413 protein-coding genes, 4 pseudogenes and 2 riboswitches (2 of these 419 only partly in view) are annotated in these 455,491 nt (G+C 71.7%); of the genes and pseudogenes, 224 read left to right on the plus strand and 193 right to left on the minus strand.

Going from position 1 to position 455,491, the window contains the following annotated elements:
- The 3 genes from CP983_RS36945 to pdxR form a co-directional block, all read right to left on the minus strand.
- A protein-coding gene (locus CP983_RS36945) for an SWIM zinc finger family protein (protein WP_150504436.1) crosses the window boundary here: on the minus strand, positions 1-422 show its 5' portion. 988 nt of this gene lie to the left of the window's left edge; 422 of the gene's 1,410 nt are visible here — the first part of the coding sequence; it begins with the start codon at positions 420-422; the stop codon falls past the left edge of the window.
- Between the two features lie 152 nt (positions 423-574).
- Complete coding sequence (locus CP983_RS36950) at positions 575-2,149, minus strand: alkaline phosphatase D family protein (protein ID WP_150504438.1); 1,575 nt, start codon at positions 2,147-2,149, stop codon at positions 575-577.
- 192 nt (positions 2,150-2,341) lie between these two features.
- Complete coding sequence (pdxR, locus tag CP983_RS36955) at positions 2,342-3,949, minus strand: MocR-like pyridoxine biosynthesis transcription factor PdxR (RefSeq protein WP_229914854.1); 1,608 nt, start codon at positions 3,947-3,949, stop codon at positions 2,342-2,344.
- A 47-nt stretch (positions 3,950-3,996) separates the two neighbouring features.
- Here pdxR and CP983_RS36960 point away from each other — a divergent pair, with 47 nt between their 5' ends.
- From CP983_RS36960 to CP983_RS37005, 10 genes are all read left to right on the plus strand, one after another.
- A complete protein-coding gene (locus CP983_RS36960; RefSeq protein ID WP_150504440.1) occupies positions 3,997-4,914 on the plus strand; it encodes a DMT family transporter in 918 nt (305 codons plus the stop codon).
- 64 nt (positions 4,915-4,978) lie between these two features.
- Positions 4,979-5,473, plus strand: a complete 495-nt coding sequence (locus CP983_RS36965) for a DUF4260 domain-containing protein (protein WP_150504442.1) — start codon at positions 4,979-4,981, stop codon at positions 5,471-5,473.
- On the plus strand, positions 5,457-6,419 hold the full coding sequence (locus CP983_RS36970; RefSeq protein ID WP_107912119.1) for a bifunctional lysylphosphatidylglycerol flippase/synthetase MprF: 963 nt from the start codon (positions 5,457-5,459) through the stop codon (positions 6,417-6,419). Before CP983_RS36965 ends, CP983_RS36970 begins: the two co-directional genes overlap by 17 nt.
- A gap of 153 nt (positions 6,420-6,572) precedes the next feature.
- On the plus strand, positions 6,573-7,712 hold the full coding sequence (locus CP983_RS36975; protein WP_150504444.1) for an acyl-CoA dehydrogenase family protein: 1,140 nt from the start codon (positions 6,573-6,575) through the stop codon (positions 7,710-7,712).
- A gap of 72 nt (positions 7,713-7,784) precedes the next feature.
- Positions 7,785-8,912 (plus strand): SDR family oxidoreductase, encoded by a 1,128-nt coding sequence (locus CP983_RS36980; RefSeq protein ID WP_150507078.1) that lies wholly within the window; start codon positions 7,785-7,787, stop codon positions 8,910-8,912.
- The gene (locus CP983_RS36985) at positions 8,909-10,252 is read left to right on the plus strand and encodes an aspartate aminotransferase family protein (RefSeq protein ID WP_150504446.1); all 1,344 of its coding nucleotides are present in this window, start codon (positions 8,909-8,911) and stop codon (positions 10,250-10,252) included. Before CP983_RS36980 ends, CP983_RS36985 begins: the two co-directional genes overlap by 4 nt.
- Before the next feature lie 35 nt (positions 10,253-10,287).
- On the plus strand, positions 10,288-10,752 hold the full coding sequence (locus tag CP983_RS36990; protein ID WP_150504448.1) for a type II toxin-antitoxin system RatA family toxin: 465 nt from the start codon (positions 10,288-10,290) through the stop codon (positions 10,750-10,752).
- Positions 10,724-11,287, plus strand: coding sequence for a flavin reductase family protein (locus tag CP983_RS36995; RefSeq protein WP_150504450.1), 564 nt, complete (start codon positions 10,724-10,726; stop codon positions 11,285-11,287). Before CP983_RS36990 ends, CP983_RS36995 begins: the two co-directional genes overlap by 29 nt.
- On the plus strand, positions 11,284-12,606 hold the full coding sequence (locus tag CP983_RS37000) for an NAD(P)/FAD-dependent oxidoreductase (protein ID WP_150504452.1): 1,323 nt from the start codon (positions 11,284-11,286) through the stop codon (positions 12,604-12,606). The genes CP983_RS36995 and CP983_RS37000 overlap by 4 nt, the downstream gene beginning before the upstream one ends.
- 43 nt (positions 12,607-12,649) lie before the next feature.
- The gene (locus CP983_RS37005) at positions 12,650-13,894 is read left to right on the plus strand and encodes a wax ester/triacylglycerol synthase domain-containing protein (protein WP_150504454.1); all 1,245 of its coding nucleotides are present in this window, start codon (positions 12,650-12,652) and stop codon (positions 13,892-13,894) included.
- 66 nt (positions 13,895-13,960) lie between these two features.
- On the opposite strand, the gene CP983_RS37010 is transcribed toward CP983_RS37005, so the two are convergent.
- The 6 genes from CP983_RS37010 to CP983_RS37035 all read right to left on the minus strand — a co-directional run bounded on the left by CP983_RS37010 (position 13,961) and on the right by CP983_RS37035 (position 20,400).
- Positions 13,961-14,851, minus strand: coding sequence for an SAM-dependent methyltransferase (locus CP983_RS37010; RefSeq protein ID WP_150504456.1), 891 nt, complete (start codon positions 14,849-14,851; stop codon positions 13,961-13,963).
- A gap of 63 nt (positions 14,852-14,914) precedes the next feature.
- Complete coding sequence (locus CP983_RS37015) at positions 14,915-16,459, minus strand: ABC1 kinase family protein (RefSeq protein ID WP_150504458.1); 1,545 nt, start codon at positions 16,457-16,459, stop codon at positions 14,915-14,917.
- Positions 16,460-16,567: 108 nt separating this feature from the next.
- Entirely contained in the window at positions 16,568-17,200 is a 633-nt protein-coding gene (locus tag CP983_RS37020) for a hypothetical protein (RefSeq protein WP_229914852.1), read from the minus strand.
- Between the two features lie 22 nt (positions 17,201-17,222).
- A complete protein-coding gene (locus CP983_RS37025; protein WP_229914851.1) occupies positions 17,223-17,672 on the minus strand; it encodes an RNA polymerase sigma factor in 450 nt (149 codons plus the stop codon).
- Positions 17,673-17,905: 233 nt separating this feature from the next.
- Positions 17,906-19,666: an NAD(P)/FAD-dependent oxidoreductase gene (locus CP983_RS37030; RefSeq protein ID WP_150504459.1), complete on the minus strand. Its 1,761-nt coding sequence runs from the start codon at positions 19,664-19,666 to the stop codon at positions 17,906-17,908.
- Positions 19,667-19,722: 56 nt separating this feature from the next.
- Positions 19,723-20,400, minus strand: a complete 678-nt coding sequence (locus CP983_RS37035; RefSeq protein ID WP_229914850.1) for a hypothetical protein — start codon at positions 20,398-20,400, stop codon at positions 19,723-19,725.
- A gap of 220 nt (positions 20,401-20,620) precedes the next feature.
- Here CP983_RS37035 and CP983_RS37040 point away from each other — a divergent pair, with 220 nt between their 5' ends.
- From CP983_RS37040 to CP983_RS37050, 3 genes are all read left to right on the plus strand, one after another.
- Complete coding sequence (locus tag CP983_RS37040; protein WP_229914849.1) at positions 20,621-22,003, plus strand: cation:proton antiporter domain-containing protein; 1,383 nt, start codon at positions 20,621-20,623, stop codon at positions 22,001-22,003.
- A 98-nt stretch (positions 22,004-22,101) separates the two neighbouring features.
- Entirely contained in the window at positions 22,102-22,638 is a 537-nt protein-coding gene (locus CP983_RS37045) for an SRPBCC family protein (RefSeq protein WP_150507084.1), read from the plus strand.
- A gap of 46 nt (positions 22,639-22,684) precedes the next feature.
- The gene (locus CP983_RS37050) at positions 22,685-23,554 is read left to right on the plus strand and encodes an alpha/beta fold hydrolase (protein WP_150504461.1); all 870 of its coding nucleotides are present in this window, start codon (positions 22,685-22,687) and stop codon (positions 23,552-23,554) included.
- A gap of 13 nt (positions 23,555-23,567) precedes the next feature.
- On the opposite strand, the gene CP983_RS37055 is transcribed toward CP983_RS37050, so the two are convergent.
- Entirely contained in the window at positions 23,568-24,398 is an 831-nt protein-coding gene (locus tag CP983_RS37055) for an alpha/beta fold hydrolase (RefSeq protein ID WP_150504463.1), read from the minus strand.
- A gap of 146 nt (positions 24,399-24,544) precedes the next feature.
- Between CP983_RS37055 and CP983_RS37060 the strand changes: the two genes are divergently transcribed.
- Both CP983_RS37060 and CP983_RS37065 read left to right on the plus strand, forming a co-directional pair.
- Positions 24,545-25,429: an RNA polymerase sigma-70 factor gene (locus CP983_RS37060; RefSeq protein ID WP_150504465.1), complete on the plus strand. Its 885-nt coding sequence runs from the start codon at positions 24,545-24,547 to the stop codon at positions 25,427-25,429.
- A gap of 248 nt (positions 25,430-25,677) precedes the next feature.
- A complete protein-coding gene (locus tag CP983_RS37065) occupies positions 25,678-26,439 on the plus strand; it encodes a GntR family transcriptional regulator (protein WP_125526707.1) in 762 nt (253 codons plus the stop codon).
- A gap of 106 nt (positions 26,440-26,545) precedes the next feature.
- On the opposite strand, the gene CP983_RS37070 is transcribed toward CP983_RS37065, so the two are convergent.
- The 3 genes from CP983_RS37070 to CP983_RS37080 all read right to left on the minus strand — a co-directional run bounded on the left by CP983_RS37070 (position 26,546) and on the right by CP983_RS37080 (position 29,662).
- Positions 26,546-27,703 (minus strand): ROK family protein, encoded by a 1,158-nt coding sequence (locus CP983_RS37070; RefSeq protein ID WP_030967028.1) that lies wholly within the window; start codon positions 27,701-27,703, stop codon positions 26,546-26,548.
- Positions 27,704-27,815: 112 nt separating this feature from the next.
- Complete coding sequence (locus tag CP983_RS37075) at positions 27,816-28,478, minus strand: response regulator transcription factor (RefSeq protein ID WP_150504467.1); 663 nt, start codon at positions 28,476-28,478, stop codon at positions 27,816-27,818.
- Between the two features lie 14 nt (positions 28,479-28,492).
- Positions 28,493-29,662 carry a sensor histidine kinase gene (locus CP983_RS37080; RefSeq protein ID WP_150504469.1) on the minus strand — a complete coding sequence of 390 codons (1,170 nt, stop codon included), beginning with the start codon at positions 29,660-29,662 and terminating at the stop codon, positions 28,493-28,495.
- Between the two features lie 108 nt (positions 29,663-29,770).
- Here CP983_RS37080 and CP983_RS37085 point away from each other — a divergent pair, with 108 nt between their 5' ends.
- The 3 genes from CP983_RS37085 to CP983_RS37095 are packed head-to-tail and all read left to right on the plus strand — an operon-like array spanning position 29,771 to position 31,889.
- A complete protein-coding gene (locus CP983_RS37085; RefSeq protein ID WP_150504470.1) occupies positions 29,771-30,691 on the plus strand; it encodes an ABC transporter ATP-binding protein in 921 nt (306 codons plus the stop codon).
- Positions 30,692-30,693: 2 nt separating this feature from the next.
- Positions 30,694-31,419 (plus strand): ABC transporter permease, encoded by a 726-nt coding sequence (locus CP983_RS37090; protein ID WP_150504472.1) that lies wholly within the window; start codon positions 30,694-30,696, stop codon positions 31,417-31,419.
- A 41-nt stretch (positions 31,420-31,460) separates the two neighbouring features.
- Positions 31,461-31,889: a hypothetical protein gene (locus tag CP983_RS37095; protein WP_125526702.1), complete on the plus strand. Its 429-nt coding sequence runs from the start codon at positions 31,461-31,463 to the stop codon at positions 31,887-31,889.
- A gap of 30 nt (positions 31,890-31,919) precedes the next feature.
- Here CP983_RS37095 and mug read toward each other — a convergent pair whose 3' ends face one another.
- Both mug and purB read right to left on the minus strand, forming a co-directional pair.
- Positions 31,920-32,468 carry a G/U mismatch-specific DNA glycosylase gene (gene mug / locus CP983_RS37100; RefSeq protein ID WP_150504474.1) on the minus strand — a complete coding sequence of 183 codons (549 nt, stop codon included), beginning with the start codon at positions 32,466-32,468 and terminating at the stop codon, positions 31,920-31,922.
- 13 nt (positions 32,469-32,481) lie between these two features.
- Positions 32,482-33,924 carry an adenylosuccinate lyase gene (gene purB / locus CP983_RS37105; protein ID WP_150504476.1) on the minus strand — a complete coding sequence of 481 codons (1,443 nt, stop codon included), beginning with the start codon at positions 33,922-33,924 and terminating at the stop codon, positions 32,482-32,484.
- 314 nt (positions 33,925-34,238) lie between these two features.
- On the opposite strand from purB, the gene CP983_RS37110 reads away from it, so the two are divergent.
- Positions 34,239-35,294: a hypothetical protein gene (locus CP983_RS37110; RefSeq protein ID WP_150504478.1), complete on the plus strand. Its 1,056-nt coding sequence runs from the start codon at positions 34,239-34,241 to the stop codon at positions 35,292-35,294.
- Positions 35,295-35,376: 82 nt separating this feature from the next.
- Here CP983_RS37110 and CP983_RS37115 read toward each other — a convergent pair whose 3' ends face one another.
- The 7 genes from CP983_RS37115 to CP983_RS37145 form a co-directional block, all read right to left on the minus strand.
- Positions 35,377-36,159: an SGNH/GDSL hydrolase family protein gene (locus CP983_RS37115; RefSeq protein WP_150504480.1), complete on the minus strand. Its 783-nt coding sequence runs from the start codon at positions 36,157-36,159 to the stop codon at positions 35,377-35,379.
- 81 nt (positions 36,160-36,240) lie between these two features.
- Positions 36,241-37,254, minus strand: coding sequence for a hemolysin family protein (locus CP983_RS37120; protein ID WP_107912100.1), 1,014 nt, complete (start codon positions 37,252-37,254; stop codon positions 36,241-36,243).
- Complete coding sequence (locus CP983_RS37125; protein WP_150504482.1) at positions 37,251-38,591, minus strand: hemolysin family protein; 1,341 nt, start codon at positions 38,589-38,591, stop codon at positions 37,251-37,253. The genes CP983_RS37120 and CP983_RS37125 overlap by 4 nt, the downstream gene beginning before the upstream one ends.
- A 143-nt stretch (positions 38,592-38,734) precedes the next feature.
- A complete protein-coding gene (locus CP983_RS37130; protein ID WP_107912098.1) occupies positions 38,735-39,160 on the minus strand; it encodes a GNAT family N-acetyltransferase in 426 nt (141 codons plus the stop codon).
- 56 nt (positions 39,161-39,216) lie between these two features.
- Positions 39,217-40,122 (minus strand): LLM class F420-dependent oxidoreductase, encoded by a 906-nt coding sequence (locus CP983_RS37135; protein ID WP_150504483.1) that lies wholly within the window; start codon positions 40,120-40,122, stop codon positions 39,217-39,219.
- 46 nt (positions 40,123-40,168) lie between these two features.
- Positions 40,169-42,742, minus strand: coding sequence for an ABC transporter permease (locus tag CP983_RS37140; RefSeq protein ID WP_150504485.1), 2,574 nt, complete (start codon positions 42,740-42,742; stop codon positions 40,169-40,171).
- A 3-nt stretch (positions 42,743-42,745) separates the two neighbouring features.
- Positions 42,746-43,570, minus strand: a complete 825-nt coding sequence (locus CP983_RS37145) for an ABC transporter ATP-binding protein (protein ID WP_150504487.1) — start codon at positions 43,568-43,570, stop codon at positions 42,746-42,748.
- A gap of 199 nt (positions 43,571-43,769) precedes the next feature.
- On the opposite strand from CP983_RS37145, the gene CP983_RS37150 reads away from it, so the two are divergent.
- Complete coding sequence (locus CP983_RS37150) at positions 43,770-44,045, plus strand: toxin-antitoxin system HicB family antitoxin (protein ID WP_150504489.1); 276 nt, start codon at positions 43,770-43,772, stop codon at positions 44,043-44,045.
- 4 nt (positions 44,046-44,049) lie between these two features.
- Positions 44,050-44,424: a fic family toxin-antitoxin system, toxin component gene (locus CP983_RS37155; RefSeq protein ID WP_150504490.1), complete on the plus strand. Its 375-nt coding sequence runs from the start codon at positions 44,050-44,052 to the stop codon at positions 44,422-44,424.
- Here the strand turns inward: CP983_RS37155 and CP983_RS37160 are convergent, their stop codons facing one another.
- Positions 44,425-45,111, minus strand: a complete 687-nt coding sequence (locus CP983_RS37160; protein WP_150504492.1) for a class I SAM-dependent methyltransferase — start codon at positions 45,109-45,111, stop codon at positions 44,425-44,427.
- A gap of 102 nt (positions 45,112-45,213) precedes the next feature.
- A complete protein-coding gene (locus tag CP983_RS37165) occupies positions 45,214-45,900 on the minus strand; it encodes an esterase/lipase family protein (protein ID WP_150504494.1) in 687 nt (228 codons plus the stop codon).
- A gap of 115 nt (positions 45,901-46,015) precedes the next feature.
- On the opposite strand from CP983_RS37165, the gene CP983_RS44180 reads away from it, so the two are divergent.
- Positions 46,016-48,544, plus strand: coding sequence for a helix-turn-helix transcriptional regulator (locus CP983_RS44180; protein WP_167537812.1), 2,529 nt, complete (start codon positions 46,016-46,018; stop codon positions 48,542-48,544).
- On the opposite strand, the gene CP983_RS37180 is transcribed toward CP983_RS44180, so the two are convergent.
- The 4 genes from CP983_RS37180 to bioB are packed head-to-tail and all read right to left on the minus strand — an operon-like array spanning position 48,541 to position 52,373.
- Positions 48,541-49,101: a hypothetical protein gene (locus CP983_RS37180; RefSeq protein ID WP_150504496.1), complete on the minus strand. Its 561-nt coding sequence runs from the start codon at positions 49,099-49,101 to the stop codon at positions 48,541-48,543. The two genes, CP983_RS44180 and CP983_RS37180, sit on opposite strands and share 4 nt — an antisense overlap.
- 36 nt (positions 49,102-49,137) lie before the next feature.
- Positions 49,138-49,854, minus strand: coding sequence for a dethiobiotin synthase (gene bioD / locus CP983_RS37185; RefSeq protein ID WP_150504498.1), 717 nt, complete (start codon positions 49,852-49,854; stop codon positions 49,138-49,140).
- 1 nt (position 49,855) lies between these two features.
- Positions 49,856-51,154: an adenosylmethionine--8-amino-7-oxononanoate transaminase gene (locus CP983_RS37190; protein WP_150504500.1), complete on the minus strand. Its 1,299-nt coding sequence runs from the start codon at positions 51,152-51,154 to the stop codon at positions 49,856-49,858.
- Positions 51,147-52,373 (minus strand): biotin synthase BioB, encoded by a 1,227-nt coding sequence (gene bioB, locus CP983_RS37195; protein WP_150504501.1) that lies wholly within the window; start codon positions 52,371-52,373, stop codon positions 51,147-51,149. Before bioB ends, CP983_RS37190 begins: the two co-directional genes overlap by 8 nt.
- Positions 52,374-52,546: 173 nt before the next feature.
- On the opposite strand from bioB, the gene CP983_RS37200 reads away from it, so the two are divergent.
- On the plus strand, positions 52,547-53,674 hold the full coding sequence (locus tag CP983_RS37200; RefSeq protein WP_107912079.1) for an 8-amino-7-oxononanoate synthase: 1,128 nt from the start codon (positions 52,547-52,549) through the stop codon (positions 53,672-53,674).
- Positions 53,675-53,754: 80 nt separating this feature from the next.
- Here the strand turns inward: CP983_RS37200 and CP983_RS37205 are convergent, their stop codons facing one another.
- Together CP983_RS37205 and CP983_RS37210 are read right to left on the minus strand one after the other, a co-directional pair.
- Positions 53,755-53,982, minus strand: a complete 228-nt coding sequence (locus CP983_RS37205) for a DUF397 domain-containing protein (RefSeq protein ID WP_107912077.1) — start codon at positions 53,980-53,982, stop codon at positions 53,755-53,757.
- A 9-nt stretch (positions 53,983-53,991) separates the two neighbouring features.
- Complete coding sequence (locus tag CP983_RS37210) at positions 53,992-54,861, minus strand: helix-turn-helix domain-containing protein (protein ID WP_125528067.1); 870 nt, start codon at positions 54,859-54,861, stop codon at positions 53,992-53,994.
- A gap of 213 nt (positions 54,862-55,074) precedes the next feature.
- Between CP983_RS37210 and CP983_RS37215 the strand changes: the two genes are divergently transcribed.
- Positions 55,075-55,533 (plus strand): ATP-binding protein, encoded by a 459-nt coding sequence (locus CP983_RS37215; protein ID WP_107912075.1) that lies wholly within the window; start codon positions 55,075-55,077, stop codon positions 55,531-55,533.
- Between the two features lie 4 nt (positions 55,534-55,537).
- Here the strand turns inward: CP983_RS37215 and CP983_RS37220 are convergent, their stop codons facing one another.
- The gene (locus tag CP983_RS37220; RefSeq protein WP_150504503.1) at positions 55,538-56,461 is read right to left on the minus strand and encodes a LysR family transcriptional regulator; all 924 of its coding nucleotides are present in this window, start codon (positions 56,459-56,461) and stop codon (positions 55,538-55,540) included.
- A gap of 108 nt (positions 56,462-56,569) precedes the next feature.
- Here CP983_RS37220 and CP983_RS37225 point away from each other — a divergent pair, with 108 nt between their 5' ends.
- Positions 56,570-57,184, plus strand: a complete 615-nt coding sequence (locus CP983_RS37225; protein WP_150504505.1) for a LysE family translocator — start codon at positions 56,570-56,572, stop codon at positions 57,182-57,184.
- Between the two features lie 53 nt (positions 57,185-57,237).
- Here the strand turns inward: CP983_RS37225 and CP983_RS37230 are convergent, their stop codons facing one another.
- The 3 genes from CP983_RS37230 to CP983_RS37240 all read right to left on the minus strand — a co-directional run bounded on the left by CP983_RS37230 (position 57,238) and on the right by CP983_RS37240 (position 59,218).
- Positions 57,238-57,711 (minus strand): C40 family peptidase, encoded by a 474-nt coding sequence (locus CP983_RS37230; RefSeq protein WP_030956805.1) that lies wholly within the window; start codon positions 57,709-57,711, stop codon positions 57,238-57,240.
- A gap of 3 nt (positions 57,712-57,714) precedes the next feature.
- Positions 57,715-57,847, minus strand: a riboswitch (cyclic di-AMP (ydaO/yuaA leader).
- 419 nt (positions 57,848-58,266) lie between these two features.
- A complete protein-coding gene (locus CP983_RS37235) occupies positions 58,267-58,575 on the minus strand; it encodes a hypothetical protein (protein WP_107912070.1) in 309 nt (102 codons plus the stop codon).
- 7 nt (positions 58,576-58,582) lie between these two features.
- A complete protein-coding gene (locus tag CP983_RS37240; RefSeq protein ID WP_107912068.1) occupies positions 58,583-59,218 on the minus strand; it encodes an ATP-dependent Clp protease proteolytic subunit in 636 nt (211 codons plus the stop codon).
- Positions 59,219-59,287: 69 nt separating this feature from the next.
- Here CP983_RS37240 and CP983_RS37245 point away from each other — a divergent pair, with 69 nt between their 5' ends.
- Complete coding sequence (locus tag CP983_RS37245) at positions 59,288-59,575, plus strand: type II toxin-antitoxin system Phd/YefM family antitoxin (RefSeq protein WP_107912066.1); 288 nt, start codon at positions 59,288-59,290, stop codon at positions 59,573-59,575.
- 113 nt (positions 59,576-59,688) lie between these two features.
- Here CP983_RS37245 and CP983_RS37250 read toward each other — a convergent pair whose 3' ends face one another.
- Positions 59,689-60,705 carry an ABC transporter permease gene (locus CP983_RS37250; protein WP_150504507.1) on the minus strand — a complete coding sequence of 339 codons (1,017 nt, stop codon included), beginning with the start codon at positions 60,703-60,705 and terminating at the stop codon, positions 59,689-59,691.
- 111 nt (positions 60,706-60,816) lie between these two features.
- On the opposite strand from CP983_RS37250, the gene CP983_RS37255 reads away from it, so the two are divergent.
- The 7 genes from CP983_RS37255 (at position 60,817) to CP983_RS37285 (ending at position 66,209) form a co-directional block, all read left to right on the plus strand.
- Positions 60,817-61,464, plus strand: a complete 648-nt coding sequence (locus tag CP983_RS37255) for a TetR/AcrR family transcriptional regulator (protein ID WP_150504509.1) — start codon at positions 60,817-60,819, stop codon at positions 61,462-61,464.
- A 113-nt stretch (positions 61,465-61,577) separates the two neighbouring features.
- Complete coding sequence (locus CP983_RS37260; RefSeq protein ID WP_010988499.1) at positions 61,578-61,880, plus strand: urease subunit gamma; 303 nt, start codon at positions 61,578-61,580, stop codon at positions 61,878-61,880.
- A gap of 10 nt (positions 61,881-61,890) precedes the next feature.
- Positions 61,891-62,202: an urease subunit beta gene (locus tag CP983_RS37265; RefSeq protein ID WP_107912060.1), complete on the plus strand. Its 312-nt coding sequence runs from the start codon at positions 61,891-61,893 to the stop codon at positions 62,200-62,202.
- On the plus strand, positions 62,195-63,916 hold the full coding sequence (locus CP983_RS37270; protein WP_125528074.1) for an urease subunit alpha: 1,722 nt from the start codon (positions 62,195-62,197) through the stop codon (positions 63,914-63,916). Before CP983_RS37265 ends, CP983_RS37270 begins: the two co-directional genes overlap by 8 nt.
- 14 nt (positions 63,917-63,930) lie before the next feature.
- A complete protein-coding gene (locus tag CP983_RS37275) occupies positions 63,931-64,605 on the plus strand; it encodes an urease accessory protein UreF (protein WP_150504511.1) in 675 nt (224 codons plus the stop codon).
- A 165-nt stretch (positions 64,606-64,770) separates the two neighbouring features.
- Complete coding sequence (gene ureG / locus CP983_RS37280; protein WP_150504513.1) at positions 64,771-65,448, plus strand: urease accessory protein UreG; 678 nt, start codon at positions 64,771-64,773, stop codon at positions 65,446-65,448.
- Positions 65,445-66,209 carry an urease accessory protein UreD gene (locus CP983_RS37285; RefSeq protein WP_150504515.1) on the plus strand — a complete coding sequence of 255 codons (765 nt, stop codon included), beginning with the start codon at positions 65,445-65,447 and terminating at the stop codon, positions 66,207-66,209. The genes ureG and CP983_RS37285 overlap by 4 nt, the downstream gene beginning before the upstream one ends.
- Positions 66,210-66,233: 24 nt before the next feature.
- Here the strand turns inward: CP983_RS37285 and CP983_RS37290 are convergent, their stop codons facing one another.
- The 6 genes from CP983_RS37290 to CP983_RS37315 all read right to left on the minus strand — a co-directional run bounded on the left by CP983_RS37290 (position 66,234) and on the right by CP983_RS37315 (position 73,924).
- Complete coding sequence (locus CP983_RS37290; RefSeq protein ID WP_150504517.1) at positions 66,234-66,971, minus strand: lysophospholipid acyltransferase family protein; 738 nt, start codon at positions 66,969-66,971, stop codon at positions 66,234-66,236.
- A gap of 322 nt (positions 66,972-67,293) precedes the next feature.
- Complete coding sequence (locus CP983_RS37295) at positions 67,294-68,520, minus strand: PP2C family protein-serine/threonine phosphatase (RefSeq protein WP_150504518.1); 1,227 nt, start codon at positions 68,518-68,520, stop codon at positions 67,294-67,296.
- 64 nt (positions 68,521-68,584) lie between these two features.
- On the minus strand, positions 68,585-71,071 hold the full coding sequence (locus tag CP983_RS37300) for a SpoIIE family protein phosphatase (protein WP_150504520.1): 2,487 nt from the start codon (positions 71,069-71,071) through the stop codon (positions 68,585-68,587).
- A 178-nt stretch (positions 71,072-71,249) separates the two neighbouring features.
- Positions 71,250-72,467, minus strand: a complete 1,218-nt coding sequence (gene rocD / locus CP983_RS37305; protein WP_150504523.1) for an ornithine--oxo-acid transaminase — start codon at positions 72,465-72,467, stop codon at positions 71,250-71,252.
- A complete protein-coding gene (gene ddaH, locus CP983_RS37310; protein ID WP_107912046.1) occupies positions 72,464-73,276 on the minus strand; it encodes a dimethylargininase in 813 nt (270 codons plus the stop codon). Before ddaH ends, rocD begins: the two co-directional genes overlap by 4 nt.
- A 123-nt stretch (positions 73,277-73,399) precedes the next feature.
- Complete coding sequence (locus CP983_RS37315; protein ID WP_107912044.1) at positions 73,400-73,924, minus strand: Lrp/AsnC family transcriptional regulator; 525 nt, start codon at positions 73,922-73,924, stop codon at positions 73,400-73,402.
- An 88-nt stretch (positions 73,925-74,012) separates the two neighbouring features.
- On the opposite strand from CP983_RS37315, the gene CP983_RS37320 reads away from it, so the two are divergent.
- The 4 genes from CP983_RS37320 to CP983_RS37335 all read left to right on the plus strand — a co-directional run bounded on the left by CP983_RS37320 (position 74,013) and on the right by CP983_RS37335 (position 78,202).
- Positions 74,013-74,762 (plus strand): LytR/AlgR family response regulator transcription factor, encoded by a 750-nt coding sequence (locus CP983_RS37320; protein WP_150504525.1) that lies wholly within the window; start codon positions 74,013-74,015, stop codon positions 74,760-74,762.
- Positions 74,763-74,764: 2 nt separating this feature from the next.
- Complete coding sequence (locus tag CP983_RS37325) at positions 74,765-75,127, plus strand: hypothetical protein (protein ID WP_093745170.1); 363 nt, start codon at positions 74,765-74,767, stop codon at positions 75,125-75,127.
- Between the two features lie 119 nt (positions 75,128-75,246).
- Entirely contained in the window at positions 75,247-76,959 is a 1,713-nt protein-coding gene (locus tag CP983_RS37330) for a sodium/solute symporter (RefSeq protein WP_150504527.1), read from the plus strand.
- A 37-nt stretch (positions 76,960-76,996) separates the two neighbouring features.
- On the plus strand, positions 76,997-78,202 hold the full coding sequence (locus tag CP983_RS37335) for a sensor histidine kinase (protein ID WP_107912041.1): 1,206 nt from the start codon (positions 76,997-76,999) through the stop codon (positions 78,200-78,202).
- Positions 78,203-78,205: 3 nt separating this feature from the next.
- Here CP983_RS37335 and CP983_RS37340 read toward each other — a convergent pair whose 3' ends face one another.
- From CP983_RS37340 to CP983_RS37370, 7 genes are all read right to left on the minus strand, one after another.
- Entirely contained in the window at positions 78,206-78,376 is a 171-nt protein-coding gene (locus CP983_RS37340; RefSeq protein ID WP_030960607.1) for a membrane protein, read from the minus strand.
- 12 nt (positions 78,377-78,388) lie between these two features.
- Positions 78,389-80,362 carry a serine/threonine-protein kinase gene (locus tag CP983_RS37345; RefSeq protein ID WP_150504529.1) on the minus strand — a complete coding sequence of 658 codons (1,974 nt, stop codon included), beginning with the start codon at positions 80,360-80,362 and terminating at the stop codon, positions 78,389-78,391.
- A 42-nt stretch (positions 80,363-80,404) separates the two neighbouring features.
- A complete protein-coding gene (locus CP983_RS37350; RefSeq protein WP_308436547.1) occupies positions 80,405-81,865 on the minus strand; it encodes a PASTA domain-containing protein in 1,461 nt (486 codons plus the stop codon).
- A gap of 130 nt (positions 81,866-81,995) precedes the next feature.
- Entirely contained in the window at positions 81,996-82,946 is a 951-nt protein-coding gene (locus CP983_RS37355; RefSeq protein ID WP_107912039.1) for a cytochrome c oxidase assembly protein, read from the minus strand.
- A 101-nt stretch (positions 82,947-83,047) separates the two neighbouring features.
- Positions 83,048-84,073, minus strand: a complete 1,026-nt coding sequence (locus CP983_RS37360; protein ID WP_125524395.1) for a 6-phosphofructokinase — start codon at positions 84,071-84,073, stop codon at positions 83,048-83,050.
- Between the two features lie 169 nt (positions 84,074-84,242).
- Positions 84,243-84,971 (minus strand): type 1 glutamine amidotransferase, encoded by a 729-nt coding sequence (locus CP983_RS37365; protein WP_125524394.1) that lies wholly within the window; start codon positions 84,969-84,971, stop codon positions 84,243-84,245.
- Positions 84,972-84,994: 23 nt separating this feature from the next.
- The gene (locus CP983_RS37370; protein WP_107912035.1) at positions 84,995-86,233 is read right to left on the minus strand and encodes a MurT ligase domain-containing protein; all 1,239 of its coding nucleotides are present in this window, start codon (positions 86,231-86,233) and stop codon (positions 84,995-84,997) included.
- Positions 86,234-86,344: 111 nt separating this feature from the next.
- Between CP983_RS37370 and def the strand changes: the two genes are divergently transcribed.
- Positions 86,345-86,884, plus strand: coding sequence for a peptide deformylase (gene def, locus CP983_RS37375; RefSeq protein WP_150504533.1), 540 nt, complete (start codon positions 86,345-86,347; stop codon positions 86,882-86,884).
- A gap of 70 nt (positions 86,885-86,954) precedes the next feature.
- On the opposite strand, the gene CP983_RS37380 is transcribed toward def, so the two are convergent.
- Positions 86,955-87,599, minus strand: a complete 645-nt coding sequence (locus CP983_RS37380) for a TetR/AcrR family transcriptional regulator (RefSeq protein WP_107912033.1) — start codon at positions 87,597-87,599, stop codon at positions 86,955-86,957.
- A 185-nt stretch (positions 87,600-87,784) separates the two neighbouring features.
- Here CP983_RS37380 and CP983_RS37385 point away from each other — a divergent pair, with 185 nt between their 5' ends.
- On the plus strand, positions 87,785-89,011 hold the full coding sequence (locus tag CP983_RS37385; protein ID WP_150504535.1) for an acyl-CoA dehydrogenase family protein: 1,227 nt from the start codon (positions 87,785-87,787) through the stop codon (positions 89,009-89,011).
- 109 nt (positions 89,012-89,120) lie between these two features.
- Positions 89,121-89,726: a thiaminase II/PqqC family protein gene (locus tag CP983_RS37390; RefSeq protein ID WP_150504537.1), complete on the plus strand. Its 606-nt coding sequence runs from the start codon at positions 89,121-89,123 to the stop codon at positions 89,724-89,726.
- Here the strand turns inward: CP983_RS37390 and CP983_RS37395 are convergent.
- The 5 genes from CP983_RS37395 to CP983_RS37415 form a co-directional block, all read right to left on the minus strand.
- A complete protein-coding gene (locus CP983_RS37395) occupies positions 89,716-89,952 on the minus strand; it encodes a DUF6213 family protein (protein WP_030967216.1) in 237 nt (78 codons plus the stop codon). The two genes, CP983_RS37390 and CP983_RS37395, sit on opposite strands and share 11 nt — an antisense overlap.
- Positions 89,953-89,977: 25 nt before the next feature.
- Positions 89,978-91,372, minus strand: a complete 1,395-nt coding sequence (locus tag CP983_RS37400; protein ID WP_150504539.1) for an NADP-dependent succinic semialdehyde dehydrogenase — start codon at positions 91,370-91,372, stop codon at positions 89,978-89,980.
- Positions 91,373-91,448: 76 nt separating this feature from the next.
- A complete protein-coding gene (locus CP983_RS37405; protein WP_107912027.1) occupies positions 91,449-91,907 on the minus strand; it encodes an NUDIX hydrolase in 459 nt (152 codons plus the stop codon).
- Positions 91,904-93,442, minus strand: a complete 1,539-nt coding sequence (locus tag CP983_RS37410; protein WP_150504541.1) for an ATP-dependent DNA ligase — start codon at positions 93,440-93,442, stop codon at positions 91,904-91,906. The genes CP983_RS37405 and CP983_RS37410 overlap by 4 nt, the downstream gene beginning before the upstream one ends.
- 101 nt (positions 93,443-93,543) lie before the next feature.
- On the minus strand, positions 93,544-94,479 hold the full coding sequence (locus tag CP983_RS37415; protein ID WP_150504543.1) for an NAD(P)/FAD-dependent oxidoreductase: 936 nt from the start codon (positions 94,477-94,479) through the stop codon (positions 93,544-93,546).
- Positions 94,480-94,555: 76 nt separating this feature from the next.
- On the opposite strand from CP983_RS37415, the gene CP983_RS37420 reads away from it, so the two are divergent.
- The 6 genes from CP983_RS37420 to CP983_RS37445 all read left to right on the plus strand — a co-directional run bounded on the left by CP983_RS37420 (position 94,556) and on the right by CP983_RS37445 (position 99,832).
- On the plus strand, positions 94,556-95,128 hold the full coding sequence (locus tag CP983_RS37420; RefSeq protein WP_107912025.1) for a helix-turn-helix domain-containing protein: 573 nt from the start codon (positions 94,556-94,558) through the stop codon (positions 95,126-95,128).
- Between the two features lie 104 nt (positions 95,129-95,232).
- A complete protein-coding gene (locus CP983_RS37425; RefSeq protein ID WP_150504545.1) occupies positions 95,233-96,210 on the plus strand; it encodes an NADPH:quinone oxidoreductase family protein in 978 nt (325 codons plus the stop codon).
- Positions 96,207-97,388: an acyl-CoA dehydrogenase family protein gene (locus tag CP983_RS37430; protein WP_150504547.1), complete on the plus strand. Its 1,182-nt coding sequence runs from the start codon at positions 96,207-96,209 to the stop codon at positions 97,386-97,388. Before CP983_RS37425 ends, CP983_RS37430 begins: the two co-directional genes overlap by 4 nt.
- Complete coding sequence (locus CP983_RS37435) at positions 97,385-98,461, plus strand: acyl-CoA dehydrogenase family protein (RefSeq protein ID WP_150504549.1); 1,077 nt, start codon at positions 97,385-97,387, stop codon at positions 98,459-98,461. Before CP983_RS37430 ends, CP983_RS37435 begins: the two co-directional genes overlap by 4 nt.
- Before the next feature lie 186 nt (positions 98,462-98,647).
- Positions 98,648-99,511 (plus strand): phosphatidylinositol-specific phospholipase C/glycerophosphodiester phosphodiesterase family protein, encoded by an 864-nt coding sequence (locus CP983_RS37440; RefSeq protein ID WP_150504551.1) that lies wholly within the window; start codon positions 98,648-98,650, stop codon positions 99,509-99,511.
- Between the two features lie 126 nt (positions 99,512-99,637).
- A complete protein-coding gene (locus CP983_RS37445; RefSeq protein ID WP_107912016.1) occupies positions 99,638-99,832 on the plus strand; it encodes a hypothetical protein in 195 nt (64 codons plus the stop codon).
- Between the two features lie 16 nt (positions 99,833-99,848).
- Here the strand turns inward: CP983_RS37445 and CP983_RS37450 are convergent, their stop codons facing one another.
- Both CP983_RS37450 and CP983_RS37455 read right to left on the minus strand, forming a co-directional pair.
- Positions 99,849-101,087: a phosphodiester glycosidase family protein gene (locus CP983_RS37450; RefSeq protein ID WP_150504553.1), complete on the minus strand. Its 1,239-nt coding sequence runs from the start codon at positions 101,085-101,087 to the stop codon at positions 99,849-99,851.
- A 76-nt stretch (positions 101,088-101,163) separates the two neighbouring features.
- Complete coding sequence (locus CP983_RS37455) at positions 101,164-101,523, minus strand: DUF779 domain-containing protein (protein WP_107912012.1); 360 nt, start codon at positions 101,521-101,523, stop codon at positions 101,164-101,166.
- Between the two features lie 87 nt (positions 101,524-101,610).
- Here CP983_RS37455 and CP983_RS37460 point away from each other — a divergent pair, with 87 nt between their 5' ends.
- On the plus strand, positions 101,611-104,757 hold the full coding sequence (locus CP983_RS37460) for an ATP-binding protein (RefSeq protein ID WP_150504555.1): 3,147 nt from the start codon (positions 101,611-101,613) through the stop codon (positions 104,755-104,757).
- Between the two features lie 41 nt (positions 104,758-104,798).
- Here CP983_RS37460 and CP983_RS37465 read toward each other — a convergent pair whose 3' ends face one another.
- From CP983_RS37465 to CP983_RS37490, 6 genes are all read right to left on the minus strand, one after another.
- Positions 104,799-106,025 (minus strand): cytochrome P450, encoded by a 1,227-nt coding sequence (locus CP983_RS37465; protein ID WP_150504556.1) that lies wholly within the window; start codon positions 106,023-106,025, stop codon positions 104,799-104,801.
- A gap of 180 nt (positions 106,026-106,205) precedes the next feature.
- Positions 106,206-111,434, minus strand: a complete 5,229-nt coding sequence (locus tag CP983_RS37470; protein ID WP_150504558.1) for a family 43 glycosylhydrolase — start codon at positions 111,432-111,434, stop codon at positions 106,206-106,208.
- Positions 111,435-111,657: 223 nt separating this feature from the next.
- The gene (locus tag CP983_RS37475; RefSeq protein WP_107912269.1) at positions 111,658-112,290 is read right to left on the minus strand and encodes a DedA family protein; all 633 of its coding nucleotides are present in this window, start codon (positions 112,288-112,290) and stop codon (positions 111,658-111,660) included.
- Between the two features lie 81 nt (positions 112,291-112,371).
- Complete coding sequence (locus CP983_RS37480; protein ID WP_373309838.1) at positions 112,372-113,673, minus strand: sugar ABC transporter permease; 1,302 nt, start codon at positions 113,671-113,673, stop codon at positions 112,372-112,374.
- A complete protein-coding gene (locus CP983_RS37485; protein ID WP_167537813.1) occupies positions 113,667-114,437 on the minus strand; it encodes an ATP-binding cassette domain-containing protein in 771 nt (256 codons plus the stop codon). The genes CP983_RS37480 and CP983_RS37485 overlap by 7 nt, the downstream gene beginning before the upstream one ends.
- Positions 114,438-114,482: 45 nt before the next feature.
- A complete protein-coding gene (locus CP983_RS37490) occupies positions 114,483-115,571 on the minus strand; it encodes a substrate-binding domain-containing protein (protein WP_107912264.1) in 1,089 nt (362 codons plus the stop codon).
- 294 nt (positions 115,572-115,865) lie between these two features.
- On the opposite strand from CP983_RS37490, the gene CP983_RS37495 reads away from it, so the two are divergent.
- From CP983_RS37495 to CP983_RS44185, 3 genes are all read left to right on the plus strand, one after another.
- Positions 115,866-118,379, plus strand: a complete 2,514-nt coding sequence (locus CP983_RS37495; RefSeq protein ID WP_125524378.1) for a SpoIIE family protein phosphatase — start codon at positions 115,866-115,868, stop codon at positions 118,377-118,379.
- Between the two features lie 16 nt (positions 118,380-118,395).
- Positions 118,396-119,478 carry a substrate-binding domain-containing protein gene (locus CP983_RS37500; RefSeq protein ID WP_150504560.1) on the plus strand — a complete coding sequence of 361 codons (1,083 nt, stop codon included), beginning with the start codon at positions 118,396-118,398 and terminating at the stop codon, positions 119,476-119,478.
- A gap of 118 nt (positions 119,479-119,596) precedes the next feature.
- Positions 119,597-119,773 carry a hypothetical protein gene (locus CP983_RS44185; protein ID WP_167537814.1) on the plus strand — a complete coding sequence of 59 codons (177 nt, stop codon included), beginning with the start codon at positions 119,597-119,599 and terminating at the stop codon, positions 119,771-119,773.
- Positions 119,774-119,809: 36 nt separating this feature from the next.
- On the opposite strand, the gene CP983_RS37505 is transcribed toward CP983_RS44185, so the two are convergent.
- Together CP983_RS37505 and CP983_RS37510 are read right to left on the minus strand one after the other, a co-directional pair.
- Positions 119,810-120,748 (minus strand): LysR family transcriptional regulator, encoded by a 939-nt coding sequence (locus tag CP983_RS37505; RefSeq protein ID WP_150504562.1) that lies wholly within the window; start codon positions 120,746-120,748, stop codon positions 119,810-119,812.
- 58 nt (positions 120,749-120,806) lie between these two features.
- A complete protein-coding gene (locus tag CP983_RS37510) occupies positions 120,807-122,120 on the minus strand; it encodes an SUKH-4 family immunity protein (RefSeq protein ID WP_150504564.1) in 1,314 nt (437 codons plus the stop codon).
- A 249-nt stretch (positions 122,121-122,369) separates the two neighbouring features.
- Here CP983_RS37510 and CP983_RS37515 point away from each other — a divergent pair, with 249 nt between their 5' ends.
- The 3 genes from CP983_RS37515 (at position 122,370) to CP983_RS37525 (ending at position 128,017) form a co-directional block, all read left to right on the plus strand.
- Positions 122,370-124,706 (plus strand): glycosyl hydrolase family 95 catalytic domain-containing protein, encoded by a 2,337-nt coding sequence (locus CP983_RS37515; RefSeq protein ID WP_150504566.1) that lies wholly within the window; start codon positions 122,370-122,372, stop codon positions 124,704-124,706.
- 24 nt (positions 124,707-124,730) lie between these two features.
- Positions 124,731-126,620: a glycoside hydrolase family 97 protein gene (locus tag CP983_RS37520; protein WP_150504568.1), complete on the plus strand. Its 1,890-nt coding sequence runs from the start codon at positions 124,731-124,733 to the stop codon at positions 126,618-126,620.
- A gap of 164 nt (positions 126,621-126,784) precedes the next feature.
- Positions 126,785-128,017, plus strand: coding sequence for a glycoside hydrolase family 88 protein (locus CP983_RS37525; protein ID WP_150504570.1), 1,233 nt, complete (start codon positions 126,785-126,787; stop codon positions 128,015-128,017).
- Positions 128,018-128,048: 31 nt separating this feature from the next.
- Here the strand turns inward: CP983_RS37525 and CP983_RS37530 are convergent, their stop codons facing one another.
- Complete coding sequence (locus CP983_RS37530; RefSeq protein ID WP_150504572.1) at positions 128,049-129,326, minus strand: alginate lyase family protein; 1,278 nt, start codon at positions 129,324-129,326, stop codon at positions 128,049-128,051.
- Positions 129,327-129,495: 169 nt separating this feature from the next.
- The gene (locus CP983_RS37535; protein WP_229914847.1) at positions 129,496-129,939 is read right to left on the minus strand and encodes a TetR/AcrR family transcriptional regulator C-terminal domain-containing protein; all 444 of its coding nucleotides are present in this window, start codon (positions 129,937-129,939) and stop codon (positions 129,496-129,498) included.
- Between CP983_RS37535 and CP983_RS45120 the strand changes: the two genes are divergently transcribed.
- From CP983_RS45120 to CP983_RS37550, 3 genes are read left to right on the plus strand one after another with little or no spacing between them, the layout of a single operon-like run.
- Positions 129,876-130,325 (plus strand): aromatic-ring hydroxylase C-terminal domain-containing protein, encoded by a 450-nt coding sequence (locus CP983_RS45120; RefSeq protein ID WP_341874900.1) that lies wholly within the window; start codon positions 129,876-129,878, stop codon positions 130,323-130,325. The two genes, CP983_RS37535 and CP983_RS45120, sit on opposite strands and share 64 nt — an antisense overlap.
- Before the next feature lie 50 nt (positions 130,326-130,375).
- Positions 130,376-130,771 (plus strand): luciferase domain-containing protein, encoded by a 396-nt coding sequence (locus CP983_RS37545; protein WP_150504576.1) that lies wholly within the window; start codon positions 130,376-130,378, stop codon positions 130,769-130,771.
- A gap of 47 nt (positions 130,772-130,818) precedes the next feature.
- Positions 130,819-131,025 (plus strand): three-helix bundle dimerization domain-containing protein, encoded by a 207-nt coding sequence (locus CP983_RS37550; RefSeq protein ID WP_150504578.1) that lies wholly within the window; start codon positions 130,819-130,821, stop codon positions 131,023-131,025.
- A 27-nt stretch (positions 131,026-131,052) separates the two neighbouring features.
- On the opposite strand, the gene CP983_RS37555 is transcribed toward CP983_RS37550, so the two are convergent.
- Both CP983_RS37555 and CP983_RS37560 read right to left on the minus strand, forming a co-directional pair.
- On the minus strand, positions 131,053-131,268 hold the full coding sequence (locus tag CP983_RS37555) for a hypothetical protein (RefSeq protein ID WP_150504580.1): 216 nt from the start codon (positions 131,266-131,268) through the stop codon (positions 131,053-131,055).
- Positions 131,269-131,319: 51 nt separating this feature from the next.
- Positions 131,320-133,416: a HelD family protein gene (locus tag CP983_RS37560; RefSeq protein WP_150504582.1), complete on the minus strand. Its 2,097-nt coding sequence runs from the start codon at positions 133,414-133,416 to the stop codon at positions 131,320-131,322.
- A 241-nt stretch (positions 133,417-133,657) separates the two neighbouring features.
- Between CP983_RS37560 and CP983_RS37565 the strand changes: the two genes are divergently transcribed.
- Complete coding sequence (locus tag CP983_RS37565) at positions 133,658-134,806, plus strand: hypothetical protein (RefSeq protein ID WP_150504584.1); 1,149 nt, start codon at positions 133,658-133,660, stop codon at positions 134,804-134,806.
- Positions 134,807-134,842: 36 nt separating this feature from the next.
- On the opposite strand, the gene CP983_RS37570 is transcribed toward CP983_RS37565, so the two are convergent.
- A complete protein-coding gene (locus CP983_RS37570) occupies positions 134,843-136,387 on the minus strand; it encodes a serine/threonine-protein kinase (protein ID WP_150504585.1) in 1,545 nt (514 codons plus the stop codon).
- Complete coding sequence (locus CP983_RS37575) at positions 136,384-137,178, minus strand: serine/threonine protein kinase (RefSeq protein ID WP_150504587.1); 795 nt, start codon at positions 137,176-137,178, stop codon at positions 136,384-136,386. The genes CP983_RS37570 and CP983_RS37575 overlap by 4 nt, the downstream gene beginning before the upstream one ends.
- 382 nt (positions 137,179-137,560) lie before the next feature.
- Between CP983_RS37575 and CP983_RS37580 the strand changes: the two genes are divergently transcribed.
- On the plus strand, positions 137,561-137,860 hold the full coding sequence (locus CP983_RS37580) for a hypothetical protein (protein ID WP_229914846.1): 300 nt from the start codon (positions 137,561-137,563) through the stop codon (positions 137,858-137,860).
- Here the strand turns inward: CP983_RS37580 and CP983_RS37585 are convergent.
- Positions 137,809-138,417: a TetR/AcrR family transcriptional regulator gene (locus tag CP983_RS37585; protein ID WP_229914845.1), complete on the minus strand. Its 609-nt coding sequence runs from the start codon at positions 138,415-138,417 to the stop codon at positions 137,809-137,811. The genes CP983_RS37580 and CP983_RS37585 overlap by 52 nt on opposite strands.
- 138 nt (positions 138,418-138,555) lie before the next feature.
- Here CP983_RS37585 and CP983_RS37590 point away from each other — a divergent pair, with 138 nt between their 5' ends.
- Both CP983_RS37590 and CP983_RS37595 read left to right on the plus strand, forming a co-directional pair.
- Complete coding sequence (locus tag CP983_RS37590; protein ID WP_150504592.1) at positions 138,556-139,029, plus strand: nuclear transport factor 2 family protein; 474 nt, start codon at positions 138,556-138,558, stop codon at positions 139,027-139,029.
- Complete coding sequence (locus tag CP983_RS37595; protein ID WP_150504594.1) at positions 139,026-139,892, plus strand: NmrA family NAD(P)-binding protein; 867 nt, start codon at positions 139,026-139,028, stop codon at positions 139,890-139,892. Before CP983_RS37590 ends, CP983_RS37595 begins: the two co-directional genes overlap by 4 nt.
- Before the next feature lie 26 nt (positions 139,893-139,918).
- On the opposite strand, the gene CP983_RS37600 is transcribed toward CP983_RS37595, so the two are convergent.
- The 3 genes from CP983_RS37600 to CP983_RS37610 all read right to left on the minus strand — a co-directional run bounded on the left by CP983_RS37600 (position 139,919) and on the right by CP983_RS37610 (position 144,801).
- Positions 139,919-141,544 (minus strand): ABC-F family ATP-binding cassette domain-containing protein, encoded by a 1,626-nt coding sequence (locus CP983_RS37600; protein ID WP_150504596.1) that lies wholly within the window; start codon positions 141,542-141,544, stop codon positions 139,919-139,921.
- Positions 141,545-141,627: 83 nt separating this feature from the next.
- Complete coding sequence (locus CP983_RS37605; protein WP_150504598.1) at positions 141,628-143,262, minus strand: ABC-F family ATP-binding cassette domain-containing protein; 1,635 nt, start codon at positions 143,260-143,262, stop codon at positions 141,628-141,630.
- 309 nt (positions 143,263-143,571) lie between these two features.
- Positions 143,572-144,801 (minus strand): cytochrome P450 family protein, encoded by a 1,230-nt coding sequence (locus CP983_RS37610; protein WP_229914844.1) that lies wholly within the window; start codon positions 144,799-144,801, stop codon positions 143,572-143,574.
- 882 nt (positions 144,802-145,683) lie between these two features.
- Here CP983_RS37610 and CP983_RS45290 point away from each other — a divergent pair.
- Positions 145,684-145,926, plus strand: a complete 243-nt coding sequence (locus tag CP983_RS45290) for a LysR family transcriptional regulator (RefSeq protein WP_208852863.1) — start codon at positions 145,684-145,686, stop codon at positions 145,924-145,926.
- The gene (locus CP983_RS44520; protein ID WP_208852864.1) at positions 145,923-146,162 is read left to right on the plus strand and encodes a LysR family transcriptional regulator substrate-binding protein; all 240 of its coding nucleotides are present in this window, start codon (positions 145,923-145,925) and stop codon (positions 146,160-146,162) included. Before CP983_RS45290 ends, CP983_RS44520 begins: the two co-directional genes overlap by 4 nt.
- 509 nt (positions 146,163-146,671) lie before the next feature.
- On the opposite strand, the gene CP983_RS37620 is transcribed toward CP983_RS44520, so the two are convergent.
- A complete protein-coding gene (locus tag CP983_RS37620; RefSeq protein WP_150504601.1) occupies positions 146,672-147,565 on the minus strand; it encodes a LysR family transcriptional regulator in 894 nt (297 codons plus the stop codon).
- Positions 147,566-147,859: 294 nt separating this feature from the next.
- Here CP983_RS37620 and CP983_RS37625 point away from each other — a divergent pair, with 294 nt between their 5' ends.
- The 4 genes from CP983_RS37625 to CP983_RS37640 all read left to right on the plus strand — a co-directional run bounded on the left by CP983_RS37625 (position 147,860) and on the right by CP983_RS37640 (position 150,855).
- A complete protein-coding gene (locus CP983_RS37625) occupies positions 147,860-148,537 on the plus strand; it encodes a CatB-related O-acetyltransferase (RefSeq protein ID WP_150504603.1) in 678 nt (225 codons plus the stop codon).
- Positions 148,534-149,460 (plus strand): Vgb family protein, encoded by a 927-nt coding sequence (locus CP983_RS37630; protein ID WP_150504605.1) that lies wholly within the window; start codon positions 148,534-148,536, stop codon positions 149,458-149,460. The genes CP983_RS37625 and CP983_RS37630 overlap by 4 nt, the downstream gene beginning before the upstream one ends.
- Entirely contained in the window at positions 149,457-149,804 is a 348-nt protein-coding gene (locus CP983_RS37635) for a YciI family protein (RefSeq protein ID WP_150504607.1), read from the plus strand. Before CP983_RS37630 ends, CP983_RS37635 begins: the two co-directional genes overlap by 4 nt.
- Before the next feature lie 115 nt (positions 149,805-149,919).
- Entirely contained in the window at positions 149,920-150,855 is a 936-nt protein-coding gene (locus tag CP983_RS37640) for a GNAT family N-acetyltransferase (protein ID WP_150507092.1), read from the plus strand.
- Positions 150,856-150,929: 74 nt separating this feature from the next.
- On the opposite strand, the pseudogene CP983_RS45125 reads toward CP983_RS37640, so the two are convergent.
- From CP983_RS45125 to xylB, 8 genes and pseudogenes are all read right to left on the minus strand, one after another.
- Positions 150,930-151,001 (minus strand): annotated as a pseudogene (locus CP983_RS45125) (transposase); the annotation flags it as partial.
- A gap of 183 nt (positions 151,002-151,184) precedes the next feature.
- Complete coding sequence (gene adh / locus CP983_RS37650) at positions 151,185-152,708, minus strand: aldehyde dehydrogenase (RefSeq protein ID WP_150504609.1); 1,524 nt, start codon at positions 152,706-152,708, stop codon at positions 151,185-151,187.
- Between the two features lie 56 nt (positions 152,709-152,764).
- On the minus strand, positions 152,765-154,096 hold the full coding sequence (locus CP983_RS37655) for a GAF domain-containing protein (RefSeq protein WP_167537815.1): 1,332 nt from the start codon (positions 154,094-154,096) through the stop codon (positions 152,765-152,767).
- A gap of 200 nt (positions 154,097-154,296) precedes the next feature.
- Positions 154,297-154,896, minus strand: coding sequence for an N-acetylmuramoyl-L-alanine amidase (locus CP983_RS37660; RefSeq protein ID WP_150504611.1), 600 nt, complete (start codon positions 154,894-154,896; stop codon positions 154,297-154,299).
- Positions 154,897-154,934: 38 nt separating this feature from the next.
- Positions 154,935-155,945 carry an acetamidase/formamidase family protein gene (locus CP983_RS37665; protein WP_150504612.1) on the minus strand — a complete coding sequence of 337 codons (1,011 nt, stop codon included), beginning with the start codon at positions 155,943-155,945 and terminating at the stop codon, positions 154,935-154,937.
- Entirely contained in the window at positions 155,942-157,441 is a 1,500-nt protein-coding gene (locus CP983_RS37670; RefSeq protein WP_150504614.1) for an APC family permease, read from the minus strand. Before CP983_RS37670 ends, CP983_RS37665 begins: the two co-directional genes overlap by 4 nt.
- 299 nt (positions 157,442-157,740) lie before the next feature.
- Positions 157,741-158,949, minus strand: coding sequence for an ROK family transcriptional regulator (locus tag CP983_RS37675; protein ID WP_150504616.1), 1,209 nt, complete (start codon positions 158,947-158,949; stop codon positions 157,741-157,743).
- Between the two features lie 14 nt (positions 158,950-158,963).
- A complete protein-coding gene (gene xylB / locus CP983_RS37680) occupies positions 158,964-160,409 on the minus strand; it encodes a xylulokinase (protein WP_150504618.1) in 1,446 nt (481 codons plus the stop codon).
- Positions 160,410-160,577: 168 nt separating this feature from the next.
- Here xylB and xylA point away from each other — a divergent pair, with 168 nt between their 5' ends.
- Together xylA and CP983_RS37690 are read left to right on the plus strand one after the other, a co-directional pair.
- Positions 160,578-161,744, plus strand: a complete 1,167-nt coding sequence (gene xylA / locus CP983_RS37685; RefSeq protein ID WP_150504620.1) for a xylose isomerase — start codon at positions 160,578-160,580, stop codon at positions 161,742-161,744.
- A 421-nt stretch (positions 161,745-162,165) separates the two neighbouring features.
- A complete protein-coding gene (locus tag CP983_RS37690; RefSeq protein WP_150504622.1) occupies positions 162,166-162,438 on the plus strand; it encodes a hypothetical protein in 273 nt (90 codons plus the stop codon).
- 211 nt (positions 162,439-162,649) lie between these two features.
- On the opposite strand, the gene CP983_RS37695 is transcribed toward CP983_RS37690, so the two are convergent.
- From CP983_RS37695 to CP983_RS37705, 3 genes are all read right to left on the minus strand, one after another.
- Positions 162,650-163,996: an esterase-like activity of phytase family protein gene (locus CP983_RS37695; RefSeq protein WP_150504624.1), complete on the minus strand. Its 1,347-nt coding sequence runs from the start codon at positions 163,994-163,996 to the stop codon at positions 162,650-162,652.
- A gap of 218 nt (positions 163,997-164,214) precedes the next feature.
- Positions 164,215-165,507 carry an SWIM zinc finger family protein gene (locus CP983_RS37700; RefSeq protein ID WP_150504626.1) on the minus strand — a complete coding sequence of 431 codons (1,293 nt, stop codon included), beginning with the start codon at positions 165,505-165,507 and terminating at the stop codon, positions 164,215-164,217.
- Positions 165,504-168,365 (minus strand): DEAD/DEAH box helicase, encoded by a 2,862-nt coding sequence (locus CP983_RS37705; protein WP_150504629.1) that lies wholly within the window; start codon positions 168,363-168,365, stop codon positions 165,504-165,506. Before CP983_RS37705 ends, CP983_RS37700 begins: the two co-directional genes overlap by 4 nt.
- 336 nt (positions 168,366-168,701) lie before the next feature.
- Here CP983_RS37705 and CP983_RS37710 point away from each other — a divergent pair, with 336 nt between their 5' ends.
- Positions 168,702-168,884, plus strand: coding sequence for a hypothetical protein (locus tag CP983_RS37710; RefSeq protein ID WP_030047209.1), 183 nt, complete (start codon positions 168,702-168,704; stop codon positions 168,882-168,884).
- Between the two features lie 9 nt (positions 168,885-168,893).
- Here CP983_RS37710 and CP983_RS37715 read toward each other — a convergent pair whose 3' ends face one another.
- The 4 genes from CP983_RS37715 to CP983_RS37730 form a co-directional block, all read right to left on the minus strand.
- Positions 168,894-170,288 carry a tannase/feruloyl esterase family alpha/beta hydrolase gene (locus tag CP983_RS37715; RefSeq protein ID WP_150504631.1) on the minus strand — a complete coding sequence of 465 codons (1,395 nt, stop codon included), beginning with the start codon at positions 170,286-170,288 and terminating at the stop codon, positions 168,894-168,896.
- Between the two features lie 206 nt (positions 170,289-170,494).
- On the minus strand, positions 170,495-171,487 hold the full coding sequence (locus CP983_RS37720; RefSeq protein WP_150504633.1) for a hypothetical protein: 993 nt from the start codon (positions 171,485-171,487) through the stop codon (positions 170,495-170,497).
- Positions 171,488-171,624: 137 nt separating this feature from the next.
- The gene (locus CP983_RS37725) at positions 171,625-171,921 is read right to left on the minus strand and encodes a hypothetical protein (protein ID WP_107911935.1); all 297 of its coding nucleotides are present in this window, start codon (positions 171,919-171,921) and stop codon (positions 171,625-171,627) included.
- A gap of 200 nt (positions 171,922-172,121) precedes the next feature.
- Complete coding sequence (locus CP983_RS37730) at positions 172,122-172,646, minus strand: PadR family transcriptional regulator (RefSeq protein WP_150504635.1); 525 nt, start codon at positions 172,644-172,646, stop codon at positions 172,122-172,124.
- A 129-nt stretch (positions 172,647-172,775) separates the two neighbouring features.
- On the opposite strand from CP983_RS37730, the gene CP983_RS37735 reads away from it, so the two are divergent.
- On the plus strand, positions 172,776-173,531 hold the full coding sequence (locus CP983_RS37735; protein WP_150504636.1) for an alpha/beta fold hydrolase: 756 nt from the start codon (positions 172,776-172,778) through the stop codon (positions 173,529-173,531).
- A 45-nt stretch (positions 173,532-173,576) separates the two neighbouring features.
- Here CP983_RS37735 and CP983_RS37740 read toward each other — a convergent pair whose 3' ends face one another.
- On the minus strand, positions 173,577-174,176 hold the full coding sequence (locus tag CP983_RS37740) for a class I SAM-dependent methyltransferase (RefSeq protein ID WP_150504638.1): 600 nt from the start codon (positions 174,174-174,176) through the stop codon (positions 173,577-173,579).
- Between the two features lie 152 nt (positions 174,177-174,328).
- Here CP983_RS37740 and CP983_RS37745 point away from each other — a divergent pair, with 152 nt between their 5' ends.
- The 5 genes from CP983_RS37745 (at position 174,329) to CP983_RS37765 (ending at position 179,436) form a co-directional block, all read left to right on the plus strand.
- Positions 174,329-175,102, plus strand: a complete 774-nt coding sequence (locus CP983_RS37745; protein WP_150504640.1) for an MHYT domain-containing protein — start codon at positions 174,329-174,331, stop codon at positions 175,100-175,102.
- Positions 175,103-175,165: 63 nt separating this feature from the next.
- Complete coding sequence (locus CP983_RS37750) at positions 175,166-177,712, plus strand: sensor histidine kinase (protein WP_150504642.1); 2,547 nt, start codon at positions 175,166-175,168, stop codon at positions 177,710-177,712.
- Positions 177,709-178,146: a roadblock/LC7 domain-containing protein gene (locus CP983_RS37755; protein WP_150504644.1), complete on the plus strand. Its 438-nt coding sequence runs from the start codon at positions 177,709-177,711 to the stop codon at positions 178,144-178,146. Before CP983_RS37750 ends, CP983_RS37755 begins: the two co-directional genes overlap by 4 nt.
- A 22-nt stretch (positions 178,147-178,168) precedes the next feature.
- Entirely contained in the window at positions 178,169-178,582 is a 414-nt protein-coding gene (locus CP983_RS37760) for a DUF742 domain-containing protein (protein ID WP_125528010.1), read from the plus strand.
- 230 nt (positions 178,583-178,812) lie between these two features.
- Entirely contained in the window at positions 178,813-179,436 is a 624-nt protein-coding gene (locus CP983_RS37765; protein WP_150504646.1) for a GTP-binding protein, read from the plus strand.
- Between the two features lie 48 nt (positions 179,437-179,484).
- Here CP983_RS37765 and CP983_RS37770 read toward each other — a convergent pair whose 3' ends face one another.
- Positions 179,485-179,913 carry a PPOX class F420-dependent oxidoreductase gene (locus CP983_RS37770; RefSeq protein ID WP_107911921.1) on the minus strand — a complete coding sequence of 143 codons (429 nt, stop codon included), beginning with the start codon at positions 179,911-179,913 and terminating at the stop codon, positions 179,485-179,487.
- A 96-nt stretch (positions 179,914-180,009) separates the two neighbouring features.
- Here CP983_RS37770 and CP983_RS37775 point away from each other — a divergent pair, with 96 nt between their 5' ends.
- Together CP983_RS37775 and CP983_RS37780 are read left to right on the plus strand one after the other, a co-directional pair.
- Positions 180,010-180,423, plus strand: coding sequence for a roadblock/LC7 domain-containing protein (locus tag CP983_RS37775; protein ID WP_107911919.1), 414 nt, complete (start codon positions 180,010-180,012; stop codon positions 180,421-180,423).
- Between the two features lie 126 nt (positions 180,424-180,549).
- Positions 180,550-181,473, plus strand: a complete 924-nt coding sequence (locus tag CP983_RS37780; RefSeq protein ID WP_150504648.1) for a DUF6397 family protein — start codon at positions 180,550-180,552, stop codon at positions 181,471-181,473.
- On the opposite strand, the gene CP983_RS37785 is transcribed toward CP983_RS37780, so the two are convergent.
- Together CP983_RS37785 and CP983_RS37790 are read right to left on the minus strand one after the other, a co-directional pair.
- Positions 181,460-182,329: an acyl-CoA thioesterase gene (locus tag CP983_RS37785; protein WP_150504650.1), complete on the minus strand. Its 870-nt coding sequence runs from the start codon at positions 182,327-182,329 to the stop codon at positions 181,460-181,462. The two genes, CP983_RS37780 and CP983_RS37785, sit on opposite strands and share 14 nt — an antisense overlap.
- 19 nt (positions 182,330-182,348) lie before the next feature.
- On the minus strand, positions 182,349-184,862 hold the full coding sequence (locus tag CP983_RS37790) for a DEAD/DEAH box helicase (RefSeq protein ID WP_150504652.1): 2,514 nt from the start codon (positions 184,860-184,862) through the stop codon (positions 182,349-182,351).
- A gap of 145 nt (positions 184,863-185,007) precedes the next feature.
- On the opposite strand from CP983_RS37790, the gene CP983_RS37795 reads away from it, so the two are divergent.
- The gene (locus CP983_RS37795; protein ID WP_107911909.1) at positions 185,008-185,802 is read left to right on the plus strand and encodes a metal-dependent hydrolase; all 795 of its coding nucleotides are present in this window, start codon (positions 185,008-185,010) and stop codon (positions 185,800-185,802) included.
- Positions 185,803-185,903: 101 nt separating this feature from the next.
- Here the strand turns inward: CP983_RS37795 and CP983_RS37800 are convergent, their stop codons facing one another.
- The 4 genes from CP983_RS37800 to CP983_RS37815 form a co-directional block, all read right to left on the minus strand.
- A complete protein-coding gene (locus CP983_RS37800) occupies positions 185,904-186,164 on the minus strand; it encodes a type B 50S ribosomal protein L31 (RefSeq protein WP_030962614.1) in 261 nt (86 codons plus the stop codon).
- A 165-nt stretch (positions 186,165-186,329) separates the two neighbouring features.
- On the minus strand, positions 186,330-186,800 hold the full coding sequence (locus CP983_RS37805) for a DUF5709 domain-containing protein (protein ID WP_107911907.1): 471 nt from the start codon (positions 186,798-186,800) through the stop codon (positions 186,330-186,332).
- A 728-nt stretch (positions 186,801-187,528) separates the two neighbouring features.
- Positions 187,529-189,316: an ABC transporter ATP-binding protein gene (locus CP983_RS37810; RefSeq protein ID WP_150504654.1), complete on the minus strand. Its 1,788-nt coding sequence runs from the start codon at positions 189,314-189,316 to the stop codon at positions 187,529-187,531.
- Positions 189,313-191,163: an ABC transporter transmembrane domain-containing protein gene (locus tag CP983_RS37815; RefSeq protein WP_150504655.1), complete on the minus strand. Its 1,851-nt coding sequence runs from the start codon at positions 191,161-191,163 to the stop codon at positions 189,313-189,315. The genes CP983_RS37810 and CP983_RS37815 overlap by 4 nt, the downstream gene beginning before the upstream one ends.
- Positions 191,164-191,353: 190 nt before the next feature.
- On the opposite strand from CP983_RS37815, the gene CP983_RS37820 reads away from it, so the two are divergent.
- From CP983_RS37820 to CP983_RS37830, 3 genes are all read left to right on the plus strand, one after another.
- On the plus strand, positions 191,354-192,106 hold the full coding sequence (locus CP983_RS37820) for a L,D-transpeptidase family protein (RefSeq protein WP_150504657.1): 753 nt from the start codon (positions 191,354-191,356) through the stop codon (positions 192,104-192,106).
- A 51-nt stretch (positions 192,107-192,157) separates the two neighbouring features.
- On the plus strand, positions 192,158-193,789 hold the full coding sequence (locus CP983_RS37825) for a peptide-N4-asparagine amidase (RefSeq protein ID WP_229914842.1): 1,632 nt from the start codon (positions 192,158-192,160) through the stop codon (positions 193,787-193,789).
- 175 nt (positions 193,790-193,964) lie between these two features.
- Positions 193,965-195,332: a cation:dicarboxylate symporter family transporter gene (locus tag CP983_RS37830; protein ID WP_150504659.1), complete on the plus strand. Its 1,368-nt coding sequence runs from the start codon at positions 193,965-193,967 to the stop codon at positions 195,330-195,332.
- Positions 195,333-195,427: 95 nt separating this feature from the next.
- Here the strand turns inward: CP983_RS37830 and CP983_RS37835 are convergent, their stop codons facing one another.
- Positions 195,428-195,877, minus strand: a complete 450-nt coding sequence (locus CP983_RS37835; protein ID WP_150504661.1) for a MarR family winged helix-turn-helix transcriptional regulator — start codon at positions 195,875-195,877, stop codon at positions 195,428-195,430.
- 112 nt (positions 195,878-195,989) lie between these two features.
- On the opposite strand from CP983_RS37835, the gene CP983_RS37840 reads away from it, so the two are divergent.
- Positions 195,990-197,792 carry an ABC transporter ATP-binding protein gene (locus tag CP983_RS37840; protein WP_150504663.1) on the plus strand — a complete coding sequence of 601 codons (1,803 nt, stop codon included), beginning with the start codon at positions 195,990-195,992 and terminating at the stop codon, positions 197,790-197,792.
- A 43-nt stretch (positions 197,793-197,835) separates the two neighbouring features.
- Complete coding sequence (gene mltG, locus CP983_RS37845; RefSeq protein WP_107911891.1) at positions 197,836-198,690, plus strand: endolytic transglycosylase MltG; 855 nt, start codon at positions 197,836-197,838, stop codon at positions 198,688-198,690.
- A gap of 75 nt (positions 198,691-198,765) precedes the next feature.
- Here the strand turns inward: mltG and CP983_RS37850 are convergent, their stop codons facing one another.
- The 5 genes and pseudogenes from CP983_RS37850 to CP983_RS45295 all read right to left on the minus strand — a co-directional run bounded on the left by CP983_RS37850 (position 198,766) and on the right by CP983_RS45295 (position 201,310).
- Positions 198,766-199,851 (minus strand): NAD(P)-binding domain-containing protein, encoded by a 1,086-nt coding sequence (locus tag CP983_RS37850; protein WP_189748849.1) that lies wholly within the window; start codon positions 199,849-199,851, stop codon positions 198,766-198,768.
- A gap of 125 nt (positions 199,852-199,976) precedes the next feature.
- Positions 199,977-200,219: pseudogene (locus CP983_RS44870) on the minus strand (ABC transporter substrate-binding protein); the annotation flags it as partial.
- A gap of 53 nt (positions 200,220-200,272) precedes the next feature.
- Positions 200,273-201,046 carry an ABC transporter ATP-binding protein gene (locus CP983_RS37860; protein ID WP_150504665.1) on the minus strand — a complete coding sequence of 258 codons (774 nt, stop codon included), beginning with the start codon at positions 201,044-201,046 and terminating at the stop codon, positions 200,273-200,275.
- A pseudogene (locus CP983_RS44875) lies at positions 201,022-201,102 on the minus strand (ABC transporter permease); the annotation flags it as partial. The gene CP983_RS37860 and the pseudogene CP983_RS44875, both read right to left, overlap by 25 nt.
- 124 nt (positions 201,103-201,226) lie before the next feature.
- Positions 201,227-201,310 (minus strand): putative leader peptide, encoded by an 84-nt coding sequence (locus CP983_RS45295; protein ID WP_353957541.1) that lies wholly within the window; start codon positions 201,308-201,310, stop codon positions 201,227-201,229.
- Between the two features lie 124 nt (positions 201,311-201,434).
- Between CP983_RS45295 and CP983_RS37870 the strand changes: the two genes are divergently transcribed.
- The 4 genes from CP983_RS37870 (at position 201,435) to CP983_RS37885 (ending at position 205,163) form a co-directional block, all read left to right on the plus strand.
- Positions 201,435-201,857, plus strand: coding sequence for a secondary thiamine-phosphate synthase enzyme YjbQ (locus CP983_RS37870; RefSeq protein ID WP_107912255.1), 423 nt, complete (start codon positions 201,435-201,437; stop codon positions 201,855-201,857).
- 366 nt (positions 201,858-202,223) lie between these two features.
- Positions 202,224-203,540: an ABC transporter substrate-binding protein gene (locus CP983_RS37875; protein ID WP_150504667.1), complete on the plus strand. Its 1,317-nt coding sequence runs from the start codon at positions 202,224-202,226 to the stop codon at positions 203,538-203,540.
- Positions 203,541-204,010: 470 nt separating this feature from the next.
- Positions 204,011-204,445 (plus strand): ATP-binding protein, encoded by a 435-nt coding sequence (locus tag CP983_RS37880; RefSeq protein ID WP_167537816.1) that lies wholly within the window; start codon positions 204,011-204,013, stop codon positions 204,443-204,445.
- 91 nt (positions 204,446-204,536) lie between these two features.
- A complete protein-coding gene (locus CP983_RS37885) occupies positions 204,537-205,163 on the plus strand; it encodes a helix-turn-helix transcriptional regulator (protein WP_208852844.1) in 627 nt (208 codons plus the stop codon).
- A gap of 13 nt (positions 205,164-205,176) precedes the next feature.
- Here CP983_RS37885 and CP983_RS37890 read toward each other — a convergent pair whose 3' ends face one another.
- From CP983_RS37890 to CP983_RS37900, 3 genes are read right to left on the minus strand one after another with little or no spacing between them, the layout of a single operon-like run.
- The gene (locus CP983_RS37890; RefSeq protein WP_150504671.1) at positions 205,177-207,483 is read right to left on the minus strand and encodes an ABC transporter permease; all 2,307 of its coding nucleotides are present in this window, start codon (positions 207,481-207,483) and stop codon (positions 205,177-205,179) included.
- 3 nt (positions 207,484-207,486) lie between these two features.
- Positions 207,487-208,293, minus strand: coding sequence for an ABC transporter ATP-binding protein (locus CP983_RS37895; protein ID WP_150504674.1), 807 nt, complete (start codon positions 208,291-208,293; stop codon positions 207,487-207,489).
- Complete coding sequence (locus CP983_RS37900; protein ID WP_107911880.1) at positions 208,290-208,796, minus strand: PadR family transcriptional regulator; 507 nt, start codon at positions 208,794-208,796, stop codon at positions 208,290-208,292. Before CP983_RS37900 ends, CP983_RS37895 begins: the two co-directional genes overlap by 4 nt.
- Before the next feature lie 165 nt (positions 208,797-208,961).
- Between CP983_RS37900 and CP983_RS37905 the strand changes: the two genes are divergently transcribed.
- Entirely contained in the window at positions 208,962-210,233 is a 1,272-nt protein-coding gene (locus CP983_RS37905) for an ABC transporter substrate-binding protein (RefSeq protein WP_150504676.1), read from the plus strand.
- 63 nt (positions 210,234-210,296) lie between these two features.
- On the opposite strand, the gene CP983_RS37910 is transcribed toward CP983_RS37905, so the two are convergent.
- Entirely contained in the window at positions 210,297-210,857 is a 561-nt protein-coding gene (locus CP983_RS37910) for a hypothetical protein (protein ID WP_229914841.1), read from the minus strand.
- A 376-nt stretch (positions 210,858-211,233) separates the two neighbouring features.
- Here CP983_RS37910 and CP983_RS37915 point away from each other — a divergent pair, with 376 nt between their 5' ends.
- Positions 211,234-212,457 carry a PP2C family protein-serine/threonine phosphatase gene (locus tag CP983_RS37915; protein WP_229914840.1) on the plus strand — a complete coding sequence of 408 codons (1,224 nt, stop codon included), beginning with the start codon at positions 211,234-211,236 and terminating at the stop codon, positions 212,455-212,457.
- A gap of 10 nt (positions 212,458-212,467) precedes the next feature.
- Here the strand turns inward: CP983_RS37915 and CP983_RS37920 are convergent, their stop codons facing one another.
- Positions 212,468-212,671, minus strand: a complete 204-nt coding sequence (locus CP983_RS37920) for a hypothetical protein (protein ID WP_150504680.1) — start codon at positions 212,669-212,671, stop codon at positions 212,468-212,470.
- 92 nt (positions 212,672-212,763) lie between these two features.
- Between CP983_RS37920 and CP983_RS37925 the strand changes: the two genes are divergently transcribed.
- Positions 212,764-213,273 (plus strand): hypothetical protein, encoded by a 510-nt coding sequence (locus CP983_RS37925; RefSeq protein ID WP_150504682.1) that lies wholly within the window; start codon positions 212,764-212,766, stop codon positions 213,271-213,273.
- On the opposite strand, the gene CP983_RS37930 is transcribed toward CP983_RS37925, so the two are convergent.
- Complete coding sequence (locus tag CP983_RS37930) at positions 213,260-213,730, minus strand: hypothetical protein (protein WP_150504684.1); 471 nt, start codon at positions 213,728-213,730, stop codon at positions 213,260-213,262. The two genes, CP983_RS37925 and CP983_RS37930, sit on opposite strands and share 14 nt — an antisense overlap.
- A 256-nt stretch (positions 213,731-213,986) precedes the next feature.
- Here CP983_RS37930 and CP983_RS37935 point away from each other — a divergent pair, with 256 nt between their 5' ends.
- From CP983_RS37935 to CP983_RS37995, 13 genes are all read left to right on the plus strand, one after another.
- A complete protein-coding gene (locus CP983_RS37935) occupies positions 213,987-214,601 on the plus strand; it encodes a DUF998 domain-containing protein (RefSeq protein ID WP_150504686.1) in 615 nt (204 codons plus the stop codon).
- Between the two features lie 114 nt (positions 214,602-214,715).
- Positions 214,716-214,982 carry a hypothetical protein gene (locus CP983_RS37940; RefSeq protein WP_150504688.1) on the plus strand — a complete coding sequence of 89 codons (267 nt, stop codon included), beginning with the start codon at positions 214,716-214,718 and terminating at the stop codon, positions 214,980-214,982.
- Positions 214,982-217,348, plus strand: coding sequence for a heavy metal translocating P-type ATPase (locus tag CP983_RS37945; protein ID WP_150504690.1), 2,367 nt, complete (start codon positions 214,982-214,984; stop codon positions 217,346-217,348). The genes CP983_RS37940 and CP983_RS37945 overlap by 1 nt, the downstream gene beginning before the upstream one ends.
- The gene (locus CP983_RS37950; protein WP_150504692.1) at positions 217,345-217,887 is read left to right on the plus strand and encodes a copper chaperone PCu(A)C; all 543 of its coding nucleotides are present in this window, start codon (positions 217,345-217,347) and stop codon (positions 217,885-217,887) included. Before CP983_RS37945 ends, CP983_RS37950 begins: the two co-directional genes overlap by 4 nt.
- Before the next feature lie 157 nt (positions 217,888-218,044).
- Positions 218,045-218,734, plus strand: coding sequence for a hypothetical protein (locus tag CP983_RS37955; protein WP_150504694.1), 690 nt, complete (start codon positions 218,045-218,047; stop codon positions 218,732-218,734).
- A gap of 195 nt (positions 218,735-218,929) precedes the next feature.
- On the plus strand, positions 218,930-219,691 hold the full coding sequence (locus tag CP983_RS37960; RefSeq protein WP_189748847.1) for a sigma-70 family RNA polymerase sigma factor: 762 nt from the start codon (positions 218,930-218,932) through the stop codon (positions 219,689-219,691).
- Positions 219,692-219,805: 114 nt separating this feature from the next.
- Positions 219,806-220,867 carry an ABC transporter substrate-binding protein gene (locus CP983_RS37965; protein ID WP_150504696.1) on the plus strand — a complete coding sequence of 354 codons (1,062 nt, stop codon included), beginning with the start codon at positions 219,806-219,808 and terminating at the stop codon, positions 220,865-220,867.
- A gap of 2 nt (positions 220,868-220,869) precedes the next feature.
- Positions 220,870-221,952, plus strand: a complete 1,083-nt coding sequence (locus CP983_RS37970) for a FecCD family ABC transporter permease (RefSeq protein WP_150504698.1) — start codon at positions 220,870-220,872, stop codon at positions 221,950-221,952.
- A 19-nt stretch (positions 221,953-221,971) separates the two neighbouring features.
- Positions 221,972-222,763 (plus strand): ABC transporter ATP-binding protein, encoded by a 792-nt coding sequence (locus CP983_RS37975; RefSeq protein ID WP_150504700.1) that lies wholly within the window; start codon positions 221,972-221,974, stop codon positions 222,761-222,763.
- A 133-nt stretch (positions 222,764-222,896) separates the two neighbouring features.
- A complete protein-coding gene (locus tag CP983_RS37980; protein ID WP_229914839.1) occupies positions 222,897-224,249 on the plus strand; it encodes an MFS transporter in 1,353 nt (450 codons plus the stop codon).
- A gap of 13 nt (positions 224,250-224,262) precedes the next feature.
- Positions 224,263-226,089, plus strand: coding sequence for an asparagine synthase (glutamine-hydrolyzing) (asnB, locus tag CP983_RS37985; RefSeq protein WP_150504702.1), 1,827 nt, complete (start codon positions 224,263-224,265; stop codon positions 226,087-226,089).
- Between the two features lie 15 nt (positions 226,090-226,104).
- Positions 226,105-227,349: a cytochrome P450 family protein gene (locus CP983_RS37990; RefSeq protein WP_150504704.1), complete on the plus strand. Its 1,245-nt coding sequence runs from the start codon at positions 226,105-226,107 to the stop codon at positions 227,347-227,349.
- A gap of 100 nt (positions 227,350-227,449) precedes the next feature.
- A complete protein-coding gene (locus CP983_RS37995; protein ID WP_150504706.1) occupies positions 227,450-228,382 on the plus strand; it encodes an L-tyrosine/L-tryptophan isonitrile synthase family protein in 933 nt (310 codons plus the stop codon).
- 4 nt (positions 228,383-228,386) lie between these two features.
- Here the strand turns inward: CP983_RS37995 and CP983_RS38000 are convergent, their stop codons facing one another.
- From CP983_RS38000 to CP983_RS38010, 3 genes are read right to left on the minus strand one after another with little or no spacing between them, the layout of a single operon-like run.
- Positions 228,387-229,391, minus strand: coding sequence for an ABC transporter substrate-binding protein (locus CP983_RS38000; RefSeq protein WP_150504708.1), 1,005 nt, complete (start codon positions 229,389-229,391; stop codon positions 228,387-228,389).
- Complete coding sequence (locus tag CP983_RS38005) at positions 229,376-230,158, minus strand: ABC transporter ATP-binding protein (RefSeq protein WP_150504710.1); 783 nt, start codon at positions 230,156-230,158, stop codon at positions 229,376-229,378. The genes CP983_RS38000 and CP983_RS38005 overlap by 16 nt, the downstream gene beginning before the upstream one ends.
- Positions 230,159-230,160: 2 nt before the next feature.
- Positions 230,161-231,219 carry a FecCD family ABC transporter permease gene (locus tag CP983_RS38010; protein WP_150504712.1) on the minus strand — a complete coding sequence of 353 codons (1,059 nt, stop codon included), beginning with the start codon at positions 231,217-231,219 and terminating at the stop codon, positions 230,161-230,163.
- A 347-nt stretch (positions 231,220-231,566) separates the two neighbouring features.
- Here CP983_RS38010 and CP983_RS38015 point away from each other — a divergent pair, with 347 nt between their 5' ends.
- From CP983_RS38015 to CP983_RS38050, 8 genes are all read left to right on the plus strand, one after another.
- Positions 231,567-232,292 carry an ankyrin repeat domain-containing protein gene (locus CP983_RS38015; protein WP_150504714.1) on the plus strand — a complete coding sequence of 242 codons (726 nt, stop codon included), beginning with the start codon at positions 231,567-231,569 and terminating at the stop codon, positions 232,290-232,292.
- A 230-nt stretch (positions 232,293-232,522) separates the two neighbouring features.
- A complete protein-coding gene (locus tag CP983_RS38020; protein WP_185843948.1) occupies positions 232,523-233,920 on the plus strand; it encodes an FAD-binding oxidoreductase in 1,398 nt (465 codons plus the stop codon).
- Positions 233,921-234,033: 113 nt separating this feature from the next.
- A complete protein-coding gene (locus CP983_RS38025) occupies positions 234,034-235,449 on the plus strand; it encodes a cytochrome P450 (protein ID WP_150504716.1) in 1,416 nt (471 codons plus the stop codon).
- A 199-nt stretch (positions 235,450-235,648) separates the two neighbouring features.
- Positions 235,649-237,127: an MFS transporter gene (locus CP983_RS38030; RefSeq protein ID WP_107911843.1), complete on the plus strand. Its 1,479-nt coding sequence runs from the start codon at positions 235,649-235,651 to the stop codon at positions 237,125-237,127.
- Positions 237,128-237,188: 61 nt separating this feature from the next.
- Complete coding sequence (locus tag CP983_RS38035) at positions 237,189-238,382, plus strand: esterase-like activity of phytase family protein (RefSeq protein WP_229914838.1); 1,194 nt, start codon at positions 237,189-237,191, stop codon at positions 238,380-238,382.
- 208 nt (positions 238,383-238,590) lie between these two features.
- Positions 238,591-238,782, plus strand: a complete 192-nt coding sequence (gene tgmA / locus CP983_RS38040) for a putative ATP-grasp-modified RiPP (RefSeq protein ID WP_107911840.1) — start codon at positions 238,591-238,593, stop codon at positions 238,780-238,782.
- A 14-nt stretch (positions 238,783-238,796) separates the two neighbouring features.
- The gene (locus CP983_RS38045) at positions 238,797-239,750 is read left to right on the plus strand and encodes an MvdC/MvdD family ATP grasp protein (RefSeq protein ID WP_107911837.1); all 954 of its coding nucleotides are present in this window, start codon (positions 238,797-238,799) and stop codon (positions 239,748-239,750) included.
- A 107-nt stretch (positions 239,751-239,857) separates the two neighbouring features.
- Positions 239,858-241,084 (plus strand): cytochrome P450, encoded by a 1,227-nt coding sequence (locus CP983_RS38050; RefSeq protein WP_150504718.1) that lies wholly within the window; start codon positions 239,858-239,860, stop codon positions 241,082-241,084.
- 13 nt (positions 241,085-241,097) lie between these two features.
- Here the strand turns inward: CP983_RS38050 and CP983_RS38055 are convergent, their stop codons facing one another.
- Genes CP983_RS38055 through CP983_RS38070 form a run of 4 tightly spaced genes read right to left on the minus strand, consistent with a single transcriptional unit; the run spans position 241,098 to position 245,394 of the window.
- Positions 241,098-241,967, minus strand: coding sequence for a sugar phosphate isomerase/epimerase family protein (locus CP983_RS38055; protein ID WP_150504720.1), 870 nt, complete (start codon positions 241,965-241,967; stop codon positions 241,098-241,100).
- The gene (locus tag CP983_RS38060; RefSeq protein ID WP_150504722.1) at positions 241,964-242,980 is read right to left on the minus strand and encodes a Gfo/Idh/MocA family oxidoreductase; all 1,017 of its coding nucleotides are present in this window, start codon (positions 242,978-242,980) and stop codon (positions 241,964-241,966) included. The genes CP983_RS38055 and CP983_RS38060 overlap by 4 nt, the downstream gene beginning before the upstream one ends.
- Before the next feature lie 15 nt (positions 242,981-242,995).
- Positions 242,996-244,420 carry a sugar porter family MFS transporter gene (locus tag CP983_RS38065; protein ID WP_150504724.1) on the minus strand — a complete coding sequence of 475 codons (1,425 nt, stop codon included), beginning with the start codon at positions 244,418-244,420 and terminating at the stop codon, positions 242,996-242,998.
- An 11-nt stretch (positions 244,421-244,431) separates the two neighbouring features.
- Positions 244,432-245,394 carry a TIM barrel protein gene (locus CP983_RS38070; protein ID WP_150504726.1) on the minus strand — a complete coding sequence of 321 codons (963 nt, stop codon included), beginning with the start codon at positions 245,392-245,394 and terminating at the stop codon, positions 244,432-244,434.
- Between the two features lie 207 nt (positions 245,395-245,601).
- On the opposite strand from CP983_RS38070, the gene CP983_RS38075 reads away from it, so the two are divergent.
- Complete coding sequence (locus CP983_RS38075; protein ID WP_150507106.1) at positions 245,602-246,606, plus strand: LacI family DNA-binding transcriptional regulator; 1,005 nt, start codon at positions 245,602-245,604, stop codon at positions 246,604-246,606.
- Positions 246,607-246,672: 66 nt separating this feature from the next.
- Here CP983_RS38075 and CP983_RS38080 read toward each other — a convergent pair whose 3' ends face one another.
- From CP983_RS38080 to CP983_RS38090, 3 genes are all read right to left on the minus strand, one after another.
- Positions 246,673-247,677 (minus strand): sugar ABC transporter substrate-binding protein, encoded by a 1,005-nt coding sequence (locus CP983_RS38080; RefSeq protein ID WP_150504728.1) that lies wholly within the window; start codon positions 247,675-247,677, stop codon positions 246,673-246,675.
- Between the two features lie 310 nt (positions 247,678-247,987).
- On the minus strand, positions 247,988-249,553 hold the full coding sequence (locus tag CP983_RS38085) for a C40 family peptidase (RefSeq protein ID WP_229914837.1): 1,566 nt from the start codon (positions 249,551-249,553) through the stop codon (positions 247,988-247,990).
- An 8-nt stretch (positions 249,554-249,561) separates the two neighbouring features.
- Positions 249,562-249,735, minus strand: a riboswitch (cyclic di-AMP (ydaO/yuaA leader).
- A 142-nt stretch (positions 249,736-249,877) separates the two neighbouring features.
- Positions 249,878-250,936 carry an NAD-dependent epimerase/dehydratase family protein gene (locus CP983_RS38090; protein WP_150504730.1) on the minus strand — a complete coding sequence of 353 codons (1,059 nt, stop codon included), beginning with the start codon at positions 250,934-250,936 and terminating at the stop codon, positions 249,878-249,880.
- 615 nt (positions 250,937-251,551) lie between these two features.
- Here CP983_RS38090 and CP983_RS38095 point away from each other — a divergent pair.
- From CP983_RS38095 to paaE, 25 genes are all read left to right on the plus strand, one after another.
- On the plus strand, positions 251,552-253,417 hold the full coding sequence (locus CP983_RS38095; protein WP_150504732.1) for a phage tail sheath subtilisin-like domain-containing protein: 1,866 nt from the start codon (positions 251,552-251,554) through the stop codon (positions 253,415-253,417).
- 33 nt (positions 253,418-253,450) lie between these two features.
- Entirely contained in the window at positions 253,451-253,975 is a 525-nt protein-coding gene (locus CP983_RS38100) for a phage tail protein (RefSeq protein ID WP_004003113.1), read from the plus strand.
- 26 nt (positions 253,976-254,001) lie between these two features.
- Positions 254,002-254,730 (plus strand): T4 family baseplate hub assembly chaperone, encoded by a 729-nt coding sequence (locus CP983_RS38105; protein ID WP_125526713.1) that lies wholly within the window; start codon positions 254,002-254,004, stop codon positions 254,728-254,730.
- Positions 254,723-255,463 carry a hypothetical protein gene (locus tag CP983_RS38110; RefSeq protein WP_150504734.1) on the plus strand — a complete coding sequence of 247 codons (741 nt, stop codon included), beginning with the start codon at positions 254,723-254,725 and terminating at the stop codon, positions 255,461-255,463. Before CP983_RS38105 ends, CP983_RS38110 begins: the two co-directional genes overlap by 8 nt.
- A 33-nt stretch (positions 255,464-255,496) precedes the next feature.
- On the plus strand, positions 255,497-256,414 hold the full coding sequence (locus CP983_RS38115; RefSeq protein WP_150504736.1) for a Pvc16 family protein: 918 nt from the start codon (positions 255,497-255,499) through the stop codon (positions 256,412-256,414).
- Between the two features lie 33 nt (positions 256,415-256,447).
- A complete protein-coding gene (locus CP983_RS38120; RefSeq protein ID WP_150504738.1) occupies positions 256,448-258,433 on the plus strand; it encodes an ATP-binding protein in 1,986 nt (661 codons plus the stop codon).
- Positions 258,424-258,783, plus strand: a complete 360-nt coding sequence (locus tag CP983_RS38125; RefSeq protein WP_229914836.1) for a DUF4424 domain-containing protein — start codon at positions 258,424-258,426, stop codon at positions 258,781-258,783. Before CP983_RS38120 ends, CP983_RS38125 begins: the two co-directional genes overlap by 10 nt.
- On the plus strand, positions 258,780-265,646 hold the full coding sequence (locus CP983_RS38130; protein ID WP_150504740.1) for an eCIS core domain-containing protein: 6,867 nt from the start codon (positions 258,780-258,782) through the stop codon (positions 265,644-265,646). Before CP983_RS38125 ends, CP983_RS38130 begins: the two co-directional genes overlap by 4 nt.
- Positions 265,647-265,683: 37 nt before the next feature.
- On the plus strand, positions 265,684-266,322 hold the full coding sequence (locus CP983_RS38135) for a hypothetical protein (RefSeq protein WP_150504742.1): 639 nt from the start codon (positions 265,684-265,686) through the stop codon (positions 266,320-266,322).
- Positions 266,319-267,014 (plus strand): hypothetical protein, encoded by a 696-nt coding sequence (locus CP983_RS38140; protein ID WP_150504744.1) that lies wholly within the window; start codon positions 266,319-266,321, stop codon positions 267,012-267,014. The genes CP983_RS38135 and CP983_RS38140 overlap by 4 nt, the downstream gene beginning before the upstream one ends.
- Positions 267,015-267,024: 10 nt before the next feature.
- Positions 267,025-267,411 (plus strand): LysM peptidoglycan-binding domain-containing protein, encoded by a 387-nt coding sequence (locus tag CP983_RS38145; RefSeq protein WP_125526669.1) that lies wholly within the window; start codon positions 267,025-267,027, stop codon positions 267,409-267,411.
- Positions 267,404-268,543, plus strand: coding sequence for a hypothetical protein (locus tag CP983_RS38150; RefSeq protein WP_150504746.1), 1,140 nt, complete (start codon positions 267,404-267,406; stop codon positions 268,541-268,543). The genes CP983_RS38145 and CP983_RS38150 overlap by 8 nt, the downstream gene beginning before the upstream one ends.
- A gap of 38 nt (positions 268,544-268,581) precedes the next feature.
- A complete protein-coding gene (locus CP983_RS38155; protein ID WP_125526667.1) occupies positions 268,582-269,118 on the plus strand; it encodes a phage baseplate assembly protein V in 537 nt (178 codons plus the stop codon).
- A 22-nt stretch (positions 269,119-269,140) separates the two neighbouring features.
- Complete coding sequence (locus CP983_RS38160) at positions 269,141-269,476, plus strand: hypothetical protein (RefSeq protein ID WP_150504748.1); 336 nt, start codon at positions 269,141-269,143, stop codon at positions 269,474-269,476.
- A complete protein-coding gene (locus CP983_RS38165) occupies positions 269,473-269,865 on the plus strand; it encodes a GPW/gp25 family protein (RefSeq protein ID WP_150504750.1) in 393 nt (130 codons plus the stop codon). The genes CP983_RS38160 and CP983_RS38165 overlap by 4 nt, the downstream gene beginning before the upstream one ends.
- A complete protein-coding gene (locus tag CP983_RS38170; protein ID WP_150504752.1) occupies positions 269,862-272,966 on the plus strand; it encodes a putative baseplate assembly protein in 3,105 nt (1,034 codons plus the stop codon). The genes CP983_RS38165 and CP983_RS38170 overlap by 4 nt, the downstream gene beginning before the upstream one ends.
- Positions 272,963-276,748: a putative baseplate assembly protein gene (locus tag CP983_RS38175; protein WP_150504753.1), complete on the plus strand. Its 3,786-nt coding sequence runs from the start codon at positions 272,963-272,965 to the stop codon at positions 276,746-276,748. The genes CP983_RS38170 and CP983_RS38175 overlap by 4 nt, the downstream gene beginning before the upstream one ends.
- Positions 276,748-278,943: a hypothetical protein gene (locus CP983_RS38180; protein WP_150504755.1), complete on the plus strand. Its 2,196-nt coding sequence runs from the start codon at positions 276,748-276,750 to the stop codon at positions 278,941-278,943. The genes CP983_RS38175 and CP983_RS38180 overlap by 1 nt, the downstream gene beginning before the upstream one ends.
- A gap of 78 nt (positions 278,944-279,021) precedes the next feature.
- On the plus strand, positions 279,022-280,569 hold the full coding sequence (locus CP983_RS38185; protein WP_150504757.1) for a DUF6519 domain-containing protein: 1,548 nt from the start codon (positions 279,022-279,024) through the stop codon (positions 280,567-280,569).
- Positions 280,569-281,456 (plus strand): peptidoglycan-binding protein, encoded by an 888-nt coding sequence (locus CP983_RS38190; protein WP_107911789.1) that lies wholly within the window; start codon positions 280,569-280,571, stop codon positions 281,454-281,456. Before CP983_RS38185 ends, CP983_RS38190 begins: the two co-directional genes overlap by 1 nt.
- A gap of 155 nt (positions 281,457-281,611) precedes the next feature.
- Positions 281,612-282,580, plus strand: coding sequence for a 1,2-phenylacetyl-CoA epoxidase subunit PaaA (gene paaA, locus CP983_RS38195; protein WP_125526661.1), 969 nt, complete (start codon positions 281,612-281,614; stop codon positions 282,578-282,580).
- Positions 282,577-282,870 (plus strand): 1,2-phenylacetyl-CoA epoxidase subunit PaaB, encoded by a 294-nt coding sequence (gene paaB, locus CP983_RS38200; RefSeq protein ID WP_030957096.1) that lies wholly within the window; start codon positions 282,577-282,579, stop codon positions 282,868-282,870. Before paaA ends, paaB begins: the two co-directional genes overlap by 4 nt.
- Positions 282,871-282,880: 10 nt before the next feature.
- Complete coding sequence (gene paaC / locus CP983_RS38205) at positions 282,881-283,708, plus strand: 1,2-phenylacetyl-CoA epoxidase subunit PaaC (RefSeq protein WP_125526660.1); 828 nt, start codon at positions 282,881-282,883, stop codon at positions 283,706-283,708.
- Positions 283,702-284,211: a 1,2-phenylacetyl-CoA epoxidase subunit PaaD gene (paaD, locus tag CP983_RS38210; protein ID WP_150504759.1), complete on the plus strand. Its 510-nt coding sequence runs from the start codon at positions 283,702-283,704 to the stop codon at positions 284,209-284,211. The genes paaC and paaD overlap by 7 nt, the downstream gene beginning before the upstream one ends.
- Positions 284,212-285,327 (plus strand): 1,2-phenylacetyl-CoA epoxidase subunit PaaE, encoded by a 1,116-nt coding sequence (gene paaE / locus CP983_RS38215; RefSeq protein WP_150504761.1) that lies wholly within the window; start codon positions 284,212-284,214, stop codon positions 285,325-285,327.
- A 102-nt stretch (positions 285,328-285,429) separates the two neighbouring features.
- Here the strand turns inward: paaE and CP983_RS38220 are convergent, their stop codons facing one another.
- Positions 285,430-287,595 carry a TerD family protein gene (locus CP983_RS38220; protein ID WP_150504763.1) on the minus strand — a complete coding sequence of 722 codons (2,166 nt, stop codon included), beginning with the start codon at positions 287,593-287,595 and terminating at the stop codon, positions 285,430-285,432.
- Between the two features lie 166 nt (positions 287,596-287,761).
- Between CP983_RS38220 and CP983_RS38225 the strand changes: the two genes are divergently transcribed.
- Positions 287,762-288,724, plus strand: coding sequence for a Dyp-type peroxidase (locus CP983_RS38225; RefSeq protein ID WP_150504765.1), 963 nt, complete (start codon positions 287,762-287,764; stop codon positions 288,722-288,724).
- 24 nt (positions 288,725-288,748) lie between these two features.
- Here the strand turns inward: CP983_RS38225 and CP983_RS38230 are convergent, their stop codons facing one another.
- Positions 288,749-289,141 carry a DUF5997 family protein gene (locus CP983_RS38230; RefSeq protein ID WP_150504766.1) on the minus strand — a complete coding sequence of 131 codons (393 nt, stop codon included), beginning with the start codon at positions 289,139-289,141 and terminating at the stop codon, positions 288,749-288,751.
- Between the two features lie 71 nt (positions 289,142-289,212).
- On the opposite strand from CP983_RS38230, the gene CP983_RS38235 reads away from it, so the two are divergent.
- Positions 289,213-290,013: a LysR family substrate-binding domain-containing protein gene (locus CP983_RS38235; protein ID WP_229914835.1), complete on the plus strand. Its 801-nt coding sequence runs from the start codon at positions 289,213-289,215 to the stop codon at positions 290,011-290,013.
- A gap of 6 nt (positions 290,014-290,019) precedes the next feature.
- Here CP983_RS38235 and CP983_RS38240 read toward each other — a convergent pair whose 3' ends face one another.
- The 5 genes from CP983_RS38240 to CP983_RS38260 form a co-directional block, all read right to left on the minus strand.
- The gene (locus tag CP983_RS38240) at positions 290,020-290,349 is read right to left on the minus strand and encodes a TfoX/Sxy family protein (protein WP_150504768.1); all 330 of its coding nucleotides are present in this window, start codon (positions 290,347-290,349) and stop codon (positions 290,020-290,022) included.
- Between the two features lie 114 nt (positions 290,350-290,463).
- Entirely contained in the window at positions 290,464-293,286 is a 2,823-nt protein-coding gene (locus CP983_RS38245; RefSeq protein WP_150504770.1) for a beta-L-arabinofuranosidase domain-containing protein, read from the minus strand.
- Between the two features lie 187 nt (positions 293,287-293,473).
- Positions 293,474-294,928, minus strand: a complete 1,455-nt coding sequence (locus CP983_RS38250; protein ID WP_150504772.1) for a S8 family serine peptidase — start codon at positions 294,926-294,928, stop codon at positions 293,474-293,476.
- Positions 294,929-295,104: 176 nt separating this feature from the next.
- Positions 295,105-295,800 carry an HAD family hydrolase gene (locus CP983_RS38255; protein ID WP_150504774.1) on the minus strand — a complete coding sequence of 232 codons (696 nt, stop codon included), beginning with the start codon at positions 295,798-295,800 and terminating at the stop codon, positions 295,105-295,107.
- A 19-nt stretch (positions 295,801-295,819) separates the two neighbouring features.
- The gene (locus tag CP983_RS38260) at positions 295,820-296,299 is read right to left on the minus strand and encodes an Lrp/AsnC family transcriptional regulator (protein ID WP_107911769.1); all 480 of its coding nucleotides are present in this window, start codon (positions 296,297-296,299) and stop codon (positions 295,820-295,822) included.
- A gap of 195 nt (positions 296,300-296,494) precedes the next feature.
- On the opposite strand from CP983_RS38260, the gene CP983_RS38265 reads away from it, so the two are divergent.
- Together CP983_RS38265 and CP983_RS38270 are read left to right on the plus strand one after the other, a co-directional pair.
- Positions 296,495-297,991 carry an FUSC family protein gene (locus CP983_RS38265; protein ID WP_150504776.1) on the plus strand — a complete coding sequence of 499 codons (1,497 nt, stop codon included), beginning with the start codon at positions 296,495-296,497 and terminating at the stop codon, positions 297,989-297,991.
- A gap of 208 nt (positions 297,992-298,199) precedes the next feature.
- Positions 298,200-299,249, plus strand: a complete 1,050-nt coding sequence (locus tag CP983_RS38270; protein ID WP_150504778.1) for a lactonase family protein — start codon at positions 298,200-298,202, stop codon at positions 299,247-299,249.
- 67 nt (positions 299,250-299,316) lie between these two features.
- On the opposite strand, the gene CP983_RS38275 is transcribed toward CP983_RS38270, so the two are convergent.
- The 4 genes from CP983_RS38275 to CP983_RS38290 form a co-directional block, all read right to left on the minus strand.
- Complete coding sequence (locus CP983_RS38275; protein ID WP_093745061.1) at positions 299,317-300,240, minus strand: sirohydrochlorin chelatase; 924 nt, start codon at positions 300,238-300,240, stop codon at positions 299,317-299,319.
- Positions 300,241-300,360: 120 nt separating this feature from the next.
- On the minus strand, positions 300,361-301,338 hold the full coding sequence (locus tag CP983_RS38280) for an N-acetylglucosamine kinase (protein ID WP_150504780.1): 978 nt from the start codon (positions 301,336-301,338) through the stop codon (positions 300,361-300,363).
- The gene (locus tag CP983_RS38285; RefSeq protein ID WP_125527555.1) at positions 301,335-302,012 is read right to left on the minus strand and encodes a uracil-DNA glycosylase; all 678 of its coding nucleotides are present in this window, start codon (positions 302,010-302,012) and stop codon (positions 301,335-301,337) included. Before CP983_RS38285 ends, CP983_RS38280 begins: the two co-directional genes overlap by 4 nt.
- Before the next feature lie 73 nt (positions 302,013-302,085).
- The gene (locus CP983_RS38290) at positions 302,086-303,171 is read right to left on the minus strand and encodes a WD40/YVTN/BNR-like repeat-containing protein (RefSeq protein WP_150504782.1); all 1,086 of its coding nucleotides are present in this window, start codon (positions 303,169-303,171) and stop codon (positions 302,086-302,088) included.
- 274 nt (positions 303,172-303,445) lie between these two features.
- Between CP983_RS38290 and CP983_RS38295 the strand changes: the two genes are divergently transcribed.
- On the plus strand, positions 303,446-304,033 hold the full coding sequence (locus CP983_RS38295; protein WP_150504784.1) for an Rv1733c family protein: 588 nt from the start codon (positions 303,446-303,448) through the stop codon (positions 304,031-304,033).
- Between the two features lie 28 nt (positions 304,034-304,061).
- Here CP983_RS38295 and CP983_RS38300 read toward each other — a convergent pair whose 3' ends face one another.
- Positions 304,062-305,735: an acyl-CoA dehydrogenase family protein gene (locus CP983_RS38300; protein WP_150504786.1), complete on the minus strand. Its 1,674-nt coding sequence runs from the start codon at positions 305,733-305,735 to the stop codon at positions 304,062-304,064.
- Between the two features lie 75 nt (positions 305,736-305,810).
- Here CP983_RS38300 and CP983_RS38305 point away from each other — a divergent pair, with 75 nt between their 5' ends.
- Positions 305,811-306,566, plus strand: a complete 756-nt coding sequence (locus CP983_RS38305; protein ID WP_150504787.1) for a PaaX family transcriptional regulator C-terminal domain-containing protein — start codon at positions 305,811-305,813, stop codon at positions 306,564-306,566.
- A 117-nt stretch (positions 306,567-306,683) separates the two neighbouring features.
- Here the strand turns inward: CP983_RS38305 and CP983_RS38310 are convergent, their stop codons facing one another.
- The gene (locus tag CP983_RS38310; protein WP_150504789.1) at positions 306,684-307,466 is read right to left on the minus strand and encodes a pectate lyase; all 783 of its coding nucleotides are present in this window, start codon (positions 307,464-307,466) and stop codon (positions 306,684-306,686) included.
- A 53-nt stretch (positions 307,467-307,519) separates the two neighbouring features.
- Positions 307,520-307,651: pseudogene (locus CP983_RS38315) on the minus strand (pectate lyase family protein); the annotation flags it as partial.
- A gap of 406 nt (positions 307,652-308,057) precedes the next feature.
- Between CP983_RS38315 and CP983_RS38320 the strand changes: the two are divergent.
- Both CP983_RS38320 and CP983_RS38325 read left to right on the plus strand, forming a co-directional pair.
- Positions 308,058-309,371, plus strand: coding sequence for an extracellular catalytic domain type 1 short-chain-length polyhydroxyalkanoate depolymerase (locus CP983_RS38320; protein ID WP_150504791.1), 1,314 nt, complete (start codon positions 308,058-308,060; stop codon positions 309,369-309,371).
- A gap of 120 nt (positions 309,372-309,491) precedes the next feature.
- Positions 309,492-313,814 (plus strand): cation-translocating P-type ATPase, encoded by a 4,323-nt coding sequence (locus CP983_RS38325; RefSeq protein ID WP_150504793.1) that lies wholly within the window; start codon positions 309,492-309,494, stop codon positions 313,812-313,814.
- 37 nt (positions 313,815-313,851) lie between these two features.
- Here the strand turns inward: CP983_RS38325 and CP983_RS38330 are convergent, their stop codons facing one another.
- Positions 313,852-314,931, minus strand: a complete 1,080-nt coding sequence (locus CP983_RS38330) for an NADH:flavin oxidoreductase/NADH oxidase (protein WP_125527538.1) — start codon at positions 314,929-314,931, stop codon at positions 313,852-313,854.
- 150 nt (positions 314,932-315,081) lie between these two features.
- On the opposite strand from CP983_RS38330, the gene CP983_RS38335 reads away from it, so the two are divergent.
- Complete coding sequence (locus CP983_RS38335) at positions 315,082-315,435, plus strand: ArsR/SmtB family transcription factor (protein WP_107911748.1); 354 nt, start codon at positions 315,082-315,084, stop codon at positions 315,433-315,435.
- On the opposite strand, the gene CP983_RS38340 is transcribed toward CP983_RS38335, so the two are convergent.
- Together CP983_RS38340 and CP983_RS38345 are read right to left on the minus strand one after the other, a co-directional pair.
- Complete coding sequence (locus CP983_RS38340) at positions 315,355-316,743, minus strand: nucleobase:cation symporter-2 family protein (protein ID WP_150504795.1); 1,389 nt, start codon at positions 316,741-316,743, stop codon at positions 315,355-315,357. The two genes, CP983_RS38335 and CP983_RS38340, sit on opposite strands and share 81 nt — an antisense overlap.
- Positions 316,744-316,835: 92 nt before the next feature.
- Entirely contained in the window at positions 316,836-318,179 is a 1,344-nt protein-coding gene (locus CP983_RS38345; protein WP_150504797.1) for an FAD-dependent oxidoreductase, read from the minus strand.
- 198 nt (positions 318,180-318,377) lie between these two features.
- Here CP983_RS38345 and CP983_RS38350 point away from each other — a divergent pair, with 198 nt between their 5' ends.
- On the plus strand, positions 318,378-318,872 hold the full coding sequence (locus tag CP983_RS38350) for a DUF6214 family protein (protein WP_150507113.1): 495 nt from the start codon (positions 318,378-318,380) through the stop codon (positions 318,870-318,872).
- A gap of 27 nt (positions 318,873-318,899) precedes the next feature.
- Here CP983_RS38350 and CP983_RS38355 read toward each other — a convergent pair whose 3' ends face one another.
- A complete protein-coding gene (locus CP983_RS38355; protein WP_167537817.1) occupies positions 318,900-319,523 on the minus strand; it encodes a DUF305 domain-containing protein in 624 nt (207 codons plus the stop codon).
- 129 nt (positions 319,524-319,652) lie between these two features.
- Here CP983_RS38355 and CP983_RS38360 point away from each other — a divergent pair, with 129 nt between their 5' ends.
- Complete coding sequence (locus tag CP983_RS38360) at positions 319,653-321,149, plus strand: LVIVD repeat-containing protein (RefSeq protein ID WP_150504801.1); 1,497 nt, start codon at positions 319,653-319,655, stop codon at positions 321,147-321,149.
- On the opposite strand, the gene CP983_RS38365 is transcribed toward CP983_RS38360, so the two are convergent.
- The 5 genes from CP983_RS38365 to CP983_RS38385 form a co-directional block, all read right to left on the minus strand.
- A complete protein-coding gene (locus tag CP983_RS38365) occupies positions 321,137-321,841 on the minus strand; it encodes a TetR/AcrR family transcriptional regulator (protein WP_150504803.1) in 705 nt (234 codons plus the stop codon). The genes CP983_RS38360 and CP983_RS38365 overlap by 13 nt on opposite strands.
- Positions 321,842-322,000: 159 nt before the next feature.
- A complete protein-coding gene (locus CP983_RS38370; protein WP_150504805.1) occupies positions 322,001-322,732 on the minus strand; it encodes an HAD family hydrolase in 732 nt (243 codons plus the stop codon).
- Positions 322,733-322,865: 133 nt separating this feature from the next.
- The gene (locus CP983_RS38375; RefSeq protein ID WP_150504807.1) at positions 322,866-323,537 is read right to left on the minus strand and encodes a phosphatase PAP2 family protein; all 672 of its coding nucleotides are present in this window, start codon (positions 323,535-323,537) and stop codon (positions 322,866-322,868) included.
- Positions 323,538-323,731: 194 nt separating this feature from the next.
- Positions 323,732-324,667, minus strand: coding sequence for a M56 family metallopeptidase (locus tag CP983_RS38380; RefSeq protein WP_150504809.1), 936 nt, complete (start codon positions 324,665-324,667; stop codon positions 323,732-323,734).
- A 149-nt stretch (positions 324,668-324,816) separates the two neighbouring features.
- Complete coding sequence (locus tag CP983_RS38385) at positions 324,817-325,350, minus strand: DUF5134 domain-containing protein (protein ID WP_150504811.1); 534 nt, start codon at positions 325,348-325,350, stop codon at positions 324,817-324,819.
- A 176-nt stretch (positions 325,351-325,526) separates the two neighbouring features.
- On the opposite strand from CP983_RS38385, the gene CP983_RS38390 reads away from it, so the two are divergent.
- Positions 325,527-326,960: an FUSC family protein gene (locus tag CP983_RS38390; RefSeq protein ID WP_229914833.1), complete on the plus strand. Its 1,434-nt coding sequence runs from the start codon at positions 325,527-325,529 to the stop codon at positions 326,958-326,960.
- Positions 326,957-327,493, plus strand: a complete 537-nt coding sequence (locus CP983_RS38395) for a MarR family winged helix-turn-helix transcriptional regulator (RefSeq protein WP_030954181.1) — start codon at positions 326,957-326,959, stop codon at positions 327,491-327,493. The genes CP983_RS38390 and CP983_RS38395 overlap by 4 nt, the downstream gene beginning before the upstream one ends.
- An 8-nt stretch (positions 327,494-327,501) precedes the next feature.
- Here the strand turns inward: CP983_RS38395 and CP983_RS38400 are convergent, their stop codons facing one another.
- On the minus strand, positions 327,502-328,266 hold the full coding sequence (locus CP983_RS38400) for a VOC family protein (protein ID WP_125526564.1): 765 nt from the start codon (positions 328,264-328,266) through the stop codon (positions 327,502-327,504).
- Positions 328,267-328,372: 106 nt separating this feature from the next.
- Positions 328,373-328,765 carry a VOC family protein gene (locus tag CP983_RS38405; protein WP_150504816.1) on the minus strand — a complete coding sequence of 131 codons (393 nt, stop codon included), beginning with the start codon at positions 328,763-328,765 and terminating at the stop codon, positions 328,373-328,375.
- Positions 328,766-328,837: 72 nt separating this feature from the next.
- On the opposite strand from CP983_RS38405, the gene CP983_RS38410 reads away from it, so the two are divergent.
- Complete coding sequence (locus CP983_RS38410) at positions 328,838-329,389, plus strand: GNAT family N-acetyltransferase (RefSeq protein WP_150504818.1); 552 nt, start codon at positions 328,838-328,840, stop codon at positions 329,387-329,389.
- Positions 329,390-329,392: 3 nt separating this feature from the next.
- Here CP983_RS38410 and CP983_RS38415 read toward each other — a convergent pair whose 3' ends face one another.
- Positions 329,393-330,076 carry a glycerophosphodiester phosphodiesterase gene (locus CP983_RS38415; RefSeq protein WP_107911723.1) on the minus strand — a complete coding sequence of 228 codons (684 nt, stop codon included), beginning with the start codon at positions 330,074-330,076 and terminating at the stop codon, positions 329,393-329,395.
- Between the two features lie 392 nt (positions 330,077-330,468).
- Here CP983_RS38415 and CP983_RS38420 point away from each other — a divergent pair, with 392 nt between their 5' ends.
- Genes CP983_RS38420 through CP983_RS38430 form a run of 3 tightly spaced genes read left to right on the plus strand, consistent with a single transcriptional unit; the run spans position 330,469 to position 333,727 of the window.
- Positions 330,469-331,866 (plus strand): DUF6421 family protein, encoded by a 1,398-nt coding sequence (locus CP983_RS38420; protein ID WP_107911721.1) that lies wholly within the window; start codon positions 330,469-330,471, stop codon positions 331,864-331,866.
- A gap of 44 nt (positions 331,867-331,910) precedes the next feature.
- Positions 331,911-332,660 (plus strand): SDR family oxidoreductase, encoded by a 750-nt coding sequence (locus CP983_RS38425; RefSeq protein WP_107912231.1) that lies wholly within the window; start codon positions 331,911-331,913, stop codon positions 332,658-332,660.
- A complete protein-coding gene (locus CP983_RS38430; RefSeq protein WP_093745047.1) occupies positions 332,657-333,727 on the plus strand; it encodes a threonine aldolase family protein in 1,071 nt (356 codons plus the stop codon). Before CP983_RS38425 ends, CP983_RS38430 begins: the two co-directional genes overlap by 4 nt.
- Positions 333,728-333,740: 13 nt before the next feature.
- Here the strand turns inward: CP983_RS38430 and CP983_RS38435 are convergent, their stop codons facing one another.
- On the minus strand, positions 333,741-335,105 hold the full coding sequence (locus CP983_RS38435) for a hypothetical protein (RefSeq protein ID WP_150504820.1): 1,365 nt from the start codon (positions 335,103-335,105) through the stop codon (positions 333,741-333,743).
- 208 nt (positions 335,106-335,313) lie between these two features.
- Between CP983_RS38435 and CP983_RS38440 the strand changes: the two genes are divergently transcribed.
- Both CP983_RS38440 and CP983_RS38445 read left to right on the plus strand, forming a co-directional pair.
- On the plus strand, positions 335,314-335,886 hold the full coding sequence (locus CP983_RS38440) for a transglutaminase domain-containing protein (RefSeq protein WP_150504822.1): 573 nt from the start codon (positions 335,314-335,316) through the stop codon (positions 335,884-335,886).
- Positions 335,887-335,906: 20 nt separating this feature from the next.
- Positions 335,907-336,602: a B3/B4 domain-containing protein gene (locus CP983_RS38445; RefSeq protein ID WP_150504824.1), complete on the plus strand. Its 696-nt coding sequence runs from the start codon at positions 335,907-335,909 to the stop codon at positions 336,600-336,602.
- Positions 336,603-336,614: 12 nt separating this feature from the next.
- Here CP983_RS38445 and CP983_RS38450 read toward each other — a convergent pair whose 3' ends face one another.
- Positions 336,615-337,343 carry a lysophospholipid acyltransferase family protein gene (locus CP983_RS38450; RefSeq protein ID WP_107911712.1) on the minus strand — a complete coding sequence of 243 codons (729 nt, stop codon included), beginning with the start codon at positions 337,341-337,343 and terminating at the stop codon, positions 336,615-336,617.
- Between the two features lie 199 nt (positions 337,344-337,542).
- Positions 337,543-337,959 (minus strand): DUF4395 domain-containing protein, encoded by a 417-nt coding sequence (locus CP983_RS38455; protein WP_150504826.1) that lies wholly within the window; start codon positions 337,957-337,959, stop codon positions 337,543-337,545.
- Positions 337,960-338,036: 77 nt separating this feature from the next.
- Here CP983_RS38455 and CP983_RS38460 point away from each other — a divergent pair, with 77 nt between their 5' ends.
- The 4 genes from CP983_RS38460 to CP983_RS38475 all read left to right on the plus strand — a co-directional run bounded on the left by CP983_RS38460 (position 338,037) and on the right by CP983_RS38475 (position 341,225).
- The gene (locus tag CP983_RS38460) at positions 338,037-338,450 is read left to right on the plus strand and encodes a TlpA family protein disulfide reductase (RefSeq protein ID WP_125526577.1); all 414 of its coding nucleotides are present in this window, start codon (positions 338,037-338,039) and stop codon (positions 338,448-338,450) included.
- 220 nt (positions 338,451-338,670) lie between these two features.
- On the plus strand, positions 338,671-339,180 hold the full coding sequence (locus CP983_RS38465; RefSeq protein ID WP_150504828.1) for a flavin reductase family protein: 510 nt from the start codon (positions 338,671-338,673) through the stop codon (positions 339,178-339,180).
- A gap of 242 nt (positions 339,181-339,422) precedes the next feature.
- Entirely contained in the window at positions 339,423-340,211 is a 789-nt protein-coding gene (locus CP983_RS38470) for an electron transfer flavoprotein subunit beta/FixA family protein (RefSeq protein ID WP_030947090.1), read from the plus strand.
- Between the two features lie 51 nt (positions 340,212-340,262).
- Entirely contained in the window at positions 340,263-341,225 is a 963-nt protein-coding gene (locus CP983_RS38475; RefSeq protein ID WP_030947093.1) for an electron transfer flavoprotein subunit alpha/FixB family protein, read from the plus strand.
- A 58-nt stretch (positions 341,226-341,283) separates the two neighbouring features.
- Here CP983_RS38475 and CP983_RS38480 read toward each other — a convergent pair whose 3' ends face one another.
- The gene (locus CP983_RS38480; RefSeq protein WP_150504830.1) at positions 341,284-342,192 is read right to left on the minus strand and encodes an endonuclease/exonuclease/phosphatase family protein; all 909 of its coding nucleotides are present in this window, start codon (positions 342,190-342,192) and stop codon (positions 341,284-341,286) included.
- 206 nt (positions 342,193-342,398) lie between these two features.
- Here CP983_RS38480 and CP983_RS38485 point away from each other — a divergent pair, with 206 nt between their 5' ends.
- Entirely contained in the window at positions 342,399-343,703 is a 1,305-nt protein-coding gene (locus tag CP983_RS38485) for a DUF6986 family protein (protein ID WP_150504832.1), read from the plus strand.
- 84 nt (positions 343,704-343,787) lie between these two features.
- Entirely contained in the window at positions 343,788-345,794 is a 2,007-nt protein-coding gene (locus tag CP983_RS38490; RefSeq protein WP_150504834.1) for a serine/threonine-protein kinase, read from the plus strand.
- 2 nt (positions 345,795-345,796) lie between these two features.
- On the opposite strand, the gene CP983_RS38495 is transcribed toward CP983_RS38490, so the two are convergent.
- Together CP983_RS38495 and CP983_RS38500 are read right to left on the minus strand one after the other, a co-directional pair.
- Complete coding sequence (locus tag CP983_RS38495) at positions 345,797-346,552, minus strand: hypothetical protein (RefSeq protein ID WP_167537818.1); 756 nt, start codon at positions 346,550-346,552, stop codon at positions 345,797-345,799.
- A gap of 16 nt (positions 346,553-346,568) precedes the next feature.
- On the minus strand, positions 346,569-347,666 hold the full coding sequence (locus CP983_RS38500; RefSeq protein ID WP_167537819.1) for a LacI family DNA-binding transcriptional regulator: 1,098 nt from the start codon (positions 347,664-347,666) through the stop codon (positions 346,569-346,571).
- A 169-nt stretch (positions 347,667-347,835) separates the two neighbouring features.
- Here CP983_RS38500 and CP983_RS38505 point away from each other — a divergent pair, with 169 nt between their 5' ends.
- Positions 347,836-348,786, plus strand: coding sequence for an ROK family protein (locus CP983_RS38505; RefSeq protein WP_125526576.1), 951 nt, complete (start codon positions 347,836-347,838; stop codon positions 348,784-348,786).
- Between the two features lie 501 nt (positions 348,787-349,287).
- On the opposite strand, the gene CP983_RS38510 is transcribed toward CP983_RS38505, so the two are convergent.
- Positions 349,288-351,315, minus strand: a complete 2,028-nt coding sequence (locus CP983_RS38510) for an NPCBM/NEW2 domain-containing protein (protein WP_150504838.1) — start codon at positions 351,313-351,315, stop codon at positions 349,288-349,290.
- A 204-nt stretch (positions 351,316-351,519) separates the two neighbouring features.
- On the opposite strand from CP983_RS38510, the gene CP983_RS38515 reads away from it, so the two are divergent.
- The 3 genes from CP983_RS38515 (at position 351,520) to CP983_RS38525 (ending at position 354,068) form a co-directional block, all read left to right on the plus strand.
- On the plus strand, positions 351,520-352,506 hold the full coding sequence (locus CP983_RS38515) for a TIGR01777 family oxidoreductase (protein WP_150504840.1): 987 nt from the start codon (positions 351,520-351,522) through the stop codon (positions 352,504-352,506).
- 42 nt (positions 352,507-352,548) lie between these two features.
- The gene (locus tag CP983_RS38520; protein ID WP_107911695.1) at positions 352,549-352,878 is read left to right on the plus strand and encodes a hypothetical protein; all 330 of its coding nucleotides are present in this window, start codon (positions 352,549-352,551) and stop codon (positions 352,876-352,878) included.
- Between the two features lie 146 nt (positions 352,879-353,024).
- Complete coding sequence (locus tag CP983_RS38525; protein ID WP_150504842.1) at positions 353,025-354,068, plus strand: NUDIX hydrolase; 1,044 nt, start codon at positions 353,025-353,027, stop codon at positions 354,066-354,068.
- On the opposite strand, the gene CP983_RS38530 is transcribed toward CP983_RS38525, so the two are convergent.
- Both CP983_RS38530 and CP983_RS38535 read right to left on the minus strand, forming a co-directional pair.
- Positions 354,035-355,093 carry a protein kinase family protein gene (locus CP983_RS38530; RefSeq protein ID WP_150504844.1) on the minus strand — a complete coding sequence of 353 codons (1,059 nt, stop codon included), beginning with the start codon at positions 355,091-355,093 and terminating at the stop codon, positions 354,035-354,037. The two genes, CP983_RS38525 and CP983_RS38530, sit on opposite strands and share 34 nt — an antisense overlap.
- A 25-nt stretch (positions 355,094-355,118) precedes the next feature.
- Positions 355,119-356,474: a dipeptidase gene (locus CP983_RS38535; protein WP_125528828.1), complete on the minus strand. Its 1,356-nt coding sequence runs from the start codon at positions 356,472-356,474 to the stop codon at positions 355,119-355,121.
- 133 nt (positions 356,475-356,607) lie between these two features.
- On the opposite strand from CP983_RS38535, the gene CP983_RS38540 reads away from it, so the two are divergent.
- A complete protein-coding gene (locus CP983_RS38540; protein WP_125528827.1) occupies positions 356,608-357,864 on the plus strand; it encodes a geranylgeranyl reductase family protein in 1,257 nt (418 codons plus the stop codon).
- Positions 357,865-357,892: 28 nt separating this feature from the next.
- Here CP983_RS38540 and CP983_RS38545 read toward each other — a convergent pair whose 3' ends face one another.
- Complete coding sequence (locus CP983_RS38545; protein ID WP_150504846.1) at positions 357,893-358,342, minus strand: nitroreductase family deazaflavin-dependent oxidoreductase; 450 nt, start codon at positions 358,340-358,342, stop codon at positions 357,893-357,895.
- A 134-nt stretch (positions 358,343-358,476) separates the two neighbouring features.
- On the opposite strand from CP983_RS38545, the gene CP983_RS38550 reads away from it, so the two are divergent.
- From CP983_RS38550 to CP983_RS38560, 3 genes are all read left to right on the plus strand, one after another.
- Positions 358,477-359,169: a TetR/AcrR family transcriptional regulator gene (locus CP983_RS38550; RefSeq protein ID WP_189748843.1), complete on the plus strand. Its 693-nt coding sequence runs from the start codon at positions 358,477-358,479 to the stop codon at positions 359,167-359,169.
- A gap of 130 nt (positions 359,170-359,299) precedes the next feature.
- Positions 359,300-360,544, plus strand: a complete 1,245-nt coding sequence (locus CP983_RS38555) for a sensor histidine kinase (RefSeq protein WP_150504848.1) — start codon at positions 359,300-359,302, stop codon at positions 360,542-360,544.
- Complete coding sequence (locus CP983_RS38560) at positions 360,541-361,206, plus strand: response regulator transcription factor (protein ID WP_107911678.1); 666 nt, start codon at positions 360,541-360,543, stop codon at positions 361,204-361,206. Before CP983_RS38555 ends, CP983_RS38560 begins: the two co-directional genes overlap by 4 nt.
- Here the strand turns inward: CP983_RS38560 and CP983_RS38565 are convergent.
- Together CP983_RS38565 and CP983_RS38575 are read right to left on the minus strand one after the other, a co-directional pair.
- Positions 361,167-361,451, minus strand: coding sequence for a DUF6332 family protein (locus tag CP983_RS38565; RefSeq protein WP_107911676.1), 285 nt, complete (start codon positions 361,449-361,451; stop codon positions 361,167-361,169). The genes CP983_RS38560 and CP983_RS38565 overlap by 40 nt on opposite strands.
- A 258-nt stretch (positions 361,452-361,709) precedes the next feature.
- Complete coding sequence (locus CP983_RS38575) at positions 361,710-363,203, minus strand: MFS transporter (RefSeq protein WP_150504850.1); 1,494 nt, start codon at positions 363,201-363,203, stop codon at positions 361,710-361,712.
- 85 nt (positions 363,204-363,288) lie between these two features.
- Here CP983_RS38575 and CP983_RS38580 point away from each other — a divergent pair, with 85 nt between their 5' ends.
- Entirely contained in the window at positions 363,289-363,678 is a 390-nt protein-coding gene (locus CP983_RS38580) for a MarR family winged helix-turn-helix transcriptional regulator (RefSeq protein ID WP_167537821.1), read from the plus strand.
- A 24-nt stretch (positions 363,679-363,702) separates the two neighbouring features.
- On the opposite strand, the gene CP983_RS38585 is transcribed toward CP983_RS38580, so the two are convergent.
- Positions 363,703-364,437, minus strand: coding sequence for a maleylpyruvate isomerase family mycothiol-dependent enzyme (locus CP983_RS38585; RefSeq protein WP_150504852.1), 735 nt, complete (start codon positions 364,435-364,437; stop codon positions 363,703-363,705).
- Positions 364,438-364,586: 149 nt separating this feature from the next.
- Between CP983_RS38585 and CP983_RS38590 the strand changes: the two genes are divergently transcribed.
- Positions 364,587-365,123, plus strand: coding sequence for a DM13 domain-containing protein (locus CP983_RS38590; protein ID WP_107911667.1), 537 nt, complete (start codon positions 364,587-364,589; stop codon positions 365,121-365,123).
- Positions 365,124-365,129: 6 nt separating this feature from the next.
- Here CP983_RS38590 and CP983_RS38595 read toward each other — a convergent pair whose 3' ends face one another.
- Both CP983_RS38595 and CP983_RS38600 read right to left on the minus strand, forming a co-directional pair.
- Entirely contained in the window at positions 365,130-365,519 is a 390-nt protein-coding gene (locus CP983_RS38595) for a VOC family protein (protein ID WP_150504854.1), read from the minus strand.
- Positions 365,520-365,587: 68 nt separating this feature from the next.
- Positions 365,588-366,766 (minus strand): MFS transporter, encoded by a 1,179-nt coding sequence (locus CP983_RS38600; RefSeq protein ID WP_150504856.1) that lies wholly within the window; start codon positions 366,764-366,766, stop codon positions 365,588-365,590.
- A 220-nt stretch (positions 366,767-366,986) separates the two neighbouring features.
- On the opposite strand from CP983_RS38600, the gene CP983_RS38605 reads away from it, so the two are divergent.
- Positions 366,987-368,462 (plus strand): glutamate-cysteine ligase family protein, encoded by a 1,476-nt coding sequence (locus CP983_RS38605; protein ID WP_107911661.1) that lies wholly within the window; start codon positions 366,987-366,989, stop codon positions 368,460-368,462.
- A 12-nt stretch (positions 368,463-368,474) separates the two neighbouring features.
- On the opposite strand, the gene CP983_RS38610 is transcribed toward CP983_RS38605, so the two are convergent.
- The 3 genes from CP983_RS38610 to CP983_RS38620 all read right to left on the minus strand — a co-directional run bounded on the left by CP983_RS38610 (position 368,475) and on the right by CP983_RS38620 (position 372,035).
- Positions 368,475-369,587 carry a Gfo/Idh/MocA family protein gene (locus CP983_RS38610; protein WP_150504858.1) on the minus strand — a complete coding sequence of 371 codons (1,113 nt, stop codon included), beginning with the start codon at positions 369,585-369,587 and terminating at the stop codon, positions 368,475-368,477.
- Positions 369,557-370,267, minus strand: coding sequence for a ThuA domain-containing protein (locus CP983_RS38615; RefSeq protein WP_150504860.1), 711 nt, complete (start codon positions 370,265-370,267; stop codon positions 369,557-369,559). Before CP983_RS38615 ends, CP983_RS38610 begins: the two co-directional genes overlap by 31 nt.
- 211 nt (positions 370,268-370,478) lie before the next feature.
- Positions 370,479-372,035, minus strand: a complete 1,557-nt coding sequence (locus tag CP983_RS38620) for an acyl-CoA carboxylase subunit beta (protein WP_150504862.1) — start codon at positions 372,033-372,035, stop codon at positions 370,479-370,481.
- A gap of 172 nt (positions 372,036-372,207) precedes the next feature.
- Between CP983_RS38620 and CP983_RS38625 the strand changes: the two genes are divergently transcribed.
- From CP983_RS38625 to CP983_RS38665, 9 genes are all read left to right on the plus strand, one after another.
- The gene (locus CP983_RS38625; RefSeq protein ID WP_150504864.1) at positions 372,208-373,314 is read left to right on the plus strand and encodes an acyl-CoA synthetase family protein; all 1,107 of its coding nucleotides are present in this window, start codon (positions 372,208-372,210) and stop codon (positions 373,312-373,314) included.
- A complete protein-coding gene (locus CP983_RS38630) occupies positions 373,314-374,741 on the plus strand; it encodes an aldehyde dehydrogenase family protein (protein ID WP_150504867.1) in 1,428 nt (475 codons plus the stop codon). The genes CP983_RS38625 and CP983_RS38630 overlap by 1 nt, the downstream gene beginning before the upstream one ends.
- Positions 374,742-374,771: 30 nt before the next feature.
- Positions 374,772-375,269, plus strand: coding sequence for an FAS1-like dehydratase domain-containing protein (locus CP983_RS38635; RefSeq protein ID WP_107911649.1), 498 nt, complete (start codon positions 374,772-374,774; stop codon positions 375,267-375,269).
- A 1-nt stretch (position 375,270) separates the two neighbouring features.
- Positions 375,271-375,702: a MaoC/PaaZ C-terminal domain-containing protein gene (locus CP983_RS38640; protein WP_150504869.1), complete on the plus strand. Its 432-nt coding sequence runs from the start codon at positions 375,271-375,273 to the stop codon at positions 375,700-375,702.
- 93 nt (positions 375,703-375,795) lie between these two features.
- The gene (locus CP983_RS38645) at positions 375,796-376,059 is read left to right on the plus strand and encodes an acyl carrier protein (protein ID WP_030965519.1); all 264 of its coding nucleotides are present in this window, start codon (positions 375,796-375,798) and stop codon (positions 376,057-376,059) included.
- A 20-nt stretch (positions 376,060-376,079) separates the two neighbouring features.
- A complete protein-coding gene (locus CP983_RS38650; protein ID WP_107912226.1) occupies positions 376,080-377,333 on the plus strand; it encodes a beta-ketoacyl-[acyl-carrier-protein] synthase family protein in 1,254 nt (417 codons plus the stop codon).
- Positions 377,334-377,361: 28 nt separating this feature from the next.
- Positions 377,362-378,468, plus strand: coding sequence for a beta-ketoacyl synthase N-terminal-like domain-containing protein (locus CP983_RS38655; protein ID WP_150504871.1), 1,107 nt, complete (start codon positions 377,362-377,364; stop codon positions 378,466-378,468).
- 39 nt (positions 378,469-378,507) lie between these two features.
- Positions 378,508-379,254 carry a 3-oxoacyl-[acyl-carrier-protein] reductase gene (fabG, locus tag CP983_RS38660; RefSeq protein WP_125528551.1) on the plus strand — a complete coding sequence of 249 codons (747 nt, stop codon included), beginning with the start codon at positions 378,508-378,510 and terminating at the stop codon, positions 379,252-379,254.
- A 26-nt stretch (positions 379,255-379,280) separates the two neighbouring features.
- On the plus strand, positions 379,281-379,994 hold the full coding sequence (locus CP983_RS38665) for a 2-hydroxychromene-2-carboxylate isomerase (protein ID WP_150504873.1): 714 nt from the start codon (positions 379,281-379,283) through the stop codon (positions 379,992-379,994).
- Here CP983_RS38665 and CP983_RS38670 read toward each other — a convergent pair whose 3' ends face one another.
- The 3 genes from CP983_RS38670 to CP983_RS38680 form a co-directional block, all read right to left on the minus strand.
- Positions 379,995-380,717 carry a hypothetical protein gene (locus CP983_RS38670; protein WP_150504875.1) on the minus strand — a complete coding sequence of 241 codons (723 nt, stop codon included), beginning with the start codon at positions 380,715-380,717 and terminating at the stop codon, positions 379,995-379,997.
- 66 nt (positions 380,718-380,783) lie between these two features.
- On the minus strand, positions 380,784-382,928 hold the full coding sequence (gene pabB, locus CP983_RS38675; protein ID WP_150504877.1) for an aminodeoxychorismate synthase component I: 2,145 nt from the start codon (positions 382,926-382,928) through the stop codon (positions 380,784-380,786).
- Positions 382,929-383,013: 85 nt separating this feature from the next.
- Positions 383,014-383,925, minus strand: a complete 912-nt coding sequence (locus CP983_RS38680) for an AurF N-oxygenase family protein (protein WP_229914832.1) — start codon at positions 383,923-383,925, stop codon at positions 383,014-383,016.
- Between the two features lie 204 nt (positions 383,926-384,129).
- Between CP983_RS38680 and CP983_RS38685 the strand changes: the two genes are divergently transcribed.
- The 5 genes from CP983_RS38685 (at position 384,130) to CP983_RS38705 (ending at position 389,032) form a co-directional block, all read left to right on the plus strand.
- Entirely contained in the window at positions 384,130-385,623 is a 1,494-nt protein-coding gene (locus CP983_RS38685; RefSeq protein WP_150504879.1) for a class I adenylate-forming enzyme family protein, read from the plus strand.
- A gap of 51 nt (positions 385,624-385,674) precedes the next feature.
- A complete protein-coding gene (locus tag CP983_RS38690) occupies positions 385,675-386,925 on the plus strand; it encodes a 3-deoxy-7-phosphoheptulonate synthase (RefSeq protein ID WP_150504881.1) in 1,251 nt (416 codons plus the stop codon).
- A 407-nt stretch (positions 386,926-387,332) separates the two neighbouring features.
- Positions 387,333-387,878: a class I SAM-dependent methyltransferase gene (locus tag CP983_RS38695; protein ID WP_107911637.1), complete on the plus strand. Its 546-nt coding sequence runs from the start codon at positions 387,333-387,335 to the stop codon at positions 387,876-387,878.
- Positions 387,879-388,018: 140 nt separating this feature from the next.
- Complete coding sequence (locus CP983_RS38700; RefSeq protein ID WP_107911636.1) at positions 388,019-388,471, plus strand: MarR family winged helix-turn-helix transcriptional regulator; 453 nt, start codon at positions 388,019-388,021, stop codon at positions 388,469-388,471.
- Positions 388,472-388,669: 198 nt separating this feature from the next.
- A complete protein-coding gene (locus tag CP983_RS38705) occupies positions 388,670-389,032 on the plus strand; it encodes a nuclear transport factor 2 family protein (RefSeq protein ID WP_167537822.1) in 363 nt (120 codons plus the stop codon).
- On the opposite strand, the gene CP983_RS44880 is transcribed toward CP983_RS38705, so the two are convergent.
- Both CP983_RS44880 and CP983_RS38715 read right to left on the minus strand, forming a co-directional pair.
- Positions 388,984-389,484, minus strand: coding sequence for a helix-turn-helix transcriptional regulator (locus CP983_RS44880; RefSeq protein ID WP_229914831.1), 501 nt, complete (start codon positions 389,482-389,484; stop codon positions 388,984-388,986). The genes CP983_RS38705 and CP983_RS44880 overlap by 49 nt on opposite strands.
- A gap of 3 nt (positions 389,485-389,487) precedes the next feature.
- Entirely contained in the window at positions 389,488-389,730 is a 243-nt protein-coding gene (locus CP983_RS38715; protein ID WP_150504885.1) for a hypothetical protein, read from the minus strand.
- A gap of 256 nt (positions 389,731-389,986) precedes the next feature.
- On the opposite strand from CP983_RS38715, the gene CP983_RS38720 reads away from it, so the two are divergent.
- The 3 genes from CP983_RS38720 to lpdA all read left to right on the plus strand — a co-directional run bounded on the left by CP983_RS38720 (position 389,987) and on the right by lpdA (position 395,743).
- The gene (locus tag CP983_RS38720; RefSeq protein ID WP_150504887.1) at positions 389,987-393,148 is read left to right on the plus strand and encodes an amidohydrolase family protein; all 3,162 of its coding nucleotides are present in this window, start codon (positions 389,987-389,989) and stop codon (positions 393,146-393,148) included.
- Between the two features lie 173 nt (positions 393,149-393,321).
- Positions 393,322-394,164: an SCO2400 family protein gene (locus tag CP983_RS38725; RefSeq protein WP_150504889.1), complete on the plus strand. Its 843-nt coding sequence runs from the start codon at positions 393,322-393,324 to the stop codon at positions 394,162-394,164.
- A 166-nt stretch (positions 394,165-394,330) separates the two neighbouring features.
- A complete protein-coding gene (gene lpdA, locus CP983_RS38730) occupies positions 394,331-395,743 on the plus strand; it encodes a dihydrolipoyl dehydrogenase (RefSeq protein ID WP_107911628.1) in 1,413 nt (470 codons plus the stop codon).
- Positions 395,744-395,765: 22 nt separating this feature from the next.
- Here lpdA and CP983_RS38735 read toward each other — a convergent pair whose 3' ends face one another.
- Entirely contained in the window at positions 395,766-396,467 is a 702-nt protein-coding gene (locus tag CP983_RS38735; RefSeq protein ID WP_150504891.1) for a CPBP family intramembrane glutamic endopeptidase, read from the minus strand.
- Positions 396,468-396,550: 83 nt separating this feature from the next.
- Positions 396,551-398,491, minus strand: a complete 1,941-nt coding sequence (locus CP983_RS38740) for a glycoside hydrolase family 5 protein (RefSeq protein WP_150504893.1) — start codon at positions 398,489-398,491, stop codon at positions 396,551-396,553.
- A gap of 393 nt (positions 398,492-398,884) precedes the next feature.
- Here CP983_RS38740 and CP983_RS38745 point away from each other — a divergent pair, with 393 nt between their 5' ends.
- The 3 genes from CP983_RS38745 to CP983_RS38755 all read left to right on the plus strand — a co-directional run bounded on the left by CP983_RS38745 (position 398,885) and on the right by CP983_RS38755 (position 402,495).
- Positions 398,885-399,661 (plus strand): class I SAM-dependent methyltransferase, encoded by a 777-nt coding sequence (locus CP983_RS38745; protein ID WP_150504894.1) that lies wholly within the window; start codon positions 398,885-398,887, stop codon positions 399,659-399,661.
- Between the two features lie 154 nt (positions 399,662-399,815).
- Positions 399,816-401,879, plus strand: a complete 2,064-nt coding sequence (locus tag CP983_RS38750) for a discoidin domain-containing protein (protein WP_150504896.1) — start codon at positions 399,816-399,818, stop codon at positions 401,877-401,879.
- A gap of 19 nt (positions 401,880-401,898) precedes the next feature.
- A complete protein-coding gene (locus CP983_RS38755; RefSeq protein ID WP_030947931.1) occupies positions 401,899-402,495 on the plus strand; it encodes a TetR/AcrR family transcriptional regulator in 597 nt (198 codons plus the stop codon).
- 6 nt (positions 402,496-402,501) lie between these two features.
- Here the strand turns inward: CP983_RS38755 and CP983_RS38760 are convergent, their stop codons facing one another.
- Complete coding sequence (locus CP983_RS38760) at positions 402,502-403,605, minus strand: acyltransferase family protein (RefSeq protein ID WP_150504898.1); 1,104 nt, start codon at positions 403,603-403,605, stop codon at positions 402,502-402,504.
- A gap of 225 nt (positions 403,606-403,830) precedes the next feature.
- Here CP983_RS38760 and CP983_RS38765 point away from each other — a divergent pair, with 225 nt between their 5' ends.
- Positions 403,831-404,511: a hypothetical protein gene (locus CP983_RS38765; protein WP_150504900.1), complete on the plus strand. Its 681-nt coding sequence runs from the start codon at positions 403,831-403,833 to the stop codon at positions 404,509-404,511.
- Positions 404,512-404,629: 118 nt separating this feature from the next.
- A complete protein-coding gene (locus CP983_RS38770; protein ID WP_167537823.1) occupies positions 404,630-405,370 on the plus strand; it encodes a class F sortase in 741 nt (246 codons plus the stop codon).
- Between the two features lie 15 nt (positions 405,371-405,385).
- On the opposite strand, the gene CP983_RS38775 is transcribed toward CP983_RS38770, so the two are convergent.
- Positions 405,386-405,799, minus strand: coding sequence for a hypothetical protein (locus CP983_RS38775; RefSeq protein WP_150504902.1), 414 nt, complete (start codon positions 405,797-405,799; stop codon positions 405,386-405,388).
- A gap of 28 nt (positions 405,800-405,827) precedes the next feature.
- Entirely contained in the window at positions 405,828-406,250 is a 423-nt protein-coding gene (locus tag CP983_RS38780; RefSeq protein ID WP_107911610.1) for a hypothetical protein, read from the minus strand.
- Between the two features lie 204 nt (positions 406,251-406,454).
- Here CP983_RS38780 and htpG point away from each other — a divergent pair, with 204 nt between their 5' ends.
- Both htpG and CP983_RS38790 read left to right on the plus strand, forming a co-directional pair.
- Positions 406,455-408,365 carry a molecular chaperone HtpG gene (htpG, locus tag CP983_RS38785; protein ID WP_150504904.1) on the plus strand — a complete coding sequence of 637 codons (1,911 nt, stop codon included), beginning with the start codon at positions 406,455-406,457 and terminating at the stop codon, positions 408,363-408,365.
- 97 nt (positions 408,366-408,462) lie between these two features.
- Positions 408,463-408,873, plus strand: a complete 411-nt coding sequence (locus CP983_RS38790) for a VOC family protein (protein WP_125525211.1) — start codon at positions 408,463-408,465, stop codon at positions 408,871-408,873.
- Positions 408,874-408,888: 15 nt separating this feature from the next.
- Here CP983_RS38790 and CP983_RS38795 read toward each other — a convergent pair whose 3' ends face one another.
- Positions 408,889-409,413, minus strand: a complete 525-nt coding sequence (locus CP983_RS38795; RefSeq protein WP_150504906.1) for a hypothetical protein — start codon at positions 409,411-409,413, stop codon at positions 408,889-408,891.
- Positions 409,414-409,672: 259 nt separating this feature from the next.
- Between CP983_RS38795 and CP983_RS38800 the strand changes: the two genes are divergently transcribed.
- From CP983_RS38800 to polX, 7 genes are all read left to right on the plus strand, one after another.
- Complete coding sequence (locus tag CP983_RS38800; protein WP_150504908.1) at positions 409,673-411,184, plus strand: Y4yA family PLP-dependent enzyme; 1,512 nt, start codon at positions 409,673-409,675, stop codon at positions 411,182-411,184.
- A complete protein-coding gene (locus CP983_RS38805; RefSeq protein WP_150504910.1) occupies positions 411,181-412,503 on the plus strand; it encodes a pyridoxal-phosphate dependent enzyme in 1,323 nt (440 codons plus the stop codon). The genes CP983_RS38800 and CP983_RS38805 overlap by 4 nt, the downstream gene beginning before the upstream one ends.
- A 40-nt stretch (positions 412,504-412,543) precedes the next feature.
- On the plus strand, positions 412,544-413,725 hold the full coding sequence (locus tag CP983_RS38810; RefSeq protein WP_229914830.1) for an aminotransferase class V-fold PLP-dependent enzyme: 1,182 nt from the start codon (positions 412,544-412,546) through the stop codon (positions 413,723-413,725).
- A gap of 94 nt (positions 413,726-413,819) precedes the next feature.
- Positions 413,820-414,584: a class I SAM-dependent methyltransferase gene (locus CP983_RS38815; protein WP_150504914.1), complete on the plus strand. Its 765-nt coding sequence runs from the start codon at positions 413,820-413,822 to the stop codon at positions 414,582-414,584.
- A 171-nt stretch (positions 414,585-414,755) separates the two neighbouring features.
- The gene (locus CP983_RS38820; protein ID WP_150504916.1) at positions 414,756-415,880 is read left to right on the plus strand and encodes a GNAT family N-acetyltransferase; all 1,125 of its coding nucleotides are present in this window, start codon (positions 414,756-414,758) and stop codon (positions 415,878-415,880) included.
- A 162-nt stretch (positions 415,881-416,042) separates the two neighbouring features.
- Positions 416,043-417,284, plus strand: coding sequence for a DegT/DnrJ/EryC1/StrS family aminotransferase (locus CP983_RS38825; RefSeq protein ID WP_150504918.1), 1,242 nt, complete (start codon positions 416,043-416,045; stop codon positions 417,282-417,284).
- 64 nt (positions 417,285-417,348) lie between these two features.
- Entirely contained in the window at positions 417,349-419,085 is a 1,737-nt protein-coding gene (gene polX, locus CP983_RS38830) for a DNA polymerase/3'-5' exonuclease PolX (RefSeq protein ID WP_150504920.1), read from the plus strand.
- Positions 419,086-419,098: 13 nt separating this feature from the next.
- On the opposite strand, the gene CP983_RS38835 is transcribed toward polX, so the two are convergent.
- Entirely contained in the window at positions 419,099-420,280 is a 1,182-nt protein-coding gene (locus CP983_RS38835; protein WP_150504922.1) for a flavin-dependent monooxygenase, read from the minus strand.
- Positions 420,281-420,579: 299 nt separating this feature from the next.
- Here CP983_RS38835 and CP983_RS38840 point away from each other — a divergent pair, with 299 nt between their 5' ends.
- From CP983_RS38840 to CP983_RS38875, 8 genes are all read left to right on the plus strand, one after another.
- Complete coding sequence (locus CP983_RS38840) at positions 420,580-421,695, plus strand: Gfo/Idh/MocA family protein (RefSeq protein ID WP_150504923.1); 1,116 nt, start codon at positions 420,580-420,582, stop codon at positions 421,693-421,695.
- Complete coding sequence (locus tag CP983_RS38845) at positions 421,692-422,609, plus strand: DUF6807 domain-containing protein (RefSeq protein WP_107911588.1); 918 nt, start codon at positions 421,692-421,694, stop codon at positions 422,607-422,609. The genes CP983_RS38840 and CP983_RS38845 overlap by 4 nt, the downstream gene beginning before the upstream one ends.
- 41 nt (positions 422,610-422,650) lie before the next feature.
- Complete coding sequence (locus CP983_RS38850) at positions 422,651-423,403, plus strand: cupin domain-containing protein (protein WP_150504925.1); 753 nt, start codon at positions 422,651-422,653, stop codon at positions 423,401-423,403.
- Between the two features lie 80 nt (positions 423,404-423,483).
- Positions 423,484-424,767, plus strand: a complete 1,284-nt coding sequence (locus CP983_RS38855; protein ID WP_150504927.1) for an ABC transporter substrate-binding protein — start codon at positions 423,484-423,486, stop codon at positions 424,765-424,767.
- Complete coding sequence (locus tag CP983_RS38860) at positions 424,764-425,690, plus strand: carbohydrate ABC transporter permease (RefSeq protein WP_150504929.1); 927 nt, start codon at positions 424,764-424,766, stop codon at positions 425,688-425,690. The genes CP983_RS38855 and CP983_RS38860 overlap by 4 nt, the downstream gene beginning before the upstream one ends.
- The gene (locus CP983_RS38865) at positions 425,687-426,547 is read left to right on the plus strand and encodes a carbohydrate ABC transporter permease (RefSeq protein ID WP_107911580.1); all 861 of its coding nucleotides are present in this window, start codon (positions 425,687-425,689) and stop codon (positions 426,545-426,547) included. The genes CP983_RS38860 and CP983_RS38865 overlap by 4 nt, the downstream gene beginning before the upstream one ends.
- A 5-nt stretch (positions 426,548-426,552) precedes the next feature.
- Positions 426,553-427,143 (plus strand): hypothetical protein, encoded by a 591-nt coding sequence (locus CP983_RS38870; RefSeq protein WP_150504931.1) that lies wholly within the window; start codon positions 426,553-426,555, stop codon positions 427,141-427,143.
- 129 nt (positions 427,144-427,272) lie between these two features.
- Entirely contained in the window at positions 427,273-427,725 is a 453-nt protein-coding gene (locus CP983_RS38875) for a phospholipase (protein ID WP_125529428.1), read from the plus strand.
- A 58-nt stretch (positions 427,726-427,783) separates the two neighbouring features.
- Here CP983_RS38875 and CP983_RS38880 read toward each other — a convergent pair whose 3' ends face one another.
- Both CP983_RS38880 and CP983_RS38885 read right to left on the minus strand, forming a co-directional pair.
- On the minus strand, positions 427,784-430,039 hold the full coding sequence (locus CP983_RS38880; protein ID WP_150504933.1) for a heavy metal translocating P-type ATPase: 2,256 nt from the start codon (positions 430,037-430,039) through the stop codon (positions 427,784-427,786).
- Positions 430,040-430,103: 64 nt separating this feature from the next.
- A complete protein-coding gene (locus CP983_RS38885; RefSeq protein WP_125529764.1) occupies positions 430,104-430,319 on the minus strand; it encodes a heavy-metal-associated domain-containing protein in 216 nt (71 codons plus the stop codon).
- Positions 430,320-430,508: 189 nt separating this feature from the next.
- Between CP983_RS38885 and CP983_RS38890 the strand changes: the two genes are divergently transcribed.
- Positions 430,509-431,471, plus strand: a complete 963-nt coding sequence (locus CP983_RS38890; RefSeq protein WP_150504936.1) for a hypothetical protein — start codon at positions 430,509-430,511, stop codon at positions 431,469-431,471.
- Between the two features lie 42 nt (positions 431,472-431,513).
- Here the strand turns inward: CP983_RS38890 and CP983_RS38895 are convergent, their stop codons facing one another.
- The 3 genes from CP983_RS38895 to CP983_RS38905 form a co-directional block, all read right to left on the minus strand.
- Positions 431,514-432,161 carry an isochorismatase family protein gene (locus CP983_RS38895; RefSeq protein ID WP_150504938.1) on the minus strand — a complete coding sequence of 216 codons (648 nt, stop codon included), beginning with the start codon at positions 432,159-432,161 and terminating at the stop codon, positions 431,514-431,516.
- Positions 432,162-432,252: 91 nt separating this feature from the next.
- A complete protein-coding gene (locus CP983_RS38900; protein WP_125529767.1) occupies positions 432,253-434,088 on the minus strand; it encodes a glycoside hydrolase family 15 protein in 1,836 nt (611 codons plus the stop codon).
- Between the two features lie 94 nt (positions 434,089-434,182).
- Positions 434,183-434,962: a DeoR/GlpR family DNA-binding transcription regulator gene (locus CP983_RS38905; RefSeq protein WP_150504940.1), complete on the minus strand. Its 780-nt coding sequence runs from the start codon at positions 434,960-434,962 to the stop codon at positions 434,183-434,185.
- 171 nt (positions 434,963-435,133) lie between these two features.
- Between CP983_RS38905 and CP983_RS38910 the strand changes: the two genes are divergently transcribed.
- Positions 435,134-436,015, plus strand: a complete 882-nt coding sequence (locus tag CP983_RS38910) for an SIS domain-containing protein (protein ID WP_150504943.1) — start codon at positions 435,134-435,136, stop codon at positions 436,013-436,015.
- Positions 436,016-436,051: 36 nt separating this feature from the next.
- Positions 436,052-436,906, plus strand: a complete 855-nt coding sequence (locus tag CP983_RS38915; RefSeq protein ID WP_150504945.1) for a class II fructose-bisphosphate aldolase — start codon at positions 436,052-436,054, stop codon at positions 436,904-436,906.
- 15 nt (positions 436,907-436,921) lie between these two features.
- Here the strand turns inward: CP983_RS38915 and CP983_RS38920 are convergent, their stop codons facing one another.
- Positions 436,922-438,055 carry a methyltransferase gene (locus CP983_RS38920; RefSeq protein WP_150507121.1) on the minus strand — a complete coding sequence of 378 codons (1,134 nt, stop codon included), beginning with the start codon at positions 438,053-438,055 and terminating at the stop codon, positions 436,922-436,924.
- An 85-nt stretch (positions 438,056-438,140) separates the two neighbouring features.
- On the opposite strand from CP983_RS38920, the gene CP983_RS38925 reads away from it, so the two are divergent.
- A complete protein-coding gene (locus CP983_RS38925; RefSeq protein ID WP_150504947.1) occupies positions 438,141-438,785 on the plus strand; it encodes an alpha-ketoglutarate-dependent dioxygenase AlkB family protein in 645 nt (214 codons plus the stop codon).
- A 36-nt stretch (positions 438,786-438,821) separates the two neighbouring features.
- Positions 438,822-440,060, plus strand: coding sequence for an ROK family protein (locus CP983_RS38930; protein ID WP_125526366.1), 1,239 nt, complete (start codon positions 438,822-438,824; stop codon positions 440,058-440,060).
- On the opposite strand, the gene CP983_RS38935 is transcribed toward CP983_RS38930, so the two are convergent.
- Entirely contained in the window at positions 440,057-440,431 is a 375-nt protein-coding gene (locus CP983_RS38935) for a nuclear transport factor 2 family protein (protein ID WP_150504949.1), read from the minus strand. The genes CP983_RS38930 and CP983_RS38935 overlap by 4 nt on opposite strands.
- Positions 440,432-440,533: 102 nt before the next feature.
- Here CP983_RS38935 and CP983_RS38940 point away from each other — a divergent pair, with 102 nt between their 5' ends.
- Positions 440,534-440,983, plus strand: a complete 450-nt coding sequence (locus tag CP983_RS38940; protein WP_126897192.1) for an RpiB/LacA/LacB family sugar-phosphate isomerase — start codon at positions 440,534-440,536, stop codon at positions 440,981-440,983.
- An 8-nt stretch (positions 440,984-440,991) separates the two neighbouring features.
- Here CP983_RS38940 and CP983_RS38945 read toward each other — a convergent pair whose 3' ends face one another.
- A complete protein-coding gene (locus CP983_RS38945) occupies positions 440,992-441,675 on the minus strand; it encodes a hemerythrin domain-containing protein (protein ID WP_150504951.1) in 684 nt (227 codons plus the stop codon).
- 91 nt (positions 441,676-441,766) lie between these two features.
- Here CP983_RS38945 and CP983_RS38950 point away from each other — a divergent pair, with 91 nt between their 5' ends.
- Complete coding sequence (locus CP983_RS38950) at positions 441,767-442,213, plus strand: MarR family winged helix-turn-helix transcriptional regulator (protein ID WP_150504953.1); 447 nt, start codon at positions 441,767-441,769, stop codon at positions 442,211-442,213.
- Positions 442,214-442,234: 21 nt separating this feature from the next.
- Here CP983_RS38950 and CP983_RS38955 read toward each other — a convergent pair whose 3' ends face one another.
- From CP983_RS38955 to CP983_RS38970, 4 genes are all read right to left on the minus strand, one after another.
- The gene (locus CP983_RS38955) at positions 442,235-442,411 is read right to left on the minus strand and encodes a DUF1272 domain-containing protein (RefSeq protein ID WP_150504955.1); all 177 of its coding nucleotides are present in this window, start codon (positions 442,409-442,411) and stop codon (positions 442,235-442,237) included.
- A gap of 164 nt (positions 442,412-442,575) precedes the next feature.
- On the minus strand, positions 442,576-443,487 hold the full coding sequence (locus tag CP983_RS38960) for a phosphotriesterase family protein (RefSeq protein WP_189748840.1): 912 nt from the start codon (positions 443,485-443,487) through the stop codon (positions 442,576-442,578).
- The gene (locus CP983_RS38965) at positions 443,481-444,065 is read right to left on the minus strand and encodes a DUF4865 family protein (protein ID WP_150504958.1); all 585 of its coding nucleotides are present in this window, start codon (positions 444,063-444,065) and stop codon (positions 443,481-443,483) included. The genes CP983_RS38960 and CP983_RS38965 overlap by 7 nt, the downstream gene beginning before the upstream one ends.
- A 51-nt stretch (positions 444,066-444,116) precedes the next feature.
- Positions 444,117-444,692 carry a TetR/AcrR family transcriptional regulator gene (locus CP983_RS38970; RefSeq protein WP_229914829.1) on the minus strand — a complete coding sequence of 192 codons (576 nt, stop codon included), beginning with the start codon at positions 444,690-444,692 and terminating at the stop codon, positions 444,117-444,119.
- A gap of 207 nt (positions 444,693-444,899) precedes the next feature.
- Between CP983_RS38970 and CP983_RS38975 the strand changes: the two genes are divergently transcribed.
- Genes CP983_RS38975 through CP983_RS38985 form a run of 3 tightly spaced genes read left to right on the plus strand, consistent with a single transcriptional unit; the run spans position 444,900 to position 448,497 of the window.
- Complete coding sequence (locus CP983_RS38975; RefSeq protein ID WP_150504962.1) at positions 444,900-445,184, plus strand: SHOCT domain-containing protein; 285 nt, start codon at positions 444,900-444,902, stop codon at positions 445,182-445,184.
- Positions 445,181-445,939 carry an ABC transporter ATP-binding protein gene (locus tag CP983_RS38980; protein ID WP_125526357.1) on the plus strand — a complete coding sequence of 253 codons (759 nt, stop codon included), beginning with the start codon at positions 445,181-445,183 and terminating at the stop codon, positions 445,937-445,939. Before CP983_RS38975 ends, CP983_RS38980 begins: the two co-directional genes overlap by 4 nt.
- Entirely contained in the window at positions 445,936-448,497 is a 2,562-nt protein-coding gene (locus tag CP983_RS38985; protein ID WP_150504964.1) for an ABC transporter permease, read from the plus strand. The genes CP983_RS38980 and CP983_RS38985 overlap by 4 nt, the downstream gene beginning before the upstream one ends.
- Before the next feature lie 109 nt (positions 448,498-448,606).
- On the opposite strand, the gene CP983_RS38990 is transcribed toward CP983_RS38985, so the two are convergent.
- A complete protein-coding gene (locus CP983_RS38990) occupies positions 448,607-449,158 on the minus strand; it encodes an ATP-binding protein (RefSeq protein WP_107911539.1) in 552 nt (183 codons plus the stop codon).
- A 184-nt stretch (positions 449,159-449,342) separates the two neighbouring features.
- Positions 449,343-449,666: a hypothetical protein gene (locus CP983_RS38995; protein WP_030955556.1), complete on the minus strand. Its 324-nt coding sequence runs from the start codon at positions 449,664-449,666 to the stop codon at positions 449,343-449,345.
- Between the two features lie 341 nt (positions 449,667-450,007).
- On the opposite strand from CP983_RS38995, the gene cds1 reads away from it, so the two are divergent.
- Positions 450,008-451,132, plus strand: a complete 1,125-nt coding sequence (gene cds1 / locus CP983_RS39000; protein WP_150504966.1) for an L-cysteine desulfhydrase Cds1 — start codon at positions 450,008-450,010, stop codon at positions 451,130-451,132.
- Between the two features lie 155 nt (positions 451,133-451,287).
- On the opposite strand, the gene CP983_RS39005 is transcribed toward cds1, so the two are convergent.
- Positions 451,288-451,761 carry an SRPBCC family protein gene (locus tag CP983_RS39005; RefSeq protein WP_150504968.1) on the minus strand — a complete coding sequence of 158 codons (474 nt, stop codon included), beginning with the start codon at positions 451,759-451,761 and terminating at the stop codon, positions 451,288-451,290.
- A gap of 60 nt (positions 451,762-451,821) precedes the next feature.
- On the minus strand, positions 451,822-452,652 hold the full coding sequence (locus tag CP983_RS39010; RefSeq protein WP_030955551.1) for a DeoR/GlpR family DNA-binding transcription regulator: 831 nt from the start codon (positions 452,650-452,652) through the stop codon (positions 451,822-451,824).
- Between the two features lie 317 nt (positions 452,653-452,969).
- Here CP983_RS39010 and CP983_RS39015 point away from each other — a divergent pair, with 317 nt between their 5' ends.
- Positions 452,970-455,300 (plus strand): hypothetical protein, encoded by a 2,331-nt coding sequence (locus CP983_RS39015; RefSeq protein ID WP_229914828.1) that lies wholly within the window; start codon positions 452,970-452,972, stop codon positions 455,298-455,300.
- Between the two features lie 63 nt (positions 455,301-455,363).
- Here the strand turns inward: CP983_RS39015 and CP983_RS39020 are convergent, their stop codons facing one another.
- A protein-coding gene (locus tag CP983_RS39020) for a right-handed parallel beta-helix repeat-containing protein (protein ID WP_167537824.1) crosses the window boundary here: on the minus strand, positions 455,364-455,491 show its 3' portion. The gene runs 2,314 nt beyond the window's last position; only the last 128 of its 2,442 coding nucleotides appear in the window; its start codon lies off the right edge, out of view; it ends in the stop codon at positions 455,364-455,366.

Genomic DNA, 455,491 nt, shown 5'->3' on the forward strand with positions numbered 1-455,491 from the left:
TCGTCCGAGCCGATCCTGGACAGGGCCTCGCGCAGCGGGTTGTTGACGTCGACGTTCGTCGTGCCGTGCCCCACCTCGCCGCCGTCCAGGCCCGGCTCCAGCACGTCCAGGCGGGCGTACACCCCGCAGCAGCCGGAGAACGACTCGAAGCGCAGCCGGTCGCCGTTGCCCGTCACCACCGGGTCGAGGGAGGCCCGCAGCTGCTGCTGGTAGTACCGGGCCGCCGCCACGTCGGCCACCGCCAGCAGCGCCGCCGAGGCCACCTGAGGGGACGTCAGAAAGCCCGCGAAGAACTGCGGATGGTCCTTCACCCCCGTGGGTGTCGCACCCCGGGAGGTCTCAAGACCGAGCAGCTGTCCGCCCGCTGCGGACTCCAGCACGGAAGGTCGCCGATAGGCCACAGCCTGCAAAGATCGCGTCATGGAAAAACCGTAGAGGCGGCCACTGACAATCGGCTCTGACCTGCGAAAACGCCCTGCCGGAGGGCTGGTTGGGGGCACCCGGTTCCCGACGCACGAGTGCCGCGCACCAGGGGATGACTCAGGTGCGCGGCACTGTCATGAGCGTACGGGAACTACTGGCCGACGCGTCCCGGCTGGAGCACCTGGGTGAACAGCACCGTGCCGTCCTGCTCGCGCAGCCGCACCGTCAGCTCGCCGCTGTGTCCGTCGATGTCGACCTCGCCGAAGAACTGGTAGCCGCCGGCGGGGGAGACGTTCGAGGCGGTCGGCGCCTTCACGAACACCCGCTCCGGGCCGAAGGTGTTGTCGAGGGCGCTGGCCGGGAACGCACCCGCGTTGAGCGGGCCCGACACGAACTCCCAGAACGGCTCGAAGTCCGTGAAGGCCGCCCGCGACGGCTGGTAGTGCTGGGCGGAGGTGTGGTGGACGTCGGCCGTCAGCCACACCGTGCCGGTGATCCGCCGGTGCTTGATGAACCGCAGCAGCTCGGCGATCTGGAGCTCACGGCCGAGCGGGGCACCCGGGTCGCCCTGCGCGACGGCCTCGATGTTCGGCTTGCCGTCGCCGGTGTCCGGCACGACCAGGCCCAGCGGCATGTCGGAGGCGATCACCTTCCACACCGCCCGGGAGCGGGACAGCTCGCCCTTGAGCCACTTCAGCTGCTCGGCGCCCAGGATGCCCTGCGCGTCCGTGGTCTGGTCGTCCGTGGAGTTGGCGTTGCGGTGGGTGCGCATGTCCAGCACGAACACGTCCAGGAGCGGGCCGTAGCGGACCGTGCGGTAGACCCGGCCGTCGGGGCGGCGCAGCGTCGAGATGGGGAAGTACTCGGAGAACGCCTGCCTGGCGCGCGAGGCGAGGACGTCGACGCTCTTCTCCGTGTAGCGGGCGTCGCCGAGGATCTCGCCGGGGTACCAGTTGTTGGTCACCTCGTGGTCGTCCCACTGGATGATCGAGGGGACCTGGGCGTTGAACCGCTTCAGGTTGTCGTCGAGCAGGTTGTAGCGGAAGTTGCCGCGGAACTCGGCCAGGGTCTCGGCGACCTTGGACTTCTCCTGGGTGGTGACGTTCTGCCAGGTGCTGCCGTCGGGCAGCGCGACGGACGACGTGATCGGACCGTCGGCGTAGATGTTGTCGCCGCTGCACAGGAAGAAGTCCGGATCCAGCGCGCCCATCGCGTTGTAGATGGTGTAGCCGCCGAAGTCGGGGTTGATGCCCCAGCCCTGGCCGGCCAGGTCGCCGGACCAGAGGAACCTGATGCCGTCGCGGCGCCGTGCCGAGGCGGTGCGGAACGTCCCGGTGACCGGCTCGCCGGTGCGGCGCGGGTCGTCCGGGTCGGCCAGCAGCACGCGGTAGTGGATCTGCTCGCCGGACGGCAGGCCGCGCAGCCGGGTCGTGCCGGTGAAGTCGGTGTCGGCGCCGAGCAGCGGGCCGTGCCATCTGCGCGATGTGCGGAACGACTCGGTCGCGGACGTCTCGACGATCATCCGCGCGGGGCGGTCCGAGCGCACCCACACCAGACCCGAGTCGCAGGTCACGTCGCCCGTCTGCACGCCCCACCTCGCCTTGGGGCGGCCCGAGAGGGCGAACGCCGGTGCCGAGCCGAGTGCCGTGGGCAGGGTCAGGGCCGCCGACGCGGCGAGCGAGCCGCGCAGGACGCTGCGGCGGCCCGGGAACGGACGGTGTGACATGGAGGCCTCCAGTGGCGGGATCCGGCCAGTGTGCAGAGCCACAACTACTGGTGCGCCGCAGCGCACACGGAAACCACAAGTGAACAACTGACCGCATGGGCAGGGGAACCGACGCGGCGGCCGTGTTGAGCCCTTGCATTCCGGCCTCGTCGTCCGCGCCCCGACCGGCCGCACCACCGCGCCCTGGACCCGTCAGCCCCGACCCATCACCGCACCGGCCATCAGCCGTACGCCGTCCCGGATCCGCGCGGGCGACAGATGGGCGTACCCCAGCACCAGCCGTACGCTCCGCTGCTCGCCCCCGCGCCCGGCACGCGCGTGTGCGTAGTCCGTCAGCGGCCGCACCGCGACCCCGGCCGCGGCCACGCGCGTGAGGAACCGCTCCTCGGGGCCGTACCGCTCCGGCAGCGCGGCGATGACGTGCAGCCCCGCGGCGATGCCGGTGACCTCCGCGCCCGGGAAGTGCTCCTCCAGCGCGGCGACGAGGGTGTCGCGGCGCTCCCGGTACGCGCGCTGGCAGCGCCGCAGCTGACGGTCGTAGTCACCGCGCTCCACGAACCGGGCGAACAGCGCCTGATCCAGGGTGGGGTGGCCGAGGTCCATGGTCCGCTTGCGCTCGATGACGTCCTCCGCCAGCGCCTCCGGTACGAGCAGCCAGCCCAGCCGCAGTCCCGGCGCGAGGGACTTGCTGACCGACCCCGCGTACGCGACGCGCTCCGGGTCGAGCCCTTGGAGCGCGCCCACGGGAGCGCGGTCGTAGCGGAAGTCGCCGTCGTAGTCGTCCTCCAGGACGAACCCGTCGACGGACCGCGCCCAGTCGAGGAGTTCGGCGCGGCGGCGGGCGGAGTAGGCGATGCCGGTGGGGAACTGGTGGGCCGGCGTCGTGACGACGGACCGTACGCCCGACTCCCGCAGCGGGCCGACGGCCAGTCCCTCGTCGTCCATGGGCACCGGCACGGTCGCGACGCCCGCCGCGGCGTACAGGGAGTCGTGCTGCGGGCTGCCCGGGTTCTCCACACCGACCTCGCGCATCCCGCGCGCGTGCAGCACGAAACCGAGCACCGTCGTCGCCTGCGACACCCCGGAGACGATCACGATGCGCTCCGGGTCCGCGACCACGCCCCGGCGGCGCGCCAGCAGCTCGGCGAGCGCGGTGCGCAGCCGGGGCAGTCCGCGCGGGTCGGGGTAGCCGAGCTCGTGGTGCGGCAGCTCGGCCAGCACCCCGCGCTGCGCGGCGGCCCACGCGGCACGCGGGAACAACGACACGTCCGGCGTCCCGGGGACGAAGTCGGCCCGGGAACCCGTGGAGCGCGGCGCGAGGTCACGCGCGCGTGGCCGCGCGGCCCGGACCGCGTCGCCCACCCACGTCCCGGCACCCCGCCCGCTGCGCAGATAGCCCTCCGCCGTCAGCTGCTCGTACGCCTCGGTGATCAGCCCGCGCGACACCCCGAGGTCGGCGGCCAGATCCCGGCTCGACGGCAGCCGGGTCCCCGGCACCAACCGCCCCGAGCGCACCGCCTCCCGCAGCGCCGCCTGGAGCGAACGCCCACGCGCGCGTGCCGGCGCCGAGGCGGCCGGCAACAGCAGCTCCCAGGCGGGGGACCCGGAGCCCAGGTCCGGGGACCCGGAGTCCAGGTCCGGGTGGGCCTCCGGTGCGGTCGCGGGAGAGCCGGCGCCCAGGTCTGGCTTGGTCTCCGACGCCTTTGCGGGGGACGCGGCGCCCAGGTCCGGATCGGTCTCCGATGCCGTCGCGGGGGACCCGGAGTCCTCCAGGTCCGAATTGGTCTCCGATGCCGTCATGGAAATGGACCTTAATGCGGACCGCGGCGCTTCCTAGCGTCGCTGCCATGAACGCCACCACCACGCGCGGAGCCCTGCTCGCCGCGCTCGCCTGCGTCCTCGTCGGAGGGTCCTTCACCGCCAACAGCCTGCTCGGCGACTACCCCTACGCGGGCGGTCAGTTCCTGCGCTACGGACTCGCGTGCCTGCTGCTCCTGCCGCTCGTCGGACCGGGCGCCGGGGCCCGCGTCCGCGCTCTCACGTCCCGCGAGTGGGTCCGCCTCGCGCTCCTCGCGGCCCTCGGCATGGTCGGGTTCAACCTCGCCGTCATCGCAGCCGAACGCACCGCAGAACCGGCCGTGCCCGGCGTCTTCGTCGGCTGCGCGCCCGTCGTAGTGGCCGTTCTTGTGCCGCTGTTGGAGGGACGCAGGCCCCAACGCGTCGTCCTGAGCGGCGCGTTGTTCGTCGTGGCCGGTGCCTGCACGGTCCAGGGCTGGGGGCGCACCGACGGCACCGGCATCGCCTTCTCGGTGTGCGCGCTGGCCGGCGAGGTGGGTTTCGCCGTGCTCGCGGTGCCCGTGCTGCGGCCGCTCGGCCCGCGTCTGCTGTCCGCCACCGTGTGCGGCGTCGCGGCCGTCGAGTCCGCGGTGGCCGGGGCGGTGCTCGACGGCGGCGCCTGGCTGCGCCGACCGGATGCCACCGAGACCGCGGCCCTGCTGTGGCAGGCGGCGATCGTCACCGTCGTCGGCTTCGTGTGCTGGTACATGGGCATGCAGCGGATCGGCGCCGAACGGGCCACGCTGTTCTCCGGACTCATCCCCGTCGCCGCGGCCTGCACCGCACCCCTCGTCGGCACCGGCTCCTACGGCGTTCCGCAGGCCGTCGGCAGTGCGCTGGTCGGCGCCGGAGTCGCCCTGGGATGCCGTACGCGCCCCTCGCCCCCGCGATACGAGGGGTCGTCTCCGTTGGTGCGTAAACAGGTATGAACGCCCGCAGGGAAGGAGCCGGAAGAAGTCCGCCCTCGTATCGCACGCGCATTCCTGGAGCCCCGTGGACGCCAAGAACCGATTCGAGACCAAGACCACCTTCGCATTCTCCAGAATGGAATGGCTGGCCTTTCTGATCGTTTCGCTAGTGCTCGCTTCCCGGCACCTTTCGGAGATCCGCTGGGGCGTGTTCGTGGCGCTTTTCGCGGTGATCGACGTCATCGGCTACATCCCCGGCGCGATCGCCCACCGGCGCAGCCCGGACAAGCGCATCGCCCGCGGTTACTACGTGGCCTACAACGTGATGCACAGCCTGGTCACGGCGGGTGTCATCGCAGGTGCCTGGACCTTGTTCGCCGGGCCGGAATGGGCCCTGCTCGCCCTGCCCATCCATCTCCTGGGGGACCGGGCCCTGTTCGGGAACTCGTTCAAGCCCTTCGGTGTCGCCTTCGAACCGGAAATCCATCCCGCCTATCGCCTCTTCGAGCAGCAGTACCGGACCGCCGCCGCCGATGAGGCCCGGCATCAGGAGGAGGGCGCTCATGCCGTCCGTGCTTGACACCCTCACCGAACACAGCGACAACCCCAGTTCCTTTCTCGCCCTGAACAGCGGAAACGAATACTTCCGCGACGGGCCGGTCGACGGCGTGTGCGCCTATCGCCGCTCCGGACGCCATGTCCTGCAGTTCGGCGGTCCGTTCACCGCCCCGGAACACCGGGCGCGGCTGCTCGACTCCTTCGTGACGCACGCCGGACGGCGTCTGGTCGCCGTGCAGCTCCAGCGCGAGGACGCCGAGCTGTACGCGGGGCACGGCTTCACGGTGAACCAGATCGGAGCGTCGTACGCGGTCGACCTGGCCCGCTTCACCTTGCGCGGCTCACGGTTCGTACGGCTGCGGAACAAGATCTCGCGGGCGAGACGTGCGGGCCTCGAGGTCGCCGAGGTCGAGCCCGGCGACGACTGCGCGGAACTGGACCGGGTGGACGAGCCCTGGTTGCGGGAGAAGGGCCGGCACGTCAAGGAACTCCAGTTCCTCGTCGGCCAGCGGACCGGGCCGCTGCAACGCCACCGCCGGCTCTTCATCGGCCGTATCGCCGGCGAAGCGGTCGGCTACATCAACTACTCGCCCGTCTACGGCAGCCGCCCCGGCTGGCTGCACGACCTCAGCCGGCGCAGGCCCGATGCGCCGCCCGGTGTGATGGAGGCGCTCAACGCCACCGTCATGGAGCAGCTCGTCGCCGACGGCGCGGCCTGGCTGCACTTCGGCTTCACCCCGTTCACCGGGCTCGATCACGAACACGAAGTGCCCGGTCACAGCCGGATGTTCGCCCGGTTCGCCCGGCTGCTCGCCGAGCGCGGCAAGGCGATCTACCCCGCCGTGTCCCAGCTCGAATACAAGGAGAAGTGGGCCCCGCACGCGGTCCTTCCGGAGTACATCGCCTTCCTGGGCAGACCGCGCCTGCCCGCCGTGTGGCAGCTCCTGCGCGCCACCAACGCCGTCTGACGCCGCCCGGCCCAGCGAGCACGCCCGCAGTCCGACAGCCCGCCGCCTGCGCCGCAGTAAGCCCGAGAGCCTGCCTGTGTAGCCGCAAGCAGCAGAGCCCATCCGTGTCGCCGTCAGCCCGAAAGCACCCCCACCCCGGAGGACCGCATCCGCATGAGATTTCTCGAGCGTGAACGCACCATCCTGGCCAAGCTGCTGCCCGACCTGGACACCGCCCTGCGCGAGACGCCGCTCATGGAGCTGGAGCGGCCGGGCAGCCCCGGCATCCGGTTCTTCCGGGACAGCGGCGGGCCGGGGCTGCTGGTCCCGGAGAGCCATCAGGGCCGGGGTGCCACGGCGCTGGACGCGGTGCGCGTGCAGCGGGCCATCGGCAGCCGCTCGCCGTCGCTGGCCGTGGCGACGACGATGCACCACTTCTCCATGGCCACGCTCGTCGGTCTCGGCGACCGGGGTGAGGGACAGGGACTGGAGTGGCTGCTGATCGAGGGCGTGGCGGCCGACAACCGCATCATCGCCTCCGGTTTCGCCGAGGGCCGCCGTGGCGCCGGCATCCTGGAGCCGACGATGACCGCCGAGGTCACCGAGGACGGCGTACGCATCAGCGGCGTCAAACGGCCGTGCAGCCTGGCCCGCTCCATGGACGTGCTCACCGCAAGTGTCCTGGTGCCCCGCGAGGACGGGCAGGGCGACGAACTCGCGGTCGCCCTCGTGCCCGCCGAGAGCGAGGGCGTCACCGTCAGCGGCTTCTGGTCCAGCGCCTTCCTGGCCGGCGCGGAGAGCGACCAGGTCACGCTCAACGACGTCGTCGTTCCACCGGAGTTGCTGCTGCGGACCGCGGCCACCGCCCAAGGCGGCATCGACGAACTCCAGACGGCCGGGCTGATCTGGTTCCAGCTGCTGATGACGGGCAGCTATCTCGGCGTGGCCTCCGCCCTGGTGGAACGGGTGCTGCTGAACGACCGCATCCCCGAGCCCGAACGGGTACGGCTCTTCGTCGAGACCGAGGCGGCGGCCGCCGCGGCCGAGGGGCTGGCCCGCAGCGTCGACGACGGCGAACTCGGCGAGTCCGCGCTCGCCCGGGCGCTCTACGTCCGCTACGGCGTCCAGGACGTCATCGCCCGCGTCGCCACGCGTGCGGTCGAACTGCTCGGCGGGCTCAGCTTCATGACGTCCGACGACGTCGGCCATCTCGCCGCCTGCGCCAACGGCCTCGCCCTGCACCCGCCGTCCCGGGCCAGGATGACCGGCCCGTTCGCCGACTACCTGGCCGACCGTCCGCTCACGATCGCCTGACCGGCGCCGCCACCCACCGACCCAGTGCCGGCCGAGACCTGTTGGGGGAGCCCACCCATGCCGAGCCCACCCATGCCGCGACACCTCCCGCGTCCCACCGCCCTGCCCGCCCCGAGGACCGGCGCACGCGACCGCCCGACCTTGCTGCTCACCGGTGGCAGCGGCGTCCTCGGACGGGCCCTCATCGACGAACTCGCCGCCGACCACGACCTGCTCTGCCTGGTCCGCAACCGGCCCCTGGGCGACCCGCGGGTGCGTGAGCTGCGGGGCGACCTCCTCGCCCCACGCCTCGGCCTGACCCCGCTGGCCTGGCACGAACTCGCCCTCGAGGTCGACGTCGTCCTGCACTCCGCCGCAGAGACCAACTGGCGCATGCGGCCCGCCGACATCGAGCGGACCAACATCCACGGCACCGAGGCCGTCCTCGACCTGGCGGCCCGCGCCGACGCGCCCCTCTACCTGGTCAGCACCGCGTTCGTGGCCAGCACCCCGAGCGAGGAGGACGCGCGACGCTTCCCGGGAGCCGCCGCCTACCTCGCCTCCAAGACCATGGCCGAGCAGCTGGTCCGCAACGCCGATCTGCCCGGCGCGATCGTGCGCCCGTCCGTCGTCATGGGCGACTCCTCCAGCGGACGCATCGCCGGCCAGCAGGGTCTGACCAAGACTCTCGGCTCGATGGTCCTGGGACAGGTGCCGGTGCTGCCCGGCGCGCCGGACGCCCGCGTCGACATGGTCCCGCAGGACTACGTCACCCGGGCCGTCGGCGACCTCGTCCGCGGCGGGGTGAGCAGCGGGGAGTTCTGGCTCACGGCGGGCAAGGAGGCACCCCGGCTCAGCGAGATCGCCGACATCTGCGCGGAGTTCGCCGTCCGCCGCGGACTGCCCGCACCGCAGCGGCCCCGGCTCATCCCCGTCGAGGCGGTGCACCGGCTGCTGCTGCCCATGCTGGAGGGCACCGCCCTGCCCGAGGCCACGCGCCGCAGGTTCCAGCACTACGCCGAGCTCCTGCTGGTGTTCCAGCGCGAACTTCCCTTCGACACCTCGCTGGGCCGGCCGCACTGCGGCACCCGCCTCAGCCACGCCGGTATCCGCGCCGCGCTCGTGCGCAACCTGGAGAGCTGGGCCGACGACCGCTCCGCCCTCCTCACCCGCCACCGCTCTGCCCGCACCGTCACGACCCCGACCGAGGTGGCCTCATGACACGCTCCCCGGACACGACGGCCGTACGGGCACCGGAGGTCGCAGGGGCACAAGAGGCCACGCCGGCGACGGCGGCCGTGCCGGCACAGGCAACCGACCCGACCGACCCCGCCGACCTCCTCGACCTGTACCTCCGCCACATCGGCTCCGGCCGCGCCGTCATGGGCCGGGTCCTCGGAGGCATGGCCGAGGTGCGGTCCGAAGGCCCCTGGATCCACACCGACGACGGCCGCAGGCTCCTCGACTTCGGCGGCTACGGCGTCTTCATCCTCGGCCACCGCCACCCGGCCGTCGTGGCGGCCGTGCACCGGCAGATCGACGCCCACCCACTGGCCAGCAGGGTCTTCCTGGAACCGGTCGCCGCACGCGCCGCGCAGGCGCTGGCCGCCCACACACCGCCCGGCATGGACTACGTCCACTTCGTCAACTCCGGCGCCGAGGCCACGGAGGCCGCGCTCAAGCTGGCCCGCGCGCACGGCCGCAACGCCGTCGTCACCACCCGCAAGGGCTTCCACGGCAAGACGCTCGGCGCCCTCAGCGTCACCGCCAACGCCACCTACCAGACGCCGTTCCAGCCGCTGCTGCCCGACATCACCCAGGTCGGCTACGGGGACGCCGGCGAACTGAAGCAGGCGCTGGCCGCCCGCCGCGACCGGGCGTGCGTCATCGTCGAGCCGGTGCAGGGCGAGGGCGGCGTGCACATCCCGGACCCCGGCTACCTCACCGAAGTCGCCGCGCTGTGCCGGGAGTTCGGGGCGCTGCTCGTGGTGGACGAGATCCAGACCGGCATGGGCCGGCTGGGCACCTGGTGGGGCGTGGACGCGGAGGGCGTCCGCCCGGACATGTTGCTGGCCGGCAAGGGGCTCAGCGGCGGTGTCGTACCGGTCGCCGCGCTGGTCGCCACCGCAGAGGCGTACGCCCCCTTCAGCCGCGACCCCTACCTGCACACCTCCACCTTCGGAGCCTCCCCGATCGCCTGCGCCGCCGCCCTCGCCGCCGTCGAGACCATGGAGCGCGAGGACACCGTGGCCCGCGCGGCGACCCTCGGCGCGCGCATCCTCGCCGGGGTGCGGGACGCCTGTGCGCCGTACCGGGAGATCCTCGTCCGCGACGTGCGCGGACGCGGGCTGCTGATCGGGATCGAGTTCGCCGAGGAACGGGCCGTCGGTGAACTCCTGCTGGAACTCATCACGCGCGGCGTCCTCGTCAACCACTCCCTCAACTCCACCCGCGTGCTGCGCCTCACCCCGCCCGCCGTGGTGGCGGACGACGCGCTCGACCTGTTCTTCACGACCCTCGCCGAGGCCCTGCGCACCACGGCCGTCCGTATGGCCGGCTGATCAGGGAACCCCACCCGGGAAGGAACGGAACCCCCATGCGTCAAGTGGTCCTGCACGCGATCGCCGGCGGCTCGGAGCCGGCCGCCGTCTACCACCGCATCACCGACTTCCGCCGCTACCCCGAACTCACCGACACCGTGCGCGAGGTCCGCGTGGACGCGCTGCCTGACGGATCGGTGGTGTCGGACTGGACCGTCTCCTTCCGGGGCGGGCTGATGCGCTGGCGGGAACGCGACACGTTCGCCCCGGACACGCTCACGCTCACCTTCGAGCAGCTCAGCGGCGACTTCCAGACCTTCGAGGGGAGCTGGCGCTGCGAGCCCTGCGAGGGCGGCACGCTCGTCGTGTTCACCGCCTCCTTCGACCTCGGGATCCCGACCCTCGCGGAGATCCTCGACCCCGTCGCCGAGTCCACCCTGCGGACCAACATCGCCCGAATCCTGGCGGGCCTGGTGGGCGCGGAGGTGATCGATGAGTGCGCCGCCACCGCTCACGGCTGAGTACGCCACCTACCACGACCCCCTGCACGACGACCCCGGCCCCGGCGCCGCCCGCTGTCTAGGCCTCTACGCCAAGCTGGCCGCCGGTGTCACCGTCGTGACCGCGCGCGGCGAGGACGGGCCGCTCGGGATGACGGTGTCCGCCGTGACGTCCCTGTCGGCCCGGCCGCCGCTGCTCCTGGCCTGCCTGCGCGACGGCTCCCGCACCCTCACCGCCGTCCGGGCCCACGGAGCCTTCGCTGTGCACCTGCTGCGCGAGGAACAGCACGAACTGGCGGGCCGGTTCGCGAACCCGACGACCCCCGCCGCGGAACGGTTCGCCGGCACGGACATGCGCGAGGTCCTCGGCGTCCCGGTGATCGCGGGCGCGCTGGCCTGGTCGGTGTGCCTGGTGGTGGACGTACGCCGGTACGGCGACCACCACCTGGTCGTGGGACAGGCCGCCGCCGTGCACGTGGGCGGCGGGCGCCCGCTGCTCTGGCACGACCGCCGGTTCCGCTCGCTGCGCGACCTCGTACCGGAGGACACCGGATGACACCGTCGGCGTCCGGCACCCCTGCCTGGGAGCAGCCCGACCTGCCCGCCCGGCCTCCGCTGCACGGCACCGTCACGGCCGACGTGGCGGTGGTCGGGGCCGGTCTGGCGGGTCTCGCCTGCGCCTACCACCTGGCCGAACGCGACCCGGGCCGCGAGATCGTGGTGATCGACGCCGAGGGACCCGCCGCCGGTGCCAGCGGCCGGGGCACAGGTCTGCTGGGGCCACGCGCGGGACCCGCGATCGACCGCGCCCTACGCCGTCACGGGCCGTGGGCCGCACGCCGGATGCATCTGGCGAGCGAACGGGCCGTGAAGGAGGTCCTCGACCTGTGCGGGCGGCTCGACGTGCCGTGCGGGCTGCGCCCCGGCGCGCAGATCATGGCGACGCGCGCCCCGGCCGGCCTGGCGTCGCTCGGCCGGCAGGCCGGGGCCTACCGTGCGCTGGGCCTGGACGTCCCGGAGCTGTCCGGCGCGCAGGTACGCGCGCGCGTGGGCGTCCCGTACACCGCGGGCCTGCTGCACCGCACCGCCGCCACCCTCGACCCGGCCGCCCTCACCGGCGCCCTCGCCCGTGCCTGCGCCGCCAAGGGCGTGCGGTTCCACGGGCGCAGCCCGCTGCTGGCGGTCCGCGCGGGGGAGCGGGGCGGCTGCGAGCTGGACTTCCCGCACGGCCGCCTGCACACCGGTCGGGCGGTCCTCGCCGTCAACTCCGCCGCGCCGTCCCTCGGTCTGCCGGTCGGCACGATCATGCCGCTGGAGGTGTACGCCGTCGCCACCGCGCCCGTGAGCGACGCGGCGTACGAGGAACTCGGCGGGTTCGACGGGTACGCCGTCGTCGACGCCCTGCCGATGGCCCCGTACTTCCGGCCGCTCCCCGACGGCGGGCTCGTGGCCGGCGGCGGCACGGTCACCCTGCCCGCCGGACTCGGCGCCCCCCGGCTGCACGCGGCCCGGGAGCGGGCCTGGGCGTGGCTGGGCCGCTGGGTGCGGTCCCTGCACCCCGAGCTGGCCCATCTGCCGGTCACCCACCGCTGGTCCGGCCGCGTCGGCATGACCGGCGACGGGCTGCCGGTGGTCGGCCCCGTCCACGGCCTGCCCGGCGTCTGGTACATCGGCGGCTGCTGCGGCCACGGTCTGGCGATGTCCGTGGCCCACGGAGCCCATGTCGCCGCGGCCCTCCTGGGCGAGGCGGCCCCCGGGGACCCGCTGCCCTGGCACCGGTCCGCCGCCCCGCGCATGCCCGTGCACGGCCCCGCCCGCCCCCTCCTGCGGACCTACCTGGACGCCCTCGGCCGCTCCACGCGGCGCACCTGCTGACACCCCGCCCGCCGACACGTTCCACCGACACGGAGGTCCCGCCATGACCCGACGCCCCCTCGGCAGCGACGGCTGCCTGCCGCCGACGCTCCGGATGGGCACCGCGGACGTCGCCTACCACCTGGGCATGCGCGGCAGACCGCTGCCGCTCGCCTTCGTGTTCGGGTTCGGCGGCCGGGCACCGACCCTGGACGCGGTACGCGCGCGCGTGGCCGAACGCGCCCACCGCATCCCGTCGTTGCGCTACCGCATCGAACGGCACCGCCACGTGTTCCGGCGCGTCGACGGGATCGCCGTGGAGCGTCATGTGCACGAGGTGTGGCTGCCCGAGGACGCCGACGAGGCGGAAGCCGCGAGGCTGATGCTGACCCGGCCCATGAACACGGGCACCCGGCCGCCGTGGGACGTGTGGCTGGTGCACGGCCCGGGCGGCGGCCACAGCCTGTGCTATCGCTCCGACCACGCCGTGCAGGACGGCGTCGGCGCCGCCCACACCGTCCGGGACCTCCTCGACGACCACCCCCAGGGCGGCCCCGTGGCCCACCACGCCTCGTGGCCGACCCGCCGGGGTCTGGCCGACGCCCTCGGCGACGCAGTGGGCGGCTTCCGCGCCCCCACCGCCAAACCCGCCTTCGACGGGCCGAGCAGCGGCCGCACCACGCTGTGCCGGGCACACACCCCACTGGCCAGGCTGCGCGCCATCGGCCGCGCACACGGCGGCACCGTCAACGACGTCTACCTCGCCGCCCTCTCCCACGCCGTGCACACCTGGCACATGAAGGCGACCGGAACACCCCATCCGCCGCTGCCCGTGGCGGTCCCCATGTCGGTCCGGTCGCCGGGGGAGGAGTGCGCCCCCGGCAACCGGATGGTCACCGCCCGGCTCCTGCTGCCCTGTGACGAGCCGTCACCGCGACAGGCCCTCGCCCGGGTGATCGCGGCCACGGCCCAACTGCGCGCGAGCCGCCGCCGCGACGCCGTCCGCCTCCTGCTCGCCGCGACCCCCCGGGCCCTGGGCGCCCGCGTCGGCACCCGCATGGTCAACGGCGACGTCGTCGCCGGACCGGCCAGCAGCGTCAACTTCGGTACCGCCCTCGTCCACCAGGGGGCCGCGTCCCGCAGTGCCGCGGTCTTCGCGGGCGTCGCCGCCGGTATCCGCTGCCTGACGACCCTGACGAGCCAGCACGACACCTCCTGCCTCACGGTCGTGCACGACACCACGCTGGCCACCGCCGACGAACTCCCGGACCTGTGGCTGGCGGCCCTGCTGGAACTGGAGCGCGCCTAGCCGCCGTACGGATGCACAGCACAGGAGCCCCGGGCCGCACCGCCCGGGGCTCCTTCTTCGTGCCGGTCACTTCGTCAGCGTGCCCGTGGTCAGGAACGCGCACTTGGCCGCGGCCTCGGTCAGCAGCGGCAGATAGGGGGCGAGCCGCTGGATGACGTACGGCAGCGTGAAGAGATCGGCGACGCCGGCCTCCCAGCCCTGCTCCGCCCACCAGCCCTCGGGGTCCGCGAGCTGCCAGTGCCAGGCGATGCCGGTCGTGGACAGGGCCTCCAGGAAGGGCGCCACGAACGCGGTGGAGGCGGCCTCGGCGTTCACGCACTCCGCGCCGAACGTGCTTCCGGGCGCCGAGAGTTGCGTCATCGCGCCGACCACGGCCATCACGGCGTCCGGCCGGAGGTGGTACAGCAGTGTCTCGGCCAGCCACGCCGTGGGCCGTCGTGGATCGAAGCCCGCCGCGAGGAGGGGTTCGGCCCAGGACCCGGCCGGGTCGACGCCGACCGTGCTGCGCCGGCCGCAGGTGGGTCGGGTCCCGTCCAGCACGCGGTCCTTGAACTCCAGAAGGGCGGGCGCCTCGACCTCGAAGACGTGCACACCGGCCGGCCAGGGCAGCCGGAAGGCACGGGTGTCGAGGTCGGCGCCGAGCAGCACCACCTGGCGGCAGCCCGAGCGGGACGCGGTGACCAGGTACTCGTCGAAGAAGCGGGTGCGCACCACGGCCCAGTCGGGCAGCAGGCGTTGCAGCGGCCCGTCACCGGGCGGCCCGCCGGCGAACCGGGCCGCGTGCAGGAATTCCGCGGCCCACGGATCGAGCACGTACGGCGAGTCCCGGCCGCACTCGGCGGCATGCGCGGCGGCCGTCCAGAGCGCCACGCGCGAGAGGCCGTACGACGGTGGGACGCCCTCGGCAAAGGTGCCGTCCGGCGCCGAGCCGGGCTGCGGGCTTGCGGACTCGGGCAAGGAGAACCTCCATATGGTCAGCGGGTGCAGGGTGGGCCCGAACGGTCCGGCGGACCGCGTCGGTCAGCGGGAGTGGCGGCGGGCGAGCAGGTACGCCAGCGCGCCCAGGGCGACGAGGCCGCCGGAGGGGCGCGTCGGGCGCTGGCCGCCCATCGCGGCGGTGGTACGCGGCTCGTGGACCTGCAAAGCGAACTGGCGGTTGGCGATGTCCCCGAGCACCCCACGCATCTGCTCGGGGCTGGTGACGGCGGCGAGCAGCAGCTCCATGGAGTTGCGCGCGAACTGGTGCCGCCCCAGGAACTCGCGGCCCAGCGCGAGGAGGATCTTCGCCACCTCGCCCTGGAACACCTCCGGCAGTGTGATCTCGGGGGCGAGGCAGCGCACCGACCCGTCGAGGTTGGCGAAGGACTTGCCGAGCAGCGAGACCGCCGGCGGCGAGCCGATGCCCCGCTTGGTCGCCTTCGCGAGCACGGTCGTGAGGGACACCCCGAAGTTCAGGTCCTCCAGCGACAGATGGGACACCTTGGGCACGAAGGCCGCCATGTCGGCGGTGAACGCGGGCATGTTGGACCACGACGTCACCCGGCCCATCTCGGCCCAGTGGCGGGCGAGCCCGGCGCCGTCGTTCTGCGCCAGCGTCATGAACAGCGGCAGCAGTTGCAGACTGGTACGGCGGTCCAGGCGGCCGACCATGCCCCAGTCGATGAGCGTCGCGGGTCCCCCGGGCACGGCGAAGACGTTGCCCGCGTGCGGGTCGGCGTGGAAGACGCGGTGCACGAAGTACCCGTGGTACATGAACCGCAGCAGGTCCTTGCCGATCTCGATGCGCTCGTCGTCGCCGAAGTGGGCGCGGTCGATGTGCCGTACCGACTTCCCCGGGGCCAGCGACTGGACCAGGACCCGGGGGCTCGCGTGCAGCACCCTGGGCACCTCCAGTGTGCGGAAGGACCGCACGTACTCCCGGGCCTCGTCCATGTTGCGGGCCTCGCCGGTGAAGTCCAGCTCCGGCTCCATCGCGTCGAAGACGGAGCCGAGCATCGCCTCGACGTCGATGACCTCGTTGAAGCGGGGCGCGACCCTGGCCACGATCCGGGAGGCACGGCGCATCAGGGCCATGTCCGCGAGCACGCCCTCACGGATCCCGGGGCGCTGGATCTTGACCACGGCCGGGCGACCGCCGGGCAGGGTGACCCGGTAGACCTGGGCGAGGGAGGCGGCGCCGAGCGGGGCGACGGTGTCGATGTCGTCGAACCGCAGCTTCCAGTCGGGCCCCAGATCGCCGGCCAGTACGGGTTCGAACACCGAGAAGGGCTGGACGTCCACCTCGTCGTGCAGGTTCTGGAGCTCGTCCCGGATGGACTGCGGCACCATGTCGGGCCGGGTGGACAGGATCTGACCGAGCTTCACATAGAAGGGGCCGAGGCTCTCCAGGGCGTGCCGCACCGCCTTGGCCCGCCGTTCGTCCGCCCCCGCGCCGCCCTCGGCCGCACCCGCCTCCCCCTGTCTCGTACGTCTGCGCAGCCGCGCGGCCTGCCCGACCTCGTCGGCGACGAGGCTCCCCAGCACCTTGACCACCAGCCGCAGCCGATCCCCGACGACAGAAGCCATCGTGCGTGATCTCCTCAGGTAGAGCGGATCGCCGGACCGGTACGGCGACCGGCCCAGCGGAAGTACGTGCCGAGCCGGTCCCCGCGAGTCGTGCGGATGTGGGCGCCGTCAGGCCTTGGCCGCCTTGCCGGCCGGGGCCTGCAGCGCCTGGATGAGCTTCGGGATCAGTTCGAGGAGCTGGGCGAGCTGGGCCGGCAGCGCGAGCAGATCGCCCACGCCCTCGGCGGCGTGTCCGACACCGCCCGCCAACTGGCCGACCCCGCCCGCCAGTTGCCCGATCCCGCCGAGCGCGTTCGCGGCACCCCCGACCGCGGCCAGAGGATTGCCCGCACCCGCCACCCCCGCGAGTGCGGCGAGGGGATTGCCCGCACCTGCCGCCCCCGCGCCGCCCGCCGCTCCGGCGAGCGCGGCGAGCGGGTTGGCGGCGCCGGCCGCACCGGTGAGCGCGGCCAGCGGGTTGGCCGCTCCGGACGCTCCCGTCAGCGCCGCGAGCGGATTGCCCGCCGTGCCCGTGAGCGCCGCCAGCGGATTCGCGGCGCCGGCGAGCAGCGCGGCGGGGTTGGCGGCGCCGGCCAGGGCCGCCAGGGCGTTCACCGGGATTCCGGCCAGGGCCTCGACGGAACCGGTGGCGGACGACGACTTCTCGGGCCGGTTGAGAATGTCGTCGAAGGCCTCCTTTCCACTGTCCGCCATATTACCCATGAGGTCCTTGAGGATGTCCTGCATGTTTTTGTTGGACATGATCGAGTTTCCTTTCGGTTGGTTATCCCGTGGCGTCTTCCATGGCCTTTACACAGGCGGTTCTGAGGCGTGCCCGCCCTCTGGTGAAAGCGGCTTCGGCCGCCTTGAGGGAGATGTTGTGCATTCGGGCGAATTCCGCCGTGGAAATTCCCTCGGACCGAGCGAGTATTACTTCCTGCTCACGCCCCCTCAGCTGCCGTACCTGGTTGAGCAGCCATTTGCCGAACTCCTCGTCGCAGACGTCCTCCTCGGTCGTCCCGGGGTCGTCCAAGAAGGCCGTCCGTTGTAAGAGGCGTCTGCGTCGTTCCAGGTCGCGATAGAAATCCGTGCACAGGCGCAACGCCACGGAGGTGAGGAAGGGCCCCAGCCGGCTGCCGTCCAGGGCGGAGTGCGCGGCCGCCCGGGCCAGCGTCTCCTGCACACAGTCCTCGGCGTCCTGATGGCTCGGGAGTCGTCGTCGGACCAGCCGCATGAGGCGGTCCCGGTGCTGGGATATGTCGTCCCAGGAGCATTGGGCGGGCGAGGGGCAGGAGGAATTTCGTGCCATATGGAGTGCAGCCCGTAGTCTCTCGATCGAGCAGGGGAAATGGTGGCCCGAATCAGATTTGTGGGCCCCAATTTTTTCCTACCCGAGGCGCCGGGGCGGCAAACCGTAAATCTTTCTTGTGGAATACCCGGGAATGGCTTTCCGCGCACATACCGCTCTTATTTTCGGGAGGGAATCTCCCGGCGCGTCCAGTCGCGGTTCCAGTTGACCCACATGTCCCGCACGGTCTGCTGCACCAGGGAGGAGCCGCGCCGCACGTCGGTGGTGAGGGCCTGGACCGCCTCCTTGCCGACGAGCCGCGCACCTCCGGTGAAGTACGTCCCCCGCACGTGCTGGGGCGAGCGGAACCTGCCCCACAGCAGGATCCGCATCAGGGGCCAGAGGGTGAACACCCCGGAGGGGCAGCGGTCCTGGGGGTCCAGCGTGCCCCACACCGCCGGGCACAGCCCGCTCTCCCGCAGCAGGTCGAAGATGCGGGTGACGGCCTGATCCCTCGTCAGATCACCGCTGCCGTAGGCGAGTACGACGTCGCGGGCCTGCTCGAAGAGCTGCCCGACCCAGGGATTGTCGACGCCCTGAAGTCCCCGATAGGGCGCCGTCTCCAATGCCGTGAACGACGCCGGATCACCCGTTTTCTCGAATGCCACCGCCGCCTGGTTCTGCGCGTTCGTCCCGTACAGCGTCGTGATGGTCCACACCCGGTTCCACGCGTTCCACAACTCGAAGTCGTCGAACGAGACATAACTGCACGAGACCAGGTCGTCGTAGAACCGGAACATGCGCTTGATCCACTGCTCCAGATACCCGAACCGTGCGGTGTCGAAATCGTCCTCGCGCACCGCGTCGATGATCCGGTGGCTCAGCGCGTTGAGTGCCATCACCGTGACCGCCAGCCCGCTGGAGAACAGCGGGTCGATGAAATCGCTGGCGTGCGGGAGCAGGCACCACCGGTCGCCGACCACCGACCGTGACGAGAACTGCGTCCGGTCGGTCGACACGTACGGACGCACCGCGCGGGCGTCCTCGAACTGCCGCGCCACACTGGGGAACTTGCGGACATGGCGCCAGAACTCCTCCTCCGCGGAAACCCCTTCGGGACGCGGATGGCGGTCCAGATCGAGATTGACCCCGACGCTGCACAACTCGCTCGTACCGGCACTGTGGTTGTCGAACGGGATGACCCAGAACCAGCCGCCCTGGAAGAGATGGTGCAGCGTGCCCTGACTGAACGGGCTGGGCATCCCGTGCTGTTCGCGCGGCGGTGCGACGGTGTCGAAGGGGCGCACGTTCACCATGTGCGTGAAGATGGTGCGCGAGCGCGTCCGGTACGGCGGCTCCTGCCGCAGCCCCAGCCGCTCCGGCAGCAGCGCGCGCATACCGCCGGCGTCGACGACGTACGACGCCTGGAAGGTGCCCTTCTCCCTGGTGACCAGGGTGACGCCGTCCTCGTCGAACTTCACGTCCTCCACGACGGTGTGGGTGTGGGCGGTCGCGCCGTACGAGACGGCGACATGGAACATGTACGCGTCGACGTCCTGCCGCAGGTAGTGCGAGTCGGGCCCGAGCGGCGGCCCCCAGGTGGGGTACTGGGTGCACTCCTCGGCGCGGGTGGGCTCTCCCTCGCGGTGGTAGACGAAGCTGAAGTTGCGCTTGACCCCGCAGTTCGACGACACATGGCGGCGCAGGGCCCCGTTGGTCGCGAGGTGCTCGATCTCCGGGACGTCGTAGCGGCGGGCCAGGACCCGCAGGCCGAAGGTGGTCTCGGGGACGGTGGACTCTCCGATGGCGAACCGGGGGTGACCGCTTCCCTCCAGAAGCAGCACCCGCACGCCGTGGCGGGCGAGGATCGCCGCCAGCATCGTCCCTCCGATGCCGCCTCCGACGATGGCGACATCGAAAACACGCTGGTCGTCTTGCACGTCTTCGTCCTTTCGCGACGGGAAATACGCTGTGCCGAGCCCGTGATCGACGGCCGTCAGGCCGCCGGCGGACCCGGCAGTGCCCGGCGCAGCCCGCAGGCGGCAACGCGGGCGGAGAACGACAGGGCGAACCAGGGAGTGGGCGCGAGCGCGGCCAACCGGTCCCGCTCGCCCGGCAGTCGACGACCACCGCGTCCGGTGACGTCGAGCCAGGCCCCGAAGTGCAGCAGCCGCGCCTCCGGCCCCGCGTGCCGCGCAGGGCGGGCCCGCATGTGCTCACGGACCGCCCGGGTCAGCGCCGCGCGCCGCACGTCGTCCACCCCGTGCCCGGCCAGGAAGCGGTCGAGCAACGCGGCCGAACGGCCCGGGAATCCGCCCCGCAGCGGCGCGCCGCCCCGGGTCAGCCCGGAGTCGTGGAACGCCGTCGCGACGAACAGCCCCGCCCGGTCGTAGTGGATCCCACGGGTGCGCGCGTAGGCGTCGGCCAGCAGGAACGTACGCAGCGAGTGCAGCGCCGTGCGCGGCGGTACGAGGATGTGCAGTTCGCGCAGCGCCGCCGCCACCAGCCGGTCGCCGAGCAGCCCCGACACCGACGGCTCGGCGAGCAGGGGACGCCACGCCGGCGGTGCCGAAGCGGACGGACCGCCCTCGTCCGGACCGGGGTCCCGCACGTCGTGCGGATGCGCGGACATGTCGTGCTGGTGCGCGGAAATGCCCTGCGGGTCGGCGGACATGACGAACTCCTCTCGCATATGCGATGTGCCGGTTGCGCCTGTCTCCTCTCTTTACGCCCGGACCGGGCATCCCCCTGCCCCTGTCCCGCCATCGCCCGGACCTTGGCCGATCTTCGCCCTCGCGCCCTCGAACGAGGATGCGGCGGGCGCGAACCCGGCGAACGAGGGGCAGGGATCCCCGCACTGACCAGCCGCCACCGCGCTCGACAAGGAGCCGCCCGTGAAGGCCAGTACCGCCCACCCCTCCGAAGCCGCAGCCACCGTCGCCCCGCGCCGAATGCTCCTGGGGTACGGCGCGTTCGTCGCGATACCCGTCGGCGTGACGGCGCTCGTCCTCGCCTCGGTCGGCTACTCGGGCCCCGCGGGCCACGCGCCCGCGGACTCCGGCGCCGTACCCCTGTACCGGATCCTCGGCGTCCTCGCCCTGGTCACCGCCTGCGCCGCCTGGGCCGGAGCGATGGCCCGGCGGATCGGACAGCCGCGCGTGGTCGGGGAGATCGCCGTCGCGCTGCTGCTGGGGCCCTCGGTGTTCGGCGCGCTCCTGCCGGACGTGCAGCGCTCGGTGCTGCCGCCCGAGGTGTTCCCGTTCCTCAACACCCTCGGTCAACTCGGCGTCACCCTCTTCATGTTCACCGTGGGACGCGAACTGTCGCTGACCGCGCTGCGCCGGGACGGTCTGTCCGCATCGGCACTTATCGGCCATTCCGGCATCGCCATCCCGTTTCTGACCGGTGTGCTCGTCGCCCTGGCCCTGCCGGACACCTACCGGCCCGACGGGGTGGGCGCCGTGCCGTTCGTGCTCTTCATGGGACTGACCCTGAGCATCACGGCCGTACCCGTGCTGGCCCGGCTGCTCGCCGACGAGGGCAGGCTCAACACCCGGCTCGGCACCCTCGCGATGGCCTCGGCGAGCGTCGCCGACGTCACGGCCTGGTGCCTGCTGGCCCTCGTCCTGGCGGTCGCGAGCGGCGGTTCGCCGACGGCCGCGGCCGTGACGGTCGGCTGGGTCGTCCTCTTCGGCCTCGTCGTGTGGTGCGTCGTACGCCCGCTGCTCGTGCGCCTTCTCGGCACGCGGCGCCCCGAGGGCCCGATGGCCGCGGCCCGCACGGCCTCCATCGTCCTCGTGACCGTCCTGCTGTGCGCGCTCGCCACCGAACAGATCGGTGTGCACGCGCTGTTCGGGGCCGTGGCCGCCGGCCTCGTCATGCCGCGCACTCAGGCGGTGGAGCAGATCGCCTGGCGTGTGGAGGGGCTCACCAGCTGGATGCTGCTGCCGTCGTTCTTCATGGCCGTCGGCCTGAGCACCCGGCTCGGCGCGGTGCACGGCGCGATCGGCTGGTTGATCTGCCTTGCTCTGCTGGCCGCCGCGGCTACCTCCAAGTTCGTCGCCACGATGGTGCCCGCCCGTCTGCTGCGCTTCTCCTGGCGGGAGGCGGCGCAGCTCGGCGCGATGATGAACTGCCGCGGCCTGACCGAACTCATCATCCTCAACACCGGACTCGCGGCCGGTCTGCTCTCGCCCGCCCTGTTCGCCATGCTCGTCGTCATGGCGCTCGCCACCACCGCCATGACGGGGCCGCTGCTTCGGCTCATGGACGACTGAACCGGCGTGGGACGAGGGGACCCGCGCGCCGGGCGTGCTCTCCCGTTCCCCGTTCGGCGGAGTTGCCGCACGCGGGGACCGGGCAGCCAGACATCGTGATCACGGTTCTGAATGTGCACGAACGCTGCCTCCCCGCACCCCTGGAGGACGTCGGCGCCCTGATCGACCGCCTGGGCGGCGCGGAGGACCGGCTGTGGCCGCCCGACTGGCCACCGGTGCGCTTCGACGGGCCGCTGGCCGTCGGGGTGGCCGGCGGCCACGGTCCGGTGCGCTATGTGGTGAGCCACTATGTGCCGGGCCACTGGGTGCGCTTCCGGTTCACCGGACCGCGCGGCTTCGACGGCTTCCACGAGTTCAGCGTCGAACCCCTCGGCGACGGGCGCACGGTGCTGCGCAACACCCTCGTCGTGCGCCCGCGCGGAGTGCGCTGGCTGGGCTGGGTGCTGTTCTTCCGGCCGTTGCACGACGCGGCCTTCCGGCACGGCCTGGACTGCGCCGAGCGCTCGCTGACCGGCCAGGTGGTGTGCCCGGTGCGGTGGGGGTGGTACGTCAGCCTGCTGCGTGCCGCGAGCGCCCGCCTGATGCCCCGGTCGGCCGGCCGACGCGGATCAGGGGAGCCGCGGCCGGGACCGTAAGACCGGGAGGACGAAGGAAGGCCGCGCGCAGGAAGGACGGACCGCCGTGAGTTTCCCGCAGCCCAGGATCCCCGGCATCAATACCGACGATGTCACCACCGACGTCACCGAGGCACCGCACCGGGCGGCCGGACTCGGCCGCGCCGCCGTAGCGGGAGTCGTCGCCACCGTCGACGTGGAGGCGGGGGAGGACGACTGGGACCTGCCGCCGACCGAGGAGCATCCGCGCCCGGTGGTGCTCGTGCACGGCACGTTCGGCAACCGCGGCTACACCTGGACCGACGCCACCCCGCTGCTGCGGCGTGCGGGCCACCGCGTCTTCCGCCTCGACTACGGCCGCCATCTGCACCCGGTGCTCTTCGGGCTCGGCGACATCAGGGCGTCGGCACGGCAACTCGCCGAGTTCGTCGACGAGGTGCTGCGCCGCACCGGCGCCGCGCAGGTGGACCTCGTCGGCTTCTCGCAGGGCGGCATGATGCCCCGCTACTACCTCAACGCCCTCGGCGGCGCCCCCAAGGTGCACAACTTCGTCGGCATCGCCCCGAGCAACCACGGCGTCACCGCCCAGGGACTGATGAACCTCGCGCGTCAGATCCCGGGCGCCAGGGAACTCGTCGAGCAGGGCGCCGTGGGCACCGTCGTCCCGGCCTGGCCGCAGCTCCAGCACGACCACCCCTTCCAGCGGGAACTCGCCGACCTGGGCGAGACCGCGGAGGGCGTCCGGCACACGGTGATCGCGACGAGCCACGACGACGTCGTCACGCCGTACACCTCGTGCGCGCTCGCCGCGGCCGAGGGCCGCCACGTGAGGAACGTGGTCCTCCAGGACCTCGACCCCGAGGACAGCACCGCCCACGTCGCCATGCCCGACAACCCGACCGTGCTGAAGGCGGTCCTCGAAGCCCTGGCCGAGTGATCCCGCGGCCCGCTCAGCGGCTGCCGTCGAGCAACACCCGGGCGACCAGGGCCGGATCGTCGCTCATCGGCACATGGCCGCAGCCGGGCAGGCGCACCAGCCGGGCCCGGGGGATGATCCGCTTCGCACGGACGCCCTGCCGGGGTATCAGCAGCCGGTCCTTGCTGCCCCACGCCACGGTGACCGGGATCCCCGACACGTCATCGGTGAACTGCACCTCCCGGCCGGAGTGGAGAGTCTCGAAGAAGCCCTCCGCGCGGGCCAGTCCGACCGTCTCGGCGACCACGGACTCGGGCGAACGGCGGCCGGGGCGGGCGTAGATGGTGCTCGTCAGGGTGGCACGGCCGGCCGCGGAGCGGGACAGCCACTCGACGAGCGGCAGCGGCATGCGCTCGGCGGTCCGCCGCATCCCGGTCAGGACGGTGAAGGCGTACTGCCGCTCCAGCTGTGACCAGAACCCGGCCGGGGACAGGGCCGTCACCGAGCGCGCCAGGTTCGCGCGGCCCAGGTCCAGGGCCAGCAGACCGCCCAGCGAGTTGCCCGCGACATGCGGCCGCTCCAGCTCCAGGGCCTCGCACAGCGCCCCGAGCACGACACTCATCGACGCCAGGTCGTGCCCCAGACCGTCAGGCAGCGCGGGGGACTCACCGCACCCCGGCAGGTCCACGGCTATCACGTCACGCTCGCCCTCGAGGACGGGTATCACCGGGTCCCACACCTGACGGTGGTGGCCGATGCCGTGCAGCAGGAGCAGTGGTGCGCCGGTGCCCACGCGCGCGTAGGAGAGCGTCATGCTCTGCGGGCCGTGCGAAGTCGGGACTTTGAAGGAGACGGTGGCGGACATGCTGCTCCTCGTCGGGGCTCACGGACTGGGCGTCGTGTAGACAGCTTGTCAGCAATTGCTACCGACGGGTAGCCCCTGGCGGAGAGCCCTGCCCGCCGCGGCGATTCCGCCTGGACAGGGCCCGGCGGGTGGGCTGGGATGGTGGCGTGACCACCGGAACCGAGACCGACGTCTTCGAAGAGCACCGCCCCGTCCTGCTGGGCGTCGCTTACCGCATGCTCGGCCGCGTCGCCGACGCGGAGGACGTCGTGCAGGAGGCATGGCTGCGCTGGTCGTCCGCCGACCGGTCCGAGGTGCGCGAGCCGCGCGCCTATCTGGTGCGCGTCACCACCCGCCTCGCCATCGACCGGCTGCGCCAGGTCAAGGCGCGCGGCGAGACCTACACCGGCCCCTGGCTGCCGGAGCCGTACGTCACCGACTTCGGGGACACCGTCCCGGACACCGCCGAGCGAGCCGTCCTCGCCGACTCCGTCTCGCTCGCCGTCCTCGTCGTGCTGGAGTCGCTGTCACCGCTGGAGCGTGCGGTGTTCGTGCTCAGGGAGGCCTTCGGCTACCCGTACGGCGAGATCGCCGTCATGCTCGACCGCGGCGAGTCGGCGGTACGTCAACTCGCCGGACGCGCCCGCAAACACGTCGACGAACGACGCCCCCGGTACGAGGTCGACCCCGCCCAGCGGCGCGACCTGACCGAGCGTTTCCTCGCCGCCGCCGCGGAGGGCGACCTGGAGGGGCTCATGTCGCTGCTGGCCCCCGACGTGCGGCTGGTCGGCGACAGCGGCGGCAAGGCGAAGGCGCCGCTGCGGGTCCTGGAGACGGCGGACCACGTGGGCCGCTTCATCGTGGGCGCCGCAAGCAAGGGCGTCGACGAACTGTCCTGGCGCTTCCTGGAGATCAACGGCGGCATCGCGGTGCTGGCCCTGTCCGGCGGCAAGCCCGACTCCGTCTTCCAGCTGGACGTCGTGGACGGGCGTGTCCAGGCCGTCTACATCATGCGCAACCCCGACAAGCTGCGGTCGCTGGCCGCCCGCTAGGCCAACCAGCCCGTTCGCCCGCCGAGCCCCCGTCGATGCGACGGGGGCTTTGCCGACATGTAACAAATGCCGTTCTGTACGAACGTGCCGTGAACGTTCCCGGGCGTCCCGCACATACGCGGACATGGGATGGAGGATTGGTATTGACCAAGGGTGAGGCCCGCCCTATGGTCGCAGATAAGTGCAACAACCTTTAATAAACAAGGGCGCTAAAACGCCGCCGGGCAACGGCGATTGCGGAGGACAGGGTGGGGACCACGCAACTGGAATCGGTGCCGGAACCGAAGTACTGGCATCTGAGGACCGTGCTCAGCGAGGCACTGGACTCGGAGTTCTCCGTGGGCGAGATCCTGCCCAACGAACGCGACCTGGCGGCCCGCTTCGGCGTCGCCCGGGCCACGCTCCGCCAGGCTCTCGAACAGCTCGAACTGGAAGGCAGGCTCCAGCGCCGCCGCGGTGTCGGTACGACCGTCGCGCCGCCGCGCGTGGGCGTGGCCGTCGGCACCGAGCAGCACGCCTGGCCGGGCGCGGCAGGCGACGTCTGGCAGACCGCGGACTGCGACCTGGCCGTGCCGGCCGCCTCGGTGGCCGACGCCCTGGAGAGCGGCCGGGACGAGCCCGTGCACACCGTGCACCGCTCGCGCGTGACGCACGGTCAGCCCGTCGCCGCAGAACTGCTGTACATCCCCCAGTCGTCGGTGCCCGACCTCTCCGGCATCGACGCCCCGTCCGGTGCGGCACGCGCGCGTGCCGTGCTGCGCGAACTGCACCGGCTGGAGCTGGAGGGCCAGGACAGCGCCGTCGAGCTTGGCTCGGCCCGCGCGGACGACGCCAAGGCGCTGGACCGCCTCCCCGGGGCGCCCGTCCTCGTCGTGACGACCCGCTACATCGCCGCGGGCCGCACCGCCGCGCTCTCCGTCGCCACGTACCGCGCGGACACCTGCCGCCTGACCTTCGGCGACTCCGGCGGCGTGGAGATACACGAGGACCCGCAGCGCCGCGCGTCCTGACGACCGCACAGACCGAACACGGCCGCGCGCCCCGGATGTCGTCCGGGGCGCGCGGCCGTCGTACGGGGCCCGATCATGGAATCGACCGGAGCCGGGGCCGGGCCGGTCAGCGGCGGCCCGTCACCGTGCCCTCCACCGCGAACAGCTGCTCCTCCACATGGTCGAGGGCGAGCCGCAGGGCGCCGGTCGCGACCGCTGCCTCGCCGAGGAGGGAGAGGGCCACGTTCGGGGGGCGCAGGCAGTAGCGGGCCAGCTCGCGTCGCAGGGGCTCCAGCACGCCGTCGAGCCCGGCCGCCCAGCCGCCGACGACGACCAGCTCGGGGTCGAGGGCGAGCACGAGCGCGGCCACGTCGTGGACCAGGCGCTGGATGAAGCGGTCGACGGCTGCGAGGGCCTGCTGGTCGCCCTCGCGTGCCTGGGCGAACACCTCGGCGACGGCGTGCTCGTCCAGCGGCCGCAGGGGTTCGTCCGTGGTCGACAGCAGGGTCTCCGGCGTCGCCTCACGGCCCAGCAGATGCAGGGCGCCGATCTCACCGGCCGCCCCGCCGTACCCCCGGTGCAACTGTCCGCCGATCAGCGACCCGGCGCCCGGGCTGAGCCCGGCCAGCACCATCACCACGTCGTCGGACTCGGTCGCCGAACCCTTCCAGTGCTCGGCGACCGCCGCCGCGTTCGCGTCGTTCTCCACCAGGACCGGGCACTTGAAGGACCGGCTCAGCCGCTCACCGAGCCGCAGCCCGGTCCACTCCGGCAGCGCGGCGCCCAGCCGCACGGTGCCGTCCGCGTCCACGATGCCCGGCGTCGCGACCCCCACGGCCCGCAGCGAACCACGGGAGACACCGGCCCGCCGCAGCAGCTCGGCGACGCCCGTACGCACCCGCTCCAGCCGCTCGTCCGCCGGCGCCGTCTCGTCCACGTCCTTGGCGATGGAGCCCAGCACCCGGCCGTCGAGGTCGGCGAGGAGCGCGGCGACCCGGTGCGCGCCTATCTCCACGCCCAGCAGATGCCCCGCCTCCGCCCGGAACCGGAACCGCCGCGCGGGCCGCCCCTGACGCCGTACGACACTCTCGTCCGCCGCCTTCTCGACGACGTACCCCGCCTCGATGAGTCCCTCGACCACGCCCTCGACGGTCGGCCGGGACAGTCCGGTCACCCGGGTGATCTCCGTCAGCGTGGCGGCGTCCGTGGCACGCAGGGCGTGCAGCACCACCGCGGAGTTGATCCTTCGCAGCAGCGAGGGATCCCCGCCGGTCAGCTGCCCCAACGTCCGTCCTCCCAGCTCGTGCGCGTGTTGGGCGGATGGTACTCGCCGGTGCGGACCCCGGCGAGTGGTGGGCACCGCCTACCTGGCCCCGGCCCGCCCGCGGCCGGGTGGATCACCCCGGTGCCACGAACCCCGACTCGAACGCCGTGATCACCGCCTGCGTGCGATCGCGTGCCCCCAGTTTCGCCAGGACGGCACTCACATGCGACTTCACCGTCTCCGTCCCCACCACCAGCCGGGCGGCGATCTCCGCGTTCGACAGCCCCCGCGCCATCAGCCGCAGCACCTCGGCCTCCCGCTCGGTCAGCCGCGCCCGCTCCAGCTGGGCGCGTGCCGCCCGGTTCCCGCCGTCGTCGCCGTACTGCGCGGCCAGTTGCCGCACCGAGGCCGGGAACAGCAGCGACTCGCCCTCGGCGACCAGCCGCACCGCGTGCACGATCTCGGCCGGCCGGGCCCGCTTCAGCAGGAAGCCGTCGGCACCGGCGCGCAGCGCTTCGTTTACGTACTCGTCGTTCTCGAAGGTCGTGACGACGAGGATCTTCGGCGGCTCGTCCACCGTCCGCAGCACCGCGCGCGTGGCCTCGATCCCGTCCAGCAGCGGCATGCGCACGTCCATGGCGACGACGTCGGGCCGCAGTTGCCGCACCAGCGGAATCACCGCGGCCCCGTCGGCCGCCTCCCCGACGACCTCGATGTCGGGCTGCGCCTCCAACACGGCCCGCAGACCCGCGCGTACGAGGGGTTCGTCGTCGACGAGGAGAACGGTGACCGGCATCCGGTCAGCCTAGATCAACTCACCGGCAGCTCCACATGCACCTGCCAGTCACCCTCGGCGGGACCGGTCAGCGCGTGTCCGCCCAGCATGGCCGCCCGCTCGCGTATGCCACGCAGGCCGCTGCCCCTGCCGGGCCCGGGTATCTCGGCGGTCAGGGGATTGCGGATGTCGAGGGTGAGCGTGCCGTCCGCGACCCCGATGCGCACCCGCGCCGGCACGGAACCCCCGTGGCGCAGCACATTCGTCAGCGACTCCTGGAGGATGCGATAGCCCTCCCGGGAGACCGGCCCCGGCACGGTGTCCAACGGCCCCGTCATCTCGACGTCGACCTTGGTGCCGGAGGCCCGCGCGGACTCCAGCAGACGGTCGGCGTCCGTGAGCGTAGGACGGCTGCTGACGGGCCGCTCGGACTCCCGCAGCACGCCGAGGACCCGCTCCAGGTCCTCCAGGGCGGCCCGGCCGGTGTCCTCGATGGCGGCCAGGGCCCGGTCGGTGAAGGCCGGATCACCGGCCGCGCGGGCCGCACCCGCCTGCACGACCGCCACGGTCAGGGCATGGCCGATGGAGTCGTGCAGTTCGCGGGCGATGCGCGTGCGTTCCAGGAGCTGTTCGGTGCGTTCCTCCAGGGCGGCGAGGCGCTCGGCCGGGGACGGGCCCAGCAGGCGCAGCGCGAGCGCGGTGACGAGATGTCCCGAGGCCACGACCGTCCCCGCGAGGGCGGCCAGCGGCACGGGCACGAGCAGGACGTGCCACCAGGCGTGACCGGCGAGGACGAACAGGTCGGCATCGGTGTCGTCCCCGCCGAACGGCGCCGCGATCAAGTCCACGATGAAGAACAGCAGTTGGGCGGCGAGGGTCGTGGCCACGCAGCCGAGCACCAGTCGCGCCTCCAGCCACACGACGACTCGTCCCCGGTCGCCCCAGGAGGCGGACGGTGCGACGACGATGTCGTTGCCGCCCCGGTCGTGCCGCTGACCGGTCAGCAACAGCCTGGCCTGGAGCCCCTCCACGGTCCGCATCGCGGGCACCAGGCCCGCCGGCGCCAGCAGTGCGGCGGCCACCACCCAGGTCCACCACTCCTCCCGGACGAACAGCAGCATGGCGGGCCACACGATGGCGATGATCAGGTGCAGCAGTCGTGTGTACGTCACCGCCCGGCCGAACGGGCGCAGCAAGCGGACCATTTCGTCATCGTGCCAGCCACCACTGACAACGGACCTCCCCCGCACGGGGGAGACGATCTCCACCGGCGGGGGAGGGCCCGGACCGGCCCCCGCGGCCAGGCTGATGCCATGACCAGCATCGAGATCCAGGCACTCACCAAGGAGTACGGCACCCGGCGCGCCGTGGACGACCTCACCTGCACCGTCCTCCCCGGCCGCGTGACCGGTTTCCTCGGCCCCAACGGCGCCGGGAAGTCCACCACCATGCGACTCGTGCTCGGCCTCGACCGGCCGACCTCCGGCACCGCCACCGTCGGCGGCCGGGCCTACGCGACCCTGAACGAACCCCTGCGCCACGTGGGCGCGTTGCTGGACGCCCAGGCGGCCCACGGCTCGCGCACCGGCCGTGACCATCTGCGTGTCCTGGCGGCGAGCAACCGCATCCCGGACCGCCGGGTCGACGAGGTGCTCCAGGAGACGGGGCTGTCGTCCGTGGCCCGTCGCCGGGTGAAGACGTACTCGCTCGGCATGCGCCAGCGGCTCGGCATCGCCGGGGCGCTGCTCGGCGATCCCGAGGTCGTCATGCTCGACGAACCGTCCAACGGCCTGGACCCGGAAGGCATCATCTGGATCCGCGGCCTGCTGCGCCGCCTGGCGGAGGAGGGGCGCACGGTGCTGGTCTCCAGCCACCTCATGAACGAGACCGCGTCCTTCGCCGATCACCTGGTGGTCCTCGGCCGCGGGCGTCTCCTGGCGGACACCCCGATGCGCGAGTTCATCCACGCACGCGTGGAACCCCGTGTCCGCGTCCGCACCCCGGACGCCACCGCGCTCAGGACCGCGCTCGCCCGGCACGGGCACGACGCCGTCCAGCACGAGGACGGGCACTGGATCGTGCGCCACGCACGCGTGGACGACATCGGCCGGCTCGCCTCCGAGGCAGGCGTCCCGCTCCTCGAACTCGCCTCGGAGGAGGGCACCTTGGAACAGGCCTACCTCGATCTGACGGCCGGCGAGACCGAGTTCACCGCACAGCCCCAGGAGGCCTGATCATGGCATTCACGCCCGTACTCCATGCGGAATGGCTCAAGATCCGTACGCTGCGCTCGCTGCCGGGATCGCTGCTTGCGCTGTTCGCGGTGACCACGGCGTTCGCAGCGCTGGCCGGAGCCGACGGGAGCTCCGACCCCGACTTCGACCCCTTGTTCACCTCGTTCTTCGGGGTCCTGCCCGGCCAGATCGCCGCCGTCTCGTTCGGCGCCATGGCGGTGTCGTCGGAGTACCACGGCGGCGCCCTCCGGCTGACACTCGCCGCGGTGCCGCGGCGCGGGCGGTGGTTCGCCGCCAAGATGACGGCCATCGCGGTACCGGCCCTGCTCGTCGGACTGGTCACCGCCCTCGCGGCACTGGCCGTCGCCCGCGCGGGACTCGGCTCGGCGGCGAACGGACTCACAACTGCCCAGCAGGTGCGAGGCGTTCTCGGCTGCGGTGTCTACCTCATGCTCATGGCCCTGTTCGCGGCCGGTCTCACCGCCGTGCTCCGCAGCGGGGTCGCCACCCTGTCCGTCCTCATCCCGTTCATCCTCGTGGTGTCCTTCGTCGTCGGCGACGCCGTGGGCACCGTGGCCGACTACCTGCCCGACAAGGCCGGCCAGATCGTCCTGCACCAGACCTACGACGGCACCCTCGGACCGTGGTCGGGCCTGGCGGTGACCGCGCTCTGGACGGCTGCCGCCCTGCTGGCGGGGGTCTGGAGCGTGCGGCGCCGGGACGCCTGACGGCACGCCAATTGTCAGTGCGGCCGGGTTTACTGGACCCCATGAACATCGCGCGGCACATCGCCCTCGTCGACGAGTTGTGCTCCCGCCCGTTCACGGCGGAACACAGCACGTACGAGGGCGGCGAGAGCGGACCCGGGTACCACCTCGCCGTGTTAGAGAGCAGCCACGGCGACTGCGGGACACGGGCATCGACGGTGGAGCAGTTCGAGAAGTACCGCGACGCACTCCACGAACCGCTCGCCGCGCGGTGGGGGGAGAAGCCCCCGTGGAACGGCCAGACCACCTTGCTGCGCACCGCGGACGAGGAGATACCCGAGCCCTGGGCGTTGCTCGGCAAACGCGTCCGCGTGGCCTACGTCTGGGAAGCGGTGGGCACGGGCCGTTGGCTGGTGCTGGCTGTCGCCGACCGCGACGAGTCCGACGACGTGAAGCTCATAGCTGTGGCGACGGAAACCGACCCGCCGTGACCACCTGACCTGACCGACCGGAGCGCCCCGTCAGGTGTCGTCCGCCGCCACCCGCAGCCGCCCGTATTCCTCCGCCATCGTCGCCGCAGTCCAATGCGCGTTCAGCCCGCTCGGGTTCGGCAGGACCCACACGCGCGTGTCCCCGATCGTCCGCTCCTGGGGACCCACCTGCGCCTTGCGGTCGTCGAAAGCCGCCCGGTAGGCGGTGACCCCGACGACGGCCAGCCAACGCGGCCGCAGCCGCCCCACCTTCGTCGCGAGCAGCCGCCCGCCCTCCCGGTACTCCTGCGCGCTCAGTTCGTCGGCCCGTGCGGTCGCCCGCGCGACGACGTTCGTGATGCCGAGCCCGTACGAGAGCAACTCATCCTGCTCCGACGGCTTCAAGAGCCTCGGTGTGAAGCCGGACAGATGCAGCACCGGCCAGAAGCGGTTGCCGGGGCGGGCGAAGTGATGGCCGGTCGCGGCCGTCATCAGACCCGGGTTGATACCGCAGAACAGCACATGGAGGCCGTCCGCGACGACATCGGGGACGAGTCGGTCACGGGCGGCCGCCAGCTGCTCCTGCGTGAAGCGAGTCATACCGGGAGAGGCGTCAGAGGATGGCCCCGGGCGTGTAACCGGCGGCCTCCGGGCGCTGCTTCACGATCTCCTCGATCCGGCCGACGACCACGCCGACCTGGTCCGCCGCGGCACCCGTGAAGGACAGCTTGTCGGCCATCAGCGCGTCCAGCCCGGCACGGTCCAGCGGGATCCGCTCGTCGGCGGCCAGCTTGTCGAGCAGCTCGTTGCGCTCGGCACCCTGCTCGCGCATCGCCAGCGCGGAGGCGACGGCGTTCTCCTTGATCGCCTCGTGCGCGACCTCACGGCCGACGCCCGCGCGCACCGCGCCCATCAGCACCTTGGTGGTGGCGAGGAAGGGGAGGTAGCGGTCCAGCTCGCGGGCCACGACGGCCGGGAACGCCCCGAACTCGTCCAGCACCGTCAGGAACGTCTCCAGCAGGCCGTCCAGCGCGAAGAACGCGTCCGGCAGCGCGACCCGGCGCACCACCGAGCAGGACACGTCGCCCTCGTTCCACTGGTCGCCCGCCAGCTCGCCGGTCATCGAGGCGTAGCCGCGCAGGATGACCATGAGGCCGTTGACGCGCTCGCACGACCGCGTGTTCATCTTGTGCGGCATCGCGGAGGAGCCGACCTGGCCCGGCTTGAAGCCCTCGGTGACCAGCTCGTGCCCGGCCATCAGCCGGACCGTCTTGGCCAGCGAGGACGGCGCCGCCGCCAGCTGCACCAGCGCGGTCACGACCTCGTAGTCCAGCGAGCGCGGGTAGACCTGGCCGACCGAGGTGAACGCCTGCGAGAAGCCCAGGTGCCGGGCGATTCGGTCCTCCAGCTCGGCGAGCTTCGAGGCGTCCCCGCCCAGCAGGTCCAGCATGTCCTGTGCCGTGCCGACCGGGCCCTTGATGCCGCGCAGCGGGTAGCGGGCAAGCAGCTCCTCGACCCGGCCGTACGCCACGAGCAGCTCGTCGGCGGCGGTCGCGAACCGCTTGCCCAGCGTCGTGGCCTGCGCGGCGACGTTGTGCGAGCGGCCGGCCATGACCAGCTCGCCGTACTCGCCTGCCAGCTTGCCGAGGCGCGCCAGCACGGCCACCGTACGGTCGCGCACCAGCTCCAGCGAGAGCCGGACCTGGAGCTGCTCGACGTTCTCCGTGAGGTCGCGGGACGTCATGCCCTTGTGGACGTGCTCGTGCCCGGCGAGGTCGTTGAACTCCTCGATCCGCGCCTTCACGTCGTGCCGCGTGACCTTCTCGCGCTCGGCGATCGAGGCCAGGTCGACGGTGTCGAGGACGCGCTCGTAGTCGGCGATCGCCTCGTCCGGCACCTCGATGCCGAGGTCCTTCTGGGCCCGCAGTACGGCGAGCCAGAGCCGGCGCTCGAGCTTCACCTTCTCCTCGGGGGACCAGAGCGTGGCGAGCTCGGTGGAGGCGTAGCGTCCGGCGAGGACGTTCGGGATGCGGGGCTTGGCGGGCGCAGAAGTCACGTGTACGGAGTTTACCCGGCGTCCTGCGGGCCCCCGACGGAGCGGCCCAGGTCAGCGATGCTCCCCGTGCGGCCGTCGCCCCGGTCCGCGAGACGGACGGTATCGGCGCGGGCGATCGGGTGAATTCCCAGTACATCGACGCGTCCCGGTTTCCTGGGGCCTCCACATTTCGTTCATAGTCTGCAAGTCGTGGCGAGTTTGAGCGCGCGGCATCCCGGCTCCTCCCACGACCTAGCCGATCCCGGCATTCGACGACATCGCGTCAATGACCGGCGTCGGCTTCCCCATTTCTCCCGAGAGAAAGACGAACGACAATGCGACAGGCTCTGACCAGGGGATTGATCGCGGCCGCCGCCGCGACGAGCGCCCTGTCCCTGTACGGCACAGGCGCGTCCGCCGCCCCACTCGTGCAGGGAGCCGTGGCGAAATCCGCCGCCGCACTGCCGGGCCATTCGGATCCCTGGGACTCGGACGGGCTGAACGAGCAGCTGGACGAGAAAATCGGCAACATGCACGAGAAATTCGGCGAGGCGCAGGACCAATTCCAGGAGGTGCAGAAGAAGCTCGACAACCTGGATCTGCCTCGGCCCACCTCCAGCGAGACGTCGGGTCACGGCAACTCCGGCTACGGCACCGACGCGCCGAGCTCCGAGGGATACGGCTCCGAGAAGCCGGCCGACCACGGGTACGGCTACGGCAGCGAGAAGCCGACCGACCACGGCTATGGCTACGGCAGCGAGAAGCCCAAGGACCACGGGTACGGCTCCGAGAAGCCGAAGGACCACGGCTACGGCTCCGAGAAGCCGGCCGACCACGGGTACGGCTACGGCAGCGAGAAGCCCAAGGACCACGGGTACGGCTCCGAGAAGCCGACCGACCACGGCTATGGCTACGGCTCCGAGAAGCCCAAGGACCACGGCTACGGCAGCGAGAAGCCGAGCGACCACGGCTACGGCTCCGAGAAGCCCAAGGACCACGGCTACGGCTACGGCAGCGACAAGCCGAGCGACCACGGGTACGGGCACGACAAGCCCGGCGACCACGGTTACGGAAACGACCACGGCTACGGGGACGACCACGGCTACGGGGACGACCACGGCTACGGGGACGACCACGGCTACGGGGACGACCACGGCTACGGGGACGACCACGGCTACGGGGACGACCACGAGTGCGGCTACGGAGACGACCACGGCCACGGCTGTGACGGGCCGGACAAGAGGGGGCCGGGCAAGCCGGGCCACCCCCACATGCCCGACACGGGCATCGGAACCGAGGGCGTCATCGGCGGCATCGCCGCCAGCGGTGCGCTGCTCGTCGCCGGCACCGTCCTGTACCGGCGCAGCCGGGCCACGTCCCGTCAGTCGTAGTGCGCAGGGCGTCGGCGCACGACACGTAGCGGTCGTGCGGTCCGGCGCCCTGGGGCAGGCGTAGGCCCGGGATCCTGCGGGCCTACGCCGCCGGGCCCTCGTACGGCAGCAGTTCGGGACGCTTCGCCGGCAGTCCGTCTCCGGAGGAGCGTCCCGTCAGCCGTCGGCCTATCCAGGGCAGCAGGTACTGACGCGCGAATCGTGCGTCGGTGACCCGCCGCGTCATCCAGCCCGGCGGCACCGTGGCCGGCATCGGCGTCCGCCACTCGGTGTCCTCGGGGTCGTAGCCCAGGCGCTGCCACACGGCCTCGGCGACCCGGCGGTGGCCCTCGGCCGTCAGATGCAGCCGGTCCACGTCCCACATGCGGGGGTCGCTGAGTGAGGCGGCGCCGTAGAGGTCGACGACGACCGCGCCGTGCCGCTCGGCCAGCTCTTCGACGCAGACGAACAGCTCCTCCATGCGCGACCGGAACCGCTCCAGGACCGGGCCCTGGCGACCCGGGCTGCGCATCAGCACCAGTTGCCGGCACGCCGGGGCGAGCTTCTCGACGGCCTCTTCCAGCAGGCCGCGCACCCGCCCCATGTCGCACTTGGGGCGCAGGGTGTCGTTGAGGCCGCCGACGAGGGTGATCACATCGGCGTTCATCGCGGCCGCCACGTCGACCTGTTCCTCGACGATCTGCCCGATCAGCTTCCCGCGGACCGCGAGGTTGGCGTACCGGAAGCCGGGGGTGCGGGCGGCCATCCGGCCGGCGAGGAGGTCGGCCCAGCCTCGGTAGGAGCCGTCGGGGAGCAGGTCCGACATGCCCTCGGTGAAGGAGTCGCCGACCGCGACCAGGCTGCTGTATGTGGGGTTCGTCTGCATGGCGACAGGAATGGTATCCCGGCTCCATACCCGCCGGTCGGTCGGGCATGAGCCGGGCACACCATCCACTCGGCCCCACCGTCAGGCGCGCTGTCCGAACAGCTTCCGCAGCACGTCCTCCATGGTCACCAGGCCGGACAGGAGCCCGTCGCTGCCCAGCACGGCCGCCACATGAGTGCGGCTGCCCCGCATCGCGGTCAGCACGTCGTCCAGCGGTGTGCTCTCCCGCACCCGGGCGATCGGACGCATGTCCGCCACCTGGAACGGGACGTCCTGCTGGACGGCGTCCAGCGCGTCCTTCACATGCAGGTAGCCGACGATGCGGCGCCCGTCGTCGACGACCGGGAAGCGGGAGAACCCGGACTCGGCCGACAGCCGCTCCAGCTCCTCCGGCGTGACGCCCACGCGCGCGTAGACGACGCGTTCCAGCGGAAGGACCACGTCACGCACGGGCCTGCGGCCCAGCTCCAGGGCGTCGTGCAGCCGCTCGCGCGCACGCTCGTCGATGAGCCCGGCCTCGCCGGAGTCGCGCACCAGCCGTGCCAGTTCCGCGTCCGAGAAGGTCGCCGTGACCTCGTCCTTGGTCTCGACGCGCAGCAGCTTCAGGAGCATGTTGGCGAAGGCGTTGATCGTGAAGATCACCGGCCGTACCGCGCGGGCCAGCGTGACCAGCGGCGGTCCGAGCGCCAGGGCGCTGCGCACCGGCTCGGCCAGCGCGATGTTCTTCGGCACCATCTCGCCGAGCAACATGTGGAGGTAGGTGGCCAGCGCCAGGGCGATCGCGAAGGAGATCGCGCGTCCGGCGCTCTCCGGCACCCCGACCGCGTGGAACACCGGCTCCAGCAGGTGCTCGATCGCCGGTTCGGCGACGACACCCAGCACCAGCGTGCACAGCGTGATGCCGAGCTGTGCGGCCGCCATCAGGGCGGACACGTGCTGCAAGCCCCACAGCACGCTCTTGGCGCGCCGGTCGCCCTGCTCGGCGTACGGCTCGATCTGGGAGCGGCGCACGGAGATCAGCGCGAACTCGGCGCCCACGAAGAAGGCGTTGACGACCAGCGTCAGAAAGCCGATGAACAGCTGTACGGCGGTCATCGCCCGTCCTCCTTCTCGCTCGCGGCGGCGTCGTCCAGCGGCGCGTGCAGCAGCACCCGCGCGGCCCGGCGCCCGGCGGCGTCCACGACGTCGAGCTGCCAGCCGGCGACCTCGACGCGGTCACCCACGGCGGGGATCCGGCCCAGTTCGCTGGCGACGAGACCGGCCAGGGTCTCGTACGGCCCTTCGGGTGCCCTGAGGCCGACGCGTGCGAGCTGGTCCACCCGTGCGGAGCCGTCGGCCGAGAACAGCGCCCGGCCCAGGTCGTCGCTGCCCGCGGGGGCGAGGTCGGGTGTCTCGTGCGGGTCGTGCTCGTCGCGGACCTCGCCGACGACCTCCTCGACGATGTCCTCGAGGGTGGCGACACCGGCCGTACCGCCGTACTCGTCGATGACGACGGCCATGGTGCGCTTGCCGGACAGCCGGTCGAGGAGCCGGTCGACGGTGAGCGTCTCGGGGACCAGCAGCGGCTCGCGCATCAGCTCGGAGACGGGGACGCGGGGCCGGCGCTCGGCCGGTACCGCGAGGATGTCCTTGATGTGCGCGGTGCCCACGACCGCGTCGAGGCTGCCGCGGTAGACCGGGAACCGGGACAGCCCGGTCGCCCGGGTCGCGTTCGCCACGTCCTCGCAGGTCGCCTGGGCGTCGAGGGCGACTACCTGGACGCGCGGCGTCATCACGTTCTCCGCGGTGAGGTCGGCCAGGTTCAGGGTCCGTACGAAGAGCTCGGCGGTGTCCGCCTCCAGGGCGCCCTCCCGGGCGGAGTGCCGCGCGAGGGCGGCCAGCTCCTGGGGGCCGCGGGCAGCCGCCAGCTCCTCGGTGGGCTCCACGCCGAAGCGGCGCACGATGCGGTTCGCCGTGTTGTTCAGGTGCGTGATGAACGGGCGGAAGATCGCGCTGAACCAGCGCTGGGCGTTGCCGACCCGCTTGGCCACGGCCAGCGGGGAGGAGATCGCCCAGTTCTTGGGCACCAGCTCGCCGACGACCATCAGGACGACGGTCGACAGGGCCGTGCCGATGACCAGCGCGATCGAGCTCGCCGTCGAGCGGGAGATCCCCATCGACTCCAGCGGGCCCGCGAGCAGCGTGGCGATCGAGGGCTCAGCGAGCATGCCGACGACCAGGTTGGTGACGGTGATGCCGAGCTGTGCGCCGGAGAGCTGGAACGTCAGGTTCCGTACGGCCTTCAGGGCGCCGGCCGCGCCCCGCTCGCCGCGCTCCACGGCCCGCTCCAGCTCACCGCGCTCGACGGTGGTCAGGGAGAACTCGGCCGCGACGAAGGCACCGCAGGCGAGCGACAGCAGGATCGCCACCAGAAGGAGGAGCACTTCGGTCATCGGGTCACCTCCGTCCCATGGTCGGACAGGGTGGGGAGGATCGCTCGATGTCTGCTACTGGGAGGCTCGCCCATGGGCGGACGCTCACACCTTTCATTGGAGGACCGAAGTGGTTCACCAATAGTAAAGGATCGGCAAAGCAGTCAGTCTGTGAGCGGCTTCACCCACCGCCGCCAGTGCTCCTCGGGCGTGTACCCGGCCGCGCGCCAGGCATGATGCGCGATCTCGTTCCGCTTCAGCACCATCGCGTCGCCCCGGCGCCCGCCGAGCCGTACGAACCGCTCCTCCGCCGCTTCGAGCAGCGCCGCGCCGATGCCCCGGCGCCGCCGCTCGGGGTGCACCGCCAGCCGGTACAGATGGCACCGCCAGCCGTCGAAGCCCGCGATCACCGAGCCGACCAGCTCACCGTCCAGCTCGGCCAGGATCAGCGCCTCGGGGTCGCGGGCGACCAGCCGTTCCACGCCGTCCCGGTCGTCGCTGATGCTCGTGCCCTCGGCGGCCGTCTTCCAGAAGGCCAGCACGGCGTCGAGGTCGTCGGCCGTCGCGGCCCGTATCCGCAGATCAGTCATGCCGTGATCCCATCACGGGCGGCGGGCCGCGGCGCCGAATTCCGGCATGCGGACGGCTACTTGCCGCGCAGCCTCTCGATCACCGGCGCGAACGCCTCCATGCATGGCTCCAGCACGGTCAGGTACGAGAACCCGAACCGCTCACGCTGGGCGAGCACCTGCGCGGTGATCTGCTCCAGGGTGCCGATCAGGAGGATGGGCAGGGCCAGCGCCTCCTCGAGCGTGATCTCCGGGACCCGGTCCAGGAGGGGCTGGACCACGGCCTCACGGTCCTGCGTCACGGTCACCATCTGCAGGAGCAGGTTCAGCTCGGCCGGCTCCGCACGGTCCGCCGCGAACCCGCGGTACCGGTCCACCCGCTCGTCGAGCCGGTCGGCCGTGACGGGGATCAGCCGCCCGGTCGAGCTCTTCGGGTCCGGGTACGCGCCCCCGAACGCCGCGATGTCGGCGTGCTCGGCGGTCAGCCGCAGAACCCGGTCGCCATTGCCCCCGACCAGCAGCGGCACCCGTGGCCGCTGCGCCGGCCGGGGCTCGTACGACTCGGACCCCAGCAGCCGGTCCAGCTCCTCGACGGTGCGCCGCAGATGGTCCACGCGCTCGCCGGGGGTGCCGAAGGGCAGCCCCGCCGAGTCGTGCTCCGCCTGTACGTAGCCCGCGCCGAGCCCGAGTTCCAGCCGCCCGCCGGTCAGGGCGTCCGTCGTCGCCACCTCGCGGGCGAGCAGCGCCGGGTTCCACAGGCCCGCGTTCAGCACGAACGTGCCCAGGCGCGGCCGCTCGGTCGCCTCCGCCGCCGCGACCAGGGCCGGGAACGGCGCGGGCATGCCCAGATGGTCGGGGACCAGGATCACGTCGTAGCCGAGCTCCTCGGCCCGGCGGCACTTGGCCCGCCACTCCTCGGCAGGGGCGGAGGTCATCAGATTGACGCCGAAGCGGAACGGACGCGGGCTCACCGGATGCGACACGAACTCTCCTCACCTGCAAGGGACTTGAGTGCCTGCCGCGATTCCATCACTCGTGCGCGATGGCCGCCAGCACATTCATGCGCGATGCACGCAGCGCGGGCAGCAACGCCGCCACGACACCCACCACGGCCGAGCCGATCACCACCGCGACGATCGTGGGCCACGGGATCGCCAGCGCCGTCATGCCCTGCAACGCCAGCACCTGCTGGGTGCACACGCCCCACACCAGCCCCAGCGCGAGCCCCAGGACCGCGCCGAACACCGCGATCACCACCGACTCCAGCCGGATCATCCGGCGCAGCTGCCGCCTGGCAAGACCGATGGCCCGCAGCAGTCCGATCTCCCGGGTGCGCTCCACCACCGACAGGGCGAGCGTGTTGACGACGCCGAGCACCGCGATGATGATCGCGAGCCCGAGCAGGGCGTACACGAGGTAGAGCAGCACGGCGATCTGGTCGTGGACCAGGTCCTTGTAGTCGGCGATGTCGCGGACCTGCACCTGCGGGTACGGGTCGAGTGCCTTCTCCAGCCCGGCCCGCAGGTCGTCCGCGTTCGTGCCGGCGGCGGCGTTGACGTAGACGGCCGCGTCCTGCCCGCCCGGCGCGTACTTCTGGAGGGTGGCCAGGCCGAAGTAGATCCCGCCCTGACTGCCGAACCCGTCCGCGGACTCCTGGTCGGTGAGGGCGCCCACCGTCAGCTCGGCCGTGCGGCCGCCCTGGAACTCGACGGGGACGGTGTTGCCGACCCGCACACCGTGGTCCCCGGCGAAGTCCTTGTCCATCGCGAGGTGCCCGGCGGCGAGCGCGGCCGCGGAGTCCCCCTGGGCGTAGGTGATGTTGGCGACCTTGTCGAGCTGCGGCTCGTAGGCCGCGGCGGTCGTCTTCACACGGTCGCCGTCCGGGAGGCGTACGGCGATCGTCGCGAACTGCGAGCGCACGACGAGCCCCACGCCCTCGGTGTCGCGGATCCGCTCGGTGACCTCGCGCGGGAACGGCACGAAATTGCCGTTCTGCACAACGAAGTCGGCGCCCAGCGTCTTGTCGATCTGCTGGTCGAACGACTTGGTCATCGAGGCGCTCGCCACCGACATCCCGCCGACCAGCGCGAGGCCCACCATCAGGGCGGCCGCGGTGGCGCCGGTGCGGCGGGGATTGCGCAGGGCGTTGCGCTGGCTCATCCGGCCGATCGAGCCGAACAACGCGGGGAAGGCCCCGCCGAGCACCCGGATCACCGGCCTGACGAGCAGCGGCCCCGCGATCACGGTCGCGATCAGCGTCAGCAGCACACCCAGGCCCAGCAGGGACGCCGCCGAAGAGGTCTTCGACGCCGTCGCACAGCCGGCCAGGGCGGCCGCGCCGGCCGCCCCGATCACCGCGCCGAGGATCGCGCGCAGCCGGAGCGGCCGTCCGATCTCGGCGATCTCCGCGTCCGCGAGGGCCGCCATCGGCGAGACGCCGGCCGCGCGCCGGGCCGGGAGGTAGGCGGCCACGAAGGTGACGCCCAGGCCGACGACGTACGCGGTCACCGGCGTGCCCCAGCCGACGACCATCTCGTCCGTGCGGATGTTCATGCCCAGCAGACCCATCAGCCCGATGAGTCCGACGGCCAGTCCGATGCCGGCCGCGAGGCCCGCCGTCGAGCCGACCAGGCCCAGCAGCAGCGCCTCGGTGAGCACCGAGCGGCGCACCTGGCGCCGGTCCGCGCCCAGCGCCCGCAGCAGGCCCAGCTCACGGGTGCGCTGGGCGATCAGCATGGAGAAGGTGTTGACGATCAGGAACACGCCGACGAGGACCGCGACCCCGGCGAAGCCGAGCATCACGTACTTGATGATGTCGAGGAATCCGCCCAGTTGCTCGACGTCCGACTCGGCCTGCTCGTCGGCGGTGCGCAGTTCGTAGGCGCCGCGGTCGCCGCCGAGCGCGTCGGCCACGCGCTGCTTGAGCTCGGGGTCGCTGACGCCGTCGGCGGCGTCCAGCGTGATGCCGGTGGCGCCCTTCGGGTCGCCGATCAGCTTGCTCTGCGCGGTCGGGGTGTCGAAGAAGACCAGCGCGGCACCGGGGTTGGTGGTGGTGAACGTGACGATGCCGACGACCTCGACCGGGAAGGAGCCCTCCTGCCCGATGACCGTCAGCCGGTCGCCGATCCTTACGTCCTTGTCGTCGGCGGTGTCCGCGTCGATCATCACCTGCCCGTCGCCCTTCGGGGCGTGACCGGAGGTCAGCTCCACGGGGCTGCGCTCGGTCGGGTTCCAGGCGGTGCCGATCGTGGGGGCGCCCGTGGTCGGGCCCACCGACTCGCGGTCCTTGTCGACGACCGTGAGGCCCTCCACGTCCACGTCCGCACGGGCCGCGGCGACACCGGGGACCCTCGCGAGGCGGTCGGCGAGCGAGGCCGGCAGGGTCAGGGTCCGGCCCGAGGGGATCGTCTCGTCGAAGGTCTCCTTCGGAGTGACCGTGACGTCGGCGGCGGTCGAGGCGAAGAGCCGGTCGAAGGTACGGCTGACGGTGTCCGAGAAGATCAGGCTGCCCGCGACGAACGCCACGGAGAGGATCACCGCCAGGGCGGACAGCAGCAGCCGGCCCTTGTGCGCGAGGAAGCTCCTGAGTGTCGCCTTGAGCACCGGTCAGCCCTTCTCGGGCGGCTCTGGGGGAGGGGTCCGGTCGCCGCCTGGCGGGTTCCCGCCGGCGAACAGGCGCATCCGCTCCAGTACGGCCTCCGCCGTCGGGCGCTCCATCTCGTCCACGATCCGTCCGTCGCCCAGGAACAGCACCAGGTCGGAGTGGGCGGCGGCGCCCGGGTCGTGGGTGACCATCACGACGGTCTGCCCGAGCTGGTCGACGGCCTCGCGCAGGAAGCCGAGGACCTCGAGACCGGCCCGGGAGTCGAGGTTGCCGGTCGGCTCGTCGGCGAAGATCAGCTCCGGCCGGGAGGCGAGCGCGCGGGCGCAGGCGACGCGCTGCTGCTGGCCGCCGGAGAGCTGGGAGGGCCGGTGCCGCAGCCGGTCCCGCAGCCCGAGGGTGTCGATGACCTGGTCCAGCCACTTCTCGTCGGGCTTCTTGCCCGCGATGTCCATGGGCAGCGTGATGTTCTCGGCCGCGTTCAGGGTCGGGATGAGGTTGAACGACTGGAACATGAACCCGATCCGGTCCCGCCGCAGCCGGGTCAGCTCGCGGTCCTTCAGTCCGGTGATCTCGGTGTCGCCCAGCCAGACCTGGCCCGCCGAGACGTTGTCGAGGCCCGCGAGGCAGTGCATCAGCGTGGACTTCCCGGAGCCGGACGGGCCCATGACCGCCGTGAAGCGGCCGCGCGCGATGTCGACGTCCACCGCGTCGAGGGCCAGCACGGTCGTCTCACCCGAGCCGTACGCCTTGGTCAGGCCGCGGGCGCGGGCCGCGATCCCGTCCGCCGACGCGGGGCCCGGGACGTACTGGGCAGCTGCTGTGGACAAGACCGCCTCCTACACGGAACGGACGCAACGACACTCATCCCCGCCGAGCGTAATGTGATCCACCACACACCGGGTATCCCTCCGAGGTCCCGGTCGCTCTCCGCCCCAGGTCGGGCCCCCGATATCGGTGTAAGGGGCACCCTCTCGCCGTGCGGCGAAGCCCTTGCCGGTGCTAGCGCAACCGCGCTAGCTTCGAGGTATGGCGAAGACCCAGCTGAACGTGAGAGTGGACGAGGGCACGGCCCGCGCCGCCCGTGAGCGCGCCGTGGCCCGCGGCATGAGCGTCAACCGCTACATCGAGGAACTGGTCAAGCAGGACACCGGCGAGGTCGGCCACACGTTCGTGGAGGCCGCCGCCGACTTCATGAAGCAGTACGAGTCGGTGTTCGCCGAGGAGTTCGATGGGGGTGCCCCCGCTCGAGCGAAGCCGAGAGTGGGGGAGGACCGCGAGGGCCCGCGCGAAGGTCGCCACTGATCCGTTGAACGAACTGAACATCGACCTTGCCTGGCTGCTCATGCTCGCCGAGAAGAGGACGCCGGGGGACCCCCAGGTCACCGACTGGGGAGCCCTCGTCGCGGCCGTCGCACGCCATGATGCCCGGATATTCGACGTCCCGGTCTACGACAGCCCGCACGCCCGAGCCGCGTCCCTGCTCCAACTGCTCGTCCACGTCCCCGCGTTGGAGCGCTCCAACGCCATGTTCGCGTCCGCCGTCGCCTACGCCTACCTGGTCGCCAGCGGCCTGAAGGTGGTCACCTCGCCCGAGCAGGTGCGCGACCTGGCCCGGCTGGTGAAGAGCGGCGAGGCCACCGTGCACGACATCGCGCAGGAACTGCGCCGGTGGAGCCTGTGACTAATGGCTGACCGGCGGCCGCCACGCCGTGCCCAGGAAGCAGTACGACGAAGGGAGCGTCGGCCCGTTCTCCGGCATCATCACCTGCCGGTACGGGCCGAGTTCGAAGCCGGCCTCCCTGATCGCCGCGACCGGATCGCGCGACACATGGCAGCCGCCGCTCACCAGCGGCCACACCGTCCGGTCCAGCGCGCGCTGGGTGAGGAGCATCGCGCGCCCGCCGCCCCGGCCGTGCTCGAAAAACCGCACGACACCGCCGGGCCTGAGCACCCGCCGTACCTCACCGAGCGCACGCGGCACGTCCCGGACACTGCACATCACCAGCGACAGCACCGCCGCGTCGAAGGCCTCGCTCTTGACCGGCAGAGCCTCCGCCGCGCCCGGCACCACGTCCACCGGCACCTCGGCGCGCCGGCCGGCGTCCACCGCCAACGTGCGCAGCAGGCGCTCGGGTTCGATGGCGACCACCTCCGAGACGGAGCTCGGATAGTGGGCGAAGTTCAGACCGTTGCCGGCGCCGATCTCGATCACCCGGCCGGACAGCCCGGTCAGCAGCCGGTCGCGGATGCCGGCCATACCCATCCGGGTCTCGGCGTTGACGCTGATCCGGGCGTAGCAGCGGGCGAACAGCGGATGGTGCACGGCATCCCGTGCCACCTTGCCGGAACCGGCGGACCGCAGGGCCATGAGGACCTCCCGGGCAGGAACGACTCACCCTGATTGTCCCCACTTACCGGGCCCGCGCACCATCCGCTGTTCGCTCAGGCCGCCGACCGGGCGGCCCCGGGCTCAGCCGATGAAGTCCCGGACCTGCTCGTACACGCCGTGGTCGTTGTTCATGTCGGTGTGCGAGACGCACCCGACCTCGACGTTCGTCGCGCCGCTCAGGATCGCCGTGGTGTCGGGCGTGAGCGCGTCGTCGCAGTTCGACCAGTAGCTGGCGTACGACACGCTGCCCGGGGTCTCGTCGCCGGAGTTCAGCGAGGTCAGGAACGAGCTGCCGGTGTTCATCTCCGCGCAGGAGGTGTACAGCCACGCGCACCACGAAGCGGTGGACGTGCCGTGGTTCACGCCGGCCGTCGAGACGAAGTCGTCGACGTACGACGTCCCGCCGAGGTTCTTCAGGTAGTAGCGGGCGCTGAGCGTGCCCATCGAGTGGACGACCAGGTCGACCTTCGAGGCGCCCGTGCGGGCGAGCACGTTTCTGATCTCGGTCGCGAGCTGCTGGGCGGTGGTGACGTTCGACTGGGCCCAGTCGTATGACCAGGAGTCCAGCTCACCGGCGGCGTAACCGTCGGTCCTGAAGTAGCCGGCCCAGTCGTCCCAGCTGCTCGCCGAGCTGCTCAGGCCGTGCACGAAGACGACGGGGTTGTGGGCGGCGGCCTGCGCGGGTGTGGGGGAGAGGGAGAGTGACAGAAGGAGCGTGGTGGCCAGGGCCGTGAGACCCGTGGCGATGCGACGCGGGGTGCGCTGCATGATGCCTCCTGAAACGTGTGGGGTTGCCAGGAGTGTCGAGCCGGGTCTACGCGCGCCGCATCGGTGAAATCGCCGGTCTTTACGATTCAAGTAACCCGCCAGTAACGTCATTTGTGTGGTGACTCCGGTGAACCCCCCACCTCTTGACCGCACTTCGCCACCGCAGCGCACGGACGCGTGGCGCCAACCGGCCGCCGGCCTCACGGAGGGCGTCCGGGTGCGCGTGCTGCGTGCCGTGTACGGCGATCGGCGCGCCGCCGCCGAGCTTCTCCCGCGCCTCACCGACCGTCAGCTGACCGGCACCGACCCGCTCCCCACGGAGCCGGCCGAACTCGCCCCGGCCCTGCTGCGCGAACACCGGGCGGAGATACGCGCGTTGCCGGACGACACCCGCCTCCTGCTGCTCCTCGCCGCGGCCGACCAGTACCCGGTCTCCACCGACGCCTTCCTGCGCGCCGTCGTCGCGGCCCGTCTCGACACCCGGTGCCTGGACGCCGCCGAGGCGGCCGGGATCGCACACGCCGGAGCGGGCGGGGTGGCGTTCCGCGACGCGTGGACGCGGATCGCTGCCTACGAGACCGGCACGCCGGCCGACCGCCGCGATGTCCACCGGCTGCTGGCCCGTGTGCTGCGCGGCGAGGGCGAGACACCGTCGCGCTCCTGGCACCGGGGCGCGGGCGCGCTCGGCCCCAGCGGGCGACTGGCCGCGGAACTCTCCGCCGCGGCGGGCACGGCGGCCGACACCGGACGCCTGTCGGTGGCACGGACACTGGCGGAGCGGGCCGCGGCGCTGTGCCCCGACGCCGCCGAACAGCATCGCCTGACGGCCCGAGCCGCCGCCTACGCCTGGCGCTCCGGCGACGGTGACCGAGCCCGCCGCCTGGCGTCGAGCGCGACCGACGACGCGCTGAGCGGGGTGCTGGCCCTGCGGGCGGGAAACGCGACGGAGGCGTTCGACGCGCTGCTGATCGGGGTGAGTGCCGCGGCGCCGACGTCATCGGACCGGGGTGCCCCGCCCCTCGCCGCCCCGGCTTCGGTCGCCCCGCGCGCGGTCACTCCGAGCACGTCGCGCACCGCGACCCCGGCCGCCTCACACAGCGTGGCCCCGGCCGACCCGCGCATCACGACCCCGGCCGCCTCGCGCACCGCGGCCCCCTCCGACCCGCGCATCTTCACACCGGCCGACCCGCGCACCGCGGCCCCGGCCGCCTCGCGCACCGCGGCCCCCTCCGACCCGCGCACCTTGACCCCGGCCGACCCACGCGCCGTGACGCCGGCCATCCCGAGCGCCCGCACCTCAGTCACCCCGTCCACCATCACCCCGCCAACCCTCGCCACCCACCTCCTCGCCCGCGCCACCGAAGCCGCCATCTACACCGGTGATCTGCGCCGACTGCGTGAGGCGGCGAGAGCTGCCGGTCGGCTCGGTGTCGTGGCGCCCGGCACGCTGGGCGGGCTGGTGGCCGCGTTCGACGGGCGGTACGCGGACGCGCGTGACCTGCTGAAGTCGGCCGCAGGGCGGTGCGGGCCCGGCGGTGATCCCACCGTCCTGATCCACGCCGCGATCGCCGCCCTGCTCCTCGGCGACCACACCCGCGCGGTCACCGCGACGGTCCGCGCGGCCGCCTCCGCCCGGGCGCGGGGCACCCCGGTGACCGTGCCGCAGGCCATGGAGTTCCGGGCGTACGCCGACTTCTGGACGGGACGCCCCCGGGCCGGCGAGGCCGCCGCGGCGGACGCGCTCTGGCAGGCCCACGCCACCGGCCAGGACAACGGCGCCTGCCACCTCCAGGCCGCCCTCGCCATGTTCGCGGCGCTGACCGGGGACGCCGACGTCTGCCGTGAACGGGCGGCGACCGCACGGTCGTACGCCCTGGCGCGTGGCCTGGGCCTGCCCGCCGCCCTCGCCCAATGGGCGCTCGCGTTCCTCGACCTGAGCAGCGGCCGTTTCGCCGCCGCCGCGGCCCGGCTGCGTGCCCTCGCCGGATTCGGCCCCGGCCACGGCCACCGGGCCATCCGGCACCTGGCCACCCCGCACTACGTGGAGGCGGCCGTCCGCACCGGCGACACCCGGGTCGCCCGCGTGGCGCACGCCGACTACGAACGCTGGGCCGGCACGGTACTCAGCCCCGACGACCTGGCCCTCAGCGCCCGCTGCCGAGCCCTGCTCGCGCCCGGCGAGGAGGCCGTGGACCACTACCGCGCGGCGCTCGATCTGCACTCCCGCGGCACCCGCGACTTCGAACGCGCCCGCACGGAGCTGCTGTTCGGCAGCGCCCTGCGCCGACTGCGCCGCCGTTCGGAGGCACGCGACCGTCTGCACAGCGCGCTGGAGGCGTTCGACTCCTTCGGCGCCCCGCACTGCGCCACCCGGGCCCGCACCGAACTCCGCGCCCTCGGCACCCCGGCGGCCCCGGCCCGCACCGCCCCCGACAGCCCGACCGCCACCCTCACGGCCCAGCAACTCCTGGTCGCCCGCATGGCCGCCGACGGCGCCACCAACCGCGAGATCGCCGTCCGCCTGGCCCTCAGCCCCCGCACCATCGACCACCACCTGCGAGGCGTCTTCACCCGCCTGGGCATCCGCTCGCGCATCGAACTGGTACGCCTCCTCGCCGAGAGCGGCGAGCCCGAGTCCGGCTAGCCCTCGGAGAACGCGCGGGCGAACCCGGCGAGATTCCGCGGGCAGGCCCAGACCTCCCGAGTCATCCCGCCTGCGAACCAGTCGTCCGACTCACCGTCGGCGGACGAGCCTTCGCCGTCGTCATCGGCGCCCCGCTCCGGACGGGCCAGCGTCTCCAGCACATACCGGAGGTTGTCCAACTCGTCGTCGTCCGGCATGTCGTCGCACGGATGCTCGTCGTGCCCGCAGTCCGCCTGACCGAGAGTCCGCTCGACGGCGGCCATCGCCTTGAGCACATGCGCCTCGGCAGCCGGGTCCGGATGGGCGTAGATCACGTAGGGGCCTATGAGCACCAGCCCGAACGTCCACAGAGCCGTGTCCGGGCCGCCCGCCGCCAGGCTCGCCTCGAGACTTCTAGCGCACGCCAGGACCGTCCCTGGCGTATCGCCGAGGTGGTAGCCCTGCCGGATCTCGTCCCACTCCGTGATCAGGGCGTCCCACTCGGCGGGCGTGGCGGGCCCCGGAGCGGGAGGCGCTTCATCGTCGTGGAGGTCTTCGACCCTGTCCGTGTTCACCATGATCAGAGCATTGCACGCGGGTCTGACAACCCGGCCTCAGACCGTCACCCGCCCCCGGAACCCCTCCGCGTCCCACGTCCCGAACAGCCTCGGCGCGAGCCAACCCGGTGCCTCGGTGCGGAAGTCGGCGGGAGCCAGCGCCCCCGAGCCGGCCGGGACCGCGCCCAGCAGCGGTGCACCGGCGACCTCGGGCAGGTCCGCGACGTTGCAGCGCGACGCCAGGTCCGCTTCCTCGGGCCAGCTGCCGATCACCACGCCGAGCAGGTCAAGGCCCCGACGGCGGAGTTCACGTGCCGTCAGTTCCGTCGTGTTCAGGGTGCCCAGGCCCGCCGAGGCGACCACCAGGACCGGCGCCGCCATCAGCTCGGCCGCGTCCGCCAGGGTGCCGCCCGACTCGTCGAAGCGGACGAGGAGACCGCCCGCTCCCTCCACCAGCACCAGGTCGTGCCCGGCGGCCAGCTTGGCGGCGGCCTCCGCGATCTCGTGCGGGCGCACCGCCTCCCGGCCGGCCCGGCGGGCGGCCGTCGCCGGGGCCAACGGGTCGGGGTAGCGCGCGAGTTCGGCTGTCGTCACCGGGCCCGCGAGGCGCGCGACCTCCTGGGCGTCGCCGTCCTCGTCAGGCCGTACGCCCGTCTGCGCGGCCTTGAGCACGGCCACCGACCGGCCCGCGCCCCGCGCCGCCGCGGCGACCGCGGCGGTCGTGACCGTCTTGCCGACCTCCGTGCCCGTGCCCGTGATCACCAGTACCGGCATGTCAGCCCTCTCCCGCCGCCGCGCACACCGCGCGGGCGATCCGTGCGACGTCCGCGTCGCCCGTGACGTACGGCGGCATCGTGTAGATGAGGTCGCGGAACGGCCGCAGCCACACGCCCTCGCCCACGGCGGCCGCCGTCGCCGCCCGCATGTCCACCTCGTGGTCCAGCTGGACGACCCCGATGGCACCGAGGACGCGTACGTCCCTCACACCCGGAAGGTCCGACGCGGGCGCCAGCCCTTCCCGCAGGCCCGTCTCGATCCGCTTGACCTCGGCCTGCCAGTCCTGCCCGAGCAGCAGCTCGATCGAGGCGCAGGCCACCGCGGCCGCCAGCGGGTTGCCCATGAAGGTCGGGCCGTGGGCGAGGACCGGCACCTCGCCGCGCGAGATGCCGTCGGCCACCCGCGCGGTGCACAGCGTGGCCGCCATCGTCAGATAGCCGCCGGTCAGCGCCTTGCCCACGCACATCACGTCCGGCGTCACCGCCGCGTGGTCCGCCGCGAACAGCGCACCGGAACGGCCGAACCCGGTGGCGATCTCGTCGAACACCAGCAGCACGTCGTGCGCGTCGCACGCCTCGCGCAGCACCCGCAGATACGCGGGGGAGTGGAACCGCATCCCGCCCGCGCCCTGCACGACCGGCTCGACGATGACCGCCGCCAGTTCGTCCGCGTGCCGCTCGATCAGCGACCGCAGCTGCTCGGCGTACGACTCGTCGTACTCGGCAGGCGGCGGGTCCGCGAACACCTGGCGCTGGAGCACGCCGGTCCACAGCTCGTGCATGCCGCCCTCGGGGTCGCACACCGACATCGGCTGCCAGGTGTCCCCGTGATAGCCGCCGCGCCAGGTCAGCAGGCGCTGCTTGCCGGGACGGCCCAGCGAACGCCAGTACTGGAGGCACATCTTGACCGCGACCTCGACCGACACCGAACCGGAGTCGGCGAGGAACACATGCTCCAGACCATCCGGAGACATGTCGACAAGGAGCTTCACCAGGCGTACGGCGGGCTCGTGGGTGAGCCCGCCGAACATCACATGGCTCATCCGCGCCAGCTGCTGCTGCACGGCCTCGTTGAGCACCGGGTGGTTGTAGCCGTGGATCGCCGACCACCAGGACGACATGCCGTCGACCAGTTCACCCGAGCCGTCCGCGAGATTCAGCCGCACCCCGCTCGCCGACTCCACGACGAGCGGTTCGCTGCGGCCGGGCATGGGGCCGTACGGGTGCCACACATGCCGCCGGTCGAGTTCCAGCAGCTCGGGCACGGTCAGGCCGGGCACGGTGAGCGGGTCAGGCATTGGGCGCGAGGTCCGTTCCGGCGCCCCGGCGGCGTACGGCGACCAGGTCGGTGCGCGGCTCGCCGGCCGGAGCGGCAGCGGCGGCGGGCGTACCGCACACACCGCCCCCCTCGTGCGACCCGCACCCGGCGCCCTCGTGCGACCCGCAGCCCGCGCTGTCGTGCGAACCGCAACCGGCGGCCTCGTGCGAACCGCAGCCGCCCCCGGCCGTCTCCGTCCGGTGCTCGGGCAGCGTCACCTGGTCGGTGCCCTCCACCACGAAGCCGGCGTCGGCGATCATCTCCAGGTCGGCCTTGCCCGCCTGGCCCTCGGTCGTGAGGTAGTCACCGAGGAAGATCGAGTTGGCCAGGTTCAGGGCGAGCGGCTGCATGGTGCGCAGGTGGACCTCGCGGCCACCGGCGATGCGCACCTCGACGTCCGGGCACACGAACCGAACCATCGCCAGGATCCTGAGGCACCGCTGCGGGGTGAGGTTCCACTCCTTGGCCAGCGGGGTGCCCTCGACCGGGATCAGGAAGTTGACCGGCACCGAGTCCGGGTCCAGCTCGCGCAGCGAGTAGACGACGTCGACCAGGTCCTCGTCGCTCTCGCCCATGCCGGCGATGAGACCGGAGCACGCGGACAGCCCGGCCCCGTGCGCCTTCTGCACGGTGTCGACACGGTCGGCGTAGGTGTGCGTGGTCGTGATGTCCCCGTACGTCCCCTCGGACGTGTTGAGGTTGTGGTTGTACGCGTCGGCGCCAGCGTCGCGCAGCCGCTCCGCCTGGCCGTCGGACAGCAGGCCGAGGCAGGCGCACACCTCGACGCCCTCGTTCTGGTCCTTGATGGTCCTGATGGTCTCGGAGACCCGGTCCACGTCACGGTCGGTCGGGCCGCGCCCGGACGCCACCAGACACACCCGCTTGGCGCCACCCGCCAATCCGGCGGCGGCGGCCTGGGAGGCCTGGTCCGGCTTGAGCCAGGTGTACTTCAGGATGCCGGTGGTGGAGCCGAGGCGCTGCGAACAGTAGGAGCAGTCCTCGGGGCACAGGCCCGACTTCAGGTTGACCAGATAGTTGAGTTTCACCCGTCGGCCGAACCAGTGCCGGCGCACCTTGCCGGCCGCGGCCACCACATCGAGCAGGTCGTCGTCGGAAGTGGCGAGGACGGCCAAGGCTTCCTCGCGGGTCGGCAGCTCGCGCCGAAGCCCCTTGTCCACCAGCGTGTTCAGCAGGTCCATGGGAGCTGATCCTGACGTACGGAGGGCGTCCGAGCCAAGGTGAGTTTGCACAACCCTGTCGTTTCGATGTGTGGGTATTGCCACACCGTGGGCGGGCCGCCGTACGGCTAGGGTCTGTCCACTGCCTACAAAAGCGACGTCTGCGTACCGCTCACCAAAGCCCCGGAGGAACCATGGCGTTCGGCTGGATCGACGAGCAGGCGGAGCTGCGCCGCCGCGCCGGGCTCGTACGGACCCTGCGCCCCCGGCCCGCCGAATCACCCCTCCTCGATCTCGCGAGCAACGACTATCTGGGCCTGGCCCGCCATTCGGAGGTCACCGAGGGCGCGGCGCGCGCCTCGCGCACCTGGGGCGGCGGCGCGACCGGCTCCCGGCTCGTCACGGGGACGACGGAACTGCACGCCGAGCTGGAGCGCGAGCTGGCCGACTTCTGCGGCTTCGAGGCCGCGCTGGTCCTCTCGTCGGGCTACGCGGCCAACCTCGCCGCGGTCACCGCGCTGGCGCCGCACGGCTCGCTGATCGTGTCGGACGCCGGCAACCACGCCTCGCTCATCGACGGCTGCCGGCTGGCCCGGGGCACCACCCAGGTCGTCCCGCACTCCGAGCCGGAGGCGGTGCGCAAGGCGCTGCACACGCACGAGGGCACGGCCGTCGTCGTGTCCGACACCGTCTTCTCGGTCGACGGCGACGCGGCCCCGCTGGCCGAGTACGCCGAGGCGTGCCGGGAGCGCGGTGCAGGCCTGCTGGTCGACGACGCCCACGGCCTGGGCGTCCTGGGTGACGGCGGGCGCGGCGCGGCGCGGGCGGCGGGGCTCGCGGGGGCGGACGACGTCGTCGTCACCGTCACGCTGTCCAAGTCCCTCGGCAGTCAGGGCGGCGCCGTCCTCGGTCCCGCGCGGGTGATCGAGCACCTCGTCAACACCGCGCGGACGTTCATCTTCGACACGGGGCTCGCCCCGGCGTCCGCGGGCGCGGCCCTGGCGGCGCTCAGGTTGCTGCGCCGTGAACCGGAGCGGGCGGCGCGGGCGGGCGCGGTGGCACGTGAACTCCACGCGCGGCTGACCGCCGCGGGCCTGGAGGCGGTACGTCCGGACGCCGCGGTCGTCTCCGTGCGCGCCCCGTCCCCGGAGAAGGCCGTGCGCTGGGCGGCCGAGTGCCGTGCGGCGGGCCTCGCCGTGGGCTGTTTCCGTCCTCCCTCCGTCCCCGACGGCATCTCACGGCTGAGGCTGACCGCCCGCGCGGACCTCTCCGAGGCCGAGATCGAGCGCGCTGTTCGAGTGATCGGCGAGACACGACCATGAGTCGGCGTGACACGGCCCTGCTCGCACATCGGATGGAACTGATCAGAATCGATCAGGGTTGATCGGACCGATCAGGGTGGTCAGGACTGGAGCGCGGCCGTGAAACCCGCCCAGCTCTCGGGGGAGAAGAGCAGCGCGGGGCCGGCCGGGTCCTTGGAGTCGCGCACCGCGAGCAGCCCGGTCCAGGGACCGGAGTGCGGCCGTGCCGTCTCGACGCAGTTGTTCGCACCGGTGCTGTAGCTGCTGCGCAACCACCGTGCACCTGGCAGTTCGGTGCTGGACATGAGGTTCCGAGGCAATGCTGTCATGGTGCCTCCTTACACACCGCCACCTAGCGCGGCGATGTAATCCAACGATTCCTCGGGCGAAAGGGCGTGGATCCGAAGGGTGTTGAAGGCCTCCGTGTAGGCCTGGAGGTCTTCTTTCCGTTCGAGGTAGAGGCTACTCGTCAAGTGGTCGAGAACAACCACATCCAGATCAGAAGTGCTCGAAAATGAGAAGATAACGAAAGGGCCAGTGATGCCGACATGCTCGCCGGCCCTGAACGGCAGCACCTGAAGACGGACTTGGGGCAGCCGGGCCGCCTCCATCAGCCGGCTCAGCTGCCGCGCCATCACCTCGGGCCCGCCGATCTCCCGGCGCAGCACCGCCTCGTCCAGCACCGCGCTCAGCTTCAGCGGCGGATCCGCGCGCAGCACGTCCTGCCTGGCCAGACGCACCGCGACCAGCGCGTCGAGGCGGTCGTCGGTGTCGCCGTCGAGCCCGCCGACGGCGGCCCGGGTCACCGCCCGGGCGTACTCGGGCGTCTGGAGCAGGCCGGGCACCACCGACGTCTCCAGCGTGCGCATCGCCCTCGCCTGGGACTCCAGGCTGATGAAGTCCCGGTACGTCGGCGGCAGTACTCCGCGGTACGCGTGCCACCAGTGATGCCGGCCGCCGCCCTCGTCGGAGCCCGCCAACACCACCAGCAGCTCCCGCAGTTGGGCGTCCTCCACGCCGTAGACGTCGAGCAGTAACCGCACATCGGCCGGTTTCACCCCGCTGGCGCCGGTTTCGATCCGGCTCACCTTGGATTGATGCCAGCCCGCCAGCCGGGCCGCCTCACCGCTGGTGAGCCCCGCCCCGGTGCGTAACGCACGCAGTTCCGCGCCCAGTTTCCGGCGGCGTACCGCGGGACCGTGCTGCATGGGCTACTCCTTACTCCAACCGAGCCACCCAAATACGGTCTGCCGTCGCAGAGTTCACCGCTTCGAGCGACAGATATATGCATATCTTGGTGGATCGCCACCCGTGACGGGTGCGGTAATGGCAGTCTGGCGACGAAGCACCAGTCCGGGACCGTACTCGAACCATCCGCTCCGTGTCGGACTACGGTCCCGTGGGAAAGGGACGACGTCGCCATGGCAGATCACCTGGAAGCATCCGTCACTCTGCCGAGCGATCCCGCCTCGGTCTCCGCGGCCCGGGCCTACGTGCTCACCACCCTCGCCGAATGGGGCCTGCCACCGGACACGGAAGTGGCCGACACCATCCGCCTGATCGTCTCCGAACTCACCACCAACGCCGTACAGCACACCCTCGGCCAGTCACCCACCTTCACGGTGGACCTCGCGCTCGACCGTGACGAACACCTGCGCATCGGTGTCACCGACAGCCATCCGCGTTTCCCCAAGCGGCTGCCGGCCGCCGTGCAGCAGGACAACGGACGCGGCATGGTGATCATCCGCTGGCTGACCGCGGAATGCGGCGGCAAGCTGAGAGTGCGCCCCACCCGCGAGGGCGGCAAGACCGTCTCCATCGAACTGCCGTGGACGGTCCCCGCCGAACCGGTCGCCGCAGCGGGACCGCAGGAGTCCTGACCCTTCACGGCTGCAGCGGCTGCCCGGAGCGGGCGAACGTGCCGCGCAGCAGAGCCCGGAAGGCGTCCGCGGCGGGAGCCGCCTCGTCGCCGCGGTAGGCGACCGAGATCGTACGGCGCAACCGCCCGCCTTCCAGCGCGCGCACCCCCACCGGAGCGACCGACGTGCGCGCCACCATCTCCGGTACGACCGCGACTCCGAGCCCCGCACTGGCCAGGGCGCACACCAGCAGATACCCCGGCGTCGCCACCAGCACCGACGGCATGGCCCCCGCCTCGGTCAGCGCCGCCTCCACACCCCGCCGAGCCGGAGCGTCCGGCGCCATGCTGATCAGCGGCTGCCCGGCCAGCTCGGTCAGCGGCAGCCGCGTGGCGCCGCTGGTGAGCACATGGCCCGGCGCGGACACCAGGACCAGTTCCTCGACGAGGATCGGCTCGACGCCCACCGACGCGGGCAGCGGGGCCGGTTCCGCGGGCTCGTAGGTGTGCGTCAGCGCCAGATCGACCTCGCCCGCCGCCACCGCGGCGACACCGGCCGACGGTTCGTAGTCGGCGACCGTCAGCTCCACGTCCGGATGCGCCCGGCGGAAGGCGCTCAGGGCCGGCGGCAGCAGATGGATGCCGGCCGTCTGGAAGGTGCCGAGCCGCAGCGTGCCGCCGGACAGGCCGGTCAGCCGGGCCAGCTCGTGCCGGGCCCGGTCCAGCTCGTCGAGCACCCGCCGCGCCCGGGCCACCAGCAGCTCACCCGCACCCGTCAGCCGCGTGCCCCTGTGATGCCGTACCAGAAGGGCCGTGCCCGCCTCGCGCTCCAGCTTGGCCAGCTGCTGGGAGAGCGCGGGCGTGGTGTACCCCAGCCGTTCGGCGGCGCGGGTGATCGAGCCGGCCTCCGCGACCGCCACCAGGGCGGCGAGCCGGACCGGGTCGTACATGCGGCCCTCCCTCCGCGTCGGTCACGCATCTGCCTTAAGAAGTGCTTTAGGGATTGCCAGAATATTCGAAATACCTACTGAAGGCTTGCGGGCGGCACGCTGGGGTCCATGGACGCTCAGCTCATCGCCTTCACCGGTGTCTCCGCCGGCCTGGTCGCCATGCCCGGGGCCGACTTCACCGTCGTCGTACGCAACGCCCTCGTCTCCCGCCGGGCCGGCATCGCCTGTGCGCTCGGGATCGGCGCGGGGCTGCTGGTGCACGTGACGATGGCGGTCGTCGGCGTGGCGGCGGTCCTGGCCGCCGTACCGGCGCTGTTCCGCGCGCTCCAGCTGGTCGGCGGCGTCTATGTGCTGTACCTGGGCGTGCAGACCCTGCGGCAGCGGCCCACCGAAGTCGTTGACACGCGCGAGGAGTCCACCGCGCGGCCACTGCGACAGGGCTTCGTGACCAACGCCCTCAACCCGAAGGCGTCCCTCACGTTCCTCAGCGTGCTGCCGCAGTTCGTGCCCGCGGGCGCTCCGGCCCTGCCCCGGACACTGCTGCTGGCCATGATCGTGCTGGCCATCGCCCTGGTGTGGTTCCAGGTGGTCGCCCTGCTGGTGGACCGGCTCGGCAGATGGCTGCGCCGGCCGCGCGCCGCACGTGCGGTCACGGTCGCCACCGGCGCCGCACTGACGGCCTTCGGCGCGGCCCTGCTCGCGGGGCCGCTGCTCGCCCTGTGAGGCCCCGAGGGCGGTGACGGCGCGTCAGGGTGCCGCCACCGCCCCCGGGCAGGTCACTTGACCCGGCCGTACCAGACGCTCCTGGTCCAGATCTTCTGAAGCTTGACCACGTCCCCGGTCTTCGGGGAGTGCCAGATCTTTCCCTTCCCGGCGTAGATGCCGACGTGGTAGACGTACGACCCCGAGTGGAAGAACACCAGGTCCCCGGCCTTGCGGTTCTTGGCCGAGATGTGGCGGGTCTTGTTGTACTGCTGGGCAGCCGTGCGGGGCAGCTTCTTGCCCGCCTTCTTGAACGAATACAGCGTGAGCCCCGAGCAGTCGAACCGGTTCGGGCCCGTGGCGCCCCACCGGTACGGGGAGCCCTTCTTGGAGGCCGCGACCTGAAGTGCCTTCGACGCCGGCGTGGCTGCCTCGGCCTCGGACGTGAAGCCGGGTGCCACTATCGAGCCGCCCACTGCGGCGATGGTGAGAGCCGAAGCCGTACCGGCCCGGACCATGAGCGACGGGACACGATTGAGCGCAGTCATGCGCAACCCTTCGTCAGCCGCCTGAGAAGGATGACCTGTCGGATTCGGGCTGGCGAAGTTGCCCGGCCGCGTTGCCGCGGCTTCACCCCAAGGGTTGCTCGGATCGAACGAACGTCCGCTCCGGCGACCCGTCTTGCTCGGGTCCTCCACTCCTGCCGATCCACTCCTGTCGACCGGTCATCCGGGCGGCGGCAGGACTCGGCGTCCGCCCGGACCGCCCCGCCGCTGTGGCGGGGGCTTGTCGTCAGACAGGGATCTTGACGCACGGATGAGCGAAATACCCAACGGAATCGGGGGTTTGTGGTGTTACTCACCACTCACCCGTTCGGGTGGGTGACCCCCCGTTCGGGTGAGTGTCCAGGCACCCGAGGAGTCCCGGACCAGGGGCGGAGCGCGTGATTCCGTCTGCCGGTCATGCCTGTTGCGCAACCCTGACGGCCGCACGGAAGGAGGGCCGACTACGCCGAAAGGGGGTACGCCGTTCGGTCCGTTTCAACTCCGTTCCGGACGCCTCGGCAGTGGGCCGGGGCGCCCGGAATCCGGCTGTAGGGGTCGTCAACTGTCGGAGCGCGGGGGCACCGTGACGCGAGCCGTGCGGCGCTCGCCGTCCAGCACGCGCAACGCACGCGCCAGCGTGGGAGCGTGCAGCTCCGTCTCACCGCGCTGGTGCATCAGCGCCAGCGCGTCCCGCAGCTCGGTCGCCCTGCTCACGAGCGCCTGGGCGGCCCGCAGCCCGCGATAGGTGTCGCCGTGGTGCGCAGGGTTGATCCGGCCGAGCAGGTCCACGACGTCCAGATAACGGTCGATCAACTCGCCCTCCGCCCGCGTCAACGCGGGCAGCGGCGGCAATTCGGGTGGCAGCACCGGCCGGTCACCGCCCCGTGGGCGGAGCGAGCGTCTCCTTGCGGCTGGGGATGATCCGGTCCACCAGTCCGTACTCCAGCGCCTCTTGGGCGGTGAGGATCTTGTCCCGTTCGATGTCCTCGGCCACCTGCTCGCGGGTGCGTCCGGTGTGCCGGGCGAGCATCTCCTCCAGCCGGGCCCGCACCCGCGTCAGCTCGGCGGCCTGGATCGCCAGATCGCTGGCCTGCCCCTCGACCGGCTCGGTCAGCGCCGGCTGATGGATCACCACCCGCGCCCCCGGCAGCGCGAACCGCTTGCCCGGTGTGCCCGCCGCGAGCAGTACGGCGCCGCTCGACCCGGCCTGGCCCAGGCAGATCGTCTCCACGTCGCAGGAGACGAACTGCATCGTGTCGTAGATCGCCGACATGGCGCTGAACGAGCCGCCCGGTGAATTGATGTAGAGCGAGATGTCCTGGTCGGGGTCCTTGTGCTCCAGGTACATGAACTGGGCCATCACGTCGTTCGCCGACGTGTCGTCGACCGGTGTGCCGAGAAAGACGATCCGTTCCTCCAGCAGCTTCGAGTACGGATCCTGCGTCCTGAGGCCGGAACTGGTGCGTTCGGTGAACTCGGGCAGTACGTAGCGGGCGGACGGTCGGGTCATGGCTCACGCCTCCCTTGCCGGGGTGCCTGTAAAAAATGTACAGGACGTACATGACGTAATGTGGGGAGCATGGCCTACGAGATTCCGGTGACGCAAGCCAGGGCTGAGCTCGCCGATCTGATCAATCGCGTGGTGTACGGCGGTGAGCGCGTCGTCGTGACGCGTCACGGGAAGCCCCTTGTCGCCCTTGTCTCCGCCTCTGACCTCGAACGACTGGAAAAGCTCGGGGAGCCCGCCGACCTCGCCGAGGAGCAGGTGATCACCGCGGTCTCCAGCGTCCGCGAGGTCGCTTCCGCTCCCCGCGAACGGCAGCGCTTCGGCATCGCCGCCGAGCATCGCGGGTCGAGCCCCTCCTAGCACCGGCCGCCACCGGCCCCGGACACGACGAGACCGTGCACCCCCGTCCGCTACAGCGGGGGTGCACGGTCGGTTCGGTGTGACCGGGGCCGGTCGCCGTTCCTCGTCGGTGGTCAGCCGACGGTCGCCAGTTCGCGCTCGGGTGCCTGCTCGGTGCTCGTCGCGCGGGCCTTGAGCGCGTTCCCCAGCAGTACGGCGCCCAGGCCAAGCGCGGCCCACCAGGTCAGGGTGAGGGCCGGGCCGATCGCCGCCGAGCCGTCGAAGAAGGACACCGAGCGCAGCAGGGTCGTGCCCGCCCCCGGCGGCAGCCACTGGCCGATCGCGCCGACCGGCTCCGGCAGCATCTGCGGCGCCGAGGCCGCCCCGGAGAACGGGTTGCCGATCAGCATGATCGTGGCCGCAGTGATACCGATACCGGCGGTGCCGACCAGGGCGGCGAGACCCGCGACGGCCCCGCTCACGGCCAGTGTCGTCAGTGCGAACACGCCGGCCTCCGCCCACCAGTCGCCGGTGAGCACGCCCAGCCAGCTGTGCGCGATCGACGCCGCGACCAGGCCGATCAGGGTGGCGACACCGACCAGGGCGCCGACGGCACGGACGCCGCGCAGCCCGAGCAGGGTCACCGCCGCGCCCGCCGCCATGCCGGCCAGGGCGAGCGGCAGGACGCTGGAGGTCAGGCCCGCGCCACGCGGGTCGCTCTCCGGCGCGGGCACGACGTCGACGGTCTTCACCTGGGTGCCCTCGGCGGCGGCCTGCTGCGCCACCGCCTGCTGGAGCAGCTGGGCGACCGCCGGGCTCGCCGCCGACGCTGTCAGCAGCTCCGGGCCCTGGGGGGTCACGACGACGGCGCCGTATACGGTCCGGTCCTCGATGGCCTCGCGGGCGGCGGCCTCGTCGGCGTAGCGGTGGATGTCGAAGGCGCCCTCGTGCCGACCTAGCTGCTGCTCCACCTGTGCGGTGGCGGCGGCCGGTCCTGCGACGCCCAGCGGCAGGTCGCGCGGGGCGGTGCGGGCGGCCGGCCAGGCGAAGGCCCACAGCGCGAGGGCGGCGAGGAGCGGAACGAGGAGGACGACCGCGATCAGGCGCCGGGACTCGGCGCTCTTGTGCGGTGTAGCGGACCGGGTGGACATGGGAGCTCCCTGGATCTCTAAAAAGAAGGATCGTTCGTTTTTGCTGTGTCATCACCGTGCGCGCAAGGTCCGGTCCTTGTCAAGAAGGAATGTTCGTTTTAGTTTTGGAGCATGGCCCGCGTATCCCAGGAACACCTCGACGCCCGCCGCCGGCAGATCCTCGACGGCGCCGCGATCTGCTTCGCCCGGAACGGCTTTCACGCCACGTCCATGCAGGACGTGCTGAAGGAGGTCGACCTGTCGGCGGGGGCCGTCTACCGCTACTTCAGCGGCAAGGAGGAGCTGATCGGCGCGATCGTCGGCGAGGTGCTCGGCTCGGTCCATGAGGCCTTCGAGGAAGCGGCGCGGCAGAGCCCGCCCCCGCCGCCCGACGAGCTCGTCGCCGCCGTCCTGGGCCGGACGCTCGCCGCCCGCGAGTCCCTCGTCGTCGACGGCAGGCCCGCCTTTCCGCGGCTCGTCGTCCAGGTCTGGACGGAGACGCTGCGCAACGAGGAGCTCGCGGCCGTCCTGCGCGAGGGCTACCTCTCGGTGCGCGCGGCCTGGGGGCGGATCGTCGAGGGCTACCAGAAGGCCGGGATGATGCGCACCGACGTGGAGCCGGACCATGTGGCCCGCACGATGATCGCCGCCGTGCTGGGCTTCATCGCCCAGCAGTCCCTCTTCGGGCCCGCCCCGGTCGAGGTCCTGCGCGACGGGCTGCGCGCCCTGACGGGCATGCGGGACGACGACGCCGCGACCGGAGGATCACAGCTTGGTTAACTTGCTCGAAACGCGGTCCAACTAGCCTGCCGAACCAGCCACCAGGCACTTTTGCCCGGTGGCCGCGGCAACCGGACCCCGCACGGTCCGGAGCGAGGACTGTGAGGTGGGACGTGCAACTGACCCCGCACGAGCAAGAGAGGCTGCTCATCCACGTGGCGGCCGACGTCGCCGAGAAGCGCCGGGCCCGCGGGCTGAAGCTGAACCACCCCGAGGCGGTCGCCCTCATCACGTCGCACATCCTCGAGGGCGCCCGCGACGGCCGTACGGTCGCCGAACTCATGTCCTCCGGACGCAAGTTGCTCACCCGCGACGACGTCATGGAGGGCATCCCCGAGATGATCCACGACGTCCAGGTCGAGGCGACGTTCCCCGACGGCACCAAGCTGGTCACCGTCCACGACCCGATCGTCTGAGGGGGCCTCGATGATTCCCGGAGAGATCCTGTTCGCCGACGGGCCGATCGTCTACAACGAAGGCCGTGAGGTCACCCGGCTCACCGTCCTCAACGCCGCCGACCGGCCCGTCCAGGTCGGCTCCCACTACCACTTCGCCGAGGCCAACCCCGGCCTGGACTTCGACCGCGCGGCGGCCCGCGGCAAGCGACTGAACATCGCCGCCGGCACCGCCGTGCGCTTCGAGCCCGGCATCCCGGTCGACGTCGAACTCGTCCCGCTCACCGGCGCCCGAGTGGTGCCCGGACTGCGCGGGGAGACCGGAGGTGCCCTCGATGCCTGAGATCTCCCGCGCCGCGTACGCCGATCTGTTCGGTCCGACGACCGGTGACCGCATCCGGCTCGCCGACACCGATCTGCTCGTCGAGATCGAGGAGGACCGCTCCGGAGGTCCCGGACTCGCCGGGGACGAGGCCGTGTTCGGCGGCGGCAAGGTCATCCGCGAGTCCATGGGACAGTCGCGTGCCACGCGCGCGGAAGGCACCCCCGACACGGTCGTCACCGGTGTCGTGATCATCGACCACTGGGGCATCGTCAAGGCCGACGTCGGCATTCGCGACGGCCGGATCACCGGCATCGGCAAGGCGGGCAACCCCGACACGATGGACGGGGTGCACCCGGACCTCGTCATCGGCCCCGAGACCGAGATCATCGCCGGCAACGGACGGATCCTCACCGCCGGCGCCATAGACGCGCACGTCCACTTCATCTGCCCCCAGATCGCCGACGAGGCCCTCGCCTCCGGCATCACCACGCTCGTCGGCGGCGGCACCGGACCCGCCGAGGGCTCGAAGGCGACCACCGTGACGCCCGGCCCGTGGCATCTGGCGCGGATGCTGGAGGCGATGGAGCAACACCCCGTCAACTTCGGCCTGTTGGGCAAGGGCAACACCGTCTCCCACGAGGCGATGCTGTCCCAGATCCGCGGCGGCGCCCTCGGTCTGAAACTGCACGAGGACTGGGGCTCCACCCCGGCCGTCATCGACGCCTCGCTGACCGTCGCCGACCGGACCGGCATCCAGGTCGCGATCCACACGGACACCCTCAACGAAGCCGGCTTCGTCGGCGACACGCTCGCCGCCATCGCCGGCCGCGGCATCCACGCCTACCACACCGAGGGCGCGGGCGGCGGGCACGCGCCGGACATCATGAGCGTGGTCTCCGAACCGCACGTGCTGCCGAGCTCGACGAACCCGACCCGGCCGTTCACCGTCAACACCGCTGAGGAACACCTCGACATGCTGATGGTGTGCCACCACCTCAACGCGGCCGTGCCCGAGGACCTCGCCTTCGCCGAATCGCGGATCCGGCCGTCGACCATCGGGGCCGAGGACATACTCCACGACCTGGGCGCGATCTCGATCATCTCGTCGGACTCGCAGGCCATGGGACGCGTGGGCGAGGTCGTCATGCGGACCTGGCAGACCGCGCATGTGATGAAGGGGCGGCGCGGCGCGCTGCCGGGGGACGGACGCGCCGACAACCACCGGGTGCGGCGGTACGTGGCCAAGTACACGATCAACCCCGCGCTCGCGCAGGGCCTCGCGCGTGAGATCGGCTCCGTGGAGAGCGGCAAGCTCGCCGACCTGGTGCTGTGGGAACCGGCGTTCTTCGGTGTGAAGCCGCAGCTCGTCATCAAGGGCGGACAGATCGCCTACGCGCAGATGGGCGACGCCAACGCGTCCATCCCGACGCCGCAGCCAATCCTGCCCCGGCCGATGTTCGGCGCGATCGGACGGGCACCGGCCGCCAACTCGGTCAACTTCGTCGCCCCGCTCGCCATCGAGGACGGGCTTCCGGAGCGGCTCCGGCTCGGGAAGCGGTTCGTGGCCATCGACTCCACGCGTGGCGTCACCAAGGCCGACATGCGGCAGAACGACGCGCGGCCCGACGTACGGATCGACCCCGACAGCTTCGCCGTGCACATCGACGGGGAGCTGGTGGAGGCCACGCCCGCCGCCGAACTCCCCATGGCACAGCGGTACTTCCTCTTCTGACGGCCGGAACCGCGATGACACGAGCAGCACTTCTCGTCCTGGCCGACGGCCGCTTTCCCGCCGGGGGGCACGCGCACTCCGGCGGGGCCGAGGCAGCCGTCAAGGCGGGCCGGATCACCGGGGCCGCGAGCCTGGAGGACTTCTGCCGGGGACGGCTGCACACGGCCGGGCTCGTCGCGGCCTCGCTCGCGGCGGCGGCCGCGGCCGGGGGTGACCAGGTGGAGCTGGACGCCGCCGCCGACGCCCGTACGCCGTCGCCCGCTCTGCGACTCGCCGCGCGGAAGCTGGGACGGCAGTTGATGCGGGCCGCTCGGGCCACGTGGCCCTCGGCGGAGCTGGAGGAGTTGGCGGGGCGGTTTCCCAAGGGGGCGCATCAGCCTGTCGTGCTGGGGGTGGCCGCTCGGGCCGCGGGGCTGGGGGCCGTCGAGGCGGCGTACTGCGCGGCGTACGAGAGTGTCAGTGGGCCGGCGAGTGCGACGGTGCGGCTGCTGAGTCTCGATCCCTTCGAGGCCACGGCCGTGCTGGCCCGGTTGGCGCCGGAGATGGATCGGGTGGTGGATCGGGCCGTGGAGGCGGGGCGGGGTGTCGTCGCCGGCGGGGTCGATGCGCTGCCCGCCGCATCGGGGCCGTTGCTGGAGATCGGGGCGGAGGTGCATGCGGCTTGGGCCGTACGGCTGTTCGCGTCGTGAGTTCTTCTCGCCCCCGCCGCCCCTACCCGTCCCGTCCTGAAGGGGCTCCGCCCCTTCGACCCCGCCGGGGCTGCCGCTCCGGACCCCGCTCCGGCCGACACGGCCTCGTCCTCAATCGCCGGACGGGCTGTCATTTCCGGCCCGGCACCGAGAAAGGAACTGCCCATGCACCTCGACCACTTCCACGACGGCCCCTCCGCCGTCAGCGCTGATGCGCGCCGGCCCGACGGGTCGCGGCGGGCGTTGCGTATCGGTCTCGGTGGGCCCGTCGGGTCCGGGAAGACGGCCACCGTCGCCGCGCTCTGCCGGGCACTGCGCGAGACGCTGTCACTGGCCGTCGTCACCAATGACATCTACACCCGTGAGGACGCCGAGTTCCTGCTGCGGGAGGCCGTGCTGCCGCCCGAGCGGATCACCGCCGTGGAGACGGGAGCGTGCCCGCACACCGCGATCCGGGACGACATCTCCGCGAACCTGGAGGCCGTCGAGGACCTGGAGGACGAGGTCGGGCCCCTCGACCTGATCCTCGTCGAGTCCGGTGGCGACAACCTCACCGCCACCTTCTCCAAGGGGCTCGTCGACGCGCAGATCTTCGTGATCGACGTGGCCGGAGGGGACGACATCCCCCGCAAGGGAGGGCCCGGCGTCACCACCGCCGACCTGCTCGTCGTCAACAAGACCGACCTCGCGCCGTACGTCGGCTCCGACCTCGCGCGGATGGCGGCCGACGCCAAGGCGCAGCGCGCCGAACTCCCCGTCGTCTTCCAGTCGTTGCGGAGCGAGCCCGGAGTGACGGACGTCGCCGACTGGGTGCGGGACCGGCTCGCGGCGTGGACCGCATGACGACCGCGACCGGTGGCATACGGGCGCACGCGCGGATCGTCGCCCGGGACGACGGGCGGGGTGGTACGTCGCTGCCCGTGCTCGACGGCGACGGGCCGCTGGCACTCAGACGCACCCAGGGCAGCGGGGCCGAGGCGCGGGTGATGCTCGTGGGCGCGATGAGCGGGCCGCTCGGCGGCGACCACTTCACCGTCGAGGCCGACGTCGAGAGCGGCGCCCGGCTGAAGATCGGGTCGGCCGCCGCCACGATCGCGCTGCCGGGCCAGGGCAAGAGCGAGGCCCGCTACGACGTACGGCTGTCCGTGGCGGACGGCGGCGAACTGCACTGGCTGCCCGAGCAGTTGATCTCCGCCCGGGGCAGCGACCTGCACGTCACGACCCACGTCGACGTCGGTGCCGCCGGGCGGCTCGTGCTGCGTGAGGAGCAGGTGCTCGGGAGGGTGGGGGAGGAGCCCGGACGGCTCGGCAGCCGGATCCGGGTGCGTGTCGCGGGGCGCCTGGTGCTCGACCAGGAGCTGGCCTGCGGGCCCGGGGCGCCGGGTGGCTGGGACGGGCCCGCAGGACTCGGCGGCTGCCGGGCCGTCGGACAACTCGTCGTCGTACGGCCCGAGTTCGGTGCGAATCCGGTGGCGGCCCGGGTGCTGGGGGAGAACGCCGCGGTGCTGCCCCTCGCAGGGCCCGCCGTCCTGGTGAGCGCGGTGGCGGCCGACGCCCTGCGGCTGCGCCGGCTGCTCGACGAGGCGCTCGACGCCCTCGCCTGAGCAGCCGCTCGGCCGGCAGCCGCGTCAGCTGATGGGCAGCCTCGGGAACCTGCGCTCCTTCTCCGCCTTGGCCGCCTTTGCCGCCGCCTCTTCCTCGGCCTTGGCGACGGCCGCGTACTGATCGACGTACTCCTGCTCGGACAGCGACAGGATGGCGTACATGATCTCGTCGGTGATCGCGCGCAGGATCGCCTTCTCGTTCTCCATGCCTTCGTAGCGGGAGAAGTCGAGGGGCTTGCCGAAGCGGATCTTCACCGGGTGGATGTTGGGGATGACCTTGCCGGGCGGCTGGGCCTCGAACGTGCCGATCATCGCGCAGGGGATCACCGGGACCCCCGCCTTCAGGGCCATCACGGCGACGCCGACCTTGCCCTTGTAGAGGCGGCCGTCGTGCGAGCGGGTGCCCTCGGGGTAGATGCCGAGGAGTTCGTCCTTGCTCAGGACGCCGAGCCCTTCACGGATCGCGGCCTGGCCCGCCTCCTTGCCGGTGCGGTCGACCGGGATCTGGCCGGCGCTGCGGAAGAACGCCGCGGTGAGGCGGCCCCTGATCCCCGGGCCGGTGAAGTACTCCTTCTTCGCCAGGAAGGTGATGCGCCGCTTCAGTATCGCCGGCATCAGGAAGTGGTCGGAGAACGACAGGTGGTTGCCGGCGACGATGGCCGCGCCCGTGGCCGGCACGTGCTCAAGGCCTTCTATTCGCGGCCGGAAGACCAGTCTCAGCAGCGGTCCCAACAATACGTATTTGAGTACGTAGTAGAACAAAGGGGCGCTCCTCACTCAGGGGGATCAGCTCGGGCCGCCGCGTTCTGGCAGGTCAACCAGCGTGCCGTGGGGAGGCCAGTGTAGGCGCAGGGTTGACCGGCCGGAACCGGGCCGGTCGGGACCGATACCGACTCATTCCGACTTTCCTGACCGGGTGTCAGGCGGCCGGTGGACGGCGTCGTTTGCGGGTGGGGAGGACCGCCTGACCAGCCTGGTCTTCGGGGCCGGTGCGCGGCAACCCGATGGCCGGGTTTGGCGTGATCACGATCGCCGGGCGGCAGGTGGTCCGTTCTTGCCGGCGGCCGTCGCCGCTGTCCGCTTCTCACAGGCGCACGATGATCAAGGCCGTGTCGTCGGTCGCGCCGCCCGGTGGCAGCAGCTCCGTCAGCACGGCGTCGGCGAGGTGCTCCGGGTCGGCGGTGCGATGCCGCACGAGCGAGTCGGCGAGGCGCTCCAGCCCGGTGTCGATGTCCTCGTGACGGCGTTCCACCAGGCCGTCCGTGTACAGCGCGAGGGTGGCGCCGCTCGTGTAGGTGGTCACCGCCTGTGGTCTCGGTACGGGGTCGGGCCGGGCGTCCAGCGGCGGGTCGGTGGCCTGGTCGAGGAACTCCACCCGGCCGTCGGGATGGACCAGGACGGGAGGCGGATGGCCCGCGCTGCTGTAGGTGACGGTCCGGGCGTCGAAGTCGATGAACGTCGTGGCCACGGTGGCCGATTCGGCGCCGTCGACGACATGGGCGTAGCGCCCCAGCACGTCCAGCGCCTGCGCGGGGCCGTCGGCGACCCGGGAGGTGGCGCTCAGCGCGCTGCGCAGCTGCCCCATCACGCCGGCCGCGCCGAGGCCGTGCCCGACCACGTCGCCCACCGATACGCCGATGCGGTTGCCGCCGACCAGGTCGACCACGTCGTACCAGTCGCCGCATACGTTCAGCGCGCCGACCGCGGGCCGGTAGCGCACGGCGGCCCGGCCGGTGCGCACCTGCCGGCGCGGCGGCAGCATGGCCTCCTGGAGGGCGAGGGCCACCTCGCGCTCGCGGGCGTGGGACTGCCGCAGTCGTTCGTTGAGCTCCTGGAGCTCCCTCGCCCGCGTGTACAGCTCCGCCTCCAGCACCCGCGCCCGGCTGTTGCTGCCCGTGCCGCCGCGCAGCCGGATGAGTTCGGTGACCTCCTCCACGCGGTGCACGAGGAGTGCCACTTTCCCGTCGGGGCCGAAGACGGGCGCGTTGACCGGGCTCCAGTAGCGCTCCGACCACTCGCCGGGGGGATCCTCGACGTCGTAGCGCTGCAGCGCCATCGCGTCCCGCTCGCCGGTGGCCACCACGCGCAGCAGCGACGCGTGGAGGTTGCGCATGCCGCTGGCGGTCGTGTCGTTGGGGTTGTCGGGGAAGACATCGAAGAGGTACCGGCCCACCAGTTCCTCGCGTGGGCGTCCGGACAGGCGCTGGAAGTCCTCGTTGGCATCGACGTAGACCAGGTCGGGGGTCAGCAGCGCCACCATTCCGGGCAGGCACTGGAAGATCGCCTCGTAGTCGACAGCCCTCTCGTTCATGGCTCCCGCCTCACCACCGGAATCCGTCCAGTTCTTCACGCCATATGGCGTATCTATCGATGTACTACATCTGTGCCGATTCGTCAGGTTGGGGCGGCTGATCGGTCAGGGGCTGCTCGGCCCAGATGATCTTCCCCTCGGGGACGAACCGGGTGCCCCAGCGCTGGGTGAACTGGGACACCAGCAGCAGTCCGCGGCCCCCCTCGTCCGTGGTGCGCGGATGGCGCAGGTGCGGGGCGGTCGCGCCGCCGTCGAAGACCTCGCAGACCAGGGCGCGCTCCCTGATCAGGCGCAGCCTGATGGGTCCGGCCGCGTACCGGATCGCGTTGGTGACCAGCTCGCTGACCACCAGCTCCGTGGTGAACGCCAGCTCGTCCAGACCCCACTCCGTCAGCAGCCGGGCGGCCGTCTTACGGGCGTCGGCGACGGCCGCCGGGTCCGCGGGCAGGTCCCAGTCGGCGACCTGCTCGGTTCCGAGCACCCGGGTGCGGGCCATCAGCAGCGCCACGTCGTCGTGCGGGCGGTCCGGGACCAGCGCCTCCACCACGGTCCGGCACTGGTCGTCGAGCGAATCCGTGCGTCCTTCCAGGGCCTGGCGCAACCGCTCCCGGTCCGGCTCCACGGCCCGGTCCCCCTCCTCCCGCGCCAGCAGCCCGTCGGTGTGCAGGGCGAGCGTGCTGCCCGCCGCGAGCGCCAGCTCGACCGACTCGAACGGCGGGCCGCCGACCCCCAGCGGCGCCCCCTGCGGAAGATCCACGAACGTGACCTCGCCGTCGGGCAGCACCACGGCCGGCGCCGGATGCCCCGCGGCCGCCATCGTGCACTGCCCGTCGACCGGGTCGTAGACGACGTACAGGCACGCGGACCCCACCGACTGGGCGACCGCGGCCTCCTCGGAGCTCGCCTCGACGCCCTCCTCGTGGGCGGAGCGCGCGACCAGGTCGTCGAGGTGGGCCAGCACCTCGTCGGGCGGCAGGTCCAGCGCCGCGAGGGTCCGTACGGCGGTCCGCAGCCGGCCCATCGCCGCGGCGGCGTCGATGCCGTGCCCGGGGACCTCGCCCACCACCAGCGCGACCCGCCCGCCGGACAGCGTGATCAGGTCGTACCAGTCACCGCCGAGGCCGGTCAGCTCGTCGGCGGGGCGGTAGCAGGCGGCGACCTCCACGGCGTCCTGATCGGGCAGCCGGTGGGGGAGCAGGCTGCGCTGCAGGACCAGCGCGGCGTCCCGCTCGCGGGTGTAGCGGCGGGCGTTGTCGACGCAGACGGCCGCCCGTGAGACCAGGTCCTCCGCCAGCGTCAGGTCGTCCTCGTCGAAGGGGTCCCGGCGGCGGTGCCGGAAGAAGGTGGTGACGCCGAGGGTGACACCCCGGGCGCGTATCGGCACGATCATCACGCTCTGGAGACCCAGCTCCAGGAAGGTCGCGGGCCGGCCCCCGGACGCGTTCGTGGCCCAGTCCCTGGCGAGCGGGTCGAGTCGTGCCTGGCGCCAGGGCAGGCCCGTCGCCAGGACCCGCAGCGGCGGTGAGCCGGTGAGGTAGGTGGCCGCCTCACCCACGGCGAAGCTGGCCTCCGGCAGGTTCTCGTTCACCGACATCTGCCCGGCCCGGCGCAGTGGGACCACGGCCGTGTCGCCGGGCGGCCCGGAGGTGAGTTCGGCGCCCGCCAGCACCGGTTCCAGCAGGTCCACGGAGACGAAGTCGGCGAACGTCGGGATCGCCACGTCGGCCAGTTCCTGCGCGGTCTGCATGATGTCGAGGCTGCGGCCGATGTGCTCGCCGGCCCGGTCGAGCAGGTCGAGGCGCTGCCGGGCGCGGTGCCGCGCGCTGACGTCGACGACGGTGTAGTAGACGCCCATGGGGTGGCCCTGCTCGTCCTCGAGCCGGGTGAACGACATCATGTGCGCCGTCTCGCGGTGCGGCGCGGACCGTACGAGTCCCACGTGCTCGTAGCCGACCACCGGATCACCGGTCTCCAGCACCCGGCGCATCTGCGCCTCGATGGACCGGGAGTTCAGGCCCGGCTGGACGTTGGCCAGCCGCATCCCCAGCCGGTTGCGCGCCGGGCCGCCGCCGAACTGCTCCAGGGCGGCGTTCGACCACACGTACCGCAGATCGGTGTCCACGATCGCCATCCCGACGGGGGACCCGGCGACCATCTGCTCCAGCACCCGCCGGCTCATCGCCCACCCCGGGGCGTCGCCCATCTCGGCGACCAGCACCAGCCAGCGCGACGGGCCGGGCGCCTCCTGGGCGGAGGTCACCCGCACCATCACCTTTACCGGCTCGCCGCCCCTGCGCATCGCGGCCAGCAGTCCCGACCAGCTGCCGTCCCTGCGGCAGCGCCGCGCGAGGTCGGGCACGCGCAGGGCGTCCTCGGCCGAGAGCAGGCTCTCGGCCTTCGCGCCGACCACCTCGGCGGCGGAGTACTCCAGCAGCCTCTGCGCGTCCCTGGTCCAGCCCGTCACCCGCCCCTGGGCGTCGAGCAGCAGAGCCGCGGCGTCAGCCACGTCGAACCACTGCCGGGCAACGTCCTGCTCCTCGTATGCGCCCACGGCCGACCTCTCTGTCGCTGAGAGCGGTCTACCACCTCTTGTCCCCATCTTCACCCTTCCGCTCACGCCTGCCTCTTTGCGAGGGCCGGGAGTGTGCGGGGCGGGGGTGACGGGGCGAGGTCGGATGCCCGGCGGCCCGGCCCCCTCTCCTGGGACCGGGCCGCCGGGCAACAGCCCCTCAGCCGAGCACCTTCTCCAGGGTGTCGAGCGCCCCGGTCAGCTCCTCCGGGGTGATCGTGAGCGGGGGAGCGAGGCGGATCGTGGAGCCGTGGGTGTCCTTGACCAGCACGCCCTCGTGCATCAGCCGCCGGCTGATCTCACGGCCCGTACCGACCGCCGGGTCGACGTCGACGCCCGCCCACAGGCCACGCGCCCGGAAGCCGACGACGCCCTTGCCGAGCAGCGCCGACAGACCGCCGCGCAGCACCACGCCGAGCTCGGTGGCCCGGCGCTGGAACTCGCCCGTCTCCAGCAGCTCGACCACGGCCGTGCCGACCGCGGCGGCCAGCGGGTTCCCGCCGAACGTCGAGCCGTGCTCGCCCGGCCGCAGCACCCCGAGCACCTCGCGGCTGCCCACCACCGCCGACACCGGCACGATGCCGCCGCCCAGCGCCTTGCCCAGCAGCAGCACGTCCGGCACGACCGAATCGTGGTCGACGGCGAGCGTACGGCCCGTGCGGCCGAGGCCCGACTGGATCTCGTCCGCGATGAAGAGGCAGCCCTTGCGGGTGGTCAGCTCACGCACGCCGGCCAGATAGCCCTGGTCCGGGATGAGCACGCCCGCCTCGCCCTGGATGGGCTCCAGCAGCACCGCCGCGGTCGTCTCGTCGATCGCCGCCTCCAGCGCCGGCAGGTCGTTGTACGGCACGACCCGGAAGCCCGGCGTGAACGGGCCGAAGCCCTGCCGCGCGGTCTCGTCCGTCGAGAAGCTGACGATGGTCGTCGTACGGCCGTGGAAGTTGTCCGCCGCCACCACGATCGTCGCCTGGTCGGCCGGAACGCCCTTCACCTCGTACGCCCACTTGCGGGCCACCTTGATGCCGCTCTCCACGGCCTCGGCGCCCGTGTTCATCGGCAGCACCATGTCCTGGCCGGTCAGCGCCGCCAGCCGCTCCGCGAACCCGGCGAGCCGGTCGTTGTGGAAGGCGCGGGACGTCAGCGTCAGCCGGTCGAGCTGGGCGTGCGCCGCCTCGGTCAGCGCCGGGTGGCGGTGGCCGAAGTTCAGCGCCGAGTAGCCCGCCAGCATGTCGAGGTAGCGGCGGCCCTCCACGTCCTCCACCCAGGTGCCCTCGGCGCGGGAGACGACCACCGGGAGGGGGTGGTAGTTGTGCGCCAGGACCGGTTCCTCGGCGCGGATCAGATCGGCGGACGAACGGGTCTGCGCGGGCGCGGTCATGAGCGGATCTCCTGAGTGCAGCACTTGATGCCGCCGCCGGCCTTGCGGAACTCCGACAGGTCGACGGGGACGGGGACATAACCGCGCTCGTCCAGCCGGGCGGCCAGCGCCTCGGCCTGGGGCGCGATGAAGACGTGACGGCCGTCGGAGACGGAGTTCAGGCCGAAGGCGGAGGCGTCGTCGCGGGTGGCGAGCACCGCGTCCGGGTACAGCCGCGCGAGCACCTCACGGCTGCCCGGCGAGAAGGCCTCCGGGTAGTAGGCGATGTTGTCGTCGTCGAGGACGAACAGCGCCGTGTCCAGGTGGTAGAAGTACGGGTCCACCAGCGTCAGGCTCACGACCGGATGGCCGAAGAACTCCTGCACCTCCCGGTGGGCGTCCCGGGTGGTGCGGAAACCGGTGCCGGCGAGCACATAGCGGCCCGTCCACACCAGATCGCCCTCGCCCTCGCACACGGACTCGGGCGTGTACACGTCGAAGCCCGCCGTCTTGAACCACGTCGCGTAGTGCGTGGACTCGGGACGGCGCTCGGGCGCGTGGAAGAGGGAGCCGAAGACACGGCCGCCGACGACGACCGCCGAGTTCGCGGCGAACACCATGTCGGGCAGACCGGCGACCGGCTCCAGCGTGTCGACCTCGTGACCGTGGGCACGGTAGGCACGGATCAGCGACTGCCACTGCTCCCGGGCCAGATCGACGTCGACCTGGATGTCGGGTTGCATCCAGGGGTTGATCGCGTACTGCACGGCGAAGTGTCTGGGCTCGCAGACGAGGAAGCGCCGCCGGCGCGGCACACGGGTTTCGGGCACAGAGGGGTTCCTCCGCTTCCTACGGTGTCGATGAGGATTGACACCAAGGTAGAAAGACACGCCGACGCCCGACAAGAAACAAGAATTGCGCGTTCACGCAGGAATGCTGCGAATTTTGCGGTGTCAGCGCACGTCTGCTGCGCGGTTTGCCGGAACGCCGGCCTCCGGCGGGACGGCCTGGGTGGCGCCCGCCTCCGGACTGTCCGGGATCAGGTGCGACAGGACCATCACGCTGATCGTCTTCCGGATGAACGGCTCGACACGAATCCGCTCCAGCACCTCCTCGAAGTGCTCCACGTCCCGCGCCCGCACATGCAGCAGTGCGTCCGCGCCCCCGGTCACCGTCATCGCCGCGGTGATCTCCGGATGGTTGCGGACGACCTCCGCGAGCCGCCGCGGCGGCGCCGCGCCCTCGCAGTACACCTCGACGTACGCCTCCGTACGCCAGCCGAGCGCCGACGGCTTGACCGTGGCCGTGAAGCCGGTGATCACGCCGGTCTCGCGCAGCCGGTCCACGCGCCGTTTGACCGCCGTCGCCGACAGCCCGACGCTGGAGCCGATCTCCGCGAAACTCGTCCTGGCGTTCGCCATCAGAGCGGTGATGATCTTCCGGTCGAGTTCGTCGAAGGAGGCAGCGCCGCTGTTCATGAGGGCACTGTAAGCGGCACGGTACCCAGCGCGAACGTCCACGCAGAGCACATGTCCAGGCGTGCCCATTGCTCTTACACTCCCGTTCATGCTGCGCGCCCTGGCTGTCGACGACGAACGCCCCTCGCTGGAGGAGCTGCTCTACCTCCTGAACGCGGACCCGCGCATCGGCAGCGCGGAGGGCGCCGGCGACGCGACCGAGGCGCTGCGGCGCATCAACCGCGCCCTGGAGTCGGGACCCCACGGCCCCGAGTCGATCGACGTCGTCTTCCTCGACATCAACATGCCCGGCCTGGACGGCCTCGACCTGGCCCGTCTGCTCACCGGGCTCGCCAAGCCGCCGCTGGTCGTCTTCGTCACCGCCCACGAGGACTTCGCCGTTCAGGCCTTCGACCTCAAGGCCGTCGACTACGTACTCAAACCGGTGCGCAAGGAACGCCTCGCCGAGGCCGTCCGCCGGGCCGCCGAACTGCGCGACGCCGCCCCCCGAATACCCGTGAGCGAACCCGACCCCGACCACATCCCGGTCGAGCTGGGCGGTGTGACCCGCTTCGTCGCCGTCGAGGACATCACCCATGTCGAGGCCCAGGGCGACTACGCCCGTCTGCACACCGTCAGGGGCAGCCACCTCGTCCGCATCCCGCTGTCGACGCTGGAGGAGCGCTGGCGCTCCCGCGGATTCGTCCGCATCCACCGCCGCCACCTCGTCGCCCTGCGCCACATCGGCGAACTCCGCCTCGACGCGGGCACCGTCAGCGTCATGGTCGGCGCCGAGGAACTCCAGGTCAGCCGGCGCCACGCGCGTGAGCTGCGGGACCTGCTGATGAGGAGGCCGTAGCCGTGCCCAACCAGGACCCCGCCGAGCGCCGCGTCGTCGTCACCGGCCCGCCCCGCAGCCGCCGCCCCGCCTCCGGCTACTACCGCCCCCGCACCGAGATCGACGAGCAGACCACCCTCGGCCACACCTACGTACGGTCGCTGATGCGCACCCAGCTCCGCGCCGGCCTGACCGTGTTCGCCGTCCTCGGCCTGCTCATCGGCCCGCTGCCACTGCTGTTCGCCGCCATGCCGGACGCCCGCGGCCTGGAATGGCTGGTCCTCGGCTTCTGCCTCTACGCCCCGATGGTCCTCCTCGCCCGCTGGTACGTACGACGCGCCGAACGCAACGAACGCGACTTCGTCCGCCTCGTCGAAGACCGCTGAGCGCTCCGCTGGGAGGGCCGGGATATGTCGTCGTTCGTCTGCGGGGTCGTCGTGGCTGGTCGCGCAGTTCCCCGCGCCCCTTTCGGGTCGCTGCCGGACCGTGAACTCAAGGAGCGGCCGTGAACTCCGGCTACGCCGTCCCCGCCGTCGCCCTGGTGGTGCTGGCGACCATCCTCGTCGGTGCCTTCGGGCTGCGCATATCGCGTACCACCTCCGACTTCTACGTCGCCTCGCGCACCGTCGGCCCCCGGCTCAACGCGGCCGCCATCAGTGGTGAGTACCTCTCCGCCGCCTCCTTCCTCGGCATCGCGGGCCTCCTGCTCGTGCAGGGACCCGACATGCTCTGGTACCCGGTCGGCTACACCGCCGGATACCTCGTCCTGCTGTTGTTCGTCGCCGCCCCGCTGCGCCGCTCCGGTGCCTACACCCTGCCCGACTTCGCCGAGGCCCGGCTGTCCTCGCAGGCCGTGCGACGGCTCGCGGGCGCCTTCGTCGTCGGCACCGGCTGGCTGTATCTGCTGCCCCAACTCCAGGGCGCCGGACTGACGCTGACCGTGCTGACAGGCGCCCCCGACTCGCTCGGCGGACTGATCGTCGCGGTCGTCGTGGTCGCCATCGTCGCCGCCGGCGGCATGCGCAGCATCACCTTCGTGCAGGCCTTCCAGTACTGGCTCAAACTGACCGCGCTGCTCGTCCCCGCCCTCTTCCTGATCCTCGCCTGGCAGGGCGACGGCGCCCCCCGGCACGCCTTCGACGAACCGGCGACCTTCCGCGAACAGAGCGTCGTGCGCGTCGACGACAGCATCAAGCTGAAGCTCGACCGGCCCCTCGATGTCACCGTGAGCGGCACGATCGACGGCCGCGACCACGAGGAGCAGAAGCTTCGACTCCCCGCCGGCACCCACCACATCGAGGCCGGCACCCGGCTGACCTTCGCCAAGGGCGCCGAGGTCCCCGAACGCGACCGCAGCGCGGGCGGCGGCCTGTCCCCGTCGCAGGCCGAGAGCCGCGGCGAACGCCCGCTGTACGCCACGTACGGACTGATCCTCGCCACCTTCCTCGGCACCATGGGCCTGCCGCACGTCGTCGTCCGCTTCTACACCAGCCCGCACGGCGTCGCCGCCCGCCGCACCACCGTCGCCGTGCTCGGTCTGATCGGCGCCTTCTACCTGCTGCCGCCGGTCTACGGTGCCCTCGGCCGCCTGTACGCCCCCGAACTCACCCTCACCGGCGACGCCGACGCGGCCGCCCTGCTGCTGCCCGACCGCATGATCGGCGGCCTCGGCGGCGACCTCCTCGGCGCGCTGGTCGCGGGCGGCGCCTTCGCCGCGTTCCTGTCCACGGCGTCCGGCCTGACCATGGCCGTCGCCGGCGTGCTCACCCAGGACGTCCTGCCGACCCGCGGCGTACGCCACTTCCGGCTCGGCACGGTCCTCGCCATGGCCGTCCCGCTCGCCGCGAGCGTCCTCGTCGGCGGACTGCCGGTGGCCGACGCGGTGGGCCTCGCCTTCGCGGTGTCGGCGTCCTCGTTCTGCCCGCTGCTCGTCCTCGGCATCTGGTGGCGCCGCCTCACCCCGCCCGGCGCCGCCGCCGGAATGCTGGTCGGCGGCGGCTCCGCGCTGCTCGCCGTCGCCGCGACGATGGCCGGCTTCCCCGGCTCCGGCGCGGCCCACGCCCTGCTCGCCTGGCCCGCGCTCTGGTCGGTGCCGCTGGGCTTCCTCACGATGATCCTGGTGTCCCTGGCCACCCCCGGCCGGGTGCCGCCCGGTACGGCGGCGATCCTCGCCCGGTTCCATCTGCCGGAGGAACTGCGGGCGGAGGCGAAGGCATGAGGCACTCCATCGCCGGACGGCGCGAGGTGGTGACGGCATGAGCGGATTCCTCGCCGGTCTGTGCGTGGCGATCCTGCCGCTGCTCGCCGCCGGCTTCTGGCTCGGCCGCCGCACCGCCCGCCCGCAGAACCTCGGCGACCTCGGCACCCCCGTCGAGCACGCCACCTTCGAGACCCTGCACACCGCCTCCCTCGCCGCACCCCCGCTGCGCGCCGGACTCACCGAGGAGACCGCCCGCAAGTCCGCCCGCCGGCTCCGCTCGCTCCTCGGCACCGACGCGCTGTGCCTGACCGACCACAAGGACGTGCTGGTCTGGGACGGGGTCGGCGGCCATCACCGTACGGAGATCATGGAACTCCTCGCCGGCCCCCTGGAGTCGGGCCGCGGCGAGGCGTTCCCGCTCACCTGCGCCACCCCCGACTGCCCGGTGCGCTGGGCCGTCGTCGCCCCGCTCACCGTCGACGACCGCGTCCACGGCGCCCTGGTCGCCTGCGCGCCCCGCGAGTCGGCGGTCCTGGTGCGAGCGGCGGGCGAAGTGGCCCGCTGGGTGTCCGTGCAGCTGGAGCTGGCCGACCTCGACCAGTCCCGCACCCGGCTCATCGAGGCCGAGATCAAGGCCCTGCGCGCCCAGATCTCCCCGCACTTCATCTTCAACTCGCTCGCCGTCATCGCCAGCTTCGTGCGCACCGACCCCGAACGCGCCCGCGAACTGCTCCTGGAGTTCGCCGACTTCACCCGCTACTCCTTCCGCAGGCACGGCGACTTCACCACCCTCGCCGACGAACTCCACGCCATCGACCACTACTTGGCGCTGGTCCGGGCCCGCTTCGGCGACCGTCTCTCGGTGACCCTCCAGATCGCCCCCGAGGTGCTGCCGGTCGCCCTGCCCTTCCTCTGTCTCCAGCCGCTGGTGGAGAACGCGGTCAAGCACGGCCTGGAGGGCAAGGCCGACAAGTGCCGGATCCAGATCACCGCACAGGACGCGGGCGCCGAGGCCCTCGTCGTCATCGAGGACGACGGCGCAGGCATGGACCCCGTGCTGCTGCGCCGCATCCTCGCGGGGGAGGACAGCCCCTCGGGCGGCATCGGACTGTCGAACGTCGACGACCGGCTCCGCCAGGTCTACGGCGACGACTACGGCCTCGTCATCGAGACCGCCCCGAACGCGGGCATGAAAGTGACCGCCCGGCTGCCGAAGTACCAGCCGGGCGTGCACTCGGCGGGGCGACTCACCCGGGAGTGAGGCTCACGTCGGACGGCTGACCACCATCCCCAGCGTGATGAGCCCCAGCACCACCCACCCGAACCACAGCCAGCCATTGCTCCCGAGCGCCACCGTGTAGGCCGTCACCGCGACGAGGCCGCCGACGGTGAGCACCCCCATCGCCTTCGTAGAACCGTCCGTAGAACCGGGCATCGCAACACCCTCCTAAGGTTCGTCCCCCTCCATGGTGCCCCCGTTCTGCCTCCGAACGGTGCACACGACGAAATGGGTGCCGTTCTTCCAGGGCCCGTCGCTCGTCCAGGAACCCGCCGTATGGACGGAAGGATCGAATCCGTAGTCGCGCGGCGGCACCTCGCGGGCGCACGCCGTGTCCGATTCCGTGCGTGCCTCGGCGAGCGTGACGTCGGCGCCCAAACGGGTGAATCCGAGCACCTGCTCGTCGTGCGGCTCCGCACAGGACACCAGCCGGGCGTCCCGGTGCGAGCGGACGTCCAGACAGTCCCGGCGCTGCATGGTCGCCGTGTCCGCGAAGGCCACCCCCGGCCTGCGGTGCCCGCCCAGCGGCCCGTACACCGGCCCGTGCGCCCCCAGCACCAGACAGGCCGTGCGCCGCCCGGCCGCCTCGAACCCGGCCTCCGTCGGTACGACGGCGAGGCTGCGCACGTCCGCGAGGCGCCCGCGCAGCTCTCGCGTCCGCTCCTCGCACGCCGCCGGACCGTCCTGCCGTGCCTCGGCGGCGGAAGCGGCCTCCACGAACGCCGTCACCTGCCCGTCGGGCGCCTTCTCCCCGCAACTGGCGTCGAGGCTCAGCCGCGGCGTGCCCTGGAAGGCGGTCCTGCCGGGCCAGTCGGCGAGCACGCAGTCACCGTCCTTGAGCGACGCCCGGAGCCCCACGGAGTTCCCGTACGGCCGTCCCGTGCCGCCGGGGTCCGCTTCCTGGGACGTGGCGTACCAGACGCCGGCTCCCGCGAGCGCCAGCCCGAGCAGGCCGGCGACGACCGCGTGCGCGACGCGAGGACGGGTCCGATGTCGGTCACCGTCCCCGGGAACCAAGCCCAGCGGTCCACCGGGAGGCTGAGTCGGCGAACCGCCGGGCTTTCCGCTCACCGTGCCGGAGCCTGGGCCCGTCTGCGCGCCGGGACGTCCGGACGGGGGACCGAAGCCCTGGACACCACCCGGTCGCCCGGACACCGACGGGAACACCTGCGGGGTGCCGAACCCCGCCGGATCGGGTACGGGCCCGGGCGGCGGCGCACCGCCCCAGTGCGGCTGCGAACCGAGGTCGGTCTGCGTCCGCGCGTACGCGTCGGCCTCCGGCGTGACGATCCGTGAGAGCGCCGCCTCCGCCTCCGCGGCCGGCGTGCGCCGCGCCGGGTCCTTCTCCAGCAGCCCCCACAGGACGGGCCCCAGCGCCCCGGCCCGCCCGGCCGCCCGGGGCTCCTCCGTGACGACCGCCGTCAGCTCCGCCAGATGCGACTCGCGCTCGAAGGGACCCCGGCCCTCCACGCCGTGGTACAGCGTGCAGCCCAGCGAGAACAGATCGGTCGCCGGTGTGGGCGCCCCGCCCGTGACCCGCTCCGGCGCCAGATAGCCCGACGTGCCCACGAGCACCGACGCCAGCGTGTACCGGGTCTCACCGGCGTCCGGCTGCACCGAGATGCCGTAGTCGGTGAGCAGGATGCGTCCGTACGGCGCCCCGGTGCGGTCCGGCGCCAGCAGGATGTTCGCCGGCTTCACGTCCCGGTGCAGGACGCCCCGCGCGTGTCCGGCGGTCAGCGCGTCCAGCACGGCGAGGCCGACGCGGGCGCACTGAGCGGGCGCCAGGGGGCCGTGCCGGGCGACCAGATCACGCAGGTTCACGGCGCCCTCGACGTACTCCATGACGATCCACGGCAGGCCCTCGTGCTCCAGCACGTCGTGCACGGTCACCACATGCGGATGCCCGCGCAGCCCCGCCGCGTGCCGGGCCTCCGCACGGGCCCGGGCCACCCGTGCCTCGCGCTCGTCGGCCTCGGCCGGATCCCGGAACACGATCTCCTTGAGCGCGACCTCGCAGGCGAGTCTCCGGTCGTGGGCGAGCCAGACATGGCCCATGCCGCCGCTGCCGAGCGGGTGCAGCAGCAGATAACGGCCGGCGATGACCCGGCCCACTCCCGACGTCGGTGATCCTGAGGGCATCCGGTGACTCCAGGGTCTGCGGGTGCGCTGAGCGCGCGGTTGCTAGGCGAAGGTGCTCGCGGGGGTCGCGGGGGACAGGGCGCCGGTTCCGACGCGGCCTGTGGCGGGAGCGCCGGCCCCGGGGCGGCTTGCGACGGGGCCGCTGGTCGTCTCGGGGCGGCTTGCGGTGGGCCCGCCGGTGACGGGCGGCGGCGCGCTGCTGGTGACCGTCGGCGGCGAGCTGGTGGGCTGCGTCGGCGGGCTGGACGAGGGCGGAGGGGGCGGCGGTGCCGAGCTCGTCGTGGGGGATTTGGTCGTCGCCGGTGGCGAGGAACTGGTGGGCGGGTCGGAGGGGGGCGGCGCCGTGGAGGACGTGCCCGAGGACGGGGGCCCGCTCGTGGGGCCCGGAGCGGAGCTGCTCGGGCCGGAGCCGCTGGGGCCGGAACCGCTCGGCCCGGGACTCCCGGAGCCGGAGGACGGGCCCGAAGGCGACGAGCCCGAGGGCGCCGGAGTCGGTGTCGGATTCGAGGCCGACGGATCCCGCGTCGACGGGGACGACCCCGAGCCGCCCGAACCGCCCGGGGGAGTGGACGTCGTAGTCCCGTCCGACGACCCGCCGGAGCTCCCCCCGGCCACGCTCAGCGTCACGTACTCGCCGAACCGCAGTTCCGTCCCGGCCGGCGGATCCGACGCCGTCACCCGGGCACCGTCCGGCGGCAGCCCGCCGCCCTCGAACGCGACGGCCAGCCCCTTGCCGGCCAGCTCCCGGCTCGCCTGCCCGAAAGTGGCCCCCGCGAGGTCGGGCACCGCGCGGCGCTCGCGTGTGTCGAAGGCGGTGTCCTTCTCGCCGGTGGTGCCGACGGGACGGGTGATGCCCCGGTCCGGCTCATGGACGTCGACGAGGGCGAGCCGCTCCACTTTCCGCGTAGCGGGCCGCACGGCCACCACGGAGGATTTCTCGTAGCCCTTCCACTCCTCGTTCCGGTCGTCGAACTCGACCCTTATCCGGTTCGTGTCACCGTCGAACGGCCGCAGTGGATTTCCGCACGAGCACTTCACCGCGGGAAGTCCCTGCTCGTCGACGAGAATCGCGATTCCCGTCTGGAGCAGCGCGTTGAAGGGGGTCGCCTTTCCCTTTTTGTAGTCGTGGTTCTTCACGAGCGTGTCGTGACGCAGGAGAACCGGAGTGAGCCGATCGAGATATCCGGGAATCTCGGCCGTGGTGATGGAGAGCGCGGTCGCCCACGCCTGCGCTTTGCGGCCATTGGCGGGATCGGTGAGAAACTCCTTGAGCCGTACGACATCACAGACCGTCGGCTGCTCGGATCCCCCGTACAGACCGGGTGTGTCCCCCTGTTGGAGACCACCGGGTGCTTGCTGCGCCGTGACCTGCTCGTCGTCCCGCCCGAGCCCCTGATTCTCGTCGAAGAAAGGGGCCGGCGAGGGAACTCCCGCGGCCACGGCCTTCACCAGGAACAGCGGTGTGCCCCGATCGCACGCACCGAGCGCCAGAACGAGGACCAAAAGGACGGTGATCCTCCGAATCGCCGCTGTTCCGGACCTGTGTACGAAAACACGAAACGCCATCACCGCTCCCCCTTGCGGTTCCCCCGACGCGCTTCATGCTACTGAAAGGCGAAGCCTTTCGGTTTCGTCAGTTTCCGCGTGCGTTCAATGAGGCCAAATAGGCGTTGTACGCCTCGAGTTCCTTGTCGCCGTCGCGGTCGGCGGCCCGGTCCTTGCGCTTGGCCTGCCGCTGCTCGGAGCCGTACCACTGGAACAGCAGCGCGATCAGCACCAGCACGGACGGAACCTCACTGAACGCCCAGGCGATGCCGCCGGCCGCGTTCTGGTCGGAGAGCGCGTCGATGGCGAGGGAGCCGGGCGGGTTCTTGAACGTCTCGACCATCGGCTCGGACGCCATCATCAACGCGATGCCGAAGAACGCGTGGAACGGCATTCCCGCGAACAGCTCCAGCATCCGCATCAGATACCCGGGCCGGTGCGGACCGGGATCCACGCCGATGATCGGCCAGAAGAACACCACGCCGACGGCGAGGAAGTGGATCATCATCGCGATGTGCCCCGTCTTCGAGCCCATCAGGAAGTCGAAGATCGGCGTGAAGTACAGCGCGTAAAGGCTGGCGATGAACAGCGGAATGGTGAACGCCGGGTGCGTGATGATCCGCATGTACCGGCTGTGCAGCAGCGCCAGCAGCCATTCCCGCGGCCCCTTGCGGCCCCGCCCGGCGGGCGGCATCGCGCGCAGCGCCAGCGTGATGGGCGCACCGAGCAGAATCAGGATCGGCGACAGCATGCTGATCACCATGTGCTGCACCATGTGCACGCTGAACATGACCATTCCGTAGTCATTCAGCCCGGTGCACATCACGAGCATCACGGACAGCACTCCGGCGACATAGGAAATGGTCCGCCACACCGACCATGCGTCCCCACGCCGCCGCAGTCGCACGACCCCCCACGCGTAAAGCGCGAGCCCCACAAGACAGGCGACCAGAAAGAACGGGTCAGCGGACCAGGAAAGCCCCCGCCCCAGCGTGAACGGCGGCAGATCCATCATCATGCCGTGCCCGCCGTGATCCATCCTGCGGCTCCTGTTTCGTGGGGGTTGTGCGCCGTCTGTCCCCCACAGACTAGAACTGCCCCCGGCCGACCCAACGACCGGGGGCAGCTACAGCACGCCCCTTACAGCACGCACTCAGCCTCTTCGTACCGATCCTCCGGCACCGTCTTCAACGTCTCCACGGCCTCGGCCAACGGCACCATCACGATGTCCGTCCCCTGGAGCGCCGTCATGTGCCCGAACTCCCCCCGGTGCACGGCCTCCACCGCGTGCCACCCGAACCGGGTCGCCAGCACCCGGTCGTACGCCGTGGGCGTCCCGCCGCGCTGCACATGCCCGAGAATGACCGGCCGTGCTTCCTTGCCGAGCCGCTCCTCCAGCTCGATCGACAGCTGGCGGGCGATCCCGGCGAACCGCTCGTGGCCGTAGATGTCCTTGCCGCCCTCGTCGAACGCCATGCTCCCGGGCCGGGGCTTGGCCCCCTCCGCCGCGACGACGATCGCGAACCGCTTGCCCGCCTGGAACCGCTCGCCGACGACGCGGGTCAACTCGTCGATGTCGAAGGGCCGCTCCGGCACGACGACGGCGTGCGCGCCGGCCGCCATGCCGGAGTGCAGTGCGATCCAGCCGGTGTGCCGCCCCATGACCTCGACCACCAGCACGCGCTGGTGGGACTCGGCGGTGGTCTTGAGCCGGTCCAGAGCCTCGGTCGCCACGGTCACCGCCGTGTCGAAGCCGAAGGTGACGTCGGTGACGGCGATGTCGTTGTCGATGGTCTTGGGCACGCCCACCACGGGCAGGCCGCTGTCCGACATCAGGCGGGCCGCCTTGAGCGTGCCCTCACCGCCGATCGGGATGATCGCGTCGAGGCCGAGCTCCTCGACATGGCCCTTGGCCCGCTCCACACCGTCCCGCAGATGGGACGGCTGGACCCGGGAGGAACCGAGAATCGTGCCGCCGCGGGCGAGGATGCCGCCCACCGCGTCGAGGTCGAGCTTGAGGTAGTCGCACTCCAGGAGGCCCTTCCAGCCGTCCCGGAAGCCGATGACCTCGTCGCCGTGGTCGACGACGGCACGGTGCACGACGGACCGGATGACGGCGTTCAGGCCGGGGCAGTCGCCGCCGGACGTGAGGACACCAATGCGCATAGCCCGAAAAACCTTCTCAACGTGGGCCGGGACCGGACCACGCTGTCCGGCTCGAATCCCCGCCACCCTAGCGGCATCAGGGGGCGGGGCCGAACCGTGCGTCCGCCTGCTGGACGACCCCGCTCACCTGTGCGGACGTGCCGTCAGACGGGCTGTCGAGCGACCCGGTTCAGGCGGGCTGCTGCGCGGACGCGATGCGCTCGTTGCGCAGCGCCTCGTACCACCGGTCGTCGGTCGGCGGCAGCGCGTTCACATCGAGCGCCAGCTTCAGCAGCAGGTCCGCGATCAGCGGGTTTCGGGCGAGCACGGGGCCGTGCATGTACGTACCGAAGACGGTCTCGTTGTACGCGCCCTCCGTGCCGTCCCCCGTGCCGTTGCCGTTGCCGAGGCGGACCTGGGCGAAGGGGCGGGCGGTCGGGCCGAGGTGGGTGACGCCCTGGTGGTTCTCGAAGCCGGTCAGCGGAGGCAGGCCGAGGCGCGGGTCGATGTCGCCGAGCACGTCGCCGACGCACCGCGCGCCCTCGCCGCGCACGGACACGACGTCGATCAGCCCGAGGCCGGGCTCGCGCTGACCGAGGTCGTTGATGAACTCGTGGCCGAGGATCTGGTAGCCGGCGCAGACGGAGAACACGATGGCGCCGTTCTCCACGGCCCGGGTCAGACCGCCGTCCCGGCGCAGCCGCTCGGCCGCCAGTCGCTGCGGGCGGTCCTCACCGCCGCCGATCAGATAGATGTCGCCGGATGTCGGGATCGGCTGGTCGCTGCGCACGTCGAGGCGGGCCACGTCGAGGCCGCGCTGACGGGCACGGCGCTCCACGACGAGGACGTTGCCCTGGTCGCCGTAGGTGCTGAGCAGGTCCGGGTAGATCCAGACGACCCGCAGTTGGTTGTCGCTCACTTAAGTCCCCTGAAGTCTCGTGCTCAGTTGCCGACCCGGCGGCGCAGGTCCTGGAACGCGGTGTAGTTGGCGATGACCTCGATCCGGCCCGGCGGGCACTTCTGCACCGCCTGGTCGAGGTTCTCGCACACCTGGAACTGCTGGTTCGCGACCTCCAGGCGCACCGCGAGGTCGAGCCTGCGGTCGCCGATGACGCAGATCGGGTGCCCGGTCAGCCGCGTGTAGTCGACGTCCCACAGCCAGGAGGTGTCGGTGCCGTCGGCGCCGCGCGCGTTGACGGAGAGGATCACCGGGGTCGGCGGCGGGTCGATGAGGGAGAACGTCTCCAGCCAGCCGGCCGGGTTCTTGGCCAGCAGCAGCCGCAGGTCCCGCCCCTCGAACTGCACGACGTCATAGCGGCCTGCGACGGCCTGCACCTGGTACATGCGCTCCAGGGCGACCTGCGGCGGCACCCCGAACACGGCGGCGACGGCGGCCGAGGAGGTGGCGTTGGCCTTGTTGGCGCGCCCCGGCAGCTGGAGGTGGATCGGCCAGGCCGAGCCGTGCGGGTCCAGGACATGGTCGCCGGACAGTGCCCAGCTGGGCGTCGGACGACGGAAGCCGCACTCGCCGCAGAACCAGTCGTCGCCCGGCCGCTGCATCACACCGCCGCAGGACGGGCACGACCAGGCGTCGTCCTTCCACATCTGCCCGGCGGCGACCCAGATCACATTGGGGGACGACGACGCGGCCCACACGACCAGCGGGTCGTCCGCGTTGGCCACGATCACGGCCTTCGAACCCGTCAGCCCCTCGCGCCAGTTCTCGGCGAGCATCCGGGTCTCGGCGGCCCGGTCCAGCTGGTCGCGCGAGAGGTTGAGCAGCGCGATGCACTTGGGGTCCGTGTCCCGGGCGACGCCGGCGAGGTACTTCTCGTCGACCTCGATGACGCCGTAGCGGGCTTCCGAGCCGCCGGCGAGCGCCGAGGTGATGCCCGCGGGCATGTTGGCGCCCAGCGCGTTCGAGACGACCGGCCCGGCGGCCCGCAGGGCCTCCGCGATCAGCCGGGTCGTGGTGGTCTTGCCGTTGGTCGCCGACACCAGGACCACGTCCAGGTTCTGAGCGAGCCTGGCGAGGAGGTCGGGGTCGAGTTTGAGCGCCACCCGGCCGCCGATCACCGAACCGCTGCCGCGCCCTGCGGCGCGCGATGCCGCCGCGACCGCCTTGCCCGCGGTCACGGCGATCTTGGCCCGCGGCGTGAGCGGGTCCGAGTTGCCTGCCATCAGTTCTCGATCCTCCTTGCGTACGCGCCGCGCTTCTGCCCTACGGCAACGTGGTGGTGGTCAGCCTATCGAGATCCATTCGCACTCCCGAATCGCCGTACCCTTGCGGCCATGCGCAACGCCTCCATTCCGGGCACTCACGGACGTGTTCGGCCCCTGACCCTGCTCGGAAAGCCCGTTCTGCACACCCCTTGCGAGGAGGTCACCGACTTCGGTCCGGAACTGGCGAGGCTCGTGGACGACTTGTTCGCCACGATGTACGCCGCGCAGGGCGTGGGCCTCGCCGCCAACCAGGTGGGGGAGTCGCTGCGGGTCTTCGTCTACGACTGTCCCGACGACGAGGACGTACGACACCTCGGTCATGTGGTGAACCCCCGGCTGGTGGAGGCGGACGGTGTGGTGATCCGCGGCCCCGAGGGCTGCCTGTCCCTGCCGGGCCTGGAGGCCGGGACGGAACGGTACGACCACGCGGTGGTCGAGGGTTTCACGATGACCGGGGAGCCGGTGACGATCCACGGGACGGGTTTCTTCGCGCGCTGCCTGCAGCACGAGTGCGACCACTTGGAGGGGAAGGTGTACGCGGACCGCGTCGGCGGATGGCGCCACCGCCGCCTCATGCGCCAGGTGGCCCGGGCTGCTTGGCGCCGGTGACCGTGGTGCCGTCAGGGGCGCAGGGAACTGCGCGACCAGCCCCCACGGACCCGCAGCCGGAACGCAGGGTTCAGAACCCCGGACCGCCGATCCTGTCCCCCGCCGCGGCGAGCCGTCCCCACAACAGGTCGGCCAGGCTCCGGACCAACTCCGTCCGGGAGCAGGGCCGTTCCCCCAGCCACCAGTCCCCGGCGGCGTGCATCATGCCGACTATCCCGTGCCCCCACACCCGGGCCAGCTGCTGGCTGCCCGGCCCGAGGTCCAGCCGCTCCTCGATGACGGTCGCCAGCTCCTCGCCCATCGTGCGCAGGAGCGGCATCGAGTGCTTGCCGACGTCGAATCCCTGATCCGCCGTCTGACCGCCCTCGGTCGGATGCATCAGGAACCGGTACACCTGGGGCCGGGCCTCGATCGCGGCGAGGTAGGTGTCCAGCGTCGCCTCGACCCGCTCGCGGCGATCCGCGGGAGCGTCCAGCGCGGCCCGCAGCGAGTCCAGCAGCGCGTCCGTGTGCCGCTTGGCCAACGCGGCGTAGAGTCCGCTCTTGTCGCCGAAGTGCCGATAAAGAATCGGCTTCGTAATACCGGCCTCGGCCGCGATCGCGTTCATCGAGGCCTGGGGACCGTCGCGCAGCACCACCCTGTCGGCAGCCTCCAGCAGCTCGCGCCGACGGCGGTCGGCGGACCGTTGCTGGTCGGTCCGCTGTGTGGTGTCCATGAGCTCTCCCCACCCGTGCTTATTCGCTGACGCCTGCGCAAACTAACACTCAACCTGCCACAACCATCGAACGGGCTGACGATCCGGCGTCGCGAGTTGACTTTACCTACTGGCAAGTAACAAACTAGGGTTACCGCAAGTAACAAGCATGCGCCAAGCCATGCACGTACGCCGCTGGAGGGGACATGGCCGAGTTCACCATGGAGCTCAACGACGAACAGAAGGAGGTCCGGGACTGGCTGCACGGTTTCGCTGCCGATGTGATCCGCCCCGCGGCCGCCGAATGGGACGAGCGTGAGGAGACTCCCTGGCCGGTCATCCAGGAAGCCGCGAAGGTCGGCATCTACTCACTCGACTTCTACGCCCAGCAGTACTTCGACCAGACGGGCCTCGGCATCCCGATGGCCATGGAGGAACTGTTCTGGGGCGATGCCGGCATCGCACTGTCGATCGTCGGCACCGGTCTCGCCGCCGTAGGCGTCCTCGCCAACGGCACCGAGGAGCAGATCGGCACCTGGGTGCCCCAGATGTACGGCGACGCCAACGACGTCAAGCTCGCCGCCTTCTGCTCCTCCGAGCCCGACGCCGGCTCCGACGTGGCCTCGATGCGCACGCGTGCCGTCTACGACGAGGCCAAGGACGAGTGGGTGATCAACGGCACGAAGACCTGGGCGACCAACGGCGGCATCGCCAACGTCCACGTGGTCGTCGCGGTCGTCGACGCCGAGCTCGGCTCCAAGGGCCACGCGTCCTTCATCGTGCCGCCGAACACGCCGGGCCTCTCCCAGGGCCAGAAGTTCAAGAAGCACGGCATCCGGGCCTCGCACACCGCCGAGGTCATCCTGGACAACGTGCGTGTGTCGGGCTCCTGCCTGCTGGGCGGCAAGGCGAAGCTGGACGAGCGCCTGGCGCGGGCCCGCGAGCGGGCCAAGGCCGGCGGCGAGCGGGTGAAGAACGCGGCGATGGCCACGTTCGAGGCCTCCCGGCCGGCCGTCGGCGCGATGGCGGTCGGCACCGCCCGTGCCGCGTACGAGGTAGCCCTCGACTACGCGATGACGCGCGAGCAGTTCGGGCGCCCGATCATCGACAACCAGGGTGTGGCCTTCCAGCTGGCGGAGATGCGGACGCAGATCGACGCGGCGCGGCTGCTGGTGTGGCGGGCGTCCTGGATGGCGATCAACGGCAAGCCGTTCACGGCGGCCGAGGGGTCGATGTCGAAGCTGTTCGCGAGCGAGACGTCCAAGAAGGTTACCGCTCAGGCCATACAGATCCTGGGCGGCAACGGCTACACGCGGGAGTACCCCGTGGAGCGGATGCACCGCGACAGCGCGATCTACACGATCTTCGAAGGGACGAGCGAGATCCAGCGGCTGGTGATCGCCCGCACGTTGTCGGGTATGCCGATTCGGTAAGCGCCGTAGGGGTTCTGCGCGATGCGGTCCGCGGGTGAGTCGTGACCGGTCGCGCGGTTCCGCGCGCCCCTCGGGGCGTGGACCGCAGCCGAGTCGATGGAGGATGTCGATGACGGACAACCCGCTTGTGCCGCTGATCGCCCGGGGAGAGGCCGATCTCGGCACCCTTGGCGCGCTCGCGCTCGAACAGAGCCGGGTGATCCCGGCAGACCGTCTCGCCTTCCTCCATCTGGCCCAACGGGCCACGCCCGACGCTCCCGAGTCCGCCGCCTTCTTCACCTTCCTCGCCGAGGGCGAGGTGCTTGCGGGGGAGCGCCTCGGGGCTTTCGCGGCGGCGTGCGGTGTGACGGAGGCGCAGTCGGCCGCCTACGAACCCCTCCCGGGCTGCCAGGGATACCCCGCGTACGTGGCCTGGCTGGCCCTGAACGCCGCGCCGGCCGAGGCCGTGTTCGCGCTGACGGCCAACTTCGCGGCCTGGGGCGGCTACTGCGCGACGATCGCCGAGGCCCTGCGTACCCGCTACGGCTTCGAGGACGAGGCCTGCGCCTTCTTCGACTTCTTCGCGGAACCGTCCCCGGAACTGGACCGGCTGGCACGTGCGGCGCTGGAGGCAGGTGGACCGAACGAGCCGCGGGCCAACCGGTACGCGCGCTTGCTCCAGTCCTACGAGGACCAGTTCTGGTCGACGCTGAGCGCACTCACCCCTACGGCGTAGTCCCACTGCTGTGGGCGATGCACGCCACGTCGATCCGGTCGGCGAGCTTGGCCAGCTCGATGGTCAGCGCGGCCACCGTGTCCTCGTCGAGCCCCTCCTCCCCGGCCTCGACAAGGTGCAGCCACCGACCACCCACCGTACGCAGCAGCTTGCTCACATCGGCGGCAGCAACCTGCAAGGTCCCCCGGTCGTCGACGATCAGCGGCAGAGTAACTTCGCGATTCACACCCGGGATCGTAGCTGCGCGGCGCTCACGCACCCTGCCAAACCGTAGTGATGTTGCAGAACTCGCGGATTCCGTGCCCGGACAGCTCACGGCCGAATCCGGACCGCTTCACTCCGCCGAACGGGAACGCCGGATGGGACGCCGTCATCCCATTGACGTACACGCTCCCGGCCTCAAGGTCGCGTACGAACCGGTCGACCTCGGCCTCGTCACGGGTCCACACGTTCGAACTCAGTCCGAAGGGCGAGTCGTTCGCGATCAGCACGGCCTCGTCCAGGTCGCTCGCCCGGTACAGCGTGGCGACCGGGCCGAACGCCTCCTCGCGGTGGATCCGCATCTCGCGGGTGATGTCGGCGAGGACGGTGGGCGGGTAGTACCAGCCCGGGAGCTCGGGGCGGCGCAGCCGGTGGCCGCCGCACAGCACGGTCGCCCCGCTGCGCTCGGCGTCGTCGACCAGTTCCTCCAGGTCCGTGCGTCCCTGCTCGCTGGAGAGCGGGCCGACGTCCGTCTCGTCCAGCATCGGGTCGCCGACCACCAGCGCCTTCATGCCCTCGACGAAGCGGTCGGCGAAGGCGTCGTAGACGTCCGTGTGCACGATGAAGCGCTTGGCGGCGATGCAGGACTGCCCGTTGTTCTGCACCCGCGCGGTCACCGCGATCTGCGCGGCGCGGTCGATGTCGGCGGACGGCATGACGACGTAGGGGTCGCTGCCGCCCAGCTCCAGCACCGTCTTCTTGATCATCTCCCCGGCGGTGGAGGCGACCGCGCGGCCCGCGGGCTCGCTGCCGGTCAGCGTCGCGGCCTTCACGCGCTCGTCGCGCAGGATGTCGTCGACCTGGCCGGCGCCGATCAGCAGGGTCTGGAAGCAGCCCTCGGTGTAGCCCGCGCGGTGGAACAGGTCCTCGATGTAGAGGGCGGTCTGGGGGACGTTCGAGGAGTGCTTCAGCAGACCGACGTTGCCCGCCATCAGCGCCGGCGCCGCGAAGCGCATCACCTGCCACAGCGGGAAGTTCCACGGCATGACCGCGAGGACCGGACCGAGCGGGCGGTAGCGCACCCGTACCCGTGAGGCGCCCGAGTCCTTCACGTCGGAGTCGGCCGGTTCCTCGTCGGCGAGCAGGCCCTCGGCGCGTTCGGCGTACCAGCGCATGGCCTTGGCGCACTTCGCGGCCTCCGCGCGGGCCTGCTTGATGGGCTTGCCCATCTCGGTGGTCATGACCCGGGCGATGTCCTCCTGATCGGCGTCCAGGAGATTCGCGGCCTGGATCAGCAGGCGGCCCCGGTCTACGAAGGTCGTGGTCCGGTACGTGCGGAACGTGGCCTCGGCGAGCTGGAGCCTGCGCTCGATCTCCTCCTCGCCCATGGCCTCGTACGTCTTGAGCGTCTCGCCGTTCGCCGGGTTGACCGTCGCGATGGGCATGACCGACCTCCTGGGAGCGGGCTGTTGCTTCGACCTTCCCGCGCCGCGGTGGCTACCGCAACGCGTGTGGGGCCGCTCAGGCCGAGTGCTCCGTCAGACGGTCGAGAAACGCGGCCTGGGCCTTGACGACGACCTCGCGCGCCCGGTCGACGGGCAGCCAGCGCACCCGGTCCAGCTCGGGGAACTCCTGGGTACGGCCCGAGCGCGGCGGCCACTCCATCCGGAAGGTGCCGGGGACGACCGTCGCCGGGTCGAGGTCGGCCTCGATCGCCCAGACCGTGACGATCTTGCCGCCCGTCTGCCTGACCTCGCCGAGCGCCACGGCCTCTCCGTCCGGCGGCGGCAGCCCCAGTTCCTCCTGGAACTCGCGGCGGGCCGCGTCCCAGGCGGGCTCGTCGGGCTCGTACTCGCCCTTGGGTACCGTCCAGGCCCCCGCGTCGCGCTTGGCGAAGAACGGGCCGCCCATATGGCCGAGCAGCACCTCCAGGCCGCCGGCGGTGCGGCGGAAGAGCAGCAGGCCGGCGCTGTGCTTCACGGCCGCACCTCCGGGTGGGCGGCGAGCAGGGTCTCCACCGTGTCGGCCTCCTCCGGCCGCTTGTCCTCGCGGTAGCGGACCACGCGGGCGAAGCGCAGGGTTACGCCGGCCGGGTAGCGGGTGGAGCGCTGCAGACCGTCGTAGGCGATCTCGACGACGAGTTCCGGGCGTACGGTCACCACCCAGTCGTCGCTGCGGACGGCGAGCTCCTGGAGCCGCTCGGTCTGCCAGGCCAGCATCGCGTCGGTCATGCCCTTGAAGGTCTTGCCGAGCATGGCGAAGCCGCCGTCCGCCGTGCGCGCCCCCAGGTGCAGATTGGAGAGCTTGCCGGTCCTGCGGCCGTGGCCCCATTCGGCGGCCAGCACCACCAGGTCGAGGGTGTGCACGGGCTTGACCTTCAGCCAGGAGGCGCCGCGCCGGCCCGCGCTGTAGGGGGCGTCGAGTGCCTTGACGACCACGCCCTCGTGGCCGCGCTCCAGGGTCTCGGCGAGGAAGCCCTCGGCCCGCGTGAGGTCCTCGGGGCCGGACACCAGCGCGCGGCGTACCCGCATCGGCTCGGGGACCAGGCGGGCCAGCTCCGCGTGGCGCTCGGTGAACGGCAGGTCGAGCAGGTCGTGGCCGTCGACGGACAGGGCGTCGAAGAAGACGGGGGAGACGGGGACCTGCGCGGCCGCCGTCGCCACGTCCGCGCGGGAGCCGACGCGGCCGGCGGTCTCCTGGAAGGAGCGGGGGCGGCCGGTGTCGTCGAAGGCGATGACCTCGCCGTCCAGGATGAAGCTCTCGCCCCTCAACTCCAGTGCGGCTGAGGTCACTTCGGGCAGGCGGTCGGTGATGTCGTCGAGGGTGCGGGTGTAGAGCCGTACCGAGTCGCCGTCGCGGTGGACCTGGACGCGGATGCCGTCCAGCTTCTCCTCGACCGCGCACGCGCCGAGCTTGTCGACCGCCTCCGACACCGCGGAGGCGGTGTGCGCCAGCATCGGCAGCACCGGGCGGCCGACGGTGAGCCGGAACCGCTCCAGCGCCCCGGGCCCGTCCGCGAGCAGTGCCCGAGCCACGTCCTGGAGGGAACCGGCGAGCATCACGGCCCGCCGCACGTCCGCCGGCGGTGCCTCCGTCGCCCGGGCGAGGCCCTCCACGGCCACGGCGTCCAGGGCGCCCTGCCGTACCTCGCCGGTGATCAGCCCGAACAGGAAGCGCTGCTCGTCCTCGGTCGCGGCGCCCATCAACTCACCCACCAGCCGGGCTCTTTCGGCCTGCGAGCCGGTGCCGGAGACCTTGCCGAGTTCGGTGAGCCGGGCGTCCACCTCACGGACGGTGAGGGTCGGCTCGGCGGCCGGCGGGACCGGGCGGCTCAGCACCTTCCAGCCGATGCCGAGCCGGCCCTGCGGGAGGCGGCCCGCCAGATACGGGATGACGATCGGTACGTCGTCCGCCTCGGCGTCCCGGAAGAGCTCCGCGAGCAGAGCGATCTTCCGGGAGCGCGCCGAGGTCGCGGCGACCTCCTGGGACACACGGGCCAGCCGGGTCAGCAGCATGCAGCCATGGTGCGTCGCGCTCCGCTGAATTACACGCCGACGAACGGGTCGCTTTTCGGCTGCGGGCGCGTCGTGGCTTGTCGCGCAGTTCCCCGCGCCCCTTACAGGGGCGCGTCCAGGTCCGTCATCAGCAGCTCTCCGTTGATGAAGGCGCCCGCCCGGTAGCCGCCCGATGCCGCGTTGACGACCTGCTCCGCGAAGCCCATCGCGTTGCCGGCCGCCCAGACGCCCGGTACGGAGGTCAGGCCCGTCGGGTCGACCACCGGGTAGGAGCCGAAGGGGGTCTCCTGGAACTCGGCGCCGAGCTTCTCCAGGAGGCCGGTCTGCGGTACCGCGCGGGGTGCCGTGAAGACGACCTCGCGCGCGTGCACCGTGCCGTCCGCGAGCCGCACCCCCTTCAGCCGGTCGTCCTCGATCACCAGCTCGGCCACCTCGCCGGGGACCACCTTCACGCCGGCCGCAGCGAGCCTGCGCAGGTCGTCGTCCGAGAGGTCGGACTCGGCGACCTCGTGCAGGAAGAAGGTCACGTCCTTCGACCACTGGGACACCATGAGCGCCTGGTGCACGCTCAGCGGGGTGGTCGCGAGCACACCGAAGGCCCGGTCGCGGACCTCCCAGCCGTGGCAGTACGGGCAGTGCAGCACGTCGTTGCCGAAGCGTTCGGCGACGCCGGGGACATCGGGCAGCTCGTCCCTGAGGCCGGTGGCGACGACCAGGCGCCGGGCCCGGACGCTGCGGCCGCTCGCGAGCACCACCGTGAAGTCGCCGTCCCGGGTGACGTCGACCGCGCGGTCCCGGACCAGCTCGACGCCGTACCGTGCGATCTCCTCACGCCCCACCGCCAGGAACTCCCCGGGCGACATGCCGTCGCGGGACAGATAGCCCTGCATATGGGCGGCGGGCGCGTTGCGTGGCTCGCCGGCGTCGACGACCAGGGTCCGGCGTCGGGCGCGGCCCAGGACCAGGGCGGCGGACAGGCCGGCAGCGCCGCCTCCGACGACTACGACCTCGTAACTCTCGGTGTGCTTCTCGGTCATGGTGACCACCTCCACCACGACAGTCGCCCCGCCGCGCGGGATTGACAAATCAACTTGCCGATTCTGCAATACAGGGATGAGTACCGACGACGTTCTCGCCGAAGTGGGGCCCAGGCTCAGGAGGCTGCGCAAGGACCGGGACGTTACCCTCGCGGCGCTGTCCGAGACGACCGGCATCTCCGTGAGCACCCTGTCCCGGCTGGAGTCGGGCCTGCGCAAGCCCAGTCTGGAGCTGCTGCTGCCGATCGCGCAGGCGCACCAGGTGCCGCTGGACGAACTGGTCGGCGCCCCTCCGGTGGACGATCCGCGCGTACGCTCCAAGCCGATCGAGCAGCACGGCCGTACCTTCTGGCCGCTCACCCGGCAGCCCGGAGGGCTCCAGGCGTTCAAGATCCTGGCGCCCCCGCGCAACGAGGAGCCGGAACAGCGGACCCACGAGGGCTACGAGTGGCTGTACGTGCTCTCCGGGCGGCTGCGGCTGCTGCTGGGCGAGCACGACCTGGTGCTGGAGCCCGGGGAGGCGGCCGAGTTCGACACCCGGGTGCCGCACTGGTTCGGGTCGACGGGGGAGGGGCCGGTGGAGTGCCTCAGCCTGTTCGGGCCGCAGGGGGAGCGCATGCACGTGCGGGCGCGTCCCCGGAAGGCGTGACGGACGCGACTGTTCCCCGGCGGACTGTTCCCTGATCGGCAAGCGACCGCTTAGTATGCGAACCGACCCCGGTCAGACGAAGCAGTCCCCCGTGGAGGCCCCGCATGCAGGCATGGCAAGTGCACGAGAACGGCGAGCCGAGCGAGGTGATGCGTCTCGACGAGATCGACACGCCCACGCCCGGTGACGGCCAAGTCCTGCTGAAGGTGCGTGCCGCGAACATCAACTTCCCGGACGCGCTGCTGTGCCGGGGCCACTACCAGGTCCGGCCGCCGCTGCCGTTCACGCCGGGCGTGGAGATCTGCGGCGAGACCGAGGACGGGCGCCGCGTCATCGCCAACCCGGCGCTGCCGTACGGCGGCTTCGCCGAGTACGCCGTCGCGGACGCCGCCGCCGTCCTGCCCGCACCCGAGTCGCTGGACGACGCCGAGGCCGCCGCCCTGCACATCGGCTACCAGACCGGCTGGTTCGGCCTGCACCGCCGGGCCGGCCTGGAGGCCGGGGAGACGCTGCTCGTCCACGCTGCCGCGGGAGGGGTCGGCAGCGCGGCCGTGCAGCTCGGCAAGGCCGCCGGCGCGCGGGTCATCGGCGTCGTGGGCGGCGCCGACAAGGCGGCCGTGGCGCGGGAGCTCGGCTGCGACGTCGTCGTCGACCGGCGCTCCGAGGACGTCATCGGAGCCGTGAAGGAAGCCACCGGCGGTCGGGGCGCCGACGTCATCTACGACCCCGTCGGCGGCGAGGCCTACGACCAGTCCGCCAAGGTCGTCGCCTTCGAGGGCCGGATCGTGGTCGTCGGCTTCGCGAGCGGCCGGATCCCCAGCCCGGCGCTCAACCACGCCCTGGTGAAGAACTACTCGATCCTCGGCCTGCACTGGGGCCTGTACAACACCAAGAACCCGAAGCTGATCATGCACTGCCACGAGCAGCTCACCGAGCTGGCCGCCCGGGGCGCCATCAAGCCGCTGGTGAGCGAGCGCGTCCCGCTGGGCGGGGCGGCCGCCGCCGTGCAGCGCGTCGCCGACGGCGTCACCACGGGGCGCGTCGCCGTGATCCCGGGACTCACCGAAGGAGGAGCGGCATGACCGACGCCGCCGAACTGCGCCGACGTACGGCCGAGTTGCTGGCCGCGCATCCCCCGGCCACGACCGACCGCCTGGACTTCCTGCGCGCCCGCTTCGACGCCGGACTCGCGTGGGTGCACTACCCCGAGGGTCTCGGCGGTCTCGGCGCGCCCCGCTCCCTCCAGGCCGTCGTGGACGCCGAACTGGAGGCCGCCGGCGCCCCCGACAACGAGCCTCGGCGCATCGGCATCGGCCTCGGCATGGCCGCGCCGACGATCCTCAAGTACGGCACCGAGGAGCAGAAGCAGCGCTATCTGCGACCCCTGTGGACCGGCGAGGAGGTCTGGTGCCAGCTCTTCAGCGAGCCCGGCGCCGGGTCCGACCTCGCGGCGCTCGGCACTCGCGCCGTCCGGGAGGGCGACGACTGGGTCGTCAACGGGCAGAAGGTGTGGACGTCCAGCGCCCACATCGCCCGCTGGGCCATCCTCATCGCCCGCACCGACCCGGACGTGCCCAAGCACGCCGGCATCACCTACTTCCTGTGCGACATGACCGACCCCGGGGTCGACGTCCGGCCGCTGCGCCAGATCACCGGCGAGGCCGAGTTCAACGAGGTGTTCCTGACCGACGTCCGCATCCCGGACTCCCGGCGCCTGGGCGAGATCGGCGACGGCTGGAAGGTCGCGCAGACCACCCTCAACAACGAACGCGTCGCCATCGGCGGCATGCGGCTGCCCCGCGAGGGCGGCATGATCGGCCCGGTCGTGAAGACCTGGCGCGAGCGGCCCGAGCTGCGCACCCACGACCTCCACCAGCGGCTGCTGAAGCTGTGGGTCGAGTCCGAGGTCTCCCGCCTCACCGCCGAACGGCTCCGCCAGCAACTCGTCGCCGGCCAGCCCGGCCCCGAGGGCGCCGGCATGAAGCTCGCCTTCGCCCGGCTCAACCAGGAGATCAGCGGCCTGGAGGTCGAACTCCGCGGCGAGGAGGGCCTGTTGTACGACGACTGGACCATGCGCCGCCCGGAGCTCGTGGACTTCACCGGCCGTGACGCCGGCTACCGCTATCTGCGCTCCAAGGGCAACAGCATCGAGGGCGGGACCAGCGAGGTCCTGCTGAACATCGTCGCCGAACGCGTCCTCGGCCTGCCCGCCGAGCCGCGCACCGACAAGGACGTCGCCTGGAAGGACCTGTCCCGATGACCGATCTTCTCTACTCCGAGGAGGAAGAGGCGCTGCGGGCCGCCGTACGGGACCTGCTGAGCGACCACTGCGACGCGCCCGGTGTCATCGCGCGCACCGAGTCGGGCACCCCGCACGACCTGGCGGCGTGGAAGGCCCTCGCCGACGGCATGGGCCTGGCCGGGCTCCTGGTCCCGGAGGACCGGGGCGGCCAGGGCGCCACGCACCGCGAAGCCGCCGTCGTCCTCGAGGAGCTGGGCCGCGCGGTCGCCCCCGTGCCCTACCTGACGAGCGCCGTGGTCGCCACGGAGGCACTGCTGGCCTGCGACGCCGAGGGCGGTCTGCTCGCCGAGCTCGCCTCCGGGCGCCGCATCGGCGCCCTCACCGTCGCGCTGAACGTCGCCCCCGGCGGCGCCTACAAGGTCGTACGGCATGAGAACGGCGCCCTGCACGGGGAGTTGACGGCCATCGCGGACGCCGCCGTCGCCGATGTGCTGCTGGTGCCCGCGGACGACGGCGGGCTGTACGCGGTCGACGCCGACGCCGTGACCGTCGCCCCGCAGGCGTCCCTGGACCTGACCCGGCCCGTCGCCACGGTCACCCTGGACGGTGCGCCCGGCCGGCTGCTGGGCGACGCCGAGCCCGCCGTACGACGCGCCCTGCGCGCCGGCGCCGGACTGCTCGCCTCCGAGCAACTCGGGCTCGCCGAATGGACGTTGACCGAGACGGTCCGCTACCTGAAGGAACGCAAGCAGTTCAACCGGCCCGTCGGCGGCTTCCAGGCGATCAAGCACCGGCTCGCCCAGCTGTGGCTGGAGGTCGTCAACCTGCGCGCCGCCGCCCGCAACGCCGCCGACGCGCTCTCGACCGGCGAGGACGTCGGCGTGGCGGTCGCCGTCGCACAGGCCTACGCGGCGCCCGTCGCCGTGCACGCCGCCGAGGAGGCCCTCCAGCTGCACGCCGGCATCGGGATGACCTGGGAGCACCCGGTGCATCTGTACCTGAAGCGCGCGAAGGCCGACTCGATCGCCTACGGCACCGCAGGCGCCCACCGCGAGGCACTGGCCGAAACCATCGACCTCCCGGCCCCCTGACGTACACCTGGACAAAGCCCGCGAGAAGCCCGCCCCACCTGGGGCGGGCTTTCTTGTGCGCCCTGCGCGGACGAAGTGAACGAGGGACGGCGGTCCGGCCAACTCCCCGCAAGGGCACTGCTGTTCGGGCCGTTCGGAATCGCATACTCGCAGCGGTTCCATCCGACCCTGTCAGGGAGGCAGAGCATGGCCCTCACCACCCGTCGCAGAGCCCTCACCACCCTCGGCGCCGCCCTCGCGGGCGCGGCCGCCCTGCCCGCCACGCAGGCGCTGGCCGGCGAACGAGGGCACGGCCCGCGCCCGTTGTGGCCGGCCCACGCCCACAACGACTACGAGCACCCGCGCCCTCTCCTGGACGCCCTCGACCACCGCTTCGGCAGCCTCGAGGCCGACATCTACCTCGTGGGCGACCAGCTCCTCGTCGCCCACGACCCCGAGGACCTCGACCCCAGCCGCACCCTGGAGTCCCTCTACCTCGACCCGCTGGCCGCCCGCGTCAAGGCCAACCACGGCTCCGTGTACCGGGGACACCGCAGGCCGATCCAGCTGCTCATCGACATCAAGACCGAGGGCTCCTCGACGTACCTCGAACTCGACCGGCACCTGGCGCGCCACAAGCACCTGTTCACGACCTACGCCCACGGCCGGGTGTTCCAGGGCCCGGTGACCGCCGTCATCTCCGGCGACCGTGCCGCCCGTGCGCCGATGGAGGCGCAGAAGCTGCGCCGTGCCTTCTACGACGGCCGCCTCGCCGACCTCGGCACCTCCGCGCCCGCCTCATTCGTCCCGCTCATCAGTGACAACTGGACGCTGAACTTCACCTGGCTCGGCGTGGGCGCCTTCCCGGACGCCGAACGGCGCAAGCTGCGCGGCATCGTGCGGGCGGCGCACTCGCGCGGTCAGAAGGTCCGCTTCTGGGCCACCCCGGACGTGGCGGGCCCCGCGCGCGACGCGCTGTGGGGCGAGCTGCTCGCCGCCGGCGTCGACTTCCTCAACACCGACGACCTCGCCGGTCTGGAGGCGTTCCTCGACGCCCACCGGACGGTCTAGCGCCGCATCGCGGAACACCACTCGTTCGGCCTACAGGTCAGCCGCCCGGACGAACCCTCCGCTACGCCACACTTGCCGCCGAACGCCGTGAAACCGGGCAAGGCGGCGTGGCGGAGGAGATTGACGATGGCCATTTCCATCTCTGTGGTGCTGCTGCTGTTCATCCTGGCGGTGATCTTCGTACGCAACGGCGGGCTGAAGATCACCCATGCGCTGGTGTGCCTGCTGCTCGGCTTCTATCTGGCCAGCACGAGCATGGCGCCCACCATCAACAGCGGCCTGACGGCCACGGCGGACATCGTGAGCAGTCTCAGACCGTGACCGTCAGGGGCGCCGGTCAGAGGGCCGAGAAGACCCCGATGCCGTTGGGCACGGCGCGTTCCCTGCCGTCGGACGGGTGGTTGCGCACGGACACCGCCGCCGCTCCCGGCTCGCGCGCGACCAGCGTCGAGGAGCCGCCGCCGTCCAGGCTGAAGGCGTCCACCGAGCCCAGGTCCCGCATCACGGAAGCGACCTCCGCGATGGTCAGCCCGGTGCGGAACTCGGGCGCGCCGTCCAGCGCGAGCAGCACCAGACGCCGGCCGTGGTCCGCGATGCCCACGGCGGTGCGCACCGCCGAGGCCCGGTCGTCCAGGCCGGGCAGCGGCTGCCCGTCGTCGAGGACCGGATAGCCGCCGAGCGCGAAGAGGTACGGGATCCGGGACGACGACGCCACCAGCCGGTGCCGCACCGACACCGGCTCGCCCGTGAAGAACTTCCGCAGTTGCTGCGCGCCCGCCTCCCGGCCCACCAGCACGGTGGTGCCCGGGGCGATCGGGCCGCTCCCGGGTGAGTCGGCCGTCGACACGACCTGGCCGTGACGGACCGTCACCTCGTAGGTGTCCGTGCTGCACGGGGCCGCCCGGTCGGTGTCCGTGCCGCAGGTGGCGCGCATCCGGGAGACGCTGCCCCACTTGGACGTGAACGCCCCGATGGTGCCCACCGGCAGCGCGTACTGGTTCAGCCCGCCCAGCGGGAGGCGGCCCTCGGGAGTGCGGATGGAGCCGGACAGGCTCAGTCCGTCCATCCGGGCGCGGCGGTCCACGCCCACGCCGAACACGTCCTCGGTGCTCGTGCCGGGCGGCAGCGCGGGACCGAAGCGCTGGCCGTTCGGCACCGCCGCCTTCAGGGCCCGGCCGCTCGCGATCACCGGCCCCACGCTCGCGCCCGTCGCCTCGACGCCGGGGTGCTGGGTCTCGCTGATGTTGAAGAAGTCGCCGTTCACGCCCGCCACCGCACCCTGAGCGGTGGCCTGCTGGGAGACGGTGGCCCGCGCCGCCACCGCACCCGGGTACAGCAGATCGAGCCGGACGCGCGGATCACGGAGGTCGACGCTGAGGACGTGCGCGTGCGCCGTGCCCTTCGCCGCCGGGATGTCGAACTCCTCGTAGCCGACGCCCGGCGCGACCGGAGTGGGCTGCTGCGCGGCGCCGGCCGGTGCCGCCCCCACCAGGGCCGCACCGGCCAGCGCGCCGAGTGCTGTGATCAGCGTGAGTGCCGCTCTCGCTGATGCGAATCGTTTCTGACGAAGCGTCACACGTGCCCCCTGAGGTCTCGTCAAATGTCGCAGGACTCAGGGGAAGTGCACCAGACGGCGATGACCGGCCGGGGATCTAGGCGCCGACGACGCGAGAACGGGTGAGGAAACGCACCCCCTCGGGTGCCTCCAGCGAGAAGCCGCTGCCCCGCCCCTCGACCACGTCGACGATCAGCCGGGTGTGGCTCCACGCCTCGTACTGACTGCGTGACATCCAGAACGTCACGGGCTCCACCACTCCCTCGACGTGCAGCTCCGCGAGCAGGACGTCCGAGTTGCCGGTCCGGAACTCGCCCTCCGGGTAGCACATGGGCGCGCTGCCGTCGCAGCAGCCGCCCGACTGGTGGAACATCAGCGGGCCGTGCGTGGCGCGCAGACGGCGCAGCAGCTCGGCGGCCGCGGGGGTGAGTTCGACACGCGGGGTCTCCTCATACATGGAGCAAGGGCAGCACGGGCAACGTTGCGAGAGGGTTGCACCCTTCCGGCCACCCTTCTCACCACCCGTTCTGACTAACCTGCACGGGTGACCATCGAGTTGACGCTGCTGACGTCCGTCGCGCACCGGGGCAAGGAGATCACCGCGCCCCGGCTGCGCGGTCTGCTCGCGCTGCTGGCCGGGGAGCCGCGGGCGGGATGCGGCACCGGACGTCTCGTGGCCGGGCTGTGGCCGGACGAACAGCCGGAGAACCCGACCAAGGCGTTGCAGATCCTGGTCTCCCGGGCCCGCTCCCTGCTGGGCCGCGAGGTCATCGCCGGCACCCCCACCGGCTACCGCATCGCCCTGCGCGAGGACCAGGTCGACGCCTGGGCCGTGCAGCTGCATGTCGCCGCGAGCACGGAGAAGGCGCGGGCCGGCGACCATCACGGCGCGGTCGCGGAGGCGGAGGCGGGGCTCGCCCTGTGGGACGCCGGCCCCGCGGAGGGCGGTCCCCTCGATGACCCGGTGACGGGCCTGCGCCTCGAACTCGCCGCCGAGCACACGGCGTTGACCCGGCTGCGGGCGCTGTCGCTGGCCCGCTCCGGCCGCCGGGAGGAGGCGGTGGGGCCGCTCGGCGAGCTGGTGGACGCCCATCCGCTGGACGAGGAGCAGCTGCTGGAGCTGATGCGCTGTCAGGCGGTCACCGCCGGAGCGGCCGCCGCGCTGACGTCGTACGACGACCACCGGCGCCGTCTGCGCGACGAGCTCGGTACGGATCCGGGCCCCGCCCTGCAGGAGCTGCACCAGGAACTGCTGCGCGGGCAGGCGCCGGCCGTGCGGCGCGGGGTGCCGCACGAGCCCAATCCGCTGCTCGGGCGGGACGCCGACATCGCCGCCGTGACGCGGCTGATCCACAGCTCCCGGGTCACCTCGATCGTCGGGCCGGGCGGGCTCGGCAAGACCCGTCTCGCCGGTGCCGTCGCCCGGGAGGCCGAGCACCGGGTCGTGCACCTGGTGCCGCTCGCCGGGGTCGGCCGCGACGCGGACGTGGCCGCCGAGGTCGCCTCGGCGCTCGGCGCCGGTGAGGGCCCGCGCGAGGCCGGACCGCTCGCCGGCATCGTCGGCGCCCTCGGGCCCGGGTCCGCGCTGCTCGTCCTGGACAACTGCGAGCAGGTCGTCTCCGGTGTCGCCGACCTGGTGCGGGCCCTGGTGTCGATGACCCGGAACGTCAGCGTCCTCACCACCAGCCGCGCCCCGCTCGGACTGTCGTCCGAGGCCGTCCACCCGTTGCCCGAACTGGACGCGCGTACCACCGTCGAGCTGTTCGAACAGCGTGCCCGCGCCGCCCGGCCCGACGCCGAACTGCCCGCCGACGCCGTGGCCGACCTGTGCCGCCGCCTCGACGGACTGCCCCTCGCCACCGAGCTGGCCGCCGCCCGGGTGCGTGTGATGTCGGTCGCCGAGATCGCGCGCCGCCTCGAGGACCGGTTCGCCCTGCTGCGCGGCGGACCGCGGGACGCGCCCCGGCGGCACCGCACCCTGCACGCCGTCGTCGACTGGAGCTGGAACCTCCTCGAACCCGACGGCCGAGCAGCCCTGCGCGCCCTGTCGGTCCTCCCCGGCGGCTTCACCACCGAGGCCGCCGCACATCTCACCGGCAGCCGTGACGTGCTGGATGTGCTGGACGTCCTTGAGGACCTCGTCGACCAGTCGCTGCTCAAGGTCACCGACACCGCGCACGGCGCACGCTTCCGGATGCTGGAGACCGTGCGGGAGTTCGCCGCCGCCCATCGGGAGCAGGCCGGGGAGGAGGACCTGGTCGAGGACCGGTTCACGGGATGGGCGCGGGAGTTCGGGGTCACCCACCACGACGCGCCGTTCGGAGCGGAGCCGGTCGCCTCCTGGCAGCTCATCCGCGCCGAGCAGGACAACCTGGTCCAGGCGCTGCGGCTCGCACTCGCCCGCGACGACGCGGACACGTCCGCCGCCGTGGCCGCCGTACTCAGCGCCCTGTGGACCACCGAGGCCAACTACACGCGGCTGATGGCCCTGGCCGACGACACCGCGCCGCTGCTGGCCCGGCACCGGCCCGCGCCCGCGTACGTCGAGCCGACCCGTACCGCCCTCGCCCTGATGACCGTCACCCTCTTCCTCGCCCACGGAGCCGGTGCCGTGCGCCCGTTGGCCGGCCTGCGCAGGCTTCCCTCCGCGCCGCCCGACACCCTGGTCCGGGCCGCGTCCACCGTGCTGTGCGCGCTGCCGGAGATCCTCGCCTCCGGTGACCGCAAGCCACTGGAGGCGCTCTGCTCCGGTGACGTGCCCCTGCTCGCGGGCGTCGCCAACTGCGTGGCGAGCTATCTGTGGGAGAGCGAGCACGACCCGGAACGGGCCCTGGAGGCGGCCCGCGGGATGCTCGACGCCTTCGCGGACCGGGATGTCCCGCTGCTGCGGTACTGGCCGCAGGCCCGGATCGGTGAGCTGTGCCTGCGCATGGAGCGCGGCGCGGAGGCGATCGGCCCCATGCGGAGCGCGATGGCGGAGCTGGAGCACTTCGGCGAGGGGCAGGACCCGGTCGGACTGAGCTGGGGGCTGATGCTCGCCCACCTCCAGACCGGCGACCTCGAAGCGGCCGAGCACTGGCTGGAACACGCCCTGCGGCACCAGCCCGAGGGCATGACCCCGGACGCGTACGCGCCCGACCTGGGCGCCCGCGGCGAGATCGCCCTCGCCCGGGGCGACATCGAGACCGGCCTCGGCCTGTGGCGCCGGGCCGTCGCCCGCATGGAACGCGGGGCGAGCCCCGTCCGCGGCGGCGAACCCCTGCTGGAGGGCTGGCGGCTGGAGTTGCAGGCCGTCGCCCTGACCGCCCACGCCCGGCACGGCCGCACCGACCTCGTGGCACCCCTCGCAGGCGCGCTCCCCGAGCGTCTGACGACCCTGCTGACCCGGCCTTCGATCGCCGCGCGCCCCACGACGGCGGACCTCCCCGTCCAGGGCGCGCTGCTGCTCGCTCTCGGCACCGCCGACCTGGCCGACGGGGATCCCGTGCGCGGCGTACGGCTGATCGCGCTGGCGGACGGCTTTCGCTGCCTGCGCAACTTCCAGCCGACGATGTCCTCCGCCCGGGCCCGGCAGGACGCGGAGAACGCCGATCGGGCGGCGTACCAGGAGGCGATGGCCGAGTACGCCGCCCTGGACCCGGACGCGCTGCGCGAGGCCGCGCTCGGGCTGCTGGGGGTGCGGACCGGCTGAGGCGCCGGCCCCGCGCAGCAGGCATGCCCATGCCGGCACGCTCAGAGCCGGACCGGCAGGCTCAGCAGGTGGAAGCCGTCGCCGGGCCAGTGGCCGAAGCGGACGTCGGCCCGGTCCACGGCCAGTGCCGGCACCGGCCGTCGGACGAGCAGTTCGTCGAGGACGACGCCCGTCACGAGTCGGCCCAGCGCCGCGCCGATGCAGTAGTGCGGGCCGTGCCCGAACGCGAGATGGCCGTCGCCGCGTCCGAACTCCCGTGTGATGTCGAGCCGTTCGGGGCCGTCGAAGGCGGCGGGGTCGTGGTTGGCGCCGAACAGGGCGACCGTCACGGCCTCGCCCTTGCGCAGCGGGGAACCGGCGAACTCGAAGTCCTCGGTGGCGTACAGGGTGGCACCGATGCGCACCAGTGTGACGTACCGCAGGAGTTCGGGCACGGCGCGAGCGAGCAGCTCCGGCTCGTCGTGCAGCCGCCGTAGCTGCTCGGGGTGGTCGAGCAGGGCGAGCAGGCCGTGGGCGAGGAACAGGGCGGGCGGGGTGATGCCGGTGTTGATGAGCAGGAAGAAGACGGTCACGATCTCGTCGTCGCTCATCCCGCCGTCCGCCAGCAGGGCCGAGACCAGGTCGTCGGTGGGCTCGGCGCGCCGGCGGGCCACGAGGTCCCTGGTGTACTCCACGATGCCGGCCAGCCCCTCGGTGATCCGGCTGCCGTCGCCGTACGCGAAGTCCCGGATCCATTCGCACACCCGGTCCTGGTCGGCCGCGTCCACGCCGACCAGCTCGCAGATCACGGCTGTGCTCAACGGGTACGCGAACTCGCCCAGCAGGTCGGCCTGTTCGCGCTCGGCGAGGCCGGCGATCAGCTCACGGGCGGCTCGCTCCACGAAGGGACGCAGCGCGGAGACACGGCGAGCGGTGAAGGCGCGGGTGAGGGGGTTGCGGCGCCGGGTGTGCTCGTCGCCGTCGAACAGCGCCAGGTGCCCGGACAGGTACTGGAGGTACTCCTCCGGGAAGCCCTCGATGCCCTGGGCCAGCAACTCGGCCTGCGGGTCGGGCATGTCGGAGCCGCCGGGGACGGCGGAGCGGTCCCGGATCAGACGGGGCTCGACGAGCGCGGCCCGCGCGTCCTCGTAGCGGGTGATCAGCCGCACGGGGGTGTCCAGGCCGGGAAGGACCGCGTGCCCGAGGCCGGCGCGCGAGCGCAGGTCGGCATAGCCGCGGACGGGGTCCTCGACGAGTCCGGGGGTCAGCTGGAGGGGGGTGGCGTCCATGGCGTGTGCCTCTCTGGCTCCGGGGAGTGCGTAGGACCAGAGCGTGCGGGCGGCCGCCTTCGGCGCGGTTTCAGGGCGGTTTCAGAGGGGGGCGGGTGGCGGCTGGAGCTCTCTCTGTGTACGGCAGTGCCCTGAGCCGGGCCGAGGTGTCGGCGCCGGCTCAGGGCACGGGGAGGGCCGCTAGCGTCGGCCGTCGCCGACGGTGACGAAGCCCTTGGGACGTGCGCCGGTGAGGTTGTCGTAGACGACGTCACCGGTGTACTTCCGCCAGATCCTGATCCGGAAGGTGTCCGGGGCGTCGGTCGCGGTGACGCGGAAGCCGTAGCCGGCGCTGCCGTTCACCTTGCCGGTGCCCTGGTAGACGGCCCGCGACCCGTTGACGACGAGCCAGTCGGAGCCGGTGGAGCGGAACTTCAGCCCGGCCCGGCCGAGGTCGAAGTCGGCCTTTCCGGTCGGGACGGAGGCTCCCTTCGGGTAGGCGGCGGCGAAGGAGAAGGAGGCCATGCCGGTCAGGTCGGGCTCGGCGGGGTAGGCGCCGGCCGGCGAGGTGATCACGCCCGTCCCGAGGGCCGGGCCCGCCGAGCGGTCGAGGACGATCAGCTCGGGGAGGGTGGTGCTGTCCGAGGCACCGTCGTCGTCCTCGACCGTGATCACCGGGCGGTGGATGCCGGCCTCGGTGTAGGTGTGCGCGGCCCGGCAGGTGCCGCCGCTCACGGTGCCGTCGGCGGGTGGTGTGCCGTCCTTCCAGTCGACGCGGCAGGTGTGGGTGTCGCCTGTGCCGGGGTCGGTGAACTCCGCCGTGACCACGGTCCGCCTGCCGACGGACACCGGGGACGCCGGCCCGCTCGCGCCGGTGATCACGGGCGCGGCGTCGGTGACCTCGACCTCGGCCGAGTCACTGCTGCGGCCGCCGGTCAGCGTGACCGTGTAGGTGCCGTCGTCCGTGCAGGTGAGGGTGGTCTTCGCCGCCCCGGCGTCGGTGAACGAGCAGGGCGCGCCCTCCTCGGCCGACCACTGCGGGCTCCCCGCACCGGAGACGGTGCCGGTCAGGGCGATCCGGTCGCCCTCCCTGCCTGCCGCGTCCGGCCCGGCGTGCACGACGGTGACCGGATCGACGCTCGTGAGAGTGGGCCGGACCTTCTTGATCAGCCCGTCGGCCCCGAACTCCAGCTTGTCCACGGTCGTTTCGCGATGGGTGCCGTCACCGCCGGGGAGCGCGAAGCGGTGGTAGGCGATGTACCAGTCGTCGGTGTTCGGAACCCGGACCACCGAGTGATGGCCGGGCCCCTTGATGCCGAGCGACAGATCCTTCTCCAGGATCACGCCGTGCTTGGTCCACGGGCCGGTGGGGGAGGGGCCGGTGGCGTAGGCGACCCGGTAGTTCTCGTCGCGGGTGTCGTTCTCCGACCACATGAAGTAGTAGGTGCCCGCGCGCTTGATCACGAACGAGCCCTCGTTGTAGCCGCTCGGCGTGATGTCCTCGATGTTCGAGGTGTCGAGGGACGTCATGTCGGCGTTGAGCGGCGCGACGTAGGCGTGCCCGTTGCCCCAGTAGAGATACGACCGCCCGTCGTCGTCGGTGAAGACCGCCGGGTCGATCATCTGGCCGCTGAACTGCCCCGCCTTGAGGAGCGGTTGGCCGAGTGCGTCCTTGAACGGCCCCGTCGGCGAGTCCGACACCGCGACACCGATGTTGGCGTCGGCGCAGAAGTAGAAGTAGTACTTCCCGTCCTTCTCGGCGATCGTCGGGGCCCAGGCCCTGCTGTCCGCCCAGGACACGTCCGGACCCAGGTCGAGAATGACGCCGTGGTCCGTCCAGTGGACCAGGTCGGTGGACGAGTACGCCTTGAACCGCGTGCCGCTCCAGCCCTCGAAGCCGTCGGTCGTCGGGTACAGGTAGAAGGTGTCGCCGAAGCGGACGATGTTCGGGTCGGCGTTGAGACCCGGCAGGACCGGGCTCCTCATCATCAGCGCCGAGACCGTCCAGGTGCGCTTCGTGCCGTCGGAGCCCGTCACCTCGTACGTCACCGGCTCGCTGAAGTCCTGCACACTGCCGGAGGCGGGGTTGATCGCCGCGCCGCGGGCGAGCGTGAACTCCGGTGCGAGGGTGGTGAGATCGGTGCCCTCCCGCATCGGCAGGGTGATCCTGCCGCTCGCGTCGTCGACGAGCGCGTCGACCTTCAGCGCCGGGTGCGTCGCCCCGGCGATGCCCGCGGTGTTGCCGCTGAGCTCCATCACCTCGGCGGCGGTCAGCGCCCGGCCGTAGACGCGGAAGTCGTCGACCTCGCCGCCGAAGTACGGGTCGGCCGAATACAGCGACCTGCCGATGTAGCCGGTGTGGTCCTTGCTCGCGTCGTACAGCTCGGACGGCTTGATGGCGGTCGTCGTACGGGCCGCCTCGATGCCGTCGACGTAGAGGACCATCGCGCCCGTCGAGCCGTCGAGGGTCACGGTGACGTGCCGCCACTCGCCTGGCGTGAGCTGCGATCCGGCCGTCAGCTTCGACTCCGCCGACCAACTCGCCTTGGTGATGGCCGAGTAGAGGCTGGAGCCGCCGTTGGAAGGGGTGGCGAACAGATACCTGTCGCTGTCCGGACCGAGCCCGAACAGCCACTGGAAGTTGTCGCCGCCCTTCCACTTGGCGTACGTCGAGACGGTGACGCTGCCGGCGTCCCTCAGCACGCCGTTCGGGATCTTCACATAGGGGGAGGCCGAGTCGCCGGACATCCTGAACGAGCCGCCCTCGACGCCGGTGCCGAAGTCGGGCGTACGGACATAGGTGCCGTGGTGGCCGTGGCCGCTGGAGTCACGGGCGATGCTGCCGCCCGTCTCGTCGAAGCCGTAGTGCAGGAGCAGGTCGGCGGGGACGTCGGGGCCCGCCTCCGACACCGTGACCTCGGCCCTGACCGGGATCGCGGCGCCGTCCGGCAGGCTGCCGGTCACGGTGAAGGTGCCGGCCTGCGCGTACTTCGACGCGGGGACGTCCTCCCAGGTCACCGCGACCGGACGCCTGACGCCGTCGGCGTACGTCGCGATGACGGTGGCGGGCAGTACGGGCGCCCGGCCGATGCCGGTGCCCACCTCGACGTCCTCGACGCCCTGCACCAACCGGTCCGGCTGGTAGGCGCGCAGCAGACGGTCGTACTCGGCCTGGGTCACCGGCAGGACCGTGCCGTGGCGGGGCCTCGCCGGGAGGTCGTAGCCGGTGGACGGGGTCCAGGTGCCGGAGGCGAGGTCGGTCGTCTCGAACGGGAGGTAGCCGCGCCCGCCGAACTCGTCCAGGAACGCGTACCACTTGTCCTCGGTGTTCGACTTGAACACCAGCGGCCCCTCGGCCGCGCTCATCGCGCCCTTGCCGATGCCCTCGGCGACGGCGGTCCAGGACAGGTCCAGCAGGGAGTCGCTCTTCTCCTCGAAGATGAACTTGCTGTTGGGCGTGGAGGAGCTGTTGTTGCGCTCGTCCTTGGAGAGCCGGAAGTACGTCCCGTCGTGCCGGATCACCGTCGAGTCGATGACGGAGTAGCCGCGGTCGATCCAGACCCTGGGCTCGCTGAAGGTGTAGAAGTCACGGGTCGTCGCGTACGTCATGCGGTTGTAGGTGTCGCCCGAGTGCGCCTCGTCGTCGTACAGCTTCGACGCCCAGAAGACGACGTACTCACCGCGCTCCGCGTCGTAGAACGCCTCCGGCGCCCAGGTGTTGCCCGCGCTGTCCGGCGAGACCTTGACCAGCCGCTGGTTCGTCCAGTGGACGAGGTCGGTGGACTCCCACACCATGACGGACTTGCTGCCGGTGCGCTGTGCGGCGTCCCAGTCGCCGTTGCCGTAGATCCGCAGATCGGTGGCGATCTGGTAGAACTTGTCGCCCTCCGGGGAGCGGATGATGAACGGGTCGCGCAGGCCCTTCTCGCCGAGCGTGGATGTGAGGACCGGTTTGCCGTCGTTCAACTCCCGCCAGTGCAATGGGTCGTTGCCCTTGCTCAGGGCTGCGTAGAGCTGCTCGCCGTCGGCGGTACCCTCGCCGGTGAAGTAGCTGAACATGTACCCCTTGAGGGCCTCGCTCTTCGGCAGTTCGGGCACCTGGGCGGTGAAGGCGCGGGTCGTGCTCGCCGTGCCCTTGGTGACGGTGGCGGTCAGTTCGACGGAGGTGGCGCCTTCGCCGTGCGCGGGGCGGTGGACCAGTCCGTCGGCGGAGACGACGTCCGGCTCGGCGGAGGACCAGGTGACGGCCGTGCCGTACGCGCCGGTCGCCGGGAGGGTGAGGTTGCCGCGGACGTCGTCGAGATTGCGTACGACGAGCGACGCGGCGGCCTGTTCGGTCGCGGTCCGGTCGTCGAAGTCGGGGAGCACCGTGACGTCGAATGCTTTGGTGTCGGTCACCGAGCCCTTCCTCAGGGTCGCCGTGAGCGTGACGTGGGCCTCGGGCCGGCCGGCGGCGGGACGGGTCACCTCGCCGGTGTCGGACACGACCGCCGGGTCGTCGCTGGCCCAGTCGATGAGGGAGCCGCCTGCGGTGCCGGTCCGCGGCAGGTCCAGGTCGGCGACGACCGCGCCGGTGTCACCGAGGCTCAGCGCGGCCTTGTCGTCGGCGACGCCCTGCGTGGCGACGGGGAGGGCGAGTTGCCCGACCTCGGCGGCGCCGAGCGCGCGGTCGTAGACCCGGAAGTCGCGGATGCGGCCCTTGAAGAGCCTGTCGCCGGAGTAGACCGACCTGCCGATGTAGTTGGCGGTGGTGGTGCCGGAGCCGATGGCGCCGGGCGTGATCGTGACGGCCGTGTTCCGACCGACCTCGACGCCGTCCTCGTACAGCACGCCCGTGGTTCCGGTCTGGGTGTAGGTGAGGTGCTTCCACACCGAGCGGGTCAGATTGTGGGAGTCGGCCGGCTTCGTCGTCTGCTCGGTCGACCAGTTGCCGGACGCGATCGACGTCCGCAGGGAGTTGCCGGTGGTGAAGAGATAGCCGTTGCCGTTGCTGCCGCTGGAGTTGCCGAAGCCGTAGATGAAGTACGGCGTGCTCTGGGCGGAATCGACCATCACGTCCAGCGAGACGGAGATCGAGTCCATGCCCTTCAACACGTCGTCCGGCACCTTGAGGTAGGTGTCGGAGCCGTTGAAGGCGAGGCCCTGACCGGTGCCCGACCAGTCGGCGGCACCGCTCACCGTCGCGTCCCGGCCGTGGCCCGAGGCGTCGGCGACGGTGCTGCCGGAGGCGGCGTCGAGCTTGTACCGGAGAGCGAGACCGTCGGTGATGTCCGCGGCGCCGGCGGCCTGGACGGTGGGGACGGCGGATTCGGCGGCCTGCGCGGTGGGGGCGGGCACGGCGAGCCCCAGCACCAACGACGTGACGGTCGGCCCGGCGAGCAGGCCCGCCAGACGTCTCGCGCGGACACGGACGCGTGCGATGTACGGCATGTCGAGTTCCCTGCTGACGCATGGCGGGGCCTCGGCCGTGGGCACCTGCCGTTTCGGCTGTGTGACGTCGTGTTGCGAGAGTGTCAAACGGGGCGTGGCACAGCGTCAAGGGTTTTCGAACAATGTCCGACCAGTCGAACAAGAACTTCCGGAGAACGCGGTCGGTGAGGAAGAGCCCGTGCACAGGCGCGAGTTGGGGACGATCGGCTGCTTCGCTCCGGCGTCAGCGGTCGCGTTTCGAGCGGCGGGACTCCGTCAGTACCGGGAGCAGGGGCAGCAGGGAGAGGACGACGACCAGGGCGACCAGCGGGAGCAGGTAGGCGTCGATGCCGGGGACGGAGGCGCCGAGTGTGTAGCCGGCCAGGACCAGGGCCTGCGACCAGAGCAGGCCGCCCACGATCTGCCAGACGGTGAAGGTCCGCACGGGTACGCCGAGGGCGCCGGCCGCCGGGTGCAGGACCGTGCGCACGAGTGGGATGAAGCGGCCGATCACCAGGGCCTTGCCGTAGCCGTAGCGGGCCAGGAGTTTCTCGGCACGGGCCGCCGCGTCCCGTACCCGTCGTTTCGAGGTGCGGGCCAGCAGCGCCCGTCCGCCGTGCCGGCCCAGCAGATAGCCGATCTGGCCGCCCACCACGGCGCCGACGGCCGCACACAGCAGCACCTGCCACAGCACCAGCCGAGGCGCCTGGTCGGCGGTCGCCGCGCACAGCACGCCCGCCGGGAAGAGCAGCGTGTCACCGGGCAGGAAGAAGCCGACCACCAGCAGGCCCGACTCCGCGAGGATCACCACGAGGACCCCGAGGGCACCGAAGGTCGCCAGCACCGAGTCGCTGTCCATCGGGTTGACCGCGATCACCGCGATCACCTCCCGGCCGTCCTCGTCCCGCGCCCTGACTCCAGCATCCCGTGCGCGCGGCAGGGCTGCTCGCGCCACCGCTCATGCTCGTCCGTGCGCCTCCTGCGTGCGTCTCGACAGGGCGTCGATGACCACCGCGGCGAACAGCACCCCGCCCGTGATCATGAACTGGACGGCGGCGGGCGTGTCGGTGAGGGCCATGCCCGAGGCGATCGACTGGATCACCAGCATCCCGAGCACCGCCGACCACGTCGAACCGCGCCCGCCGAACAGGCTGGTGCCGCCGATGACGGCCGCCGCGATGGCGTTGAGCAGCAGCACGCCCGACCCCGAGGTCTGGCTCACCGAGGTGATGCGCGAGGCCAGGAACAGTCCGCCGATCGCGGCCATGGTGCCGGAGACCGCGAGTACGGCGGTCTGCACCCGCGTCACATGGAGGCTGGCGCGCCGGGCCGCCTCGACGCCGCCGCCGAGGGCGTACACCTGGCGTCCGTAGTGCGTGCGGCGCAGCACGATGTCGAGGCCGGCCACCACCACGAGGAAGATCAGCAGGGCGAGCGGCAGCCCCTGGAACCGGTTGAGCAGATAGGCGACGGCGAACGCGATCACCGCGAGCCCGCCCGCGCGCACCCCGATGATCTGGAGCGAGCGATGCGGCATGCCGGCGGCCATCCGGCGCCGCCGGTCCAGGTACGACACCAGGAAGACCAGGCCCGTGGCGAGCGCGGCGAGCCCGTAGGCGACCGCGTCGTCGGTGAAGTAGTAGTTGGTCAGCTTCGCGACGAGCCCGTTCTCGTCGAGGTTGATCGTGCCGCTGCTGCCCAGGATGTAGAGCATCAGGCCGTTCCAGGTGAGCAGCCCCGCGAGCGTGACGACGAACGCGGGCACCCGGGTTCTGGCGAACGAGTACCCCTGCACGGTGCCCGCTGCCGCGCCGGCCAGCACCCCGATGATCAGGGCGAGCCACTCGGGGACGCCGTTGTTGACGTTCAGCACGGCGAACACGGCCGCCGCGAGCCCGCTGATCGAGCCGACCGAGAGGTCGAGCTCGCCGAGCAGCAGCACGAACACGATGCCGACGGCGATCAGCCCGGTGCCGACGATGTCGACGCTGAGATTGGACAGGTTGCGCGGCGAGAGGAAGTTGGAGTTCAGGGACTGGAAGGTGATCCAGACGACCGCGAGGACGACGACGACCGGGAGCGAGCCCACTTCACCGGCCCGCAGCTTGCGCCGGGCGAAAGCGATCCAGCTCTCCACGGCCCGCCCGGCGCCGGACCCGCGGGGTGCCTTGCGGGCCTCGGCGCCGGGCGCGTCGGGCAGGGCGGACTCGTCGGTCCCGGCCTGCGGGGTGTCCGCGATGTCGTGCGTCCCTTTCACCACGCCGCCTCCTCATGGGCCGGTCGGCGGGGCGTGCTCTCGGTCGCCCCGGTGATGGAGGAGATGATCTGTTCCTGCGAGACGGTGTTCACGTCGAAGAAGCCGTTGTTGCGGCCGAGCCGCAGCACGATGGCACGGTCCGCGAGCGCCTTGACGTCGCCCATGTTGTGGCTGATCAGCAGGACGCCCACGCCCCGGTCCCGCAGCTCGTCGACCAGGTCGAGGACCTCGGTGGTCTGCTGGAGTCCCAGTGCCGCCGTCGGCTCGTCCAGCAGCAGGAGCCGTGGTTCGCCGAGCAGCGAGCGGGCGATGGCGACCGTCTGCCGCTGACCGCTGGACAGGGACACGACGGGCGCCCGCAGCTCGGGCACGCCCCTGGTCAGGCGCTCCAGCAGCTGCTGGGTGCGGCGCTCCATCTCCATCTCGTCGAGGAAGCCGTACCTGCGGATCTCCCGGCCGAGGAACAGATTGCCGACGACGTCGAGGTTCCCGCACAGCGCGAGGTCCTGGAAGACGGTGGCGATGCCCAGGTCCCGGGCGTCGTTGGGGCGCCTGATGTGGACGGGTCGGCCGTCCCAGGCGATGTCGCCCCGGTCCGCGGGCGCGACCCCCGAGATCACCTTGATCAGGGTCGACTTGCCGGCTCCGTTGTCACCCAGCAGCGCGACGACCTGGCCGGCGTGGATCTCCAGCTCGATGTCCATGAGGACCTCGACGGCGCCGTAGCGCTTGCACACGCCGTGCAGGGCCAGCAGGGGAGCGGGCACGGAACACCATCTCCTTCCCGTGGCCCGGACGGCTCCGGGCCGAGGTCAGGTCAGCCCGGCCTTTTCGCAGGCGGCGACGAGATCGGGGACGCAGATCTGCCGGACCGTGTACACGCCGCCGTTCACCAGGACGTCCTTGATGTTGCCGACGGTCACGGACACCGGGGTGAGCATCACCGCCGGAACCGTCTTGCCCTCGCTGGTGCGCACCTTGTCCTTGGCCACCCGGTCCAGGTTCTCCCCGCGGGCCGCGGCCACGGCCATCGCGGCGCCGGCGGCGGCCTCGGGCGGGAAGGGCTTGTAGACGGTCATGTACTGGTCGCCGCGGACGATGCGGCGCACTGCGGCGAGTTCGGCGTCCTGCCCCGTGACCGGGGGCAGCGGGTCCACCTTGTTCGCCTTCAGCGCCGAGATGCTGCCGGCGGCGAGGCTGTCGTTGGCGGCGTAGACCCCCTGGATGTTGCCGGCGCCGAGGGCGGCGATGGCGCCGGACATGTTCAGGTTGGCGGCCTCGGTCCGCCACTGGATGGTGTCGTACTCCTTGCCGATCTTCACCCGTCCCGACAGCACGGACAGCGCGCCCTCCTTGAACAGCACCGCGTTGGGGTCGCTGGGGTCGCCGTTCATCATCACGATCTCGGCCCCGGGCACCTCGTCGCCCATGGCCTTCAGCAGCGCCCGGCCCTGGAGACGGCCGACCTCCTGGCCGTCGAAGGAGACATGGCCCGCGATCGGGCCCTCGGAGAGGCGGTCGTAGGCGATGACGGGGATGTCGGCCTCCTCCGCCTTCCTGACCGAGGCGGCCAGGGCCCGGGAGTCCACCGCCACCAGCAGGATGGCGTCGACCCCCTCGGAGATCATGGAGTCCATCTGCTGCTGTTGCATCGCGACGTCGCCCTTGGCATTGCCGTGCTCGATCGTGCACGTGCGGCACAGTTCGTGGATCTTCCTCTCCAGGAACGGCCGGTCCTGGGTCTCCCAGCGGGCCGTGGTCGAGTCCGGCAGCAGCACGCCGATCTTGGGCCCGTTCTCCGTGCCGGAGGCGCTCTGGCCGTCCGTCCCGCAGGCGGCGAGTCCGACGGCCGTGAGGATCGCGATCATGGAGAGGGCCGCGTTGCGTATGGAGGCCTTCATACGGGGGATCTCTCTGCCGAGCATGGCGACACCTGGCCTTCTCACATGCCGACCACCTGGTCAGTCTGACACCGGGCGGGGCGATCGGCGAACGCAGCGAGGACCCCTCGGCGGGCGGCGGAGGGGGTGTCCCGGCGGCCGTGCGTGCGACGCGTCCAGGAGCGGCGAGCGAGCAGATATGTCCAGCTCATCCATATATGCGATTCTGGTGTTCGGGCGCCGAGCAGCGCTGGGAGCCGGGGTTGCCCGCGCTCCCTCGACACCTCCGGCAGGGACGGGAGGAAGGTTGCGGACATGCCTCATGACGGCCGTGCCCGGACCGGATTTCCGGTGCCGGAGGCATCCGAGGCCGGCGCCGCAGTCACCGGGTCACCGCCTACGGCGCCGCAGGCCGCCACGAGCGACCGCGCGCTGGTCTTCGCCGGAGCGGCACTGACGGGGCTCTACACGACCGGCGCGGGCGGCGACGAGCTCCAGCTGCTGGAATCGGCCGGCGGCGTCTCCCCCGAGTACCGGCTGCCGCAGCGGCTGTCCCTGTCGGGCGGCTCGGCCGCCGCACAGGCCTTCCGCGCCGACCGCCCCCTCTGGCTCAACGCCGCCGCCCTCGCCTCCTACCCCGAGGGCGCGCCCACGCCGCCGCGGGCCAGGACGGCCTCGCTCGGCGCGCTGCCCCTGGCGTCCGACGGCACACGGCTGGGCTGCCTCGTCGTGGTGGGAGCCTCGGCGGACGGATTCGACGCCGGGCAACAGCGCTTCCTGGAGCGGTACGCCGACGCCGTCGCCTGCGTGCTGCCCACCGAGGAGAGCAGGCCGCCGGGCGCGTCCCCGCTGAGCCACGCGCTGCGCGGGATGCGCGTGGGCTCGTTCGTCCTGGTGCCCGACACCGGCCTGATCGAGGCCGACGAGGCGCTCCTGGAGCTGGTCGGCATCACCCCGGACGACTTCGACGGCAAGGCCGACACCCTGCTCGCGCACGCCCTCCCCGAGGACATGTCCGCGCTGATGTCCGTCCTGGAGCCGTCCCTGCACGCCCTGGGCCGACGGGAGCTGGAGTTCCGCGTGCGCCGCCCCACCGGCGAGGTGCGCTGGCTGAGCCTGAGCTGCCGGGTGCTCGCGGGCACCGCCGACGAGCCCGGGCAACTGCTCGGCGTGGTCACGGCGACCCAGGTCAAGAGCCGCAGCGCCGACGACGTGTCCCGGATCCAGTGGCTGACGGCCGCCCTCGACGACGCCGTGACGGTCGGGGACGTCGGCCGGGTCGCGCTAACCGCCCTGCGTGAACCCCTCGGCGCGGACCGGGTGGCACTCGCCGACGTCCGCGACGACCGTCTGATGGTCACCCTGCTCGACCCGCCGGAACCCGACGCCTGGCCCGAGTTGTGGCGCGCCCAGTGGCGCTCGGAGTGGCCCGACGCGCCGGTCAGCGCCCTGCCCACCCTCCAACTGGCCCTGCGGGACGGCCGGATGGACCTGTGGCCGGCGGGCACCGCCCTCGAACCCGGCCTCGCGGGCATCGGCCCCGGCGGCCTCGCCGTCCTGCCGCTGCCGGCCAAGGGCAGCGTCGCCGGGGTGTGCGTGGTCGGCTGGGACCGGCCGCACGAGTTCATTCCCGAGGAGCGGTCCCTGCTGACCGCCACCGCCGCCCTGGTCGGACAGGCCCTCAAACGCGCGCACGCCCATGACGCCGAGCAGGAACTCGCGACGATGCTCCAGCGCAGCCTGCTGCCGAGGCGGCTGCCCGAACTGCCCGGCGGCATCGCCGTCGCCCGCTATCTGCCCGCCCGCCGCGGACTCCAGGTGGGCGGCGACTGGTACGACGTCATCGCGCTGTCCGAGGACCGGGTCGCGCTCGTCATCGGCGACGTGCAGGGGCACAGCGCCGGAGCCGCGACGATCATGGGCCAGATGCGCACCGCGGTCAGGGCGTACGCGGTGGAGGGCCACCCGCCCGACGTGGTCGTCTCCCACGCCAACCGCCTCCTCGTCGGCATGGAGACCGACCTCTTCGCCACCTGCTGCTACGTCGAACTGGACATGGAGGAGGGCACCACCCTCCTCGTCCGCGCCGGACACCTCTCACCGCTGCTGCGCCATCCCGACGGCGGCACCGAGGAGGTGCAGGTGGAGGGCGGGCCCCCGCTCGGCATCCTCGCCGACGCGGAGTTCCCGCTGACCGCCGTCGCGCTGACGCCGGGCACGGTGCTCGCCCTGGTCACCGACGGCCTGGTCGAGGCGGCCGACCTGCCCCTGGACGCCGGCATGGCACGGACCCGTGCCGCGCTCGCCGCCGCCGATCCGGTGGACCCGGCACGGATGGCCGACGCCCTGCTCGGCGACATCGGCCGGCGCGAGGACGACGTGGCGCTGCTGCTGCTGCGCTACGACGGCATGAAGACCAAGCCGATCCGGGCCGGCTGGGTGGTGTGGCGGCTGCCCGACGCCGTCATGCACGCCCGCCGCTTCACCGCGCGCACCCTGCGCCGCTGGAACGTCCAGGCGGCCGCCGACGCGGTGCTGCTCGTCGTGTCCGAACTGGTCACCAACGCCCTGGTGCACACACAGGGATCGGTACGCCTGGACCTGGTGCTGCGCGGCAACCGGGTCCGGATCAGCGTGAGCGACTCCTCGCCGCGCGCGCCCGCCAAGCCCGTGATCGTGGACTGGGAGTCGACAGGCGGCAGGGGCCTGCTGCTGGTCGAAGCCGTGTCGGACGCCAGTGGCACGGTCCCCGTGGCCGGCGGGAAGCAGGTGTGGAGCGAGATCACGGTGCCGGCGAGCGATCCCGTCGCCGCGAACGCGAGGTTGTGAACGGAGGGGAGCTGCGATGCGGACTCATGCCCTGCACGCCGTCGCGGCACTCGTCGCCGGACTGCTGGCGGTGGCCCTGGCGGGCTGCGGCGGGGACGGCGAGGCGGGCTCGGACAGCTTCACGGTGGGCCTGCTGCTGCCGAACCGGGTGACCCCCCGCTGGGAGAAGTCCGACAAACCGCTGATCGAGCAGCGGCTCAAGGAACTGTGCGACGACTGCGAGATGGTGTACGCCAACGCCGAGAACGACGCGGCGAGACAGCGCCAGCAGATGATCTCCATGATCACCAATGGGGCCGAGGTCCTGATCCTCGACCCGGCCGACAGCAAGGCGCTGCGCTCCTCGATCCTGGAGGCGGACCGCGCGGGCGTCCCGGTCATCGCCTACGACCGGCTCGCCGAAGGCCCGATCTCCGGCTTCGTCAGCTTCGACGGCGCGAAGATCGGCAGGATGCAGGGCGAGGCGCTCATGAAGGCCATGGCCGAGCGGGGCAAGGGCAAGACCGTCGTGATGATGAACGGCGACCCGAGCAGCGCCAACGCGGCGTGGTTCCGCGACGGCGCGGTGTCCGCGATGTCGGGCAAGGTCGACATCGCCAGGTCCTACGAGACCCAGGGCTGGAGCCCGGAGAGCGCCCACGCCAACATGTCGGCCGCGATCTCCTCGCTCGGGGCGGACCGTATCAGCGGCGTCCTGGCCGCCAACGACGCCATCGCCGCCGGCGTCATATCGGCCTTCAAGAAGGCCGGGGTCGAGGATCTTCCCCCGATCACCGGCCAGGACGCCGACCTGGAGGCCGTGTGGCGCATCCTCAAGGGCGAGCAGTACATGACGGTGTACAAGCCGTTCGAGAAGGAGGCCGCCGCGGCCGCCGCCATGGCCATAGCGCTGGGGCGGGGCGAGGACGTCCGCGACGTCGCGACGACGCAGGTCGACAGCCCCACCCACCAGGACATCCCGTCCATCCTGCTCACGCCGGTCCCGGTGACCGCCGACGACCTCGAACGGACCGTCCTCCACGACGGCGTGTTCACCGTGCGGCAGATCTGTCCCCCGATACTGCGCCCGGCCTGCGACCGGCTCGGCCTGACCGGCTGAGCCGGCCCCGGACCCACGGGACTCATGGCCCCCGGCGGACTCACCGGACGCGGTGACGGCTGGTCGCCGCGCCGCGTCGGGCGCAGCATGGGAGGTGAACGACCAAGGGAGGTCGGCCATGAAGACCGGAGCCTCGGACTACGACCGCTGGCTGTACTCGCACACCCCCTCGCAGGCCGAGGGCGAACGCGAGGAGCCGGCCGAGCGCACGGCCATGGAACAGCACCCGGACGTCCCCAGGACCGAGCCGTCCCAGGCCGAGGGCGAGCGAACGGACGACACCAGGCCCAGGTGACGGCCGTGCGTGACGGGAGTCGGCGCCCAGGTCCGCTCAGGCGCCGCGGCGGGCCCACGCCGGTGCCCAGGTCTCCCCGGCCGGGAGATCGTGGTGCACCGGGGTGAGGTGCTCGCGCAGTGCGGTGAGCGCCGGGTGCGGGTTGTCGGCGTGCCAGAGCAGGGAGTGCGGGTAGACCGGGGTCGGGTCGCGCAGCGGGATCAGGCGCATCTCGTAGCCGGCGGGCCAGACCAGGGGCGTCTGGGCGCCGAGAAAGGTCGCCAGCGTCGAGGAGGCCGCGATCGTGTCGATGAGCGCCTCGACGCCGAAGTTGGGGCCGGTCGCCTCGATGGTCAGCCCGAATTCGGCGGCCATCGCCTCGTAGTACGCGGTCCACTCCGTGCCCGGGACGTTGCCCGGCATCCAGATCCGGTGCCCGGCCAGCTGGGCGGGGGCCACGGCGGTCGCACCGGCGAACGGGTGGGCCGGGCCGGTGAACAGGTGCAGCGGCTCGTCGTGGACCGGGCTGATCTCGATGCCGTCGGGGATCTTCTGCCCCGGCATGGTGACGGCCCGGAAGGTCGCGTCGATGGTGCCGTCCCGCAGGGCGGCGATGGCCTCCTCGGCGCCGGGCAGGGTCACGACGTCGAGGGCGATCTCGGGCCGGGCGCGGTGGAAGTCGCGCAGCAGACCGGCGAGCGACGCCCGGCGGCCGATCACGTCGACGCGCAGGGCACGGCTGCCGGGCCGCACCGAGGCCCTCGCCCGCTCCTCGGCCTGGAGCAGGGACCGGGCGTGCGCCAGGAAAGCCTGCCCGTCGATGGTGAGCTCGGCGCCGCGCGGCGTGCGGTTCAGCAACCGCACGCCGAGCTCCCGCTCCAGGGCCGCGACGCGCTTGGACACGGCCTGCTGGGTCAGGGACAGGTCGATGGCGGCCTTCTGGAACTGACCGGCGTCCGCGACGGCGACGAAGGTGCGTACGGCGTTGAGGTCCACGCCGCCACCCTATTCGGGAGGGCGGGAGGCCCGGTTCCGGGAGCGGGCGGCCCCTGATCTAGTAGCCGTCCACGCCCACCTCGGTGATCCCGGCGTACAGCCAGCTCCACAGGATGCCGCTGGGCGCCTCGGGGTCGAACAGGCCGGGAGCCAGTTCCTCCATCTCGTCCAGGAAGACCCGCGCCACCGCGTCCTGGTCCACCTCCACCGGGTAGGGGTGCCAACAGGCGTTGCCGTAGCGGTAGATGGCCTCCAGGGCGCGGGTGAACACGTCGAGGTCGGGTGCCAGCTCGACGAGTGTGCCCTCGGTCGGGCCCTCAAGGCCGCTCCAGATGTGCACGGTCCCGGCGTGGCGGTGCAGATACAGCTCGCCGTACTCGCACGTGCCGAGGGCGATCAGATCGGCGGTGGACATCCCGTCGGGCAGGCCGTCCTCCGGCAGGTCGCCGTCGCCCTCGGCCGAGGGGAGCATGGCGGCGGCTGGCAGGGTCTCGTACTCGGCCATGCCGCAGATCCACCAGGTCGGCAGCCCGATCTCCCGCAAGTGCCGCCTGCTTGCCGGGTGTTCCAGCGCGGCGGGCAGGTCGTTCTCGGCCGGACGCAGCACGTGCCGCTCGCCGAAGGCGTCGTCGACGCGGGCCGCGGTGAGCGGACCCGTCAGGCGCCGCGTCGCGGGTGCGGGGCCCGGCGGCGGTTCCTCGGAGGACGTGGAGTCGATGCCGTTCCCGCGAGGCCAGTCCCGCAGCACGTCCGCGTCCGTCTCGACGACCGCGATCCCGTGCGGGCTCTGCACGAGGTGCCGGGTCCTGCCGCCCTCGACGGCGAACGCGACCGCCCCCTCCCAGCCCTCCGGCGCGGTCAGCGACCACTCGTACAGTGCGGGTGCGTCGAGTGCCGCGCGCGGCAGGTCCGCGTCGGACAGCGCCTGTTCGTCCTCGACCGGCACCCTCCGGCCGGTCTCCGCGTCGAGCCGCAGCGGGCCGCGCCAGTCGACCACCTCGACGAGCACCCGGCCCTCGTGCAGGCGGCGGCGCACCTGGTAGTAGTCCCCGTTCAGGCTCGGGTGGGCCGTGAACCGGTTCGCCGGACGCCACCACGCCCACACCGTCCGCCACGGCATACCCGGCTCGGCCTTCGCGATGCCCTCGGCGTACTCCTCGTGCCCGGTCGCCACGGCCGCGAAGTGCAGCCAGGAGACGAACTCGGCGGGTGCCACGTCCGCACCGCCGAAGATCGCCTCGGCCTGGAGGAACACCTCCCGACCCACATCGCCCGCGTCGGAAGTGGTGGCGACGCGGTCGCGCACCTCGGCACGGTCGGCGGTCAACAGCCGTGCGGGATCGGCAAGTACGTCGTCAAGATCGATGGACATGCGCCCATCCTGTCACCCGCCACTGACACTCCGACCTGCGTCGCAAGCCCGGCCGACCACCCGTCAATACATCGGATGAGTCAGAAACTTGGACGGCGTTCGTTGATATGGGTGCCGTGGTCAGGCTTGATAGCTGCCCGAAAACCGCCCACCCATGGTGCCGTTGAGGCCGTTGACACGTCCGACGAGCCTGCTAGGTTCCGCGATACACCCGATGTATCGATGATCCGTCAGGTTTGGAGGACAAGGATGACCTCACAGCCGGAGCAACGTTCGAAGGTGGCCCGAAGAGCCGTTCTCGGCACCGCCCTCGGCGGCGCGGCAGCAGCGGCTCTGCCCGGGGCGGCCGAGGCCCAGGAGGCCTTACGGGCGGATCCGTCCGGCGCCGACGGCTCGGTGGCCCGGGACGGCGGACGCCCGTGGAAACTCCGCAACACCATGACCGGCGACGGCGCCTGGGCCGGCTTCCTGCGCGGCCAGGACCTGCTGTGGACCAGGCTGCCCACCCGCTGGTACGAGGGCCCGTTCCTCGGTGACGGGCTGCTCGGCAGCATGGTCTACCAGGAGCCGGGGGCCAACCGGATCCGCTTCACCGTCCAGCACGGCCGGGTCCAGGACCACCGGCCCCGGTTCGGCAGCGGCTGGGGCACCTGCCGGCTGCCCGTCGGGCACCTCACGCTCGATCCCGTCGGCACCATCACCGCCGTGTACTGGCGGCTGAGCCTGTGGAACGCCGAACTCACCGGCACCGTCACCACCACCGCCGGCACGCTCACCCTCGCCGCACTCGTCCACGACGAGGTCCTGGCGGTGCGCGCGACGGCAGACGGCGGCGAACGGGTCACCTGGACCTTCCACCCCGAGGAGGCCGTCAGCCCCCGCAAGATCAGCGAGGCCCCGCCCGCCGACTACACCGCCAACCCGCCCTGGACCACCCGGACCGCCCCCGACGGCACCGAACAGGTCCTCCAACCTCTCACCGGCGGCGGCCGGACGGCGACCGCGTACCGCCGCGCCGACGACGACCTGCTGCTCTCCGTCGGACACAGCTTCCCCTCCGACACCGCCGCCGAGGCCGACTCGCTGCGCAACCTGCGGCGCGCGACGTCGTACGACGTCCTGCGGCGACGGCACACGAGCTGGTGGCACGCCTTCTACCGCAAGAGCTTCGTCTCCTTCCCCGACCAGCGGCTCCAGAGCTTCCACTGGATCCAGCTCTACAAGGTCGCCTCCGCCAGCCGCGCGGGCGGACCGGTGATGGCCACCTCCGGCCCCTGGCTGGAGCCCACACCCTGGCCCGCGGTCTGGTGGAACCTCAACGTCCAGCTGGAGTACTGGCTCATCCACGGCTCCAACCACCTGGAACTCGACGCGCTCGCCACCACCCTGCGCCAGAACCAGGAACAGCTCACCGCCAACGTGCCCGCCGCCTACCGCGCAGACAGCTCCGGAGTCGGCCGCAGCTCCGACATGTTCGCCAACCGCGGTGTGGGGCAGCCGGGTTCGGGCGCCGAGACCGGCGACCTCGCCTGGGCGCTGCACAACGTGTGGCTGTCGTACCGCCACTCCATGGACAAGGCGCTGCTGCGCGACACGGTCTACCCGGTGCTGCGCCGGGCGATCAACTACTACCTGCACTTCCTCACCCCGGGCAGTGACGGCAAGCTGCATCTGCCGAGCACCCTCTCGCCCGAGTACCCCGTCGTGCCGCCGCAGGACACCAACTACGACCTGGCGCTGATCCGCTGGGGCTGCCGGACGCTCATCGAGTCCGCCGAACTCCTCGGCATCCAGGACGTGCTGAAGCCGCGCTGGCAGGAGGTGCTGGCCAAGCTCACCCCGTACCCGGTCGACGCCAACGGCTTCATGATCGGTGCCGACACCCCGTACGCCCAGTCCCACCGGCACTACTCGCACCTGCTGATGGTGTACCCGCTGTACCTCGTCAACTGGGACCAGCCGGAGAGCCGCGAGCTGATCACGAAGTCGGTCGAGCACTGGCACTCGCTCACCGGCGCCCATCGCGGCTACAGCTACACCGGTGCCGCCTCCATCTACGCGATGACCGGCGACGGCGACACCGCGATCGGCTATCTGCGCAAGTTCTTCGACCCCACCACGCGCTATCCCTGCCAGGCCAACACCCACTACACCGAGGCCGGTCCGGTCATCGAGACACCGCTGTCCGCCTCGCAGTCCCTGCACGACATGTTCTGCCAGAGCTGGGGCGGCGTGGTCCGCGTCTTCCCGGCCGTCCCCACCGACTGGGCGGACGTCACACTGCACGACTTCCGCACCCAGGGAGCCTTCCTGGTCACCGCCGTCCGCAAGGCGGGCGAGACGCGGTTCATCCGGATCAGGAGCCTGGCCGGGGAACCGCTCCAACTCCGTCACGGCCTCGAAGGGCGGCTCACCGTCCTCCTCGACGACGGAACCCCGGCCCGCACCCGCGACCTGGGCGACGGCGTCCTCGGCATCGACCTGCCCAAGGGCCGTGAGGTCCTCGTCCACTCCGGAGCCCGCCCCGACCTGACCGTCGCGCCCGTCGCCGTCAGCGCACCGGGCCCGGCCTGGGGACTGCCGTAAAGCCACACACCTCGGAGGGTTGTCATGGCTGTCTCGATCAGAACGGCGGTCGCCGGGCTCTGCGCAGGGCTGGTGACCGCACTCCTCACCGGCGGACCCGTGCGGGCCGAACAGCACGAACGGACCTGGGACCTGTCCACGGGGGCCCACGCACCCCGCGCCCGGGTGGCCCTGGACGACACCACGGGCACGCTGAGCTTCGCGGTGTCCCGCGACGGCCGTACGGTCATCGAGCCGTCCCCCGTCGGCATCGTCACCCAACAGGCCGACCTGTCGAAGGACTTGCGCTTCCTGCACAGCAAGGACCGGATGATGGACGAGCGTTACCGCACCAGGTCCGGCAAGCGGCTCGACCGGCGGGTCCGCATGAAGGAGACCCGGCTGTCCTTCGCCACCGCCACGGGCGCCCGGCTCGACCTCGTCGTCCGTGCCTCCGCCGACGGCGTCGCCTACCGGTACGCCCTGCCCGGCGCCTCGGGCGACGTGCTCCGCGAGACCTCCGCGTTCAACCTGCCGGCGGACGCTCCCGCTTGGCTCGGCACCTACCGGGTCGACAACGAGGGCCAGTTCGTGCGGCACACCGCCGCCACCGCACCCACCGGCGAGTACTCCGACCAGGCCCTGTTCGAGACCGACGGCGGCTACACCCTGCTCGCCGAGTCCGACCTCACCGGCGCCTACTCCGGCGCCCGACTCGCTCACGACCAGGGCACCGGCACCTACCGCATCAAGCTCGCCGACGACCGGATCACCACCGACGGCCCGCTCGTCACCCCCTGGCGGGCGATGATCACCGGCGACCTCGCCACCGTCACCCGCTCCACCTTCACCGACGACCTCGCGCCCGCCTCCAGGATCCGCGACGCCTCCTGGATCGAGCCCGGCACCGTGCTGTGGACCTGGCTCGCGGGCGGCAAGGAGGCGGGCCAGAGCCTCGCCGCGCAGAAGGCGTACGTCGACTACGCGGCCGAGCGGAACTGGCCGTACGAGGCCGTCGACGCGGGCTGGTACTACAAGCCGGGCGAGTGGGAGACCGTCGACCCCGACTGGCAGACCGACAGCTGGATGCCGGAGCTCGTGCGGTACGCCCGGGCCAAGGGCGTGGGCATCGTCGTCTGGATCCACCAGCGAGAACTGGACACCCCCGAGGAGCGCGACCGGTGGCTCCCCACCCTGGAACGGTGGGGAGTCAGGGGAGTCAAGATCGACTTCATGAACTCCGAGGCGCAGCCCATGCTCCGCTGGTACGACACCGTCCTCGCGGAGACGGCCGCGCATCACCTCATGGTGGACTTCCACGGCTCCACGATCCCCAAGGGCATCCAGCGCACCTGGCCCCACGTCATGACCCTGGAGGGCGTCGCCGGAGAGGAGAAGCGCACCAACACCGCCGCCCATCTGACCACCCTGCCCTTCACCCGCAACGTCATCGGCTCCATGGACTTCACCCCCGGCGCCTTCCACCGCGTCGGGCTGCGCCCCAACTCGGACGCGGCAGAGGTCGGGCTCACCGTGGCCTACGAGTCCGGGCTCCAGATGTTCGCCGGCACCCCCGAGTCGTACGACCAACGGCCGCTGGCCCGCGCCTACTTCGACCAGGTTCCGGCGGCTTGGGACGACACCCGGCTGCTCGCGGGCCGGCCCGGCGAGGAGGCCGTGCTCGCCCGGCGCGGCGGGGACCGCTGGTTCATCGGCGGCGTGTACGCCGGGGCCGCCCGCATCGCCGAGGTGCCGCTGAGCATCGGGGCGGGGCGCTGGCTGGTCGAGACGATCGAGGACGGCCCGGACGGACTCGTGCTGCGCCGGCAGGTCCTGAGCGGCGGCGACAGGCTCGCCGTGGACGTCGTCGCGGGCGGCGGCTTCGCCTCGATCGCGTGCCGCTGGCGTCCTGGCATCACCACCTGCCACCGCTGAACGCCGGAGTCCCGGCGGGCCGTTCGCGCGACGGCCCGCCGGGGCGAAGGTGACGGCATGGCGTTCATGTGGATGAACATCACTCACGTGGGTGTACATGTCAGTGCCGGTCGTGCAAGGCTCGGTCAACTCCGTTCTCCCGTTGACCAGTTGGAGGTACCGCCATGACTGTTTCCCGGCGAACTGTGCTGGCCACGGCGGCCGGTGCCGCGGCGTTGGGGGCGTCCTCGACGCCGGCCGCGGCCGCGGACCTGACCGCCGACCGTGTGCCGGTACCGACCCTGCGCAAGTTCCAGGCCGCGGCCGACTACGCCGTCGACAAGCTCCACGCGGTCGCACCGACCGTGACCGCCTTCCCCGTCGGCACGAAGTTCGAGAAGTGGACCTACTCGCAGAACGGCGACTGGGTCGGCGGATTCTGGCCCGGCACGCTGTGGATGGCCTGGCTGCACAGCGGCGACGACGCCTTCCGTACCTGGGCGCTCGCCTCGGCGGAGAAGCTGGCCCCCCGCCAGAACGACACCGGCACGCACGACCTCGGATTCCTCTTCTACCCGTCCTGGGTCACCGCCTGGCGGCTGACGGGCGACGGCAAGTGGCGGACCGGTGCCCTGCGGGCGGCCGACTCGCTGATCCGGCGGTACAACCCGCGCGGACGCTTCATCAGAGCCTGGGGCGCCCTGAACGACACCGGGAACGCGGGCCGGGTCATCATCGACACGATGATGAACCTCGACCTGCTGGCCTTCGCGAGCAGCCAGACCGGGGACGCCAAGTATCTGGACATCGCCGTGGCGCACTCGAAGACCGCCCAGCGGGTCTTCCCGCGCGCGGACGGATCGACCCCGCACGTCTACGACTTCGACCCGGTGAGCGGCGCCGCGATCGGCCCGAACACCGTGCAGGGCTACAGCCCCACCTCGTGCTGGTCGCGGGGACAGGCGTGGGGGCTGTACGGCTTCACCACCATGTACCGCCGCACCGGGAACGCCGAGTTCCTCGCCACCGCCCGCAAGCTCGCGGACTACGCCGTGGGGGTGCTCACCCCGGACCACGTCCCGGTGTGGGACTACCGCGCCCCGCAGCAGCCGTACGACATCAAGGACGCCTCCGCCGGCGCGATCATGGCGTGCGGTCTGCTCGACCTCGCCGCGGCCACCGGCCGGCAGTCCTACCGTGACGTGGCGCTGCGGCTGCTGACCGCGCTGGCGGAGACCTGTCTGACGCGGAACTCGGCCCGTGCGGACGCCGTCGTCGCCCGGTGCACGCGCAACCGGCCGAGCGAGGACGGCGTCGAGATCTCCCTGCCGTACGCCGACTACTACCTGCTGGAGGGCATCCTGCGCGTGCTCCGGCCGCAGGACGTCGACCGGGCGATCGACCTGTCCACGGTGTGACGGCCCACGCGGGCCGACCGGCCGGCGCCGGTCAGCCCGCGATCGAGTCCAGCTGTTCCGCCGCCGGGCGCAGGTCCCACAGGTCACCGCCCGGCGGCTCCTCCAGCAGCGGTACGGCCCGCTGCGCCTGCTTGTCCCCGGCGTCGGCGGCGGCATGGACGACGTCGGTCGCCGCGAACCGGTGGAACTCCAGCTCCGGGTGCGGCCAGGCGGCGGCGCCCGTCGCGGCGGGCAGCAAATAGTCCACCGCCTTGAACAGGCTCTGTCCGTCGGGCCCCTGGTAGGCCCACAGGTTCACGCCGACGTGCCGGCCGATGGCCGCGAGCCGGGTGTAGGCGACCAGGTCGAACGTCGAGTAGTGCCAGCTCCTGGTGCGGGCCAGTTCCTGGGGCTGGCTGCCGTCGGCGGCGATCTGCGGCGCGATGCGCTTGGTCCGGGAGTCCAGCACCGTCCGGCGGGCCAGGTCCTTGTCGCCGGTCGCGTACGCGAGGGCGGCGAGCTGCATGTCGTAGAAGGTGCCGTGGTTGTTGGTGGCGGCGGCCTCCTGCTTGCCGAAGTCGCTGTTCCTGAGCCAGTCGCGGAAGTCGGTGTTCCACTTGGCCATGGCGGTGCGGTCCTTCGCACTCCAGCCCGGGGCGCCGGTCTCCAGGAGGGCGATCGCGTCGAGGACGCTCGTGTACGACTGCGAGAAGTCGATGATGCCGATGGCCCGGCCGTCGTACTTGCACGGGATGAACTGGGCGTGGTCCAGGTTCGGGTTCATGCGGGTGGCCGGGTCGAGGAACCAGGTGCGCAGCACCTGCCCCGCCTTCTGCGCGTAGCGCTTGTCGCCGGTGTAGTACCAGGCGAGGGAGAGGTCGTAGGCGGAGTCGAAGGTCTTCTCGACGTCCTGGCGGTCGGTGCCGGTGTCGACCTCGGGGTTGCGCTCGCCGTCGCGCTGCACGTACGGGCAGCCCCAGGGGTTGTCCTGGGTCGGGGTCTTGGAGGGCCACCAGTAGGGGGCCTGGCTGAGGTAGTCGTGGACGTCGCCGCCGGGGGCGGGACGGGGCTTGTCGACGACGGTCCACGGGCCCTGGTTCAGCCACTTGTCGGCGCGGGCCGTCAACGCCTGCACCGCGCGCCGGAGTCGGGGATCGCCGCGGTCGAGGCGGACCTTCGTCTGCTGGAGCCGGGCGCCGTCCAGGACGGCGGTGTGCGGGACGCGGGGCGCGTGCCGTGCCTCAGCGCCGGCCGTGGCGACGGGGACGGCGCCCGTCGTGAACGCGGCCAGGGCCACCAGCAGGACGCCCAGTCGGGGTTGTGCGCTCATGTCCGCCCTCCATGCTGTGCTCTTCACGATGTTCATGGATATGAACCAAGTTCATATTTGCGTGCGCGTTGAGCGTGAGCATGGCATGGCGGTCGGGGAGGGGAAAGGGGTGTGCGGCGGTTTGTTGGTGCGGACCTTCAGGCGGGGCCGGCTCCGACGTGTGCCGCGTTCACCGTCGGCCGAGGATCGAGTTCAGGCCGAACTCGAAGCGCTCGTCGAAGGACTCGGAGGTGAGATGTCCGAGGGTCCGGTACAGGGCGGGGTGGGTCGTCCGGGAGATCGCGGTCGCGAGGCGATCGTCCAACGACTGCTGTTCGGCCGCCTGTTCCTCCTGGGTGAGGCCGAGGGTGAAGTAGATCAGCGTCCATGCGGTCCAGGCCGCCTCGCGCTCGTTCAGCCCGTCGTCCAGGAGCGCGGCGACGAGCGTCTCCGCCAGGTGCAGGGTGTGCGGTTCGGCGGCGTAGGTGCCGACGACGAGCGCGGCTCCGTCGCGGTGGGCCAGCAGCGCCCTCCGGTAGCGACGGATCACCTCGGGGGCACGCAGGCCGGGTGAGTCGGGGAGGTCGTCGAGCGGGACCTCGCCGACGACCGCGTCCGCCATCAGCTCCAGCACGGCTCACCGGGCTAGCCGTCCACTACCCCTCGACGGATCCGGCCGCCCACCCCCTCACCGGCACCCGCGCCCCCGACCTCGCCCTCACCGGCACGGACAGGAGGCTGTTCGAGCTCCTCCGCCCCGACGCCCACCTGCTCCTCGGCCTCACGCCGGACGGCACACCGGCCAGCCCGAGGCAGGGCCTCGCCGTCCACGCCGGCCCGCTCGACCGGCCCCCGGCGGCCTGGCGGGAGCTGCGCGCCGCCCTGATCCGCCCCGACGGCCATGTCGCCTGGGCCGCCGAACGGGACGACACCGCAGAGGGGATGCATTCCGCGCAGGGTTCGCCGTGGCGGAAGATCGTCGAAACCGGATCAGGACAATCACGCGAACGGAACGGTTAAGGGATCCTCACCTTCTGGTGGCCGTGCGGTGAGGGGTGAATGATGGGCGCATGACGTTGGCCGCGCGAGCCTTCGCGCAATTGGCGACCTGGCCCGACCTCACCGAGGTGGAACCGAGCTGCGGAACCGGCCGGGCACTGGCCGCAGCCCACGGTGAGATCGCACATTTCCATTCCGACCAGGACCTCGACCTCTGCCTCACGGCGCGGGTCATCCGACGGTTCGAGGAACACCTCGAAGCCGCGACGGCGGTCCGGCTGATCCCTGGCTCGCACTGGGTGACGGTGCGCATGGAGGTCGTGGCGGACTTCGACCTGCTGATGACCTTGGTCAGCCTCGCCCTGCGCGCCCACCAGAGCCTGCCGCTCCCCGAGCAGGGGTCACGAGCCCGGTGCAATGACCGCCGTAGCGCGGTGGTCGCGCGCCAAGGTTTCGGCGCAGACTGAGATATGGGCCTCAGGGCAGGTCGTACGGGCTTTGGGCAGGGTGCACCGTGGCTGAGACAACACGCGAGGAAGACGCCATCCGCTTGGTGGCGGAACGCCTGAAGAGCGCCTTCGGCGCCACACACAGCCCGGCCGAGGTCGAGGAGGCCGTGGCGAAAGCCCACGCGACCTTCGCGGGCCGGCCGGTGCGCGAATTCGTTCCGGTACTCGTCGAGCGAAGGGCCCGGATCATCCTGCACGAATCGGCGGGCTGACCGGACCGGAGAGGTTCGGGGCCTTCGCTACCGGTCCCAGCCGTCCGGCCCGCTGCCGCGCCACTCGATCAGCTCGGACTCGCGGACCCAGTCGTCGTCCACCTCGTCCAGGCCGGCCAGGCGCAGGAACTCGACGATGTCGAGCAGGCCGTACGCCATGCCCACGAACCGGTCGTCGACACGGACCCGTCGCCCGCCGTCCTCGGCGAGTGGGTAGACGACAATCGGTTGCGCGACGGCCATGGCACAAGGGTGCGGCCGACACCGGGCGGGCGCATGCGGAGCGCCGGCCCGTCACCCGGGGCTGACGGTGATCGTGCACAGCCGCTTCGTGGCCCTGGTGAGACTCACGTAGAGGTCGCGTTCCCCGCTGCCGCGGGCCGCGACGATCTCCTCCGGGTCGACGACGACCACGCCGTCGAATTCCAGGCCGCGTGCCTGGGACGCCGGTATCAGTTGCGCCCATCGTGTGACCCCGGCGGAGCGCAGCTCGTCGGTCCGGGCGTCGGCGCAGATGACCCCGAGCAGTTCACCGGGGTGCTCCGCCGCCTGGGCCCGGAGTTCCTCGGCCAGGGTGGCGGCGACGGTGTCCGGGCGGGCAGCGAGGACGCGAGGAGCCTCGCCGTGCCGGATCGAGCGGCTCGGTGTCCGGCCGGGGGCGATCCGCGCGAGGAGGTCGCCGGTGGTCTCCAGGATCTCCTGGGTGGTGCGGTAGCCGACGGTCAGGGTGTGCAGGTCGAACCGCGGACCGAGGGCCGGACCCAGCGCCTCGGACCAGGTGCGTGCGGTCGAGGCCGGGCCCGCCTGGGCGAAATCGCCCACCAGCGTCATCGACCTCGCCGGGCACCGACGGACGATCATCCGCCACTGCATGTCGGTGATCTCCTGCGCCTCGTCCACGACGACATGCCCGTACGTCTGCCGGGGCGGGCCGTCGACCAGGCTCGCCGCCTCGTCGAGCAGCGGCACGTCCGCGTCGGACCACGGCGCGCCGGGTGCGCGCAGCAGCAGCGCCCGCTCCTCGCCCGTGAGGTGCGAGAGGTGCTCGGCCAGCGCGTCGGGGTCCGTCAGCAGCGCCCGTACGACGTCCTCGGGCACCAGCCGCGGCCAGAGAGCCTCGACGGCGAGGTCCACATGGGCATCGTCGAGAAGGCCGGCCCGGACGGCGTCCGCGTCGAACGCGTCCACCGGTGCGGCGGCCGGCGCGTCGTCGAAGCCGAGGGTGCGCAGATCGTCCGCCGCGGCACGGTCCAGATCCAGGCCGGTGGCCTCGGCGACCTCGGCGTCGATGCGCTCCAGGGCCTGCACGGCACCGCGCTCCAGGAGGTCGGTGACCGCGTCGATCAGGAGTCCCTTGAAGACCTGGCGAGCGCGATTGTGCCCCAGGCCGGTGGCCACGGCGCCGTCCCGCGCCCTCGCGACGTCCCGCTCCGGCAGCCGGACCGGCTCCTGCCCCAGCCGTACGGTGAAGTCGCCGGCCACCGCCTGCCGGCCGCGCACCAGGCGGGCCAGCGCGTCCGCCAGCACCGAACTCCCCTTCAATCGCGCCACTTCCCATGGCTCGACCGTCTGCGGCTCGATCCCGGCCAGCTCCTCGCAGGTCGCCAGGACCACGTCGTTCTCGCCGAGCGAGGGCAGCACCTGGGAGACGTAGTCGAGGAAGCGCGCGTTCGGCCCCAGCACCAGGACGCCGCGCTCGGCGATCCGCGCGAACGCGTACAGCACGTACGCCGCCCGGTGCAGGGCGACCACCGTCTTGCCGGTGCCGGGTCCGCCCTGCACCACGGTCACCCCGCGGTGCGGCGAGCGGACGATCGCGTGCTGCTCCGTCTGGAGCGTCGCGACCGCCGTGCGCATTCGCCCGGTCCGCCGCGCCTGAAGGACCTCGGCCAAGGGGTTGTCGTCCAGGACGTCGTCGGGGGTGGCGGGGGAGGCATCGAGCAGTTCGTCGCTCACCGAGCGGACCGTGCGGTCCTCCAACCGCAGGTGCCGGCGCCGGCGCAGGCCCATGGGGCGGACCGTCGTCGCCTCGTAGAAGGGCCGCGCCGCCTCCGCCCGCCAGTCGACGAGCAGCGGCAGGTCGAGGCTGTCCCCGTGCAGTCCGAGTCGGCCGATGTGCAGGGCGTTGCCCTCCGCGCCGTCGATCCGGCCGAAGACCAGCCCGGTCTCGGCCGCCTCCAGCCGGCGGACCTCCCTCGTCCAACGCTCGGCGGCGAGATCACGCTCGTACACCTCCCGCCCGCTGCCTGCGCTGTCGACCGGTGACCCGAGCACCGCCGTCAGCTCTCCGCGCGCCTCGCCCACGCGTACGTCGAGCAGGTCGTACACGGCGGTCACGTGGTCCTGCTCCGCCTTCACCTGGCGCGCGGCACCGTCGCTGAACTGCGACAACAGGGGGCCTCCTCTCGGTGCGGCTCCCCACTATGCGGTCGGACCGCCGCAAAGGTAAGTCTTGACTTACCTGTGTGCGTCAGCCGCCCAGGGCCGCCACGCGACGGCCCCCGCCGCCGTCACCCTGACATTTGTCAGGGACCGCAGACCCTCCTCTCTCCCTAGGGTGCGGGTGTCCCCACCGGCCCTCTGCCCAGCCGTCCTCCCCTGCCCTGAAAACGTCAACTGCGAAAGGCACCACATGCGCCGTCTTCTCGCTGCCGCCGTCGCGCTGCTGCTCGTCAGCGGTGCGGCTGGGTCCGCAGCCGCCGCCGCTCCCGGCGGCCGGCCCCCGAGCGCCGCCGCGTCCGTCCAGGTGCCCACCGGTGTCACCGCGGGGGCAGCCGTCTTCGACCGGCAGACCGGCACCTTCACCGAGCAGCTCAACACGAGCGCCCGCTTCAGGTCCGCCTCCGTCGTCAAGCTGCTGCTGGCGCTGGACTTCCTGTGGAACCGCGGCCCCGACTACACCGTGCCCGCCGCCGACCGGGCCCTGCTGGAGCCGATGCTGCGCAGCAGCGACGACGACGCGGCCAACCACTACTGGGAGGTGAACGGCGGGTCGGCGATCATCACCCGCATGGTCCGCAATCTCGGCCTGACCGACACGAACCCGCCGCCCGCCGGTTACGAGGGCTACTGGGGTTACGTCTCGCTCTCCGCCCGCGACACCGTGAAGATCTACCGCTACCTCCTGGACACGGCGCCAGCCCCGGTGCGCGACTTCGTCATGGGCAACCTCCGCCAGTCCACGCGATGCGCCGCGGACCACTTCGACCAGCACTTCGGCATCGCCGGGGCGTTCGAGAAGCCGTGGGCGGTGAAGCAGGGCTGGTCGGGTTCGTACGAGAAGGGCACGTGCGGGACGGGAGGCGCGGCGAGCGCGTCACACTCCGCGGCGCAGGCTCCGGCCCCGGCTCCCGCCGACGACGTGAACCTGTCCCTGCCCGCACTGCACAGCACCGGGACCGTGGGCGCCGGCGACCGGTACATAGTCGCCGTGTTCACGCTGCACCCGGCCGGCACGTCGTACGGGAAGGCGTACACGGACATCGGCAGGCTGACCCGCTCCCTGAACCTTCCGGGCGCCGCACGGCCGGCGGGGTGGTGGTACGGCACCTGGAGCGACCATGTGAACGTCCGCCGGGACCCGTCCACCCAGAACGCGCCGATGACCCAACTCCCCGCCGGTGTCGAGGTGTTGGTGGGATGCCAGAAGAGGGGGCAGAAGGTGGACGTGCCGCCGTACTCCAACGACTGGTGGGCCTATCTGCCCCAGTACGGCGGCTGGATCTCGAACATCTACATCAGCTCGCCCGACAACCGGCTGCCGGACGTCAAGGACTGCTGACCACCGCGTGCCGGTGACCGGCGCGGGGCCGCTTCCTCACCGCTCGTAGGCGGCGAGGAAGCGGAGCACCTTGTCGACGTGCGGCTTCACGCGCTCGGGCACCCCGCGCTCCTCGATGACCGTGCGATCGCTCGTGCGGTACCCGGCCGCGATCAGCGCGGGGAGTTCCTCGGCCGGCAGATGCTCCTTCTTGAACTGCTGGTCCAGCCAGCACACGTACAGGCTCATCGTGGAGATCGCGTCCGCCGGCGACCGGTAGTCCTTGTCCCCGTCGCCGTCACCGTCCACCGCCCAGGCCCGGAACACCGAAGGCGTCCACATGGCGATGCCGTACTCCTCGGCCTCCGGGCGGGCCGCGTTCACGTCGAACCCGCTCTCCGCCTTCACCATCGCGGCGAGCAGCGCGGGCGTGACCTCCGCGTCGGTGCAGCGCCGGGCGGCGTTGACGAACACGGGGCGCAGCGACTCGGGCACGTCGGAGTCCTCCGGGATCTCACCGGGGGCCACGATGGGTGTGCCGGTGACGGTGGGGGAGGCGCCGCGCTTGAGGTCCTCATCGTCGCCGCCCCCGAGCAGCGCGAACCCGACCGCGGCGGCGGCCGTGACACCGACCAGTGACAACGCTGCGATCGGCAGCCGCCGGCGTCGGCCACGCGTGCCGGAGAGCCGCTGGATCCGGGTCACGAGGCTCGCGGTGGTGTGGGGGAGCCGGGCCATGTGGTCCGGCGCCAGGCAGTCACCGATGAGCCGGCGCCAGTCGTCGTCCAGTCCGGCGTCGAGCCGCAGCGGTGCGGTGCCGCGGGCGTAGGCCTGGGCGGCGAGCGATCGGGCGCGTGCGGTGGCGCCGGGGAACGGGTGGATGCCGCCGGTGAGGACCTGGTGGGCGAGGACGCCGAACGCCCAGATGTCGGCGGTCGGCCGCACCACCGTGCCCTCGGCCCCCGTGCGCTGGGACCACCACTCGGGCGGCAGGTGGTCGAGCGTGCCGAGCGGCGGCAAGTGGGCGTGGGTGCCGTCGAGTTCGGTGGCCAGGCCGAAGTCGGCGAGCCAGACCTCCCCGTCCGCGCCCAGCAGCACATTGGCGGGCTTGAGGTCGCCGTGCACCCAGCCGGCGCCGTGCATATGGGCCAGCCCGGCGGCGACGCCGCGCAGGATCCGCACCGCCTCCGGCGCCGGAGAGCCGCTGTCGGCGGCCTCCAACACCTGGCGCAGACTGGCCTCGGCACGGTCCATGACCAGCGCGATCGCCCCGTCCAGTGAGGGCAGGTCCGGCGCCTCGACGGTGCACACGGCCCGGGTCCGCACGAGGTGCGGATGGTCCGCCTCGGCACTGAACCGCACCTCACGCGCGACCAGTTCGCCCAGCGCGGCACGCTGACCGGGGGCCAGGGCGCCGGTCGGCAGCACCTTCACCGCGGCCGACGTACCGTCGGCGACCGCGCGGGCCTCGTACACGGTGCCCCAGCCGCCCGAGCCGATGACCGCGCCCAGTTCCCAGCCGTCGATCCGGAATCCCGCCGGCAGGCGCGGAGTTCCGAGAGGACTCTGCTCGACGTCCTCCCCGGAGCCTGACGAGCTCACGCGCCGGCCTCCTGCGGGACGGTCCGCCTGCGGGACGGCAGCAGCGCGAGATGTTCCTCCCGCACCAGGCCGAAGCGCAGGGCGAGGGAGGCCAGTCGGGCACGCTTGGCGCCGGTACGGCCGTTGCCGTCCGCTCCGGGTTCGTCGCCGACGTCCAGGCGCAGCTTCGCGAAGGCCAGGTAGTCGATGTGGTAGTTGACGGCCGAGCGGGTCAGACCGCGGCAGCTCTCCAGCGGACGCAGCCGCTCCACGATGTCCCCGACGCCGGGCAGCGCGCTGTCCGACAGATCGCGCAGCCGCGGTTCGCACAGTGCCACCAGGACGAGGAAGTACTTCGCCGTGACGTCGAGCGCGTAGGGGTGCACGGTCTGCTCGCCGGCGCCGGGCGCCGACCGCTCGTCCAGATAGGCGTGCTGCGGGGCGAACACCTTGAATTCGACGGTCCCGTTCAGCGCGGGCAGGACCACCCGGGAGAACTCGAACGGCACCGGCGCACCGAGCCGGCCGGGCGCGACGGTGATGTACTCACCGGCCCCCTCCAGGTTCTCGACGACGTAGGCGGAGTCACGGCTGAAGTTCGACAGCCGCCAGTAGTCGTCGGCCGCCTCCAGCCGGCCCGCCCGCCGGGAGATGCCCGGGTCGGGCAGAACGATGGCGACACCCCCGCCGCCTGGCAGCCCCCGCCCGAAATCGGCCACGTCACCCGGCCCCATGTGCAGCAGCTCGGGCTTGCCCCCGCCCCCGATGTCCGGTCCCGACGGACCTGGCGGCTGGACAATGATCGTTTCCATGCCGGTTCTCCCCCGATGTGATCGCCGATGTTCCGCAGCCGGCTCCGGTGGCCGCCTGCCCGGCGAGTGGTGCGTGGACGGGTGCCGCAGCTCCCGTCGACGGCGGATGGTCGGTCCACCCGGGTCGCTGCGACACCGAGAGCATCACCGCTCCCAGCGGCCACCGCAACCTCCTACGCGCGTTCTGCGACCCTGGGATCATCCCTGGTCTGTTGACCTGGGGATACGCGAGAGCCTGGGATGCGGTCGAGGAAGCCCGCCGCTCCTCGCGCTCGCGGGGACCGCTCATGAACTGGCCCTGGGGCAGCGGGAGTTGCTGATTTCGGAAGCATGCGCCGACCCGCTTATGATCTTGGTCGTGATTGCGCAGAACTCTGACAAGATGCCTTCCCGCAAGCAGCGGCTCCAGGAGAAGCAGCGGCGCCAGCTGGCGGTGGTGGACACGGTGGACAAGGCCGAGGTCAAGGTCCGCAAGGCGGAGACCGAACTCGCCGTTGCCGTCGCGGAGGCCGTCCAGGTGTTCGGTGACGAGCGTGCCGCCTCCGAGGGGCTCGACATGCCGGTCGAGGCGGTTCGCCGGTTCGTCGGCATGGCGGCGAGCGAGGCGGAAGCGACGGACAACGCCGGTCCTCAGCCCCGGTCGGAGGTGTCCGGGGGAGAGGCCACGACCTTGACGGCGTAGTCGGCCAGTTGGGTCCGCAGGAGTTCGCGAGGTACGCCCTCCTCGCCGGCCAGGCGCTCGACCAGGTCGGCCCGGGTGGCCGCGAGCAGGGCGTGGGCGGTGAATCCGGGGTTCGGCAGCCCGGGGAGCTGCTCCAGGGCGGACCGGAGCAGGCGGTGCCATCCGTCGTAGTGCCCCGCCTGGTACGGGCTGCTGCTCCCGTGCTCCTCCAGGGCCAGCACGAGGCGGCGGTTGTCGAGTTTGAAGCACAGGACGGCGTCGAGCAGCGCGGGCACGCGCTCCTGTGGCGGGGTGCCGGGCCCGAGGGGCGGCGGCCCCGACTCCACGGCCTCGCGGACCGGTTCGAGCCGTGCCTCGTACAGCGCGCGCAGCAGTCCGGCGCGGTCGCCGAACGCACGGAACACGGTCCCCTTGCCGACCCCGGCCGCCGCCGCGATGTCGGCCATCGTGAGGTCCTCCGGGCTCTCGGAGCCGGCGAACAGGGCGTCGGCCGCTTCCAGAATTGCCTGCTGATTGCGGGCGGCATCCTTACGCGCTCTGCGCTCGGGCTCGGGCACGCGGTTCCTCCACTCCTTCGACGGGAAACGGCTCCGCTCCTCCGTCGGGAAACGGCTCCGATTGAAAAACGGACCCGGAGTCCGTATCGTCGGTCGAACCGGACCCGTGGTCCGCATTGTAGGAGACGGAGGATACCCATGTCCGCACCCGTATCGATCTCCCCGGCGGAGCTGTACCGCCACAGCCTGCGACTCCTGCTCGACAAGGACGTCCCCGGCTGGATCGGCCTGTGGGCCGAGGGCGGCGTCATGGAGTTCCCCTTCGCACCCCCGGGTTGGCCCCGGAGGCTGGAGGGGAGGGAGGCGATCGCCGAGTACATGCGGCCCTACCCGGACCACATCGACCTGCACGACTTCCCCGAGGCCGACCTGAGGATCCACCGGACCGACGACCCGCGGACCGTCGTGGTCGAGATGCGCGGCGTCGGCCGGCTGGTGCAGGCCGACCGCCCCTTCGACATGACGTACATCGCCGTCGTGACGGTGGAGGCGGGGCGCTTCACCTCCTACCGCGACTACTGGAACCCGCTCGCCGTCCTCGAACCCGGGGTCGACTTCGCGGGGAGCGGCCACGCTTCGGGGAGCGGCCACTCTTCTGGGAGCAGCCGATGACCGCGATCGGCGCCGGTCCCGGCATCGGCACCACGCTCGTGACAGGCGCGACCGGAACCACCGGCAGCCGCATCGCGGCACGGCTGACGGCCGCCGGTCACCCGGTCAGGGCGGCCGGCCGCAAGGCGGCACCCGTGGCCGGAGCCGAGCCGGTCCGCTTCGACTGGTACGACGCCGGCACCCATGCCGCCGCCCTCGACGGCGTCGACCGCGTCTACGTCATCCCGCCCGTCGGCGACCCCGACCCCGCTGTCGTCGTCCTGCCCTTCCTGCGCCGGGCCCGCGCGGCCGGAGTGCGGCGCGCGGTGCTGCTCAGCGCCTCGTCGATCCCGGAGGGCGGGCCGGCCGTGGGGTACGTGCACCAGGCGCTGCCGGGCATCTTCGACGAGTGGGCGGTATTGCGGCCCTCCTGGTTCATGCAGAACTTCACCGGCGACCACCTGCACGCCACGAGCATCCGTACCGAGGGCCTCATCCGCACGGCCGCCGGCACCGGCCGCGTCGGCTTCGTCGACGCCGACGACATCGCGGCCGTGGCCGTCCACGCCCTGACCGACGACCGCGCCCCCGACACCGACCTCGTCCTCACCGGACCCGAGGCGCTCTCCTACGACGACATCGCCACGGTCATCACCGAGGTCACCGGCCGCCCCGTAGCCCACCGGCAGCTGTCCTACGAGGAGATGCGCGACCGGCTCGCCGCACAGATGCCCGCGGAGTTCGCCGCGATGCTGGCGGGCATGGACCGGGCCGTCGCCGAGGGGGCGGAGGACCGCGTCACCGACTCCGTCCAACGCCTCACCGGCCGTCCGGCGGGCAGCTTCCGAGCCCTGGTGGAACGGGAGTTGCGCCTCCTGGGCTGATCCCGTCCCGCCCAGGAGGCGCCTCTTCAGGGGGCGAGCCGCAGCTCGCGGCCCTGCCAGCGGTCGCGCAGCCAGCGGTCGTGGCTGGCCACGACGATCGCGCCGGGGCCGGTTCCCAAGGCCTCCTCCAGTTCGTCGCACAGGCGCGGGGACAGATGGTTGGTGGGTTCGTCGAGCAGCAGCAACTCCGTTGGCCTGGCCACCAGTAGAGCCAGCGCGAGACGCCGGCGCTGTCCGACCGAGAGCCGGCCGACCTCCTTGTCCAGGTCCACCTCGTGCAGCAGACCGAGGGAGCCCAGCGGCACCGCCTCGGCGCGTCGAGCGCCCAACACCAGCCCGTACGTCTCCCGCACGGTCCGCTCCGGGAACTCGAAGATGCTGTCCTGGGCGAGCAGTCCCACGGTCAGCTCTTCCCGTCGCCGCATCTCGCCCTCGGGTGTCAACCGGCCGGCGAGTACGGCCAACAGGGTCGACTTGCCGGTCCCGTTGCCGCCGGTGACCAGCAGCCGGTCGGTCGCCGGGATCCGCGTACTGACCGGCGAGAGCCGACCCGGCACCCAGGCACCGGCCAGCGACACCAGAGGGCCGTCCTCCTCCTTCTCGGCTGTCGGCGTGGTGAGCCCCGTGCTCCGGAACCGCAGCGGGCTCGGCGGCTCGCCGACCTGGTCGCGTTCCAGGTCCTCCAGCCGGCGAGTGGCGTTGCGTACCCGCCGGGAGATCTGGCTCTGCACCCGGCCGGCCCGGTGGCCGTAGCCCATCTTCTCGTTGTCGCGCGGTGCCCGGTCCGGCGCGACGCGGCGCGCGGTGACCCCGGCCGACACCCGCAGCGCGACCAGTTCCTCCTGCTCCTCGGTCCAGCGCCGCTCCCAGCGCTCCCGCTCCTTGCGTTTCTCCGTCAGATAGGCCGAGTAGTTGCCGCCGTATCGGACCGGGCCGTCGATCGCGGGGTCGAGGTCGATCAGGTCCGTGCACACGGCGTCGAGGAATGCCCGGTCGTGGCTGGCCAGTACGACGACCCCGGGCAGGTCCCGGACCTGTTCCTCGACGAAGGCGGCGGCACCGTCGTCGAGGTGGTTGGTCGGCTCGTCCAGCAGGAGTGCGGAGGGCCGCCGGATCAGGAGCGCGGCCAGTGCCAGCCGGCCGCGCTGCCCGCCGGAGAGCGAGGCGAGCGTCCTGTCGTGCCCGAAGGAGCCGAGGCCGAGACCGTCGAGCACGAGCTCGGCGCGCCGGTCCGCGTCCCAGGCCTCCCGGTCCTGGGCCTGCTCGAGCCGGGCGCCGTAGGCGGCGAGCAGCTCCGTGTGCTCGGGCGCGTCCTGCGCGGTCTCCGCGAGCTGATCGGTGAGGCGGTCCAGCTCGGCGAGGTCGTCCCTCGCCTCGCGTAGCGCGTCGTCCAGTACGTCGGCGATCGTCGAGTCGGCGTCGTACGGCATCTCCTGTTGCAGAAAGCCCAGATCGGGCGGGCGGGTGACGCTGCCGGCGTCGGGTTCGTCGACTCCCGCGAGCAGGCGCAGCAGGGTCGACTTGCCGACGCCGTTCTCGCCGATGAGTCCGATACGGCGCCCGGGGGCGGCGGTCAGGGAGACGCCGTCGAGCACTCTGCGGCCGTCGAGGTTGCGGACGAGATCGTGGGCGAGCAGGGCAGGTTGAGGCATGGTTCAGGTCCGTCCAATGTGATCGGTGCTCGGCCCGCGGGGCGGCAAACCTCGGACGCGGGCCAGGTCGACACAGCGGCGGATCACATCTCGGGCGCCCCCGTCTCCGTCAGCTCGTCGTCGGCCAGCCGCAGCCACCGGCCGACCCCGATCTCGCGCAGGAACCGTTCGTCGTGGCTGACCACCACGAAGGCACCCTGATAGGAGTTCAGCGCACTCTCCAACTGGCCCGCGCTGACCAGGTCCAGGTTGTTCGTCGGTTCGTCCAGGAGCAGCAGATGCGGGGCCGGCTCCGCGCACAGCACACACGCCAGCGTGGCGCGCAGCCGCTCGCCGCCGGAGAGCACCCCGACGGGCAGATGGGCGCCCGCGCCCCGGAAGAGGAAGCGGGCGAGCAGGTTCATCCGCTCGGCCTCCGGCCGCCGCGGGGCGAAGGCAGCGAAGTTCTCGGCGACCGTACGGTCGAGGTCCAGCACGTCCAGGCGCTGCGAGAGGTAGGCGATACGGCCGTCGGCGCGCCTGATCTCGCCGCCCTCCAGGGGCAGTTCGCCGTTGAGCACCCGCAGCAGCGTGCTCTTCCCGGCGCCGTTGGGGCCGGTCAGCGCGATGCGCTCCGGGCCGCGGATCGTCAGGTCGACGCCCTCGCCGGCGAACACGTCCTTGTCGCCGAGCCGGACCCGGAGCCTTTCACCGAGGAACAGGTTCCGTCCGGCGGGCACGTGGGTGTCCGGAAGGTCGAGCGTGATGCGCTGTTCCTCACGCAACGCCCGTCCCGCCTCATCCAGCCGGGCCTTCGCCTCGCTGACCCGGCCCGCGTGCATCTGGCCGGCCCGGCCCGCGGACTCCTGCGCTCCCCGCTTCATGTTGCCCGCGAAGATGCGGGGCAGACCGGCACTCTTGAGGTTGCGGGCGGCGTTGCTCTGCCGGCGCTCCGCGCGCTCGCGCGCCTGCTGCATCTCCCGCTTCTCCCGCTTCAGCTCCTGCTCGGCGTTGCGGACGTTCTTCTCGGCGACCTCCTGCTCGGCCCACACGGCCGCCTCGTACTCGGTGAAATTGCCGCCGTAGAAGCGCAGTTCGCTCCCGTCGAGCTCGGCGATGCGGTCCATCCGGTCGAGCAGGGCACGGTCATGGCTGACCAGGATCAGGCACCCGGTGAAGTCCTCCAGCACGTCGTACAGCTTGTGACGGGCGTCGAGGTCGAGGTTGTTGGTGGGTTCGTCGAGCAGGAGTACGTCGGGTCGCTTCAGCAACTGGGCGGCCAGACCGAGGGAGACGACCTGGCCGCCGCTGAGGGTGCCGAGGCTGCGGTCCAGGGAGAGGTCGGTCAGGCCGAGGCGGTCCAGCTGGGCACGGGTGCGTTCCTCGATGTCCCAGTCGTCGCCGATGGTCGTGAAGTGCTCTTCGGCGACGTCCCCGGACTCCACGGCGTCGATGGCTCGGATGACCGGGGCCACGCCCAGGATCTCGGCGACCGTGAGATCGCCGGTCAGGGGGAGGGTCTGCGGGAGGTGACCGAGCGTGCCGGACACGGCGACCGACCCCGCGCCGGGTCGCAGTTCGCCCGCGATCAGCTGGAGCAGAGTGCTCTTGCCGGTGCCGTTGGGCGCGACGAGACCCGTACGGCCGGAGCCGACGGTGAAGGACAGATCCTGGAAGACGGGCGTGTCGTCGGGCCAGGCGAAGGACAGGGCGGAGCAGACGACGGAAGCGTCGGGCATGAAGGGTGACCTCGTGTGAAGGAGGGGCGAGCGCTCGGCGCATGGCAGGCGTGACAGCGATGGCATGCGTGATGGCTCTGCCCCGGCGGCAGACAGTGGGAGAGGGGACGACGAAGAGACCACCTCGGCGACGCGTCAGCGCATCAGCCGGTGGCCTGCCGGGTCCGGGTATCACCCGGAGATGTCGTCGTCCACCACCATGTCTGGTCTCCTCGAAGAAGGTCGAAGTCCCTGGCACTGTATACGAGGCCTCAGCTCTCCGCCTGGGGGTTGGGCGGTACGGCCGTGCCGGTCGCCCTGTGCGAGGGCTCAGGTGGCCGGACGGCCGAGTTGGACCAGGAGCTGCTGGTGGCCGTTGCTGATGAGTGAGGCCACGGGCTTCAGCTCCGTGGCGGGCACGGCGAGGCGGATGTCGGGGAAGCGCTCGAAGAGGTGTTGCAGAGCGCAGGCGACTTCCAGGCGGGCCAGCGGGGCGCCCAGGCAGAAGTGGACGCCGTGGCCGAAGGCCAGGTGGTCCTTGTCGCTGCGGGTGGCGTCGAACGTGTCGGCGTCGGCGTGCCAGTCGGGGTGGCGATTCGCGGCGGCGTAGGAGGCGAGGATGGCGTCGCCGCGGGCGATCGTCCGGCCGTCGGGCAGCGGGATGTCCGAAACGGCGAAGCGCAGGGGGAGGTGTTTGACGGCGGGTTCGTGGCGCAGGGTCTCCTCGACGACGTCGTTCCAGCCGACGGCACCGGAGCGGACGAGCCGGAGCTGGTCCGGGCGGGTCAGCAGCGTGAAGACGCTCTGGTCGATGACGTTGACCGTCGTCTCGTACCCGGCACTGATCATCAGCAGGAGCGTGTCGCGAAGCTCCTGGGGGGCGAGGCCGGTGCCGCCGTCCTCGTCGTCCCGGGCGTTGATCAGCAGCGACGTCATGTCGTCACCCGGGTCGTCACGCTTCGCGGCGATCAACTCGTCCAACTGCCCGTACAGCAGAGCGGTGTTGGCCTGGGCCTCCGCCGGGCTCAGCGTGGTGTCGAAGACACCGTCCACGACTTTGCGGAAGCCTTCGCGGCGTTCCTGCGGCACGCCCATGAGATGGCCGATCACGGCAATGGGGAGGGGGTAGGCCAGGTGCTCGCGCAGGTCCACCGTCTCGTCCTCGGGGCGCGCGGCGAGGCGGTCGATCAGCTCGATCACCATGCCTTCGACGGCCGCCTTCATGGTGGCAATGCGCCGCGCGCTGAAGGCCGGCGCGATCAGACGACGCAGCCTGCGGTGGTCCGGGCCGTATGCCGTGAACATGTTCTCCACCGCGACCCACAGCGCGAGCGGCCAGCGGGTGACGGCCTCTTGGAAGGCCGGCCAGTGGGCGCGGCCGTCCTTCGACACATCCGGGCTGGTCAGGAGGTGCTTGAGCAGGTCCGGGTCGGTCACCGCCCATGCCGTGACACCGAGGATGTCGACCTGGGTCGCCGCTCCCTCGGCACGCAGGGACAGGTGCTCGGCGTGCCGGTCGGCGCCGGTGGGGTCGAGGACGATCAGAGGCTGCTCGGGCACGGAGGGCTCCTTGGCAGGCGGGGGGACGAGCTGACCGGGGCAACAGGACGCAGGGTGTGGTGAGTTCGCGACGGATGGACCCCGACAGTCTTGCCCGCGGCACGAAGGAAGCCGCACCGGCGCGGCTGTATGGGGCTGGAAAGGTTTCACCGATGCCCTGATCCGACTCACCGGCGTCCAGGAGAGCTGCGGTTGTCGAGACGCGGGCGAGGCGACAACCGAGCGAGGACCGGGGGCAGCCCAACTGGCCTGCCCGGCCGGCGGCGCACATGGAAGGGCGTCCGACCAGGGCGGCATCGGTCCTGGTCGGACGCCCGTCGGGGGGTGCCTGGAAGAAGCCCAGCTTCTGCGGCGCGTACGACACGAGAAGGTTCTTGGTCTGCTGGTGGTACAGCGGTAACACGGCGCTGGCCTGCGGGCAAACGGCTTCCGTGGGGCTCGTAGCTCGGCATTGTGGTCCGTGAATGGCCCGGATCTTGGTCGGGGCCTCCTGCGGAAGACCCGGAAACCGGCTGCCTGCCACGGGGCACCCAACGGCCGTCCGGGGGAGAGCGCCCGCGTCGGCTGCTTCTCCGCCCGCAGTTTCGTCGGCAGGACGGCATGGAGCCGAAACCCAACGTCGACTGGGCGCCTGCCTCCTGCTCACCGGGTGTCGCATCGACAGGGCGTTGCGCATGAGCTGCCTCAGGCGCTCCACCCGCTGTGCCGCCCCGTGCCCGACCCCGGAATTCACAGCCTCCCGCCAGCAGAACTCCCGGCAACGATCCCTTCCGCAAGGCGCGTTAACCTGACGATTAACAAGATCGACGGAGGGCCGCGTGGAGATCGGAGACATCGAGATCTTCCTGACACTCGCACAGGAACTGCACTTCGGCCGGACGGCTGCACGTCACCGCGGCGCGAGTCAGCCAGGCCATCAAGAAGCAGGAAAGGCAGATCGGTGGTGCGCTCTTCGCTCGCACCAGCCATCACGTCAGCCTTACCCCGCTCGGTCAGCAGTTGCACGACGACCTGCTCCCGGTGCACCGGGGTCTTCAGCGGAGTCTGGAGCGGGCCGTGCTGGCCACGAAGGGCAAGACTGAGGTGATGCGCCTGGACAGACGTCCAGTAACGTCGAGGACCTGAGGCCCGTCCTCGACGAATTCTCATCCCGCCACCCCGGCTGCATTGTGCAGATTCGCGCCGTGGGATACAACGACCCTTTCACCGCACTGCGCCACGACACGATCGACGTCCTGCTCGCCTGGCTCCCCATCCGGGAACCGGACCTCACGGTGGGCCCGGTCGCCTACACCGAACCCGTCGCGTTGTGCGTATCCTCCGCCCACCCCCTGGCGAAGCGAGACTCCATCTCCTACTAGGACCTTGCTGACGAGACCGTCCTGACCGGCGCCGCACCCGACTACTGGCGAGAGGCGCTGATCCCCGCCCGCACCTCCAGCGGGCGGCCGATCCCCAAAGGGCCGACTGCAGTCGACGGCACGCAACTACTCGCCATCGTCGCCGGTGGGGAAGCGGTGTGCCCCGTGCACGCGCACGCCCTGCGCTACTAGGGCGGCCTGACGCCGCGTACATCCCCATCCATGACGCGCCGCTCAGCCGCTGGGCCTTGACCTGGCACACGAGCAGCGAAACGGACCAGATTCGCAACCTGGCCAAGGTCGTTGAAGAGCTCGGTCCGATGGCCCTGTGACCTCATCCGCATCCCCCCGACCAGGGCCGGGCAGGCCCCGCAAGAAGCCGGACAGCCTCGTCGCCCCCCAAGCGCTAAAGCGGGCCGCAGCCGCTCGGTCCGACGTCTGTAGCGGCGAGCGCGGCCGGGTACTTGTTCGGCAAAGGGGGACGACACCGACGCCGAAGTATCCCGTCTCTACCGCCCAGTTGCGTCCCCGCAGTCCGTCGCAGCCTCGGCGAGTGCGCGTACCAGTGGTGTCGCGCGGTCCGTGCGCCAGATCAGGGCCCACTGGACGGGCGGGGCATCGTGGAGGGGGATGTATACGACGTCAGTCTGCGCGTTGTAGCGCCGCCCCTCGTCGGGGACTGTGCAGACCGCGTCGCCCACCGCGACGAGGGCAAGGATCTCGTAGAAGGTGGAGACGGCGGGGCCGCGGCGGACGGGGCGCCCGGCCGGTGTGCGGGCCGGCAGGACGGCGGTCTCCCAGTAGGCGGGAAGGGGGCCGTTCAGGCGCGGCACGATGTGCTCGCCGAGGACCTCCATGCTCACCGACTTGTGCCGGGCGAGAGGGTGATCCGCGGCCACCATCAGGTGGAGCGGTTCCTCGCGCAGCACCACTCCGACGGTCAGGTCCGGCTCGCGGACCGGCAGCCAGGTGGTCACCGCGTCGACCTCGCCGGCCCGCAAGGCTCCGAACGGATCGCTGAAGAACACTTCCCGGAAGCGGAGTTCGGCGGACGGGTGTCGGGCCCGGAAGTGGGTCAGGACCGGGGCCATGTCGTGCATCTGTGCGCCCATGACTCCCAGCGTCAGCGTGCCGGCCGATTTGCGGGCGATGGTGGTCGCCTCCGCAATGGCTTCCTGGATGCCCTCGTATGCCGGCTTCAGCCGCTGGAGCAGCACCTCTCCGATGGGGGTCATCCGCACGTGGCGGCTGGTTCGCTCGAAGAGTTGGGCGCCGATGACGCGTTCCTGTTTCTTGATCGCTTGGCTGACACGGGCTGGGGAGACATGCAGGCGTTCGGCGCTGCGGCCGAAGTGGAGCTCCTCCGCGAGCGTCAGGAAGATCTCTATGTCCCGCAGTTCCATCGTGTCCCCGGTTCCATCCTGGTCCCCGGATTCGTGAACCTCTGGGTTAACGACCATATCAAGATCAGCCGTTGTTCCCGGGCTGCCCGGCACGCAGGCTGGGTACCGGGCCGGGAGGCCGCCTCCCGTAGGTGACATGAGCCGGCAATGAGGCTGCGGGACCGGCCCGCTCAATTCGGCCGACGGACCCGAAGGGCGTGGACCGCGCGCGGAAGGCGCGTACCTCATCGGTCATGAGGCCTCGCCTCCCGGGCTTCGCCCGCCGAGCACGAACTCCCACGGAGAGATTCCCGCGTGACATCTGACCCGAGCGCCGCCCAGGCACCTGACCCGGCCACCATCCATCCACTGCCTGCCCACGAGCGGGTCGTATTTCTCAAGCCACTGGTTGCCGGGACGAACGTCGTGGTGGGTGACTTCACCTACTACGACGACCCCGACGGGGCGACCGACTTCGCGCAGCGCAATGTGCTGTACGCCTACGGTCCGGAACGGCTGACCATCGGCAAGTACTGCGCGATCGCCACAGGCACCCGGTTCCTGATGGCGGGCGCTGACCACCCGTCGATGGGGGTGTCCACCTTTCCCTTCACCATGTTCGGCGGCGAGTGGGCCGAGCAGACCCTCGACCTCGTCACCGGCATGCCCAGCCGCGGGGACACGGTGGTCGGCAACGACGTGTGGTTCGGATACGGAGCCACTCTGATGCCGGGGGTTCGGATCGGCGACGGCGCAGTGATCGCGGCCGGAGCGATGGTCACCGCCGACGTGCCGCCGTACACCGTCGTGGGCGGGAATCCGGCCCGGACGATCAGACAGCGCTTCGACGACAGCGACATCGAACGGCTCACACGGGCCGCTTGGTGGGACTGGCCCGTCGAGCTGGTGACTGCGCACGCCCGGACCATCATGGCTGGATCCCCGCAGGACATCGAGCGCATCGCCACTGCCGAAGGTCTGGGGCAGCGGTGACGCCCCCGGCCATCGAGGAGTACGCGGTGTCCGGTCGCGACAGCGGCCCGTACGCGATCACCACAGGCCCGGACGAGGCGCTCTGGTTCACCATGGTGCACAGCGGCAGGATCGGCCGGCTCGTCCCGGGACAGGAGCCGACCAGTCATCAACTCGCCCCGGACAGCGGCCCGACGGTCATCTGCAACGGGCCGGACGGCGCGCTGTGGTTCACGGCGTACCGGGCGCACCGGGTCGGGCGGATCACGACTGCCGGCCGGGTGACCGAGTTCACGCCGCCGACCGCGGAATGCGGGCCTTTCGGCATCGCTGCAGGGCCGGACGGCGCGCTGTGGTTCACCGAGACCGCCGCCGACCGCATCGGCCGCCTCACCACGAACGGAACTGTCACGGAGTACCCGCTGCCACGCACCGGCGCGTTCCCCTCCGCCATCGCCGCGGCCGGGGACTCGATGTGGTTCACGATGAATCAGGCCAACGCCATCGGCCGTATCGGCATGGACGGTCGCATCACGGTCCACGCGCTCCCCACCGAGGCGGCCGCACCGGTGGGGATCGCCGTGGGCCCGGACGAAAGTGTCTGGTTCACCGAGATCGCGGCCGGTCAGATCGGCCGGATGGCACCCGGTGGCCGGATCACCGAGTACCCGCTGCCCGACCGTTCCGCCCGGCCGCACGCCGTCACCACCGACGCCGACGGCACGGCGTGGTTCACCGCGTGGGGCGGCAACAGCGTCGGCTCGATCACCTCGGACGGCACGGTCGCCGTCCATGACCTACCCACCCCGGCCTCCGAGCCGCACGGGATCACAGTGGGCCCGGACGGCGCTGTGTGGACGGCCCTGGAGACAGGCGCACTGGCCCGCATCGAGCCGGCCACCAGAACCACCACCGATGACACCGAACAGAGGAACGCCTCATGAAATACGCCCTCGTGATCTTCGAGACGCACGCGTCACGCGCCCGGATCCAAGCCGACCGCGACGCCTACCGGAAGGCGTACGAGACCTGGATCGGCGAACTCGCGGCAGCGGGCAAACTGGCGGGAGGTGACGCCCTCGACACCGAGCACCAGGGCCCCGTCACCGTGCGCAAGACGGCGGACGGGTCCGCAGCGGTGACCGAGGGGCCCGTGCACAGCGGCGAGGAGACCCTCGGCGGCTGGTTCGTGCTGGAAGTCGCCGACCACGCAGAGGCCATCGAGCTGGCCCGCGGCTTCCCCACCCCGGAGGCGCTCGAGATCCGCCCGATCCTCGAATCGGCCTGAGCCGCATGCGGCCCTCGCCGCCCTCTGCCCGGACACCCTGCGTGCCTGATCAGCACGACATGCCGGGTCCGGAGCGCTGTATCCCTTCGCAGGAGTTGACTTGCAACTGACATCGGTGAACTACCGGCCCCTGACCGGCCCCGAGGAGATCGATCTCTTCTGCCGGCTCTCCTACGTCCTCGACCACGAACTCAACGAGGACTTCGCCAACGGCTGCCGCCGCCCCGAGTGGGCGTGGGTGGCCCTGGACGGCGACCGTCTCCTCGCCCGGCTCGCCTGGTGGACGACCCCGGGCGGTGACGTCCCGCAGCAGTTCGACTTCTTCGACATCGACGACACGCTGCCCCGGGCCGACCGCGACGAGATAGGCCTGCGGCTGTTCGAGACGGCGACGACAACCGTCTTCTCGACGGGCGCGAAGCTGCCTGAGTACGGCCGCTTCGTCCCGCCCGATTGGCACGAGGACCCCGCGGCGCGCGAGGTGATCGAATCCCGCACGCGCGTGCTGGAGAGCACTGGAGCACGCCTGCTCGTCGAGCGGCTGCGGCTGCAGTGGACCCCGTCGTCCCTGCTCCCGGAGTCCAAAGGGCGTCTCGTATTCCGCCCGGTAGCCCACCGGGAGGACCTCCTCGCCCTGATGACCCCAGTCATGGAGGGCACCCTCGACGCCCACGGCCAGGCGGACCTGGCATCCGGACTGAGCCCGCGCGAAGCGGCGGAACGGCACTACGACGGCGAGTTCGCCAGGTTCAACAGCCCGCACGAGTGGTGGCGCATCGCCGAACTCCCCGACGGCGGCGGTCCGGTGGGCTTCGTGATCCCGGCCCGCAACAGCTATCACCCGATCATCGCGTACATCGGCGTCCTGCCCGCACACCGCGGCAACGGCTACATCGACGAGATCCTCGCCGAGGGCACCCGTATCCTGGCCGCCGAGGGCGTCGACCGCATCAGGGCATCGACAGACCTCGGCAACGTCCCCATGGCGAAGTCCTTCGCCCGCACCGGATACGTCAACTTCGAACGCTCCCTCAACCTGGTCTGGGACTGAACCCATCTGCCGCGTCTCCGGATCTCCCCCCAACGACCTCCGGAGACTTGGCAGGTGGGCGCCGACTCCGTGCAGAAAACGCCGTCCTTCTGCCACTTGGCGAAGTAGCCGTAGACGGTTTCCCAGGGCGGGAAGTCGTGCGGCATGGCCGCAGGGACACGCCCGCCGGAAGTGGTTCCGCGGGGGCGCCGATTGGCCCGCGTGTGGGCCGGGGCGGATCCACTTGCAGGTCGGATCGTGGCGCTGGGGATCGTGTTGATTGCGGAGGGCGTCCACCATGTCGGATTGCCTGGAGCGTAACGAAGCCTCCAGGCAACCGACTTTGGGCTCTAGAAGAAGCCAAGCTTCTGAGGGCTGTACGAACAGAGAATGTTCTTGGTCTGCTGGTAGTGATCCAGCATCATCTTGTGCGTCTCACGCCCGATGCCCGACCCCTTGTAGCCGCCGAACGCCGCGTGTGCCGGGTACGCGTGGTAGCAGTTCGTCCACACCCGGCCCGCCTGGATCGCGCGGCCCGCGCGGTACGCGGTGTTGATGTCCCGCGTCCACACGCCCGCCCCAAGGCCGTACAGCGTGTCGTTGGCGATCTTGATGGCGTCGTCGAAGTCGTCGAAGGACGTCACCGAGACGACCGGGCCGAAGATCTCCTCCTGGAAGATCCGCATACGGTTGTCGCCCTCGAAGATGGTCGGCTGGACGTAGTAGCCGCCCTTCAACTCGCCCTCGTGATCGATGCGTTCGCCGCCCGTGAGGACCCGGGCGCCCTCCTGCCGGCCGATGTCGAGGTAGGAGAGGATCTTCTCCAGCTGGTCGTTGGAGGCCTGCGCGCCGATCATGGTGTCCGTGTCGAGCGGATGCCCGGTCTTGATCTGCTCGGTCCGCGCGACCGCCGCCTCCATGAACTCGGCGTAGTTGCCCCGCTGCACGAGCGCCCGCGACGGGCACGTGCACACCTCGCCCTGGTTGAGCGCGAACATCGTGAAGCCTTCGAGCGCCTTGTCGCGGAAGTCGTCGTTCGCCGCCCAGACGTCGTCGAAGAAGATGTTCGGGGACTTGCCACCGAGTTCGAGGGTGACCGGGGTGATGTTCTCCGAGGCGTACTGCATGATCAACCGGCCGGTCGTGGTCTCCCCGGTGAACGCCACTTTGGCCACCCGGGGGCTCGACGCCAGCGGCTTGCCCGCCTCCACGCCGAAGCCGTTGACGATGTTGAGGACGCCCGGCGGCAGCAGGTCGGAGACCAGGCTCAGCCAGTAGTGGATGGACGCCGGCGTCTGCTCGGCCGGCTTCAGCACGACCGCGTTGCCCGCGGCCAGCGCCGGAGCGAGCTTCCACGTCGCCATCAGGATCGGGAAGTTCCACGGGATGATCTGCGCCACCACGCCCAACGGCTCGTGGAAGTGGTACGCCACCGTGTCGTCGTCGACCTCGCCGAGCGAGCCCTCCTGCGCCCTGATCGCGCCCGCGAAGTAGCGGAAGTGGTCGATGGCCAGCGGAATGTCCGCCGCCAGCGTCTCCCGCACCGGCTTGCCGTTCTCCCAGCTCTCGGCGACCGCCAGCTTCTCCAGGTTCGCCTCCATACGGTCGGCGATCTTCAGCAGGATGTCGGCCCGCGCGGTCACCGACGTCCGGCCCCACGCTGGGGCGGCCGCGTGCGCCGCGTCCAACGCCCGCTCCACGTCCTCCGCCGTGCCCCGCGCGATCTCGGTGAACGGCTGCCCGTTCACCGGCGTCGGGTTCTCGAAGTACTGCCCCCGGATCGGCGGCACGTACTCACCGCCGATGAAGTGGTCGTAGCGCGCCTGGTAGGAGACGATCGCACCCTCGGTGCCGGGCGCCGCGTAACGGGTCATTCTGCTCTGCCTCCCGAAGAAGCGCTGCCCGCCGTTGGGCAGCTCTCGGCGCGAGGCTAGGGACGGCGAGGTTGCAAGTACGTTGCGCGGGCCGGGGCTTCCGCCAGGGTCACCGCTCTGCGGTCACCGTGCCGGGCGGGCGGTGCTGTGAGCTCCGACTCCAGCGCGGCCAGCCTCGACCGCACCGCCGACGTCGGACGCACCACGGCGAGCGCCCGCCATACGTCCAGGTCGTCCTCGCCCCACGGCGCATGCGCCCAGTCCGCCAGCAGATCCGGATCGCGGCGCGCGATCAGAGCCGTACGCAGACCGTCGGCCAGTAGCCGCCTGAGCCGCACCACCGCCGGCGCCTGGGAACCGGGCAGCAGCGGGCCCGCGTACGCGGCGGCCGCGCCCGTGATCGCACCCGTCTCCAGCCGTCGCTCCACGACCGACACATCCGACTCCACCGGCACCGTCAGCCGGTACGGTCTCGACCCGAGCAGACCGGGACCGAGCAGCCGACGCAGACGCGCCAACTCGGCTCTCAGCGTCACGGGCGTCACCGACTCGTCCTCGTACAACGCGCACTGCAACTCGTCGCCCGTCAGCCCCTCCGGATGACGGGCCAGCAGCACCAGGATCTCGCTGTGCCGACGACTGAGCCTGACCCTGCGCCCACCGACGAGCAGCGTCGCCTCGTCACGGCCCAGCGCGGACAGCTCGGGCGTGTCCGCGGCGGGCAGCTGCGGCGCGAGCAGCGCCAGATGCGACTCCGCGGCACGCGCCACCGCCTGCACGAACCCCAGGCTGTGCGGATGCGCCAGCCCGTCACCACCGGTGATGTCCACCGCCCCGAGCACCCGGCCGGTCCGCGGATCGTGCACCGGCGCCGCCGCGCAGGTCCAGGGCTGCACCCTGCGGATGAAGTGCTCGGCGGCGAAGACCTGCACCGGCCGGTCCACGGCGACCGCCGTACCCGGCGCGTTCGTCCCGACCGCGCTCTCCGCCCACCTGGCACCCGGCACGAAGTTCATCCGCCCCGCCTTGCGCCGGGTCGTCGGATGGCCCTCGACCCACAGCAGCCTGCCGTGCTCGTCGCACACCGCGAGCAGATGCTCCCCGTCGGCGGCGAACGTGCCCATCAGCTCCCGGAACAGCGGCATCACCCGCGCCAGCGGATGCTCCGCGCGATACGCCCCGAGGTCGCCGTCCGCCAGCTCCACGGACGCCGTCCCGTCCGGACCGACACCGGCCCGCGCGGAGCGCCGCCACGAGTCGGCCACCACGGAACGCACCGGCGTCGGCACGGTGCCCACCTCGGTGAACGTCTCATGCGCACGGCGCAACGTCCGTACGCGCTCGGCGGGATCGGCCCCCGGTTCGAGAGCGACCCAAGGATCGGTCAAGTCGGCCTCCCCGGAAAGCAATGCGGCTGGGGACATCGTCACTCCGAGTACGCGAACGGACAACCGTTTCGACCGGGGTCACTCGAACGATGAGGGGATGCTTCCGGCGGGACGAGGCTTCCCTGAGGCTGTGCCGGTGTCGCGGTGCTGGAGGCCCAGGACCGGTGCGGGCACGGCTCGGCAGCGCCCCAAACGCGGGCTCAGGCCGAGTTGACCAGGCGTATGTAGCGCGACCAGTCCCAGTGCGGCCCGGGATCGGTGTGGTCCGTGCCCGGTACCTCGTAGTGCCCGATGATGTGCCGGCGGTCCTTCGGGATTCCGTACTTGCCGCAGATCGCCGCCGTGAGCCCGGCCGACTCCTCGTAGAGAGCGTCGGTGAAGTAGTAGGGCCGGTCCACCCAGCCCTCGTGCTCTATGCCGATGCTGCGTGTGTTGTGTTCCCAGTCGCCCGCGTGCCAGGCGATGTCGGCCTCACGGACGCACTGTGCGATGTGCCCGTCGGCCGAGCGCACCACGTAGTGGGCGGACACCTGCTTGGCCGGGTTCTGGAAGACGGACAGGGTCTTGGTGAAGGCGGTCTGCGTCACGTGGATGATCACCTGCTCGACGGGATGGGTCCTGGGGCGGTTGGCTGTCGTGTAGTTGGCGGTGCTCGCCGGCTGCCACTCGGCACCGTGATGGTCGGGTGCCGGAACCTGCGTACCGGATCGTGGGCCGGGCAGCAGGGCGTACGGGACGGCGGCGAGGGCGGTGCCCTGGAGGAAGCGGCGCCGGCTGGGGCGGGGTCGTGCGAGTTCCAAGGAGGGGTTGCCTTTCAGGGGTGAGGTCGGCCGGAAGGTCAGCGCAGGGTCGCCGCCGTCTCCCGCAGTCGCTCATGTACTCCGCGGTGCGTCTCACGACCTGGCAGCCACTGCTTGCGGATCTTGGCCACGCACGTGTAGTTGGTGTCGCACACGTTGGCCAGCGGTGACTCGACGGCCTGCGTCGCGAACTGGTACGCGTCCAGCTCACTGAACCCGTAGTCGCGCACCAGCCACTGCACCAGGTCGAGCTGCGATATCCGGAACGCGTCCTCCAGCGGCCGTGCCGACCCGGTCGACATGATGTGGGTGTCCGACTCGATGCGCGGCCAGGGTGTGGCGAGCCCCTTGAGCAGCTCGACGATCACCACCGTGTTCATCGCACACTCGACCGCGACCCCGCAGGTCTCGCCCTCTCCCTGGCGGGCGTGCCCGTCGCCGAGGCTGAGCAGCGCGCCCTCGACGTTCACCCCGAGATAGCAGGTGACACCCGCCCGCATCTCCGGGGTGTCCATGTTCCCGCCGTGCGCGTCGGGCACCAGCGCGGAGCGCACCTCCAGATTGGCGGGAGCCACCCCGACCGTGCCGTGCATCGGGTCCATCGGCAGCTCGGCCTCGATGTCACTGTCATGGGCCCGGAACAACGCCGTACGCCGGGTCCGGTCGAGCTGCCAGATCCACACGGTCTCCGGCAGCGGCGGCTGGAGCGTGGCCGTGGTGTGTGTCGAGGTGAGGGCGCCGAACAGCGGGACCGTGGTCGACGCGGCCCAGTCCCGGGCCGGCTCGATCGAGACGAAGTGCACGGCGACCGTGTCACCCGGCTCGGCGCCCTCGATGTGGAAGGGTCCCGTCTGCGGGTTGAGGTAGGGGAATTCGCATACCTCGGACACCAGGTCCTTCTCCGAGCGCACCCGCCCGCCGAAGCAGTCCTCCGTGTACAGGTCCAGGACCGTACCGGGCGCGATGCGCGCCACGGGCGGTGCTCCGCCGAACGTCCAGGCGTACTCGCCGGGCTCGGGTCGCACGGTCAGGATCCGCGGGTCGCTCATCGCTGCACAGCTCCGTTCTGGGGAAGGCCGGTGGGGGAGGGGTCGTCGTCGAGATGGACACGGGCGGTCTCGGCTATTCGCCCGGGGTGCCGCCGCATCAGCACGAGCAGCACCACGACCCCGATCGCCATCCACGCTCCGACCACGGACCCCGCGTACGACACGGGCGCGCTGAGCTCGGAGACGAAGTCGAAGACGGGCAGGCCCGCCGCGGTCAGCAGCGCCGGCACGAACGCGATGATGCCGAGAAGCGGCAGGACCAGATGCCGCACGGGCTTGAGCGCCTCGCGCCTGCGGCGCAGGAAGTAGCCGGCACAGGCGAGGTTGACCACTATGTACACGCCGATCACGACCGTGACGATCACCGTCGCCAGCAGCAGGAACGCAGTCACCGGGTCGTAGGCGAACCCCAGCCCCAGAACGGCGCCGACCGCCACCGCGGTCTGCACGGCGATTCCGGCCACGGGCGAGCGGTACTTCGGATGGAGGATCGCCAGGAAGCGGGGCAGCACGCGGATGCGGGCCAGGGCGAACGCGGTCCGCGTGGAGACGGTGGCGCACGCATTGGCATTGGCGATGGCCGAGTTGACCACGGCCAGGAACACCAGCACCCAGAACAGTCCGAACGACGCCCGCGCCACGCCTTCCCACGAGGCGGCACCGGACGCGCCGAACTCCTGGAAGCGATCAGGGCCGTAGTACACGCTCATGGCGTACGTGGTGAGCACGTAGAACAGTCCGATGGCGAGCGCCGAACCGAGCACCGCGCGGTGCATCGTGCGACGTGGGTCCCGGGTCTCCTCGGCCAGTGGTGCCGCGGCCTCGAATCCGGCGAAGGCGAGCACCGTGTAGACGGACCCGGCGAACACTCCGCTGACGCCCGCGTAGCCCTCGGCGGTGTGCGACGTCCCGAACACCGGCAGCGTGTTGTCCCCTCCCGCCTTGCCGATCAGCCAGATGGCGAACACCAGCAGGACGAGCACCTCGAAGACGCCGAGGACCGTGCCGAACCGGGCCGAGGCGCGCACCCCCAAGTACCCGGAGACACCTATGATCGCGGCTCCAGCGAGCGCCCAGGGCCACCACAGGTCCGCCGGATACGAGGACCATTCCTGGTGCAGCGTGCCGGCCGTGGTGAAGCCCAGTTGCAGTAGGAGAAGGGGTGGGACGAGAGCCTCGACGAACACATAGCCCCAGCCCACGAGAAAGCCGATCGCCGGATGCAGGCCTTGTGCCACGTAGGTGGACACCGAGCCCGCGGCCGGCAGCTCGCGCGCCAGCTCCGCGACGCACGACGCCGTGAACAGACATGCCACCAGCGCGATCAGCACCGACAGAGGCAGGCTCCCGCCCGCGAACGCCGCGCCCGACGGAATGGACGCCGCGACCGCCGCGGCCGGCGCCATCGCCGTGATGCTCTGGAACAGGACCTCGCGCAGCCCGATCGCGTCGCGCCGCAATCCCGTGGTTCCGACTTCCGTCTTTTCCCCCGACATGTGAATCCCCCTCATTCACCCCGATGCGCCCCGCGTCGTCGTGACACGACCGCTGCGCCTCGCGTGAATCACGGTACGGCGCTGGCGGGTTGGGTAGAAGAGGGCGCCGGGTTTCCGTGGACAGCCGGGGAATTGTGGATAACTCGCTCACTCACATGAGTGAACTCGCCCTGGAGTGAGGCTTGTTCGGCCGTGTCGGGTCGGGCTCGGAAGCCCGGGCGGGCCAGGCGCGCAAGCCGGATGGGCCCGAGCCTGCAAGCCCTGCAGAACCGCCCCCGTCCGTGCGCCCCACCCCGCAATCAGGCCCGCTCCGCCACCGCGACCGGATCGTCCAGCACCCCTCGCACCACAGAATGCGCAGCCCCCAGCAACGGACCCTCGGGGCCCAGCCGGGACACGGACACCGGACACGCGGGCCCCGCGGTCCGCCGGTCCAACTCGGCCTCCAGCGAAGGCAGCAACCAGGGCGCGAGCCCGGCCAGCGCACCGCCGAGCACAACGCTCTCGGGGTCCAGCAGATTGACCGCGCCGGTCAGCGCGATTCCGAGCGCCGTTCCCGCGTCCCGCAAGGCCCGCCGTACGTCCTCGTCGCCCTCCGCGGCACGCGTCGCCAGCAGCCCGACGCGGTCCTCACCGGGCTCCAGCCCGGCCGCACGCAGCACCGCCTCCTCACCGGCGTACTGCTCCAGACATCCGCGCCCCCCGCACGGGCACTCGGGCCCGTACGGCTCGACGGGCACATGGCCCAACTCGCCCGCGAAACCACGCGTTCCACGCAGCAGCCCCCCGTCCACCACGACCGCCGCACCGATGCCGATCTCCGCCGACACGTGCAGGAAGTCTCGCGGGGTGCCGTCGCCGAGCCACAGTTCGGCGAGCGCGCCGAAGTCGGCCTCGTTGCCCACGGTCAGCGGAAAGTCCGTAGGGAGCAACTCGGCCAGGTCCGTGTCGCGCCAGTCGAGGTTGGGGGCGCGGACGACCGTGCGGCTGTCGCGCGCCACCAGGCCGGGCACGGCGACCGCCAGTCCGGCGGGCCACAGCCCTTCTGGTTCGGCCTCGGCGACGACCTTGCGCACGAGCGCATCGAGCTCCTCGATCACAGGCCCGGCCGCCCGACCCCGGTTCGCGCCGTGCCGTACGGCCCTGGCACGCACCTCGCCCCGCAGATCGACCGCGCACACGGCGAGATGGTCGACGCCGATCTCCGCGCCGATGCCGGCCGGACCGTGCCCGCTGACGGCGAGCGCCGAGCCGGGACGGCCGACCCGGCCGGGCCGCTCGGGACCGAGTTCCTCCAGCAGTCCCGAGCGGATCAGTTCGTCGACGAGGGTGGACACCGCCGCACGGGTCAGTCCGATACGGGAGGCGACGGCGGCGCGGGAGAGCGGACCCTCGGCACTGACGGTGTGCATCACGCTGGCCAGATTGCGGCGACGCATGCCCTGCTGCGTGTTGGGCAGCGCGCGCCCGGCGCCGGTCGGGTGGGCCTCGTGCAGCGGTGCGGTCATGCCTCCGTCAGTCCTCAATGCGCCTCGGTGCCCCGCTCCAGCAGCGGGGCCGCGTCGGAGAGTACCCCGCTGATCCTGGCCAGCGTCGCCTCGTCCCGCTCCACGGCGTCGAGCACCGGCCCGCGCGTGGTGTTCCAGCGCCGGGCCACCGAGGCCGGGTCCTCGCCGGTCAGCAGGCCGGCCGCCTGGGCGGCGGCTCCGAGCGCGACCAGTTCCTTCGCCTCGGGGACCTGCACCGGGCGCCCCGACAGCCGTCGTACGGTCTGCTGCCAGGCCGTGCCCCGGGCGCCGCCGCCGATCAGCAGCAGCGGGGCCGAGCGGTCCGCGTCCTCGTCCAGGACAAGGTCGAGCGCGCCGAGCAGGGCGTGCACGGCACCGTCGTAGGCGGCCTGGAGGAGCTGACCGGCGGTCGTGTCGTGGCGCAGGCCGTGCAGGATGCCGGAGGCGTTCGGCAGGTTCGGTGTGCGTTCGCCGTCCAGGTAGGGCAGGAGCGTGAGGCCGGTGGTGGGTTCCACGGCCTCGCGGTCGAGGCCCAGCAGGGCCGCGAGCCGGTCGACGGCGAGCGTGCAGTTGAGGGTGCAGGCCAGCGGCAGCCAGTCGCCGTGCGCGTCGGCGAAGCCCGCCACGGTGCCGGTCGGGTCGGAGGGGCGCCGCTTCGCCACGGCGTACACCGTGCCCGACGTGCCCAGGCTCAGCACGGGCGTGCCGGGACGCAGGCCGAGGCCGAGCGCCGCGGCGGCGTTGTCACCGGTGCCGGGCGCGACGAGGGTGCCCTTGGAGAACGGCAGGTCGTGGCTGTCGCGCACGGTGCCCGCGACCTCGCCGGGCCGGACCACACGGGGCAGCATCGCCGGGTCCAGCCCCACGTGCGCCAGGATCTCCTCGTCGTACGACTCGGTCCCGGACGCCCACCAGCCCGTACCGGAGGCGTCGCCGCGGTCGGTGGTGCCCTGCCCGGTGAGGCGTTCGGTGAGGTAGTCGTGGGGGAGGCGTACGGCCTTGGTGGCGCGCACCGCGTCCGGCTCGTTCTCGGCGAGCCAGGCCCACTTCGTGACGGTGAAGGAGGCGGCCGGAACCGAGCCCGTGCGCTCGGCCCAGAACTTCGCGCCGCCCATCTCCTCCGTCAGCCGACGGGCCTGCGGCGCCGAGCGCACGTCGTTCCAGAGCAGCGCCGGGCGCACCGGCTCGTCCCGGTCGTCCAGCGTGACCAGGCCGTGCTGCTGACCGCCGATCGACACCGCGGCGGCCTCGCGCGCGGCGTCGCCGCACTGGTGCAGTGCCTCGCACAGGGCCTCCCACCACTGTCGCGGGTCGCTCTCCCGGCCGGCCCCGGAGGACACGGTGTGCGCTGCCTGGCCGCTCGCGACGACCTGCCCGGTCGAGGCGTCGACGACCAGCGCCTTGGTGGACTGGGTGGACGTGTCCACGCCGACGACGAGCGGACCCTCGGCTGCTGACATCGTGCTCTCCCTTTTCCGCGGCTCTGCGGGACGTAGCGATCGGGCGACAGGGCGTGGTGACGAAGACATCGAGTGACAAAGACATCTTGTCTCTTCCCAGAGATGCGACCGCATACTAATTTGTAAACGGCCATGACGAAATAGTCGTATGCAGCAAGGAGCCGCGGCATGAACTACCAGCCCACCCCCGAGGACAGGTTCACCTTCGGCCTGTGGACCGTCGGCTGGCAGGGACGGGATCCCTTCGGTGACGCCACCCGCCGCGCCCTCGACCCGGTCGAGACGGTCCAGCGCCTGGCGGAGCTCGGCGCCCACGGCGTCACGTTCCACGACGACGACCTGATCCCCTTCGGGTCCTCCGACACCGAGCGCGAGGCGCACATCAAGCGCTTCCGTGAGGCGCTCGACGCGACCGGCATGACCGTGCCGATGGCCACCACCAACCTCTTCACGCACCCCGTCTTCAAGGACGGCGGCTTCACCGCCAACGACCGCGACGTCCGCCGCTACGCCCTGCGCAAGACCATCCGCAACATCGACCTCGCGGCCGAGCTGGGCGCCAAGACGTACGTCGCCTGGGGCGGCCGCGAGGGCGCGGAGTCCGGCGGCGCCAAGGACGTGCGCGCGGCTCTCGACCGCATGAAGGAGGCCTTCGACCTCCTCGGCGAGTACGTCACCTCCCAGGGCTACGACCTGCGCTTCGCCATCGAGCCCAAGCCGAACGAGCCGCGCGGCGACATCCTGCTGCCCACGGTCGGCCACGCGCTGGCGTTCATCGAGCGCTTGGAGCGCCCCGAGCTGTACGGCGTCAACCCCGAGGTCGGCCACGAGCAGATGGCCGGGCTCAACTTCCCGCACGGCATCGCGCAGGCGCTGTGGGCGGACAAGCTCTTCCACATCGACCTCAACGGCCAGTCCGGCATCAAGTACGACCAGGACCTGCGCTTCGGCGCCGGCGACCTGCGTGCCGCCTTCTGGCTGGTCGACCTCCTGGAGAGCGCCGGCTACGAAGGCCCGCGCCACTTCGACTTCAAGCCGCCGCGCACCGAGGACCTCGACGGCGTGTGGGCCTCGGCCGCGGGCTGCATGCGCAACTACCTCATCCTGAAGGAGCGTGCTGCCGCCTTCCGCGCGGACCCGGAGGTCCAGGAGGCACTGACCGCCTCGCGGCTGAACGAGCTGGTGGAGCCGACGGCGGCCGACGGCCTCAAGGCGCTCCTCGACGACCGCACCGCCTTCGAGGAGTTCGACGTCGAGGCCGCCGCCGCGCGCGGGATGGCCTTCGAGCGCCTCGACCAGCTGGCGATGGACCACCTGCTGGGCGCCCGAGGCTGAGCCCACGCACACGTGGCCGTCCGCGGCTGGGACGAGATGCGTGCCCGACCGTGTGTGACCGCAGGTCGACAGACCCGGTCATACACGGTGCGGCTCGATGATCAGTTCCGGCGCGGATGCTTCGGAATCATGCGGTCCGGGGCAAGGACCGGTATTAACTCTCGCGTGGGGGTCGCGTCCTGACCCGTGCGACGGGACGCTGGTCGGTATGGCCATGCCGCCCGTACCCCCTCAGCCGCCAGGACCGCCGGGTGACACGCCGCCTTATGGCGGCGGCTTCGGACCACCACCTCCCGGCGGCTACGGCCCCCCTCCGGGAGGCGGCGGCCCGCCGTCCTACGGCGATTGGCCGCCTCCCCAACAGCCGGACGGGGGTGGCGGACCAGGCCCCCGGCGTAATCCGCTCGTCATCCTGCTCGCCGTGATCGTGGCCATCGGAGCCCTCGTGGTCGTCGTCCTGGTGGTCTCGAACAGCGACGACTCGCCGGACGACAAACCACCTGCGGGGAGCAGCACGAGCGGCTCGCCCAAGCCGTCCTTCAGCATCCCGACCGAGCTGCCCAGCAAGCTGCCGAGCGAACTGCCGACGTCACTGCCGTCGGGCTTCCCCACCGACCTCCCGAGCGGTTTCCCGAGCGACCTGCCCAGCGGACTGGAGTCGCTGCTCCCGTCACTGGCGGACGACCTGCCGTAGGGCACGAAAACGGCGGGCGGCCTGCCGTAGGGCGTGAAGGCCGGCGGACGACCTGCCGTAGAGCATGAAGGCCGGCGGGCGACCTGTCTCAGGGCATGAAACGGGGAGCGGCACACGCGTGTGCCGCTCCCCGACGGCCACGCACGCGTGCCGCTGCGAACCAGGGGAGCCTGAGCCGGCCGTCGGACGGCGGCCCCCAAGCGCCGGCCGGTCAGATGCCGTGCGGCAGCCGCACGTAGACCACGGACGTCTCGATGCCGCTGTCGACCAGCCGGCCCTGGGCGTCGAACGCGCCTGTGCCGTCCGTCATCCCGAAGTCGTTGTCGTTGATCAGGGCCAGCGTGTCGTGGTCCACGCGCGCCACGCCCTCGATCTTCCCGGGCACCCCGGCGACCTCGCCCAGGTCGACGACCAGCCGCTTGGACAGCACCGGCACGCCCGAGGCCGCCGGGTCGTCGAGCTGCTCGAGGGACGGGGACGTCGTGTCGTCGTCCCAGTCGCTGCCGAGGATGTCCGCCTTGCGGTCCAGACGCACCAGGTGGAGCCGCGCGGCCTTGTCGGTGCGCTCCTCGACCAGCAACCGGTTCCCGCCCACGGCCACGACCGACGAGATCTTCAGCTCGGAGGTGTCGTCCTCGCTCGGGTCCACCACGTTCACCGGGTCGAAGCGGTACGCGTACTCGGCGGTGACCGCCTGCTTCTTCGGCGAGAAACGCAGCAGCCGCGTGGTGAGAGACGCCTCACCGGCATCCGTGTCCGGCAGCGAGAGCGGGCTCTGCACGGCCATCACCAGGTCACCGCCCGGCAGTTGGGCGAGGCCCTCGAAGCCGCGGTTGATCTTGCGGTGCAGCAGGACGGAGGGCAGCGCCTCCACCACCCGGTAGCCCGCGCCGGTCAGGCCCAGCCCCTTGGGCACGTAGCGCGTGAGGACCTTCCCGCGCGCGGACACGTGCACGAGGGAGGGCCCGTACTCGTCGACGAGCCAGAAGGTCCCGTCGGCGGCCCGCACGATGCCCTCGGTGTCCAGGCCGTTCGGGTTGTACTTCAGAGGCGTCCGTGCGTCATAGCTGTACGGCGCCTCGTCGCGCCCTTCCTGGTTCGAAAGCCCGGTGACGGGCTTCCCGGAAGCGGTCGTGATCGGGATCGCGTCGAGCACCTTCACGGTGTCGCCGGTCACCCGGATCTTCACGATCGCCGGGTCGAAGCCGGGCACGGGGAAGGTACGGCGCTTCGTGCCGTCCACCTTGATCTGGCCGTTCGGGCCGCGGTCGGTGACCGTCCAGAACTCGCCCTTGCGGCTTGCGGGGTAGATGTCGCTGCCTATGCCGCCCAGGTCCACGCCCCGGTCGTTGTCCACGCTGCCGGGAAGCAGGCCATTGCTGAACGTGCCGAGCGGGATGTCGCCGAGCGTTGCCGTACCCACGACGTGCGCGTCGCCGTGCCTGTCCCCGGCGCCGGCGGCGGGCCCGGCGGCCACGAGCGCCGCGATCACGGCGAGGGGGACGCCTCCGGCGACGAAACGGTGGACGCGGCGCCGGTCTGTGGCGTGCGGGGACATTCGGGCCTCCTGAGGACCAAGTTCACTGACAGCGGCCAGATTTGGAGCCCGCGCGGAACGCGGTACGACCGACAGGTGAACGCGGAACGACGGACACTCGTCGAGCCGATGTCGCTGTCCGGGAGTCGAACTGGCCGCACAGGCAGCCCCGTTCGCACGGGCAGGCCGGCAGGGGGCAGCCGATGGACACGGCTGCCCCTCACCGCCACAGGCAGCCCCTACGCCTGCTCCTCGCCCGCGAGACGCACCGCGGCCAGCGCCGTGCCCGGATCCTGCGTCGGACCGCCCGCGGGCGCCCAGCGGCCCCGTTCCTTGCGGTACGGCCACCAGCGCCCGTCGCGGCCGAGACGCAGCTGCCCGGGTGCACCTACGACCGTCCACCGGTTGCCCTTCGCCCGCAGGGCCGGCCGGTCGTCCTCGTCCCAGGCCGACTCCAGCGCGGCACGCGCGCGTGCGAGCGTTTCGCCTTCCACGGTCCACTCCTCGTCGAGCACTGCCAGTGCGGCGACACCGCCGATCCGCCAGGCCCGGACGGCCGTCGCCAGCCCCTCCCGGCTGCGCCCCGAACCGTCCACCAGCCGCTCGGCCATGCCCGCGACGGGAGATCCGGCAGCGAGGCGGACCACGTCCTGGTCGAGCCTCAACTCAGTTCCGGTGAGGTGCTGTTCCGGATCGGTCCGCAGTGCCTCCGCAAGCAGACGGTGTGCTTCTACGGCCGTGCAGGCAGCCAGGAACTCCAGGGCACCCGGGTCGACACCGGGTCCGGCGGGTGTCTCGGTGTCCAGGGAGGGCGGCGTCCCCGGTTCGGCGGGTAGCTCGGGGAGCGCGGGCAACGGCGGCAGGATGTCGCCCGTGGCATAGGCCTCCGCGGCATCCACGCCCTCCGGCTCGGATCGCGCGGACGCATCGGACAGTTCGGGTCGGCTCGTGGCGGTCACGGCGCTGCGTGCCTGGAGGTCGTTCAAGAGGTCGCGCTCGCCCCGCCCGCGCATCAGCAGCAGCACGAAGGGGTCCTGGTCCAGCAGTCGCGCCACCTGGTAGCAGAGCGCTGCCGTGTGCGCGCAGTGGTCCCAGGCCTCGCACCCGCACTGGGGCTCCAGATCGCCCATGCCGGGCAGCAGTTCGATGCCGGTGGCGGCCGCGTCCTCCACCAGGTGCGGCGGCATCTCGCGGTCCAGCAGCGCCGCGACGTGCCCTGCGCGCTCCACGGCCATGTCAAGGAAGCGGTCCCACTGGTCGCTGGTCAGCTCTTCCAGCAGCACGTCGGCGCGGTGCGCCGTACGGTCACGCCCCCGCACCAGGGCCGTGATGCGTCCCGGGCGTACGGACACGGCACCGACCGCTCCGGCGCGCGCGAGCCTGCGGCCCGCCTTGAGCTGGCCCAGGTCCAGCGCCGTCTCCTCCAGCGCCTTGAGCCAGGCCTGGCCCCACCACGTCAGCGCGAATCCCTTCCCGTGCGCGGGAGGCAGCGCGGCGAACGTCCGCTCCGAGTCACCGTCGTACCGAGTCATCGCGTACCCCCTCGCAGTTCCACCAGATCGGCCAGCTCCGCGTCCGTCAGCTCTGTGAGCGCCGACTCGCCTGCCCCGAGCACCGCGTCGGCGAGCTCCCGCTTGCGGCTCAGCATGTCGGCGATGCGGTCCTCGATCGTTCCCTCGGCGATCAGCCGGTGCACCTGCACGGGCCGGGTCTGGCCGATGCGGTACGCGCGGTCGGTGGCCTGTGCCTCGACGGCGGGGTTCCACCAGCGGTCGTAGTGCACGACGTGTTCCGCGCGGGTGAGGTTCAGGCCGGTGCCCGCCGCCTTCAACGACAGCAGGAAGACGGGCACTTCGCCGTCCTGGAAGCGCCGCACCAGGTTCTCGCGTTCGGTCACGGGCGTGCCGCCGTGCAGGAACTGCGAGTTAATGCCGCGAGCTGCCAGGTGCCGTTCGATGAGGCGGCCCATCTGCACGTACTGCGTGAAGATCAACACGCTCGCCTCCTCGGCGAGGATGGTGTCGAGCAGCTCGTCCAGCAGTTCCAGCTTCCCCGAACGGTCGGCGATTCTCGGCCGCTCCTCCTTGAGGTACTGCGCGGGGTGGTTGCAGATCTGCTTCAGGCCCGTCAGGAGCTTCACGATCAGGCCGCGCCGGGCCATGCTGTCCGCTGCGGAGATCTCGGCGAGCGTCTCGCGGACCACCGCCTCGTACAGGCCTGCCTGTTCCGCGGTGAGGGACACGGCGCGGTCGGTCTCCGTCTTCGGCGGCAACTCCGGCGCGATGCCCGGGTCCGACTTGCGCCGTCGCAGCAGGAAGGGGCGTACGAGCCGCGCGAGCCGTTCCGCGGCGGCCGGGTCCTGCCCGCTCTCGACTGCATGGGCGTAGCGCGCGCGGAAGGTGCCGAGACGGCCCAGCAGACCCGGGGTCGTCCAGTCGAGGATCGCCCACAGCTCGGACAGGTTGTTCTCCACCGGGGTGCCGGTGAGCGCCACGCGTGCGCGCGCGCCGATCGAACGCAGCTCCCGCGCGGTCGAGGAGTAGGGGTTCTTCACATGCTGGGCCTCGTCCGCCACGACCATGCCCCACGGCACCTCCGCCAGCCGGCGCGCGTCCAGGCGCATCGTGCCGTACGTCGTGAGCACGAACTCCCCGTCCGCCACCGAGTCCAGGTCGCGCCGAGACCCGTGGAAGCGGCGCACGCGCGTGCCGGGTGCGAACTTCTCGATCTCGCGCTGCCAGTTCCCCATCAGGGACGTCGGGCAGACCACCAGCGTCGGGCCGGCGGACGAGTCGTCGGACTGCCGGTGCAGGTGCAGCGCGATCAGCGTGATCGTCTTGCCGAGGCCCATGTCGTCGGCGAGACAGCAGCCCAGGCCCAGGGACGTCATCCGGGCCAGCCAGCTCAGGCCGCGCCGCTGATAGTCGCGCAGCGTGGCGGCGAGTGCGGCGGGCTGGCCCACCGGCTCCTGCCCCTCGGGTTCCGCGAGGCGTTCGCGCAGCGCCGCCAGCCAGCCCGTGGGCCGTACCTCGACCTGGCGGCCGTCCACCTCGGTGGAGCCCGTCAGCGCGGCGCCGAGCGCGTCGATGGGCGTCACCTTGTGATCCTGCTGCGCGCGTGCGCGGCGCACCTCCTGCGGGTCGACCAGGACCCACTGATCGCGCAGCCGCACCACTGGACGGTTGGCCTCCGCCAGCCGGTCCAGCTCCTCCCGCGTGAGCCGCTGGTCGCCCAGTGCGAACCACCAGTTGAAGGTGAGCAGTGCGTCGGCGGACAGGAAGGACGGCGTGTCCGAGGCGAGCCTGCCCGGCGTCGACTCTTCGTCCGGCGGACCGATCACCGCGCGGGCGGTCAGTTCGCGTGCCAGCTGCTTGGGCCAGTGCACGTCGACGCCCGCTCCGGCGAGGGCCCGCGCGCCTTCCCCCAGTAGGTCGGTCACGTCTTCGTCGGCGAGTTCCACGGCGTCCGGTACGGCCGCTGACAGCAGCGGCGTCAGCGAAGCCCAGGCGCGGGCCGCGCGGCGCAGTGCCAGCAGGGCGTCCATCCGCGCGCGGGGGCCGAAGGCGCCGGACCCCGCCCACACATCGGCGGCGTCCGCGACCAGCGTCGGGTCACTCACGCTGTGCACCTGGAGCACCGCCCGGAACGACAGTGCGGCGTCCTCCAGCGTCGCCTCGGCGAGACCGGGGACCTCGAGACGCAGGGAGAGCCGTACTCCCGCGTCGTGGCCGGCCGCGACGTCGGCGGCCCACGCGCGCAGCGCGGGCGCGTGCTGCGGCTCCCGTGCCGCGTAGGCGGGCCCACCGGTGACCAGCTCGGCCGCGGGGGAGCGGGGGAGCGCGTCGGCGACCGCGTCAAGGAAGGCCCGGAGCAGCCGCTCCGGATCCGGCAGCCTGAGCGGCTCCGCGCCCTCCAGCGGCACCGCGTGCGCTTCGGGCGGCATGGCGGCGGCGAGAGCGCGGACGCGTTCCACGTCCTCAGGGCGGAGGGGACCAACGCGCCATGCGTCGTGGTCGTCCGGCGAGAGGCCCGGCAACATCAGTCCACGCGCCACGAATTGCAGGGCCAGCGCGGTGGCGGAGCCCCAGAAGACGCCCGCTCGGGGCGCCTGCGCAGAGGTACGCGCACGCGCGAGGACGGGCAGGGCGGCACGCACCGGAAGCAGAACGGCCGGCACGCTCACCAGCTCGACACCGTCCTCGCCGTCCTCACGGGGCAGGACGACGTCCAGTTCCTCGACGGATCCGGACGCGACGAGCGGAACGGCGCCGCCGTCTGCCCGCCAGAAGGCGACCCGGCCGGTGCGCGCCGGATCGCCGGGTACGAAAACTGCACTGCAACAGGCCAGTTCGGAGAGCTCGGACGATGTCGCCTCGGGAAGCCTGGGCACAGCTCTGCTGCACTCCTCAAATTTGACTACTCGGATTGGAGTGGTCGAGGGTACATCACTCGGCGGCCCACCCGGCGCCGTGACCATGTGACCTGGGTCATGCTTGTTCCGGGTGGGTATTCCCCCTGTGCGGAGTCCGGAGTGCCTACCGAGCGCGGTCTTGGACGTCGGCCGTCCGGAGAACGGGCCGTCGACCGCGTCCCGGCCGTCCCCGGACCCCGCGACCAGTAAGGGCCGCACCTCAGGGTCGTCTCAGGGTCGCGACTCGGAACTGCCGGGAGCGCGGACCCGTTTTCAGGACAGAGAGCGGCAGTGGCCGCGAAGGAGGCGACGCACATGTCGAAGAACGCGAAGATCGCCGCGGGGGGTGTGGCGGCCGGTCTCATCCTGCTGATCTGGCTGCCCTGGTGGGCCGCGCTCCTGATAGTCCTGGGAGTCCCGGCCGCCGCCTACCTCACGCTCGACCCGTCACAGCGGCGCAGGCTGCGCCGTGTCTCGCGCAAGGAGCTCGGTCGCTGAAGATGACGATCACCTGGCCGCCTGCGCGACAGGGGTGGACAGTGTGCATGAGTTGACGACATCCCCGCTCGCGGGCCTGCCCACGGTGTGGTCCGCGGGCGGGCGCGTGCCTCGCTCCACCCATGAGGCCAGCGCGTCGAACGCCGACCGGTAGCAGGGCAGGATCGGCCGGAGCCGGTCCGGGTAGGTGTCGTACAGCCCGTCGACATGCGTGCCACCCGCGATTGTGTAGTACCGGTGCAGCGGGCCGCGCCCCTTCGCGTCGATCATGCGCGCGTACACGTCCGAGTCGGCGGCCTTCGGCAGCAGCGCGTCCAGATCGCCGTGCAGCGTGATCAACGGTCGGCCGACACGCCCGGTCAGAGCGACTCGGGCCACGGCACGGTGGACGGACGCCGGGCGCGACGCGTAGTCGTACGTGGCGTCGGACGCGCACGGGGACAAGATCTGCGCCGGGGTGGTTCCGGCGGTCGGGCCGGGGCAGCCGGCGTCGTAGGCCGGGTCGAACTCCGCGCGGTAGATCTTCTGGGTGACCCCCCAGTAGGCCTGCTCGTGGTACGGCCACAGGAACTCCGAGCCGCGGGCGAAGCCGGCCCTGTACAGATCCTCGTCCCGGGCGGAGCCGAGCATCCGAGCCACCGCCGTGGGCAGGGAGGCGAGCAGGTTGGGGCCGTCCGCGGTCCACAGGGCGCCCTCCCAGTCCACCCCGCCGTCGTAGAGCTCGGGATGGTTCTCCAGCTGCCAGCGCGTCAGGTAGCCGCCGTTGGAGATACCGGTCATGTAGGTGCGACGCGGGGCGTGCCCGTAGCGCTGGGCCACCGCCTTGCGGGCGGCCCGGGTGAGCTGGGTGGTTCTCGCGTTCCACTCGGCGACCGCGTCACCGGGCCGCTTGCCGTCCCGGTAGAAATCGGCGCCGCTGTTGCCCTTGTCGGTGGCGGCGTAGGCGTAGCCCAGGGCGAGCACCTGGTCGGAGATCGCCGTGTCAGTGGCGTACTGCTTGCGGGTGCCCGGGGCGCCGGTGACGACGAGTCCGCCGTTCCAGCGGTCCGGCAGCCGGATCACGAACTGCGCGTCGTGCTGCCAGCCGTGTGTGGCGTTGAACCGAGAGGAGTCCGGGAAGTATCCGTCGATCTGGATTCCGGCAACGCCCGTCGGGTTCCGGGTGCCGCGTGCCGTCAGTGCGGCCTGGTCGGCCATGTCGGTGTAGGGGGTGCCGGCCAGTGCGGCCGTCGTCAGATCCGGGAGGCAGGCGCTTTGCTGGAGGGCCGCGCCCGGCACCCGCACCCGGTCCTGATCGGCGCAGTGCCGCTCGCCAACTGTCGTGGCCGTAGCGGGAGTCGGCCCGCTCACGGCAGCGGCCAGCAGCGTGGCGGCGACGAACGGAACAGCCCGGGACAGGCGCATGAGGGCCTCCTGGCAGAGGGGAGACGGGGCATCGGAAACAGCGGAACCGCAAAAGCTGCCTCATCGTGCGTGTCCGGCTCCGCGCCAGCCATGGGTTGGGCCCACATGGAACGCGGCTGTCAGGTGGGGTCTCGGGACAGGGGTGCTGGAGGGGGGCGACGGTGTTGGCGGGGCGAGCACGCCGGTGCGTCGCCCCGCGCATGGACTCAGAGCGGGCGTACGGCCATCTTGTCGAGCGCTTCCAGGAGCCCGGGCAGCTCCGGTCCACGGCCCACGGGCAGGACCTCGCCAGGTTCGTCGTCCAGGAGCACGAACGCGATGTCGTCCGTCCTGGCGACGAGCGACCAGCCGGGGCCGTCCGCGCGCAGGGTCCGTGCGTCGCCCGGTGCGAAGGACGACCGGACGCGGCCGAGGGGCGGCGGGGACTCGACGTAGGCGCGTGCCTCCGCGAGGACTCGCAGGATGCCGCTGTGGCCGCCCTGCCCGCTCTCGCTGGGCTCGCCCTGCTCGGCGTTCGTGGGCTGGTCGGCACCCGCGCTTGCACTCGAGTCCGACGCCACGTTCGTATCCGAGCCCTCGTCCCCGGCCTCACCGGCGTCCGCTGTCGACGCACCCTCCGCCGGCACCGACGAATCGTCGGGCTCCGACGATTCGCCCGCCCCCGACGCGCCAGCCGATGCCCCGCCCGGCGTGGCGAACTCGGTGTCGTCGATCTGCTCCCGCCAGGTCGCCCATTGCAGCGCGATCTCGTCGGCGCCAAGGCGTCGCTGGGCCGGGCCCCACACGCTCGTGTCCGGCGGGGTCAGGGCCGGACCGTCCGCGATCTCGGGCTCGGGATCGTGCGGCGGAGGCACGTTCGGCGCGGCGACGGCCACGGCCAGCGGCCAGCCGGGCAGAGCGGCGACGACCGTACGTTCGTCGGGCGACAGGTCGTACTCCATGCCGCAGTCCCAGGATGCGATGGCGACGGCGACCAGGGAGACGTCGTCGATGACGACGGTCCATCGGGCGCCGTCGCCGTCCTGGCCAAGGACCAGGCCATAGCCGTCGGCGAGCGGCGCCATGCCGAGCGCCGCGCAGGCCTCCGGATAGTCGTCGCCCAGCACGCTCGGGAACTTCGCCGGCGTCAGTAGCACCGCCGTGAGCACGTACAGCGCATCGTCCGCGGCGGCGACGGCCTCTTCGTCCGTCCCGGCCATCCCAGCCTCCCCATCGGTTCGTCCATCGGCGCGCACCCTATTCCGCCCGGAAGCCGCTTGTCACGACTCCCATGCACACCCGGAGCTGCAGTTTTCCGGCCGGACAGGGCGAAACGACCGTGATTTTGCCAACGTCGTCAGGCTGCCGGGAGCCCGAGGAGGGACCGGGCCACGGTCTGCGGTGACTCGTCGCGCTCCCGGGCGAGCGCGATGACGGCACGGCACGCCAGCTCGTTCACCCCGAACGACAGAGCCTCCGGGGACACCCAGCCGGCCGCCTCGTCGATCTGATCCTGGTCGTCCTCCGCACAGGCCGACACATAGACGGCAGCGGCCTCGAACAGATTGTGCGGGTGCCTGTCCTGGCCCGTGTCCGGTTTCGCGCGAAGGGAATGCAGGAATCCCTCCCACGACTTGCGCACCCTGCCCCACATATTGACCACCTTCCCCCTCATTGTGGTGCCAACGTAGATCGTTCATCTCATGTTATTCAACGTAGAGTTGGAGTCACGGCGGCATAAGGGGGACGACGCCGTGAAGGGCTCGCAGTGGCTCGAAAGCCGCACGCGGGCGTTCGCCTGGCGGTCACTCCGGGCTCATGCGCTCCCTCGTGCCTCTGCTGCCAGTCGCACGCTCAGCCGTCGAGTGAGGCGATCGTTTCGCGCAGCCAGGTGAGCTCGGCCCGGGACGTGGCCCGAGCGATGGTCAGAAGGCCGCGCCGGAAGGGGTCGTCCAGTTCCTCGGCGCGCAGAGGTCGGTCGCCGTCGTAGAAGAAGCTCGCGGGCTCTTCCAGGAAGGCCAGCCTGCGCCGTAGTACGGCGGACTGGGCGCCTGCGTCCTCCAGGTGGCGCAGGAACGCGAGCACCGTGAACCAGCGGTTCTCGTCGCTGATGTCGCGAGGGTCGGGTTCGGCCAGCCGACGACGCAGTTCCCGGCGGCCGTCCTCGGTCAGCGTCAGTACATGACGCGGGGCGGCCACTGAGCCGGGCTCCATGGTCCGGGCGAGCAGGCCCGCCTTCTCCAGCCGCTTGATCGCGGGGTACAGCGTGCTCTCGGCGACCGGCTTCACGTGCCCGGTCAGCGCTGCGATGCGTTTGCGCAGCTCGTAGCCGTGGAGCGGGTTGTCGTAGAGGAAGCCGAGGATGGCGAGCTCAAGCATGCCCACATTGTGGCCCGGATCCGCTGTACATCCGAGTCCGGGTACCTCGAAGCTTTCATACCTCGAATCATTTATACATCGGGTCCGATGTATATAGTCGTATGCCGACCACGACACCAAGGGGGCGCCATGAAGCAGGCCGACTTCGACCGCAAGGGCGGCTGTATCCGCTGGACGGAGTCGCCGGGAGCGGAACCTGCGCGCGTGTACGTGCACGGACTGGGCTCGGTTTCCTCCGTGTACCACGCCCACATCGCGACGAGGCCCGAACTGGCGGGCCGGCGGAGCCTGTTCGTCGACCTGCCCGGGCACGGCATCAGCGACCGGCCGGCCGACTTCGGCTACACCCTGGAGGATCACGCCGTTGCTCTGGCGGCGGCCCTGGACTCGGCAGGGGTGAGCGATGCCGAGCTGATCGCGCACAGCATGGGCGGTTCCGTGGCCATCGTGCTCGCCGGTCGCCGGCCCGACCTCGTCTCCCGGCTGGTCCTCACCGAGGCCAATCTCGATGCCTCGCCCCCGCCCGCCGCGGGGAGCGCCTGGATCACGGCCCACGGTGAGGACGACTTCGTCGACGGCGAGTACGCGCGCGTGCTGGAAGCGGTCGGCCCCCTGTGGGCGGCGACCATGCGGCTCGCCGACCCGCGCGCCCTGCACCGCAGCGCCGTCGGACTGAGGCGTGGCTCCGTGCCGATCATGCGCGACATCCTCGAAGGGCTGTCGGTGGAACGCGTCTACCTACAGGGCGAGCTCAGCGGCGAACTCCCGGGCAGGGAAGTCTTGGAGGCGGCAGGCGTACGCGTGGTGACCGTGCCCGGCGCCGGTCACAACGTCATGTTCGACAACCCCGACGCCTTCGCGGCGGCCGTCGCCGGGCAGGCGTGAGTCATTGCGCGGCCTCCGTCCCGGCCGTCGCCCAAGCCCGATCCGTCACGCTCCCCGTACGGCCAGTGCCAGAAACCGGTCGTCCTCGTCGACGTACGACGTCATGCGCCACCCCGAACCGGCCAGCAGCGGGCCGAGGTTGGGCTCGGCGCGCAGGTCCTCCGGCGTGATCTGGCGGCCCTGGCGTGCCGCGAGCGCCGCCCTGCCGATCGGGTGGAAGAGCGCGAGCGTGCCGTCGGGGCGCACCACGCGGGCCAGTTCCCGCAAGTTCTCGGCAGGGTTGGGCAGATGCGCGATGAGGCCGGCCGCGAACACCGCGTCGAGGGACTCCGACCGCACCGGCAGTGCGGCCACGTCGGCGAGCAGCAACTGTCCGTCCGCGTCGCGTCCTGCCCGTGCGGCGGCTTCCAGCATGGCCGGGGTCAGATCGGCACCCAGGACCACTCCCGAGGGCCCCACGGCGTCACGCAAGGGTGGCAGGGCGCGTCCGGTGCCGCAGCCCGCGTCGAGCACGCGAGCGCCCTCGCGCAGCCCGAGTTCGGCGACCGCGGCCGCGTAGGCGGGCCCGTCGTCGGGGAACCGGCTGTCCCAGTCGGCGGCGCGGGCGCTGAAGAACTCCTGCACATGTGTGTGGTCGTCGCTCATGCTCCGCATGATCCCTCACTGGCGCGGATGACGCCGCTGTGCGCACGTTCGAGCGTGACGCGGTCGTTCCGGTGCATCTCCGCGCCATATTCCAACAGCTTTCGAAATGCGCCCCCTTCGCGCGCCCTTGCTGGGTCTAGCGTCCCGGGGCCATGGGACACCTGGACCATGCAGCCCTCGGCTGGCTCACTCCCGTGCTGTCGTACGCGATGGCCTGCACCGGCGCCGCGCTCGGCCTGCGCTGCACCGTCCGAGCGCTCGGCGCCACCGGCCGCTCGCGCCGCAACTGGCTCGTCACTGCCGCCTCCGCCATCGGCACCGGCATCTGGACCATGCACTTCGTGGCCATGCTGGGGTTCAGCGTCAGCGGCACCGACATCCGCTACGACGTGCCGCTCACCATCCTGAGCCTGCTCGTCGCCATGCTCGTCGTCTGTGCCGGCGTCTTCGCCGTCGGCTACAGCCGGGACCGTACCCGCGCGCTCTTCCTGGGCGGGCTCACCACCGGGCTCGGCGTCGCGAGCATGCACTACCTGGGCATGGCGGCCGTACGACTCCACGGCGACGTCAGCTACGACCCGCTGCTCGTCGGGCTCTCCGTACTGATCGCCGTCGTCGCGGCGACAGCGGCTCTATGGGCTGCGCTCAACATTAAGTCGCCCGTCGCCGTCACCATCGCCTCGTTGATCATGGGCGCCGCGGTCAGCAGCATGCACTACACCGGCATGTTCGCGGTCGGCGTCGACGTCACACCGTCCGACGAGGTCCTGCCCGGGGCCACGGCGATGCAGTTCATCTTCCCCCTCGCCGTCGGCCTCGGGTCCTACCTCTTCCTGACGTCCGCCTTCGTCGCGCTGTCACCCGCGACCGGGGAGCGCGAGGCGTCCGCCTCCGCCCAACGGTCAGCCGAGAGCGCTGCCGGCTAGCCGGATCCGGGCCGGCGAGGGCCCGGGAAGCACGCCCCCGAACCACTTCAGAGCGAGGAGGCCATGCGCACACCCCGTAGGACCACCGCAGCCGGCGCCGAGACGCCGTCCACACCGCCGGTGCGCGGCCGCCGCGCCCACGCCGGACCGCCGGCCGACGAGAGGCCGGAACAGGCCCCGGCCGGACCGCAGGACGAACCGTCCGCCCCCTCCACGCACGCGCAAGGCTGGCGAATACGTCCGCGCACCGTCCGCGCCAAGATCATCTGTCTGCTGATGGTGCCCGTCGTCTCGCTGCTGGCCCTGTGGGGCTACGCCACCGTCACCACCGCGCAGGACGTCGCCTGGCTGCGCCAGTTGCAACTGGTCGACTCCGAGATCAGGGCCCCCGTCGCCGACGCCGTGACCGCCCTGCAGACCGAACGCGCGGCCGCCGTGCGCTACGCGACCGACCCGTCCACCGGACGCCGGGACGAGCTGAGGAAACGCGCGCTGGACACGGACGAGGCAGTCGCACGGCTGCGGCTCGGCAACCGCGACACCGTCGCCGACAGCGGAGAGTTCCCCGCCGGAGTGGCCGGGCGACTGGAGGTCTTCGTCAGCGGCGCCGAGCAGCTGAATGCCGTACGGAAGGCCGCGCTCGACCGCCGCTCGGGCTGGGAAGAGGTCTACGGGCGGTACACCACGACCATCTCCACCGCGTTCGCCGTCGACGGCGCGCTCACCGGCATCCAGGACGCCGAACTCGGCTCGGACGCGCGCGTGCTGCTCGAATTCGCCCGCGCGGGTGAGGCCTTGGCCCGGGAGGATGTCCTGCTGGACAGCGCACACCTCGCCGGACGCCTCGACGGAGAGAGGCTGCGGCTGTTCACCGGAGCCGTCGACACCCGCCGCACGCTCACCGAGTCCGCCGTCGCGGACCTGCGCGGCCTGGAGAGCGCGGCCTGGCAGAGCCTCGCCGCAGGCCGCGACTACGCGACCCTGGCGGCCGTCGAGGACGGTGTCCTCGGGACGGGGGCGGTCGACGCGGCGACGGACGCCGCCTGGAACAGGGCGCACGCACGCGTGCAGGGCGCGATGCGGGGGATCGAGCGGGACGCCGGGCGCGATGTCGCCGAGCGCGCCGACCCGTTCGCCCGCGGGCTGCTCACGCCGGCCGGCGCCGCCGTGCTGCTCGGCCTGGTCGCCGTGGCAGCCTCGCTCGTGATCTCCGTACGCATCGGCCGCGGCCTCGTCGTCGAGCTGGTGAGCCTGCGCAACAGCGCCCTGGAGATCGCCCGGCGCAAACTCCCCGAGGCCATGCGGAAGCTGCGCGCCGGCGAGGAGATCGACATCCGCGCCGAGGCACCGCCCGGACCGCCCGCCGAGGACGAGGCCGGGCAGGTCGGAGAGGCCCTCGGCACCGTCCACCGAGCCGCCCTCCGAGCCGCCGTGGAGCGCGCCGAGCTCGCCAGCGGCATCTCCGGGGTCTTCGTCAACCTCGCCCGCCGCAGCCAGGTGCTCGTGCACCGCCAACTCAGCCTGCTGGACAGCATGGAACGCCGCTCCGACGACCCGAACGAACTCAGCGACCTGTTCCGGCTCGACCACCTCACCACCCGTATGCGACGGCACGCCGAGAGCCTGATCATCCTCTCCGGAGCGGCACCCGGCCGGGCCTGGCGGACGCCTGTCTCCCTGACCGACGTGGTGCGCGCGGCCGTCTCCGAAGTCGAGGACTACGCGCGCGTGGAGGTACGTCAGCTCCCCGAGACCGCCGTCGTCGGCGCGGCCGTCGCCGACGTCACCCACCTGCTGGCCGAGCTCGTCGAGAACGCCGCCCAGTTCTCGCCTCCCCACACGCGCGTGCGCATCATCGGCGAGCCCGTCGGCAATGGATACGCCGTCGAGGTCGAGGACCGCGGGCTCGGCATGGGCAAGGAGACCCTCGCGGAGGCCAACCGGCGCATCGAACAGTCCGAGGCGCTCGACCTGTTCGACAGCGACCGCCTCGGCCTCTTCGTGGTCAGCAGGCTCGCAGCCCGGCACGGCATCAAGGTGCACCTGCGCACCTCGCCCTACGGCGGGACCACCGCCGTCGTCCTGCTGCCCACCGCCCTGCTGCACAGCGGCCCGGCGGAACGTTCCCCCGACGCGGCGGTGGACGCCCGGCGGCCGGCGGAACCCGAGCACGCGCGTGTGCCCGCTCCCGAGCGGCACCAGGAACCCGTCCACGCCAGCGCCGACCGGCCGGCGCTGGCGGCTTCCGCGACGGCCGGCACCGCTGCGACGGCCACGCCGGCTGAGACGGAGACCAGGAACCACACCGCACCCCCCGGAGTCACCACCTTGAGACTGCACCGGCCACCCCAGGACTCCGAAGCCTCCGACAACCTCCCGCGCCGAGTGCGCCAGGCCAACCTCGCCCCTCAGTTGCGCGGGGGACGTTCCGCGGAGCAGCAGGGCGCGACCGTCCTCGACGACGACCGGCGAACCCCCGAACTTGTCAGGGACCGCATGGTGGCCTACCGCGACGGCTGGGCTCGCGGCGGTGGCAGACAGCCCGGTCGCGGCGGCGAACCCGAAAACGCCCCGCGCGGCGACAGCAGCAGTGAAGGAGACCCCGCATGATCCAGGATCCGAGCATGAGAGCCGCGCAGCGGTCCGGCGAACTCGACTGGCTGCTGGACGACTTGGTGCTACGCGTGAGCGAGGTGCGGCACGCCGTGGTGCTGTCCAACGACGGACTCGCCGTCGGCGCGTCCACCGACCTGCGTCGCGAGGACGCCGAGCATCTCGCCGCGGTCGCCTCCGGCTTCCACAGCCTGGCCAAGGGCGCGGGCCGGCACTTCGGCGCGGGCGGAGTCCGCCAGACCATGGTGGAGATGGACGACGCCTTCCTGTTCGTCGCAGCTGCGGGCGACGGGTCGTCCATCGCCGTGCTCAGCGCCGTGACCGCCGACATCGGACTCGTGGCGTACGAGATGGCACGCCTGGTCAAGCGGGTCGGCGAGCATCTCTACACGCCTCCACGAGCCGCCGCGCGACCGCCTGCCGCGCGATGAGCCGGAAGGGCGGTCCGGCGAGATGACCGACGACACGACAGGCGCCCGGACCGAGCAGGGCAGCCAGTGGTACGACGGCGAGGCAGGGCCCCTGGTCCGCCCGTACGCCATGACGGGCGGACGCACCAGGCCCGGCCCCACCGGGGTGCGTTTCGACCTGATCGCCCTCGTCACGCTGGCCGGCACCGCGCGCGGTACCGACGACGACGCCATGCTCGGGCCGGAACACCGGACCCTCATCGAACTGTGTCGGCCCGAGACGCAGTCGGTCGCCGAACTCGCCGCGGGAGCCGACCTCCCCGTGGGCGTCGTCAGGGTGCTCCTCGGTGACCTCATGGAGCGGGGCCGTGTCACCGTCAGCCGCCCGGTACCGCCCGCGCAGCTACCCGACGAACGGATCCTGCGCGAGGTGATCGAGGGACTGCGAGCGCTGTAGACGCGATGGCAGTGCCCGACGGCGGAGATTTCGGAACGAGCCGTTCCCGTGTGACGCCACTCGTGCACCCGTACGGGCATCGAACGGGAACGAGGCGGTCACATCGGGGAAAAAGCGGTCCAACCCTGCGAGAGGCAGGCTCAGTTGTCATGATGCTGACTTCGCACAGCGACGGATCGGCTTCGCACAGCCACGTCGACCGATGCCGGTACTCCCGAGAGAAGTGATCGATGGTCTCCGAGCACTCCGAGGACTACGTGCAATCCGACGCCTCCGACGACGACACGACCGCCCTTGCGCTCAAGATACTTGTGGCCGGCGGATTCGGCGTGGGCAAGACCACCCTGGTGGGCGCGGTCAGTGAGATCAGGCCGCTGCGCACCGAGGAGATGCTCAGCCAGGCCGGTCAGCTGGTGGACGACACCGGCGGCGTGGACCGGAAGGTCACCACGACCGTCGCCATGGACTTCGGGCGCATCACCATCCGCTCAGGTCTGTCGCTGTACCTCTTCGGCACCCCGGGGCAGGACCGCTTCTGGTTCCTGTGGGACGAACTGGCGCAGGGAGCCCTAGGCGCGGTCGTCCTTGCCGACACCCGGCGCCTGGAGGACTGCTTCCCCGCCGTGGACTTCTTCGAGCACCGGCACATCCCGTTCGTCGTGGCCGTCAACTGCTTCTCGGGCGCCCGGACCTACGGCACCCACGACGTCTCACGCGCCCTCGACCTGGACCGCGGGACCCCGGTCGTGCTCTGTGACGCCCGGGACCGCGACTCGGGGAAGGAAGTGCTCATCCGACTCGTCGAGTACGCCGGGCGGATGCACACCGCCCGGCTGCTCAACTCCGTCAGCTGACCGCCTCGACACGCCTGCGGCGAGTCCCGACCGGTCCTCGCCGCGCCGTCAGTCGGCGACGTCCTGCTCCGCCAGCACCTTGTCGATCGTGACGCGGACGAGGAGTTCCCCCGGCACGCCGTTGCGGTTCCCGAACTCCTCGGCGCGCTCCTCACCCATGTAGCGCGCCCCGATGCGGCTCGCCCAGTGCCTCAGCTCGTCGAGGTCCTCGGAGACCCGGGCGCGGCCCTGGATCACCACGAAGGAGTACGGCGGCCGGTCGTCGTCCACACACAGCGCCACCCGGCCGTCCCGGACCAGATTGCGGCCCTTCACGCTCGAGCTGCCGGTGTTGAACACCAGCTCGTCGCCGTCGAGCACGAACCAGATCGGCGTCACATGCGGACTTCCGTCGGCCCGCACGGTCGACAGTTTCGCGGTGCGCGTGCCGTGCGAGACGAACGCGCGCCATTCCTCATCGGTCATCTTCTTCGCCATGCCCACATCCTCCTTGCCCGAGGGCCGGATCGTCGGGAAGGGTGGCAAAGAGATCCTCCGGTGCAGGGGGAGACATCTACACGGGGAGACCGGATCATGGCGCAGAACCAGGGCCTCGATTGGCTGCTGGAGGATCTGACGAAACGTGTCGAACATGTGCGACACGCGCTGGTGCTGTCGAACGACGGTCTGGTGACCGGTGCGAGTACGGGTCTGCGGCGCGAGGACGCCGAGCACCTCGCCGCCGTCTCGTCCGGGCTGCACAGCCTGGCCAAGGGATCGGGACGGCACTTCGGCGCGGGCAGAGTCCGTCAGACGATGGTCGAGTTCGACGACGCCGTGCTGTTCGTGACCGCGGCCGGCACCGGCAGTTGTCTGTGCGTGCTCAGCGGCGCGGAGGCCGACATCGGCCAGATCGCCTATGAGATGACCCTGCTCGTCAATCGCGTCGGCGAGCACCTGGACGTCGAATCCCGACAGCCCGAACGGGCACCGCTGAAAGACCTCTGACCTGCTGATTCGTCGTCCCCCGTGGAGTTATCCACAGGCTCGCCACGAGATCTGGCGGACGGGCTACGGTTTTGTCACGGCGAGCGCACGGAGCGTGAGCCACTGACTCCACGGGGGAGATCGACCATGTCGGGCAACACTGTCACGGCCACGCACCCGCACAACTCGGCCGCCTGCACGCTGAGCCGCGCGGCCAGGGAACTGGGCCTGAAGCGAGGGGAGCTGGAGCTCGCCGTCCAGCTCGGGATCATCCGGACCGCGCCCGATGAGGGAGGCGGAGGCCGGCGCGTCCCACGGTCCGAGATCGACCGGGTGAGTTCGGGCGACGGCTTCCCCGACTCCCTGCTGGACCGAGTGCAGATCGTCGGCACGACGGAGGGTGCGGACGTCATGGACGTCTCCGCCGGCAGGTTCACGCGCCTCGCCCGCCTGGGCCTGGTGGTGCCGGTGAAGTTCTACCTCAACCGGTATCGGGCCGTGGTCTGGCTGTATCTGGCCGAGGAGTTGAAGCGGTTCGCCGCAGACGAGAAGAACGCCTCGCTGCTGAACGACCGCCGGATGCCCGAAGGACTGCGCGGCATGCTGGACGCGGGTGTGGACCTGCGTCCGCGCAACTGGCGAGGACGCCACCGCGGCTTCCTGCTGCGCCAGGCCGACGACCCGTGGGGGAGCGCCGGTGCGCTGGCCGCCTTCCTCGATCCGGTCCAGATCGCGGAGATCGTCCCCGATCCCTATGAACGCTCGCATGTGAACCGCTTCCGCCCGGGCCCACCCGCATCCGGAACCCCGGGTTCGCCGTCCTCCCTCATCGCCGAGAGGATCATGACGGCCGACGACCCGGACGAGATCGGCCTGCTGCGGGCAGACCTGACGGAGGTTCTGGCGCATGCCCGGGCACTGCGGCCGGCACCCCGTCCCAGTGCCGAGCGGGCCACCGCGCCGACGCATCCCGAACACATCGGATCGCAGCGCCGACCCGAGGAGCCGGAACCGGCCCGCGGCCTGCTGAGCTGGCTCCGGCGCAGAACTCCTCGGACTACAACGCCCTGAACAGTCCCTCCTGGACGACGGACACCAGAAGGCGCCCCTCCAGGTCGTAGATCCGCCCGCGGGCGAGACCCCGTCCGCCGGTGGCGATCGGAGACTCCTGGTCGTACAGGAACCACTCGTCCGCACGGAACGGCCGGTGGAACCACATGGCGTGGTCCAGCGACGCGATGTCGAAGCTCCGCGGGCCCCACAGGGGTTCGACGGGGATCCGCACGGCGTCCAGGAGGGTCATGTCGCTGGCGTAGGTCAGCGCGCAGGTGTGCACTACGGGGTCGTCCCCCAGCGGCCCGACCGCGCGCATCCACACCGCACTGCGCGGCTCGGCGTCCTTGACCTCCTCCGCGGTCCAGCGCAGCCGGTCGACATAACGGATGTCGAAGGGCTGCCGCCGGGCCATCCGCTCCAACTGCTCCGGAAGCGTGCCCAGATGCTGCCGGATCTCGTCACTGACCGTCGGCAGCGACTCCGGGTCCGGGACCTTGCGGGCCGGCGGCAGCTGGTGCTCGAAGCTCCCCTGTTCAGGCTTGTGAAAGGAGGCGGTGAGATTGAAGATCGTGCGCCCCTGCTGCACGGCGGTGACCCGGCGGGTCGTGAACGACCTGCCGTCCCGCACCCGTTCCACCTGGTACACGATCGGCACGCCAGGCCGCCCAGGCCGCAGGAAGTACGCGTGCAGCGAGTGCACGGGCCGGTCGCCCTCCGTGGTGCGGGCAGCGGCGACCAGCGCCTGGCCGGCCACCTGGCCGCCGAAGACCCTTTGCAGGGACTCGTGCGGGCTGCGGCCGCGGAAGATGTTGACCTCGATCTGCTCCAGGTCGAGCAGGTCGACGAGCCTCTCGGCCGGGTTGGTCGTCATGCGCGGAAGTCTCCTGTGCTCACAGCTGGCCTACGTCGGTGACGCGGACCACGGCACGGCCCTCCCCGTCGGAAGCGGTGAGGTCGATCTCCGCGCTGATGCCCCAGTCGTGGTCGCCGTTCGGGTCGTCGAAGATCTGGCGGACCCGCCACAGACGGTTCGCCGGCTCCTCCTCGATCACCAGGAGCTTCGGACCGCGGGCGTCAGGACCGGTGCCGAGGTCCTCGTACTCGTCCCAGTACTTGTCCATCGCCTCGCCCCAGGCGTCGGCGTCCCAGCCCGCGTCGGCGTCCATCTCGCCCAGCTCCTCGACCTGGTCGAGGGCGGCGAGCTCGACACGACGGAACAAGGCGTTGCGGACGAGGACGCGGAAGGCGCGCGCGTTGGTCGTGACCGGCTTGACCTCGTCGGCCTTCTCCTGGGCCTCCTCCGCGGTCATCTCCTCCGGGTTGGCGAGCTGTTCCCACTCGTCCAGCAGGCTGGAGTCGACCTGGCGCACCATCTCGCCGAGCCACTCGATCAGGTCCTGGAGGTCCTCGGACTTGAGGTCGTCGGGGATGTTGTGATCGAGGGTCTTGTAGGCGCTGGCGAGGTAGCGCAACACGATGCCCTCGGTGCGGGCCAGCTCGTAGACGGACACCAACTCAGTGAAGGACAGCGCCCGTTCGTACATGTCCCGGATCACGGACTTCGGCGACAGCGGGTGGTCGCCGACCCAGGGGTGGCTCTTGCGGTACGTGTTGTACGCGTGGAAGAGCAGCTCCTCCAGGGGCTTCGGGTAGCTGATGTCCTGGAGGCGCTCCATGCGCTCCTCGTACTCGACGCCGTCCGCCTTCATCGCGGCGACGGCCTCGCCCTTCGCCTTGTTCAGCTGGGCGACCAGGATCTGCCGCGGGTCGTCCAGCGTGGACTCGACGACGGACACCATGTCGAGGGCGTACGACGGCGACTCCGGGTCCAGCAGCTCGAACGCGGCCAACGCGAAGGTGGACAGCGGCTGGTTGAGCGCGAAGTCCTGCTGGAGGTCGACGGTGAGACGGGCGATGCGTCCGGTCGCGTCCGGCTCGTCGAGCTTCTCCACGATGCCGCCGTCCAGCAGCGAGCGGTAGATCGCGATCGCGCGCCGGATGTGCCGCAGCTGCTGTTTGCGGGGCTCGTGGTTGTCCTCCAGCAGGTGCCGCATCGCCTCGAAGGCGTTGCCCGGCCGGGCGATGACCGACAGCAGCATGGTGTGCGTCACCCGGAAACGGGACGTCAGCGGCTCCGGCTCGGAGGCGATGAGCTTCTCGAAGGTGTTCTCCGTCCAGGCGACGAAGCCCTCTGGTGCCTTCTTGCGGACGACCTTGCGGCGCTTCTTCGGGTCGTCGCCGGCCTTGGCGAGCGCCTTCTCGTTCTCGATGACGTGCTCGGGCGCCTGCGCCACGACGAAGCCCGCCGTGTCGAAGCCCGCCCGCCCGGCGCGGCCGGCGATCTGGTGGAACTCACGGGCGCGCAGCGTGCGGACACGGTTGCCGTCGTACTTGGTCAGGGCCGTGAACAGCACTGTGCGAATGGGGACGTTGACACCCACGCCGAGCGTGTCCGTGCCGCAGATGACCTTCAGCAGACCGGCCTGCGCGAGCTTCTCCACCAGACGCCGGTACTTCGGCAGCATGCCGGCGTGATGGACACCGATGCCGTGCCGGACGTAACGGGACAGGTTGCGGCCGAACTTGGTGGTGAAGCGGAAGTTGCCGATCAGCTCGGCGATTTGCTCCTTCTCCTCGCGCGAGCACATGTTGATGCTCATCAGCGCCTGCGCCCGCTCCACGGCCTGCGCCTGCGTGAAGTGCACGATGTAGACCGGCGCCTGCTTGGTGTCCAGCAGCTCCGTCAGCGTCTCGGTGAGCGGGGTGAACCGGTACTCGTAGGAGAGCGGGACGGGGCGGGTCGCCGAGCGGACCACCGACGTCGGGCGGCCGGTGCGGCGGGTGAGGTCCTGCTCGAACATCGAGACGTCGCCGAGCGTGGCCGACATCAGGATGAACTGCGCCTGCGGCAGCTCCAGGATCGGGATCTGCCAGGCCCAGCCCCGGTCGCCCTCGGCGTAGAAGTGGAACTCGTCCATGACGACCTGGCCGACGTCCGCCTGCTTGCCGTCGCGCAGCGCGATCGACGCGAGCACCTCGGCGGTGCAGCAGATGACGGGGGCGTCGGCGTTGACCGAAGCGTCGCCGGTGAGCATGCCGACGTTCTCGGTGCCGAAGATCTTGCACAGCTCGAAGAACTTCTCCGACACGAGCGCCTTGATCGGCGCGGTGTAGAAGGTGACCTCGTCCCGGGCCAGCGCGGCAAAGTGGGCGCCCGCAGCGATCATGCTCTTGCCGGAGCCGGTCGGCGTCGACACGATCACGTTCGCGCCGGAGACCACCTCGATCAGCGCCTCCTCCTGGTGGGGATAGAGGGTGAGCCCACGCTCCTCGGCCCACGACTCGAAGGCTTCGTAGAGGGCGTCGGGGTCGGCGGTCGGCGGCAGCTGATCGATGAGGGTCACCCACCCATCTTGCCTGCCCTCCTGCCTCATCGGGGAATCGGCTGCGAGGTCGAAGATCGCGAACGCTACGCTGTGTCGCCGACGACAAGTCAGCGATCCCGGTCAACTGGACAGCGGCACACGAGGAATGGGGCGGGCAACGGCCATGATGGGACCAGCACACTCACTGTCGGGCGCCGCCGCCTGGCTCGGGGTCGGAGCGGCCGCCACCGCGGCCGGGCACGGAATGCCCTGGCCCGTGCTGCTCGCCGGCGCGCTGATCTGCGCCGGAGCCGCACTCGCCCCGGATCTCGACCACAAGGCGGCCACGATCTCGCGGTCCTTCGGTCCGGTGTCGCGCTGGCTGTGCGAGATCGTCGACAAGCTGTCGTACGCCGTCTACAAGGCGACGAAGAAGCAGGGCGATCCGCGTCGCTCCGGTGGGCATCGCACGCTCACGCACACCTGGCTGTGGGCGGTCATGATCGGCGGCGGCACCTCGGCGCTGGCGATCACCGGTGGCCGCTGGGCGGTGCTGGCGATCCTCTTCGTGCACATGGTGCTGGCGATCGAGGGTCTGCTGTGGCGGGCGGCCCGGGGTTCCAGCAGCGACGTCCTGGTCTGGCTGCTGGCGGCGACCAGCGCGTGGATCCTCGCGGGCGTGCTGGACAAGCCGGGCAACGGTTCGGACTGGCTGTTCACGGCGCCCGGCCAGGAGTATCTGTGGCTGGGGCTGCCCATCGTGCTGGGCGCGCTGGTGCACGACATCGGGGACGCGCTGACGGTGTCCGGCTGCCCGATCCTGTGGCCGATCCCGGTGGGCCGCAAGCGCTGGTACCCGCTTGGGCCGCCCAAGGTCATGCGGTTCCGGGCCGGCAGCTGGGTCGAGCTCAAGGTGCTGATGCCGGTGTTCATGCTGCTCGGCGGAGTGGGCTGCGCGGCGGCGCTCAACGTGATCTGAGCGGGCGGCGGCGTGGGCGGCACCATCGCGGTGACCCGCCCGCGCAACCGGACAGCCGCACGTCCCCGGCTTCCGGCGTGCTCACCCACCTCCCGGCAGGATCAGCCGGCTTCTCCCGTACCACCGCCGTAGCGCCGCTCGAAGGCGGCGACTCGGCCCTCGGAGTCCACCGTTCTGGCCTTGCCTGTGTAGAAGGGGTGACTCTCCGAGGAGATCTCGACGTCCACGACCGGGTAGGTCGCGCCGTCGTCCCACTCGATGGTCTGGTCGCTGGTCGCGGTGGACCGGGTCAGGAAGGCGTAGCCTGCGGCGCGGTCACGGAAGACGACCGCGTGGTAGTCGGGGTGCTTGTCCTGCTGCATGCGAGCTCCTCGGGTGGCGGGATCGGCGGGGCCGACGGCCTGGGGGCGACGGATGAAGCCGGTGGGGTTGCGGGCGAAGCCGATGGGGCGGCCACCGCGATCGCGGGGACCGCGGGACGGAGCGGGCCGGCGTCGCAGGCTCCGGTGCCACGGGTACCGCCTCCGTCAGCCGGACAGGGAGTCCTCGTCGACGATGTGCATGGCGGCCTCCTCGGCGGACGCCGCCGCGCCGTCGATGCCCACGTCCGTCGCGACGAGCGCGCTCTCGTCGTCCTCGTGGGCGCCCTCGTCGGGTGCCACGAGGCGACCGGAGCGCAGGGCGCCGACCTCGTTGTCGAGGAGTTCCCCGTCGGTGCCCTCCGCGTCACCCATGCCGTCGCCGTCGGGCGTGGCAAGGTCCGGCATCTCCTCGGCAAGGCGTTGGTCGAGGGTCTCGCCCTCGTGGCGTTCGGCGGCCGTGACACCGGAGTGCTCCACGGCCCATGGTCGGTCCGGTGGGGACCAGCCACGGTCCAGGGGGTCGTCGACGCCGTCGTTCTCCAGGGTGTCCTCCGCGTCCAGCAGCCCCGTGTCCTCACGCTGATCGGAAGCGTCGGGCTGGTAGACGTCGTCACCCCATCCCTCGGCGCTGTTCACGGGTACCTCCAGGTGGTGCGGACGGGCCTGAACCCACCGCGGCGAGCGACGGGCCGTCGCGGCGCGGGGCACAGGCCGCACCCGGCGCGAACCGAGAGGTTCCCGGGTGCTCCCCGAACCGGTGCCGCTATCCAGCCTTCCACCCCTTTTCGCCCCGGCGCAACGGCACGGGCAGAGGCGACCAGTCCGGATGCATCCGGGCTCGTTCCGTGCGGTCATGCCGGGCGGAGGCGGCGGGGCGAGGTTCGGTCCGCCGGACACGGATGCCCCGGCCTGGCGAGGGCCGACGCTGCCCAGGTCACGGGGGACGCCAGCCTCGCTACGACCGCAATCGGCCGATGCTGCCTGGTCAGGGCGGACGCTGGCCTGGTACGGCCGCAGTCGGCCGACATGGCCCTGGTCATGACCGACGTCGGCCTGGCCACGACCTCAGCCGCCCGACAGTGCCCGGGTCACGGCGGACGCCAGCCCGGCACGGCCTCAGCCGGCCGACGCGGCTCAGGTCGTGGCAGACACCGGCCTGGCCACGACCGCAGCCGGCCCCGGCAGCCGGACCCGCCGCCTCCACGCCGCCCCGGCCACAGCCCGCCACCACTCACCAGGACCCCCTGCCACCACCACCCACCAGGACCCCGGCCGCCATCACCCACCAGCACCCCCTACCGCCACCACTCACCAAGACCCCAACCGACGCCCGCCGACCCCGGCACCCCCGCCCTCACCCCCACTCACCCATGCCAGGACCGCCACAGCGCCGCGTACGCACCGTTCGCCGCGACCAGTTCCTCGTGGCTGCCCAGCTCGCTGATCCGGCCGTTCTCCACGACGGCGATGACGTCCGCGTCATGGGCGGTGTGGAGGCGGTGGGCGATGGCGACGACCGTGCGGCCGTCGAGGACGCGGGCGAGGGAGCGTTCCAGGTGGCGGGCGGCGCGTGGGTCGAGAAGGGACGTCGCTTCGTCCAGGACCAGCGTGTGCGGGTCGGCCAGCACCAGGCGGGCCAGGGCGATCTGCTGTGCCTGGGCAGGGGTGAGCGCGAAGCCGCCCGAGCCGACCTCGGTGTCGAGGCCCTCGTCGAGCGCACGCGCCCACGCGTCGGCGTCGACCGCGCCCAGTGCCGCCCACAGCTCGGCGTCGGCCGCGTCGGTGCGGGCCAGGAGCAGGTTGTCGCGCAGGGAGCCCACGAACACGTGGTGCTCCTGGTTGACCAGGGCGACATGGGAGCGGACGCGCTCGGCGGTCATCCGGGACAGTTCGGCCCCGCCGAGGGTGATCCGGCCGTCGCGGGGCGCGTAGATGCCGGCGAGCAGCCTGCCCAGCGTGGACTTGCCGGCGCCGGACGGGCCGACCAGGGCCAGCCGGGTGCCGGGCGCGACCTCCAGGGAGACCTTGCGCAGCACGTCCACGCCCTCCAGGTAGCCGAAGTGCACCCGGTCGGCGTGCACGTCACGGCCGGCGGGCGCCAGCTCGGTGTCCCCGGCGTCCGGCTCGATGTCCCGGACCCCGACCAGCCGGGCCAGCGACACCTGGGCCACCTGGAGCTCGTCGTACCAGCGCAGGATCAGGCCCACCGGGTCTACCAGCATCTGCGCGATCAGCGCGCCGGTCGTCAGCTGACCGACGCCGATCCAGCCCTGGAGGACGAAGACACCGCCGATCATGAGGACGGAGGCGAGGACGGTCACATGGGTGACGTTGATGATCGGGAAGAGCACGGACCGCAGCCAGAGCGTGTACCGCTCCCACGCGGTCCACTGCTGGACCCGCAGGTCCGACAGTTCGACCCGGCGGGCGCCGAGGCGGTGGGCCTCGACGGTGTGCCCGGCGTCCACGGTCTCGGCGAGAGCGGCGGCCACCGAGGCGTACCCGGCGGCCTCCGAGCGGTAGGCGGCGGGCGCCCGCTTGAAGTACCAGCGGCAGCCGATCACCAGCAGCGGCACGGCGAGCAGCACCGCGGCGGCGAGCGGTGGCGCGGTGATGATCAGCCCGCCCAGCAGCAGGGCCGCCCACACCACGCCGATCGCGAGCTGTGGCACGGCCTCGCGCATGGCGTTGGCCAGCCGGTCGATGTCCGTCGTGATCCGGGACAGCAGGTCGCCCGTCCCGGCGCGCTCCAGGACGCCGGGCGGCAGTCCGACCGACCGTACGAGGAAGTCCTCGCGCAGATCGGCCAGCATCCGCTCGCCGAGCATCGCCCCGCGCAGCCGCACCTGCCGTACGAACACGGCCTGTACGACGAGCGCGGCCACGAACAGGCCGACGGTGAGCTCCAGATGGAGTTCGCGTTCGGGGGCTCCGTCCGAGACCCGCTCGACCAGGCCGCCGAGCAGCCAGGGTCCCGCCATCGACGCCAGCACGGCGACCGTGTTGACGGTGACGAGCAGCAGGAAGGCGCGGCGGTGCCGTTGGAACAGCTCCACCACGTAGGCGCGTACGGTCGTGGGGGCGCCGACCGGCAGGGTGTTCGCCGTCGTCGGGGCCGCCGGGTCGAACTCCGGTGGCGCAACGCCGATCATGCCGACTCCTCGATCTCTTCCAGTTCCTTGAGTACTTCTTCGAGCGAGGACGCCTTGACCGGTTGGTCACCGGCCGGTCCGTCGCCGCGAGCGGTCTTCGTCTCCGCCGCCTCTTCCTCCGTCTCCCGGGTCACCACGGCCCGGTACCGGGGCTCGGCGTGCACCAGTTCGCGGTGCAGGCCGACCGCCGCGACCTCGCCGTCGTGGATCAGGACGACCCGGTCCGCGCGGTCCAGGAGCAGGGGCGAGGAGGTGAAGACCACGGTCGTGCGCCCGGCCCGCAGCTTGCGCACGCCGTGCGCGATGCGGGCCTCCGTGTGGGAGTCGACGGCCGAGGTCGGCTCGTCCAGGACGAGCACGCCCGGGTCCGTGATCAGCGACCGCGCGAGCGCGAGGCGCTGGCGCTGCCCGCCGGACAGCGACCGGCCGCGCTCGGTGATCCGGGCGTCCATCGGGTCTTCGGCGTCGAGCGAACCCTGGACCAGTGCGGCCAGGACGTCCTCGCACTGCGCGGCCGCGAGGGCGTCCTCGGGGCGGACGTCGCCGGACCTGGGCACGTCGAGCAGTTCGCGCAAGGTGCCGGAGAGCAGTACCGGGTCCTTGTCCTGCACGAGGACGGCCGTGCGGGCGTTGTCGAGCGGCAACTCGTCCAGCGGGACGCCGCCGAGCAGCACCGAGGTGCTTTCCTCGGAGGGGTGTCCGCCGAGCCGTTCGGCCAGCCGCCCCGCCGCGTCGGGGTCGCCGCACACCACGGCGGTGAGCCGTCCCGTGGGCGCGAGCAGTCCCGTGGCCGGGTCGTACAGATCGCCGGACGGCACCTCCGCCCCGTCGCGCGACCCGCCGGTGTCGGTGGCCCGCTCCAGCGACAGCACGCGGGCGGCGCGCCGGGCCGAGGGCCGGGAGAAGGAGTACGCCATGGCGATCTCCTCGAAGTGCCGCAGCGGGTAGGTGAGGATCATGATCGAGCTGTAGACGGTGACCAGTTCGCCGATGCTCACCTTGCCCTGGCGGGCGAGGTGGACGCCGTACCAGACCACCGCGATCAGCAGCAGGCCCGGCATCAGCACCTGGATCGCGGAGATCAGGGACCACATGCGGGCGCTGCGCACGGCTGCGTGGCGTACCTCCTGGGAGGCGCCGCGGTAGCGGTCGAGGAAGAGTTCCTCGCCGCCGATGCCGCGCAGGACGCGCAGGCCGGCGACGGTGTCGGAGGCGAGCTCGGTGGCGCGGCCCGCCTTCTCGCGCTGGACGTCGGCCCGTCGGGTGGCACGCGGCAGCAGGGGCAGTACGGCGATCGCCAGTAGCGGCAGGCCCACTGCGACGACCGTGCCCAGCTCGGGCTGGTAGACGACGAGGCCGACGCAGACGACCACGATGGTGACGGCCGCCGCGGTGAACCGGGACCAGGCCTCGACGAACCAGCCGATCTTCTCGACGTCACCCGTGGAGACGGCCACGACCTCGCCGGCCGCGACGCGCCGGGTCAGGGCCGAGCCCAGTTGCGCGGTCTTGCGGGCCAGGACCTGCTGGACGCGGGCGGCGGCCGTGATCCAGTTGGTGACGGCGGTGCGGTGCAGGAAGGTCTCGCCGATCGCGTTGCCGGCGCAGCACAGGGCGAGGAGGCCGCCCGCGAGAGCGAGCTGTTTGCCCGAACGGTCGACGACGGCCTGTACGGCGACGCCGACGCAGAACGGCAGCGCGGAGACGGAGAGGAAGTGCAACAGTCCCCAGGCCAGGGCCTTGAGCTGGCCGTCCAGCTGGTTCCTGAAGAGCCACCACAGGAATCGGGGACCTGAGCGGGCGTCCGGCACACCCGGGTCGGGGTACGGAAGGTCTTGAATCTGCATGACGTCCCAGTGGCTCGTGTCAGTGAGGGGGGAGGGATGGGGTTGATCGACGGCCGTTGCGCGGAACGGGCAGCGCACGGCGGCAGCAAACCGTGACAGGTTCGCGTCGTGGCGTCGCCGGACGCAAACGGTTTTCCAACGGGCCGCTCAGTTCCGGCCCCCACGCCGGACGCGGTGCGACCATGGACCGATGCGGAACGGCGGAACATGGCGCGCGACGGTGGCGACGGCGGCCCTCGGAACCCTGCTGGCGGCAACCCTGACGGCGTGCGGCGGCGCTCGGGACGGGGCGCGTGACGGTGCCGGCAGAGATGTCGGCAATTCGGCGCCCAGACGATCGGCCGAGACGACCGATCCGACGCGCATCCCGGGCGTCGGCGACCACTGGCAGCGACGCATCCCCGCCGACTCCCGCCAGGTCGTGGCGGTCTACGGCGACGGCGAGGACTCCGCGGACTCCACCGTCGTGCTCTACACGAAGCACGGCACCGACTGGGACCGCGTCCGCGCCTGGACCGCGCACAACGGCAAGAAGGGCTGGACCACCGACCACCGCGAGGACGACAAGCGCAGCCCCGTCGGTGTGTTCACGCTCAGCGACGCGGGCGGCGTACTGAAGGACCCCGGGGCCAGGCTGCCGTACACCAGGTCGGCGGCCTTCGCGGCGCCGCGCTGGTGGGCCAAGTCGCACTGGCACGACTTCGACTACGTCATCGCCATCGACTACAACCGCGTCAAGGGCACCCCGCCCAACGACCCCACCCGCCCCGAGGGAGACGACCGCGGTGGAAGCATCTGGCTGCACATGGATCACGGCAGTGGCACGTCGGCCTGCGTGAGTCTGTCCGAATCGGGGATGGAGTATCTGCTGCGCACGCTCGATCCGGACCTGCGTCCCGTGGTGGTGATGGGGGACAGGGCGCACCTGAAGGCCGCACGCTGACGGGGAAGGCGTCATTGCGGCGGGTGCCCGACTCCCCGTAGAACACCGCCCATGAAGAGACGGATCGTCATGTCCATGCTCGCGGGGGCAACCCTCCTGGCGAGCACCCTCCTCGGAGCGGGCCCGGCCCCGGCGGCCGAATCCGGCGGACCCGCAGCCCTAGAGACGGCCCAACCGGCCCACGTCCCCGCCGAGTTCGGCACCGACTGGCACGACCCCGTAACCGCCGCCCCGCCCGTGACCAGGCCTGCCGGAAAGTCCTGCCAAGTCACCGTCGCCGAGGCGCAGTTCCGCGACTTCACCCCGTACAAGGGCACTTACTCGCCCCCCGACGGCTGCGGCGACCGCTGGAGCAAGGTCGTGCTGCGGATGGACGGCAAGGTCAAGGGACGCCAGTACGACCGACTCGGCTATCTGCACGTCGGTGGGGTCGAGATCTTCCGTACGTCGACTCCGGAACCGTCGCCCGACGGCATCGAATGGTCCGTGGAGAAGGACGTCACGCGGTACGGCGACACCTTCCGCGGCGACCGGGACGTCGAGATGCTCATCGGGAACGTCGTCGACGACACGTACACCGGTGTCATCGACGTCAAGGTCACGCTGACGTTCTACGCAGGCCGCCCGGCCGCGAACCCCGACCGAGTCCTCACCCTCCGGGACGGCACGCTGACCACCCCGCGCAACAGCGAACGCATCGTCGCCGAGGTGTACGCCACCGGCTCCGGCGGCGGCTGCGAGGAGTTCTGGTACCTGGCGGCTCCCGACCCGGCGCCCTACTCCTGCAAGGCGGCCGGCGGACCGTACCGCGAGGTGCAGATCAGGGTCGACGGTCAACTCGCCGGAATCGCCGCGCCGTTCCCGCACGTGTGGACCGGCGGCTGGTCCAACCCCTTCCTCTGGTACGTCATGCCGGGGCCACGCGCCTTCGACGTCAAGCCGATCGAGTACGACCTCACGCCCTTCGCCGGCCTGCTCAACGACGGCCGTCCGCACCGCGTCGAGGTCTCCGTCGTCGGCGTCCCCGAGGGGCAGAGCGGCTGGAGCGCACCCGTGAACGTCCTCGTCTGGCAGGACGCCGAGCGCGCGCACGTCACCGGCAGGCTCACCGTGCACCGGGCCGGTGACCTCGCCAACTCCTCGGCGTACACGCCCGGTTCGGAACACCGGGTGGACACAAAGGGTGGTCATCGGCTGACCGTGGCCGGGTACGTCGACACCTCGCACGGCCGGGTGGCGACCACCGTGCGCCGCTCGCTCACCAACGACTCCGCGCACCGCTGGACCGACGGCGAGAACCTGGACGCCCTCGACGCCACCTGGACGGACGAGCAGTCGGTCACCGTCGACGGACGCGGGCCGGCCCAGACGACCCGTACCCGGCGGACGTACACGATGGACGGCTCGATCGCCATCGGCGCGGACGACCGGCTGCGCACCGTGCTGACCCTCGGTGACCGTGCCGCCGTCGTGACCACCCAGGACGGCCGCCGGACGCGGTGGTCGCGGGTCGACGACACCTACGCGGGCGACGCCGCCTGGACGTTGAACGTGCCGCGCGACCAACGGCACGCGGTCGGTACGACGAGCGAGCGCTATCGGGCATACGGCTCGGACGGCTGCCACGACCGTTCTCTGACGAGCGTTCAGGGGGTGCTCACCGAGGACCGAATCCGCTGCTGAGGCGGGGTGCGTGCGACGCGTCACGCGTGGCGTGATTTACGCGGATGCAACACGGCGGTCTTGTGCGGGACCAACATCACCCGCAGAGTGATCCGAACGGAATGCGCTTTCCGTATGGCAGAAGTCCCGGCCGTTCCAGGGGACTTCTGTGTGCTGCCGTCCCCAAGGAGTGCCCGTGCCGCCGTCCGTACCGTCCCTGCCGCGACGCGTCGCACGCATACTGCGTACCTCTCTCTTCGCGCAGGTCGCCTGCGCGCTCGTACTCGGAATCGTCGTCGGGAAGCTGTGGCCCGGCTTCGGCGCGGATCTCCAGCCGTTCGGCGACGGTTTCATCCGGCTCATCAAGACGATCATCTCGCCGCTGGTGTTCTGTGTGGTCGTCGTCGGCATCGCCAAGGCCGGTGACCTGAAGGCGTTCGGCCGGATCGGGCTCAAGGCCCTGATCTGGTTCGAGGTCGCGAGCACGCTCGCGCTGGTCATCGGCCTCCTCGCCGCCAACGTCGTCCAACCGGGGTCGGGGATGAACGTCGACCCCGCCACGCTGGACGCCTCGGCGGTCGACGCGAAGACCGGCGGCGGTCATCTGCCGTCGACGACGGAGTTCGTGCTGGAGGCCGTCCCCACCTCCTTCATCGGCGCCTTCGCCGAGAACTCCCTCCTCCAAGTCCTCGTCCTGGCCTGCCTGGTGGGCGCGGCGCTGCTGCATCTCGGGCCCACCAAGGTGCCGCAGGTGCTGCCCGCCATCGAACAGGCCCAGGAGATCATCTTCGCGATCGTCGGCTTCGTGATGCGGCTGGCCCCGATCGCGGTGTTCGGCGCGATGGCCGTCCTGATCGGCAACTACGGACTGGGCGTCATCGAGACCTACGGCAAGCTCATCGTCCTGTGCTACCTGGCCGCCGCCCTGTTCATCGGCCTGCTCGCCCTCGCCCTCAAGGCGGTCACCGGCCTCAGCCTGTGGAAGTTCCTGCGCTACATCCGTGAGGAGATGCTGCTCGCCCTCGGCACCGCGTCCACCGAGTCGGTCCTGCCGCGGGTGATGCAGAAGCTGCGCAAGGCCGGCGCCCGCGACGACGCCGTGGGTCTGGTGCTGCCGACGGGCTACTCCTTCAACCTCGACGGCGCCTCGCTCTACCTCTCCATCGGCACGCTGTTCATCGCCCAGGCCGTGGGCGTGGACCTGAGCCTCGGTCAGCAGATCACCGTCGTCCTGGTGCTGATGCTGACCAGCAAGGGCATGGCGGGCATCCCCGGCTCGGCCTTCCTGGCCCTGTCGGCCACCGCCTCCTCGCCGGGCGCGATCCCGGCCGGCGCCGTCGCCCTGCTGCTCGGCGTGGACCGCATCATGGACTCGATGCGCGTCGTCACCAACCTCCTCGGCAACTGCGTCGCCGTCTTCGCGGTCGCCCGCTGGGAGGGAGCGCTGGACCGGGAGCGGGCCAAGAAGGTCCTCGACGGCGAGATCCAGGTCGACCTGGAGGACGAGGAGCAAACCGAGCAGCCGCAGGAGCTCAAGAAGGAGAGGGCCGCAGAGACCGGCTGAGGTTCGCCACCTGGACGCGGTTTCGCGAAGGGCCGTGGCCGTCCCTCCCGTACTGCGGGAGGGACGGCCACGGCCCTTTCCCGCTCACGCGGCGCTCAGCACCCCCGCCCCCCACCCCCGTCGATCAAGGTGTCCAGCAGCTCTCCCAGCACCGCCCGCTGTTCCTCCGTTAGCGGCGCCAGGATCTCCTCGGCCGCCGATCGGCGTGCGCCGTGCAGCTCCCGAAGGGCCTTGCGGCCGTCCTCGGTGAGTTCGATGCGGATCACCCGGCGGTTCGTCGGGTCCGGCGCGCGGCGGACCTTTCCGCTCGCCTCCAGGCCGTCGACCAGTGTCGTCACCGCGCGGGGGACCACTTCGAGGCGTTCGGCGAGGTCGGCCATCCGGGGCGGCGAGTCGTAGTGCGCGAGGGTGCGCAGCAGGCGCGACTGGGCCGGGGTGACACCCAGGCCGCAATCATGGAGGTGCCTTTTCTGGATCCGGTGCACCCGGCGGGTGAAGCGCAGCAGCTGCTCGGCGAGCGGGCCGTCGGGATCGGGGGTGGTCATGCGGGAACAATATCAGGACCTTGTTCATTGTGAGTATAGGTAACAATGAGCTAAGCTCCGTCAGCGGCCCTGGGGGCCGTCCGTCCGCATCGCCACACCTCCGTAGGAGCCCATGCATCCCGACCACGAAACCGCCTGGACGCCATCCGCCGCGCAGCAGGAACAGCCGCGGCAGGTGCGTCGCATCCTCAGACTCTTCCGTCCCTACCGCGGCCGCCTCGCGGTCGTGGGTCTGCTCGTCGGCGCCTCGTCGCTGGTCGGCGTCGCCACGCCGTTCCTGCTCAAGGCGATCCTCGACGTCGCCATCCCCGAGGGCCGCACCGGCCTGCTCAGCCTGCTCGCGCTCGGCATGATCCTGAGCGCCGTCCTGACCAGCGTCTTCGGTGTGCTCCAGACGCTGATCTCGACGACCGTCGGCCAGCGCGTCATGCACGACCTGCGCACCGCGGTCTACGGCCGCCTCCAGCGCATGTCGCTCGCCTTCTTCACCCGCACCCGCACCGGCGAGGTCCAGTCCCGCATCGCCAACGACATCGGCGGCATGCAGGCGACCGTCACCTCCACCGCGACGTCCCTGGTCTCCAACGTGACCAGCGTGGTCGCCACGATCGTCGCGATGATCGCCCTGGACTGGCGACTGACCGTCGTCTCGCTGCTCCTGCTGCCGGTCTTCGTCTGGATCAGTCGTCGCGTCGGCAACGAACGCAAGAAGATCACCACCCAGCGCCAGAAGCAGATGGCCGCGATGGCCGCCACCGTCACCGAGTCGCTCTCCGTCAGCGGCATCCTGCTCGGCCGCACCATGGGCCGCTCCGACTCGCTGACCAAGGCCTTCGCCGACGAGTCCGAGCAGCTCGTCGACCTCGAGGTGCGGTCGAACATGGCCGGCCGCTGGCGCATGGCCGTCATCACCATGGTCATGGCCGCCATGCCCGCCTTCATCTACTGGACCGCCGGCGTGGTCCTCCAGGTCGGCGGCCCGCAGGTCTCCATCGGCACGATCGTCGCCTTCGTCTCGCTCCAGCAGGGCCTGTTCCGCCCGGCGGTCAGCCTGCTGTCCACCGGCGTCCAGATCCAGACCTCGCTCGCGCTCTTCCAGCGCATCTTCGAGTACCTCGACCTGCCCATCGACATCACCGAGCGCGAGGAGCCCGTCCACCTCGACCGCGTCAAGGGCGAGGTCCGCTTCGAGAACGTCGAGTTCGGCTACGACGGCAAGAGCGGCCCGATCCTCGACGGCATCGACGTCACCGTCCCGGCGGGCGGCAGCCTCGCGGTCGTCGGCCCGACCGGCGCCGGGAAGTCGACCCTCGGCCATCTCGTGCCGCGGCTGTACGACGTGACGGGCGGCCGGGTCACCCTCGACGGCGTGGACGTGCGCGACCTCGACTTCGACACCCTGGCCCGCGCGGTCGGCGTCGTCTCGCAGGAGACGTACCTCTTCCACGCCACGGTCGCCGACAACCTGCGCTTCGCCAAGCCCGACGCCACCGACGAGGAGCTGCACGCGGCGGCGAAGGCGGCCCAGATCCATGACCACATCGCGTCCCTGCCCGACGGCTACGACACCGTCGTCGGCGAGCGCGGCCACCGCTTCTCCGGCGGTGAGAAGCAGCGCCTGGCCATCGCCCGCACCATCCTGCGCGACCCGCCGGTGCTCATCCTCGACGAGGCGACCAGCGCTCTGGACACGCGCACCGAACACGCCGTCCAGGACGCCATCGACGCCCTGTCCGCCAACCGCACCACGGTCACCATCGCGCACCGGCTGTCCACCATCCGGGGCGCCGACCAGATCGTGGTCCTCGACGCGGGGCAGGTGGCGGAGCGGGGTACGCACGAGGAGCTGCTGGAGCGGGACGGGCGCTATGCGGCGCTGGTCAGGCGGGACGCCCAACTGGAGCCCACAGGGTGACGTTATGCCGGGTTTGTGACCATGTGCGGGATACCGTGCCCGCATGTACTTGAACACTCCGCCACGGAGCACGATTCGACTGACGCGCCGGGGACGTATGGCTCTCATCGCCGCCGGCGCCGTCGTGGCCGGCACCGCCGTGGCGGTGCCGCTGTTGGTCATGGGCGAGGAGGAGGCGGCCCGACCCACCTCGCTGGTGATCCCGGAGGGCTGGCGCGCCGGCCAGGTCTACACGGCCGTCGACAAGGCCCTCGCCCTGCCGTCCGGCACCACGAAGAAGTCCCTCGACAAGCTCGACCTGAAGCTGCCGAACGACGCCGACGGCAACCCCGAGGGCTACCTGTTCCCGGCGACGTACCCGCTGGAGAAGAACGGGAAGAGGGCGACGCCGGATTCGCTGCTGTCGGCCATGGTCGACACCGCCAACCAGAAGTTCAGCGGCGCCCCCATCGCCGCCGGCGCGCAGCGCAACGCCATGAACGTCTATCAGGCGGTCACGATCGCGAGCATCGTCCAGGCCGAGGCCGCCACCAAGGCCGACATGGCCAAGGTGGCCCGGGTCATCTTCAACCGGCTCGAACGCGGCATGCCGCTCCAGATGGACTCCACCGTCAACTACGCCCTGAAGCGCTCCACGCTCAGGACGACCGAGGCGGACACCCGGATCGAGAGCCCCTACAACTCGTACCAGCGCATGGGCCTGCCGCCCACGCCGATCGGCAGCCCGGGCGACGAGGCGATGCACGCCGCGATCAGTCCGGCAGCCGGCGACTGGCTGTACTTCGTCACGGTCAAGGCGGGCGACACCCGCTTCACGGCCGACTACACGGAACACCAGCGCAACGTCGCCGAGTTCAACGCCCGGCAGAAGAAGGCAAGCCCGAAGCCGACGGGGTGAGCCGGCGGGACATCACGCGGACACCGGCCCGGCCGCCTCACCGCCCCGCGGTCCGCCTGACCCCGCGCCCGCGCCTCACGCGGCCACCGGCTCCTCGGCCAGCAGCCGCCTGATGTCCCGTACGGCCGCACGGCCGGCCCTGTTGGCGCCGATCGTGCTGGCGGACGGGCCGTAGCCGACCAGATGGACACGTGGGTCGGCGACCGCGCGCGTCCCCTCCACCCGGATGCCGCCGCCCGGCTCGCGAAGGTGCAGCGGGGCGAGATGGTCGATGACGGCGCGGAAGCCGGTCGCCCACAGGATGACGTCGGCCTCCACGCGCTGCCCGTCGCTCCACTCCACCCCGTCCGGTGTGATCCGCTCGAACATGGGACGGCGGTCCAGGACCCCGTCCGCCAGCCCCTGCCGGACGGCGTCGTTCAGCGGCAGCCCCGTGACCGAGACCACGCTCTTCGGCGGCAGGCCCTGCCGGACCCGCTCCTCCACGAGCGCGACCGCCGCGCGGCCGATGTCCTCGGTGAAGGGGCCCTCGCGGAACACCGGCGGACGCCGGGTGACCCACGTCGTGGCCGCCGCGTGGGGCGCGATCTCCAGCAGATGCTGGGTGCCGGAGGCCCCGCCGCCCACGACCACGACCCGCCGGCCCGCGAACGCCTGCGGCCCCGGGTACTGCGCGGTGTGCAGCTGCCGCCCCCGGAACATCTCCTGGCCGGGGTAGCGCGGCACGAACGGCCGGTCCCAGGTGCCGGTCGCGTTGATCAGGGCCCGCGTGGCCCAGGTTCCCGCCGAGGTCTCGACGAGCAGCCGCCCGTCCGGGCCCTCGCGCACGGCACGCACGTCGACGGGGCGCCGCACCCGCAGGTCGAAGGTCCGCTCGTAGGCGTCGAAGTACTCCGCGATGACCTCGGAGGACGGCCGCGCGGGATCGGCGTCGGTCAGTTCCATGCCGGGCAGCGAGTGCATCCCGTGCACCTTGCCGTACGTCAGGGACGCCCACCGGAACTGCCAGGCGCCGCCCGGACCGGGGGAGTGGTCGAGGACGACGAAGTCACGGCCCGGCTCGAAACCGGTGCGCCGCAGGTGGTAGGCGCTGGACAGACCCGCCTGACCAGCGCCTATGACGACCACGCCGACCGTTTCGACCGCCTCGATGTTGTTCACGCTTCTACCAACCGCGTCGGGGGCGCGGATCTTCCCCCCGGGACTACCCGCGGGCCTGCGTGGTCGACGGCGGCAGGTCGCCGTTGTGGCGCGGGTCCACGAAGCCGCCGAATTCCACCTTGTTCCACCTGGAAGGTCAGCCCGTTGGTGATCCCGTCACCGGTCGTCAGGACCCGGCCCTGCTTCGACAGCAGCACCTGCGAGGTGTACGGGTCCCACACCGCCCACGCGTCGACCTTGAGCTGCTTCGGTCCGGTCGGCTTCGAGTCGTTCGGCACGAGGATCGCGTCGCCCCTGGACGTGCCCTTGAAGGCGGCGACCGCCGTGCTTCCCGCCGCAGGCGGTGAGCAGAAGCGTGAGGGGGAGGAGCGCGGCGAGGGCGAGGCGTCGGCGCATGGTGGTTCCGTTCCGGGAAGGGTGATCAGGCGGCTTCGGCGGCGGTGTCGACGCCGAGGCGTTCGAGGAGCCCGGCGCGCAGTTCGGCGAAGCGGGGGTCGGCGATGTCGCGGGGACGGGCGAGGTCGATGTGCTGCTCGTGCGCGATCACCCCTTCGTCCATCACGAGGACGCGGTCGGCGAGCAGCACGGCCTCCTCGACGTCGTGCGTGATGAGCAGGACCGCGCAGCCGCGCCGCTGCCACAACTCGCCGACCAGGCGCTGGGCCTTGCTACGGGTGAGCGCGTCGAGCTCGCCGAACGGCTCGTCGAGCAGCAGCAGATCCGGCTCGCGGACCAACGCCCGTGCCAGCGAAGCCCGTTGCGCCTCACCGCCGGAGAGCCTCTTGGGCCAGGCGTCCGTACGGTGGTCCAGGCCGACCTCCTGAAGCGCCCGCTCGGCGACCGCGCGGCCCGGCTTGCCCGGCAGTCCGAGCAGCACGTTGCGCCACACCTTCTTCCACGGCGTCAGCCGCGGCGCCTGGAAGGCGACGGCCTTGCGGCGCGGCACCAGTACGGTGCCCTCGATGTCACGGTCGAGACCGGCGAGGATCCGCAGCAGGGTGGACTTGCCGCAGCCACTGCGGCCGAGCAGGGCAACGAACTCGCCCGGCTGGACGTCGAGTTGGAGCCGGTCGATGACCGCGCGCCCGTCGAAGGAGCGGGTCAGACCCGACACGTGCACGGCCTGCGGAACCGCCACGGGACGGCCGGCCTCCGTGGCCTCGGGGCCCACCGGCCGGTGAACGTGGGTCGCCATTGCAGCAGCCTTTCGAGGGAGCGGACGATGAAGTCGGCGAGCAGGCCGAGGAAGGCGTCACGATCAGGGTGGTCGGCGACCGGTGAGGGGCGCCCCGGCGCCGCCGTGTCCCGCCCGGAGGTCAGGGGCGAGCGCAGGGCGGTGCCGCGGATGCGGAGGAGGTGGGGAGGAAGAAGGGCGTCAGCAGCCGCGGTGACACGCGGCGGAGGCCACCCGCAGCAGGTCGATGTGACCGCGCGTGGTGAGCAGGGCCGAACGCAACATGCCGCCGAAAGTAGCCAGATGGCGTGGTCATGGTCAACGGTGTCTCGTGAAGTGGACCTCGCGTATCGCCATCCGCCCCCGCTCCTGACGTGTGGAGTTCGCCGCATGGGCCAGGATGGAGGGCATGTCAGACGCCTTCACCACCCGAGTTCTGAACGTCGCCTCCGGCTCCTCGGAGCGGGTCGTGGATCTCACCCGCGACTGCGAGGCCTTCCTGCGGGAGGCGGCGGCGGGCCGCGACGGTCTGCTGAACGTCTTTGTGCCGCATGCGACCGCCGGTATCGCGATCATCGAGACGGGCGCGGGCAGCGACGACGACCTCCTGGCCGCCCTGCACGCCCTCCTGCCCGCCGACGACCGCTGGCAGCACCGCCACGGCAGCCCCGGCCACGGCCGCGACCACGTCCTCCCGGCCCTCGTCCCGCCGCACGCGACGTTGCCTGTCGTGGACGGACGCCTGGAGCTCGGAACCTGGCAGTCGGTGTGCCTCGTGGACACCAACAAGGACAACGCCCACCGCCAGGTCCGACTGAGCTTCCTGGGCTGAGCAAGAACGTCCTGGGTGTGGCCGCTGATTCTCCGTACCTTGCGTGTTCGAAACGGAGAAGTCGTGCGCGGTACGGATCAGTACTGCGGGCCATCCAGCGCCGAACCGCTGGCCCGCTCGCCCGCAGGCGCCGTGACCGGCCGCTGAGGACGCCGGCGATGCGGCGCTCGCGTGGCAGCCGTCCGGCAGCAGGCGCCCCTCTGCCCGAAGGTGCACGCTTTGCGCGCGCTCGTTGAGACCTTGGGAAGCCCTCCCTAGCATTCGTGCATTCCTCTGGCCGATATCCGAGACTTCGCATGCCTCGGCAGCACCACCTCACCCGGCGAGAGCGCCACTGCGCCGTTCCCGAGAAGGAAATCAACAACAATGCGTCGACAAGACCCCCTGCTCGCGAGCTGTATCGCACTCATTTTGGTTTCCGGCGTTGCATGCTCCGGACTCGCCGAGGGAGACGGTGGGAACAAAGAGCTGAGCGGTGCGCGTATCACCGTGGCCGGCGCATGGACCGGAAGTGAGCAGAAGAACTTCCAGAAGGTACTCGACGCCTTCAGCGACAAGACCGGGGCGAAGGTGACCTTCGTGTCCACGGGGAACAACGTGTCCACTGCCGTGGGCGGCATGATCGAGGACGGGGACGCACCGGACGTGGCCCTACTCCCACAGCTGGGCGTGCTCGGGCAGTTCGAACGCAACGGATGGCTGGAGCCGCTTTCGGTCCCGGCGCGGGAGGCGGTGGACGCCAACTACGCCGACGTGTGGAGAGAGTACGGCAGCGTGAACGGCACCCTGTACGGCGTGTACTACAAGGTGGCCCATAAATCGGCCGTCTGGTACAACCCGCGCGTTTTCGTCGATGCGAATGTCGGGCGGCCCGCGACATTTGCAGAAATGCTGTCCGCCGGCCAGGCCATCTCCGACTCGGGACTCGCCGCGTTCGCCATTGCCGGGCGGGACGGCTGGACCCTCACGGACTGGTTCGAAAACGTCTACCTGTCGCAAGCAGGACCTCAGAAATACGACGCCCTGGCAGCCCACGAGCTGAAATGGACCGACGCATCGGTCGTCGAGGCACTCACTTCCCTCGGCAAGCTCTTCAAGGAAGACCACCTCATCGCGGGAGGCCGGGAAGGTGCCCTCAACACCGACTTTCCCGGCTCGGTGGAGAAGGTCTTCGGAACGGAGCCGGAAGCCGGCATGGTCTTCGAGGGTGATTTCGTCGCCGGGATCGCCAAGGACCGGTTCGGTAAGGAGATCGGCCAGGACGTCCGCTTCTTCTCCTTCCCGGCCAGAGAGGGCGGAATCTTCCCCGTCATCAGTGGTGGTGACGCCGCGGTCGTCCTGAAAGGCGGCAAGAACTCGGCCGCCGGGATGAAGCTGGTCGAATATCTTGCCACCGCGGAGGCGGCCGCTGTGTGGGCGAAGCTGGGTGGTTTTCTTTCGCCTAACAAACAGCTTGACATCCACACCTATGACAACCTCGCCACTCGCGCCATGGCCGAGTCGCTGGTCGACGCTGAGGACCGGGTGCGCTTCGACATGTCCGACCAGGCCCCGGCATCCTTCGGCGGTACCAACGGCGCCAGCCAGTGGCGGATTCTGCAGAGCTTCCTGCGTGACCCTTCCGACCCCGAGAGCGCCGCCGCGGAGCTGGAGGAAGCGGCAGCCAAGGCATACCGGGACTGAATCCGGTCCCGTACGGCTTCTCCGTGATCGGTCTGGCCGTGGCTGCGGGTGTCGCCGGCAGGCAGAACGCCGGCGCACATCCCACCTCGGCCGGGCCGGGCGGCACCTTACCTACATGTTGACCTCGCCCGGCGATGATCCTTCCGTGCATTGACGCAGGTTATCTGTGAGTTTTACTGCGCAGACGCATTGACCGTACGACTGCGTGATACATAACATGTATGCATGAAGCTCCCGCACGAGACTGAGACCGCCGGCCCCTCGGGGCCCGGCGAGGGGAGCCCTTCCAGCAACTTGTGCCCGGTATCGCCGAGCAGCGCGCGCTGTCACAGGCGCATGGCATACCCGTCCGGTGGCTGAAGAGGTCAGCGAGGCATGACATGAATCCCACACAAGCCGGTGTCGCCGCACCACGCAGGTTCCGTCCGTTGCCGAGCCGCACGGCGGCACCATCCCTTGCGGTTGCCGACGTGCACGAGCCGGACACCTGCCGACGGGCGATGATGGCCCTGCCGGCGGAGGCGTGCCGAGTCCGCACCGTCCGGCATTTCGTCCTCGCCCTCCTGGCCAGCTGGGGAGTTGTCGAGCAGGACCGGGATGCCGCAGGCCTGATCGTCAGCGAGCTGGCCGGTAACGCGGCTCAGCACGGCGGCGCCGAGATGACGGTGAATGTGAGTCTGTCGGCCGAGCAGCTGTGTATCGATGTGGTCGACACCGGTCCTGCCGCACGGGTGTCCCGCCCTCGCTGCGACGACCTTGACGAAGAGCGAGGCCGCGGACTCGACATCGTCGACCATCTGTCGGAGTGGATGGATATCTGTGCCGAGCCGGACTGCTGGCGAAGCCGGGTCGGCCTCCGAGTCTGCAGGGCAGCCGCGACTGAGAGCGTCCCTCCGGCTGCGTAGCGCCAAGAAGTGCGGCGTTTTCGTCGGCATCGGCGTCGTTGCCCCGCGTGTGGCCGAGCTCTGGTGAAGAACAAGAGAAGCAGGTGCGTCTGTGACCACGCCGATACCGGTGTTCGTCCGTGCCGAAGACCCCCTCACGGCAGCGGGTTTGGAAGCGGCACTCAAAAGCCGGCCGGAGGTGACTCTCGTCGGCAAGGACAACATCACCGCATGCACGGTGGCCGTGGCCGCGGTCGAAGCTTTCTCGGACGCCACGGTGCGTGCTCTGCGGGCGGTGAGCAGCCGCGGGTGCTCTCGTATGGTGCTCGTCACCGACGGACTGGCCGAGGAACGGCTGCTGGAGGTGGCGGCAATGGGAGTGTGCGCGGTCCTCCCGCGCGCCGAGGCCACCGCGTGCCGGCTGGTTCAGCTGATCGTCGGTGCGACAGCAGGGCAAGGCTCCCTCCCCGCGGCTCTGCCGGGCCGGCTTCTCGCGCATGCGGGCCGGGTGCAACGAAAGGCCCCTTCGGCGGTCCGGGAACAGCCGACAGGTCTGTCGGAACGGGAGATGCGTGTCCTGCAACTGGTCTCCGAGGGCTACGACACACGCGAAATCGCACGCCGGCTCAGCTACTCCGAGCGCACCGTCAAGAGCGCGCTGCACGACATCACAAGCCGCTACCGGCTGAAGAACCGCTCCCAGGCCGTGGCGTATGCACTGCGCGAGGGCCTTATATGACCTGGGAAACGGGTCACATTGTGTCACTGAGGGTGTCCGCGAGACGGTGACGGACAGCGCGCACCGCGGGCAGGACCGACACGGCGACCGCACCGATCACCGCGGCCGCTGCCAGGACCACCAGCGTGATGACCGGCGGTGGCTGAGCGATGCCCGAGCCGATGCCGCTGGAAGCCCCTTGCAGATTGATGAGCCACTGGGAAGCCAGCACTCCCAGGCATGTGCCGACCACCGCGGCAGCCAAGGCGATAAAGCCGGTACCGGCCACGATGATCGAGACGATCTGCCGCGGCGTCAGCCCGATGGCCTTGAGCGCCAGGAGGTCACGGCGACGGTCCCGCACCCCGGCGGCGATGGTCGTCGACAGCTCCGCGAGGCCGATCAGCGCCAGCACCGCGACCAGGCCGGCGATCACCGGCTGCACGGAAGTGAGCTCGCCGACCGGGTTCGCGCTCTCGCGGATGTCCAACCGTCCGCCCGCGTCCTCCCCGATCCGGTCCCTGACGGCCGAGGGGTCGGCGCCCGGCTCGAGGACGAGGGCGTAGAAGTCCGGCCGGAGTGCGGGAGCATCTTCCTGCAACGTGTTCAGGGAGGTGGAGATGACCCGTCCACTGTCCTCGGGCTCGATGCCGCGACCGACGATGTGCAGGACCTGAGGGCTGCCCCCGACAGTCATACGGACCCAGTCCCCGACCTTCGCACCGAGGAGGTCGAGCAGCCCCTGCCCGGCGATGGCCTCGTCCGGGCCGTCGGGCGCCCGGCCCTCGGCCACGGCGAACGGGTAGGGAGCACCCGTGGTGCCCAGGCCCCGAAGTGTGATCGTGCCGGTCTGCCCCGGTACCAGCGCCGCGACGTCGGCGCCCGGATAGACGCCTGCCACCGCAGGATCCGCGGTGAGCAGACGCCGTAGCGATGTGTCGTCGATACCGTCGCCGCGGGCCGTCAGCGCGGCGACGATCCCGACGTCCTGGGGGTCGTTCTCGAACCGGTCGAGCGTCGTCCAGGTGCCGAGCGCGATCGTGATGAGCAAGAGGGGGACGGCCAGACGCCCCACCGCCGCACATGCGCGAAGGGGGAACTGGAAGGCGCCGCGCCAGCCGAGCACAAGGGCGGGCGGCAGGTGAAGGCCGAGCGCGCGCCGTACGGTCCCGGACATCCGCCGACTGGAGGGGACCGCGGCCCGGGCCACCGGAACCGGCGGTACGCGGCCCGCCCGCCAGGCCGCCGACGCGATCGTCGCGGTGATCAGGACGATGGCCCCGGCGACGACACCGGTGGGCACCCAGACATGCCCGGGGAGCGCCTGCCACAGCTGCACGGCCTCCCCGGCACGGCCGGGCAGACGATCTCCGAGGAATTCGGTCAGCAGCGCACCGGCGACGATGCCCAGCACGGCCAGAGCCAGGTACTCGACCAGAAACATCCGGATCACCTGCGCCGGAGTGAAACCGACCGCCTTCAGCACGGAGATGTCCCGGAGCGAGCTGAGGATTCTGGTGCCGACCGCGCCCGCCCCGGCAAGCGCTGCCGCCAGCAGTGCGCCCACGCCGAAAACGCCCAGCAGCAGTCCGAGGAGCCGGTCGCCCCCCTGCGCCTTGGCCCGCGCGTCCTGCCAGGTGGAGATGCCGGAGATCTGGTCGGAGCCGAGCTCCGTGACGGCGCGCTGGATCACGTAGTCGGTGTCCTGGGGATCCGTGAGCCGTAGCCCGATGACCTGCTCGTGCGGAGCGTTCGGTGCCATCAGGCGAAACGTGGTCGAGGACACCCACACCACTCCGGGCACCTCGCCCGGCTCGTACTGCGGCTCGGCGATGTCGGCGACACCGGCGATACGCAGTGAGTGTGCGGCTTCGTCCTTGACGCGCACGCTCACCTCGTCCCCGGGCTCGACCCAGAGGGTGCGAGCCAACGAACTCTCCAGCACGGCCTCGTCCACAGCGCCGGGAGGCAGCCAGTGGCCGGCCGTGACCAGCGGCCGGGCCACCCCCGGTGGCTCGGCGCCGACGGCTCGCACCTGTACCGCTGCCGTGCTCCCGGCCACACCGGCGGTCGCGGGTGCGGTGAGGAACGGCCCCGACACGGCCTGCACCCCGTCGAGCCGGCCGAGGACCCCGGCGTCGGCGCCGGCCTTGGTCTGAATCCATACGTGAGCGCCGGAGGACTGGGTGAAGATCCGCTGCCACGGGTTGGCCGCGTAACTGAGAAGGGCCCCGGCGAGCAGCAGGGAGACGATGATCCCGGCGGTCGCCAGCAGCAGGAAGAAGGCCTCTCCGCGGTGCCCGCGGAGATCGGCCCGTACCCAGCGCACCATGGCGCGCATCGATCAGCCCCCGATGTCCAGCGTGCCGGAGACTCCACCGGGCCGCGGTCCCTCACGGCTCAGCGTGGCGTCGTCGGTGATCCGGCCGTCGAAGAGGCTGATGACCCGGTCGGCGGCGCTCGCCATCCGGGCGTCGTGGGAGACGAGCACGATGGTCTGACCCCGCCCGTGGAAGCGGGAGAGGAGCCGTAGCACCTCCCGGGTGCCCTTGCTGTCGAGGCTGCCGCCCGGTTCGTCGGCGAGCAGCAGAGCCGGATGGTTGACCAGGGCGCGAGCGAGGGCGACGCGTTGTTGTTCACCACCGGACAGCTCACCAGGAGTGCTGTTCTCCTTGCCTTCGAGGCCGAGGTCGGACAGCAGCTCCGCGCGTGCCTTCCGAGCCTGCGAAGGCCTGTACCCGGCCAGCAGCGCCGGCAGCTCGACGTTGTCGGCCACGGTCAATTGGGAAACGAGATTGAAGAACTGGAAGACGATCCCGATGCTACGGCGGCGCAGCAGGGCCCAGCGGGCCTCGCTGTAGGTGTCGGTCCGCCGCCCCTCGATCCAGATCCGGCCCTCGTCGGGACGGTCGAGACCGCCGAGGAGATGGAGCAGCGTGGATTTACCGGCACCGGAAGGGCCGGTGATGGCCACGAACTCACCGCGCCCGACACTCAGGTCCACTCCGCGCACGGCCTTGACGGCGGTCCCCACACCCTGGTGGGTCTTGACCAGGTTCTCGGCGCGCAGGAGCGGCTCGGTTTCAGTGGCTTGCTTCCTGTCGGCGGCAGAGTCGGTCCCGCCGGACCCGGAAGGCGACTGGCGCTTCATTCCAGCTCCTCCTGACAACGCTCCAACCAGTCGAGGTCCGCCTGAAGGTGCAGCACGGCGCCGTCGATCAGCAGCTGCGCCACCCGGTTCTCCTGGTCCTCGGCCGCAGCCAGCTTCGACAGATCACGCATGGCGTTCAGGAAGTGGCGGCGCTGCTTGTTGATCAACGCGATCTGATCGACCACGCCTGATTCCGGGGCCAAGGCAATCTTCATGAAGAAATCACCCCGCACCCGGGGTTCGTCGGTGGGCTCCTCGAACCACGCGACCACCGCCTCACGCCCTGCCGGAGTCAGCTGGTAGGTCCGTTTGTTCGGACGGGTCTCCTGAGCGACGTCCTCACCCTCGATGAGACCTGACTTCTCCAGCCTGCCCAAGGTCACATAGATCTGCCCGATATTCGGCTGTGGATATGCCGCGCCGAGCAGGTCCTCCAGCGCCCGCTTGAGCTGGTAGCCGTGGGCCGGTCCATTGGCCAGGAGGGCCAGCAGAGCCAGACGCAATCTCGCCCGCCTCCCTTCCCCGACGTAAGGTCTTATTGGGCAGCCCGCCCCACTGGGGCACTGAATGATTCCGTACTCCTGTGCGTCGTCCAGTATCCCCTAAATACATAACCGTTAGACAGATCGAGTAAGGTGCAATTGCTGATCATTGCATCAGGAGGAGTCATGCGGTGGACCCGTGCCGCGGGCAGGGGGCTACTGGTGGCTGCCCTGATCGGCGCCGGTTACGCCGGCTACACGGCCACCGGGGCGGAATCTCGGCAGAACGACGGCAGAGGCCCGATGACGCTGGTCACCGGCGGGGACCTGACCGCATACCTGGACGGGGTCCTGAAGGGTTGGAACCGGGCCCACCCCCAGGAGAAAGTCACCCTCGTCGAACTGCCCGAGGCCGCCGACGAGGTCCGGGCGCAGATGTCCACCAGCCTCCGCTCCGGCAGCGACCGCTACGACGTCCTCAACATCGACGTGGCATGGAACTCGGAATTCGCCGCCGAGGGCTGGATCTCTCCCCTCAATGCCGACCGCTTCCCCATCAAGACCTTCCTCCCTCCCGTCGTGGACACCGCGACCTTCGACGGGCATCTGTACGCATTGCCGTACGTGACCAACGCCGGTCTGTTCTATTACCGCAAGGACATCCTGGATAAAGAGGGGGAGAAGCCACCGCATACCTGGGCCGAGCTGGAACGCCTCGCCAAGACACTGGCACCGAAATACGGGCTGGACGGATATGCAGGGCAATTCCTGCCCTACGAAGGCCTGACCGTGAACGCCGCCGAAGCAGTGCAGTCCCAAGGCGGTTCCATCCTGGTCGACGAAGGAAAGCGGGTGACGGTGGACTCGCCAGCTGCTCGCCGGGCCCTGGAGTTCCTTGCCGACGGAGTGCGAGAGGGCTGGATCCCCAAGGAGGCACTCACATATAAGGAAGAGGAATCCCGCAAAGCCTTCCAGGAAGGCCGACTGCTCTTCCTTCGCAACTGGCCCTACGTACACGCACTGGCCAATGGCGCGGATTCCGAGGTCGCCGGCAAGTTCGGCGTGGTGCCACTGCTCGGTACGCGGGACCACGCAGCGGGGATCCTGGGCGGCTCCAATCTCGCGATCAACGCGAACTCCCGTCACCGTGCCTCGGCGAATGACCTCCTGGCGTACCTGACCAGCGACCGGGTCCAACGGCAGGTCCTGGCCGACGGCGGCCTGCCTCCCGTGCGGGCCGACCTCTACAGTGACCCGGCGCTCATTCGGCAGTACCCCTATCTGCCCACCCTGCGCAAGGCCGTGCTTGCCGCGAAGCCGCGGCCCAAGTCCCCGCGCTACGACCAGGTGAATCTCGTGATTCAGGCCGTTGTCCACGACGTCATGGCCCAGCGGGAGACACCGGAGAGCGCCATCGCCCGGCTGAATCGGGAACTCGAGGCCATTGCCCGCCCTTGATCGGGCGAGGGGAGAGCGGCGGCACTTGAGGCACCCGGACCGCGGCGCCGAACCGGGCACCCGTCACGGCCGCGCGTGTTCCCCCGGCGCGCACTGACGCACCAACTGCGTATCCTCGACCGGCCTCTCGGCCGGAGTCGTATGGCCATGGGCGGCGGGCGCGCAGCGCCCTTGGAGGCGGGAGAGCTCGCCCGCGCAGCGTTGCAGGGCCACCTCCAGCACTTCCGGCATGTTGAGGGTGCCGGTGCCGTCCGGTGGGACGAGCCAGCGCAGGGCGCCCCAGCGGCAGTGCGGGGCGGGAGCGGCGATCCAGGTCCCGGCGCCCAGCAGCCGCACCCCCGTGCCGATCCACACGGTCTGCGGCTCCGGGGGCAGCAGGAAGCCCACATGGCGGCGCCTGGCGTCCAGCAGGCAGGGGCCGGGTTCGAGCAGCGGCAGCTCCTCCAGCAGGTCGGCGACCCGCAGCCCCAGCTGCTCCGGCACGATCAGCACGTCCCAGAACCGTCCGGCCTCCAGCAGCGCGACCCCGGTGCTGCCGTTCTGCCACTCCTGCTTGCAGGCGCCCGGGTCCTCCGACGCCGCGGCCAGCCATTCCATCGAATTCGTCCACTGCGTGAGTGCCATGAGAAGCCTCCCTGTGGTGCGCTGACGCCCGGTTGATGCCCTAGTGCACCGGGTGGCGGGTGTCGCGGCCATACGGCGGGAGCTCAATTCCCCGTATGGGGCGAGCGCCCGCGCGCCAAACAGGCAGGTAGCAGGGCGTGCGCCCCCATGCCGTCGGAGTACGCCGGAGCCGGTCGAGCGCGCCGGGACCGCCCGGCGCCGCCCGCCCCCGCCGGCTCACCCGCCCGTACGCTGTACGTGCTCGCGTCCCATGCGGCGACCCCGCGGGGCACGTGCCGGGGGCCGGGCGGTCTGTGCGTTGCCTGTGGATATTTGTCACCGTTTTAGGGTGTTTGGTGTGGCGCGCTGGTTCCAGTCGTTTCCTAGACCGCCGAGGTTGTGGCCCGCCGCGTCCGGCGGCGTACCCGAGCGGGACCTGGCCGTGCCCACCCGGCTCGCCGCGCTGCGCACCACCCTGGCCAGGATCGGCACCACGCTGGACGAGGGCAGGACCTGCGCGGAGCTGACCCGCGAGGCGGTCCGGCAGGTCGGCGGCACGGCTGCCGTGCTGTGGGTCGGCGGCGAGGCCATGGCCCGGTACGAGGCCGTCAAAGGCGACCCTTCGCTGCTGCCCGGTGTCCCGTGGGCCCTGGCCGCGGCGCGGGAGGCGAGCGCCCTGGAGGGGGCCGCGTCCGCGGTCCCGTACGCCTCCGCCGGCCGGGCCCGACCCGCGCTCTGCGTTCCCCTGGCCACCGACGGACACCCTTACGGCGGGCTGGTCTGCGCCCGCGAGCGGGCACCCTTCACCTCTGCCGAGGCCGAGCTCCTCGGCCTGCTCGCCGAACGCGCCGCCTCCCACATCCGGCACGCCCGCGAGCACGAGCGGGTCAGCGGCGTCGTCGGCAACCTCCAGCGCGCCCTGCTCGCCGAGCCCGGCCGTCCGCACCCGAACCTGGACGTCGCCACCCGCTACCTGCCCATCGGGCAGAGCGCCCTGGTCGGCGGTGACTGGTGCGAGACCGTCCGGCTGCACTTCGGGCGGACGCTGCTCGTCGTCGGCGACGTCATGGGGCACGGCCTGGAGGCTGCCGTGGACATGACGGCCTACCGCTCCTCGCTGCGCTACATCGCCTCCGCCGACCTGCCCCCGCACCGCGTGCTGCGCCAGCTCGACGACACCGCCAGCGCCGAGGCCGACCGCCGGCCGGCCACCTGTCTGATCGCCCGCGTCGACCCCAACCGGGGCCAGGTCACCCTGGCCAGCGCCGGGCACCTGCCCCCGGCGGTGATCGACGCGCAGGGCCGTACGTCACTGCTGCCGGTGCCGGTCGGGCCGCCGCTGGGCACCGGCCTCGGCGGCTACGAGCCGGCCACCTACCGGCTGGACCCGACCCAGACGCTGGTGCTCTTCACCGACGGCCTCGTCGAGCACCGGGGAGAGGACATCGACGACTCCCTGGACCGGCTGGCCGGCGTCGCCTTCGCGGCCACCGCGGGCGTCGAGGACGTCATCGACACGGTGCTCGCCCGGCTCGACGCCCGGCACGCCGAGGACGACGTCGCCGTACTCGCCGCCCAGCTGCACGACCGCGTCCCGGGCGCCGACGGTCCGGGCACCTGAGCACCGTCGCTCACCAGTCGTCGACGTCGTACTGAGTGCCCGAGACATACGGGTCGTGTCTGCGTACCGGCGGCTTGGACGGCGGTGCGGTGGGTGGCAGGCTCGCCTCCAGCAGGGCGTCGCACCACGGGCAGTCGACGGTGTCCTCGCTGCCCTCCAGCTCCATGGGGGCGGCTCCTGTCCTGTTCGAGGGCGGGCGGTGCTCTTCGGGCACGGATGACTCCATACGGGTCATGTCCTCACTCGACTGGGTGGTGGCGGAGGCGTCCGGCGTACCACCGGCGTACGCCTCGGCGTTGCTCCGGCATGGACAGCACTGATCCGACGCGGCGCGTCCTCGGCGGCGACGGCGCACCCAAGTCGTACGTCGTGCCGGTCACCGGCGTCCGGGGCCAGCCGTCGATCTACGCGGCGCTGGTCGCGGAGTGGCGCGCCAAGGGGCGCACCGTTCCCGGGCGCCGTGACATGTCGTGGGACCTTCTCGTGGCCGCGGCCGGCCATGGACAGACCGGTACCTCGTGGGCCGTCGGCCCGTGCAGCGGGCTGACCCCGGCCATCGGGGCCGGCCCGGCGTCCTACGGGCCCGCGCGGGCGGAGGGGCGCCACCCCGCGACGGCGGAGCGCGACGCCCCCGAGCCGCAGCGCGGCTCCGGCGAGGACGGGCGGGGCCCTCGTGCGGACGGGCAGCCGAGCCCGCCGCCCGAGCGGGTCCCCGCGATCGTCGTTCCCCGGGGCCTTCCCGGGCCGTTGTTCGTGTGGGAGAGCGGCGGCGGTGGCGGCCGCGTGGGCGTGGCCGATCCGCTCATGGGCGGCTGATGCCCACCGGGACGGCGAGCGCGCCGCCGGCCTCGCGCAGCGCCAGTCGTACGGCGTCCGGGTCGTGCAGGGCGCCGGTCCCGTCGGGCGGCAGCACCCACTCCATCCGCCAGCCGCCGCGATGGTAGGGCGGCGGCACGGCGACCCACGAGCCCCGGCCGGCATGGCGGACTCCGAACCCGGCCCACCCGGTGGCGCCGGCGGGCGGGATGAAGAAGCCGATTCTGCGCGCCCCGCAGTTCATCAGGACCGGGCCGGACGACCTCGGCCGCATGCGTCTGAGCAGATCCAGGGCGCCCAGGCCGAGGCGTTCGGGGACGCTCAGCACGTCCCAGAGGCGGCCGGCCTCCAACAGCACCGCGTCCGCGCCCTGATCCCACTGCCGTAGACACGACCGAGGATCCGCCGCGGCCGCCGCGAGCCACTCCACAGCCTGCTTCCCCATGGCGCGCTGCATGTCGCACTCCCCGCACTCTCGGCTCCGCCGTCCCGCTCAGGGCCCTTCATGCTGGTGGATATTTCTATGCGCCGGAAGGGGTGGCGTGGCCTGGCGTTTGCAGGTGGTTCGTACGACCGTCGCAGGGCCGTTCGGCTCGGCCGAGTCCGCGCCGACGCCCCCATGCCCACGGTGACCTGACGGCGTGTCGACCGCCGCACCGGTCGTCTGCGTGTAGTTGACGGGCCAACCGATTCGGGCGTTTTACGGTGTCTTGATGCGACTTGTGCCTAGGTGGGCGCTGCTTTCGTCGGGCTGCGCGCCTGTCGTACTCATCGGTGGGTGGCTGATCGCGGCGCGGCTGGAAGGCCCCGCCTACGACCCCGTCACCCAGACGATCAGCGTCCTGGCGGCCTACGGCGCCGCGGGATTCTGGGTGATGACCACGGCGCTCGCCGCCCTGGGTCTCTGCCATCTGGTCACCGCACTGGGGCTGCGGGCGGCCGCGCTCCCGGGACGGGTGGCGCTGGGCGCCGGGGGAGTGGCCGCGTTCGTGGTGGCCGCGCTCCCGCCGCCGAGCAGCGGAGGGTCCCTGCGCCACGGCGCGGTCGCCGGGATCGGCTTCGCCCTCCTCGCCATGTGGCCGGTGCTGGCCGCCGGTCGCCGGGGCACCGGGCCCTGGGGGCTCAGACTCGTGCCCTCCCTCGCGGCGACCCTGCTCATGCTCGTCAGTGCCGTCTGGTTCCTGTTCGAGATGCACATCGACGGCGCCGCCGGTGTCGCCGAACGCCTGGTGACCTCGATCCAGTCGCTGTGGCCGTTCGTGGTCGTCGCCTCCTGCCTCCGGTACCGCTACGGCATCGGCCGTTCAGGTGGCAGCCGTTCGAGGTGATCCGCAGTTCGAAGCGGCAGCCGTTCAAGGTGCCCGAATTGGCGGACCAGGTCCGGGAACTCCCCTTCCCCGGGGACCGACTCCTGTTGCGGTACGCACATCAGGAGGCCCGTGATGAAACAACCCCAGCAGTCCTCTCGCGGGGCGGGCGCGGTGCTGCGCGCACTCGCGCCGCCGCCCGCCCTCTGCGGGTTTCTGCTGCTGCTCGCCCTGATCTTCACGGCGTCGTACGCCGTCGGAGCCGCCTCCGGGCCCGTGGCGCCCGGCATGCACGGACCCGGGACGAGCGGCAGTGGCGGCTCCGGCCAGGAGGACACCGGCGACATGGGAGACATGGGGAGCATGGGCGGCACGGACATGCGGCACGGGAGCGGCGGCTGATGGCCACCGAACCGGCACCGCCGATGACCACCACGGACCTGACCGTCGGCGGGATGACCTGCGCGGCCTGTGTGCGGCGGGTGGAGAAGAAGCTCGCCAAGCTGGAAGGCGTGACGGCGACCGTCAATCTCGCCACCGGGCGAGCCAGGGTGAGCCATCCCCCGCACGTCCGCCCCGAGGAACTCGTGGCGACCGTCGAACAGGCCGGATACACGGCCGCCTTGCCCGAGCCGCCGAAGTCCCGCCGGCGCCCGGACGTGCCGGGAGACGGGGATGACGTGGGGCGCGGGGGCGGGCCCGGGTCCGAGTCCGAGGGCGTCCGGTCGGAACGGGAGCGGCTGCTGGTCACCGCGCTGCTCGCGGTGCCGGTGCTCGTGCTGTCGATGGTGCCCGCCTGGCAGTTCCGCAACTGGCAGTGGCTGTGCTTCGTACTGGCCGCCCCGGTCGCCCTCTGGAGCGCCTGGCCCTTCCATGTGCGGGCCCTGCGCGGGCTGCGCCACTCGACGGCGACGATGGACACGCTGGTCTCCCTCGGTGTCGTCGCGTCCTTCGCCTGGTCGGCGTACGCCCTGTTCCTCGGCGGCGCGGGCGCGCCGGGGATGCGGATGCCGTTCGGCCTGCTGCCCTCCGCCCCGGACGGAGTCGCGCACGTCTACCTCGAAGCGGCGGTCGGCGTGCCCCTGTTCGTGCTGGCCGGCCGGTTCCTGGAGGCACGGGCACGCCACGGCACCGGCGCGGCACTGCGCTCGCTGGCCCGGCTCGCCTCGAAGGAGGTGTCAGTACGGGAGGACGGCACCGAACGCCTTGTCCCCATCGAGGAGTTGACGGTCGGGCAGACCTTCGTCGTACGCCCCGGGGAGCGGGTCGCGACGGACGGCGAGGTGTCCGAGGGCAACTCCGCCGTGGACCTGTCACTCGTCACCGGGGAGAGCGACCCCGTCGAGGTCGGGCCCGGCTCACCGGTGGTGGGCGGCGCCGTCAACGCGGGCGGGATGCTGCTGGTGCGGGCAACGGCCGTGGGCGCGGACACCCAACTGGCGCGGATCACCCGCCTGGTGACGGACGCCCAGGCCGGCAAAGCGCGCGCCCAGCGGCTGGCCGACGCCGTGGCCGGGGTGTTCGTGCCCGCAGTGCTGGCGCTCGCCGTCACCGTGCTCGGATTCTGGCTCGGGGCGGGGGCCGATCCGCAGGCGGCGATCACCGCGTGTGTGGCCGTCCTGGTCGTCGCGTGCCCCTGCGCGCTGGGCCTGGCGACCCCGACCGCGCTGATGGCGGCCACCGGACGCGGCGCGCAGCTCGGCGTCCTGATCCGGGGCCCGCAGGCCCTGGAAGGGCTCCAGCACATCGACACCGTCGTCCTCGACAAGACCGGAACCCTCACCTCCGGGCACATGACGGTCGCCCGCGTCACGGCCGTCCCCGGTGGGCTCGGCGAGGACGCCGTGCTGCGGCTCGCCGGTGCCGTGGAGCAGGGCTCGGAACATCCGCTGGGCCGCGCCGTCGTCGCCCATGCCCGCAGGGCCCTGCCGGAAGGGGACGCGCTGCCCGGGGTACGGGACTTCCGCGCCGAGGCCGGCCGGGGCGTGCGCGGCCTCGTCGAGGGGCGCCCGGTCGAGGTGCTCGCGCCGGACGAGGGGTTGCCCGCGGCGCTGGCGGACGCCCTCCCGGTGGCGGAGGCCGCAGCGCATACGCCCGTCGTCGTGCACGTCGACGGGGTCGCCGAGGCGCTGATCGAGATCGGGGACGTCGTACGGCCCGGCAGCTACCGTGCCGTCGACCGGCTGCGGCGTCTCGGTGTGCACCCGGTGCTCGCCACCGGCGACCGCGAGGCCCCGGCCCGCGCCGTCGCCGCCGCCCTCGGCATCGAGGAGGTGCACGCGCGCCGCACACCCGAGGACAAGGCCGACCTCGTACGGCAACTGCGGGGCGAGGGCCGCCGGGTCGCGGTCGTCGGCGACGGCGTCAACGACGCGGCGGCGCTGGCCGGCGCAGACCTCGGTATCGCCATGGGTACCGGCACGGACGTGGCGATCGGGGCCGCCGACGTCACCCTGGTGCGTGGTGACATCGAAGCCCTCGGCGACGCGGTCCGCCTGGCCCGGCGCACCCTCGGCACGATCCGCGCCAATCTGCTGTGGGCCTTCGGCTACAACCTGGTCACCGTGCCGCTCGCCATGGTCGGCCTGCTCAACCCCATGGTCGCCGCCGTGGCCATGTCGGCGAGTTCCCTGCTGGTGGTCGGCAACAGCCTGCGGCTGCGGGCCTGGCAGCCGGCAGCGGGCCGCCGCCGTGAGCAAGCCGGAGCACGAGGCCGAGCCGGAGCACGCGGCCGAACGCCCGTCGTCGCAGGAGGACGTACCCGATGACCGTGTCCACGGCCGAACGGCCGACCGACCCCCGGGCCTCGCGCCCGACCCGCCGCCGGATCACCGAAGGCCTGCTCGCCGCGCTCGCCCCGATCGCCGCGTGCGGCGTCGCCCTGGGCGGCCTGACCACGTGGGTCGGCGCCGGCAACGCGGGCAGCCCTGCGCGGATCACGGTCACCGACGGGCGGGTCTTCCTGCCGTACGGAGACGTCCGGGACACCGCGGCGTTCTTCCGGATCGCCAACTCCGGCGGCTCGGACGACCGGCTGCTGAAGGTGACGTCGTCCGCGGTCCGCGGCGAGGCGACGCTCAGCCGGCATCGCATGGCCGGTGACAACGCGGCGTCCGCGCGGACGGTGGAATCGGCCGGCGTCCCGGCGGGCGGCAGCCTCACCATGTCCCCGTTCGGACTCGATGTCACACTGCGGGCCGATCCGGAGTGGGTGGCGGGCACATATGTGCCGTTCACACTGCACTTCGAGCAAGGTGGGCGGATCGAGGTACAGGCGAAGGTGGTCCGCCCCGGCGAGGCCGGCTGAGGGCGGCCCCACACCTTCACCTGTCGGCCGGCGTGCGTGCCCGGTTCCCTCCTGTCGATGTGTCCTGTATCACTCTTCTGGGCTTGAGTGCGGGACGGGGGTGTTGTGCGTACCCACCCGTGACGAGTGGGCCCAGGATGCGAGGATGAGGGCCGTCATGACTGCTGGGTGGGGTGTGCGCACGATACGGGCCGCGGTGTTCGCGTCCGTCTGTGTGCTGCTCGCCGCCCTCGGTCACGTCCTCATGTCGGGCTGGGCCGTCCCCTGGTGGACGCTGGCCGCCGGTGCCGTCCTGACGGGCGGCGCGGGCTGGTGCCTCGCGGGCCGCGAACGGGGGCTCCCCCTGGTCGTGTCCGTCGTGGTCGCCGCACAGGGCGGACTGCACACGACATTCGAGTTCGCGCAGTCCTCCACCACCGCGCACGACATGGGTTCCATGTCCACGCACGGGGGCTCCATGGATCCCATGTCCATGGACGCCATGAATTCCATCGGTTCCATGGGTTCCGCGGGCTCCATGTCCATGGGGCACATGGGGATGGAACACATGGACATGGGCCACGACATGGGCGTCACATCCTCGTTCGGCATGTTCGCCGCCCACACCCTCGCCGCGCTGCTGTGCGGCCTGTGGCTCGGGCATGGCGAACGCGCCGCGTTCCGCATCCTGCGGGCCGTCGCCGGCTGGCTGGCCGCCCCGCTGCGGCTCTCGCTCATCCTGCCCACGCCACCGCACCGCCCACGTCTGCGTCCGCGCCGCGGGCACTCCGACCGGGCGCCGCGGCTGCTGCCGCTCGTCCACACGATCACCTCTCGGGGTCCTCCAACAGGGATCGCTGTCAGCTGAGACAGCCGGTTCCCCGAGGCACGCGACCGTGCCTCGGGCCCCGGCCGTACCCGTCGTACGGCCGAATCCCTTGCTTCCCCGGACCCATTCGGCGCGGTGTACCCGTACGCCGCACACCGCCGTGCCCAGGCGCCCGGCGGTGACGCCGTCGTACCCGCCTCCGTGCCGGAGTCCGGACTACCGAGAAGGAACCAGGTGATCACTCCCGCTCTGCCCTCCTCACGCCCGACCCGCGTGAGGCACACGAAGGCGGACGACAAGGCGGACATCAAGGCCGGCAACACGGTGGAGACCACCGCCACCGCGGTCTCCCGCGACGAGTCGACGACCGCGTGGGCGCTGGCCGCCGGCGGCGGTGACGCGGACGCGACCGACCGTTTCGTCCGCTCGCTGCACCGCGACGTCGTGCGCTACGTGGCGCACCTGTCCGCCGATCCGCAGGCCGCCGACGACCTGGCACAGGACACGTTCCTGCGGGCGCTCGGCAGCCTGCACCGGTTCGAGGGCCGTTCCTCGGCGCGGGCCTGGCTGCTGTCCATCGCGCGCCGCGCGGTGATCGACAGCCACCGGTACGCGGCCGCCCGGCCCCGGCTGTGCGACACCGACGACTGGACGCTGGTGGCGGAACGCGCCCAGCCGACCGGGCTGCCCGGTTTCGACGACGGCATCGCGCTGCTCGACCTACTGGACGCGCTGCCCGACGAGCGCCGCGAGGCGTTCGTCCTGACCCAGATGGTGGGCCTGCCCTACGCGGAGGCCGCCGAGATGAGCGACTGCCCCGTCGGGACGGTCCGCTCGCGCGTGGCCCGCGCCCGGGCGACCCTCGTCGAGCAGCTGGCGGCGGCCGAGACCACGGTCACGGACGACGTCCCCGCCCTCACCGAAGGGCCCGTCGCGGCGCCGGCAGGGGCGGCGCCCGTCGTCGCCCTCGCCGAACCGGCCGTCGTCGCGGCCTGACCCGGAACCCGGTGTCGGTTCCCACTGCCGGGAACCGACACCGGGTTCGCCCCGACTACTGGATCGGGCGGCGGAGATCCGCCCCGTGCGACCAGTGGATCAGGGGAGTTTTCGATGCGTTCTCGTGTGGGGCGGGCCATGACGGCCGCGGTGCTCGGCGGCCTGCTGGCGACCGGCTGCGGAAGCGGGAGCGACGAGAAGGCGAGCGCCGCCGCCGGCAAGGGCGACTCCGCGGACCCGGTCACCGTCACCGACTGCGCGGGCGCCGAGACCACCTTCACCGCGACCCCGAAGCGCATCGTCACCAGCAACGCCTCCAGCCTCGAACTGCTGCTCCGGCTCGGCGCCGGGGACAAGGTGGTCGGCACCGGCTTCCCGCCGGGCAGGGGCACCCTGCCGGACGAACTCGACGCGCAGGCCCGGCAGGTGAAGGTCCTCAGCGAGACCGTGATCCCGAAGGAGAAGCTGCTCGGCTCCGGCGCCGACCTGTACATCGACACCTTCGCGTCGATGAACATGGGCGGCGGCATGGGGGACGCGCCGACCGAGGCCGAGTTCAAGGCCGCCGGCATCCAGCACATCTTCCTCAAGTCCACGGCGTGCGCGGCTCAGAGCAAGAGCCCGGTCACCGACCTGTCCGCCGTCGAGGACGACATCACCTCACTCGGCGCCGTCACCGGCACCAGCGCCCGGGCCGCGGAACTCGTCGCCGGCATGAAGCAGAAGGTGGACGCCGTCCACAAGGCGGTCGGCGGCACGCCCGAGCGGAAGCGGCCCACGTACTTCTTCTTCGACTACGACGCCGGCACCAAGCAGCCCATGGCCGTCTGCAACCGCCAGGTCGCCAACGCCGTCATCACGCTGGCCGGGGCACGCAACGTCTTCGCCGACTGCGACGGTGACTACAAGCAGGTCGGCTGGGAGGACGTGATCGCGAAGAACCCGGACTGGATCCAGCTCGCGGTGCGCGATCGGGGCAGCGAGGCCGCCAACGACAAGGCCTACGACGAGGCCCGCAGGTGGCTGGAGACGAACTCCGCGACCAAGGGCCTGAAGGCCGTCGAGAAGGGCCGGTTCCTGCGCATCGGCTCCGAGCGCACCACCATCGGCGGGGTCGCCAACGCCGAGACCGTCGAGCAGATCGCGAAGACCCTGTACCCCGGCAAGGTCGGCTGACCGTGCTCGACACCCTGGTGCGCAGGAAGAGCGCGGCGGATCCGCACGAGCGCCAACGGACGCGCGTGCCCGCCGCGCCGCTGGCAGTCACCCTGACCCTGGCGCTGCTCGCCGCCCTCACCGCCGCCGTGTCCTGGGGCTCGACGAACATCCCGGCCGGCGAGGTGTGGGGCGTCGTACTGCGGCGCCTGTCCGGCCAGGCGCCGCGCCCCGGCACCGACGACCTGATCGTGTGGCAACTCCGGGTGCCCCGCGCCCTGTTGGCGGCACTGGTCGGCGCGGGCCTCGGTCTCGTCGGCACGGCGATGCAGGCCCTCGTGCGCAACCCGCTGGCCGACCCGTACTTCCTGGGCATCTCCAACGGGGCCTCCCTCGGAGCGGTCGCCGCGATCGTGCTCGGCCTCGGCGCGGGCGGCACGCTCGGGCTCGGACTGTCGGGCGCGGCGTTCGCGGGTGCCCTCGCCACCTTCGCGCTGGTGTGGGCGGTGGCCCGGCGCCGGGGCGGATTCGCTCCGCTGCGGCTGGTGCTGGCGGGCGTGGCGATCGGGCAGTTCCTGTCGGGGTTCACCAGCTATCTGGTGCTCCAGGCGGGCGACGAGCAGCAGACCCACAGCGTCCTGTTCTGGCTCATGGGCAGTCTGAGCGGCGCGAGCTGGCCGCTGCTCGCCGCCCCCGCCGTCGCCGTACCCGTCACCCTGGTGTGGCTCCAGGCCCGTGCCCGGGGCCTGAACGCGCTGATCATGGGCGACGAGACCGCGGCCGGCCTAGGCGTCGACGCCACCCGGCTGCGCCGGGAACTGTTCACCCTCACCAGCCTGTTGACCGGCGTGCTCGTCGCCGTCTCCGGCGCCATCGCCTTCGTCGCGCTCATGGTGCCGCACGCCTGCCGCCTGATCGTCGGCGGTGACCACCGCCGCCTGCTGCCGGTCTCGGCACTGTTCGGCGCGCTGCTGCTGGTCGTCGTCGACATCGTGTGCCGCGTCGCCATGGACACCCAGGAGCTGCCCGTCGGCGTGGTCACGTCCCTCATCGGGGCACCGGCGCTGCTGTATCTGCTGGACCGGCGCCTGGGGAGCGGCAGTTGAGGATCTCGGGGAGCACGACTTGAGGATCGACATCGAGGACCTGCACGTCGCCTACGACGGCCGTACGGTCGTGGCGGGTGCCCAACTGGTCGCCGCCGAGGGCGAGATCACCGGCCTCGTCGGGCCGAACGGCAGCGGCAAGTCCACACTCCTGCGCACCGTGTACCGGCATCTGAAGCCGGCCGCCGGCCGGGTCCTGCTGTCCGGCGCCGACCTGCGCCGGCTGAGCCCGGCCGAGGCGGCCCGCCATGTCGCGGCACTCCCGCAGGAGCGGGGCGGCGACTTCGAGCTGACCGTGCGCGAGGTCGTCGCCATGGGCCGTACGCCCTACAAGCGGGCCTTCGCCGGGGAGGACACCACCGACCGGGACGTCGTCGCCCGCGCCCTCGCGGACGTCGGCATGGAGCGGCACACCGGGCGCCGCTTCACGGAACTGTCCGGCGGGGAGCGCCAACGCGTCCTGCTGGCCCGCGCCTTCGCCCAGCAGCCGGACGTCCTGGTCCTGGACGAGCCCACCAACCACCTCGACATCCGGCACCAGGTCGAACTCCTCGCCCTGCTGCGGGCGGGACGCCGGACGACCCTGGTGTCGCTGCACGACCTCAACGCCGCGGCCTCCGTCTGCGACCGGCTGCACGTCCTGCACGACGGCCGGGTGGTCGCCTCCGGCCCGCCCCGCGAGGTGCTGCGGCCGGCCTTGCTGGCCGAGGTGTTCGGCGTACGGGCGACCGTCGTCGACCATCCGCTGACCGGCGACCCGCTCATCGCCTTCGATCACCGGGCCCCCGCGGCAGACATCGGCGCGCCCTGACACCGCAGTACGAGACCGGACTCCGCATTCTTCATATTTCCGGCCAAATCCGGGAACTGGGCCCTCTGTGCCCCCGACCTCTGGAAGTGAGGCCGCCGAACGGCGGGCGGCCAGGAGAGGGAGGGGGCGCGAGGTGAGGGACCGCTGGGTTCTCGTGGCCGTCGCGGGCGCGCTGTCGTTCGTGGCCATGCTCGACATGAACATCGTCAACGTGGCGCTGGCCGACATCTCCACGGGACTGCGTGTCTCGGACGCGACGGCGCAATGGGCGGTGCTCGGCTACCAACTCCCGGTCGTCGCCCTGCTGTTGCCGGTCGGCCGCTGGCTGGACGGCGCCGGCACACGGCCCGCGCTGCTGACGGCGACTGCCGGCTTCGCGACCTGCGGCGCGCTGGCCGCCCTGGCTCCGTGGGCGGTCTGGCTGACGGCGGCCCGCATCGGGCAGGGCGTGTGCGCGGCGGTGCTGTTCGTGCTGATGCCGGTGCTGGTGATCAGGGCCGTGCGCCCCGAGGTCCGCGGTCGGGCGATGAGCGTGCCCGCGACGCTCGGCCCGCTCGGCGCCATGACGGGACCGGCGGTCGGCGGGCTGCTCGTGGACCACCTCGGCTGGCGCTGGGTCTTCCTGGTCAAGCTCCCGGTCTGCCTGCTCGCCCTTGTGCTGGCCTGGCGGGCGATGCCCGACGACGGCCCGTTGCGCGCCCCGGACCGGCGGTTCTTCGCCGACACGCTGCTCGTCGGCGGTGGGTTGGCCGCGTTGCTGCTCGCCCTCACTGCCGGAACCGGCAGTCCGCCGTGGGCTCTGCTCGCGCTCGCCTCGCTGATGCCGCTGTGGTGGTGGCTGCGCGGGCCCGGTGGCCGTCCGGTGACCGGAGTCCTGCGCGCGGCGGGGTTGTTCCGGGCGCACGGCGCGGTCCTCGCACTGGCGGCCGCGTTCGCCGCCATGCACTACGTCGTCGCCCTGCACCTCCAGCAGGACAAGGGCGTCAGCGCCACCACGACCGGCCTGACCGTGCTCGCCTTCCCGCTCGGCATGGGGCTGGCCGGACCGCTCGGCGGCCGGCTCGCGGACCGGTACGGCCTGCGGCCCCTCGCGGTCACCGGTGCCGCCCTCACCGCTGCCGGCCTCCTGCTGCTGATCCCCCTCGGCGACGACTGGTCCCCGCCGGACGTGGCCTGGCGGCTCGCGCTGGCCGGCTTCGGCATGGGGCTGAACGGCGGCCCGACACAGGCCCTGGTCATGGCCGCGGCCCCGCCGCGGCGCATCGCCACCGTCGGCTCCACGGTCCAGGTCGCCCGCAGCCTCGGCTTCACCCTCGGCCCCGCCCTCGCCACCACGGCGTGGGCCCTGGCCGGGACCGGCGACGGCGCGCGGGCCGGGCTGATCCTCGCCGCCGTGGCCGCCTGCCTCGCCGTACCCCTGCTCGCGCCGCCCGGCCGGCCCGGCGCCTCCGTGCCCGAGCAGGCCACCGACACCGTCCCGAACTGATCCAGGAGTTCCGATGTGCGGAATCACCGGCTGGGCGTCGTTCCACCACGACGCCGGCACCCAGGCCCCGGTCATCGAGGCCATGACCGCCGAGCTGTCCCCGCGCGGCCCCGACGCCGGCGGCGTGTGGCTGGGGGAGCGGGCCGCGATCGGCCACCGCCGGCTGGCCGTCATCGACCTCGAAGGCGGCGCACAGCCTATGACCGACCGGCCGCACGCTCCCACGGCCGTCCTGGGCTACAGCGGAGAGGTCTACAACCATCACGAGCTGCGCGCCGAACTCCGCGGCCGCGGACACCGGTTCCGCACCCGCAGCGACACCGAGGTCGTGCTGCGGGCCTACGAGGAATGGGGCGACGGGCTCGCCGACCACCTGGACGGCATGTTCGCGTTCGCCGTCTGGGACGAGCACGCCCAGCGGCTGCTCCTCGTCCGTGACCGGCTCGGCGTCAAACCGCTGTTCTGGGCGGCCGTCGACGGCGGTCTGGCCTTCGCCTCCGAGCCCAAGGCCCTCTTCCGGCACCCCGAGTTGCGGCCCCGGGTGGACGCGGACGGGCTCCGGGAAGCGTACAGCCTGCTGTTCAACACCGGGCCGACCGTATGGTCCGGCGTACGGGAGGTGGAGCCGGGCGGCCTGCTCGTCCTCGACCGCGACGGCATTCGCGAACGCCGCTACTGGCAGCTGGAGGCCGGCACGCACGAGGACGACCGGGACACCACCGTCGAGCGGATCGGCGAGCTGGTCGGCGCGGCCGCCCGCAATCAGCTGGAGGCCGACGTCCCGCTGTGCAGCCTGCTCTCCGGCGGCATCGACTCCACCGTCCTGACCGCCCTCCTCGCCGACGAACTCCGGCTGCGCGAGGGCCCGGACGCCCGGATCCGCTCCTACGCCGTCGACTACAGCGACCAGGCCGAGCACTTCACCGGCGACATCCTGCGCACCGGCCACGACACCCCGTACGCCGTCGAGGCGGGCGCGTTCATCGGCACCGACCACAGCACCGTCGTACTGGATCCGCGCGCCCTGCTCGACCCCGAGCACCGCAGGGCCGTCGTCGTGGCCCGCGACTCACCGATCGGCGTCGGCGACATGGACACCTCGCTGTACCTGCTGTTCGGGGAGATAAGGCGGCACTCCACCGTTGCCCTGTCCGGGGAGGCCGCCGACGAGGTCTTCGGCGGCTACCCCTGGTTCCACAACCCCAGGGCGCTCGCCGCCGACACCTTTCCCTGGCTGCTGGTCACCGGCGACGAGGCCGCCATGCCGCTCAACCCCGAACTCGGCCTGCGCATCGGCGAGTTCCGCGACGACACCTACCGCACCGCGCTGGCCGCCGTGCCCCACCTCGACGGCGAGAGCCCCGTCGAGCACCGGCAGCGCGAGATGCAGCACCTCTCACTGACCCGCTGGCTGCGCCAACTCCTGCACCGCAAGGACCGGTTGAGCATGGCCCGGGGGCTGGAGGTCCGCGTCCCGTACTGCGACCACCGGCTCGTCCAGTACGCCTTCGACGTGCCCTGGGCGCTGAAGAGCTTCGACGGCCGGGAGAAGAGCCTGCTGCGCGCCGCCGGAGCGGGACTCGCCCCCGCCTCCGTGCTGCACCGCCCCAAGAACCACTACCCGGCCACCCACCACCCCGACTACAACCGCGGACTTCAGGACCTGGCCCGTGACGCCCTGTCCGTCGAACAGGTCCGGGCCCTCGCCGACGAGTCCCGCATCAAGCCCTGCCTCGACATCCCGCCGGAACAGCTGGAGTGGGGCCACCGCCTCCGCCTCGAACGCGTCGTCGACCTCGCCCTGTGGCTGGACCACCACCGGCCCGAACTCGCCCTCTGAGGAGCGCCACCACCCATGACCGTCCAGGAACCGCAGCCGCTCACCGACCCGGTGCCGTTGATGGGCTGCCCGTACAAGGCCGACCCCTATCCGCTGTACGAGCGGATGCGGGAAGCCGGTCCCGTCCACCGGGTCCTCTTCCCCAGCGGGGTGCGGGCCTGGCTCGTCACCGGGTATGACGCCGCCCACGCCGCGCTGAACGACGACCGGCTCGGCAAGAACCACGACCGGGGCAACGACGGCTGGCGCGAGCGCGCCTCGATCATGCCCGAGCCGCAGCACTCCCAGCTCCAGGTCCATCTACTGCACCAGGACCCGCCGAAGCACACGCACATGCGGCGCCTCATCACGGACGCCTTCACACCGCGCCGCGTCGAGGCGCTGACACCGCGCCTCCAGGAGCTGGCCGACACGCTCGTCGACGCCCTCCCGGAACACGGGCCCGCCGACCTCGTCGCCGGATTCGCCGCCCACTTCCCCTTCCGAGTGCTCGCCGAAGTCATCGGCCTGCCGCAGGAGTTGGCGGGACGCTTCGACCGCGACTGGGGCAAGGTCGTCCAGCCGGTCGGGCCGGCGGACCCGGGACGGCCCCGGTACGAAGCCCGGCTGCACGGCCTCCAGAGCTATATCGCCGAGGTCGTCGCCCACAAGCGGGAGCACGGGGACGGCGATCTGCTCCGCCGCCTCGTCGCGGCCCGTGACCAGGGTGAACTGTCCCAGGAAGAGCTCGACTCGATCATCTTCCAGCTGCTGGTCGCGGGCCAGGAACCGGTCACCAACCAGATCACCACAGCCCTGATCGCCCTGTTCCGACACCCCGAACAGCTCGCCCGGCTGCGCGACGACCCCGCCCTGATGCCCCGCGCCGTCGAGGAACTCCTGCGCCACGACAGCGCCTTCGAGCTCACCACCTGGCGCTTCTTCGACCGTGACAGCGACCTGCACGGCACCGAGGTACCGGCCGGGGACTCCGTGATCGTCTCCCTGTGCGCCGCCAACCGCGACCCGCGCCGCTTCCCCGACCCCGACACCCTCGACCTCGACCGCAGCCCCAACCCCCACCTCGCCTTCGGGCACGGCATCCACTTCTGCCCCGGCGCCGCCCTCGCCCGCGCCGAACTCCGCGTCGCCCTCGGCACATTGCTGGCCCGCCTGCCCGGCCTGCACCTCGCCCTCAGGGACGAGGACCTCGACTGGATCCCTGCCGTCCTGGGCCGCGGCACGCACCGCCTGCCCGTGGGCTACGACCGACGGCTGTGACACTCCGGCCCGCCCCCTGACCCACCCACCTCGACCGACCGCGCCCGGCCGCCCGCCGAGGCGCCATCCCGCCATGCCCGCATCCCCGTGGAGGAACGACATGCCGCTGACGACCGCACCGGACACCCTCCCCCGAACCACCGCCGCGAGGATCATGGACCTGCTCCTCGCCCACCACCGCACGACGGACCCCTCCCACGCCACGGCCGAGGCGTTCCCCCATCAACTGCGCCGGATCGCCGACTTCGTCCGCGAGGACGCTCCGGTCGTCCTCACCCTGCCCGGCTTCCCCTGCAAGTCACCCAACCCGGCCAAGACCCTGGGCCACCTCCCGGACATGGGCGAACGGCTCTCCCTCGCCTTCCTCGACGCCCTGTGCGCCGGGATCGAGGAGATCCACGCACCCGGCGCGCACGTCGTCATCTGCTCCGACGGCCATGTCTTCGGCGACCTGATCCGCGTCCCCGACGAGCACATCGACGCCTACGCCGACGAACTGCGCGCCCTGATCCGGGAGTCGGACCTGCGCCGCCTCTCCGTCTTCGACCTGCGCGACGTCCTGGGCGACCTCCCGCACGACACCAAGCGCGCCCACGTCCACGACCGCTACGCCCCCACCCCGGACGCCCTGCGCGCCGAGGTCCGCACCGACGCGCAGACCCTCGCCCTGTACCGGGGCATCACCCGCTTCCTTGTCGAGGACACCACCGGGTTCACCGGCAGCCGCTCCGCCCTGCAACGCGAGTGCCGCAAACGGGCGTACGGCGTCATCCAGCGCAGCCGGGCCTGGGGCCGGCTCATCGCCGATCACCATCCACGCGCCGTACGCCTGTCGATTCACCCGCAGCCGGTGGGCGCCGCCAAGTTCGGCATCCGGCTGCTCGACGCGCCCGACGTGTGGACGACGCCCTGGCACTCCGTCGCCCTGCGCGAGGCCGACGGCGGCTGGACCCTCATGCCGCATGCCAGGGCGCGACGGCTCGGCCGGCCGGTCCACCGGGACGGCAGACCGAGCCACTTCGAGCGGGTGTGACGGCTCAGCTCCGGCCGGCCACCGTCCGCAGGTACGTGCCGAGCCGGGCGATCGCCGACGGATTGCGGGGGCTCTCGACCAGGTCGACGTAGTCCAGGACGAAGATCCGCTTGTGCCTGACGGCGGAGACGTTGCGCAGCGGCCCGTAGGAGAGCAGGAACTTCCTCTTCTGCTCGGCGCTCACATCGCCGTAGTCGCAGATCACGATGACGTCCGGGTCCCGCTCCACGACGGTCTCCCAGCCCACCGTGGTCCACGAGTCCGCGACGTCGCGCATGACGTTCGTTCCGCCGGCCTCGCTGATGATCTGCTCCGGGGCGGCGAAGCGGCCCGAGGTGAAGGGCTGGTCCTGTCCGCTGTCGTACAGGAACACCTTCGGCCGCCCGGCACCCGTCGGCGCCTTCGCCCGCACCTGGGCGACCTGCTCCTTGAAGTCGGCGATCAGCCCGGCGGCCCGCTTCTCGACGCCGAACAGCTTGCCGAGGTTGGTGAGGTCGGCGGACAGGGCGTCCAGCGGCGCCATGATGCCGCGGGAGCTCTCCGTGCGGCCGTTGCGGCAGGACTCGGTCAGCACGTACGAGGGGATGCCGAGCTTCTTCAGCGCTTCGGGCGTGAAGCCGCCCTCCTCACGGAAGCCGTAGTTCCAGCCGGCGAAGACGAGGTCGGCGCGGGCGTCGAGGACGTTCTCCTTGGTGAGCTGGTCCTTCGACAGCCACTTCACCCTCTCGTAGCCGCCCTTCCACGGCACGCCCGTCAGATCGCCCTTGTCGTCGGGCATCGCGAACCCGGCCATGCGGTCCTCCAGACCGAGCGCGAACATCAGCTCGGTGATGCCGACGTCGTTGGTGACCACCCGCTCGGGCACCTTGTCGTACGTCACCTCCCGGCCGCAGTTGGTGAGGGTGACCGCGGACGACTTCGCGTCCGCCGGCTTCTCCACCGTGGCCCCGCAGCCGGTCGCGGTGACCGTCGCGGCGAGGCAGAGGGCGGTGGCTAGGAGCTTGCGCATGTGGGTCCTTGGGGGAGGAGGTCGAACAGGAGCTGGACCGCGCCGGTCGCCGGATGCCGTACCGGATGGGCACGGACCCCGAAGACATCGGCGAGCAGATCGGGTCGCAGGACGTCGTGCGGCGGTCCCGACGCGACGATCCGGCCGCCGGCGACGACGTACAGGACGTCGCAGTGCGCGGCCGCCAGGTTCAGGTCGTGCAGCGCGGCGAGCACGGTCAGGCCGCTGGAGCGCACCAGGGACAGCACGTCCAACTGGTGCGCGATGTCGAGGTGGTTGGTGGGCTCGTCCAGGACGAGCACCTTCGGCTGCTGGGCGAGCGCCCGCGCGATGAGCACGCGCTGCTTCTCGCCGCCGGACAGGGCGAGGAATCCGCGCGCGGCCAGGTGGCCGACGCCGGTGCGCTCCATGGCGCCGGCGCAGATCTCCCTGTCGGAGGCCGCGGTGCGGCCCGGGTGCGGCAGCCGCCCCATGGCGACGACCTCGGCGACGGTGAAGTCGAACTCGGCCGACGACTCCTGAGGCAGCGCGGCCAGAGCCCGAGCGGTGTCCCGGGGCGCCATGGCGTGCACGTCGTCGCCGTCGAGCCGCACCACGCCCGCGGCCGGCCGCAGCGCCCGGTACACACAGCGCAGCAGCGTCGATTTGCCGCTGCCGTTCGGGCCGACGAGACCGACGAACGCCCCGCTGTCCACGGCGAGTCGGATGTCGTCGACCAGCCGGGCCCCGGCCGCCTCGACCGTGACGCCCTCGATGTCGAGCCGCATGGTCACCGGCCTCCGAACGCGTAGCCGCCGCGCCGCATCAGCAGCACGAACGCGGGCACCCCGACGACGGCCGTGATCACGCCGACGGGCAGTTCGGCGGGCGCGAGGAGAAGGCGGGACAGCAGGTCCGCCCACACCAGCAGCACCGCCCCGGCGAGCGGCGCCACGGCCAGCACCCGCCGGTGATCGGCGCCCACCAGCATCCGCACGACGTGCGGCACCATCAGCCCCACGAACCCGATGGCCCCGCTGACCGCGACCACGGTCCCGGTCACGGCGGCCGTGACGAGGAACAACTCTCGGCGCAGCCGGGCAGGTTGGACGCCGAGCGTGGCGGACGTCTCGTCCCCCATGGCGAGGGCGTTGAGCGACTCGGCCCGCAGCCGCAGCCACGCCCACCCGGCCGCCACGGTCACCGCCGCGAGCGGCACCTGGACCCAGGTCGCGCCGCCCAGGCTCCCGAGCAGCCACATGATCGCCGACCGGGCCGCCTCACCCCGGGCCGCGCCGAACACCATGACGGTGGTGACGGCCTCGAAGCCGTACGCCAGCGCCGTCCCGGTCAGGATCAGCCGCAGCGGGGTGAGCCCGTGCGGGGACCGGGCCATGGCGTACACCAGCGCGGTCGCCGCGAGCGCCGACGCGAAGGCCGACAGGGACAGCGCCCAGACCCCCAGACCCGCGAACACACCCAGCAGGATCACGGCGTTGGCGCCCACCGCGGCACCGGAGGAGATGCCCAGCACGAACGGATCGGCGAGCGCGTTGCGCACCATCGCCTGCACCGCGACACCGACGGCCGCGAGCCCGGCCCCGACGACCGCGCCGAGCACGACACGCGGCAGCCGGATCTCCCAGACGATGGTGTACGCGGCGGCATCCCCGGCATCCAGGGTCCCGCCGGTCAGCCCGGCCCCGAGCAGCCGGAAGACGTCCGTCCATCCGATTCCGGCGGCCCCCAGCCCCACGCCGCACACCAGCGACACGAGCAGCAGCAGCGTCAGCCCGAGGACGAGCGGTACGACGGGAGGACGGGCCGTACCGGATCCCGAAGGGGACATCCGTGGCGGACTTCGGTGCACGGGCGGGCGGTCCTTCGCCTGGGGCCGCCTGTGAACATCGAGCAGGAGCCGGCCCGGACGACCGTGCCGGTCGCGCGGGGTCCCCTCTCGCAGTCCGCGGCGAGCAGTCAACGGGTCGCACCAACCACGGGCGATCGGGCTCGCACGACGACCACGGGGGTCCACGCACACACCGTTGCGGGTCAGCGCCGGATTCTCACCGGACTTCCCCCGCGGAAGGCCCCGGGAGCGTAACAGACAGGGGCGCGGGGCCGGTGGGGCAGGGGCGGGCGCCGGGCGTTGTCAGTGCGCCGTGTTATCCAGGTGAGGATCCGGGAGGTGACCAGATGCTGATCGACACGAACGCCCCGCTGGCCCAGGCCGTCACGGAGGCCATCCGGACCGGGAACGCGGCGGCGCTTTCGGACCTGCTGACCGCGCACCCGGGCCTGGCCACGGCCCGAGTGGGCAACATGCGCACGACACGGACCCTGCTGCACATCGCCACCGACTGGCCCGGTCACCTGCCCGACGGGCCCCGGACCGTCGGCGCGCTCGTCGCCGCCGGCGCGGACGTGAACGCCCGCTTCACCGGCGCGCACCGCGAGACCCCGCTGCACTGGGCCGCCAGCTGCGACGACGTGCCCGTCCTGGACGCCCTGCTCGACCTCGGCGCGGACATCGAGGCCGACGGCGGCGTCATCGGCGACGGCACACCGCTCGCCGACGCGGTCGCCTTCGGACAGTGGAACTGCGCGCGACGCCTGCTGGAGCGCGGCGCCCGCACCACCCTGTGGCAGGCCGCGGCCCTCGGCGAAGCCGACCGCGTCGCCGCCCGCTTCATCTCCGACACCGACCGCCCCGGCGCCGAGGACGTCACCGCCGCGCTGTGGTGCGCCTGCCACGGCGGGCAGCAGGGCATCGCCGACTACCTGCTGCGACGGGGCGGTGACGTCAACTGGATCGGCTACGACCGGCTGACCGCACTGGACGCCGCCCACCGCGAGGGCCACCACACGCTTGTGACCTGGCTGCGCGAACAGGGGGCGAAGTCCGCCCAGGAGTTGGTCTGACGCCGGGTTCGGGCCGCGCCTCCGACGTGCGGGCGCCCACCGAGGGGTGAAGACTGGGACACGGCGGGGCGGTTCCGCCCTGCCGCGTATCGACACATCGGTACATCAGAACATCGATACATCGACACGAGGTGCGAACGGATCCGCGCACCACGCCCCCGCAGCCCGCCCGGACGTCAGGCGCCGTCATCCGTCCGCGGCTCAGCGTCCTGACACAGGGGAGCCCGGCCATGGGCGGCATCAACGGAACAGCACTGGAAGGTCTGCGCGAGGGGCTGCGGGGACCCGTGATCACGGCGCACGACCCGGGCTACGACGAGGCACGCGCGCTCTACAACGCCATGATCGACCGGCGTCCCGCGGCCATCGCGCAGTGCGTGGACGTCGCGGACGTACGGACCGTGATCGCCGCCGCCAGGGACACCGGCGTCGAGCTCGCGGTGCGCGGCGGCGGCCACAGCGGACCCGGTCTGTGCATGGTCGACGACGCGCTCGTCCTCGACCTGTCCACCATGCGCGGGGTACGCGTGGACCCGGCCAACGGCACCGCGCAGGTCGCCGGCGGCGCCCAGCTGGGCGACCTCGACCACGCGACCCACACCTTCGGCCTGGCCGTGCCGACCGGAATCATCTCGATGACGGGCGTCGCCGGCCTCACCCTCGGCGGCGGCCACGGCCACCTGACCCGCAGGTACGGCCTCACCATCGACAGCCTGGCGGCCGCCGACGTGGTCCTCGCCGACGGAACCTTCGTCACCGCGACCGAGGACGAGCACCCCGACCTGCTCTGGGCGCTGCGGGGCGGCGGCGGGAACTTCGGCGTCGTCACCTCGTTCACCTTCCGGCTGCACCCGGTCGACACTGTCGGCGTCGCGGCCACGGTGTGGCCGGTCGACCGCACACCCGAAGTGCTGCGCTGGTACCGGGAGTTCCTGCCCGCCGCACCGCAGGACCTCAACGGCTTCTTCACCCTGTTCACCATCCCACCGGGACCGCCGTTCCCCGAGTCGATCCACGGGCAGAAGATGTGCGGTGTCATCTGGTGCTACACCGGCGACCTGACGGACGACAGCATGGAACGGGCGATCGCCCCGGTGACCGAACCGGCGCCGCCCGCCTTCCACTTCGCCACGCCCATGCCCTACCCCGCCCTCCAGGGCATGTTCGACGAACTGATCCCGAAGGGCTACCAGTGGTACTGGCGCGGCGACTTCTTCGACGCGGTCTCCGACGCGGCGATCGACGTCCACCACAAGTACGGCGAGAACCTCCCCAGCGACCTGTCGCTGATGCACCTGTATCCCGTGGACGGCGCGGCCCACCAGCTCGGCACCGAAGACACGGCCTGGGCCTACCGGGACGCCGTCTGGTCCGCGGTGATCGCGGGCGTCGACCCGGATCCCGCCAACGCCGAGGCGATCAAGCAGTGGAGCGTCGACTACTGGACCGATCTGCACCCGTACTCGATGGGCGGCTCCTACATCAACTTCATCGGCGAGGGTGAGAGCACGGACCGCGTCCGCGCGACCTACCGCGGCCACTACGACCGGCTGGCCGCGATCAAGCACACCTACGACCCGGACAACTTCTTCCACGCCAACCAGAACATCCCGCCGGCCACCGGCTGACGTCCCCCGCCCCTTCGTTCACCCGGCAACACCGCCTGGGGTAGGGTCCCCACGGTGTTCGGCTACTCACTGGTAGGGCGCCGGTGCGGGGAGTGTCGGAGGGCGGCAGGGCGATGGAATCGCAGTTGGGCGAGGGCGCATCCGTGGGCGTCGAGGGCACGCGCCTGGAGGAGTTGGCCCCCGAACCCCTGCTGACCCGCGACTACGAGACACGCCCCTCGCTCGTCTACGAGCGGCTCAGGCAGCAGCACGGCCCCGTCGCACCGGTCGACCTGCTGGGCGTGCCCGCCTGGCTGGTCCTCGGCTACCGTGAGGCCCTGAAGGTCCTCCAGGACGACGGGGGCTGGCCCAAGGGCCTGCAGCACTGGCGGGCCCGCACCGACGGCGAAGTGCCCGCCGACTGGCCGCTCGGACCGTCCCTGGAGGTCAACCACGTACTGATCCAGGGCGGCCCCGGATACGGCTCGCTGCGCACGGCGTGGGACGCGGCGCTCAAGCCGTTCCAGGACCCGGGCCGCCCGCAGGCCAAGCGGCTCAAGGCCGCCGTCACCGCCTACGCCGACGAGCTGATCACCCTCGTCGGACAGGGCGGCGGCACCGGCGTCGCGGACCTGTCCGCGCAGTTCTCCCGGCCGCTGCCCCTGATGGTGGCCAGCCATCTGCTGGGCTTCCCCGGGTCGCAGGGCGACGACGCCCTGATGGACATGTGGCGGGTCCTGGACGCGGGGCCGGACGCCGAGCCCGCCCTGGAACGGCTGCTGGCCACCCTCGCCGAACTGGCCGCCGTGAAGCTGGAGAAGCCGGGCGACGACTTCCCCTCCCACCTGCTGGCCGCGCACCCCGGGCTCTCGCTCGACGAGCTGGCCCGTGAGCTGTTCATGCTGCTCGGCATGGTCTCCGACCACGTCGGCATCCTCATGTCCAACACCGTCGTCGACGTCATCTCGGGTGACGGCGGCGGCGTCCGGGCGAGCCTGTCGGCCGGGATGATCCGGGAGACCATGAACCGGGTCGTCATGCGCAAGCCACCGCTGGTGAACTTCGTCCCGCGCTTCGCCGCCGAGGACACCCCGCTCGGCAACTACACGATCCGCGCGGGCGATCCGGTGTGGGTGTCCGCCGCCGCCGCGCACGCCGACCCTCTGTTCGCCGACCATGTCGCGTCCGGCAGCACGATCAGCACCCGGGCGCATCTGTCCTGGGGCGCGGGCCCCCGTCAGTGCCCGGCCCGGGAGCTCGCCTCGACGGTCGCCGCCGTCGGCGTGGGCCGGCTCTTCGAGCGGTTCTCCGATCTGGAGCTCGCGCTCCCCGCCGATCAACTGCCGTGGCGCTCCTCGCCGTTCATGCGCGGCCTGCGCTCGCTGCCCGTACGGTACGAACTCGTCCCGGGGACCGCGCCCGGACGGGCCCCGGCCCTGCCGCCGGCACCGGAGCCGGAGGCTGCCGAGCCGGTGCTGCCCGACAGGTCCGCCCGGCAGCGCTCGTCGCTGTGGCGCTACCTCACGGGGCTGATCCGCTCAGGCCGCTGACCACCCCGGACCCGGCCGGGCGCACGGGCGGAACTGATCGACTGGAGGCCCGTCCGGCACCGGCGTACGGTCGAATGGTGGCGGGATCCGACCACCGAACCCCCGTCCACGGCGCGATGCGATGAGCAACCCGGAGCCGACCCCCGAAGCGCGGCCCACCCCGCAGGAGACGGAGCGGAGTGAGGGCCGCGGCAGCGGTATGGCGCTGCTGGTCATCGCCTCCTGTCAGCTGATGGTGGTGCTCGACATCACCATCGTGAACATCGCCCTGCCGGACATCCAGCGCTCCCTCGACTTCTCGACGACCAGCCTGTCCTGGGTGGTGAACGCCTACACGCTCACCTTCGGCGGACTGCTGCTGCTCGGCGGCAGGATGGGCGACATCCTCGGCAGACGACGGGTGTTCGTCTTCGGCGTCCTGCTGTTCGTCCTCGCCTCGCTGCTCGGCGGACTGTCCCAGAACTCCTGGCAACTCCTCGCCGCCCGCGCCCTCCAGGGAGTCGGCGGCGCCATCGCGTCCCCGACGTCCCTCGCCCTGATCAGCACGACGTTCCGCGAAGGACCGGAACGCAACCGGGCGTTCGGTGTGTTCGCCGCGGTCTCCGCGGGCGGCGGCGCGATCGGGCTGCTGATGGGCGGCATCCTGGTCGAGTGGCTGAACTGGCGCTGGGTGCTGTTCGTCAACGTGCCCATCGGGCTGCTCATCGTGCTCGCCACCCCGCGCTACATCCGGGAGTCCGAGCGCCACCCCGGGCACTTCGACATAGCGGGCGCGATGACCTCCACCATCGGCATGGTGCTGCTGGTGTACGGGTTCATCCGGGCCGCACAGGACGGCTGGCGGGACCCGCTCACGCTGGGCTCGTTCGGGGCCGCCGTCGTCTTCCTGATCCTCTTCGTGCTGGTCGAGCAGCGCTCCAGACAGCCGATCACACCCCTGCACATGTTCGCCGACCGCAACCGTGCGGGCACGTACGGCATCATGCTGAGCCTGGCCGCCGCGATCTTCGGCATGTTCTTCTTCCTCACGCTCTTCGTGCAGGACGTGCTGAACTTCAGCCCGCTCCAGGCCGGCCTCGCCTTCCTGCCGGTGAGCGCCGTGATCGCGGTGGGCGCGGGGCTCGCCTCCCAACTCCTGCCGAAGTACGGGCCCAAGCCGTTCATGGTGACCGGCGCGATCCTGGCCGCCGCGGGGCTCGGCTGGCTGACCCTGACCGACGTCGACTCCACCTACCTCGGCAGCATCCTCGGCCCGATGCTCGTCTTCAGCCTCGGCATGGGCATGGAGTTCGTCTCCCTGACCCTGATGGCGCTGTCCAACGTGACGGTCGCGGAGACCGGTGCCGCGTCCGGGCTGCTCAACGCCACCCAGCAGGTGGGCGGTTCCCTCGGGCTGTCCATTTTGGTCACGACGTTCGGTACGGCCAGCAACAACGAGGCCGACAAACAGATCCCGGCCTTCCTCTCCCAGGCGACCCCGGTGGAACGGCTGCGCTTCGAACGCACCGGGCAGCTCCCGGCGCAGTACGCCGACGAGATCCTCACCTCGGGCGTCTCCGCCGCTTTCATAGCGGCCGCGATCTTCACGGCGGTCGCCGCGGTGATCGCCCTGTTCGTCATCCAGGTCCGGCCCTCCGACCTGGAGCGCCTCCAGGGTGGCGGGGTGCCGCCGGCCTGAGGTTCGGACTGGACGTCTTTCGTTGGCACACCCGTCACCCGGCGCTCCTAATGTGCGCGCCATGAGAAGAATTTCGATCATGGTCAGTGCCGCGGTGCTGACCGCCGGCCTCGCCGTCCCCGCGGCGGCCCACCCGGGCGGAGCCGACTTCGGCCGCGCCACACTGACCGGCTTCGCCTCGCTGCCGGCCGAGACGTTCGTGCCGGGCAGCGAGCCGTCCGGCGCCGCCATCGGCGCGGGCCCCTTCAACGGGATCGCGGCGCCCTTCGCGCACCAGCCGGTGCAGGGCTTCAGCGGTGTCGTGAACCGGCGTGACGGCACCTTCGACGTGCTGTCGGACAACGGCTACGGCAACAAGGCCAACAGCGCCGACTTCCTGCTGCGCGTCCACCGCATCAAGCCCGACCTGCGCGGCGGCACGGTCAAGGTGCTCGGCGGCTTCAATCTGAGCGACCCTGACCGCCGTGTGCCGTTCCCGCTGACGCGGGCCGACCGGGTGTTCACCGGCGCCGACTTCGACGTCGAGTCGATCCAGCGGATGCCCGACGGCACGTACTGGATCGGCGACGAGTTCGGCCCCTGGCTGCTGCACTTCTCCGCGAAGGGCCGCCTGCTCCAGGCCCCGATCGCCCTCGACGGCGTGCGGGCCCCGGAGAACCCGTACCTGAACGGCGCCCAGCCGAACATAGCGAGCAGCAAGGGCTTCGAGGGCCTCGTGCGCTCCGTGGACGGCCGTCACCTCTACCCGCTCCTGGAGGGCACGGTGACCGGTGACACCCCCGGTGACCTGCGGTTCAGCGAGTTCGATCTGCGCCGGGGCAAGTACACCGGCAAACGCTACGTCTACCGCCTGGAGTCGACCGCGAACGCCATCGGCGACGCCATCGCCGTCGACCGGCACCGGTTCCTGGTCATTGAGCGCGACGGCGGGCAGGGCGACACGGCCAAGTTCAAGCGCATCTACCTGGCCGACACCCGCGACCGCGACGGCGACGGCCTGATGGACAAGACCCTGGTCGCCGACCTGCTGGACATCGCCAACCCCAAGGGGCTCGGCGGCTTCGGGGAGACCTTCCGCTTCCCGTTCCAGACGATCGAGGACGTGAACCTTGTCGACGACCGCACGCTCGCGGTCCTCAACGACAACAACTTCCCGTTCTCCTCGGGCCGTACGGCCGGCAAGGCCGACGACAACGAGTTCATCACCATCCGGCTCTCGGCCCCGCTGCACGCGGACAAGCGCGCCTTCCGCTGACAGCCGTGACACGGACGGACCGTTCGAGGGGGCGAGCGGTCCGGCCGCCGCGTGTGCGCCGTGGCGCCCAACTGCCGTCCATACGCCCGGAATCGCGGCGGCGCAATGTGATGACCTTCACCCCGGTGTGGCCGAAAGTGATGAATTCATTACGCAAGCAGTGCGTAAGGGACGGTAATTCAGACAACGCCACCAGTGGAGGTTTAAAGTGCAACCGTTCACCCTCAAGTACGCGTTTCCCGGCGGGATCGCTCAGGCGGTGACGCCGTACCACTTCGACCCGGCCCGGCAGCTGAACATGCTGCCCGACGGACGGCCCGCCGTCAGTGACCCGGACCTCCTGCTCGCGGTCGGCACGACGACGTCCACCGCCGGGTCCGCGACCCACTTCGACGACTGACGAACCGGCCGCGCATGACGGTTCTGATCCTGACGTCCGAGGAGGACGTGACCGCCGACATGGTGGTGGCGAGACTGTACGCGACGGGGACGCCCGTGCTGCGACTGGACCCCGCCGACCTGCCGGGCAAGGCGGTGCTGGCCGCCGACTACGCCCACGGCGACTTCGACGGTCACCTGTCGGTCAACGGGCATGTGCTCAGCATGGGCGGCCTGCGCTCCATCTGGGTGCGCAGGCCCGGCGAGCCGGCCGCACACGCCGCCAATCCCTCGCCGTGGCTGACCGCCGAGACCCGGCAGGCGCTGTACGGGATGCTCCACTCCGCCGCCGCACGGTGGATGAACCACCCCCGCAACGCCGACCAGGCCCGGCTCAAGCCCTGGCAGCTGAGGGTCGCCCACGTGAGCGGCTTCGCGGTGCCGCCGACCGTCTTCACCACGGCACCCCGCCTGGCACGGGAGTTCGTCGAGGAGCACCGGGAAGTGGTGGTGAAGTCCGCCTCGGGACCGCCGCCCGGCGAACCCGTGCTGACCCTGCCCACCACCCTCATCGGCCCGGACGCGGACTTCGCCGCCGTCGCGGCCGGGCCCGCGCTGCTCCAGCGGTATGTGCACAAGCGCGCCGACATCCGGCTCACCTGCGTCGGCAACCGGCTGTTCGCCGCGCGCAAGACGGCCGAACCCGGCCAGGTCGACGGCCGCTACGGCGAGACCGGGCACGCCTGGGAACCGGTCCCGGTCCCCGACCGCATCGGCAAGTCGGTGCACGAGTACGTCACCCTCGCCGGACTGGCGTACGCCGCCTTCGACTTCGCCGAGGACGGGGACGGCATCTGGTGGTTCCTGGAGTGCAACCAGGGCGGCCAGTTCGGCTTCGTGGAGCTGGAGACCGGGCAGCCGATCGCGGAGGAGGTCGCCCTGTGGCTGTCCCAGCGCAGGTCGGACCGCCGCGCCGGCGAAGGCCGTTGAGTGCCTGGACTACGTTGAGGAGCACCGGCCCGACGTGCGCCCGGAAGCCCGCCGTGGGCCATGGGCGCACCGGGACCGACGCACCGGCGGACCACGGGAGGAACGCGATGACCACGCGGCGGACGATCGCGCCGGAAGAACTCGACACGCTGGACCTGGCCGATCCGCGGCTGCACGCCGAGACCGACCTGTCGGCCGTGTGGCGCCACCTGCGACAGCGCCGGCCGGTCCACCTGAACCCCGCCACCGACACCGCCCCCGCCTTCTGGGTGGTGACCCGGCACGCCGATGTCACCGCCGTCTACCGCGACAGCGCCCGCTTCACCTCCGAGGGCGGCAACGTCCTGGAGACCCTGCTCGCGGGCGGCGACACCGCGGCCGGGCGCATGCTCCCCGTCACCGACGGGGACAAGCACGCCGGACTGCGCCGTGTGCTGATGTCGGCGTTCTCGCCGAGGGCGCTTGAGCCGATCGTCGCGAGTGTGCGGCGCACGGTGCAGCGGCTGCTGGAGGAGGCGCTGGACAAGGGCAGCTGCGACTTCGCCTCGGATGTGGCGGCCCGCATACCCCTCGGTGCGATCTGCGACCTGCTGGGCGTGCCCGACCGCGACCGGGCCCATGTGCTGAGCCTGACCTCCGCCGCACTGGGCTCGCACGACGCCGACAGCACACCGGCGGACGCCTGGATCGCCAGGAACGAGATTCTGCTCTACTTCGCCGAACTCGCCCGCGACCGGCGTGAGAGCGGACACTCGGACGTCATCGCCCTGCTCGCCGGCAGCGAGGTGAACGGACTGCCGCTCGACGACGACGAGATCATGCTGAACTGCTACAGCCTGATCCTCGGCGGCGACGAGACGGCCCGGCTGTCCATGGCCGGCGCCGCCCTCGCCCTGCTGGAACACCCCGGCCAGTGGCAGGCCCTCAAACGCGGCAACGCTCCCATCGGCACCGCCGTCGAGGAGATCCTGCGCTGGACGACGCCGGCACTGCACGCCGGGCGCACCGCGACCACCGACACCGAGATCGGCGGCCACCCGGTGCGGGCCGGCGACATCGTCACCGTCTGGAACGCCTCCGCCAACCATGACGAGCTGGTCTTCGACGCCCCGGGCGAACTACGGCTGGACCGCACCCCCAACAAGCACGTCACCTTCGCCCACGGCCCCCACTTCTGCCTCGGCGCCCATCTCGCCCGCGCGGAGCTCGGCGCCGTACTGGCCGGGCTGCGCGATCTCGTCGCGGAGATGGAGCGCACGGGTCCCGCGAGACCCGTCCACTCCAACTTCCTCAGCGGCTTCGGCGCCCTGCCGCTCACGCTGAAGGCCGCCTGAACCGCCGTACCGGCTACGCCGCCAGTTCCCTGCGGATGCGGTCCAGCATGAACGCCGAGGACTCCTTCGCCCGCTCCTCCCACGCGAAGACGCAGGCCGTGGCGACGCCGTCGAAGCCCAGCTCCCGCAGCGTGCCGAAGAAGGCGTCCCAGTCGACCTCGCCCTGCCCGATGTCCAGGTGCTGGTGGATCCGGGCCGTCGTGCCGGGCGGGTTGAGGATGTAGCGCAGGCCGGAGGAGCCCTTGTGGTTGAAGGAGTCCGCGATGTGCACGTGCTGGAGCCTGTCACCGGCGTAGCGCATCATCGCCGCGACGTCGGCACCGACCTCCGCGGCACCGGACAGATGGAAGGAGTGCGGGGCGCAGTAGAGGTAGTTCACCCACGGCTCGTCGATCGCCCGGACCAGGTCGACCGCAGGGGCGTTCTCCTCGCAGAAGTCGTCCGGGTGCGCCTCCAGGTTCAGAGCGATGCCCTCACGCTCGAACACCGGGAGCAGCTCCTCCAGCGAGCGCCAGAACGCGGCCTCGCTCTCGGCCGCGCGCTCGGGACGGCCGTTGAACTCGCTGTTCATGAGCGGACATCCGAGGTCGGCGGTGATCTCGATCATCCGCCTCCAATAGCGGACGGCCGCCTGCCGCTCCGTCTCGTCCGGCGAGGACCACTTGTACAACGGCAGTACGGAGGACAGCTGGACGTCGTGCGTGCGCAGGGCGTTCTTCAGCTCCGCGATCCTGGCGTCGTCGGCGCGCGGGTGCAGGAAGAACGGCATGAAGTCGTCGCGGGGTGACAACTCGATGTAGTCGTAGCCGAGTTCTGCGACGGTGCGCACCATCTCGTCGATGGGCAGCGCACGGAACATGTACGGGTCGAGGGCGATCTTCACGCGGCACCTCCGTAGAAGGCGGGACGGGGCTTGAGGTCGGTGGCGACGACGCGGCCCGAGCGAAGGGCCTCGACGGTCGCCGCGGTGATGACGGTCGCTGCGTAGCCGTCCCAGGCGGAGGGCCCAGTGGGCTCGTCGCCGGCGGCGACGGACGCGATCCACTCGCGGAACTCGGTGTCGAAGGCGTCCCGGAAGCGGCCCACCCAGTCCGTGAGGACCTCGGTGCTGTGCCGGGCGGCGGTGCGCACCCCGACGGCGGCCGGATCGGGCAGCCGGACGAGGCCCTCCTCGCCGACGGCCTCGCACTGGATGTCGTAGCCGTACCGGCAGTTGACGAAGACCTCCAGGTCGATTCGGACGCCCTTGGCGGTCTCGAACAGCATGATCTGCGGGTCCTTGAGGTGCGCGAACCGCTTGCTCGTGGAGCGCGGGGTGATCACCTGCGTGGAGACGATCTCGTCGTCCAGCAGCCAGCGCAGCACGTCGACCTCGTGCACGGCCGTGTCGAGGGCGGCCATCTCGGAGGTGTACGACTCCGGCACGGTCGGGTTGCGGTGGGCGCAGTGCACGATCAGCGGCTCGCCGATCCGGCCGGCGTCGATGACCTGCTTCATCTGCCGGTACCCGGCGTCGTAGCGGCGCATGAAGCCGACCTGCACCAGGCGCCGGCGGTGGGCGGTCTCGGCCTCGACGATCCGCAGACAGTCCTCGGCGGTGGTCGCGAGCGGCTTCTCGCAGAACACCGGCTTCCCGGCGGCGATGGCGTTCAGCACGTGCTCGGCGTGGGTCGGGCCCCAGGACGTCACCAGGACGGCGTCGACGTCGTCCGCCGCGACCACGGCCGCACCGTCCGGCAGCGCCCGGGCGCCGGCCTCGGCGGCGGCCTCCTCGGCACGGGCGGCGTCGATGTCGGTGACCGCGGTGACGCGGGCGCCGGTGACGGTGTCGGTGAGCCGCCGGATGTGCTCCTTGCCGATCCAGCCGGCGCCGATGACGCCTACACGTACAGTCATGGTTCTCTGTCCTAACTAGGAGAAGCGCGCCCGGAGTTCGGCTTCGAGGGATTCGAGCGAGCGGCCCTTCGTCTCGGGGACGTAGAGCTTCACGAAGGTGAGCGAGAACAGGCCCGCCACCACGAACAGGAAGAAGGTGTTGGAGATCCCGATGCCGGACACCAGCGACGGGAAGACCAGTCCGATCACGAAGTTGGTCAGCCACAGCACCACGGCCGCGACACCCATGCCGAAGCCGCGCATCCGCATCGGGAAGATCTCCGACAGCATCAGCCAGGTCACCGGCGAGATCGCGCCCTGCTGGAAGGCGAGGAAGGTGACGGTCATGGCGAGCACGGCGTAGGCCCGGCCGTCACCGGACGGCAGCACCAGCGAGAAGACCCCGATCAGCAACAGGGCCGCCGTGGTCCCGATCTGCCCGACCATCAGCATGGGGCGCCGGTCGACCCGGCCGAGCAGCCAGATGCCGACGAAGGTGGCCAGCACCGAGATCACGCCGTTGGCGATGTTGGCGGTCAGCGCGCTGTCGGCGGCGAACCCGGCGTCGGTGAGGATCTGGGTGCCGTAGTACATGATCGTGTTCACGCCGGTGATCTGCTGCACGATCGCGATGCCGAAGCCGATGAACATCAGCCTGCGGATCCACGGGGTGGCCTTCATGTCCTGCCAGCCGCCGAGCCGCTCCTGCTCCTCCTTGACGGCGAGCGCGGACACCTCGGCGAGCTCCGCCTCGGCGCGCTGCCGCGACCTGACCTGCCTGAGCACCTCAAGTGCTTCGCCGAAGCGGGCCCGGGAGGCGAGCCAGCGCGGGCTCTCCGGCATGACCAGCATGCCGAACCACAGCACCACGGCCGGGACGGTGGCGATGACCAGCATCCAGCGCCATACGCCGCCGGACTCGCCGCCCACCCGCGCGATGACCGCGTTTGACGTGAACGCCAGCAACTGCCCGCTGACGATCATGAGTTCGTTACGGGTGACCAGCGCGCCGCGCCGCTCGGCGGGGGAGACCTCCGCGAGATAGACCGGCACCGTCACCGAGGCGCCGCCCACCGCGAGGCCGAGCACGAACCGGGCCACGACCATGACGGCGGTCGTCGGTGCCAGCGTGCAGCCGAGCGCGCCGACGAAGAACAGCACCGCGAGGACGAGGATCGTACGGCGCCGGCCGCGCGCGTCCGACAAACGCCCGCCGGCCACGGCACCGAGGGCCGCTCCCAGCAGCAGCGAGCTGGTGACCATGCCCTCGGTGACCGCGGTCAGACCGAGGTCGTCCGTCATGTACGGCAGGGCGCCGTTGATGACGCCGGTGTCGTAGCCGAAGAGCAGTCCGCCGAAGGTGGCGATGACGGTGATGAGCCGCAGCCTGCGGGAGACCGCGGGCGGCGCGTCCTGTGTGACGGCGGCGGGAGCCTTGCCCGCGTCGTCCCTGACATCCATGGGCCGCCTCCTCACCGCTTGCCGGGTGTCTTGAGGGCGGGGCGCCGCGTCCCGGTCAGGCCGCAGCCCGCCAGGTGCTCACGCGTACCCACGGCGATGGGCAGCGGTACCTCGGGCGCGCACGGATACAGGTCCTGCTCGACGACCACGAACAACTCGGCATCCAGCAGGGCCAGTTCGCTCACGATGTCGGCGGGGTTCGGCACGCCCGCGGGCGGCGAGACGCACACGCCGCGCTTGACCGCCTCGCCGAACGACAGGTCCTCCGCCGCGACCCGGGCAAGGACGTCCGGGTCCATCTGCTTGATGTGCACGTACCCGACGCGCTCACCGAAGCGCCGGATCAGATCGACGTTGTCGCCGCCGCCGTAGGCGACGTGCCCGGTGTCCAGGCAGAGGTTCGTCCAGCGCGAGTCCGACTCGTTGAGCAGCCGTTCGATCTCCGGCTGGGTCTGGATGTGGCTGTCGGCGTGCGGGTGGACGACGAGCCGTACGTCGTAGTCGTCCAGGAGCAGCTTGCCGAGCCGGTCGGCGGCCTTGCCGAAGCCCGCCCACTGCTCGGCGGTCAGCTCCGGCGACTCGGTGAACGCGCCGGTCCTCTCGTTCCGGTACATGGGCGGGATGAGGATCAGGTGATGGGCGCCCGCCGCGGCCGTCAGCTCGGCGACCCGGCAGACGTGGGCGAGCGTCTCGTCCCATGCCTCGGGGCGGTGCAGCGCGCCGAAGGCGGTGCCGCCGGAGACCTTGAGACCGCGCGCGTCGAGTTCCTCCCGGAGCTGCAGGGGGTCGGTGGGGAGATAGCCGTACGGCCCGAGCTCCAGCCACTCGTACCCCGCCCCGGCGAGCTCGTCGAGAAAGCGGGTGTACGGGACCTGCCGGTCGTGCTCGGGGAACCACACGCCCCACGAGTCGGGGGCCGAGCCCAGGCACAGGTTGCCCGCGGTGGTGCGGAGCGAGGTTGGCGCCGTTGCCATGACAAGTCCTTCGGGGAGGGGACGTCAGGGGAGGAGTCCACGAATCTTCTGTCGCGCTCTACTAGCGCGCTCTAGTGCGAGTACGATGACCCTGGTCCAAATGTCATGTCAATAGCTTGTCGCCAGTGGATTTCCTGACCTGGCTAAGGTGAACGGCGTCGAAGGGTGGGTTCACAGGTGGATGCGGCAGGCCGTCAGCGGCCCACGATGGCGGACGTCGCCCAGAAGGCCGGCGTCTCCCGGGCGCTCGTCTCGATCGTCTTCCGGGGCCTGCCCGGCGCGGGCAGCGAGACCCGGGAGCGGGTGCTGCGCGTCGCCGACGAGATCGGCTACCGACCGGACAACGCGGCCCGGCTGCTCGCCCGTGGCCGCAGCCGCACGCTCGGCGTGATGTTCATCGTCCACCAGACCTTCCACACGGACCTCATCGCGGGCATCTACCCGGAGGCCGAACGGCTCGGCTACGACGTGCTGCTCTCCGGGACCACCCTCGGCCGCGGCGAGGACAAGGCGATCGAGGCCCTGCTCAGCCACCGCTGCGAGGGCCTGATTCTGCTCGCCCCCGACGCGGAGCCGGGCTACCTCGACGAACTCGGACACCGCGCCGCCACCGTCTCGGTCGCCCGTCGCGCACCCGGCGCCCACGTCGACTTCGTGCACAGCGCCGAGGGCAAGGGCGTACGCCAGGCCATGGATCACCTCGTGGAGCTGGGCCACCGCCGGATCGTGCACATCGACGGCGGGCGCGGCCCCGGTTCCGCCGAGCGGCGGCGCGCCTACCGGGCCGCGATGCGCCGGCACGGGCTGGAGGCCGAGCAGCGGGTCATTCCCGGCACCCACACCGAGGAGTCGGGCATCGAGACGGGCCGCACGCTGCTGGCGGAGCGCGACCGGGGGCTGCCCCTGCCGACCGCGGTCCTCGCCGGCAACGACCGTTGCGCCATGGGCCTGTTGATGTCCCTGACGCGATCCGGCGTAGAGGTCCCGCGCGACATGTCCGTCGTCGGCTACGACGACAGCCACCTGTCCCACCTGATGCCGATCGGCCTGACCACCGTCCGCCAGGACGCGGTCCTGCTGGCCGAACACGCCGTGCGCTTCGCCGTGGAGCGGCTGGAGGACCCGGAACTGAAGCCGCGGGAGGCCGTGCTGGACCCCAAGCTCGTCGTGCGCGGCACGAGCGGGCCGGCCCCGCAGGAGCCGGCCCGCTGACGAACGGCGGCGAGGCCGGCCGTGCCCGTCGCGGTCACGGCCGGCCCCGCCTGTCCCGGTACGCGCCTAGCGCGTGCCCTTCGCGGCGAACTCGGCGACCGCGTCGACGTTCTCCTTGGTGATGAAGGCGGGCCCGGTCAGCACCGGAGCGCTGCCGCCGCCGCTGAAGTTGCCGTTGGTCCGGTACAGCCACAGCGAGTCGACCGCCAAGTAGCCCTGGAGATAGGGCTGCTGGTCGACGGCGAACTCGACCTTGCCGTCCTGGACGGCCGTCACCAGCTCCTTGTTGAGGTCGAACGTGGCGACCTCGGCCTTGCTGCCCGCGTCGGACACCGACTGCACCGCGGTCAGCGCGAAGGGCGCGCCCAGCGTCACCACCTGGTCGATGGAGGAGTCCTGCTGGAGCTTGGCGGTGATCGTCGACTTCACGGACGGCATGTCGGTGCCGTTCACATAGAGGTTGTCCGTCCTGCCCTTGAACCCCTTCTTCAGACCGGCGCAGCGGGCCTCGAGGGCGACATGGCCCTGTTCCTGGATGACACACAGCGCGTGCTTGGCGCCGGTCTCGCCCAGCCGCTCGCCGAAGGCCGCGCCGGCGATGTTCTCGTCCTGGCCGAAGTACTCGAGCATGCCGAGCTCCTTCCAGTCGTCCAGGCCGGCGTTGAAGCCGACGACCGGGATGCCGGCCGCGGTGGCCTTGGCGATCACGGCCTTCATCGCGCTCGGCTTGGCCGCGGTCAGGGCGATGCCGTCGACCTTCTGGTCGATGGCGTTCTGCACGAGGTTGGCCTGGTTGCCGGCGGTCGGGTCGCTGGAGTAGACGAGCTTGACGTTGTCCTTGGCGGCGGCGGCCTCGGCGCCCTTGCGGATCAGGTCCCAGAAGGTGTCACCGGGCGCCGCGTGGGTGATCATGGCCACGGTCATCCGGGGAGTGGTGGCCTTGCCCGCCGCGGTGTCGCCGGAGCCCTCCTCGGACTCCTTCCCGCCGGAGCCGCTGGAGCATCCCGCGGCGAACAGGGCGGCTGCCAGGGCGGCGGCCGTCAGGCCGACGGCTCGGTGGTGTCTGCGCATGTCCCATGCACCTCGCTGTGCTGATCGGGGCGGGTTCTCAGGTGGGGGGAGGGTCATGGGTTCCGCCCGCCGATAAGGGTTGGAGCGCTCCACTAGCGCGCTCTAGTGGCAGGAACTATGCGGCCGTCCGCAGGTGATGTCAATGGGTTTGTCAGGACGTATCGACAAGGCCGAGGTGGCGGGGTGCGTCGGCTCTCTCGGGCGGGGGAAATCCCGGCGGCGAGTCTCGAGGGCGACACACCGCCACCCCGCCTCGACGAGACGGGGTGGCGGTGGCAGTGGCGGTGCGGTGGCCGGGGCGGCCTACGGCTCAGGCGGGCCGTATCGCGCTGTGGATCGCGGCCTCTCCGGCGTACTGGATCGACTCCTCGCGTACGAGTACTCCGGGTCCCGGGGCGTGGATCATCATGCCGTTCCCGGAGTAGATCCCGACGTGCCCGGCGTGGAAGAGGACCAGGTCGCCGAGTTCGAGCCGGGTCAGGTCGACACCCTGCCCCGCCGTCGCCTGCTCCGGGGCCGTGCGCGGGAGCGTGATGCCGGCGGCCCTCCAGGCGGCCTGGGTGAGACCCGGACCGTCGAACGCCTCGGGGCCGGTCGTGCCCCAGACACAGGGCTTGCCCACCTGGGCGCGGGCGAACTCCAGGGCCCGGATGGCGCGGGTGTCGTGCGATGCCGTCGATGTGAGGGGGGTGGTGGCGGTCGTCGCCGTGACGTCCGCCGGAGCGGGCGGTGGCGTGACCGTGAGGGTGCCGAGATACGGGTCCCTGATGGTGTCCGGGCCAGCGGTCTGCGGCGCGGCCGTGGTGACGGTGCCGAGGTACGGGTCCGTGACGGTGGCCGGTGTCGCGGCCGTGGTCAGGGTGCCGAGATAGGGGTCCGTGATGGTGGTCGTCAGGGGGTCGGTCGTCTGGGCTGCCAGTGCGGTCGCCGGCTGGGCCGTGGCGCCGGGCGGGACGGTGGTGAGGTCGGCGGCCGACTGCGCTTGCAGGGCCTGCCAGCGGTCGTCCGCGGAGGGCTGGGCCTGCGTGTTGCCCCACGTGTCGGAGGGCAGCGCCGCGATCGCCGCCGGGGCCGCGCTCTGTCCCGTGGTGTACCCGGACAGCAGCTCGCGGGCCCGGTCGAGCTTGCGCCGGTTCTGCTCCTTGGTCGTCCGCAGCGAGTCCCGCGTCTGCGGATCGGCCGCGGAGTCGACGCCCGGGACGGCTGCGGAGGCCGAGCCGGTCCCCGCCGGCAGGGCGAGGGCGGCCGGCATGACCTGGGTGGCCTGGAGATCCGCCGGAGTCGAGGGCACGGCCGGCAGAGCGGCGACGGGACCGGCGGTCAGCTCGGCGAGCGGAGCCGCCCCGGTGCCGCGACCGGACGTCAACTCCCTGGCCGGCGCGGCCGGCAGGGCCAGCGGTGCTCGACCTGTCGACTCACGTGCCGGGGAGAGGTCCTGCATCGCACGCGCGAGCCTGCGTTCGACGGGACGGTCCGGCGTCCGGTCGCGGGGCAGGGCGGCCGGCACGGTCGGACCGAGCCTTGCGCGCGCCATGTCGAACCACTGCCGGCTGACGTTGTCGAGCGCGGGGTCGCTGCGATTGCCCTCGCTCGCCCGGATCCCGCCGTTCCCCGGCCCGGGGCCCCGCTTGCGCGGCCCGGTCGACGCGGCGCGGGTGGCGTTGAAGGTTCCCGAGTCGGACTCGGCCCGGTCGTACAGGGAGGTGATCCGGCGGCTGACTTCCTCACGGCTGGGTGCCTCGTCCGAGGACGAGGGAGCGGCGCCCGCCGTCTGGCCGAGCAGCGCCACCGAGGTGAGGGCCGCCGACGCGAGTGCGGAGTTGCGCATGCCGGGCAGGCTGAGAGCCCCCGGCCGCGCGGTGCCTTCCGGCGCCATGGGCGACGTACTCCTTCCGTACTCCGCCTACCGAGTTAGCTGACGGGTTCGGGCGGTCGGTCCGGAAGGTGTGCCCTACGGCCTGTGCCCCGAAGGGCAGTCGGCCGATTCACCCCAAGTTCGGTTGGGTCCCCGGCTCCGGTGAACCTCTTTGAGCGCACCGGACTCGGCGGAGGCCGCGCGTCCCGGCGGGGTTCGCCGGAGGTCGTCGTGCGGCCTGATCCGTAACCTAGCCAACTTGTGCGCCTCCCGTGAAGGTTGAGGCGTTAAATGTCCGATACGTATTTGTGACCTGCGACGCTTATGAGGGAGCGGCGGCCCGGTTCACTTCGCGGTGCGTCGGCGCCGCCACGCTTCGTAGTGATCCAGCACCGTCTGCTCGATCGGGCGGTAGGTGATGCCCAGTTCGTTCACGCTGCGGCTGTTGTCGACGCGGAACCGGATGCCGAGGTGTTTTCGGATGTAATCCTGCGTCAGGCCGAAGGCGGGGCCGAGGATCCGTACCGGCCAGTGCGGGAGCGCGGTGCGCGGCAGCCGGACGTCGCGGGGGTGGCGGGTCCGCAGGATGCGGGACATCTCGTGGAACGACGTCATGGTCTCGGCGGCGACGATGTAGCGGCCCTCGGCGTCCGGGTTCTCGGCGGCCGCGATGTGCGCGTCGGCCACGTCACGCACGTCCGCCGTGGTGAAGCTGAAGTCCGGGGCGCCGTAGAAGAAGTAGCCCTGGAACAGCTCCTGGAGCAGGAACAGGCTGCCCGACTCGGAAGCCGGTGTCAGGGAAGGGCCCAGGATCAGGCCGGGGTTGACCGACACCAGGCGCCAGCGGGCCTGGGCCGACTCCGCGTCCCGGGCGGCGCGCTCCGCGAGCGTCTTGGCGTAGTGGTACGGGTTGTTCTCCACCGTGCTGGTGGTGTTGAAGTACCGCTCCGAGAGAACCCCGTCGTCCATCTTCAGGACGTCCGCGTAGTCGCCGAAGATCGTGCCCACGGTGGAGGTGAGCACGAGCCGCTCGACCGTGGGCGTCCGCTCGACGGCCGCCAGCACATTGCGGGTGCCGAGCAGGGCCGGATCCACCATCTCCCGGCGGCCGTCCTTGATCTTCTCCGGCATGCGGAACGGCGACGCCACATGGAACACCGTCCGGCAGCCGGTCATCGCCTCGTCGAAGGCGCCCTCGGTCAGCAGGTCCGCCTCGAACAGGGACAGCCGGCCGGGGTGCGCGTCCTGCATCTCACGCAGCGGCCGCACCTTGGTCGTCGCGGCCGTGCTGCGCACGGTGGCGTGGACGCTGTGGCCGCGCTCCAGGAGCCGGTGCACCAGATGACTGCCGACGAACCCGCTGCCGCCGGTCACCAACACGGCTGCCGAACCGTCCGAGCCCACGCCCTCACCCCTCACGTCCCGCGGTCGGGGGTCACCTTATGGCGCCCCGTCGCCGGCGCGGCAGACACGGTGCGTACCCGGTTGGGTGCGGTAAGGGGCGGTCCCCGGAGGCGAGGTTGACGGGCGGGATCGGGTCACCCCCGGAAAACCGGCCAAGGAGAGTTGTGTGCGACTCGGGGAGGTCGTACGTACGTGCGACCAGCCGAACGGCGGGAGCGAGGGGCTTCCGACGTGCGTCGGACCCCGGCGGGCGTTCCGTCGCGGGACCCGCTGTGCGGGATCTGTGAACCACCTGGCCGGGGCGCGCAGGCATGGTGTGCGGATGCCGCGAGGGCGCCTTCACCAAACCCCCTCCTGTGGTGGCCGGAAGGTGCCTTGTTCCGTCAACTTCGCACGCATCAAGGTGGATTGAGCACTTGAGCATCAGGAGTCACAAGCGCATTGCTTGGCCCGGACGGCCGACAAGTCCGGGGTCTGACGGGGGAACTGATGCGGTGTGCGCAGCCGTCGCCGTCGACCCGCGGGGGCCGATCGCGCACCCGTCCGGACTACTCCCTCTGCCACCTCTTGGTGCCTTCGTCCCGGTGCCCGAGACAGGGATAAGAAGGAGGGGGAATGCCGATGAGCGCGGTGAGCGCAGCCAGGCCGACGTATCCCGGCGTCTACGTCGAAGAGCTTCCCAGCAGCACCCGTACGATCTCGACCCTGACCACGTCCGTGACCGCCTTTGTGGGTCACACCCGACGAGGTCCGCTCAACGAGCCGGTACGCGTCACCAGCTTCACGGAGTTCGAGCGCCGCTTCGGCGGCCTCAGTGCCCAGAGCGCCGTCGGCTACGCGGTCCACCAGTTCTTCGGCAACGGCGGCACCGTGGCGGTGATCGTCCGTGTCGCCAAGGCGGGCAGCGGCAAGGCCGCCTGCGTCACCCTCAAGTCCACCGAGGGCCACAGCGAGGGCCCGGTCCTCGAAGTGCACGCCAAGGAGCCCGGCGTCTGGGGCAACGGCCTGCGCGTCGCCGTCGACCACGACACCCCGTGCCCCGACGAAACCTTCAACCTGAGGGTCTACGACGCCAAGGGCGACGCCCGCGAGAGCTTCACCGGCCTGTCCATGGACACCGGCCACGGCCGCTACGCGCAGACCGTGATCAACGCCGGCTCCAGGCTGATCCGCGTCGAGGTCGTCGGCGAGGGCCGCCCCGACCCGTCCGGCACCGTCTCCAAGCCCTTCGGCGACGAACTCCCGAACCTCGCCGTCGACCTGACGGTCAAGATCGGCGAGGTGGAGCGCGAGTTCACGCTCTACGACCCCGACTGCGACGGCGAAGCCCCGTGCAGCGTGGCCGAGTTGGCGCTGCTCCTCGAGCGCAAGCTGCGCGCCCTGCCCGACGCGCCCGGCAAGCACGCCTTCGCCGGCGCCGAGGTCACCGCCTTCGGCCGCCGTATCCAGGTCGTCGCCGGCTCCACCGACCCCGAGGACGTCGTCCGCTTCCTCGGCGAGTGCGCCAACGACCTCGGTCTGGAGGCCTCCGTCAACCCGCCGGTCTTCCCGCTGGAGGGCGGCGAGGACGGCGAGGCACCGGGACCGCGCGACCTCATCGGCTCCGAGGGCGACAAGACCGGCATCCAGGCGCTGCGCGGCGTCGCCGACGTCAACCTGCTGGCGCTGCCCGAGCTCGCGGCGTACGAGAAGACCGAGGACGCCCTCACCGTCATCTCGGCCGCCCAGCGGCTGTGCGCCGAGCGCCGGATCTTCCTGCTCGTCGACGCGCCCAGCACCTGGGTCAGCGTCGACACCGCACGCGCCGGGCTCGCCGCCTTCGACGCCGTGCGCGGCAACCACGCGGGCCTGTACTTCCCGCACCTCCAGCTCACCGACCCGCTCACGGGCAGGCTGCGGTCCTTCCCGCCGTCCGGCGCGGTCGCCGGCGTCATCGCCAGGACCGACTCCGAGCGCGGCGTGTGGAAGGCCCCGGCCGGCACCGAGGCGCGGCTCGCGGGCGTGCACTCGCTGACCGTCAACCTGACCGACCGCGAGACCGGACTGCTCAACCCGCTCGGCGTCAACTGCCTGCGGACCTTCCCGGTCAACGGCCCGGTCGTGTGGGGCGCGCGCACCCTGGAGGGTTCGGACGCCCTCGACAGCGAGTGGAAGTACGTGCCGGTGCGCAGGCTCGCACTGCACGTCGAGGAGAGCCTCCAGCGCGGCCTCCAGTGGGTCGTGTTCGAGCCCAACGACGAGAACCTGTGGCAGCAGATCCGGCTCGCCGCCTCCTCGTACCTGCACACCCTCTTCCGTCAGGGCGCCTTCAAGGGCGGCACCCCGCGTGAGGCGTACTTCGTCAAGTGCGACGGCGACACGACGACCGCCGAGGACATCGAGAACGGCATCGTCAACGTCCTCGTCGGCATCGCACCGGTCCGGCCGGCGGAGTTCGTGATCGTCAAAATCCAGCAGACGTCCGGGCAGTTCGCGCTCTAGGCGCGGGGAATCGTGGAGAACTGAAGGAATCCGATGGCTGAGTTCACGGTCAACGCGCATCGCTTCGACCCCTACAAGAACTTCAAGTTCCTGGTCCTGTGGGACGGTCGCACGGTCGCCGGCATCAGCAAGATCAGTCCGCTGAAGCGGACGACGGAAGTCGTCAAGCACCGGCACGGAGGCGACCCGTCGTCCCCGCGCAAGTCGCCGGGCCGCTCCGAGTTCGAGGGCATCACCCTGGAGCGCGGCGTCACCCACGACCCCGAGTTCGACCGCTGGGCCAACAAGGTCTGGCAGGTCGGCGCGGGCCTCGGCTCCGAGGTGTCCCTCGCGGACTTCCGCAAGGACATCGTCATCCAGGTCCTCAACGAGGCCGGCCAGGTCGCCGTCTCGCACAAGCTGTACCGGACCTGGCCGAGCGAGTACCAGGTCCTCGGCGAGCTGGACGCCAACGCCAACGCGGTGGCCATCCAGTCGCTGAAGCTCGAGTGCGAGGGCTGGGAGCGGGACTACGAGGTGCCCGAGCCCGAGGAGCCGTCGTTCCTCAACCCCGCTTGACCGGCGGGTAGTCGAGGGGGGACGAGATGGCGATCACCGGGGCGGCCGACCTGCTGGCCACCTGGGAGGCGGGCCTCGCCGAGGCACCGACGGGGCGCGCCCTGCTGCTGCACCGCACGGCACGCCCGGACGTCGACGCGACGACCCTGCCGGTACTGCCGGTGGGGGAGCGCGAGGCCGACCTGTTCACGCTGCGCCGCGCCCTGTTCGGGGAGCGGATGCAGGTGCGGCTGGGCTGCGCCGCCTGCGGCGAGGACATGGAGTTCGACCTCGACGCCGGGGAGTTCGCCCGCTCGCCGATCGGGCCGGACGACTCGATCGTGCGGGTCGAACAGGACGGCTGGGACGTCCGGTTCCGGCTGCCCGGTGTCGCCGACCTGACGGCTGCGGCCCGCTCCGCCGACCCACGTGCCGCCCTGCTCGCGCGCTGCCTCGTCTCGGCGGCCCGCGACGGGGCGGACGTGACCGCGGGTGAGCTGCCCGCCCCGGTGCAGCGCCGGATCGCCGAGGCCGTCGAGTCCGCCGATCCGGGGGCCGACGTGACGCTCAACATCGCCTGCCCCGAATGCGGGGCGGCGACCCGGGCCGAGCTGGACATCGCCTCCTACCTGTGGACCGAACTGGACGCCTGGGCAAGGGACCTGCTGCTCGACGTCCATCTGCTCGCCACGTCGTACGGCTGGAGCGAGCCGGAGATCCTGGCGCTCAGCCCGCTGCGGCGCCGCTACTACCTGGAGCTGTGTGCGGATGTCTGACGCCGACGGGGCGCCGGTGCCCGACTTCCTCGACCGGCTGATCGCCCGGCACGCCCCGGCCGCCACCGGTCCTCGCCCGGACGTGGTGCGGGTACGCCCCCGGCTGCCCGGCCCGTTCGAGCGGGTCGAGGCGGTACGGAGCACCGCGCCGGAGGAGGACGAGGGCTCCGGCCTGCTGTGGCCCGCCACCACACCGGAGGCCGCCCGACCCGGGGAGGCTCCGCGCCCGGCAGCGCCCGCGGCCCGGACGCACACGGAACGGGAGCGGACGGTCGTACACACCGAACGCACCCCGGCCGACCCGGCACCGCGGCCCGCCGCCCTGCCCGAGGTGCCGTTGCTGCGCCCCGTCGCAGCGGTCGAGCCCGGCGCCCTGTCGGCACCCGAGGCCGTGCCGCGGGCGGCGGGCCGAGGGCGCTCCGAGCGGGGCGCCACCCGGAGCGCGGCGTCCACGCCCATCCCCCCGGGCGCGGAAGCCGCCACCCCCGCCGCCGTGTCGACCCCCCTGCGGCCCAGCGCCGCTGACACGGCGGCGGCCCGGGACGCCGTACGACAGGCCGTTGCCCGGCGCCCGGGGAAGGCGCCCGAGCAGGTGGTTCAGGTACAGATCGGGCGGCTGGAGGTGACGGCAGGACCGGCACCGTCCGGCGGCGGCCGGCAGCGGACGCCCGCGCCGGGGCGCGCCGGGGCGACCGTGAGCCTGGCCGACTACCTGGCCCGGGGGCGTGAGTGACATGACGGACCGAGGAACCGAGGAACCGACTCCATGAGCAACGCACTCGCCATCGCCCATGTCACCCAGGCCCTCGCCCTGCTGCTCGCGTCCAACGTGGGCCCGGAGTTCGACGAGGCCGTGAAGGTGGAGCCGCACAAGCCGCCGACGGAACCGCCGGACTACCCCACCATCAACGTCTTCCTGTACCAGGTCACGCCCAACACCTCGATGCGCAACAACGACCTGCCGACCCGGGCGTCCGACGGCACGCTGGTGAAACGGCCAGCGGCCGCGCTGGACCTGCACTACGTCATCAGCGCGTACGGCGACGAGACGACCCTGGTCGGGCAGCGGCTGATCGGCTCCGTGGTGCGGACCCTGCACGAGATCCCGGTGCTGCCGAAGGACGTCATCGAGGAGACCGGTCATCTCCCGCACCTGGCGGGCAGCGACCTCGCGGAGGCGACCCAGCGGGTGCGCCTCACGCCGACGGTGATGGACATCGACGAGACGTCGAAGCTGTGGGGGATGCTCCACCAGACGCCGTACGCGCTGTCCGTGGTCTACCAGGCCACCCTGGTCCTCATCGACGGCCGCGAGCAGCCGGTGCCGGCCAAGCCGGTCGAGCGGCCGGAGGTACGGGTGCTGCCGTTCGGGGCGCCGGGGGCACCGGTTCCGCCCGGGGCGGGGGCCGACGACCGTACGTCGGTCGATGGCTCGGCGATCGAGGCGGCTGATGTCCAAGAGGGGCAGGCGCCCGGCAAGGCCGTCGCCAAGGCCGCGGCCAAGGGCAGGACGCCTGCGAAGACCGCCGCGTCGGCACCGGCCAAGGCCGCCGCCAGGACACCCGCGAAGGCACCGGCCAAGGCCCCTGCACGCGGGCGCAAGGCGGCCGCCACCCAGACCGGCAGATCGGGCAAGACGGGTGGCGCGGCGCCGGACGGCGGAGCCGAAGGCACCGAGAACTGACACGGCATGGGAACGACGGGGGCAGGTGAGGGCATGGGGACGAACGAGCCGGGCACGGCGGCGACTTCGCGCACGACGGGCGGCCACGACGTGGGCGCGACGCTGATCGAGGAGATCCGTCGCGTCCTCGCCCGCGTCGACGCCCACGCCCGGGCCGCCGACGCCGACGAGGCAGCCGCCCCGGAGACCACCGCCGGCCCGACGCCCCCGGCGGCACCGGGCACCGCCCCGCTCGACGCCCTCGTCACCTGCTTCGGGCTGACCTCCTTCGAACGCGACGTGATCCTCCTCGCCGCCGCCGACGAGCTGGACCCGACGACCGCCGCCCGCTGCGCCGCGGCCTGCGGTGACCCGCAGCGGGCGTACCCGACGTTCTCGCTCGCCCTGGCCGCCCTCGCCGACCCGCACTGGAGCGCGCTCACCCCCGTCGCACCGCTGCGCCGCTGGCGGATCGCGGAACTGGACGACGAGTCCCGGCTGACCACCTCCCGTCTCCGTCTGGACGAGCGGATCCTGCACTTCCTGCTGGGCTCGCCCTATCTGGACGCCCGGCTGCACGGCCGCCTGCGCCGCACCTCGGTGCCGGAGCAACTGCCGCCGTCGTACGACCTGGCCGCGAGCCGCGTCGCCGAGGGCTGGACGACCGGGGCGAGCCCCGACGCGCCGCTGCTCGTCGAGGTGACCGGCGGTGACCTGCGCAGCCGCGCCGAGATAGCCGCCGCAGCGGCCGCCCGCTCCGGGCTCGGGCTGTACGCGATGGGCGCCGAGGACATGCCCACCGACCCCGCCGAACGCGACCGGCTGGCCCGGCTCTGGCAGCGCGAGGCGATCCTGCTGCCGTCCGCGCTGCTCCTCGAGGTCGGCGACCTGGACCGCGACCAGCGGGCGGCGACGGAGGCGTTCCTCGCCGGAGCGGCCGTACCGGTCGTCGTGTCCAGCGAGGACCCACTGCGCACCGATCGCCCGCACGGCGCGCGGGTGGCGGTGCCGCGCCTCGACGACGAGGAGCAGGTGGAGCTGTGGGGCCGGGCGATGCATCCGATCGCCGACCTGGACGACGTCGAACTCCGCTCCCTGGTCGCCCAGTTCCAGCTGCCGCCGCACGTCATCAGGTCCGCCGCCGCGACCGTACGCCGCCGACTGCCCTACGAGGACCTCGACGCCGCCCAACTCGCCTGGCGGGCGGGTCTGGAGGAGGCCCGCATCGGGATGGACGAACTGGGCCGCCGTATCGAACCGGGGGCGGCCTGGGGCGACCTGGTCCTCCACGACCGGCAGACCGGCGTCCTGCGGGAGATCGTCGCCCATGTCCGCCAGCGCGCCACCGTCCACCAGGAATGGGGATTCGCCGGCACCCTGCGGCGCGGCCTCGGCGTCACGGCCCTCTTCGCGGGCGGCTCCGGCACCGGCAAGACGCTCGCCGCCGAGGTCATGGCGAAGGAACTCGGCCTCGACCTCTTCATCGTCGATCTCTCCCAGGTCGTCAGCAAGTACATCGGCGAGACCGAGAAGAACCTGCGCCGGGTCTTCGACGCCGCCGAACGCGGCGGTGCGCTGCTGCTGTTCGACGAGGCCGACGCGCTGTTCGGCAAGCGCAGCGAGGTCAAGGACAGCCACGACCGGTACGCCAACCTGGAGGTCAGCTACCTCCTGATGCGTATGGAGGCTTACCGCGGCCTCGCCATCCTCACCACCAACATGAAGAAGGCCCTCGACACGGCCTTCCTGCGCCGCATCCGCTTCGTCGTCGACTTCCCCTTCCCGGCCGAGCACGAGCGCGCCGAGATCTGGCGCCGGGTGCTGCCGTCGCAGGCGCCTGTCAAGGGCATCGACGCGGACCTGCTCGCCCAGCTCACCGTCGCGGGCGGCTCGATCCGCAACATCGCACTGTCCGGGGCGTTCCTGGCGGCCGAGGAGGGCGACCGCCTCCAGATGCGCCACATGCTGGCGGCGGCCCGCACGGAGTACCAGAAGCTGGAGCGCTCGCTTACTCCGGGGGAGGTGCGGGGATGGGTGTGAACGGGTCGCAGCGTGACGAGCCGCGGGAGATTCGAGTCGAGCCGCGGGAGATCCGCGACGAGCTGCGCGGGACCCGCGTCGAGCCGCGGGAGATCCGCGTCGAGATCGGCGAACTCGCCCTGAACGGCTTCGCCGTGGACCCGGAGCGGGTGTCGGTCGCCTTCGAACGCGAGCTGACCCGGCTGATCGAGGCCCACGGAGTCCCGCTCGCAGTGGACGGCGCCGTCGCCGTCGACGCCCTGACCGACCTCCCGCCGCTGCCCGCCGGCCTCACCGCCCGCCGCCTCGGCCAGGAACTGGCCCGCGCGGTGCACGAAGGGCTCAGCGGCCACGGGGAGGTGACCCGATGAGCTCCCAGACGCAGGACGGCCACGCCGAACAGTCCGCGGAACAGCGCCGCCGCAAGCGCAAGGAGCGCGCGGCCAAGTCCCGCACGCTGGAACCGAAGGAGATCGTCAGCGGCGCGGGCCAGCCGCTGGACCCGGGCGTACGCCGGGATCTGGAGGAACGCCTCGGCCACGACCTCAGCCGCGTACGCCTACACACTGGCCGCGATGCGGGGCAGCTGACCGAGCTGCTGGGCGCGGACGCGGTGGCCGTGGGCCAGGACGTCTTCTTCGCGGAGGGCACCTTCAAGCCGGGCACGGACGAGGGCCGCCGCCTCCTCGCCCACGAGCTCTTGCACACGGTCCAGAACCCGCACGGGCTGGGCACGTTGCGTGCGGGGCGGGAGCTGGGGGCGGTGAGTCTGCCTCAGCAGGCGATCGAGAGGGAGGCGGAGAGCGCGGCGCAGGACGTCGTCCGCGAGCCGGAGGCGGGGCCGGAGACCGCGGACGTCGAGCAGGACCAGGCGACGCCCGGGTGGCTGCGGTACGCCACGGTGGACGCGGACCGGAACCGGGCCGAGGCCATGGACCCGGCGACCCTCGTCGACCGTCTCGCCAACACGGTCATCCGGTCGCTCCGCACCGACCCGACGGACAGCGCGCAGCGCGTCCGCGCCTCCCTGGCCCCGCTCTCGGAGGAGCTTCAGGAGCGCGTACTGGATCGCCTGGAGCACCGGCTGCTCACCTTCGAGCACGACTTCGTGGTTGACCTGGTCACGGAGATCGACGAGGACGGCCAGGCGGAGAGCGAGGCCACCGCCCGACAGCGTGGCTTCCTTGCTCCGGAGGTCGAGGAGGACACCGCCGAGGACGTACAGGCGGAGCGGGAGAAGGAGCAGGAGGCTGCTCAGGAGAAGCAGCAGCGCAACGAGCGGACGGGGCCCGCTCCCGGCCCGGAGAAGCAGCCCGTGAACAGGGCCGGGAACACCGCTCCCGCCGCGGGCAGTACGCCGGAGAACGCGGGAGGCACGATCCCGCAGGGCGGTACTCCGGGCGCGGACGCCGGGAAGGCGGAGGACGACAAGGAGGCCGACCCGCGCACGGGCGGGGACGCGTCCAGCCCCAAGGGGGACGGGGAGCAGCCCACTTCGCCCGCCGCACAGTCCGAGCAGAAGCCGGCGCAGCAGGGGACCGCGGCCGGCGGCAGGACAGCAGCGCAGGCCGCCGGGAAGCAGTCCGAGAAGTCGGGTGCAGAGAAGAGCGGACAGCAGGGGCAGCAGCAGGACAAGGGGGACAAGGGGAAGCAGGGCGGCGGGAAGGACGGCGACCGGGCTGGGGCGAAGCAGGCCGAGGAGAAGGCCAAGAAGGAAGCCGGCCAGGAAGAGGCGGCGGGCCCGCGCGCCGACGCCGAGGACGAGGCCACCAAGGCCCGTGAGAGCGCCGTCGCGGCCGAGGCGGCCAAGAAGGACGAGCCGGGCCGCGACGAAGGCATCGCCTCTGGCACGGGCAAGGACGACGGCTTCCCCGGCCGTGCCGGCACGCTGGACGCGGCCCGCGCCCAGGACCAGGAGGGCGAGGAGGAACGGGAGGAGTCCTCCGGCCAAGGCGGCGGCTCCGAGGTGGAGGTCGGCGGCGGGGAGCAGAGTGCCTGGGACATCAAACTCAGGCCGGAGGACTTCCTTCCCGAGCAGGACCTCGACTTGTCGAGCGTTCCGACTTCCGAGCAGATCGACGAGTCCGCCGCGAATTCCGCCCCACCCACCCCCTCCTTCCCTGCCTCGATGCCGACCAGGGCCGACAAGGTGCAGGCCCAGCGTGAGCAGGAGGACGAGGAGGACGCCGAGCGCGAGGCGGCGGCGAAGAAGGACGACCCGGGCACCGACGACTCCCCGCCCGTGCCGGGCGCCGAGGAGAGGGCCGCGGAGCAGGGCCGCCCTACGGAGAGCGAGCTCGACCCCGAGGAGAGGTCGGAGCCCAAGCCTGCACCGGGCGTGGCTTCCAGGGACCCCAAACAGGGCGACGACCCCAAGGCGGGTCCGGTCGCCGCCGAGGCCAACACGCAGGACACCAAGGACCGTTCGAAGGAGACCGGCGGCGGAACGGCCGAGCAGGCCGCCAAGGACGAGAAGGGCACGCCGACCGCGGGCGGACCGGGCGACAAGACGTCGGGCGGCGACAAGGGCTCCGCGCAGGCCCGTTCCGACACCTCGGCCACCCAGTCCCCCTCGGACACGGTCAAGAAGGGGGCCGAGGGGGAGAAGGCGGCCTCCGAAGAGGGCGCGACGGGAGCGTCGAAGACCGAGGAGTCCCCTGGCCCGCAGGAGTCGAAGGGACCCAAGGACCAGGGCGGGAGCGGCACTTCGGACAACTACGCGTCCGGCGGGGGGACGACCGACTCCGACGGCTCGACGGACGTCGGTGCGACGTCGTCGTCCGACTCGACCTCCAGCCGGCCTTCCGGCAGCGACAACTCCGCCTCGGAGACGGCGAGTTTGGGTTCGCGTACGGAGTCCCGCTCTTCCTCTCGTGCGGAGAAGACGAGCCCAAGGGCTCAAGAACCGCGTACGGAAAAGCCGAAGGAGCAGGCACCGCAGCAGGAGAGCAAGGCGGAGACCAAGGCCGACTCCGAGGGCGGGGCCGACTCCGGCTCCCGGGCCACTCCCGCAGCAGCACGCGGCGGTGGTGGCGGCGGTGCCTCGAAGGGCGGCTCGACGGGCGGCGGGAAGAGCTCCGGAGCCAAAGGAAAGAAGGCGTCCAAGGCGGCGCCGGACCTCTCCGGCGGCTCCCCCGAGGAGGGCCTCGCCGCCGCGTCGAATCTCAAGCCGCACCAAGCCGTCGAGGCGATGGACAGCGTCGGCGGCGCCGTGGACAAGGACGTCGGCAAGGAACACAAGCAGCTGGCGTCCAAGCCGCCCGCCATGGACCGTCCCACCGGCGCCCCGAAGACCCTGCACGGCAAGCCGGACGCCGAGGAAGCGGCGCAGTACAACGAGGACAAGGCCCAGCGCGCCGAGGATGCCAAGGACGAGAAGGCCGAGGTCAAGGGCGAGAAGAAGCCGGAAGGCAAGATCGACGCCGAGGAGATGGAGGAGCCGGACTTCTTCGATCAGATCGGGATGATGGCCGGCTACGCCATCGGTGGGATCGGCGACTGGCTCGGCTTCGACGTCACGGCGGAGGACCTGGCCGCGCAGTTCGCCGGCATGCCCACCAAGGACGAGGCCATGAAGGAGGCGCAGAACGGCACTGCGCCGGGCGTCGACATGAAGGGCCAGGCCGACGACAAGACCGAGGAACAGGGCGGCAACACCGACGACAAGAGCCAGGAGGCCGCCGAGACCGGCGCCGACGACGCCGGTCGCAGGATGGGCGAGGACCAGATCTACCCGGACGCGCCGAAGGAACGGCTCGAAGGGAAGGTGCCTGCCGAACAGGGCGGCAAGTCGCGCGTCGGCGGAGGCGGTGCGGGCACCGGTGCGGTGCCGCCCGAAGCGGCCTCGGAAGTGGCCGAGCACGAGCGCAAGCCGCAGTTCAAGAAGGCTCTCAGTGACGGCCGCCAGGACATGGGCAAGGGCCGGGAGAAGAAGACCCAGGACACCCGCACGTCCCAGGAGAAGCACAAGCGGCAGGTCGACAAGGAAGTCCAGTCCAACACCCAGGAGCAGACGGGCAAGCGCGGGGGCGTACTGACGGACGTGGACAAGCAGCGCTCCGACTGGACCAAGGACCAGGACGAAGAGCTGAAGAAGCTCGGTACGAAGAGGTCGGACCGCGAGAAGAAGATCCGGGACGACGTCAAGAAGGAAGAGGAGGACACCGACAAGGACGTCGACAAGCAGAAGGAGACCAGCGACAAGGACGTCAAGGACAAGGGCAACAAGGCCGAGGAGGACGCGGAGAAGAAGAAGGACGAGAAGGTCGACGACTCCAAGGGCTGGCTGTCGAAGACGCTCGACTGGATCAAAGAGAAGTTCATCGAGCTGCGGGACAAGGTCGTCCAGATCATCAAGGACGCCCGCGAGGCGATCGTCGAGGCGCTGAAGAACTTCAAGGAGACGGTCGAGGGCTGGATCAACGCGGCCCGTGAGGGCATCGTCGCGATGATCAAGAAGTTCATCGAGGACCTGATCGAGTTCGTCGTGTCCTTGGTTGAAGCGATCATTGAAATCGGCCGCCGTATCCGCAAGTTCATCACGGACCTGATCAACGCGGCGCTCGCGTTCGTCACCAGGCTCGCGGCGGCCCTGAAGCAGATCATGAAGGATCTGCTGGAGTCCATTGCGAAGCAACTCAGCGACATCCTGAACGTCCTGAAGAAGATGCTCCTCGACGTCCTGAAGGCCTGTAAGGACGCCCTCAAGGCGGTCCTCGACTTCGCGACGAAGTTCATCGCCGCCTTCGGTGAGTTCATGATGATCCTGGTCGACATCCTCTCGGACCCCGGCGGCTGGCTCAGCGGCGCGAAGAACTCCGCGTACGACGGTGCGAAGAACCATCTCTTCAACGAGGTCAAGAGCGCCGTCAAGCAGTGGTTCAACGACAAGGTCAAGGAGATCACCGGCCTGACCGAAGCCGTCTGGAACAAGCTCATGAAGGGCGGCTGGACCATTGAGAAGATCGCCAAGGAGGTGTGGGACGCGATCGTTCCCCAACTCCCCTTCATCATCGGCGAGATCGTCATCACAAAGGTCCTGGCGAAGCTCATCCCCGGCGCCGGCTGGGGCGCGGCCATCCTGGAGGCCATCCAGGCTGCGATCGGCTCACTGGGCGAGATCCTCAAGGCCATCGGCGCGGTCATCACCTGGCTGAAGTCCGTACGCCAGGGCGGCGCGGGTGTCCTGTTCGCCAAGGCGATCGCGGCGGGCATCGTGGTCCTGCTGGAGATGGCCTACGAGTTGATCCTCAGCGGGATCGGCAAGTACGTGTCGAAGGTGGGCAAGCGGTTGAAGGGCGTGGCCGCGAACCTGGGCAAGGACAAGGGCGGCGGCACGGGCAGGGGCAAGGACGGGCAGGGCGGGGACGAGGGCGCGCCCTCGTCGACACCACCCAAGAAGCAGACGTCCACGACGCCACCCGACAAGAAGTCCCAGGAGACACCGGTCAAGCCGAAGGACCAGGCCGCCGCTCCTGGAAGGCCGAAGGACCAGCCCGGCCCTGGCAGGCCCAAGGACCAGGCCGCTCCCGGCAAGCCCAAGGACGAGGACGGCCCGGCCCAGCCGAAGGACCAGGACGCGTCGGCCAGGCCCAAGGGCACTCAACCTCTGTCCTCCAAGCCCAAGAGCCCCACGAACAGGACCGACAAGGACCACGGCAGGACCGACGCCAAGAACAACACCCCGAGCGACAAGTCCACGAAGCCGACGCCGCCCACGGCCAAGGACAAGAACGGCAAGCCGAAGAACGAGGACACGAGCGACAAGAAGGACACGCAGCCGACTCCGTCGCCGAAGCCCACCGCACCGAAGCCGGGCAAGGGCGATGGCCCGGACAGCGCGAAGAAGGACAGCACGAAGGGGAACGAGGACAAGGGGCAGGACCCCAATCGGCGCCCCGACCCCGACTCCAAGAAGGACGACTCCGACACCGGGGGCGGCAAGAAGGACAACGACGGATCCGGCACGAAAGACAAGACCGATTCGGACGGCAAGGACAGCCCCGGGAAGAAGGACGCGGACGGCCCCGGGAAGAAGGACGCGGACGGCCCCGGTAAGAAGGACACCGACGGCAAGGGCAAGAGTGACGGCGCCGCACGCCCTCGCCCCGGCAAGAAGGGCCCAGGCAGGCCCAAGTCCAAGCAGGAGAAGGACAGGAAGAAAAAGGAAGAGGAGGATTCCCAGGACGACCGGTTGCCGGCGATCGTGGCAAGGATCCGTCCTCCGCTTCGCCAGAAGATGCGACACGGCATCCCCCGCTCGACGTACCTCGCTGTCCTGAAGGCGTATCAGCTTCGCTATCGGCTCACGGGACTCAAGCCCGTCGGCGGAGACCCCTTCACCCTTATGGCATCCCTGAAATACTCGCTCCCGGTAGTCGACGGCGACTATTCGGAGCCCCGGTCCCAGCCGCATGCCTATCTTCAACCTCCCGGTGCACCGGCCAGTGGGCTGCCGGAGCCGGAAATGCCCGCGTGGACGAGCGCCAGGGCAAGCACGATCGAGGCTCAATACCTGAGCTTCAAGCGCAAACCGAAGGGGCGTGAGCCCGGCGACGCGATGCCGCCCGGCTGGGCCTACCTCACTGATCCCGCCAACAGTCATCTCTGGGGAGAGAGCGGGGCATGGGTGAGGGCCCACCTCCTCCCGGCCCGACTGGGCGGGTGGAACTCCGAGAACAACCTCGTGCCGGCTCGCCGTGGTGTGAATAAGGACCTGGAACTGAACCTGGAGAAGCTGGCCTACGACGACAGCAAGAAGGATCCTATCTGGTACGAATCCAAGGTGACCTTCGGAAACACCGGCGTCATCAGGTCGGGCCCCCACGTACCGATCAAGCACATCCCGACCCAGATAACGTCCACATACGGCATGCATGAGAAGAAGCACGGTAAATCCGGTGACCGTCGAGATCACTGGGATCGACTGGGTTTGAAAAAGTCCTACACGCTTGACATTGAGCCACCCCAGCGGGCCGAAGGGAGTCAGCTCTATATCAACACTTATGGCGACGTCCAGATGGTGAAGTACCTCGGCATATCAAAGGACTTGGCCAGGGAAATCCGGAAGCAGCGCGAGATGGAGCCCGGACGCGAATTCACGAGCCTGAGGCACTTCGAGAGCAGCATGAAAAATCGACTTGGGCAAAATTCGCAACGTCTACAGGAAGCCATCAATAAAATTAAGGCGCTTGGCTGGAAAGTGTCCTGGCTCAAGCTTCACCGGGAAAGGTAGGGATCAAATGCGTCCATATGAGCGCAGTTTGCTCCAAGTGCTCCGCGAGGTGCGCGAATCACCGTTCTGTGATGTCGTGTACGAGGAGATGGGTCCGGGTGGGACAGGGATTGATCCCACCGGTATCTTCCAGCTGATGGCGGAGGAAGGTTTTCCACTCACTGAACGGCTAAAGGAGTCTTACTTCCCATACCGTTTCATAGCGCAGCACTGGCGTGCCGCAGATCCCGAGGTATCACTTGTCGGCGACTTCTGTGTCATGAATATCGACGCCAGCAGTGAACGAAAGCTTGAGCCTTTGGAAGACTTCATTTGGTACGAAAGTGACCGAGCGCTCCTCTCTGAACTCTCGATCCTCGACAACATCGCGCGGGGTGGCAGCGGCCAACTGGCCACGATGCGGTTCCTGCCAGGCGTGTCGAGCCCGGAGATCTGGTACCTCGATAGATTCCACACCTTCGTCAAGCTCGACATGGATTACCGCGACTACCTGGACAACCTCATCATCACGAAGGGTGTCATCGGTTGGCAGTACCTGTTCGCCGATGTCTCGCTCGGCGCCGACGAATTCGGCAACACCCTGGATGATCTCAGGACCATGCTGCGCATCTTCCCGGAACAGTTCCCGGACCACGACTACGCGCCTCTGCAAGAACGCCTGGAGGCCCGCCTATGACTCGCTACGCCGACATCCCCAAACCCATCCGCTCCGGAATAGTCGTACTCAACCCCGACACCGGCACCCCCCAGCGGATCATCGTCCTGCAGTTCAACCCGGACACCCTGGAGCGCAGCGTCGCCCCCCAGTCGGCCGGCGACAGTGGTGACTCCGGAAGTGGGGGTGCCGGGAGCGGCGATCGTAATGAGGCTCTCCGGCTCAAGGGCCCCGCTCAGGAGACCTGGAAGTTCACCGCCGAGATCGACGCCACCGATCAGTTCGAAGTCGCCGCGCCCGATGGGATCCACCCGCAGCTCGCCACGCTCGAAATGCTGGTGCAGCCGACCACGGCCCAGCTCCGCGCAGCGATGAAGCTGTCGCAGAAGGGCGCGATCGAGATCAGTCCGATCGAGATGCCGCTGACGCTCTTCACCTGGGGGAGCAAGCGGGTCATGCCCGTGCGGCTCACCGAGTTGTCCGTCAATGAGTCGGCGTTCGACGTGAACCTCAACCCGATCCGCGCCTCCCTCAGCATCGGCATGAAGATCCTCACCGTCAGCGATCTCCCCGCCGGGCACCGCGGAGCGGACCTGTACATGGCGCACCTCGCGCAGAAGGAGCGGCTCGCGGCGGCCGCGCGCGGTGGCGGCCTCGGTTCGCTCGGGCTCGGCGGCGGCCTCGGAACCAACGTCGTGATCGGAAGGGGCTGAGGAGACACCCATGGCCGAGATAGAGCCCTACGAGAACGCCCTCGACGCGATACCGGGCGCCCATCCCTACCCCCGCACCAGCCGCTACCACGACGCCGAGATCGGCATCCACCGGCAGCCCGACGGGACCGAAGTGCGGTACACCAAGCGCCGCCTGCTGCCCCCGCTCGACCCGGCCGGTCCCGACAGCGATCTCAACCAGCCCCACACCGTCGGCGCCGGCGAGCGCCCCGACCTGCTCGCGCAGCGGTACTTCGGTGACCCCTCCCAGTGGTGGCAGATCGCCGACGCCAACCCCGTACTCGATCCACGCGAGTTGACCGACGAGGCGGGCCGCGTCATCGACATCCCGCTCGCCGGCGGGTTCCCGGGCGGCAGGGGAGACCGGCGTGTTTGATCTGCCCGTGGGGCAGGGCCCCGTCCACATCACGCTCCTCATGGGGCCCAAGCTCGCCCGGCCCGTCCCGGCCGAGGTGACCGAGGCCCTGCTGTCCGCCCAGATCACCGCCACCGCGGGGGAGCGCAGTGGGTTTCAGCTCGCCTTCGACCTCACCAAGAACGGGATCATCAGCCGACGGCTGCTCCCCGAAGGCTTCTTCGATCCGAAGACGCGCCTCGTCGTCACCGTCTCCGTCAAGGGCACCTCGGACGTGCTCTTCGACGGGCTCGTCGTACGGCACGAGGTCGGCGCCAGCAACCAGCCCGGCCACTCCACCCTCACCGTCACCGGCGAGGACCTCACCCTCCTCATGGACCTGGAGGAGCGCACCGCGCGGTACCCGAACCTGCCGCCCTCCGAACGTGTCCTCGCCATCCTGCGCCGCTACTCCGACTACGGCATCCGGCCCGACGTCTACACCGAGAAGGTCGCCCAACCCCCGCACCAGGACCTCCGCGTGCACTACCAGACCGGCACCGACCTGCAGTACGTCACCGAGCTCGCGCGGGCCAACGGCTACACCTTCTACCTCGAACCCGGACCGAACCCCGGCCAGTCGAGCGCCCGTTGGGGACCCGAGGTCCGCCTCGGCATCCGCCAGCACGCCCTCAACGTCAACATGGACGCCAACTCCACCGTGGACCAGCTGACGTTCGCCTACGACGGCACCGCACGCGAGGAGCCGCAGGCCCGCTGGCAGAACCCCGAGACCCGGCAGTCGGACCTGCTCCCGCAGCCGTCCATCAGCCCGCTGCGCCCGCCCCTCGGCAAGCGGCCCACCCCGGCCCTCAAACGCAGGACGCTCTCCGGCACCGCCAAGCAGCAGCGCGAGCAGGCCGAGGCCGAACTCCTCGCCCGTGCCGCCGTGTCCGCCGACGTCGTCTCCGGCTCCGGCTCGCTCGACGTCATCCGGCACGGCTACATCCTCCAGCCCCGCCAGCTCGTCGGCGTACGCGGCTCGGGACGGGCGTACGACGGCGACTACTTCGTCAAGTCCGTCACGCACAACCTCCGTCCGGGCTCGTACCAGCAGAACTTCACCCTCTCCAGGGAGGGCCTCGAAGCGCGCAGCGACTACGTCCGGCCGTAACCACCCGTAAGACACCACCGACCAGGAGCAACTCCACCATGGCGGCACCCAGCAATCGCTACCTCGGCAAGTTTCGCGGCCGGGTCGTCAGCAACGACGACCCGCTGCGCATCGGCCGTATCACCGTCGAGGTCCCGGACGTCCTCGGCAACGAGCCGTCCACCTGGGCGCTGCCCTGCCTGCCGTTCACCGGGCCGGAGTCGGGGCAGTTCGTGGTGCCGCCGCCGGGCGCGGGCGTGTGGGTGGAGTTCGAGCAGGGGGATCCGAGCTTCCCGGTGTGGACCGGGTGCTGGTACGGCGCGGCCGAGGAACTGCCGCCCGACGCGCGGCGGGAGCTCCAGGGCAACTCGCCGAACAAGCCCGTCGTCGTGCAGACGCCCCAGGCGCACAAGCTCGTCATGAACGACACCGCCGGCGCCGAGCAGGGAATCCTGCTCCAGGCCCAGGGCGGCGCATACATCCGTATCACCAGGGAGGCCGTGGTCATCTCGACCGGCGCGGGCGCCGAGATCCTGCTGCGCGGCAACGAAGTGACCATCAACGAGGGCCAGTTGACCGTGCTCTCCAAGCGATGAGAAAGACGGGGGAATCGAAGAAATGTCCGGGAGTCTGCTCGACGCCGACGCCGTGATCGGCTGTCCGCACGGCGGCCGCGTCGCGCCCGCCACCACCGCCTCCGGCGGCGTACGCCTCGCGGGCGCCGCCGTCGCCACCGCCGCCCACAGCTACGTCGTCACCGGCTGCCCGCACACCGTCGACGGCGTGCCCGCACCGTGCGTGACGGCCCGCTGGACCGCCGACGGCACCGGCGTCACCGTCGACGGCCGGCCCGTGCTGCTCGACACCTCCGCGGCCCAGTGCTTCAGCGCGGCCCTGGTGCCACAGGGCCCACCCGTACTCCAGGCCGCGCAGCGAAAGGTCACCGTCCGATGAGCCGCCACCCGAGCGGGCGCCCCCGCAGCGACATCGCGTTCCCGTTCCGCGCCGACCGCCGGGGCCGTACCGCGCACGCCACCCGCGGCGAGCACGCCCACGACCTCATCGAGCAGCTGCTGTTCACCAGCCCCGGCGAGCGCGTGATGCGGCCCGACTTCGGCTGCGGACTCCTCGACCTGGTCTTCGCCCCGACCAGCCCGGAACTCATCAGCACCCTCGAACTCTCCGTCCAGGCCTCCCTCCAGCGCTGGCTCGGCGACCTCATCGACGTGGAGGCCCTCGACGTGATCAGCGAGGACAACGTCGTCCGTGTGTATCTGTCGTACGTCGTGCGCGCCGACGGCGCCCGGCGCGACGACGTCTTCGAAGGGAGGGCCGCGGCATGACCGGGACGACCACGACCCCCTCCCGCCGGGCCAAGGTCCGCGCCGCCCAGCTCAACGGCGTCGACGCCGTCGAGGTCTCCGACGACGGCCTGCTGCTCACCGTCGGCTTCCTCGGGAAGGCCCCGCACGGCCTCGGCCCCGAGAACGTCCGCATCGACGGCGGCCGCCGCATCACCGGCATCACCGCCGTGGACGTCAGCGTGGAGCGCGAGGAGGACCCCGAGCTCGACGACCGGCTCTACGTCACCCTCGACCGCGCCGGCGACACCTCCCGCTACCGGCTCTCCCTCGTCGAGACCGACCCGTACGGACGGCCCGGGACGGAGCCGTACCGCGGCTTCGACCAGCGCTACCACAGCGCGACCTTCGCCTTCCGGCCCGACTGCCCGACCCCCTTCGACTGCAAGGAGGACGGGCACGACGCCCCGGAGTTCCCGTCCGCGCCCGTCATCGACTACACCGCCCGCGACTACGACACCATCCGCAAGCTGCTCCTCGACCGGCTCGCGCTGACCACGCCCGACTGGGTCGAGCGCAACCCCGCCGACCTGGGCGTCACCCTCGTCGAACTGCTCGCGTACACCGGTGACCAGATCAGCTACCAGCAGGACGCGGTCGCCACCGAGGCCTACCTCGACACCGCACGGCGGCGCGTCTCCGTGCGGCGGCACGTACGGCTCATCGACTACGCCATGCACGACGGCTGCACCGCCCGCGCCTACGTCGCCGTCGAGACCGCGGGCGACCACACGCTCGCCCCGGGCACCTTCCGCTTCGCCTCCGTCGACGTGCGCACCCTCGACCCGCACGACCGCCCCGAGCCGGGCACGGTCGTCGACGAGGCCGACCTCGGCGACCTCGACGAGCGCGGCTCGGTGGAGGTCTTCGAACCCGTCGTCACCGAGGACCCGCTGGAACTGCGCGCCGCGCACAACGCGATCCGGCTGTGGACCTGGGGCGGCGAGGTCTGCACCCTGCCCAAGGGCGCCACCTCCGCCACCCTGCGCGACGAGTGGGTCGACCAGGAGACCTGCCGGGACCGCCGGCTCGACCTGCGGCCGGGCGACCTGCTCGTCCTGGAGGAGGTCAAGGGGCCGCGCACCGGCACCCCGGGCGACGCCGACCCGAGCCACCGGCAGGCCGTCCGCCTCACCTCCGTCACCCCGGCCGTCGACCGCATCGAGGACCAGCCGGTCCTGGAGATCACCTGGGTCGCCGAGGACGCCCTGCGCTTCCCGCTCTGCCTCACCACGCGCGGCGGCCGCGACTGCCTGCCGGTCGAGGACGTGTCCCTCGCCCGCGGCAACGTCGTCCTCGTCGACCACGGCCGTACGCTCCACGGGCTCCCCGAGACCTTCACCGTCCCGCAGGTCCCCGCCGAGGTCGCCCCCTGCGACGGGCCCGCCTTCGGCTGCCACGACCGCGAGGAGGGCAACGCACCCGCCCGGCTCGTCAACTCCCTCACGGACAAGGCGGAGTCCGGTGACGCACTGACCGCCGACGACGTCCGCGAACTCTTCGAGGTGGTCGGCGAGGCCGCGACCAACCGCGCCGGACTCGGCCTGGAACGCGCCGGCCAGCGCCACGAACGCGTCGTGCCCGGCACGGCGTACGCCCAGGCCGCCGCCCTGCGTACGCTGCTCGCCCAGTCCGTGTACCCGGGCATCCGGCCCCGCTTCCGCCCCGTCCTCGGACGGGCGCCCGTCACACAGGCGGTGCCGTTCCCCGAGCCGGCCACCGTCGCCGCCGGACAGGCCGCGCGGATCGGCGCGATCCCGGGGCGGGTGCGGCAGCGGCTCGTCGAGCTGTGGCGCAGCGCCCGCGACCGGGACGGCCTCGCCGACGAGGAGATCGCCGAGCTCACGGTGATCTACGGACTGCGGATCCTGGAGCGCATCGAGCTGCGCCGCCATCCCGTCCGAGCCCTGCGCGAACTGCTGTTCCGCAGCGACCAGCTGCTCGACGCCAAGCTGCGCCGCATAGAGGTCCTCACGGCCCGCGCCCGCGCCGGCACCGTCCTCGACGGGCACATCGCCTGGGAGATCGCCCACAGCTGGGGTCCCTCCTACGCTGCCGGGCTGCACCCCGAGGAGCCGGTGCTGCGGGGCTCCGCGACCGCCGCGCTCGGGCAGGACCCGCGTCGCGCCCTGCCCGCCGTACGCCTGCACGCGGGCGACGACGAGACCTGGGAACCGCGCCGCGACCTGCTCGACAGCGGCCCGCGTGACCGGCACTTCGTCGGCGAACCGGAGGACGACGGCCGGCTCGCCCTGCGCTTCGGCGACGGCCGCCACGGCACCAGGCCCACTCCCGGATCACGGCTCGCCGCGCACTACCGCCTCGGCGGCGGCATCGCCGGCAACGTCGGCGCGGAGGCCATCAACCACCTGGTCGTGCAGTCCGACTGCACGCCCCCGCCCGCCGCCGTGGTCCGCAACCCGCTGCCCGCCGTCGGCGGCACGGAACCCGAACCCGTCGAGCAGGTACGCCAGTTGGCGCCGCTCGACCTGCGCCGCACCCGGCTCCGCGCGGTCACCGCCGAGGACTACGCGGCCCTCGCCGGCGCCCTGCCCGGCGTCCGGCGCGCGGCGGCGGAACTGCGCTGGACCGGCAGCGTCCAGGAGGCGCACATCGCGGTCGACGCGCAGGGCACCGGCACCCCGTCCGCCGGCCTGCTGGCGTCGGTCGAGCAGGCCCTGGAGCCGTACCGGCGCATCGGCCACGACCTGGTCGTCGGCGCCGCGCGACTCGTCCCGCTGGACATCGCGCTCACCGTCTGCGCCGCGCCCGGACACCAGCACGGGCAGATCCTGGCCGAGCTGTACCGCGTACTCGGCAGCGGAGTGCGGGGCTTCTTCCACCCGGACGCGCTGACCTTCGGCGAGCCGGTGCGGCTGAGCCGGCTGGTCGCCGTCGCGGCCGCCGTGCCCGGCGTGGAGAGCGTCCAGGTCACCCGGCTGCGCAGGCTGTTCGAACCGGACCGAGGAGAGAAGGAGGACGGCGTGCTGCGGCTCGGCCCGCTGGAGATCGCCACCTGCGACAACGACCCGGACCGGCCGGAGAACGGCCGGCTGGCGATATCCCTGGGAGGTGCGCGATGACCGGGGTCCCGATCACGGACGACTGCGGCTGCGGCGGCGCCTGCCGCGGCGGCCACGACGAGCGTCTCGCCCCGGCCCCCGTGCACAACCCGCCCGGCCGCACCGCGCTCGACTACCGCGTCGGCGAGTACGGCTCCTTCCGCGCGGCCCTGCTCGACCGGCTCGCCTCACCCGCGTACCCGGCCCTCCGGGGCCTCACCGTGCGCACCCCCGACGACCCGGCGGTCGGCCTGCTCGAAGCCACCGCCGTCCTGGGCGACCTGCTCACCTTCCACTCCGAGCGGATCGCCGACGAGGCCTACATCCGTACGGCCAACGAGCACCGCTCCCTGGTCCTGCTCGGCCGCCTCGTCGGCCACCGCCCGCGGCCCGGCGTCGCCGCCGCCACGCACCTGGCGTACACCCTGGAGCGCGACCCGCGCGCCGAGGCGCTGCCGGTGCTGATCCCGCGCGGCGCCCGCAGTCACAGCGTGCCGGCCTCGGCCGACGAGCAGTCCCTGACCTTCGAGACCAGCCGTGACCTGACGGCCCGCTGGGACTGGAACGAGCTCAAGGTCCGCCGCAGGCGGCCCTCCCTCGTCACTCCCGCGGACCTGGAGCGCCGCTCGGAGCTCTTCGTCGAGGGCACGGCCAACTCGCTCCAGACCGGTGACCAGCTGCTCTTCGTCTTCGGCGAACAGGCGGGAGGTGAGCGCAAGTTGCTGCCGGTCGCCAAGGCGCGGGTCGACCGGGAGGACGAGATCACGGCGATCTCCCTGCCGAAGTCGGCGCCGCCGACGCTGAAGGAACTCGTCGACGAGGTACGGCGCTGGACGGCCGCGCCGGTGGCACCGGGCGAGCCGGGTGATGAGCCACCGACGCCGGAGGTACCGAACCCCCGGCCGGTCAGCCGGCTGATCGAGGACTTCGAGGACCAGGTTCTCGCGCCGCTTCGGGAGGATCTGGACGGGATCAGGAGTCCTGAGCGGCTGGCTGCGCGGCTCGCGGAGCCGGTGGCGCGGCTGGGCGAGGCCCAGGTGTTGGCGGAACCGTACGCGGACGTCGCCGCCTGGTTCGAGCAGTTGGAGGCGGTGCTTGCGGAACTCGCCGAGCGCGCCTTGGAGTTGGCACCGGCACAGAGTGATTCGTCCGCGGCGCCGCGGGGGCTTGTCGCGCAGTTCCCCGCGCCCCCAAAGGATTCGCGTGCCGCTGCTTTTGAAGCACTCGGCGCCGTGCTTCCCGCCCTGCGGGCCTCCGCCCCCGCCCCACGCGGCGGAACCGGCTCCGGGCGACCCGGTACCGACACCGCCCGGCTGCTCTCCGCCCTCAACCCCTCCCTCGGCACCCTGTACCCGGCCTGGCGCACAGCCGCCGCCCCCGGCACACCCCAGCTCCTGCGCGAACTGCTCGCCATGCGGGTCACCGCCGCCCCCTTCGGCGCCACGGCCCCGCTCAAGCCCGTCCAGGACGACCGCGGGCGGGTCATCCGCACCGCCGACTGGCCGCTCACCGGTGCCGTCCTCGCGAGCATGCGCGTCGTGTACGACACGTCGGGGCGGACGCCGGTCCGTGCCGAGTTCCAGTACGTCGAGGGCAGCAGCTCCGACCAGCGTGCGGAGAACCTGCCCGTCGCCCAGCCGCTGACCTTCCCGCTCGGCTCGGGGCAGGTCGAGCTGTCCGTGCGCTCCGGTCAGGACCGCGACCTGAACTGGCTCAACCGGCGCCCCACCGACTCCCAGGACCCCGGCGTCACGGCGCGCTTCCAGTCGGGTCTGCCCCAGCGCACCTTCTTCGTGTCCCGGCCGGACGACGAGGGCCTGGTCCACGTCGGCGTCCACAACGGCACCTCCGTGCAGGTCCCGCTGCGGCCGGGCGCGAACGAGCAGATCACGCACGGCGAGTACGAGATCAGCCTCAAGTACACGGTGGGCACGACCGAGCCCAACGTCGAGGTCGTGATCGCCAGCAAGCCGGAGCCGCTCAACCGCCGAGTCCTCCAGCTGGACACGGTCCACACCGGCATCACGGTCGGCAGCTGGGTCGCGATCCAGCGCCCCGCGAAGGGCGCCCTGGACGGTATTCCCGGCGATGCGAAGCTCGCGTTCGTCACCACCCAGGTGGTCTCGGCGCGCACGGCGGCGTACTCCAACTACGGCATCACCGGGCGCGGCACCGAACTCACCCTCGCCGACCCCTGGCTGGACGAGTTCGACGTACTGCTCTCCCACATCCGCGACACCACGGTCCACGCGGCGGGCGAGCCGCTGCGCCTCGCCGACGAACCGCTCGGCGAGGACGTGCACGGCAACGAGATCGAACTCGCCGAGCTGTACGACGGGTTGCGGCCCGGCCGCACCCTCATGGTGAGCGGCGAGCGCAGCGACATCCCTGGCACGGCCGGCGTGAAGGCCACCGAGGTCGTCGTCATCGCCGCCGCGGACCCGGCCGTCGACCCGCAACTGCCCGGCGACCACGTCCACACCCGTCTCACCCTGACCGCCGACCTGGCCCACCGCTACCGCCGCGAGACGGTCAAGGTCCTCGGCAACGTCGTCGAGGCCACCCACGGCGAGAGTCGCGAGGAGGCCATCGGCAGCGGCGACTCGGACCGGGTGAACCAGACGTTCGCGCTCTGGCAGTCCCCGCTGACCTGGCTCGCCGACGACAACCCCCTCGGCGCCACACCGGTGCTGGAGATCCGCGTCGACGGCGTCCTGTGGCACGAGGTCGACAGCCTCGCCGGACGCGGCCCCGGCGAGCGGGTCTTCATCACCGGCTCCACCGCCGACGGCCGTACGACCGTGACCTTCGGCGACGGGATCAACGGTGCCCGGCTGCCCTCCGGGCACGAGAACATCCGCGCCCGCTACCGGTTCGGCACGGGCAGGGCGGCCAACGTCGCCGCCGACCGCGTCACCCAGCCCCTCACCAGGCCGCTCGGCGTCACCCAGGTGACCAATCCGCGCCCGGCGAAGGGCGGCGCGGACGCCGACGGCCCCGGCCTGACCCGCCGGACGATCCCGCTCGCCGTCTCCGCACTGGACCGGCTGGTCTCCGAGTCCGACTACGAGGACTTCGCCCGCTCCCGCGCAGGCATCGGCCGGGCCGCCGCGCGCGAACTCTTCGACGGGCGGCGGCGAGTGCTGCACGTGACCGTCGCGGGTACGGACGACGTCCCGATCGACGGCGACTCGGACACGCTGCGCGCGCTGCGCGGCGCCCTGACCGAGTACGGGGACCTGAACCTCCCCGTCCGGGTGGACGTACGTGAACTCGTGCTGTTGCTCGTCGCCGCCAAGGTGAAGGTCGCCCCCGATCACGCGTGGGAGTTCGTGGAGCCGCGACTGCGACAGGCGCTGCTCTCCCGACTCGGCTACGAGGGGCGGGAGTTGGGCAGGCCCGCCCGCCTGTCCGACGTCCTCGCGACCGCCCACTCGGTGCCCGGCGTCGACTACGTGGACGTCGACGTCTTCACCGGCGTCCCCGCGTCCGCCACGCCCGAGGAGCTGACCGGGATCCTCACCGATCCCGGCCCGCCCAGGGCATCGGTCCCGGCGCACCCGGCGACGTACGACGAGCGGACCCACACGGTCCGCGCCGCGAACGGCGAGACGCTCTCCGAGATCTGCGCCAGGTACGGCGTTCCGCTCGCCGAACTCCTGCGCCTGAACCCCGACATCACCGACACCCGGCGCCTGCCGAAGGGCCGTTCGGTGTTCGTTTTCCGAGGCATACGCCCGGCCCGGCTCGCGATGCTGTCGCCGAAGGCCGCGGACACCCTGATTCTGACGGAGGTCAAGTGATGGCCGCGCATTCAGCGGATGCCGAGTTGGAGGCCGCGGCCCCGGTGACCGCCTCCAGGGAACCCGACGGGCTCGCCGCGCTGCTGCCCCGCTGGCACCTGCTGCGCGACGCCGAGGAGGGCGAACCGCTGCGCGCGCTGCTCGCGGTGATCGCCGAGCAGCTCGACCGGGTCCGTGACGGCGTCGAGCAGGGCTACGAGGACCTGTTCGTGGAGACGGCGGCGCCCTGGGTGCTGCCGTACCTCGGCGACCTGGTCGGCTATCGCACCCTGCCCGGCTACGAGCGGGTCCTGACGGCCGGCCTGCACGAGGGTGGCCGCGCCGCCCTCGCCGAGGCGGTCGCCCCGCGCGCCGACGTGGCCGCCACCGTCGCCAACCGCCGCCGCAAGGGCACCCTGCACCTCCTGGAGGAACTCTCCGACCAGGTCACCGGCTGGCCCGCCCGCGCCGTCGAACTGTCCCGGCAGGTCGCCCACACCCAGCCGGTGAAGCTGCACGGCGACACGGGCGTCCACCGGAGCACCCGGGGCCGGCTCGTCGACCTGCGCGACAACTCCGCCCTCGACCTGGCGGGCGGCCCCTTCGGAGCCGCGGCCCGCACGGCCGACGTCCGACGCGCCGACTCCCGTCACCGGCAGGGGGGCTGGACCCCGGCGGGCGTGGCGCTGTTCGTCTGGAGGCTGAAGGCGCACTCGCTCACCCAGTCCCCGGCGTACTGCATCGACCGCGCCCGCAACCTGTACACCTTCTCGATCCTGGGCAATGACACCCCGCTGGTCACCAAGCCGTTCCCGGAGCCGTCGCCCACGCACATCGCGACCATCGACAACGTCCCGGCATTCGTCACCCGCCGCCAACTGCACGACCGGCTCACCGACTACTACGGCCCCGGCAAGAGCCTCGTCATCCGGCGCGACGGCGAGGACCAGCCCGTACCGCCGCAGGACATCGTGGTCGCCGACCTGTCCGACTGGCGCTACCGGCCCAGGCGCGGGCAGGTCGCCGTCGACCCGGAGCTCGGGCGGATCGCGTTCGGGTCGAGGTCGGCGCCCCGGCAGGGCGTGTGGGTGGACTACCACCACGCGTCCGGCGCGGACATGGGCGGCGGCGAGTACGACCGCCCCGACCGCGAGCCGCGACCCGAGGCGGACGTCTACCGGGTCGGGCCCGGACAGCAGTACCGGCAGATCATGGACGCCTACCGGGCCTGGCAGCACGACCGGCGCGCCGACCGGACCGGCCCCGACGGCATCATCGAGATCACGCACAGCGGCGCCTACCAGGAGCAGCTGGACTTCGACCTCGACCCCGGCGACCGCCTGGAGGTCCGCGCGGCCGAGGGCACCCGCCCCGTGATCCGCCTGCTCGACTGGTACAGCAACCGGCCGGACGCCCTCAACATCCGTGCCGTGTCGGAGGACTGCGCCCCGCACGAGCGGCCCCGCATCGTCCTCGACGGTCTGCTGGTCGCCGGCCGCGGCATCAACGTCACCGGCCCCATGGGCGCCGTCGTCGTACGGCACTCCACGCTCGTGCCCGGCTGGTCGCTGGAGCCCGAGTGCGATCCGCACTCGCCCGAGGAACCCAGCATCGTCCTGGAGCGCACCACCGCGTGCCTCCAGATCGAGCACAGCATCCTCGGCACCATCGAGGTCATCGGCGACGAGGTGAGCGAGGACCCCCTCGACATCCACCTGCGCGACAGCATCCTCGACGCCACCGGCCCCGGCCGCGAGGCCCTCTCGGCGCCGGACTGCCGCCACGCCCACGCGGTGCTGCACCTGCACCGCACCACGGTCATCGGCGAGATCTTCACCCACGCCGTGGAGATCGCCGAGAACTCGATCCTCACCGGCCGCCTCCACGTGGCCCGGCGCGGCATCGGCTGCATCCGATACTCGTACGTGCCGCCGGGGTCGCGCACCCCGCGCCGGTTCCGCTGCCGGCCGGACCTCGCCGGGCCCGAACAGGCCGGTCGGGTACGGCCGTTGTTCAGCTCCGAGCGCTACGGGACGCCCTGGTACGGGCTGTTGGCCGACCGGTGCGCCGAGGAGATCCGGCGCGGCTCGGACGACGGCGCCGAGATGGGCGCCTTCCACGACCTGTACCGGCCGCAGCGCGAGGACGGCCTCAGGGCGCGGCTCGCGGAGTACACCCCGGCGGGCACCGACGCCGGGATCTTCTTCGTGACGTGAGGCGGGACATGAGCCAAGACATGAGCGCCGTCGCCGTAAGCCCCACCCGCACTTTCCTGAACCAGGGGGACCCCCTTCATGCACGCTGATCTCTCCCGCCTCACGTTCCGCCCCCAGCGGCGGTACTCGGCGGTCATCGCCCAGCAGGGCCGCGTCCAGCTCGACGCCGACATCAACGAGCAGACCGCGATCCAGCTGCACCAGGCCCGCACCCTCGCCGCCGACCTGATCGGCCGGCACGGCGGACCGCGCGACGCCGCGGGCTTCAAGATTCAGTACGTCGGCGGCAAGCACGACATCGACACCCTCCACATCCAGGGCGGCCGGTACTACGTCGACGGCATCCTCCTCGACGCGACCCGCCCGGTGCCCGGCGTGCCGGTCCCTGACGAGGACGCCGAGGAGCAGGAGAGCGCGGCGCCGCCCGCGTACTGGACCTACTGGGACCAGCCCGACGGCTTCCGCGACCCGGAGAAGCCCGGCGACCGGCTGCCCTCGCCCGCGCAGACGCCGTTCCTGGTCTACCTGAGCGTGTGGGAGCGCGCCGTCTCCGCCGCCGAGGACCCCGCCCTGCGCGAGGTCGCCCTCGGCGCCGCGATGCCGGACACCGCGGCCCGCGTGAAGGTCGTCTGGCAGGTGCTGCCGCTGTCGCTGGCCGCGCTGGAGATCGAGGACGAGGACCCGTCCAAGGAGGTCGTGCGGGCCGCCTTCGACAAGTGGGCGCAGAAGCAGGCCGCGCCGAACGCGCGCCTGGCCGCCCGCAGCGAGCGGCCCGACCACGCCGACGAGGACCCCTGCCTGGTCAAGCCGGACGCCCGCTACCGCGGCCAGGAGAACCAGCTGTACCGCGTGGAGGTGCACGCGGGCGGCGAGGCCAAGGACGCCACCTTCAAGTGGTCCCGCGAGAACGGCTCGGTGGTCTTCCCCGTCGACGAACTCGACGGCACCTGGGTGCAGCTGGCCTCCCTCGGCCACGACGACAAGCTGGACCTGGACGTCGGCGACCACGTCGAACTCGTCGACACCGCCTACGCCTCCCGCCTCGAGCCCCTGCCCCTGCTGCGGGTCGAGGAGCTGGACCTGCCGGGCCGCCGCGTCCGCCTCAGCGCCGAGCCCGACCCGTCCGTCGGCCGGCTGCCGCATCTCAACCCGTTCCTGCGCCGCTGGGACCACCATGAGGGACCGCGGCGGAAGGGCCGTACGACCGCTCTGAAGGGCGGGGCCGTCCCCGTCGCGGAGGGAGAGTGGCTGCCGCTGGAGGACGGGGTCGAGGTGTACTTCGCCAAGGGTGCCGCGTACCGCACCGGCGACCACTGGATCATCCCCGCCCGCACCGCCACCGGCGGCGTCGAGTGGCCCGCGGACGCGGCCCGGCGTCCGCTGCTCCAGGGGCCCTCCGGCATCGTGCGCGGCTTCGCGCCGCTCGCGCTGGTCAAGGGCGAGGGCGGCACCGTGGACCTGCGCCTGGCCTTCAACCCGCTGGCGAGCAGTGTTCCGGCGGCGGACGAGGCGACGCTCGCGGCCGAGGAACAGGCCCGCCGCGAGGAGCAGCTGGCGGAGGACCCGTCCGGCGGGAGGTCGCAGACGACTGCGGATGCCGAGGCCGCGGCGGAAGGAGACGAGTGATGGCGAAGCCCCTGAGCGCGTCCAAGCTGGTGGAGATCCTGCGCAAGGAGGGCCTCACGGTCCACGAGGTCCGCAGCTGGCGCACCCACAACCGCAACAGCAAGGGCCCCTGGGGCCCGGTGAACGGCGTGATGATCCACCACACCGTCACCAAGGGCACCGAGAACTCGGTGAGCATCTGCTACAACGGCTATTCCGGCCTGCCCGGCCCGCTGTGCCACGGCGTCATCGACAAGCAGGGCCACATCCACCTCGTCGGCAACGGCCGCGCCAACCACGCCGGCCTCGGCGACAGCGACGTCCTGCGCGCGGTGATCAACGAGTCGAAGCTGCCGCACGACAACGAGGCCGACACCGACGGCAACGCCCACTTCTACGGCTTCGAGTGCGTCAACCTCGGCGACGGCAAGGACCCCTGGCCCGAGGTGCAGAAGGAGGCCATCGAGAAGGTCTCCGCCGCGATCTGCCGCCACCACGGCTGGAGCGAGCGCTCGGTGATCGGGCACAAGGAGTGGCAGCCCGGCAAGCAGGACCCGCGCGGCTTCACCATGGACGGCATGCGCAAACGGATCGCGCAGCGCCTCAAGGGCGGGGGAGGGGGAGCGCCCGAGCCGGACCCCAAGCCCGCTCCCAAGCCCAGGCTGGAGCCCTTCCCGGGCAGCGGCTTCTTCCACATCGGGCAGAAGTCCCCGATCATCACCGCGATGGGCCGCCGCCTGGTCGCCGAGGGCTGCGGCCGCTACGAGGAGGGTCCGGGCCCGGAGTGGACCGAGGCCGACCGCCGCTCCTACACCGCCTGGCAGCACAAGCTCGGCTTCAAGGGCAAGGACGCGGACGGCATCCCCGGCAAGGTCAGCTGGGACCGGCTGAAGGTGCCCAACGTGTGACGGTCGCGCGCGTGCGCCGAAACGGCCCAGGTACCCCACGGGGGTGTCCTGGGCCGTTCTCGCGCGCTTGAAGGCCTCTCGAAGGCTCTTGCTCCTGTGGCGGAAACACGTCACACTGAATACCGAACGAATGGTCGGTTGGGAAGCGGGAATCGATGACGACTTCACACTCCGCCGAGGCGCCTGCCGAGGAGCCGCTCCAGGAGCACTTCGACGCGACGATCTCGCGTGACCAGCGGATCGAGCCGCGCGACTGGATGCCGGAGGGCTACCGCAAGACGCTGATCCGGCAGATCGCGCAGCACGCCCACTCGGAGATCATCGGCATGCAGCCCGAGGGCGAGTGGATCACCCGCGCCCCGTCGCTGCGCCGCAAGGCCATCCTGTTCGCCAAGGTCCAGGACGAGGCCGGGCACGGGCTGTACCTGTACTCGGCGGCGGAGACCCTGGGCGCGGACCGCGCCGACCTGACCGACCGGCTGATCGAGGGCCGCCAGAAGTACTCGTCGATCTTCAACTACCCGACCATGAGCTTCGCCGACGTCGGAGTGATCGGCTGGTTCGTGGACGGCGCCGCGATCTGCAACCAGGTGCCGCTGTGCCGCAGCTCCTACGGGCCGTACGCACGCGCGATGGTGCGGGTCTGCAAGGAGGAGTCGTTCCACCAGCGGCAGGGCTACGAGCTGCTGATGACGATGATGCGCGGCACCGAGGCCCAGCGCGAGATGGTGCAGGACGCCGTGAACCGCTGGTGGTGGCCCTCGCTGATGATGTTCGGGCCGCCCGACGAGAACTCACCCAACTCGGCGCAGTCGATGGCCTGGAAGATCAAGCGGCACAGCAACGACGAGCTGCGTCAGCGCTTCGTCGACATGACGGTCCCGCAGGCCGAGAAGCTCGGCGTCACCCTGCCCGATGCGGAGCTGCGCTGGAACGCCGAGCGCGGCCACCACGACTTCGGCACCCCCGACTGGTCGGAGCTGATGCGGGTCATCAAGGGCGACGGACCGTGCAACGCCCAGCGGATGGAACGGCGCAGGAGCGCCCACGAAGAGGGCGCCTGGGTGCGGGAGGCGGCCACCGCCCACGCCGCCAAGCGCGTGGAGAAGGGAGCGGCGGCATGAGCGCCGACAAGAAGGACTGGCCGCTGTACGAGGTGTTCGTACGGGGCAAGCGCGGGCTGAACCACGTCCACGTGGGCTCGCTGCACGCCGCCGACGACCGCATGGCGCTCACCCACGCCCGTGACCTGTACACCCGCCGCAACGAGGGCGTCAGCATCTGGGTCGTGCGCTCCGAGCACATCGCCGCCTCCACGCGCGACGAGAAGGACCCCTTCTTCGCGCCCAGCGCCGACAAGGTCTACCGTCACCCGACGTTCTACGACATCCCCGACGACGTCCCCCACATCTGAAGGAGAGGGCATGAGTGACGACCACGTCTACATGACCCTCGCCGAGGGACACGAGGACGACACCCGCTGGGCCTACGGCACCGGCTTCGAGGACCCGCTGCACGGCGTGGACACCACCGTCCCCGAGGGCATCGACGCCGCCCAGCTGGCCGCCGTCTGCGTCGCGCTGGCCGACGACGCGCTGGTGTCGGCCCAGCGCCTCGCCGAGTGGATCACCCGCGCCCCCGAGCTGGAGGAGGAGGTGGCGCTCGCCAACATCGGCCTCGACCTGCTCGGCCAGGCCCGCCTGCTGTACTCCCGCGCCGGCCAGGCCGACGGCACCGGCCGCGACGAGGACGCCTACGCCTACTTCCGCGACCCCGCCGACTTCCGCAACGTACGCCTGGCCGAACTGCCCTGCGGCGACTTCGCGTTCTCGATCGTGCGGCTGCTGGTGCTGTCCAGCTGGCGCCTCGCCCACTTCGAGCGGCTGGCCTCCCACCCAGACCCCGTGCTCGCGGCCATCGCAGCGAAGGGCGTCAAGGAGCTCGCCTACCACCGGCAGTACGCCGCCGAGTGGGCCGTTCGCCTCGGCGACGGCACGGAGGAGTCCCACCGCCGGATGCGCCGGGCCCAGGAGCAGGTCGCCCCCTACATCGGCGAGCTGTTCACGGCGTACGACGTGCGCGACGAGGTGGTCGCGGACATCCGCCAGGTCACCGCGGCGGCCGGACTGCCCATGCCGGTGTACCGTCCGCTGCCCGGATCCGGCCGCGACGGCGAGCACACCGAGCATCTCGCCCCACTGCTCGCCGAGTTGCAGGGCGTCGCCCGTGCCCACCCGGAGGCGACATGGTGACCACCCTGCTCGACGCCCGCCGCGCCCGGCACATCGCCGCGACCGTGCCGGACCCCGAGCTGCCCATGCTCACCCTGGCCGACCTGGGCGTCCTGCGGGACGTGGCGCTGACCGAGGACGGCACGGTGGTCGCGAGCCTCACCCCGACCTACTCCGGCTGCCCGGCCATGGCCGAGATGCGGGCGGACGTCGCGGCGCGGCTGCGGGACGCGGGGTACGCGCGTGTGGAGATCCGTACGGTCCTCGACCCGCCGTGGACCAGTGACTGGATCACCCCGGCCGGCCGCCGCAAGCTCACCGAGCACGGCATCGCCCCGCCCGGCCCCGCCCCGCGCGGCGGCCCCGTCGCGCTCGTGCTGTCGCCCACCCGGCACGCGGTGACCTGCCCGCGCTGCGGCTCGGGGGACACCGAGGAGACCTCCCGCTTCGCGGCCACCTCCTGCAAGGCGCTGTGGCGCTGCCGGGACTGCCGCGAGCCGTTCGAGTACGTCAAGGAGATCTGAATGGAAGGCGTCACCGAAGCACGGACGGCCGCCGGTCCGCGCCCGCGCATCCGCCGCCGTCCGGCCTTCCACCGGCTGCGCGTGGCCGCGGTCCAGCCCTTGTGCGCGGACGCGGTGGCCGTCGGCTTCGACATCCCGGCGGAACTGGCCGAGGAGTTCGCCTTCGAACCGGGCCAGTCGCTGACGCTGCGGCGCGAGATCGACGGCCGCGACGAACGGCGGTCGTACTCGATCTGCTCCCCGGTGGGTTCGAGCCCCCGCATCGGCGTACGGGTCGTGCCCGGCGGGCTGTTCTCGTCCTGGCTGGTCGAGGACGTGCGCCCCGGCGACACCGTCGAGGTCATGGCGCCCACCGGCGCCTTCACCCCCGACCTGAGCACACCCGGCCACCACGTGCTGATCGCCGCGGGCTCCGGCATCACGCCGATGATGTCCATCGCCGAGTCCGTGCTGGCGGCCGACTCCCGCTCGACGGTCACCCTGTTCTACGGCAACCGCCGCAGCGGCACGGTGATGTTCGCCGACGAGCTCGCCGACCTGAAGGACCTCCACCCGACCCGGTTCCAGCTCGCCCACGTGCTCTCCCGCGAGCCCCGCGAGGCCGAGGTGCTCTCCGGCCGGATCGACGCCGAGCGGCTCGCGACCCTCGTCGAAGCGCTGGTCGACGTGACCAACGCCGATCACTGGTGGCTGTGCGGACCGCACGGCATGGTCCGGGACGCGCAGAGCGTGCTGGCGGACCTCGGGGTGCCGGGCGAGCGGGTGCACCAGGAGCTGTTCTTCGCCGACGACGAGCCCGTGCGGGAGGTGCACCACGAGGAGGCAGGGCCGCAAGGGCCCGTCAGCCAGGTCACCATCACCCTCGACGGCCGCTCCACGACCGCGGCCCTGTCGAGGGAGCGCAGCATCCTCGACGGAGCCCAACGCACGCGCCCCGACCTGCCGTTCGCCTGCAAGGGCGGTGTCTGCGGCACCTGCCGGGCACTGGTCACCGACGGAAAGGCCGACATGCGGCGCAACTTCGCGCTGGAGCCGGCCGAGGTCGACGCGGGCTATGTGCTGACCTGCCAGTCGTACCCGGTGTCCGAGACGCTGACGGTCGACTACGACAGCTGAGCCGTCGGGAAGAGTTGAGTGGCGAGGAAAGCGAAAGGACTATTTCAAGAAGGATTTGAGAAGGAAGTCCCTTCATGGCCTCGCCACGGCCGACTCTAACAGTCAGTCCGGGATCAGGTCGCGCAGATTTTCGGGTACGACGATCCGCGACTCCGGGTGCAGCCCCTCGGGCCGCTGAAGGCCGATGTAGGTGACCGGACCCTCCGGGAGCGTGCCGCCGTCCCAGACGGTCGTCGTAGTGGCGTCCATCAGGCCCGTCAGATAGCGCACCGTCAGCTGCTCGCGCTCCACGATGCCGCGCAGCAGCGTCGCCACCGACACCCGGTTGCCCTCGACCCGGTTGGCCGCCGGCGCGCCCCTCAGGTACAGGTGCAGCCACTTGGCACGCCACCGCCCGTCGGGACCGCGCCGGAACGCCAGCGGCAGCGCGACCCGGCCCGGCCCGCGAAGCCCGGACTTCATGCGCACGGTACGCGGCTCGAACGGGCGGCCCCGCTGCTCCGCGTCCCGCAGCATGAACCCGAAGAACGACTCGTCGACCTCCTCGAAGCCCTCCCCGGCGAAGATGTTGACCTGCGGGACGATGTACTCCCCGCGCACGGCGCCCAAACGCAGGTCGATGAACTCCGAGGCGCCGTCGGGGGCTTCGGTGATGTCACCGGAGTGCTCGCCCTCGAGGTCCTTGAGGTTGGTGTACGCCAGCCAGCAGACCGTCGCGAATTCCGCGTCCAGCATCAGCGCCGACAGGTCGTAGTCGGTGCGGTGGGCGGCCTGCTTCCAGTACACGAAGAAGCGCAGCAGCTCACCGTCCACGGGCGACACCGAGCCGCGGGGCAGCACGCCGAGCCCCGCCGCGGCCGCCCTCCCGCTGAGCGGCAGCGCGACGTCCAGGGCGTCCGGGTCGATCAGCAGATGGCCCGGGTCCGGCAGCCGGCGGCGCAACTCCTCGTCCAGTACGGCGATCAGCCGCTCCCGCTCGGGCGGCAGCACCGGCGGACGCTCGTCCTCGGTGACCCAGGCCCGGCCGAGCCGGTTCACGAACACGCGCATCTCGCCCGTGTCCTGCGCGCGGTTGGCCAGGTGCTCGCGCACGGACAGCAGGACCCGCCCGGAGACCTCGCCCACGACCTCCTCGGCGGCGGCCACCACCGAGTCCCGCTCCTCCTGGTCGAGCGCCATGCGCAGCAGCCGGTCCAGCGCGCGGAACAGCTTGCCCGGCGCCGACTTCAGCACCTTCACCGCGCCGGTGACGTCGTGCATGCCGAGCAGTTCCTCGACCCGGCCGTCGAAGGAGGGCGCCCGCTTCTCCCCGCGCGCGACCGCGAACACGTCGGCGGCGTGCGGCCACCGCGGGTACTCGTGCGGGTGCAGCCGCTCGCCCAGCCGCTTCCACGCCTCGCGATGGACCCGGACGTCCGCGAGCTTGGCGGGCGAGGCCGCCACCACCGAGTCCAGGCCCGCAAGCAGGGCGCGGCGCAGCGGCCGGGACAGCTTCCGGAACCGGGTCGGCCCGACCAGGGTCACATCGCCGTCCGACAACGCGCAGGCCAGCCGCAGCACATCGGTGACGGTGTCCAGCAGCGGCTGCGCACCGGCCCGCAGCCGGGCCCGGTTGAGCACGGCACGGTTCTCCCGGACCGGGATCGACTCGGGCTGCGGCCCGTCCACGCACACCCGGGCCAGCTTGTCGAGGTCACGCAGCGCCTCCTCGCCCAGCGGCGTGCTGCTGCCCGCCAACGCCAGGTACAGGGCGCCGACTTCCTCGTCCGGGTCGCCGCCGAGGTGCAGGACCGTCATCCGGTCGCCGGCCGCCACGATCAGCTCGTCGTGGTGGCCGAGCATCTCGGCGTACGTGTGCTGGTAGCGGCCGTACGACGGCAGGGTCAGCAGGTCGACTACCCCTTCGCCCAGCTGCTCCAGGACGCTGTCCCGCGCCCCGTCGTCGGCGAGCGCTCCGGCGATGCAGCGCATCCAGAAGTCGTACGTGTCCGGCACGTTGGCCGGGAAGTCGACGAAGTAGACGTTGTGCGCCACATGGTCGCCGACCATCTCGCGCACGGTGCCCAGCGTCCGCACGGCGGTGTCGACGACCGTGCCCTCGCCGAGCCCCGACAGTCGCTCCAGCAGCTCGGCCGAGAGCTTGAAGCCCACGGACATCAGCGCGGCGTCGAACTGCCGCGCCGCCACGGCGCCTTCACCGGCCGGGCCGGTGGGACGGGGGAGACGAAGGGTGTGCCGGACTACCAGGGGTTCGAGGCGGTGGACCATGCCGGGATGATCCCAGACCCGCACGAGCGTTCGCATGCGGGTTTTTGCGCCCGAACCCGTCGATCTCACCTCGCACACGCGCCAGAAGTGCGGGTATTCGCCGGGTATCGTTCCCGGCCCGGCCGGGCATCGTTAGGTGGCGGGGAACGAGGGTGAGAGGGGAACCATGCCGTCATCCAAGCCGTCGTCCATACGGTCGGCCGGCGCACTGCCGCAGCCGGTGCTCAGTCAGCCGGCACCCGTCGCGGTGTTCCTGGTGGTCACGATCGAACCCGGGGGCGAGAGCGCGGTACGCGATCTGCTGTCCGGGCTCGCGGGTCTGGTACGAGCCGTCGGCTTCCCCAGCCCGGACGGAGGGCTGTGCTGCGTGGCCGGCGTCGGATCCTCGGCCTGGGACCGGCTCTTCGAGGGCCCGCGTCCCCGACAGCTGCATCCCTTCGAGGAGTTGGAGGGCCCCCGGCACCGGGCCGTGGCCACCCCGGGCGATCTGCTCTTCCACATCCGCGCCGCCCGCACGGATCTGTGCTTCGCCCTGTCGGCGGAGATCATGAAGCGGCTGCGCGGCGCGGTCACCGTCCAGGACGAGGTACAGGCCTTCGCCTACTTCGACTCCCGTAACCTTCTCGGCTTCGTCGACGGCACCGAGAACCCGGTCGGCCCGGCCGCGGCCGACGCGGCGATCGTCGGTGACGAGGACGCCGCCTTCCTCGGCGGCAGCTACGCGATCGTGCAGAAGTACGTGCACGACGTCGACGCCTGGGAGGCCCTCGCCGTGGAGGCCCAGGAGAAGGTGATCGGGCGCTCCAAGCTGACCAACATCGAGCTCGACGTGCCCGGCTCCCACATCGACGTGAACACGGTCACCGGACCGGACGGGGAGGAGCTGGAGATACTGCGGGGCGCCATGCCGTTCGGCAGGCCCGGTCACGGAGAGTTCGGTACGTACTTCATCGCCTACGCCCGGACCCCCGACATCCCGGAGGCCATGCTCCGCAACATGTTCGTGGGCGGCCCCGAATCGGGCCCGGACCCGATCCTCGACTACTCGCAGGCCGTCACCGGGACCCTGTTCTTCTGCCCGTCGGCCACCTTCCTGGAGGCGGTCCCGGAAGAGGCCGACACGTACTGACCTGCCGGGACGGCCCGGCCGGGATCAGGGCTGCTGCGCCTCGCGCTCGGCGTCCCGCTTCTTGATCCGGGCCGTCTCCTTGCGGACCTCGGCCTGAGTGGCGCGCTCCTTGGCCAGCCACTCGGGCTGCTCCTGCTTGAGCGCCTCGATCTGCTCGGTGGTCAGGGGCTCGGTGACACCGCCGCGGGCCAGGCCCGCGATGGAGACGCCGAGCTTCGCCGCGACCACCGGGCGGGGGTGCGGGCCGTCGCGTCGCAGGTCGAGCAGCCACTGCGGAGGGTCGGCCTGCAGGGTGTTCAGTTCCGCGCGCGTGACGACCCCCTCCCGGAACTCGGCGGGGGTGGCTTCGAGGTACACACCCAGCTTCTTCGCCGCGGTCGCGGGCTTCATGGTCTGGGTGCTTTGGTGCGACGTCATGGTCCCAAGGGTATCGAGTGCGTGAACGCCCGCCGACCACGCCCGTCGGCCACGCCCGGTAACCTGGCCAGGTGACAGGCTCGGAAGCACCCCCGCCCACCCCGCAGGCAGCGCCGGCGTTCCGGCTCGCGTACGTCCCGGGAGTGACCCCCGCGAAGTGGGTGCGGGTCTGGCAGGAGCGCTTCCCCGACGTACCTCTCGGCCTCCACGCGGTGACCGCGGCCGAGGCGTCCGACCTGCTCCGGGAGGGCGGGGCCGACGCCGGTTTCGTACGGCTTCCGGTGGACCGTACGTTCTTCAGCGCGATCCCCCTCTACACCGAGACCACGGTCGTGGTCGTCCCCAAGGACCACGTGATCGCGGCGGTCGAGGAGGTCACCGTCGAGGACCTGGCCGACGAGGTCGTCTTCCACCCCCTCGACGACGTCCTCGACTGGGAGCGGCCACCGGGGGAGCCCGCCTTCGAGCGGCCCGCGACCACCGCGGACGCCGTCGAGCTGGTCGCGGCGAACGTCGGCCTACTCGTCGTGCCCCAGTCGCTGGCCCGACTCCACCACCGCAAGGACCTCACCTACCGGACGCTGGTCGACGCCCCCCAGTCGAGCGTCGCCCTGTCCTGGCCGGAGGAGGCGACCACCGACCTCGTCGAGGACTTCATCGGCGTCGTCCGCGGCCGCACGGTCAACAGCACCCGGGGCCGTACGACGGCCCAGAGCACGTCCGCCCCGGAGCAGCCGAAGCGCAAACGCCCGGAGACCGCGGGCAGCGCACGCCGGCAGCCCGGCTCAGGCCGACGGAGCGGTGCCACCGGCGGCAAGGGTGCCAAGGGAACCAAGAGCACCGGCCGGGGCAAGCCCCGCCGCAGGTCGTAGCGGGGTTCACTTCGGCGGCAGACCCGCCGCGAAGGCACGCCCCTCCTCGATCCAGGCCCCGAGCACGTCGTCCTCCGCGAGGGCGTCACCGGCGACCAGGATCCAGCCCTTCATGGGCCGGCCCGTCATGTCGAAGATCCGTGTGCCCGGCCTGGCCAGGGCGGCCTCGGTGCCGTCCGGACCGACCCGGACCATCAGGTCGTCGCCGCTCACGCCGACGGCCATGTTCCCGTGCACCAGGAACGCGATACCGCCGAACATCCGCTTCTCGGTGATCTCCGGCCGACCCCCGAGCCGCTCCCGGATCCGCTGGGCGAGCCCTTCGTCGTAAGCCATGACGCCCTCACTCGGTGGGTGATGTGAGCCCGTGCTCCGGATGGCTCCGCCTCCAGGATCCCCGCACCGGCCGCCGGGCGCGCGGCGCGGGGATCCCGTCGGGCGCGCGGCGGCTCAGGGGGCGTACGTGGCCTGCTGGGCCGTACGGATGACCGTCTGCCCGTCGCCCTGGCCGAGCAGGCCCGCGCTCACCCAGGCGTTCACCGTGGACCGCACCCGTGCGACCAGCGCGCCCTTCCCGGTGAAGGGGGCCCCGGCCCAGATCTCGTCCAGCAGGGTGGTGCCGTCGGGCTTAGCGGGGTTGGTGATGCCGGAGTCGGAGTTGCCGAGGATCACCCGGGGTTCGGAACGCCGGAAGTAGGCGTGGGTGGGGTCCTCCGTGCCCTCGAAGAAGGGGGCGAACTCGGTGCCGCCGAGGGTGAAGTGGAGTGGTTTGCCGGCGATCGGGGTGAGCGAGGGCAGCAGGTCGCCGGAGAGACCGGCGTTGCGGTAGAGGCCCAACTGGAGATAGCTGGTCGCGGAGTTGCGGCCGACGAGGTTGATCGGGCCGTAGAAGAGCGATTGCAGGGACCGGTCGTCGAGGGCCTTCTCGACTCGGAGGCGGAACGGCATGGAGATCCTCACCGTGTCGCCGCTCCGCCAGGTCCGGGACACCGTGAAGTAGCTCCCCGGCACCGGAGTGCCGCTCACTGCACTGCCGTTGACGGTCACCCGGAATCCGGCGGTCGCCCACGACGGCACCCGCAGCCGCAGGGCGAAGGCCGAGCCGGCGCCTCCGAAGGTGAGCGTGGTGCCCTGCTCGCGCGGGAAGGACGTGGTCTGAATGACCGTCACACTCTTTTCGTCCCAGCTCAGTTGGGACGGGCTGTACAGGTTGACGTACAGGGCACTGCCGTCGGCGGCCTTGAAGTACACCGAGTCCTGGTACTTGGTGGCGCTCTCCATGCCCGTGCCCTCGCAGCAGGTCGTGCCCTGCTTGGGCGTGTAGTCGCGCACATGCCCCGGCGTGAGCCCGATGAAGTACGTGACGAGCGGCTTCTCGGCGTCGGCCTTGTCCTGCTTGGAGCCGAGGACCTGGTTGTACAGGGCCCGCTCGTAGTAGTCCATGTATTGCGGCCGCTGCTCGTGGAAGAACAGGGTCCGGCTCAGCTTCAGCATGTTGTACGCGCAGCACGTCTCCGCGTCGGTGTCGCTGATCGTGCCCGCGATCACGCCGCGCGCCTTCCAGAACTCGGCGGTGCTGGTGCCGCCGATGCCGTACATGCGGTGCGGCACGACCATGCCCCAGAAGTTGCGGGCGGCGTCGAGATAGCGGGCCTCGCCGGTCGCGTCGTACAACCGCAGGTACCCGGTGAAGATCGGTATGTGCTGGTTGGCGTGCAGCCCGTCGAGGATGTCGGTGCCGGTGGCGCAGTTGTCGATGAGCCGGTCGAGGTCGAACAGCCGGGCCAGCGCGAGGTGTTCGGCCTTGCGGGTGATCGAGTGCAGATCGCAGACCGCCTCCACGATCCCGCCGAACTCACCGCTGGAGAACAGCCCCCACATGCGCTGGAGCGTGGCCTCGGGCAGCTTGGACAGGCGTGAGTACATCCAGTCGCACATGCCGGACGCGAGATCGAGGGCCCGGGTGTCCCCGGTGGCGAGGTAGGCGTCCAGCACACCCCGGAGGATCTTGTGCGCGGTGTAGTACGGCGCCCACACCTTGGTGTAGTCGCTGGTGGTCCTCGACTCCAGGTCGATGAACTGCGTCTCCGGATACGCCGCCAGGAACCCGGGGTGGCTGGGCCCGCCCCAGGTCCGGCGCAGGGTGGCGGCCAGGCCGCGTCCGGAGGCGTCGGCGAACGTCCCGCCCGAGGTCTCGTCGAAGGCGTACGACGCCAGGTCGCCGCGCGCGGCGGACACATCTGCCGCCCGCGCGCCCTGCAACTCGGTGATCTCGGCGGCGCTCAGGGCGCGCGACCAGATGTTGAACTCGTCGTAGGCGCCCGCGAAGACGGGGTCGGCGGCGAAGTTGGAGCGGCCGAGCCAGTTGTTGGCGAGGGTGCCGAGCGCGGCCGGGGTGAGGGTCATCGCCGTGTTCCGGGCCACGGCGGAGCCGTTGACGTACAGCGTTCCGGTGCCGCCGCCGATGGTGACGGCGAGGTGGCTCCACCGGCCGAGCGGCAGCGCGGCGGTGCCGTCGAGGCCCTGCTCACCGCCGGGCCCGCTGCTCGTGACGGCGAAGCGCGGCACACCGTTCGCGTTGCGGGCGGCCAGGTACAGGTAGCGGGTGTCGTTGTCGCCGAAGTCGAAGACCCGCGCCCAGTTCGCGTCGTGCGCGGGCTTCACCCAGGCGGACAGGGTGATCGCCGGGGCGCCTCCGAGTACGGCGGCGGGGAGGTCGACGTACCGGTAGGAGCCGCGGACGTTCTCGGCGGCCGTGCCGAACCTGCCGGCGACGCTCAGCACGGCCGGGTCCCCGCGCAGCGCGGCCCGTACCTCGGTCAGCGCCCCGATCATGGTGCCGATCCGGTCCGTGAACACCTGCTCGCCCGTACCGGCGTACGCCTGCGCCAGCATGGTCAGGAAGTGCCCGGTGTAGTGCCCGCGCAGATTGCCATTGGCCTCGCCGTCCAGCCCCTCCCAGCCGCCGGGCGCGACGGCGCCGCCCGTCGCGAGGCCGGCGTTGGCCCGGAACACCTGGAGCAGCCGGTTCACGTCGTAGCCCCGGGCGTGATCGAGCATCAACTGCCGCTTGTCGGCGAAGAGTCCGGGCCGCAGGGCCACGTCGTCCAGGGCGAACGGCTGCACGGACCAGGCGGTCGGGACGGCGGTCACGGCCTGCGCCTCCTGAACGGCGGCCGCTGCCCGGCCGGTTGCCGTGTGGCTGATCGCGGGGGCCGCCGCGGTGAGCGCGGCGGCCCGGAGAAGGAATCTTCTGGAGAGGGGCGGTGCCATGGGTGCTCCTCCACGCAGGGATCGCTCTGTTCGTAATCACGAACAGTGTGCGAATGGTCGACCAGACGTTATGCGTGGGGTGAGGAGGCGTCAACGGTGCCGACGTGATTGGCACTCGGGCACCGGACCGGTGCGATGAACTCGGCCACCGCACCGGCGAGATGAAGGGGGCGGAGGTCCGGACCGCCTAGTGATCGTGGGTCAGGACGAAGTCCAGCGCCGCGCTCACGTTCACCAGGCCCGCTCCGGTGGCCTCGTCCGGGCCCCGGCGGGCCGGGATGTCGAAGGCGTTCTTGCCGGTGGTGACATCGGTGGCGGTCATGGCCAGCGCTTCGGCGACCTGATCCGGCCGCAGCCCGGGCCGCGCCTCGAGGAGCAGTGCCGCAGCTCCCGCGATCTGCGGTGCCGCCGCAGACGAGCCGGAGAACAGCGCCCAGCCGTCGTCGACCGCCGTCCCGTCGCCCTCCGCGCTCTCGTCGACGTCGATCGAGCAGCCCGGCGGGATCGGCAGCATCAGGTACTGGGCCAGCGGCGCCAGCCCGACGAGCCCGGAGACCGTGGGGACGACGACACCGGCGAACCAGGGGCTGGCGTAGCCGCTGGTGTAGTCCGACGCGCGCAGCCTGCCCTGCGGATCGGAGAACACCCCGCCGGCCGACAGCACCCCGGGCACCTGCGGCTCGATCGAGAAGTGACCGTTGCCCGCGGCGAACACGACGACGATGCCCTGTTCCACCGCGTCCAGGATCTCCAGCGCCCACACCCGGTCGGTCTGCGCCAGCGGTCCGTCCTCCGGGAAACCGACCTGCCCGCCCCAGGAGTTGGTCAGGACCTGTGGCTGCTCCGCCTTCGCCCGCATGAAGCCCGCCGTGGCGGCGGTGAGCCTGCCGTTGGGGCCGCTCGCCCGGTACGGGAGCAGACGGGCGCCCGGCGCCACGGCGAAGATGTTCGCCGACTCGCCCGTGCCGTGCCCCACCGGGTCCTCGTCGGGACGGGTCCCCGGGGCGACCGACACGGTCGGGGTGACGTCGTAGCCGTGCGTCGTGAAGTAGGCGTGCGGCGCCTGCCCCGTGTCCACCATGGCGACCCGTACGCCACGTCCCACGTGCCCCCGTTCGTGCGCGGGCGTCGCGTTGAGGAGCCGGGACACGTCGTCGGGCAGCGTGAGATGGAAGCTCGCGACCAGGGGAGGCCGTGCCGTGGCCGGGAGCAGGCGCATCGGCACGCGCGGCTCCTCCAGCGCCACGGCCTCGATGCTCGGTTCACCGGGTGCGGTCCCGATGCCGAGGGCGCTCGGCTGGCGGTCGCCGACGATGTCGAGATGCGTCACGGCACGCCGCCGGCCCATCTCGACCCGCTGCTCGACCTCGTAGCTCACGATCCGGCCGGTGGTCAGCTGCTCGAACGCCGCCGGTGTCCCGGCCACGGCGAAGCCCAGCATGCTCTCGGCCGTCACGGTCAGACCGGCCTGCCGGGCGTGCTCCTCGGCCTGTTGCCTGACGTCCGGCTCGGCGTGGAACGGCAGTGCGGACGTGGGGCTGGCCGCCTCGGTCATCGGTACCCCGCCCTGCGACCGCGCCGACACATAGCCGTACACGGTGTCCGGGACGTTCTGCTCGTAACTGGGGGTTCTCGTGGTCATGGGTCCCTCCGGAAGGTGGGCGCCCGGACACACATGTCACGGCAGCTGGTCACGCGCGCCGAGCGCGCCTGCCTCTCAATCGTCCCATCGGTGGCCAAATGTGGCAAAAGGTGCTACAGGACAGCCCAGTTGGAGGGAGTCCCCCGGGCTCCGTCGCCCGGCGGACGACGCGGCGGTCAGGCGGAGTTCGCCGCCCGCACGAGCCAGTCGTACGCCGCCCGTGCCGTGAACTCCGCCTGTCCGCCCCGCACCAGCAGCCCGGCGGTCGCGAACTCCGGTGCGTCCGCCTGCGCGGCCACATACGGGACCGCGATGCACCGCATGCCGGCCGCGTGCGCCGCGGCGGCACCCGGGGCCGCGTCCTCCACGACCACACAGTCGGCGGGATCGGCACCCAGCCGGGCGGCCGCCTCCAGGAAGACGTCGGGGGCGGGCTTGCCGTGGGCGACCTCGTCGGCCGAGACGACCGTGCGCAACTGCCCGTCCAGGCCCGTGCCGGCCAGGATCGACGTGATGGCCTCGAACGACGAACCCGAGGCCACGGCCATCGGGACCGCCTCGGTCGCGAGCAGCTCCACGAACTTGCGCATCTCCGGGTACGCGCGCGTGGCGGTGCGTGCGAGCTCCAGATAGCGGCGGTTCTTCGCGGCGAGGAGCTCCTCGACGGAGGCGCGCAGGCCGTACTCCCGCTTCCAGAGCGTGACCGTCTCCAGGGTGCTGATCCCGACGTAGCGCTCGTGGTCGGCCCACGTGAAGTCGGGCACCCCGTGCTCGGCCAGGACCTGACGGCCCGCCTCGAAGTAGTTGGGCTCGCTGTCCACGAGGGTTCCGTCGAGATCGAAGACGACCGACATGCCGCTGAGTCCGCTCATGGGCCCAGCATGCCAAAGGTCATTTCCGCGCCGCCGACCGCCCGATCGACTCCACCAGCGGCAGCAGCCGCTGGGGGACGCGCTCACGCAGGGCCACCTCGGAGCGGGTGCGGACCACGCCGGGCAGGCTGATCAGCTTCTGGATCACGTCCTCCAGGTGGGCGTTGTCGCGGGCCACCACCCGGGTCAGCAGATCCCCGCCGCCCGTGATCGAGAACGCCTCGACGATCTCCGGCACGGCGGCGAGCGCGTCGCCGACGTCGTCGAGATGGCCCTGCGTGACCTCGATGTGCACGAACGCCAGCACCGGATGGCCGAGCGCGGCCGGCGAGAGCGTCGGCCCCGTGCCGGTGATCACGCCGTCCCGCTCCAGCCGGTCGAGCCGGGCCTGGAGCGTGCCGCGGGCGACGCCGAGGATGCGGGCGTACTCACGCACGCTGGTGCGCGGCTGCTCCAGCAGCAGACGCAAAATGCGGGTGTCGAGCTCGTCCACGGTCATGATGTCCCGGCCCTCCAGGCATGTGGTCCGTTGGCCCGCTGATGGACGTGCCGGGACCGATATTTCTGTACCAATGGCACAGCATAGGGGACGTCACTTGAGCCAGTCTCCGCATGGATGCTGCAATGGACCGGTCGATGGCGCTGCGGATCCCCGCGGCGCCTTTTTCATGCAGGTGCGAAGGGGCGGTACTCAGTGCTGAAGAGGGTGTTCGCGGCGCCGGACCCGGGGCGTGCGCGGCTGCGCTTCGCCGTGCGGGCCGTCCTCGGCATCGGGCTCGCGGTCGTCGTCTGCGGCCTGGCCGGACATTCCCTCGTCGGCGCCGTCACCGGCGGCCTCGCCGCGCTCCTCGCCCTGTTCACCGTCACCGACGCCACGGTCCGCGGGCAGGCGGTCACCACCGCGCTGCTGCCGCTCGTCGGCCTGCCCGTCCTCGCGGCGGCGGCCGAGCTGCACGACCACCCCGTCGCCCGCGACCTCACCTTCCTCGCCGTCGTCGGCGCCGGCGTCTACGCCCGCCGCTGGGGGCCGCGCGGACACAGCCTCGGCGTGTTCGCGTTCATGACCTTCTTCGTCGCGCAGTTCCTGCACGCCACCCCCGGGCAACTGCCCGAGCTCTACGCCGCCGTCCTGCTGTCCCTGCTCACCGCGGCCGCGGTGCGGTTTGGGCTGTGGTGCTACGAGCGCCGTATGCCCCCGGCGCCCGTACCCGCACCGCCGGGCGGCGGCGGACTGGCCCGCGTCACCACGCGCCAGGCGATCCAGGCCACCGCGGGCGCGGGCTTCGCCCTGGTCGTGGGACAGCTGGTGTCCGGGCAGCGCTGGTACTGGGCGGTCGGCGCCACCTGGTGGATCTTCGTCAACACCACCTCGCGCGGCGAGACCCTGGTCCGCGGTTTCCGCCGGGTCCTCGGCACGGTGATCGGCATCGGCCTCGGCCTGCTCGTCGCCGTCCCGCTGCACGGGGCGCCGGTCCCCACGGCCGCGCTGCTCGCCGTCTGCGTCTTCGGCATCTTCTACACGGCAGCCGTCTCCTACACCTGGATGATGCTCAGCGTCACCCTGCTCGCCGAGCTCCTCTACGGCCTCCTCGGGGTCCTGGAGCCCGGCCTGCTGGCGCTGCGGCTCGCCGAGACCGGCGTCGGTGCGATCGGTGCCGTACTGGCCGTGCTGTTCGTGCTGCCCGTCACCACGCACGCCATCACCGACGCCTGGGTCCAGCGCGCCCTGCGCTGCGTCCACGCGGCCACCGCCGAGGCCGCGGCGCGCCTCGCCGGTGACGAGAGCGCCGACCCGGCGTCCCGGCTCGCCGAACTGGAACAGCTGCTGGGCCGCGTACGGCTCTCGCTGGCCCCGCTCGTGCACCCGCTGAACCCGATGCCGGCCCGCAAGCGGCGCGCCCGGCGGGTGCTGGCCCTGCTCGACGACTGCGCCCGGGAGATCCGCGGCCTGGCCGCCGTCGCCGCCGACCCCGTGGCCTCGCACGACGCCCGGCTGGCCGCCGCGTGCTGGCGGGTCGAGGCCGCGGTGGAGGCGCTGACCGGCGGTACGGACCTCGGGGTTCCGGCGGACCGGCCGGCGGCCGCGGAGCCTGCGCTGGCGCATCTGCACGGTCTGGAGCGGGCCCTGGTCGAACTTGCGCAGCCCTTGCGGGCGCCGTCGGGTTCTCCGCTGGTCGCTCCGCGGGTTTAGCCGGATTCGGTGGGCGTGCGTGCGTCTGGGGGTGTGTCGTGGGCGGTAGGGCGGTCGCGTGTCCGCGGGTGCGTCGTGGCTGGTCGCGCAGTTCCCCGCGCCCCTTGGGGGCGCTGACCTGACCGGCGCTGCCCCGAGCTTGGTCTAGACCGATGGTGATCCGCTGCTACCGTCGGGCCGGACGGCACTCGACCGGAAGGGGACTGCGGTGGCAGACGTCGGCAGGCGGGGCAGGCGGGCCTACATCGGGTCCTTCACGGCGGCCGGAGGCCATGGCATCACCACGGCTTCCGTGGCCGCGGACAACGGCGCGCTGACCGTCCAGAGCGGGGTGCGTGACGTGCCCGACCCCGCGTACCTGGCCCTGTCGCCCGCCGGCGACACGCTCTACGCGGCCAGCGAGACGGCCGACGGCACGGTGGTCGCGTACCGGGTGACCGGCGCCAAGCCCGAGCTCCTCGGCTCGCCGGTCCCGGTGGCCGGCAGCGGCCCCACGCACCTCAGCCTCTTCGACGGTCACGTCCTGACCGCCAACTACGGCTCCGGCAGCGTCACCGCCGTGCCCGTCCGCGCCGACGGCACCCTCGCGGACACCCCGCCCATCGTGCTGCGGCACACCGGCTCCGGCCCCCACACGCCGCGCCAGCAGGCACCGCACGCCCACCAGGTGCAGCCCGACCCGAGCGGCCGCTGGGCCGTCAGCGTCGACCTCGGCACCGACTCGGTGCGGGTGTGCACCCTCACCGACGGCACGCTCGAAGTGCACCGGGAGATCGCCCTGCGCCCCGGTTCCGGCCCGCGCCACCTGGCCTTCCACCCGCACGGCCGGTACGCCTACGTCGTCAACGAACTCACCCCGACCGTCACCGTCTGCCACTGGGACGCCGACGACGGCACTCTGAAGCCGCTCACGGAGGTGCCGGTGCTGCCCGGCGCCCCGACCGGCGACGCCTACCCGTCGGGGATCGTCGCCTCGCCCGACGGCCGCTTCGTGTGGACCGCCACCCGCGGCGAGGACGTGCTGTCCACGTTCGCCGTCGAGGACGAGGACCTGCGGCTGGTCGGCACGGTGCCCTGCGCCGGGCACTGGCCGCGCGCGCTGACCGAGGCCGACGGTTTCCTGTACGTCGCGAACGAGCGCTCCGGCGACGTGTCCTGGTTCGTCCTGGACCCCGACCGGGGCCTCCCGCGCCACGAGGGCTCCATCGAGGTGCCCGCGGCATCCTGCGTGGTCCTCGGACCCGGCCCCGCAGTCTGACCGGACGCCGAAGGGCCCGTCCCCGGTGCGGGGCGGGCCCTTCGGCGTTACGGCTGTGACGTGCGCGTCAGCGCACCGACGTACCCTGCGGCTGCGGCGGGGCGATGCCCAGCGCCGTCGTGTACATCGACAGGGCCAGCTTGCCGATCGCCGGGTACGCGCCGAGCGACTCGGCGGCGGAGCAGCCCGCCTCCTGCGCGGCCTCCGCGATCAGGCTCGGGTCGATCTCCGGCCCTATCAGGTACGGCGCCAGCGCCAGCTGCTGCGAGCCCGAGGACCGCAGCTGCTCGGCGACGGCCGTGATCGAGCCCTCCTGGTCCAGGGCGGCCGCCATCACCGGCACGGCCAGGCGCGCGGCGAGCAGCATGCCGGTGATCCCGGCCGCCTGCACGGCCTCCTCGCCGCCGACGGACGCCAGGATGATGCCGTCCGCGGCCGTGGCCACGGTGAACAGGCGGGCGCGGTCGGCGCGGGCCAGCCCGGCCTCCGACAGGCGCACGTGCAGCGCCTCGGCGAGCAGCGGGTGCGGGCCGAGCACATCGGTCAGGTCGGCCGCGACACGGCTGTCCATCACGGCCTGGCGGATGACGCGCAGCAGCGCGCTGTCCGGGCCGGCGAGCAGCGGCACGACGACGGCGACGGGGCCCTCGGGCTCCTTGGCCTCCACGCCGGCGGCGAGCGCCTGCTCATAGCGGGCGGTGCGCTCCTCGGCGGCGTGCACCAGCACCGACTGGAGCGTGGGGAACTCCGCGTCATCACCGTCGACGTACCCGATGCGGGCGTCGAGGCCGGGGAGCTCGGAGCGGGCGATGCTCACGACCTCCTCGGCGAGGCCGCGGGTGGCGGCGCTAGGCGTGCCCGGCACCGCGAGAACAAGCGAGGGCGCACCCTCGGGAGCCGCCAACGGCTCGGGTCGGCGGTGCCGCCCGGGCTGACGAGGTCGCGGCATTCGTACTGGCAGGCCGGACGCGGGCCCAGTGGGGGAGCTCATGGCGACGCATGTTACTGGCTTCTTGGGCTCCCCTGTTCGGGGAGGGTGCAGGTGAGCGGTATCCGTCCGCTTTTGTCTGATTGAGTTACCTGCGGTGTGGAAGTGGGCGGCGTAGCGGGATCAGTCCCCTTTTTCGGTCACCACGCAGAGCATCGCCTCGTCACTGGGCAGAGTCAGCCGATCCGTTGCCAGGTCGGTCGCGATGCGCACCGACCCCTGTAGCGGGTCCCCGTCGGCCGGCACCCGCCGTGCCTGCGGCAGTCGCTTCGACAACTCCTCGTCCAGGGGTGCGACAAGAGGGGCGCCCATGTTCAACAGACCACCGGTGACCGTGACTTGGGGATCCCCGGTGGCGGGGCAGACCGCGGCCGCGGAGTCCGCCATGTGCCGTGCCGCGGCCCGCAGGATGCCCGCGGCGACCGGGTCGCCGTCGGCGCAGCCGGCCACTTCGGGAGCGAACGAGGCCAGGACGGCGGGACGGTCCGGACGCGGGTAGAGCTTGCCGGGCAACCCCCGCACCGGGCCGAACATTTCTTCCGCGCGGCCGAGCAGGGCCGGCGATCCGTCGGACCGTCCGTCGTGCGCGCGCATCGCCGCCTCGAGCCCGGCCCGCCCGATCCAGGCACCGCCGCCGCAGTCGCCGAGCAGATGACCCCAGCCGTCCGCACGACGCCAGCGCTTCAGGTCGGTGCCGATCGCGATGAGTCCCGTGCCCGCCGCCACGACCGCACCCGGCCGGGCCCCGAGGGCACCCACGTACGCGGTGACGGCATCGGCGACCAGGGCGACCCGCCTGATGCCGAACTCGCGCTCCAGAGCGCCCGGCAGTTCGGCACGCAGCCCGTCGCCCAGGCTGGCGAGCCCGGCGGCCCCCACGGAGACCGCGCCCGGCGCCGCGATGCCCGACTCGGCCACCGCCGCCCGCACCATGGGCACGAGCTGCTCCATGAAGTGCCCGGCGTCGATGCCCCGTTCGCCGGTGCGAACGGGCTCACGCGACTCGCGCCGGGCCAGCACCCCACGGCCGACGTCGCCGACGACGATCCGCATGCCGGATCCGCCGGAGTCGACCGCGATGAACCCGGCGCCGCCGGTCACGGCAGGCGCCAGTCCACGGGCCGGCCGCCCTGGCCGACCAGGAGGTCGTTGGCGCGGCTGAACGGACGGGAACCGAAGAAGCCGCGGTCGGCCGACATGGGGGAGGGGTGGGCGGACTCCACCGACGGCAGACTGCCCAGCAGTGGGCGGAGGTTACGGGCGTCGCGGCCCCAGAGGATGGACACCAGCGGCTTGCCGCGCGCGGCGAGTGCGCGTATGGCCTGCTCGGTGACCTCCTCCCAGCCCTTGCCACGATGGGCGGCCGGTTTGCGCGGGGCCGTGGTGAGCGCCCTGTTGAGCAGCAGCACACCCTGTTCGGTCCACGGCGTCAGATCTCCGTTGGACGGCTGCGGCAGCCCCAGGTCGGTGTTGAGCTCCCGGTAGATGTTGATGAGGCTGCCCGGCAGCGGACGTACGTCGGAGGCCACCGAGAAGGAATGCCCGACGGCATGTCCCGGGGTGGGGTACGGGTCCTGTCCGACGATCAGGACCCGTACGTCGTCGAAGGGCTGCTGGAAGGCCCGCAGGACGTTCGGCCCGGCCGGCAGATAGGTGCGTCCCGCGGCGATCTCCGCGCGCAGGAAGTCGCCCATCGCGGCGATCCGTTCGGCTACGGGTTCCAGAGCCTTCGCCCAGCCCGCTTCGACGATTTCATGCAAGGGTCGTGGTGCCACGGGCGTCACCCTACTGCCGTAAGGGCAGCGTTGATCAACCAGTGGCCAAGGCCGGGCCGTAAGCCGCCACGACTCATGCGATCACCGCGGCCCTGACGCACAGCACGTCCGGCAGATGGGAGGCCAGCTGCCGCCAGCTGTCGCCGTCGTCAGCGGAGGCGAACACCTCGCCGTTGCGGTTGCCGAAGTAGACGCCCGCCGGGTCCGCGTCGTCCGTGCACATCGCGTCGCGCAGCACCGTGCCGTAGTGGTCCTCCTGCGGCAGACCCGCCGACAGGGGCTCCCAGCTCTTGCCCGCGTCCGCCGTACGGAAGACGCGGCAGCGGCGGTCGGCGGGGACACGGTCGGCGTCGGCGTTGATCGGGAAGACGTACGCCGTCTCGCCGCGGTGCGGGTGCGCGGCCGCCGCGAAGCCGAACGTGGACGGCAGGCCCTCGCCGATGTCGGTCCAGCTGGCGCCCGCGTCGTCGCTGCGGTACACGCCCCAGTGGTTCTGGAGATACAGCCGGTCCGCGTCCGCCGAGTCCTGCGCGATCTTGTGCACGCACTGGCCGAACTCCGGGTTCGGATCCGGCAGGAACACCGCGGAGACACCGGAGTTGGACGGTGCCCAGCTCGCGCCGCCGTCGGCGGTCCTGAACACTCCGGCGGTCGACACGGCGACCGTCACGGCCTTCGGGTCGCGCCGGTCGGTGATCACCGTGTGCAGGCCCTCACCGCCGCCACCCGGCACCCACTTCGAGCGGGTGGGGTGCTCCCACAGCGGGCGGACCAGTTCGAAGGTCTCGCCGCGGTCCGCCGAGCGGTACAGCGCCGCCGGTTCCGTGCCCGCGTAGACCACGTCCGGCTCGGCGGCCGCCGGGTGCAACTGCCACACCCGCTCCAGGGAGGCGTCGGTGTCCTTGGGGAACTTCACGGCCGGCCGGGCCGGTTCGGTCCAGGTGCGCCCCAGGTCGTCGGAGTGGAACACGGACGGGCCCCAGTGCGCGCTGTCGCCGCCGGCCAGCAGCCGCGGGCGCTCGCCGCGGGTGTCGATCGCGACCGAGTACACGGCCTGGGCGTTGAAGTAGGGACTCTCGTCGAACTCCCAGGTGTCACCTCGCCTGCGCCCGATGAACAGGCCCTTGCGTGTCCCCACGGCGAGCAATACCTCGGTCATGCCGATCACCTCCGCGACGCCTTTGTCTCAGACACGGGCCAGTCTGCACCCAGGCACTGACAGTCACCTCCGGAAACGGCGACGCCGCAGGTCAGGGCGGCGATGATAGCTCCCGGCCGCACTGTGCGGGCGCGTTTCGCGAAGACGCCGGCGAGGGCCGCGTGCCCCGTGCCACCGTCGAGTCGGTAGGTGCCGTGAGCATCCGCCTGCCGGCTCCCGTATGGGAGGGAGGTCGGTAGGGCATGTTCGTGCGCTCATGAGGAGGAAGCCTTCGATGGCGTTCCGTGGTCCGCAGGTGTGGCTGTGGCGTTGGCGGCGCAACCCGCTCAGGCGCCGGGCCGACGCGGTGGAGGCCTGGGTGCTGCTCGCCGCCTGGGTGGTCACCGTCCTCGCCGGAGTGCTCGCGGGCCTGGCGACGGCCGGCACGGTGGAGCAGGGCATGGCCAGGGAACGCGTCGAGTGGCGGCCCTCGGTGGCCCTGCTCACCGAACAGGCGCCGGGCCCGGCCGACTCGCGCCCCGCCACCTCCAGCAGCGAGCAGGTGTGGGCGAAGGTCCGCTGGAGCGCGCGCGACGGCTCTGCGCACACCGGGCAGGCCCGCGTCCAGCCCGGCAGCGGCGTCGGCACACCCGTCACTGTCTGGACCGATCCGCAGGGCCGCCTGGTGACGAGACCCGCGACCCCCTCCGAGGCCCGCACCCGGGCCGCACTGGTCGGCGGCATCGCGGGCGTCTGCGCCGCGTGCGTCCCCTTCGTCGCGGGCCGGGCCGTCCGCAGCCGGCTGGAGAGCCGGCGCATCGACCAGTGGGGCTACGAATGGGCGCGGTTCGGCCCGTTGTGGGGCGGCCGGACCAGGGGGTGACGGCCGGGCACCCACCCCCGCCCGGACCTCACCCCTGGGCCGGCAGTGCCCGCTCCAGAATCCCGTCGACGTCGGCCGAGTCGGGCAGCGTTCCGAACGCGTGCCCCCAGTCGCCGCCGAGCCGGGTCGCGCAGAACGCGTCGGCGACCGCCGCGGGGGCGTGCCGGACCAGCAGGGACGCCTGGAGGGCCAGGGCCATCTGCTCGACCAGACGGCGGGCACCCGCCTCCGAACCCGAGGCCAGCATGTCCTTCAGCCGGACGACGGCCGCGTCGAGCCGGGCGTCCGCGCCGCGCGCCGAGGTGAGTTCGGCGAAGAGGGCGTCGGCGGTGCCCTGCTCCCGGCTCAACGCCCGCAGAACGTCGAGGGCGTTGACGTTCCCCGAGCCCTCCCAGATCGACAGCAGGGGAGCCTCGCGGTAGTGGCGGGGCATGCCGGAGTCCTCGACATAGCCGTTGCCGCCCAGGCACTCCAGGGCCTCCGCGGTGAACGCCGGGCCCCGCTTGGTGACCCAGTACTTGCCGACGGCCGTCGCGATCCGGCGGAACGCCGTCTCGGTCCCGTCCGCGTCGGCGCCGCGCACCGCCCGGTCGGCCGCTCCGGCCAGCCGTAGCGTGAGCGTGGTGGCCGCCTCGGACTCCAGTGCCAGGTCGGCCAGGACGTTGCGCATCAGGGGCTGGTCGACCAGCCGGGCGCCGAACGCGCTGCGGTGCAGGACATGGTGCCCCGCCTCGACGAGCGTCTTGCGCATCAGCACCGCCGACGACATCACGCAGTCCAGCCGGGTGCAGTTGACCATCTCGATGATCGTCTTCACGCCCCGCCCCTCGGGCCCGACCAGCCAGGCGACGGTGCCGTCGAACTCCGGCTCGGAGGAGGCGTTGGAGCGGTTGCCCAGCTTGTCCTTCAGACGCTGGATGCGGAAGGTGTTGCGGCTGCCGTCGGGCAGGACGCGCGGCACGAGGAAGCAGGACAGGCCCCCGGGCGCCTGGGCCAGGACGAGGAAGACGTCGCACATGGGCGCCGAGGTGAACCACTTGTGGCCGCGCAGCGTGTACACGCCGGGCTCGGCCGTCGGCCACGCCGTGGTCGTGTTCGTACGGACGTCGGAGCCGCCCTGCTTCTCGGTCATCCCCATGCCCGCGAGCAGACCCCGCTTCTCCGTTGGCACCCGCAGCCCCGGGTCGTACTCCCGGCTGGTCAGCAGCGGTTCGTAGACCTTCGCCAGCTCGGGCTGCCGGCGCAGCACGGGGACGGCCGCGTACGTCATCGACGTCGGACAGCCGTGCCCGGCCTCGGTGTGCCCCCACACCATCCCGCCGGCGGTACGGGCGACATGGGCGCCGGGCCGCTCGTCCCCCCAGGGCGCCGCCGCGAGGCCCTCGCCGACCGCGACCCGCATCAGGTGGTGCCAGCTCGGGTGGAACTCGACCTCGTCGACGCGATGCCCGTACCGGTCGTGCGTCCGCAGCTCGGGCTCGTGCCGGTTGGCCTGCTCACCCCACTCCTGGGCCTGGACGCTCCCGGCCCGCAGACCGAGCCGCCGGACGTCCTCCTCGGCCCACCCGGCGCCCTCCCGGCGCAGCCCTTCCAGCAGGGCCGTGTCCTGCGCCGCGTCGTACGGCGCCAAAGGCGGGGGCTGGTTGGTGACGTCGTGCGTGGCGTACTGCCCGGACTGCTCCTGCGCGAGTATCGAGACCATACCGCCAGTGTTGCACCATCTCTGCGGTTGCAGCAATCCTGTAATACGTCGAGCCGGCACGTAAGGTACCTGGCCATGCCGAACAACGCCTCCCCGCAGGCCGACGAGGTGGAACTGCGTCCGCTGTCCGCCCGCTCGGTCGTCCTCAGCCTGCTGCTTGGTCTGCATCCGCCGGAGCTGCCGGTGAAGGACCTGGTGAGCTCAGTGGAGCCGTTCGGGATCGCGGGATCGACCCTGCGGGCGGCGCTCAGCCGGATGACGGCGGCCGGTGACCTGCGCCGCGCGGACACCGTCTACGGCCTCAGCGACCGGCTGCTGGAACGCCAGCGGCGCCAGGACGACGCCGTCCACCCGGGGACCCGGACCTGGGGCGGCGACTGGGAGATGGTCGTGGTCACCGCCACGGGGCGGGGCGCCGCCGAACGCGCCGAACTGCGCACCGAGCTGACCCGCCTGCGGCTCGCCGAACTCCGCGAGGGCGTCTGGCTGCGGCCTGCCAACCTGCGCCGCGCCCTGCCGGCCGGCCTCGACCAGGTGACCCAGCACTACACGGCCCGCCCCGAGCGCCCGCCGCACGAACTGGCCGCGAGCCTGTGGCCGCTGGACGCCTGGGCCGGCACGGGACACGCCCTGCTCGCCCATGTCGCCCGCGCGCGGCGGCCGTCGGACCGCTTCACCGCCTTCGCGGCCGTCGTACGCCATCTGCTCGCCGACCCGGTGCTGCCCGGCGAACTCCTCCCGCCCGACTGGCCCGGCGCGGGACTGCGGGAGGCGTACGCCGACTACCGGCGGGAGCTGGCACGGGACGTACGCGCGCGTGAGGGCCGCTGACCGGTCGACGCGGCACGCGCGTGCCCTTCCGCAACGACACGGCGGCCGTCCGGAGCGCCGAGCGGGAGCGCTTCGGACGGCCGCTTTCACTGTGGGGGGACTACCTCCTGACGCGGGCTACCGGTAGGTGATGTCCGAGCTGGAGTACAGGCAGTTCGTGCTGTCGGGGCCCGTACCGACGGCCGTGTTGTTGTTGTACTTCTGGCACGGGACGACCTTGCGGCCGGAGTCGTTGAGGATCGTGATGCCGCGCAGCGTCGCCACGTCGCCCCGGTTCACGTTGATGCCGACGAGGCGGGCCGTGGACCCCGTGCCGGTCACCTCGATGTTGCTGAGGTTGACCTTCCGCGTGTACTGCGTGGAGCAGTCGCCGCACGAGCGGTACAGCGTCTTGAACTCGCTGACCGCGAAGTTGGAGACGTTCAGGGTGCCGGGCCCGTTGTGCTGGAAGACCTTGTCGGCGGCCTTCTTGGCGCCGCCGCCGGTCACGGTGTAGGTGGAGCCGCCGCGGAAGGTGGCGGCGTCCTCGCCGACGTCCTCCCACCACACGTTCTGGAGGGTGCAGTTGCCCTCGCAGTGGATGCCGTCGGCGCCGGGCGCGCCGATGATGACGTTCTTCAGCGTCGCGCCGGCCGCGAGCTCGAAGATCGGGTCCTGGCCCTCCTCCTGTCCGTCGCCGGCCAGGTCGCCGCTGCCGTAGTAGCGGACCATGCCGCCGTCCCGGACGCCGGACACCTTGATGGTCGAGCTCACCGGCTGGCTGCCGGAGGCCGACGGCCAGGTCGCGGCGCTCGCCGGCGGAGCTCCTACTGTCGTGATCATGACAGACGAGAGGCCGAGTGCGGCCAGGCCGCCGGTCAGCGCGCGCCGCCGGGCGCGCGTCTTTGCTGGTGAAGTCATGTCCCGATGCCTTCTTCCGGTTGGGGGGTGGTCAGTTCTTCCTTCGGGGGAGGTCAGAGCTTTCCTGCGCCCGCGCCGCCCGTCACCGCGGCGGCGACGGTGGACGCGGACTCCGCGGTGCAGCCGTAGGGCGGCGAGGTGAAGGCGCCGACCCGGGGGATCTCGGTCGCGGCTCCGCCGAGATCTGCCGTCACCAGTGCGGTTCTATGCGGGCGTGCACGTGGGGGGATGGTTCGCATGCGGATGCGTCCCTTCGGGGAGTATCGACACGATCAAGTACGTGAACGATGTGCATCAGATAGAACGTCGTGCGCGGGCAGGGTGGCCATGTGGGGGTGTTGCAGAGCGGCTCGGTCACACTGTTGAACGGAACGTATGGGGTAAGCGCTTTCTGGTCAACGCTTCGCGCGGAGGAATTCAGCCAGTTCCAGCGCGGACGGGAGCGGCGGTAAGGGCTCTCTGATCGATGCCGTGGGAGCGCTTCCATGATGAGCGTGTTCATGCCACGATGCCCTGGCGGGCCTGCCCGATGGCTCGCATGCTTTTCACGTGAGAGGACGTCCACGAGCCGCGATCAGAAGGGACAGGGACGTGCCCACCCCCTACCGCACGACCGTGAGACGACAGCTCCTGGCGCTGTTCGCCGCCCTCCTGCCGCTGCTCGCGGCACTGCTCGTCGCAGCCCCGGCGGCCGGCGCCCGCACCGAGGCGGCCGACGCCGTCCCGGCCGCCACGCTCGCCGAGGTCACCGACTTCGGCACCAACCCCAGCAACCTGCGGATGTACGTGTACGTGCCGGAGAACGTGGCCGCGAAGCCCGCGATCCTGGTGGCCGTGCACTGGTGCACCGGCTCCGGCCCGGACATGTACAACGGCACCGAGTACGACACCCTCGCCGACCAGTACGGCTTCGTCGTGCTGTACCCGTCCGTCACCCGCAGCAGCAAGTGCTTCGACGTCTCCTCGCCGCAGGCGCTCAGGCGCGACGGCGGCAGCGACCCGGTCGGCATCAGGTCCATGGTCGACTGGGCCACGCGCACCTACGACGCCGACACCGGCCGTGTCTTCGTCACCGGCATCTCCTCCGGCGCCATGATGACCAACGTCCTGCTCGGCGACTACCCCGACGTGTTCGCCGCCGGCGCCGCCTTCGCGGGCGTTCCCTTCGGCTGCTTCGCCACCACCGACGGCTCCGAGTGGAACAGCGCGTGCGCCCAGGGCACGGTCACCCGCACCGCGCAGCAGTGGGGCGACACCGCCCGCGCCGCGTACCCCGGCTACACCGGTCCCCGGCCCCGTATGCAGCTGTGGCACGGCACCGAGGACGACGTCCTGCGCTACCCCAACTTCGGGGAGATGATCAAGCAGTGGACCGACGTCCAGGGCGTCGGCCAGACCCCCGCCGCCACGGACTCGCCCCAGTCCGGCTGGACCCGCACCCGCTACGGCGGCACCGGTGACCGTGCCCCCGTCGAGGCGATCAGCCTCCAGGGCGTCGGCCACAACCTCTACGGCTACGGCATGGCCGCCCGGGTCCTCACCTTCTTCGGCCTCGACAGCGGCGGCCCCACCCCGCAGCCCCAGCCCGGCGCCTGCAAGGTCGGCGTCACGACCAACGCCTGGAACACCGGCCTCACCGCCTCCGTGACCCTGACCAACACGAGCTTCACGTCCGTCAACGGCTGGCGGCTCGGCTTCACCCTGCCCACCGGCCAGACGATCACCAACGGCTGGGGAGCCACCTACGCCCCGTCCTCCGGCGCGGTGACGGCGACGAACGCCTCGTACAACGCGGCCCTCGCGCCCGGTGCGAGCGTCAGCATCGGCTACCAGGCGAACCACACCGGCAACAGCGCGGCGCCGGGCGCCTTCACGCTCGATGGAACGGCCTGTACGGCCGGGTGATCCGCGCGGTCGGCGGGGGCGAGCTTCCGCCCACCGCCGTTCGGACGGGTGACATTCCGTTTTCCGGGAACCCGGCGGCACGCAGGCGATGTAGATCGAGGACTCCGCTGAGGGCGCGCCATGGCTCTGTCACTGATCACACGTCCGACGGCCGCCGCGGCCGGGCTGGTCGCGGCCGGACCGAGACTGCTCGCGAGAGGAGCCGCCCCCGCGGTGGGAATCACCGCGGGGGCGGTGACAGCGACGGCCCGGGCGGGGGTCCGCGGCGCCGACAGCGCGGCCCGTGTCGTACGGGTCGCCCGCAGCACACTCGCCGTGCGCCCGCACCCCTGGCGATCCGGCGCCCGGGCCCACCTCGCACTGCGGCCCGAGGCGCCGGAGCGCGTTAGGCGGCTGGGCGGGACGGAACCCGCGGCACGCAAGGTCGCCGAGGCACTGGCGGAGCGGCCCGACGTGGCGCTCGCGTACTGGGACGGCGGGCTGTGCCGGCTGGTGATCACCGCAGTGGAGGACTCGGCCGGCGACCGGGTGCTGGAGAGGGCGACCGAGCTCGCCGCCCAGCACGGTCTGGCCCCCACGGGCGAGGCCGTGGACGAGGTCCCCCACCCGGCCGACCCCGCCGGAGTGCGCGCCGCCGCCGCGACGCTCGCCGCCGACGGCATCGGCATCGCGACCGCGTTCGCCGGGTACTTCCTGCGCCTGCCCGCCTCACCCCAGTCGGTGACCGCGCTGGTGACGCTGCTCCGGGAGAACCCCGCCTTCCGCGACTGGCTGCGCGCGCGGATCGGCCGCTCCCGCATGGACCTCGCACTGGCCGTGGCGCACGCGGCCGCGCACGGCGCCGGACGCACCCCGACCGCCCTGGTGCTGGACGGCGCGCTGCGCTCGCTCCAGCTGGCGGAGACGGTGGCGCGCGCCACCGCCTTCGACAAGGTCCACGACGACGTCTGCGCGCCCGAGCGGTCCAGCGTCGCGGGCATCGGCTTCCCGCGCCCGCCGCTGCGCACCTCCCCGGCGCAGGAGTACGCCGCGCACGCCGAGGCCGGCAGCCTGGTGGGCGCCGCGGCCATGCTGCTCGTCAAGCACGACGGCACCGAGGCCGCCGAGGCGGTGCTCGCGGGCGCTCCCAAGGCCGCGCGCTACGGGCCCGCCGCCTTCCACGCCGTACTGGCATCGGCGCTGTCCCGCACCGGCGTCCTGGTCCGGGACAGCGAGCGGCTGAGGCAGTTGGAGATGGCCGACACGGTCGTCCTGCATCCGAGCGCGCTGCGGACCGAGGGCGCCGGTGCCGACCCGTGGGCCGAGGCCGTGCTGGACGCGGCCCGGCGTGCGGGGCTGCGGGTCGTCATGGTGGACGACCCGGCGCTGGCCGATTTCACGAGCCTCGCCGACCAGGTGGTGCGCGACGGGCGGCCGCTGCGCGAGGTGGTCGAAGAGCTGCGCGGCGACAGCGGCGCCGTCGTCACGGTCGCCCGGCCCGGCGCGGACGACGAGGACGTGCACGACGGACTGCTCGCCGGCGACGTGGCGGTCGCCCTCACCGACCGCGACGGCGCCCTCGTCTGGAGCGCCGACGTGCTTGCCCCGCACGGACCCGCCGATGTGTGGCGCCTGCTGCGCGCGGTCCCGGCCGCGCGGAAGGTCGGCCGCAGGTCGCAGACCCTGGCCCGGTCCGGGGCAGCGCTGTCCGGGCTGCTCGTGGCCATCGGCAAGTCCCGGCGTGGCCGTCGTACGCCGTGGTCGGGCCTGCGCCATACGCCGGTCGACGCGAGCGCGGCCTGGTCACTGCTGGCCGGCACGCGTGCGGCCGTCGGCGTGGCGCTCGCCCGCGCCCCGCACCCCAGGGCACGGGTGGCCTGGCACGAACTGGAGCACCGGGAGGTCCGCGCACGGCTGGCGGACGAGTCGGGCCCTGAGCGGACCTTGCCGGAGCGGGTCACCGACGGCACCCGCGAGGCGGTCCGGACGATGGGCCGCAAGCGTGTGTTCGCCCCGGTGAGCGGGCCGCTCCGGCTCGCGGGTGCCGTGCGCGACGAACTCGACGACCCCCTCACCCCCGTACTGGCCGTCGGCTCGGCCGCCGAGGCCATCCTCGGCTCGGTCCTGGACGCGCTGCTGGTCATCGGCGCGCTCGACCTGAACGCGCTGGTCGGCGGCGTCCAGCGGATGCGGGCCGAGCGGGCGCTGTCCGGGCTGCTGGCCAAGCAGAAGCGCAAGGCGCGCGTCACCGGCGAGGACGCTCGGTCCCGGCCGCACCTGGTGGACGCCGCGAAGCTCAGCCCCGGCGACGTGATCGAGCTCCGGGTCGACGACGTGGTGCCCGCCGACGCCCGCATCGTGGGGGAGGACGCTCTGGAGGTGGACGAGTCCGCGCTCACGGGGGAGTCCCTGCCGGCCGACAAGGACGTCGATCCGACGCCGGACGCCGCGGTCCCGGACCGCCGCTGCATGGTGTTCGAGGGCACGACCGTGGTGGCCGGGCACGCCCGCGCCGTAGTGGTGGACACCGGGGACCACACGGAGGCCGCGCGTGCCGTAGCCCTCGCCGCCCGCCGGCCACCGTCCGCCGGAGTGCAGGCCAGGTTGCGCGAACTCACCGACAAGGCGCTGCCGTTGACGCTCGCGGGTGGTGCCGGGGTGACCGCTCTCTCGCTGCTGCGCGGCACACCGATCCGTCGTGCGGTGAGCGGCGGGGTCGCGGTGGCCGTGGCCGCCGTGCCGGAGGGGCTGCCGCTGGTGGCGACCGTCGCGCAGCTCGCCGCCGCCCGTCGGCTCAGCAGCCGGGGCGTGCTCGTCCGGGCACCGCGCACCCTGGAGGCGCTCGGACGGATGGACACCGTCTGCTTCGACAAGACCGGCACGCTCACCGAGAACCGGCTGCGCCTGGTGCGGGTCACCGAGGCCGACGGCACGGTCCGCAGACCGGACGAGAAGGCGGCCGACGACACCCTGCGGGCCGCGGCACGGGCCTGCCCCCGGCTCGCCGCCGGCACGGACCGGCCGGTGCACGCCACCGACGAGGCCGTCCTGGACGCGGCGGCCCCCGACCCGGACTGGACCCAGAGCGAGGGGCTGTCCTTCGAGGCGGGGCGCGGCTATGCCGCCGCCGTCGGCCGGACACCGGACGGCGCCCCGCTGCTCGTCGTCAAGGGCGCTCCCGAGACGGTGCTGCCCGCCTGCCCCGGCGTGCCCCCGTCGGCATCCGGGAGAGCACAGGAGCTGGCCGGCGACGGACTGCGTGTCCTGGCGGTCGCCCACCGCACCCTCGACCCGTCCGACGACCCGGCGGAGGTCCTCGAACAGCCCCTGGCGGAGCTGGAGTTCACCGGCCTGCTCGCCCTCGCCGACGTACCTCGCGACACCTCCACCGCCCTGGTCCGGGGACTGCGCGAGGCAGGCGTACGGCCCGTCATGCTGACCGGCGACCACCCGCGGACCGCCCGGGCGATCGCCGCCGAACTGGGCTGGCCCGAGGACACCGGCGTCGTCACGGGCGACGAACTGGCCTCCGCGGACCGGGAAGGGCGCATCCGGATGCTGCGGGACGTGGGTGTCGTGGCCCGGGTCGCGCCCGAGCAGAAACTCCAGGTCGTCGAGTCACTGCGGGACGCCGGACGGGTCGTCGCCATGGTCGGTGACGGAGCCAACGACGCTGCGGCCATCCGCGCCGCCGACATCGGCGTAGGCATCAACGCCCGCGGCTCGGCGGCCGCTCGCAATGCCGCCGACCTCGTGCTCACCGACGGCGATCTGACGGTCCTGATCGACTCGGTCGCCGAGGGCCGGGCCCTGTGGCACAGCGTCGCCGACGCCATCGCCATCCTGATCGGCGGCAACGCGGGCGAGGTCGGCTTCGGCCTCCTCGGCACCCTTCTGTCGGGCGAGGCGCCCCTGTCCACCCGTCAGATGCTGCTGGTCAACCTGTTCACGGACCTGTTCCCGGCGATGGCGGTGGCGGTCACGCCGAAGGAGGCGGACACGGCGGTCGCCGGGGAGGCGAACGCGGGACCTTCGACCGGCCCCGCCGGCTCGGACGGCACCGAACTCCTCGGCGCCCCGCTGATCCGCAAGATCAGGCACCGGGCCCTGACCACCGCACTGGGCGCCACGGCGGCCTGGCTGTTCGGCCGCTTCACCCCGGGCACCGCCCGGCGCTCCACCACGATGGCGCTGTGCGCGGTGGTCGGCACCCAGCTCGCCCAGACGCTGGCCGACCGCAGGGACAGCCCGCTGGTCCGCGTCACCGCACTCGGTTCCGCGGCCGTCCTCGTCGTCCTGGTCGAGACGCCCGGGGTCAGCCGGGTCTTCGGCTGCACACCGCTCGGCCCGGTCGCCTGGGCCGGTGTGGCCGCGTCGATCGCCGTCGCCGCGGCGGGCGGGCGCGCGGTGCCGTACCTGGAGCGGCTCGTCCTGCGGTGGGTGCCGGCCCGGGGTGACCTGTAGCCGTACGGCGGTCAGGTCACCCCAGGTGCGTCCGCGGTCAGACGGACCGGTGGTACTGGTCCGGCACGTGCACGTCCCCGCCCAGCTCCCGGGCCGCGTGCCGGGCCCACGACGGGTTGCGCAGCAGCTCCCGGCCGAGGAGGACGGCGTCGGCCTCGTCGTTCGCGACGATCTTCTCGGCCTGCTCGGCCTCGGTGATCAGGCCCACGGCGGCGACCGGCAGCGATGTCTCGGCCTTCACGCGCGCCGCGAACGGCACCTGGTAGCCGGGGCCGACCGGGATGTGGACGCCGGAGGCGTTGCCGCCGGTCGAGACGTCCAGCAGGTCGATGCCGTGGGCCTTCAGGTCGGCGGCGAAGCGGACGGTGTCGTCGGCGGTCCAGCCGTCCTTCTCCAGCCAGTCGGTCGCGGAGATGCGGAAGAACAGCGGCTTGTCCTGCGGCCACACCGCGCGCACGGCGTCCACGACCTGGAGGGCGAAGCGGGTGCGGTTCTCGTACGAGCCGCCGTACTCGTCGGTGCGGTGGTTGGAGTGCGGGGACAGGAACTCGTTGATCAGATAGCCGTGGGCGCCGTGGATCTCGGCGATCTCGAATCCGGCGGCGAGGGCGCGGCGCGCGGCGTCCGCGAACTGGCCCACGACCTCCTGGATCCCGTCGACCGTCAGCTCTGTAGGCACGGGGTGACCGTCGGCGAAGGGGATCGCGCTCGGCGCCACTGGCTGCCAGCCGTAGGAGTCCGGCCCGACCGGCGCGCCGCCCTTCCAGGGCCGGTCGGTCGACGCCTTGCGGCCGGCATGGGCCAGCTGGATCGCCGGCACGGTGCCCTGCGACACCAGGAAGCGCGTGATCCGGCGGAACGCCTCGACCTGCGTGTCGTTCCAGATGCCCAGGTCCCAGGGGGAGATGCGGCCCTCGGGGCTGACGCCGGTCGCCTCGACGACGATCAGGCCCGTGCCGCCGGCCGCGCGGGCGCCGTAGTGCGCGAAGTGCCAGTCGTTGGGGGCGCCCGTGTCGGGGCCCTCCGGTGCGGCCGAGTACTGGCACATCGGGGGCATCCACACCCGGTTCGGGATCGTCACTTCACGCAGGGCGTAGGGCTCGAAGAGCGCGCTCACGGCGGACTCCATTCGTCGCGGGGGACCAGTCGTCTGCTCGTACGATAGACATCGTAGTACGGCAGATGTCAAACTACGAGAGGTCTCGTACAATGGCAGAGTCCGTCGGCAAGACGGGCCGGCCGAGGAACCCGACGAAGTGGAGCCGCCGTGACCAGCGCCGCTGTCAGCAGCCGAGACCTCCCGCACCCGGCACGCGAGGAGATCCGCCTCGAAGGTGTGCTGCACGCGCTGTCCGACCCGCTGCGGCTGTACATCGTGCGGGAGCTCGCCGCCGTCGGCGACGAGCTCTCCTGTTCGCACTTCGACCTGCCGGTCACCAAGTCCACCACCACGCACCACTTCCGGGTGCTGCGCGAGAGCGGGGTGATCCGGCAGATCTACCGGGGCACCGCCAAGATGAACGGCCTGCGCAAGGACGACCTAGACGGCCTCTTCCCGGGACTGCTCGACGCCCTTCTCGACGCCGCCGCCCGACAGGCCGCCCGGCTCGGGGACGCCTGAACCAGCCTTCGCGGGCAGGTGGTTGAAGAGCAGGTTCAGCACGATCGCGGTGAGGCAGCCCGCGCTGATGCCGCTGTTCATCACCGTCTGGAACCAGTCGGGGAACTTCTCGTAGATCGCCGGCACCCCGACCGGCAGCATGCCCATGGCCACCGAGACGGCCACCACCGTCAGGTTGTTGTTGCCCTTGAAATCGACCCCGGCCAGGGTCCTGAGCCCGCTCGCGGCGACCGTCCCGAACATCACCAGACCCGCACCGCCCAGCACCGGCGCCGGTATCGCCGCCACCACCGCGCCCAGCTTGGGCAGCAGGCCGAGCAGGACCAGGATGCCGCCCGCGGTCGCCACCACCCAGCGGCTGCGCACCCGGGTCATGCCGACCAGACCCACGTTCTGCGCGTACGCCGTGTACGGGAAGGTGTTGAAGACGCCGCCCAGCACCGTCGACAGGCCGTCGGCGCGCAGACCGTCCGCCAGGGAGCGCGGCTCGACCTTGCGGTCGGTCATCTCGCCGACCGCGATCAGGTCACCGGTCGTCTCGGTCATCGTCACCAGCGCCACCACCAGCATCGACGCGATCGCCGAGAACTCGAAGGCGGGCGCCCCGAAGTGGAACGGCGTGCTGATGCCGAGCCAGTCCGCCTCGCCCACGCCGCCGAAGTCGGTGAAGCCGAAGGGCACGGCCACCGCGAGTCCGACCACGATGCCGATCAGTACGGCGATCCGGCTGAGGAACACCGGCGCGAACCGCTGCACACCGAGCACCACGGCGAGCACGAAGGCGGCCAGCGCGAGGTTCCCCGGCTCCCCGAAGTCCGCCGAACCGGCGCCGCCCGCCGCCCAGTTGCCCGCGACCGGCAGCAGGGAGAGGCCGATGATCAGGATCACCGTGCCGGTCACGAGGGGCGGGAAGAAGCGCAGCAGCCTGCCGAAGACCGGAGCCAGCAGCATGATCGCCAGTCCGGCGACGATCACCGAGCCGTAGATCGCCGGGAGTCCGCCGCCCGTGGTGCCGATCAGCACCATCGGGGAGACGGCGGCGAACGTACAGCCTTGCATGATGGGCAGCCGTACGCCGAAACGCCAGAAGCCGATGCACTGGATCAGCGTCGCGATACCGCACACCAGCAGGTCGGCGGTGATCAGATACGCCAGGTCGGCGGGCGGCAGTTTCATGGCGCCGCCGACGATGAGGGGGACGGCCACCGCGCCCGCGTACATCGCAAGTACGTGCTGGAGGCCGAATGTGGCCAACTGGCGTTTGGGCGGGATCTCGTCGACCGGGTGCACGGGTGCGGTTTCGTTCATGGGCGAGACCGTAGGCTCCTTGAACAGAATGTTGATTTCGTGGGTGTTGCCGCTTCGTATCCTGCTCCGGGGCACATGTGGTCCCCGCGTCCCTACAGGGCACCGCCGTGCGCGGCGCTCATCAGGGACCGCCAGTCGGGGAGCTTGACCACACCCCTGCCCAGTGACGCGCCGAGTTCCGCCTCCGCACGCTCGATCGCGCGCCAACCCGTCCACCCGACCGGCTCGACCCCCTCGGCGCGCAGCGCTGTGAGCGGATCCCCGGGCAGTTCCCGTCGTACGAGCGCGGAGGCGTCCTCCAGCAGTGACGTCACCGTCTCTTTCGCGCACGGCCGGTTCGTGCCGATGACTCCGGTCGGGCCCCGCTTGATCCACCCGGCCACGTACTCGCCCGGCGCGACGGCACCCTCGCGCAGCACGCGCCCGGCGAGGTGCGGCACCGTGCCGGACGCCATGTCGAACGGGAGCCCCTCCAGGGGGACGCCGCGGTAGCCCACCGAACGCAGCACCAACTGGGCATCGACGTCCTCGTAGTGGCCGGTCCCGGTCACCCCGCCCCGTCCGTCGGGCGCCGTCCGCTCGAAGCGCACTGCGCCCACGCGTCCCGCGTCGGCGAGGAGTTCGACGGGGCGCAGGAAGAAGCGCAGGCGGATGCGGTGCCGGGCCTCCCGCGCCGGGGACTCGGCCCAGCCGCGCAGCACCTCCACGTTGCGGCGCTGCGGCGCGGGCAGTCCGGACGGGTCGGCGAACGCCGGGTCGAGCGCCAACTCCCCTGGATCCACGGTCACTTCAGTGTCCGGCAGGGTGGCCAGCTCCCGCAGCTCCTTGGTGGTGAAGCGGGCCTGCGAGGGGCCGCGCCGGCCCACCATGGCGACGTCGGTGACGCGGCTCGCGGCGAGGGCGGTGAGCGCGCCCTGCGGCATGTCCGTGGGACTCAGTTCGGCCGTGCCCCGGGCCAGCATCCGGGCGACGTCCACCGCGACGTTCCCGATGCCGATCACCACTGCGGAGCGCGCGCCGACCACGAAGCCGTCGTCACGGGCGTCCGGATGGGCGCTGTACCAGGACACGAACTCCGTCGCCGACCAGCTGCCCGGCAGCTCCTCGCCCGGAATCCCGAGGTGCCGGTCGGTGGCGGCGCCCACGCAGTACACCACCGCGTGGTACAGCTCGCGCAGCCGCGCCCCGGGCACCCCGTCCGGGCCGATCCGGACGCCGCCGAGGAACCGCACCCGCTCGTGCTCCAGGACCGTGCGCAGGTTGTTCTGGAGGGACTTGATCTTCTCGTGGTCCGGCGCCACGCCGTAGCGCACCAGGCCGTACGGGCAGGGCAGCCGGTCCAGGACGTCGACGCACACGTCGTTGTCCAGCTGTACGAGGCTCTGGGCGGTGTAGCACCCGCTGGGCCCGGAGCCTACGACGGCGACACGAAGCACGGCGGAACTCCTTGTCCGGGGATCGTCAGGAGTCGCTCTCGGGTCCAGCATCGCACCGCTGCCGCTCCGCTGACAGGGTGCTGTGCGCCGTACAGGACGCGTGTTCGTTCGTATGGAGTGTGATCATGAGGTTACGTTGCGTGTGTGCTGGAAGCATCCTTTCTTAATCTGTCCGATCGCCCCGCGGCGGACGGAGCCGTGTCGGTGTGGCCCGCATGGAGAGTGCGGGACGGTGGCGGCGCCACTGTGTGGTTCGGCGTCCGGCTGGAGTTCGGTGACGGCGCGCGGGTCGACGCCGTGGCCGTGGTGTCCGAGGGGTGCGTCTCCATCGAGGACGTGCGCGCCGAGCCGGCGCTCTCCCTCGACGACCTCGCGGCACTCGCCGACTGGATCGAGGCTCCGCTCTCCGAGGCGTGCGGCATCGGGACGGGCCCGGACGCCGACGGAGGTGAGGACGGCGAGGATGCCGAGGGCGGCGGGAGTGCCGGGTCCGGTCGGGTCCGGTCGGGCTGGCCGCGCGGTGTCGAGGGGCAGTGGCTGATCGCACAGAAGTACCGCGCGGCGCAGGAGGCGGGCGCCGACCCCGTGCTCGCGGTGATGAGCGCGACCGGGCACAGCCGCCGCAGATCGCTCCGGCTCATCGGGCAGGCGCGCGACGCGGGATTCCTGACCCCGCGCCGCGCCCGCCGCTGAACGCGGCCTCGACACCGCGAGAAACTGTCAGAACATGTCCCGCATCCGGGTGATCTCGCTCGTCTGCTGAGCGATCACCTCGTCCGCCATCTCCTCGACCCGGATGTTGTTCCCCTGCCCCTTCACATCGGTGGCCATGGTGATCGCCCCCTCGTGATGGGTGATCATCAACGTGAGGAAGAGCTGGTCGAACGCCTTCCCGCGCGCCGCGCGCAACTTCTCCAGCTGTGCCTCGGTCGCCATGCCGGGCATCGAGCCGTGGTCGTGGCCGTCGCCGTGCCCGGCCTTGCCCTGGGTCTTGAGCCAGCCCTGCATGGCGGCGATCTCGGGCTTCTGCGCGGCGGCGATCCGCTCGGCGAGCTTCGTCACCTTCGTCGACTCGGCGCGGTCCGGGGCGAGTTCGGTCATCTCAAGAGCCTGGGTGTGGTGCGCGATCATCATGCGCGCGTACGAGACGTCCGCGGAGTTGGGGGAGTCGTCCTCGGCGCGCTGTCGCTCGGCCTCCTCGGCGGACAGCATCCGGTTCGACTCGCCGGGCTTGCCCGGCACGATCACCGAAGGCCCGCTGCGCGCGGGCGACTTGGCGTCGGAGTCGTCGCAACCGCCGAGCGCGAGCACGGCGAGTGCCGCAAGCACGGCCGGTCCGGCCATGACGCGCGACGCGCGGCGGGTCGGCTGCCTTGTTACATGTTCATTGCCCCCTGTTGATATGTGCATGACCGTGACGATACTCGTTGGTGTGTGAACCGTTCCAGTGCGAACGGAACAAGGGAGGAAACAGTGATCCTGTTCAGCAGTCCCCGAACACGCCGCAGACGCCTGGGAGTTGCCACCGCCGCCGCCGGGCTCCTGGCCGCGCTGCTCACCGCGCAGCCGGCCCTCGCGACCCCCGACCCGGGGGACGGCCCCGTCGCGGAGCAGGAGGTCTCCGAGCGCACCCGCGCCCAGGTGCGCGAGTCGCTGGCGGACGGTGAGATACCGGGCCAGAACGAGATCGTCCACTCCGACAACATCGAGCACCTGGCGTCCCTCCCCAAGGACGCGCTCCAGGGCACCAATTCCGACCTCGCCTTCCAGGGCCGATACGCCTTCGCGGGCAACTACGACGGCTTCCGCGTCTTCGACATCAGCAACCCGGCAGCGCCGACGACCGTCGCCCAGGTCCTGTGTCCCGGCTCGCAGAACGACGTCTCCGTCTCCGGGAACCTGCTGTTCCTGTCCACCGACTCCTCGCGCAGCGACAGCAGTTGCAACAGCACCACCCAGCCCGTGACCGAGAAGTCCTCGTGGGAGGGCATGAAGGTCTTCGACATCAGCGACAAACGGAACCCCAAGTACGTCGCCGCCGTCGAGACCGCCTGCGGATCCCACACCCACACGCTGGTGCCCGAGCGCCGCAACGTCTACGTCTACGTCTCCTCCTACTCGCCGGACGCCTCCTACCCGGACTGCCAACCGCCGCACGACGGCATCTCCGTGATCAAGGTGCCGCGCCACGCGCCCGAGAAGGCGGCCGTGGTGAACTTCCCGGTGCTCTTCCCCGGTGAGGGCCCGGACGGCGGCGGCAACCCCGGCCCGCCCGGCGGTGTCCGCAAGACCACCGGCTGCCACGACATCACCGTGCTCCCCTCGAAGGACCTGGCCGCGGGCGCCTGCATGGGCGACGGCATCCTGATGTCCATCGCGGATCCGGAACACCCGAAGGTCATCGACCAGGTCCGGGACGACGTCAACTTCGCGTTCTGGCACTCGGCGACCTTCAACCAGAAGGCGAACAAGGTCGTCTTCACCGACGAGCTGGGCGGCGGCAGCGCGGCCACCTGCAACGCGGAGATCGGCCCGGACCGCGGCGCCGACGGCATCTACGACATCGTCGGCAAGGGCGACAAGCGCAAGCTGGTCTTCCGCAGCTACTTCAAGATCCCCCGCCACCAGGCCGCCACCGAGAACTGCGTCGCCCACAACGGCTCGCTGATCCCGGTCAAGGGCAGGGACATCATGGTCCAGGGCTGGTACCAGGGCGGCATCTCCGTCTGGGACTTCACCGACTCGCGCAATCCCGAGGAGATCGCCTACTTCGACCGCGGCCCGCTCACCACGGACGTCCTGAGGTCGGCCGGCTCCTGGTCGGCGTACTACTACAACGGCTACATCTACTCCAACGAGCTCGCGAGGGGCTTCGACGTCCTGAAGCTCAACGACCGGCGCACCGCTCCGGCCCGTAAGGTGCACCTGCGCGAACTCAACGTCCAGACCCAGCCGGACTACTTCGACTGAGGGGACGGATCCGGCCGGCCCTCCGAGCAGTCGGGTGGGGACCCGGTCGCGAAGAAGCGTGACAGATCCATGTCGCACGTCCCGCCGGACACGGCCTCCGCGTCCGGCGGGACGCCCTGCTCCCGGTCGAGCCGGTAACGCTTGAACAGCTCCGCCCGCAGCACCGGCACCGGCATCGGCACCCCTGGCACCAGCGCCGCGTACACCGCGCCCATGAGCAGGGCGCGCAGCATCGGGTAGTCGGTGTCCGGCTCCGCCGAGCCGTGCCCTACGCAGACCTCCCGCAGCAGCTCGGCCAGCCGCCGCTGCTCCGGGCACTGCACGAAGCCCTCGGCCTGGAGGATGCCCGCCATGTGCTGGCGCATCAGCACGGGCCGGTCGCGGGCCAGGCCCAGGATCGCGTCGATCGCCCTGGCCATCCGCTCCCGGCCGTCCTCGGTGTGCGGCTCGCGCTCCAGTGCCTCCTCCAGCGTGCGGTGCATCAGCCGGTGCACCGCGGACTGCACCAGCTGGCGCTTGCCGGGGAAGTAGTACGACACCAGTCCGCGAGCCGATCCCGCCCGGTCCGCGATGTCGCCCAGCGTGGTCGCGTCGTAGCCGTGCTCGCCGACCAGCTCCACCGCCGCCTGGAGAAGCCGCTCCCGGGATCGCCGCCGCAGCTCTTCATTGACCGAGGCGCTGCGCGGGGACATGCTGTAACTCCTGCGTTGACTGGCTGCCAGCCAACTATACTCAGCGCGTCCGGCCCGGCCTCTATGAGGCCCGGTCGGGGTTGCTGTCTGCCCCGGGCGACGCGGGGGATCGTCCGGGGCAGGCTCAGTCCGGGGTGATGGTCGCCGGAGGCTACTTGTTCAGTCGCGGTTCTGCGGATCGACGCCGTTCGCCCGCGCCCCGGCTCCCACCAGCTCCAGCACAGGCCGCAGCCCGTCCGGCCGCTCGGCCGCCGGCAGATGATCCACGAAGTGCACCGCGCAGCCCAGCGTCGCCGCGCCACCGTCGGCCCGCCGGTCGTCGCCGACCATGACGACGTCGCGAGGATCCACGTCGAGCGCCGCGCAGGCCGTCCGGAACAGTCGGGGGTCGGGCTTCTGGACGCCGTGCTCGTACGACAGCACGTAGGTGTCCACGTACGCGTCGAGGCCGTGCTCGCGGAACACCGGGCGGATGTCCCAGCCGATGTTGCTGACCACGCCCACCCCGATGCCGCGCTCACGCAGCGCCCCCAGCACCTCGGCGGTGTCGGGATACGGCACCCAGGCGGCCGGGGACATGTGGCGGTCGTACAGCAGATCGTGCAGCCGGTCGTCGGGGAGCGGCACATGCCGGGAGAGTCCGGTGTAGGCCGCCCGGTGCAGTTCCGCGCTCTTGTCGCGCACTCCCCAGACGCTCGCGACGTCCTCGGGCAGGTAGGAGGGACCGCTCCCGCCCGGCAGTGCCCCCATCGTCTCCAGCCCCCGCGCCGCATCGGCCAACTCGGCCTCGGCGAGCTCGACTCCTGTCTCGGCGATCACCCCGCGCAGCCAGGACTCGGTGGACTCGACACGGAAGAGGGTTCCTGAGAAATCGAACAAAACTGCGGTCATGGTGCGATCCTACGGGGCCGTGCACCGGCCGCGCGGGAAGATCGATGCCTCCTGCACAACGCGCCGCCGACACACGCATGACACCTCCGGTGTGTGCCCCACGCGTATGGCGCACCGTGTCGCCGGTGCGTGCTCAGCCCCGCCAGTGGGTGTGCACCCGCACCGCCACGGCCACGACCAACGCGCCCAGCAGCCAGCCGCCGACGACGTCCGTGGCCCAGTGGACGCCGAGCCAGATCCGGGTCAGGCCGACGCCGGCCACGGAGATCACGCCCACGGCGACGGCCGTGCGCCACAGGGTGCCGCGGACGCCGTACCGGTGCAGGAGCCACAGCAGGAGGCCGCAGACGACCGTCGCCGTCATGGCGTGGCCGGAGGGGTAGGCGGCGTAGTGGGCGGAGTCGACCGGGTCCGGCCAGACCGGGCGGGGGCGGTCGACCACGGCCTTGAGGAGCTGCTGGAACAGTGTGGCGAGAAGACATGTGGCCAACAGCCATAGCGCCGTCCAGCGGGCGCCTCTGCGCCACACGAGCCAGATCGCGACCGCGAAGGTCAGTATGCGCATCGTCCATGGATCCCAGACCCAGTCCGTCAGGATGCGGAACGCGTGGGTGACGCCGGGCTCGTCCACCGCCCAGCGGTGCGTGGTGTCCGCGATGTCGTTGTCCACGGTCATCAGCGGGTACCAGCGCACGGCGACCAGGGCGAGCAGCAGCGCCGAGCACAGCGCCAGGGCACCGGCCCAGCGGGAGGTGCTGCGCTCGGCCGGTGGGCGGGGCGGGGACTCGACGGACTGGGTGTGCATACTGCGATCCTCGCCGACCGATGGGGCGAGAGGCCAATACCGGGAGCGGCTTTGCGTCGCCCGCCACAGGAGAACCGGGCCGTGGCCCGGAGCAACATCGGCTGACGGGTACCCGGCGGGGAGCTGACTATCCCGAGCAGGGCGCCCGCCGTGCCGCCCACCGCCACTGGCTACCCCAGCGCCCACCGCCCCGGTTACCCCAGCGCCCGCAGCCCCGGTACGACCGCCACGATCACCGGCACCGCCGGGACGAGCGCGGCCGCTGCCGTCAGGCGCAGTCGTCGGCCCGCCGTGAGGCGGTCCGGGGGAGTGAGGAGCCGGTTCACGCGCTGCGGCACCTGCGTGTGGGGGGTCGGGCAGGGGCCGAACACGCCCCGGTCCTCGTTGAGTTCGACCAGGGCGAGGGCGGTGGTCAGCCGGCCGAACCGGCGGGAGGCCATGTCGTCGGCGGCGAGTTCGACCAGACGGTGCATCTCGTCGCGGAACGCGGCGAACACCGGCACCTGTGGGAACCCGCCCGCCAGCGCCCCCGAGCAGTGCAGCAGCCAGTCGTGCCGGGCCTGCGCGTGCCCCTGTTCATGTGCCAGCAGGGCATCCAGCTGCCGTCCCTTGAGGCGGCGCAGCGCGGCCGTGGTGATGACGAGTCGGGGCGCCGTGCCGGGCAGCCACCAGGCGTCCGGCCGCTCGCCCTCCAGGATCACCAGACGGTCGTTCCCCGTCTCCTCGCCGGGCAACAGCGGTGAGCGCACGAGGAGTTCGGCTCTGCGCTGCCGGCGCCGGGCACGCGCGCGCGACACCTCGCGCACCAGCATGGCCCCGGTCCACAGCCCGCCGCAGGCGAGCGTCACCGCGGTCGTCGCCGCCCAGGAACCGCCCACTCCGAGCGCGTACGCCTCGACGACGGCACTCGGCGCGGGCGCGAACACATGGCCGCGCACCGCCTGCCAAGCGGCCGCCGCACTGAGCGTCATCGACAGTGCGCAGCACAGCAGTACGGCCGCGACCACGCACTGCCACACCCACAGCGCGACCACCGGTTCTCGGTCCGGCCAGTCCGCCCGCGCGAGCAGCCGCGGGGCGAGGACGGCGGTCAGGGCGCCGAGCAGCAACAGTGCCGCGGGGACCATCATGGGAAGCACCCTATGAGCGCCGAATCGCTCAGGGGTACGGACACCCGCGCCAAAGTGACGCAGACCACGGACGCGTACGGTCCGGGCCCCCGCCCCAAAAGGGCGGCGCCACGGGCGTGTACGGCCCTGTCCCTGGGCGCGACCCCGCCTCACAGCGTCAGCAGCATCGCCACCATCGCGATCCCCATCGACAGCCGGCAGGCCCGCGCCAGCTCCGGCCGGTCGCCCCACCCGGCGCTGCCGGCGGCACCGGCGGCGACCGGCACCAGCCGGACCCCGGAGAGCAGCACATAGCCCGTGAAGTACACGAGCAGCACGCCCGTCACGTACGGGACGCCTGAACCGCTGTGGTGGCCCGGCGACACGGCCATCGCGATCGCCATGTAGACCATCGCCGAGGCCCCCACCATGTGGTGCAGATGGTGCCCGCCGGCCCGGGCGGACCACAGGGCGTGCAGGGCCGCCGCAGCGAACACGGCGGCGTAGACGGGCCAGGCCCACGACGGCGGCGTGAACACCGCGGCGGGCACCGCCATCGCGGCCATCCCGAACCCCATCAGCGCCTCGCCGCCCGCGGTGCGGCGCTGTTCCTCGACGTGACTGCGCATCCGCAGCAGGCAGTAGACCCCGGTCGCCGCACACAGCGCGACCAGCAGCCAGCCGGGCGAAGCCGGTCCGTGCACGCGCACCTCCCCGCTCGACGGTCTCGGACAGTCCGTCGATGCCCCGGCCGCGCGGCGCGCACGCAAGCGCAAGGGTGTACACGGGGAGCATTCGACCGCGCACGGCAGGTCACGCCTCGCCGCCCGCTCGGCGCTCGATATGCTTTATGAGTAAAACACTTGCTAAGGTGATGGCCATGAGCAGTCGTCTCCCGCTCGCCGGAGTGCTGCGCCTCGGCCGGCCCTCCGACATCTGGTTCAAGCCCGCCCTGAGCGTGGTCGCCGCCGTCGCCCCGCCCAACCTCGCCCTCCTCGCGCTGGGCCGCCTGGACCTGGCCATGTACACGATGGCCGGGTCGCTGTGCGCGCTCTACGCCCACAACCGTCCCTATGCCGCCCGGGCCCGCGCCCTGGCATGGGTGATCCTCGGCATGCTCGGCGGTCTCACGACCGCCCTGCTCGCGGCCTCCCTGACCCGCAGTGCCGTCGTGCTGGTCGCCGTCGGCGCGGTGCTGGCGGCCGTGCATAAGGTGCTGTGCGACGCGACCCGCATCGGCCCGCCCGGCAACGTCGTCCTCACCTTCATCAGCTCCGCCGCCCTGTTCGTCCCGCAGTCCCCGGACCGGATCCCGGGCCACCTCGGGCTGGCCGCGGCGGCCGGCGCCTGGGCGTGGCTCGTCGGCATGGCCCCCGGCCTCCTGCGCCCGCACGGCCCCGAGCGCCGGGCCACCGCGGCAGCCCTGAACGCCGCCGCGGCGCACGCCGAGGCCCACGTCAGCGGAGAAGACACCGCCGGAACCCATGGCACCGCCGTCATCGCCGTACGGGCTGCCCGGCAGGCGGTGTCCTCCACCACCGGCACCCCGCTCACCGTCACCCACCGCGCCCTCGAACGGCTCATAGTCCGCGCCGAGGTCGCCCTCGCCGCACCCTCCGACGCCGACCCCGCGCCACTGCGCGACTGGGCCCGCCAGGTGCGCGGCAACCGGCCCGTGCCCGAGGTCCCGCACCTCACCGGCGTCGACTCCGAACTCGCCCCGAACCCCGGCCCGTTGTGGCACCGCCTGCGTCCCCTGGCCCCGCTCGCGCTGCGCACGGCCCTCGGCTGCGCCCTCGCCGGCTACGCCTCCCTGGCCCTCGGCATCGGCCGTCCCTACTGGGCCCTGGTCACCGCCGCGTCCCTGTACCAGGCGGACCTCGCCCTCACCTGGGGCCGCGGCGTCCAGCGCGTCGTCGGCAACCTCCTCGGCGTCGTCTTCTTCGCCGCGCTGGTGCCCCTCGCCCACACCGGCGAGGTCGCCCTGGTCCTGTGCTGTCTCGCCCTCAACTTCGGCGCCGAGGCGCTCATCGGCCGCAACTACTGGCTCGGCAGCGTCTGCGTGACCCCGATGGCGCTGCTGATCACCGAGTTCGCCGGATTCCAGCAGCCCGGCCCGCTGATCACCGAGCGGGTCGTGGACACCCTGGTCGGCGCGCTCGTCGGGCTCGCCGCCGCCGTCGTGGTGCCGCACCGGAAGCGGGTCGTGCGTGCCGAGCGCGCCGGACCACGTACGCTCGCCGCTACGGGTAGTAGCCGAGGACGGCACCCGGACCAGCGCACGGGCAACACGACGGAGGGCGTACGGCCATGACGGCGACCAGCGGCGGGCCGACCGGGACGAGACGCGACACGGTGGCCGCCGTGGTCCGGCAGTGGCAGAGCGTCCACCCCGACCTCGACACCGCGCCCATGGAGATCATCGGCCGGATCAACCGCTGCGCCGCCCTCCTCCAGCAGGCCGAGGACGCCCCCCTGCGCCGCGCGGGCCTCAGTCGCCCCGAGTTCGACCTGCTCGGCGCGCTGCGCCGCACCGGCCACGAACTGACGCCCAGCGAACTGGCCCGCGAGACCTTCTCCTCGGGCGCCGCCGTCACCAAGCGCCTCAAGCAGCTGACCGAACGGGGCCTGGTCGAGCGCCGCGGCGACACCCGCGACCGGCGCGTGGCCCACCTCCGCCTCACCGACGAGGGCCGGGACCTCGTCGACGGCGTCCTGCCGGAGCAACTCGCCTACGAGACCTCCGTACTGTCCGAGCTCGACTCCGAGGGACGCGGCGAACTGGCCTCCCTGCTGGGCGAGTTGCTCGGCCGGCTGGAGGGCCGACTGGGCGCGTTGCGTGCCTGAACCGGGTATCAGGGCTGCGGCGGCTCGTGGTAGACGCCGAACACCGCGCCCTGCGGGTCCCGCAGCATGGCGAGGCCCCGCCCGTTGGGCATCGACGTCGGCTCCATGAGCACCGTGCCGCCCGCCCCCGCCGCGTCCCCGGCCGTCGCCCCGACGTCCACCACGGCGAAGTACGGCAGCCAGTGCGCCGGCACCTCGTGCGGGAACTTGTCGTCCATGTCCATCATTCCGCCGAAGTCGTCACCGGCGATGCCCCACTGCGTGTAGTGCTCCGAGGCGTTCACGGTCCAGCCGAACACCGTCGTGTAGAACTCGACGGCCCGCTCGGGCGCCCGCGTCATCAGCTCCACCCAGCCCAGCGCGCCGGGCGCGTTGAGGAGCCCCGCACCGGGGAAGGACCGCGCCTGCCACAGCTGGAACACCGCTCCCGTGGGGTCCACGGCCACCGCGAAGCGGCCCACGTCGAACACGTCCATCGGGCCCACCAGCACCGTGCCGCCGGCCTGCGTGACCTGCTCGGCGGCCGCGTCGGCGTCCGGCACCGCGAACGACACGTTCCACGCCACCGGCTGTCCCTCCTGGTACAGCGGGGTCAGCGCGGCCACCGCCGCGTCCCCGAGATGCGCCACCGTGTAGCCGCCCGCCTCCTGGCGCGGATCTGTCTCGGCCCGCCAGCCGAACAGCCCCTCGTAGAACTGCTTGGCCCCGGCCAGGTCACTCGTGCCGAGCTCGGTCCAGCAGGGCCCGCCGGTCACCGGCTTGTCGAGCTTCATGGCGTTCCTCCCGCGACGAAGACCCCCTCCAGCACGCTAAGCCCCGCCCCGGGCCCTGGCCATCCGGCGGGTACGGACCCGCACCGGCAGGCCCGGGAGCCCCGCCCTAGATTCCGGGGCGGTACCGAATCGGATGGTCCGCAGGCACCTCCACCAGCACGATCGGCGTCCCGTCCGGGTCGGCGATCCACATCTCGATCAGCCCCCAGGGCTCCTTCACCGGAGGCCGTACGATCCCGACGCCCTTCGCCACCAGCTCGTCGTGCGCGGCGACCACGTCCGGGACCTGCATCCACAGCCGTACGGCCGGGGACGGCGGCGTCTCGGAGCGTCCGGAGACCTCCAGGAAGCCGCCGCCGAGGAAGTAGACGGTGCCGCGACCGGGGCCGGTGCCGAACTCGCGGTAGACGGCGAGGCCGAGCTGCTCGCCGTAGAAGACACGGGACCGTTCGGGATCGGTGGGCCGCAGCAGGGTCCGGCCGCTCAGTACGTGCACCATGCAGCGGGAGCCTAGCGGCGGGTTAGGCTCAGCGGTGCCCGAGCCGCGCCCGTGAAGGGGAGAACCGCAACCATGGACACCGCCGCGCCCGACGCCTCCGCCGGACTCGTCTTCCGCGAAGCCACCGACGCCGACGTCGACACGCTGGTCGCGCTGATCGAGTCCGCCTACCGCGGGGACTCCAGCCGGGCCGGGTGGACCACCGAGGCGGACATCCTCGAAGGACAGCGGACCGACCCGGAGGGCGTGCTGGCGGTCATCAAGTCGCCCGACAGCAGGCTCCTGACCGTCGAGCGGGACGGGCGGGTCGTCGCCTGCTGCCAGCTCGAACACCGAGGAACCCACGCCTACTTCGGGATGTTCGCGGTCAGCCCCGCACTCCAGGGCGCCGGCCTCGGCAAGGTGATCATCGCGGAGGCGGAGCGGCAGGCCCGCGAGACCTGGGGCGCCACCGAGATGCACATGACCGTGATCTCCGTACGCGACGACCTGATCGCCTGGTACGAGCGGCGCGGCTATCGCCGTACGGGCCGGATGACCCCGTTCCCGTACGGCGACGAGCGCTTCGGCATCCCGCAGCGCGCCGACCTCCAGTTCGAGCTGCTGGTCAAGGCGCTGGCGTGACGCTCACGCGGTGAAGCGGCCGGTGCGTTTGATCTCCGGATAGTCGGTCGTCGCGCCGTCCAGCTCCAGCGCCCGTACGAGACGCAGGTGGTCCTGGGTGTTCACCACCCAGCCGATGATCCGCAGGTCCGCCTTGCGGGCGCGCTCCACGACCTCCAGGGTGAGCCGGCGGATGTTCAGACAGACCGTCGCCGCGCCGGCCGCCACGGCGCGGTCCACGATGTCGGTGCCGTAGCGGCTGGCGATCAGAGCGGTGCGCACCCCGGGCACCAGGCGGGCGATCTCGGCGACGGCCTCGTCGTGGAACGAGGACACCTCGACGCGCGGTGCCAGGTCCCGGTCCTTCATCACCTCGGCGAGCGCCCGCGCCGCGGCCACGTCCTTGATCTCGGCCTGGAGGGGGGACCGCACGGCCTCCAGGACCTCCTCGAAGACCGGTACGCGCTCGCCGCGGCCCGCGTCCAGGGCGCGCAGCTCGGCGAGGGTCTTGTCGGCGATCGGGCCGGTTCCGTCGGTCGTGCGGTCCACATCGGTGTCGTGCATGACGACGAGGGCGCCGTCCTTGCTGAGGTGGAGGTCCAGTTCGATGACATCGAGGCCGGCCTGCTGGGCGGCGACGAAGGAACGGAGGGTGTTCTCGGGTTCGACACCCATGACTCCGCGGTGACCGATGGTAAGGAAGTTCAAGGTTCAACTCGCTTCCGTCGACGGCGGCGGGGGGAGCTCGCGCGAACCGGAGCGGACTGTTCGCGTGGGCCGAGCCGCAGCCTAGTGGCCTGTGCGCGTGATGAACCCCACGTGTACGCAGGGTTTGCGGCCGGGGACGTGCCGTGCCTGGTTCGCACCCCTATGGGCGGTCACCCTGGCGTGGGCGAGTCCTCCGGGGATTGACCGGATCTCGCGGGTGGACTCCGCGTATGCCCGCTGGATGCCGGGCTAATCGCCATCGAGACATCCAACAGGAAAAAGTTCGGTGACCTTGGGTGTGTGCAGGATAATTTCCCGAGCTTCCTCTTGCTGAGAGAAACCCCGTATGCATACGGTGTGCTTACGCGAGGTTCTCCCGTGGAGGATGGGACATGACGGAAATTCTTGTGCAGGCGGCTTCGGAGGAGAAGGTTCCTCCCATGACCAGGGTGGTTGAGCACCCGGCGTGGCCGGTGCTCAAGGATGCCGTGGAGCTGATCCGGCCATGGCAGTCCAAGGATGGGTCGATCGACTTCGAGGCCGAGGGCGCGCCCGCGCGGGCCGACGCCGAGGCGGCCGTACGGCGTGTCGTGGCGGCCGTCGAGGAGCTGAGCCCGCTGCTGCCGCACGACGCGGCCTACCACGCGGCCCTCGTGAAGGACCTCGGCCGCTGGGCCGAGGGCGGCTTCGAGGTGCCCGACTTCCTCGACTCGCTGCTGGCCTTCCAGCCCGCCGCGAGCCGCGCCGACGGCCTCCAGCACCTGGTCGTCTTCGCGATGTACACGCAGAACGGCAACCCCGACCGCAACCTCGAGGCGGTCGTCCTGCGCATGGTCTGGCCGGACTGGCTGGCCGAGCTGGAGCGCACCCGCTACGACAACCCGCTGTTCTGCGGCATCAAGTTCGAGGACTTCACGGCCGGGTACGACACCAACTCCGCCGTGCTCTTCCCGGAGACGATCGCCGTGCGCGAGGCGCCCGAGCGCTTCAGCTGGGGCGGCATCTTCTGCGACCGCGAGGCCGCCCGCTTCCGCCGCGTCACCGACGCCGCCGTCGACATCCTCGGCCTCGACCTGCCCGAGGACATCGCCGCGATGGTCCACGACCAGCGGCGCACCGAGGAGGCGTTCGTCCTGTGGGACATGGTCCACGACCGCACCCACAGCCACGGTGACCTGCCGTTCGACCCGTTCATGATCAAGCAGCGCCAGCCGTTCTGGATGTACGGCCTGGAGGAGCTGCGCTGTGACCTCACCGCCTTCAAGGAGGCCGTGAAGCTCCAGGCCGACGGCGTCCCGCAGGCCCGTGACGTGCAGTACGCCGTGCTGTTCGACCGCATGTTCCGCTTCCCGGTCACCGGCGAGCGCGTGCGCAACTACGACGGCCTCGGCGGCCAGCTGCTCTTCGCCTACCTGCACAAGCACGACGTCGTCCGCTGGACCGACAACAAGCTGCACATCGACTGGGACCGCGCCCCGCAGGTCACCAACCAGCTGTGCGCCGACATCGAGAAGCTCTACCGCGACGGCATCGACCGCCCGAAGCTCGTGCACTGGTTCGCCGGCTACGAGCTCGTCTCCACCTACCTCGCCCCGCACCCGGGCTCCCGCTGGGCCAAGGGTCCGGACGCCCTGGACCTGACCCAGCCGCCGCGCAAGCTCGTCGATGACGTGCTTCCTGACGAGTTTCCGCTGAGCATGTTCTATGAGGCCCTCTCCAAGAAGCTGAAGAACGTGATCGCCTCGACCCGGGGCATCACGGCGGAGAGCGCCGAGCGAGTCGCCGCGTGAGCGACAGCGGCACCGAGAACACGGCTCAGCAGGAGGCGAAGAAGATGGCGGGGAACGGAGCTCTCAGCGGTGCGGTGATCGCGGTGGCCGGCGCGGGCGGACCCGCCGGCCGGGCGGCACTGCGGCGACTCGCGGAAGCGGGCGCCACCGTGGTCGGCGCGGACAACGACCCCGAGCGGCTGGCGGAAGCCGTGGACGCCGCGCGCTACGCCTCCGGCGGCGCGGCGGTCACCGGCGAGACGGTCGACCTGCTCGACCTGGATTCCACCCGTGACTGGGCACTGCGCACCGAGAAGGAGTTCGGCCGCGTCGACGGCCTGGTCCATCTCGTCGGCGGCTGGCGCGGCAGCGAGACCTTCATCAAGACCAGCCTCGACGACTGGGACTTCCTGGAACTGCTGCTCATCCGCACCGTGCAGCACACCTCGCTCGCCTTCTTCGAGCCCCTGCAGCGCAGCGAGCGCGGCCGGTATCTGCTGATCAGCGCCGCCGGCGCCTCGAAGCCGACCGCCGGCAACGCCTCGTACGCCGCCGCCAAGGCCGCCGCCGAGGCGTGGACACTCGCGCTGGCCGACGCCTTCCGCAAGGCCGGGGGCGCCGAGGACCTGACGTCCGCGGCTGCCATCCTGGTGGTGAAGGCGCTGGTGCACGACGCGATGCGCGCCGACCGCCCCAACGCGAAGTTCGCGGGCTTCACGGACGTCAAGGACCTGGCCGAGGCCGTCGTCGGCGTCTGGGACAAGTCCGCCGCCGAAGTGAACGGAAACCGCCTGTGGCTGACCGAGAAGCCGTGAACCCTCCGAAGACCGACGCCCGGCGTCACCACGACCCGGACGTCCGCGGCTTCGCCAGCGACAACTACGCCGGCGCCCACCCGGAGGTGCTCGCCGCCCTCGCCCTGGCCAACGGCGGGCACCAGGTGGCGTACGGCGAGGACGACTACACCGAGAACCTCCAGCGGATCGTGCGCAGCCACTTCGGCGCCACCGCCGAGGCGTTCCCGGTGTTCAACGGCACCGGCGCCAACGTCGTCGCGCTCCAGGCGGTCACCGACCGCTGGGGCGCGGTGATCTGCGCCGAGAGCGCGCACATCCACGTCGACGAGGGCGGCGCCCCGGAGCGCATGGGCGGCCTCAAGCTGCTCACCGTGCCCACCCCCGACGGCAAGCTCACCCCCGAGCTGATCGACCGGCAGGCGTACGGCTGGGACGACGAGCACCGGGCGATGCCCCAGGTCGTCTCGATCACCCAGAGCACCGAGCTGGGCACCCTCTACACCCCGGACGAGATCCGCGCGATCTGCGACCACGCCCACGCGCACGGCATGAAGGTGCACCTGGACGGCTCCCGGATAGCCAACGCCGCCGCCTCGCTGAACGTCCCCATGCGGACGTTCACCAACGCGGTCGGCGTCGACATCCTCTCCCTCGGCGGCACCAAGAACGGCGCCCTGTTCGGCGAGGCGGTCGTCGTCCTCAACCAGGACGCCGTCAGCCACATGAAGCATCTGCGCAAGCTGTCCATGCAGCTCGCCTCCAAGATGCGCTTCGTGTCGGTGCAGTTGGAGGCCCTGCTCGCCAAGGACCTGTGGCTGCGCAACGCCCGGCACGCCAACGAGATGGCGCAGCGCCTCGCCGAGGGCGTGCGCGCCGTGCACGGTGTGGAGATCCTCTACCCCGTGCAGGCCAACGGCGTGTTCGCCAAGCTCCCCCACGACGTGAGCGAGCGCCTCCAGAAGAGGTTCCGCTTCTACTTCTGGGACGAGACGGCCGGCGTCGTGCGCTGGATGTGCGCGTTCGACACGACCGAGGACGACGTGGACGCGTTCGTGGCGGCGCTCAAGGAGGAGATGGCGCGCTAGCGCCCGTCGCCCGTCAGTTGACCACGATCTGCGCCCGGTTGTTGCGCAGGTTCGGGTCGAACTTGCTGACGGGCAGCTCCGCTTCGTCGTCGAGGATCTCGACGGTGGTGCGCGCGCCGCGCACCACCTCGTCGATCCTCAACTGCACCTCCACCTTGTGGGACGCCCCGTCGCGCAGGTAGATCGGCGTCCAGCAGAAGTACGTCGTCACGGGCTCCCCCTCCTCGGACGGCGGCAGTGACGTGCACTCATCATCCGGCAGACCCACGATGGTCGTGCCCTCGGGCGCCTGGAACCGCACCACCGCCACGGGCGAGCCCGCACCCAGCGACGCCACCCACGCCGGGCCCCGGTTCCGCACGGTGACGGAGGCGGTCACGGTGTCGCCGGCCGCGCCGCGCACCCTGCTGCCGGTGAGCTTCAGATCGGCGGTGTTCCTGGCGTCGAGGATGACGGTCCGGTAGTTGTCCAACAGATCGATGTCGTCGTCACCGGCGACGGCCGGTGCCGCCGCCGCGGGGCGCAGGTCCAGCTCGGGCCCCGTTCCCGGGGTCCAGGTGTCCTCGCCGCGGGCCTCTTCCAGCGCCTGGTCCGAATACGGCAGCACGGAGTGGTCGAACCGCTCGTACAGCGCCCTGCGCTCCACGCGCAGATGGGTCGTCAGCCCGTACCGCTCGCCCGGAGCCACCGCCTCGTCCAGCACGCAGAGCGCGGACTCGCCGGTCGGGTGCTGCCGGTACTCGCAGTTGGAGTACCGCTCCTTGAAGCGCAGTCCGTACGACGCGTTGACCCACAGCAGCGTCCGCTGCACGGTGCGGCTGCCGGTGTTGCCGACCGTCGCGCTCACCCGGGTGTTCGTGCCGGGCCTGAGGTCCCGCTGATACTCGGCCTGGCTCAGACCGAGGTCCGGACCGTCGGCCAGGCTGACCCGGGTCTCGGCCGGGAACGACGTCAGCTCGCCGGCGCTCGCGGTGTAGCGCACGTTCCCGGAGGCGTCGAGGTCCGCGTCCGGCAGGGCGGTCAGACCCAGCTCGGCCGCCGTCACGAGGTCCGTTCCCGCATCCATCCCCGGGTAGTCGCAGACCGCCTTCAGCGCGGACTCAGGCGCGCAGTTCGAGGGCCACGACACCCGCGCGAAGGAGGCGACCTCGCTCGCGTCCACGGTCAGCCGGCCGGGCCCGACCTCGTTCTCGGTGTTGTCGTGGCTGACGCGCACGGTGAGCGAGCGCTCGGCCGTGCCGCTCGGGCCGTGCACCGGGAGCACCGACTCCGACGGCACGTCGATCCACAGCTGGTCGGAGTCGGCGTACACGGGCCCGGCCCCGACCGCGGCAAGTGTGCAGCCGGCGAGCGCGGCTCCGAGCAGACGATGCTTCATGGATTCCCCCTGGTCGATGAGAACGTCGGCGAACTCGTCGGTGACCGGTAACCGGTCGCTGACGCAGACCGGCGGCGCGGGGGAGGGGTTGTAAATGGGCGCAAGGGTTGCGGCGAAGTTCGGCCGTTCTGCCGCGAGACTGCATAGCTATGCGGGTCACTGCAATTCAATTGACTCCCGACTCGGCTGCCGCCTACCCTCTCCCCTCATGCAGATGATCCAGGAAACCGCAGATCTCTCCGCCTACTTGGCCGCTGACGAGGTGATCGACCATCGCCATCCGCTCGTGCGTGAGACGGCTGCCGGGCTCGCCGCCGGGGTGGCGGATACGTATGAGTATGCGCGAGCGGCTTTCGAGTTCGTCCGCGACACCATTCCGCACTCGCAGGACTCCGGGGATCTCCGGGTCACCTGGCGCGCCTCCGACGTCCTGGAGCAGGGGACCGGCATCTGCTACGCCAAGGCCCACGCCCTCGCCGCGCTGCTGCGGGCCGAGGACATCCCGACCGCGCTGTGCTACCAGAAGTTCGAGGTGCTGCACGGCCTGGTCGCCGTACGGTTCAACGGGGCCTGGCACCGGCAGGACCCTCGGGGCAACAAGCCGGGCGTGGACGCGCAGTTCTCGCTCGACGGGGAGCGGCTGGCCTTCGTCACCGATCCCGAGTTCAATGAGCTGGACTATCCAGTCCTGTATGCTGCACCACATCCGGTGGTGCTCGATGTCCTCAAGGCCGCCCCCGACCGGCCGCACCTGTGGCGGACACTCCCCACCGCACTCTGATCCCCGGGAGGAGGCGGACGATGACTCTCACCCTGACCGTGTCCGACGAGGTGCGCGCGCTCGTGCCCGGCTTCACGCACGTAGCCGTCGAGGCGCACGGGCTGGTCAACGGCCCGAGCACGGACGCCGGTTCCGCGCTCCTCGACGACGCGGCCCGCCGCCTGGCCGTACGTCTGGCCGGGCGCGCACCGCACGAGGACCCGCACATGGCGGCCTGGCGCCAGGCGTACACGGCGTTCGGGTCGAAGCCCTCGCGCACCCGCAACTCCGCGGAGGCACTGGCCAAGCGGGCGCTGTCGGAGGCGGGCCTGCCGCGGATCAATCTCCTGGTGGACGTCTACAACGCCATCAGCGTCGCCCATCTCGTCCCCGTGGGCGGCGAGGACATCGACCGCATCGAGGGCGGTATGCACCTGGTGCGCGCCACCGGCGAGGAGGACTTCGTCACCGTCGCGGGCGGGGAGCAGGTCATCGAGCACCCGGACGCGGGCGAGATCGTGTGGCGCGACGAAGCGGGCGTCACCTGCCGCCGCTGGAACTGGCGCCAGGGCCCGCGCACCCGCCTCACCGAGGAGACGGTGTCCGGAATCTTCCTCCTGGAGAGCCTCACGCCGATGCCCGTCGCCGACGTCGAGACCGCGGCGGAGGAACTCGCCGACCTGCTGCAGAAGTTCAGCCCGGGCGCAGAGATCGAGATCCGCCCGCCGGCCTCCTGAGCCGATCGGGTGTCAGTGCGCCTCGGCCGCCCGGACCTGCTCCGGTGTAGGGGCCGTGCCGCCCAGGTGGGCCGGCATCCACCAGGTGTCCGTGGCGTCCTTCGGACGGACGGGGTAGGCGCGCTGGGCGGCCTCGAGGAGTTCCTGGACGCGTTCGCGCAGCTGGCGGGTGATGGCGCCGGCGTACTTGTCCTTGGAGGCCTCGATCGCCTCGCCGACCCGGATGGTGATCGGGGTGTGGCTGCGCTTGAAGTTGCGCGGGTGGCCCTTGGTCCACAGGCGCTGGGTGCCCCAGACGGCCATCGGGATCAGCGGGACGCCCGCCTCCTGGGCCAGCCGGGCGGCGCCCGACTTGAAGCTCTTCAGCGTGAACGACTGCGAGATCGTGGCCTCCGGGAAGACCCCGATGATCTCGCCGGAGCGCAGCGAGTCCAGCGCGTGGGCGTAGGCCGCCTCACCCTGCTCGCGGTCCACCGGGATGTGCTTCATGCCGCGCATCAGCGGACCGGAGATCCGGTGCCGGAACACGGACTCCTTCGCCATGAAGCGCACGAGTCTCTTCTGCGGCAGAGCGGCCAGGCCGTTGAAGACGAAGTCCAGGTAGCTGATGTGGTTGCTCACCAGCACGGCGCCGCCCGAGCGCGGAATGTTCTCCGACCCCTTGCAGTCGATCTTGAGGTCCCACGCCTTGAACAGGGTCTGGGCGAAACCGACGACGGGACGGTAGACAAGCTCTGCCATGGACGGGGTGGACCCTTCCTTCTCTGCCTGGGAAGGAGGCTCCCAGAGGCTCCCGGTTGGGGAAAGTTACGCAGCCGTAGGTTTACGGCTTGTCGCAGATCGTGCCCCAAGAACGCCCGAGGGCCAAGCCCAAGTGCCGGGGAACGGCGAGATCCTCGTCACGTCGCCCCTTGATCCACCTCGTATTTTGGCGTTGCCTTTACCCGGCGCGCACCGTCAGTCGCCGCACGAGCAGATACATCTCGCACCCCAGGCAGTAGCCGAAGCCGGCGTTGAGGAATGCGGCCGCGAGCGCGGCCCCGGTGGCGGCCAGTCCCAGCCAGTCCGGACCGAACGTGTAACCCACCAGCCCGAGCCCTGCGAAGACGAGCCCGACCGCCTGCGCGAACCGCGGCGGCTCCGGCGCCTCGAACTCCTTCGGCGGCCCGATCCGGGGCCTGACGGCCGTACGGAAGAGCCAGCCGTACGGCGAACGGCCCACCCCGCCGGCCGCGCCCAGCGCGAACGCCAGCGTCTGCCAGGCCAGCAGCCAGGCGCTCCCGGTGACCAGAACCACCGCCAGCACGACCGTGGTCACGGCCGCCCCGAAGCGCGGCCCCCTCACATCGATGTCCATGAATCAAGCATTCCGCAATGGAAAGGCTTCCGGGGAGTCGGGAATCTTTGCAGTCTCGTGAACGCTTGAGCAGGGTGATGACCGGAATCGTGGTGTGCGTGGCGGTGCTCGCGGCGGCGAGCGCCTACGGGGTGCTGCATCGGCGGCGGAGCGGGAGAGTAAGGGTGCGCGGGCGCGACGACGGAAAGCGGCTCGGCGCGGCCGAGTTGGGCGGGGAGCTCGGCGAGCGCGCCACCCTCGTGCAGTTCTCCAGCGCCTTCTGCGCGCCCTGCCGGGCCACCCGGCGCGTCCTCGGCGAGATCGCCGGCATGGTCCCGGGCGTGACCCACGTCGAGCTCGACGCCGAGGACAATCTGGACCTCGTACGCCGGCTCGACATCCTCAAGACCCCGACCGTGCTGGTCCTCGACGCCGACGGCCACGTGGTGCGGCGGGCCACCGGGCAGCCCCGCAAGGCGGACGTGATCGCCGCTCTGGGGGAGGCGGTCTGAGGGGGTGTGACATGGAGGGGAGCCCGAGGGTGAGTCATCTCCCACATACCGGAACGTACTTGACTGTGCGCACCACGTATCGTCAGCCTGACCTTATGCCTGAGGAACTCCTTCTCTTCGGACGGGTCCATGTCGATCTGGCCCGTACCGCGAGCGCGTGCTGTCCGAGCCGTTGAACGGCCACCGATCCGCACGCCTCCCCTCGCAGAAGGACAACTCCATGACGGTCGTCCCCGGCCTCGGTACCCCTCGGCTCGCCTCTCCCGATCTGCTCCGCTCCGTCTTCCGGCGGCATGCCGCCGGGGTGGCCGTGATCACCGCCCGCGGTGAGTCGGGCCCGGTCGGTTTCACCGCCACGTCCCTCACCTCGGTCTCCGCCGAGCCCCCGATGCTCTCCTTCGGCGTCGGCACCGGCGCCTCCAGCTGGCCGGCGATATCCGAGACGGAACACGTCGGCGTCCACATACTCGGCGAGCATCAGCAGGACCTGGCCGCCACCTTCGCCCGCAGCGGCGCCGACCGCTTCGGCCCCGCCACGGCCTGGCGCGAGGGCCCCGAAGGCGTCCCCCTCCTGGACGACGTGCCGGCCTGGATGGTGTGCCGGGTCGCGGCGCGTGTGCCGGCCGGCGATCACCGCATCGTGCTGGCCGAGGTCGTCCTCGGCGACCCCGGTGGTCCGGGGCGTCCGCTGGTCTACCACCAGGGCCGGTTCAACGGCCTGCGTGACTGACCTCACCGAACCGATGTGACCGACCCCGCCTTCCGAGGTTCTGCGAAGCCGTCGGTTTCCGATTACGCTGCGTTGCAAAGGTCACAGTTCAAAGCGCTTGCTTAGCGGGAACGAACTGGGTGTACTGACGAGTAATATTTCGCTCGGAGCGCGGGTCGCCCCGATCGGGATCAGCCGCTTGGGGCGCCTATGCTGCCTGCAAGTAGGCAGCAGAGAAATGTCGACGCAGTAGGAGAGCCGGCGTGAGCTTGAGGATCGTTGTCACTGTGAAGTACGTGCCCGACGCCACTGGCGACCGGCACTTCGCCGATGACCTGACCGTCGACCGGGACGACGTGGACGGTCTGCTCTCCGAGCTCGACGAGTACGCGGTCGAGCAGGCGCTGCAGATCTCCGAGAACTCCGACGACGACGTCGAGGTCACCGTCCTGACGGTGGGCCCCGAGGACGCCAAGGACGCCCTGCGCAAGGCGCTGTCCATGGGTGCCGACAAGGCGATCCACGTCGAGGACGACGACCTGCACGGCACCGACGCCCTGGGCACCTCGCTGGTGCTGGCGAAGGCGATCGAGAAGGCCGGCTACGACCTGGTGATCTCCGGCATGGCCTCCACCGACGGCACCATGGGCGTCGTTCCGGCCCTGCTGGCCGAGCGCCTGGGCGTCCCGCAGGTCACCCTGCTGTCCGAGGTCTCCGTGGAGGACGGCACCGTCAAGGGCCGCCGGGACGGCGACGCCGCCTCCGAGCAGCTCGAGGCGTCCCTGCCGGCCGTCGTGTCGGTCACCGACCAGTCGGGCGAGGCGCGCTACCCGTCCTTCAAGGGCATCATGGCCGCCAAGAAGAAGCCGGTCGAGTCCTGGGACCTCTCCGACCTGGAGCTGGAGGCCGAGGAGGTCGGCCTGGAGGGTGCCTGGACCGCGGTCGAGTCCGCGACCGAGCGTCCGGCCCGCACCGCCGGCACGATCGTCAAGGACGAGGGCGAGGGCGGCAAGCAGCTCGCCGAGTTCCTCGCGGGCCAGAAGTTCATCTGAGCCCGCCTTCGCTGACCGCCCCTCAACTTCGTTACGCAGGAGAGCAATCCCATGGCTGAAGTCCTCGTCTACGTCGATCACGTGGACGGTGCCGTCCGCAAGCCCACTCTGGAGCTGCTGACCCTGGCCCGCCGCGTCGGCGAGCCCGTCGCCGTCGCGCTGGGCAACGGCGCCGCCGACACCGCCGCCACGCTCGCCGAGCACGGCGCGGCTCGGGTCCTCACCCACGAGGCCGCCGAGTACGCCGACTACCTGGTCGTCCCGAAGGTCGACGCCCTCCAGGCCGCCGTCGAGGCCGTCTCCCCGGCCGCCGTGCTGGTGCCGTCCTCCGCCGAGGGCAAGGAGATCGCCGCGCGTCTGGCGCTGCGCATCGGCTCCGGCATCATCACCGACGCCGTCGACCTCGAGGCCGGCGACGAGGGCCCGGTGGCCACCCAGTCGGTGTTCGCCGCGTCCTTCACCACCAAGTCCCGTGTCTCCAAGGGCACCCCGGTCATCACGGTCAAGCCGAACTCGGCCGCCGTGGAGGCCGCCCCGGCCGCCGGTGCGGTCGAGGCCCTCTCGGTGACCTTCTCCGCCCAGGCCACCGGCACCAAGGTGACCGCGCGCACGCCGCGTGAGTCGACCGGGCGTCCGGAGCTCACCGAGGCCGCGATCGTGGTCTCCGGTGGCCGTGGCGTCAACGGCGCCGAGAACTTCTCGATCATCGAGGCGCTGGCCGACTCCCTCGGTGCGGCCGTCGGTGCCTCGCGCGCCGCCGTGGACGCGGGCTGGTACCCGCACACCAACCAGGTCGGCCAGACCGGCAAGTCCGTCTCGCCGCAGCTGTACATCGCCTCCGGCATCTCCGGCGCGATCCAGCACCGTGCCGGTATGCAGACCTCGAAGACGATCGTGGCGATCAACAAGGACGCCGAGGCCCCGATCTTCGAGCTGGTCGACTACGGCGTCGTCGGCGACCTCTTCGACGTCGTCCCGGCCCTGACCGAGGAGATCAAGACCCGCAAGGGCTGATCCCGCACAGGCGAACCGAGGCCCCCGTGACCGTCATGACGGCCACGGGGGCCTCGTCTCATCCCAGGCTCAGGGACGCCTGCACCGGCAGATGGTCGCTCGGGAACTGACCGTCGGCGGAGAAGGTGTTGATCGATGCCCGGTGCGCGGTGACGTCCGGCGTGGTGAGGATCCAGTCGATGCGGTCGCCGTTCGGCGTGAGCGGCTTGTACCCGTGGAAGGTGCCGTACAGATCGCCGCGTTCGCGCGCGGTGTCCCAGGTGTCGACGAGACCGGCGCCGAGCAGTGTGTCGTACGCCGGGTTCCTGTGAGCGGCGACATTGAAGTCCCCGGTCACCACGACCGGCAGCGAGCGGTCGAACCCGGCGATCCGCTCCGCGATGAGCGCGGCGCTGCGCTCGCGCGCGTACTGGCTCACATGGTCGAAGTGCGTGTTGACGGCGTAGAACTCCCGCCCGCCGTCGGTCAGATCGCGGAAGCGGACCCAGGTGACCATACGGGCGAAGGCGGCGCCCCAGGTGTTGGAGCCGATCACGTCCGGGCTGTCGGAGAGCCAGAAGTGGTCGTACTCGGTCGGGCGCAGACGGTGGGAGTCGTAGAAGATCGCCATCGACTCGTCGCGGCTGCCGTGCAGCCGGCCGGTGCCCACCCAGTCGTAGCGCGGGCCGAGGTCGGCGTCGATGTCGAGCAGCTGCGAGAAGATCCCCTCCTGGGTGCCGAGGACGTGCGGGGCCTCGCGGCGCAGCAGGTCGCGCATCACCGGTCTGCGCACGGTCCAGCTGTTGGGCTCCACGGTGCTCGCGAAGCGCAGGTTGAAGGACATGACCCGGAGCTGCCGGCGGGGCGGGCGCTCGCCCGCCGAGGCGGCGGACGTCGGCAGTGCTGTACTGGAGAGGGGCGCGGTGACCGCGGCGGCCAGTGCGGCTTTCAGACCCAGACGGCGCGTGACTCGGCTGTGGTTCGGCACTTCGTGCTCCTTCGGTGGGAACGGCCGGACGAGTCGTGCGGGGCGTGCGTATGGAAGTGTGATACCGCGTCCTGAGATGGGCGTGAACATGGCGAGATGGCGGGGTGACTCCCCGTGGACATGGTGTTGACCATCCGGAAGGTCCCCAGATAACTTCACTCTACGGATTGTTGATTCCGTAGAGCGGAAAACAGGAGGGTGTGGGAATGGGTCAGGGCCAGCAGGAGAACGTGGCGACGAGCCTCGCGGGCGCCGTCAGCGAGGAGATCAGCGCCTCCCTCGCGCCGGTCGACGCCGAGCTGGAGCGCCGTTACCCCGGCGACCCCGGCACCCGTCAGCCCGTCCACACCGTCTACGTACCCGGCGACGTCTTCGCCGCCGACACCATCCGCTCCTGGGGCGACCGGGCCCTCGCGGCCCTCGACGAACACGCCCCCGACGCGGCCTCCTTCGCCGCCGTGCTCGGCCTGTCCGACGAGCTCGCCGAACCGGTGTACTCCCGGGTCCGAGCCAAGCTGGAGCGCGAGCCCATCGAGGACCTGCGCGTCGACTTCGAGGACGGCTACGGCCCCCGCGCCGACGCCGAGGAGGACGAGACGGCCGCCCGCGCGGCGCGCCTGATCTCCGAGGCGTACGAGAACGGCACGGCGGCCCCGTACATGGGCATCCGAATGAAGTGCATGGAGGCGCCGGTACGCGACCGCGGCATCCGCACCCTCGACATCTTCCTCACCGGCCTCATGGAGGCCGGCGGCCTGCCCGACGGGCTGGTCCTCACGCTGCCCAAGGTGACCTACCCCGAGCAGGTCACCGCCATGGTCCGGCTGCTCGAGGCCTTCGAGAAGGCGCACCGGCTCGACCCCGGCCGGATCGGCTTCGAGATCCAGATCGAGACCAGCCAGTCCATCCTCGCCGCCGACGGCACCGCGAGCGTCGCCCGCATGATCCAGGCCGCCGAGGGACGCGCCACGGGCCTGCACTACGGCACCTTCGACTACAGCGCCTGCCTCGGCGTCTCCGCCGCCTACCAGGCCAGCGACCACCCGGCCGCCGACCACGCCAAGGCGGTCATGCAGGTCGCGGCCGCCGGCACCGGCGTACGCGTCTCGGACGGCTCCACCAACGTTCTCCCGGTCGGCCCGACGGCGAAGGTCCACGACGCCTGGCGCCTGCACTACGGCCTCACCCGTCGCGCCCTGGCCCGCGCCTACTACCAGGGCTGGGACATGCACCCCGGCCACATTCCCACCCGGTACGCGGCCGTCTTCGCCTTCTACCGTGAAGGTTTTGAGCAGGCTGCGGCCCGCCTCGCCCGCTACGCCAACCGGGCCGGCGGCGACGTCATGGACGAGCCCGCGACCGCAAAGGCCCTGGGCGGCTACCTGCTGCGCGGCCTGGACTGCGGCGCCCTCGACATCGGCGAGGTCGCCCGGCTGACCGGACTGACCCGTGCCGATCTGGAGGGATTTGCGGCACCGCGACGCGGTGACCTCACCGTCTCCACCAAGTAGCGGGCCGGTCACACCGGCCGGTGCCGTCACCCGGGCCCCTTACTCTGTACGGACGCAACGACGGTCCACAGGAACGGGGCAACGGTGTCTTCGGGGGAGAACGGACAGGCGGACGAGACCGGCCGGCTGCTCGCGGGGCGCTACCGCGTCGTCGCCCAACTCGGGCGCGGCGGCATGGGCGTGGTCTGGCGGGCGCTCGACGAGGTCCTGGGCCGCGAGGTCGCCGTCAAGGAACTGCGCACCTACTCGGACGCGGACGGACCCGAACTCGCGGATCTGCGGCTGCGAATGCAGCGCGAGGCCCGCGCGGCGGCCCGGGTCCGGCATCCAGGTGTGGTGGCCGTCCACGACGTCACCGAGGTCGACGGACGCCCGCTCATCGTCATGGAGCTGGTCGACGGCCCCTCCCTGGAAGCCGTGTTGCGCGAGCGCGGCACGCTGGACGCGCGGGAGGCGGCCGGGATCGGCGCCAAGGTCATGGACGCGCTGGCCGCCGCCCACCGGGCCGGTGTCCTGCACCGTGACGTCAAGCCCGGCAACATCCTGCTCGAAACCTCCGGCCGGGTCGTCCTCACCGACTTCGGCATCGCCACGATGGACGACCCGGGCGACGGCTCGGCCACCCATCTGACCCGCACCGGCCATCTCGTCGGCTCCCTGGACTACCTGGCCCCCGAGCGCGCCCAGGGCGCCGAACCGGGCGCGTCCTCGGACGTCTGGGCGCTCGGCGCCACGCTGTACGCGGCCGTGGAGGGCTCCGCCCCCTTCCGTCGCACGTCGACCTTCTCCACCCTCACCGCGATCGTCACCGAGGCCCTGCCGGAGCCCGCCAACGCGGGCCCGCTCGGCCCCGTCCTGCAGCGGCTGATGGACAAGCGGCCCGCGTCCCGGCCCGAGGCCGACGAGGCCCGCGGACTGCTCCAGGCGGTCGCGGACTCCGGCGACGACGCGCCGACGACCACACTGCGAGGGCCCGCGGACACCGGGCCCGGGGAGACGGAGCGCAGCGTCCCGGCGGTGCCGCCCGGCTTCGGCCCCACGTCACCGGTGAGCCCGGCCGTCCCGGGAGCCGGCGGTCCCGGACCGACGCCCGCCGGACAGCCGTACGGCGCCCAGGGCGGCGAGACTCCGGTGCAGGGTGTGCCCGCGTCGAACCTCCCCGGGGCACCGGTCTTCGGAGCACCGGCACAGCACGCGCAGGGACCGGCGACCCCCGGCCAGGGCACCCCACCGCCACCGGCCTTCGGCACCGCCGGCCATCCCGACCCGGGCGCTCCCGGGCAGCCGCCCGTGTCTCCGTACGGCTACGGGAGCCCGCTCCCGCCCCAGGACGCGGACACCACCGGCCCGATGGTCACCTCCTCCGGTACGCCCGCCCGGCGCAAGGGCCGTGCCCTGCTCGCCGCCGTGGCCGTCACCGTCGTCCTCGTGGCGGCCGGCGTCACCGTCGCCCTGGTGAACAACGGCGACGACGCCAAGAACGAGGCGAACGACAAGTCGTCGGTTGCCGCGGCGGAGGGCACGTCCGCCCCGGCGAGCGGCAGCCCCGACGCCGACCGCTCGGGCGACTCCGGGCTGACCGAGAAGGACGAGAAGTCGCCCGACGCGACCAGGTCCCCCAGCCGATCGGCGGACACCGAGCCCTCCGACCGACCCGGCACCGCCTCCCCGACCAAGACCTCGGGCGGGGGCGGCACGAACGGCGGCAGCACAGGCGGCGGTTCCGGCGACGGCGGCACCACGGGCGGTGGCGGAACGACCGGCGGCGGTGGCACGACCGGCGGGGGAGGGGGCGGCAGCACACCGACCCCGTCCTGCTTCTCCATCGGCGGCGGCAAGTACAACTGCAAGGTCTGGAAGCAGGCCAAGTCGTACACGGCCGGAGGCGCCGAGGCCGGCGTCCTCAACGCGGGCACCAACTACTTCTACTGCCAGCAGAACCTGGGCCGCCGCGAGACCTACGGCGAGTGGACCAACGTCTGGTGGGCCAAGACCGACGACGACAGCGGCAACACCGGCGTCTTCGTCAGCGACGTCTACATCGAGGGCGGCAACAACGACGAACCGGTGCCCGGACTGCCGGTCTGCTGAGGTCAGTCCGGCCGAACCCGGAGGTACCCCTCCAGCCCGGAGGCCGTCACCAGCTTCTCCTCCGCGAACAGCCGTGTGCCCCGCTCGCACAGCCCCACGTCGGCACGGGCCCGCGTGCAGAACTCCTCGGGCGTGACCCCGAACAGCTCCCGCAACCGGGGCGAGCCCACCAGGAGTTCGGTGAGCAGCGCGCGCTGGCCGGGGTGGGTGCGCGGCGCGCCGTTGCCGTCGTGCAGGACACCATGGCGGTTGACGTAGGCGAAGGCGCCCGGAAGGACGGTGCCGTCCGCCACCTCGACCCGCACGTCGGGCGCGGGAAGCCAGGCGCGGCCGTAGTGCCCCTTCACCGCCGGCACGCCCTCGCTCGCGTCGATCACGGCGAGCTGCTCCTCGTCGAGCCAGGTCAGGAACAACTCCCGTACGTGCCCGGGAGCTTGGAACGGCGACGCGGACACGTACCCCATGCGGCTCACGTGCGCGGAGACGCCGACGCCGAGGCCGGTGACCCGCGCCTTCACCATCGGCAGGGGCGAGACGATGCCGAACTCGTCCATCTTGTGCCGCAGTTGGCCGGGAGACGCATTGGAGCCGACCGCGAGGACGGGCACGCGGTCGTCGTACACCAGGCGGTCCAGGGGCAGCAGCCGGTCCCCGTCGAGGAGCCCGGAGTCCGACGGCCAGGTGCCCGGGTAGAGCAGCGGATGATCGCGCGGCGCGTCCGCCAGGCCGAGTGTCCTGAGGCTGCGGTCGTCGTCCACGGGCCGATCGGTCCTCTCAGTGCGCCGGGGGCAGTTCGCCCGAGCCACGGGTGATCAGCCGCGTCGGCAGCTCGATCCGCTCCGGGGTGACCAGGGTGCCGTCCAACTGGCGGAACAACCGCTCGGCGGCGGTACGGCCGAGGGCCGCGGCGTCCTGGGCGACGACGGTGACGCCCGGCCGAAGCAGATCGGCGAGCTCGATGTCGTCGAATCCCACCAGGGCGACGGGACGGGGCTGCTCGGCGAGGACCCGGATCACGGTGACCGTCACACGGTTGTTGCCCGTGAAGATTGCGGTGACGGGGGAGGGGCCGCTGAGCATCACCTCGGCCGCCCGGCGCACCCGCTCCGGGTCGGTGACACCGAGGGACATCCAGGCGTCCTCCACCGGTATGCCCGCGTCCTCCATGGCGGCCCGGTAGCCGCGCAGTCGCTCCGCGGCCGTGTGGATGCGGGGCATGTCACCGATGAAGCCGATCCGGCGGTGGCCGTGCGCGATGAGGTGCGCGACGCCGTCGCGGGCCCCGCCCCGGTTGTCGGCCAGGACGCAGTCGGCGTCGATGTTCCCCGCCGGACGGTCGACGAACACCGTGGCGACACCGGCCTTGAGCTCGGGCTCCAGATAGCGGTGGTCGTCACCGGCCGGAATGATCACCAGCCCGTCCACCCGTCGCGCGCACAGGGCCAGCGCCAGTTCCTGCTCGCGGTCCGGGTCCTCGGCGCTGGATCCGTTGATCAGCAGGGCCCCGTGCGCCCGGGCGACCTCCTCGACCGCGCGGCTCAGCGGGCCGTAGAAGGGGTCCGCGAGATCCTCCAGGACCAGGCCGATGCTCGCGGTGCGGCCCTTGCGCAGCACCCGCGCACTGTCGTTGCGGCGGAAGCCCAGGGCGTCGATGGCCTCCTGGACGCGGCGCTCCGTCTCCGGGGTGACACCGGGCTCACCGTTGACCACGCGCGAGACGGTCTTCAGACCGACTCCGGCACGCGCGGCGACGTCCTTCATGGTGGGACGGTTGCCGTACCGGTTCTCGGGCGCGCGGTCGGATCGGCGGATGGTCTCGGGCACGATGCGCTGTCCTGTCCTGTCGTCGTCCACGGGGGATGCGTAGTCCATGGGTTTGTATGAGGATGTGGCGTCGAGCATAGAGCCTGGACAACGTTGTCAGATCCGGGAGACACTGTCCACCGCAATCTCCGGCCTGCGTCCCCACCGCGAGACCGGCTCTTCCAATCCCCGTGGCAGACGGGGAATTCCGAATGGTTGACGGGGAGAACTGACACTGATGCACACCGACCTCGTGGCTGCGCTCGACATCGGCGGCACCAAGATCGCCGGAGCGCTGGTGGACGGCCACGGCACGATCGTGGCCCGGGCCCAGCGTGCCACGCCGGCGCGGGAGGACGGCGAGACGGTGATGCGGGCCGTCGAGGAGGTCGTCGGCGAACTCACCGTGTCGCCCCTGTGGGGGCATGCCACGGCCCTCGGTATCGGCAGCGCGGGCCCGGTGGACGCCTCCGCGGGCACTGTGAGCCCGGTGAACGTGCCCGGCTGGCGCGACTATCCCCTGGTCCGGCGAGTCCGCGAGGCGGCGGGCGGCCTGCCCGTCGAGCTGATCGGCGACGGGGTGGCCATCACGGCGGCCGAGCACTGGCAGGGAGCGGCGCGGGGCCACGACAACGCGCTGTGCATGGTCGTCTCCACAGGTGTCGGCGGCGGCCTGGTGCTGAACGGCCGTCTGCACCCCGGCCCCACGGGCAACGCGGGCCACATCGGCCACATCAGCGTCGATCTGGACGGCGATCTGTGCCCGTGCGGGTCGCGCGGCTGCGTGGAGCGCATCGCGAGCGGCCCCAACATCGCCCGCCGGGCGATCGAGAACGGCTGGCTCCCCGGCCCGGACGGCGACACGTCCGCCGCAGCGGTGGCCGCCTCCGCCCAGGCCGGCGACCCGGTCGCCGTGGCCTCCTTCGAGCGCGCCGCGCAGGCCCTTGCCGCCGGCATCGCGGCCACCGCGACCCTGGTCGAGATCGACATCGCGGTCATCGGCGGCGGAGTGGGCAAGGCCGGCGACGTCCTCTTCACCCCGCTCCGCAAGGCCCTGAGCGACTACGCCACCCTGTCCTTCGTCCAGCGCCTCACGATCGTCCCCGCGCAGATGGGCACGGACGCGGGCCTGGTGGGCGCGGCGGCGGCCGCGCTCGCCCGGAAGGCGGACGCGGCGGCGAGCGTTTGAGGGCGGAACGTTCACTCACCGCCGCGAGGCCTGCGGCCGCGGGCCGCGGGGGCTGGCCGCGCAGTTCCCCGCGCCCCTAAATGCAGGGTGTTGCAGTGGGCCTGCGCCGCGACGTGACCGCAACCGTCACAACCGTTGCGCAGTTCCCCGCGCCCCTAAAAGCGGGGGGTTGCAGTGGGCCTGCGCCGCGGCGTGACCGCAACCGTCACAACCGTTGCGCAATTCCCGCGCCCCTAAAAGTGGGGAGCCTGCGTCGCGATGTGACCGTAGATGGCACAGCCGATGCGCAGTTCCCCGCGCCCCTAGGGAGTCGCAGTCGCCCACGGCGGTGAGGGGACGTGCCGGGGGGTGTCCGCCCGCAGCGGCGGGCGTCAACGCCGAGCACCCTTACAAGCGAGGGCAACCGCCCGACCGAGGACGGACACCCCCCGGCACGGCCCCGACCCACCCACCGGCCGTGGGTGCTGGGCGAACCCCCACCCAGCACCACCACCCCCTCGCTCAGCAGCTCAACCGAGCCTCGGCCCAGTCACCGTGGTCCGACGTGATCCCGTCGCCGCCGTCCGTGGCGACCAGCCGGACGACCTGGGCGCCTGTCACGTCGGCCGTGATCGGCCGGCCCGGCATCGCGTTGGTGAGCACCCCGGACGACGCGGCCTTGACGCCATCCGCCCAGATCTCGAATACCACGCTGCCGTCCGCCCCCTCCTCGTCGTCCACACCGACCCGAGCGGTCACCGCCTCGCACGCACCGCCGGCGTAGTACTCGATGGCACTCTCGGCATGAACCCCCAGCCCCGTCCCGTACACGACACCGCCGATCGTGATCGGATTCCCGTCACCGGCGTCACTCTCACCGTTGCTGGTGTTGCGCTCGACAGGCCCCCACCCGTTGGTGGCCGACAGCCAGGCGAGGTCACCCAGCCCGGACGTACCCGAAGGCGGCGCCACCACCACGGTCGCGCTCACCGGCAGCACGCTGTCCACACGGACACCCGCCGGCGAGCGATAACTCGCCTTGAACGTGAAGCCGTACGACCCCACAGGCGTCCCCGCCGGCGCCCTGACCGCCCACTTCGTCCGCAGGGACCGACCGGTAGGGAGCGAGGCCGACGAGGTCGGCGAAGTCGCCTTGACGGACCAGCCCTCAGGCCCGGTCAGCGCAACGGACACACGCTTGGCAGCCGTGCGCCCGAGGTCCGTGACCGTCGAGGTCAGCGCGGCCGCCCGCCCCGCCTCGACCAACGTACCGCCCTCCAGCCCGAGTTCAACGGCAGGCGGATGCTGCGCCCACCGACCGTCGGCCTGCACACGCACCAGAACCGTGCCGTGCGCGGGCACGGTCGCGGAGATCGTGCCCGCGGTGTTGTAGCTACGGTGCTGCCACAGGTCACGCATCGTGTACGCGTCCGCGTCCGGCAGCCCGACCGCAGCCGCGCTCGTGGTGATCCGCTGAGCGCTGCCGGACTCGTTGAACAGTGCCACTGCACGGCTCCCGTCCCGCATCTCCTTCGCGACGACCCACCGCCCGCCGGCCGAGGAGACGACGGCCCCCTGCTTGCCCAGCGGGTCCTGGTCCACCGCGATGACCTCACGGTTGCCGAGGATCTCGAAGGTCTCCTCGGAGGCCGACCGCAGATCGGAGCCGATGAGCAGCGGCGCCGCCATGACGGCCCACATCGAGAAATGCGACCGGTACTCGGTGTCCGTCATGCCGCCGTTGCCGACCTCCAGCATGTCGGGGTCGTTCCAGCGGCCGGGCCCGGCGTGCGGTGCGAGCGGCAGGTTCTGCTTGAGGATCGACAGCATCGAGCCCCAGTTGTCGCTGATGTCCCCGGTGGTGCGCCACAGCTGCCCGACGTCGGCGGCCCATTCCCACGGCTTGTTCTCGCCCCATTCGCAGATGCTGTAGACGATCGGCCGCCCGGTCGCCGCGAGTGCGTCGCGCATGGTCGTGTAGCGCTGCTTGGCGTCCACGCCCTGGTTGTTGCAGTTGTCGTACTTGAGGTAGTCCACACCCCAGTCCGCGAACTGCTGGGCGTCGCTGTACTCGTGGCCGAGCGCGCCGGGGAACCCGGCCGTGTTGCAGGTCTTGGTGCCCGCGCTCGTGTAGATGCCGAGCTTCAGGCCCTTGGCGTGCACATAGTCCGCGACCGCCTTGATCCCGCCGGGGAAGCGGACAGGGTCGGGCACGAGCTTGCCGTTCTCGTCCCTGCTGGGCAGGGCCCAGCAGTCGTCGAGGTTGACGTACTCGTAGCCGGCGTCCTTCAGGCCCCTCTCGACGAAGATGTCCGCGATCCCCTTGACCATGGCCTCGTTGAAATCGGCCCGGCAGTGGGTGGAGTTCCAGTTGTTGAAGCCCATGGGCGGGGTGAGCGCGAGCCCGGCGTCCACGGCGGGTGCAGCGGCCGGTGCGGTGGCCGGTGCCGCGACGGCTGCGGGGGCGGCAAGCCCCGTCGCGCACAGCACCCCCGCCGCGAGCGCGCCGACGAGCCTTCTCCGGGTTGTGCGGGTGTGAAGGTGACGCATCGTCACGTTCCTCCGTACCTGCGAAAGCGGGATGACGCGATGACGACATGTACGCGTCATAGTTCGCTCACGGTAGAACCTGTCGGAGTGTGTTGGAAAGTGGTGCGTAGCGGAACCTGTGGACCTGGCGCATTTTCGGCGGTGCGCGTTTTGAACGCGTTCAACATTCTGCGATAGGCTCACTCCCACACCGAGGGGGAGCCGATGAAGATAGTGATTCCCGGAGGAACCGGGCAGGTGGGCGCGATCCTCAACCGCGCGTTGAGCGCGGCGGGCCATGAGGTCGTCGTCCTGACCAGGCGGCCCGCACACGAGCGCGAGGTCGCGTGGGACGGGCGGACATGGGGGCCGTGGGCCGAGGAGATCGACGGCAGCGACGTCGTGATCAACCTCGCGGGGCGCAGTGTCAGCTGCCGCTACACCCCGGCCAATCTGCGGGACATGATGGATTCGCGGGTGCACTCCACGGAAATCGTCGGCGAGGCGATCGCCGCTGCCGCCCGGCCGCCCGGGGTCTGGCTCCAGATGAGCACGGCCACCGTCTACGCCCACCGCTTCGACGCCCCGAACGACGAGGCGACCGGCGTCATCGGCGGCAGCGAGCCCGACGTGCCGGACTACTGGTCGTACAGCGTCGAGATCGCCAGGGCCTGGGAGCGGGCGCAGGAGGTGGCCGACACGCCGCACACCCGCAAGGTCGCCCTGCGCTCCGCCATGGTCATGAGCCCTGACCGCGGCGGCGTCTTCGACGTTCTGCTCAGGCTCGCGCGGCTGGGGCTCGGCGGCCCGGTCGCGGGCGGCGGACAGTACGTCTCCTGGATCCACGACCGGGACTTCGTGCGCGCGGTCGAGTTCCTGGTCGAGCGGGACGACCTGCGCGGACCGGTGAACCTCGCCGCTCCCCGGCCTCTGCCTCAACGCGCGTTCATGCGGGAGCTGCGCTCGGCCTGGGGCATCCCCGTGGGCCTGCCCGCGACGAGGGCGATGGCCGAGCTCGGCGCGTTCGCCCTGCGCACGGACACCGAGCTCCTGCTGAAGAGCCGGCGTGTCGTCCCCGGCCGGCTGCTCGCCGAGGGCTTCGACTTCGCGTACGCCGACTGGCCGGAAGCGGCCGGCGATCTCGTACGGCGGCGCCGCGGCGACCGGGACCGGGCCGGGGCTGAGGGTGCGCTGGTGTCCGGTTCGTCCTGAGGTGGGGCGTGACTCCAAGGCCGTTTCACAGTTGAACCGGTCATGAAGAAGCGCAGCATGCTCGCCATTGCCTCCCTGGCCACCGGATTCGTCGTCGCGGCGGTCACTCCGTCCCACTCGGTCGAGAACTCCGGCACCTCCGGCACCGGGTCCCCTTCGGCCGGACTGCCCGGCACCACCGGTGGCCAGGTCAAGGCCGCCGGCCTGGACATGACCGGCAAGAAGCTCGGCGGCCTCGGCACCACCGGTACGACCAAGCTCGCCGGGGTCAACGTGGACCAGGCGCTGGACACCTTCGGCAAGGCGATCAACCGCGAGACGGACCGGGCCGTGAACAACGCCCCGCACGGGAAGCCCGGAAAGAAGGGCTGACGAGCCCGCCGACCCGACCGCACGGCGCCGCTGCCCCGCATCCGAGGGGGCTCCGGCGCCGTTGTCATGCGCTCTCTACGAGAGCTGGTTTCCGTGGCAGGGTGGAGCGGGCAAGCCACAGGGGGCCAAACAGAAGAGGGGGAAACGTGATCGTTTGGATCAACGGCGCTTTCGGTGCGGGGAAGACCACCGCCGCACGGGAACTGATCGAGCTGATCCCGAACAGCACGCTCTTCGACCCCGAGGTCATCGGCGGAGCACTCACCCACCTGCTCCCGCCCAAACACCTCACCGAGGTCGGTGACTTCCAGGACCTGCCGATCTGGCGCCGTCTCGTGATCGACACGGCAGCCGCACTGCACGCCGAGCTCGGCGGGACCCTCGTGGTCCCGATGACGCTGCTGCGCCAGGAGTACCGCGACGAGATCTTCGGCGGTCTCGCCGCCCGCCGCATCACCGTCCAGCATGTGCTCCTCACCCCGGCGGAAACGATCCTGCGGGAGCGAATAGCGGGCCGGGAGGTCCCGCCGGAGCTGCCCGACGGCGAGATACGGATCCGGCAGTGGTCGTACGACCACATAGAGCCGTATCGCACCGCGCTCGGCTCCTGGCTCACCGCCGATGCCTACCCGGTCGACAACAGCGGTCTGACGCCGTACGAGACCGCTGTCCGGATCGCCGAGGCGGTCGGTGACGGGACGGTTCCGGTCTGCGACATCGTGCAGACGCCCGAGCCCACCGCCGAGACCCTCGCCGCGGGCGTCCTCCTCTTCGACGAGCAGGACCGGGTGCTGCTCGTCGATCCCACGTACAAGCCCGGCTGGGAGTTCCCCGGCGGTGTCGTCGAGCGCGGTGAGGCACCGGCGCGGGCGGGCATTCGTGAGGTCGCGGAGGAGACGGGGATACGACTCGACGACGTACCGCGCCTTCTGGTCGTCGACTGGGAGCGGCCCATGCCTCCTGGCTACGGCGGTCTGCGGCTGCTCTTCGACGGCGGCCGGCTCGACTCCGAGGAGGCTGGGCGTCTGCTGCTGCCGGGACCCGAGCTGCGCGACTGGCGCTTCGTCACCGAGGAGGAGGCCGCCGAACTGCTGCCGCCGGTGCGCTACGAGCGCCTGCGCTGGGCGCTCAGGGCACGTGAACGCGGGGCGGCGCTCTACCTGGAGGCGGGCATTCCGCAGCCTTCCTGAGCGAGCCGCAGCTCCGCGTCGGGGAACGGGGTCAGCCTGCTCTCGTTCTGGAGCTGCCGGGCGAAGTCGCCCATGACGGCGGCGAGCGGCGCGTAGCGCTCGATGATGCCGGCGGCGGCCCGCGGGATCCCCCGGGCCGGCTCGCCGTCGGCGCAGGCACGCACGAAGGTCTCGCGGCCGTCCCGGTCATGGCCGTACAGGGCGGTCGCGAGCCAGTTCACGTAGTGGAAGGCGGTGTATACGCGGTCGTAGTCCCGGTGCCGCTCGAAGAAGTCCCGCTCCTGCGGGGTGAGCGGGAAGCGGGCGGAGAGGGCGAGGCCGTAGTCGGCGAGGTACAGCCGCTGCCCGTCGGTGAGGAAGTTCTGGAAGTGGGCGTCGAAGTGCAGCAGGCGCTCCTCGCGCAGGAAGCCGGTGACGGCCGTGAGCTCCTTGTCCACGAAGGCGCACGCGGCGTCGGCGTCGTCCGTGCGCACCCGGGCGTCCAGCCAGTCGCTCAGGGTGTACGGCACGTACTCCAGAAACAGCACCAGGCTCGCCGACGCCGTCCGCAGCCCCTCCAGCCGCTCGCGCACCTGCGGGCCGCCGCCCCAGAAGGCGACGACCCGCTCCAGGTCGGCGAGCAACTCGTGGGGCGGCTGCGGGGTGTCGGGCAGGACCCGCCAGTGATGGGTCAGCGGGAAGCCCTGGAACCGGTCGGCCAGTACCCAGTTGGTGGTCATCGTGTGCACGGCGAGTTCGCGCCAGGCACCGAACCCCGGGCTGCCGATCCCGTAGTGGAAGTAGGCAGGCAGGTCCAGCAGGTTCGCCGTGGAGCGGACGTTCTCCGGCCGCAGCTCGACGTCGGTGAGCGGCACCCGCTTCACGAACACCTGTCCGCCGTCCACCTCGACCAGCGCCGAACGCCCGCCGATCCCGGTGCCGAGCGGTGTGCCCGACTCCACGAGAGCGGCGAGTTCACGGTCGGAGAGCAGCGCGAGCGACGTGGCGATCTCGGTGTGGGCGGCGAGGCGTTCGGTACGGGTCACGCACCCATCCTCACCGCCGCGACCCTCAACTCGCCGCGTAATTCCGCAGGAACAGCGCCTCGGCGACCGACAGCCGCTCCAGCTCCTGCGGCGACACGCTCTCGTTCACGGCGTGGATCTGCGCCTCCGGCTCGCTCAGGCCGATCAGGAGGATCTCCGCGTCCGGGTACAGCGCGGCGAGGGTGTTGCACAGCGGGATCGAGCCGCCCTGGCCGGCGTACTGCATCTCCTGGCCGGGGTACGCCACCGCCATCGCGTCCGCCATCGCCTGGTACGCCGGGCTGCTGGTGTCGGCGCGGAACGGCTGGCCCTGGCCGGTCTGCTCGGTGCGCACCCGGGCGCCCCACGGCGTGTGGTTCTCCAGGTGGGCCTGGAGCAGCTTGGTCGCGTCGGCCGCGTCCACGCCCGGCGGCACCCGCAGGCTCAGCAGGGCACGCGCGCTCGACTGCACCGACGGGGTGGCGCCGACGACCGGCGGGCAGTCGATGCCGAGGACCGTGACGGCCGGGCGGGCCCAGATGCGGTCGGCGACCGTGCCGGAGCCGAGCAGCTCGACGCCGTCGAGGACCTTGGCGTCGTCGCGGAACTGCTGCTCGTCGTACTGGAGCCCCTGCCACGACGACTCGCCGGTCAGCCCGTCCACCGTCGTCGAACCGTCCTCGGCGCGCAGCGAGTCCAGTACGCGGATCAGCGCGCCGAGCGCGTCCGGCGCGGCCCCGCCGAACTGGCCGGAGTGCAGGTTGCCTTCGAGGGTGTCGATCTGCACGCGCACCGAGGTCATGCCCCGCAGGGTGGAGGTGACCGTGGGCAGTCCGACGCGGAAGTTGCCCGCGTCGCCGATCACGATGGTGTCGGCGGCCAGCAGTTCGGGGTGCTGCTCGGCGTAGCGCTCCAGACCGCCGGTGCCCATCTCCTCCGAGCCCTCGGCGATCACCTTCAGGTGTACCGGCACGCCGCCGTTCGCCTTGAGCGCGCGCAGCGCCAGCAGGTGCATGATGAGGCCGCCCTTGCAGTCGGCGGCCCCGCGTCCGTACCAGCGGCCGTCGCGCTCGGTGAGCTCGAAGGGCGGGGTGCTCCAGGCGGCCTCGTCCAGCGGGGGCTGCACGTCGTAGTGGGCGTACAGCAGGACCGTCTTCGCGCCCTCGGGCCCGGGCAGGTGGCCGTACACCGACTGAGTGCCGTCGGGGGTGTCGAGCAGGGCGACGTCCTCGAAGCCCTCGGCGCGCAGCGCGTCGGCGACCCAGCGGGCGGCGCCCTCGCTCTCGCTCTTCGGGAACTGGTCGAAGTCCGCCACCGACTTGAACGCCACCAGTTCGGTGAGCTCCGCCCGCGCCCTGGGCATCAGCGAGGCGACGGTCTCGGCGACCGGATTCGACGACATGGGCACGCTCCTTGTGGGTGCGACGTTATACGTGTGAGTGCTGTGATCCTCCCACAGCGGCCTGCGACGATGCCCGCCGTAGGATGCGGGGGACAGCAGCAGCGGGCGGCTTGATCGGGAGCAGTAGACCATCGTGAGCAGCGAGAACTCTTCGGCGGACGACGTGCAGCAGGTGTGGGACGTCGTCGTGGTGGGTGCGGGACCGGCGGGGGCCTCGGCCGCGTACGCGGCGGCGGTCGCCGGGCGGCGCGTACTGATGCTGGAGAAGGCCGAGCTGCCGCGCTACAAGACATGCGGCGGCGGCATCATCGGACCCTCCCGGGACTCGCTGCCGCCCGGCTTCGAGCTGCCCTTCCGGGACCGGGTGCACGCGGTGACGTTCTCGAACAACGGCCGTTTCACCCGCACCCGCCGCTCCAAGCAGATGCTGTTCGGTCTGATCAACCGGCCCGAGTTCGACCAGCAACTCGTCGAGCACGCGCAGAAGGCGGGCGCCGAGGTGCGCACCGGCGTCACCGTCCAGCGCGTCGAACAGCACGGCTCGGCGGTGCCGGACCGGCGCTCCGTCGCCGTCGTCCTGCAGGGCGGCGAGACGCTGCTCGCGCGGGCCGTGGTAGGCGCGGACGGCAGCGCGAGCCGTATAGGAGCGCATGTCGGGGTGAAGCTCGACCAGGTCGATCTCGGTCTCGAGGCGGAGATCCCGGTGCCGGAGACGGTCGCCGAGGACTGGAAGGGCCGGGTCCTCATCGACTGGGGCCCGATCCCCGGGAGTTACGGCTGGGTGTTCCCCAAGGGCGACACGCTCACGGTCGGTGTCATCTCGGCGCGCGGCGAAGGCGCCGCGACCAAGCGGTACTTGGAGGAGTTCATCGGGCGGCTCGGCCTCGCCGGCTTCGAACCGAGCATCTCCTCCGGGCATCTGACCCGCTGCCGGGCGGACGACTCCCCGCTGTCGCGCGGGCGGGTGCTGGTGTGCGGTGACGCGGCGGGACTGCTGGAGCCGTGGACACGGGAGGGCATCTCGTTCGCGCTGCGGTCGGGGCGGCTCGCGGGGGAGTGGGCGGTGCGGATCGCCGAGGCGCACGACGCCGTGGACGCCCGGCGCCAGGCTCTGAACTACGCCTTCGCGATCAAGGCGGGACTCGGCGTCGAGATGAGCGTCGGCAAGCGGCTGCTGACGGTGTTCGAGCGCCGTCCCGGGCTCTTCCACGCGGCGCTGACCGGTCTGCGGCCGGCCTGGAAGGCGTTCATGGACATCACCCGCGGCTCGACGTCGCTGGGCGAGCTGGTCCGCGCCCACCCCATGGCCCAGCGCGCCCTGACCGCGATGGACCGCCGCCAGGCGCCGGTGGGCGACCCGGTACCGGCGGGCGACGAGGCGACCTCCTGACGGTCCCCTGCTCGGCAAGGGTGCCGGTTCACTTCTGGACGGTGATCCGGAAGACGGGGTGGTCGGGGGCGCAGGCGATGATCTCCTCGTCGGAGGACTTCGCGGTGACGCCCTGGAAGTACTGGTTGACCTCCCAGCCCCACTTCTCCAGATAGGTCCGCAGGAGCGGGAGCTTCTCCGAGTCGGGAAGCTCCACCGCGGTGAACTCGCGGACCTTGCGGCCGACCCGCAGCTCCCCGCCCCCTGCGGCACGCATGTTGCGCACCCACTGCGAGTGGCCGCGGGCCGAGACGAGGTACTGCGCGCCTTCGTGGACGTGCGGGTTGACCGGGATGCGCTGCATCCTGCCGCTCTTGCGACCGCGCACCGACATCTCCGCCGTGCCCGCGATGCTGAGCCCGTGCCGGGCCAGCCAGCCGATCACGCTGTTGAGGCGGACGTTCAGCGGACTGCCCTTGAGGTAGTACGGCGACGACATGGAGACTCCCGGAGAACGAGTTGAGAGAGCACTGCTCTCGCTTGAGAGCAGTGTGCACGAGAATGGCGATCCAAAGCAAGAGCGGTGCTCTCGATTGTGTGCACTGCTCCGTCTTTCGTGGGAGACTGCCTCACATGAGCAGCACCGCACAGGGCGCCCGCGCCCGCGCCAGGATGGAAGTCACCGCGGCCATCAAGGACGAGGCCCGCAGACAGCTCGCCGCCGAGGGCGCCGCCAAGCTGTCGCTGCGCGCCGTGGCCCGCGAACTCGGCATGGTCTCCTCCGCGCTCTACCGCTACTTCCCCAGCCGGGACGACCTGCTGACCGCTCTCATCATCGACGCCTACGACTCCCTCGGCGAGAGCGCGGAGGCCGCGCACGCGGAGGTCGCGGACGCCGGACCCGTCCGGCGCTGGTCGGCGGTGGCGGACGCCGTACGCGCCTGGGCGCTGCGCAGTCCGCACGAGTACGCGCTGATCTACGGCTCGCCCGTGCCGGGATACATCGCCCCCGACACCACGGTCCCGCCCGCCTCCCGCGTCGGCCTCCTCCTCATCGGCATCCTCCGGGACGCCCACCGGCGCGATGTTCTCGCCGAGCCGCCGGCCCTGCCCGCCGGCCTGCGCACCGAGGCCGAGCGCATGACGGCCGACCTGGCCCCCGACCTCCCCCCGGCGACGGTCGTCGCGCTCGTCGCGGCCTGGGCACAGCTCTTCGGGCTCGTCGGGTTCGAGCTGTTCGGGCAGTTCAACCGGGTCGTGGAGGACAGGGAGCCGTTCTTCCGCCATGCCGTGGTCCGGCTCGCTCACGGAGTGGGCCTGGAGTGAGCCGCGGGACCCGGCCCGAGGGGCACCGCCTGCGGAAGTCCGGGGTGGGGGACGTACTTCGCGGGGAGTACGCGTGATCACCACGCGCGGGTGACGCCGCCGGGCGGTCGGCGCGTCTAGCGTGGCGGGCATGGACGAGCAGCAGGCACGCCGCGGCGGCGGTCCGCCGATGTGGTGGCGGCACGGCCCGCCGTGGTGGAACAGGTGGGAGGACGGCGAGGAGCGCGTCCAGCGCTGGCCCTGGCGCTCCACTCTGCTGATCACGTTCTTCGTGATGGCCGGCTCGAACTACGCGGCGCGCGGCCAGCACGACCGCGAGGACCTCGACCCCTTCGCCCGCGTCCTGCTGCTCGTCGCCGGCGGACTGCTGCTGTGGCGCAAGCGCCACCCCGTGGCCGTCGCGTTCGGCACGACCGCCGCCGCCATGGTCTACCTCGGCGCCGGATACCCCTACGGACCGGTCTTCCTGACCGTCGCCGTGGCCTGCTTCAACGCCATCGTCATGGGGCACCGCAAGGCCGCCTGGACGGCGGTCGGAGTGCTCTGGGTCGCCCATGTGCTGGTGGGGCACTGGCTCTACGAGTGGCTGCCGCCCTCCGGCGACCCGGCCGCCCCCTGGGGGCAGGAGGGCGTGATCGCCGCCTGGGTCGCGGCGATCGTGGCGGTGTCGGAGCTGGCCAGGACCAGACGCGAGCAGTGGGTGAAGGAGCGCGCCGAACGGGCGCAGGCGGCCCGGCGGCGGGCCGACGAGGAACGGCTGCGGATCGCACGCGAACTGCACGACGTCCTCGCACACAGCATCTCCGTGATCAACGTCCAGGCGGGCGTCGGCCTCGCGCTGCTCGACACCGACCCCGAACAGGCACGCTTGGCGCTGACCACCATCAAGGCCAAGAGCAAGGAGGCGCTCGGCGAGGTCCGCCAGGTCCTCGACACGCTGCGTACCCCCGGCGACGCCCCGCGCGCCCCCGCCCCCGGTCTCGACCGGCTGCCCGAACTGGTCCGGCAGGCCGCGAGCGCCGGCCTCACCGTCGACGTCGAGGGCGAGCCGCCCCGCCTGGCGCCCGGCACCGACCTCGCCGCCTTCCGGATCGTGCAGGAGGCCCTGACCAACGTCGTACGCCACTCCGGATCACGGCACGCACGGGTGCACCTCGATCACGGCGACGGCGCGACACTGCGGCTGCGCATCGACGACGACGGACCCGCGACCGGCGCCGACGCGGGCGGCAGCGGCAACGGGTTGGCCGGAATGCGGGAGCGGGCGGCAGCGCTCGGTGGCACGATCGAGGCGGGCGCGCGCGACGACGGCGGGTTCCGGGTGCTCGCCGTACTGCCGCTCAAGGCACCCGCCGAGACGAAGGAGGACCGGTGATCCGCGTACTGCTCGCCGACGACCAGTCACTGGTGCGGGCCGGCTTCCGCGCGCTGCTCGACGCGCAGCCCGACATCGAGGTGGCCGGCGAGGCCGCCGACGGCGACGAGGCGCTGCGCAAGGTGCGCGAACTGCGGCCCGACGTCGTCCTGATGGACATCCGCATGCCGCTCCTCGACGGACTCGCCGCGACCCGCCGGATCACCGACGACGACGCGCTGGCGGGGGTGAAGGTGGTCATGCTCACCACCTTCGAACTCGACGAGTACGTCTTCGAGGCGATTCGCTCGGGTGCCTCCGGCTTCCTGGTCAAGGACACCGAACCGGACGAACTCCTGCGTGCCGTACGGGCCGTGGTCGAGGGCGACGCGCTGCTGTCGCCCGGTGTGACCCGCCGTCTGATCGCCGAGTTCGCCGCCCGCTCCAAGGAACCCGCGGCCGCCGACACGCTCACCGAACTCACCGAGCGCGAGCGGGAGGTGATGGCGCTGGTCGGCATCGGCCTGTCCAACGAGGAGATCGCCCGCCGCCTGGTGGTCAGCCCGCTCACCGCGAAGACCCACGTCAGCCGGACCATGGTGAAGCTCGGCGCCCGCGACCGTGCCCAACTCGTGGTGCTGGCCTACGAGTCGGGGTTGGTGCGGCCCGGCTGGTTGGGCTGAGACTCCCGGCGGAACCGCGTCAGGACGCTGACGACCCGGGCGAAGAACAGCACGACCGCGACCGTGGTGCCGACGCCGACGAGTGTGCCGCGGGTGCCCTTCGACAGGTCGAAGACGTATGCCGGCCCGACGATCGCCGCGAACAGCAGCGCCGCCGCGAACGCCGCGCTGAACAGCGCGTACCCGATCTCGACGGTGATCGCGTCCCGCTCGGCCTGACCGCGCCGTCCCCCGTGACTCTCCATCCCTCGAGTCAAACAGGGGTGTGCCCGGCGGAGCAAGCGGCTCCGCCGGGCACACATGGGAGTGCGTCCCCCCTAGGCCCTGCCGTTTGGATCATCTCGGCGTCGCGGGGCATGGCACGCACATCTGCGGCGTTGTCGTCGGTCGCCAACGCTCCGCGTTGACTCCCTCCTCCGCCTTGCAGCTGCACGCGCCATGCCCCGCTCGGGTCGGATGAGAAGAACCGCACCTCAAGGCCGAGCTGATCCAAACGACAGGGCCTAGTCGCGGACCGCCACGCGCTCCGCTTCCGCCTCCTTGGCGGTGGACTTGGCGACCACGACGGTCCGCTGCCCGCGGCGCGCGCGCAGTCCGGTGAGGGCGATCAGCAGCCCCACGACCGCGATCCCCGTGATCACGACCAGAGCGGGCAGATAGCTGTCCAGCACGGCCTGCGGGGACGCCGGCTCCTTCGGCGCGTTCGCGGTCAGGACCGCCGTCACCACGGCCAGGAACAGCGCGCCGCCCACCTGCACCGAGGTGTTGAGCAGACCCGAGACCATGCCCTGCTCGTGCTCGTCGACGCCGTTGGTGGCCTGGACGTTGAGCGACGGGAACGTCAGCGCGAAGGCGGAGCCGACCAGCAGCATCGTCGGCAGGATCACCGCCGCGTAGAGCGGGTCGAGGTCGATGCGCAGGAACAGCAAATAGCCAGCGACCATCAGGGCGAAGCCGACCGCGATCAGCCGGGCGGTACCGAACCGGTCGATGACCGCACCGACCTTCGTCGCCGACAGCGCCACGAGCGCACCCGCGGGCAGGAAGGCCAGTGCCGTGTGCAGCGCCGACCAGCCGAGCAGTTGCTGCATGTACAGAGTCACCAGGAACTGGAAGCCGATGTAGCTGCCGACGAACGTCAACGCGCCCAGTTGCGCCCGCACCTGCGCCCCGGAACGCAGCACGCCCAGCCGGATCAGCGGGCTCGGGCTGCGCCGCTCGACCAGGACGAAGGCGGTGAGCAGGACGGCGACCGCGACGAAGGACAGGATCGTGCGGGCCGATCCCCAGCCGGCCTCGGGGGCCTGTACGACGGTGAACACGAGCAGCAGCATCGACGCGGTGCCGAGGACGGCGCCGGGGATGTCGTAGCCGCCCTCCGCCTTCTCCCGCTCGCTGCGCGGCAGCAGCTTCAGGCCGACGGCCAGGGCTATCAGCGCGATGGGCGCGGGCAGCAGCATCGTCAGACGCCAACTGGCCTCGGTGAGCAGGCCGGAGAAGACGAGGCCCATCGAGTAGCCGGTGGCGCCGCAGGTCGTGTAGATCGACAGGGCGCGGTTGCGCACCGGGCCCTCGGCGAAGGTCGTGGTGATGATGGACAGGCCCGCCGGTGCCGTGAACGCCGCGGCCAGGCCCTTGATGAAGCGGCTGGCGATCAGCAGCGGACCCGAGTCGACGAGACCGCCGAGCAGCGAGGCCACCGCGAAGACGCCCAGGGCCACCAGGAACACCTGGCGCCGGCCCAGCAGATCGGCGGTGCGTCCGCCGAGGAGGAGCAGGCCGCCGTAGCCCAGGATGTAGCCGCTGACGATCCATTGCAGGGTCGAGGTCGAAAGGCCCAGGTCGGCGCCGATGGACGGCAGGGCCACGCCCACCATCGACACGTCCAGCGCGTCCAGGAACATCGCGGCGCACAGCACCAGCAGGGTGCCCCACAGCCGGGGCGTCCAGCGGGCCGTGGAGGACGCGGCCGCCGGGGAGTTGAGCGGAGAGGTCATGCCGAGGACACTACATGCGCATGCATGAGATGCAAATGCATTTAATGCGAGTGCAATGATCGTGGAATTCTGCTACGGTGCGCCCATGGCGGCGAAGAAGGCCGAGCAGGCGCTCGTGGACCAGTGGCGGGACATCCTGGCGCTGCATGCGCGCACCCAGTGCGAACTCGACCGCGCACTGCATCAACACGGCCTGTGCGCCAGTGACTTCGAGGTCCTGGACGTCCTGGCCGGCGGCTCGGCGCGCCGTGGCTCGTCGCTGCGGGTGCAGGAGATCTCCGAGCGCGTCCATCTCAGTCAGAGCGCGCTGTCCCGGCTGATCGCCCGGCTGGAGAAGGACGGCCTCGTGGAGCGCTGCATGTGCGCGCAGGACCGGCGCGGCGTGGTGGTGGCCCTCACGGCCAAGGGGCGCGCGCTGCACGGCGAGGTGCTGCCGCTGCAGCGCGCGGTGCTGACCAGGATGCTGACGAACTGACCCGCGCACGGGCCGGGTCCGGCGTCAGATGACGGCGGACTTCTCCCGCCACAGCGCGCCGATGGAGGCGTCGCCGCTCACCTGCGGGAAGGGCAGCCGGTTCCACAGCGACAGGTAGAGCAGGTCGGCCGGACCGGAGATCTCGCAGTCCGCCGGGGCGGTGTCGCCGCGCTCGGTCACGGGCGGCTCCTGCGAAAGCCGTACGGTCCACACGGCGTCGTCCGTGTCGGTCGCCCGCACTCGCAGCACCCGGGGTTCGGCGCTGCGGACGCGGCTCTTGGACCGGGCGTGGAAGCCGCGCAGCAGCTCGTCGACGCCGTCCGCGGCGAAGCCGGTCCCGATCTCGTCCGGGGTGCCGCCGAGCGCGGACTGGGCGTCGAAGCGGTGGATCGTCGTCTCGTGCGCCTGCCTGCGGGCCCAGAACGCCAGCGGGGTCGGGGCGGGCAGGAAGTGCCAGCACTCCACGTCGGCGGGTGCGTCCGTGAGCGTGTCGACCAGGTGGCGGTGGCCCTCCCGGAACCAGGTGAGCAGCTCCGCCCCGTCGAGGTCGGGCAGGCCGCCGTCCGGCTGGTAGGAGGTGTACCCCTCGGTCACGAACGCCGCCGCCCAGCGGTGCACCGTCCCGGTGTGCCGCACCAGGTCCCGCACCTGCCACTGCGGGCAGGTCGGAACCTTGGCGTCCGTGCCCGCCTGCTCGGCGGACGCGGCCAGCAGCAGGCCCTCACGGTCCAGTGTGCGCACGAAGTCGGCTGTCTCCATGGGGGAGAGTGTGCCGGATGGAGAGGGCTCCACGGGAGACGGGCCTCCGCGTCGACGTAAGACTTTCGTCATCACGCCGCGTGTACACGGCGGGCTCCGGGTTCCGTTGAATGGACGGCGACGGACGACTACCGGAAAGCGAGACGGGTATGGGGCGCGTGCGGAAGGCGCTGTGGGGGCCGCTGGGACTCGGGGTGCTGGTGCTGGTCCTCGTCGCGGGCGGCCTCGGGCTGTACTGGTTCCAGCCGTGGAAGCTGTGGCAGGACACGACCGTGGAGGAGGCCCTGCCCGCCGCGGTGGGAACCTCCGCACCGGCCTCGACGGCACCCGGGCCGAAGACGTTGGCGGGCGGTGAGCTGATCAGCCATGAGCACGCGACCTCGGGCTCGGTGAAACTGCTGCGGCTGGCCGACGGTTCCCATGTCCTGCGGCTGGAGAACCTCGACACCAGCAACGGACCGGACCTGCGGGTGTGGCTGACGGACGCGCCGGTGAAGGAGGGCGTGGGCGGCTGGCGCGTGTTCGACGACGGCGCGCACATCAGCCTCGGCCGGCTCAAGGGCAACAAGGGAAGCCAGAACTATGCCGTGCCGGGGGATGTCGATCTGTCCCGGTACAGCAGCGTCAGCATCTGGTGCGACCGCTTCGATGTGTCCTTCGGTGCCGCGGAGCTCGCCCGGGTGTGAGGACGCTCAGGACGAAGTCGGGAACAGGCAGAACTCGTTGTCCTCGGGGTCGGTCAGCACCCAGTGGTCCTCGTGGCGGGTCCGCACGGTCGCGCCGAGCGCGGTGAGCCGGGCGATCTCGGTCTCCGGGTCGGCGGAGACCAGGTCCAGGTGCAGTCGGTTCTTGCCGCGCTTGGGCTCCGGGACGAGCTGACACCACAGCCGGGGGCCGCCGCCGACGGGTTCGACCAACACGGTGGGGTCGTCCTCCAGGCCGGCGATGCCCCGGGCCCGCAGTCGGGCGAGCTCGGCGTCGTCGTACGGGGCGACGGCGTAACCGTCGAGGGCGGCGGCCCAGAAGCGAGCGGTGGCGGCCGGACGGGCACAGTCGATGACGATGTCGTGGAGTCGTGCCATCCGGTCATCATCCGCGGCGCGGGCGGGACCGACAATGCGCCGGGCCCGCAACGCGCGCTCCGACGGGGTCAGTTCGGCACCGCGCGCCGGGTGGCGACGCCGATGAGCGTGGCGATGGCCGCGAGTACGGCGACGCTGGTCAGGGCGACGGGCAGGGAGATCCAGTCCGCCATGAAGCCGATGGCGGGCGGGCCGAGGAGCATGCCGCCGTAGCCGAAGGTCGAGGCCGTGGCTACGCCGCTCGGGCCGGCGAGGGTGCCCGCGCGTTCGACGGCCACGGGGAAGAGGTTGGCCAGGCCGAGGCCGGTCACCGCGAAGCCGAGCAGCGCGGCCCACAGGCTCGGCGCGAGCGAACCGAGCAGCATTCCGGCCGCGGCGGTGGCGCCGCCCGCGATGACGGTACGGCCGTGACCGAGCCGTTCGAGCAGGGCCGTACCGCTGAGCCGGCCGATGGTCATGGCCAGCGCGAAGCAGGTGTAGCCGAGGGCGGCGACACCGGACGAGGCGTCCAGGTCCTGTTCGAGGTGCAGGGCGCCCCAGTCGGCCATGGCGCCCTCGCCGTAGGCCGTGCACCCGGCGATCAGGCCGAAGACGATCACCAGACCGCGGACTCGGCCCTGCGGGCGGCGGGAGGTCTCGGGGGCGGAGGGTGCGGAGGGTGCGGGGGGCGGGGCGGACGGCGGCTCGTGGCGCAGCAGCGTCGGGGCGGCCACCGCCGTCACGAGCAGTCCGACGACGGCGAGGCCCGCGAGGTGCAGGGTGGGGGAGAGGGCCCCCGCGACCAGTCCGCCGAGGCCCGCGCCGACCATGCCGCCGAGGCTGAAGGCCGCGTGGAAGCTGGGCATGATCGGCCGGCGCAGGGCGGTGACGAGGTCCACGGCCGCGCTGTTGAAGGCGACGTTGATGCCGCCGTAGGCCGCTCCGAAGATCAGCAGGACGGCGCCGAGGGCGAGCACCGAGTGGGTCAGCGGGGGCAGGGCCACGCTGAGGGACAGGAGTACGGCGCACACGACCGTGACCTGGTGGCTGCCGTAGCGGCGGCAGAGCCGGCCGGTCAGCGTCATGGTGAGGACGGCGCCGGCGGAGACGCCGAGGAGGGCGAGGCCGAGGTCACCGGCGGAGGCGCCGGTCTGGTGCTTGATGGCGGGGATCCGGACGACCCAGCCGGCGAAGAGGAAGCCGTCCAGGGCGAAGAAGGCGGTGATGGCTGTACGCAGGCGGGTCAGGTCGCGGCTGGTGCCCGGCACGACATTGTGCTGACGGGCTTTGTTTATTTGCGGCACAAACTCAGGCTAGGTGGGTGCGAGACGGGCGGCAAGGGGGATCTGACGTGGGCCGGAACACGGGATGGGGCATCTCCGGCTCGCGCACCCGACCGGACCGACGTCGTCCCCTGACTGTCCCGGTGCCGTCCGAAGTGCCACTCTGGGACGAGAGGTATCCGCCGAGGGGACTCGGGAGGGCACGATGGGACGTGACGTTCCGGCCCTGGTGTTCACGCGGGAGGATCGCCGCCGGTACCGGGACAAGATGCACACCTGCCTCGACGTGCTGGCCCAGATGCTGCGCGAGTCGACCTTCGAGAGCGAGCGGCCGCAGGTCGGGCTGGAGATCGAGCTCAACCTGGTCGACGCCGACGGGCGGCCGGCGATGCGCAACACCGACGTCCTGCGGGCCATCGCAGATCCCGCCTGGTCGAGCGAGCTGGGCCGCTTCAACCTGGAGATCAACATCCCGCCGCGCGAGCTGACGACCGGCGGGCCCGGGGCGTGGGAGCAGGCCATCCGTGAAGCGCTCAACCACGCCGAGGAACGCGCCTCCGCCGTGGGCGCACACCTGATCATGGTCGGCATCCTGCCGACGCTGGGCGAGACCGACGTGGACGAGACCGCGCTGTCCGGCGATCCGCGCTACCGGCTGCTCAACGAGCAGATCTTCGCCGCGCGGGGCGAGGACCTCCGGATCACCGTCGACGGGGTGGAGCGCCTGTCGACGTACGCCGACACCATCACCCCCGAGGCCGCCTGCACCAGCACGCAATATCACCTCCAGGTCTCGCCGCGGGAGTTCGCCGACTACTGGAACGCCGCCCAGGCGGTCGCCGGCGTACAGATCGCCCTCGCGGCGAACTCGCCGTACCTCTTCGGCAAGGAGCTGTGGCGCGAGACGCGCATCCCGCTGTTCGAGCAGGCCACGGACACCCGTCCGGTGGAGATCAAGGCGCAGGGCGTACGGCCCCGGGTGTGGTTCGGGGAGCGCTGGATCACCAGCGTCTTCGACCTCTTCGAGGAGAACGTGCGCTACTTCCCGGCCCTTCTGCCGCTGTGCGACGACGAGGACCCGCAGGAGGCGCACGACCGCGGCGACGCACCGCAGCTGGGCGAACTGACCCTGCACAACGGCACGATCTACCGCTGGAACCGCCCCGTCTACGCCGTCACCGAGAGCGGCCCCCATCTGCGCATCGAGAACCGGGTCCTGCCCGCCGGCCCCACCGTCGCCGACACCATCGCCAACGGCGCCTTCTACTACGGCCTCACGCGCGCCCTGGTCGACGACGACCGGCCGGTCTGGACCCGGATGTCCTTCTCGGTGGCCGAGGAGAACCTCCACACCGCCGCCCGCGACGGCATCGACGCCCGCCTGTACTGGCCCGGCATGGGCGAGGTCCCGGTCACGGAACTGGTGTTGCGGCGCCTGCTGGCCCAGGCCCACCGGGGCCTGGAACTCGCCGGCATGGACGCGGCCTGGCGCGAACCCCTGCTCGGCATCATCGAGCAGCGCTGCGTCACCGCCCGCAACGGCGCCCTGTGGCAGGCGGAGACGGTCCACCACCTGGAGAAGGCCGGCACCGACCGAGACGAGGCGCTGCGGCGGATGACCCGGACCTACATGGAGTACATGCATCTGAACGCGGCCGCCCACACCTGGCCGGTGGACTGACCGGAGCCGCGGTCATCGGGCGCCGGCACCCCGCCATTCCGTGGCCGCGGTCAGCGGTACGGACACGGGCGGCTGTACCGAGGTAGTCAGCTCGATGCGGCGGCCCTCGGACGCCGAGCGCAGGAGCGCGGTCATCGTCTCCAGTACATGCAGGGCGAGTTCGCCGCTTGCGCGGGGTGCTCGCCGCGGGCCGGCGGTGACGAAGTCCAGCAGGCCGACGCCACGGGCGCCGTCGACGTAGCCCGCCGAGACCGGCTGTGTGCGCCACTGGGTGTCGCCGAGTGCGAAGAGCCGGACCTCGCCGTCGAAGCGGTTCGGGTCGGGCACCGCGAGCGTGCCGGTCTCGCCGTGCACCTCGATCGGTGTGGCGGTCGTGGCCACGCCGTCGAAGCTGGTCGTGATCGTCGTCAGCGTCCCGCCGACGTGCTCCAGCACGCCGCTTACGTGCGTGTCGACCTCGACCGGGATGCGCTCGCCCGCGCGCGGACCGGAGCCGATGACGCGCTCGTCGCGCAGCCGGCCGGCCGCCCCCGTCACGGCACGCACAGGCCCCAGCAGATGGACCAGGGACGCGAGATAGTACGGCCCCATGTCCAGCAGCGGGCCGCCGCCGGCGGTGTAGTAGAAGTCGGGGTGCGGATGCCAGCGTTCGTGGCCCGGCGTGACCATCACCGCCGACGCGAACTGGGGGCGCCCGATGGTCCCCGCGGCCACGGCCGCCCGCGCGGTCTGGATGCCGGAGCCCAGGACGGTGTCCGGGGCGCAGCCCACGGTGACGCCCGCCTTCGCGGCTGCCTCCAACACGGTGTGCGCGTCGGCGAGTTCGGCCGTCAGCGGCTTCTCCCCGTACACGTTCTTGCCGTGGCCGATCGCGCGCAGGGCGATCTCGGCGTGCGCCGCGGGGACGGTGAGGTTGAGGACCGTGTCCACGTCCGGGCTGCTCAGCAGCTCCTCCACGCCCATGGCCTCGACGCCGGGTACTTCCGCCGCGACGGCGGCCGAGCGGGAGGCGTCGAGGTCGGCGACCGCCGTGACGCGTACCGCGGGGTGGCCGACGAGCGTGTCCAGGTAGGCACGGGAGATGACGCCGAGTCCTACGATGCCGATGCGGTGCGCGTCGCCCACAGCATGCCCCTCTCGATGACGGTGCGGACCGCGGGGTGTTCCAGTACGTCGAGGCTGTGCCCCGGGGTCGTCACGACGACGCGTCCGGCGCCCCACCGACGGGTCCACACCGCCGGCGAGGTGACCGGGCGGTGCCAGGGATGCCACGGCCGGACCGGATGGGTCGTCGTGGCGAGCACGTCGATCAGGTCGTCGTGGAGCACCCAGTACTGCTCGGTGTCCAGCTCGAAGTCCTCGATACCGGCGGTGATGGGGTGTTCGCGGCCGAGCTCGGTGATGCTGACGCTGTGCGGCAGGTAGTTGTCCTCCTGGCCGCCCCGGCGCTCGCACGGCTCCTTGCCCGGATGCGTCGCGAACTGCCCGCCCACCAGATGGAGATAGTCGGACGAGGCCCGGAACGAGTCGGCGATCCCGCCGTGCCAGCCGGTGAGGCCGGTGCCCGCGACGACCGCCCCGCTCAGCCCCGCCAACTGCTCGGCGGTGATCTGCGACATCGTCACGCACTGCACGACGAGGTCGGTGCCGGACATCGCGTCGGCGTCGGCGTAGACGTCGGTGGACTCCTCGATCCGGACGGCGTACCCGTTGGCGCGCAGGAAGGGCAGGAACAGTTCCGTCGCCCGGACCGGCTGATGCCCCTCCCATCCGCCGCGGACCACCAGGGCGTTCTTGCGCGTCATCTCGTCCCTTCACGGGGCGTCGCACGCCCCCGTCGCCAGACAGCCCCCTCACTATGTGCCGACCGCGTACGCAGGGGAAAGGCCGACGGGGCGACGCGAAAGTTTCGCCCCGGAAGAGCACCCGGAAGGGTCGCGGCAGAGCCCCGGAAGGGCCGCGGAACAGCTCCGGTACAGCCCGGGAGAATCCTGGACGGGCCCTTGAACTCCCCGCCTACTGTGGTGGGTTGCCGTGCTTGCGGTAGGGCAGATCGGCGTGCTTCGAGCGGAGCATGTCCAGGGTGCGCACCAGCGTCCCGCGGGTCTCGGCGGGGTCGATGACGTCGTCGACGAGGCCGCGTTCGGCCGCGTAGTACGGATGGATCAGCTCGGCGGCGTACTCCTTGACCAGCGCGGCGCGGACGGCCTGCGGGTCGTCGGCCTCGGCGATCCGCCGGCGGAAGATCACGTCGGCCGCGGCCTCCGCGCCCATCACGGCGATCTCGTTCGTCGGCCAGGCATACGTCACGTCGGAGCCGATGGACTGCGAGTCCATGACGATGTACGCCCCGCCATAGGCCTTGCGCAGGACGACGGAGACCCGCGGCACGGTGGCGTTGCAGTAGGCGTACAGCAGCTTCGCGCCGTGCCGGACGATGCCGCCGTGCTCCTGGGCGACGCCGGGCAGGAACCCGGGGACGTCCACCAGGGTGACGAGCGGGATGCTGAACGCGTCGCACATCTGGACGAAGCGGGCCGCCTTCTCGCTGGCCCGGGTGTCCAGCACCCCGGCGAGCCGGGCGGGTTGGTTGCCGACGACGCCGACGACATGGCCGTCCAGCCGGGCCAGGCCCACCACGACATTGGTCGCCCAGTGCTCGTGCACCTCGAAGAACTCGCCGTCGTCGACCAGTTCCCCGATCACCGCCCGCATGTCGTAGGCGCGGTTGCCGTCCGCGGGGACCAGGTCCAGCAGTGCCGTGCCCGCCCGGTCGGGAGGGTCGGTGGACGGCACCCGCGGCGGCTGCTCGCGGTTGTTGGCGGGGAGCAGGGACAGCAGGTACCGCACCTCCTCGAGGCAGGTCTCCTCGTCGTCGTACGCGAAGTGGCACACGCCGCTCGTCCCCGCGTGCACGTCCGCGCCGCCCAGTCCGTCGTGGCCGATCTCCTCGCCGGTCACCGCCTTGACCACGTCCGGGCCGGTGACGAACACCTGGGAGGTGTCCCGCACCATGAACACGAAGTCCGTCAGCGCGGGGCTGTAGGCGGCGCCGCCCGCGCACGGGCCCAGCATCACGCTGATCTGCGGAATCACCCCGGAGGCGCGGGTGTTGCGCAGGAAGATGCCGCCGTACCCGGCGAGCGCGGTGACGCCCTCCTGGATGCGGGCGCCGGCACCGTCGTTGAGCGAGACGAGCGGGGCCCCTGCGGCCAGCGCCATGTCCATCAGCTTGTGGATCTTCTGCGCGTGGGCCTCGCCGAGGGCGCCGCCGAAGACGCGGAAGTCATGGGCGTAGACGAAGACCGTCCGGCCGTGGACGGAGCCCCAGCCGGTGATCACGCCGTCGGTGTACGGGCGTTTGTTCTCCAGGCCGAAGCCCACTGCCCGGTGCCGCCGCAGTTGCTCCGTCTCGTGGAACGTCCCGGCGTCCAGCAGCAGTTCGATCCGCTCACGTGCCGTCAGCTTCCCTTTGGCGTGCTGAGCCGCGGTCGCCTTGTCGCTCGGTCCGTGCCGCACCCGTTCGCGCAACTCGCGTAATTCCGCGGTCCGGCCGCGGGAGTCCGCCCGCATTTGGTTCCCCCGTCCTCGGACGTCTCCGGGCGGTCCGTCCGGCCCCGGCCCGCGCATCCGCTCCCACCGACTCTAACTCGCCGTCAAAGATTGCACATCCCTTGACTGGGAATGTAACTCTGTGCGAGCGTGGAATCGCAGCTGATCGCCATGCCCCTGGGGAAGGACGCACATGTCGGACCACGGCCGCACGGACCCGGTTCTCGACTGCCCGGCCGACGAGACGCCGGACGGCGAGGAACTCATCACCGCGGCGATGCGGTGGCACTTCAGCCCGGAGACCGGCTCTCCGTTCTGGCTCGAGCGGGCGGGCAAGCTCGACTTCGACCCGCTCAGGGACGTCAAGAGCTTCGCCGACCTGAGGCTGTTCCCCAACCTCGTCAACGAACTGCGTGACGTGCGCGTCGAGGAGTTGATCCCGCGCGGCCTCACACTGCCGGACGACCTTTACGGCATCTATGAAAGCGGCGGCACCACCGGCGCCCCCAAGCGCGTCGTCTGCACGACCGACTGGATGGAGCGCTGGCTCGCCTTCAGCCAGCGCCACCTGGACGCCCGCGGCTGCCCGCGGGGCGTCAACTGGCTGGCCCTGATGCCCGACGGCCCGCACATCTTCGGCGCCGCGCTGCGTGAGGGCGCCAGGCGCAGCGGCGGCATCCTCTTCACGGTCGACATGGACCCGCGCTGGGTGAAGAAGGCCATCGCTCAGGGCCGCGCCGAGGACGCCGCACGCTACGCCGACCACCTGGTCACGCAGGCCGGGTTCCTGCTGGAGACCCAGGACGTCGGCGTACTGATCACGACCCCGCCGCTGCTCCAGCGGCTCGCGCAGGACGAGCGGCTGGTCGCGCTGATCAACCGGAAGGTGCGTCACATCCAGTGGGGCGGCGCCCACATGGACGCCGACACCCGCCACCTGTTCCGCACCGAGGTCTTCCCCGGCATCCAGCTCCAGGGCGCCTACGGCAGCACGATGATCCTCGGCGGCTCGCTGGAGCGCATCGAACCGGCCGGCGAGGACCGGTGCGTCTTCGACCCCTTCGCGCCCTACATCACCTTCTCCGTCATCGACCCCGCGACCGGTGAGAACGTCCCGTACGGCGAGCGCGGCCAGGTCGTCATGAACCACATCAGCAAGGCCATGCTGCTGCCCAACAACCTCGAACGCGACACCGCCGTGCGCATCCGGCCGCCCGAGGGGCAGATGGGCGACTCGGTCGCCGACGTCAGTCCGGTGGCCACCTTCGACGACCAGGCCGTCATCGAAGGGGTCTACTGATGCCCGGACCGGCCACCGCGGCCACGAGGGCGGCCTTACGGGACGCGGGCGAGGAGCTCGTCCAGCTCGACGCGTTCGGCGCCAACGGCCCCTACCGCGCCCGCAATCGCCTGACCGTGCCCGACGTGACGGGGCAGCCGCTCGCCGAACTGAGCATCGTGCCACCGCTGTTCGTGCACCGCGCCCTCGCCGCACTGCGGTCGGCCGATCCCCTGCCGCCCGGCGAGCGGGCCGCCGCACTGGAGCGGGCCGGCCGGCTGTTCGCCTCCGGCACCGTCGGCGGACTGGACCCGGACACCTACCGCGAGCTGGTCAGCCGCTGTTCCGGCCTGCCCATCCCCGTGGTCAGCGCCGCGACCGGCATCGTCGCCGACGCGGCGTCCCAGGCCGCGGGCACGGTGCTCCAGGCCCGGCCCCAGGCCGCCGTCGGCGACTGGCGCGACCCCGCGACCCGGACCGGCGCCGCGGTGTGGACCCGGCGCGGGAACGTCTTCGCCGTGCACGCCGCCGGCAACCACCCCGGGGTGCACGCCCTGTGGCTGGAGGCCCTCGCCCTCGGCTACCGGGTCGTCGTACGGCCCTCGCGGCGCGAGCCGTTCACGCCGCACCGCCTGGTCGCCGCGCTGCGCGAGGCGGGCTTCGGCGCCGACCACATCGCGCTGACCCCGACCGACCACACCGTCGCCGACACCGTCGTCGCGGGTGCGGACCTCGCGCTCGTCTACGGCGGCGACGACGTGGTGCGCAAGTACGCCGGGCACAGCACTGTGCTGCCCCAAGGGCCCGGCCGGGCCAAGATCCTGGTGACCGGCGGAGACTGGCGAGCCCACCTGGACACCATCGTCGACTCCGTCGCGGACGAGGGCGGCACCGCCTGCGTCAACGCCACCGCCGTCCTCGTCGAGGGCGGCCCCGACGAGGCGGCCGCCGTCGCCGACGCGCTCGCCGAAAGGCTGGCGGCCATCCCGAGCCTGCCGCCGCGGCATCCCGAGGCCGTCCTGCCCGTGCAGCCCCTGGCCGCCGCCCGCGCCATCGAGGGATACCTGCTGCGCAGCGCCGGCAGCGCCACGGCCCACCTGGGCGGCGACGGAGTCGTGGACGACCTGGGCGACGGCAGCGCCGTACTGCGCCCGGCCGTGTTCCGGCTCGACCGCTCCGACGCCCCGCAGACCGGCGTCGAACTGGGCTTCCCCTGCGTATGGGTGGCGCCCTGGAACCGCGGCGACGGGATCGCGCCGCTGCGCGACTCGCTCGTCGTCACCGCGATCACCGACGACGAACGGCTCCTGGAGCAACTCGTCGACGAGCCGACCATCAGCAACGTCCACGTCGGCGACCACCCGACGTACTGGATGCGACCGGGCCTCCCGCACGACCGGTACCTCGCGGAATTCCTCATGCGCACCAAGACCGTCATCCGGGACTGACCCGCCGAACAGCGCACACCAGGGGGCGACATGGCACTGAACCACGACTTCATCGGCCGCACCCACGGGCCGAGCGAGGTCTACGAAGTCAGCCGGGAGAAGATCCGCGACTACGCGATCGCCACCGGCGACACCCATCCGGTCTACCTCGACCCCGAGGCGGCACGGGCGCTCGGCCACCCGGACGTGATCGCGCCGCCCTCCTTCGCCGTCATGCTCTTCTTCCGCTTCGGCGGCTGGCCGCTGTACGACCCGGAGTTCGGCAAGCGGAAGGAACCGGTGTGCGTGCACCGGGCCCAACGGGTCGAGCACCGACGGCCGATCCGGCCGGGCGACCGGCTCGTGCAGACCACGACCGTCGACGACATGAGTGTGATGGGCGAACACGAGCAGTGGGTGATGACCCACCGGATCAGCACGGTGGACGGCGAGCACGTGTGCACCGTCGTCAACACGATCCTCTCCCGCGGCACGGCGGACCTGCCCCGGCAGACCCCGGCCCCGGTGCTGCAGCCCCAGGAGGCGTGACATGACAGCCAAGGTCGCCCACGACGACATCGAGGTCGGCACCGAGATACCCGCGCAGGACATCACCGTGCGGAGGGTCGACCTGCTCCGCTACTGCGGCGCCTGCTCGGACTTCACCGCCACCCACTGGAACGAACGGATCGCCAAGGCCGTCGGCCTGCCCGACGTCATCGCCCACGGCACCTACACCATCGCCGCCGCCGTACGGGTCGTCACCGACTGGGCGGGCGACCCCTCGGCCCTCGTCGAGTACAGCGTCCGCCGCTTCACCCGTCCGGTCGTCGTGCCCGACGACGACACCGGCGCGACCGTGCGGATCACCGGCGTCGTCGAGCGGAAGCTGGACGACCGTCGGGTCGTGATCCGGCTGCGGGCCCGCTTCGAGGGGCTGGAGGTGATGTCCGGGGCGCGAGCCGTCGTACGGCTCGCCTGAGCCCGCACCGCGCACCGCCCGGGCCCCGGCCGGTGCCGCGTCAGACAGGGGGCCGCCCGACGCGGCGGCTGATGCGACAGAAGGAGCACAGACATGACCAGCACCGACATCGCCGCGGAGCGCGAGAACCAGATCAAGGAGCTCGTGGCCGACATCCTCGAACTCGAACCCGACGAGATGACCCGCACCAGCCGCTTCAAGGAGGACCACGAGGCCGACTCCCTGCTCGCGATCGAGATACTCGCCTCCCTGGAGAAGCAGTTCAAGATCACCATCGCCCAGCAGGAACTCGCCCGCATGGTGAACCTGGAAGGCGTGTACGAGGTGGTGGCCGAGGCCGCCGCGGCCCGGCAGTAGGCGGCGGCGTGTCGTCGACCATGACACCGCGGCGCGTCGTCGTCACCGGCCTCGGCGCCGTGACCAGCATCGGGATCGGCGCCGACGAGTTCCTCACCGGACTGCGCGCCGGACGCAGCGGGGCCGGCCCCATCACCTCCTTCGACGCGAGCGGCTTCGACCACTCCCGGGCGTGCGAGATCACCGAGTTCGACGCCGCCCGCTTCGTCACCCGGCTGCCGCTGCGCGAGTACGGCCGGGCGAGCCACTTCGCCGCCGCGGCCGCCCGGATGGCCGTCGCGGACGCCGCCCTCCCGGTCGAGGACCTGCGCGCCGTGCGCTCGCTGGTCTCCGTCGGCACCACCGACGGCGAGTCCCGCGACCTCGACGGACTGACCCGGCAGGAAGTGGAACTCGGTCCGCGGCGGATGGACCCGGTCGTGGCCCGCCGGGTTCCGGCCGGCCGGCTTTCGGTGGCCGCCGCCCGGGAGTTGGGGCTGGTCGACGTCGAGGCCGTGACGCTGCCGACCGCCTGCGCGGCCGGCAACTACGCCATCGGCTACGGCTACGACGCCGTGCGCACCGGGGAGTTCGAGTTCGCGCTGTGCGGCGGGGCGGATGCCGTCTGCCTGAAGACCTTCGCCGGCTTCTACCGCCTGGGCACCATCGCCCCCGAGCGCTGCCAGCCCTTCGACCGCGACCGCAAGGGCATCCTCACCGGCGAGGGCGCCGGGATGATGCTGCTGGAGAGCCTGGACTCGGCCCTCGCACGGGGTGCGCGCATCCACGCCGAGGTGCTCGGTTACGGCCTGAACTGCGACGCGGACCATCCGGTCGCGCCCAACGAGGACAGCTTCGCCCGCTGTGTGCGCCTCGCCCACGACAACGCGGGCGTCACCGCGGACGACGTCGACCTTATCTCCGCGCACGGCACCGGCACCAAGGCCAACGACGTCAGCGAGGCCCGCGCGATCCGCCAGGTCTTCGGCGGCACACCGCCGCGCATGGTCTCCATCAAGTCGATGATCGGCCACACCATGGGCGCGGCCAGCGCCCTCGCCGCGATCGCCTGCACCCTTGCCCTGCGCGAGGGCTTCATCCCGCCGACGATCAACCACGTGGAGACCGACCCCGAGTGCGACATCGACTGCGTGCCCAACCGCGCGATCGAAGCCGACCTGAAGGTCGTGCAGAACAACGCGCTGGCCTTCGGCGGCAACAACGCCGTCCTGATCCTCGGCCGCTACGAGCCCGACGCCGCCGAGGCGCGCCGGGCGCAGAGGGGAGCGGCATGAACAGCCGTACGCCGCAGGGAGGTTGCCGATGAGCGCCACGGGACCGGTCGTCTCCGCCTGGTCGGCGGTGTCCGCGTTCGGCGTCGGACGGGAGGCGTTCGGGGCGGGAGTACGGGCGAAGCAGCCGGCCGTCACCGCGCTCGACCCCGAGCGCTGGGCCGCGCCCACCGACCGGGCCTGCCTCGTACCCGGCGGCGAGCCGCGCGAGTTGCTGGGCCGCAAGGGCACCCGCTCCATGGACCGGGTCACCGCACTCGCCGTCGCCGCCGTGGGCAGACTCCTCGACGACGGCGAGGGCGCGCGCATCCCGGGCCTCGACGAGGACACCGGCCTTGTCCTCGGCACCTCGAACGGCAGCGTGGGCAGCATCATGAGCTTCACCCGCGACTCGCTCACCCAGGACCGGCCCTACCTGGTCGACCCCGCCCGCTTCCCGAACACCGTCATGAACTGCGCGGCGGGACAGTCGGCGATCCGGCACGGCCTGCGCGGCCCCAACGTCACCATCGCCGGCGGCCGTGCCTCCGCCCTGCTCGCCCTCAACCACGCCCAGCGGCTCCAGCGCTGCGGCCACGCACGCACCGTCGTGTGCGGCGCGGCCGAGGAGTTCTCCGCGGAACGCGCCTGGCTGGACTGGCACGCGCGCGGCGAGCACCAACCGGCGGAACCCGACGAGGCGCCGCTGACCGGTGAGGGATGCGCGGTCCTGCTGCTGGAGGCGGGCACCGAAGCGGGCGCCGGCCGGACGCCCCTCGCCGAGCTGGCGGCAGTCGAGATCGCGCTGCCGGCCGACGAGAAGGACGCGGGACCGGTCCTCGCCGACTGTGTGCGCCGCGCCCTGCGGCGGGCCGGCCTCACGCCGGCCGACCTGTGGGCCCTCGCCCCCGCGGACGCCCCCGGACCGTACGGCGACCGGGAACGCACCGCGCTCGCCGAGGTGCTGGGCGGCCACGACCCGCTCCGGCTGTCCTGCACCGGCCTGCTCGGCGACACCGGAGCCGCCTCCGCCGCCTTCCAGATCGCCGCCCTCCTGGCGAGCGCCGAGGAGGATCCGGCGGCGGCCGGGCGTGCGGCCCTGGTCACCACCGCCGACCCCGACGGCGTCGTCGGCTGCGCCGTGCTGCGCCTCGCCTGACCGCCCGCCGACCGACACCGCACAAGAGAGGATCACCCCATGGACCACGACCGGCGGCCCGTCGCCCTGGTCACCGGCGGCTCCCGCGGCATCGGCCGCGCCGTCGTACGCCAACTCGCCCGCGACGGACACGACGTGGCGTTCTGCTACCGCGCCCGCTCCGACGCGGCCCGGGAGGTCGAGAAGGAGGCCGAGGAACTCGGCGCCCGGGTCCTGTCCCGCCCCGTCGACGTGACCGACCCGGACGACGTCAGGGCCCTGGTCCGGGACGTCGAGGAGGAACTGGGGCCCGTCGAGGTGCTGGTCACCTCGGCCGGCGTCACCCGGGACAACCCGGTGGTGACCATGACCGACGACGACTGGCGTCAGGTGCTGCGGATCAACCTCGACGGTACCTTCACCGCCTGCCACGCCGTGATCATGGGGATGATGAAGCGCCGTCGCGGCGTCGTGATCACCCTGTCCTCGGTCTCGGGCGTCTACGGCAACCCCCGCCAGGCCAACTACTCCGCCTCCAAGGCCGGGATCATCGGCTTCACCCGCGCGCTCGCCAAGGAGGTGGGCGGCTTCGGAGTCCGGGCGAACGTCGTCGCGCCCGGATTCATCGACACCGACATGACGGCGGTGCTGCGCGAGCGCGAACACCAACGGGCCGTCGACAGCGTGCCGTTGGGCCGGTTCGGCACGGTGCGGGAAGTGGCGGACCTGGTCGGCTTCCTGGCCTCGGACCGGGCCTCGTACATCACCGGAGCCGTCGTCCAGGTCGACGGCGGGATCACCATCTAGCGTCCGACACCTCCGAGGAGGCCGCCATGGCGCGCTCACCGCGTCGTCCCCGTATCTACTTCTCCTTCCGCAGCCCGTACTCCTGGCTGGCCTTCCACGACCTCACCACCGGTCGACCGGACGTCGTGGACGCCGCGGAGTGGCGGCCGTTCTGGGAGCCCGACGCACACAGCGAGAAGCTGCTCACCGAGGCCGGCGGCCGCTTCCCCTACACGCCGATGTCGCGCGAGAAGCACCTGTACATGCTCGGCGACGTACGGCGCCTGGCCGCCCGGCGCGGACTCGCGGTCACCTGGCCACAGGACGTCGCGCCCTGGTGGGAGGCGTCCCACCTCGCCTATGTGGTGGCGGCGGCACAGGGTCGGGGACTCGCCTTCATCGACCGTGTCTACCGTGCCCGTTGGCAGGAGAACCTGGACATCTCCGACCGGGGGACCGTCGGGCGACTGGCCGCCGAAGTCGGCGTCGACCCGGGCGCCGCCGAACATGCCGCCGACGACGAGCACATACGCGCCGAAGGCGTCCGTGCACTCCTCGACATCCACCGTGACGACGTCTTCGGCGTCCCGTTCTTCATGCACCGCCGCCAGAAGTTCTGGGGCATCGACCGGCTCGCGGACTTCCTCGCGGTGGTGGGGGAGGGCGCCGAGTCGGACGTGCCCGCCCCGCCGCCGTCGGTGTCGATCGCAGCGCATGACGCCCGCTCCAGCGACCTGGGACACGCGGGCGGCTGCGGCTGATCAGGCCGCCACCAGCGCCGGACTCACCCGCACCACCGCGATTCCCCGGTCGCTCCGCCCCAGCCGGAACCGCACCTTGTCGTGCAGCACCGTGCCGGAGACGGCCTTGCCGTCCACCTGGGGCTCGCCGGGGAACAGCGTGAACGTCCAGCCGCCACCGACCTCGCAGTCCGGGAGCTCGCTCCCGGACTGAAGCACGCGCGCGCCCCAGATCTGGCGCACCATCAACTCCCTGGTGTCGACGCCGTCCACCGTGAAGGTGGCGGCGTCCGCCGCCGTGATGTCGTCGAAGCTGCCGAAGTGCAGCCCGGTCGGGCCGGTCACGGTGGCCACCGGCGTCCAGTCGGTGCCCGGCGGCACCGCCAGCCTGCCCGCCGGAAGGGCGCGGTCGACCACATCGACCGCGCCCTTGCCGGTCTTGCCTGTCTGGTCGGCGCGCATTGCCGGATCGACCGCGCCACGGGTGTCGAGCTTGTCGGGATCGGGCACCAGCAGGACGCCGAAGACCGTCTCGTCGGCGAACCGGGCACCCTTGAAGTGCTCACGCAGTGCCTCGACGGCACGCTCCGCGCGGCCCCACTGCGAGGCGTCCACGGTGCGTTTCAGATACGCGGCGGTCGGGAGCGGAAGCCCCGCCCGCTCGACGCCCTGCCGTACGGAGTCGCAGGTGTTCCATCCCGATTCGGCCAACAGCTTGATCTGCTCGCTGGCAAACAATGCCACCTCCGGTCGGCATGTCGCGGTTGCGGCGGCCGCGGTGCGCGGCCGGGATCGGGCCCACTCCCCAAGCTAGCCGATGCGGTCGCCGAGCGAGGGGGCCACCGGAGCCCCCGGTGCGGGCGTGTCGGCGGCCGGCAGCGGCAGTGCGCGCAGCGTGGCCTCCGCCTTGACCAGCATCTCGTCGTACTCGGCGAGAGGCTGCGAGTCGAGCACGATCGCCCCGCCGGCGCCCACGCTCAACTCCTCCCGCCACCGTACGGCCGTACGGATCACGATGTTGAGATCCGCCGTGCCGGAGTAGCCGATGAAGCCGAGGGCGCCCGAGTAGATCCCGCGGGCCTGATCCTCCAGGGAGTCGATGATCTCCATGGTGCGCAGCTTGGGCGCACCGGTCATCGACCCGCCGGGGAAGCACGCCTTGACGCAGTCGATGGCGCTCGCGTCCTGGCGCAGTGTGCCGCGCACGGTGGACACCAGCTGATGCACGGTCGTGTACGACTCGGTCGCCATGAACGCCGGTACATGCACGCTGCCGACCCGGCAGATCCGGCCGAGGTCGTTGCGCAGCAGGTCGACGATCATCAGGTTCTCGGCGCGGGTCTTGGGGTCGCCGGGGAGGGAGGCGCGCAGGGCCTCGTCGAGCGCGGGGTCCGGGTTGCGGCGGGTGGTTCCCTTGATGGGCTTGCTCTCCACGGTCCGGTCACGGTCGATCCGCAGGAAACGCTCCGGCGAGGAGCAGAACACGGACAGCTCGCCGAGGCGCAGCAGTGCCGCGTACGGCGCCGGGTTCAGGCTGCGCAGCCTGCGGTAGTAGGCCAGATCGTCGACCGGGGCCGGCAGCCGCAGGCTGTTGGTCAGGCATATCTCGTAGCTCTCCCCGGCGCGCAACTGCCGCTGGGAGGCAGCGATGTCGGCCAGATACTGCTCGCGGGGCCGGGCCAGCCAGCGGGTGACATCCGGGTCGGCCGCGGTCGGGACCGGCCGCGCGGCCACGGCGTCGGGGAGGGTACGCAGCACCGCGGCCGTGCGGTCCAGCCACTCCTCGGCGTAGGCGGCGTCCGACGGTTCGGCGAGGCCGACCAGATAGGTGCGCCCCTCCAGGTGGTCGACGGCCAGGAAGCGGTGCGCCCGCAGCCACATCGCGTCCGGCGCCGGGGCCCGGTGGGCGTTCTTGTCGGCGCCCGTGTCGGCCTTCAACTCGTAGCCGAAGTACCCGACATAGCCGCCGGAGAGGTCGAAGGGCAGGTCCTCGGTGCCGGTGACCTCGCGGCGCAGCCGGCCGTCCAGGACGTCGAAGATCGTGCCGTGCTCCAGGTACGGGATGCCGCCCGAGGGCTCGACGATCACGGACGCGTCGCCGACGCGGTAGGTGAGCACCTCGCCGTCGGGGCCGTCGGCGTCGCCCATGAAGGAGAAGCGGGACAGGCCCGGCTCCACATGGGCGCTGTCGAGCCAGAACGCACGGCTGCTGTCGCCGTGCAGGGCGGTGAACGCCGACTCCGCGTCCACGGCCCGCTCCAGGCACCGCACATGGGCGCGCAGGGCGGGTTCCGGGGACGGGCCTGCGGCGGCCGGAGTCGCGGGGTGTCGGGCCGGAGCGGCGGTGCGCGGCTGCGGCACCTGCCGTCCTGGGCGGGCCGCCAGCGCCAGTCGCCGGAAGTTCGCCATCAGTTCGGCGCCGTACTCGGTGGAGATCGACTCGGGGTGGAACTGCACGCCCCACCGCGGCAGTTCACGATGGCGCAGCCCCATGATCACGCCGTCCTCGGCCCGTGCCGTCACCTCCAGCTGTGGCGGCAGCGGTTCGGCGACGCACAGCGAGTGGTAGCGCACGGCGGTGAAGCGGTCGGGCAGACCGGCGAAGACATCGGTCGCGTCGTGCTCGACCGTCGTGAGGTGGCCGTGGCGGGGCTCGGGCGCGCCGACCACCCGCGCGCCCGCGAGCAGCCCGATGCCCTGATGCCCGAGGCAGACCCCGAGGACGGGCAGTCCGGTGTGCTCCAGCAGCGCGCGCGAATGCCCGAAGTCCCGTCGCCCCGACGGATGCCCGGGGCCCGGTGAGATCACCGCCGCGTCGAACGCGTCGACGTCCAGCCGACTCCAGGCCGGGTCGTCGTTGGGCACGACCGTCGGCTCCTGGCCATAGGTCTCGGCCAGCAGCTGGAAGAGGTTGTAGGTGTAGGAGTCGTGGTTGTCGATCAGCAGTGTGCGCATGGCCCCTTCAGAGGGTCGGAACGGTCGCCGGTGGTGGGTGCGGGTGCCGCCGACGGTCGGACGTGGGTCAGGGCGGGGCGGCCGGTCAGCCGACGGAGACGGTCGACCAGTCGAAGGGCAGCTCGTCCAGGACGTCCATCTCGCGGCACAGCCGGTGCAGCCCGCCGAAGTCCTGCAGCAGCCGCTTGCGCGCGGCCGACGCTGCCACGTCCTGGAGCATCCGCCGCCCGCCCGGCACGTCCGTCAGCTCGACGATCCGGTGCCAGGTCGTGTAGTCGTTCGCCGCGAACGCCTCCATGCCGTCGGCGAGCGAGGCGAGGAAGAACCGCCGGTGCTCGGGCGTCAGATGGGCGTAGGCGGCCTTGGCGATCTCGGCCGCGATCGAGGAGTGGCAGTACTCGTCGCGGTTGTGGAGGTCGGCGGTGGCGCGGTTGATGGGCTGGACGGCGTCGTCGTCGGCGACGAGGTCGAGGTAGGCGTTGATGGAGATCTCGGCGACCGTCGTGTAGGCGAGCTGGTCCAGCCGGCGCAGGGCCGGTGTCGCCGCGGCGGCCAGGCGTTCCTCGTGCCTGCGGGCCTTGTGGCCGAGCGGCAGCGCGCTGTCGGGCATGGCCCAGCCGCGCCGACGGCGGGTCACCGCACTGGCGTTGAGGTGCATCAGGGTGTGGTACTGCTCGTCCACCATCGCCTGGGTCACGGCCACCGTCATGGATTCGCCGAGCCCGGTCTCGAATGCCTCGGCGGCCATCAGGGCGAAGCCGGGATTGACCACCCGCTGCTCGATGTCCTGGATGTTCTTGTTGAACGCGATCCAGCCCCAGGCGCGCAGCCGCGCCTTCGTCCCGTCGTCCAGCGCGAGATAGGTGGGGTGGTCGCGGAACGGCAGCAGGCTGTCGGGGCAGTCGGGCCGGTCCGGCTCGAACAGGTCGTCCAGGTCCGGCTCCTGGCGTTTGACCGCCGCGCGCCGATGCCAGTTGCCGGACAAACGGCTGATCACGGCGCTCTCCACGGGGTGCGTGGGGTCGTGGGCCGGTAATCCGGGAGGGGCGCCGCTGCGGCCCTGGTGGTCGCCCGATCGTTCGTCTGAAGAATCAATACTCATGCATACATTGTATGGGTCTATACTCTGGATGGAAGCCCCCTCGGCTCGATGAGCCGTTCCGCAGGACTCGATGACGGACCGTCGGACGGATGACCTCGCATGTGGCTGACCCAGATCCTGGACCGCAACCGCCGCCGGCGTGCCGGACGCACCGCCCTGGTGGACGACCGGCGTGACGTGACGTGGAGCGAGCTGGCCGAGCGGGTGGACGCCCTCGCGGGAGGGCTGCTCGCACAGGGCCTCGGACCGGGCGACCGGGTCCTGCTGCCGGCCCCGGAGCGGATCGAGGTGTTCGAGGCGTACTTCGCCCTGGCCCGGATCGGCGCCGTCGCCGTACCGGTCGACCCGGCCGGCCCCGAGAAGGAGACGGCCGCCGTCGCCCGGAGGGCCGGCGCGGTGGCCGTCCTCGCCGACCCCGCGAGCCCCACTCGGGCCCACGACCTCGCCCTACCGGTCGCCCTGGACCTCGCCGGCATGTCCGGCCTGCCGCCGTACCAGGGCTCCTGGCCGCAGGTGCGCCCCGACGACCCCGTCGCGATCATGCACACCTCGGCGACCACCGGCCGGGCCCGCGCGGTGATCTGGGACCACCGGAGCCTGATGCAGGTCTGCCTCGCCTGGCTCGCGGCGGCCGGTCCGGCCGAGGAGGCGACGCTCGTCAACTGCGCCCCGCTGTTCCACTCCAGCGTCGCCATGTCGTTCACGTACCTGGCGGGCGGCGCCGGCGTCGTCCTGCCGCCCGCGTCGGCACCGCACCGCACGCTGGACGCGGTGACCCGGCACCGGGCCACCCACCTCTGGCTCGACCCCGAGACCCTGCGGCACCTGCTCCAGGCGTCCCGCTCACGGCCGCACGACACCGGAAGCCTCCAGGAGATCGTGTACGGCGGCGCCCCGCTGCCCTGGGAGGTCTACCGCGACGCCGCCCGCACCTTCGGCTGCGCCTTCCGGCAGGCGTACGGCGCCGCCGAGGCCGGCGGGCACTTCGCCATGCTCGCCCCGCACGAGCACCCGGACCCGCACACGCCGCCCGACCGGCACCCCGCCCTCGGCGCGGGCCGGCCCCTGCACGGCGTCGACGTGCGGATCCGCCGTCCCGACGGCACCGAGGCGGCACCGGAGGAGTACGGCGAGATCTGTGTGCGCAGCGACAGCCTGATGCGCGGCTACTGGGCCGACCCGCAGGCCACCGCCGAGGCGACCCGCGGCGGTTGGCTGCACACCGGCGACCTGGGCCGGGCCGACACGGCCGGCCATTTCACGCTCGTCGGCCGGCAGACCGACGTGATCACCACCGGCGGGCAGGACGTGCACCCGGCGGAGATCGAGCGGGTGCTGCTCTCGCACGACGGAGTCGCCGACACGGCCGTCGTGGGCAGGCCCGACCCGGCACACGGTGAAGTGCCCATCGCCTACGTGGTGCCCGCCCCCTCGGCCCGCCCCACCCCCGACGAACTCACCCGGCTCATCACGGCGGAACTCGCCGGCCATCACCGGCCCGCCCTGATCACCTTCCTGGACACCCTGCCGCGCAACCGCTCCGGCAAGATCCTCAAGACGATCCTCCGGGACATGGCGGACGGACGCCCCTGACATGGCGACCACGCCGGCTTTCGACGCGCACGAGACGGAGGACGACGCCCCATGCGGGAGTTGACGGTGACCTCGCTGCACGGCCGCGCCCCCTGGCACCCGGCACGCTGGCGCGGACTGCCGGCCGGCCAACCGCCCGGCTGGCCGTACGACGACCGGCTGCGGCAGGCGCACGCCCAACTCGCCGCGCGCTCCGCGCTGGTGACCGCCGAGGAGGTACTGACGCTACGGCGCCGGCTGGCCGAAGTGGCGTACGGCCGCGGCATGGTGATCCAGATGGGGGACTGCGCCGAGCCCTTCGCCCCGGCGACCCCGGCCGGCATCGGCCGCACCCTGGAGCTGTTCCGGGACGTCTCCCGGGTCGTCGGGGAACGGCTCGCGCTGCCCGTGCTCACGGTCGGCCGGATCGCCGGGCAGTTCGCCAAGCCCCGCTCCTCGCCGACCGAGGAGGTAGACGGGATCCCGATGCCCGCCTTCCGCGGCTTCCTCGTCAACGACATGGCACCCGACGCCACCGCGCGCCGCCCCGATCCACGCCGCATGCTCTGGGGCTACGAGCACGCCGCGCGCACCCTGTTCCTGCTGCGCCGCGCCGCCGACGAGGGCCTGCCCATGCGCGGGCACTGGGGCGACGGCCTGCCCGCGCTGTGGACCAGCCACGAGTCCCTCGTCCTGGACTACGAGGAGCCGCTGACCCGATGGGACGCCGAGGCGCAGGGCTGGGTACTGACCTCGACCCACCTGCCCTGGACGGGGGAGCGGACCCGCCACCCCGACGGCGCCCATGTGCGCTTCCTCGCCGGGCTGTTGAACCCGGTCGGCTGCAAGGTAGGCCCGGGAATGTCACCGGATGAGGTCGTACGCCTCGCCGCCACCCTCGACCCCGAACGCCGGCCCGGCAGGCTGGTCCTGATCTCCAGGATGGGCGCGGACCGGATCGAGGAGCGACTGACCCCGCTGGTCGAAGCGGTCCGCGCGGCCGGGCACGCGGCCGTGTGGCTGTGCGACCCGATGCACGGCAACACCGTCCGGGCCGCCTCCGGCCACAAGACCCGGCACATGGGGGCGGTGGTCGCCGAGAGCGAGGCGTTCGTGCGGGCGGTCTGCCGCGGCGGCGCCCGGCCCGGCGGCCTGCATCTGGAGAGCACCGCCGAGCCCGTGACCGAATGCGTCGGGGGCCGTTGCGGGATCTCCGAGAATGATCTGCCATTTGCCTACCGCAGCGCATGCGACCCCAGGCTGAATGCCGATCAGACCATGGAAACAGTGGAGCGTTTCGCCGAACAGTTGGCGAGAATCTGACTTCCTGCTCCTCGGGCATTGCCACGCCTCCGCTCACCATTCCTTCACCCGATCGTCACTTCCCGGGCAAGTGCCAAGTCGGCCTGTGTCGCGTCGCCCACACCGGGGCCGAGCGCCCGGGGGAGTGCGGCGGTATGGAGTACGCTTGTGCGGGGATCGCTGTCGTCAATTGTTTCGAGTTGGACGGCAGTTGCTCCATAACGGGGATGATGGGGGCGTGCATGGCCGTACGAAACCCGGTCAATCAAGATTCGATCGAGCCTCGCGACGCAAGTCACCGGAAACGACCGCCGGACACCGAGGCCAACGACAGCGAAACGACAGAGACCCGCCGGATATTAGCCCGCGCCGGGGTGCGGTCCGGTCAACGAATTCTGGATATCGGCGCGTTGCTGCGACAGCGGGGTATGACAGATCTGGAAACGAAGGAGTTCCAGGTCGTCGGGGTGCGAGAAGCGGCCGGTACGGCGGCGCGGCCGCACCCGGTGCCGGCCGCCCCGGACCTCGACTTCACCGTGGCGCATCTGGACGAACTCGACCTGCCCGTCGCCTCCTTCGATGTGGTGGTGGCCCTCGACTTCTGGCCCTCGACACCCCTCGCGGTCGCCGCGCGCGGCTGGCGGCGCGTCCTGGAGCCCGAGGAGGGGACCGTGATCGTCACCGGGACCGACCTGCCCGGCGTCCACCGCGCGTCACGGCAGTGGACGAGCGCGCTGACGGCGGCCGGCTTCACGGTCGAAGCGGTGGCGAAGGCGCCGGCCGACTCCCGGCACTACGCGGCACTGGCGAGCGCGGTCGGACTCGGCGGGGAACGACTGCGCGCGGCGCTGGGTCCGGGAACGGCCGAATCGTATGCGGCGCACGTTCAGCGATTGCACGGCAGTACCCGTCACGAGTCGGCCGAATGCTTCGAGATCGTGGCCCGGAGTACGGCTTTTCGGTCACATCCCTAGCGCCGGATCCCGACGCCGGTCCGCTGGCGAGTGGATGTGGTCCTGTGCAATGATTGCGCGTACCTTTACGAGTACATTAGGTAGTTGTACCGTTGTTGGTTGCCGCGAGCTGCTCCTCCGGCGTCAGGAGGGTAGTAGCGATGAGTCAGAGCGCATCGGAACGACAGGCCACCCAGACAGAGCAGGGTGCCTGGAACAAGCTCGCCGCCTTCCACACCCAGGTCTCCGAGCTGGTCGAGAAGGCCCTTCAGGACCGCTTCGGCCTGTCGCTGAGCGAGTACACCGCGCTGGAGGCGCTCGCCAAGATCTCCGGCAGCGGTCGGCCGGGGTTGCGGATGCAGGCGCTGGCCGAGGCGGTCGGCATGAACCAGAGCTCCGTCAGTCGTCTGGTCACCCGCCTGGAGCGACAGGTTCTCGTCGAGCGCATTCACTACGAGAAGGACCGGCGTGGCGTATTCACCGCCATCACGGCGTCCGGCCGCGAGACTCTGGAAGCCGCCGTTCCGGTCTATCTCCAGACGCTCGCCGCCGCCTTCGACCGGGCGAACGCCGATCCGGACCTGCGGGAAATGGTGAAGCGCATCGGCAGTTAACCTGCCGTTTGAATTCAGGCGCGTTCGAAACCTCCGGACCGCCTTCGCCGTGCGTGTTCGGCCGAATTTCCGTGCCCGTGTCGTCGACCTTCTGCGGCCTTCTCCCTCCGCCACTAGTATTTCCAAGCGATGTGAATGAGCCGTCGGGCACTCCTGTGCCCATGGCCACCTGCACAGTTCTCTACGGGAGTTGGTCGCATGACCACGGCAGAAATCGTCGAGCGGTACTACGACGCCTGGATCAACCGTGACGGAGACATGAGCGAGGTTCCCCTCGCGGACGACTTCGTCTTCGTCGGTCCGGTCGGCAACTTTGAATCCGCTGACGGCTTCCGCGCGATGGCCGGGCAATTCGGCCCGGCCGCCACCGATTTCACCGTCCGCCACCGATTCGTCGACGGGGACCGGGCCTGCGCCTTCGTTTCCTGGAACCTCGCCGCCGTACCCGGCACCATGACCGCCGCCGAACTGCTCGAAGTCCGCGACGGCGCCCTCGTCCGCGCCGAGGTGATCTACGACGCGGAGGAACTCCGCAAGGCCGCGGCGGCCGGCCGCGTCTGACCGCCGTCGCCCACCGGGCGTCGGAGAGGGATCAGATCCAGCCTTGCTCCCACGCCCGGTGCGCGGCCGCATGGCGCATCGGCGCCCCCCCGCTTGGACATGGCCACGGAGAGATGGCTCTGAACAGCGCCGGGAGCCAGATGTCCTTCGACGGCAATCTCCGCGATCGACGCGCCCGCGCGAGCGGCCCTTAGCACCTCCAGTTCCCGGTCGGTGAGCGGGCAGTCGTCCCCGGTCAGCGCGGAGGCGGCGATGTCCGGATCCACATAGCGACGGCCTGCGGCGATGTCCCGGATGATCCCGCCCGACCGGGCGGCCGGCGCGGCCGTGACCACGAAGCGGTCGCCGTCCCGCTGCCGGGCGAGCTTCCCGCTCCGAAGCCTCCAGCCGCTCGGTGAGGCCGCGCAGGCCCGTCCCCTCCGACCCGCCCGCGTGCTCCTCGGCCCCGTCATTGCTCACCGCAGCCGCGCCAAGCCGTCCGCGACCCGGTACTCCACTTCGGCATGCCCTGCCCGGCTGTGCCGCACCAGACCTAGACGATGCCGAGCCGGGTCGGTGAGTTCTGCGGCCACGGCACCGGGAGCCGAAGTCAACCGCGCGTAGATGCCGGCCGCGGCGGACACCCGGGTCACGTTGGCGATCTCGTCGTCCAGCGTCGGACCGGACGGGGCCGTCAACTCGCCGTTGAGGGCGATCACTTGCCCGGAGGAAACCGCACGGGCGGGCCGTCCTCGGCGTCCAGGCCGGCAGCGCGGTCCTCTTCTGCGGGCCTTCGCCGAGTGGTGCGGCGTGATCGACGTACTCGTCGCCGCCCAACTGCTGTTTCTGGCCGTGCCGGGGGCGAAGAACGGCCGAGAAGCGCCGCCGTGGGGCCCGTGACCGGGTCCCGCGCCGTACGTTGCCACCAGTGGTCTCTCCCGTCCGATCCGCCAACTCCGCGCACTGGGAGCTCCCTTGGACACCGAAGACACTTCCGGCGCCCTCCCTCACGGCCCGCTCTCCCGCCGCAGATTCCTCCAGGCCACCGCCACTGCCACCGCGCTCGCCACCGTCGGCACACCGGGCGTGGCCGCCGCCTCCGGCACGACCACTCTCTCCTTCACCGCCGCCACGGGCGGTTCCGCCACCCTCGCCCCCTCCGGTGACCGGCTCGTCGCCGAGGTCCAGAACGTGCTGTGGTCCGTTCCCCGGCAGGGCGGCACCGCCGTACCGCTCACCTCGCCCGGCCTCGAACCCACCCGTCCGCAGTTCTCGCCCGACGGCAGTCGGCTCGTCGTCTGTGCCTATCGGGGCGGCGGCTTCCACCTCTGGACGCTGCGACCCGACGGCTCCGGACTGAAGCAGCTCACCGACGGGCCCTGGGACGACCGCGGCCCGGCCTGGTCGCCGGACGGCACCCGGATCGCGTTCGCCTCCGAGCGCGGCGGCGACACCGTGACCGGCGCCCCGTACCGCATCTGGGTCGTGGACGTGCGCACCGGCGGGCTGACCCGCCTCACCGGACGCCCGGGTCAGCAGGGCCCGGGGCAGGACGCCCGCCGGGAGGACTTCGACCCGGTGTGGTCGCCCGACGGCGAGCGGGTCCTCTTCGTGCGGGCCGGTGTCACCGCCACGGGCACCCTGCGCGCGACCACGATCGCTTCGGTGGCTGCCGACGGCTCGGGCCCGGTCGCCGTCGACCACACCGACGACTCGGGCGCCCAGCTCATGACCCCGGCGGTCTCCCCGGCCGGACGCCTGGCGTACCTGCGGACCACCGGCTCACCCGCCGCGTCCTGCACCCTCGTCGTGGACGGCGAACCGGTCGCCGTACAGGGCGACGTCCTGCCCGCGCCGCCCCGCTGGACGGACGGCGAGCGGCTGCTCCTCACGGTCGACGGCCACTTCCGCCTGGTCGACCCGGACGCACCCGGCGACGGCGAGGAGATCCCGTTCACCGCCACACTGTCCATGGACCGGCCCCGCTACCGCGGCAAGACGTACGACTTCGAGGCCACCGGCACCCGGCCCGTCCGCGCGCTGCACCTGCCCGCCCTGTCACCGGACGGCCGCAGCGTCGCCTTCGCCGCGCTCAACGCCCTGTGGACCACAGGGACCACGGGCGGACGCAAGCCCCGCAAGGTGCTGCAAGTGCCCCCGACCCGCTATGTGCTGGCGCCGGTCTGGACGCCCGACGGCACGGGGCTGGTGTACGCCGACGACCGCGACGGCCTGTTCGCCGTACGGCGCCGCGACCTAGGCTCGGGGGAGGAGACGGTGCTCGCCGGGGGCGGCCGAGTCTTCCCCGCGCTGTCGCCCGACGGGACGCGGCTGGCGTGCCTGGACATGTCCGGCAACCTCGTGGTGCGCGACCTGCCCGACGGCACCGAACGGGTCCTCGCCGCACCGCTCGGCGCGGGCGGGCTGCCCGGCCGGCCCAGTTGGTCGCCCGACGGCCGGTACGTCGCCCTGTGTGACCGCAACCGGCTCAACCAGCGCTTCCGCGAGGGCTACAACCTCATCCGTGTCGTCGACACGACCACCGGCGCCGCCGCCCTGCACGCCCTCGCCCCGCACACCTCGCTCTCCGACCGCTACGACTCCGGACCCGTCTGGTCCCCGGACGGCCGCTCGATGGCCGTCGTCGTGGAGTCGGCGCTATGGCTGCTGCCGGTCCGGGCCGACGGCACCCCGGACGGCGACCCGCGCCGGCTCACCTCCGAACCTGCCGACCACCCGTCCTGGTCCGCCGACGCCCGCACCCTGCTCTACCTCTCCGCGGGCCGCCTGCGCCTGCTGGACGTCGGCAGCGGCAGGACCCGTACCGTCCGCGTCCCGCTGGACCACCGCCGGCCGCGCCCGGCCGACACCGTCGTGCACGCGGGCCGCATCTGGGACGGCACCGGCGAACAGGTCCGCGAGGACATCGACGTCGTGGTCCGTGACGGACGTATCGCCGAGGTGTCCCCGCATCGCGCCGGCCGCCCGGCCGCACGCCGTGTAGACGCGAGCGACCGCACCGTGATCCCGGGACTGTGGGACGCGCACACCCATCCCTGGCAGACCACGTACGGCGGCCGGCAGACCGCGCTGCAACTCGCGTACGGCATCACCACGGCCGTCTCGCTGGGCGGTTTCGCCTACGAGCAGGCCCGCATCCGGGAGGCCGTCGCCGCAGGTGAGCTCGCCGGACCCCGGCTGCTGGCCACCGGCGAACTCCTCGACGGGCCGCGGGTCGCCTACAGCATGGGCCGCGCCCACCGCACCCGCGAGGGCCTGCACCGCACGCTGGCGCGGGCCGAGGCGCTGGACTGGGACTTCGTGAAGACGTACGTCCGCGCCCCGGGCTGGGTGATGAAGGAGGCCGCGGACTTCGGGCACGAGCGGCTCGGGGTGCGCAGCGGCAGCCATCTGTGCACGCCCGGTGTGCAGCTGGGGCAGGACCTGACCACGCACTTGCAGGCCACCCAGCGGCTGGAGTTCGGGCACGCGACCTCCGCGACCGGGCGTGCCTTCCAGGACGTGCGGGAGATCTACACCGCCGCCGGCTTCCACCTCGTCGCCACCCCGTTCACGGCACTGGCCCTCCTCGGCGCCGACCCGGCCCTCGCGGACGACCCGCGGGTCACCGCGCTCATGCCGCCGTGGGACACCGCGCTCGTCCGCGAACAGGCCGGGCAACCGCCCACCGCCGCCCAACTGGCCACCCTTGGCAGGGAGATGGACGTGTACCGGGGGATCCTCGCGGGCGGCGGGCTGATCGCGCTGGGCACGGACCAGCCGCTCGTCCCGGTCGGGCTCCATCTCCACCTGGCCCTGCGCGCCCTGCACCGCGCCGGCCTCTCACCCGCCGAGGCCCTGCGCACCGCGACCCTGCTGCCCGCCCGGGTCTTCGGCGCCGACGCCGACCTCGGCACGCTTCAGGAGGGCAAGCTGGCCGACCTCACGGTCGTCGACGGCGACCTGTTCACCGACTTCGCCACGCTGATCCGTACGGCGGCGGTCCTGCGGGGAGGCGTCCTGTTCGAGCAGTCGGACCTGGTCGGCGACTTCGCTACCGACGCAGGTCGACATGTGAAGGAAAAGTGGTTGGAGGTGAGCCGCCTGATGCGCCGCGAGGGGTGCTGCGACCTGTGAGCGGGGCAGCGGGTGTACACATTTCCTGAGACATCTGCGCAGGAGTATCACTCGGGCTGCACACAGCCTGTCCAAAGCCTCGTTAGCGTTCTGGCCGTTCGATCTCGAGTGTGAACACGACCAGGCCGCGGCCGACCAGGGCCGATGGCGCAGTCAAGCCAGAAAGACCGCAGATGGACTACTGCTCCTCGTGCCGGCGGCATCTCAACGGGGCCCTCGTGTGCCCCGGGTGCGGTGCCTACGCCCCGGACATCGCTCCCTCCGCGGCAGGAGGTCCCACCGCGTCGGCAGCGCCCGGCGCCGCGACGGCATGGGGCAGCCCCCCGGTCGACAACTGGTACGACGGCTACTTCCGCGACGAGACGCCGCCGGCCGAGCCGGACACGACCGCGGCGTACGACCCGGCCGACGACTTGGAAGGCGCCGAAGGCGCACCCGTCTCCCCGCAGGGCCGGGCGGCCCGGCGTCGTCAGCGGGCCCGCTGGAAGAAAAACCAGCGTCGGGCCGTGGTCGCGACCGCCGTGGCCCTGATGGGCGGCGGGCTGACCGTCGCGTCGATGGACCGCGGATCCGGCGACAAGGCCCAGGCGGCCACCGCGCCGGAGCGGCCCGAGGCGGCGCTCCCGGAGCAGCACACCGAACTCGCCCGCCCGGCATCCACCCCGCCGGACACCGACAAGGCCCCGCGCACCGACACGCCGACGTCGAAGCCGTCCCCGACGGACGTCGCTCGGGAGCCCGTGACCACGTCGCACGCCACCCGGCAGTTCACCCGACCGGACGCCGCCGCCACCCCGAGCGCGACGGCGACCACGGTCCCGCAGACGCAGACCGTCGCCCCGCCCTCCGGCGGAAACTCGGGCGACAGCGGCGGCTCGTCGGCCGACCAGCAGACACCGGCCCCGGCCCCGACCGAGGGCGCGGACTCCGGAGCCTCCCAGGCGCCGAGCAACCCGGCACCGGAGGAGAGCACGCCGGAGCAGCTCTGCGTGCTCAACCTCCTCTGCCTCGGCTGACACACACCGGGCACCGCCACGGCGTACCCCACCTGAGATCACCGTCACCCTCCCGCATCGCCACACGACCCCGTGGATGCGGTCATGCTGGAAGAAGCCGGACACCGTCACGCGACGGAGTCCGGCACCGGCAGAGCAGGACGTCGTACTCAGGAAGGAACTCCCCATGGTCGAGCAGGACGAGCGATTCGATGTCGTGGTCCTCGGCGCCGGTCCCGGCGGCTACGTGGCCGCCATCCGCGCCGCCCAGCTGGGCAAGCGGGTCGCGGTCGTGGAGGAGAAGTACTGGGGCGGCGTCTGTCTGAACGTGGGTTGCATCCCCAGCAAGGCACTGCTGCGCAACGCCGAACTGGCGCACATCTTCACCCGCGAGGCGAAGACCTTCGGCATCCAGGTGGACGGGCAGGTCTCCTTCGACTACGGCGAGGCGTTCCGCCGCAGCCGCAAGGTCGCCGACGGCCGGGTCAAGGGCGTCCACTACCTGATGAAGAAGAACAAGATCACTGAGATCGACGGCCGCGGCACCTTCCTCGACCCGCACACCCTCCAGGTGGCCGGCTACGACGGCGAAACCCGCACCATCGGCTTCGACCACTGCATCATCGCCGCGGGCGCCACGCCCAAGCTGCTGCCCGGCACCCGGCGCAGCGCCCGCGTGGTGACCTACGAGGAGCAGATCCTCGCCGAGGAGTTGCCGCGGTCGATCATCATCGCCGGCGCCGGCGCGATCGGCCTCGAGTTCGCCTACGTCCTGCACAACTACGGCGTGAAGGTCACCATCGTCGAGTTCCTGGACCGCATGGCGCCGCTGGAGGATGCCGAAGTGTCCGCCGAACTCGCCAAGCAGTACCGCCGGTTGGGCATCGAAGTGCTGACCTCCACCCGGGTCGACACCGTCGACGAGTCGGGCGAGCTGGTGCGCGTCACCGTCACCGGCAAGGACGGCACCCAGCAGGTCCTGGAGGCCGACAAGGTGCTCCAGGCGATCGGCTTCGCACCGAACGTCTCCGGGTACGGCCTGGAGAACACCGGCGTGCAGGTCACCGAGCGCGGTGCGATCGACGTCGACGGCCGCTGCCGCACCTCCGTCCCGCATCTGTTCGCCATCGGCGACGTGACGGCGAAGCTGATGCTGGCGCACGCCGCCGAGGCGATGGGCATCGTCGCCGCCGAGACCATCGCGGACGCCGAGACGATGGAGCTCGACTACGTGATGATCCCGCGGGCCACCTACTGCCAGCCGCAGATCGCCAGCTTCGGCTGGACCGAGGCGCAGGCCCGCGAGCGGGGCTTCGACGTGAAGGTGGCGAAGTTCCCGTTCACCGCGAACGGCAAGTCGCACGGCCTCGGCGACGCGACCGGCTTCGTGAAGCTGATCAGCGACGCCAAGTACGGCGAACTCCTCGGCGGTCACCTCATCGGCCCGGACGTCACCGAACTGCTGCCCGAACTGACCCTGGCCCAGCAGTGGGACCTCACCGTCCACGAGGTCGCCCGCAACGTCCACGCCCACCCCACCCTCGGCGAGGCGGTCAAGGAAGCGGTGCACGGCCTGGCCGGACACATGATCAACTTCTAGCGCCCGGTACCGGGTTCGGCGTTCAGCCGTCGAGCCAGTAGCGGGGCGCCGCCCAGGCCAGCGCGTAGCTGAGACTGTTCACCGACCAGTGCAGGGCCATCGGTGCGAGCAGGCTGCCGGAGCGGCGGCGCAGCTCGCACAGCACCACCCCGGCGAGGGCCGTGGCGACGATCGCCACGGCCACCGTCGGCGCCACGCCCGCCGGGCCGTCGCCGAAGACCGAGCCCACGGCGGCGTTGGAGCGGTTGATGCCCCGCGAGGGCATCAGATGCCACACCCCGAACAGCAGCGACGACAGGCCGGTCGCCCACGCCGTTCCGTGCCGGCGCCGGATCATGGCCCACAGCACACCGCGGAAGGCGGTCTCCTCCAGCAGCACGGTTCCGAACGGCACCCGCACCAGCGCCCCGAACAGCATCCGCTCCAGGGACAGATCCGCGGCCCGCGCGTCCCGGAACGCGTCCCGCCCGGCCGGCAGGGCGAGAATGATCAGCAGGACCAGCAGGACGATCGCCACCAGGACGGGCGCCCACCGCAGCCCCCGGCGCACCCCCTCCGGGTCGAGCCCCAGGTCGGCCCGGGTGAGTCCGTCCCAACGGGCGATCAGCAGCAGCACGGCCGTCGCGGTCACGCAGATCAGCACGTACATGGCGGGGCTCCGCGCGAGCCAGTTGTTCAACAGGTTCGCGGCGGCGAGCACGGCGACAGCACAGGTGATCCGCATCCGGATTCCAGCATCCCCCGGCGCGATCGTCCCGGCTCGCCGGTCCGGGCCCCTCGGTGGGCGTGTCGGCCCCCTTCGGGCGTTCAGCCCAGCTTTCGGCAGTACAGCGCGTCGGGCGTACGCGACGACCCGACCCGGCCGGTGTAGGCGATCCCGGCGGCGTACTCGTCGTCCGCGCACTGGCCCTTGTATCGGCCGTACGCGAAGTCGCCGCCCTTGGCGGCCGTCCCCCGGTTGTCACCCCGGTCGAACCAGAGGGTACGGCCGCCGGTGCCGAGCTTCCCGGCCGGGGCGGCGGCGCACAGGGCGGCGGAGACGGCCGCGCCACGGACGCTGTACCCGATGAGGAACTGCCCCTCCGCGCACTGGAGTTTGGTGTAGCCGGACGCCCAGTCGCCGCCGGGGCGGACGTGCCGTTCATCGACGACGACCTCGTGCCCGCCGGCCGGGGCCCACAGGGCGCCGGCGGTCACGTCCGAGCACAGGCCCCGGTTGCCGGTGTGGGCGAGCCCGATCAGCCGCTGCCCGTCGGGGCAGACGGACTTGCGGGCGCCGGAGTCCCAGTCGGGCAGGGCGCGCATCCGCCTCGACTGCACGAAGTCGCCGTGGTCGGGGCTGAGCATGGACCACTCGGTGACCGGCGCCACGGGGCCGGTGCGGCCGCCGGCCTCGATGAGCCGCGTCCAGGCTGCGGCCCGCCAGTCGTCACCGTCGTACAGGCCCATCCGTCGGCCCATGGCGTCCCAGTGCAGCAGCGCCCAGCCGTTGCCCTGGCGGTTGTCGTGCCAGCCGACGAGCGGCCAGTAGGCGAAGTCGGCGTCGGTGCGGATGAGTTGGTCCACGAAGTTCTCGAACCAGGCGCGTGGCTTCTGCCCGGTCTCGGCGCGGCCCCCGACGCCGAACTCGCTGATCCAGACGGGGGCGGTGAAGTGCTGGTCCTGCTCGCCGGAGACGAAGAACGCCTGGCGGTTGAGCACGGCGACGAGTTCGGAGGGGCTCAGGTCGCGGTAGCGAGGGTCGCTGGTCTCGCCCGTTCCGGTGGCGCCGCTGTGGTTGGGGCCCGTGTAGTCGTAGAAGTGGGCCGAGTACACGAGTTTGCCGGAGTCGACGAGCGTGTGCGACAGACGGCGGGCCGGCTCCAGGGTGGGACGTTCGTGCGCGAAGCCGTCGACGGGGATGCCCGTCCAGTTGATGCCCTCGACGACGATCAGCAGATTCGGGTTGGCCTCGGTCAGGATGCGGTCGCCGACGCGCTGCGAGGCGGCGAACCAGTCGTGGTCGTCGCCGAGGCCCCAGTTGGGGTCGTCCCAGACGTTGCGGCGCACCTCGTTGTACAGGTCGGCGCCGACGACGCGCGGGTTGTCCCGGTAGCGGCGGGCCATGAACAGCCAGTCGTCCTCCCAGACGGCGGTGGACCGGCTCGCGTTCCAGCGTTCGTTGCCGTCGACTCCGCAGCACCAACGGGTCGTGTTCGTATGGTTGTTGAGGATCACCGCGAGTCCGGCCGCCGTGAGCTCGCGCACCACCGCGTCGTACACCTGGAGCGGGGTCTTTCCGCGCAGTGCGGGGTTGGCGGCGACGGAGTCGTCCGTGACGGGGCGGCTGTCGTGGACCATCTCGTTGGAGAACGGCAGCCGGATGCTGTTGATCCCGATCTCCCGGAAGCCCGCGACGATCTCGGCCATCGGGGCCCGGTCCAGGCCGAGCGGCATCCGGCCGGAGTTCTCGCCGGCGTGGTGGGCGGCGTCGTCCTCGGGATCGCCCGAGCCGTTCCAAGTCCCGCTGGCGCCGTGCCAGTTGCCCGAACGCAGCTTGAAGCGGTCACCGTCCGCGTCGACGATCCAGCGGCCCCGGGTGCTGAGCGGCGGCGTCCAGTCCTCGGCGGGGAGGGCCGGGGCGGCCGTGGCGGACGGCTCGGACGCGGCACCCGGCTCGGCCGCAGCCACGGGAAGGGACGTCAGGGGGACCAGCAGAAGTACGGCGGCGAGGGTGGCTCTCACCAAGGATCCGCGCACGGTCACCATCCCTGTGGTGTTGTCATGGCTGCGTCACGAGCTCGGGCTACTCCACGGTAATGCACGAACGGCATCCGCACACCGAGATGTTCGACAGGTCGAAGGCGTTGCTTCGACGGCGGTGCCGCCCGCCGGATGGCCCGCCCTGTTTGCCCATCCCGCAGCCGCGCCTGCCGGATGGCCCGCCCTGTTTGCCCATCCCGCAGCCGCGCCTGCCCTGCGCGCCGCCCTGCGTGCCCAGCGCGCCGGATGCCAACCGTGCAGCGGCTCCCGCTCCTCTGTCCCGCCCCTGTTTCGTCTCGACGCACCCCCCTGCGCATTTTCCGTCCTGCCCTGTGGCGCCTCGGCACGCCCCCTGCGCATCCTCGTAGGTACCCGCGTCCCCAGGGAGGCAAGATCCTCATGCCGGCCAAGAACCTCACCGTGAACCGTGCGGCCCTCGGTCATCGCCTGGCCTACGCCCTGCGCCACCCCAACCGGGTGCCCCGCCATCTGGCGCGCTCGGCCCGCGACATGTGGCTGCGCCGCCGTCATCCCGACCATGTCTCCTACTACCGCGCCGTGATGCGCTCCGACACCCGGGCCGACCCGGACGCGGCCGTAGGCAGCCACAACCGGGAGCGGTGGCTGGCGCTCGGGGAGATGCAGTTCGACTACCTCGTCGGCCACGGCCTGCGCCCCGCGCACCGGATGCTGGAGATCGGCTGCGGCAACCTGCGCGGCGGCTGGCGGTTCATCCGGCACCTGGAGCCCGGCCACTACTACGGCATCGACATCTCGCCGGACATCCTCTTCGCCGCGCAGGACACCGTGGTGACGATGGGTCTCCAGCAACGGCTGCCCATGCTCACCCCGGTGCGCGACCTGACGCTGCGGTTCCTGCCCGAGGCCCACTTCGACGTCGTGCACGCGCACAGCGTCTTCTCGCACGCGCCGTTGCCGGTCATCGAGGAGTGCCTGGCCAACGTCGGACGGGTGCTGGCGCCGGGCGGCTGGTTCGACTTCACCTTCGACCGCACCGAGGGCGAGGAGCACCAGGTCCTGCGGGAGGACTTCTACTACCGCACCGAGACCCTCACGACGCTCGCCGAGCGACACGGGCTGCGGGCCCGCTTCATGACGGACTGGGAGAAACTCCCGCACGGCCAGTCGAAGATCCGCGTCACGCACCCGAGTTGAGCCGGCTCCCCGCCGGCGGCCCACTTGTGACCCGTCAGTAGGTCATTTGTCCCGGACTCTTGACTCGTCATGCGCCAGTGGCCATCCTCGTCGCACATATTGCGAGGTCATGACAACCCGACCCCGCTCTCCCGCCGACCGAGGGACGTGGGCTGTGACCACTGCCGGACGCCCGTATCGCCGACGCAAGAACGTCACCGTGGTGTCGCTCCTCCTGCTCGTGCTGTCCATCGCGCTCGGACCCACCCCGAGCTCGGCGGCCGGCGCCAACTGGTGGGACCCGAGCGCACGACCCGCGCCGGACTCCCAGATCAATGTCACGGGGGAGCCCTTCACCGGCACCAACGCCAAGGGCGAGGTCCGCGGCTTCGTCGACGCGCACGACCACATCTTCGCCAACGAAGCCTTCGGCGGCCGTCTGATCTGCGGCAAGCCGTTCTCCGAGCAAGGTGTCGCCGACGCCCTCAAGGACTGTCCCGAGCACTACCCGGACGGCTCACTCGCGATCTTCGACTTCATCACCAACGGCGGCGACGGCAAGCACGACCCGGTCGGCTGGCCCACCTTCAAGGACTGGCCCGCCCATGACTCGCTGACCCACCAGCAGAACTACTACACCTGGGTCGAGCGGGCCTGGCGCGGCGGCCAGCGCGTCCTGGTCAACGACCTCGTCACCAACGGCGTGATCTGCTCGGTGTACTTCTTCAAGGACCGCAGCTGCGACGAGATGACGTCGATCCGGCTCCAGGCCAAGCTGACGTACGACATGCAGGCCTTCATCGACAAGCAGTACGGCGGCACGGGCAAGGGCTGGTTCCGGATCGTCACCGACAGCGCGCAGGCCCGCCAGGTCATCGAGCAGGGCAAGCTGGCGGTCATCCTCGGCGTGGAGACCTCCGAACCCTTCGGCTGCAAGCAGATCCTCGACATCGCGCAGTGCAGCAAGGAGGACATCGACAAGGGCCTCGACGAGCTGTACTCGCTGGGCGTGCGCAGCATGTTCCTGTGCCACAAGTTCGACAACGCCCTGTGCGGCGTCCGCTTCGACTCGGGCGGGCTCGGCACGGCCATCAACGTCGGCCAGTTCCTGTCGACCGGCACCTTCTGGAAGACCGAGACCTGCAAGGGCCCGCAGCACGACAACCCCATCGGCAACGCCACGGCTGCCGAGGCCGAGAAGGAACTCCCGGCGGGCGTGGACGTCCCCTCGTACAACGCGGATGCCCAGTGCAACGTCAGGGGGCTCACCGATCTCGGTGAGTACGCCGTACGGGGCATGATGAAACGCAAGATGATGCTCGAGGTCGACCACATGAGCGTCAAGGCCACCGGCCGCGTCCTCGACATCTTCGAGTCCGCTTCCTACCCCGGCGTGCTGTCCTCGCACAGCTGGATGGACATGGACTGGACCGAGCGGGTCTACGGCCTCGGCGGCTTCATCGCCCAGTACATGCACGGCTCCGAGGGCTTCATCTCGGAGGCCAAGCGCACCGAGGCACTGCGCGACAAGTACGGCGTGGGCTACGGCTACGGCACCGACATGAACGGCGTCGGCGGCTGGCCGGGACCGCGTGGCGCGGACGCCCCGAACAAGGTCACGTACCCCTTCAAGAGCGTCGACGGTGGCTCCGTCATCGACCGCCAGACCACCGGTCAGCGCACCTGGGACCTCAACACCGACGGCGCGGCCCACTACGGCCTCGTCCCGGACTGGATCGAGGACATCCGGCGCGTCGGCGGCCAGGACGTGGTCGACGACCTCTTCCGGGGCGCCGAGTCCTACCTCGACACGTGGGCGGCCTCCGAGGGCCACGAGGCAGGGGTGAACCTGGCGCGGGGTGCGAGCACGTCGGCCAGCTCGTCCGAGTGGAGCCTGTTCACGAGCTACCAACCGGGCCGGGCCGTCGACGGCGACGGCGGCACCCGCTGGGCCAGCGACTGGAGCAACGACCAGTGGTTCCAGGTCGACCTCGGCTCCACCCGCCTGGTCAAACGGGTGACCCTCGACTGGGAGCGCGCGTACGGTAAGGCCTACCGCATCGAGCTCTCCACGGACGGCGTGAACTGGCGGACCGCCTGGTCCACGACCGCCGGCGACGGCGGCCTGGACACGGCCAGGTTCACCGCCACCCCGGCCAGGTACGTACGTATCCACGGCCAGGAGCGCGGCACCGACTGGGGTTACTCCCTCTACGAGGTCGGCGTCCACAGCAGCTGACACCCACGAGAGGGACTCCATGGCACGGTTGCCGTCCGCCGAGCGGCGGCGACAGCTCACCGAAGCGGCGATCAGGGCGATGGCCCGGGACGGCGTCCCCAGGACGACCACCCGGTCCATCGCCGCCGAGGCGGGCGTATCGCTGAGCGTCTTCCACTACTGCTTCGACTCCAAGCAGGAGCTGATCGAGTCCGTCATCACCACCATCACCGGGCACTACGTGACGCTGGTGAAGGAGGCGCTGCGGCCCCGGAGCACCCTCGAGGAGACCGTCCGGGCGGGGTTCCAGGCGTACTGGGACCACGTCCGGGCCCACCCGGACGAGCACATGCTCACTTATGAGCTCGCGCAGTACGCCTTGCGCCAGCCCGGCTTCGAACATCTGGCGCGACGGCAGTACGAGCTGTACGCCGAGACCTACGCCGATCTCATCGACCAACTGGGCCGGACGATGGGCCTGCGCCTGCGCGTCCCCGCCCCCGTGCTGGCCCGCTACCTCGCCGCGATGACCGACGGGCTGACCCTGAACTATCTGGTGCTCGGCGACGAGGGGGCCTGGAACGACATCCTCGACACCGTGACCTCGCACATCACAGGGCTGGTGAGCGAGCCGTGACCGTGGTCACGCCCGCATGACCACTGCCCGTTCCTCGCCCGACTTGTCCGGATCGTTGCGGAACAGCCATCGCATCTCCGGCTCCATCACACCGCGCAGGGCCCGCCGGACGGGTGCCGTGCACAGCACCGTCACGACCGAGGCCGCCACGAGGGTGACGGCGACCGCACCGAGCGGCCGGTGGATCCAGGCGGGGTCGTACCAGCCCCCGTACTTGGCGCCCTGCGCGACGAAGCCGTGCAGCAGATAGCCGTACAGCGTGCCTGTGCCGAGCGCCGTGCACCACATCCGCCGCCCGGGCACCCAGGAGAGGAAGCAGGCCACCAGCACCAGCGAGCAGACGAACATCACCGGCGTCATCACCACCCCGTACCACTGCGGTGCCCCCAGCTCCTCCGCGCTGTCGCGGTGGTAGAACCAGCTGCCGGTCATCCGAGGCACAGCCCAGTACGCCACCAAGAGAGCACCGGCGAACACGGGTACGGCCGCGATCCGCACCGCCCGGCGCCGGACCATCCGGAAGTGCTCGGGCTTCAGGGACAGCCCCAGCACGAAGTACGGCAGGAACTGAAGGGCGCGCTGGAGGTCGAGGTCGTTGCCGATGTCCGGCGAGAGGGTGGCCAGCATCGCCACGGCCAGCGCGAGCGGCAGCGGCAGACGCACCCGCCGCCACAGCGGGGTCGTCAGCCGCCACAGGAAGAGCGCCACCAGGAACCACGTCAGATACAGCGGATCCAGCAGGCTGATCGGCCGGTCCGGTTCCTGATCCGTCCACCGGGTGAACAGGGTGTACGCCGTCTCGAACACGACGTACGGCACGATCAGGCCGGTGACCAGGCGTTTCAGCTGATTCGGGCGCCCCTCGAAGCTTCGCGAGAAATAGCCCGAGATGATGATGAACGCCGGCATGTGGAACGCGTACACCAGCATGTACGCGGCGGACACGGTCCGGCTGCCGTCGCGCAGCGGTTCCCACGCGTGCCCCACGGCCACCAGGACGATCGCCGCGTACTTGGCGTTGTCGAAGAAGGCGTCCCGGGGCTTCAAAGGAGCAGGTGAGGGCCCTGCGGGGTGATCGCGGGCAGTGACTGTGGCGACGGGCTGGTGCATCCCACGCGTCTCACCACTTCGGGGAGCTGCAAACCTCTGCGGGGTGAACACGGAGTCCCGAGCGGCGCGGCGGGTGGACATAGGGCCGTCAGGGTGTGCTCGTAACCCGTGTGATCGCTTCGAATGGTGCGTCCGAAAATCATGACTGACGGTGGATCACGTCAAGGCCTGGCTCCAGTGGTGATGAAGCGTCAGCCGCCCAGGCCGTGACGGAAGGATTTACCTATGCGCTCTGTTCGCATGCTGCTCGCCACCGCGACGGCCACGGCCGCGCTGGCGATCGCACCCGCCGCGTACGCCGTCACCATGGGTGACTGGGACCCGGAGGAGACCTCCCACAGCAAGGAGCACGAGAAGTCCGAAGAGACCGAGGCCCCCGGCAAGTCCGAAGAGCACGGCAAGTCGGAGGAGCACGGCAAGTCCGAGGAGACCGGCAAGTCGGAAGAGCACGGAAAGTCGGAAGAGCACGGCAAGTCCGAGGACCACGGTAAGTGGGAGGACCACGAGGAGGAGGGCAAGCACGACGGACCGAGTGGCGGAATCCACGCGGGTGGCGGAGCGCTGGCCGCCGTGACCAACGGCGACGACTGGGGCGGCGACAAGGACCCGAAGCACGACCCGGACAGCTACCGCAGCAAGGAGGGCGGCCCCGAGAAGAGCTGGGGCGGCGGCGAGGAGGACCACGGGAAGGACTCCTGGAAGGGCGACGAGGAGGACTCCTGGGGCGGTGAGAACGACGAGGAGTCCGGGCGCTCCGGGCACGACAAGCCGCACGGCGGGATGCACACGGGCGGCGGCGGCCTCGCCTCGTCGGGTGTGACCGCCGGTGGGCTCGCCGCGCTCGCGGTCGCCGGTACCGGTATGTACGTCGTGCGCCGCAAGAAGGCCTCCGGAACCGCGGCCTGACCATGCCCGATGACATAGCCGCTGTGGCCGCCGCGCGTGCGCCGCGCGTCGCGGCGGCCCCTTCGGTCGTCCCCTTCTCCTTTGTGTTCGCTGCCGTGCCCGAGTGAGGTGGTGCCCGATGCCCGCCGGCCGTCCCTCTTCCCCCGACACCGATCCGGCCCCGCCCGACCCCGCCGGTTCCGCCACCTCGCGGCGGATAAGACGGGTGGCCATGGCGACGTTCTGGAGCGCGGTCGCCGTGACGGTCCTCGCGGTCACCCTGACCGGTGGCGAGGACTCGGCGTCCGAGGGGCACGGCGTACCGCGCGCGGTCTCGACCGAACGGCCCGCCCTCGGTGAGAGTGAGGCTCAGGCCCCCAAGCGGCACCGGGTGACCTCCCCGGACTCACGGCCCGTGGGCAAGCATCTGCCCCGCGCCCGGCCGCTCAGGCTGCTCATCCCCAAGATCTCGGTCAACGCGCCCTTCACCGACCTCGCCATCGGCCGGGCCGGCCGGCTCGAACCCCCGCCGGCCGACAACACCAACCTCGTCGGCTGGTACGCCAAGGGGGCAGCCCCCGGTGAGCCGGGCACGTCGATCATCGCCGGGCACGTGGACACGGCCACGTCGGCCGCCGTCTTCGCCAACCTCAGCGAGCTGGCGAAGGGCGACCGTTTCCAGGTGGTGCGCTCCGACGGGCGCAGCGCGTCCTTCGAGGTCGACAGCCTGGAGACCTTCGACAAGGACACCTTCCCCAGCAACCGCGTCTACGCCGACACCCCCCGCGCCCAGGTCCGCCTCATCACCTGCGCCGGCGACTACGACCGCCAGGTCAGGGACTACACCGCGAACCTGGTGGTGTTCGCCCACCTGGTGTGAGCGACGTGCCGCGGCTCAGCACTGCGGGAGCTGCGACTTCCAGGTGCCTGGGCCGCCGGTGTCGAGGTACCAGTCGTTGACGTATCCGTCCCCGATGCCGTTGTCGACGCGCATCCAGTAGCGGTAGCCGTGCCCGTCCGCGTCCGGGTCGCCCGTGGTCCAGCAGATGAGGCCGAGCTGGTCCCCGTTGTGGTACTGGCCGAAGACGGGCGACTTCGGGGCGCTGTAGCGCGGCGCGGTCCGCACGGCCAGGTGCGACCCGGCGTCGATGCCGGTGACGTACGCGCACTGGGTGCGGTCGCCCGAGATGCTGCACGTGTGGATCGCGGCGCCGGCCGGGCCCGCGCCGGTCAGGATCGCGGACGCGGCGGCGGTGAGCACGGCACCCGTCAGAGCGAGGGCCCGCAGGGGCCGGTTCGACTGTGTCATGAGCTTTCCTTCCGGCGGTTCGTCGGCATCAGCGGCACTGCGGGAGCTGCGACTTCCACGTGTTCGGGCCGCCAGTGTCCAGGTACCAGTCGTTGACGTAGCCCCAGGACCTGGGTGTGGAGACCTGCATCCAGTAGCGGTAGCCGTGGCCGTCGGCGTCCGGGTCGCCGGTGGTCCAGCAGGACAGTTCGAGCCATTGGCCGTTGCCGTAGCGGGCGACCTCCCCCGCGCCGTAGCGCGGTTCGGTGCGCATCACCAAGGACGAGCCCGGGTCGATGCCGATCACCTGGGCGCAGCGCGCCGGGTCGCCCGGGCCCGCGCCGGGGCACGGACGCGGGACGGCCTGGGCGGGCGCGGCGGTGAACAGTCCGGCTCCGGCGAGCAGGACGGCGGCTGCCCCCGTGACGGCCGCCGGCCTGCGCCGGGTCGAGAGCAGGCGTGAAGTGGGCATCGGCTCCTCCGTTTGATCGTGCCGATCGTCGATGCCCTTCGACCCTGGCAGTGAACGGGGCGGCATACAGCCTGTGATGTCTCAGGGTGGCGCGGGACCCCGTGAGGGAGGGCTCTGTCGCGATCGCCGCACTCCGCGCTGACCTCGTGTCTTACAGTGACTGCGACCAGTTCCGGAGTCGAACCTGTGAGGTAGTCGCCAACCATGCCGACCGAGACGTTTGAGTTTCAGGTAGAGGCCCGTCAGTTGCTCCAGCTGATGATCCACTCGGTCTACTCGAACAAGGATGTCTTCCTGCGCGAGCTCGTCTCCAACGCCTCCGACGCGCTGGACAAGCTGCGTCTGGAGAAGTTGCGGGACGACGCGCTCGACGCCGATGTGTCCGACCTGCACATCGAGATCGACATCGACAAGGAGGAACGGACCCTCACGGTCCGGGACAACGGCATCGGGATGTCGTACGAGGAGGTCGGGCGGCTCATCGGCACCATCGCCAACTCGGGCACGGCCACCTTCCTCAAGGAGCTCAAGGAGGCCAAGGACGAGGGCGGGGCCGAGGGGCTCATCGGCCAGTTCGGCGTCGGCTTCTACTCGGGCTTCATGGCGGCGGACGAGATGACGCTGGTGACCCGGCGCGCCGGCGAGTCCCACGGCACCCGATGGACGTCGCGCGGCGAGGCCACGTACACGCTGGAGACCGTCGACGACGTGCCGCAGGGCACCTCCGTGACCCTCCACCTCAAGCCCGCCGACCCCGAGAACCAGCTCCACGACTACACCTCGCCCTGGAAGATCAGGGAGATCGTCAAGAAGTACTCGGACTTCATCACCTGGCCGATCCGGATGGACCAGGAGCCCGGCGCGACCGACGGCGAGGACGCCGAGACGCCCGAGCCCGAGACGCTGAACTCGATGAAGGCCCTGTGGGCGCGCTCGCGCGAGGAGGTGTCCGACGACGAGTACCACGAGCTGTACAAGCACATCAGCCACGACTGGCGCGAGCCGCTGGAGACGATCCGCCTCCAGGCCGAGGGCACCTTCGAGTACCAGGCCCTGCTCTTCGTCCCCTCGCACGCCCCGCACGACCTGTTCACGCGGGAGTACAAGCGCGGCGTCCAGCTCTATGTGAAGCGCGTCTTCATCATGGACGACTGCGAGGCACTGCTGCCGCCCTACCTGCGCTTCGTCAAGGGCGTCGTCGACGCGGCCGACCTGTCGCTCAACGTCTCCCGCGAGATCCTCCAGCAGGACCGGCACATCCGGATGATGCAGCGCCGGCTGACCAAGAAGGTGCTGTCCACGGTCAAGGAGATGATGACCAAGGAAGCGGAGCGCTACGGCACGTTCTGGCGCGAGTTCGGCACGGTCCTCAAGGAGGGCCTGGTCACCGACTCCGAGAACAGCGACGCCATCCTCGCCGTCGCCTCCTTCGCGACCACGCACGCCGACGACGAGCCGACCACGCTCACCCAGTACGTGGAGCGGATGAAGGACGGCCAGGACGACATCTTCTACATCACCGGCGAGTCCCGGCAGAGCATCGAGAACTCCCCGCACATGGAGGCGTTCCGGGACAAGGGCATCGAGGTCCTGCTCCTGACCGACCCCGTCGACGAGGTGTGGGTCGACACCGTGGGCGAGTACCAGGGCAAGCGGCTGCGGTCCGTGGCCAAGGGCGAGATCGACCTCGACGCCGAGGGCGACGAGAAGGCCGAGGGCGAGCGGGCGAAGCAGGCGGAGGAGTACGCCGGACTGCTCGGCTGGATGGGGGAGCAGCTCGGCGAGGACATCAAGGAGGTGCGCCTGTCGACGCGGCTCACGGTCTCCCCGGCCTGTGTCGTCTCGGACGCGCACGACCTGACGCCGGCCCTGGAGAACATGTACCGGGCGATGGGCCAGGAGGTGCCGGCCACCAAGCGGATCCTGGAGCTCAACCCCGAGCACCTGCTGGTGAAGGGCCTGAACCAGGCGTTCAAGGAGCGCGAGGACCGCTCGGGGCTCGTCGAGTCCGCCGAGCTGCTGCACACACTCGCGGTGCTCGCCGAGGGCGGCCAGCCGAAGGATCCGGCACGCTTCGTGAAGCTGGTCGCGGACCGTCTGGAGCGCACCCTCTAGCCGGCTCGTGCCCCATGTGGCCGTGTGCGCGGGCCGTTGTCAGTGGCCCGCGCTACGTTCCTTGGAGTCGGCTCACGGCCCCACGCATGGAGGAACCATGGCCTCGCGTCTCAACCCCTACATCACCTTCGCCGGCGACGCCCGCCAGGCGCTGGAGTTCTACAAGGAGGTCTTCGGCGGCACGCTGAACCTCAACACGTACGCCGAGTTCGGCCAGAAGGACAGCCCGCTGGCCGACAAGATCATGCACGGCATGCTGGAGGCGCCCAACGGCTTCACCCTGATGTGCGCCGACACCCCGACGGACGACCACAAGCCGGGTAACAACATCTCGGTGAGCCTGAGCGGTGACGACGACGCCGAGCTGCGCGGCTACTGGGAGAAGCTGTCGGACGGCGCCCATGTGACCGTTCCGCTGGAGAAGCAGATGTGGGGCGATGTCTTCGGCATGTGTACCGACCGCTTCGGCATCACCTGGATGGTCAACATCGCCGGGCAGGGCGGCTGAGCGGGCCGAGGGTCCCTACTGCGGCAGCCAGGCGCTCAGGGCTTGGACCAGGCGGTCGAGCGCGGGCTCCTCGGCGGACAGGTCCGTCCTGACGGTGCGTCCGCCGAACCGCAGCGTGTACTGGAACAGGTCCGCCGCCTGCATGTTCTTCGTGAAGTCGGAGACGTCGTCCAGCGCCGGGTCGCCCAGCAGTGTGCGCAGCTCGGTGAATTGCGCCGCGCTGGTCCGGCGCACCGCGCGCTCGCCCTTGTCGGTGGTGTGCACGGTGCCGTCGCCGCGCAGGGCCACCTCTTTCTGCACACCCGCGAAGCCGCCCGTGACCTCCATGGTCACCAGCAGCTGATCCGGCCCGGTGACGGGGACCGGCGACGGACGGGGGGACCCCGAGGGCGGCGTCGCGGGAGTCGGCGATGCGGGAGCCGAGGGCGATGCGGCGGTCGGAGTGCCGGCCGCCGCGTCCGTCCGCTCGGCGCCGGCCGCGCCCTGCTCGGAAGCGCAGCCGGCCAGTCCCAGCAGCCCGGCCACCATCACAACCGCCATCCGCCTACCGAACACAACAACCCCATCCGTGGATCGTGTCGACTGGAGTGTCCCTATCACGGAACAGCCTGTTCCGGGCCGAGCCGCCACCCGCGCGCCGGGCACCGGTGATTTTCGGCCCACCTGTTGACGTACCGCCCAGCAGTGCAGGTACGGGGCGTAAACCACCGGATGCCGGGAAAGGAGCTATACGGCAAACCGCGGGGAGTGGTCGTCAGCGCCCGGAGTGTCGGGCCCGAAGCGCTGGGGAGGGCCGGGCATGGGCGGGCAGCCCTTGTATCTCGAACCGCGGCTGGAATCGCGGCTGCGCTCCTTGGTGCACTCCCCGGAACTGCTGCACACCCTCACCGACGCCCTCGGGTCGCCGCTGAACGTGCTCGTGCCCGACCAACTCGCGGACAACCTCGCTCGGTTCCGCTCGGTGTACGGCACCCACCACCTCTCCGGCCAGGTGTTCCTCGCCCACAAGGCCAACCGCTCCAGCGCCCTGCTGCGCAGACTCGCCGCCACGGACGCCGGCGTGGACGTCGCCTCGCTGGGCGAGCTGCAGCACGCCCTGGGCGCCGGACTCACGCCCGACCGGATCACGGCGACCGGGCCGAAGAACCCGGAGTTCCTGTGGCTGGCGGCCCGCACCTCGGTCACCGTCAGCCTCGACACGCGAGACGAACTGGAACAACTCGCCACGCTGGTCCGGGGGCACGCCCTGCCCCGCACCCGTGTCCTGCTCCGGCTGTCGGGCTTCGAGGCGTCCGGCGTACGGGTACTGACCCGGCGCAGCCGATTCGGCACCGCCGTACGGGAGACGGCCCCGCTGCTGGAGGCCGTCGAACGGCACGCCGACGCGCTCGACCTGGTGGGGGTGGCGTACCACCTGGACACCACGAGCCTGAGCGAGAAGGCCCTGGCGCTGGAGGGCTGTCTGCGGGTGCTGGAGGAGTGCCGCAGCCGTGGGCTCAGGCCCCGGGCCGTCGACATCGGCGGCGGCTTCGGCGTGAACTACCTTGCCGACGGTGGCCAGTGGGAGCGGTACACGACCGCGCTCACCGAGGCCGTCATGGGCATCCGCCCACCCCTGGCCTATGGCGGCCACGGCTACGGACTGCGCAACGAGGCGGGCACCCTGCGCGGCGCGCTCGGCCTGTACCCGGCCCACCGTCCGGTGGCCGCGGCGGGCTACCTCGACGAACTCCTCTCCCAGCCGGCCGCCTCCCTCGGCGGCCGGCCCCTGGCCGCGCTGCTCCTGGAACACCTCTACGACCTGCACGTCGAACCGGGTCGCGCCCTGCTCGACCAGTGCGGACTGACCCTGACGAAGGTGCTGGAGGTGCGCGACGACGAGGCCGGCGGCCTCCTCCACATACGCCTGGCGGCGAAGGCCGACGACGTCGCGCTGGAGGACCACGGCGTGCTGCTGGACCCCGTCGTCGTCCCACGGCATCCGATGAACGCCGAAGGCACGGACTTCCCACCTCGCACCACGACCGGCTCGGGAACAGGAACCGAGCCGGTCGCCGCGTATCTCTTCGGCAACCTGTGTCTGGAGGCCGACCTGATCACCCGCCGCACCGTCTTCCTGCCCCACCGCCCCGCCCCCGGCGACCTGTTGGCCTTCGCCAACACGGCCGGCTACTGCATGGACTTCCACACCACCCGTGCCCAGCACCAGCCCGCCGCGCGCAAGGTCGCCGCCTGGCAGGAGGGCGGCAGATGGCGCTGGTGCCTGGACGACCAGTACTGGCCGACCACACCCGTGGGGGGAGCTCAGTGAGGTACGACAGCATCACCGACGCCATCGGCAACACACCGCTGGTGCGCATCGACCCGGCCGTGCACGGCCTGAGCCACATCGACCTGTACGCCAAGCTGGAACTGCTCAACCCCTTCGGTTCGGTGAAGGACCGGGCCGCCTGGAACATGGCCCGACCGCACCTGTCCGCCGCCGCTCCGGAGCAGGGCGGGCAGGTCGTGGAGCTGTCGAGCGGCAACACCGCCAAGGCCCTAGCCGTCCTCGCGGGCATGCACGGCCGGACCTTCAGAAGCGTCACCAACCGGATGCGCATCCCGGAGATCAAGGACCTGCTCCTGCTGCTGGGCGCGGAGATCGAGGAACTGCCCGGTCAGAGCGAATGCCTGGATCCGACCGCCACGGACGACCCGCTCACCCAGTTCCACCGCGCGCTCTCCGAGCCCGGCAGCACGTTTGTGCACACCGACCAGTACTTCAACCCGCGCAACACCGAGGCCCACTTCACCGGCACCGGACCGGAGATCGTGAAGGACCTCGACGGCCGGGCGCCGGACTGGTTCATCGCCTGTGTGGGGACCGCCGGCTCGTCCACCGGGGTCGCCCGAGCCCTGCGCGAACACGACCCCGCCGTACGGGTCGTCGGCCTGGTCGCCGCCAAGTCCGACTTCGTCCCCGGCATCCGCACCATCGACGAGGCGCACGAGGTGGGCCTGTTCGACCCCGGCACGTACGACACGATCGAGTCGGTCGGCGCCGACGAGGCGATCGAGGGCATGCTGACCCTCAACCGCCGCTGCGGCATCCTCGCCGGACCCACCGGAGGCGCCGCCTACTTCGGCGCCACACGCCAACTCAAGGACGTCGACGCCGAACTGACGGAGCGGCAGTCCGCCGTCTTCATCGTCTGCGACCGCGTCGAGAGCTACCTCAGCTACGTCCGCCGGCGGCGCCCCGACCTCTTCGGCCGCCCGCGTCGCGGCAATTCCCCTGCCGACCTGACCGACACCGAGGTCCGTACGGCACCGGCCATCGGTGTCATCGACGCGCTGGCGTGGATCGCCACCGGGGAACCCCTCGTCGTGGACCTGCGCGGCCCGCACGCGTATGCCGCCCTGCACATCGACGGGTCGGTCAACATCGTCGACGAGCTCTTCGAGGAACTCCTGCACGGCGGGCTGCCGTTCAGCCACAACCGCCCGGTCCTGCTGGCCTGCCCGGTCGGCGAGAAGTCCGCCCGCTACGCCGCCCTGCTGACCCGGATGGGACACCCCGACGTGCGCAGCCTCACCGGCGGCATCATCGCCTGGCGCGACGCGGGCGCACCCCTCGTACGGGACTGAGCCGATGGCCGCATCCAGGACGGACGGTCAAGTCCCCGCCATGATCACGGAGTTGGCCGAGTGGCAGCGTGCCCTGCGCGCCCAGTTCCCGATCATCACCGCACACCCGGAACTGGCCTACCTCGACAGCGCCGCCACCGCCCAGAAACCGCAGGCCGTGCTGGACGCCGTGCACACCTACCTCACCACGACCAACGCCAACGCCGGGCGCGGCACCTACACCTGGGCCAACCGGACCACCACCCTGGTCGAGGAGGCCCGCGACCGGGTCAAGCTCTTCCTCGGTGACCCGGCACCAGAGCGCTCGAACGTGCACTTCACCAGCGGGACCACCGAGGGCCTGCGCGGCGTCGCCCGGGACTGGCTGCCCCGGCTGCTCACCGACGGGGACGAGATCGTCGTACCCGTCGCAGACCACGAGGCGAACATCGCCCCCTGGCTGGAGACGCGGCGGGAACTGGCCGGGCAGGGCGTGCACATCCGCGTGCGGCCGATGCCGTACCAGGCCGCGTCCGGCGACTACGACCACACCGCGCTCGCCGAACTGGCCGGCCCTCGCACCCGGTTCGTCGCCGTCAGCCACGTCCACCACGTGTACGGCGCCGACATGAACGTGCACCGCATCCGCCGCGCGGTCGGCCCGGACACCGTGATCTGCCTCGACGCCGCCCAGAGCGTCGGCCATCTGCCGGTGTCGGTGGCCGATCTCGACGTCGACTTCGTCCTGTTCTCCGGCCACAAGGCGATGGCCCTGCCCGGCACCGGCGTCGTCTGGGCCCGCCGGGCCCGCGGACCGGAGTTCGCGCCGGGCGGCTGGGCGGGCACCCCCAACACCGTCGGCATCGCCTCCCTGACCGCGGCCCTGGACTGGCTGGACGCCGCGGGCACCGACCGGATCGAGCGCTGGACCGTCGCCCTCGCGGCGCGGCTCACCGAGGGCCTGCGCCGTCTCGACGCCTACGAGATCCTCGGCTGCCAGGCCAGTCTGGCAGCCGACTCGCCCGTGCAGCGGCGCCAGGGCATCGTCACCCTGCGCCATCACGCCATCGACTCCTCGGACCTCGGCTTCATCCTCTTCAGCCACGGCTTCATGGTCCGCTCCGACCAGCACTGCCAGGGCGGCGCGGGGGAGAAGACGGGCTCCGTGCGCGTGAGCCTGCACGTCCACAACACCGTCGAGGAGGTGGACCGGCTGCTGACCGTCCTTGCCTCCCTCGGGTGAAGAGACACCGCCCGGCGTAATGGGAACCGTTTCCACCTGTAGTGTCGCGCCGACAGAGTGACTCGGATGCGAGACGGCGAGGTGGCACGACCGGATGGGGCTGAGCCTGGCGACGGCGGAGCGATGGGTGCACCGCTGGGAACTCCAGCAGCAGCGGTACGCCGTGGACCGCGAGGAGCGCTTCACGGTGATCGCCGATGTCGTCGAGCAGTCCGTGGCGGGCCGCCCCGCCCGGCCGCTCGTCGTCGACCTCGGCTGCGGCCCCGGCTCGCTGGCGGCCCGGCTGGCGCGGCGACTGCCGTACGCGGACCTCGTGGGCGTGGACATGGACCCGCTGCTCCTCGAACTCGCCCGCACCCACCACGCGGACGCCGCCCGCTACGTCGACGCGGTCATCGGCGAGGAGGGCTGGACCCACGCCCTGTGCCTGGACCGCCCGCTGGACGCCGCCGTTTCGACGACGGCCCTGCACTACCTCGGCCCGGACGCCCTGTACCTCCTCTACCGGCAGCTCGCGGCACTGCTGCGGCCAGGCGGCGTCCTCGTCAACGGCGACCACTTCCCGCACGACGACACCGCGCTCGCCGCCCTCGCCGGATGCGTCGGCCGCCGCCACGCCGAGCGCCGGCACGCCCTCGCCCACGAGGACTGGGACTCCTGGTGGACGGCCGTCGCGAAGGACCCCGAGCTGACCGACCTGCTCGCCGAACGCCGGCGCAGGCAGCCGGCGGGCGGGGCGGGATGTGCGGCACACCTGTCGGCCTCCGCACATGAACGGCTGCTGCGGCGGGCGGGTTTCGGGCACGTCGGCACGGTCTGGCAGTACGGCGACAGTCAGGTGCTGGTCGCGATCCGCTGACTGGCCGTGGCTCCCTGGTCACCAAGCACTGCTAAAGGATTCATCAGGCACCTTGACAGCGTGCGTACTGTTTCGCGACGTTTGAGCCTCGCCACAAAGTTCGACATGGGGGAAACGGTGGCGACGCGCTGAAAAGCGTGACTTGGGGGGCATTTGGGGGGAGCGGTCGCCATGCGATCCACGAGCGCCATCACGATTCACAGACCCGAGGAGCTGAGCGAGCAGCTGCGCCGGGCGTGGCACCGGGCGATGGAGGAATCGCCCGACTACGCCAACCCTTTCCTGGCACCGGAGTTCGCACTCGGGGTCGCCAGGTACCGCAAAGGGGCGTACGTGGCGGTCCTGCACCAGGGCGGGGAGGCCGTCGGTTTCTTCCCGTACGAGCGCAACGCCTACGGCGTAGGCCGGGCCATCGGCCTCGGACTGTCCGACTGCCAGGCTCTGGTGCACCGGCCCGGGGTCACCTGGGACACCCGCGAACTGCTGAAGGTGTGCGGGCTGTCCGTGTTCGAGTTCGATCACCTCGTCGAGGAACAGCAGCCGTTCGGCCCGTACGTCACGGGCACGTTCGCCTCGCCCGTCCTCGACCTGAAACCCGGCGAGGGCGGCTACCCGGAGTGGCTGCGCGCCACCTACCCGGGGCTGGCCAAGACGACGCTGAAGAAGGAGCGCCGCCTGGGACGCGACGCGGGCGAGGTGCGGTTCGTCTACGACGAGCGCGACCCGCGCATGTTGCGCACCCTCATGCGGTGGAAGTCCGCCCAGTACCGCAGAACCGGACGGATGGACCGCTTCTCCAGACCCTGGATCGTCGACCTGGTCGACCACCTCTTCCAGGTCCGCGAGGAACACTTCACCGGCATCCTGTCCGTCGTGTACGCCGGTGACCGGCCGGTCGCCGCGCACTTCGGGCCGAGATCGCGCTCGGTGTTCGCGGCCTGGTTCACGGCGTACGACCCCGAGTTCGGCTACTACTCACCCGGACTGATGATGCATCTGCGGCTGGCTCAGGCCGCGGGCCGGGACGGCGTGACGCTCATGGACTTCGGGCGCGGGGAGAAGGAGTACAAGGACTGGCTGAAGACCCGTGAGCTGCGGGTGGCGGAGGGGTTCGCGGCGCGCCCGCACCCGGTGGCGACGGCCCACCGGATGTGGCGCAGACCGGTGCGCGGACTGCGCAACACGGTCCTGGCCCATCCCCGGCTGCGCGAGCCCGCCGACCGGCTGCTGAAGACCGTCGGCACGCTGCGCACCTCCGGCCCCCCGGCCCGACCGCCGGGCGCGGGAGCCCGCTGAACCGGACGGCGACCCGCCTTCGTCACGCGCACACGCCGGCGCCGTGACCCTGGCCCCGCACGGCCTCGGGTCCCTCGCACGCCCGCCTCGAACGGCGTTCGAGAGTGCGCACCGCCCGCTCCGGGCGACCCTTCGTCGGACCCTTCCACGGAAGAGGTGACCATGCCGTACGGATCGCGGCTCGCCGCGATGATGACACGGCGCATCGGACGCGAATGCGTCTACACGCCCTCGGCCCGACTGGCCCTGTACCTGGCGCTGCGGCGCTGGTGCCGGCCGGGCGGACGGGTGCTGATGTCCCCGGTGAACGACGACGTGATCCTCTTCGTCGTCCTCGCCGCCGGACTGCGCCCGGTCCAAGCCCCCGTGTCCCAGTGGGACGGCAACATCGACCCGGCCGCCGTACCGGATTCCACCTGGCGCGACATCGACGCGGTCCTGACCACCAACCTGTACGGCCTGCCCGACCGGGTCGTCGAACTGCGCCGCCGCTGCGACCAGTTGGGGATCCCCCTGATCGAGGACGTGGCACACGCGATCGGCACGCACGTGGACGGCCGGCCGATCGGCAGCTTCGGGACGGCCGCGGCGTTCAGTCTGTCCAAGCACGTCGCCGCGATGGCCGGCGGCTTCCTCGCCGTCGACGGCACCCGCGCCCGCCGCGAGCTGGAGCTGCTGCGCGACGACCTGCTCACCCCGCGCCGGCTGCGCGACGACCTGGCCACCACCCTGCGCCCGCTGGCCCGCTCCACCGTGCGGACCCTCCGGCTGGTGCGCCCGGCCTGGCGCACCATGCAGCGCCTCGGCCTGCTCGAACGCGACGACTTCCGCATGGCCCTGCACGCGCCCCGCCTCGCCGGCAGCGCCCGCCACGCGCCCAGCCTGGCCGCCTACGAACCCTGGGTACGCGTCGACCTGCACGGCTTCCGCTCCCGCCACGGCGCCCTGGTGCGCGGACAGCTGGAGCTGCGGATGGCACTGCTCGACGGCGACCTGGCCCGCCGCAGGGCCGGCGTCTCGCTGCTGTCCGGCACGACCTGGGCCACCCCGGCGCTGCGCGAGCGGACCTCGCAGGAGGGCCCGCCCTCCCTGTTCCGGGTGCCGCTCCTGGTCCACGACCGCGACGCCCTCGTGGAACGCCTGGTCGACCACGGCGTCGTCGCGGGCTACATCTACGACCCGCCGCTCGACGACTACGCCGGAGCCGAGTTCGTCGAACCGTCCCCGTCCCCCGCTGCCGCCCGCTGGTTCGCCGCCCACACCCTGCCGGCCGACCCCCTCGTGGCCCGCAGGGTCATCGGTGCGCTGACGAAGGAGAAGGCGACCCCGGCGCACCCGCCGATGACGGCCCAGCTGCCCGAACCCGACCCGACGACCACTCCGCCCACGCCCCTGGGCCAGTAGCGCGGCGACACGGTCGGCCCGGCCGGGCTCGTCCGGCCGGCCCTCCCGTGCCTACCCTGGAGGCGTGGCACGGTCCAACGACGAGGTCGCCGCACTGCTCCAGGAGTACGCGGACCTGATCTCGATCACCGGCGGAGACGCGTTCAGGACGCGTACCTACGAGAAGGCGGCCCGAGCGATCGGCGGCCACCACGCCGATGTCTCCAAGCTCGACGCCAAAGGCCTCAAGGAGATCCCGAACGTCGGCAAGTCGATCGCCGAGAAGGTCGTCGAGTACTTCGCCACCGGCAGCGTGTCCGCCGTCGAGGAACTGCGCGCGAAGATCCCCGCCGGCGTCCGGCAGCTCACCGCCATCCCCACGCTCGGCCCGAAGAAGGCCCTGGTCCTGTACGAGGAACTCGGCATCTCCACCACCGAGGAACTCGCCGACGCCATCCACGAGGAGCGGCTGCGCGACCTGAAGGGCTTCGGGCCGAAGACCGAGGAGAACATCCTGCACGGCATCGACCTGCTCCGGTCCTCCGGCGACCGGGTCCTGATCGATGTCGCGATGAGCCTCGCCGAGGACATCGTCGCCGGGATGTCGCAGGTCGACGGCGTCGAGCGGTGCGCCTACGCCGGATCGCTGCGCCGCGCCCGCGAGACCATCGGCGACATCGACATCCTGGTCGCGGCGAAGCAGGCGGCGCCCGTCATGCGGGCCTTCACCGAACTGCCGTACGTCTCCGAGGTCATCGCGCACGGACAGAAGAAGACCTCGGTCCGCACCACCAGAGGACTCCAGGTCGACCTGCGTGTCGTGCCGCCGGACTCCTGGGGCGCGGCCATGCAGTACTTCACCGGGTCCAAGGCGCACAACATCCGCACCCGGGAGATGGCCGTCCACCAGAAGCTCAAGCTGTCCGAGTACGGGCTGTTCGACACCGAGACCGGGGAGAGGATCGCCTCCAGGACCGAGGAGGACGTCTACGCCCGCCTCGGCCTGCCGTGGATCCCGCCCACCCTGCGCGAGGACCGGGGCGAGGTCGAGGCCGGGCTGCGCGGAGAGCTGCCCGAGCTGATCCAGGAGAAGGACATCCGCGGCGATCTGCACACCCACACCGACCTCACCGACGGGCTGGCCCCGCTGGAGGAGATGGTCGCCGCGGCCGCCGAGCGCGGCTACGCCTACTACGCCGTCACCGACCACGGCCCCGACATGGCCATGCAGCGCATGACCGACGAACGGATCCTCGCCCAGCGCGAACGCGTCCGCGAACTCGACGAGGAGTACGGCAGGCGCGGCAAGCGCGGCGGCATGCGGGTGCTGCACGGCGCCGAGCTGAACATCGGCCCCGACGGCGAGGTGGACTGGCCCGCGGAGTTCCTCGCCGGCTTCGACCTGTGCGTGGCGTCGGTGCACTCGCACTTCAACCAGGACCGTGAGGCGCTGACCCGGCGCATCGTCAGGGCCTGCGAGAACCCGCACGTCCACATCATCGGCCACCCCACCACCCGCCTCATCGGCAAGCGCCCCGCCATCGACGTCGACCTCGACGCGGTGTTCGCCGCCTGCGCCCGCACCGGCACCGCCCTGGAGATCAACTCCCATCCGGACCGGCTCGACCTGCGCGACGAGGACATCCTGCGGGCCAGGCGGCACGGCGTGAAGTTCGCCGTCGACAGCGACGCGCACGCCGTCGTGCACCTGGCCAACCTGCGCTACGGCGTGGGCACGGCGCAGCGCGGCTGGCTCACCAAGGAGGACGTGATCAACGCCTGGCCGCTGACCCGGCTGCGGCGCTTCCTCGCCAAGGGGTGAACCCGGCGGGGGACTACACGAAGGGCGTGCCCGGGTCGAGTCCCGACAGGACCCGGCCGTGCATCTCCAGGTTGGTGGCGGGATTGACGAACGAGTGCAGGCTCAGGGCGTGCGCGTCGCGCACGGTCCGCTGGATGGGCACGTCCCGGTGCAGGGACGACGCCCCCGAGGCCGAGGCGAGCAGTTCGACGGCCTCCTTGCACAGTCGTACGACATAGCCGCTCTGCGCCCGGATCCTCGTCCGCTCCTCGGGTGTGTACGGCTCACCGGACTCGGCTCGCGACTCGATGACGGCGACGAAGTCGGCGGTCAGCAGCTCGGCGCAGGAGATCTTCATGGCCGCCTCGGCCACCTGGAGGTGGGTGACCGTAGCCTCGTTCTGCCGTTGGTGGAAGGTGTAGGTGATGCCCCGTCGGTGGCTGCGTTCGGTGAACTCCGCCAGGGCGGAGCGGGCCAGACCGAGCGCGTTGGGCGCGGTCCAGGCGCAGAACATCAGCAGGACGGGCATCCGGTAGAACGGATCGTCGGCGTTGGCCTTCGACGGGAACTCGCCCGCCAGCAACGGCCCGACCGGCAGCACCCGGTGCGCCGGGACGACCACGTCGCGCGCGACGACGCTGTTGCTGCCGCTGCCCGCGAGCCCCGACACGTACCAGTCGTCGAGGATCTCCAGCTCCGCCATCGGCACCGCGGTCCACAGCGTCTCGGGCGGCCCCTCGCCGGACTCCGGCGGCACCCGGACCGTCAGCAGATGCCAGTCGGCGTCGTGGCAGCCGGTGGCGAACCCCGAGGTGCCGTTGACGAGGTAGCCGCCGTCCGTCCGGACCGCCGTCGCGTCGGGGATGAGAGTGCCGCCGACCTTCACGTCGGGGCCGGTGAAGATCTCGTCCTGCGCCTCGTCGGGGAAGAGCGCCGCGATGTAGGAGCAGCCGGCCTGGATCATGGTCTTGAACGCGGTCGAGCCGCACGACTCGGCGATCGCGGCGATCGCGTCGATCTGGGTGCACGGCCGGCTCTGGTAACCGCCGTACCGCCGGGGGACGTTCATCCGGTGGACCCCGGCGTCCGTCAATGCCGCGGCGACCTCGGGCACCACCCGCCGCTCCTGCTCGGTGCGCGGGGCGTGCTCCCGTACGAGCGGCCCCAGTGCCCGTACACGGGCGACTAAATCGGTGTCGGTACCAGCTGCTGCCATGGGTGACCTCCCGGGCACGACGAGTCATCACGGTGACGCGGATGCCGCACACTGTCAACGCCGCGTCGCGGAAGCCGAGTTGACCCGTCGCGTGGGTCGCGGCTCTCGGCGATCTTCGCCCGTTTGAGTGAGCGCCGGGCAGGGGAGCGTGCGGAACGTGGGCCGCGCCGAACGGGTTCGGCTTCACTCCCGTCGCCGCAGAGGGGTTGTCCTTACATTCCGTCCCTGCCTAGGGTCGCCCTCGAAGTGCAAGCGCTTTCTGAAGCGGGCTGTCCGCCGGCCGTCCGAGGAGATACCGCATGTCCCCAAGTCCCGCCCGCCGCCGCGTCGCCGTGATCGGCACCGGCGCCATCGTCAGCGGCAGCCACCTCCCCGCGCTGAGATCCCACGCCGACCGGGCGGAGCTGGTCGCCGCCGTCGACGTGGACCCGGCGAGGCTGGCGGCCTTCCGCGAACTCGCGGGCGACGGCGTCACCGGGTACAGCTCGACCGACGAGATGCTGGAGGCCGTACGCCCCGACCTCGTCCTCATCGGCACCCCGCCGTCCCTGCACCGGGAGCAGACGATCGCCGCGCTCGGGGCGGGCGCCTGGGTGCTGTGCGAGAAGCCGCTGTGCCTGTCGCTCGCCGAGTACGACGACATCGCGGCGGCCGAGGAGGCGTCGGGCGCCTACGCGTCGGTGGTCTTCCAGCACCGCTACGGCTCCGGCGCCGTGCACGCCCGCGAGCTGATCGCGAGTGGTGAGCTGGGCGCCCCGCTGGTCGCGCACTGCCAGACGACCTGGCACCGGGACGCCGCCTACTACGCGGTGCCGTGGCGCGGACGGTGGGCCACCGAGGGCGGTGGGCCGACGATGGGGCACGGCATCCACCAGTTCGACCTGCTGCTGCATCTGCTCGGCCCCTGGGTGGAGATACGCGCCATGGCGACGCGGCTGGTCCACGACACCGAGAGCGAGGACGTGTCCACCGCCCTCGTACGGTTCGAGAGCGGCGCCCTCGCCACCGTCGTCAACAGCGTCCTGTCCCCGCACGAGGTCAGCCGCATCCGCGTCGACTGCGCGGACGCCACGGTCGAGCTCACCCACCTCTACGGCCACCGCAACGACGACTGGGTCTACACCCCGGCCCCGCACGTGCCCTCCGAACGGGCCGCCGCCTGGCGCACCCCCGCGGCGGACGTGCCCAGCTCGCACACGGCACAACTGGGCGCCCTCCTGGACGCCCGCGGCAACGGTGTCCGGCCGCCCGGCAGCGGTCCGGACGCCCGGGCCACCCTCGACTTCGCCGCGGCCCTGTACAAGGCCGCGTTCACGGGTCTGCCGGTGCACGCGGGCGAGATCGCGCCCGGCGACCCGTTCTACCCGGCCATGCACGGAGACCACCCCCACTGGGCCCCCAAGGAGCGCGCATGAGCATCCGCGTCACCCACGCGCACGGCGACCACATCGCGGTGACGGCGGCGAACGGCACCGAGATCCTCCGTTACGTCTACCGCCCCGACCCGGCGGCCTTCGAGTCCCGCAAGCCCTACGCGCACCCCGTGCGCACCCTCGCCGGGCACACCGTGACCGGGTACCGGCCCAGCGACCACCGCTGGCACAAGGGTCTCCAGATGACGGCGAGCCATCTGTCCGGCCAGAACTTCTGGGGCGGCAACTGCTATGTGCACGGGCAGGGTTACGTCGCCCTGCCGGAACGGGTCGGCTCCATGCGGCACGACGGCTTCCCGGTGCTCGCCGTGGACGACGACCGGCTCACCGTCGCCGAGGAGCTCACCTGGATCGAGAACGGCGGCGAGGAGTGGGCGCGCGAGATGCGCGGGCTGATCGTCCACTCGGTCGACGAGGAGGCCGGCGCGTGGGCCCTGGACTGGTCGATCCGGCTCACCAACACCCGTGAGGCGCCACTGCGGTTCGGTTCCCCGACCACCGAGGGACGGGAGATGGCCGGCTACACCGGACTCCAGTGGCGCGGCCCCCGCGACTTCACGGGCGGGACCGCCTTCGCCCCGGGATCCGACGCGGACGCCGACAAACTGATGGGCAGCCAGGGCCCTTGGCTGGCTTTCACCACCGAGCACGACGACGTCGACGGACACTCCACGCTCGTGTTCGCGCACGCGCCGGAGAACCTGGAGGCCCTGCACGAGTCGCACTGGTTCGTGCGCGCGGAGCCCATCCCCACGGTGGCGTTCTCCTGGGCGTTCTTCGAGGAGTTCGAGCTGCCGCCGGGGGAGTCCTTCGCCTACCGGTACCGCGTCGTCTTCGCCGACGGGGCGTGGGACCGGGAACGGGTGGCCGCCCACCTGGAGGGAATGCCGTGGTGAAGCCCGGAGGAAAAGCCGTGGTGAAGCCCGGAGGGAGTGTCGTGGGAAAGCCGTACCTGCCGCGTCCGCTGCCCGGCGCCGTCGGCCTGTCCCACCTCAGCGCCTACGACTGGGAGGCCGCGGACGGCGTGTGCGGCGGCAGCCCGCATCTGCATCTGGTGTGCGCCGAGGCGTACGTCGTCACCGGCGGCCGGGGCGCCGTCCAGACGCTCAGCCCCGACGGCTACCGGGACATCCCCCTGGAGCCGGGCTCCGTCGCCTGGTTCACACCCGGCACCGTGCACCGCATGGTGCAGGGCGGCGACCTGCGGATCACCGTGCTGATGCAGAACAGCGGGCTGCCCGAGGCCGGGGACGCCGTCTTCACCTTCCCGCCCGACGTCCTCGCCGATCCCGGGAAGTACGCGGCCGCCGCCGTACTCCCGCCCGGCACGGGCCCGGAGACCGCCGACGCCGCCCGGCGCCGCAGGGACCTCGCCGTCGAGGGCTACCTGGTCCTGCGCGAGGCGCTCATCGCCGGGGACAACGGCCCGTACCTCGAGTTCCAACGCTCCGCGGCCCGCCTCGTGCGTGCCAAGGTGCCCGACTGGCGGGAGCTGTGGCGGGCCGGCGCGCGGGCGGCGGCCGAGCGCACGGGCGCCCAGCTCGACGCGCTGGCGGCCGGCGAGCCGGCGTATCTCGGCGACGCGACCGCGCACGAGGCCGGGCCCACCAGGCTCGGCGGGTTCGGGATGTGCGGCCGCCGGGACGAGTACAACCTGCCGGGGACGACGCTGCCGTACGGCGGCGAATAGCACCGCTTGCTCAAGGGGGGGCACAGGGGGCACAGGGGGGCCGTCAAGAAGAGCCCGAGGAGAAGAGAGGTGACCTCGGCATGCCCGGACACAGGACAAAGGGGTTCTGCGCTTCGGCCGCGGCACTGGCGCTCTGCGCGATGCTGGTGGGCTGCACAGGATCCGGGGAGTCGGTCGGCGGCGGCAAGGTCGTGCTGCGCTACACGTGGTGGGGCAACCCCGACCGCGCGGAGCGCACCGAGCAGGCCCTCGCCCTGTTCGAGAAACAGCACCCCGACATCCAGGTGCAGACGTCGTTCTCGGCCTACGACGCCTACAAGCAGAAGCTCGCCACCCAGGCCGCGGGCGGCGACGCCCCCGACGTGATGCAGCTCGACTACCGCCAGATCGACCAGTACGCCTCCGGTGGGGTCCTGCTCGACCTCGGCGAGCAGAAGGCCGTACTCCGCACCGGCGAGATCGACGCGGGCCTGCTCGCCACCGGCCGGCTGGACGGCACGCAGTACGCCGTCCCGCAGGGCCGCGGCACCGAGACGATCGCCTACGACGTCGAGGGATGGAAGGCGACCGGCGTACCGCTCCCGGACCGGAGCTGGACCTGGAGCGAATGGGCCGACACCATGCGGACCCTGGCGGAGCGGACCGGCAGACCCGGCGCCACCGACCCCGGCCAGAGCGAGGACTGCTTCGAGGTCTGGCTGCGCGGCCGGGGCAAGTCCCTCTACACCGAGGACGGCGGGCTCGGCTTCACCGCCGACGACCTGACCCGCTGGTGGACCTTCACCGACGAGCTGCGGCGCGAGGGCGTCGTCTCGCCGGCCGAGCAGACCACCCAGCTCGACGGCTCCGTCGAGAACACCCCGCTGGGCCGCGGTGAGTCCCTGACCGACGCCAACTGGGACGCGCCGGCCAGCGGTTACCTCGCCCTCATACCGGGCGGGATCGCGCTCGCGCCGATGCCCTCCGGCGAGGACGGCACACCCGGCCAGTACTTCAAGCCGTCGATGTTCCTCGGCGTCGGCGCCGACACCGGCCACCCGGAGGAGGCGGCACGGCTCGTCGACTTCCTCGTCAACGACGAGCAGGCGGCGAAGATCCTCGGCGCCACCCGCGGCATCCCCGTCAACGACTCCGTCCGCAAGGAGATAGAGCCGCGGCTCACCGACTTCGACGGGACGATCGCCGCCTACCAGGCCTCCCTGGAGGGCACCCTCGGAACCCCGCCGCAGGCCCCGCCGTCCGGCGACAACGCCCTGCAGACCACCTTCCAACGCGACTACGACCAGGTGTCGTACGAGCGCATGTCGCCCCGCGAGGCGGCCGAGAACTACGTCACCGAGGCGAAGGCGGAGCTGCGGTCATGACCACCACCCTCATCCCCGCAGGGGCGAAGACCGCGGTGCCCCCGAAGCGCCGACGCGAACGGCAGGGCCCCGCCTGGGTGTTCCTGTCCCCGTGGGTGCTCGGCGCGATCGTCCTGACCCTGCTGCCGATGGCCGTGTCGCTGTACCTGTCCTTCACCGACTACGACCTGTTCAACCCGCCGCGCTGGGTGGGCCTGCGCAACTACGTCCAGATGTTCACCGAGGACCCGCGTTACTGGCGGTCGGTGACGACCACCCTGACGTACGTCGTCATCGCCGTGCCCCTGCAACTCGCGCTCGCCCTGGTCGTCGCGCTCGCCCTGAAGTCCATGAAGCGCGGAAAGGCCTTCTACCGGTCCGCGTTCTACGCCCCCTCGCTGCTCGGCGCGTCGATGTCGATCGCGCTGGTCTGGCGCGCGATCTTCAACGACGGCGGCACCGTGGACAATCTGTTCGGCACCGGCGGCTGGGTGAACCGGCCCGGCTGGGCACTCATCGCCGTGGCGCTGCTGACCGTGTGGCAGTTCGGGGCGCCCATGGTCATCTTCCTCGCCGGACTCCAGCAGATCCCGGCCGAGCTGTACGAGGCGGCGGCCGTCGACGGGGCGGGCAAGTGGCGGCAGTTCCTGTCCGTCACCGTCCCCATGCTGTCCCCGGTCCTGTTCTTCAACCTGGTGCTCCAGACCATCCAGGCGTTCCAGGTCTTCACGCCGGCCTTCGCGATCGGCGCGGGCAAGGGCGGTCCCGCCGACTCGACGCTCGTCTACACGCTCTACCTCTACGACCGCGGCTTCGTCGCCTCCCACATGGGCTACGCCTCCGCCATGGCCTGGGTGCTGCTGATCGTGATCGGCGCCGTCACGGCGGTGCTGTTCCGCACCTCGCGCTCCTGGGTCTTCTACACCTCCGAGGGGGACCGATGACCGTGACCGCACTCACCCGCAAGCCCGTCCGCCGGGGCCGGATCGCCCTGCACCTCGGCTGCCTCGCCGCCCTGCTGGTGATGCTCTATCCGCTGGCCTGGCTGCTGGCCACCTCGCTCAAGCCGGCCGACGAGGTCATCGCGAGCCTCGACCTGCTGCCCGGCCGGCTGGAGTGGTCCAACTACTCGACCGCGCTGGACGGCGTCAACGAAGTCTCCATCTGGCGGCTGCTGGGGAACTCGCTGCTGATCGCGGGCGGCGCCGTCCTCGGCAACGTCGTCAGCTGTTCGCTCGCCGCCTACGCCTTCGCGCGTCTGAGGTTCCGGTTCCGGGGGCCGCTGTTCGCGTTCATGATCGCCACGATCATGCTGCCGCACCACGCGGTGCTGATCCCGCAGTACATCATCTTCAACCAGCTCGGTCTGGTGAACACCTACTGGCCGCTGATCCTGCCGAAGTTCCTGGCGACGGAGGCGTTCTTCGTGTTCCTGATCGTGCAGTTCATGCGCGGTCTGCCGCGCGAGCTGGAGGAGGCCGCCCGCATCGACGGCTGCGGCCCGTTCCGCAGTTTCTTCCAGGTGGTGCTGCCGCTCACCCGGCCCGCGTTGATCACCACGGCGATCTTCACCTTCATCTGGACGTGGAACGACTTCTTCACCCAGCTCATCTACCTCTTCGACCCGGACAAGTTCACGCTCACGCTCGCCCTGCGCTCGTTCGTCGACGCCTCCAGCACCTCGGCGTTCGGCCCGATGTTCGCGCTGTCCGTGATCGCGCTCCTGCCGATCGTGCTGTTCTTCCTCGCTTTCCAGAGGTTCCTGGTGGAGGGCATGGCCGGCTCCGGACTGAAGGGGTGAGCGGGATGCCGGCACGTGAGGCGGGCGAGGTGTTCGGCCCGCGCATGGCCCTGTTCGCCGACGTACTGAGTGTCGGCCTCGCCACCGCGGTGGCCTGTCTGCCCCTGCTGACGGCCCCCGCCGCGCTGTCGACCGCCTGCGCGGTGCTGCGCGGCGCCGGGGAGGGGCGGCCCGCCACGGCCGGGCGGTACTTCGCGCTGCTACGACGACGGCTGCGCACCGGCGACTTCGCGATGGGCGCCCTCGCGGCGGCGGGGGTCCTGCTGCTGGCCGCGGATCTGGCGCTGGCCCGGGCGGGTCTGCCGGGCGGGTCTGCCTTCGCGGTGATCGCCGCCTGCATCGGGGCGTGCGCCATGGTGGCGGGCCTGCGTGCCTGCGCCCGCCCCGAGTCGCTGACCGACTGGCGGGCCGCCCTGCGCCGGGCCGCCCGGGACTGCGTACGGGACTTGGGCGGCAGCGGCCTGGTGCTGCTCGCGTTGGCCACAGCGGTCCTGTGCGCCTGGATGCTGGTGCCGCTCGCGTTCCTCGCCCCGGGTCCGCTGGCCCTGGCGCTGACCGCCGTGGACCTACGGAGGGACGTCGAATTCATCCCCTGATCTCCTCGCATGTCCAAGAGTTAATGGGCAATTGAGGCGCATGCGGTGTGAAAGAGCCGTTCAGGTGTCAATCATCTTGTCATGAACCTGCGGCCCGACGGGCGGGTCGCAGCCTCATGGAGGTGTGGAATGCACCGCAGACTCGCCACCGGTCTTGCCGCCTCAGCCCTCTCCCTCGTGACCGTCGTCGCCACCGCGGCGGCAGCCGACGCTGCCCCCGCCGACAAGCCCCAGGTCCTGTCCAGTTGGACCCAGACCAGCGCGTCCAGCTACAACACCTGGGTCGCCGCCCGCAACAACCAGTCCGCCTGGTCCGCGTACGGGTTCGACTGGTCCACCGACTACTGCTCCTCCTCGCCCGACAACCCCTTCGGCTTCCCCTTCTCCACGTCCTGCGCCCGCCACGACTTCGGCTACCGCAACTACAAGGCCATCGGCGCCTTCGACGCCAACAAGTCCCGTCTGGACAGCGCCTTCTACGAGGATCTCAAGCGTGTGTGCGCGAACTACAGCGGTGCGTCGAAGACCGCGTGCAACAGCACGGCCTGGACGTACTACCAGGCCGTGAAGGCCTTCGGCTGACGAACGAAGTGAAGAGGGCGCCGCTTGTGCGGCGCCCTCTTCACTTGGTCCGGAGTCGTCAGTCCGTGGCCCGGAACGAGCGCAGCCGCAGGGAGTTGCCGACCACGAACACCGAGGAGAAGGCCATGGCCGCCCCGGCGATCATCGGGTTGAGCAGACCGGCCGCGGCGAGCGGCAGCGCGGCGACGTTGTAGGCGAAGGCCCAGAACAGGTTCGACCGGATGGTGCCGAGCGTCCTGCGGGAGAGCCGGATCGCGTCGGCGGCCACGCGCAGGTCGCCGCGGACCAGGGTGAGGTCGCCGGCCTCGATCGCCGCGTCCGTCCCCGTGCCCATCGCCAGCCCCAGGTCCGCCTGGGCCAGGGCGGCCGCGTCGTTGACACCGTCGCCGACCATCGCGACCGAACGGCCCTCGCCCTGAAGGCGCTTGACGACATCGGCCTTGTCCTGCGGCAGCACCTCGGCGATGACGTCCTCGGGCGCGATGCCGACCTCGCGGGCGACGGACCGGGCGACGGCGTCGTTGTCGCCGGTCAGCAGGATCGGGGTGAGACCGAGGGCGCGCAGCCGCCGGATCGCCTCCGGGCTGGTCTCCTTCACCGCGTCGGCGACCTCCAGCACGGCCCGCGCCTCGCCGTCCCAGGCCACCGCGATGGCGGTACGACCGGCCGCCTCGGCGTCGGACTTGGCCTGCCGCAGGGCTTCGGGCAGTTCCATCGCCCACTCTGCGAGCAGCCGTTCCCGGCCCACCAGCACCGCGTGTCCGTCGACGATGCCCTGCACTCCGAGTCCGGGCACGTTGGCGAAGTCCTCGGGTGTGGGCAGCGAACCCAGCTTCTCCAGTGCCCCGTCGGCCACGGCACGGGCGATCGGGTGCTCGGATGCGTGCTCCAACGCGCCCGCGAGGCGCAGGACTTCGGCCTCGTCCGTGCGGTCGGCGAGGTGCACGGCGAGCAGGGTCATGCGCCCGGTGGTCACGGTGCCCGTCTTGTCGAGGACGATGGTGTCGACCTTGCGTGTGGACTCCAGCACCTCCGGGCCCTTGATCAGGATCCCGAGCTGCGCGCCCCGGCCGGTTCCCACCATCAGCGCGGTCGGCGTGGCCAGGCCCAGGGCGCACGGGCAGGCGATGATGAGGACGGCGACCCCGGCGGTGAACGCCGCCGCCGGACCGGCGCCGTTGCCGAGCCAGAAGCCCAGGGTGGCCAGCGCGAGTGCGATCACGATCGGCACGAACACGGCGGAGATCCGGTCGGCGAGCCGCTGTGCCGCGGCCTTGCCGTTCTGCGCGTCCTCCACCAGCTTCGCCATGCGGGCGAGCTGGGTGTCGGCGCCGACCCGGGTCGCCTCGACGACGAGCCGTCCGCCCGCGTTGATCGTCGCCCCGGTGACCGGGGCGCCCTGCGCGACCTCCACCGGCACGGACTCGCCGGTGAGCATGGAGGCGTCCACCGCCGACGAGCCCTCCACGACCGTGCCGTCGGTGGCGATCTTCTCGCCGGGACGTACGAGGAAGCGGTCGCCGACCTTCAACTCCGAGACGGGTACGGTCCGTTCGCGGCCGTCGCCGCCGAGCACGGTCACGTCCTTGGCGCCCAGCTCCAGCAGTGCCTTCAGCGCCGCTCCCGCCTTGCGTTTGGAGCGGGCCTCGAAGTAGCGCCCGGCGAGGATGAACGCGACGACTCCGGCGGCCGCCTCCAGATAGATGTTCCCGGAGCCGTCACCTCGGGCGATGGTCAGCTCGAAGGGGTGCGTCATGCCCGGCTCGCCCGCCGTGCCGAGGAACAGCGCCCACAGGGACCACAGGAACGCGGCGACGGTGCCGACCGAGATCAGCGTGTCCATGGTGGCCGCGCCGTGCCGCAGATTGGTGAACGCGGCCTTGTGGAAGGGCCATCCGGCGTACACCACGACGGGCCCCGCCAGCGTCAGCGACAGCCACTGCCAGTACTCGAACTGGAGCGCCGGGACCATGGCCATCGCGACGACGGGCACGGCCAGCGTCACGGCCGTGATCAACCTCTGCCGCAGCGGCCGCAGTTCGTCGTCCCCGCCGGTGTCCTCGGGCGCGTCCTGGACGGGTGGCGCCGGCTCCCGCGCGGTGTACCCGGTCGCCTCGACGGTGGCGATCAGATCCGGCACGGAGACGTCACCGCCGTAGCTGACCTTCGCCTTCTCGGTGGCGTAGTTGACCGTGGCGGTGACCCCGTCCATGCGGTTGAGCTTCTTCTCGATGCGAGCCGCGCACGAGGCGCAGGTCATGCCGCCGATGGCGAGTTCTACCTCGGTCGTGGGGTCGGACGCGGTGGTGGTCATCGCTGCTCCTCGTGCGGGGTGGGGCGGAGCCCGGGGCGGCCGGGCTCCGCGGGCGGGGTGCGGGTCAGGCCGCGCGGCCGGTCAGCTCGTAACCGGCGTCGTCGACCACCTCGCCCATCAGGGCGTCGTCGGGCTCGGTGGTGCTGGAGACGGTGACCTGTCCGGTCGCGAGATCGACATCGACCCCGGTGACGCCGTCCAGCTCGCCGATGACCTTGGTGAGCGTGGCCTTGCAGTGGGCGCAGCTCATACCGGAGACGGCGTAGGTGGTGGTGGACATGGGTTCCTCCTGGGATACGCGGTCGAGGTCGACCTTGATACGGGGTGGGGGTATCCTTGCCGAAGTCCATGTATACCCCTAGGGGGTAGGCGACGCAAGCTTGGATCGGGGTTGACTTGGTACCCCCCAGGGGTATCGTGAGGTGCATCGAAGGACCGTATCGAAGGATCAGACCCGTAGGAGACCGCCATGCATGCCGGACTGAGGATCACCGCGTTCGCCGCCGCACTGGCCGCGACCTTCGGCACCGCCTACGGCGTGGGCAAGGGTGTCGACCCGGTCGTGGAGGACCCCGCGCCCGCCCGTCACGAGAGCCACGGCGAGGCGAAGCCGGACGCGGAAGGCGCGGGCGGTCACGGCGGGCACGAGACGGCGCCGGCGGGCGGACTCCAGATCTCCGAGGGCGGCTACACCCTCGACCTGCGGACCCCGACCGTCACCGCCGGGAAGCGCACCGAGCTGAGCTTCGCCATCCGTGACAGTGCCGGCCGTGCGGTCACCGCCTATCAGCGCGAACACGAGAAGGAACTGCACCTCATCGTCGCCTCACGCGACCTGGTCACCTACCGCCACCTGCACCCCACCCGTGCCGCCGACGGCACCTGGAGCATCCCCGTCGAACTGCCCCGGGCGGGCGGCTACCGCGTCTTCGCCGACTTCACCCCGGCGAAGAAGGGCGCGGAGAACCTCACCCTCGGCGCGGACCTGGCCGCCGCCGGCTCCTTCGAGCCGCTGGGGATGCCCGCACCGAACGGCACCGCGAAGATCCACGGCTACGAGGTCCGCCTCGACGGCGGCCTGCGCCCGGGCAAGGCGAGCGAACTCAAGCTGAACGTCTCCCGCGACGGCCGCCCGGTGAAGAACCTCCAGCCCTACCTGGGCGCCTACGGCCACCTGGTGGCCCTGCGTTCCGGCGACCTCGCCTACCTCCACGTCCACCCCAACGGCGAACCCGGCGACGGCAGCACGAAGCCCGGCCCGCAGATCTCGTTCACGGCCACGGCCCCGAGCAGCGGCACCTACCGTCTGTTCCTCGACTTCAAGCACGAGGGCAAGGTCCACACCGCGGAGTTCACGGTGCGGGCCGGTGGGGCGACGACCGCCACCGAGGCCCCCGCGCACGACGAAGGGACCGAGGGGCACGGCCACTGAGGACTCGTGCCCCGGCCGCCGGGCAGCCCCCGGCGGCCGGGGTCAGACCGCTTCCGCCGCGGGCGCGACGAGGCCGAAGAGCGTCACCACCCGGTCCGTGGACGTCACCGCCCCGCACGTGTCCGCCACCCACTCCAGCGCGAAGCCGTGGCTCCCGGCCGACGCGTCGGCGACGGCGTCCGCCACGACGAACGGCTCCAGGTCCTGAACCCAGGCGTCCGCGGCGGTCATCAGCACCCCGACCCGGGCGAACAGCCCCGCGATCACGACCTGGTCCCGCCGCAGGTCGCGCAACCGGCCCTCCAGCCGGGTCCGGGCGAACGCGCTGTGCTTGCGGGCCGTGAGCACCGCGTCCCCGGTGCGCGGCTCGACCTGCTCGGCGAACGCCTCGCCGTCCTGGTCGTCCGGCGCCCCGGACCGCCGTACATAGGTGGCGGGTCCGCGCTCCCCGGCCGGAACCGAATGGATGATGGGCACGCCCGCGGCATGCGCCGCGTCCACCAACCGGCCCGCATTGGCGAGGAGTTCGGCGACCGGGGCACCTTCCTCCGCCAGGACGCGTACGAAGCGTCTTTGCAGGTTGAGGACCACGAGCGCCGCACGTTCCGGATCGAGGGTCCATCCCGTGGTGTCGTCGGGCAGCATCGCGGGGGTCGGCATCACGTACGGGAAGATCGAGCCAGGCGTCATCTCGGGTTGCCCTCCGGGCGAGTTGGGGAACCCTATTTAGGTTAGCCTCACCTAAGTTCGATGTCTGCTCGATAACCGGCGCGAACCCGCCTCATCCGAGAGCGCGGTCCAGGTTGAACGCGGCACTGATCAGGGACAGATGCGTGAACGCCTGTGGGAAGTTGCCCTGTTGCTCGCCGGTGTGGCTGATCTCCTCGGCGTACAGGCCCAGATGGTTGGCGTACGTCAGCATCTTCTCGAAGGCGAGGCGCGCCTCGTCGACCCGGCCGGCCCGGACCATCGCCTCGACGTACCAGAACGAGCAGATGGAGAACGTGCCCTCGTCGCCGCGCAGTCCGTCGGGGCTGGCCTCAGGGTCGTAGCGGTAGACCAGCGAGTCGGACACCAGGTCCTCGGTGAGGGCGTCGAGGGTGGACAGCCACTTCGGGTCGGTCGGCGCGATGAACTTCGCCATCGGCATCATCAGCACCGCCGCGTCCAGTACGTCGCTGTCCTCGCACTGGACGAAGGCCTGGCGCGTCTCGGACCAGCCCCGGCTCATGATCCGCCGGTAGATCCTGTCCCGGCACTCCTGCCAGCGCGGCAGTTCGGCGGGCAGGCCGCGGCGGTTGGCCATCCGGATGCCCCGCTCGATCGCCACCCAGCACATCAGCCGCGAGTACAGGAAGTTCTTGCGGCCGCCGCGGGTCTCCCAGATTCCCTCGTCGGGCTGGTCCCAGTTCTCGCAGACCCAGTCCACCAGCGCGCACACGTTGTCCCACTGGTCGCTGGAGATGGGCTGCGCCCACTTGTCGTACAGGTAGATCGAGTCGATCAGCGCCCCGTAGATGTCGAGCTGGAGCTGGTCGGAGGCGGCGTTGCCGACCCGCACCGGGGCGGAGCCGAGATGGCCCTCCAGATGGTCGAGTTCACGCTCGGGCAGATCGGTGCGACCGTCGATGCCGTACATGATCTGCAACGGTCCCGCGGGCGAGCCGTCGCCGCGGCTGACGTGCTCGGTCAGGAACCGCATGAAGGCCTCGGCCTCGGTCGTGAAGCCAAGCCGCAGCATCGCGTACACGCAGAAGGCGGCGTCGCGCACCCACATGTACCGGTAGTCCCAGTTGCGTTCGCCGCCGACCTGCTCGGGCAGGCTCGTCGTCGGTGCCGCGACGATCGCGCCGGTGGGCGCGTAGGTGAGGAGCTTCAGGGTCAGCGCCGAGCGGTGCACCATCTCCCGCCAGCGGCCCCGGTACTTGGAGGCGGACAGCCAGCGCCGCCAGTACGCCACCGTGCTGTTGAACTGCGTCTCGGCCTCGGTCCGCGCGCACCGCTTCAGCGCGAGCGCCCCGCCGACCTGGTCGAGCGCCAGCACCGCCGACTCGCCCTGGGAGAGCTTGAAGTCGGCGTGCACGTCCGGCCCGTCGATCTCCAGCGGCACGGTGGAGGTCAGCCCGAGGGCCAGCTCCTCCGACTCGAAGACCGCCACCTCGCCGTCCATGCGGACGGTGTGCGTCCGGGTGCCGTAGTCGAAGCGGGGCGCGACCCGGGTGCGGAACGGGATGGAGCCGCGTACGCACACCACGCGCCGGATCAGTCGGTGCCGCTCGACCTCGGCCGGCTCGCCGTCGACCGGCATGAAGTCCTGCACCTCGCCGACGCCGTCCTCGGTGAAGAACCTGGTGATCAGGACGTTCGTGTCGGGGAAGTAGAACTGCTTGGTCCGGGCCGGCACGGAGGCCGCCAGCTCGAAGCAGCCGCCCCGCTCGGCGTCCAGGATCGCCGCGAACACGCTGGGCGCGTCGAAGGACGGGCAGCAGTACCAGTCGATCGTGCCGTCGATGCCCACCAGGGCCACGCTGCGCAGGTCGCCGATCAGGCCGTGATCGGCGATCGGCACGTACCGCGACGCCCCCGGTGTGCCCGTCTCGATCGGAGTAGTGCTCATCGCAGCCTCCCTGGCCCGCCATGCGCCTCGCTCCCAGCGTAGGTGGAATCGGCCGGGGGAGGGGCGGGGCGGCGGGATCCCGGGGCGCCGGGGCTCAGACGGCGATGACCCGCAGGCCCGCCTCCTCGAAGCGGCGCAGGGTCTCCGGGTCGGCCGCCGTGTCCGTGACCAGCGTGTCCACCACCTCGGTCGCGCAGATCCGGGCGAAGGCGCGCCGGCCCAGCTTGCTGGAGTCCGCGGCCACGATCACCCGCTCGGCGCGCTCGCACAGCAGCCGGTTGATCGCGGCCTCCGCCTCGTCGTGCGCGGCTGCGCCGTGCGCGCTGTCGAAGGCGACGACACCGAGCACCGCCACGTCGATCGTGATCTGGCCCAGCACGCCGTCCGCGAGCGGCCCGATGAGCTCGTACGACTGCGGGCGGGCGACCCCGCCGGTGACCACGATCTTGAACTGGGGGCGCACGGCCAGCTCATTGGCGATGTTGAGGGCGTTTGTCACGACGGTCAGCGCGGGCGAGCCCGAGGTCAGGTCGCTGCGCACCGCCAAGGCGCGGGCCACCTCCGTGGTCGTCGTGCCGCCGGTCAGCCCGACGGCCTCGCCGGGCGCGATCAGATCGGCCACCGCCTTGGCGACGCGCTGCTTCTCGGTGGCGTGCCGGGCGGTCTTGTAGCGCAGCGGCAGCTCGTACGACACTCCGTGCACCACCGCGCCGCCCCGGGTGCGCACGAGCATCTGCTGCTCGGCCAGCTGGTCGAAGTCGCGGCGGATGGTGGCGGACGACACCGCCAGCTCGGCGGCCGCCTCCTCGACGTCCAGCCGGCCCCGCTCGACGAGCAGCTCCAGCAGCGCCTTCCAGCGGGCGTCGCGCGACATCGAGCCTCCATTTCTCGGCATTCCTCGACCTGGCGGCGACCTTATCCCACCCCCGAAACCGTCGAGTGCTTGATTCTGCTTGAAAGCTCGCTATATCTTGCAAGAAAAAGCATGAAGGTTCATGGAAGTCAGTTCGCGAAGCCAGTTCGTGGAAGCCAGGAGGACGGCGGCATGACGCATGTCGAGGACGAGCTCAACAGCCAGCCCGAGTGCTGGGCACGCGCCGCGGGCGAGGCCGCCGGCCTCGGCGGGGCGCTGCCGCTGCCGGGGGAGCGGGTCGCGGTCGTCGGCTGCGGGACCTCGTACTTCATGGCGCAGGCGTTCGCGGCCCTGCGCGAGGGCGCGGGCCAGGGCGAGACCGACGCCTTCGCCGCGTCGGAGTTCCCGGCCGGACGGATGTACGACCGAGTCCTCGCCCTGACCCGGTCCGGCACCACCACCGAAGTCCTGCACCTGCTGGCGGGGTTGGAGGGGCACACGCGCACCACGGCGATCACCGCCGACCCGGACACACCCGTGATGGCGGCCGCCGACGAGATCGTCGTCCTCGACTACGCCGACGAACGGTCCGTCGTGCAGACCCGCTTCGCGACCACCGCCCTCACCCTGCTCCGCGCCCACCTCGGCCTGCACCCCGACGCCGCGGTGGCCGACGCGCGCACCGCACTCGCCGCCGACCTGCCCGAAGGGCTCGTGGAATGCGGCCAGTTCACCTTCCTCGGGCGCGGCTGGACCGTGGGGCTGGCGAACGAGGCCGGGCTGAAGATGCGCGAGGCGTCCCTGTCCTGGACCGAGGCCTACCCGGCCATGGAGTACCGGCACGGCCCGATCAGCATCACCACCGCCGGCACCGCCACCTGGATGTTCGGCGAGGCACCCGAGGGGCTCGCCGAACAGGTGCGTGCGACCGGGGGACTGTGGATCGAGGGCCGTCTCGACCCGCTCGCCGAACTCGTCCGTGCCCAGCGGCTCGCGGTCGCCGTCGCCGCGGCCCGCGGCCTCGACCCGGACCGGCCGCGCCACCTCACCCGGTCCGTGATCCTCGCCCCCTGACGCGCCCCGGTACGGAAGCAGGAGAAAGGACAGGCCGTGCCCCTCTCGACCACCGGCGAGCTCATCACCCGCGCCGCCGCAGCCCGTTCAGCCGTCGCCGCGTTCAACGTCATCACCCTGGAGCATGTCGAGGCCGTCATCGCCGGTGCGGAGTCGGCCGGTTCGCCCGTCGTCCTCCAGGTCAGCGAGAACGCCGTCAAGTTCCGCTACGGACGGCTGCTGCCGCTGGCCCGCGCGGCCGTCGCCGCCGCCGAACGCGCCGACGTCCCCGTCGCGCTGCACCTCGACCACGTCCAGAGCGACGACCTGCTGCGCCAGGCCCCGGACGCCGGGTTCAGCTCGGTGATGTACGACGCGGCCCGACTGCCGTACCTGGACAACCTCGCCGCGACGAAGGCGGCCGTCGACTGGGCGCACGCCCAAGGGCTGTGGATCGAGGCCGAGTTGGGTCGCCTCGGCGGCAAGAACGGCGAGCCGCCTCTGGACGCCCACGCCCCCGGAGCCCGCACCGACCCCGTCGAGGCGCACGCCTTCGTCGCCGACTCCGGCACCGACGCCCTGGCCGTCGCCGTCGGCAGCTCGCACGCCATGACGACCCGCACCGCCACCCTCGACCACGAACTCCTGAAGCGCCTCGCCGCCGCCCTGGACGTCCCTCTGGTCCTGCACGGCTCTTCCGGCGTCCCCGACGGCGAACTGGCCGCGGCCGTCGCGGGCGGCATCGCCAAGGTCAACGTCGGCACCGCCCTCAACATCGCCATGACAAGCGCGATCCGCGACTTCCTCGCGGCCCACCCGGAGGCGGTCGACTCACGCAAGTACCTGAGCGTCGGCCGCGAGGCGATGGTGCGCGCGGTGGCCGACATCATCGGGGTGCTTCAGGCTCACTGACCCGGGCCGCGCCGGTTAGCGCTTGACGGCGCGCAGCACCACGAACTTCGGGTCCCCGGCGACCAGTTCACTGTTCCCGAACAGCCGCCGCAGCTTCACGTGGTACCCGAGATGCCGGTTGCCGATCACCCACAGCTCGCCGCCCGGCCGGAGCGCGCGCTTGGCGCCCGTGAACATGCGCCAGGCCGTCGCGTCCGTCGTCGCCTGGTGCGAATGGAACGGGGGGTTGTTCAGGACGAGGTCGACAGTGCCGCTGGGCACGCCCGCCATCCCGTCGCCCACCCGGAACTCGGCGTGCCCGGGCACCCCGTTGGCCCGGTACGTCGCCTCCGCCGAGGCCACGGCCTGGAACGACTCGTCCACGAACAGCACCTCGGCCTCGGGATTGGCCAACCCGACCGCCGTACCGACGATGCCGTTGCCGCACCCGAGGTCCACCACCCGCTGCGCGCCCTTGCCGTCCGGCAGATGCCCCAGGAAGAACCGCGTCCCGATGTCGAGCCGGTCGGCGCAGAAGACGCCCGCGTGATTGACGACCCTGCCCTGCGAGACGGTGCCGATGCCGTCGGGGAGCGTGTAGGCGTACGGCCAGGGGTTGGCGGCCCGCTCCAGGGACGGCTCGGGCGTGCAGAAGATCAGCCTGGCCTTCCGCTCCGCGAGCGAGGTGCGGGTCGGGCCGAGGATCCGCTCGAACAGCTGGAGCGTCGAGGTGTGGATCTCCTTCACCATGCCCGTGCCGACCACCACCGTGCCCTCGTGCACCGCGGGCGCCAGCCTCTGCAGCTGGTCCTCCAGCAGCGCCAGGCTCTTCGGCACCCGCACCAGCAGGACGTCGACACGGTCCGGCGGCGCGTCCTGCGTGGTGAGCAGCCGGACCGTGCCGGGCTCGACGCCGTGCCGGGCGAGGTTGGCGCGGGTGGCCTCCTGCGTCAGGTACGAGTCCGTGATCTGCGCCGGCCGGTGCGCGGCGAGCGCCGTGACCAGCGCGCCCCAGCGGTCGCCGACGACCACGACCGTGCCGGACAGCGGGATCTCCTGCTCCGCCAGATGCCTGAGGAGGTACTCGTCGGAGGCGTCCCAGGCGCGCAGCCGCTCGCGCGGGTCCTCGGGGAAACGGGTCAGAGCCAGGTCGCCCCAGGGCGTCGTCATACGGTCGTTCATCGTGCGTCCAGGCTAGCCGAGCCGCAGCTCACGGCCGGTGGGGAGGCAGGGCCGGTGGGGGAGGATGGGAGGCATGGACGCCGAGCTGTTCCCCCGGGAGCGTACGGAGGTGGCGCCGGGCGCGGTGCATCTGCCGGGCTGGCTGGACCCGCCGGCCCAGCGCGAGCTGCTGGAAGCCTGCCGTGACTGGGCCCGCCCACCGGCCGGCCTGCGCACGGTCCGCACCCCCGGCGGCGGCACCATGACCGCCCGGCAGGTCTGCCTGGGGTGGCACTGGTACCCCTACGCCTACGCCCGCACGGTCGTTGACGGCGACGGCAGCCCGGTGAAGCCGTTCCCCGAGTGGCTCGGCGAGCTGGGCCGTCGCGCGGTGCGGGACACCCTGGGCGAGCCGCACGCCGCGCCCTACGACATCGCGCTGATCAACTTCTACGGCGCCGACGCCCGCATGGGCATGCACCGTGACAGCGACGAGAAGTCGCACGCGCCGGTCGTGTCCCTGAGCCTCGGCGACACCTGCGTCTTCCGCTTCGGCAACACCGAGACCCGGACGCGGCCCTACACGGACGTCGAGCTGCGCAGCGGCGACCTGTTCGTGTTCGGCGGCCCCGCCAGGCTCGCCCACCACGGCGTACCGAAGGTGTACCCGGACACCGCACCCCCGGAGTTGGGGCTGACCGGGCGACTCAACATCACGCTCAGGGTGAGCGGGCTGTAGGCCGTCACGCTCGCGGATCATGGGAGACTCGCCCTCATGAGCGGCAACGCGGACCCCCGGCCGGCGGGGGAAGGGACCACCTCGAGGACGCGGTTGGACCGGGGGCGCGGTGCGCTCGGGCCCGCGTTGGAGCTCGTGCACACCGGGCGCGCGCCCACGCGAGCCGTCCTCACCGCCGAGCTCGGGGTGACCCGGGCCACGGCCGGCGCGGTCGCCGCCGAGCTGGAGGCGCTCGGGCTGATCCGGGTCGACGCCCGGCCCGCCGCGGCTGCCGGTTCGCAGGGGCGGCCCTCGCACCGGCTGTCGGTCGCCGAGGACGGGCCCGTCGTCCTCGCCGCACAGGTCCACGCCGACGGGTTCCGCGCGGCGCTGGTCGGCCTCGGCGGACGTATCGTCGCCACCGCGCCCGGCTGCGAGGCCGTGGACGCCGATCCGGCCAAGGTGCTCGGCTCGGTGGTCGAGGCGGGCGCCGAATTGCTGCGCACGACCGGGCGGCGCTGTGTCGGCGCCGGACTCGCCGTACCGTCCGCCGTCGCCGAACCCGACGGCCTCGCGCTCAACCCGCTGCACCTGGCCTGGCCGGTGGGCGCGCCGGTGCGCCGGATCTTCGCGGAGTGCGTGCGCGCGGCCGGGATCACCGGTCCGGCGTTCACCGGCAACGACGTCAACCTCGCCGCGCTCGCCGAGCACCGGCACGGCGCGGGCCGCGGTGCGCGCGATCTGCTGTGCGTGGCCACCGGGCACCGGGGCGTCGGCGGGGCGCTCGTGCTGGACGGCCGTCTGCACACCGGCAGTTCGGGCCTTGCCCTGGAGGTCGGGCACCTCACCGTGAACCCCGAGGGCAGACCCTGCCACTGCGGCAGCCGCGGCTGTCTCGACGTCGAGGCCGATCCGCTGGCCTTCCTCACCGCGGCGGGGCGGGAGCCGGGCCCCGAGGTCTCGCTGCTCCAGCAGTCCAAGGACCTCATCGGCAACCACTACGACGACCCCACCATCCGTACCGCCACCGAGGCCCTCATCGACCGCCTCGGCCTGGGCCTGGCAGGTCTGGTGAACATCCTCAACCCGGACCGCATCATCCTCGGCGGCCTGCACCGCACCCTCCTCGACGCCGACCCCGAGCGTCTGCGGGCCGTCGTCGCCGACCGCAGCCTGTGGGGCCAGAGCGGCAGCGTCCCGATCCTCGCGTGCACCCTCGACCACAACAGCCTGGTCGGAGCCGCCGAGTTGGCGTGGCAGCCGGTGCTGGACGATCCGCTGGGGGCACTGACCTAGCCGGACGCCGGCAGACCGAGCTCGTGTCGCATGGCGGGCGTGTCCTCGTACACCCGCCACTCGGCGACCAGCGTGCCGGTGACACGAGCGGTCCACAGCGCCGGCCCGGCCAGTTCGGGCCGCGCGCACGCGGAGTGGCCCGACACCGCGACGACGTCGTCCCGCGCGCTCAGACCGGTGAACGTGTTGCGGTAGTCCGGGAAGGCCGCGAAGAAGCCCCGCCAGGCCTCCACGCACGCCGGCTTCCCGCGTACCGTGCCGCCCCCGGTGTCCGTGAAGGTGTGGTCGTCCGACATCAGCGAGGCCAGGCGGTCGAGATCCCGGTCGTTGATGGCGGTGTTGAAGCGGCGGACCACGTCGACAGGATCCATCGGGCGCTCCTTCCCGGCGTCAGCTCCCCGCACCGACACTACGGACGACCGCAGCTCCCCGCCCGCCCATGGCCGGCGAGCCGTACCCAGTACGCTCGGGACATGCGGATCTCCGTTTCCTCGGACATGGACAAGCCGGTGGCGCGCTCGCTCGTCGCCGAACTGCGCGAGCGTGGCCACGAGGTGGTGACCTACGGCGCACTGAGCCCCGGATCCGACCCCCAATGGGCCGCCTGTTCCGAGGCGGCCGCCCGCGAGGTCGCCGCCGGTACCGCGGACCAGGCCGTCGTGTGCTGCTGGACCGGCACGGGCGCCTCGATCGCCGCGAACAAGGTGCCTGGCGTACGGGCCGCCCTGTGCACGGACGCCTACACGGCGGACGGCGCCCGCCGCTGGAACGACGCCAATGTGCTGGCCCTCGGCCTGCGGCTGACGTCCGAGCCGCTGCTCAAGGAGATCCTCGACGCCTGGTTCGCCGCCGAGGCCGGCACGGACGCCGAGGACCGGGAGAACGTGGCCCGCATCGAACGACTGGACCTCGGCCGGGCCTGAAGCATCGCTCATCCCGCCGCCCGCACCTCCGGCACCCCGAGGTCCTCGTGCAACCGGTGACGCTGGTCGGGGCTGAGGGTGCCGGACACCGCGGCGAGCGTGCGGTCCGCCTGCCCGTGCGGGGCGGCCGCCATGACATCGCGCACGATCGCGGCCCTGGGGGCGGGCGGCAGGGCGGGCAGCATCCTGCGGAGGTCCGTCAGGGACTGCTCGGGGGTGCGCGAGGCACGGAAGGCGGCCATCACGGCTCCCAGTTCCTCGGCGCCGGCGTACTGCCACAGGGCCGGCATCGCGACCGTCTCCTCGGCGTGCAGATGGGCGAGGTAGGCGCTGATCACCTCGTTGAGTGCCAGGTACAGCGCGTGCTGGGCCTCCGGCAGGTCCTCGGCCGGAATGCCGGTGAGGGTGCGCGCCCGCTCGTCCAGCGCGACGAAGGCCGCGTCGAGGCGCACATGCTCGGCCTCCAGCGCGTCCGCCGCCTCCGGGGCCCGCTCCCGCAGCAACTGGTGGATGAAGGTGTCCTCGTGGTCGGCGTGCTCGCGCAGTTCCCGCGTCATCGCGAGGCAGCGGGCCGCCTGCTCGGCGGCGGCTCCGCTGTGGGAGACGTCCGCGGCGCCGAGCTCGGTGGCGAGCGCGAACAGTCGCGCGCGCTGCCCCATGTGAACATTCCGGTAGAGGTCGATCTTGGGCATGGCCTGTCCTTGGGGTGGCTGTACTAGTTACATGACAACACGTTGCTAGACTGGCAATATGTTGTCAAGTGTGGTCGAGAGAGGAGTGGTGATGTCGGACGAGACAGCCCTGCTGATCGCGGATGTGCTCGAGGCGGCCGGGGCCCTGCGCCGCCTGGGTGAGGAAACGGCCAGTGCGGAGGGGCTCACGCAGGCCCGCTGGCAGGTCCTGAGCGTCGTGTCCGAGGAGCCGCTCACCATCCCCCGGGCCGCACGCCGTCTCGGCGTGAGCCGCCAGAACGTCCAGCGGGTCGCCAACGACCTCGTCTCGCTCGGACTCGCCGCCTACCGGGACAACCCGGATCACCGCGGCTCGCCGCTCCTGACGATGACGCCGCCCGGAGAGCAGGCGCTCGCCCGGCTCACCGACAGAGCCACGAAGATGCACCGCACCCTCTTCGTGGCCATTCCCGACGAGGAGATCCGCGCCACCCGCGCCTCGCTGCGCCGCCTGCTGACCGAACTGGACCGGCACGAAGGGGCCCCCGGCAAGCGGTAGGCCCACATTCGGGGGGAGGTCTCAGGAGCGCCGCGGCCTCTGCACGAGTTCACCACCGCAGTTCGGGCAGACGCCGCGCATCGCCTCGGCGCACTGGACGCAGAAGGTGCACTCGTAGGAGCAGATGCGGGCAGGGGCGTCCAGCGGCAGCTGCGCGATCTCGCAGCGCTCGCATCGATCGCGCATCTCCAGCGCCATGACCTCGCCCTTCGTCGGCCGGGACGGCACCGGGCGGGGCCGTCATGTCCCATCCTCCGCACGCCGTACGCCGGTGAAAGCGGGCGGAGGGCCAGAGACCGATGCGATCGGGTCAGGGCCGGCCGGAGGCCGGCGTCAGCCGGCGGCGAACGCCCCGCCGGACGTCACCGCCAATCAGCGGCGAAAGCTCGACCCGGGTTGTCGACGAGCACGCGCTCCACCAGCTCCTCGCCCAGCGCCGACGCGAGCCGCGGCCGCACCCGGCGCAGCAGATACGGCATCCCGGGACCCCCGTCGACCGACCGCGCCCCCGCGACGACGGTGTCCCCGCCCAGCAGCAGCCGGTGGCCGAACCCGGCCTCGGCCAGCGCCAGCACCGCGTCCGGCATCCGCCAGTCGGTGGCGTGATGGGCGCGCGAGGGCCCGTCGAAGGCGAGCCAGCAGCCCGACGCGGCGGCCTCGCGGTGCAGCACGAGATCGGGGGAGCGGTTGAGATGGCCGAGGATCACGCGGTGCGGCGGGACGCCCAACTCGCCACACAGCAGGTCCAGTACGTCGAGCGCGCCCGTCCCCGCCTCCAGGTGCACGGCGATCGGCGTGTCCGTCGCGTGGTGGGCCCCGGCCGCGGCGGTCATCGTCCAGCGGGCGTGCGCGTCGAGGGCGTGGAAGCCGCCGGCGACCTTGACGATCCCGGCGCGCACCCCCGAGGTCCCGATGCCCACGGTCAGCTCGGACACGAAGACGTCGGCGAGCTTGCCGCGCACTTCGTCGAGCAACTCCGGCGTGTAGTGCGGCGCTTGGTGCAACCCCGTCGCACAGACCAGGTGCACCCCGGCGGCCCGGGACAGCGACGGCAGATCGGCGGCCCGGCGCCCCATGCCGTACGGCGTCCACTGCACCACCGCCGAGCCGCCGGCCGCGCGGAACGCGTCCAGCTCGGCACGCGCGGCGGAGGCGTCGTTCAGCTCCTGGCCGGGCAGTTGAGGGCTGCTCAGGAAGAGATGGTCGTGCGCGTCGCACACACCGAGCTCCTCGGGCCGCACGTCGCCGAGGACCGTACGGACCGCGCTCACCACTGCCTGCCCCGAGGCAGCGCACCGCGTCCCGGCGACGACAGGTGCAGCACCTGGTAGACCTCGCCCTCGGCCTTGGGCGTGTCGTGCTCCCAGAGCGAGAAGTGGACCACCTCCCACGCCTGCGTGTCGACGACGGCCGCCGCCAGCACGGCGCCGTCCCGCTCCGCAAGCCGCGCGGTCGCGTCCACGGCCTCCGCCATGACTCCGGCCAACTCCACGCCCTCCGGTACCGGTTGACGCCGACGCACGGCGAACGCCGCGGGGGAGTGGGCCGCGCCGCCCTCCTCGCAAGCGAGCCCTGTCCACTGCCGCACCCGCGGCCGCCCGAAGTCGTTCACGGGCCCCTGGAAGGCGCCGCCCCACAGGAAAGCGTTCATGCCCTCCACGGTGTTCCACAGGTAGAACGGCCCGTACTGGTTCACCGCCGACCCACGCACTCCGCGCTCACGCAGCAGATACGCCTTGACGCCGAGCCCGTCCCAGTCGTCCAGCAGATGCCCGACGCGGGCGACACGGGAGCGGATGACGTCCATGTCGTAGTCGGCGGGCAGGGTGAACTCGTACTGCATGGCGTGCATGCCAAGTCCCTTCTCAGGACGGGAAGCCGGAGGACGGGAAGTCGGACTTCCTCACGAAGCTCGGGTGGTCTCGCGCGGGGCGAGCAGCGACAGCAGTCCTCTCACGCCCGCGTCGAAGGCGGCGGGTGCACCGGACGCGCGGGCCAGGACATAGCCGCCCTGCACGGTCGCGACGATGGCCGCCGCGATCGACTCTCCGTCGAGACCGGCCGCGAACTGCCCCTGCTCCTTGCCCTCCTCGACGATCCCGGCGAGCCGCTCCCGCAGCCAGTCCAGCGTCTCGTCGACGGGCGCCCGCAGTTCGTCGCTGGCGATCACGTCCGGGTCCATCGTCAACCGCCCCACCGGACAGCCGCGCAGCACATCACGCTCCCGCCGCAGATACGCCTCGATGCGCTCGTACGGCGTGCCGGGTCCGTCGAGTACTCCCGCGGCGGTAGCCCGCATCTCCTCGGCGGTCCGCCGGATCGCGGCCAGCGCGAGATCGGGCTTGCCCTTGAAGTGGTGGTACATGCTGCCCTGCCCCGCACCCGCGCGCTCCAGGATGGCCTTGGGGCTGGTGCCCACATAGCCGCGCTCCCACAACAGCTCACGGGTGGACTCGATCAGTCGGTCCGAGGTGCTCATACCAGTACTGTACATACTAGTAGTTACAGTAGTCGAGGCCGAAAACGCCCCGGGCGAGCTCCTCCGGAGCAGTGGATCCGGCCTCCAGTACTCCCGGCGAGGTACGCGCACTGCCGCTGGCCGTACGACGACCCGGACCCCCTCCCGGCGGGAGTCTCGAGACATCACCGAACGATCCCACCGAACCGACTCGGGAGATGACTCGAGATGCAGACCCTGGCTCACTTCGCGGACGGCGGCCCCGGGCCGTGGATCCTCTTCTTCCCGCTGATCTGGGCGGCCGTCGTGGTCGGCGGCATCACGCTGCTGCGCCGCACGGTGTGGCGCGGACGCCGCGGCCCCTGGCGCGCCCCTGAGGTCGACGACAACTCGCCCATCGCCGTGCTCGGCCACCGCTTCGCCTCCGGCGAGATCGACGAGGACGAGTACTGGCGCCGGCTGTCCGTCCTGGACGAGCAGTTCGGCCGCAGGGGCAAGGGCGGTGCGGCATGACCGCCACGACCGCCACCACGATCACGCCGACGGCCGCCCGCGTGGTCGACGCCGTGAAGGTGTACGGCAGCGGCGACACCGGCGTGCGGGCCCTGGACGGGGTGAGCGTCGACTTCCCGGTCGGCCGCTTCACCGCGATCATGGGGCCCTCGGGCTCCGGCAAGTCCACGCTGATGCACTGCGCGGCCGGCCTCGACACGCTCACCTCGGGCACCGCCCACATCGGCGACACCGAGCTGAGCAGCCTCGACGACCGCCGCCTCACCCTCCTGCGCCGGGACCGCGTCGGCTTCGTCTTCCAGTCCTTCAACCTGGTGCCGACGCTGACCGTCGCGGAGAACATCACGCTGCCGCTCGATCTCGCGGGCGGCGACGGCGACCCGGAGTGGATCAGCGCCCTCATCGACGTCGTCGGCCTGCGCGACCGGCTCCACCACCGCCCCTCCGAACTCTCCGGCGGCCAGCAGCAACGCGTCGCCGTCGCCCGGGCCTTCGCCGGCCGGCCCGACGTCGTCTTCGCCGACGAGCCGACCGGCAACCTCGACTCCCGCTCCGGCGGCGAGGTCCTCGGCCTGCTCGGCCGCGCGGTGCGCCAAACCGCGCGAACGGTCGTCATGGTCACGCACGACCCGATGGCCGCCGCCCACGCCGACGAGGTCGTCTTCCTCGCCGACGGGCGCCTGGTGGACCGTATGGAAGCGCCGACCGCCGACAAGGTCCTGGACCGCATGAAGGCCTTCGAGGTGCCGTCATGAACGCCTCCGTGCGCCTCAGCGCGTCCTCCCTGCGCGCCCACAAGCGGCGCTTCGCCGGGACGTTCCTCGCGGTGTTCCTCGGCGTGGCGTTCCTCGCCGGCACCCTCGTCATGGGCGACACGCTGCGCGCCAGCTTCGACACCATGTTCGGCAACGCGACCAGCGGCACCGACGCCGTCGTGCGCAGCGCCGACGCCATCACCACGCCCGGCGAGAGCGAGGGCGTACGCGAACCGGTCGCCACCGACCTCGTCGGCACGATCGAGAAGGTCCCCGGCGTCGCGGCCGCGGCCCCCAACATCCAGGGCGCCGGACAGCTCATCGGCAGGAACGGCGACCCCATCGGCGGCCAGGGCCCGCCCACCCTCGCCGGCAACTGGATCACCGACCCGGAGCTCAACGCCTACCGACTCGCCGACGGCCACGCCCCGCGCGGTCCCGGCGAGGTCGTCATCGACCGCGGCACCGCCGAGCGCGGCGACCTGAAGATCGGCGACACGACCACCCTGCGCACGCCCGACCCCGTCAAGGTGACCGTCGTCGGCCTCGCGACCTTCGGCGGCGAGGACGGCATGGCCCAGGTGACCTTCACCGGCATGACCCGGGCCGACGCGGAGAAGTACCTCACGGCCGCGCCCGGCGAGGCGGCGACCATCCAGGTGCGGGCCGGCCCCGGCGTCAGCCAGCAGGAGCTGGTCGACGAGCTGACTCCCGTGCTCCCCGAGGGAGTCGAGGCCATCACCGGCCAGGAGTCGGCCGAGGAGAACACCGACATGATCTCCAGCCAGTTCCTGTCGGTCTTCACGACCTTGCTGCTGGTGTTCTCCGGTGTCGCGCTGCTCGTCGCGACCTTCTCCATCCACAACACCTTCGCGATCGTCGTTGCCCAGCGCACCCGCGAGAACGCCCTGCTGCGGGCCCTGGGCGCCTCACGCCGCCAGGTCACCGTCTCCACCCTCGTCGAGGCGAGCGCCGTCGCCGTCATCGCGTCGGCGGCCGGCCTCGCGGGCGGCATCGGCATCGCGGCCGGACTCCAGGCGCTGTTCCCGGCGATCGGATTCCCCTTCCCCGACGGCGACCTGGTGATCAGCGGCCTCTCCATGGCCCTGCCGCTGGCCGTCGGCGTCGTGGTCTGCCTCGGCTCCGCTCTGCTGCCTGCGGTACGCGCCGGCCGCACCGCGCCGCTCGCCGCCCTGCGCGAGACGGCCGTCGACACCTCCGGCGCCTCCCGCACCCGTGCCGTCACCGGCCTGGCGCTGATCGCCCTCGCGCTCGGCGTGACACTCACCGGCGTCCTGGCGTCCCCGTCCATCTGGCTCGCGGCCACCGGCGCGGTCCTCGCCCTGATCGCCTTCGTGGTCCTCGGCCCGGTCGCCTCCACCACGGCCGTACGGGTCCTCGGCGGCCCCCTGGACCGACTGCGCGGCGTCACCGGCGGCCTCGCCCGGCGCAACGCCCTTCGGAGCCCCAAGCGCACCGCCGCCACCGCCAGTGCCCTGATGATCGGCGTGGCCGTGGTGTCGCTGTTCACCGTGTTCGGCGCTTCCCTGAAGGCGACGATGGACCAGACCGTGGCCCGCTCCTTCGCGGGTGACGTGGCCATCAGCACCCCGTCGTTCGGCGCGGGCGGCAGCGGCCTGAGCCCGCGCCTCGCCGACGCGGTCCAGCGGCTGCCCGAGGTGGACACGGCCGTCGGACTCGGCCGCGGTGTCGCCGAAGTCGACGGCAAGGGACGGGCGCTGACGGTCACCGACCCGGTCGCCCTGGAGCGCACCTTCGACCTCGGCGAGATCCGGGGCTCCATGAACGGCCTCGGCGCGGACGGCATCGCCATCACCGAGAACGAGGCCGGCAAGCAGCACCTGAAGACCGGCGACACGGCCCGGCTCACCTTCACCGACGGCCGTACGCAGACCTTCACGGTCCGCGCGGTCTACGGCCGGTCCGAGCTCGCCGGCGACTACGTCATCACCCGCGACGCCTGGGCCCCGCACCGCACCCAGGACGCCGACACGCTGGTCGCCGTCTCCTTCAAGGACGGCGTCGGCACGGACGACGGCAAGGCGGCGGTCGAGAAGGCCGCGGCGCAGTACGGCAACCCGGAGGTGCAGACCCGCGACGAGTACGCGCAGTCCGCGGCAGGCGGCATCGACATGATGCTCACCCTCGTCTACGCGCTGCTCGCCCTCGCGGTGCTCATCGCGCTACTCGGCATCGCGAACACGCTCACCCTCGCGATCCACGAACGCACCCGTGAACTGGGCCTGCTGCGGGCCGTCGGCCAGACCCGCTCGCAGCTGCGCGCCATGGTCCGCTGGGAGTCCATCCTGGTCGCGGCCTTCGGCACGGTCGGCGGCCTCGCCCTCGGCGCCTTCCTCGGCTGGGTCCTGGTCGAGGCGTCGGACGGCGCGTCCGACAGCGCCTTCGCCTTCGCCATGCCGCCCCTGCAACTCACGGTGGTGGCCCTGGTCGGCCTCACCGCGGGAGCCCTGGCGGGTCTGCGCCCGGCGCGCCGCGCGGCACGACTGGACGTACTGCGGGCCATCGCCACGGAGTGACACGCGCGTGCCCCACGCACACAGGGGGCGGCAGAGCCCTCGGGGCCGGCGGCCGTGAACAGGCCGCCGGCCCCGAGGGCCCACCCGTCGAAACCCCCTCACCGCCCGATCAGCCGACAACGGCCGATCGGGCGGGAGCGTGTTCGGGCCGGCGCAGGTCGACGCGCTGTCCGACCTCCGCGAACCGCCGCGCGGGCGTCTCCACGGTCACGGTCGTCGTCCGCTGCGGTGGGCGCGCGGGCGTGGCCCGTACCGCCGCCACGGGCGCCGGCAGCGAGAACCACACGACCTTGCCCGACTCGTCGGGCCGCACACCCCAGCTCTCGCTGACCGCGGCCACCATCGCCAGCCCGCGCCCGCAGGTGGCGAGCGCGTCGGCGCCCGCGGCCTCCGCCACGACCGGCAGACGGGGGTCGCAGTCGCGCACCGAGACCGTGAGCCGGTCGAGCAGCAGCTCGATCTCCACGGTGCACGTCTTGTCGGGCTGGGCGTGCTGATGGACGTTGGTCAACAGCTCGGTCACACCGAGCGCGGCGCGGTCTATCAAGGGGTCCAGATGCCAGTAGCGCAACTGCGCAGAGACGATTCTGCGGACCTGGCCGATCCGCGACGGCAGGGCTTGGAGCTCCACCGTGCAGTGCCTGCTTGGGTAGCTGATCACGGCTGCGACTCCCCGACTGAAGAGGTCCGGAAGAACACGGAGTACGGATCCAGCAGGGTGCTTGAAGAAAACGGCCGCCTGCTGTCATGGCCGGCGGGCTGGTTCGCAGCGTTGTCGCCGGTAAACCCAGAGTGACGTGAGACCAGAGTGACGCACGAGTAGCGAGACCGCAACTCGCCGTGACTCAGCCCTTACGCCCCGCAGCCTTCCGTACGGCCTCGATGAACCGGCGCGCCGCGGGCGGACCGGGCTCTCCCGGAGCGGGGTCGTGGTCGCCCAACGTCAGTGAGTAGCGGTTGCCGTTGAGGTCGGCGAGTGCCCGGTCGTCCGCGGCGAACCAGGGCTTGGACGCCCGCACCGCCTGCACCGGCGCGCTGTCGATCTCGCTGCCGTAGCTGGTGAGCAGTTGCAGCCTGCCGTCGCTTATCCGCACCTGTCCGGCCCGGGTCAGGGAGCGCAGCCGCTTCCCGATCCGCACGCCCGTGGCCCTGAACTCCGGCTCAGCCATGCCCCGCCCCTTAGCGACTGTCGGTGTGCCGGTCCGTCCCGCGTGGGCCGTGGCCGGCTCCGGTCGTGATCCAGTGTGCCCCCCGTCCGGGAGCGCTGTCCCGTCCGGTGCAGTCTGCCCGCGGACCGCGTCGAGCACCAGTACGCACGTCATGCCTGGACCTGGGCGTTCGGAGCACTCGCGCGAATGCGCCCCCGAAGGCCCGGTGAGACATCGGTCCAGGGATGCCTTTGAGGCTCTCAAAGGTGTGTTTATGCAGGTGAGAAGCGTGCGGAAGATGTTTATGCTCGAAGCGACGGCGGCGCGAGCCGGCGCTGCCGCACAGCTTGAGGAGCACCGCCGTGAGCACCGTCCAGCAGACCCCGTCCGGCGTGACCCTCGACGTCGACCACACCGACGCCGCCTACCGTGCCTGGCTGAAAGATGCCGTGCGCAAGGTCCAGGCCGACGCCAACCGTTCGGCCGACACGCACCTGTTGCGCTTCCCGCTGCCGGAGCAGTGGGGCATCGACCTGTACCTCAAGGACGAGTCGACGCACCCGACCGGAAGCCTCAAACACCGGCTCGCCCGCTCGCTGTTCCTCTACGGCCTGTGCAATGGCTGGATCCGGCCGGGCCGCCCGGTCATCGAGGCGTCCAGCGGTTCGACGGCCGTCTCCGAGGCGTACTTCGCGAAGCTGATCGGCGTGCCCTTCATCGCGGTCATGCCCCGCACGACCAGCGCCGAGAAGTGCCGCCTCATCGAGTTCCACGGCGGACAGTGCCACTTCGTGGACGACTCACGGAAGATGTACGAGGAATCCGCCCGCCTCGCGGTGGAGACCGGCGGCCACTACATGGACCAGTTCACCTACGCCGAACGGGCAACGGACTGGCGCGGCAACAACAACATCGCCGAGTCCATCTTCCGCCAGCTCCAGCTGGAACGGTTCCCGGAGCCCGCGTGGATCGTCGCCACGGCCGGCACCGGCGGCACCTCCGCGACGCTCGCCCGGTACGTCCACTACATGCAGTACGACACCCGCATCTGTGTCGCCGATCCGGAGAACTCCTGTTTCTTCGAGGGCTGGACCAACGGCGATCCGGACGTCACCTGCGACTGCGGCTCCCGCATCGAGGGCATCGGCCGTCCGCGCATGGAGCCCAGCTTCGTGCCCGGCGCGATCGACCGGATGATGAAGGTGCCGGACGCGGCGAGCGTGGCCGCCGTCCGCGCCCTGGCGCAGGCCATCGGCCGCAAGGCGGGCGGCTCCACCGGCACGGGTCTGTGGAGCGCCCTGAAGATCGTCGCCGAGATGGTCGCCGAGGGCCGCCGGGGGAGCGTGGTGACCCTGCTGTGCGACCCGGGCGACCGCTACCTCGACAAGTACTACTCCGACGCGTGGCTGACCGAACAGGGCCTGGACATCGCCCCGTACGCGACAGCCATCGAACAACTGCTGCAGACGGGCGTCTGGCCCGAGTGACGGAAGTTTGGGCGGTCTGATGCAACTGCCTTCCGCAACGCCCTGAGCGGCCCCGGCGCAACTGCCCACGGCCCGGCAACGCCCTCAGGGGCGCGGGGAACTGCGCGACCGGCCACGACGGCCCCGCAGACGACCGGCGACCTCTCCCGGCCCCCTCAGCGGAGCGCCAGGCGCCGGTCCAGCGCACCCACCGCGCTCCGGAACGTCCGCCCCAGCCCCGGCTTCGCAAGCCCGAACGCGAACCGGAACGGCGCCGTACCGTCCACGGCGAACGTCCACTGCACACGCGTGCCCGTCCCCGCCGGAGCGAGCCGCCACTCCTCCACCATCGCCCGCGCCCCCGGCGCGTTCGTGAGGTCGACGCGATAGGCGTACACCTCGGGGCTCTTCGCCGCGAGTATCGTCTCCTCGAAGCGCGTGCCGCCCTTGAGCCGCACCTCGCGCCGGGCCCCGTCGTCCAGCGGACGGGCCAGCGTCACCGCCGAGAACCAGTCCGGCCAGCCCGGCACATCCTCGGCGAGCGCCCGGTACACCGTCTCCGGCGAAGCCGAGATCTCCCGCGCGAAGACATGCCGCACCGGCGCGCGCCCCACGAAGTCGATCCCCACCTCACGCAGCAGGTGTGCCATGGACGGTAACCCCCCTGTGCCGACAGTGCTCCGGGCAGCGCCACCCTAGCTGGCACCCCGTCAGATGTCTGCACCCTCATCGGGCTCACCGGCCACCACCAGCCGCCGCAGGTGCTCCGAGACCTCCGAGCGCGCCCCGCTCTCCAGCCCGGCGTCCGTCACCAGCGTGTCGACCTGCTCCAGCGCCGCGAACGAACTCAGCCCCACCACACCCCACTTGGTGTGGTCGGCGACCACCACGACCCGCCGCGCCGACTGCACGAGGCGCCGGTTGGTCTCGGCCTCCGCGAGGTTCGGCGTGGACAGGCCGGCCTCGACCGATATCCCGTGCACACCGAGGAACAGCACGTCGAAGTGGAGCGCCGCGATCGCCTGGTCGGCCACCGGGCCCACCAGCGAGTCGGACGGGGTTCGTACCCCGCCGGTCAGCACGACCGTGGCCGCGCCCTGCCGGGGGCCCGTCGTGCGCTGCGCGGCGTGGAACACGTCGGCCACCCGCACCGAGTTGGTGACCACGGTCAGGTCGGGAACGTCGACCAGCTGATGCGCCAGCGCGAACGTCGTCGTACCGCCCGACAGAGCGATTGCGCTGCCAGGCGCGACCAACTCGGCCGCCGCCCGCGCGATGTCCTCCTTGGCCGTCAGCTCCAGACCCGACTTGGCCTCGAAGCCCGGCTCGTGCGTGCTGGCCTCGACCACCGGGACCGCACCGCCGTGCACCTTCTCCAGCACGCCCTGCCGGGCGAGCGCGTCGAGATCGCGGCGCACCGTCATGTCCGACACGCCGAGCTTGCGGGTCAGCTCGTTGACGCGGACCCCGCCTCGCCGCCGGACCTCGTCCAGGATCAGGGCGCGCCGCTGCTCCGCGAGGAGGTTCTGATTCTCGCTCACGTACGCTCCGGTCCTTTCGCCGCTGCCGTCCGACATCCCTGCGCACCCCCTCCGACAAGGACATTCTCGCGCCTTCCGGGGCGCGGGACGACCCATCCTCGCACGGTAGGGCAAGGGTCGCGCCACTGGCCGTCCCGACGCGCGCATGTCACTTCGGCATCTCCCGTTCCCCTGTCCTTCACACGGAACGGGGAGATTCCGTGACGAGAGGTGTGAGGGGCCGCTCAAGTGGAGATCCTTGTGCCCGCACGGACAGAAGCCGACGGCTCGTCACGGGGGAAGTGCGAAGAGTGGAACGTGCGCCGGAACACGCCGCCATGACCAGGGCGGACGCGACCACGAAGGAGCCCGCGGACCAGGGCACGAGCGTCGCGACCGGGGGAGCCGCGCTGGAACTCCTGGTCCACGGCGTCGGCGGCACCACGCCGCAGGAGATGCTCGACGATCCGCGCACCGTGCGGATCACCGGCGACGGCACGGCCGCCGTCTTCCGCCGCGCCGACGACGTCGACGCCGAGGACCGGCCGGACGACCTGCGGGAACAGCCTGTCCCCGAGGCCTACGTCTGGTGCAACCTCACCTCCGGCAACAGCGCCCGCGCCCTCTGGCTGTTGCTGCTGCCGTTCATGGTGGTCAACCTCGCCCACTGGATGCGCCCTGCCACCCATGACCGCACGCGGACGGTGCGTCTGTACGGCCTGCTCGTACGCCTCGCGGGGCTGACGCTGACCGTGCTGCTCGTCGCGGCCGCGTGCGAGGTCGCCCTCGACCTCGCGGCCTGGCAGTGCGCGGGCACACGCGCGTGCGCCGAGCGGCACAGCTGGCTGGGCTTCCTGTCGCCCACGGTCTCGGACGGCGGCTGGTGGAGCGACCCCGGCCGCAGGCTCGCCCTCGCGGCCGTGGTGCCCGCCGGGCTGACCGGCCTGCTGTGGTACCTCTCCCGCCGCACCTGGAGCGCGTACGAGTCCCAGCAGCCGATGACCCGCGAGGCCGAGCCCGACGAGGAGTCCGGCGGCACCTCCCTGGGCCGCCCCGGCTTCTGGTACGGCCGCCGCCTGGTCGCCAGGCTGCGCGCCGCGCACACCGCCGCGGGACTGCTCACCGTCGCCGCGGCGGTCGCTTCCGCGGCGGCCCGCTTCGACCGCCGCTCCGGCGGCCCCGCACTCCTCGACGCACTCGGCTGGGCCCTGGACGCGGCGATCGTCGCCTGTGCGGCCGCCGCGGTCTGGGTGGTCTGCCGCCGCGGCCGCAGCGAGAACCGCCTCGACCGGGAACTCGACGAGCACCTCGTACGCCGGCTGCCCCTTGCCGCCCTCGTCCTGCTGGCGCTCGCCCTGGTGTACGCCGGATGGGACCGGCCGGGCTGGACGTCGACCGGCCGCCTCCCGGGCGACCCCACCTTCGGCGCCATCGCCTTCTTCCAGGGGCTGCTCGTCATCGCCCTCGCCGTGGTCGCCCACGTCCTGCACCGCACACGGCCCGACCCGCGCGCTGCGATGCGCGGCCTCGGCGGACCGGCCGTGGCGATGCTGGCCTGCGCCCTCGGCGGAGTCATGTCCGGCGGGGTCGCCCAGCGGGTCGCGGACTGGCTCGACGGCACCGGCGCGTCCATAGTCGGCCCACCGGTCCTGCTGACCTGGCAGGCGTCCGTGATCCCGCCGCTGCTCGTCCTCCTGCTGCTGCTCTGCGGCGGGCTCGGCCGGCGGGCCTGGCGGCTGCGCCGCACCGAGCTCGGCAACGTCGAGGTCGACTACGTCGGAGAACCTCGCGACACGGCCCGCACCCGCCGCATCGCCACCACACGCGCGATGGCGACGCTCACCGACCGGGCCCCCCTCGTCGTCGCCGTCACCTCCACGGCGACCCTGCTCCTCGGCGCCGGAGCCCTGGTCGGCGCTCTGACCACGGACAAGACACCGAGCGAGGCCGCGGGCGGCACGTACGCCTTCGTGCACGGAGGCGCCGAGACCGCGCAGGCACTCGGCTCCTGGCTGATCGGCTTCGGCTTCATACTGTTCGTCACCTGGGGCCGGCGCGCCTACAAGGACGCCTCGGCGCGGCGCACCATCGGCATCCTGTGGGACGTCGGCACCTTCTGGCCGCGCGCCGCGCACCCGTTCGCGCCGCCCTGTTACGCCGAGCGGGCGGTGCCCGACCTGACCTGGCGGATGGCGACCTGGACGCGCGCCGGGGAGGGCCGCCGCCTCGTCATCTCCGGGCACTCCCAGGGCAGCGTGCTCGCGGCCGCCGCGGCCTGGCAGCTCACACCCGCCGACCGCAAACGGGTCGCGCTCCTGACCTACGGCTCCCCGCTGGAGCGCCTGTACGGCCGCTGGTTCCCGGCCCACTTCGGCCGGGACGCGCTCACCCAGCTGCACGACGAGGTCGACTGCTGGCGCAACCTGTACCGGCCCACCGACCCCATCGGCGGCCCCGTACGACTGCCCGGCGACTGCGGCCCAGCCGTGGACCGCGAGGCCCTCAAGGACCCGCTGGCGTACGGCCGTACCCCCGAACACCCGCTGCCGGCGCCCATCCTCGGTCACGGCGACTACCAGGCGGACCCGGCGTTCGCGGAGGAACGGGAACTGCTGCTGGCCCGGCTCAGGCCGGAGCTGCCGGCCCAGCGACCGCAGGGCGAGGGCTGAGCCGGCCGTGTGGCCGCAGGGTGAGGACTGACCCGCCCTGCGGCCGCTGGGCCGGCGATGTCGTCAGGGCAGCTCGGGCAGATCGTCGGAGTACAGCAGCGTCAGGTCGTCCGTGCTGGGCTCCTCCAGCTGGGCGACCCGGCTCGCGTGCCGTTCCACCATCGCCTCGAAGGTCTGGCGCGCCGTGCGGC

Source organism: Streptomyces chartreusis (assembly GCF_008704715.1).
GTDB lineage: Bacteria > Actinomycetota > Actinomycetes > Streptomycetales > Streptomycetaceae > Streptomyces > Streptomyces chartreusis.

Excerpts from the sequence above, each read along its gene's own strand:
- CP983_RS36950 (WP_150504438.1), bottom strand. The coding sequence starts at position 2,149 with ATGTCACACCGTCCGTTCCCGGGCCGCCGCAGCGTCCTGCGCGGCTCG.
- pdxR (WP_229914854.1), bottom strand. The coding sequence starts at position 3,949 with ATGACGGCATCGGAGACCAATTCGGACCTGGAGGACTCCGGGTCCCCC.
- CP983_RS36960 (WP_150504440.1), top strand. The coding sequence starts at position 3,997 with ATGAACGCCACCACCACGCGCGGAGCCCTGCTCGCCGCGCTCGCCTGC.
- CP983_RS36970 (WP_107912119.1), top strand. The coding sequence starts at position 5,457 with ATGCCGTCCGTGCTTGACACCCTCACCGAACACAGCGACAACCCCAGT.
- CP983_RS36975 (WP_150504444.1), top strand. The coding sequence starts at position 6,573 with ATGAGATTTCTCGAGCGTGAACGCACCATCCTGGCCAAGCTGCTGCCC.
- CP983_RS36980 (WP_150507078.1), top strand. The coding sequence starts at position 7,785 with ATGCCGCGACACCTCCCGCGTCCCACCGCCCTGCCCGCCCCGAGGACC.
- CP983_RS36985 (WP_150504446.1), top strand. The coding sequence starts at position 8,909 with ATGACACGCTCCCCGGACACGACGGCCGTACGGGCACCGGAGGTCGCA.
- CP983_RS36990 (WP_150504448.1), top strand. The coding sequence starts at position 10,288 with ATGCGTCAAGTGGTCCTGCACGCGATCGCCGGCGGCTCGGAGCCGGCC.
- CP983_RS36995 (WP_150504450.1), top strand. The coding sequence starts at position 10,724 with ATGAGTGCGCCGCCACCGCTCACGGCTGAGTACGCCACCTACCACGAC.
- CP983_RS37000 (WP_150504452.1), top strand. The coding sequence starts at position 11,284 with ATGACACCGTCGGCGTCCGGCACCCCTGCCTGGGAGCAGCCCGACCTG.
- CP983_RS37005 (WP_150504454.1), top strand. The coding sequence starts at position 12,650 with ATGACCCGACGCCCCCTCGGCAGCGACGGCTGCCTGCCGCCGACGCTC.
- CP983_RS37015 (WP_150504458.1), bottom strand. The coding sequence starts at position 16,459 with ATGGCTTCTGTCGTCGGGGATCGGCTGCGGCTGGTGGTCAAGGTGCTG.
- CP983_RS37020 (WP_229914852.1), bottom strand. The coding sequence starts at position 17,200 with ATGTCCAACAAAAACATGCAGGACATCCTCAAGGACCTCATGGGTAAT.
- CP983_RS37025 (WP_229914851.1), bottom strand. The coding sequence starts at position 17,672 with ATGCGGCTGGTCCGACGACGACTCCCGAGCCATCAGGACGCCGAGGAC.
- CP983_RS37035 (WP_229914850.1), bottom strand. The coding sequence starts at position 20,400 with ATGTCCGCCGACCCGCAGGGCATTTCCGCGCACCAGCACGACATGTCC.
- CP983_RS37055 (WP_150504463.1), bottom strand. The coding sequence starts at position 24,398 with ATGTCCGCCACCGTCTCCTTCAAAGTCCCGACTTCGCACGGCCCGCAG.
- CP983_RS37075 (WP_150504467.1), bottom strand. The coding sequence starts at position 28,478 with ATGCCGGTCACCGTTCTCCTCGTCGACGACGAACCCCTCGTACGCGCG.
- CP983_RS37080 (WP_150504469.1), bottom strand. The coding sequence starts at position 29,662 with ATGGTCCGCTTGCTGCGCCCGTTCGGCCGGGCGGTGACGTACACACGA.
- CP983_RS37085 (WP_150504470.1), top strand. The coding sequence starts at position 29,771 with ATGACCAGCATCGAGATCCAGGCACTCACCAAGGAGTACGGCACCCGG.
- CP983_RS37090 (WP_150504472.1), top strand. The coding sequence starts at position 30,694 with ATGGCATTCACGCCCGTACTCCATGCGGAATGGCTCAAGATCCGTACG.
- CP983_RS37095 (WP_125526702.1), top strand. The coding sequence starts at position 31,461 with ATGAACATCGCGCGGCACATCGCCCTCGTCGACGAGTTGTGCTCCCGC.
- mug (WP_150504474.1), bottom strand. The coding sequence starts at position 32,468 with ATGACTCGCTTCACGCAGGAGCAGCTGGCGGCCGCCCGTGACCGACTC.
- CP983_RS37110 (WP_150504478.1), top strand. The coding sequence starts at position 34,239 with ATGCGACAGGCTCTGACCAGGGGATTGATCGCGGCCGCCGCCGCGACG.
- CP983_RS37115 (WP_150504480.1), bottom strand. The coding sequence starts at position 36,159 with ATGCAGACGAACCCCACATACAGCAGCCTGGTCGCGGTCGGCGACTCC.
- CP983_RS37120 (WP_107912100.1), bottom strand. The coding sequence starts at position 37,254 with ATGACCGCCGTACAGCTGTTCATCGGCTTTCTGACGCTGGTCGTCAAC.
- CP983_RS37125 (WP_150504482.1), bottom strand. The coding sequence starts at position 38,591 with ATGACCGAAGTGCTCCTCCTTCTGGTGGCGATCCTGCTGTCGCTCGCC.
- CP983_RS37130 (WP_107912098.1), bottom strand. The coding sequence starts at position 39,160 with ATGACTGATCTGCGGATACGGGCCGCGACGGCCGACGACCTCGACGCC.
- CP983_RS37150 (WP_150504489.1), top strand. The coding sequence starts at position 43,770 with ATGGCGAAGACCCAGCTGAACGTGAGAGTGGACGAGGGCACGGCCCGC.
- CP983_RS37160 (WP_150504492.1), bottom strand. The coding sequence starts at position 45,111 with ATGGCCCTGCGGTCCGCCGGTTCCGGCAAGGTGGCACGGGATGCCGTG.
- CP983_RS37165 (WP_150504494.1), bottom strand. The coding sequence starts at position 45,900 with ATGCAGCGCACCCCGCGTCGCATCGCCACGGGTCTCACGGCCCTGGCC.
- CP983_RS37180 (WP_150504496.1), bottom strand. The coding sequence starts at position 49,101 with ATGGTGAACACGGACAGGGTCGAAGACCTCCACGACGATGAAGCGCCT.
- bioD (WP_150504498.1), bottom strand. The coding sequence starts at position 49,854 with ATGCCGGTACTGGTGATCACGGGCACGGGCACGGAGGTCGGCAAGACG.
- CP983_RS37190 (WP_150504500.1), bottom strand. The coding sequence starts at position 51,154 with ATGCCTGACCCGCTCACCGTGCCCGGCCTGACCGTGCCCGAGCTGCTG.
- bioB (WP_150504501.1), bottom strand. The coding sequence starts at position 52,373 with ATGGACCTGCTGAACACGCTGGTGGACAAGGGGCTTCGGCGCGAGCTG.
- CP983_RS37200 (WP_107912079.1), top strand. The coding sequence starts at position 52,547 with ATGGCGTTCGGCTGGATCGACGAGCAGGCGGAGCTGCGCCGCCGCGCC.
- CP983_RS37205 (WP_107912077.1), bottom strand. The coding sequence starts at position 53,982 with ATGACAGCATTGCCTCGGAACCTCATGTCCAGCACCGAACTGCCAGGT.
- CP983_RS37210 (WP_125528067.1), bottom strand. The coding sequence starts at position 54,861 with ATGCAGCACGGTCCCGCGGTACGCCGCCGGAAACTGGGCGCGGAACTG.
- CP983_RS37215 (WP_107912075.1), top strand. The coding sequence starts at position 55,075 with ATGGCAGATCACCTGGAAGCATCCGTCACTCTGCCGAGCGATCCCGCC.
- CP983_RS37220 (WP_150504503.1), bottom strand. The coding sequence starts at position 56,461 with ATGTACGACCCGGTCCGGCTCGCCGCCCTGGTGGCGGTCGCGGAGGCC.
- CP983_RS37225 (WP_150504505.1), top strand. The coding sequence starts at position 56,570 with ATGGACGCTCAGCTCATCGCCTTCACCGGTGTCTCCGCCGGCCTGGTC.
- CP983_RS37230 (WP_030956805.1), bottom strand. The coding sequence starts at position 57,711 with ATGACTGCGCTCAATCGTGTCCCGTCGCTCATGGTCCGGGCCGGTACG.
- CP983_RS37240 (WP_107912068.1), bottom strand. The coding sequence starts at position 59,218 with ATGACCCGACCGTCCGCCCGCTACGTACTGCCCGAGTTCACCGAACGC.
- CP983_RS37245 (WP_107912066.1), top strand. The coding sequence starts at position 59,288 with ATGGCCTACGAGATTCCGGTGACGCAAGCCAGGGCTGAGCTCGCCGAT.
- CP983_RS37250 (WP_150504507.1), bottom strand. The coding sequence starts at position 60,705 with ATGTCCACCCGGTCCGCTACACCGCACAAGAGCGCCGAGTCCCGGCGC.
- CP983_RS37255 (WP_150504509.1), top strand. The coding sequence starts at position 60,817 with ATGGCCCGCGTATCCCAGGAACACCTCGACGCCCGCCGCCGGCAGATC.
- CP983_RS37265 (WP_107912060.1), top strand. The coding sequence starts at position 61,891 with ATGATTCCCGGAGAGATCCTGTTCGCCGACGGGCCGATCGTCTACAAC.
- CP983_RS37270 (WP_125528074.1), top strand. The coding sequence starts at position 62,195 with ATGCCTGAGATCTCCCGCGCCGCGTACGCCGATCTGTTCGGTCCGACG.
- CP983_RS37275 (WP_150504511.1), top strand. The coding sequence starts at position 63,931 with ATGACACGAGCAGCACTTCTCGTCCTGGCCGACGGCCGCTTTCCCGCC.
- ureG (WP_150504513.1), top strand. The coding sequence starts at position 64,771 with ATGCACCTCGACCACTTCCACGACGGCCCCTCCGCCGTCAGCGCTGAT.
- CP983_RS37285 (WP_150504515.1), top strand. The coding sequence starts at position 65,445 with ATGACGACCGCGACCGGTGGCATACGGGCGCACGCGCGGATCGTCGCC.
- CP983_RS37295 (WP_150504518.1), bottom strand. The coding sequence starts at position 68,520 with ATGAACGAGAGGGCTGTCGACTACGAGGCGATCTTCCAGTGCCTGCCC.
- rocD (WP_150504523.1), bottom strand. The coding sequence starts at position 72,467 with ATGACCGCGCCCGCGCAGACCCGTTCGTCCGCCGATCTGATCCGCGCC.
- CP983_RS37315 (WP_107912044.1), bottom strand. The coding sequence starts at position 73,924 with ATGAACAGCGGCGCTGCCTCCTTCGACGAACTCGACCGGAAGATCATC.
- CP983_RS37320 (WP_150504525.1), top strand. The coding sequence starts at position 74,013 with ATGCTGCGCGCCCTGGCTGTCGACGACGAACGCCCCTCGCTGGAGGAG.
- CP983_RS37335 (WP_107912041.1), top strand. The coding sequence starts at position 76,997 with ATGAGCGGATTCCTCGCCGGTCTGTGCGTGGCGATCCTGCCGCTGCTC.
- CP983_RS37340 (WP_030960607.1), bottom strand. The coding sequence starts at position 78,376 with ATGCCCGGTTCTACGGACGGTTCTACGAAGGCGATGGGGGTGCTCACC.
- CP983_RS37345 (WP_150504529.1), bottom strand. The coding sequence starts at position 80,362 with ATGCCCTCAGGATCACCGACGTCGGGAGTGGGCCGGGTCATCGCCGGC.
- CP983_RS37355 (WP_107912039.1), bottom strand. The coding sequence starts at position 82,946 with ATGGATCACGGCGGGCACGGCATGATGATGGATCTGCCGCCGTTCACG.
- CP983_RS37360 (WP_125524395.1), bottom strand. The coding sequence starts at position 84,073 with ATGCGCATTGGTGTCCTCACGTCCGGCGGCGACTGCCCCGGCCTGAAC.
- CP983_RS37370 (WP_107912035.1), bottom strand. The coding sequence starts at position 86,233 with ATGGCAGGCAACTCGGACCCGCTCACGCCGCGGGCCAAGATCGCCGTG.
- def (WP_150504533.1), top strand. The coding sequence starts at position 86,345 with ATGCGCAACGCCTCCATTCCGGGCACTCACGGACGTGTTCGGCCCCTG.
- CP983_RS37380 (WP_107912033.1), bottom strand. The coding sequence starts at position 87,599 with ATGGACACCACACAGCGGACCGACCAGCAACGGTCCGCCGACCGCCGT.
- CP983_RS37385 (WP_150504535.1), top strand. The coding sequence starts at position 87,785 with ATGGCCGAGTTCACCATGGAGCTCAACGACGAACAGAAGGAGGTCCGG.
- CP983_RS37390 (WP_150504537.1), top strand. The coding sequence starts at position 89,121 with ATGACGGACAACCCGCTTGTGCCGCTGATCGCCCGGGGAGAGGCCGAT.
- CP983_RS37400 (WP_150504539.1), bottom strand. The coding sequence starts at position 91,372 with ATGCCCATCGCGACGGTCAACCCGGCGAACGGCGAGACGCTCAAGACG.
- CP983_RS37410 (WP_150504541.1), bottom strand. The coding sequence starts at position 93,442 with ATGCTGCTGACCCGGCTGGCCCGTGTGTCCCAGGAGGTCGCCGCGACC.
- CP983_RS37415 (WP_150504543.1), bottom strand. The coding sequence starts at position 94,479 with ATGACCGAGAAGCACACCGAGAGTTACGAGGTCGTAGTCGTCGGAGGC.
- CP983_RS37420 (WP_107912025.1), top strand. The coding sequence starts at position 94,556 with ATGAGTACCGACGACGTTCTCGCCGAAGTGGGGCCCAGGCTCAGGAGG.
- CP983_RS37425 (WP_150504545.1), top strand. The coding sequence starts at position 95,233 with ATGCAGGCATGGCAAGTGCACGAGAACGGCGAGCCGAGCGAGGTGATG.
- CP983_RS37430 (WP_150504547.1), top strand. The coding sequence starts at position 96,207 with ATGACCGACGCCGCCGAACTGCGCCGACGTACGGCCGAGTTGCTGGCC.
- CP983_RS37435 (WP_150504549.1), top strand. The coding sequence starts at position 97,385 with ATGACCGATCTTCTCTACTCCGAGGAGGAAGAGGCGCTGCGGGCCGCC.
- CP983_RS37440 (WP_150504551.1), top strand. The coding sequence starts at position 98,648 with ATGGCCCTCACCACCCGTCGCAGAGCCCTCACCACCCTCGGCGCCGCC.
- CP983_RS37445 (WP_107912016.1), top strand. The coding sequence starts at position 99,638 with ATGGCCATTTCCATCTCTGTGGTGCTGCTGCTGTTCATCCTGGCGGTG.
- CP983_RS37455 (WP_107912012.1), bottom strand. The coding sequence starts at position 101,523 with ATGTATGAGGAGACCCCGCGTGTCGAACTCACCCCCGCGGCCGCCGAG.
- CP983_RS37465 (WP_150504556.1), bottom strand. The coding sequence starts at position 106,025 with ATGGACGCCACCCCCCTCCAGCTGACCCCCGGACTCGTCGAGGACCCC.
- CP983_RS37470 (WP_150504558.1), bottom strand. The coding sequence starts at position 111,434 with ATGCCGTACATCGCACGCGTCCGTGTCCGCGCGAGACGTCTGGCGGGC.
- CP983_RS37490 (WP_107912264.1), bottom strand. The coding sequence starts at position 115,571 with ATGAAGGCCTCCATACGCAACGCGGCCCTCTCCATGATCGCGATCCTC.
- CP983_RS37495 (WP_125524378.1), top strand. The coding sequence starts at position 115,866 with ATGCCTCATGACGGCCGTGCCCGGACCGGATTTCCGGTGCCGGAGGCA.
- CP983_RS37500 (WP_150504560.1), top strand. The coding sequence starts at position 118,396 with ATGCGGACTCATGCCCTGCACGCCGTCGCGGCACTCGTCGCCGGACTG.
- CP983_RS44185 (WP_167537814.1), top strand. The coding sequence starts at position 119,597 with ATGAAGACCGGAGCCTCGGACTACGACCGCTGGCTGTACTCGCACACC.
- CP983_RS37510 (WP_150504564.1), bottom strand. The coding sequence starts at position 122,120 with ATGTCCATCGATCTTGACGACGTACTTGCCGATCCCGCACGGCTGTTG.
- CP983_RS37515 (WP_150504566.1), top strand. The coding sequence starts at position 122,370 with ATGACCTCACAGCCGGAGCAACGTTCGAAGGTGGCCCGAAGAGCCGTT.
- CP983_RS37520 (WP_150504568.1), top strand. The coding sequence starts at position 124,731 with ATGGCTGTCTCGATCAGAACGGCGGTCGCCGGGCTCTGCGCAGGGCTG.
- CP983_RS37525 (WP_150504570.1), top strand. The coding sequence starts at position 126,785 with ATGACTGTTTCCCGGCGAACTGTGCTGGCCACGGCGGCCGGTGCCGCG.
- CP983_RS37530 (WP_150504572.1), bottom strand. The coding sequence starts at position 129,326 with ATGAGCGCACAACCCCGACTGGGCGTCCTGCTGGTGGCCCTGGCCGCG.
- CP983_RS37545 (WP_150504576.1), top strand. The coding sequence starts at position 130,376 with ATGACGTTGGCCGCGCGAGCCTTCGCGCAATTGGCGACCTGGCCCGAC.
- CP983_RS37555 (WP_150504580.1), bottom strand. The coding sequence starts at position 131,268 with ATGGCCGTCGCGCAACCGATTGTCGTCTACCCACTCGCCGAGGACGGC.
- CP983_RS37565 (WP_150504584.1), top strand. The coding sequence starts at position 133,658 with ATGCGCCGTCTTCTCGCTGCCGCCGTCGCGCTGCTGCTCGTCAGCGGT.
- CP983_RS37575 (WP_150504587.1), bottom strand. The coding sequence starts at position 137,178 with ATGGAAACGATCATTGTCCAGCCGCCAGGTCCGTCGGGACCGGACATC.
- CP983_RS37580 (WP_229914846.1), top strand. The coding sequence starts at position 137,561 with ATGCCTTCCCGCAAGCAGCGGCTCCAGGAGAAGCAGCGGCGCCAGCTG.
- CP983_RS37590 (WP_150504592.1), top strand. The coding sequence starts at position 138,556 with ATGTCCGCACCCGTATCGATCTCCCCGGCGGAGCTGTACCGCCACAGC.
- CP983_RS37595 (WP_150504594.1), top strand. The coding sequence starts at position 139,026 with ATGACCGCGATCGGCGCCGGTCCCGGCATCGGCACCACGCTCGTGACA.
- CP983_RS37600 (WP_150504596.1), bottom strand. The coding sequence starts at position 141,544 with ATGCCTCAACCTGCCCTGCTCGCCCACGATCTCGTCCGCAACCTCGAC.
- CP983_RS37605 (WP_150504598.1), bottom strand. The coding sequence starts at position 143,262 with ATGCCCGACGCTTCCGTCGTCTGCTCCGCCCTGTCCTTCGCCTGGCCC.
- CP983_RS37620 (WP_150504601.1), bottom strand. The coding sequence starts at position 147,565 with ATGGAACTGCGGGACATAGAGATCTTCCTGACGCTCGCGGAGGAGCTC.
- CP983_RS37635 (WP_150504607.1), top strand. The coding sequence starts at position 149,457 with ATGAAATACGCCCTCGTGATCTTCGAGACGCACGCGTCACGCGCCCGG.
- adh (WP_150504609.1), bottom strand. The coding sequence starts at position 152,708 with ATGACCCGTTACGCGGCGCCCGGCACCGAGGGTGCGATCGTCTCCTAC.
- CP983_RS37665 (WP_150504612.1), bottom strand. The coding sequence starts at position 155,945 with ATGAGCGACCCGCGGATCCTGACCGTGCGACCCGAGCCCGGCGAGTAC.
- CP983_RS37670 (WP_150504614.1), bottom strand. The coding sequence starts at position 157,441 with ATGTCGGGGGAAAAGACGGAAGTCGGAACCACGGGATTGCGGCGCGAC.
- CP983_RS37675 (WP_150504616.1), bottom strand. The coding sequence starts at position 158,949 with ATGACCGCACCGCTGCACGAGGCCCACCCGACCGGCGCCGGGCGCGCG.
- xylB (WP_150504618.1), bottom strand. The coding sequence starts at position 160,409 with ATGTCAGCAGCCGAGGGTCCGCTCGTCGTCGGCGTGGACACGTCCACC.
- xylA (WP_150504620.1), top strand. The coding sequence starts at position 160,578 with ATGAACTACCAGCCCACCCCCGAGGACAGGTTCACCTTCGGCCTGTGG.
- CP983_RS37695 (WP_150504624.1), bottom strand. The coding sequence starts at position 163,996 with ATGTCCCCGCACGCCACAGACCGGCGCCGCGTCCACCGTTTCGTCGCC.
- CP983_RS37700 (WP_150504626.1), bottom strand. The coding sequence starts at position 165,507 with ATGACTCGGTACGACGGTGACTCGGAGCGGACGTTCGCCGCGCTGCCT.
- CP983_RS37710 (WP_030047209.1), top strand. The coding sequence starts at position 168,702 with ATGTCGAAGAACGCGAAGATCGCCGCGGGGGGTGTGGCGGCCGGTCTC.
- CP983_RS37715 (WP_150504631.1), bottom strand. The coding sequence starts at position 170,288 with ATGCGCCTGTCCCGGGCTGTTCCGTTCGTCGCCGCCACGCTGCTGGCC.
- CP983_RS37720 (WP_150504633.1), bottom strand. The coding sequence starts at position 171,487 with ATGGCCGGGACGGACGAAGAGGCCGTCGCCGCCGCGGACGATGCGCTG.
- CP983_RS37725 (WP_107911935.1), bottom strand. The coding sequence starts at position 171,921 with ATGTGGGGCAGGGTGCGCAAGTCGTGGGAGGGATTCCTGCATTCCCTT.
- CP983_RS37730 (WP_150504635.1), bottom strand. The coding sequence starts at position 172,646 with ATGCTTGAGCTCGCCATCCTCGGCTTCCTCTACGACAACCCGCTCCAC.
- CP983_RS37735 (WP_150504636.1), top strand. The coding sequence starts at position 172,776 with ATGAAGCAGGCCGACTTCGACCGCAAGGGCGGCTGTATCCGCTGGACG.
- CP983_RS37740 (WP_150504638.1), bottom strand. The coding sequence starts at position 174,176 with ATGAGCGACGACCACACACATGTGCAGGAGTTCTTCAGCGCCCGCGCC.
- CP983_RS37745 (WP_150504640.1), top strand. The coding sequence starts at position 174,329 with ATGGGACACCTGGACCATGCAGCCCTCGGCTGGCTCACTCCCGTGCTG.
- CP983_RS37750 (WP_150504642.1), top strand. The coding sequence starts at position 175,166 with ATGCGCACACCCCGTAGGACCACCGCAGCCGGCGCCGAGACGCCGTCC.
- CP983_RS37755 (WP_150504644.1), top strand. The coding sequence starts at position 177,709 with ATGATCCAGGATCCGAGCATGAGAGCCGCGCAGCGGTCCGGCGAACTC.
- CP983_RS37760 (WP_125528010.1), top strand. The coding sequence starts at position 178,169 with ATGACCGACGACACGACAGGCGCCCGGACCGAGCAGGGCAGCCAGTGG.
- CP983_RS37765 (WP_150504646.1), top strand. The coding sequence starts at position 178,813 with ATGGTCTCCGAGCACTCCGAGGACTACGTGCAATCCGACGCCTCCGAC.
- CP983_RS37770 (WP_107911921.1), bottom strand. The coding sequence starts at position 179,913 with ATGGCGAAGAAGATGACCGATGAGGAATGGCGCGCGTTCGTCTCGCAC.
- CP983_RS37775 (WP_107911919.1), top strand. The coding sequence starts at position 180,010 with ATGGCGCAGAACCAGGGCCTCGATTGGCTGCTGGAGGATCTGACGAAA.
- CP983_RS37780 (WP_150504648.1), top strand. The coding sequence starts at position 180,550 with ATGTCGGGCAACACTGTCACGGCCACGCACCCGCACAACTCGGCCGCC.
- CP983_RS37785 (WP_150504650.1), bottom strand. The coding sequence starts at position 182,329 with ATGACGACCAACCCGGCCGAGAGGCTCGTCGACCTGCTCGACCTGGAG.
- CP983_RS37795 (WP_107911909.1), top strand. The coding sequence starts at position 185,008 with ATGATGGGACCAGCACACTCACTGTCGGGCGCCGCCGCCTGGCTCGGG.
- CP983_RS37800 (WP_030962614.1), bottom strand. The coding sequence starts at position 186,164 with ATGCAGCAGGACAAGCACCCCGACTACCACGCGGTCGTCTTCCGTGAC.
- CP983_RS37810 (WP_150504654.1), bottom strand. The coding sequence starts at position 189,316 with ATGATCGGCGTTGCGCCACCGGAGTTCGACCCGGCGGCCCCGACGACG.
- CP983_RS37815 (WP_150504655.1), bottom strand. The coding sequence starts at position 191,163 with ATGCAGATTCAAGACCTTCCGTACCCCGACCCGGGTGTGCCGGACGCC.
- CP983_RS37820 (WP_150504657.1), top strand. The coding sequence starts at position 191,354 with ATGCGGAACGGCGGAACATGGCGCGCGACGGTGGCGACGGCGGCCCTC.
- CP983_RS37825 (WP_229914842.1), top strand. The coding sequence starts at position 192,158 with ATGAAGAGACGGATCGTCATGTCCATGCTCGCGGGGGCAACCCTCCTG.
- CP983_RS37835 (WP_150504661.1), bottom strand. The coding sequence starts at position 195,877 with ATGACCACCCCCGATCCCGACGGCCCGCTCGCCGAGCAGCTGCTGCGC.
- CP983_RS37840 (WP_150504663.1), top strand. The coding sequence starts at position 195,990 with ATGCATCCCGACCACGAAACCGCCTGGACGCCATCCGCCGCGCAGCAG.
- mltG (WP_107911891.1), top strand. The coding sequence starts at position 197,836 with ATGTACTTGAACACTCCGCCACGGAGCACGATTCGACTGACGCGCCGG.
- CP983_RS37860 (WP_150504665.1), bottom strand. The coding sequence starts at position 201,046 with ATGGCGACCCACGTTCACCGGCCGGTGGGCCCCGAGGCCACGGAGGCC.
- CP983_RS45295 (WP_353957541.1), bottom strand. The coding sequence starts at position 201,310 with ATGTTGCGTTCGGCCCTGCTCACCACGCGCGGTCACATCGACCTGCTG.
- CP983_RS37870 (WP_107912255.1), top strand. The coding sequence starts at position 201,435 with ATGTCAGACGCCTTCACCACCCGAGTTCTGAACGTCGCCTCCGGCTCC.
- CP983_RS37875 (WP_150504667.1), top strand. The coding sequence starts at position 202,224 with ATGCGTCGACAAGACCCCCTGCTCGCGAGCTGTATCGCACTCATTTTG.
- CP983_RS37890 (WP_150504671.1), bottom strand. The coding sequence starts at position 207,483 with ATGCGCGCCATGGTGCGCTGGGTACGGGCCGATCTCCGCGGGCACCGC.
- CP983_RS37895 (WP_150504674.1), bottom strand. The coding sequence starts at position 208,293 with ATGAAGCGCCAGTCGCCTTCCGGGTCCGGCGGGACCGACTCTGCCGCC.
- CP983_RS37905 (WP_150504676.1), top strand. The coding sequence starts at position 208,962 with ATGCGGTGGACCCGTGCCGCGGGCAGGGGGCTACTGGTGGCTGCCCTG.
- CP983_RS37910 (WP_229914841.1), bottom strand. The coding sequence starts at position 210,857 with ATGGCACTCACGCAGTGGACGAATTCGATGGAATGGCTGGCCGCGGCG.
- CP983_RS37925 (WP_150504682.1), top strand. The coding sequence starts at position 212,764 with ATGGACAGCACTGATCCGACGCGGCGCGTCCTCGGCGGCGACGGCGCA.
- CP983_RS37930 (WP_150504684.1), bottom strand. The coding sequence starts at position 213,730 with ATGCAGCGCGCCATGGGGAAGCAGGCTGTGGAGTGGCTCGCGGCGGCC.
- CP983_RS37935 (WP_150504686.1), top strand. The coding sequence starts at position 213,987 with ATGCGACTTGTGCCTAGGTGGGCGCTGCTTTCGTCGGGCTGCGCGCCT.
- CP983_RS37940 (WP_150504688.1), top strand. The coding sequence starts at position 214,716 with ATGAAACAACCCCAGCAGTCCTCTCGCGGGGCGGGCGCGGTGCTGCGC.
- CP983_RS37945 (WP_150504690.1), top strand. The coding sequence starts at position 214,982 with ATGGCCACCGAACCGGCACCGCCGATGACCACCACGGACCTGACCGTC.
- CP983_RS37950 (WP_150504692.1), top strand. The coding sequence starts at position 217,345 with ATGACCGTGTCCACGGCCGAACGGCCGACCGACCCCCGGGCCTCGCGC.
- CP983_RS37955 (WP_150504694.1), top strand. The coding sequence starts at position 218,045 with ATGACTGCTGGGTGGGGTGTGCGCACGATACGGGCCGCGGTGTTCGCG.
- CP983_RS37965 (WP_150504696.1), top strand. The coding sequence starts at position 219,806 with ATGCGTTCTCGTGTGGGGCGGGCCATGACGGCCGCGGTGCTCGGCGGC.
- asnB (WP_150504702.1), top strand. The coding sequence starts at position 224,263 with ATGTGCGGAATCACCGGCTGGGCGTCGTTCCACCACGACGCCGGCACC.
- CP983_RS37990 (WP_150504704.1), top strand. The coding sequence starts at position 226,105 with ATGACCGTCCAGGAACCGCAGCCGCTCACCGACCCGGTGCCGTTGATG.
- CP983_RS37995 (WP_150504706.1), top strand. The coding sequence starts at position 227,450 with ATGCCGCTGACGACCGCACCGGACACCCTCCCCCGAACCACCGCCGCG.
- CP983_RS38000 (WP_150504708.1), bottom strand. The coding sequence starts at position 229,391 with ATGCGCAAGCTCCTAGCCACCGCCCTCTGCCTCGCCGCGACGGTCACC.
- CP983_RS38005 (WP_150504710.1), bottom strand. The coding sequence starts at position 230,158 with ATGCGGCTCGACATCGAGGGCGTCACGGTCGAGGCGGCCGGGGCCCGG.
- CP983_RS38010 (WP_150504712.1), bottom strand. The coding sequence starts at position 231,219 with ATGTCCCCTTCGGGATCCGGTACGGCCCGTCCTCCCGTCGTACCGCTC.
- CP983_RS38015 (WP_150504714.1), top strand. The coding sequence starts at position 231,567 with ATGCTGATCGACACGAACGCCCCGCTGGCCCAGGCCGTCACGGAGGCC.
- CP983_RS38020 (WP_185843948.1), top strand. The coding sequence starts at position 232,523 with ATGGGCGGCATCAACGGAACAGCACTGGAAGGTCTGCGCGAGGGGCTG.
- CP983_RS38025 (WP_150504716.1), top strand. The coding sequence starts at position 234,034 with ATGGAATCGCAGTTGGGCGAGGGCGCATCCGTGGGCGTCGAGGGCACG.
- CP983_RS38030 (WP_107911843.1), top strand. The coding sequence starts at position 235,649 with ATGGCGCTGCTGGTCATCGCCTCCTGTCAGCTGATGGTGGTGCTCGAC.
- CP983_RS38035 (WP_229914838.1), top strand. The coding sequence starts at position 237,189 with ATGAGAAGAATTTCGATCATGGTCAGTGCCGCGGTGCTGACCGCCGGC.
- CP983_RS38045 (WP_107911837.1), top strand. The coding sequence starts at position 238,797 with ATGACGGTTCTGATCCTGACGTCCGAGGAGGACGTGACCGCCGACATG.
- CP983_RS38050 (WP_150504718.1), top strand. The coding sequence starts at position 239,858 with ATGACCACGCGGCGGACGATCGCGCCGGAAGAACTCGACACGCTGGAC.
- CP983_RS38060 (WP_150504722.1), bottom strand. The coding sequence starts at position 242,980 with ATGACTGTACGTGTAGGCGTCATCGGCGCCGGCTGGATCGGCAAGGAG.
- CP983_RS38065 (WP_150504724.1), bottom strand. The coding sequence starts at position 244,420 with ATGGATGTCAGGGACGACGCGGGCAAGGCTCCCGCCGCCGTCACACAG.
- CP983_RS38070 (WP_150504726.1), bottom strand. The coding sequence starts at position 245,394 with ATGGCAACGGCGCCAACCTCGCTCCGCACCACCGCGGGCAACCTGTGC.
- CP983_RS38075 (WP_150507106.1), top strand. The coding sequence starts at position 245,602 with ATGGCGGACGTCGCCCAGAAGGCCGGCGTCTCCCGGGCGCTCGTCTCG.
- CP983_RS38080 (WP_150504728.1), bottom strand. The coding sequence starts at position 247,677 with ATGCGCAGACACCACCGAGCCGTCGGCCTGACGGCCGCCGCCCTGGCA.
- CP983_RS38085 (WP_229914837.1), bottom strand. The coding sequence starts at position 249,553 with ATGGCGCCGGAAGGCACCGCGCGGCCGGGGGCTCTCAGCCTGCCCGGC.
- CP983_RS38095 (WP_150504732.1), top strand. The coding sequence starts at position 251,552 with ATGCCGATGAGCGCGGTGAGCGCAGCCAGGCCGACGTATCCCGGCGTC.
- CP983_RS38100 (WP_004003113.1), top strand. The coding sequence starts at position 253,451 with ATGGCTGAGTTCACGGTCAACGCGCATCGCTTCGACCCCTACAAGAAC.
- CP983_RS38105 (WP_125526713.1), top strand. The coding sequence starts at position 254,002 with ATGGCGATCACCGGGGCGGCCGACCTGCTGGCCACCTGGGAGGCGGGC.
- CP983_RS38110 (WP_150504734.1), top strand. The coding sequence starts at position 254,723 with ATGTCTGACGCCGACGGGGCGCCGGTGCCCGACTTCCTCGACCGGCTG.
- CP983_RS38115 (WP_150504736.1), top strand. The coding sequence starts at position 255,497 with ATGAGCAACGCACTCGCCATCGCCCATGTCACCCAGGCCCTCGCCCTG.
- CP983_RS38120 (WP_150504738.1), top strand. The coding sequence starts at position 256,448 with ATGGGGACGAACGAGCCGGGCACGGCGGCGACTTCGCGCACGACGGGC.
- CP983_RS38125 (WP_229914836.1), top strand. The coding sequence starts at position 258,424 with ATGGGTGTGAACGGGTCGCAGCGTGACGAGCCGCGGGAGATTCGAGTC.
- CP983_RS38130 (WP_150504740.1), top strand. The coding sequence starts at position 258,780 with ATGAGCTCCCAGACGCAGGACGGCCACGCCGAACAGTCCGCGGAACAG.
- CP983_RS38140 (WP_150504744.1), top strand. The coding sequence starts at position 266,319 with ATGACTCGCTACGCCGACATCCCCAAACCCATCCGCTCCGGAATAGTC.
- CP983_RS38145 (WP_125526669.1), top strand. The coding sequence starts at position 267,025 with ATGGCCGAGATAGAGCCCTACGAGAACGCCCTCGACGCGATACCGGGC.
- CP983_RS38155 (WP_125526667.1), top strand. The coding sequence starts at position 268,582 with ATGGCGGCACCCAGCAATCGCTACCTCGGCAAGTTTCGCGGCCGGGTC.
- CP983_RS38160 (WP_150504748.1), top strand. The coding sequence starts at position 269,141 with ATGTCCGGGAGTCTGCTCGACGCCGACGCCGTGATCGGCTGTCCGCAC.
- CP983_RS38165 (WP_150504750.1), top strand. The coding sequence starts at position 269,473 with ATGAGCCGCCACCCGAGCGGGCGCCCCCGCAGCGACATCGCGTTCCCG.
- CP983_RS38170 (WP_150504752.1), top strand. The coding sequence starts at position 269,862 with ATGACCGGGACGACCACGACCCCCTCCCGCCGGGCCAAGGTCCGCGCC.
- CP983_RS38175 (WP_150504753.1), top strand. The coding sequence starts at position 272,963 with ATGACCGGGGTCCCGATCACGGACGACTGCGGCTGCGGCGGCGCCTGC.
- CP983_RS38180 (WP_150504755.1), top strand. The coding sequence starts at position 276,748 with ATGGCCGCGCATTCAGCGGATGCCGAGTTGGAGGCCGCGGCCCCGGTG.
- CP983_RS38185 (WP_150504757.1), top strand. The coding sequence starts at position 279,022 with ATGCACGCTGATCTCTCCCGCCTCACGTTCCGCCCCCAGCGGCGGTAC.
- CP983_RS38190 (WP_107911789.1), top strand. The coding sequence starts at position 280,569 with ATGGCGAAGCCCCTGAGCGCGTCCAAGCTGGTGGAGATCCTGCGCAAG.
- paaA (WP_125526661.1), top strand. The coding sequence starts at position 281,612 with ATGACGACTTCACACTCCGCCGAGGCGCCTGCCGAGGAGCCGCTCCAG.
- paaB (WP_030957096.1), top strand. The coding sequence starts at position 282,577 with ATGAGCGCCGACAAGAAGGACTGGCCGCTGTACGAGGTGTTCGTACGG.
- paaC (WP_125526660.1), top strand. The coding sequence starts at position 282,881 with ATGAGTGACGACCACGTCTACATGACCCTCGCCGAGGGACACGAGGAC.
- paaD (WP_150504759.1), top strand. The coding sequence starts at position 283,702 with ATGGTGACCACCCTGCTCGACGCCCGCCGCGCCCGGCACATCGCCGCG.
- paaE (WP_150504761.1), top strand. The coding sequence starts at position 284,212 with ATGGAAGGCGTCACCGAAGCACGGACGGCCGCCGGTCCGCGCCCGCGC.
- CP983_RS38220 (WP_150504763.1), bottom strand. The coding sequence starts at position 287,595 with ATGGTCCACCGCCTCGAACCCCTGGTAGTCCGGCACACCCTTCGTCTC.
- CP983_RS38225 (WP_150504765.1), top strand. The coding sequence starts at position 287,762 with ATGCCGTCATCCAAGCCGTCGTCCATACGGTCGGCCGGCGCACTGCCG.
- CP983_RS38230 (WP_150504766.1), bottom strand. The coding sequence starts at position 289,141 with ATGACGTCGCACCAAAGCACCCAGACCATGAAGCCCGCGACCGCGGCG.
- CP983_RS38240 (WP_150504768.1), bottom strand. The coding sequence starts at position 290,349 with ATGGCTTACGACGAAGGGCTCGCCCAGCGGATCCGGGAGCGGCTCGGG.
- CP983_RS38245 (WP_150504770.1), bottom strand. The coding sequence starts at position 293,286 with ATGGCACCGCCCCTCTCCAGAAGATTCCTTCTCCGGGCCGCCGCGCTC.
- CP983_RS38250 (WP_150504772.1), bottom strand. The coding sequence starts at position 294,928 with ATGACCACGAGAACCCCCAGTTACGAGCAGAACGTCCCGGACACCGTG.
- CP983_RS38255 (WP_150504774.1), bottom strand. The coding sequence starts at position 295,800 with ATGAGCGGACTCAGCGGCATGTCGGTCGTCTTCGATCTCGACGGAACC.
- CP983_RS38260 (WP_107911769.1), bottom strand. The coding sequence starts at position 296,299 with ATGACCGTGGACGAGCTCGACACCCGCATTTTGCGTCTGCTGCTGGAG.
- CP983_RS38275 (WP_093745061.1), bottom strand. The coding sequence starts at position 300,240 with ATGAGCTCCCCCACTGGGCCCGCGTCCGGCCTGCCAGTACGAATGCCG.
- CP983_RS38290 (WP_150504782.1), bottom strand. The coding sequence starts at position 303,171 with ATGACCGAGGTATTGCTCGCCGTGGGGACACGCAAGGGCCTGTTCATC.
- CP983_RS38295 (WP_150504784.1), top strand. The coding sequence starts at position 303,446 with ATGGCGTTCCGTGGTCCGCAGGTGTGGCTGTGGCGTTGGCGGCGCAAC.
- CP983_RS38300 (WP_150504786.1), bottom strand. The coding sequence starts at position 305,735 with ATGGTCTCGATACTCGCGCAGGAGCAGTCCGGGCAGTACGCCACGCAC.
- CP983_RS38305 (WP_150504787.1), top strand. The coding sequence starts at position 305,811 with ATGCCGAACAACGCCTCCCCGCAGGCCGACGAGGTGGAACTGCGTCCG.
- CP983_RS38310 (WP_150504789.1), bottom strand. The coding sequence starts at position 307,466 with ATGACTTCACCAGCAAAGACGCGCGCCCGGCGGCGCGCGCTGACCGGC.
- CP983_RS38325 (WP_150504793.1), top strand. The coding sequence starts at position 309,492 with ATGGCTCTGTCACTGATCACACGTCCGACGGCCGCCGCGGCCGGGCTG.
- CP983_RS38340 (WP_150504795.1), bottom strand. The coding sequence starts at position 316,743 with ATGAACGAAACCGCACCCGTGCACCCGGTCGACGAGATCCCGCCCAAA.
- CP983_RS38355 (WP_167537817.1), bottom strand. The coding sequence starts at position 319,523 with ATGGCCGGACCGGCCGTGCTTGCGGCACTCGCCGTGCTCGCGCTCGGC.
- CP983_RS38365 (WP_150504803.1), bottom strand. The coding sequence starts at position 321,841 with ATGTCCCCGCGCAGCGCCTCGGTCAATGAAGAGCTGCGGCGGCGATCC.
- CP983_RS38370 (WP_150504805.1), bottom strand. The coding sequence starts at position 322,732 with ATGACCGCAGTTTTGTTCGATTTCTCAGGAACCCTCTTCCGTGTCGAG.
- CP983_RS38375 (WP_150504807.1), bottom strand. The coding sequence starts at position 323,537 with ATGCACACCCAGTCCGTCGAGTCCCCGCCCCGCCCACCGGCCGAGCGC.
- CP983_RS38380 (WP_150504809.1), bottom strand. The coding sequence starts at position 324,667 with ATGATGGTCCCCGCGGCACTGTTGCTGCTCGGCGCCCTGACCGCCGTC.
- CP983_RS38390 (WP_229914833.1), top strand. The coding sequence starts at position 325,527 with ATGAGCAGTCGTCTCCCGCTCGCCGGAGTGCTGCGCCTCGGCCGGCCC.
- CP983_RS38395 (WP_030954181.1), top strand. The coding sequence starts at position 326,957 with ATGACGGCGACCAGCGGCGGGCCGACCGGGACGAGACGCGACACGGTG.
- CP983_RS38400 (WP_125526564.1), bottom strand. The coding sequence starts at position 328,266 with ATGAAGCTCGACAAGCCGGTGACCGGCGGGCCCTGCTGGACCGAGCTC.
- CP983_RS38405 (WP_150504816.1), bottom strand. The coding sequence starts at position 328,765 with ATGGTGCACGTACTGAGCGGCCGGACCCTGCTGCGGCCCACCGATCCC.
- CP983_RS38410 (WP_150504818.1), top strand. The coding sequence starts at position 328,838 with ATGGACACCGCCGCGCCCGACGCCTCCGCCGGACTCGTCTTCCGCGAA.
- CP983_RS38420 (WP_107911721.1), top strand. The coding sequence starts at position 330,469 with ATGACGGAAATTCTTGTGCAGGCGGCTTCGGAGGAGAAGGTTCCTCCC.
- CP983_RS38425 (WP_107912231.1), top strand. The coding sequence starts at position 331,911 with ATGGCGGGGAACGGAGCTCTCAGCGGTGCGGTGATCGCGGTGGCCGGC.
- CP983_RS38435 (WP_150504820.1), bottom strand. The coding sequence starts at position 335,105 with ATGAAGCATCGTCTGCTCGGAGCCGCGCTCGCCGGCTGCACACTTGCC.
- CP983_RS38440 (WP_150504822.1), top strand. The coding sequence starts at position 335,314 with ATGCAGATGATCCAGGAAACCGCAGATCTCTCCGCCTACTTGGCCGCT.
- CP983_RS38445 (WP_150504824.1), top strand. The coding sequence starts at position 335,907 with ATGACTCTCACCCTGACCGTGTCCGACGAGGTGCGCGCGCTCGTGCCC.
- CP983_RS38450 (WP_107911712.1), bottom strand. The coding sequence starts at position 337,343 with ATGGCAGAGCTTGTCTACCGTCCCGTCGTCGGTTTCGCCCAGACCCTG.
- CP983_RS38455 (WP_150504826.1), bottom strand. The coding sequence starts at position 337,959 with ATGGACATCGATGTGAGGGGGCCGCGCTTCGGGGCGGCCGTGACCACG.
- CP983_RS38460 (WP_125526577.1), top strand. The coding sequence starts at position 338,037 with ATGACCGGAATCGTGGTGTGCGTGGCGGTGCTCGCGGCGGCGAGCGCC.
- CP983_RS38465 (WP_150504828.1), top strand. The coding sequence starts at position 338,671 with ATGACGGTCGTCCCCGGCCTCGGTACCCCTCGGCTCGCCTCTCCCGAT.
- CP983_RS38475 (WP_030947093.1), top strand. The coding sequence starts at position 340,263 with ATGGCTGAAGTCCTCGTCTACGTCGATCACGTGGACGGTGCCGTCCGC.
- CP983_RS38485 (WP_150504832.1), top strand. The coding sequence starts at position 342,399 with ATGGGTCAGGGCCAGCAGGAGAACGTGGCGACGAGCCTCGCGGGCGCC.
- CP983_RS38500 (WP_167537819.1), bottom strand. The coding sequence starts at position 347,666 with ATGGACTACGCATCCCCCGTGGACGACGACAGGACAGGACAGCGCATC.
- CP983_RS38505 (WP_125526576.1), top strand. The coding sequence starts at position 347,836 with ATGCACACCGACCTCGTGGCTGCGCTCGACATCGGCGGCACCAAGATC.
- CP983_RS38510 (WP_150504838.1), bottom strand. The coding sequence starts at position 351,315 with ATGCGTCACCTTCACACCCGCACAACCCGGAGAAGGCTCGTCGGCGCG.
- CP983_RS38515 (WP_150504840.1), top strand. The coding sequence starts at position 351,520 with ATGAAGATAGTGATTCCCGGAGGAACCGGGCAGGTGGGCGCGATCCTC.
- CP983_RS38520 (WP_107911695.1), top strand. The coding sequence starts at position 352,549 with ATGAAGAAGCGCAGCATGCTCGCCATTGCCTCCCTGGCCACCGGATTC.
- CP983_RS38535 (WP_125528828.1), bottom strand. The coding sequence starts at position 356,474 with ATGTCGTCGAATCCGGTCGCCGAGACCGTCGCCTCGCTGATGCCCAGG.
- CP983_RS38545 (WP_150504846.1), bottom strand. The coding sequence starts at position 358,342 with ATGTCGTCGCCGTACTACCTCAAGGGCAGTCCGCTGAACGTCCGCCTC.
- CP983_RS38550 (WP_189748843.1), top strand. The coding sequence starts at position 358,477 with ATGAGCAGCACCGCACAGGGCGCCCGCGCCCGCGCCAGGATGGAAGTC.
- CP983_RS38555 (WP_150504848.1), top strand. The coding sequence starts at position 359,300 with ATGGACGAGCAGCAGGCACGCCGCGGCGGCGGTCCGCCGATGTGGTGG.
- CP983_RS38565 (WP_107911676.1), bottom strand. The coding sequence starts at position 361,451 with ATGGAGAGTCACGGGGGACGGCGCGGTCAGGCCGAGCGGGACGCGATC.
- CP983_RS38575 (WP_150504850.1), bottom strand. The coding sequence starts at position 363,203 with ATGACCTCTCCGCTCAACTCCCCGGCGGCCGCGTCCTCCACGGCCCGC.
- CP983_RS38580 (WP_167537821.1), top strand. The coding sequence starts at position 363,289 with ATGGCGGCGAAGAAGGCCGAGCAGGCGCTCGTGGACCAGTGGCGGGAC.
- CP983_RS38585 (WP_150504852.1), bottom strand. The coding sequence starts at position 364,437 with ATGGAGACAGCCGACTTCGTGCGCACACTGGACCGTGAGGGCCTGCTG.
- CP983_RS38590 (WP_107911667.1), top strand. The coding sequence starts at position 364,587 with ATGGGGCGCGTGCGGAAGGCGCTGTGGGGGCCGCTGGGACTCGGGGTG.
- CP983_RS38595 (WP_150504854.1), bottom strand. The coding sequence starts at position 365,519 with ATGGCACGACTCCACGACATCGTCATCGACTGTGCCCGTCCGGCCGCC.
- CP983_RS38605 (WP_107911661.1), top strand. The coding sequence starts at position 366,987 with ATGGGACGTGACGTTCCGGCCCTGGTGTTCACGCGGGAGGATCGCCGC.
- CP983_RS38615 (WP_150504860.1), bottom strand. The coding sequence starts at position 370,267 with ATGACGCGCAAGAACGCCCTGGTGGTCCGCGGCGGATGGGAGGGGCAT.
- CP983_RS38620 (WP_150504862.1), bottom strand. The coding sequence starts at position 372,035 with ATGCGGGCGGACTCCCGCGGCCGGACCGCGGAATTACGCGAGTTGCGC.
- CP983_RS38625 (WP_150504864.1), top strand. The coding sequence starts at position 372,208 with ATGTCGGACCACGGCCGCACGGACCCGGTTCTCGACTGCCCGGCCGAC.
- CP983_RS38630 (WP_150504867.1), top strand. The coding sequence starts at position 373,314 with ATGCCCGGACCGGCCACCGCGGCCACGAGGGCGGCCTTACGGGACGCG.
- CP983_RS38635 (WP_107911649.1), top strand. The coding sequence starts at position 374,772 with ATGGCACTGAACCACGACTTCATCGGCCGCACCCACGGGCCGAGCGAG.
- CP983_RS38640 (WP_150504869.1), top strand. The coding sequence starts at position 375,271 with ATGACAGCCAAGGTCGCCCACGACGACATCGAGGTCGGCACCGAGATA.
- CP983_RS38645 (WP_030965519.1), top strand. The coding sequence starts at position 375,796 with ATGACCAGCACCGACATCGCCGCGGAGCGCGAGAACCAGATCAAGGAG.
- CP983_RS38650 (WP_107912226.1), top strand. The coding sequence starts at position 376,080 with ATGACACCGCGGCGCGTCGTCGTCACCGGCCTCGGCGCCGTGACCAGC.
- CP983_RS38655 (WP_150504871.1), top strand. The coding sequence starts at position 377,362 with ATGAGCGCCACGGGACCGGTCGTCTCCGCCTGGTCGGCGGTGTCCGCG.
- fabG (WP_125528551.1), top strand. The coding sequence starts at position 378,508 with ATGGACCACGACCGGCGGCCCGTCGCCCTGGTCACCGGCGGCTCCCGC.
- CP983_RS38665 (WP_150504873.1), top strand. The coding sequence starts at position 379,281 with ATGGCGCGCTCACCGCGTCGTCCCCGTATCTACTTCTCCTTCCGCAGC.
- pabB (WP_150504877.1), bottom strand. The coding sequence starts at position 382,928 with ATGCGCACACTGCTGATCGACAACCACGACTCCTACACCTACAACCTC.
- CP983_RS38685 (WP_150504879.1), top strand. The coding sequence starts at position 384,130 with ATGTGGCTGACCCAGATCCTGGACCGCAACCGCCGCCGGCGTGCCGGA.
- CP983_RS38690 (WP_150504881.1), top strand. The coding sequence starts at position 385,675 with ATGCGGGAGTTGACGGTGACCTCGCTGCACGGCCGCGCCCCCTGGCAC.
- CP983_RS38695 (WP_107911637.1), top strand. The coding sequence starts at position 387,333 with ATGACAGATCTGGAAACGAAGGAGTTCCAGGTCGTCGGGGTGCGAGAA.
- CP983_RS38700 (WP_107911636.1), top strand. The coding sequence starts at position 388,019 with ATGAGTCAGAGCGCATCGGAACGACAGGCCACCCAGACAGAGCAGGGT.
- CP983_RS38705 (WP_167537822.1), top strand. The coding sequence starts at position 388,670 with ATGACCACGGCAGAAATCGTCGAGCGGTACTACGACGCCTGGATCAAC.
- CP983_RS44880 (WP_229914831.1), bottom strand. The coding sequence starts at position 389,484 with ATGACGGGGCCGAGGAGCACGCGGGCGGGTCGGAGGGGACGGGCCTGC.
- CP983_RS38725 (WP_150504889.1), top strand. The coding sequence starts at position 393,322 with ATGGACTACTGCTCCTCGTGCCGGCGGCATCTCAACGGGGCCCTCGTG.
- lpdA (WP_107911628.1), top strand. The coding sequence starts at position 394,331 with ATGGTCGAGCAGGACGAGCGATTCGATGTCGTGGTCCTCGGCGCCGGT.
- CP983_RS38735 (WP_150504891.1), bottom strand. The coding sequence starts at position 396,467 with ATGCGGATCACCTGTGCTGTCGCCGTGCTCGCCGCCGCGAACCTGTTG.
- CP983_RS38740 (WP_150504893.1), bottom strand. The coding sequence starts at position 398,491 with ATGGTGACCGTGCGCGGATCCTTGGTGAGAGCCACCCTCGCCGCCGTA.
- CP983_RS38745 (WP_150504894.1), top strand. The coding sequence starts at position 398,885 with ATGCCGGCCAAGAACCTCACCGTGAACCGTGCGGCCCTCGGTCATCGC.
- CP983_RS38755 (WP_030947931.1), top strand. The coding sequence starts at position 401,899 with ATGGCACGGTTGCCGTCCGCCGAGCGGCGGCGACAGCTCACCGAAGCG.
- CP983_RS38760 (WP_150504898.1), bottom strand. The coding sequence starts at position 403,605 with ATGCACCAGCCCGTCGCCACAGTCACTGCCCGCGATCACCCCGCAGGG.
- CP983_RS38765 (WP_150504900.1), top strand. The coding sequence starts at position 403,831 with ATGCGCTCTGTTCGCATGCTGCTCGCCACCGCGACGGCCACGGCCGCG.
- CP983_RS38770 (WP_167537823.1), top strand. The coding sequence starts at position 404,630 with ATGCCCGCCGGCCGTCCCTCTTCCCCCGACACCGATCCGGCCCCGCCC.
- CP983_RS38775 (WP_150504902.1), bottom strand. The coding sequence starts at position 405,799 with ATGACACAGTCGAACCGGCCCCTGCGGGCCCTCGCTCTGACGGGTGCC.
- CP983_RS38780 (WP_107911610.1), bottom strand. The coding sequence starts at position 406,250 with ATGCCCACTTCACGCCTGCTCTCGACCCGGCGCAGGCCGGCGGCCGTC.
- htpG (WP_150504904.1), top strand. The coding sequence starts at position 406,455 with ATGCCGACCGAGACGTTTGAGTTTCAGGTAGAGGCCCGTCAGTTGCTC.
- CP983_RS38790 (WP_125525211.1), top strand. The coding sequence starts at position 408,463 with ATGGCCTCGCGTCTCAACCCCTACATCACCTTCGCCGGCGACGCCCGC.
- CP983_RS38795 (WP_150504906.1), bottom strand. The coding sequence starts at position 409,413 with ATGGCGGTTGTGATGGTGGCCGGGCTGCTGGGACTGGCCGGCTGCGCT.
- CP983_RS38800 (WP_150504908.1), top strand. The coding sequence starts at position 409,673 with ATGGGCGGGCAGCCCTTGTATCTCGAACCGCGGCTGGAATCGCGGCTG.
- CP983_RS38810 (WP_229914830.1), top strand. The coding sequence starts at position 412,544 with ATGATCACGGAGTTGGCCGAGTGGCAGCGTGCCCTGCGCGCCCAGTTC.
- CP983_RS38815 (WP_150504914.1), top strand. The coding sequence starts at position 413,820 with ATGGGGCTGAGCCTGGCGACGGCGGAGCGATGGGTGCACCGCTGGGAA.
- CP983_RS38820 (WP_150504916.1), top strand. The coding sequence starts at position 414,756 with ATGCGATCCACGAGCGCCATCACGATTCACAGACCCGAGGAGCTGAGC.
- CP983_RS38825 (WP_150504918.1), top strand. The coding sequence starts at position 416,043 with ATGCCGTACGGATCGCGGCTCGCCGCGATGATGACACGGCGCATCGGA.
- CP983_RS38835 (WP_150504922.1), bottom strand. The coding sequence starts at position 420,280 with ATGGCAGCAGCTGGTACCGACACCGATTTAGTCGCCCGTGTACGGGCA.
- CP983_RS38840 (WP_150504923.1), top strand. The coding sequence starts at position 420,580 with ATGTCCCCAAGTCCCGCCCGCCGCCGCGTCGCCGTGATCGGCACCGGC.
- CP983_RS38845 (WP_107911588.1), top strand. The coding sequence starts at position 421,692 with ATGAGCATCCGCGTCACCCACGCGCACGGCGACCACATCGCGGTGACG.
- CP983_RS38855 (WP_150504927.1), top strand. The coding sequence starts at position 423,484 with ATGCCCGGACACAGGACAAAGGGGTTCTGCGCTTCGGCCGCGGCACTG.
- CP983_RS38860 (WP_150504929.1), top strand. The coding sequence starts at position 424,764 with ATGACCACCACCCTCATCCCCGCAGGGGCGAAGACCGCGGTGCCCCCG.
- CP983_RS38865 (WP_107911580.1), top strand. The coding sequence starts at position 425,687 with ATGACCGTGACCGCACTCACCCGCAAGCCCGTCCGCCGGGGCCGGATC.
- CP983_RS38870 (WP_150504931.1), top strand. The coding sequence starts at position 426,553 with ATGCCGGCACGTGAGGCGGGCGAGGTGTTCGGCCCGCGCATGGCCCTG.
- CP983_RS38875 (WP_125529428.1), top strand. The coding sequence starts at position 427,273 with ATGCACCGCAGACTCGCCACCGGTCTTGCCGCCTCAGCCCTCTCCCTC.
- CP983_RS38880 (WP_150504933.1), bottom strand. The coding sequence starts at position 430,039 with ATGACCACCACCGCGTCCGACCCCACGACCGAGGTAGAACTCGCCATC.
- CP983_RS38885 (WP_125529764.1), bottom strand. The coding sequence starts at position 430,319 with ATGTCCACCACCACCTACGCCGTCTCCGGTATGAGCTGCGCCCACTGC.
- CP983_RS38890 (WP_150504936.1), top strand. The coding sequence starts at position 430,509 with ATGCATGCCGGACTGAGGATCACCGCGTTCGCCGCCGCACTGGCCGCG.
- CP983_RS38895 (WP_150504938.1), bottom strand. The coding sequence starts at position 432,161 with ATGACGCCTGGCTCGATCTTCCCGTACGTGATGCCGACCCCCGCGATG.
- CP983_RS38900 (WP_125529767.1), bottom strand. The coding sequence starts at position 434,088 with ATGAGCACTACTCCGATCGAGACGGGCACACCGGGGGCGTCGCGGTAC.
- CP983_RS38905 (WP_150504940.1), bottom strand. The coding sequence starts at position 434,962 with ATGTCGCGCGACGCCCGCTGGAAGGCGCTGCTGGAGCTGCTCGTCGAG.
- CP983_RS38910 (WP_150504943.1), top strand. The coding sequence starts at position 435,134 with ATGACGCATGTCGAGGACGAGCTCAACAGCCAGCCCGAGTGCTGGGCA.
- CP983_RS38920 (WP_150507121.1), bottom strand. The coding sequence starts at position 438,055 with ATGACGACGCCCTGGGGCGACCTGGCTCTGACCCGTTTCCCCGAGGAC.
- CP983_RS38925 (WP_150504947.1), top strand. The coding sequence starts at position 438,141 with ATGGACGCCGAGCTGTTCCCCCGGGAGCGTACGGAGGTGGCGCCGGGC.
- CP983_RS38930 (WP_125526366.1), top strand. The coding sequence starts at position 438,822 with ATGAGCGGCAACGCGGACCCCCGGCCGGCGGGGGAAGGGACCACCTCG.
- CP983_RS38935 (WP_150504949.1), bottom strand. The coding sequence starts at position 440,431 with ATGGATCCTGTCGACGTGGTCCGCCGCTTCAACACCGCCATCAACGAC.
- CP983_RS38940 (WP_126897192.1), top strand. The coding sequence starts at position 440,534 with ATGCGGATCTCCGTTTCCTCGGACATGGACAAGCCGGTGGCGCGCTCG.
- CP983_RS38945 (WP_150504951.1), bottom strand. The coding sequence starts at position 441,675 with ATGCCCAAGATCGACCTCTACCGGAATGTTCACATGGGGCAGCGCGCG.
- CP983_RS38950 (WP_150504953.1), top strand. The coding sequence starts at position 441,767 with ATGTCGGACGAGACAGCCCTGCTGATCGCGGATGTGCTCGAGGCGGCC.
- CP983_RS38955 (WP_150504955.1), bottom strand. The coding sequence starts at position 442,411 with ATGGCGCTGGAGATGCGCGATCGATGCGAGCGCTGCGAGATCGCGCAG.
- CP983_RS38965 (WP_150504958.1), bottom strand. The coding sequence starts at position 444,065 with ATGCACGCCATGCAGTACGAGTTCACCCTGCCCGCCGACTACGACATG.
- CP983_RS38970 (WP_229914829.1), bottom strand. The coding sequence starts at position 444,692 with ATGAGCACCTCGGACCGACTGATCGAGTCCACCCGTGAGCTGTTGTGG.
- CP983_RS38975 (WP_150504962.1), top strand. The coding sequence starts at position 444,900 with ATGCAGACCCTGGCTCACTTCGCGGACGGCGGCCCCGGGCCGTGGATC.
- CP983_RS38980 (WP_125526357.1), top strand. The coding sequence starts at position 445,181 with ATGACCGCCACGACCGCCACCACGATCACGCCGACGGCCGCCCGCGTG.
- CP983_RS38985 (WP_150504964.1), top strand. The coding sequence starts at position 445,936 with ATGAACGCCTCCGTGCGCCTCAGCGCGTCCTCCCTGCGCGCCCACAAG.
- CP983_RS38995 (WP_030955556.1), bottom strand. The coding sequence starts at position 449,666 with ATGGCTGAGCCGGAGTTCAGGGCCACGGGCGTGCGGATCGGGAAGCGG.
- CP983_RS39005 (WP_150504968.1), bottom strand. The coding sequence starts at position 451,761 with ATGGCACACCTGCTGCGTGAGGTGGGGATCGACTTCGTGGGGCGCGCG.
- CP983_RS39015 (WP_229914828.1), top strand. The coding sequence starts at position 452,970 with ATGACCAGGGCGGACGCGACCACGAAGGAGCCCGCGGACCAGGGCACG.